The following is a 381,717-nucleotide window of genomic DNA, read 5'->3' as shown; positions in this document are numbered from 1 at the left end:
CTGGCAGCCCAACATCCATGCCAGCCTGTTCCTCAACATCCACGAGTACCTGAACAAGGTCGCGGAGATGGACGAGATCGACGTCGTCATCAAGGCCTACCAGCTGTACCAGGAACAGACCGCGGCGCAGAACCTGGAGCAGCTGCTGTCGGTGACGCGGGCCTGGCGCCTGGTGAAGTTCGTCGACAACGGCATGCTGACGATGACCAAGTGCAGCAAGTGCGGCGGTCATTTCGTCACCCACCCGCATGAGGTCGCCAAGCACTACGTCTGCGGCCTGTGCAACCCGCCGGCGCGCGCCGGCAAGGGCAAGGCGGCCGGCGGCATCCAGATGCATTGAGGCCGCCACCATGGGCGCCCGACTTCCCCACGCCGCATCCACCGACGCCCCGGGCGGCCTGCGCTGGCCGGCCCTGGCGCTGCTGAGCTGGGCGGCCTGCTTCGCCGTCTGGCGCCTGTTCGGCCCGGACTGGCCGGCGGCGATCGTCGCCTCGGGCCTGGGTCTGATCCTCGCTGGACTCCACCGCCAGGCCTGGCGCCGGCTGATCGTGGCGTCCGGTTTTCCGCTGGCGCTGCTGTTCACGGGTACCGACCTGCCGGCCTGGATCTGGCTGATCCCGCTGGCGGTGCTGGTGCTGGCCTATCCGCGCCGCGGCTGGAGCGACGCGCCGCTCTATCCGACCCCCCACGGTGCGCTGCGCGCGCTGCCCGAGCGTGTGAAGCTGCACGACGGCGCCCGCGTCCTGGATGCTGGCTGCGGGCTCGGCGACGGATTGGTGGCTCTTCGCCGCGCTTATCCGGGCCTGCGCTTCGCGGGCATTGAATACAGTGGCGTCCTGTGGCTGCTGGCCCGCCTGCGCTGCCCCTGGGCCGAGATCGCCCGGGGCGACCTGTGGGCCCAGTCGTGGCGCGAGATGGACCTGGTCTACCTGTTCCAGCGACCCGAATCGATGCCGCGCGCGCTTGACAAGGCGCGCACCGAGATGCGACCGGGTGCCTGGCTGGCGAGCCTGGATTTTCCGCTGCCGGGCCAGCCGGTCTTCGCACAGCTGGACACCGGCACCCGCCACCGGCTGTATGTCTACCGGGTGCGCGAACTCCAGGCCTGAGCGCCTTGGAAGCCGCCCACATCGAACGCAATCAGTCAGCGACGCCCGATCGGCGTCCGCACGGCACACCGGTCGTCACAGGCCGGGGCTCAAGCGGGCGGGGAGCCGGTCGATAAGGGATGAGATGGCCCGGACCGCGAGGGGACGCGGCGGTTACTTCAGGACGGAACGAATTCCATGTTTGTCATCATCGGTTGGCTGCTGGCCCTGGCTTGCATCTTCGGCGTGTTCATCGCGCACGGGGGCAACATCGGCGTGGTGCTGCATGCGTTGCCCTTCGAGATGACGACCATCTTCGGCGCGGCGATCGGCGGCATGCTGGCCACCAATCCGCCCAAGGTCATGAAGGCCACGCTCAAGGGCCTGGGCGATTGTTTCAAGGGTAGCAAGTACACCAAGGCCCGCTACATGGAGCTGCTGGCGCTGCTCTACGACATCCTGCAGAAGGCCCGCAAGGAAGGCCTGATGTCGATTGAAAAGGATGTCGAGGACCCGCACAGCTCGCCGCTGTTCCAGAAATATCCCACCGTGGGCAACGACCACCATGTGGCCGAGTTCATCACCGACTATCTTCGGATGATGGTGTCCGGCAACCTGAACGCGCACGAGATCGAGTCCCTGATGGATGCCGAGATCGACACGCACCACCACGAGGCCTTCCTCGCCGTGATCGCGCTGCAGCGCCTGGCGGGCGGATTGCCGGCCTTCGGCATCGTCGCGGCGGTGCTGGGCGTGGTGAACACGATGGGCTCGGTCGGCCAGCCGCCGGCGGTGCTGGGCGGGATGATCGGCTCGGCGCTGGTGGGCACCTTCCTGGGCATTCTGCTGGCCTATGCCTTCGCCGAGCCGCTGGCCGGCGCGCTCGAGGCCAAGGTCGACGAGGCCGGCAAGGAGCTGCAGTGCATCAAGACCACGTTGCTGGCCTCGATGCAGGGTTATGCGCCGCAGGTGGCGATCGAATTCGGCCGCAAGGTGCTGTACTCGACCGAGCGCCCGACCTTCGCCGAGCTCGAAGGCCACGTGAAGAAGAAGTGATCGGAGTCATTTGCCATGGCCGGTGACGCCAAGAAACTGCAGCCCATCATCATCAAGCGCGTCAAGAAGGGCGGCCATGCCGCCCACGGCGGCGCGTGGAAGATCGCCTATGCGGACTTCGTGACGGCGATGATGGCCTTCTTCCTGCTGATGTGGCTGCTGGGCTCCACGACCGAGGGCGACAAGAAGGGTATCGCGGATTATTTCGCCTCGCCGCTGAAGGTCGCGATGTTCGGCGGTTCGGGTTCGGGCGACGCCTCGCACATCATCAAGGGCGGCGGTCAGGACCTGACGCGCCAGACCGGCCAGGTCAAGGCCGGCGACGTCGAATCCCCTCGGAAAACCATCAACCTGAAGGCCCTCAAGGAAGAGCAGCGCCGCGCCGAGCGGGTGCGTCTGCAGCAATTGAAGGACAAGGTCGAGAAAATCATTGCCGACAACCCGCGAATTGCGGCATTAGGTGGGCAAATCCGACTCGACATGACCCGCGAGGGCTTGCGTATCCAAATCGTGGACGAGAATAATCGCCCGATGTTTGACAGCGGCAGCGCGGTGGTGAAGCCGTATATGCGCGAATTGCTGCAGGAACTCGGCAACGTGTTGTCCGAGGTGCCCAACCGGCTCACGCTGGAGGGTCATACGGATGCACAGCCGTTTTCTGCGGGCGAGCGTGGATACAGCAACTGGGAACTGTCGGCGGACCGGGCCAATGCCTCGCGGCGCGAGCTGGTGGCGGGCGGTTTGCCGGATGCCCGGGTCCTTCGCGTGCAGGGGTTGGCGTCGAGCAAACTGCTGGACATGAAAGACCCCAATGCCCAGGTCAATCGCCGCATCAGCATCATCGTGATGAATCGCGATGCCGAGGATGCGGTGCTGAAGAACCTGCCCGACGAGGACGAGGACACTGCGAATCCCGCGGCGAGCGCGCCGCAGGCCTCAAGTTCCGCGCCCTCCGGCCGATAACACAGCCCTCCAGTCCCCTCAGAGGAACGCCATGAGCACTGACATGAAATTCTTGATCGTCGACGACTTCTCGACCATGCGCCGGATCGTGCGCGGTCTGCTGAAGGAGATCGGCTACAACAACGCCGAAGAGGCGGAAGATGGCGTCGAGGCCCTGAGCATGCTGAAACAGGCGAAATACGATTTCGTCGTCAGCGACATCAACATGCCCAACATGAATGGCTTCGAGCTGCTCAAGGCCATCAAGGAGGACGCGTCGCTCAAGCACCTGCCGGTGCTGATGGTGACGGCCGAGGCCCGCAAGGAGGACATCGTCCTGGCGGCGCAGAGCGGTGCGGCGGGCTACATCGTCAAGCCCTTCACCAAGGCCACGCTGGAAGAAAAAGTCCAGAAGATCATGCAGAAGCTGGCCGCTGCGGCCTGACGCTGGGGAGTCCACCATGCAGATGGAAGAACTGGCCAAACTGTCGCAGGGCAACGAGCCGCTGATGGTCTCGCCCGAGGTGTTCCAGCAGATCGGCACGATCACCCGCGTGCTGCACGACACGATGCAGCAACTGGGCGTGATGCCCAAGCTGCAGGTCGCCACCGACGGTCTGCCCGACGCGCGCAGCCGCCTGACCTATATCGCCAACAAGACCGCCGATGCCGCCAACAAGGTGCTGAACTCGGTCGACCAGGCCAAGGCCGAGCACGCCAAGATCACCGAGGCCGCCAATGCGATGGCCCAGGCGATCACCGCGGACCCGGTCCGCGCGGTGGCTTCGGGCGCGGTGCTCAACTTCGTCAAGGAGGTCGAGTCCTCGACCTCCAAGATCGACACCCACCTGACCGACATCATGCTGTCGCAGGACTTCCATGACCTGACCGGTCAGGTCGTCGCCAAGGTCGTGACCCTGGCCAACGACCTGGAAGATTCGCTGGTGAAGCTGCTGGTCTCGGTGGTGCCGCCGGAGCAGCGCGAGAAGGTCGACCCGAGCATCCTGCAAGGTCCGGTCGTCAGCCACGAAGGCCGTACCGACGTGGTGGCCAACCAGTCCGAAGTGGACGACCTGCTGGCCTCGCTGGGCTTCTGATCGCCCGGCCGGCCGCGAGCCGGCACCTCGACGAAACCCGCGCCCAGGCGCGGGTTTCTGCTTTCTGGGCGGCAAGGACGGCGAGCGGGAGGCTGGCTGAGAAGACCGGCTGATTTCCGCCGCTTATCGGGCCAAGCCCGAACGGCCCGTGGCCGAACAATGGCGAGGCTGCGGCATGGGGCTGCGGCGTCCTCATTGCGCACATGGCCGATTCAGACGCACAAGACCGCAACTTACCCGCCTCGCAGAAAAAGATCGAACGATCGCGCAAGGAGGGCCAGCTGCCGCGTTCCCGGGACCTGCCGCATTTCGCGGTGATGGCCACCGGGGCCGCGTTGTTCGCCACGTCGACGCCATACGCGGTCGACACGCTACAGCACATGCTCGAAGGGGCGCTGCGTTTCGATGCCGAACAACTGCGCGCCGCCGGCATGATGACCGAGCGGCTGTCCGCGCTGACCTGGCAGGGCATGGTGCTGGGCCTGCCGGCGATGCTCATCCTGGCGATGGCCGCGATCGCGGCGCACATCGCCTCGGGCGGCTGGAACTTCACGATGAAGCCGCTGAGCCCGAAGTTCACCCACCTGAACCCGGTCACCGGCTTCGGCCGCCTGTTCCAGTGGCAGAACCTGACCACGGCGCTGAAGGCCGTGCTGTTGTCGCTGGTGCTGGGCATCGTCGGCGCGATCGCGCTGAAGGACCGCATCGCAGGCTTCGTCGGAATCATGTCGGTGCCGCTGCCTTCCGCGCTCGCCTTCGCGGGCAAGCAACTGATGGGCGGGCTGATGATGCTGGGCCTGTGCTTGGCGCTGTTCGCCGTCATCGACGTGCCGCTGCAGCGCCACCTCTACCTGAAGCGGCTGAAGATGTCCCGCGAGGAGGCCAAGAACGAGCTCAAGGAAGCCGAAGGCAACCTCGAGATGAAGCACAAGATGCGCCATAAGGCCCGCGAACTGGTGAAGCGCCGCATGCTGGCGGCGGTGCCCAAGGCGGACCTGGTCGTGATGAACCCGACCCACTATGCGGTCGCGATCGCCTACGACGAGACCCAGTTCGGCGCGCCGCGGGTGGTGGCCAAGGGCCTGGACCTGCTGGCCTTCAAGATCCGCGACATCGCCAAGGAGAGCAAGGTGCCGGTGCTGCAGGCGCCGGCCCTGGCCCGTGCCCTGTACGCTCACGCCGAACTGGACCGGGAGATCCCCGGCGCGCTGTTCGGCGCGGTGGCGCAGGTGCTGGCCTACGTGTACCAGCTCAAGGCGGCGCTCAAGGGACAGGGCACGGCGCCGAACGCGGCTCCGAACCCGGCCGTGCCGGACGAGCTCGACCCGCACAAGAAGCCGGGCTGGACACCGCCCGAGGATGAAGCGGACGACGCTTTCCCTGAGGGGCGTCCGGGCTGATCGCTCAGCGGGGGACCGAGCCGGCGGGAGACCGAGCCGCGGGAGACCGAGCCAGCGGCGGGCAGGACGGTGCCCCCTTTCCGCTCAGACGCCTGCGCCCGCTCTCCACCAATGGCGCGGTTCGGGGGGGAAATCACCCGCTTATCGGGCTAAAGGACGGGCGGGCTCCGCCGAACAATGGCGGGGCTCGATGGTCTCGTCGAGTTCCTCGTTGAACCCAGGCAGAAGGCAAACCCGATGAACGAGCTCATGGCCCGTTTGCAGAACCTCCTCGGACCCCGCGCCGCCATCGTGCAGGCGCTCGGGGCACCGATCGCCATCATCATCATCCTGTCGATGATGGTGCTGCCGCTGCCGGCCTTCGCCCTGGACCTGTTCTTCACCTTCAACATCGCCATGTCCATCATGGTGATGCTGGTGGCCTCGCAGATGGTCAAGCCGCTGGACTTCGCGGCCTTCCCGACCGTGCTGCTGATCACCACGCTGCTGCGCCTGTCGCTGAACGTCGCCTCCACCCGCGTGGTGCTGCTGGAAGGCCACACCGGCGCCGGCGCCGCCGGCAAGGTGATCGAATCCTTCGGCCACTTCCTGATCGGCGGCAACTTCGCCGTCGGCCTGATCGTGTTCGCGATCCTGGTGGTCATCAACTTCATCGTGGTGACCAAGGGCGCTGAGCGCATCGCCGAGGTCGGCGCCCGCTTCACCCTCGACGCGATGCCCGGCAAGCAGATGGCGATCGACGCCGACCTGTCCGCCGGCCTGATCGACGAGAAGGAAGCCAAGCGCCGCCGCGCCGAACTGGGCGACGAAGCCGATTTCTTCGGCTCCATGGACGGTGCCTCGAAGTTCGTCCGCGGCGACGCGATCGCCGGCATCCTGATCCTGTTCATCAACATCATCGGCGGCTTCGTGATCGGCGTGGTCCAGCACGGGCTGTCCGCCGGCCAGGCCGCGGACAGCTACATCCTGCTGGCCGTCGGCGACGCGCTGGTGGCCCAGATCCCGGCGCTGCTGATCTCGGTGTCCTCGGCGCTGGTGGTGTCGCGCGTGGGCAAGGACAAGGACGTGGGCCAGATGATCGGCTCGCAGGTGTTCGGCTCGACCAAGGCGGTCGCCATCACCGCCGGCGTGATCGGCCTGCTGGGCCTGATCCCGGGCATGCCGCACCTGGTCTTCCTGATGATCGCCGGCGCGATGGGCTACCTCGCGTACTGGCTGCGAACCAAGGAGCAGGCCAAGCAGGCCGCCGAGCTGAAGAAGCCGGCCGCCCCGGTGCCGGGCGCGCCGAACCCGGATGCCGAGGCCTCCTGGGACGACGTGCAGGCCGTGGACACCCTGGGCCTGGAAGTGGGTTACCGCCTGATCACGCTGGTGGACAAGTCGCGCGAAGGCGACCTGCTCAGCCGCATCAAGGGCGTGCGCCGCAAGTTCGCGCAGGACATCGGTTTCCTGCCGCCGTCGGTGCACATCCGGGACAACCTGGAGCTGCGCCCCAGCCAGTACCGCGTGACGCTGCGCGGCGCGGTGATCGGCGAGGCGGAGGCCTACCCGGGCATGTGGCTGGCGATCAACCCCGGCCACGCGACGCAGAAGCTGATCGGGACGCCGACGACGGATCCCGCCTTCGGGCTCCCGGCGGTCTGGATAGAGGAGCGGCAACGGGATATGGCGCAAATGGCGGGATTTACCGTCGTTGATTGCGCGACCGTGGTGGCCACGCATCTTTCACACTTGCTGCAAGTTCACGCGGCCCGATTGTTGGGCCGGGTGGAAACCCAGCAGCTGGTGGATCACCTCACCAAGCAAGCGCCTCAGCTCATCGAAGACGTGATTCCAAAGATGGTCAATGTCGCCGCCCTGCAACGAGTCCTCCAGTTCCTGCTGGAAGAGGGCGTGCACATCCGCGACATGCGCTCCATCGTGGAAAGCCTGGCGGAGAACGCCACGCAGACCACCGATCCGGCCGAGCTGGCCCGTCGCATCCGCATCCACATCGCCCCGGCGATCGTGCAGCAGATCTACGGTCCGGCGAAGGAACTGGATGTCATCGCCCTCGATCCGGAGCTGGAGCGCCTGGTCACGCAGGCCCTGCACTCGCCTCACGGCGCGGCGCTGGATCCCGGTGTGGCCGACACGCTTGCGCGGAGTGCCGCCCAGACCGCCCAGTCCCAGGAGGACCGTGGTCTGCCCGCCTGCCTGCTGGTGCCTGACCTGATCCGCGCGCCCCTGGCCCGACTGCTCAAGCGCGCTGCGCCGCGGCTGAAGGTCCTGGGACACAGCGAGATTCCTGAAACGCACACGATCCGCATCGGCTCCATCATCGGAGGCACGGCATGAACGTCAAACGCTTTACCGCCCGCAATTCCCGCGAAGCCATGGCCCTGGTCCGCCAGGCCTTCGGCGACGACGCGGTCGTGCTCTCCAACAAGCCCTGCCCGGAAGGCGTGGAAGTGCTGGCGATGGCGCCGGAAGGCATGTCGCAGATCGAGCGCGTGGCCGCCCAGGCGCCCCGCGCCGCCGCCGCGCCGCGCCAGGCCGCCCAGCCGCAGCGCCAGGAAGCGCAACCGCGCCAGGCCCTCAAGCAGCGCCTGGCCGCGTCGCCGGCCCCGCAGCGCGCCGAGCCCGGCTTCGGCGGCTCGGTCGGCGAGGACGTCAACGCGATGGCCATGAGCACGCTGTCCTTCCAGGACTACGTGCGCGAGCGCATGCTCAAGCGCCGCTCGGCCGAGCTCAACGGCCTGCCCGATCCGATGATCGACGAGCCGGCGCCCGCCGCCTACGCGCAGGCGCAGATGAATGAATCGGTCGCCTCGATGGCCGCGCAGCGCGACCAGCGCGCCCGTGCCGCGATGCAGACCCTGGGCGCGCGCCGCGTCGACGAGCGCGCCTACGAGCCGCCCGCTCCGGCGCCCGCGCCGCGCATCGTGCCGCCGGTGCTGCGCGACGAGATCCGCGTGCAGCAGCCGGTCGCCGACCTGGGCGGCGTCGGTGGCGGCTTCGGCGGCCATCCGCTGAACGACATGCCCGCGTCGTCGCGTCGCGAGCAGGAAATGATGTCCGAGCTGCGCGCCATGAAGGGCATGATCGAAGAGCGCTTCGGCGCCCTGGCCTTCATGGAGAAGCTGCAGCGCCAGCCCGCGCAGGCCCGCCTGACGCAGAAGCTGCTGGACGCCGGTTTTTCGCCCGCGCTGGTGCGCAAGCTGGTCGAGGGCTTGCCGGCCCCGATGACCGAGGAATCGGAATCGCAGGCCTGGGCCTCGAACGTGCTGGCCCGCAACGTCCACACCGCCGAGCAGATGCCGGCGCTGGAAGACCAGGGCGGCGTGTTCGCGATGATCGGCTCGACCGGCGTCGGCAAGACGACCACGACGGCCAAGATCGCCGCGGCCTTCGCCACCAAATACGGCGCGAGCCAACTGGGCCTGATCACCCTGGACGCCTACCGGATCGGCGCTCACGAGCAACTGCGCGCCTATGGCCGCATCCTCGGCGTGCCGGTGCACACGGCGCATGACCGCGCTTCGCTGGAAGATTTGCTGGAGCTGCTGGCCGGCAAGAAGATGGTGCTGATCGACACGGCCGGCACGGCCCAGCGCGACAGCCGCACCGCCGAGCTGCTGGACATGCTGGCGCACAAGAGCATCAAGCGCATCCTGGTCGTCAACGCGGCGCAGCAGGGCGAGACGATCGAGGACGTGGTCGGCGCCTGGCGCGGCGCGGAAGCGCAGGGCGTGATCCTGTCCAAGCTGGACGAGGCGGTGAAGCTGGCCCCGGCGCTGGACACGGTGATCCGCCACAAGCTGCGGGTGCTGGGCGTCACCAACGGCCAGCGCGTGCCGGAAGACTGGCACCGCCTGTCATCGCAGGCCCTGGTGCAGCGCGCGCTGCGCAGCCACGGCCAGTCGGCCTGGCGCATGGACGCCTCCGATGTCAACCTGATCTTCACCGCCGGCTCCGTCGGCGCGTCGGCCGGCGCAGCCTCGCCCATGGGCCTGAACTGACCGAACAACACCCCCTCCTGACTCCCTCGCCCGCTTGCGGGAGAGGGCGGGGGTGAGGGTAGTGGCAATCTTGAACGCCTCGAACCTGGGAAGAGCCGTGCTCTTCCCTTCTGTCGTTGGGGCTTTGTTAACCCGACGTTGCTTCATGGTGGTCAACTTGTCCTGTGCGCGACCCAGGCCGGCAACGGCCTGAAGTCGCCGGGCCAGAGGCAAGCGAGGGCGAAAGCGGCAGAGAAAAGCGGGGTGTTTCCCCCTTTCAATTCCGCGTCGAAGGGTGGCCCCCGGGGCGAAACTTCCGGTAACGGCTCCAGCAATGGCGCTTCCCTGTCAGAGGGAAACGACCGCTGGAACCCAACACGTAAGACGACACAGAGCAGCCCAATGCGCGATTTCAGCAATGCTCCCAAGGACCAGGCCGACGGCCTGCGACGCCTCTTCGCCACCGCGCGGGTGCGGGTGGTGCCGGTGGTGAGCAATCCGCATGTCGTGGGCAGCGGCGCGCTGCTCGAAGGCATGTGCGCCGCCTTCGCCGAACTGGGCCTGCACACGCTGGTGGTGGACGCCGGCGAGCAGGCCTCGGCGCCGTCCGACCTCGCGGCGGTGGACCTGGCGGCGTGCGTGGAGCCGCTGTCGGCCAAGGTGTCCTTCCTGGCCGCGCGCGGACTGCCGCTGCGCTACATCAACGCCAACGGCTCGGCCGCCCAGTTCCTGGAAGCGGTGACCGACGCGGCCCCGTTCGCGGACGTGATCCTGCTGCATGCCAGCGCGGCCGAACTGAGCCGCGTGCTGGTCTCGCGCGAGGTGAGACCGGTGCTGCTGGCCGACACCGACGTGCAGAGCGTGACCTACGCCTACGCCGGCATGAAGTGGTTGACGCAGCGGGCGGGCCTGATGGTCTACAGCCTGCTGCTGGCCTGCAATCCGCAGCTGCGCCTGGCCGAGCGGATCGCGCAGCAGCTTTCGAGCTGCGGCGATGGTTTCCTCGGCGCGGTGCTGCGCGAGTGGGCCTGCCTGGATCCCCGCCAGCCGGTGACGGCGCCGCTGACGCACGAGATGCGTCACATGGCGCGCGAGCTGCTGCTGGCGTCGGTGCCTGGCGCGGCGCTGGACAGCGCCGCCGATGCGATGCCGCTGCGTCCGCGGCCGATGTGGCAGCCCAAGGCCGGTCGCGCCCCGCAAGGCGTGACCCTGGCTGCGCATTGACCCCGGATGGGAGACGAGACGATGTACACCGCCAAGGGTCAACTCGACAACAACTCGCTGATCCGCCAGTACAGCCCGCTGGTGCGCCGCCTGGCGCATCAGATGATCGCCAAGCTGCCGGCCAATGTGGAACTGGACGACCTGATCCAGGTCGGCCTGATCGGCCTGACGGACGCGCTGTCGCGCTTCGACACGGCGCAGGGCGTGCAGTTCGAGACCTTCGCGACGCAGCGCATCCGCGGCGCGATGCTCGACGAGCTCCGCGGCAGCGACTGGATGAGCCGCGGCAACCGGCGCCAGCAGCGCTCGATCGAGAGCGCGGTGCACAAGCTCGAGCAGAAGCTGGGCCGTCCGCCGCAGGAATCGGAGATCGCCGCGGAGATGGGCATCTCGCTGGGCGAGTACCAGGAGATGCTGGGCAAGGTACGCGGCACGCAGCTGGTCTATCTGGAGGACATCTCCGGGGATGACGACAGCGACGACTACCTCGACCGCCACGTCAGCGACGAGTCGGCCGATCCGATGTCGATGCTGCGCGACCACCGCATGCGCGAGGCGCTGGTGGAGGCCATCAAGAACCTGCCGGAGCGCGAGGGTTACGTCATGTCCATGTACTACGAACATGACATGAACCTGAAAGAGATCGCCGCCGTGCTGAAGGTGACCGAATCGCGGGTGTGCCAGCTGCACAGTCAAGCGATTGCCCGATTGCGCGTGAAGCTGCGCGACTGGTAAAACGGGCCGCACAGCGGCCGCAGTCCTTGTGGTCCAAACACCATGGGGGAGCGTCCGATGTGGGACTCATTGCGCAGGCGAGCCGGGAAGGCGTCGCCTGACGCGTCGGAGGGCGGCGCCGGGATCGGCCCGCGCGAGCCGACGATGCAAGGCAAGACCACCACCGTCGTCCGGGAGCTGTCGGGCGGCGTGTCCAAACTGGGCCGCGACGCGGCCGAAGTCCGCGGGCTGCTGGAGGACACGCAGAAGGTCGTGACCTCGCAGGCGCAGGCGATGCAGGCGCTGGGCGCGGAGCTCGAGCAGGTCCGGCATGCGCAGGACGGCATCAACCAATCGACGAACCAGACCCGCGAGGCGGTGGGGCGCGCGCGCACGGCGCTGTCCGGCGTGGGCGACGAGGTCGGCGAGATCGTCTCCACGCTGCGGCTGGTGAGCGACGCGGCGTCTGAGATCACGAAGATCGCGCTGCAGACGCGACTGGTCGCGTTCAACGCGTCGGTCGAGGCCAAGCGCGCCGGCGAGGCCGGACGCGGTTTCGGCGTCGTGGCGGACGCGGTCAAGGACCTGGCGGCGCAGGTCGAGGCGTCCTCGAAGGCGATCATGGGCACGGTGGGAACGCTCGATTCGCGGATCGAGAGCTTCAGCCGCGAGCTGCGGGCGGACGGCGCGGGAGGCGCCGCGCAGAGCAAGATCCACCAGGCCTTCGCGGATGTCGAGGTCGACGTGGACCTGATCGCCAAGTCCGCGCAGGAGAGCCAGGCGACGACGCAGCTGCTCGCGGCACGCTCCGGCGAGCTGGGTGTCGAGATCCAGCAGGCGATGCGCAAGCTCGACTCGGCCTTCGCCTGCAGCGACCGCTTCCTGCGGCTGTCGGAGCAGATGATCGAGCAGATCGCGTCGAGCGGCGTGGAGGTCGAGGACTCGCCGTACATCCAGACGGTGCAGGAGGCGGCGGCGGAGATCTCAGCGCTGCTCGAGCGCGCGGTGGCGGAACGCAAGATCGACACCGCGGCGCTCTTCGACGAGCACTACCAGCCGATCGCCGGCACCGATCCCCAGCAGTTCACCACGCGCTTCACGCAGATCGCGGACCAGCTATTCCCGCAGGTGCAGGAACGGGTGCTGACTTTCTCGGACAAGGTGGTGTTCTGCATCGCGGTCGACCGCAACGGGTATGTCGCGACCCACAACAAGCGGTATTGCCAACCGCAGCGGGCCGGGGATACGGCCTGGAATACGGCCAACAGCCGATATCGCCGGATATTCAATGACCGCACCGGGTTGGCGTCCGCCCGGAATCAGCGGCCATTCCTTCTGCAAACCTACCGCCGCGATATGGGTGGCGGGAATTTCGTGCTGCTCAAGGAGGCGTCCGCGCCAGTCACCGTTGCCGGGAGGCATTGGGGTGGGGTGAGGTTGGCGTTCGGGTTCTGAATCCGACGCGGAGAAGGCGGTTGCGGCGCTGATTCAGGCGTGAAACTCGGCCGCGGGAACTGGTTGTCCCCTGACTTGCAAGTGGGGCGGCGGTGACCGGTGGCGGTGATTGCGCGCCTGGCGTCGCGCGGACCAGAATGGATCCAGGTGCTCAAAACACCGTTGAATCAGTGGCCGCCATCTGCGGTCATCTCGGAATGCCCGTTTACGGGCGAGATGGATCTTTCCGCGAGGAAGGTCGCACGTTGGTTTGACCGTGTTTTGACATCTCGCCCACCCGCTCATCTGGCTAGAAGGTGGACGTCCCTCAACGTTGTTTATTGAAGGACTCCGAATGATCCCCGCAGAAACCATTCGCGCTTTGGCCGAAACCGGATTTCGAATCTCCGAGCAAATCGCCCTCGATCACATCGATGTCGAATTCGATCGCAAGAAGCTGCCTTTCAAGGCGAAACGCCTGCGCACGCCGCTTCTGAGCCGTAAACCCTTGTGCGACGACACCGAATACACGCGCATGGTGCTGCGGGAGGCGTCCGTCATTCCGCCACGGCACAAGCCGGCCGCTATGCGCGATGGCGATCCCGCTGAAGCGCTGCTCGATCCCTCGATCACGGTCGGCGCCGCGATGTTCAACGTGCGTGATCGGCTCACGCTCCTGGCCGCGCTGCTGCGCGATTCCATCGTCACGATGGAAGACCCGGAGTGCTTGTGGGGTCGGATCCATGTCGCGAGCCGGGATCTCGTGCGGGAAGCGCTCAGCAATCTCGCCGTCGTCGAAATTGGCGCGCTGGAGGAGCACACTCGCCAATCTCATGGCGCGCTGCAAGCGGCGTGACGCCCCTCCATCCCTCTCACTGCCATCCCAGCCCGATGTTTTCACCGACCTCGCAAACCGCCGGCTTACTCGACTCCGGCGTCCTCGAGCGCTCCGTTGCTGCTCAGGCCTGGACCTACGGCTGGGCGATTTCCCGGGATACGCCAGCGCCGATCCAGCGGGCCGGATATTGGGAAGTCCGCGTCGGAAAGCCGGAGCAAACCACGCGATACGTCCTGCCGCATCTGGATCGCGAGGTCCTTGAGCAACTCGTCGCGAATGAGTCTGCGGCCGGCATTTGGCTGAAGGTCTGCGCGCCGATGGAGAGCGTGTCGCCGTTGCTCTCCAAGGACTGGAAGATCCACGCCCCGGAGTTCCTGATGAGCGTCGCGCTCGCACGCAGCGCCGAGTCGCTCGCAGCGGGTTACCGCATCCAAATCGAACGGGTCGGCGCGCTGCTGCGGGCGACCGTCCTCACCGAGGACGACGATCTCGCGGCGAGCGGTCAAGCCGCTCTCGACGGCGCCTTCGCCACCTTCGACCAGATCGTGACCGATGAAGCGCATCGGAGAAGGGGACTCGGGCGGAGCGTGATGGCGGCGTTGACGAACGGCGCGCTCGATCATGGGGCGCGGCATGGCGTGCTGGTGGCGACCGAGGCGGGCGCCGCGCTGTATGCCGTCCTGGGCTGGGCCACGGTGTCGCCGGTCACGGCGGCTTCGATGCCGGTGGAGTTGGGCTGAGCGTTTCGTACTGACTCGATCACGCGACAACGGCACGCGGAATGAAGCCCTGGTCCGTCAGCGCCTTGATCACGCCGCGCAGCAGCGTGCTGTTGCTGAATCCGATGGTGTACTGACGCGCCTCCGGATGGGTGGGCTGGAGCATCCCGTTCGCGAGCAACTTGCGAATCTGATAGGTGCGCTGAGCCGGTGAACTCTTCGGCATGGCATCGGCGAGGTCGGCCGACCTCACGACCTTCCGGAGAACGGCAACCTTCAGAACGCTTTCCTCTTGCTCGGTGATCCATTGCCGTTCGCGCGCGTGGGCGATCGCGGGAAGCAGGATCTCGGCCGTGAGGTTCCGGTAATCGGCCAAACGATCGACCTTGTTCAACTCGTCTCTCACACCGGTCAACACATAGGTGCACCACGTCTCGAGCGCGACATCCGTCCCCTTGTCTGCCAACGAAAGCATCGCGTAGTACTTCTCCCGGTCAGCGCAGAACACCGCCGCTGGATTCAATAGACGTCCATCCTCGGCGGTCATCCGGAATCCGTACTTGATGAGGAGCGCGTAGGTGAAGAGACGCACAACGCGGCCGTTGCCGTTGCCGAACGGATGGATCCAGGCAAAGCGATGGTGCGCGAGGGCCACCTTCATCAGGTCGTACTTGCGCTGGTCGTCCCGATTGACGAAGTCGACCAACTCTCCCATGTAGGCCCCGATCCGGACGGCATCCGGGGGCGCGTGCTCGGACATCGCGATGCCGACCGACCCGCTCCGGTAGGCCCCTGGCGTCTTGTCGCCTTCGCGCTCCAGACCATCGACCGTCATCGCGTGAAGACCGCGGATGAAGTGCTGGCTCAGCGCGGAGCCGGGCTCGAGCCCAGCGTCGATCTCGTCCATCGCATGCTCGATGTTGGCGATTTCCCGCAACGAGTCGATCTCTTGATCGGCACGTTGCAACGACGCGGGCCCCCCGAACTTGGTCTCCACGTAGTCCGCCAGCGTGGTGTGGTTGCCTTCGATGCGGGCCGAGGCGAGGCTCTCCAGCAGATGGAACACCTGCTTGAGTTGCATGAACACCATCGGCGGCGTCGTTCCGTTGAGCTGGAGTCGTCGCAGGTGTTCCAGGTCGGTGAGGACGTCCAGCAGCGGCGACGAGAAGCTGGGATTGAGGAGCCTCAGCGGATGGTCCAGAAAGGTCGCCATGTGCGTAGGAAGTGAAATGGGCGAATTCGATATGTTGAATTTGACGGGAATTCTTTAGTGGTGACAATGACTTGGCGATGTAGCCCGCCGGCAATAAGTTGAATCGCGTCGGAGCGGATGTTGAATCGATGGACCTGTGCCAGTCGGATTCCGCTCTGTTTGACGAGCACCCGGAGCGTGTCCGAAACATCTTTTGCCCTGCGCTGGTGATACAAGGTCCGGTCCATCGCTCCGCCGGCAGGCTGCCCCAGGCATCAATCCTGCTGCCCCGTCGCCGATGCCCTTGATCGACTCCCCCGCACCTACCGACCCCCGCGCCGCCGACCTCCGCCGCATGAAGCTGGTCGCGCTGGGCTGCCTGCTGGCCTCACTGGCCGGGCTGGCCGTCAGCCTCGTGATGGGGGCCCAGGGGCCCTGGGCCTGGCTCAAGGCCTTCTGCGAAGCCGCCGCCATCGGCGGCTTGGCCGACTGGTTCGCCGTCGTCGCGCTGTTCCGCCATCCACTGGGCCTGCCGATCCCGCACACCGCGCTCATCCCGCAGGGCAAGCACCGCATCGCCGACAGCCTGGCCGAGTTCGTCCGCGACAACTTCCTGCATCCCGAGGTGCTGCTCCAGAAGCTCGAGATCCTCAACCCCGCCGAGCGCCTCGGCCAGTGGCTGCGCGAGCCGGCCAACCTCGCGCAGGTCACCGGCTCCGTCCGCGCCATGGCCATCGAGGGCATCTCGCTGCTTCACGAGCAGGCGGTGCGCCGCGCCATCGGCGAGTTCCTCGTCGCCCGGGCGCTGTCATGGAACGCCACCGCCACCGCCGCCTCGGTGCTGGACGTGCTGACCAAGTCGGGCCGTCACCAGGACGTGCTCGACGGTGCCCTGTCCAAGCTGCGCGACTACCTCGCCACGCCCGAGGTGCGGATGCTCGTCGCCGCGCGGCTGGTGAAGTTCGCCCGCGCGCAGTGGCCGAAGGCAACCTCCCTCGTCGACACGATCGCCAACGTCGACAAGATGGCCGACAGCCTGTCCGACAAGCTCGCGCTGCAACTGGTCGAGGAAGTGCAGACGGCGCTGTCGCAGCCCGATCACTCGGTGCGGCGGCAGTTCGACGACTGGATCCACGAATTCATCGAGCGCCTGCGCCAGGACCCGGAGTTCGCGCGCGAGGTGAACGCGATGAAGGACCGCGTCGTGCAGAGCGACGACGTGCGCGCCTACCTCGACGGCGTCTGGACCGAAGTCCGCGCCACCATCGAGCGCGACCTGCAGCGCGAGGACTCGGTGCTGATGCGGCACCTGGATCATTCGCTCGCCGGGCTCGGCGACCGGCTGAGCCGGGACCCGTCGCTGGTGGAGGCGATCAACGCGCATGTGCTGTCGGCCGCGGGTCGCATGGTCGGCGGCATGCGCGAGGGCGTCACGCGCCACATCGCGTCGACGGTGAAGTCCTGGGACGACCGCAGCCTGGTCCGCCAGATCGAGCTGAGCGTCGGCCGCGACCTGCAGTTCATCCGCCTCAACGGCACGCTGGTGGGCGGCGTGATCGGGCTGCTGCTTTACGCGGTGACGGTGGTGATGCAGCGGTGAGCTTGGGCGAGCTCATGCATCGTTCCGGTGTTGCCGTTTAAGCATCATCTGTTGCTTAATAGACAATACGCGTTGCCTAATAGGAAATGCTCGTGGCCTAATCGGCAACGGTCGGATCTCGCTGGTTTGAGCCATGAATACTCAACTGATGAATGAACTGGTGGGCGGTGCCGCTCGCTATCGGGCGCTTCGCTGTCTCTATGAGCAGGCCGAGCGCGAATTCGGCACTCGCGAACTGGCCGCCGCCGCCGCGATTGATCCCAGCAACGCTTCGCGATGGCTGCGTCGCTGGACCGATGTCGGGCTGGTGGAGCGCAAGACGATCCGTGGGCAGAACGTCTTTCAGGCCTCCACCGATCCAGGCCTTGCGCCGCTGCGAGCGCTCGTCATGCAGGACAGCGATCTTGTTCGCGTGATGCGGGAACACCTCGCCACGATGAAAGGCGAGGTGGACGCCGCTGCCATCTTCGGGTCGGCGGCACGCGGCGACATGCATGTCGACAGCGACGTTGATCTTCTCGTCTTGACCCCCGACCTCTCGCGCCTCCAAGCTCAGGCCCATTTCAAACCAGCGGGCCGCGCGCTGAAGCGGGCGGTCAACGTGCTGGTCTATGCGCCCGAGGACTGGCGGCAGGCACGCGATGAACGCAATCCCTTTGTGCTCGACATCCTCGGTCACCCGACCATCGAGCTCAAAGGATCGCTGAATGCTCCGTAAGCCAGAGGACTTCTACAGGGAAGGCAGCAAGGTCTTCCGCAAGGCGCCGATCAATGCAAAGGCGATCCGTGGCTGGATCGCCATCTCCGAAGGCAAGGTGGCCGACGCCTTCCGCGAGAGCAACTCCAGCACGACGCGTCTCGGCGCAGCCTATGACGCGATGCTGAACTTGAGTTTCGCGTTGCTGTGCGCGAAGGGCTGGCGCTGCACCTCGGCCGACGGGCATCACGTGCAGGCGCTTGAGGCGGCATGTGCCTACGCGGCCCTGTCCACCGGCACATTCGATGAACTCGACGCGATCCGCGATCTCAGGAACGACCAGTACCAGGGGGTGCCCGCGACGCCTCAAGACGTCGCGGGCGCGCTTTCCGTGCTGGAACGGGTGGTGCCCGCGCTTTTGGCGCTATTGCCCCCGAGGGGCTAGGCGGCGCCGGCTCACAACGCCTTCAAGAACACCACCAGGTCCTTCTTCTCCTGCTCGGTGAGCTGGGTCTCCAGCACCAGGTTGAAGAACTCCACCGAATCCTCCAGCGTCAGCAGCCGGCCGTCGTGCAGGTAGGGCGGAGAGTCCTTGATGCCGCGCAGCGGGAAGGTCTTGATCGGGCCATCCATGTTGGCCATGCGCCCATTGATCATCCTCGGCTTGAAGAAGCGCTCCGTCCGCAGGTTGTGCATCAGGTTGTCCGTGTAGTACGGCGGCGCATGGCAGCTCGCGCAGGTCGCCTTGCCGAAGAACAGCTGCTGTCCGCGCAGTTCCTGCTGCGACGCCTTCCTCGGATCGAGCTTGCCGTCGATGCCCAGCTTCGGCGCCGGCGGGAAGTCCAGCAGGGCCTGGAACTCCGCCATGAAGTGCACCTGGCTGCCGCGCTCCAGCACGTTCACGCCCTTCTTCGTCGCGATCACCGGATCGCCGTCGAAGTACGCGGCGCGTTGCTCGAACTCGGTGAAGTCCTCCACCGTCTTCAAGGCCCGCTGCGAGCCGAACAGCCGCTGGATGTTGACCCCGCGCAGCGTCGGCGTGTCGATCCGGTGCCGGAACGGCTGCGGCCGGATGTCGCCGACCAGGTGCGTCGACGCGTTCGTGTGGCCGTTCGCATGACAGTCCAGGCACGCCACCCCGCGGCTGGGCTTCAGCGTGCGCCGGTCGTCGGTCTGGTTGAACTGCTGCTGCGGGAACGGCGTCACCAGCAGCCGCACGCCTTCCAGCTGCTTCGGGTTCAGCACGCCGTTGAACAGCCGGAAGTAGTTGTTGATCGTCACCAGCTCCCCCTTGGACACGTCGCCCAGGTCGGGTCGCGTCGTCAGGAAGATCGGCGCCGGGAACTCCGGCAGGAAGTGGTCGGGCAGGTCGTAGTCCAGATCGAAGCGCGTCAGGTCGCGGTCGATCTCCTGGCGTCGGATCTCGTCGATGTGGAACTTCGGGAAGACCATCCCGCCCTCGGGATGGTTCGGATGCGGCAGCGGCAGGAAACCCTTGGGGAAGAGGTCCTTGGCCTTGATGTCGTCCGGACTCATCGCCGCCAGCTGGTCCCAGGTGACGCCGCGCGGCAGGCGGACCCGCACGCCGTCCTGGAGCGCCTTGCCCTTGGTCATCGTCGCGCCCGGGGACGGGCGGTTGGCCAGGTCGTAGCGCTCGTTGAGCAGGTCCGCATGTTTCCGCGCCAGGCCGGGTTTCGCGGCGCTCATGCGCTTGACGACGCTGTCGAAATCCTCGGTGATGACGACCGGCATGTAGCTGGTCGGCGGGGCGGCGGTTTCGCCCATCGCGGTGTTTGTGGCCAGGGGCACGGAGGCCACCGCGGCGGCGGTGCCGAGCAGGGCCGGCCAATGCCAGCCCCCGCGGCGGGGTGCGCGTGAAGTCATGTCTTCTCCCTTTCCGGTGGACGGGGCGCCCGCGCCGGTCCCGCACGCGGCGGCAAGCGCGGTTCCCGGCCGCGACAGGAACCGCGCGATGGTGCGCCACCGCACACAGGGGCAAGGACTGACCCCAAGGAATGTGATCGCGGCCTCTTCGGGCCTTCGCGACACAGCCAGACAAGACCGTAGTCCATCGCATCGCCCGATCCAAATAGAACCTCGTGATGCGTTCGATAGCCGCCGCCTCGCTGCTGATTGATGTATGAGCCTCCTCTGTTGGAGCAGCAGGCTCCGCGGGAATTGGCCTTTCTCGACCATCGAACTGGAGGTCCGGGTTCGGGAGACTGACCGCCTCCTCATTCCGATGGTCAGCCAATTCACGTCATGTCTCATCACTTTGTTCCCACGCCTGCCGTCCGACCGCTGGAACGGGCGGCTCCCACCCCCGACCCGGTGACCCGCGCCGCGCCAGGCCGCCGTCGGGACGACGAAGAGGCCGAAGCCACCGCGGAGTCTTCCGCACCGCCGACCGAGACTGCCGAGACTGGTGCCACGCCCGCCGACGCGACCCCGGCCCCGAGCGGAGAGGCAGCCGCGCCAGTCGATGCGCCTGCCACCGCCGACACCGGCGCGCCGGCCGACGAGAACGACCCGCTGCGAAGCAGCCGATCCAGCGCGATGCTCGCGGCGGGCCTGGGCCTGCTGGGCGTTGCCGGCGCGGCAGCGGCGGGCGGGTCGGGCGGCGGGTCCGGCGCGACGCCGCCGATCACCATTGATCCGCCAAAGCCGGAGCAGCCGAAGCCGGAAGAGAAACCGGATCCGAAGCCCGAGCCTCAGCCCGAGCCGAAGCCGGATCCGAAGCCTGAGCCTCAACCAGACCCGAAGCCGGATCCGAAACCCGAGCCTCAGCCAGACCCGAAGCCGGACCCGAAGCCCGAGCCTCAGCCCGACCCGAAGCCGGACCCGAAGCCCGAGCCTCAACCAGACCCGAAGCCGGATCCCAAGCCCGAGCCTCAGCCCGACCCGAAGCCGGATCCCAAGCCCGAGCCTCAGCCCGACCCGAAGCCGGATCCGAAGCCTGAGCCTCAGCCAGACCCGAAGCCGGATCCCAAGCCCGAGCCTGAACCCGATCCGAAGCCTGACCCGAAGCCCGAACCCGAGCCCGATCCGAAGCCGGATCCCAAGCCCGAACCCGAGCCCGAACCCAAGCCGGACACCGAGCCGCCCCTCGCGCCTGTCCTGGCCCTGATGAACGACACCGGCACCAGCGGATTCGATCGCGTCACCCGCGACGCGACCGTGCTGGTATCCGGCCTGGAGCCGAACGCGAGCTGGCGTTATTCCTTGGACAACGGGCAGACCTGGCGGGACGGCAAGGACGGCGCGATCCCCGCATCGGCGTTCACGCACGACGGCGACTGGAAGGTGCTGGTGCGCCAGACCGATGCCGCCGGCAATCACAGCGAGGTGCGATCGCTCGAATTCAAGCTGCTGACCTCGGCGGCCACGCCGACGCTGCGGCTCAGCGAGGACACCGGCGCGACCGTCTTCGCGGATCCGGCCGGCATCTCCCTGCATGACGGGGTCACCCGCGACGCCACCGTGCTGGTGGGCAATCTGGACCCCAACGCGAAGTGGCAGTACAGCATGGACGGCCTGTCCTGGTTCGAAGGAAGAGATGGCCGCGTCGAGCCGGGATTCTTCGGCGACCATGACGGCGCCAAGATCGTCCATGTGCGTCAGCTCGACACGGCCGGCAACGTCAGCCAGATCGAGACGCTGCAATTCGTCCTCGACACGAAAGCCGATGGTCCGACCGAGGTCCGTCTCGTCAACGACAGCGGCGTGAGCAGCACCGACTGGCTGACCAACGACGGGCGGCTCGAGCTGGTCCTGGCCCCGGGCAAGACCTTCAGCTACACCTTCGACACCGGCCACTGGGGCTCCGGTGGCGGCGCGGCCGGCAACATCGTGGCGATGCCCACCGACCTCCCGGACGGGGCCCGCTGGGTGGAGTTCCGCGTGTACGACGGCGCCGGCAACGGGACGCTGCAGCGCGTCAACTTCCAGCTCGATCGCACGGCGCCGGCCAAGCTCGGCGCGACGCTGATCAATGACACCGGCGCCAGCGCCACCGACGGCATCACGCAGGACGCGACGATCCAGGTCACCGGGCTCACCGCGGGCAACCGCTGGCAGTACCGCATCGCGACCCGGGGCGACCAGTGGTTCGATGGCGACGATTCGATGCGGATCGAGAACTCGGCCTACGGCGGCGATGGTTACAACTGGGTCGACATCGCGCAGGTCGACGCCGCCGGCAACCGCAGCGAGCTCACCCGCGTGCACTTCGAGCTCGACCGCGCCGTCGAGGCGCCGAAGCTCTGGTTGAAGAACGATACCGGCGCCAGCGCCTCCGACTTCATCACCGCCGACGGCACGGTGGTCATCGGCGGCCTGGAGACCGGCGCGACCTGGTGGGCGGGCTTCAATGGCCAGGAATACACCGGCACGGCCGTCAGCGGCATCCATCCCACCGTGACGCCGCCGTCCAGCAATCAGTTCATCTTCGGTGCCCGTCAGACGGACCTGGCCGGCAACCAGAGCGCGCTGTCGACGCCGCTGCGCGCCTTCGTGACGACGAAGGAGGACGCCGACGCGCGTCAGCCGGCGCTGCGATCGAGTGAGGGGGCGCTGCTGAGCGGCACCGATCGCCAGGACGATTTCCTGGTCGAGATCGGCGCCAACATCCGGCTGCTCACCGTCACCAACTTCTCGAGCGAGCAGCACGATGTCCTCGACCTGAGCCAGATCCTGACGCTGGGCACCGGCCAGAAGATCGGGGATGCCGTGAGCAAGTGGAACCGGGGCGACGGGTGGCTGGGCGTCGAGCTGGCCATCACGGCCAACGGCGGGGAGCGGTACTTGGTCGACCTGTGGAACCTTCCCGCCGCAGATCGCATCTTCATCCGCACCGGCGACGGGCTGCACGTCCTCTGAGCCCGGGACGGGCATGACCCCCGCGGCGAGCGCCGGCGTCCTCTAGACTCCGGCGCTCGTTCCGTTCTGGGCCGCCAGGCCCAGTCCCTCCCGCCCCGTCCTTGTGGAGCCCGTCATGCCCCGATACGTCGCCTTCCTCCGTGGAGTCAGCCCGATGAACGCGAAGATGCCGGACCTGATCCGCGCCTTCGAGGCCGCCGGCTTCACGCGCGTGAAGACGGTGATCTCCAGCGGCAACGTGGTGTTCGACCACGACGGCGCACCGGTCGACGAGCTCGAGCGCCGCGCCGAACAGGCGATGACCGACACACTGGGCAAGACCTTCGGCACGACGGTCCGCCCGGTCGAGCACCTGCGCCGGATCGTCGACGCCGACCACCATGCGCCGTTCCAGCCGCCTTCCGCGGCCAAGCAGCTGATCACCTTCCTGAAGCGCCCGCACGAGTTGCCCGTCTCGCTGCCGCTCGAAGGCGAGGGCGCCGCGATCTGCAAGCTGGAGGGCGTCGAGGTCTACAGCCACTACCTGCCCAACGACAAGGGGCCGCTGTTCATGACCATGCTGGAGAAGACCTTCGGCAAGCAGATCACGACCCGCACCGTCGACACGGTGCGCAAGTGCATCAAGGCCTGAGGACAGATCGGGCGGCGCCGCTCAGGCCACGCAGGCCCGATTCTTCCCGGTGCGCTTGGCCTCGTAGAGCGCCTCGTCGGCGCGGTCCAGGGCCTGCTCCATCGTCTCGCCCGCCCGGAACAGCGTCACGCCGGCCGAGAAGGTGACGAACACGTCGCGGCCCTCGTGCATGAACAGGCTGGCCGACAGCGAGCGCTGCAGCCGCAGCAGCACCGCCTGCGCCTCCTCGAGCGGCGCTTCCGGCAGGATCAGCACGAACTCCTCGCCGCCCCAGCGCCCGACCTTGTCGCCGGGCCGCAGCAGCCCCGACACCCGCGCCGCCAGCGACTTCAGCGCCTCGTCGCCGGCCGCGTGGCCCAGGTTGTCGTTGAGCTTCTTGAAGTTGTCGATGTCCAGCAGCGCCAGCGCCAGCGGCTTGGGATCGCGCTCGAGCTTGGCGCGTTCGGTCTCGAAGGTCGCGATCAGGCCCCGCCGGTTGGCGATCTGCGTCAGCTGGTCGGTCTGGACCTCGCTGGAGAGCTTGCGCAGCTCGCCCTCGAGCTGCTCGACGCGCTCGGCCAGCTGCGCCGCGCGGTCGTGCTCCTCGCGCAGCCGGCCCTGCGTGGTCTGCACCAGCGACTGCACGCTGCGGCTCTCCTCGACCATCTCGCGCACCACGCCGGCCAGGCTTTCCAGCGAATCCGCCTGCTCGATCACGGTGGCGTACTTGCCGACGCTGTCGCTGAAGCGGTCGGTGTGCTGGCCGAGCTCGCCCAGCTCCTGCAGCATCCGGTTGATCAGGCCCTTGAGCGCGTCGCGGGCGCGGCTGCGTTCCTCGCGCAGGCTGTGCTGGCGCTCGCGGGTGCTGTGCAGCAGCTCGCTGACCGAGCGCACGCTGCGCGCCGTCAGCCCCTGCGCCAGGGTCTGGCCCATGGCCTCGCACTGGCCCTGCGCCCAGGAGTCGTCCTCGGCCAGGTCGGCCAGGCTGCCCGTCAGCTCGCCGCAGAGCTTGCCCAGCTCGTTGAAGGCGTGGTTGCGATGGTCCAGCCAGCGCCGCGCGCGGATGCACAGCGCGTCCATCTGCGCGGCGCGCTCGGGCGTCGCGCCGTCGCGGACCAGTTCGGCATGGGCCACGCCCAGCGCATCGATCAGTTCCTGCGCGCGCAGGTCGTCCGCGGCGAGGGCATGCCGCACCGTGCCGTTCAGGTGGGTGCCGACCTCGGGCCACGACTGCAGGCCCGGGCCGGTGCCGGCGGACGCCGCCGCACCCGTCGCGCCCATCAGCGTGTCCAGCGAGCCGTAGCGACCGCCCTCGGCCGACGCGGGCCGGCCGTCCTCGGCCGTATGCGCATCCGCGGGCGGTTGCGCGCTTTCCTCGTCGGTGAAGAACTGCGTCGGCGTGCCCGCGCGGTCTTCGTCGTCGAGCGCGTCCTCGCCATCCTCGCTGGCCGACGCCGCGCCACCGGTCGCGGCCCCCAGGCCGACGGTCGACGGCAACTCATCCAGCGGTGCGGGCTGCGTCTCGACGCGCGCGTCGCTGACATCCGAATCCCAGCTCGCCACCAACTGCCGCAGTCGCAGCGTCAGCCGCTGCGGGTCGCTGCGATTGCTCTGCAGCACGCGCAGCACGCCGTCCTTCTTGCGCGCGAGCGTCCACTGCCGTCCGCCGCGTTCCAGGCCGCGCATCAGCCGCTCGATCAGCTGGGCCAGCTGCTCCGCCTGCGCACCCGGGCCGTGCGTCTGCTGCAACGCCTCCAGCGCGCGCTGCAGTTCGTCCCAGCGGCCTTCCTTGAGCTGCGTCGCGAAACCTTGGCGCTGCTGCGGATCGGGCACCGCCAGGCCCAGCAGCCGTGCCATCGAGGCCTGCGCGCGCTCGGGCATCTGCGTCGACGCGCCGCCGCGCACCGGCTCGCCGGCCTCCTGCGCGTAGGCGCGGGCGTAGTTCTCGGGGGTCGGCTCCAGCTTGTCCAGCGCCAGCCGGCGCAGGGCCGCTTTTGCCAGGAGAGCGGGGGGCTGCTGCGGCATCGGTCGGGGCTCGGTGAAACGGGGGAGGGCGCTGGCGGCTCGCGGCACGCGACCGGATCAGCGCATCGGGCTTTCGTCGCCGACCTCGGTGGTCGGCAGGATCCAGGGCGCCTTGCGCGGCAGCACCGTCTGCGCCAGCCAGCGCTCGAGCTCGTCGGGCGGCAGCGGCTTGCTGAACAGGAAACCCTGCATCAGGCTGCAATCGAGCCGGCGCAGCACTTCCATCTGGCGCAGCGTCTCGACGCCCTCGGCGATCACCTGCAGGCCCAGCGAGCGGGCCAGCGCGATGATCGCGGTCACCACGGCGGAACTCTGCGGCGTGATGCCCAGGTCGCGCACGAAGCTGCGGTCGATCTTCACTTCCGAGATCGGCAGCGTCGTCAGGTAGGCCAGCGAGGAGTAGCCGGTGCCGAAGTCGTCGATCGAGATCTCGACGCCGACCTCGTTGAGCCGGTGCAGCGACGGGATGACGCTCTGCAGGTCCTTCATCAGGCCGGTCTCGGTGATCTCGAGCTGGATCGCGCGGTGCGGCACGCCCCACTGGCTGACGAATTGATGGATGTGCTCGACCAGGTCCGAGCGCTCGAACAGCCGGTTGGGCAGATTCACCGCGATCGATTCGCTGAAGCCGAAATTCAGCTGCCAGACCTTGGCCTGGCGCGCGGCCTCGCGCAGCGCCCACTCGGACAGCGGCACGATCAGGCCGGTTTCCTCGGCCAGCGGGATGAACTCGCCGGGCGGCACCAACTGGTTGCCGCGCCGCCAGCGCATCAGCGCCTCGGCGCCGACCATGCGGGCGGTGCGCACGTCGATCTTGGGCTGGTAATGCAGCACCAGCTCGTCGCGCTCGATCGCCTTGTGCAGCGCGGATTCGAGCTCCAGCTTCTCGCGGCCGCGGCCCGCCAGCATCGGCGAATACAGCGCCGAGGCATTGCGGCCCTGGTTCTTGACCGCGTACATGGCCACGTCGGCGTTGCGCAGCAGGTCGGCCATGGTCAGGCCGTCGCGCGGGTAGAGCGCGATGCCGACCGACGCGGTCACGAAGCACTCCTGGCCGGCGATGAAGATCGGCTCGCGCAGCGCGTCCAGCACCCGGTCGGCGACGCGCTCGGCATCGCCCTCGTCGCCGACCTCTGGCAGCAGCGCCACGAACTCGTCGCCGCCCAGGCGGCCGACCGCCTCCAGCGTGCGGTGCGAGCGGGTGCCGACCGACTCCAGCATGCCTTCCATGACCTGGTCGCTGTGGCGCACGCAGGAGCGCAGGCGGCGGCCGACTTCCATCAGCAGGTCGTCGCCGGCGGCGTGGCCCAGCGTGTCGTTGATGACCTTGAAGCGGTCCAGGTCGATCAGCAGCAGGCCGACCTCATGGCCCATGCGTCGGCCGGCCTCGATGGCGCGCTCGGCGCGCCACATCAGCTGGCGGCGGTTGGGCAGGCCGGTGAGCGCGTCGAAGTTGGCCAGCTCGCGGATGCGGTCCTCCGCCATGCGGCGGTCGGTCACGTCCTGGATGACGCCGGTGTAGCCGCAGGCGTTGCCGTGCTCGTTGAACTCGGGCTCGGCCTCGATGTGGATGACGCGCTTGCGGCCGTCCAGCAGCGTGAAGGGGAGGTCGGTCACCAGGACCGAGTTGTGGGCCACGACATCGCGCAGCAGCCGCATGAACAGCAGCCGCTCCTCGCGCGGCACCATGCGCATCACGCCGATGAAGTCCAGCGGATCGGCCGGCCCGCGGCCGAAGACGCGCAGCGCCTCGTTGGCCAGCTTGAAGCCGTGGCCGGTCTGCCACTCGAAGCTGCCCATGCGGGCCAGGTCCTGCGCGCGCGCCAGCTTGGACTTGCTGCGCTCCAGTTCCTGGCGGGTGCGCGAGCTGCGCAGCATGTAGCGCAGCCGGCCGGCCAGCAGCCGCCACTGCGTGGACTTGACGAAGAAGTCGGTCGCGCCGGCCTGGTAGGCGCGGTTGATGGAGGCCTCGTCATCGAGGCCGGTCAGCATCAGGATCGGCGCGTTCTCGAAGCCGGGCAGGGCGCGCAGGCGCTCGCAGGTCTCGAAGCCGTCCAGGTCGGGCATCAGCGCGTCCAGCACGATGAGCTCGGGCGTCCACTGGGTCACCGACTGCAGCGCCTGCTGGCCGCCGGTCAGCGCGGTGACCTCGAAGCCGTGTTCCTGCAGCGCGGCCTCGATCAGCATCAGGTTGACCGGGTCGTCGTCGACCAGCAGGACGCGTGGCCGTTCGATCAGTTCGCCTTCCTTCACGACGCGGCTCATCGCTGGGCTTGCACCAGTTGCTGCATCGCCAGCCGGGCGGCGGCGATGTCGTCCAGGGCGGTGCCGATCAGGTCGGCCAGGCCGTCCTCATGCCCGGCGCGGGCCAGGCCTTCGATCTCGGCGCAGCGCTGGGACAGCACCGCGGCGCCCAGGCTGGCCGCGGCGGATTTCAGCGTGTGCGCCACGTGGCGCAGGCCGTTGAGGTCGCGCGGCGCGTCGCGGCCCTGCGCGAGCACCTGCTCCTGCTGGTCCAGCGATTTCAGGAAGGCGGCCACGACACGCTCCAGCAGATGGTTCACGCCCTCCGGGTCCAGCTCGCGCAGACGGGCGAGGGCCTGGTCGTCCAGCACGGCGGGTTCGGGCTGAGTCCGGGAGGGCATGGTCGTGGCGTGGTCCGGTGACATCTTCTGATCATGGCGCCGCATGGACGTTCCACGCGGAGTTGCGGGCCATTGTCGTTCACCAGGAGGATGGAGTCGTGGGAAAAAGCCGTCAATTCTGGTGTTCTTGGGGCTGTCGCTCGGGGTAAGTCCCGGGTCCGGTGTGGCGTCGGCGCCTCCGCGCCGGGATGGTGCGATGGTGAATCCTCGGTGAGTGGCTGGTGAGGCCTACATACAATGGCCCGCATGAACAGGTTGGGGGACGCCGCCGCTCGTCGTCGGCCATGGAAGGGTGCCGCGCTGGCCTTGGGGCTGGCGGTCGTGGCCCTGCTCCTGCTGCTGGCGTTGAACCTCGAGCCGTCGGGCCCCGGCCTGGTGCTGACCGCCGTGATGGCGGGCGCGGCGCTGATGATCTTCGTCGCCGCGCTGACCTGGCACCTCGCGGTGCGCTTGGCGCGCGCCCAATTCGGCGAGCTGCTGCGCGAGAGCCGCCAGCAGGCCCAGGCGCTGACGCAGCTGCAGCCCGACTGGCTCTGGCAGACCGACGCGCAGCATCACCTGGTGCGCTGGCAGGCGTCGACCGGCGCGCCGGCGTCGAGCTGGGCCGGCACGGCGGTGAACGGCGCGGTGACGCAGCGGCTGTGGGAGCGCTTCGAGCCGCTGGCCGGCGCGGATGGCGCGGACGGCGTGCCGCAGGACGTTCGCGCCCGGGTCGAGCCGGGTCACTCCTTTGAAGGGCTGCGCGTCGTCGACGCCCAGGGACGGCGCTGGGAACTCCGCGCGCAGGCGACGACCGATGCTGCCGGCCGCTTCGCCGGCTTCCTGGGCGCGGCCCGGGCGCTGGACGAGGCGCCGCCGGCGGTCGACACCGACACCGCCGCGGCCACCGCGCCGGGCCCGGGCGCCACCGACTGGCTCCAGGCCCTGCCCGGTCCCGCCTGGCTGCTCAGCGGCGACGATGGCGCCTCGACCCGCCTGATCGATGTCAACGACGCGGCCCTGCAGATGATGGGTGGCTCGGAGGCGCGAGGCCAGCTCTGGCGCGCCTGCGAGGAACGCCTGCCCGAGGAACTGCGCCAGGCGCTGGCGCAGCCGGACCTGCAGTCGGGCAGCGCCTGCGGTGCCTGGTGGCTGTGCCTGACGGCGCTGCCGCATGGCGGCGGCACGCTGCTGAGCCTGTGGCCGCAGGGCGCGGCGGAGACGGTGCCCGCGGCGCTGGCGATGCAGGCCGCGGAGCAGGCGCGCGCGGACCAGGCCTCGTTCAGCTACACGGTGTCGCACGACCTGCGCGCGCCGCTGCGCGTGGTCGAGGGCTTCACCCGCATCCTCAAGGAAGACTACGGCCGGCTGCTGGACCGCGCCGGCAACGACCACCTCGATCGCGTGCTGGGCGCCTCGGCGCGCATGCAGAGCATGATCGACTCGCTGCTGGCCCTGTCCCACCTGTCCTCGCAGGCGCTGCGGCATGAGACGGTGGACCTGTCGCTGCTGGCCGGGCAGGTGGTGGACGAACTGCGCCGCGCGTCGCCGGGGCGCGAGGTCGAGGTCGAGGTGCAGCCCGGCCTGCGGGTGCAGGGCGATCCGACGCTGCTGCGCATGGTGCTGGAGAACCTGCTGGGCAACGCGTGGAAGTACAGCGGCAAGCGCGAGCATGCGGTGATCCGCTTCGAGGCCGAGCAGCGCCAGGGCGAGCGCGTCTTCGCCGTCAGCGACAACGGCGCCGGCTTCGACATGCGTTTCGCGGACCGCCTGTTCGGCGTCTTCCAGCGCCTGCACAGCGCGAGCGACTTCCAGGGCACCGGCGTGGGCCTGGCCTCGGCGCGGCGCATCGTGCGCCGGCACGGCGGCGACATCTGGGCCGAATCCGAAGTCGGGCAGGGTGCCCGCTTCTACTTCACCTTGCCGAGCTGAGACCGGTCCGCGCGCTTGCGTCGCGGGCCGCGCGGCGGTCCGAAGACCATCAACTGCCGAGCGCGAGCTGCTCGACCGCCTCGACGACGCGGCGCGCCTGCTCGCCGAGTTCGATGCGCTGCTCGGCGGCCATGCGCTCCAGTCGCGCCAGCGCCTGCGCGCGGGTCAACGAATAGCGGTGCATCAGCACGCCCAGCGCCATGGCCTCGACCACGGCCAACGCCGAGGCCGGCTCCAGCGCCGGTGCGGGCGGCGCCGCGTCGGCGCGGGCGGGCCGGTTGGCGAAGGCGGCTTCCACGGCGGGGACGATCTGGTGGATGTCCAGCGGCTTGACCAGGTAGGCCAGCGCGCCCAGTTCCTTGACCTTGGCGACGGTGGCCTCGTCGGCGAAGGCCGAGAGGAACATGAAGGGCAGCTGCAGGTAGTCGCGCAGGTAGCCGGCCACGTCGAAGCCGGTCATGCCTTCCATGCGGATGTCGAGCAGGGCGAGGTCGGGGCGGTGCTGTCTGGCGATGAGGATGGCGTCGTCGCCGTTGTCGGCGTCCAGGACCTCATAACCGGCCTGGGCCAGGCCATGCGTCAAGGTGGCGAGCACCAGCCGGTCGTCGTCCACGACCAGGATGCGGCCCTTGCCGCTCGCGCCCACGTCCTTGCTCACGCTGTCCACGCTGCTCCCGAATCCAAGGCATCCCCGAGGGGTGACCGGGGATTGTCACCGAAATGCCGCGCATGCCCCGCGCGGCGGGCTGGCCCGGTTGCGAGTCGTCACAAGGCCTCGAGCAGCTGCACCCCCGGCGGCCACAGACTGAGCTCGCACACCACCTGCTCGCCGTCCTGCGTCAGGCCCAGCAGCGCGCTGCGGCGCGGCAGCAGCGCGCGCACCAGGCCCAGGCCGGAGACGCCGCCCCGCACCTGCGCCAGGTCGAAGCCCGGCGGCAGCCGCCCGGTGTTGACGATGCGCAGCACCACCTGTTCCGGATCGAAGCGCAGCTCGCAGCGCACCGGCGCGTCGCCGCCATGCTTGACCGCGTTGGTGAACAGCTCGTTGAGCGTCAGCGCGATCGGGATGGCCTCGGCCTCGGGCAGGCCCCAGCGGTGCGACTGCTCGGCCATCGCGCCGTCGACCTCGACCAGGATCTCCCGGCCCGACATCCGCTGCACCGAGCCCATCACCGCCTCGACCACCTTGCGCAGGCGCAGCGGACCCGACATGCCGACCTGCAGCCCGTAGACCTGCGCGATCGCCTGGACCTGGCCGACCGCCTCGTTGATCACCGCCTTGACCTCCGGGCGCCGCGCCGCGATCTGCTGCAGCAGGCCGGCCACGCCCTGGAGGTTGTTCTTGATGCGGTGGTGGACCTCGCGCACCAGCAGCTCGCGCTGCGCGATCGCCGCCTCCAGCCGGGCCGCCTCCTGCGCGCGCTGCTGCGTCACGTCGCTGGCGACCAGCAGCAGCTGCTCCGGCTCGAGCTCGCCGCTGGCGTCGTTGACGCCGGCCAGGTGCAGCAGCCGCGCATCCCAGATCCGCGCCTGCCCGCGCACCGTCAGCCGGTATTCGCGCTGCAGCACCTCGCTGCTCTGCAGCGCGAACTCCATGTCGGCGCGGATCGTCTCGACCTCGTCGCCGCCGCCGAAGAGCGCCTCCAGGCTCGCGCCCAGCAGCTCCTCCTCGGGCCGGCCGGCCAGCGCCGCGGCCGCCTGGTTGATCTGGCGCACCTGCAGCGTGCGGGCGTCGTGCAGGCTGATGGCGATCGGCGCGGCCTCGATGATCCGGTGCAGCGAGGCCTGCGCCTGCAGGCTCTGCGCCTCGGCCTGGCGGCGGCGCTCGATGTCCAGCAGCGCATAGGTCAGCTGCCGCGAGCCGTCCGGCCCCATCGTCGCCACCGCGTTGCCGACCACCCAGAACTCGCGGCCGTCGCGCGCGACGACGCGGCATTCGAAGGTCTCGGCCTGGCCCTCGGGCAGGTCGTCCAGGTAATGCGTCTGGCGGAACGGATGGTCGGGCGCTTCGGTCGCGACGCTGCTGATCGGCTGGCCGGCGAATTCCGGCAGGTCACCGCCGAACATGCGCCGCGCCGAGCGGTTCATCCACTCGATCCCGTGCCGGCCCACCGTCACGATGCCCACCAGCACCGAGTCCAGCACCGCGCGTTCGCGCTCGGTCTGCAGCTGGAGGGAGTGCTGCAGCAGCTCGTTGCGTTCCTGCGCCTGCTGGTGGTCGGTGATGTCGACGGTCAGCACCGAGGTCGTTTTCTGGCCGGAAGCCAGCTGGCCGATCTCCACGCGGGTCATCAGCCAGCGCAGCCCGTGCTCAGGGTGCCGCACCGCGTAGCGCGCCACCGTCGGCGTGGCCTGCTTGAGCGCGAGCTGCAGCTTCTCGTATTCGGCGCGCGAGTCGGGCTCGACCATCTCGCGGTTGACGCCCTGCAGCGAGGGCGCCTGTTTCGGGGTGTCTTCGCCGGATGAGGACGGCGGCGCGCCGGTGCCCGGCCGCGACCAGCCGGCTTCCGGCTGGAAGGTCGCCAGGCCGACACCGGCCGTGTCCATCAGCGTCTGCAGTTGCTGCTGCGCGAGCTCCAGGTCCTGTTCGGCGCTGCGGTCCTCCAGCATCACCAGCGTGCGCGGGCGCGACCACGGGCCGCTCAAGCGTCGCGCGCGCACGCGGATCCAGCGCCGGCGGTCGCCGGGCGGCGCCAGCAGGGCGTTGCGATGGGATTCCTGGCCCGACTCGGGCGCCTTGGCATGCAGCAAGTCGCGCCACTCGGGGGGCAGCTCGTGCAGGCTGATCGGCATCTGCGGGCTCAGGCGCCGGCACAGCGCGGTGAACGCGGCGTTGAAGCGCAGCAGCAGGCCCTGGTCGTCATGCATCAGCGCCGGCAGCGGGCACAGGTCCAGCCACTGGTCGATCTCCGACTGCATGCGCTCGGCGCGTTCGCGCGCGGCCAGTTCGGTGCTGTGGTCCTGGAGCAGCGCCAGGCCCAGGCCGCCCTCGAGCGGATGCACCCAGGCCTGCAGCAGGTGCTCGCGGCCCTGGTCGTCGACCAGGCGCAGCTCCTGCGCCATGCCGCTGGGCAGCAGGCGCTGGCCCTGGAGCGAGACCTCGCCCATCAGGCCCTGCAGCTGCGCGTTGGTGAGCAGGACCTGGCCCTTGGCGTCGAGCACGAAGGCGGGCCAGGGGCCGTCCCAGAGCCCGGCGAGCAGGCCGGGCACGTCCTGCCCGCGCGCCGTGAGCAGCGCGCGCAGGGCGTCGAGGTCGGGGGAGGCGAGGGGGAGTTGGGGCGACACGGGGCGAGTTTAGAAGACCCTCACCCCCGCCCTCTCCCGCAAGCGGGCGAGGGAGCAAAACGGGGGCAGCCAGCCGTGCGCACTCCCTCTCCCGCAGGGTGTGCGAGGGGGCCGGCTCTGTGCATGCTCGCCCGCAAGCGGACGAGGGGGCGACCCTGTGCACTCCCTCTCCCGCAGGGCGGGAGAGGGCGGGGGTGAGGGTGGGAGCTCCCTCACCCCGCAGCTGTCGTCACTCGAGCTGCGCCGCCTTGTGCAGCGCGCGCAGCACGGCGTGGTTGACTTCGTCGGGACCCAGCATCAGCGTGTCGAGCGCGTCGCGCACGTCCAGCACCGACTCGTTCTCGATCGCCTGCACCAGCTGCAGGTAGCCGTGGTACGGCCCGGTCTGGTCGACCAGCGCCTGGCGCACCCGCTCCGGCACCGGGATGGACTGCAGCAGCTTCTCGAACGGCTGCTTCAGCATGTGGTCCAGCAGCGAGAACAGGCCGCAGATGAACATCTCGTCCCGCACCTCGGAGTCGGTCATGCTCTTGGCCAGCTCCTCCATCACCAGGCCGCGGCGCAGCGCGCCGAACATCACCGGGCGCATCGCGTGGTCCTTGCTGGCCGTGGCCAGCAGCAGCGCCAGCCAGCGGCGCAGCCGCGCATAACCCAGCAGCATGATCGCGTGACGGAAGGACGACACCTCGACCGACAGGCCGAAGGCCGCCGAATTCATGTAGCGCAGCAGCTTGAAGGCCAGGCTGGGGTCGCGCTTGAGCGTCTGCTCCAGGCGCTCGACATCCTCGCCCTGGTCGACCCGCGACATCAGCTCCACGATCACCTGCAGGTCGGCCTGGCCGTCGCTGCGGGTGGCCGGGACGGCCGGGGCCTCGAATTCGCCGTGCACGGTCCAGCCCAGCACGCCGGCGGCGCCGCCGTCCAGCGCCTGCTTGAAGTCGGCCGCGCTGCGCGCGCCCGAGACCAGCACCGACTTGCCGGCCGGCAGCGGACCGCCGCCCAGCTCCTGCAGGTCCAGCACCAGCTGCTTGAAGCCGGCCGCGTCCGAGCGACCCTTGAGCAGCGCGCCCCGCACCTGGGCCTGCGCGGCCAGGTCGGCATCGGACAGCAGGAAGGCCGGCACCTCGACCTTCATGTTGCCGGGCAGGGCCGCGGCCAGCAGGCCCTTGAGCAGCCCCTCGTGCGCCACGTTCAGCAGCACCGGCCTGGCCGGGAAGGCCTCGGCCAGCGCCGCCAGCAGGGCCGACGCGTCGGGCGTGGTCTCAGGGCGAAGCGCGAACACGGTGACGCGTGTGGCTTCGATGTCGAAGGACTTGGAAACCAGGGGCGCGTAGCCCAGGGCCACTTGGCCCAGCACGGCGTGTGTCGAGTTCATGCAGATCGGCGCATCAGGAGTTGATGTACTGGAACAGCGACATGCGCTGCACCATCGAGTAGGTTTTCAGCGCCGCATCGTAGCCCGTCTGCTGGTTCTGGAAGTCGGAAATGCCCTGGGTCATGTCCAGGTCCTCTGCGGCAGATTGCTCAGCCTGGTTGTAAACCTTGAGCGTCTGCAGCCGCGACTCGGAACCGTCCAGGTTGTTCATCTGCTCGCCGACCTGGCTGCGCACGTTGGCCAGGTTGCCCATGACCGCATCCACGTCGCGCAGGTTCATCAGGTTGCTCTGCGTGATCTCGGGCGCGGTGCGGCCGGTGGTCTTGAGCGACTCGATGGTGCGGTCCAGCACCTCGAAGAGCTTGAGGTCGGCCGTCGACGGCTTGACGCTGAAGCTGTCGCCGTCGGACGGCGTGCCCGCGACCGTCATCGCCATGCCGTCGAACTTGATGGTGTTGCCGCCGCTGTAGTTGTCGCTGGCCACCGGCACGTGGCCCTGGCTTTCGTTGAAGACGGTGTAGGTCTGCGAGGGCGCGGTGCCGCTGATGACGATGCTGTAGCTGTCGCCGGTGACCAGCGCCGGGTCGGTGACGCGGCCCGAATCGATGTAGCCGGTGGACGCCTGGCCGGTCAGCACGTTGGGCGCGGGGCCGGTCTCGAAGCTGCCGTTGCCGCTGCGCGCCTGCTCCCAGGCGGCGCGGCCGTCCACGCTCAGCGGATAGTTCTCGAGGTTGCCGGTGGTGACGCTGCCCGAGATGCCCTCGAAGCCCACGCCGCCGCCGATGCGCGCGCCGTTGGCGTCGCGCTGGACCGGGTTGTCCAGGAAGGGCACGCCGGAGGTGCCCTGGCCCGAGAACAGGTAGCCGCCCGCGCCGTCGGTGCGGTTGGCGATGGCCAGCAGCTGGTCGCGCAGGCCCTGGATCTTGGTCGCCAGGCCCTTGCGCTCGGGGTCGCTGTAGCTGGCGTTGCCGGCGGCGACCAGCGTCTCGCGGATCTGCTGCATCAGCTCGTTGGCGTCGCCCAGCGCGCTCTCGGCCAGCGTCATGCTGTTGCGGCTGGCCTCCAGTGCGCGCTGGCTGGCGTCGACCTGCCCGATCGAGGTGCGCGCGCGCTCGGCCCGCGCCGCGCCGGTGGGGTCGTCGCTGGCCTTCTCGACGCGCTTGCCGCTGGTCAGGCGCTGCTGCGCCTCCTGCATCTCCTGCTGGCGGCGCTGCAGCGTCGCGATGCTGGCGTCGAACATGTTGTTGGTGGCGAGTCGCATGGCGGCGTCCTTCTGGAAACGGGTCGTGCGCCGCGTCAGCGGCCGACGACGCTCAGCAATTGGTCGAACAGGCTCTGCGCGGCCTGCAGCATCTTGGCGGCGGCCTGGTAGCCCTGCTGGAACTGCATCAGCTTGGCGGCTTCCTCGTCGAGGTTGACGCCGGCCTGGCTGGAACGGGTCTGCTCCGCCGCGGAGGCCACCGTGGTGGAGACCTGCGCCAGGTAGTCCGCGCCCTGCACCCGCGAGCCGATGTCGGCGATCGCGGACGCATAGGCCTCGTTGACGGTCTGGCCGCGCGAGAGCTTGCCGTCGGCCTGCAGCTGCTTGCCCAGGAAGGGCTCGCTCTGCATCGCGACGAAGGCCTTGGCGTTGCCGTTGTTGGTCGAGACCACCTGGTCGGAGACCTGCAGCGCGATCTTGTCGCCCTCGCGCGGCACGCCGTTCAGGCTCAGCTCGAAGCCCAGGTCCACGCCGGCCGCCGGATCGTTGCCGATCTTGCCGCCGGCCTTCCAGGTGCCGCTGACCGAGGTGTTGTCCGACAGCGTGATCGTGTAGTTGATGCTGTTGTCGGCGTTGACGCTGCCGAACTGGACAGTCGCCGGCTGCTTGCTCTTGTCGAACTTGTCGTTGACCGCGTAGAGCGCGTCGACGGTGGCCGTGCCCTTGTTGTTGACGTCGGTGGTGGCGATGATCGGCGAGGCCGCGGCCAGGCCCGACGGATCGTCGAGCGAGCGCTTGAAGCTGGCCGCCGCGTTGGCCACCGGCTCCAGCAGGAAGCTGTCGCCCGGCTGCATCGTGCCGGTGGTCGACAGGCTGATGCCGTAGGCTGCCTTGATCTGGTCGTTGCTCATGATCGTGGGCTGGCCGCCGGGGCGCACCGCGATCTGGTAGCTGTCGGGCGTGCCGGTCGGATCCGGCGTGACGGTGAACGACAGCGCCGGCACCAGCGCGCCGTCGGTGACGGTGGCGCTGACGGTGGCGTCGCCGCGGTTGGTCGACGCCGGCCGCACCGCCGGATCGGCGATGGTGAACAGCGGTCCGCCGGCCTGCGCCTTCAGGTCCAGGCCCAGGCTCTGCTGCTCGTTGACGCGGGTGGCGACCGCGGTCGCCATCTGGCCCAGCAGGTTGCGGGCGTCCTGCAGGTGGGTGTTCTGGTAACGCAGCAGCGCCGTCAGCGAGCCGCCGGTCAGCGTGCTGTCGTCCAGCGCGCGGGTGCCGCTGGTGTCGCTGATGGACAGCTGCGCGCGCGCGCCGTCGTAGGGGTCGGGCGTGACCGAGAGCTGCTGCGCCTGGCCGCCCAGCACCAGCACCTGGCCGCCGCCGATGAACACGCCCATCGTGCCGTCGCGGGCATTGGGCACGGTGCTGACCTGCACGTACTGGCTGAGCTGCGAAATGAGCTGGTCGCGCTTGTCCAGCAGGTCGTTGGGCGTGTGGCTGTTGCCGGAGGCGCGCGCGATCTGGTCGTTGGCCGCGGCGATCTGCTTGGCTAGCTCGTTGACCTGCTTGACGTCGGCGTTCATGTCGCTGACGACGCCGGCCTGCAGGTCGGCCAGCTGCTGGCCGGCGCTCTGGAAACGCGAGGCCAGCGCCTGCGCCTTGCCCAGCACGACCTGACGGGCCGACGGATCGGACGGGCGGCTGGCCACGTCGACCAGCGCGTTCAGGAAATCATTGGCCGACTGCCCCAGGCCGTCCGCGCCGGTGGGGAAGAGCTTCTCCAGCTGCCCGAGCTGGGACTGCATGGTCGTGTCGGCGAAGGCCTGCGACTTGGCCGCCGCCGCCTCGCGGGTCAGGAACTCGTTGTGCGAGCGGGTGACCGTCTGCACGTTCACGCCCTTGCCGAAGTAGCCCGCGCCGGTGAACTGGCCCTCGGGCGTGGTCAGCACCACTTCCTGGCGCGAGTAGCCGGCGGTGTTCGCGTTGGCGATGTTCTGGCCGATGGTCTGCAACGCCGCCTGGTTGGCGAACATCGCGCGCATGCCCAGCGACAGCAGCGGGGAGGTACTCATCTCGGGCTCCTCGTTCCTTGGTCCTCAGCGGCGCGCGATCAGGCCAGCGCGCGCTGCACGCGCATCGTGGTGTTGATGGTGCGCGCCAGCTTGGTCGCGTAGTCGGGGTCGGTGGCGTAGCCGGCCTTCTGCAGGCCCTTGGCGAAACCCTCGGCGCTGCCGGTGTTGGCCTTGGCCACCACGTCGCGGTAGCGGTCGTTGTTGCCGATCAGGCGGGCGTAGTCCTTGAAGGCCTCTTCATAGCTGCCGTAGGCGCGGAACTTGGCCGTCACCTTCATCGGCTTGCCGTCGACGTACTCGGTGGTCTGCACCTCGGCGACCTTGCCGGTCCAGTTGGCGCCGGCCTTGATGCCGAAGACGTTGAAGCTGCTCGAGCCGTCCTTGTTCAGGATCTCGCGCTTGCCCCAGCCGGACTCGTGCGCCGCCTGCGCGATCATGAAGCTCGCCGGGATGCCGGTGGACGCCTGCGCGGCCTTGGCGGCGCCGTCGTGCTTGAGGATGAAGTCCTGCACATGCGGCTGCACGTTCTTGACCGCCAGCTGCGGCAGCTGCTGGACCTTGGTCGCGCCCTTGGCCGTGGGCAACTCGCCGTCCTTGACGCCGAGCTGGCGCTGCAGGTGGCGCTCGATCGCCTGCGACAGGCCGCCGGGCAGGCCGGTCATCTTGGCGGCGTACTGCTGGTCCAGCATCTCGCCGCCCATCTGGGTCGCCGAGTTGTCCATCATGCCGCTGCTCATCGTGGCCTGGCGCATGCTCTTCATGACCTCCTGCATGAAGAGGGCCTCGAACTGGCGCGCGGTCTCCTTGACCGCGGCCTTGGGGTCGCGCGACGCGGTGGACTTGAGCTGCTCGACGGAGCGGGTGTCCGAGGACAGCCCGTTGGTGGCGAAGTTCGCGCCCATGCCCAGGGCGTTGCTCAGCGGGGTGGAGAGCGCCATGTCAGATCACCTCCAGCTCGGCGTTCAGCGCGCCGGCCGTCTTCATCGCCTGGAGGATCGCCAGCAGGTCCTGCGGCGTGGCGCCCAGCGTGTTTAGCGCCTTGACGACGTCGTTCAGCCGCGCGCCCGCGGGCAGCTGGATCAGCGAGCCGGGGTCCTGCTTGATGGAGATGTCGGTCTTTTGCGTGACCGTGGTCTGGCCGCCCGAGAGCGCATTGGGCTGGCTGACCTGCGGCGTGCTGGAGATGGTCACCGCCAGGTTGCCGTGCGCGACCGCGCAGGGCTGCAGCGTGACCGCCTGGTTCATGACGACCGAGCCGGTGCGGGCGTTGATCACGATGCGCGCGGCCGGGGCCTCCTGGTCGAAGCTCAGGTTCTCCATGTCGGCCAGGAAGGCGACGCGGGCATCCGGCGTCAGCGGCGCGCGCACCTTGACGACGCGGCCGTCCAGCGCCATCGCCGTGCCTTCGCCCTTGGCCTTGTTGATGGCCTTGGCGACGGCGCGCGCGGTGCCGAAGTCGGAGCTGTTCAGGTCCAGCTGCAGCCACTCGTTCTGCTGCAGCGGCGTGGGCACGCTGCGCTCGACCAGCGCGCCGCCGGGGATGCGGCCGGCGCTCAGGTGGTTGATCTGGACCTTGGAGCCGCCCGCCGAGGCGCCGGCGCCGCCCACGATCAGGTTGCCCTGGGCGATCGCGTAGACCTGGCCGTCGGCGCCGCGCAGCGGCGTGGCGATCAGCGTGCCGCCGCGCAGGCTCTTGGCATTGCCCATGGACGACACGACGACGTCCAGCGGCTGGCCGGGCTGCGCGAACGGGGGAAGCTGGGTGGTGATCATCACCGCCGCGACGTTGCGCGGCTGCATGGTCACGCCGGGCGGCAGCAGCACGCCGAACTGCTGCAGCATCGCCGTCATGCTCTGGCCGGTGAAGGGGGCCTGGGTGGTCTGGTCGCCGGTGCCGTCCAGGCCCACCACCAGGCCGTAGCCGGTCAGCGGGTTGGAGCGCACGCCCTGGACCGCGGCGACCTCCTTGATGCGCGTCGCCTCGGCGGGCGTCGCGATCGCGAGCAGCGCCATCAGCGCGAGCAGGCCGGAAGCCAGCAGGCGGGGGGAGCGGGACAGGAAGCGGGGGAAGGCGGTGGTGGGGTACATCTCGGTCACACGGTAGCCAGACTCGTGTGACCGATTGTGGGGAAACTTAAATGGGCGAAAGGTTCAAGAAGAAGCGGGATAGCCAGCCAATTCCATGCGCGTCGGCGACGGCGCCGCGACCGCGCTGCTCGACCCGGACATTGGCGATCGCGGTCGAGGCGACCGTGTTGCCCTGGCGGATCGACTGCGGGTCGACCTGGCCGTAGAAGCGCAGCACGTCCACGTTGCTGTTGACCCCGACCTGCTTTTCGCCCGAGATCAGCAGGTGCCCATTGGGCAGCACCCCGGTGACGACGGCGGTGATGGTGCCGGAGAAGTCGTTGGTGTTCTCGTTGGTGCCCTTGCCGGTGCTCTTGTTGGACGAGGAGCCGGTCAGCTCGGCCCGGCCGCCGCCGAAGGAATTGGCCGCGATGCCGGGGATGGCGCTGACGCTGGCGCCGATGGCGCCGTTCTTGTCCAGTTCGCTGCTCGACTTCTGCGTGGCGCTGACGCGCTCGACGATCTGCACGGTGACGATGTCGCCGACCAGGCGGGCGCGGTGATCCTCGAACAGCGGGCGGTAGTTGGCGTTCTGGTAGATCGCGCCGTTGTTGGCCGAAGCCGGGATCGGCTCGGGCATCTTCACCACCGGCGCGGGCTGCATGTCCACGCGCGGCTGCGGGTACATCGTGGAGCAGGCGGTGAGGGCGAGCGCCGCGGCGGCCACCAGGCTCAATCGGATCGAGGACAGGAACGAAGGCATGACAACTCCTTGAATCGCGCACGGGAAGGCGGACCTTCGCATCGTCGCCCGGGCGCTCACCGCCCGGTCCGCCGAAGAAGGGCCCCGCGACCGGTCAGATCTGCGACAGCTTCTGGAGCATCTGGTCGGTGGTCTGGATCGCCTTGGAATTCATCTCGTAGGCGCGCTGGGTCTGGATCATCTGCACCAGTTCCTCGACCACGTTCACGTTCGAGGTCTCGACGAAACCCTGCTGCACCGTGCCCAGGCTGTTCTGGCCGGGGGCGCCGGTCTGCGGCGTGCCCGAGGCGACGCTCTCGGCGTACAGGTTGCCGCCCAGCGATTCCAGCCCCGGCGGGTTGATGAAGTTGGCCAGCTGCAGCTGGCCCAGCGTCGTCGGCGTGGCGCTGGCCGCGGTGGTGACGCTGACCGTGCCGTCGGCGCCGATCGAGATCGACTTGGCGTCGGCCGGCACGATGATGCCGGGCAGCACCGTGTTGCCGTTGTTGGTGACGATCTGGCCGTTGGGATCGAGCTGGAAGCTGCCGTCCCGGGTGTAGGCGGTGGTGCCGTCGGGCATCTGCACCTGGAAGAAGCCGTTGCCCTTGACCGCCACGTCCAGCGAGTTGGACGTCTGCGTCAGGCTGCCCTGCGAGTGGCTGCGCGAGGTCGCCACCGCGCGGGCGCCCAGGCCGACCTGCATGCCGGTGGGCAGCGTGGTCTGCTCGGTGTTGTTGGCACCGGGCTGGCGCAGCGTCTGGTACATCAGGTCCTCGAAGACGGCGTGCGACTTCTTGTAGCCATTGGTCGAGACGTTGGCCAGGTTGTGGGAAATGACGTCCAGCTGGGTCTGCTGGGCTTCCATGCCGGTCTTGGCGGTCCAGAGCGAACGAAGCATCGGGGACTCCTGATTCCTGTGCGGTGCGGGCGGATCCGTTCAGCGAACGGGTCAGCTGTCGGACAGCAGCTTGGACGCTGCCTGGCCGTGGGTCTGGGCGATCGAGAGCATCTTCATCTGCTGCTCGAACTGGCGGGCGGCGGCGATCATGCCGACCATGGTCTCGACCGGGCTCACGTTGGAGCCCTCGAGCGCGCCGGACTGCAGCCGGGCATTGGGATCGGCGGGCAGCGGGTCGCCGCCGTCGGCGATGAACAGACCGTCGTCGCGGCGGGTGAAGCGCCCGTCCTCGGTGACCAGCTTGATGCGGCCGATGTTGACCGGCCGCTGGCCGTCGGACTTGGCCACGACGGTGCCGTCGTCGCCGATGGAGATCGTCGAGTTGGGCGGGACGGTGATCGGGCCGCCGTCGCCCAGCACCTGCAGGCCGTTGCGCATGCGCAGCACGCCGTCCTGGTCGACGTCCATCGAGCCGGCGCGGGTGTAGGCCTCGGTGCCGTCCAGCGCCTGCACCGCCATCCAGGAGCGGCCCTTCATCGCGACGTCCAGGTTGCGGTCGGTCGTGGTGATCGGGCCGGCGCTCAGGTCGTGACCGGTGGTGGTCTCCAGCGCGAAGGCGCGGGTGGAGGCGCCTTCGCCGCGGATGGGCACCGCGCGGAACGCCTGCAGCTCGGCCCGGAAGCCGTTGCTGTTGGCGTTGGCGAGGTTGTTGGAGAGCACGTCCTGGCGCGACATCGCCGCCTGGGCGCCGCTCATCGACAGGTAGATCATGCGGTCCATCGGAACTCCTCAGCGATCGGCGGTGGGGTCGGGTGCGCCGGGATCAGCGCAGGTTGACCAGCGTCTGCAGGACCTGGTCCTGCGTCTTGATGGTCTGCGAGTTGGCCTGGTAGACGCGCTGGGCGGTCATCATGTTCACCAGCTCGGAGGTCAGGTCGACGTTGGATTCCTCCAGCGCGCCGGGGGTCAGCGAGCCCAGGTTGCCATCGCCGGGAACGCCCACCACGGGGTCGCCCGACGAATTGGTGCGCGCCCAGACGTTGCCGCCCAGCGGCTGCAGACCCTGCGGGTTGCGGAAGTTGGCCAGTTCGACCTGGCCGGCCGGCTTGGATTCACCGTTCGAGTAGCGGGCGGTGACGATGCCGTTGTCTTCCAGCTTGATGCCGACCAGCTGGCCCGGCGCGTAGCCGTCCTGGGTCAGGTCGGTGACCGCGAAGTTGGAGCCGTTCTCGGTGGCCGAGCGCAGGTCGAAGCTGATGCCCTGCACCGACGGGTCGGACGGGTCGGCCGGCGGCGCCGGGATCGGCAGCGTCGGGGCGCCCTGGGCGTTCACGCCGGCGGGGATCTTCAGGTTGAGGAACTCGCTCGGGCCGGGCGAGACCGGCTTGCCGCCGGTGGGCAGGAAGGTCATCTGCGTGAACGGCGTGAGCGGATTGCCGCCGGGCTGGCCGTTGTCGGTGTCGATCGGGTTGCCCTGGGCGTCGTACTGGATCGCGCTGCCGTTGGCGGTCAGGTAGACGTTCCAGACGGTGTTGCCGTTGGCGTCGGCGTTGTTGGCGCGCTGGAAGTACATCGTCAGCGCGGTCGGCTGGCCCTTGGCGTCGTACACCGTCATCGAGGTGGCGTTGTTGTACGTCGTCGGGTCGTTCAGCGTGATGCCGGTCTTGTCGATCTTGGGCGAGTTGGGATCGGCCGGGTCGGTCAGGTCGTAGGCGGCGGTCGGGCCGGCGCGGGAGTCCAGGTTGAACTCCATCTTGATGTCGCTGGTCACCTTGGGGTCGATGCCGCCGGTGGGCAGCTTCAGGCCCTGCGCCAGGCCCGGCTGGATCACGCCGTTGGCGTCGGCGGGATAACCCATCAGCTTGAGCTGGTCGTTGTTGACGATGTTGCCTTCCTTGTCGACCTTGAACTGGCCGTTGCGGGTGTACACCGTCGGGCTCTTGCCGTCGGACACCTGGAAGAAGCCGGCGCCGTTGATCGCCAGGTCCATCGGGTTCTCGGTGATCGAAATGTTGCCCTGCGTGAACTGCTGGGCCACCGTCTGGAGCTGCACGCCGATGCCCACGTCGCTGGTGCCGGCGCCGTTGAGCGAGGCGGCGTACATGTCGGCGAACTCGGCCCGCGACGACTTGGCGCCGTAGGTCTGCGAGTTGGCGATGTTGTTGCCGATGACTTCCAGGTTCTTGCTGGAAGCGTTCAGTCCGGAGAGGCCTTGTTGGAAGCTCATGGGGGTGTCCTTGGGCGATTCAGGCGGGTGATGCGGGTAACGCGGGTGTGCGGGGAGGGCGGGCCGGGGGATGCTGGGATCAGCCCAGCGCGCGGACCTTGTCGTAGTCGACCAGGCCGGAATTCTTCAGTTCGAGCTGCAGGGTGGAGCCGCTCGTGTTGACGGCGCGCACTGTGTCGCGCATCAGGGTGGTGGCGGTGACGGCGGTGCCGCCGCTGCTGGCGGTGACGCGGTAGCTCAGGCCGGTGGTCTCGGCGGCCTTGGACGCGTCCCAGGTGTAGGACTGCATGCCGCTCTTCATCTTGCCCAGGTCCTGGGTCGAGATCACCGCGCCGGCGCCGTTGAGCACCTCCAGCTTGACGCTGTCGGCGGCGCTGCCCAGGTCGAAGTTCAGCGTGGCCTTGCCGTCGGCGACGTTGACCTTGTCGCCGGGCACGGTGACCTCGCGGCCGACCAGGCTGACGCTCTGCAGCGCCTGCATCTGGCCGAACTGGCTGGCCAGGCCCTGGATGCTCGAGTTCAGCGTGCTGACGCCGGTGACGGTCTGGATCTGCGCCATCTGCGTGGTGACGGCGGCGTTGTCCATCGGGTTCATCGGATCCTGGTTCTGCAGCTGGGCGACCAGCAGCTTCAGGAAGCGGTCCGAGGTTTCCTGCGCGCTGGTGCCGGTGGCGCTGCTGGCGGCCGTGTTCGACGCGGCGCCGGTCTTGGTGTTGGCGTTCAGGGCGGTGAAGTCCATGGGAGGCTTTCCGTGCGGGAGGTCAGGCGGGGCTCGGGCCGGCGGGCGCTCAGCCCTGGCCCATCTGCAGGGTCTTGAGCAGCAGCGACTTGGCGGTGCCCATGACCTCGAGGTTGTTCTGGTACGAGCGCGAGGCCGAGATCATGTTGACCATCTCCTCGACGCTGTTGACGTTGCTGTAGGTGACGTAGCCGTCGGCGTCGGCCAGCTGGTGGCTGGGATCGTGGACGCGGCGGCCGGGGGTCTGGTTCTCCTGGACGCCCACCACCTGCACGCCGACGTCGGTCTGGTCCATGCCGTTCTGGGCCAGCACGCTCTGGAACACGACCTGGCGTGCCTTGTACGCCTGGCCGTCCGGACCGGCGACGGTGTCGGCATTGGCCATGTTGCTGGCCACCGCGTTCAGGCGCTGGCTCTGCGCGCTGACGGCGCTGCCGCTGATGTGGAAGATGTTGAACATCGACATGACGGTCTCCTGTCCTGCGCGATCAGGCGGCGTTCGGGGACTTCATCGCGTCCAGCATCGTGCGGATGCTGCCGTTGAGGAAGCGCAGCGACGCTTCGTACTTGACGGTGTTGTCGGCGAAGCTGGCACGCTCGCGGTCCATGTCGACGGTGTTGCTGTCCATGCTGGTCATGGCGCTCAAACTGCTCTGCAGCGCGTTCTGGGTGCGCTGGGTCAAGGTCTGGTTGGAGTTCGCGGTCGTGGCGGGGGAGGTGGCCTCGCGCAGCGCCTTGGCGAAATCCATGTCCTTGGACTGGTAGCCCGGGGTGTCGGCGTTGGCGATGTTGCTGGCGAGCAGGCGCTGACGCTCCGCCCGCAGGGTCAGCGCCTGGGCCTGGAAGTTCATCGCATCGGACAGTCGGTTCAGCATGGTCATCTCCTTCGGGACGGGTCGGGTGGCGTCGGGACGCGGACCCGGTTTGTCACGTTCGGGCATTGTGGGCAGCGGGTCGGAAAACATGAGCGCGATAAGACGGGTGATCCCGGCCCATTTCGAAGCCACCGGCGCGCCCCGGATCCGTACAGTTCCGTCCCATGCCGCAACCCTGCACCTCCTCTCACGCCCGCCACGCGCAGGCGCTGCCCGCCCTGCTGGCGGGGGCGCTGATGTCCGTGTGGCTGATGTTCGGACTGGTGGACGAGGCGGACGCCCAGACGCCGGGCGCGCCGCGCCTGCAGCTGACGATGGCGCCGCAGGGCGGCGCCGCCGCGCAGGCCGCTGCTTCCAATGGCTCCAATAGCTCCAATGGCGAACCTTCCGCGCTGGGCGCGCTCGACGCGACGCTGGAAGACCGCCTGCAGACCCTGGCCATGGCCGGCGCCCGCCAGGTCGCGCCCAACCAGGCCCGGGTCGAGGTGGAACTGGGCCGGCTGGACCCGCGCCTGCGCCTGGCGCCGTGCGCGCAGATCCAGCCCTATTTGCCGCCGGGCACCCGGATGTGGGGGCGCACCCGCCTGGGCCTGCGCTGCCTGGCCGGGGTCACCAAGTGGAACGTGACGCTGCCGCTGACCATCAAGGTCTACGGCCAGGCCTTCGTCGCCGCCGCCGACCTGCCGGCCGGGACGCTGCTGACTCAAGAACAGCTGCGGCTGGCCGAAGTCGACATTGCCGGCGAAGCTGGCGCCATCTATACACAAGCGGAAGGCTGGCTCGGTCGCCAGCTGGCCCGGCCGGTCGCGGCCGGCGAGGCGCTGCGGTCGGCCGACCTCAAACTGCGCCAATGGGTGCAGCCGGGCGACCGGGTGCAGGTCATGGCGACCGGCAACGGTTACGCGGTCGCGGGCGAAGGCCAGGCGATGGGCGTGGGCCTGGAAGGCCAGGATGTCCGTGTACGCTTCGACAATGGCCGCATGGTCACCGCGCGTACCGTGGGTGAACGCAGGGTGGAGGTGGTACTGTGACGCCCTTCACCGAGCGATCTGTCGATTTTGTGAAGCTCGCCCCTCAAGTTCCGCCCAGACGGGTCGAAATACCCGGTACTGGAAGGGGTCCGGAAGTCCTCGGGCCCATGGAGATTTGCCATGAAGATCGGTAACAACGCTGACCTGAACGCCTACTCGAAAGTGGGCGGGACCACCACCGGGACCCCCGAGGCCGGTGCGGCCAAGGCTGGAAAGGCCGGCGCGGCCGCGTCCGGCGAGGGGTCCAAGGTCGAGCTGTCGAGCGCCGCGAGCAGCCTGATCGCGGGCGCCCCCGACGACGGCAGCTTCGACGCGGAAAAGGTCGCACGCATTGCCAGCGCGATCGAGAAGGGCGAGTTCAAAATCAACGCCGATGCGATCGCCGACAAGCTGATCGCCAACGCGGCTGAGATGCTGGGCCGCACGCAGCCTTCGCACTGATTCGCTCAATCGTAAAAAGCTGAGCTGAAGCGACCATAGACCAAGCTTTTCCGGTGACGCCATGACCGCCACGCCTTTGAACTCGACCCCCGTCGACCTGGAGCAGCCGCTGCAGGACGTCGAAAGCTGCCTCAACCTGCTGGGCGAGGCGCTGCATCGACGTGACTCCCAGGCGATCGAGCTGCACGCGGCGTCGCTGCATGCGGCTTTGGCTCGCGCCATCGAACAATTCAGCGCCGCCGCACGCACCGGCACGGTGCCGGCTGGCCTGCGGACCCGCTTGATGCAGGCCGGAGGCCGCGTCGCCGCCCAGCGCGAATCCCTGGCCCGCGCCACCGCGGCGCTGGACCGCGCCATCGACGTGCTGATGCCCGGGGAACCGAGCGGGCTGTACGGCGCGTCCGGGAAGAACGAGCGCAAGTCAGCCTTGGGTGGGGCGATCCAGGCCTGAATTTCAGAGCTTCGGATGAAGAAGGCCACGCGGATGCGTGGCCTTTTTGCTTTTTGGGAAGCGCGGGTGTGGCGTTTGGGATGCACCCGTGGCGTTCGAGCTACCGCTGGCGGCGTTCGGGCGACCGCCCACCTGCATTGACCGGGGCGTTGGCCGCCGAGGCATGGGGCCCCCGCGGCAAGCGCGGAAACCCCACGCCTCACCGTCCCCAACCATCACCGTCCTTCGACCTCCGGGGACGGAGGACTGCGGGGGAGTTCTGGGAGCGGGCGGGGCGGGTGGAGTCAGGTCGGCGTGCGGGTGGCCTTGCGGCGCAGGCAGTCCAGGTAGGCGTGGCCGTCCGGGGGCAGGCCGCTGCGCTGCGAACTCCAGATCATCTCGCCCAGACATTCCATCGCTTCGTGATGCGCTTCGTGCAGGGACTGGCGGCGCGCCGCCAGCAGATCCAGGGCCTGGCGAACACCGGTCGGCTGGTCGATCTGGTGCTGCTCGATCAGGCTCAGGTGCATGGACAAGTGCAGGAAGGGATTCGTGCGGCCGTCCTCGACCGTGTAAACCGCCGCCAGCGCGGCATCCTCGTCCGCCAGTTCGTCGTGGTACTCGGGATGCTGGGCGATCCAGTCGGAGGCGATGGCCTCCATCGGCGTGAGCGGCAGGCCGTCGCGCTGCTTGCGGTAGGCCTGGCAGAAGAAGCGCCGGACCTCGAGTTGGGAAGGGGCAAACATAAGAGCGCGATTCTCGCCGCAGGCCTCAGGCCTTGCCCGGCTGGGGCTGATCGGGAGCGCCGGCCGGCACCGGCGCCGTGCCCGGCGCCAGGTGCGGCTCCTGCCACGGGTTGCGGCCCTTGCCCTCGGCCAGCGCTTTGCGCTCGGCCGCCAGGCGCTCCTCCAGCTGCTCGCGGCCGCGCTTGGACATCGCGATCAGCGTGTCCAGGTCGCCGCGGTGCGGGCGCATCGCCTCGGTCTGCTCGACGGAGTGGCGCCGGAAGCGCCAGGCCATCTGCCGCGCCGCGTGCGGTTCCCAGCCGAGCTGCTGCAGCACGCTGCGCCCGCTCATGAGCGCGGAGTCCAGCGTCTCGCGCTCGATCAGCTCGACGCCCAGTTCGCGCAGCGCGTAGTAGTGCTGGACGTTGCGCGCCCGGGCGACGATGGTCAGGTGCGGGAAGTGCTGCCGCGCGATCTCGGCGATCTTGACGCTGTGGTTGAAGTCGTCGACCGCCAGCACCAGCACGTGCGCGCGCTCGGCGCCGGCGATGCGCAGCAGTTCCAGCCGCGTGGCGTCGCCCCAGAAGACGCGCCAGCCGAAGCGCCGCAGCGATTCGACGGTGTCGGCGTCATGGTCGAGCACGGTCGCCGAGATGCCGTTGGCGAAGAGCATCCGGCCCACGATCTGCCCGTAGCGGCCGAAGCCCGCGATGATGACCTGCGAGTCCTGCGGCTCGGTGAGCTCGTGCGGCGACTTGCGCTCGACCTGCCCGGCCCGCCGCTGCGCCCAGGCCAGCAGCGCCGGGGTGAGCGCCAGCGAGAGCGCCACCGCCGCCACCAGCACCGAGCGCTGCGCCGCGTCCAGCAGCGTGGCCTGCTCGGCGAGCTGGAAGACGACGAAGCCGAATTCGCCCCCCTGCGCCAGCAGGATGACGAAGACCGCGCGCTCCGGCTTGGGCAGGCCCATCGCCCGGCCCAGCAGCGTCAGCACCAGGCCCTTGCACAGCCACAGCGCGGCCAGCAGGCCCAGCACCGCCAGCGGCTTGTGCCACAGCACCGTCAGGTCCAGGCCCATGCCGACCGCGATGAAGAACATGCCCAGCAGCAGGCCCTTGAAGGGCTCCAGGTCGGCCTCGAGGGCGCGGCGGTACTCGCTTTCGGCCAGCAGCACGCCGGCGGCGAAGGCGCCCAGCGCCATCGACAGCCCGACCTTCTGCATCAGCATCGCCGCGGCCAGCACCAGCAGCAGCGAGGCGGCGGTGAAGATTTCCGGCGTGCCGCTGCGCGCGATCCAGCGCAGCAGCGGCCGCAGCAGCAGCCTGCCGCCGAGCACGATGAGCACCAGCGCGCCCAGCGCCAGCCAGATCCTGCCGCCCGAGTGGCCGCCAGCGGGCCGGCCCTGGCTGGCCAGGATGGGCACCAGCGCGAGCACTGGGATCGCGGCGATGTCCTGCAGCAACGCGACGCTGATGACGCTCTGCCCGGCGCGGGTGTTGCCCAGGTTCTTCTCGCTGAGCGTGGCCAGCGCCACCGCCGTGGACGACATCGCCAGGCCCAGCGCCGCGATCACGGCGGCATGCCAGTCGGCATCGAGGAAGAAGGAAGGGATCAGCAGCAGCGCCGCGCAGCCCAGCATCTGCGCCGAACCCCAGCCGAAGATCGGCCGGCGCATCGCCCACAGCCGCTTGGGCTCCAGCTCCAGGCCGACCAGGAACATCATCAGCACGACGCCGAACTCGCCGATCTCCAGGACCGTGGCGGGCTGGCTGATCAGCCCGAGCACCTGCGGCCCGAGCAGCACGCCGGCGACGAGGTAACCCAGGATCGAGCCCAGTTTCAGGCCGCGCGCCAGCGGCACCGCGAGCACCGCGGCGGTCAGCAGCACCAGCGGCGTGAGCAGCCAGTTGCCGTGCGCGCCGTGGGCCGCCGCATCGGTGGCGCTCACGGCGGAGGTCACGGCAGCGGAAGCCGCGGCGGAAGCGGCGCCCATCGCGGCGGAGGCCGCGGCCATCGGGGAAGCGATGTCCATCAGACCGGCGCTCCTTCCTCGCGCACCGGGCGCTCGTCGTCGGGCACCGCCTCCTGGGCGGGCTCGGGCTGGCGCTCGCACCACTCGGGCAGCGCGCGCAGGCCGTCGACGAAGGCCTGGACATGGGCCTGGACCTGCTCCGCGCTGGCCTTCTGCGCACCGTGCAGCACCAGCGGCGGCAGGAAGCGCATGCCGCACAGCGCGGCCGTCTGGGCGTAGGGCAGCAGGAAGTCGCCGACCGGATGGCGGTTGTAGCCGTCGGCGCTGTAGGAATGCGCGCTGCCGCCGGCCGAGGTCACCAGCCACAGGTCCTTGCCGTGCAGCGCGTGGCCGGTCTGGCCATAGGCGAAACCGACGCTCAGCACCTCGTCCACCCACAGCTTCATCAGCGCCGGCATGCCGTACCAGTGCAGCGGATGCAGCCAGACCAGCAGTTCGGCGTCGCGCAGCGCCTCCTGCTCGGCCGGGGTGTCGATCGCGTAATCGGGATAGAGCGCATAGAGGTCGCGCACGTGGACGTTGGACAGGCCCTGGGCCGCGGACAGCATCGCCCGCGTGACGCGGGAATGGGCGAGGTCCGGGTGCGCGGCCAGGAGGAGGATGGACGGAGGGGCGCTCATGGCGGCGGATTTTGCGGTATCGCATAACATCCCGCGCACCTCATCGAGGAGAGGAGAGGCCATGCCGGTGATCCTGGTCGCCAACCCCAAGGGCGGCGTTGGCAAGAGCACGCTCGCGAGCAACCTCGCGGGCTTCCTGGCCCATCGCGGCCATGCGGTCATGCTGGGCGACATCGACCGGCAGCAATCCTCGGCCCGTTGGCTGGCGCAGCGACCCGCCGCGCTGCCGGCGATCCGCGGCTGGGAACTGGCGTCCGCCGAGCAGCTGCGCACCCCCAAGGGGGTGTCGCACGCGGTGCTCGACACCCCCGCCGGACTCCACGGGAAGAAGCTGGCGCAGGCGCTGAAGGTGGCCGACCGGGTGCTCGTGCCGCTGCAACCCAGCCTGTTTGACATCCAGGCGACATACGACTTCGTCCGCGAACTGCAAGATGCGGCCCGGGATCGCGACGGGCCGGCCGGCAGGCCCGACATCGCCCTGGTGGCGATGCGGGTGCGCGAGGGGACGCTGTCGCAGCAGCAACTGCATCAGTTCATCGAGCAACTCCGGCTGCCGCTGCTGGCCGAGCTGCGCGACACCCAGAACTACGTGCAGCTGGCCGCCCGCGGCTTGACGCTCTGGGACATCGCCCCCGGCCGCGTCGCCCGCGATCTGGCGCAGTGGGAAGGCCTGTGCGCCTGGCTGGAGCGGCCGGTCAGGAACGGGAAGGACGGCAAGGACTGACGCCGGCGTTCGTCCCGCTCCCGCCGGCGCCGACCCCATCGGAATCACGTCGGAACGAGAGGAGACCGGGATGCGGATGTTCGAGAAGCTGGAAGACCTGGCGCCCCTGGTGGGGCAGGAGATCGGCGTGTCCGACTGGATCGCGGTGGATCAGCCCCGCATCCAGGCCTTCGCCGATGCGACCGAGGACCAGCAGTGGATCCACACCGACCCCGCCCGCGCGGCCGCCGGCCCTTTCGGCACCACCATCGCGCATGGTTTCCTGACGCTCAGCCTGCTGCCGCGCTTCTATGAGACCGCCTTTCGGGTGAGGGAGGTCCGGATGGGCATCAACTACGGTCTGGACCGGGTGCGCTTTCCCGCGCCCGTGCCGGTGGACAGCCGGCTGCGCGGGCGTTTCGTGCTCAAGCGGCTGGAGCTCATCGAGGGCGGGGTGCAGATGATGGTCGAGGTCACCGTCGAGCGCGAGGCCGGCGGCAAGCCGGTCTGCATCGCCGAATCGCTGACCCGGCAGTACCGCTGACGCGCACGGCCTGCGCCCGCGGTCCATGGGCGTCAATCGCCCCAGTGTGGCATTTCGATCATTTCCGAAGCGCGTTTTTTCGGCTGTCACACTCGATGCGGTGCTGTCACGACCGGACACTCGATCGGGCGAATACAGATTTTTTGGTTTGCCAATAGAACTTTCTATTGGTAGCGATGCCACCGTAAGGGGGAGTGCCGGTGGCTAAGGGCACGCCTATGATCGCGCCCTAGTTCAAAAGTCATTCGGGACGGCGGGCCAGGAAGCCTGTCGCCGCAGTCCGACCATCCAAGGAGACACGCCCGTGAGGGTTCTGCTGATCGACGATCACCCGCTGATCCTGGCCGCGCTCCAGACTGTGATTCAAGGTCTGGGCGAAGACGTTCAGGTGCTGGGCGCCGACAGCGCGGCTCAAGCCCGCGACACGCTCAAGGCGCGCCAGGACTTCGACCTGGTGCTGCTGGACCTGAACCTGGGCGATGCCAGCGGCTTCGACGTGCTGGAGGAGTTCCGCTCCCAGTACCCGGCGCTGCCCGTGGTGGTGATTTCCGCCTCCGACCGAGCCAGCGACGTGATCCGCGCGATCGACCAGGGCGCGATGGGCTTCATTCCCAAACGCACCGGCAACGACGTGCTGGCCCAGGCGCTGAAGCTGGTGATGTCGGGCGGCATCTACGTGCCGCCGATGTCGCTGGGCTCGGACAGCGCGCCGGAGCCGGAACCGGTGGCCGTCGCCGAGAGCGCGGCGCACGGCAACTCGAGGCTGCACCAGGTCCAGGCGCTGGCCAGCCAGGCGGGCTACCAGACCACCGCGGGCCTCGAAAGCCTGCAGTTGACGCCGCGCCAGACGGACGTGCTGGCGCTGCTGCTCCAGGGCAAGCCGAACAAGATCATCGCGCGGGAATTGGGCGTGTCGGTCGAGACGATCAAGGACCACGTCGCGGCGGTGCTGAAGGCGCTGGGCGTCAGCTCCCGCACGCAGGCCGTGCTGGCGGTGGGCCAGATGGTGCAGCGCCAGCCCAACGCGGCGTTCACCACCTTCCGCTGAACGCGGCACGTCCGCATTCTGGAAGCCGGCCCTCAGCTCGGCGAGTAGGCCAGCCGCACGTAGATCGGCGCGAAGGCCTCGGCCTGCGTGATCTCGACCAGGCGCTCCCGCGCCAGCTCGAGCATCGCGATGAAGGACACCACCAGCACCTGCGAGCCCTTGTCCAGCTCGAACAGGTCCTCGAATTCGACGAAGCGCTGGCCCTGCAGCTTGCGCAGCAGGTGCGACATGTACTCGCGCACCGACAGCTGCTCGCGGGAGATCTTGTGATGCTGGCTCAGCTTGGCGCGGCGCATCAGCTCGGCCCAGGCCGCGCGCAGGTCGTCGACGTTGACGTCCGGCAGCCGCGGCGCCAGCGACTGCTCGATGTGGATCTGCGCCCGCAGGAAGTCCCGGCCCAGCACCGGCATCTGGTCCAGGCGCAGCGCGGCCTGCTTCATCTGCTCGTACTCGAGCAGGCGCCGCACCAGCTCGGCCCGCGGGTCCTCGGGCTCGGCGCCGTCATCGGTCTTCTTGGGCGGCAGCAGCATCCGCGACTTGATCTCGATCAGCATCGCGGCCATCAGCAGGTATTCGCTGGCCAGCTCGAGGTTGTGCTTGCGCAGCTGCTCGACGTAGCTGAGGTACTGCTTCGTGACCTCGGCCAGCGGGATGTCGAGGATGTTGAAGTTCTGCTTGCGGATCAGGTACAGCAGCAGGTCCAGCGGCCCCTGGAAGGCCTCGAGGAACACCTCCAGCGCGTCCGGCGGGATGTAGAGGTCCTGCGGCAAGGCGAACAGCGGCTCGCCATACAGCCGCGCGACGGCGACGTGATCGACCGTCTCGGGCGTGGAAGCGTCACCGCCCTGATCCACCGGGGTGTCCGGCAGCGTCAGGGCGGTGTCCGAGGAATCGTCGGCGTGGCTCACGCGGGGAACGCGGCTCGGCGTGGCGACGGCGGGCCGGCGGCTTACTCGGACTTGGTCTGGTAGACGTAAGGCTGCTGGGACACGCGGGCCTGGTTGTAGCCGGCCTGGGCCTGGCGGTCCTGCTCCCGGTCCCACAGCAGCGCGCGGCCGGCGCGCTGTTCGGCTTCCAGGGTGGGCTTCTTGGCCTTCAGCTCATTGATGAACTGCGTGGCTTCGGATTCGTATTTCTTCCAGAACAGCGGCATGGTCGTCTCTTGATCGGGGATTCGAAAACTGGGGCGGATTCTAGGCGGTCGGTCGCGGCGCAGGCCGTGCTCAACGCACGCGCATGCCGGGCTGGGCGCCCGGGAAGGGCTCCAGCACGAAGATGCCGGGGTGGGCCTTTTCGTCGGCGTGGCTGGCGGCCAGCACCATGCCCTCGGAGACGCCGAACTTCATCTTGCGCGGCGCCAGGTTCGCGACCATGACGGTGAGCTTGCCCTCGAGCTGCTCCGGCTGGTAAGCGCTGCGGATCCCGCTGAAGACGTTGCGCAGCCGGCCCTCGCCGGCGTCCAGCGTCAGGCGCAGCAGTTTGTCCGACCCCTCGACCAGCTCGGCTTTGACGATCTTCGCGATGCGCAAGTCGACCTTCGCGAAGTCGTCGATCTTGATCTCAGGCGCGAGCGCCTCGCCACCGGGCACGACCTGGGGCGGCGCGGGCGGCTCGAACAGCGCCTCCAGCAGCTTCGGGTCGACGCGCTGCATCAGGTGCTCGTAGCCGCCGATGCGGTGGCCGCCGAGCGTGCGGTCGGCATCGGCGAAGCTCATCGGCGCGACCTGCAGGAAGGTCTCCACCTTGGCCACCAGCGCCGGCAGCACCGGCTTCAGGTAGATGGACAGCAGGCGGAAGGCCTCGATGCAGACGGTGCAGACGTCCTGCAGCACCTGATCCTTGCCCTCGAGCTTGGCCAGCTCCCAAGGCTTGTTCTGGTCCACGTACTCGTTGACGCGGTCGGCCAGCAGCATGATCTCGCGCAGCGCCTTGCCGAACTCGCGGGTCTCGTAGAGCTCGACGATCGTGCCCTTGTGCGCGCGCAGGGCGTCCAGCAGCGTCAGGCCCTCGACACCGACGTCGGCCGACAACTGGCCGCCGAAGCGCTTGGACAGGAAACCCGCCGCGCGGCTGGCGATGTTGATGTACTTGCCGACCAGGTCCGAGTTGACGCGGGCGACGAAGTCGTCGGGATTGAAGTCGACGTCCTCGACCTTGCTGTTGAGCTTGGCGGCCAGGTAGTAGCGCAGCCACTCGGGGTTCATGCCCAGCGACAGGTACTTCAGCGGATCCAGGCCGGTGCCGCGGCTCTTGGACATCTTCTCGCCGCCGTTGACAGTCAGGAAGCCATGCACATACACATGGTTGGGCGTCTTGCGGCCGCTGAAATGCAGCATCGCCGGCCAGAACAGCGTGTGGAAATAGGTGATGTCCTTGCCGATGAAGTGGATCTGCTCGGTCGACTCGTCCTTCACGAACGCGTCGAAGTCGCGGCCCGTCTTGGCGAAGTAGTTCTTGAGCGAGGCCAGGTAGCCGATCGGCGCATCCAGCCAGACGTAGAAGTACTTGCCCGGCGCGTCGGGGATCTCGATGCCGAAGTAGGGCGCGTCACGGCTGATGTCCCAGTCGCCCAGGCCGCCGTTGCCGTCCTCGTCCTTGGCGAACCATTCCTTGATCTTGTTGAGCACTTCCGGCTGCAGCCGGCCCGGCGCCTGCGTCCACTGCTCGAGGAACTCGACGCAACGCGGGTCGGACAGCTTGAAGAAGTAGTGCTCCGAGCTCTTCATCACCGGCGTCGCGCCGGTCAGCACCGAGAACGGGTTCTTCAGCTCGGTCGGCGTGTAGACCGCGCCGCAGACCTCGCAGGAGTCGCCGTACTGGTCCTTGGCGCCGCACTTCGGGCACTCGCCCTTGATGAAGCGGTCGGGCAGGAACATCGACTTCTGCGGATCGAAGAACTGCTCGATCGTCTTCACCGAGATCAGCTCGTTGGCGCGCAGCGCCTTGTAGATCTCCTTGGACAGCTCGTGGTTCTCGGCGCCGTCGGTCGAGTGCCAGTTGTCGAAGCTGATGTGGAAGCCGTCCAGGTACTTCTGGCGGCCCGAGGCGATGTCGGCCACGAACTGCTGCGGGCTCTTGCCCGCCTTTTCCGCTGCGATCATGATCGGCGCGCCGTGCGCGTCGTCGGCGCAGACGAAGTGCACCTCGCTGCCCTGCATCCGCTGGAAGCGCACCCAGATGTCGGCCTGGGTGTATTCCATGATGTGGCCAATGTGGAAGTTCGCATTGGCGTAGGGAAGGGCGGTGGTGACGAAGAGCTTGCGTGTCATGGCGCGATGGGGGCGGTGGTCCCGCCGGGCGCAGTCGGGCGAAATGCCCAATCGGCGGCGTCCGGGGGAACCGGCGATTTTAGGCGTCGGAAGCGCGGGCCGCGTAACGCTGGGCGAGCCATGAGCACAAGATCAGCTGCAGCTGGTGATAGAACATGATCGGCAGGACGATCACGCCCACCGCCGGATGCGCGCCGAACAGCAGCTTGGCCATCGGCACGCCCGAGGCCAGCGTCTTCTTGGAACCGCAGAAGACCGCGGCGATCTCGTCCTCCACCGGCAGCCCCATGGCGCGCGCCGCCAGACGGCTCAGCACGATCACCGCGCCGAGGAACAGCGCGGCCCCGAGCGCCGCCTTGACCAGCAGCTCCGCGCCGTGGTCGCGCCACAGGCCCGAGGCGACCGAGTCGCTGAAGGCCGACAGCACCAGCAGGATGATCACCCAGCGGTCGACCAGCGAGATGCGGGACTTGTGGCGCGTGTGGAAGCCCAGCAGCAGCGGCCGCAGCAACTGGCCGGCCACCAGCGGGAGCAGCAGCAGCTGGGTGAGCTTCCAGACCGCCTCGCCGAAGGGCAGCGTCGCGCCGCTGGTGCCCGCCATCACCGCCACCAGCAGCGGCGTGAGCACGATGCCCAGCAGGCTGGAGACGCTGGCGTTGAAGATCGCGGCCGGCACGTTGCCCTTGGCCAGCACCGTCATCGCGACCGAGGACGAGATCGTCGACGGCAGCGCGCACAGGTAGGCGAAGCCCAGCGCCAGGTCGGGCGGCAGCCAGCGGCCGAACAGGGCGGTGAAGCCCCACCACAGCAGCGGGAAGAGCGCGTAGGTGCTCAGTTGCACCAGCACATGGACGCGCCACTTGAGCGCGCCGTCGCGCAGCGCGGCGGTGGACAGTCCGAGGCCGGTCAGGAAGAACACCAGCGCCACGCCCCAGTTGCTGACGACCTCCAGCCGCAACCAGCCGCCGCTGCGGCCCAGTTCCGGCCAGGCGCTGGCGAGCGCCACCGCGCCGACCAGCGCCAGCAGGAACCATTCCTTTCGGACCCAGGACCGGATGCCCATTCCCAACCTTTCACCGGCGCGGCCGGCCTGTCGTCCCCAATGGGGAAAACAGGGACTCTAGCGGGACCGCAGCTTGCCCACCTGTCTTCAGGCTGGCTCGGTGGCCGATTTCTCCGCCCGCCCGAACGCTGGGCGCCCCGGATGTCGGATTCGTGACGCAAGCCGGTGCGTTCATGACGGCAATCGCACGACACGATCGGGCGGCGGCGCGAACTGGACCGATGGACTTGTAACGGCGCCACGCCCATTTGCGGTCCGGTCCGCCCCGCGGATCCCTCGCCGGTGGGGTGTCGGACCTCGTCCGCCGGTTCAAGGACTCCCGCTAAGGCGTTGATTTGAAAGACCCCTGGAAACTATCCACCGGCGCTGTGGATAACTTTGTGGGAAACCCCTCCGCGAGCGCTCTAAACCCTTGATCGACGGTCGCCTGAGGTTCCGTGCCTCTTTTCTGGGCAGGCGAAAACGCGTCATATGAATCAATGGCTTAGCCGCGGCTGGCCGGTCGTGCCTGCTGCGCCGCAGCAGGACGGTTCGACGAATCGCGAGAGCGCCTCAATGGGGATAAGTCAAGCCCCGCATCCACGATTTTTGGGTTGACAACACGTCGGTGACGCTGGAAGAAGCGACCCGCCGATCACCATCGGCCTCTGCCGGAGGAGGGATCTATCCCCGCCTTCTGTGGACAAGCATGTGTGTCTCCTGGCGACGGCGCTTGCAAGTGCTTGTCACACGTGGTGTTCCAGTGGTCTGCTCGAAATCGAGGCAGCGTCGGCCCGATGTGACAGCGCGCGCGGCGCCGGATGACAGCGGCTGAAGCCCGCATGACGGCTCGCGGGCCGATGCAGCCTGGGCAGGCCCCTAAAAGGAGGGCCTCGGCGCACCGCTAAAATCCGCGACTTTGCAAACGCATCCCCCAAATTTTTCATGACGCAGGCAGTGGCGGGCAATCTGTCGGGGCGGTCGGCCGCCGGCAAGACTCCGGAACTTTTTGAACTGAAGAGCGCCTCGCTGAGCCTGCTCGCCCTCGTCCTGAAGACGGCCGATCCGGCCGCGCTCGACCAGGAGCTGACCGCGAAGCTGGGCGAAACGCCCGACGCCTTCCATCACGACCCCTTGCTGCTGGACCTGAGCCAGCTGCCGGCGATCGACGCGGTCGAGACCCGATCGGCGCCCGTGGCTGAACGCGTGGCCGAAGCCGTGGTCGGCGCCGAGGAGGCCAGCACCGCCGCGAGCGAGGCCCAAGGCCAGTTGAGCCTGGACGACGCCGCGACCGAGTCGCCCGCCGACGCCCCGTCGACCGCCCCGTCGACCACCCCGTCGACCACCACGGTTGCGCGCGTGGACCTCGCCGCGCTGCTGCCGCTGCTGCGCCGCCACCGGCTGCAGCCGGTCGGCGTGGTCGGTGCCAACGCGGCGGAACTGGCGCAGGCGGCCGGGCTGGGCCTGGCCGAGGCGCCCGACGAACCGGTGCGCGCCGAACGCGAGCCGCGGGTCCAGAAGGTCGTGCAGCAGGTCGTCAAGGAAGTGGTGGTCGAGCGCCAGGTCGAGGTGGCGGTGCCCGCGCAGGCCGCGCCGACTGTCTACGTCGACAAGCCGCTGCGCTCGGGCCAGCAGGTCTACGCCAAGGGCGCCGACCTGGTCGTGCTGGCGGCGGTGAACCACGGCGCCGAGGTCATCGCCGACGGCAGCATCCACGTCTACGCGCCGCTGCGCGGCAAGGCGATCGCGGGCGCGCGCGGCAACGCGCAGGCACGGATCTTCGCGCAGCAGCTCGAGGCCGAGTTGATCGCCATCGCCGGCATCTACCGCACCAGCGAGAACCCGCTGCCCGACAACGTGCGCGGCAAGGCGGCGCAGGTCCGGCTCGACGGCGAGAAGCTCCTGATGGAGCCGCTGGGCGCATGAACCATCCCGGGCGCCAGCCGCTTGCGGCCCCCTTGATTTCCCCCGACATGGGCGGCGGTCCCCGCGACCGCCGCACCGATGACGCTTGAGCTGCGACGACAGCGACCGACACATTGAAAGGACCTCGACCCATGACCAAGATCGTTGTGGTGACCTCCGGCAAGGGCGGCGTGGGCAAGACCACGACCAGCGCCAGCTTCGCCACCGGCCTCGCGATGCGCGGCTACAAGACCGCGGTGATCGACTTCGACGTCGGCCTGCGCAACCTCGACCTGATCATGGGTTGCGAGCGCCGCGTGGTCTACGACCTGATCAACGTGATCAACGAGGAGGTCAAGCTCGGCCAGGCGCTGATCAAGGACAAGCAGCTGGACAAGCTGTTCATCCTGGCGGCCTCGCAGACGCGCGACAAGGACGCGCTCAAGCAGGAGGGCGTCGAGCGCGTGCTGGAGGAGCTCAAGGCGATGGAGTTCGACTACATCGTCTGCGACTCGCCGGCCGGCATCGAGACCGGCGCGCTGATGGCCATGCACTACGCCGACGAGGCGCTGGTGGTGACCAACCCCGAGGTCTCCTCGGTGCGCGACAGCGATCGCATCCTGGGCATGCTCAACAGCAAGACCAAGCGCGCGATCGAGGGCAAGGAGCCCGTCAAGGAGCACCTGCTGATCACCCGCTACAACCCCAACCGGGTCGAGGGCGGGCAGATGCTGTCGCTGGAGGACATCCACGAGATCCTGCGTACGCCGCTGATCGGCGTGATCCCGGAGAGCGAGGTGGTGCTGCAGGCGTCCAACCAGGGCCTGCCGGCGATCCACATGAAGGGCACCGACGTGGCCGAGGCCTACTCGGACGTCATCGCGCGTTTCCTCGGCGAGGACAAGCCGATGCGCTTCGTCGAGGCCGTCAAGCCGGGCTTCTTCAAGCGCCTGTTCAGCCGCTGACATCCACCGGGAGAAACCATGGGATTCATGTCCTTCTTCCTGGGCGAGAAGAAAAGCACCGCCAGCGTCGCCAAGGAGCGCCTGCAGCTGATCCTCGCCCATGAACGCAATGGTCGCGGCGCGAGCCCCGACTACCTGCCGCAGCTGCAGCGCGAGCTGCTGGCGGTGATCTCGAAGTACGTCTCCATCAACCCGGACGACATCAAGGTCCACATGGAGCGGCAGGACGACCTCGAGGTGCTCGAGGTCAAGATCGAGCTGCCGGAGATCCGCAAGGCCTGATCGGGGGATCCGCGGTAGCGCCCGTGTAATCCCCTATGCCGGAATCCGCCTCGCGTCACTAGGGTGACGCGAGGCGCCCGGAGCCGTCGATAGACTGACCTGGACAGCCGACAACAATATCCAGGAGACGACATGGCACTGATGGGCCAGATGATGTCGATGCCGCTGCTGATCTCGTCGGTGATCCAGCACGCGGCGCGGCATTCCGGGGATACCGAGATCGTCAGCAAGCGGGTCGAGGGCGACCTGCACCGCACCACCTGGGCGGCGGTCGAGTTCCGGGCCCGCCAGCTCGCGCAGGCCTTCGCGCGGCTGGGCCTGGCGCCCGGCGACCGCGTCGGCACGCTGGCCTGGAACGGCCACCGCCACCTCGAGCTCTACTACGGCACCTCCGGCTCGGGCCTGGTCTGCCACACCATCAATCCGCGCCTGTTCCCCGAGCAGATCGCCTGGATCGCCAACGACGCCGCCGACCGCGCCCTGTGCTTCGACCTGAGCTTCCTGCCGCTGGTCGAGAAGCTCGCGCCGCAGCTCGGCCAGGTCCGCCACTTCATCCTGATGACGGACCGCGCCCACATGCCGGTGGAGTCATCCATCCCCGACCTGCGCTGCTACGAGGACCTGGTCGAGGCCGAGGACGGCCGCTACGTCTGGCCCGAGTTCGACGAGAACACCGCGTCCAGCATCTGCTACACGAGCGGCACGACCGGCCATCCCAAGGGCGCCGTCTACAGCCACCGCAGTTCGGTGCTGCATGCCTACGGCGCGGCGCTGCCCGACGCGATGGCCTGCTCGCGCCGCGACGTGATCCTGCCGGTGGTGCCCATGTTCCACGTCAACGCCTGGGGCCTGCCCTACAGCACCGCGCTGGTGGGCTGCAAGCTGGTGCTGCCCGGGCCGCACCTGGACGGCAAGTCGCTCTACGAGCTCTTCGAGTCCGAGCAGGTGAGCTTCAGCGCCGGCGTGCCGACGGTGTGGCTGGGGCTGCTCAACTACGTCGGCGCGAACGGGCTGAAGTTCTCGAGCTTCAAGCGCACGGTGATCGGCGGCTCGGCCTGCCCGCCGGCGATGCTGCGCACGCTGATGGACGACTACGGCGTGGAGGTGATCCACGCCTGGGGCATGACCGAGATGTCGCCGCTGGGCACGCTGTCGCGGCTCGGCAGCCAGCAGCTGAAACTGCCCCAGGAACAGCAGCGCCACCTGCTGGAGAAGCAGGGCAAGGCGATCTACGGCGTGGACATGGCGGTCGTCGACGACGCCGGCAAGGCCTTGCCCTGGGACGGCAGGACCTCGGGCAACCTGGTCGTGCGCGGGCCCTGGGTCATCGACAGCTACTTCGGCCATGCGGACTCGCCGCTGATCCGCGTCACCGGCGAGGACGGCCGCGACGCCGGCCTGTGGTTCCCGACCGGCGACGTCGCCGCCATCGATGCCGACGGCTTCATGCAGATCACCGACCGCAGCAAGGACGTGATCAAGTCCGGCGGCGAATGGATCAGCTCGATCGACGTCGAGAACATCGCGATGGCGCATCCGGCGATCCACGAGGCCGCCGTCATCGCCGTGCCGCATCCCAAGTGGGACGAACGACCGCTGCTGGTGGTGGTGCGCAAACCCGGCGAGGCCGGCGCAGCGCTGACACGCGAGTCGGTGCTGGGCTTCTACGAGGGCCGGATCGCCAAGTGGCAGGTGCCGGACGACGTCGTCTTCGTCGACGAGATCCCGCACACGGCCACCGGCAAGATGCTCAAGCTCAAGTTGCGCGAGCAGTTCAAGGGCCACAAGCTGCCGGGCGGCTGAGGCCGCCGCGACGGTCCGCCGCCTGGCGATCCCATCCCGAGGGCCCGCGCTTCCCAGGCCCCACCGCGCATCGATCCGCTGACGCAGGAGTTCCGCCGCCCCGGTTTCCCTTCATCGCAGTCCCCAGCAGTCCGCCGCTTCCCGCTGTACCAGGCCGTACCACGCCGTACCCCGTTGCTTCCGATCGCCTTGCATCACAACCACATCAGGAGACAAGCATGAGCAAGCACAGCACGCGTCCGATCCCCTCGCTGGCACGGCCCCTGGCCCTCGCCGCATTCGCCCTGACGGCCGCCGCCGGCGCCTACGCGCAGAAGGGCGAGACGGTGAAGATCGCCTGGATCGACCCGCTGTCCGGCCTGATGGCGCCGGTGGGCCAGAACCAGGTGAAGTCCTTCCAGTTCTTCGCCGAGAAGTTCAACGCCAACAACCCCGCCGGCGTGAAGTTCGAGATCATCCCGATCGACAACAAGCTCAGCCCCGCCGAGTCGCTCAACGCGCTGAAGTCCGCGATCGACCAGGGCGTGCGCTACGTGACGCAGGGCAACGGCTCGGGCGCGGCGCTGGCGATCATCGACGCGGTCAACAAGCACAACGAGCGCAATCCCGGCAAGGAGGTCGTCTACCTCAACCACTCGGCGGTGGACCCGGACCTCACCAACAGCAAGTGCAGCTACTGGCATTTCCGCTTCGATGCCGACACGTCGATGAAGATGGAGGCGCTGACCACCTTCATGAAGGACCAGCCCGACATCAAGAAGGTCTACCTGCTCAACCAGAACTACGCGCACGGCCATCAGGTCGCCAAGTACGCGAAGGAGGGCCTGGCCAAGAAGCGGCCGGACGTGCAGATCGTTGGCGAGGACCTGCACCCGCTGGCCCAGGTGCGCGACTTCGCGCCCTATGTCGCCAAGATCAAGGCCAGCGGCGCGGATTCGGTGATCACCGGCAACTGGGGCTCGGACCTGGCGCTGCTGGTCAAGGCCGCCAACGAGGCCGGCTACACCGGCAAGTTCTACACCTACTACGCCGGCGTGACCGGCACGCCCACGGCGATGGGCGCGGCGGGCGCGGGGCGCGTGTTCCAGATCTCGTACAACCACAACAGCCTGGGCGGCGAGCCCGAGAAGTGGGCCAACGAGTACAAGGCCAAGTTCAACGACGACTTCTACACCGGCAGCGTCATCCACATCTACACCGCGCTGAGCACGGCGATGGCCAAGGCCAAGAGCACCGATCCGGTGAAGGTCGCGGCGGCGCTGGAAGGGCTGAAGTTCAAGTCCTTCAACGGCGACGTGGAGATGCGCAAGACCGACCACCAGTTGCAGCAGACGCTGTTCCTGACCGTCTGGCAGAAGGCCGACGCCAAGCGCCCCTACAGCGTCGAGAACACCGGCTACAACTTCGCCCCGGTCAAGACCTTCGATCCCTTCGTCAGCAGCACGCCTACAAGCTGCCAGATGAAGCGTCCGTCGTAAGGCGCTCCGCCGCCCGTCGCGAGCGGGCCGGGACCGGGTTGAAGCGCGCAGCCGTACGTGAACGTACGGCGAGCACTGCCGACCCGGGATCGGTCCGCGCAGCTACCGCGCCTTCCGTCATCAGCGCGGCCAACGCATCGAAGTCCTGAGCACAACGACGTGGAACAGATCCTGATCAACCTCCTCAACGGCCTGTCCTCCGGACTGCTGCTGTTCATGCTGAGCTCCGGCCTGACGCTGATCTTCAGCATGATGGGCGTGCTGAACTTCGCGCATGCGAGCTTCTACATGCTCGGCGCCTACTTCGCGTACTCGATCGCCGGGTGGATCGGCTTCTGGCCCGCGCTGCTGATCGCGCCGCTGCTGGTCGGCGGCTGCGGCGCCCTGTTCGAGCGCGGCGCGCTGCGGCGCGTCCACAAGTTCGGACACGTGCCGGAACTGCTGATCACCTTCGGCCTGTCCTACGTCGTGCTCGAGGTGGTGCAGCTGATCTGGGGGCGCACCGCCGTGCCGTTCTCGCCCCCGCCCTCGCTGCAGGGCGCCGCCTTCACCCTGGTCCATGCCCCGGGCCAGGCGCTGGAGCTCGCCTGGGGCGACGCGCCGGCCGCCCTGTGCGCCGCCGCCAGCTGCTCCAAGTTCCCGCTCACCCGCGCCTTCATGATGGTGGTGGCGCTGTTCATGCTGCTGTCGCTGTGGCTGCTGCTGACCCGCACCCGCATCGGGCTGGTCATCCAGGCGGCGCTCACCCATCCGGAGATGGTCGAGGCCCTGGGCCACAACGTGCCGCGCGTGTTCATGCTGGTGTTCGGCAGCGGCTGCGCGCTGGCCGCGCTGGCCGGCGTGATCGGCGGCATCACCTTCGTCACCGAACCCGCGATGGCGGTGATCGTCGGCTCCATCATCTTCGTGGTGGTCGTGGTCGGCGGCATCGGCTCGCTGGCCGGCGCCTTCGTCGCCTCCCTCGTCATCGGGCTGCTGCAGACGCTGCCGCTGACCGTCGACGTGTCGCTCGCCCAGGCCTTCCAGCTCGGTCCCGACACCTTCGGCTACCCGCTGCTCAAGCTCACGCTGGCCCAGGTCGCGCCCATCCTGCCCTACCTGTTGATGGTCCTGATCCTCATCTTCCGGCCCAAGGGCCTGCTCGGCACCCGGGAGGGCTGATCGATGTCCGCCGTCATGCCTTCCTCCTCCTCCGCCTCCTCCTCGCCCGGCACCGCGGGCGCCCCGGCGCCACTGCCGTCCGGCGCCGCCCCGGGCGACGCCCTCGCCCAGGAGCGCCCGCCGCGCGCCCGGCGCGGCGAGACCTATCACTTCAAGCCGCACAACGTCGGCCGCTGGCTGATCTGGGGCGCCTACGCGCTGGCGCTGCTGGTGGCGCCGCTGCTGTGGACCAGCAGCCTGGCGCAGACCATGCTGTCGCAGATGGGCATCGCGATCATCGCGTGCCTGTCCTACAACCTGCTGCTGGGGCAGGGCGGCATGCTCAGCTTCGGCCACGCGGTCTACAGCGGGCTGGGCGCCTACCTGGCGATCCACACGCTCAACGTCGTCGGCGCGGGCCAGCTCGCGCTGCCGGTCAGCCTGGTGCCGCTGGTCGGCGGCCTCGCGGGGCTGTTCTTCGCGGCGCTGTTCGGCTACGTGTCGACGAAGAAGTCGGGCACACCCTTCGCGATGATCACGCTGGGCCTGGGCGAGCTGATCTGGTCGATGTCGCTGATGCTGCCGGAGTTCTTCGGCGGCGAGGGTGGCGTCTCCTCCAACCGCGTCGTCGGCAAGGCGGTCTGGGGCATCAGCTTCGGGCCGCAGATCCAGGTGTACTACCTGATCGCGGTCTACGCCTTCGTCTGCACCGCGCTGCTGTACGCGCTCACCCGCACGCCGCTGGGCCGCATGCTCAACGCGGTGCGCGACAACCCCGAGCGCGTCGAGTTCATCGGCTACGACACGCAGTGGGTGCGCTTCCTGGCCTTCCTGATCGCGGGTTTCTTCGCCGGCGTGTCGGGCGGGCTGTCGGCGCTGAACTTCGAGATCGTCACCGCCGAGGTCGTCGGCGCCGCGCGCTCGGGCGCCTACCTGCTGTTCACCTTCCTGGGCGGCGCGACCTTCTTCTTCGGGCCCATCATCGGCGCGGTGCTGATGGTGGTGGCGCTGGTGCTGCTGTCGGAGCTGACCAAGGCCTGGCTGCTGTACCTCGGCCTGGTGTTCCTGTTCATGGTGATGTACGCGCCAGGCGGCATCGCCTCGCTGATCATGATGAACCTGCGCCTGGCCGCCTTCGGCAAGCTGCGCGCGCTGTGGCCGTCCTACCTGGGCCTGGCCGGCGCCGCGGCGACGATGCTGCTGGGCGGCTCGGCGATGGTGGAGATGCTCTACCACCTGCAGCTCAACGAGGCCCTCGGCCCGCAGATGAAGTACCTGGGCCTGGCGCTCGATGCCAAGAGCGTCGAGTCCTGGTTCGGCGCCGGCTTCGTGCTGCTGACCGGGCTGGGGCTCTTCGAGCTACTGCGCCGCCAGTTCCGCGCCGAGTGGGACCGGGCGCAGGAGGAGATCGAGAAAGAGATCAAGCGGAGGGAAAGCCTGTGAGCACCGCCAACATCCCCTACGCGCTGGAGCTCCAGGCCGTGCGCAAGAGCTTCGGCAAGAGCGAGATCATCCGCGGCGCCGACCTCGCGGTGAAACCCGGCGAGCGGGTCGCGATCATCGGGCCCAACGGCGCGGGCAAGTCCACGCTGTTCAACCTGATCAGCGGCCGCTTCGCGCCCACCAGCGGCGAGATCCGGCTCTTCGGCGAGCGCATCGACCAGCTGCCGCCCTACAAGATCAACCGCCGCGGGCTGTCGCGCAGCTTCCAGGTGTCCAACCTGTTCACGCGGCTGTCGGTGTTCGAGAACATCCGCTGCGCACTGCTCTGGTCGATGGGCCACAAGTACGCGTTCTGGAAGTTCCTGGCCGGCATGGACGACGTCAACGACCGCGTCGAGGAACTGCTGGAGATGCTGCACCTGGACAAGAAACGCGACGTGCCCGCGATCAATCTGACCTATGCCGAGGCGCGCGCGCTGGAGATCGGCATCACCATCGCCGGCGGGGCGCAGGTGATCCTGCTGGACGAACCCACCGCCGGCATGAGCAAGAGCGAGACCCGGCGCTTCATCCAGCTGATCCGCCAGGTCACCGAGGGCCGCACGCTGCTGACGGTGGAGCACGACATGGGCGTGGTCTTCGGCCTGGCCGACAAGATCGCGGTGCTGGTCTATGGCGAGGTGATCGCCTTCGACACGCCCGACGCGGTGCGCGCCAACACGCGTGTCCAGGAGGCCTACCTCGGATCGGTGCTGGCCGAATCGCAGGCCGCGGGAGCCCATGCATGAGCGTCGCCCTCCATGACACCAACGTCGGCGCGATGCGCGCCGCGACCGCCACGCCGGCCGCCGGCACGCGCGCGCTGCGGCTGGACAACGTCCATGCCTTCTACGGCAAGAGCCATGTGCTGCACGGCGTGACGATGGAGGTGCGTCCCGGCGAGATCGTCAGCCTGCTGGGCCGCAACGGCTCGGGACGCTCGACGACGGTCAAGACCATCATGGGCCAGGTCGACGGCACGGGCGCGATCGCCTGGGGCGGCCAGGAGCTGCTCGGCCGCAAGGCCTACGAGATCGCGCATCGCGGCATCGGCTACGTGCCGGAGAACCGCGACATCTTCCCCAAGCTCACCGTGCACCAGAACCTGATGCTCGGCGAGAAGGGCCGGCGCAAGGGGGCCGCGCCGCGCTGGAGCTTCGACGACATGTACGCGATGTTCCCGCGCCTGAAGGAGCGCCAGCACACCGAGGCCGGCGTGCTGTCCGGCGGCGAGCAGCAGATGCTGACGCTGTGCCGCACGCTGATGGGCGATCCCGACCTGATCATGATCGACGAGCCGACCGAGGGCCTGGCGCCCAAGATCGTCGAGCTGGTGGCCGAGTACCTGAAGGAGCTCAAGCGGCGCGGCGTCTCGGTGCTGCTGGTCGAGCAGAAGCTGGCCATCGCGCTGGAGATCTCCGAGCGCTGCTACGTGATGGGCCACGGCCGCATCGTCTTCGAGGGCACGCCCGCCGACCTGCGCGCCAACGCCTACGTCCGCAAGGAGTGGCTGGAGGTCTGAGGCCGCCCGCCGGTTACATCCGTCACGGCACCGTGTCGACGGCGTGACGGACCGGTCACTGGCGGGCGACGCGGCCCGCGATCCGGTGAAAAATGCCCGCTCCTGGTGAAGGCTTCGCGCGCCTGCCGCCCTACAGTGACGGCGCGAATCACACGAGCGGGATCCCTCCATGAACTTGTTGCAGCCTTGGATGCTGGCGGCCGGCGCACTGGCCGGCGCGGGAGCGGGGGCGGCGATCGCGAGCGCATGGTGGGGACGCAAGCTGAGGACGGCCCGGGCGCTGATCGATCAGCTGCAGGCCTCGCGCCGGCAGATCGAGGAGCAGGTCGGCCAGGCGCGCCGGCAGATCGAGAAGCTGCAGATGGAGATGCTGGAGCTTCGCCTCACGATGGAGCACATGCGGCGCAAGACGCAGTTCGCGGCGAGCCGTCCGTTGCCCATCGACAGCGGCGACTCGATGTTGGCGCCGATCAGCGCGCATGCCCCGCGGTCCGTGGGCGCCGTGGCGCGCCCAAACGTGGTGGCGGACGTGGCGTCGGATGCGGCGGCGACTGCCTCGGCCCCCCCGCTCACGCATGCCGAGCGCTTCGAGCGTGCCCGTGAGCGCGCCGCCGCCGGGGGCTTCAGTGCCACCGAGCCGATGGAGCGGCCGATGCAGCGGGCGACGCCGGTGACACCCACGCCCACCCCCACGCTGCCGCCGATCCCGTTCGGCTTCCTGCCGACGCAGCCCCACCCCGAACCCTGATCCCGACACCGTCCTCCCCCCGACGTAGGTGTCCCGCGCGGCGTTGCCGCGTCCCCTGATCCGGGTGGCTCCGGGCGCGACAGCGACCCCGGGGCCGCACTACATTGGCCGCCAGGAAACAAGAACGGGGAGCCGGCCATGAGCGCGGTGCAGCCTTGGATGGTCGTCGTCGGGACGCTGGCCGGAATGGCCGTCGGGGGTGCGCTCGCGAGCGCGTGGTGGTGGAGCAAGCTCAAGCGCGCGCGGCGCCTGATCGATCGCATCGAGTCCTCGCGGCTGCTGCTCAACGAGCAGACCACGCAGGCGCGCCGCCAGATCGAGCGCCAGCAGATGGAGCTGGGTGAACTGCGCATGGTCGCCGAGCGCCTGCGCCGCAAGGCGGCCCAGGCCGCGGCGTCCGGCGAGTCGGTCGACGGCCCCGAATCGATCCTCCCGCTGGAGGCCGGCGCGCCGGTGAGCGGCCCCGCGCCGCTGGCGGGCTTCCGTCCGATCGAGAAGCCACGCGCGCCCGCGCCGACGGTCGCCAGCGTCGACGCGGCGCTGGAGCGCCAGGAACGCGCCCGCGAGCGGGCCGCCGAGGGCGGCTTCGCCCGCACCGAGATCCAGGACGACGACGGCCCCCATTCGCGCGGCTTCATGCCGACGCAGCTCGACAAGCCGTTCTGAGCAAGCCGTTCTGAGCGGGCGGCCGCGCCGGCGCCATCCCCACGCGCGATCCACGCGATTCGCGCGATCCGCTCGATCCACGCGCCACCTGCGCGACACCCCACCTCCGCACTTCTCCCGTAGCGCCCTGTCACAGCAGAGACAAGCGGCGCGCGTCGGCGCTGCCTAGAATCGAACGATCGTTCTTTTCGTCCCGGTGTCCGAGGAGACCTCCGACCGGCGGCGATGCGTTTCCCCCCACTGGAAGGAACACACATGGGTGCCAGCTACGAAGTCCGCGGCCAGGTCGCGGTGATCACGCTCAACAATCCGCCGGTCAACGGCCTGGGCCATGCCACGCGGCTGGCGGTCGCCGAGGGCGTCGAGCAGGCCGAGAACGATCCCGCCATCAAGGCCATCGTCATCACCGGCGCCGGCAAGGCCTTCTCCGGCGGCGCCGACATCCGCGAGTTCGGCTCGCCCAAGGCGCTGGCCGAACCCAACCTGGGCTCGCTGATCACCCGTGTCGAGTCCTGCACCAAGCCGGTCGTCGCCGCGATCCACAGCGTCGCCATGGGCGGCGGCCTGGAGCTGGCGCTGGGCTGCCACTACCGCGTCACCGCGCCCGGCGCCAAGATCGCGCTGCCCGAGGTCAAGCTGGGCCTGCTGCCCGGCGCCGGCGGCACGCAGCGCCTGCCGCGCGCGCTGGGCGTCGAGCCCGCGCTCAACATGATCGTCAGCGGCGAGCCGGTGGCCAGCGAGCAGCTCGCCCAGGTGCCCGGCCAGGTGCTGTTCCAGAAGCTCATCGACGGCGACCTGATCGACAGCGCCGTCCAGTTCGCGATGGAGATCGCCGACAAGCGCCCGCTGCCGCGCGTGCGCGACATCAAGGCGCAGCATCCCGAGGCGCAGGCCTACTTCCAGTTCGCGCGCAATACCGTCGGCGCGATGTCCAAGAACTTCCCGGCGCCGCTGCAGTGCGTGGAGACCGTCGCCAACGCGGTCTCGATGAAGTTCGAGGACGGCATGCGCGCCGAGCGCGAGGCCTTCCAGCAACTGATGCTGACGCCCGAGTCCAAGGCGCTGCGCCATGCCTTCTTCGCCGAGCGCGCCGCCTCCAAGATCCCCGACGTGCCCGAGGACACGCCACTGCGCCGCGTCGACAAGGTGGCCATCATCGGCGCCGGCACGATGGGCGGCGGCATCGCGATGAACTTCCTCAACGCCGGCATCCCGGTGACGATCCTCGAGATGAAGCAGGAGGCGCTGGACCGCGGCATCGCCACCATCCGCAAGAACTACGAGGCGCAGGTCAAGAAGGGCAAGCTCAAGGAGGACCGCTACGCGCAGCGCATGGCCCTGCTGGACACCACGCTGAACTACGGCGACATCGGCTCGGCCGACCTCGTCATCGAGGCCGTCTTCGAGGACATCGGCGTCAAGGAGCAGGTCTTCCGCCAGCTCGACGAGGTGATGAAGCCCGGCGCGATCCTGGCCTCCAACACCTCGACGCTGGACGTCGACAAGATCGCCGCCTTCACCAAGCGGCCGCAGGACGTCATCGGCACCCACTTCTTCAGCCCGGCCAACGTGATGAAGCTGCTGGAGGTGGTGCGCGGCGCGGCCACCGCCAAGGACGTGCTCGCCACCGTGATGGCGCTGGGCAAGAAGATCCGCAAGACCTGCGTGGTCTCGGGCGTGTGCGACGGCTTCATCGGCAACCGCATGATCGAGCAGTACAGCCGCCAGGCCGGCTTCCTGCTGGAGGAGGGCTGCACGCCGCAGCAGGTCGACAAGGCGATGGAGCGCTTCGGCTTCGCGATGGGCCCGTTCCGCATGGGCGACCTGGCCGGCAACGACGTGGGCTGGTACATCCGCAAGCGCCGCTACCAGGAGAAGCCGGACCTGCGCTACTCCAGGACCGCCGACCTGCTGTGCGAGATGGGCCGCTTCGGCCAGAAGACCGGCGCCGGCTGGTACGACTACCTGCCGGGCAAGCGCGACGCGATCCCGTCGAAGACCGTGCTGGAGATGATCGACATGCACCGCTCGGCGCTGGGCATCACGCCGCGCAAGATCAGCGACGAGGAGATCGTGCACCGCCTGGTCTACGCGCTGGTCAACGAAGGCGCGCGCATCCTGGAGGAGGGCATCGCGCTGCGCGCCTCCGACATCGACATGGTCTACCTGACCGGCTACGGCTTCCCGCTGTGGCGCGGCGGTCCGATGTGCTACGCCGACACGGTCGGTCTCTACAACGTCGTGCAGGCGATGAAGCGTTTCGCGCGCAACCCGCATGACGACGCGAAGTTCTGGGAACCGGCTCCGCTGCTCAAGCGCCTGGCCGACCAGGGCAAGGGCTTCAACGACTGACCCCGCGGACGCGAACAGGAGCAACAGAATGAGCAAGGCATTGATAGTTTCCACGGCCCGCACCCCGCTCGCCAAGAGCTGGAAGGGGTCCTTCAACATGACCCACGGCGCGACCCTGGGCGGGCATGTGGTACGCGCCGCGCTGGAACGCGCCGGCATCGAGGGCGGCGAGGTCGAGGACGTGCTGATGGGCTGCGCCACGCCCGAGGGCGCCACCGGCGGCAACATCGCGCGCCAGATCGCGCTGCGCGCCGGCCTGCCGGTGACCGTGTCCGGACAGACCATCAACCGGTTCTGCTCCAGCGGCCTGCAGACCATCGCGACCGCGTCGCAGCGCATCATCGCGGGCGAGGGCGAGGTGTTCGTGGCCGGCGGCGTGGAGAGCATCTCCTGCGTGCAGAACGAGGCCAACCGCCACATGGGCCATGAGAGCTGGCTGTCGGCGCACAAGCCCGAGATCTACTGGTCCATGCTGCAGACGGCCGAGAACGTCGCGCAGCGCTACAAGATTCCCAAGGAGCGCATGGACCGCTACGGCGCGGCCTCGCAGCAGCGCGCCTGCGCCGCGCAGGCCGAAGGCCTGTTCAACGCCGAGATCGTGCCGATCACCGTGATGGCCGGCGTCGCCGACAAGGTGCGCGGGATGATGACCCGCGAGGTCACCGTCTCCGTTGACGAGGGCCTGCGGGTGGGCACGACCTACGAGAGCATCAAGGACATCCGCACCGCGCTGCCCGGCGGCGTGGTCACCGCGGGCAATGCCAGCCAGTTCAGCGACGGCGCCGGCGCCTGCGCGATCGTCAGCGAGTCCTATGCGTCGAAGAAGGGCCTCAAGCCGCTGGGTCGCTTCCTGGGCTTCGCGGTGGCGGGCTGCGAGCCCGACGAGATGGGCATCGGCCCGGTCTTCGCCGTGCCCAAGGTGCTGGCGCGCCTGGGCCTGAAGGTCTCCGACATCGACCTGTGGGAGCTCAACGAGGCCTTCGCCGTGCAGGTGCTGTACTGCGCGGACAAGCTGGGCATCCCGATGGACCGGCTCAACGTCAACGGCGGCGCGATCGCGATCGGCCATCCCTACGGCGTGTCGGGCCAGCGCCTGACCGGCCATGCGCTGATCGAAGGCAAGCGCCGCGGCGCCAAGCGCGTTTGCGTGACGATGTGCATCGGCGGCGGCATGGGCGCCGCGGGGGTCTTTGAAGTGCTCTGACGAGCACCCCCCTACCGGCTGACGCCGGCCCCCTCAGGGGGCGAGCCCGAGGGCCCGGCAGAGCCGGATCCCCGGGCTCCGCTTGATATGTCGGCGGGCTGCGCCCCGCCTCCTTCGTGAGGTGCTCATGCGCCAGACCCTGGACTTCCTGCTGTATGACTGGCTGAAGGTCGACCGACTCTCGGCTCGCGAGCGCTTCTCGGAGCATTCGCGGGAGACCTTCGATGCGGTGCTCGACACCTGCGAGAAGATCGCCCGCGAGAAGTTCGCGCCGTTCAACCGCCTCGCCGACACCGAGGAGCCGCGCTTCGACGGCGAGCGCGTTCATCTGCCCGCGGCGACGCACGAGGCGCTCGCGGCCTATGTCGGGTCCGGCATGCTGGCCGCCGCGCAGGATTACGAGCATGGCGGCATGCAGCTGCCCTGCGTCGTCGAGATGGCCGCCAACTGCTTCTTCAGCAAGGCCAGCGTGGCCATGGGCGGCTACGCGATGCTCACCAACGGCAACGCCAACCTGCTGATGGCGCACGGCACGCCGGCGCAGCGCGAGGTCTTCGCGATGAACGAGTTCAGCGGGCGCTGGTTCGGGACCATGTGCCTGTCGGAGCCGCAGGCCGGCTCGTCGCTGTCCGACGTCGCCACGCGCGCTGAGCCCGATGGCGACGGCTTCCAGGCCGATCCGCTGGGCCCGCGCTATCGGCTGACCGGCAACAAGATGTGGATCTCCGGCGGCGAGCATGAGCTCACCGAGAACATCGTCCACCTGGTGCTCGCGAAGATCCCCGGGCCCGATGGCAAGCCGCTGCCGGGGACCAAGGGCATCTCGCTGTTCATCGTGCCCAAGCACCTCGTCGACACCGATGCCCGCCTGACCGGCGAGCGCAACGACGTGACGCTCGCGGGCCTGAACCACAAGCTCGGCTATCGCGGCACGACGAACTGCCTGCTCAACTTCGGCGAGGGCCGCCACACGCCGGGCGGCCGGCGCGGCGCGATCGGCTACCTCGTCGGCCAGCCGGGCGAGGGCCTGCGCTGCATGTTCCACATGATGAACGAGGCCCGCATCGGCGTCGGCCTCGGCGCGGTGATGCTGGGCTACGCCGGCTACGAGGCCAGCCTCGATTACGCGCGCCAGCGCCCGCAGGGCCGGCCGATGACCGCGGCCGGCAAGGATGCGGCCCAGCCGCAGCAGCCCATCATCGAGCACGCCGACGTCAAGCGCATGCTGCTGGCGCAGAAGAGCTACGTCGAGGGCGGGCTGGCGCTGGAGCTGTTCTGCGCGCGCCTCGTCGACGAGCAGCACACCGGCACCGCCGACGAGTCCGCGGCCGCGAAGCGGCTGCTGGAGGTGCTCATCCCGATCGCCAAGAGCTGGCCCAGCGAGTGGTGCCTGGAGGCCAACTCGCTGGCGATCCAGGTGCTGGGCGGCTACGGTTACACGCGCGATTTCCCGGTGGAGCAGTACTGGCGCGACAACCGCCTGAACATGATCCACGAGGGCACGCATGGCATCCAGGCGCTGGACCTGCTGGGCCGCAAGGTGGTGATGGACGGCGGCCAGGCGCTGATGGCGCTGGCCACGCGCATCAGCGACACCGCGCAGCGCGCCGGCCAGGTGCCGGGGCTGGCGGAGGCCGCCAATGAACTCGGCGCGGCGCTGGCCGCGGTCGGCGGCGCGACCAAGAAGGCCTGGTCCACCGGCGAGCCGGAGGAGGCACTGGCCAATGCGACGCCCTACCTGCAGGCCTTCGGCCACACGGTGCTGGCGTGGATCTGGCTGGACGTGGCGCTCGCGCTCGAAGGGCGGGACGACGACTTCGCCCAGGGCAAGCGCGCCGCGCAGCGCTACTTCTTCGCCTACGAATTGCCCAAGGTCACGGCCTGGCTGGGCGTGGTCGCGCGGCGCGAGGCGCTCACGCGCGAGATGCGCGACGCCTGGTTCTGAGCGCCGACGCCGGTGACCGGCCGGGCAATCAACGACGAGATCAACGACGACATCGACATCGACAGCGACGACGACATCAACGACCTCAAGACATCAAGGAGACGACGATGAGCAGCAAGGTGCAGGACCTCTTCGACCTGAGCGGCCAGGTGGCGCTGGTGACCGGCGGATCGCGCGGGTTGGGTTTGCAGATCGCCGAGGCGCTGGGCGAGGCCGGCGCGACGCTGATGCTGAGCTCGCGCAAGGCGGCCGACCTCGAGGAGGCGGTGGCGCATCTGAAGGCGCGCGGCATCGACGCGCAATGGATCGCGGCCGATGCTTCGGATGAGGCGCAGGCGCGCGGCATCGTCGAGCAGACGATGGCCAGGCTCGGCAAGATCGACATCCTCGTGAACAACGCCGGCGCCACCTGGGGCGCGCCGGCCGAGGACCATCCGGTCGAGGCCTGGGACAAGGTGATGGACCTGAACATCCGCAGCCTGTTCGTGATGAGCCAGGAGGTGGCGCGGCGCAGCATGATCCCGCGCAAGTCGGGCCGCATCATCAACGTGGCCTCGATCGCGGGCCTGGGCGGCAACAGCGGGATGATGAAGACCATCGCCTACAACACCAGCAAGGGCGCGGCGGTGAACTTCACCCGCGCGCTGGCCGGCGAATGGGGTGTGCACGGCATCACCGTCAACGCGCTGGCGCCGGGCTTCTTCCCCAGCAAGATGACCAAGGGCCTGATGGCGGCGATCGGCGAGGACAAGCTCGCCGAGCACGCGCCGCTCAAGCGCATCGGCGATGATGAGGACCTCAAGGGCGCCGCCCTGCTGTTCGCGAGCCGCGCCGGGAAGCACATCACCGGGCAGATCCTCGCCGTCGATGGTGGCGTCTCCGCCGTCCACGGCAGCTGAATGGCTCCGCCCCCTACGCGCATCGCGCGCTGTGATTCGAGGTTGTCGTGACTGAAGAGCCGCCGCTGAAATTTCCCGTCCACATTCCTTTCGTCCAGCAGCTGGGCTTCGAGCTCGTGCGCATCGACGAGGGCGAGGCGGAGCTGCGGGTCGACATCCGCGAGCTCCACCTGAACTCGTGGGAGGTGGCGCATGGCGGCGTGCTGATGACGCTGCTGGACGTGGCCATGGCCCATGCGGCGCGCAGCGCCCACCGCGACCAGCCGGGCTTCGGCCCCGGCGTGGTGACGGTGGAGATGAAGACCAGCTTCATGCGCCCCGGCGAGGGCGCGCTGCGCGCGGTGGGCCGGCTGCTGCACCGCTCGACGACGATGGCCTTCTGCGACGGCTCGGTCTACGGCGAGGACGGCCAGCTGTGCGCGCATTCGACCGGCACCTTCAAGTACCTCAAGGCGCTGCCCGGCAAGGGCCGCAGCCTCAAGGCGCTGCAGCGCACCGAGGGCTGAGCGCCCGACGGCCCGGTAGCGATCCCCCGTTCAACTGACCCCTTCCGATTTCCCGCTCACGAGGAGAAACGCATGAGCACGACGAACCGCCAGATCCTGCTGGCCTCCCGCCCCACCGGCGAACCCGGCACCGACAACTTCAAGCTGGTCAGCACGCCGGTCCCGGCACTGGCCGACGGCCAGGTGCTGGTGCGCAACCATTACCTCAGCCTCGATCCCTACATGCGCGGCCGCATGAACGAGGGCAAGAGCTACGCGACGCCGCAGCCGCTGGGCGAGGTGATGATCGGCGGCACCGTCGGCGAGGTCGTCGAATCCCGCAACGCGCACTTCGCCGTGGGCGACAAGGTCGTGGGCATGGGCGGCTGGCAGGAGTACCAACTGGTCGACGCCAACCAGCGTGGCGTGCTGCAGAAGGTGGACACCACCCACGTGCCGCTGTCGGCCTACCTGGGCGCGGTCGGCATGCCCGGCGTGACCGGCTGGTATGGGTTGGTGAAGATCATCGATCCGAAGCCGGGCGAGACCGTCGTCGTCAGCGCCGCCAGCGGCGCGGTGGGCGGCGCGGTCGGCCAACTGGCCAAGGTGCGCGGCGCGCGCGCGGTCGGCATCGCCGGCGGCGCGGACAAGTGCCGCTATGTCGTCGAGGAACTCGGCTTCGACGCCTGCATCGACTACAAGCAGCATGGCGACGTGAAGTCGCTGTCCGCCGCGCTGAAGGCGGAGTGCCCGGACGGCATCGACGGCTACTTCGAGAACGTCGGCGGCATGATCCTCGACGCCGTGATGCACCGCGCCAACCCGTTCAGCCGCGTCGCCATGTGCGGCATGATCGCCGGCTACAACGGCGAGCCGATCCCGATGAGCGCGCCGCAGCTGATCCTGGTGAACCGGATGAAGATCGAAGGCTTCATCGTCTCCGAGCACATGGCCGTCTGGCCCGAGGCGCTCAAGGAGCTCGGCACGCTGGTGGCCACCGGCAAGCTCAAGTACCGCGAGAGCGTCGCGCAGGGCCTGGACAGCGCGCCCGAGGCCTTCCTGGGCCTGCTCAAGGGCCGCAACTTCGGCAAGCAGCTGGTGAAGCTGATCTGATGGCCGGGCCGCGCTGGATCTGCCAGTCCTTCGACGAGCTGGGCGCGCGCGGCCTGTACCGCGCGCTGCGCCTGCGCTCGGAGGTGTTCGTCATCGAGCAGCGGTGCATCTACCTCGATCCGGACGGGCTCGACGAGCACGCCTGGCACCTGCAGGGGCTGGCCCCGGGCGCTGAGGGCGCTGATGGCGCCGATGGCATCGATGGCGCCGAGGCGCTCGTCGCCTACGCGCGCCTGCTGCCGCCGGAGATCGGCAACGGCAGCGCGCGCATCGGTCGCGTGATCACCGCGCAGGCGGCGCGCGGCGGCGGCCTGGGCCGGGCGCTGATGAGCCAGGCGGTGGCCGAGTGTCTGCGGCTGTGGCCGGGCCGGCCGATCGAGCTCGGCGCCCAGGCGCACCTGCGCGACTTCTACGGCAGCTTCGGCTTCCATGCGATCTCGGACGTCTACGACGAGGACGGGATTCCCCACGTCGACATGCGCCGCGACGCCGCCGCCTGACGCGGGCTGACGCGGCCGCACCCCCTGACCGAGGAGTGTTCCCATGAGCGATCTGATCCTGCATCACTACAGCAGCTCCCCGTTCGCCGAGAAGGCGCGCTTGATGCTGGGCCTGAAGGGCCTGGCCTGGCAGTCGGTGACGGTGCCGATGATGCTGCCCAAGCCCGACGTGGTGGCGCTGACCGGCGGCTACCGCCGCACGCCCTTCCTCCAGGTCGGCGCGGACATCTACTGCGACACCGCGCTGATCGCCGAGGTGCTGGAGGCGCGGCAGCCGTCGCCCAGCCTGTTCCCGGCCGCGGTGGCCGGCCAGGCGCGCATGCTGGCGCAGTGGGCCGACACCGACCTGTTCTGGACCGCGCTGCCCTATGCGATGCAGCCGGCCGGCGCGACGTCGCTGTTCGCCGGGGCGCCGCCGGACATGCTCAAGCTGTTCGTCGCCGACCGCAAAGCGATGAGCGAAGGCATGCCCCAGGTGCGCGGCGCCGACGCCGGGGCCGCGCTGACGCAGTACCTGGGCTGGCTGTCGCAGATGCTGGCCGACGGCCGGCCGTGGCTGCTCGGCGACGCGCCGTGCATCGCCGACCTGAGCGTCTACCACCCGCTCTGGTTCATCACCCGGACCGGGCCGCTCGCCGACATCCTGGCGCCGCATGAGGCCCTGCGCGCGTGGATGGGCCGCGTGGCCGCGATCGGCCATGGCGAGCGCGCCGGCAAGCTCGACGGCGCGGAGGCGATCGAGCTGGCGCGGGCCTCGCGGCCGCAGCCGATGCAGGTCGAGTCCGGGCTGGGCTTCGAAGCGGGCCAGCCGGTGACCGTCACGCCCTACGACTACGCCCGCGACGCGGTCGCCGGCACGCTGGTCGGCCTGAGCTGCCGCACGGTGACGGTGGCGCGCGAGGACGAGCGCGCTGGCCGCGTGCAGGTGCACTTCCCGCGCATCCGCTACACGCTGAAGCAGGCGTAGCCCGTTCGGCCCGGTCGGCGACCTCACAACCATCCCGAAGGAGACAAGCGCATGAAGGACTACCAAGGCAAGACGGCGGTGATCACCGGCGCGGGCTCAGGCTTCGGCCTGGAGGTCGCGCGCCTGGCGGCGGCCCGGGGCATGAACCTGGTGCTGTGCGACGTGCAGCAGGACGCGCTCGACAAGGCCGCGTCGGAGTTCGCGGCCCATCCGGTGCTGGCGCGGCGCGTGGACGTCGCCAAGGCCGACCAGATGGAGGCGCTGGCCGCCGCGGTGCAGGAGCGCTTCGGCGCGCCGAACTTCGTGTTCAACAACGCCGGCGTCGGCTCCGGCGGGTTGATCTGGGAGAACGCGCTGTCGGACTGGGACTGGGTCCTGGGCGTCAACCTGATGGGCGTGGTGCACGGCGTGCGCCTGTTCACGCCGATGATGCTGGCCGCCGCGGCCAAGGACCCGGCCTGGCAGGGGCACATCGTCAACACGGCGTCGATGGCCGGCATGCTGAATCCGCCCAACATGGGCGTCTACAACGTGTCCAAGCACGCGGTGGTGTCGCTCAGCGAGACGCTGTACCAGGACCTGGCGCTGGTCACCGACCAGGTGCGTGCCTCGGTGCTGTGCCCCTACTTCGTGCCGACCGGCATCACGCAGAGCCACCGGAACCGGCCGGGCGAGCTGGGCGCCGACAAGCCCACCCGCAGCCAGATGATCTCGCAGGCGATGACCGACAAGGCGGTCAGCGCCGGCAAGCTGACGGCGGCCGACGTGGCGCGCATGGTGTTCGAGGCCATGGACGAGGAGCGCTTCTACATCTTCAGCCACCCGCAGGCGCTCAAGGCCGTGCAGACGCGGTTGGAGGACGTGATGCAGCTGCGCAATCCGACCGACCCGTTCCAGGACAAGCCGGAGATCGGCGCGCGGCTGCGGGAGTCGCTGCGCGGCTGAGGGCCTGGGCAGCCCGAACGGCCCCTGACAGATCTGACAGGGACCACCCCTGGATGCGGGAGCGCCGGGGCCCTGCGGCGAAGAGGCCGGGCCCACAATCCGCCCGTGGTCCCGCATTTCCTTCCCCGATGCCTGCGCGCGCTGCCGCGCCTGCTGCCGATGCTGGCGGTGGTGGTCGCGGCGTGGCTGGCGCTGGCGGGGCAGGGCCATGCCGATCCGCGCGACTGGCTCACTGCCGAGGAACGCGCCTGGGTGGCGCAGCACCCGGTGCTGCGCGTGGGCGGCTCGGCGAGCTACGGCCCCTTCACCTACGTCGATGAGGACGGGCGCATCACCGGCCTGTCGCTGGACTACGCGCGGCGTTTGTCGGAGCTGACCGGGCTGCGCTTCGAGTTCCAGCCGCCGCAGACCTTCGCCGAGAACCTGGACGATCTGGCCAGCGGCGAGCTCGACGTGCAGATGTCGATGCGCGAGACGCCGGAGCGGGCGCAGCGCTTCGGCTTCACGCGGCCCTACATCACGGTGCCGGCGGTGCTGCTGCGGCGCGCCGGCGCGAGCGGCGACCCTCTGCGGCCCGGCGAGCCGGTCGCGGTGGCGCGCGGCTACGCGGTGGCGGAGTTCCTGCGGGACCGCTACGCGACCAATCCGCTGCAGGTGGAGATCGACGACCGCACCGTGCTGCGCCGGCTGGCCGGCGGCGAGGTCGGCGCCGCGGTGATGGACCTGGCCGGCGCGACCTACCTGATGCGGCGCGACGGCATCGGCAACCTGCGGGTGGTGGAGGACATCGGCTTCGCCTACGGGCTGGGCATCGGCTACCGGCGCGACTGGCCGATGCTGGGCCGCATCCTGGACAAGGCGCTGACGCGCATCGGCGACGACGAGCGGCAGGCGATCGCGGACCGCTGGATCACGCAGGACACGGCGGCGATGCGTTGGCAGCGCCGGGCGCTGTGGGGCGGCGGGGTCGCGCTGGCGCTGGTGCTGCTGGGGCTGGGCCTCACGCTGCTCTGGAACCGGGCGTTGCAGCGCCAGGTGCGGCTGCGTGGCGAGCTGCTGCAGCGCGAGCTCGGCGAGCGCATGCGGCTGCAGGACGCCGACCGGGCCCGCGAGCTGGCCGAGGTGACCAGCCGCACCAAGAGCGAGTTCCTCTCCCAGGCCAGCCATGAGCTGCGCACGCCGCTCAACGCGGTGCTGGGCTTCAGCCAGCTGCTGGCGCACGATCCGCAGCGGCCGCTCGACGAGACGCAGCGCGCGCGGCTGCGGCACATCGACGAGGCGGCCAAGCACCTGCTGGTGCTGATCGAGGACATGATGACGCTGTCGCGGGTCGAGGCGAACACGCTGACCGTGCAGTCGCTGCCGCTGCAGGCCGGGCCGCTGCTGCGGCGGGTGGTGGAGCTGGCGCAGCCGGCGGCGCAGGCCGCGGGCGTGGACCTGCGGATCGGCCTGACGCCGGAGGAGGACAGCACGCTACCGATGGTCCAGGCCGATCCCATCCGGCTCGAGCAGGTGCTGCACAACCTGATCTCCAACGCGATCAAGTACAACCGGCGCGGCGGCTGGGTCCAGGTGCGCGCGAGCGCGGAGCCGCGCGGCTTCCGCATCGAGGTGGTGGACAACGGCATCGGCCTGAGCGTCGAGCAGCGGGCGCAGCTCTTCCAGCCGTTCAACCGGCTCGGGCGCGAGGAGCAGCCCGGCCATGGCATCGGGCTGGTCATCTGCAAGCAGCTGATGGACCGGATGGGCGGGCGCATCCTGGTCGACAGCGAGAGCGGGAAGGGATCGCGGTTCACGCTGGAGCTGCCGGCGGTGCCGGGCGTGGCCTGACAACGTCCGCACCACCGCACCACGGCGCCATCGCGCCACCTCGCCGCCGCATGGCGACATTTGCGGATCGCGGCATCGCCTCACCGGCGTGGTCTGGCACACTGCGCGCCCTGCGCAGTACCCTCCCGACCATGCCCAATACTTCCTCTCCCCGCCGCGCCATCGTCATCGGCGGCGGCCCCGCCGGCCTGATGGCCGCGGAACGCCTGGCGCTCGCCGGCGTGTCGGTCGACCTCTACGACGCCATGGCGTCCGTCGGCCGCAAGTTCCTGCTCGCGGGCAAGGGCGGGCTCAACCTGACCCACTCGGAAGCGCGGCCCGACTTCGACACCCGCTACTACGAACGCCAGGCCGGCGTCGCCGCCTGGCTCGACCGCTTCGACGGCGAGGCGCTGCGGGCCTGGACGCAGGGACTCGGCGTCGAGACCTTCGTCGGCAGCTCGGGGCGCGTCTTTCCCAAGGACATGAAGGCCGCGCCGCTGCTGCGCGCCTGGCTGTCGCGGCTGCGCGGGCAGGGCGTGCGCTTCCACATGCGGCACCGCTGGCTCGGCTGGGACGAGGCCGGCGGGGTGCGCCTGCGCTCGCCGGACGGCGAATCGACCGCGACCGCCGATGCGATCGTGCTGGCGCTGGGCGGCGCCTCCTGGCCCCAGCTGGGATCGGATGGCCAATGGGCGCCGCTGCTGGCGCAGGCCGGCGCGGCGGTGGCGCCGCTGCGCGCGGCCAACTGCGGCTTCGACCTCGGCGCGCCGCGCGAGGGCGCGGCGAGCGGCTGGTCGCCGTTCTTCGCCGAGCGCTTCGCGGGCCAGCCGGTGAAGCCCGTGGCGCTGAGCGCCGAGGGCGTGGACGGCCAGCGCTTCTCGCGCCAGGGTGAGTTCGTGGTGACCGCTTCCGGCATCGAAGGCTCGCTCGTTTATGCCGCATCCGCGCTGCTGCGCGAGCGCATCGCGCGCGATGGCGAGGCGCTCGTCCACCTCGACCTGCTGCCCGGCCGCGACGCGGCCTGGGTGGCGGAGCAGGTCGCCCATCCGCGCGGATCGCGCTCGATGTCCTCGCACCTGAAGAGCCGGCTGAACATCGAAGGCCTGAAGGCCGGCCTGCTGCACGAGGTGCTGACGAAGGAGGCCTACGCCGACGCGGCGGTGCTGGCGCGCACGCTCAAGGCGCTGCCGCTGCGCCTGGTGGCGGCACGCCCGGTGGCCGAGGCCATCAGCACCGCGGGCGGCGTGACGCTGGAGTCGCTGGACGAGCGGCTGATGCTGAAGGCGCGTCCCGGCGTGTTCGTTGCCGGCGAGATGCTGGACTGGGAAGCGCCGACCGGCGGCTACCTGCTGACGGCGTCGATGGCCAGCGGCGTCGTCGCGGGCGAGGGCGCCGCCGCGTTCCTGGCTAGCGGGGCGTGATCGTCGGCGGCTGAAGGGGCGCCGAGCCCCTCTGTCCGCCGGGTTGCCGAGCGGACGGGTCAGCCACCGGGCCGCCGTGGGGCGTGGACGGCACGCGGGGAAGCGTGCTGCCCGCCCGGGTCCTGGCCCGCCAGCCGTGGGCGGGCCCGAGGTGGGCCTTGGACGGGCCCGAGGCGGCCTCAGCCCGCCTTGTTCTTCAGCTTGCCCTTGGGCATCACGGACGTGACGGGCGCGACCGGACGGTCGGAGGATGTCTCCCGGGGGGCGCCGGTGTCCTTCTTGGGCTTCTTGTTGGCCTTGTCGTTGCGTTGCTCGCCTTTTGGCATGTCGTGGGCTCCTTCTTCAGCGGTCGTTGTCGTTCTGCGATCGTCGCCGCGCACGCAGGCAGGCCGGGCCGCGGCGACCGGCGCACTCTACTACCGCCAAGGCCGGTCCGCGCAGGCCTCGCGCGCGGCGCGACGCGACGCCGGCTGCCGAGGCGTCAGCGCTTTGCGTTACCCTCTGCGCTCGGCGCGACCCGCTGGTGCGGGCTGTCCAGGCGCCGCCAGGGAGGATGGCATGGACGCAGCACCAGCGACGGGCGGACGCACCGTCCTGCTCGTCGACGACGATCACTCGCATCGCTACGCGCTCCGGCGTCGGCTGGAGCTGGCCGGCTTCGCCGTCATCGAGGCCGCCGACGGCACCGCGGCGCTGCGGCTGGCGACCGGCGTGGACGCGATCATCCTCGACGTCCTGCTGCCCGACATCAGCGGCTACGAGGTCTGTCGCCAGCTTCGCGCGGAGGAGTCCGGCGTGGGGGTGCCCATCGTGCTGGTGTCCGGCGTCTACATCGCCGAGGACGACCAGGTCCGCGGTCTGCAAGGCGGCGCGGATGCGTACCTGACGCGGCCGGTCGACGACGAGGTGCTGATCGCCAACCTGCATGCGCTGCTGCGCCAGCGCGACACGCTGCGGGCGCTGTCCGAGGCGCTCGAGCAGAAGCGGCGCGACGAGGAGCGGGCGCGCGACCTGTTCCTCGCGATCCTGGGCCACGACCTGCGCAATCCCCTCGACGCGATCGCCATGATCAGCGAGCTGCTGGCGCGCGCGCCGGTCTCGGCGTCGACGACCCAGAAGATGGCCGCGCGCATCACCGCCGCCGCCCGGCGCATGGCACACATGCTGGACGACATCCAGGACTACGCGCGCAGCCAGCTCGACGCGGAACTGCTGCTGCGACGCGCGCCGCAGCGCCTGGGCGCGCTGGCCTCAGCCGCGATCGACGAGGTGCGCGGCGCCTATCCAGGCATCACGGTCGATGCCGTGCTGGAGACCTCGGATGAAGGCTGGTGGGATGGTGACCGGTTGGCGCGGGTCATCGCCAACCTGCTCCGCAATGCGGTGGAGCATGGGGCCGTGGGGCGACCCATCGTCGTGCGCACCGAGGCGCGGGGCGCGTGGCGCCACCTGTCGGTGCGCAATGAAGGCGCGCCGATCCCGGACGAGGTCCGGGCCGGGCTGTTCGAGCCGCTGGTGCGCGGCGGGGCGCAGGCGCCCGCCGCGGGCAACATGGGCCTGGGGCTCTTCGTGTGCCGCGTGATCGTCGAGGCACACGGCGGGCGCATCGTGGTGGAGACCGGTGCCGCGGGCACCGAGTTCCGCATCGAGCTGCCCGCGCAGCCGTCCTGAAGGACGGCGCGGTCCGCTCAGATCACGCGGATGTTGGAGGCTTGCGGGCCCTTGGGGCCGTCCTTCGGCTCGAACTCGACCTTCGCGCCTTCGGCGAGGGTGCGGAAGCCGCCGGAGCTCTGGATCTCGCTGTGGTGGGCGAACAGGTCCTTGGAGCCGTCGGTCGGGGTGATGAAGCCGAAGCCCTTGTCGTCGCTGAACCACTTCACGGTGCCGGTCTTGGTCGTCATGGTGTTTCCTTTTTGAAGAAGATGAACGGAGATACCCGGCACGCGGGCGCGCGCCGGGACAGACACACTCAAGAACCGTCAGCGGGGGGAATGCTGGGCAGGCCACGCGCGCGGGATCCGGGAGGACCGGCGGGGCTGCGGAAGAAGACCTCTGAAGAAAGGCCTTGCGCGAATCTATCGCGGCACTCTAGCACGCGCGGCTGACGGCCGGCCGGTGCAAAGTCGCACCGGCCGGCCGCCCGTGAGGCCGAGATCGGCGACGGATCGCCGCCGGATCGCCGCCGGATCATCGCTGGAGCGCGTCCCGCCTCACTGCGGCCGGTAGGTCACCTTCAGCTGGTAGTTGCCCGCCGAGTAGCCGTAGACCAGCACGTAGACATCGCCGTTGGCCGTCATCGTGACGCTGCAGCCCTCGGTCGAGCTGGACCCGTCCGACTTGCAGGTGTAGGTGGACGTCGTCGGCACCGCGCCCTTGCGCACGTACAGGTCGATGTCGCCGGTGCCGGTGGTGCTGGCCGCGAGCGCGCCGCCGCTGGCCACCTTGAACGGCCCGAAGCTGCGGCTCTGGCCGCGCGTCAGGCTGCCGCTGAAGTTCTCGGTCCGGTCCACCGGCGGCGGCGTGCCCGGCCCGTCGCTGCCCAGCTCCACCGCATAGGCCGCGGCCATGCGCGCGAACTTCAGCGCATGGTCGGCCTGGCTGCCCATGTTGGCGTAGGTGTCGTTGGAGGTGTGGATGTAGGGGTTGGAACTGCTCATGCCGGCCTCGAAGGGCATGCTCGCGAAGTAGCCCTTGGCATTCCACGACGCATGGTCCGAGCAGGCGTAGCCGCAGCGGTCGGTTCCCACCCGCAGCGTCGGCAGGTAGGTCGCGATCACGTTGGACAGGAAGGTGTTCTGCCCGCTGTCGGTGTAATCGCTGAACAGGTAGATGTCGTTGGCCGCGCCCTTGTAGTTGGTCATGTCCAGCTGCAGCACGCCCACCACGTTGACGCCGGCCGCGGCGAAGCTGTTGGCGATCTCCTGCGAGCCGCGCAGGCCGACCTCCTCGGCGGCGTAGGCCATGAACTTGATGGTGCGGCGCGGCTTGTAGTTGGCCTGCACCAGGGCGCGCAGCACCTCGGTCAGGCTGGCCACGCCGGAGGCGTCGTCGTCCGCGCCCGGCGCGCGCATGGTCTCGCCCGAGCCGCCGGACTGGTTGATCGAGTCCAGGTGCGCGCCCATCACGATGACCTCGCTGCCGTTGTCGGTGCCCTGGATGGTGGCGATCACCGACTTCTGCGCCCAGTTCGGATGGCTGAACTGCTCGACGCTGATGTCGGCGCGGCCGCCCGCCAGCGTCGTCCACTTCTGCCGCAGCCAGTTCGAGGCGGCGACGCCGCTGCTGCTGGTGTAGTAGCGGTTGGTGTTGGCGGACAGGTCGACGATGGTCTGCCCGATGTTGCTGGCCTGCATCTGCGACAGGATGGGCGTCACGACCGACTGCTGGTCGATCACGTAGCTGGGCCGCGAGGCCACCAGCGCCGCCGCCAGCCGCTGCGCGCCCACCGGCGTGCTGTGGCGCTGCAGCGAGGCCAGGCCCGCTTCCCGCGTCGGGTGGTACATGTAGCCGCCGCAGCGCTTGAGCTCCTCGTGGATCGAGTGGCTCAGCGAGGCGAGCACGTCCTCGTCGACCTCGACCAGGTGCAGGCCCTCGTTGCGCACGGCGCGCGCGGAGGCGGAGGCGCTGGCGGCCGCGAGCGCCGAGCCGTCCTGCGCCGCATCGGCCTGGACGCTGGCGACCGCGCGCGCGGCCGGACGGTGTTTCTGCAACTGGGCCAGCGCGGCGTCGCCGAGGCTGATCCAGACCTTCTCGCCCGCATGGGCCGGAGTGAGCGCGGCCATGCCGACGCACAGCGCGCTGAGGATGAAGAACTGACGCATGGATGGTTTCTCCAGGAATGGCGAAGCCGGCGCGCCGCACGAAGGCGGCGCGCCGGAGTCGGTTCAGGCGGGGATCAGTAGGTGGCGACCAGCGAGGTGCTCGTCACCGTCGCGTACGCGCTCAGCAGCACGTAGTAGGTGCCCGCCGTCGGCGACGAGAAGGTGATGGTCTCGGCATTGGTCGAGCCGATCGAGCGCTTGTCGTAGCTGGTGGTGGTCGGCGCGGAACCGCGCTTGACGTACAGGTCGCCGTCGCCCGATCCGCCCGAGAGCTTGATCGTCAGCGTCGTGCGGCCCGCCGGCACGGCGATGCTGTACAGCTTGGTCGCGCCCTTGGCCAGCGAGATGCCGGTCACCGGCACGCCGCTGGTCAGCGGCGTCGCGGTCGGCGGCGGCGTGGTGCCGCTGCAGCTCACGCCCACGGTGGCGAAGGCCGCCGTCACGTCGGCCATCGCATAGCCGCGGTCGGTGGCCGCCTTCTCCACGCCGCAGGCGCCCTGGTTGAAGGTGCTGTTGGCGGTCCAGTACAGGCGGTTGGCGTCCACCATCACCTCGAAGGCCTTGCGCGTGTTCCAGCCCGGCTTGTTGGCCAGCAGGTAGAACGCGCGGTTGTAGACGCCGCTCGAGTAGTGCACGTCCATGCCGCTGCGGTAGTTGGACGCATGGCCGATGGAGCTGCCATCGCGCGTGGGATCGTCGAAGTAGCGCAGCGCGCCGCTGCCCTTGAAGATCTGCGCGCCCACCAGCCAGTCGTTGCTGCCGTTGTTGCGGTAGTACTCGGCGGCTTCGCCGGCCATGTCGGAGAAGGCCTCGTTCATGCCGCCGGACTGGCCGGAGTACACCAGGCCCGAGTTCTGCTCGGTGAAGCCGTGACTCACCTCGTGCGCCGACACGTCCAGCGAGACCAGCGGGTAGAAGGTGGTGCGGCCGTCGCCGAAGCTCATCGCCGTGCCGTCCCAGAACGCGTTCTCGTAGTTGCTGCCGTAGTGGACCCGCATGTACAGGGTGCCGGTCAGCGGCCGCAGGTTGAACCAGTCCCGGTACATGTTGAAGATCACGTTGCCGAAGAAGTGGGCATCGTTCAGCGGCGAGTAGGCGCCGTTGATCTGCTTGTACTCGTTGCGCGAGCAGGTGAACTGGAAGGGCGTGTTGCTGGCGCTGGTGCTGCCGTTGAGGTTGACCGTGATCACGTTGCCGGAATTCATCTGGCAGGTGTCGGTGACCTGCAGCGCCGGGTAGTCGGTGCCGTATTCGTAGCGGCCGGTCTTGGTGTTGCCGCCGGGGCCGGTGGCGTCACGGTGGGCCAGGCCTTCCCAGCGCTCCAGCACCGCGCCGGTGGTGGCGTCGATCATGAAGTGCGGGCGGCTGGGCTGCTGCCGGTCATGCCGCATGAAGGACACCAGGTAGAACAGCTGCGCCTTGCCGTTGGCATTGAGCCGGACGTACAGCTTGGACTGCTCGTTCTCGGTCAGCACCGCGTTGACGGCGCCCTTGGCCTGGGCCAGCGCGCCCTGCGCGGTCAGGCCGGGCTGCACCGTGTTCAGGTCCTGCTGGATGTTGGTCAGCAGGCTGCCGGAGTAGCGCGAGGTGCCGGCGTTGGTGTCGCGGTGCTCCACGACGCCTTCGCCCCAGACGGGCACGCCCTGGTGGTACTGCTGGTGACGAGTGACGACCTTGCCGCTGGGGTAGGTCTGGCTGCGCACGGCCTGCAGGTCGCTGGCCGCGAGTCCCAGCGCGGTGCCCGCGTTCTGGGGAGCGCTCGACGCGCGCATGGTGGTGTTCGCCGGGGACTGGTCGTCGAGCAGGACGCGATCCGCCGCCAGGGCCTGGCAGGCGGCGGTAGCCGCGGCGGCCATGATGCTGACGCGCAGGAAACGCTGGATGAATGCCTGTGTCATATCGCCTCTTTCTTACGTGATGGATCGGTGAGATCTCCCGAAGAAATGGCCGGACTCGCTCGGGTGGGAACGGGACGGCCCCCTCTGTTCGCGGCCCGTGGTGAGGCCGTTCCAGATGTTCTTGGAGGTGCGGCAGGCGCCGCGTCCCGAGGTGTCGCCGGTTGCCTCGGAGGGCCCGAGGTCGTGGTCTTGCTGTGGCTGGTCCGGACGACTGCGCGAATGTAGGGGCTCCGGCGTCCGCGATGGCCTGTCAGGACTGACATCCGGTGTAACCCTTGCAACAAGCGGGATGGGCACGTCGGTGGCTGGCGTGCGCGCGATAGGCGAGGATGGCCCCCGCCGCGACCCCGATCCAGAGGACACGCCAGGAACCGGGGACCATCCAGCTTTTGCAGGAGACGCCCACCATGTCGCCCATGGACACGACACCCACTGCGCCCGGCGCCCCCGATGTCCGCACCGCCGCCGCGGGTCCCGTCGCCGCGGCCGGGGACACGGGCTGGCGCACCCACGAGGTCACCAACCAGGTCGACGAGCTGGCCGGGCACTCGCCGCTGGCCATCGACCCGGCGCTGCGCGAGGCGCTCGCGCGCGCCGGCGCGGACGCCTTCGTGCCGGGCCTGGCCGAGTACGCGAGCTGGCTCGGTCGTCCGGAGACCCAGGCCATCGCCGAGCGCATCAACCGGGTGACGCCGACGCTGGAGAGCTTCGACAAGCGTGGCCGGCGCATCGACCGCGTCGAGTTCGATCCCGGCTGGCATGCGCTGCTCGCCGCCTACCGGCGGGCGGACCTGGTCGCGATGCCGCTGCGCGACGAACGCCCCGGCCGCTGGGCGGCCTGGGCCGCCGGCTTCTACCTGCACGGGCAGATCGAGGCCGGCACGCTCTGCCCGGCGACGATGACGCAGGCCAGCATCCCGGTGCTGCGGCGCGAGCCGGCGCTCTGGGCGGCGCTGCGCGAGCCGCTCCTGAGCACCGACTACGACGGCCGCGACCTGCCGCTGGCGGACAAGCGCTCGATCTGGCTGGGCATGGGCATGACGGAGAAGCAGGGCGGCTCCGACGTGCGCGCCAACACGACCCGCGCCGAGCCGGTGGGCGCCGGCGGCCGCGGCGCCGAGTACCGGCTCACCGGGCACAAGTGGTTCTTCTCCGCGCCGATGTGCGACGCCCACCTGGTCGTGGCCAAGACGCCGGACGGCGCGCCGGGCTGCTTCTTCGTGCCGCGCTGGCGCCCGGACGGCACGAAGAACGCGGTCCACATCCAGCGCCTCAAGGACAAGGTCGGCAATCGCAGCAACAGCAGCTCCGAGGTCGAGTTCCAGGACGCCCACGGCGTGCTGATGGGCGAGGAGGGCCGCGGCATCCCGACCATCATCGAGATGGCGACCTACACGCGGCTGAACTGCGTCGTCGGCAGCGCGGCGATGCTGCGCCAGGCGCTGGTGCAGGCGCTGCACTACGCGCGCCACCGCAGCGCCTTCGGCAAGCGCCTGGCGGCGCAGCCGCTGATGCGGGCGGTGCTGGTGGACCTGGCGCTGGAGAGCGAAGCGGCGATGCAGCTGAGCCTGCGGCTGGCGCAGGCCTTCGAGCGCCAGGACGATCCCGGAGAGCGCACCTGGATGCGGCTGGTGACGCCGGCGGCGAAGTTCTGGGTCTGCAAGCGCGCCGTCGAGCTGACCGGCGAGGCGATGGAGGTGCTCGGCGGCAACGGCTACATCGACGACGGCGTCATGGGCCGGCTCTACCGCGAGGCGCCGGTCAACTCGATCTGGGAGGGCTCCGGCAACGTGATGTGCCTGGACGTGATGCGCGCCGTCGCGCGCGATCCGCAGGCCTTCCTCGCGCTGCTGGACGGGCTGGGCCAGGCGCTGCGGGGCGACGCGCCGGCGCGCGCGGAACTGGATGCGCTGCGGGCGATGCTCGCCACGCCGCCGGACCAGCTGGAGGCGCTGGGCCGCCGCTTCGCGACGCGGCTGGTGCTGCTGGCGCAGGCGGCGCTGCTGCGGGCGCATGCGCCGGCCTTCGTCGCCGACGCCTTCATCGCGAGCCGTTTCGATCCGCGCTGGGGCGCGGTGGCGGGGGCGCTCGACCTGGGCGGCCTCGATGCCGACGCCGCGCTGCAGAGGGCGTTCCCGGCGTGACCTAAACTCGCGCGCTTTCGTTGCTTTCCCGGGCCTTCGGCCCCGTCGCTGTTTTGGACAAGATCCTCCTCCAGATTGCCGCCGAGCTGAAGGTTCGCCCGGCCCAGGTCAACGCCGCCGTGGAGCTGCTCGACGGCGGGGCCACCGTCCCGTTCATCGCCCGCTATCGCAAGGAAGCCACCGACGGCCTCGACGACATCCAGTTGCGCGAGCTGGAAGCCCGCTTGAGTTACCTGCGCGAGCTCGAGGACCGCCGCGAGGCGGTGCTCAAGAGCATCGAGGAGCAGGGCAAGCTCACGCCGGAACTGGCCGCCGCCATCGCCGCGGCGCCGACCAAGCAGGAGCTCGAGGACCTCTACCTCCCCTACAAGCAGAAGCGCCGCACCAAGGGCCTGATCGCGCGCGAGGCCGGCCTGGAGCCGCTCGCCGACAAGCTCTTCGCCGATCCGTCGCTCGATCCGATGACCGAGGCGGCGGCCTTCCTCAATCCCGATGCCGGCTTCGCCGATGCCTATGCGGTGCTGGACGGCGTGCGCGACCTGCTGTCCGAGCGCTGGGCCGAGGATGCCGTGCTGATCGGCAAGCTGCGCGAATGGCTGTGGGAGGAGGGCCTGTTCAAGTCGAAGCTGATGGACGGCAAGGACGAGAACAATCCCGACATCTCCAAGTTCCGCGACTACTTCGACTACGCCGAGCCGATCCGCACCGTGCCCTCGCACCGTGCGCTGGCGGTCTTCCGCGGCCGCACCCAGGAATTCCTCGACGCCAAGCTGGCGCTCGACGAGGAACTCGTGCCCGGCCAGCCCTCGCTGGCCGAAGGCCGCATCGCGCGCCATCTCGGCTGGAGCCACGCCAAGCGCGCCGGCGATGAGCTGATCCGCAAGACCGTCGCCTGGACCTGGAAGGTCAAGTTGTCGCTGAGCCTGGAGCGCGACCTGTTCGCCCGCCTGCGCGAGGAGGCCGAGAAGGTCGCCACCAAGGTCTTCGCCGAGAACCTGCGCGACCTGCTGCTGGCCGCGCCGGCCGGCAAGCGCGTCGTGATGGGCCTGGACCCCGGCATCCGCACCGGCGTGAAGGTCGCCGTGGTCAGCGACACCGGCCGCGTGCTGGACACCTCGACGGTCTATCCGCATGAGCCCAAGCGCGACTGGGAAGGCTCCATCCATACGCTGGGCCGGCTGTGCGCGACGCACGGCGTCAACCTGATCGCGATCGGCAACGGCACCGCCTCGCGCGAGACCGACAAGCTCGCCGCCGACCTGATCAAGCGCATCCAGTCGATGTCGCCGGAGACGGTGATCGAGAAGGTCGTCGTCAGCGAGGCCGGCGCGTCGGTGTACTCGGCGTCGGAATTCGCTTCGAAGGAACTGCCCGACCTGGACGTGTCGCTGCGCGGCGCGGTCTCGATCGCGCGCCGCCTGCAGGACCCGCTGGCCGAGCTGGTGAAGATCGATCCGAAGTCGATCGGCGTCGGCCAGTACCAGCACGACGTCAACCAGAGCGAGCTGGCGCGCACGCTGGACGCGGTCGTCGAGGACTGCGTGAACTCGGTCGGCGTCGACCTGAACACCGCGTCCGCGCCGCTGCTGTCGCGCGTGTCGGGCCTCTCGGCCGGCGTGGCCGCCTCCATCGTGCGCTGGCGCGATGCCAACGGCGCGTTCCGCAACCGGCAGCAGCTGCTCGACGTCACCGGCCTGGGGCCGAAGACCTTCGAGCAGGCGGCCGGCTTCCTGCGCATCCGCGACGGCGACAACCCGCTGGACGTCAGCGGCGTCCACCCCGAGACCTACCCGGTCATCGAGCGCATCCTGGCGCAGGTGCAGCGGCCGATCGCCGACGTGATGGGCAAGTCCGACGTGATCCGCGCGCTCAAGCCCGAGGCCTTCGCCGACGAGCGCTTCGGCGCGATCACGGTGAAGGACATCCTCGGCGAGCTGGAGAAGCCCGGCCGCGATCCGCGTCCGGACTTCAAGGTCGCGCGCTTCAACGACGGCGTCGAGGACATCAAAGATCTGAAGGAGGGCATGGTGCTGGAAGGCACGGTGTCCAACGTGGCGCAGTTCGGCGCCTTCGTCGACCTGGGCGTGCACCAGGACGGCCTGGTCCACGTCAGCCAGCTGGCCAATAAGTTCGTCAACGATGCCCGCGAGGTCGTGAAGACCGGCGACATCGTCAAGGTCAAGGTGCTGGAGGTCGACCTGGCCCGCAAGCGCATCTCGCTGACGATGAAGCTGGACGCGCAGGCGCCGCGCGGCGGCGCGAAGGCGGACAACAGCTTCCGCCCCGCCGGTCGCAACGAGCGCCAGGGCGGCGCTCGCCCGCAGCAGGCCGCGCAGCCGCAGGGCGGCGCCATGGCCGCGGCCTTCGCCAAGCTCAAGCGCTGATCCGCGGCGGGCGAGGGCGCGGGGCGCTGTTCGCCCGCGTCCCGCTGCCGGGGCGACTCCCGTCGCGCCCGGGCCGGCCGGCCATGCCATCCGCGGCGTCGAATCGCGTTTGATCCCACATTTTTCGCGGCCGGTCGCAGCCGAGGTGTCAGAACGGGCGGCGGGCAGCTACGCTGCGCGCCGTTTACCGTCAATGACAAAAGTCGACACATCGCCATCGTGTCGACACGAATCTCGGGAGCCCCCTTGAAGACCCACGCCATCGCCAGGGCCTGTGCCCTTGTCTGCCTGACCGTCGCCCTGCCCGCGGGGTCCGCCTGGGCCCAGGAAACGCCCCCGGGCATGGGCAACGAACCGGCCGCGGGCCGCCGCCTGGATCGCGTCGAGATCACCGGCCGCACCAACGATTCGGACCTGCGCCGCCGTGCGCCGGTGGCCAAGCAGGTCTACGGGCGCGAGGAGCTGGATCGCTACGGCGACACCAGCGTGGCCGACGTGCTCAAGCGGCTGCCCGGCGTCAACGTGGCCGACGGCGCGCCCCGCATGCGCGGCCTGGGCTCGGGCTACACGCTGATCCTGATCAACGGCGATCCGGCGCCCCCGGGCTTCAAGCTGGACCAGCTGGATCCGGCGCAGGTCGAGCGCATCGAGGTCACCAAGGGCCCCAGCGCCGACCAGAGCGCGCAGGCCGTGGCCGGCGCGATCAACATCATCCTGAAAGAGGCGCCGCGCGTGTCGCAGCGCGACCTGCGCATCGGCGCCGGCTACAACATCAACCATCCGGTGCCCTCGGCCACCTTCACCTTCGGCGAGCGCTTCGGGCCGGTGTCGCTGTCGGTGCCGGTCTCCGCCTTCCAGTGGCTGCAGGAGATGCGCACCTCCACCGAGCGCAACGGCACCGACCTGAACGACCAGCCGGTCGTCGCCGCCCAGCACGGCAAGATGCGCAACTGGGGCCACGCCTTCAACTCCGCGCCGCGCGCGACCTGGAAGATCAGCGACGACGAGAGCGTGTCGCTGCAGGGCTTCGCGCAGAAGGGCTGGTGGAACAACTCGGTCCGCCTGGTGCCGGACGGCCAGTACAAGACGCCCCGCCTGGACGACGACAGCGACAACCAGGGCGTCTGGCAGATGCTGCGCGCCAACCTGCAATGGAACAACCGCTTCAGCGAGACGCAGAAGTGGGAGCTCAAGGCCGGCGTGCAGGATGCGAAGAACCACATCGAGAACCACACGCTGAACGCGGTCGCGCCGGTGGACGCGCTGATCGACAGCCGCGACCGCAGCCTGACCCAGGCCGGCAAGTACAGCCAGATCCTGGGCGACGAGCACACGGTGACGCTGGGCTGGGACTTCGAGTTCCGCAAGCGCGACGAGATCCGCGACACCACCGTCGCCGGCGGCGAGCAGCTGCCCGCGCTCAACGGCGAGAACTTCGGCGCGCGCATCCGCCGCCAGGCCTTCTTCATCCAGGACGAGTGGGAGATCAACCCGCAGTGGTCGACCTACTTCGGCCTGCGCCATGAGCGCATCGTCACCACCAGCCGCGGCGTCGCCACCGATGCGCGCAACAGCTCCAGCGTGCTGTCGCCGCTGTGGCACCTGACCTACAAGCTGGACCCGAAGGCGCGCGACATGATCCGCGCCAGCCTGACGCGCAGCTACAAGGCGCCGGAGCTGACGCAGATGCTGGGCCGCTACACGCTCAACAGCAAGTTCCCCGACCCCGCGCAGGCCAACGACGAGCTCAACCCCGACCGCGTCGGCAATCCGGGCCTCAAGCCGGAACTCGCCACCGGCCTGGACATCGCCTACGAGAAGTACCTGAGCGGTGGCAGCCTCTTCAGCGTCGGCCTGTTCCACCGCAACATCAGCCAGTTGATCCGCAACGTCGTGACGCTGGATCCGGCCAGCGCGCTGGTGCCGGTGCCGCGCTACGTGATCCGCCCGACCAACTTCTCCAGCGCCACCACCAGCGGCATCGAGCTGGAGCTCAAGGGCCGCGCCGGCGAGCTATTCCCGTCGCTGTTCGAGGCCAGGACGCCGCTGAACCTGCGCAGCTCGTTCAGCGTCTACCGCTCGCGGGTCAAGGCCGTGTCCGGGCCGGACAACCGCCTGGACCAGCAGCAGCCCTGGACCGCCAACCTGGGCTTCGACTACCGCTTCAGCGGCGTGCCGGTCACCACCGGTGCCAACCTGAACTACACGCCGGTCTACACGGTGCGCCAGACCGACCGCCAGCAGGTCGAGTTCTCCCGCAACCGCGGCCTGGACGTCTTCGCCCAATGGATGGTCAGTCCCAAGACCTCGGTCCGCTTCTCGGCCAATAATCTCTTCCCGCTCGACGCGCGGGCCGAGACCACGCTGGCCAATGGCGACTACTACGCCACCGGCCGCAGCCTCAAGCCCTGGTTCCAGCTGAACCTGGAAATGAAGCTCTGAGCCTGACGATCAGGCCAGGAGCGGCCGGCCGCGTCGGGTGTCGTTGCCCCATGAAAGGACGAACCGCCCGATGCAGGCCTTGCAGATCCTCGCCGGACCCCGTGCGCGCCAACGGCTGCGCGACCATGGCCTGCGCGCCGCCGACGTGCGCGCCGTGCCCGGCGCGGCCGGCGGCCCCAAGGGGCTGATCCTCAGCGCGCTCGACGCCCATCTGTTCGGCGAGTTCCTCCCGTCCGGCGGCCAGGAGGTGCACCTGCTGGGGGCCTCGATCGGCGCCTGGCGCATGGCCACCGCCTGCCTGAGCCGCGACGCCGCCGGTTGCCGCGCCGAGTTCGAGCGCCTCGCCCACGACTACGCCCACCAGGACTACGAGTCCGAACCCGGCAAGCGCCCGAGCGCCGCGACGGTCACGCGGGCCTTTTCGCAGAAGCTGGCCGAGATCTTCGGCGGGCGCGAGGCCGAGGTGCTCGCCCATCCCCAGTTCCGGCTGCATGTGTTCACCTCGCGCGGGAAACATGTGCTCGGGCGGGAAGGGCGGCTGCGCACGCCGCTGGGTTACCTCGGCGCCTTCGCGGCCAATGCGATGTCGCGCCGCGCGATGGGCGCGTGGCTGGAGCGGGTGGTGTTCTCGGACAAGCGCTCGCCGCTGCCGATGCCGCTCGCGGACTACCGCAGCCACCAGGTCGCGCTGGACGCCGGCAACCTCAAGCCCAGCCTGCTGGCGAGCTGCTCCATCCCGTTCTGGCTGCAGGCCGTGCACGACATCGAGGGCGCGCCCGCCGGCGCCTACTGGGACGGCGGCATCACCGACTACCACCTGCACCTGAACTACGCGGCGATGGTGGGCGACGGCATCGCGCTCTATCCGCATTTCCAGGCGAGCGTCATCCCGGGCTGGCTGGACAAGGCGCTCAAGCACCGGCACCGCACCAGCGCCTTCCTCGACAACGTCGTGCTGCTCACGCCCAACCCCGAGTGGGTGAAGACGCTGCCAAACGGCAAGCTGCCCGACCGCAACGACTTCCAGCGCTACCTGAACGACGTGCCGGGCCGCGCCCGCGACTGGCTGCGCGCGGTGCGCGAGGGCGAGCGCCTGCGCGACGAGTTCCAGGAGGCCTGCGCCCGTCCGTCGCTCGACATTCAGGCGCTCTGAGCTACACTGCCGCCTTCATTTCTTTTTCCAACAAGGACCGGGAAAGGCGAATCGGTTATGACACCGCGGACTAGCACCTCCACTGCGAAGGTTTGAGCGGCCGCGGCTCGTCACGTCTTTTCCCCTGCTGTCCGGAAACAGTCAGCACCCCAGATCAAGCGCGGCAAGTGGCCGCGCTTTTTGTTTTCTGGAGTACCCGAACATGTCCCAAATTTCCATCCAGCTGCCCGACGGTTCCAAGCGCGAGTTCCCGCAGCCGGTGACCGTCGCCGAGGTGGCCGCCTCCATCGGCACGGGCCTGGCCAAGGCCGCGCTGGCCGGCCGCGTCGGCGCGGGCGAGAACGCCCGGCTCGTCGACACGAGCTTCCTCATCGACCAGGACACGCAGCTGGCCATCGTCACGGACAAGGATCCGGACGGGCTGGAGGTGATCCGCCACTCGACGGCCCACCTGCTGGCCTACGCGGTCAAGGAGCTGTTCCCCGACGCCCAGGTCACCATCGGCCCCGTCATCGAGCACGGCTTCTATTACGACTTCTCCTACAAGCGTCCGTTCACGCCCGAGGACCTCGCGGCGATCGAGGCCAAGATGGCCGAGCTCGCGAAGAAGGACGAGAAGGTGACGCGCTCGGTGCTGCCGCGCGACGAGGCGGTGCAGTACTTCAAAGGCATCGGCGAGGCCTACAAGGCCGAGATCATCGAGAGCATCCCGGCCGACCAGGACGTGTCGCTCTACGCCGAGGGCGGCTTCACCGACCTGTGCCGCGGCCCGCACGTCCCGTCCACGGGCAAGCTCAAGTTCTTCAAGCTGATGAAGGTGGCGGGCGCCTACTGGCGCGGCGACCACCGCAACGAGCAGCTCCAGCGCATCTACGGCACGGCCTGGGCGACGAAGGACGACCTGGCCAACTACCTGCGCATGCTCGAGGAAGCCGAGAAGCGCGACCACCGCAAGCTCGGCAAGGAGCTGGAGCTCTTCCACATCGACGAGCACGCGCCGGGCGTGGTGTTCTGGCATCCCAAGGGCTGGACGGTGTGGCAGGAGGTCGAGCAGTACATGCGCCGCGTGTACCGCGACAACGGCTACCAGGAAGTGAAGGGCCCGCAGCTGCTCGACAAGACGCTGTGGGAGGCCACGGGCCACTGGGACAAATACCGCGACAACATGTTCACGACGGAATCGGAGAAGCGCGATTACGCGCTCAAGCCGATGAACTGTCCCGGCCACATCCTGATCTTCAAGCACGGCATCAAGAGCTACCGCGATCTGCCGCTGCGCTTCGGCGAGTTCGGCCAGTGCCATCGCAACGAGCCCACGGGCGGGCTGCACGGCATCATGCGCGTGCGCGGCTTCACGCAGGACGACGGCCACATCTTCTGCACGGAAGACCAGATCCTGGCCGAATGCGTGGCGTACACGGCACTGTTGCAGAAGGTCTACAAGGACTTCGGCTTCGAGAACATCATCTACAAGGTCGCGACGCGCCCCGAGGCGCGCATCGGCTCCGACGAGGTCTGGGACAAGGCCGAGTTCGCGCTGATGGAGTCGATGCGTGCCTCCGGCGTGGAATTCATCATCGCCCCCGGCGATGGCGCCTTCTACGGTCCGAAGATCGAATACACGCTCAAGGACGCGATCGGTCGCCAGTGGCAGTGCGGCACGATGCAGGTCGACTTCTCGATGCCGGGCCGCCTGGGCGCCGAGTACGTCGGCGAGGACGGCGAGCGCCGCACGCCCGTGATGCTGCATCGCGCGATCGTCGGCAGCCTGGAGCGTTTCATCGGCATCCTGATCGAGCAGCACGCCGGCGCGCTGCCCGTCTGGCTGGCGCCGACGCAGGTGGTTGTCGCGAATATCACGGACGCCCAGGCGGATTACGTTTCAGACATTGTGAAATCGCTGCAAAAACAAGGGCTTAGGGTCCAGGCTGATTTGCGCAATGAAAAGATCACGTATAAAATCCGCGAGCATTCGCTGCAAAAAGTCCCGTTCATCCTCGTCGTCGGCGACAAGGAAAAGGCGAACGGCGCGGTTGCAGTGCGCGCCCGAGGCAACCAGGATCTGGGCGTGATGTCGCTGGAGGACTTCGTCTTGAAGCTCTCGACGGCCATCGCGGACAAAGCCTGAGTCGGGCGCTTTTTGCGTTTATTGATCTCTTCGGACCCTTGCCAAGGCCCGTTTAAAGGTAACCACCATCGCTACTTTTGCTGACCGTCGTGCGATTCCGGAGCGCAAGCACCGCCTGAACCGCGAAATCACCGCTTCCGAAGTCCGTCTGAATGGCCCGGAGAACGAGCCGATCGGCATCGTCTCGATCCAGGAAGCGCTCCGGATGGCCGGTGACCTGGACGTCGATCTGGTTGAGATTGCCGCGACAGCGGTCCCGCCGGTCTGCCGGTTGATGGACTACGGCAAGTTCAAGTACCAGGAGCAGAAGCGCGCGGCGGAAGCCAAGTCCAAGCAGAAGGTCATCGAGGTCAAGGAAGTCAAGTTCCGTCCGGGCACGGACGAAGGCGACTACCAGATCAAGATGCGCAACCTGCGCCGCTTCATCGCGGAGGACGGCGACAAGGGCAAGGTCACGCTGCGCTACCGCGGCCGCGAGATCACCCACCAGGACATCGGCATGCGCATGCTGGAGCGCATCCGCGATGAACTGGCGGACGTGGCGGTCGTGGAGCACATGCCCAAGCTGGAAGGGCGCCAGATGATCATGGTGCTCGCGCCGAAGAAGCGCAGCTGATGCGCCGGGCCGGCCCGCGGGTCGGCCCTCACCTCGCAAGGGGTGCAAACAGAACCGGGCTGCGGCCCGGTTCTGTTTGCAAGGCGTTGTTCTTGCAGACCTGGCCTGTCGATCTGGTCGTCGACAGGCTCATTAGTCTCCTGCAGGCCAGGCAAGTACTCCGGAACCCGGGGTCGCCTGCAGGGACGCACATAGAAGGAGCAGTCATGCCCAAGATGAAGACCAAGAGCAGCGCGAAAAAGCGTTTTCGCGTTCGTCCGGGTGGCACCGTCAAGCGCGGTCAGGCGTTCAAGCGCCACATCCTGACCAAGAAGACCACGAAGAACAAGCGCCAGCTGCGTGGCGCCACGACCGTGCATGAGACCAACATGGGCCACATCGCCGCGATGCTGCCCACCGCTGGTCTGTAATCCAGCAGTAGACAAGGAGATACAACATGCCTCGCGTCAAACGTGGTGTCACCGCACGTGCTCGTCACAAGAAGGTCCTGGCCCTGGCCAAGGGCTTCCGTGGTCGTCGCAAGAACGTCTTCCGCATCGCCAAGCAGGCGGTGATGAAGGCGGGCCAGTACGCCTACCGTGACCGCCGTGCCAAGAAGCGCGTGTTCCGCCAGCTGTGGATTGCCCGTATCAACGCGGCGAGCCGTGGCCTGGGTCTGAGCTACAGCAAGTTCGTGGCCGGCCTGAAGAAGGCCCAGATCGACATCGACCGCAAGGTCCTGGCCGATCTCGCCGTCAACGATCCTGCTGGTTTCGCCAGCATCTTCGCCAAGGTGAAGGCCGCTCTGGCTTAATTGCCAAGGTCCGTTGGCGGGTGCTCGCCCGTGGACGGACTGGCAACTCCGGCGTTGCCGGAGTCGCCCTTTTCAAAGGCCGACACCCTGGTGTTCGGCCTTTTTTCATTCCGGCGCGGTGGTGCGATGTTCGCCATTTCACCGTCGCGCCCTTCGATTTCCGCCAACGACGCCAGATGCCGCATCGGCGCCCCGCGATGAACGACCTCGATCAACTGCTGCAACAGGCCACCGGCGATTTCGCCGCCGCCACGACTCCCGCTGACCTGGAGAACGCCAAGGCCCGCTTCCTGGGCAAGACCGGCCAGGTCACCGAGCTGATGAAGGGCATGGCCGCGCTGTCCGTCGAGGAGAAGAAGACCCGCGGCGCGCAGATCAACCAGCTCAAGCAGGGCATCGAGGCCGCGCTGACCGCTCGCCGCCAGGCGCTGGCGGATGCCGAACTCGAGAAGCAGCTCAAGGCCGAGGCGCTGGACGTCACGCTGCCCGGCCGCCAGCGCGGCACCGGTGGCCTGCACCCGATCACGCGGGCGATGGAGCGCATCGAGGCCATCTTCGGCTCGATGGGCTTCGACGTGGCCGATGGTCCGGAGATCGAGAACGACTGGTTCAACTTCACCGCGTTGAACACGCCCGAGGACCATCCGGCGCGCTCGATGCATGACACCTTCTACATCGAAGGGGGTCATGTCTTGCGCACGCACACCAGCCCGATGCAGATCCGCTACGCGGTGCAGCACGTCAAGAAGCATCGCGCGCTGATCGACGCCGGCCAGCCGATGCCGGAGATCCGCGTGATCGCGCCGGGCCGCACCTACCGCGTCGACAGCGACGCGACGCATTCGCCGATGTTCCACCAGGTCGAGGGCCTGTGGGTCGGCGAGAACATCAGCTTCAAGGACCTCAAGTCCGTCTACGTGAACTTCATGCAGCAGTTCTTCGAGACGACGGACATGGAGATCCGTTTCCGCCCCAGCTATTTCCCGTTCACCGAGCCCAGCGCCGAGATCGACATGATGTTCGGCTCCGGTCCGCTCAAGGGCCGCTGGCTGGAGGTGTCGGGCTCGGGCCAGGTGCACCCGCAGGTGATCCGCAACATGGGCCTCGATCCTGAGCGCTACATCGGCTTCGCCTTCGGCTCGGGCATCGACCGCCTGGCCATGCTGCGCTACGGCGTCAATGACCTGCGCCTGTTCTTCGACGGCGACCTGCGCTTCCTGTCGCAGTTCAAGTAAGCACGCCTGTCGGTCGCCTAGAGAGCAAGAGAGAAACACATGCAATTCCCTGAGAGCTGGCTGCGGGCCTTCTGCAATCCCGCGCTGAACACGCAAGAACTGGCCGAGCTGCTGACGATGTCCGGCCTGGAGGTCGAGGAGCTGCGCCCGGTGGCGCCGCCGTTCCACGGCATCGTCGTGGCGGAGATCGTCGAGGCCGCGCAGCATCCCGACGCCGACCGCCTGCGCGTGTGCAAAGTCAACGCCGGCGGCCCCGAGCTGCTGCAGATCGTCTGCGGCGCGCCGAACGCGCGCGCCGGCATCCGCGTGCCGCTGGCCACGATCGGCGCCGAACTGCCCCCGGGCGAGGACGGCAAGCCCTTCAAGATCGGCAAGGGCAAGCTGCGCGGCGTCGAGAGCTTCGGCATGCTGTGCTCGGCCCGCGAGCTGAAGCTGTCCGAGGACCATGGCGGCCTGCTCGAGCTGGCCGCGGACGCGCCGCTGGGCGAGGACATCCGCAAGCACCTGAACTTGGACGACACGCTGTTCACGCTGAAGCTGACGCCGAACCTGGCGCACGCGCTGAGCGTATACGGCATTGCCCGCGAGGTGTCCGCGCTGACCGGCGCGCCGCTGATCGCGCCGGAGATCCAGCCCGCCGCCGTCGCCAACGACGCGAAGCTGCCGGTGCGCATCGAGGCGCCCGACCTGTGCGGCCGCTTCTCGGGCCGCGTGATCCGCAACGTCGACACGACGGCCAAGACCCCGCAGTGGATGGTGGACCGCCTGGCCCGCTGCGGCCAACGCTCGGTGTCGCCGCTGGTGGACATCTCCAATTACGTGATGTTCGAGCTGGGCCGTCCGTCTCACATCTTCGACCTGGAGAAGATCCACGGCGAACTGATCGTGCGCTGGGGCAAGAAGGGGGAGCAACTCAAGCTGCTCAACGGCAACACCATCGAGGTCGACGAGCAGGTCGGCGTGATCGCCGATCGCGAGCAGGTCGAGTCGCTGGCCGGCATCATGGGCGGCGACGCCACGGCCGTCTCCGACGACACGAAGCACATCTATGTCGAGGCTGCGTTCTGGTGGCCGAAGGCGGTGATGGGACGCTCGCGCCGCTACAACTTCTCGACCGACGCCGGCCACCGCTTCGAGCGCGGCGTCGATCCGGCCGGCACCGTCGATCACATCGAGCGCATCACGCAGCTGATCCTGTCCATCTGCGGCGGCCCGGAAACGACGTGCGGCCCGATGGACGACCAGACCACGCAGCTGCCCGAGCGCAAGCCGGTCGCGCTGCGCGTCGAGCGCGCCGCCAAGGTCATCGGCATGCCGGTCACGCAGGCCGACTGCGAAGGCGTGTTCCAGCGCCTGGGCCTGGCCTTCACGTCGGCGCCCGGCGTGATCACGGTGACGCCGCCGTCGTTCCGCTTCGACCTGCAGATCGAGGAAGACCTGATCGAGGAAGTCATCCGCGTGCTGGGTTATCCGAAGCTGCCGTCGACGCCGCCGCTGGCGCCGGTGGTCGGCAAGGTGCGCACCGAATCGCGCCGCGCGACGCACGCGCTGCGTCACGCGATGGCCGGCCTGGGTTACTTCGAGACCATCAACTTCAGCTTCGTCGAGGCGCGCTGGGAGCAGGAGCTCGCCGGCAACGCCAACCCGATCCAGCTGCTGAACCCGATCGCCGCGCCGCTGGCGGTGATGCGCACCTCGCTCATGGGCTCGCTCGTGCAGGTGCTGCGCAACAACCTGTCGCGCAAGGCGCCGCGCGTGCGCGTGTTCGAGATCGGCCGCGTGTTCCTGCGCGACGCCTCGGTGCAGGAAAGCGACACCACGATCGCCGGCATCGCGCAGCCGATGCGACTGGCCGGCCTGGCCTGGGGGCCGGCGGACCAGCAGCAATGGGCGCAGAAGGACCGCGCCGTCGACTTCTTCGATGTGAAGGGCGACCTGGAAGCGCTGTTCGCGCCGCGCGCGCTGAGCTTTGAAGCGGTTGCCCATCCGGCGCTGCATCCGGGCCGCAGCGCCCGTGTGCTGCTGGACGGTGTCGAGATCGGCGTGATCGGCGAGCTGCATCCGAAGTGGCGCCAGGGCTACGAACTGCCGTCGGCGCCGGTGCTGTTCGAGCTGTCGCTGGACGCGGTGCTGGCGCGCACGCTGCCGCAGGGCCAGGGCGTGCCGCGCCTGCAGGCGGTGCAACGCGATCTGGCGCTGATCGTCAATGAGCAGGTGACCTATGCCTCCCTCATGCGGGCGATCGAATCCAGCGGCGAAGCCCTGGTACGCTCGGCGCGTCTGTTCGACGTCTTCAAGCCCGCCCAGCCGACGGCGGAGCTGCAGGCGGGCGAACGCAGCCTGGCCGTGCGCCTGGAGCTGCTCGATGACGAGAACACGCTGACCGACGAACGCATCGAGCAGGCGGTGGCGAAGGTGGTGACGCAGCTGGGCGAACGCCTGGGCGCGCGCCTGCGGGGCTGAGGGGGAGGGGAGGATGTCGATGAACGATGACGATCTGAAGGAGCAGGCGCGGGTGCTGCTCGGCAGCCTGGAGACGCCCACGCTGACCAAGGCCGAGCTGGCGGAACTGCTGTTCGACAAGCTCGGCCTGAACAAGCGCGAGTCCAAGGACATGGTCGAGGCCTTCTTCGACATCATTCATCAGAGCCTGTCCAGCGGCCGCGAGGTGAAGCTGTCGGGCTTCGGCAACTTCAACATCCGGCGCAAGGCGCCCAGACCCGGCCGCAACCCGCGCACCGGCGAAGCGATCCCCATCAAGGCCCGCAACGTCGTGACGTTTCATGCGAGTCACAAATTGAAAGAAGCGGTCCAGGGCAACACGCCGACGGGCAGTGACTTCGAGTAGAGTCTGACCCTTCCCGCCGCCGCCGGAGCCGCTGATCCCCATGGACGTCCAGCTTCCCGCCATTCCCGCCAAGCGCTACTTCACCATCGGTGAGGTGAGCGAGCTGTGCGGCGTGAAGCCCTATGTCCTGCGTTACTGGGAACAGGAATTCACGCAGCTCAAGCCGATGAAGCGGCGGGGCAACCGGCGTTATTACCAGCACCATGAGGTGCTGCTCATCCGCCGCATCCGCGATCTGCTCTACGACCAGGGCTTCACGATCAGCGGCGCGCGCAATCAATTGACCGATGCCGGCAGCCATGCCGCCAACGCGCAGGAGTTCCGCGCGGAAGCGCTCGCGTCGGCGCAGCTCGAGGCCTACCGCGATCACCGCGAAGCGTCGCGTGCGCTCGCCGCCGACTTCGCCGACGGCGCGGCGCACACCACGGTGTCGCTCGAGAAGCTGACGCTGGAGCAGGTGCGCGACGAGCTGTTGGCGATTCGAGAGAGTTTGCTTGCATGAGCCGCAAAATTGCGTATAGAATCTGAGGCTTCGTCGGGGTGTAGCGCAGCCTGGTAGCGCACTTGCATGGGGTGCAAGGGGTCGCGAGTTCGAATCCCGCCACCCCGACCATTAATAAGAAGAATCGGAAAGCCCGGTACCGCAAGGTGCCGGGCTTTTTGCTTTCCGGCGCTTGCGCTTCGAAGGGGCCAAAGGATCCAAGGGGGCAGAGCGTCCCGAGGGCCCCAGGCCCATCCAGGGCCGCAGCGCGTTGACGCGCATCGCCACGAGCGCGGCGAGCAGGCAGCCAAGCGCCGTGACCGTCACCAGCGCGAACGCTTCCAGTACCAGCGGCCAGTGCAGCGGCGCCAGCAGGTGGCCCGCGATGACCGTCACCGTCTGGTGGACCAGGTAGAACGGGAACACCGCCAGCGTCAGCCAGCGCAGCATTGGCGAATCGCGCTCGGCGAACCACTGCCGGCCGAAGCCCATCGCCGCCACGATCGGCAGCCACTGCTTGCCGGCGTTGAGCGCGCGCAGCGCCATCAACAGCGCGTCCGGGAAATCCTCGCCATGGGCCTGGCGCCACGCGCTCCTGATCGCTTCCGAGAGCCCCTGCACGGCGAGGTAGCCCAGCAGCGCGGCCCAGCGCCAGCGGCGCGCGGCGGCCCAGGCGCCGTGCCGGTCGTCGCGCGACCCGAACAGCGCAAAGCCCAGCAGGAACATCGCGGCGTACACGCCATGCTGGTAGCCGTCGTGGAGCAGGTCGTGGGTGGTGGGGAAGCGCTCCAGCAGGTGCTGGCGCAGCAGCGCGAAGACCAGCCAGGGGACCCAGAGCAGCCGGCCGTCGGCCACCAGCCGCCCCCATGCCGGATGCACGAACACCCGGCGCCCTCCGGGCAGCATCAGCGTCAGCAGCACCAGCACGGTGTAGGTCCAGAGGTAGGGCAGGAACCAGAGGTGGTTCCAGGTCGGCAGCGTCAGGCAGTCGTCGCCGCGGCAGAAGCCGTGGTACGCCTGGAAATAGAGCTTGAGGAAATCCAGGTAGCTGCCGCTGTAATGGAGCTTCTCGACCACCTCGAGGTAGGCCTGCGGCGGCACGATCACCGCCATCCCGAACAGCAGCGGCAGCAGCAGGCGCTGGCTGCGCGTGGCGAGCAGCGCGCCGGGGCGGTCGGCGCGTTCCGCCATCAAGGCGGTCGCCGCGCCCGAGATCACGAACAGCAGCGACATCCGCCAGGGGTTGAGCCACAGCATCCAGGCCTCGAGCGCCGGGACGAGCCGCGGCGACTTCACATGCCAGTCCCAGCTCACGTAGAACATGCCCGAGTGGTAGAGGATCAGCAGCGCGAAGGCGATCACGCGCAGCCAGTCCAGTTCGGTCAGGTGGGACGATCCAAGGGGCGCTCCGAGGGGCGACCCCGTTCGGGGGAGGGCGGGGGAGGGGGTATTCATGGCGGCCAGCATCGGTGCCGGGGTCGGCCGCGGCGTCGAAATGTGACGAGCCGCCCCCGCGCGGTGACGATCCGCCCCGTCCCAGGGGCGGCGATCGGACGCCACCGCGCTGCGCCCGCCTACACTGCGCCGCCATGACCGAGGACAAGTGGCTGCGGCTGTACCTGACTCATCGGCGCTGGGTGGAGCGCGGCGCCTGGGCCTTGCTGCTGCTCGGCTCCGCGATCGCCAACACGATCACCACCAACCTCGACATCCGCCGCGCCGGTCTCGCCTTCAAGGCGTGGGAGCCGGCGGTCTGGGAGTTCTCCAGCGCCATCCTCTGGCTGATCCTGATTCCCTGGATCCTGCGCGCCGCCGACACCCGGCCGCTGCGTTGGGGCCAACTGCGCCGCCATCTGCCATGGCACCTGCTGTTCGCGCTGATCACCAGCCTGGCGCATGTCCTTGGTATGGTGGCGCTGCGCAAACTGGCCTATGCGACGCAGGACGCGCATTACGACTTCGGCGACTGGCCGCTCGAGCTGGTCTACGAGGCCCTCAAGGACGTGCGCAGCTATGCCTTCATCCTGCTGATCGCCGGCGCCTACCGCCTGTTCGTCTGGCGCTGGCAGGGGGAAGCGAGCGTGCCAGTCCCCGCGCCCGACAGTGGGCCCGCACCGGCGCCCAGCAGCGAGCCCGAGCCCGTGCCCGCGGCGCTGCCCGAGCGCCTGCTGGTGAAGAAGCTCGGCAACGAATTCCTGCTGCCGGTGGACGAGATCGAGTGGGTGCAGGCCTGTGGCAACTACGTCAACCTGCATCGCCAGTCGCACGACTACCCGCTGCGCAGCAGCCTGGGCGCGTTCGAGCAGCGCCTCGATCCGGCGGTGTTCGTGCGGGTCCATCGCAGCTACCTGGTGCGCCTGCGGCTGATCGAGGCCATCGAGCCCACCGAGTCCGGCGATGCCCACCTGCGCCTGCGCGACGGCAGCCGCGTGCCCTGCAGCCGCACCTATCTGGAGCGGCTGCGGCAGCGTCTTGTCTGACTGGGCGATCTCCTGTCCGCCGAGTTCACCGGACCGCCCCCGCGCGGCTATGCTCTGACCCCAATGGACGCCCCCCTGGATTCCCCCGACGCCGCCGACCCGTCGCCGCGCCTGCTGCGCGAGCCCGGTGAAGGCGGCCGCGTGCGGGCGCGGCTGGAGGGCGACTGGACGCTGCTCGCGCTGCGCGAGCGAGTCGAGGCGCTGCGGGGCGAGCTCGGCGAGGTGCCGACCGCGAACGTCTCCTGGGACCTGAGCGCGGTGCGGCGGCTCGATCCGACCGGCGCGCTGCTGCTGTGGCAGGCCTGGGGGCGTCGCCAGCCCGAGGACCTGCGCTGGCCGCCGGCGCCGATGAAGGACATGTTCCAGGCGCTGTTCGCACGCCTGGGCAGCAAGCAGGGCAAGCCGGCGCGACCGCCGCGGATCCAGAACGTCCGCCAGTTCGGGCAGGGCCTGCTGAACCTGGCGAGCCACCTGCTCGACGCGGTCGCGCTGCTGGGGCAGGTGACCCGCGACCTGGGCACGCTGGCGCGCCATCCCAACCTGATCGCGTGGAAGGACATCTCCGCGCACCTGTACCGCAGCGGCGCGCAGGCGCTGGGCATCACCGCGCTGGTGGGCGTGCTGGTGGGCATCACGCTGTCCTACCTGACCGCCAAGCAGCTGCAGAGCTATGGCGCCGACATCTACGTCATCAACATCCTGGGCATCAGCGTCTGGCGCGAGCTCGGACCGCTGCTGGCGGCCATCCTGGTGGCCGGGCGCAGCGGCTCGGCGATGACCGCGCAGCTGGGTGTGATGCGGGTGACGCAGGAGCTGGACGCGCTGTCGGTGATGGGCATCTCCCACACGATCCGGCTGGTGCTGCCCAAGATGGCGGCGCTGGCACTGTCCTTGCCCCTGGTGATGACCTGGACCAGCTGCATGGTGCTGCTGGGCGGCATGGTGGCCGCGCGGGCGACGCTGGGGCTGGACTACGTGCAGTTCCTGCAGGGCCTGCCCGCCGCGGTGCCGGTGGCCAATCTGTGGCTGGGGCTGTCCAAGTCCGCGGTGTTCGGGCTGATGATCGCGTTCGTCGCCTGCCACTTCGGCCTGCGGATCAAGCCCAACAGCGAAAGCCTGGGGACCGGCACCACCGATTCGGTGGTGAGCGCGATCACCGTGGTCATCATCGTGGACGCGATCTTCGCGGTGATGTTCTCCGACGTGGGACTGAAGCAATGAACGAGTGCATCGAACCCGGTCCGACCGAAGCGGTCGACGCGCTGGAGGTCCAGGCCGGCGATCCCGTGATCGAGGTGCGCCACGTGGGCACGGTGCTCGGCGGCGTGCGCATCCACAAGGACCTGAACCTGACCGTCACGGCCGGCGAGGTGCTGGGCATCATCGGCGGCTCGGGCAGCGGCAAGACCACGCTGCTGCGCCTGATGCTGGGCCTGGAGCGCCCCAGCGAGGGCGAGGTGCTGGTCTTCGGCCAGAAGCTGGGCAAGTGCGAGGCGACCGACCTGGCGCGGGTGCGGCACCGCTGGGGCGTGCTGTTCCAGCAGGGTGCGCTGTTCTCCGCGCTGACCGTGTTCGACAACATCGCGCTGCCGCTGCGCGAGCTCAAGAGCCTGCCCAAGGACCTGATCGCGGAGCTGGTGATGACCAAGCTCCAGCAGGTCGGCCTGAAGCCGGAGGACGGCATCAAGATGCCGGCCGAGCTCTCGGGCGGCATGGTCAAGCGGGTGTCGCTGGCGCGCTCGCTGATCATGGATCCGCAACTGCTCTTCCTGGACGAGCCGACCGCGGGCCTGGACCCGGCGAGCTCCAAGGGCTTCGTGCAGCTGATCGAGAGCCTCAAGCGCGAGATGGCGCTGACGGTGGTGATGGTCACCCACGACGTGGACACGCTGTTCGCGATCGCCGACCGCGTGGCGGTGCTCGCGGACCAGCACCTGATCGCGCACGGGCCGCTGGAGCAGGTGGTGAACCAGCCGCATCCGTTCATCCGCAACTTCTTCCTCGGGCATGCGGAGCGCTGCGCCGCGGACAACCTGCGCAGCTACCGCGACGCGCTGCATCACCGGGACGAGCTGGCCGCCTGAACGCGGGGCGGTGGGCTTCACCAGGACAACGACAAGAGGATTCGGGCGGGCACATGGAAAACAAGGCGCATGCATTGGCCACCGGGCTGTTCGTGCTGCTGCTGGGCGCGGCGCTGGTGGTGATCGTGCTGTGGTTCCGCGGCGACCGCGGCGACACGCAGACCTTCACCGTGGTCGCCGCCTCCGGCGTGCCGGGGCTCAACGTCAAGGCGCCGGTGAAGCTGCGCGGCGTGCAGATCGGCAAGGTGGATTCGATCCGCTTCGACCCGGCGCAGCCGCGCCAGATCCTCGTCGACATCGAGGTGGACTCGGACGCGCCGATCGCGCCGGGCACGCAGGCCAAGCTCGGTTACCAGGGCATCACCGGGCTGTCCTTCATCGACCTGGACGACGGCAGGGAGCCGGCGGATCCCCGGCAGAGCGTGCTGCAGACGCGGCGCATCCCGCTGGCGCCCGGCTTCCTCGACCAGTTGCAGGACGTCGGCCCGAAGCTGGCGGCCGGCGCGCTGGCGACGATGGACCGGATCCAGAAGGTGCTCAGCGACAGCAACCAGCAGCAGCTGTCGCAGACGCTGGCCCACCTGAACGAGGCCTCGGGCGAGCTCAACGCGCTGGTCAAGGAGCTGCGCCCGACCGCGCAGGCGCTGCCCGCGCTGGTGAAGAACACCGACGGGCTGGTGGTCGCCGGGCGCAACACCCTGGGCAACGTGGACACGCTCGCGAAGCAGGGCGGCGCGCTGGTCGAGGAATACAAGGGCAAGGCCGTCGCGATCGACCAACTGGGCGATGCGGCCGCGCAGCTGCAGCGCACGCTCCGGCGCGTGGAGCTGTCGCTGGTCGGCTCGGCGGACAAGCCGCGCCAGCGCGCGGTGCTGGACGACCTGTCGCAGGCCGCGCGGGCCCTGGAGCGCGCGGCGCAGAACATCGGCGACCAGCCGCAAAGCCTGATCCTCGGGCCCCGGCCCGCGGAACCCGGCCCCGGCGAATCCGGCTTCGAGGCGGGAGCGAAGAAATGATCGAACGCGAAGAACTTCCCCGCACCGGCGGCGTGCGCCGCGCCTGGACGATCGGCGCCGCCGCGCTGGCCGTCGTGCTGATGGCCGCCTGTGGCAGCCGCGCGCCGGCGCCGACGCAGCGGGACCTCGGTCCCGTCCCCGCCTGGCCCGCGCAGGCGCCGCTGGCCAAGCGCGTCGAGCTGCAGGCGGTGACCGCGCCGGAGACCCTGCAGGGCACCGGCATCGCCTACCGGCTCGCGGACGCCGACCCGTACGCGCGGCGCGTCTATCGCGACTCGCGCTGGGCGGCGCCGCTGCCGGTGCTGGTGGCCACGCGGCTGCGCCAGCAGATCGCGCGCGCGCCGGTCGCGCCGGGCGCCGATTCGCAAGTGGTGATCGGCATCACGCTGGAGCTGGAGGAAAGCCTGCAGAGCTTCTCCAGCGCGTCGCGCAGCGAGGTGCAGGTGCGCCTGATGGCGACGGCGGAGGACGGGTCGCAGCGCGCGTTCGACCGGACCGAGCCGGCGGGCGGCAATGCCGAGGGCGCCGTCAAGGCGACCGCGGCGGCCGTGGATGCGCTGGCGCCGGAGATCGCGACGTGGGCGGCGAGCCTGTCGCCGCGGCCCACGCCGGCACGCGGCCGCCGCTGAGCCTCGCCCAACCCCGTCTTCGGAGCGGGACGGCGCAGGTGGGGGCACGCGCTCGCCGGCGCCCCGTTCCGCTTCGCGGGAGAAAGGCTCAGACCGCCGCGATGCCGCCGCCCAGGCGCTGCTGACGCTGGCGCAGGAAGGCTTCGGCCATGCTGGACTCGGGCTGCAGGCGCTGCCCGATGTAGAGCTCCTGGCGGCGCTCGGTGATCTGGGCGCGCAAGCGGTTGGCCATGATGGCCAGCGGGTCGAGGCCCTTTTTCTCGGCGCGCTCGATCGATTCGCCGAGCGCATGCATCGTGTGGTTCTTGAGCAGGGCGGTATGGGCCTGCACCACGCGCAGGCGGCCTTGTACCGCGCGCTCCGCGTTGCGCAGCCATTCCATGACCGCGTCAGCGTCGCCGCCGCGCACCTTCACCAGGCTCTCGCCCGCGGCCAGCAGCAGCGCTTCCAGCCGCCCGCGGTCGCCGATCTCGTAGGCCTCGTTGACCTCGGCCATCTTGCGTTCGCGCCGGGCGCGCTCGGCATCGTCCGGCGCCAGGTCCGGATGCAGCCGCTTCGCGGCGCGGCGGTAGAGCGTCTTGAGCGGCGGCGGGCCGACCTGGACCAGACCGCCCTCGGGCTCCGCCGGCAAGGGCGCGCCGGCGGGCAGCACCGGCAGCTGCGGCATCGCGGTGGCGCGGGGGGATTCGGGCGGGCGGGTGTCCAGGCCGTTGCGGGCCAGCGCCTCGTGCAGGTAGCGCATCGCGCAGTAGAGCTGCGATTCCAGCGCGTCCAGCTCCATGTAGAGCGGCCCCAGGGCGGCGACGTAGCGGTCGACGAAACGCTGCATCCGCTGCCGGCACTCGGCGTAGTCGGCTTCCTGCGAGGCCAGGAAGCGCTGGAGCTCGACCAGTTGCTCGCGGCGGCGTTCGAATTCGCGCGGCGTGATGGCCTGGCTGAGCATGTTGAGCGGAGTCCCTGGACGATGGCGGTATGAGCGCCGATTCTGCCGTGAGCGCCTGAGCCCTGAAAGCGCAAACAGCCCCTCGCGGGGCTGTTTTTCTCAGCGTTTTCACGGAGGCGCGTGCGGCCCCCGCCCCGTCAGGGCGTGGAGGCCGCGCTGGCCGCTTCCATCGGGCCGCTGGCGACGGCGTCGGGCACCGCGGGAGGCGTCGCGGTATCCGCCGCCGGCGCGCTGGCCGCGGGCGGCACATGGGCGCCGGCCGCCGGGCCGCCGACACCGACCGCCGGCAGCAGCGGCACGATCAGCAGCGCGACGATGTTGATGATCTTGATCAAGGGGTTGACCGCCGGGCCGGCCGTGTCCTTGTAGGGGTCGCCGACCGTGTCGCCGGTCACCGCGGCCTTGTGGGCGTCGCTGCCCTTGCCGCCGTGGTGGCCGTCCTCGATGTACTTCTTGGCGTTGTCCCAGGCGCCGCCGCCGGTGCACATCGAGATCGCCACGAACAGCCCGGTGACGATGGTGCCCATCAGCAGGCCGCCCAGCGCGGCGGGTCCGAGCACCAGGCCGACGACGATGGGCACGACCACCGGCAGCAGCGAGGGCACGATCATTTCCTTGATCGCCGCCGCGGTGAGCATGTCCACCGCGCGGCCGTACTCGGGCTTGCCGGTGCCTTCCATGATCCCCTTGATGTCGCGGAACTGGCGCCGGACCTCCTCGACCACCGAGCCGGCCGCGCGACCCACCGCCTCCATCGCCATCGCGCCGAAGAGGTAGGGGATCAGGCCGCCGATGAACAGCCCCACGATCACCATGTGGTTGCTCAGGTCGAAGCTGACGCTCAGGCCCTGCTGCTCCAGCGCATGGGTGTAGTCGGCGAAGAGCACCAGCGCCGCCAGGCCCGCCGAGCCGATCGCATAGCCCTTGGTCACCGCCTTGGTCGTGTTGCCGACGGCGTCCAGCGGGTCGGTGATGTCGCGCACGCTGTCGGGCAGCTCGGCCATCTCGGCGATGCCGCCGGCGTTGTCGGTGATCGGCCCGTAGGCGTCCAGCGCCACCACGATGCCGGCCATGCTGAGCATCGCCGTCGCCGCGATCGCGATGCCGTACAGCCCCGCCAGCTTGAACGCGACCAGGATCGCGACGCAGACGAACAGCACCGGCCAGGCCGTCGAGCGCATCGACACGCCCAGCCCCGCGATGATGTTGGTGCCGTGGCCGGTGGTCGAGGCCTGGGCCACGTGCTGGACCGGCTTGTAGTCGGTGCCGGTGTAGTACTCGGTGATCCACACCATCGCCGCGGTCAGCAGCAGGCCGACCAGGCAGGAGAAGAAGAGGGCGTTCGCGCCGATGGTCTGGCCGCCCGGCAGCGTCAGGTCCTGCGGGAACAGCGCGCGGGTGATGAACCAGAACGCGATCGCCGACAGCACGCCGGCCACCACCAGGCCCTTGTAGAGCGCCGGCATCACGTTCTTCATGCCGGGGCTGGCCTTGACGAAGCCGCAGCCGATGATGGACGCGATGATCGACGCGCCGCCCAGCACCAGCGGGTAGATCAGCGCCGCGATCGACATGCCGCCGAAGGTCAGCGCGCCCAGCGCCATCGTCGCGATCAGCGTGACCGCGTAGGTCTCGAACAGGTCGGCCGCCATGCCGGCGCAGTCGCCGACGTTGTCGCCCACGTTGTCGGCGATCACGGCGGGATTGCGCGGGTCATCCTCGGGGATGCCCGCCTCGACCTTGCCCACCAGGTCGGCGCCGACGTCGGCGCCCTTGGTGAAGATGCCGCCGCCCAGCCGCGCGAAGATCGAGATCAGCGACGAGCCGAAGGCCAGGCCCAGCAGCGGCTTGAGCGTCTGGCTGTCGGCATGGGTGCCGTTCTGGCTGACCCACATGAAGAACAGGCCCACGCCCAGCAGGCCCAGGCCGACCACCAGCATCCCGGTGATGGCGCCGCCCTTGAAGGCGACATTGAGCGCCGGCGCCATGCCCTGCGTCGCCGCCTGCGCGGTGCGCACGTTGGCGCGCACCGAGACGTTCATGCCGATGAAGCCGCAGGCCCCGGACAGCACCGCCCCGACCAGGAAACCGAGGGCGGTCTTCCAGTCCAGCGCCACGCCGATCAGCACGCCCAGCACCACGCCGGCGATGGCGATGGTGCGGTACTGGCGCGCCAGGTAGGCCGCGGCGCCTTGCTGGATCGCCCCGGCGATCTCCTGCATGCGCGGGTTGCCGGCATCCTGGCTCAGGATCCAGCTGCGTTGGATAAAGCCGTAGAGCACCGCCGCCAGCCCGCAGGCCAGCGCGAAGTACAGCGCCAAACTCGTCGACATGTGTGTGTCTCCTCTCGCTGATCGCCATCCTGTGAAGACGTTCCATCCAGCGGGCGCCGGGCCTGCGCGCACGCAACAGCAACAGTCCGTCGACCCATGCTAAGGCCGTGAATACCGCATGGCATGAGCGTTTACCAGCGGATCACAGGGCTTTGCAAGGCGGGTGTCAGGCTTTGCGGGATGGGCACGCAGAAGCCGGGGCAAGGACTGGCCCCGGGCACGGCCTGTGCCCCGTCGGTAGGCTTTACGCGGCCTTCATCGGTCGGGCGGTGTCGTCCCCGTTCGCGTCGCGCCGTCGCGCTTGGCGGCGTCAGCGTTTCCGGCGGGCCTTGCGCGGGTCGGGCGCCTGGGCCGCGCTCGGGCCGATGTAGCGACCGCGCGGACGGATCACCGAATCGACGGCCAGTTGCTCCATCGCATGCGCGAGCAGCCCCACGCTGCGCGCGATCGCGAAGATCGCGAACGCCGCGTCGGCGGGCAGCCGGTGGCGCGCGACCAGCGCCGCGAGCGCCACGTCCATCGACGGCGGCAGGCCGGTGAGCGTCACCACGCGCTCGATCAGGCGCGCGATCGCGGCCGGCGGCTTGAACTCGTCCATCAGCGCCGCGGCGCGCGGATCGCCGTCCGGATAGATGGGGTGGCCGAAGCCGGGCAGCGGCATCGCGGCGGCGAGGTAGCGGTCCACCACCGCGTCGGCGCCTTCGCGCTCGACCTCGTCGAACAGCGCGCGCACGCGCCCGGAGGCGTCGCCGTGCAACGGGCCGGAGAAGGTGGTCAGGCCCGCGAGCAGGCAGGCCGGCAACGAGGCGCCGGTCGACGCGGTGATGCGGGCGGAAAACGCGGAGCTGGTGATCTCGTGGTCGGCGGCGAGCACCAGCGTCTTGCGCAGCAGCGCGGCGACGGCCTTCGGCAATCCCCAGCCGCGCGCGAGGCGCTCATGCAGCGGCCGGTCGTCTTCTGCCGAGGCACCGAAGGCGACCGCGAGGCGGCCCACCAGGCCGGCGGCCTCGTCGACCAGCACGCGCGGCAGGCGGCCTCGCGTCGAGTGCCCGGTCGCGGTCAGCGCGGCCAGCTCGGCGAACGCCCGGGCCCGGCCCACGGGCAGCGCGGACACCACGTCCAGCGCCGACGCGGCCGGCGATCCCGGCACGCCCACGGGACTCGGGAAGCCGGGCGCCCGCTCGAGGTTCCACAGCAGTTGCGCGGCGTCCTCCAGCGTCGCCGTCGCCGCGAGCTCCACGACGTCGACACCACGGTAGAAGGGCCGCCCGCCGGAGAAGGTCGAGATCGCCGTCGGCAGGCTGGGCTCGGCGCCGAACAGCGTCGTGGCCGCGAGCGTCTCGCGCGTGCGCCCGGTCTCCTTGCGCCGCAGCAGCGCCTTCACGTCCTCGGCGCGGTAGAGGCTGCGGCGCGAGTCGGCCGGATCGGGGCTGACGCCGATCCGGCCGCGGCTGACGTAGGCGTAGATCGTCTGCGCGCGCACGTCGAGGGCGTCGCGCGCTTCGTCCAGGGTCATCCAGGGGGACATGCGTGGGCGGTAATCTGGTCGTCGATGTCGTCAATGTAATCGTCAACATCAGGCGTGTCCAAGCGCTCGCGTCGAGACACACGCCGTCTTTTCATCGGCGCCAGCGATTTGAATTGATCTTGATGATCAATATTGACGATGCAGTGGCGGACCCGCAGCATGAGTCCACGCGACATCGACGAGGGTCGTCCAGAAGTCCTCGCGGTGCCGACCTCATGCCCACCCCCAACGGAGACAACCGCATGACCCGCATGAACCCCGCGCGCCGACTGGCCGCGCTGACCTTGCTGAGTTCGGCCAGCCTGGCCTCGCTCCCCGCCTGGGCGCAGAGCCCGGCGGCCGCTGCCAGCGCCTATCCGTCCAAGCCGATCACGATCGTGGTCGGCTCCAGTCCCGGCAGCACCACCGATGGCCTGGCCCGCGCGATTGGCGCGGAGATCACCGCCGCCACCAAGGTGCCGGTGGTCGTTGAGAACAAGGCCGGCGCCAGCGGCGGCATCGCCGCCCAGGCGGTGGCGCGGTCCGCGGCGGATGGCTACACGCTGTTCATCACCACCAACACGACCCAGGCCGCCAATCCCCACCTGTTCCGCAAGCTGGCCTACGACCCGGTGAAGGACTTCGCGCCGGTGGGCGCGCTGGTCAAGGGCTATCTGCTGCTGGTGACGCATCCGCGGGTGGCCGCCCGCAACGTCACCGAGCTCAGCGCGATCGCGAAGCAGCAGCCGTTGACCTTCGGCGCGGGCAGTTCGTCGGCGCGCGTCGCGGCGGAGCTGTTCCAGCAGATGACGAAGACCCAGCTGACCTATGTGCCGTACAAGGCCAATCCGCAGGCGATGGTCGACCTGGTCGGCGGCCAGGTGGACCTGATGATCGTGGACCTCACCACCAGCCTGCCGCAGGTCAAGGCCGGCAAGCTGAAGGCGCTGGGCGTGAGCAGTCCCCGCCGTTCCCCGCTGGTCCCGGACCTGCCGACGATCGCCGAGGCCGGCCTGCCCGGCTACGAGATCAGCTACTGGAACGCGGTGTACGCGCCTGCCGGCACGCCGGCGACGGTGGTCGAGCGCATCAACGCCTTGATGCAGAAGGCTATGACCGCCGAGCCGGTGCGACGCTTCGTCGAGCAGAACGGCATGGAGCCCTTCCCCTCGACGCCGGCCGAGCTGGCGAGCTTCCAGGCGGCCGAGTACCGGCGCTGGGGCGCCGTCATCAAGGCTGCCGGCATCCAGCCCGAATGAGCCGCGCGGCCCGGCCGCCCGTCCCGCATCGCCTTCCATCCGCCATCCTGAAGAGAGCGCCATGAAGCCGCACATCCTGCAACTGAACCCCATCCTCGTGCCGTCGATCAATGCGCGGCTGGACGAGCTGTACACGATGCACCGCCTGTTCGAGCAGGCCGACCCCGATGCCTACATCGCGACGCACGGCGCCGCGATGCGCGGCGTGATCACGGGCGGCCACACCGGCATCTCGCGGTCGCTGATGGAGCGGCTGCCCGCGCTGGAGGTGGTCGCGGTGAACGGCGTCGGCACCGACGCGGTCGACCTGGCCTATGCCCGGTCGCGCGGCCTGCCGGTGACCGGCACCTTCGGCGCGCTGACCGAGGACGTCGCCGACATGGCGCTGGGCCTGCTGCTGGCGACCTGCCGCCACCTCGGCGCCGTCGACCGCTTCGTGCGCGGTGGCCTGTGGCCGAAGTTCCCCCAGCCGGGCGCGCTGCCGCTGGCGCGTCGCGTCAGCGGCATGCGGGTGGGCATCGTCGGGCTGGGGCGCGTCGGCCGGGCGGTGGCGGAGCGCGTCGGCGCCTTCGGCTGCCCGGTGCGCTACACCGACCTGAAGGAGATCCCCGGCGTGGCCTGGGCCTTCGAGGCCGACCTGGTGCAGCTCGCCCGCGACAGCGACGCCCTGATCGTCTGCGCCGCCGCCGACCAGGCGCGCGACCTGATCGACGCGGCGGTGCTGGACGCGCTGGGCCCGCGCGGCTTCCTCATCAACGTCGCGCGCGGCCGGCTGGTAAAGGAGGCGGACCTGGTTCGCGCGCTGCAGGAGCGGCGCATCGCCGGTGCCGGCCTGGACGTCTTCGCGGACGAGCCCAACGTGCCGCCGGCGCTGCTGGACATGGACAACGTCATGCTGCAGGCCCACCGCGCCAGCGCCACCGAGGAGACGCGCGCGGCGATGGGGCAGATGGTGCTGGACAGCCTGGCCCAGGCGCTGGCCGGCGAGCGGCCGGCGCACAGCCTCACCACCTGAGTCGCCCGGCCGGTTTCCCGGCCGCGCCATCGCCGCCGCGGATCAGGGCTGGAAGCCCGTGGCCATCACCGCATTGCCGCTGGTCATGACGAGCTGCCGGTCCGCCAGCACGGCGATGCCGTCCACTGTGTTCAGGTTGGCGGGCAGGGTGCCGACCTGCGTGCGGCGCAAGTTGTCGGATGCGATCACCTTCTCCAGCCAGCCGTCGCCGCGCAGGCGCAGCACGCCGAAATAGCCGGCGATGTAGAGCTCGCCGTTGACCGGGTCCAGCGCCAGGCCCATCGGCCCCTCCACGCAATTGGTGCCCAGCGGACCCTCGGCGCTGCACAGGTAGGCGCTGCGGCCCGCGACCGTGGACACCTCGCCGGCCGGGGTGATCTTGCGGATCCGTTGGTTGCCGTAGTCGGAGACGTAGACCGTGCCGTCGGGGGCCGCCGTGAGATGGCTCGGGAAGTTGAAGTAGGCGCTGCTGCCGGTGCCGTCCTGGAAGTTGGCGAAACCGCCGACGCCCGCGATCGTGGAGACGTTGCCCGCCGGCGTGATCTTGCGGATCGCGTGATTGAAGTCGGCCACGTAGACGTTGCGCGCCGCGTCCACCGCCACGCCCAGCGGCGAGTAGAAGCGCGCCTGCGCCGCCGTGCCGTTGGCGTAGCCCATCGAGCCTTCCTGGCCGGCCAGCACGGTCTGCGTGCCGTCCGGCGCCACCTTGCGGATCACGTTCATGAAGGCGTCGGCGACGTAGACGTTCTCCTGGTCGTCCACCGCGACGCCGCCCAGGCGGGGAATCGAGCGCCGGAAGGGCGTCGTGCCGTAGACCTGCACCGAGTTGCTCGAGAACACCGCCAGCGTCGTCACCTGGCCGTCCGGCGCGATCTTGCGCAGTGCGTGGTTCATGCCGTCGGCGACGTAGAGCGCGCCGCTGGGTCCCTGCGCGACCCCGGAGGCGCCCCAGAAGGTCGCGTCGTTCGCCGCACCGTCGATGCGCGCGAAGGCGGGCGGCACGCCGGCGAGCGTGGTGGTCGACCCGTCGGCATTGACGCGCAGGATGAGGTGGCGATAACCGTCCGCCACGACCACGGTCCCGTCCGGCGCGACCGCGATCGCGCGCAGGTTCGCGTCCGCCGCGGCCGGTAGCGTCGTGACGACGCCCGCGGGCGAGACCCGGCGGATCGTCCCGTCCTGCTGCAGCACATGGACCGTGCCGTCGGCCGAGACCGCGATGTCGCGGATGTAGGTGAAGTCGGCGGCGGTGCCCTGGCCGTCCGTGGCGTGATGCATCAGGCCGTTCTCGAGGCGGCCCGCCACGGTCGAGACCGTGCCGTCCGCGCCCACCTTGCGGATGCGGTACCACTCCGCCACGTAGAGCGAGCCGGCCGCGTCGTAGCCGATGCTGTAGGCGCCGTTGAAGGTCGCCGCGATGCCCTTGCCATCGGCGCCGCCCGAGGTGTCCAGCACGCCGGCCAGGTAGGTGACGGTGCCGTCGGTCTCGAGCCGGCGCAGCACATGCGAGCCCGAGAAGGTCAGCGCGCCATCGGGCGCGCGGGCCATGCCCGAGATCCGGAGGTCGCTGCCCACCGGCGCGTAGGCCGAGGCGTCGCTGGCGAGCAGGGCACCGCTGGCGTCGAAGCGCTGCAGGCCGCCACAGTTCATGAACAGGTCCAGCGAGCCGGCGCCATGCGGCGCCAGTTGCGCGCTGACGCTGTCGCCCCAGTAGCCGCAGTGGTCGAAGCGCAGCTTGATCGTCGAGACGGTGCCTTGCGGCGTGAGCTTGCGTACCGCGGCGTTGCCGGCGTCGCCGATGAAGAGATTGCCGGCGGCGTCGAAGGCCAGTCGGTCCGGCGCCATGAAGCGGGCCTGCAGCGCGGGACCGTCGGTCCGCGTCGCGGTGACGCTTTCGCCGGCCAGTTGTCGCAGCACCTGGCGAGGACCGACGCTGATCGTGCCGGTGGCGGTCGAGCTCAGGCCGTAGCGGTTCGTGCCGGTCACCTTGACGGTGTAGGTCCCCACCGCCGGGAAGGCATGGGTGACGCTGCTCCAGTTGTCCGCGTCGGGGGTGCCGTCGCCGAATTCCCACCGGAACTTGGAGATGGCGTTGCTGGGGTCGGTCCCGTCGTTGCCGGTGGTGGCGAACAGGTAGACCGAGGCGCTGGCCTCGCCCGGCTTGACCGTGCTCTGCGTCACCGCCAGCGTCAGCCCGGACGGCGGGGTGGGCTCCTTCACCGTGACGGAGAAGGTGGCCACCGCCGTCGCGCCGGTCGAGTTGCGGCGCGTGGCCTTCACCTCGTAGCTGCCGGTCTTCTTGAACCAGGCCTGGCTGATGCCCGAGCCGAACCAGGCGAAGGGCTGGCCATCGACCTCCAGCGTCACGTTGTCGCCGGTCTCGAGCGCCGGCGAGAAGGTCACCGGGGTGGCGTAGTCCAAATAGATCGTGGTCGGCGTGGAGACGCTCAGTGTCGGTGCGTCGACGGCGACGTTGATCGTCGTGCTGGCGCGACGCTGGATGCCGTTCTCATAGGTGGCGACCAGCGCGACGGTGTACTGGCCCTTGACGGTGTAGACGGCCTTGGGATCCTGGCCTTGGGCAGTGCGTCCGTCGCCGAGGTCCCAGTCGTAGCGCACCGGCGTCAGCGGGTAGCTGGACGGCCACAGCGCGACTTGTTGACCGACCGAGAAAACGCCCCCGTTGGTGGTGACCACGTTCAGGCCGGACGCGTCCTCCACCGTCACCGAGGTCGAGGCCTGGGCGGTCTTGCCGGCGGCGTCGGTCACCGTGAGCAGGATCGAATATCGCGGTGAGGCGCTGGCATAGACGTGGTCCGCGACCGCGCCGGCGTTGGCGCCGCTGAGCGTGCCGCCGTCGCCGAAGGCCCAGTCGTAACGGTAGGGCGGCTGGCCGCCGGTGGGCGCGCTGGTGAACTTGATGCTGCCGCCGGCCAGCGTCGCGGCCGGGCTCACGCCGGAGATGGTCACGCCCAGCGGCGGTGGCGGCGGCGTGCCGGCATCGGCGCCTCCGCCGCCCCCGCCGCCGCCGCAGGCGGTGAGCAGCGCGACGAGCGCAAGCATTGCCAGCCGCGCGACCCAGGTGGACGCGCGGACGCCATTCATTCGAACCATCGGGAATCCCTCGCCAGTCCGCGCGTGACGCGGACGTCTTGTCTTGTTTGTTTCGCTAGTGTGCCGGCCTCGACACACGGGCGGGCGGATTCTGCACGAGCCTGCCGGGAGGCCAGGCCACCCCTTGGGGGCGATCGCCCCCCGCGAATGCGGGTGGGCGGCGCTGCGTCAGTGCCGGTTCAGGCGACCCTCTAGAATCGCGGTTTTCCCGGATTTCCCCGGATTCACTCGCCGTCCACCACCATGAGCCTGCACAAAGTCACCCCCGGCGCGAAGGCGCCCGAGCAGTTCAACGTCGTCATCGAGATCCCGATGAACGCTGACCCGATCAAGTACGAGGTCGACAAGGAAAGCGGCGCGCTGTTCGTCGACCGCTTCATGACGACGGCCATGCATTACCCCTGCAACTACGGCTACATCCCGCAGACGCTGGCCGATGACGGCGATCCGGTGGACGTGCTGGTGATCACGCCGTTCCCGCTGACCCCCGGCGTGGTGGTGACCTGCCGCGCCATCGGCGTGCTGCAGATGGACGACGAAGCCGGCGGCGACGCCAAGCTGCTGGCCGTGCCGACGACCAAGATCCTGCCGATCTACGAGCACTGGACCAAGCCCGAGGACATCAACCAGATGCGCCTGAAGGCGATCCAGCACTTCTTCGAGCACTACAAGGACCTGGAAGCCGGCAAGTGGGTGAAGGTCAAGGGCTGGGAAGGCCCCGAGGCCGCCAAGAAGGAAATCACCGACGGCCTGGCCAACTACGCGAAGGCGCAGCAGGGCTGAGGCGAACATCGGCGACCGGACAGCTCGCTGTCCGGCCCCGCGCAAGTGACAAAAGCGCCCCGAGGGGCGCTTTGTCGCTTCTGACTCGCCTTTAGCCGGCGCTGGTGTCCAATCTTGATGGCGAATTGCATAAAAATTGCACTTCGACTCATGGTTGGCGTACATTCAGCGCTGGTTCGGCGAGAAGCTGCGGGAAAACCGTATGTTGATTGAATTCACTGTCGAGAACTTTCGGTCGATCCACCAGCCGGTCACGCTCTCCATGGTGGCCGCGCCCCGGTTGCAAAAGCGGGGCAACGTGGTCCCTGCCGGAATACTCGACGAGAAGAGCTTCCCTCCCTTGCTGAAGGCCGCGGCCATCTACGGGCCGAATGCGTCGGGCAAGAGCACCTTGATGTTGGCCTTCCGGGCCCTGTTCGACATGGTCGAACGTTCGCCGTCGGCAGACCTTCGCAAATTGCCGGCCGCCCCGTTCCGGTTTGACAAGGACGCCCATTCCCGACCGTCTCGCTTCGAGATCAATTTCATCCACGAGGGGATTCGCTTCGGATATGAAGTGGCGATCTCCGCCGAACGTGTCCATCGTGAAGTGCTGACGCGATATCGCAGGGGAAAAGGCTGCAAGCTCTATGACCGCCGCCTGATGGACGGGCAAGAGGTCTACGAGTTCGGGGAGCAACTGGAGGGCGGCCACGCGCTCGCGAATGTGTGGCGTAGTCTGACGGGCCCGCAGACACTGTTTCTCGCCCAAGCGGTTGCCAACAGCAGTGCTGAACTCACGCAATTGCGGGTTCCGTTCTCCTGGCTCCGGCGCATGTATGTCTCAGGCATTGGCGGCATGCAGGCCATGGCGCACATGTCGCAGCACATGATTGCGCAGTCTTCAAAGTTCGCAGAGTTCGTGACGGGATTTCTGTCCGACGTCGACGTCCCGGTCACGGACATCTCAGCGAAGCCGGTCGTGGCCGGCTCGGCGTCCCACGACCTGACGGACCTGGATCCAAAGACTCGTCGCGATCGATTCGCGCAGATCAGCTCCCTGGATGTCGAGACCACGTTGACGCACCGCACGGCGCTGGGCACGGCCAAATTCGACTTCGAGGAAGAGTCCAGCGGGACGCAGAATCTTCTCGGCTTCGCCTTCCCGTGGCTGGTGTTTGGGGAACATCTCCATCCCGATGCGTTTGATTTCTGCTTCATCGACGAGTTCGACAGCAGCCTTCACCCCAAGGTCGTGGCGGAACTCGTAAGGCGACACATCGAGCGGGCTCATCCGACACAACTGGTGTTCACGACGCATGACACGCATCTCATGGATGCGAAGCTGCTTCGGCGAGATCAGTTCTGGCTCACGGAGCGTGATGAAACGGGCGCGACGCAATTGCGCTGCGTTCATGACTTCGAAGGGCGCGAGGGGGAAGACATCGAGAAGCGCTATTACGAAGGCCGGTACCGGTCGTTGCCATTCATCCGAGGCCAATGACGATGACGCGCGATGCAGGTTCTTTCAAGCGCGGCGGACCAAGGCTCAGGCAGGCCGTGGCGCTGGTGATTTGCGAGGACGCGCGCTCATCCCGGGAATACTTGATCGACGCGAAAGCGCACTTCCGCGCAGTCGCGGAGATCGAGGTGATTCACAGCGGCCATACCGATCCTCTCGGAATCGTCCGCACCGCGATCTCCAGGTCGAAGAAGTACGACACCGTGCTGTGCGTCATCGATCGGGACACCCACGATCAAAGGAACTTTGACCAGGCCCAGCGGGAAGCGGCAGCAAGCGGGAAGGTCCAGGTCTTCACGTCCTACCCTTGTTTCGAGTACTGGCTGCTGCTTCACTTCCAGTACGTCCGAGCGCCTTATCAGCAGCAGGGAAAGCGCTCGCCGGCTGATTGCGCACTTCGCCATTTGAGGGAGCAGCCGGAGATGGCCGACTATGCCAAGGGCCGCGTCAAAGGACTGTTCGACAAGCTGCTGCCGCGGTTGGCGGCTGTTTGCCGGCATGCCGAGCGTTCGATGGCAGATGCGGAAGCGGACGCCGAGAAGAATCCGAGTACCCCGATGCATCAAGTCATCGCGAGCTTCAAGCGGCTTGGCAAACCCCAGCCGATCTGAGGCTCTCAATCGGGGCGTTCGAGCTCCGGTGCGGCCTTGAACGGCTGATGCCGCTCCAGCTCGTCGATGTACTCGTCCATCGCCTGGCCCTCGCGCTGGAGGAAATCGGCGACCGCCTCCCGGAACTGCGGATGCGCCAGCCAGTGCGCCGAATGCGTCGCCACCGGCATCAGTCCGCGCGCCATCTTGTGCTCGCCCTGCGCGCCGCCCTCGAAGCGGCGCCAGCCGTTCTCCAGGCACCAGGCCAGCGGCTGGTAGTAGCAGGCGTCGAAATGCAGGTGGGGGATGTAGCGCGTCGAGCCCCAGTAGCGCCCATACGCGGCGCGCTGCGATTCGTCGATCGCCACCAGCGAGGCCGCGACGCGCTCGCCCTGATCGTCGCGGGCCACGAACATCAGCCAGTGCGCCGGCATGTCCGTCGCCATGCGCGCGAAGAAGTCGCGCGTCAGGTAGGGCTTGTTGCGGTGCGCCAGGTAGGTGAGCGTGTAGCACTCGTAGAAGAAGTCCCAGTCCGCCGCCGTGATCGCGGCGCCGCGCAGGGTCTCGAAGCGGATGCCGGCCTCGGCGACCCTGCGCCGTTCCTGCTGGATCTTCTTGCGCTTCTCGCGCTGCAGCGTCGCGAGGTAGTCGGCGAAGGCGCGCGGCTGGCCGTCCCCCGTCCAGTGGAACTGCACCTGCTGCCGCGCCAGCCAGTCGTCGCCGGTGAGCGCGCGTTGGTCCTGCTCGTCACCGAAGAGCACATGCACCGACGACAGTTCGGAGCGCGCCGTCAGCGCGCGCAGCGCCTTCACCAGCCAGGCGCGGGCCGCGCCGTCGCGGGCCAGCAGCCGGCTGCCGGGCACCGGCGTGAAGGGCACGGCGACCAACAGCTTGGGGTAGTAGGGGAGGCCATGACGCTCGTAGGCATCGGCCCAGGCCCAGTCGAAGACGTACTCCCCATAGGAGTGCCCCTTGAGGTAGGCCGGGCAGGCGGCGATCAGCGTGTCGCCCTCCCACACGCTGAGGAACTGCGCCTGCCAGCCCTTGCTCGCCACCGCCGAGCCTGACGCCTGCATCGCCTCGAGGTACTCGAGCTTCATGAAGGGCGACGGCCAGGGGGAGGCCGCCAGCAGCGCGTTCCATTGGTCGCGCGGCAGCGCGGCGGGATCGTCGTCGACCCGGATCAGCGGCTGTACGGCGTGCGGCGTCTCGGCAGCGGTGCGACCGGCGGCCGGGCCCGGCGCGGCGTCCGCGTCCGGCGCGGCCACGGAGGGGGACGGCGGGGGGGACGCGGGGGAGGATGGGGGGAACGGGGAGGGGGGCGAGGGCGCGGTCATGCGCGGCAAATCTTAGGGGCAAGCTCAAAGCCCTCGCTTTGATGGCAGGATGAGCCCCATGCAAGCGACGACGCCTTCCACCCCAAGCGCGGCCGCCCACGCCGGCCCGTCCTTCGACAACCTCTACACCCATGACTTCGCCCGCGTCGCGGTCGGCGTGCCGCTGTGCCGCGTCGCCGATCCGGCCTTCAACGGCGAGCAGACGGCGCAGCTGCTGCGCGAGGCGGCGGCCGACGGCGCCGCGATCGCCGCGTTCCCTGAACTGGGACTGGCCGCCTACACCAGCGACGACCTCTTCCATCAGCGCCCGCTGCTCGACGGCTGCGAGGCCGCGCTGGCGCATCTGCTGGCCGTCTCGAAGGACCTGCCCACGGTGGCGATCGTCGGCCTGCCGCTGCGCGTCGAGCACCGCTTGTTCAACTGCGCCGTCGTGTTCCAGCGCGGCCGCCTGCTGGCGGTGCTGCCCAAGACCTACCTGCCGAACTACGGCGAGTTCTACGAGGCCCGCCAGTTCAACGCCGCCGACGAGGCGATCTCCGAGGAGATCACGCTGCTCGGCCAGCGGGTGGCCTTCGGGACCCGCATCGTGATCGCCGCCAGCGACCTGCCGCTGCTGCGCCTGCATGTCGAGATCTGCGAGGACGTCTGGACGCCGATCCCGCCGTCGTCCTATGCGGCGCTCGCCGGCGCGACGGTGCTGGTCAACCTGTCGGCCTCCAACATCACGGTCGGCAAGTCGGGCTATCGGCAGCAACTGGTCGGCCAGCAGTCGGCCCGCTGCCTGGCGGCCTATGTCTACAGCTCGGCCGGCGCCGGCGAGTCCAGCACCGACCTGGCCTGGGACGGCCAGGCGCTGGTCTACGAGAACGGCAGCTTCCTCGCCGAGAGCGAACGCTTCCAGCGCCGCTCGCAGCTGGTAGCGGCGGACGTCGACCTCGAACGGCTGTCGCGCGAGCGCATGCGGCAGACCAGCTTCGGCGACTCGGTGCGCCACCACGCGCCGCTGCTGAAGGGCTTCCGCACCATCGAGTTCGAGCTGGGCCTGGACCGCGCGCAGCCGCTGCCGCTGCGCCGCCGCGTCGAGCGTTTCCCGTATGTGCCCGCCGATCGGCAGCGCCGCGACGAGCGCTGCAACGAGGTCTTCCATATCCAGGTCCAGGCGCTGGTGCAGCGGCTGGTTTCGAGTGGCATCCACAAGCTGGTCGTCGGCATCTCGGGCGGGCTGGACTCGACGCATGCGCTGCTGGTCGCCGCGCGCGCGATGGACCAGATGGGCTGGCCGCGGTCCAACATCCTGGGCGTCACGATGCCGGGCTTCGCGACGGGCAGCCGTACGCGGGACCAGGCGCTGCGCCTGATGCGGGAGATCGGCTGCGAGGCCCGCGAGATCGACATCCGCCCCAGCTGCGAGCAGATGCTCAAGGACCTCGGCCACCCGTATGCGAAGGGCGAGCCGGTCTACGACGTCACCTTCGAGAACGTCCAGGCCGGCGAGCGCACCAGCCACCTGTTCCGGCTGGCCAACCACACCGGCGCGCTGGTGCTGGGCACGGGCGATCTCAGCGAGCTCGCGCTGGGCTGGTGTACCTACGGCGTGGGCGACCACATGTCGCACTACAACGTGAATGCCTCGGTGCCCAAGACGCTGATCCAGTACCTGGTGCGCTGGGTCGCGGAGACCGAGCAGCTCGGCCATGCCGGGCGCGATGTGCTGCTCGACATCCTCGGCACCGAGATCAGCCCGGAGCTGGTGCCGCAGGACGCGGCCGCCGAGGGGTCCGGCCTGCAGAGCACCGAGGACCGGATCGGCCGCTACGAGCTGCAGGATTTCAACCTGTTCTACACGATCCGCCATGGCTACTCGCCGACGAAGATCGCGTTCCTGGCGCGGCACGCGTGGGGCGACCGGGCGCGTGGCGACTGGCCCGACGGCGAGCATGTGCGGCGCAACGAGTACCCGCTGGCGGAAATCAAGCGGGTGCTGCGGATCTTCGTGAGCCGCTTCTTCCGCGGCAGTCAGTTCAAGCGCAGCTGCGTGCCCAACGCGCCCAAGGTCGGCAGCGGCGGATCGCTGTCGCCGCGCGGGGACTGGCGCGCGCCGAGCGATTCCGAGCCGGCGGTCTGGCTCGCGGACCTGGACCGCATCCCGGATTGACGGAGCGGGCGATGTCCCCCTTCTTCAACCGAGGGGGCCGTCCCAAAAGATCCGTGCTTAAATCACAGCCAGTCTTGCCTGCCAGAAACCCCCTCTCGGAGCCTCGTGATGAAACAGATCACCGCCATCATCAAACCGTTCAAGCTCGACGAAGTGCGTGAAGCGCTGGCCGAGGTCGGCGCCTCCGGCCTGACGGTCACCGAAGTGAAGGGCTTCGGCCGCCAGAAGGGACACACCGAGCTGTATCGCGGCGCCGAGTACGTGGTCGACTTCCTGCCCAAGGTGAAGGTCGAGGTGGTGGTGAAGGACGACGAGGTCGACCGGTGCATCGATGCCATCCTGAAGGCCGCCAAGACCGGCAAGATCGGCGACGGCAAGATCTTCGTCACCGCCGTCGAGCAGGTCATCCGGATCCGCACCGGCGAACAGGACGAAGCGGCGGTCTGACCGTCCGGGCCCGTCGCGGGCCCCCTGAATGAAGAAAGGGCGGGACGCCGATCGGCGTCCCGCCCTTGTTCATTTCGCGCGCTGGATCGGAGCGCCTCAGCGCAGGTGCTGCCAGATCGCCGCGAGCCAGATCCCGCCCGCCAGCACCAGCGACAGCAGCACGGCGGCGCTGGCGATGTCCTTGGCGCGCTTGCTGAGCTCGTGGAGCTCGAAGGAGACGCGGTCGATCGCCGCCTCGACCGCCGAATTGAGCAGCTCGACGATCAGCACCAGGATCAGCGACCCCAGCAGCAGCGCGACCTGCACCCAGTCCCGGCCCAGCCAGAACGCCAGCGGCGTGCCGATGATCGTCAGCCAGGTTTCCTGGCGGAAGGCGCTTTCGCCGACGTAGGCGGCGCGCAGTCCGGCCCAGGAGTAGCCGGCGGCGTGCAGGATGCGGTCCAGGCCGGTGCGGCCCTTGTGGGGATTGCTCATCGTCGGGAGGGGCAGGGGATCAGGAATCGGCCGGCTGCGGCGCGGCGCGTTTCTTGGCGCGTGGCGGCGGCAGCTGCGTGACCAGGCGCGTGCCGCAGATCACGTCGTGCAGGAACTGCCGCTGTGGATGCAGCCGCGCCAGCAGCAGGTAGCCCGCCACACCGGCGAACATCGCGCCGAAGATGGCGCCGGTGCTCTGGTCCAGTCCCAGCAGGCGGACGCTGGCCAGCGCCGGCAGGAACCACAGCCAGGCGGCGAGGTAGCGGGCGGTGGCGCGCGCCTGCGTGAGCGGCCGGCCCTGGGCGTCGACGACCCGCAGGTGCCAGGCGCGCATCGCCACCGTCTGGCCGCCGCGCGACCAGAACCAGATGAAGTAGATGCCCAGGATCAGGAACAGGAAGGCTTGCAGGCCCTGGGTGCCGACCAGCGCGTTGCGCTGCTGGGTGAGCGTCGAATACAGCCAGCCGGCGATGAAGACGACGCCGAACAGGACGACGCCTTCATAGATGAAGGACGCGAGGCGGCGCATCAGGCCGGGCGGTGCGTCGCCGCCGGCAGCGGGTGCGGAGGTCATCCGGCGAGTTTAGCGGCTGGCCCCGGTGCGGCGAGGCAGCAGCGTGTGCGGGTTGAGCCCCGCCTCGCTCGGGGCGCGCAGCGGGCGGCCGGGCGCCGCGCTGGCGCCGGGCAGCGGTGGATCGGCGCGCTGCGTCATCAGCACCGTCGTCGCGCCGGGCAGCGCCTGGACGATGGTGGGGCCAGTGACGGCGGTCAGCGGCGCGCGCTGGATCGGCGCCTTGGCGCGATGAGAGACGGCGGAAGCCGGCGCCTCACGGCCGGCGGCCGAGGCTTTTTCGGCCGCGCGTTCGGCCAGGCGCTGGCGCTTCTCGGCGGGCAGGGCCTGATAGGCGTCCCACTTCTCGCGCAGCTTCGATTCCTGCTCGGGCGTGCGCAGTTCGCCGGCATGCTGGTAGCCGATGCGCGCGCGTTGGCGCTCGGCGGGCGACATGCGGGTCCACTCCACCATCCGCTCGCGCAGCCGGTGTTGCTGCTCGGTGGGGAGCGTCGGATAGCGGGCGGCGATTTCCAGCCACTTGCCCTTGCGGGCACCGTCGAGCTGGTCCCACTCCTTCGACAGGGGCGCGAGGGCTTCCTTCTGGGAGGCGCTCAGCGACGCCCAGTTCACATTGGCGACCAGCACACCGGGGGCGGTGGCGCGCGCGGCAGCAGACGCGCGCGACGTGGGCGCGGATGCGGAAAGAGAAGTGGGGGCTGGCGCGGGGGCGGGGCCCTCCTGCGCCGATGCGGCGACGCAGCCGAGCGCCGCGCAGAGCGCGGTCGTCGTCAGGCGACGCATCGTCGAGAAATCAGGGAAAACGCCGAGAGGGCCGATGAGAGCCGAAGAGAGGCGGAACGATCTGGCCACGCGCCGCCTCACTGCGACGATTTTGCTTCGTCGGACTTCTCGCCTTCCTCGGGGCTGTTGGCGTTGCTCGGGTCGTTCGGCGCCTCGTTGAGGTATTCGCGGAAACCCGGATCGCTGTACGCCGCCGGCGGGAGCGGCTTGGAGAGCATTTCGGTGTCGAGTTCGGCCGCGCTGCGGATCTGCTCGTACCACTGGCTGTGCTGGATCAGCAGCAGGCCCCCCAGCAGCAGCGCCAGCGGCAGCAGCGCCGCGGCCTTGCGCCAGCGCGGGGTCTTCTCGCCACCGCCCAGCGCGAGCGTGCCGTTGCCCACATGGCGCGTTTCGGAAGCGGCCTGCGCGGGCGCGGCGGCACGTGCGGCCATGGCCTTGGCGAGCGCCTGCTCACGCGCGAAGCGCAGTCTCTCCTGGATATCGCCGGACAGGGTCTCGCTCTGCTCGGTCAGACCCGCGGCCACCCGGAGGCCGAAACGGGTCACGCGCGCTTCCGCCTCCAGCGGCAGCGGCGTTCCTGGCGTGTTCTTCTTCATAGCGAGATTCCCTTGGCTTTCAGCGTTTTGGCCAGCGCATGCACGGCGCGGGAGCAGTGTGTCTTGACGCTGCCCTCCGAGCAACCCATGACCGCCGCCGTTTCGGCAACGTCGAGTTCTTCCCAGTAACGCAGGAGGAAGGCTTCCCGTTGACGCGCGGGCAATGCTGCAACTTCCTGTTCGATGGCGGCCAGCACCTGAACGCGCGAGACCTCGTCCGCGGCGGACAGCGCTCCCATCGAGCCTTCCTGCGTCTCCAGCATTTCCAGCAGGTCGAAGTCCTCGCCGGACTCGCCCCCCTCGAAATCGGACAGGTTGCTGAAGACCGCGTTGCGGACCTTCTGACGCCGGAACCAGTCCATCGTCGCGTTCGACAGGATGCGCTGGAACAGCAGCGGCAACTCCGCCGCCGGCCGATCGAAGTATTTCTCCGCCAACCGGATCATGGCGTCCTGGACGATGTCCAGTGCGGCGTCCTCGTCTCGCACCATGTACACCGTGCGCTTGAAGGCACGCCGGTCGACGGTCTTGAGAAAGTCGTTGAGTTCTTTGTCTGTGGCCAATGGGCTGGCGCCGGAAAGGGCGGTCGGGCAGGCAAAACGGCGCGGATTATCGCACCAGCGCTACAGATCGCCACCGCCGAACGGGCGTGCGCGGGTTTGCGTGCATAATCGGCCCCTCGCACACCGCAGTTTTTGTCTCAAGTAGGCCGCCCGACCACGGCGCCCCTGTTTTTGACGCGACGTTTCAAGTCCGCTTCACAAGAGCGCGAGGAGAAGCACCGATGGTTTTTCGTCAGAGAAAATCTCAGAGGTTCGACATATGGACATGTCTGCCGCGGACATCAAACGTGCAGCGATCACGGAAGCTCGCTCACAACCGCACCCCCATTCCGTCAGTTCCGGCCAGGAACTGAATGGCTCCGAAATCCTGGTTCAGAGTCTTCAAGCCGAAGGCGTGAAGTTCCTCTGGGGCTATCCAGGCGGTGCCGTCCTCTACATCTACGACGCGCTCTACAAGCAGGACGCCATCCAGCACGTGCTGGTCCGTCATGAGCAGGCCGCCGTGCACGCCGCCGACGGCTACGCCCGGGCGACCGGCGAAGTCGGCGTCGCGCTGGTGACCTCGGGTCCCGGTGTCACGAACGCGATCACCGGCATCGCGACGGCGTACATGGACTCGATCCCGATGGTGATCATCACCGGTCAGGTCCCTACGCCCGCCATCGGCCTGGACGCCTTCCAGGAGTGCGACACCGTCGGCATCACGCGCCCGATCGTCAAGCACAACTTCCTGGTCAAGGACGTCCGCGATCTCGCCACGACGCTGAAGAAGGCCTTCCACATCGCGCGCACCGGCCGGCCCGGCCCGGTCGTGGTGGACATCCCCAAGGACGTCTCGCTCAACCGCACCGCGTTCCATTACCCGGAGCGCGTCGAGATGCGCTCCTACAACCCGGTGAAGAAGGGCCACAGCGGCCAGATCCGCAAGGCGGTCCAGCTGCTGATGGGCGCCAAGCGTCCCTATATCTATACCGGTGGCGGCGTGATCCTGGGCGAGGCCACGGCCGAGCTGCGCCAGCTGGTGGAGCTGCTGGGGTATCCCTGCACCAACACGCTGATGGGCCTGGGCGCGATGCCCGGCACCGACCCGCGCTTCCTGGGCATGCTCGGCATGCACGGCACCTACGAGGCCAACATGACGATGCAGCACTGCGACGTGCTGCTGGCCGTGGGTGCCCGCTTCGATGACCGCGTCATCGGCAATCCGAAGCACTTCGCGTCGGTCGACCGCAAGATCATCCACATCGACATCGACCCGTCGTCGATCTCCAAGCGCGTGCGCGTGGACATCCCGATCGTGGGCGACGTCAAGGACGTGCTGCAGGAACTGATCGCGCAGATCAAGGAAGCGCAGGCGCGGCCCGACGCGGACTCGATCAACGCCTGGTGGAGCCAGATCAACGACTGGCGCAAGCGCGACTGCCTCGCCTACAAGCAGTCCAGCGACGTCATCAAGCCGCAGCAGGTCGTCGAGACGCTGTGGAACCTGACCCGCGACCGCGACGCCTACATCACCTCCGATGTCGGCCAGCACCAGATGTGGGCCGCGCAGTTCTATCGCTTCAACGAGCCGCGCCGCTGGATCAACTCCGGCGGCCTGGGCACGATGGGCGTGGGCCTGCCTTATGCGATGGGCATCAAGCTCGCCAAGCCGGAGTCGGACGTCTTCTGCATCACCGGCGAGGGCAGCATCCAGATGAACATCCAGGAGCTGTCCACCTGCCAGCAGTACAAGACGCCTGTGAAGGTGGTCTCGCTGAACAACCGCTACCTGGGCATGGTGCGGCAGTGGCAGGAGCTGGACTACGGCAAGCGCTACTCGCACAGCTACATGGATGCGCTGCCTGACTTCGTCAAGCTGGCCGAGTCCTATGGGCATGTGGGCCTGCTGGTGGAGAGACCCTCGGATGTCGAGCCCGCGCTGCGCGAGGCGATGCGCTTGAAGGACCGCACCGTCTTCCTGGATGTGCGCACCGACCCGACCGAGAACGTCTGGCCGATGGTCCAGGCGGGCAAGGGCATCTCCGAAATGCTGCTGGGGTCCGAGGACCTCTGAGACCGCTGACGGCTCGAAGCCGTCCGGCGTGACGCGCGTTACCGCGCGCGTCGCGGCCGGCGGCGGAAAGCCAGAGGCGCTCGGAGCGATCCGGCCCATTCCCTGAATCGAAGAGCGTGGCCAAGGGCCGTCCGGTTACCGCCGGCGGTCTGAAGAGCGCGAAGGACGAGATTCCATGAAACACATCATTGCTTTGCTCATCGAGAACGAGCCGGGCGCGCTGTCGCGCGTCGTGGCGCTGTTCTCCGCCCGCGGCTACAACATCGAGAGCCTGACCGTGGCGCCGACCGAGGACCCCTCGCTGTCGCGCATGACCATCGTCACCAGCGGCAGCGACGACGTGATCGAGCAGATCACCAAGCACCTGAACCGGCTGATCGAGGTCGTCAAGGTCGTCGACCTGACCGAAGGCCGCTACATCGAGCGCGAGCTCATGCTGATCAAGGTGCGCGCCGTCGGCAAGGAGCGCGAGGAACTCAAGCGCACCTCGGACATCTTCCGCGGCCATGTCATCGACGTCACCGAGAAGACCTACACCATCGAACTGACCGGCGATGCCGGCAAGCTCGACGCCTTCATCGACGCGATCGACCGCACGGCGATCCTCGAGACGGTGCGCACCGGCACCAGCGGCATCGGCCGCGGCGAACGGATCCTGCGCGTCTGAACGCGCGCTTCACTGAACCCCCCCTGTACTGATTTCCCCCGGAGAGACCACCATGAACGTGTACTACGACAAGGACGCCGACCTCAGCCTGATCAAGGGCAAGAACGTCACCATCATCGGCTATGGCTCACAAGGCCATGCCCATGCCCAGAACCTGAACGAGAGCGGCGTGAAGGTCACCGTGGGTCTGCGCCGCGGCGGCGCGTCCTGGGCCAAGGCCGAAGGCGCCGGCCTGAAGGTCGCCGAGATCGCCGAGGCGGTGAAGGCGGCCGACGTGGTCATGATCCTGCTGCCGGACGAGCAGATCGCCGACGTCTACAAGAAGGACGTGGAACCCAACATCAAGCAGGGCGCGTCGCTGGCCTTCGCCCACGGCTTCAACGTCCACTACGGCCAGGTGCAGCCGCGCGAGGACCTGGACGTGTGGATGGTCGCCCCGAAGGCGCCGGGCCACACCGTGCGCAACACCTACCGCCAGGGCGGCGGCGTGCCGCACCTGATCGCGGTCTACGCCGACAAGACCGGCAAGGCGCGCGACCTGGCCCTGAGCTATGCGGCGGCCAACGGTGGCGGCAAGGCCGGCATCATCCAGACCTCGTTCCGCGAAGAGACCGAGACCGACCTGTTTGGCGAGCAGGCCGTGCTGTGCGGCGGCGCCGTCGAGCTGATCAAGGCCGGCTTCGAGACGCTGACCGAAGCCGGTTACGCGCCCGAGATGGCCTACTTCGAGTGCCTGCATGAACTGAAGCTGATCGTCGACCTGATCTATGAAGGCGGCATCGGCAACATGAACTACTCGATCTCCAACAACGCGGAGTACGGCGAGTACGTCACCGGCCCGCGCGTGGTGACCGAGGCGACCAAGGACGCGATGCGCCAGTGCCTGAAGGACATCCAGACCGGCGAGTACGCCAAGTCCTTCATCCTGGAGAACAAGGCCGGCGCCCCGACGCTGATCAGCCGCCGCCGCCTGACCGCCGAGCACCCGATCGAGCAGGTCGGCGAACAGCTGCGCGCGATGATGCCCTGGATCAAGGCCAACAAGCTGGTCGACAAGTCCAAGAACTGATCGCCTGATCAACACCTCGACAGCCCGGCCTGCGCAAGCAGCCCGGGCTGTTTGCCTTCGGGCCGCGCACCGGCAGAGCGTTTCGCCGGCTGTTTCTCTTCCAAGCGGCACCCGTGGCGTGGCTTTGCCAGGCCACCGGGTGCGCCCCCTTGAGGGGGCCGGCGCAAGCCGGTAGGGGGTGGGTTATCCTCCCGGCCCATGAATTCGACTCAGAACAAGAGCGTGGACCTGCTCGACGAGGACGAGCCCGACGTCCTCGACGCCCCGCAGCGCCCGCGCCACAAGGGCATCTACCTGCTGCCCAACCTGTTCACCCTGGCCGCGCTGTTCAGCGGTTTCTATGCCGTGGTGATGGGCATCGGCGGGCGCTTCGAGCAGTCCGTCTACGGCATCTTCGCGGCCATGGTGCTCGACAGCCTGGACGGCCGCGTCGCGCGCATGACCAACACGCAGAGCACCTTCGGCGAGCAGATGGACTCGCTGTCCGACATGGTGTCCTTCGGCGCGGCGCCGGCGCTGATCATGTATTCCTGGGCGCTGCAGGGACTGGGCAAGTGGGGCTGGTTCGCCGCCTTCGTCTACATCGCTGGCGCGGCGCTGCGGCTGGCGCGCTTCAACACCAACATCGCCGTCGTGGACCGCCGCTTCTTCCAGGGCGTGCCCAGTCCCGCCGCGGCCGCGCTGGTGATGAGCCTGATCTGGGCGCTGGACAGCGCCGGCTACAAGGACATCCACCGCGATCCGGCGCTGGCCTGGCTGGCCTTCGGCTTCACGCTCTATGCGGGCCTCACGATGGTGACCAACGCGCCGTTCTACAGCTTCAAGGACATCACCTTCAAGCGCTCGGTGCCTTTCATCGTGCTGGTGGTGATCATGCTGGCCATCGCGGCGATCAACATCGATCCGCCGCGGGTGCTGTTCGGCGTCTTCTGCGCCTATGGCATCTCGGGCTACGTCGTCTACGCGGTGCGGCGCGCCAAGGGCAAGCCGGCCAGCGTGATCGCGATGTCGACCGACGAGCCCGATGAAGCAGGCCTTCACCGATAGCGAACGCTTGCGGCGCGTGCATTCGCCCATTCGCGTTGACGCCCGCCGCGCCGCGCCCCTATATTCGACGCCCATGACGTTCGTGTCCGCCTCCACCAGTCAAGCCTTCGGGCTGTCGCTGCTACTACTAGCTGAACCTCGGGTTCGCTAGATCGCGCACGTCCGTCCATCCAGACGCTCATCCCAGATCAACGGCCCGAATGCAACTCGCAGCGGGCCGTTTCTGTTTCTGGAGAGTCTGCGAGTTGCGCCCCTGAACCCACCAGGAACGCTCCCATGCTCAAGCAACCGCAGACCAAGTACCGCGCCTTCGCCCCCATCGCCCTCCCGGACCGCCGCTGGCCCGACGCGCAGATCACGAAGGCGCCGCTGTGGCTGAGCACCGACCTGCGCGACGGCAACCAGGCGCTGATCGAGCCGATGGATCCCGAGCGCAAGCTGCGCATGTTCCAGATGCTGGTGAAGATCGGCTTCAAGGAGATCGAGGTGGGCTTCCCCTCGGCCTCGCAGACGGATTTCGATTTCGTCCGCATGCTGATCGAGGACGGCCACATCCCTGACGACGTGACCATCCAGGTCCTGACGCAGGCCCGCCAGCCGCTGATCGAGCGCACCTTCGAATCGCTGGTCGGCGTGCCGCGCGCGGTCGTCCATCTCTACAACGCGGTCGCGCCGGTGATGCGCCGCGTCGTGCTGAACATGAGCGAGGACGAGATCGTCGAGCTGGCCGTGACCCACACGGCGATGATCCGCGAGCTGGCGGCGAAGCAGCCGGAGACGGACTTCCGCTTCGAGTACTCGCCGGAGATGTTCTCGGGCACCGAGCTGGCGTTCTCCAAGCGCGTCGTCGACGCGGTGACCGCGGCCTGGGGGCCGACGCCCGAGCGCAAGATCATCATCAACCTGCCGACCACCGTCGAGCATTCGACGCCCAACATCTACGCCGACATGATCGAGTGGATGGGCCGGAACATCGAACGCCGCGACAGCGTGATCCTGTCGGTCCATCCGCACAACGACCGCGGCACCGGCACCGCCGCCGCCGAACTGGCCTTGATGGCCGGCGCCGACCGCGTCGAGGGCTGCCTGTTCGGCAATGGCGAGCGCACCGGCAACCTGGACCTGGTCAACGTCGCGCTCAACCTTTACACGCAGGGCGTGCATCCGGAACTGGACTTCTCCGACATCGACGAGGTCCGCCGCTGCGTCGAGCACTGCAACCAGATTCCCGTCCACCCGCGCCATCCCTACGTGGGCGAGCTGGTCTACACCTCGTTCTCGGGCTCGCACCAGGACGCGATCAAGAAGGCCTTCGCCGCCCGCAAGGAGGGCGAGGTCTGGGAGATCCCCTACCTGCCCATCGACCCCAAGGACCTGGGCCGCAGCTACGAGGCGGTGATTCGCGTCAACAGCCAGTCGGGCAAGGGCGGCATCTCCTACCTGCTCGAGGCCGAATACGGCATCGAGCTGCCGCGCCGCCTGCAGATCGAGTTCAGCCAGATCGTCCAGGGCGTGATGGACACGAACGGCAAGGAACTCGGCGCGGCCGACCTGTGGCGCATCTTCGACCGCGAATACGGCGTCAGGCAGGCTCCGGCGCTGCATCCGCAGATCGACACCGGCGAGGATGGCCAGACCCGCGTGCAGGCGCAGGCCGACCTGTGCGTGCGCATGGTCCGGATCGACGGCCAGGGCAAGGGCCCGATCGATGCCTTCGTCGAGGGCCTGAACAAGCTGCTCAAGACCCAGGTCCGGGTGCTCGACTACCACGAGCATGCGATGGGCAGCGGCGCCGATGCGCAGGCCGTGGCCTACCTGGAGCTGCGGGTCGGCGAGGCCACGCTGTTCGGCGTCGGCATGGACGGCAACATCGCCTCGGCGTCGCTGAAGGCGATCGTCTCGGGCCTGCGCCGCGCCTCGCAGCGCGGCGTGCTCAAGCTCGCCGACCGCATCGCGGCCTGAGCCGCCGGGGCCCGCCGGCCGCCTAAACTCGCTGACCGGGACCCGGACCACCGGGTCCGCCCCCGCCACCGCAAGGAAGCCTCCCATGTCCGACCAACTGATCATCTTCGACACCACCCTGCGCGACGGTGAGCAGTCGCCCGGCGCGTCCATGACCAAGGACGAGAAGCTGCGCATCGCGCGGCAGCTGGAGCGGCTGAAGGTGGACGTGATCGAGGCCGGCTTCGCGGCCGCCAGCCACGGCGACTTCGAGGCGGTCAAGGCGATCGCCGACGCGATCCGCGACAGCACCGTCTGCTCGCTGGCGCGGGCCAACGATCGCGACATCGCCCGCGCCGCCGAGGCGCTGAAGGGCGCGGCGCGTTCGCGCATCCACACCTTCATCGCCACCAGCGAACTCCACATGGAGAAGAAGCTGCGGATGACCCGCGAGCAGGTGCTGGAGCAGGCGATCCAGGCGGTGCGCTTCGCCCGCAACCTGACCGACGACATCGAGTTCTCGCCCGAGGACGGCTACCGCTCCGATCCGGAGTTCCTGGCCCGCGTCGTCGAGGCGGTGATCCGCGAGGGTGCCCGCACGATCAACATCCCGGACACCGTCGGCTACGCGATCCCCGAGCTCTACGGCCAGTTCATCAAGACGCTGCGCGAGCGCGTGCCCAACTCGGACCAGGCGATCTGGAGCGTCCACTGCCACAACGACCTGGGCATGGCGGTGGCCAACTCGCTGGCCGGGGTGAAGATCGGCGGCGCGCGCCAGGTGGAGTGCACGATCAACGGCCTGGGTGAGCGCGCCGGCAACTGCTCGCTGGAGGAGGTCGTGATGGCGGTGAAGACCCGCCGCGACTATTTCGGCCTGGACGTGCGGGTCGATCCCTCGCAGATCGTGGCGGCGTCCCGGATGGTGTCGCAGACCACCGGCTTCGTGATCCAGCCCAACAAGGCGGTGGTCGGTGCCAATGCCTTCGCGCATGCCTCGGGCATCCACCAGGACGGCGTGCTCAAGGCCCGCGACACCTACGAGATCATGCGCGCCGAGGACGTGGGCTGGAGCGCCAACAAGATCGTGCTGGGCAAGCTCTCGGGGCGCAACGCCTTCAAGCAGCGCTTGCAGGAACTGGGCGTGGAGCTGGCGTCCGAGGCGGAGATCAACGCCGCCTTCGTCCGCTTCAAGGACCTGGCCGACCGCAAGGCCGAGATCTTCGACGAGGACATCATCGCGCTGGTGATGGACGAGTCGGTCACGCAGGACCAGGAGCACTACCGGCTGGTGGCGCTGGCGCAGCGCTCCGAAACCGGTGAACGCCCGCAGGCGCAGGTCGTCTTCGCCGCCGGCGAGACCGAGTACCGCACCGAGAGCGACGGCAACGGCCCGGTCGACGCGGTGCTCAAGGCGATCGAGAGCAAGGTCGGAAGTGGGGCCGAAATGCTGCTGTATTCGGTCAGCGCGATCACCAGCGGGAGCACAGAATCCCAGGGCGAAGTGACGGTGCGCCTGCAGCATGCCGGACGCGTGGTGAACGGCGTGGGGGCAGACCCCGATATCGTCGTCGCCTCCGCGAAAGCATATTTGAGCGCTCTGAACAAGCTTCAAAGCAAAACGGAGCGGGTCGCCGCCCAAGGTTGACAGGACAGCGCACGCCGGCCGCCCGGCCGCGTCGGATGGCACGGATTCGGGCACTTTAAGAGCCTGCGTTAAGTCATTGATCTTGCCGGTCTTTCAGCGATCCCCTAAACTCGCGCCCACTTCTGGGGACTGGATTGAAGACCATTGCGACATTGCTGTCTGGTGCCGCGCTCAGCGGCGTCATGTTGCTGACGGGCCTGACCGCCAGTCTCGTGCCGGTTCAACCGGCGCAGGCGGCCACGGCGTCGTCCTCCAAAGCCAAGGTGAAGAGCGTGCGCAAGGCCAAACCGGCCCCGCGCTCTCCCCGCAAGGTGGCCGCCCGCGCGGCGGCACCGGCCCGGGAAGTGGCCCTGTCCAAACCGTCCTTCGGGACGATGTACGGCCTGCATGACACCGAGGACCCCCTCGACCTGAAATCCAGCGTCGCCTATGTCGTCGACCAGGACACCAACGAGGTCCTGTTCTCGAAGAACCCCTCGGCCGTGCTGCCGATCGCGTCCATCACCAAGCTGATGACCGCGCTGCTGGTGGTCGAGGCCAACCAGTCGCTCGACGAGAAGCTCGAGATCACCGACGAGGACAAGGACACCGAGAAGTTCACCGGGTCGCGCCTGGCCATCGGCACCGAACTGACCCGCGGTGAATTGCTGCACCTGGCGCTGATGTCCTCGGAGAACCGCGCGGCCCATGCGCTCGGGCGCAACTACCCGGGCGGCCTGGAGGCCTTCGTCGCGGCGATGAACGCCAAGGCGCGCGCGCTGGGCATGATGGACACCCATTACGTCGAGCCCACCGGCCTGTCCAGCCGCAACCAGTCCAGCGCGGCCGACCTGGCCAAGCTGGTCAAGGTCGCCCACGCCTTCCCGCTGATCCGCGAGCTGTCGACCTCGTCCGAATACACCGTGGCCCTGGGCCGCCGGCAGGTCCGCTTCGGCACCACCAATGGCCTCGTCCGCAAGGGCGACTGGGACATCGGCCTGCAGAAGACGGGCTTCATCAATGAAGCGGGGCAGTGCCTGGTCATGCAGGCCCAGCTGGCCGGCCGCAAGCTGATCATGGTGTTCCTGGACTCCGCCGGGAAATACTCCCGGATCGGCGACGCCGAACGCGTCCGCAAGTGGCTCACCGGTGCCGCCTCGCCGCTGGCGGGCGTGGCGACGGCCCCCGCCGCCGCGACGACCGCGGCCGTGATCCCGGCGGTGTCGGCGAAGTAATTGCCGGAGCGCCCCGGAGCAAGCTGCCTCCGGCTGAATGCAGAAGCGGACCCTCGGGTCCGTTTTTTCGTGGTCGCGCGCCGGGATCGCGCGGAATTCAGCCGCGGAAGCCCAGCGCGGCGGAGATCCGGGTCGCCGTCTCTTTCAGGCGCGGCAGCCAGCCTTCCTCGAGCCGGTCCGCGGGCGCGGAGATCGACAGCCCCGCGACCAGCTTGCCCTGGTCGTCGTAGATGCCGGCGGCCATGCAGCGCACGCCCAGTTCGAGCTCCTCGTCGTCGCGCGCGACACCGCGCTGGCGGACCAGCGCCATCTCGCGCTCGAGCTGGCTGATGTCGGTCAGGCTGTTGCGGGTGTGGCCCGACAGGCCGGTGCGGGTCGCGTAGGCGCGCACCCGCTGGGGATCGTCGCCCGCCAGGAACAGCTTGCCGACCGAGGTCAGGTGCAGCGGGGCCCGGCCGCCGACCGCGCGCACGACCTGCATGCCGCTGCGCTCGGAATAGGTCCGCTCGATGTAGACGATCTCGTCGCCCTGGCGCACCGACAGATTGACCGGCTGATGGGTCAGCTTGTGCAGCTCGCGCATCGGGCCGATGGCCGCCTCGCGGACGTCCAGCCGCGCCTTGACCAGGTTGCCCAGTTCCAGCAGCCGCATGCCGAGCCGATAGCTGCCGGCCTCCGGGCGGTCGACGAAGCGACCCAGCGCCAGGTCGTTCAGGATGCGGTGGGCGGTGGAGGGATGCAGGCCGGTGGTTTCGCTGATCAATTTCAGCGACACCGGATCCTGGTGCTGGGCCAGGACGTCCAGCAGCGCGAAGGTGCGCTCGAGGACCTGGATCGCGGGGGTCTGGAGCTCCTTGGACTTCATGGCGGACGATTGTGAAGGATTTCGCTCAGGTTTTGCATGGCGAAACCGAGAGCCGCATCTAGCGGGCGCATTGCGTCGCTTTTGCCCATCAGCGGTGCGTGGCGCCGCGATGAATCCCCCTCAGGAGGTGGCGTCGGTCCCGGATTGCCGCATTGCGGAACGGGCTGCGGCGATCCCGCTGCGCACAGCGCCTTCCAGCGTCGCTGGATAGGGACCGGCCAGGTAGTCGCCGGCAGCCCACAGCGCCGGCGCGATCGGCGCCTCGGGGCGAATCCGACCCGGCGTGCAGGCGAAGGTCGCGCGCTTCTCGCTGAGCACGCGGACCAACCTCGGCGCGCGCTGCCAGGGCAGGTGCCGGATGGCCTGTTCGAGGGCCGCGGCCCCGGTCGCTTCCAGGCCTCGTTCGACCCAGGGCGCCGCGCCGCTGATGACCAGGCTGAACAGCCCGGGATGCTGGCCCAACTGGCCCAGGTCGAAGGCGAACTGCGCCGGCTCGGTGGCGGATTCCCGCAGCGCGACCATGGGCGCGGGCAGCGCCGAGCCGGCGCTTTCCAGATAGACGGTCACGATGGGCTGGAACTCGAAGGCGCCGGCGATGGCGCTCCAGCGCGGGGCGAGGTCGCGGGTGAGCCGTGCCGCCTCCACCGAGCTGCAGGCGACGACGACCGCGTCGGCCGGCTCGCCGTCGACCAGCCAGCCGCGCCCCGATGCCTCCAGCCTTTGAACGCGCTGCGTGCGGAGCTGGGCGCCTCGCGCCAGCAGCCAGTCGCGGGCCGGTGTCGGCAGCAGGGCGCTCAGGCCGCGCCGTGGCAGCAGCAGGTCCGCGCTGCCCGGGCCGCTGAACAGCGCGTCCTTCAGCACGCGCAGGAAGACCTGCGCGCTCGCCTGCGACGCCGGCGTGTTCAGGGCGGCGACGCACAGCGGATCGATCAGGTCATCGCGGACCGCGCGCGGCAGGTGGGCGCAGAGCTCGGCCACCGTGAGCGCCGGGTCGCAGCGGAAGCCGCGCATCGTCCAGCCGCTGCTCGCCATCAGGAACCGCATCCGGTCGGGCCAGGACCAGGCCGCACAGCCCAGCACCCCGCGCAGGAAGGCGAGCGTGGGCAGGCCGGCGGGCAGGGTGAGGGTCTCGCGGTCGGGATAACGCAGCCGCAGCGGCGTGCGCAGCAGGTCCGCGTCGGGGTCGGCGCCGACGCGGCGCATCAGGGCCAGCGATGCCGTGTAGGCGCCGATCAGGATGTGCTGGCCGTTGTCCAGTGCCGGCTCGCTGCCTTCGAGGCTGCGCGCCCGGCCGCCGAGCGTCGGCGCCATCTCGAACAGCGTGACGGCGGCGCCCAGCGAGACCGCCTCCACGGCCGCGGCCAGGCCGGCCCAGCCGCCGCCGATGACGGCGATGCGGGTCACCTCAGCGCCCGCGCCAGTTGGTCTTCATCGCGATCCACAGCTTGCGCAGCGGCGTCAGCGCGATGCGTTGCTGCAGGACCTGGAACTGCTCGGCCTCGATCTCGCGCAGCAGCGTGCGGTAGATGTTGGCCATCATGACGCCGGGCTTCTGCGCCTTGCGGTCGGCCTCGGGCAACAGCGCCATGGCCTCGTCGTAGAGGCGGTGCGCGCGTTCGGCCTGGAACTTCATCAGCGCCAGGAAGCGGTCGCTGTAGCCCCAGGGCGCGTCGCGCTTGAGGATCTCGTGGGCCTTGACGTCGAACTGCTGCAGCTCGCTCACCGGCAGATAGATGCGGCCGCGGCGCGCGTCGTCGCCGACGTCGCGGATGATGTTGGTCAGCTGCATCGCCAAGCCCAGCTTGTGGGCGTAGGCGATGGTCTGGGCGTCGGTGCGGCCGAAGATGCCCGACGCCACCTCGCCCACCACGCCCGCCACCAGGTGGCAATAGCGCTGCAGGCCGGCGAAGTCCAGGTAGCGCGTCTGCTCCAGGTCCATCTGGCAGCCGTCGATGACGGCCAGCAGGTGCTCGGCGCGGATGTCGTAGTCCTTCACGTGCGGCAGCAGCGCCTTCATCGCCGGGTGCGAGGGCTGGCCGTTGAAGGCGCTCATGACCTCCTTGCGCCACCAGGCCAGCTTGGTCGCGGCCACGCCGGGATCCGAGACCTCGTCGACGACGTCGTCGACCTCGCGGCAGAACGCGTAGAACGCGGTGATCGCCGCGCGCCGCGGCGGCGGCAGGAAGAGGAAGGCGTAATAGAAGCTCGAGCCGCTGGCGGCGGCCTTCTGCTGGACGTACTGCTCCGGCGTGGAGGCGGCGCCGGCGCTGGCCGTCGCATCGGGGGTCTTGTCGGTCTTGGTGCTCATCGCGCCGTCCCTTCGCGGCGGGTGTTGCTGGGGGTCGCGTTCATCGTCAGCGCGCGCCACAGCAACAGGGGCGCGTCGGCGGCGCCGACGGTGGGGCGTCGCAGCAGGGCGGCGAAGCGCATCGCCTGCAGCCTGTCGAGAATGCGAAGGCCGCCTTGTACCACCAAGCGCAGCTCCCAGCCGGCCCGGCCCGGGATCCGGTGGACCAGCGGCGCCCCGTCCGCCATCAGCGCGCGGGCCCAGCCGCAGAGCTCGGCGATCAGCGCCCGCGCCGCCGGACTGTCGCGCAGGGACAGCAGGTCCTGTCCCTCGACGCCGTGACGCCGGCGGTCCTCCAGCGGCGCGTAGATCCGGCCGCGCGGACCGTCGACGGTGAAGTCCTGCCAGAAATTGATCAGTTGCAGCGCCGAACAGATCGCGTCCGACTGCCTCAGCGCGTCGGCGTCGTCGATGCCGTACAGATGCAGCAGCAGCCGCCCGACCGGGTTGGCCGAGCGCCGGCAGTAGTCCAGCAGTTCGGCGCGGGTGGCGTAGTCGGTCTTGACCAGGTCCTGCTCGAAGGCGTCGAGGAGGTCCTCCAGCAAGGGCAGCGGCAGCCGGTGCTCGGCGATCGCCCGCGCCAGCGGCGCGAACACCCGCGCGGCCCAGCGCGGGGAGGGCGCCCGGCCCGCCGCCACCGCGCGCAGGTCTGCGCGGTAATCGGCGAGGTCGCGCAGTCGCTGGGCGGCGCTGGCGTCGCCTTCGTCGGCGAGGTCGTCGGCGGTGCGCGCGAAGCCGTAGATCGCCATGATCGCGGGACGCAGCGCCGGCGGACACAGCCAGGAAGCGACAGGAAAGTTTTCGTAGTGCTCTATGCTCACGGCCGGCATTCTCCGCTGAGCGGCGGTGCCGTTTCCGACAACCTGACGCCCCGATCCCCGCGCCGTTCCCCGGGAACGTCAAGAACCGCAGTACACGAGCAGTACCCCGGCGAACCGTACGCCGTCGGTTTGACACGTCCGGACACGCTGAATACATTACTGACCGGTCAGTCAGTTACTCCGGTGCCCGCCTAAGGGCGCCGCGGCTTTGTCGAGGTGTTCATGCCCCAACGGTCTCTTGTGTCCCTGCCCGCCGCCGCGCCCGGCCTGGCGTCCATCGCGCCGTCCGGGCGTGTTGTTTCCGGAACCTGGGTTGCCGGAACCTGGGGCCGCGCGCTGACCGGCGGCCTGGCGGCGATCGCCGTCGTGGTGCTGGCCGCCTGCGGCAAGCAGGCGCCGCCGCCGGAGCCCGACCGCTACGTGCGCACGCTGGTGCTGACGCCGCAATCGGCCGGCCTGCAGCGCGAGTTCGCCGCCGAAGTCCGCGCCCGCGTCGAGTCGCGGCTGTCCTTCCGCGTCGCCGGCAAGATCCTGGAGCGCCGCGTGGACCTGGGCTCGGTGGTGAAGCCGGGCCAGACGCTGGCGCGCATCGACAGCTCGGACCTGGTGCTCGCGCAGGAGGCGGCCAAGGCTTCGGTGCTGGCGGCCCGGGTGAACCGCGACCAGCTCGGCGCCGATTACCGGCGCTACATCGACCTGCACCGGCAGGGCTTCATCAGCGCCGCCGAACTGGACCGCCGCGATGCCGCGTTCAAGGCCGCGCAGGCGCAATATGAATCGGCGCGCGCGCAATCGGACGTGCAGCGCAACCAGGCGCAGTACTCCAGCCTGGTGGCGGACGCGCCCGGCGTCGTCACCGGCATCGATGCCGAGCCCGGCATGGTCGTGGCCGCCGGCACGCCGGTCGTGCGCGTGGCCAACGACGGCCCGCGGGACATCGTCTTCTCCGTGCCCGAGGACCAGGTCGCGCTGGTGCGCGCCGCCGCGGCGCGGCCCGACGGGCTGAAGGTGCGCCTGTGGACCGACACCAAGGCCGAACCGCAGCCGATCAAGCTGCGCGAGTTGGCCGCGGCCGCCGATCCGGTGACGCGGACCTTCCTGGTGAAGGCCGAACTCAACGACCAGAACGTCCGCCTGGGCCAGACCGCCACGGTGATCCTGACCGGCACGCCCTCGGATAACGCGATCAAGCTGCCGCTGAGCGCGGTGATGGAATCGCAAGGCAAGAGCGCCGTGCTGCTGCTGGACCCCAAGACCATGACCGTGCAGCCCCGGCCGGTGACCGTCGTCGGTGCGGAAGGCAACGAGCTGGTGGTGCAGGGCCTGGCGCCCGGTATGGAGATCGTGGCCGCCGGCGGCCATGTGCTGACGCCCGGCCAGAAGGTCAAGCGCTTCCGCCCGCCGGGCACGCCGGTCGAGGGCTCGCCTTCGCCCGCGCCGTCCGCCGCCGCGTCTCGCTGATCCTCGGGAGCGCTGAATGAGCAACCCGAGCCGCGCCGGTTTCAACCTCTCGCGCTGGGCGCTGGAGCATGCCCCGCTGACGCGCTACCTGATGGTGGTGCTGATGGTGCTGGGCTTCGCCGCCTACTTCCAGCTGGGCCAGGACGAAGACCCCCCGTTCACCTTCCGCGCGATGGTCGTGCAGGCCTACTGGCCCGGCGCGACGCCGCAGCAGATGGCCGAGCAGGTCACCGACAAGATCGAGCGCACCCTGCAGGAGGTGCCGCATGCCGACAAGATCCGCAGCTACACCAAGCCGGGGGAGTCGCTGACCATCTTCCAGGTGAAGGACAACACTTCGCCGGGCGAGGTGCCCCAGCTCTGGTACACGGTCCGCAAGAAGATCGGCGACCTCAAGCCCACCTTGCCGCAGGGCGTGCTGGGGCCGTTCTTCAACGACGAGTTCGGCGACGTCTACGGCTCCATCTTCGCGCTGTCCTCCGACGGCGGCTTCTCCATCGAGGAGCTGCGCCAGCAGGCCGAGGCGGTGCGCTCCGAGCTGCTGCGCGTGCAGGACGTGGCCAAGGTCGACCTCTTCGGCGTGCAGGCCGAGAAGCTGTTCATCGAGATCTCGCAGAAGCGCCTGGCCGAACTGGGCCTGGACTTCAACCAGGTGGTCTCGCAGCTCAACGCGCAGAACGCGGTCGAGAGCGCCGGCGTCATGGACGCCAGCAGCGCCAACGTGCAGATCCGCATCGAGGGCCAGCTCAATTCCGTCCAGGCGCTGAGCGACTTCCCGATCCGTGGCACCAACCCGACCACCGGCGCCGCCAGCAGCCTGCGCCTGGGCGACATCGCCACGGTGCGCCGCGGTTATGTCGACCCGGCCACGACGATGGTGCGCTTCAACGGCAAGCAGGTCGTGGCCCTGGGCGTGTCGATGGGCAAGGGCGGCGACATCATCGCGCTGGGCAAGGCGCTGCAGGCCACCGTCAAGCGGCTGCAGCAGCAACTGCCCGCCGGCATCACGCTGCAGCAGATCCAGGACCAGCCCGCCGCGGTGAAGACCTCCGTCGGCGAGTTTGTCCACGTGCTGATCGAGGCCGTCATCGTCGTGCTGGGCGTGAGCTTCATCAGCCTGGGCCTGCACACCAAGCCGCTGCGCATCGACGTGTGGCCGGGCCTGGTGGTCGGCATCACCATCCCGCTGGTGCTGGCCATCACCTTCGTGGTGATGCTGTATGCCGGCGTGGGGCTGCACAAGATCTCGCTCGGCTCGCTGATCATCGCGCTCGGCCTGCTGGTCGACGACGCGATCATCGCGGTCGAGATGATGGTGCGCAAGCTGGAGGAGGGCTACGACAAGATGCATGCGGCGACGTACGCCTACGACGCCACCGCCAAGCCGATGCTGACCGGCACGCTGATCACCGCGGTGGGTTTCCTGCCCATCGGCCTGGCCAAGTCCACCGTCGGGGAATACACCTTCGCGATCTTCGCGGTGACCGCCGCGGCGCTGGTGATCTCGTGGATCGTCTCGGTCTACTTCGTGCCCTACCTGGGCGCGCTGCTGCTCAAGACCCGCGCCGGCCATGAAGGCGAGGCCCACGAGGTCTTCGACACGCCGTTCTACAACCGCTTCCGCCGCTGGGTCGCGTGGTGCGTCTACCACCGCTGGAAGACCATCGGCCTCACCATCCTGGTGTTCGTGCTCGGCCTGGCTGGCATGGGCAAGGTGCAGCAGCAGTTCTTCCCGGATTCGAGCCGGCCGGAGATCCTGGTCGACCTGTGGCTGCCCGAGGGCTCGACCATCGAGCAGAGCAACGTCGTGGCCAAGCGCTTCGAGGCCCGCATGGCCAAGGAGCCGCTGGTGGGCAGCATCGCGACCTGGGTGGGCTCGGGCGTGCCGCGCTTCTACCTGCCGCTGGACCAGATCCTGCCCAACACCAACGTCAGCCAGGCCATCATCCTGCCCAAGACCCCGGCCGACCGCGAGACGCTGCGCCACAAGCTGCCGCAGATCCTGGCCGAGGAGTTCTCCGAGGTGCGCGGCCGCGTGAAGCTGCTGCCCAACGGCCCGCCGGTGCCGTATCCGGTGCAGTTCCGCATCGCGGGCGACGATCCCGCGCAGCTGCGGATCTACGCCGATCGCGCCAAGGAACAGATGCGCGCCAACCCCAACATGGTGGGCGTCAACGACAACTGGAACGAGGCCATCAAGGTCCTGCGCCTGCAGGTCGACCAGGACAAGGCGCGGGCGCTGGGCGTGACCAGCCAGAGCATCGCGCAGGCGGCGCGCATCCTGGTGTCGGGCACGACGGTGTCGCAGTACCGCGAGGCCGACCGGCTGATCGACATCGTCCTGCGCCAGCCGGTGCAGGAGCGCGACACGCTGTCGGAGCTCGCCAACGCCTACGTACCCACCGCCTCGGGCCGCTCGGTGCCGCTGACGCAGATCGCCAAGCCCCAGTTCACCTGGGAGCCCGGCGTGATGCATCGCGAGAGTCGCCAGTTCGCGATCACCGTGCAGGGCGACGTCATCGAGGGCCTGCAGGGCGCGACTGTGACCAGCCAGCTCTGGCCCGCGCTCGACGCGATGCAGAAGGAGATGCCGCCCGGCTACTCGATCTCGATCGCCGGCGCGGTCGAGGAAAGCAGCAAGGGCACCGGCTCGATCGCCGCCGGCGTGCCGATCATGCTGTTCATCACCTTCACGCTGCTGATGCTGCAGCTGCACAGCTTCTCGCGGGCGATGCTGGCCTTCCTGACCGGCTTCCTGGGCATCGCCGGTGTGTCGGCCGCGTTGCTGCTGCTGAACCGGCCCTTCGGTTTCGTCGCGCTGCTGGGCGTGATCGCGCTGATGGGCATGATCCAGCGGAACTCCGTCATCCTGATCGACCAGATCGAGCAGGACCGCGGCCGCGGCGTGCCACCGGCGCAGGCCATCGTGGAGTCCGCCGTGCGACGGCTGCGTCCGATCGCGCTGACCGCCGCCGCCGCGGTGCTGGCGATGGTGCCGCTGTCGCGCAGCGTGTTCTGGGGCCCGATGGCGGTGGCCATCATGGGCGGCCTGATCGTCGCCACCGTGCTGACGCTGCTGGCGCTGCCGGCGATGTACGCGGCCTGGTTCCGCGTCGAGCGCGACAAGGACGCCGGCATCGCCCCGTCGACGCATTGAACCGGCGATGCGGGAGGCCCCCAGGCCTCCGGCCTTCGGGGGTTAACCCCCGCCCGGGAGGGGCGGGGGCGGCCGTGGGAATCGGCTGAATCCTTGATTACAATCTCCGGTTTTCCGGATCGCGGACGGCAGGGCCCTGGGCTCTTCTCTCGCATCTCCGAATTACCAAGGGCCCGCCGCGCAGGACTGCGCGCAGCGATCGCGACGAGCCCCCATCACCCGGCGCGGGTGGCGAAATTGGTAGACGCACCAGGTTTAGGTCCTGACGCCTTCACGGGCGTGCCGGTTCGAGTCCGGCCCCGCGCACCACACTTCCAACTGATTCCGAGTCCACTATGGCTGTCACCGTCGAAACTCTCGAAAAGCTCGAACGCCGCATCACGCTCACGCTGGCGGCCGCTGACATCAACACCGAGGTCGAGTCCCGCCTGAAGAAGCTGGCCCGCACCGTCAAGGCCGACGGCTTCCGTCCCGGCAAGGTGCCGATGTCCTTCGTGGCGCAGCGCTACGGCGCGCAGGTGCAGTACGAAGTCGTGAACGACAAGCTGGGCGAGGCCTTCACCGTCGCCGCCAACGAAGCCAAGCTGCGCGTGGCCGGCATGCCCAGCATCGCCCAGAAGGACACGGCCGCCGAAGGTGAACTGGCCTTCGACGCGACCTTCGAGATCTACCCGGAAGTGAAGATCGCCGACCTGGCCGAGGCCGAGATCGAGCGCGTCGCCGCCGACGTCACCGATGAAGCCATCGACAAGACCGTCGAGATCCTGCGCAAGCAGCGCCGCTCGTTCGCCCAGCGCGGCGCGGCGGACGTGGCCGCCGACGGCGACCGCGTGACCATCGACTTCGAAGGCAAGATCGACGGCGAGCCTTTCGCTGGCGGCAAGGCCGACGGCTTCCAGTTCCTGCTGGGCGAAGGCCAGATGCTCGAGGCCTTCGAGAAGGCCGTGCGCGGCATGAAGGCGGGCGAGTCCAAGACCTTCCCGCTGGCCTTCCCGGCCGATTACCACGGCAAGGACGTCGCCGGCAAGGAAGCCGACTTCCTGGTCACGGTCAAGAAGATCGAGGCCCAGCACCTGCCCGAAGTGAACGAGGCTTTCGCCAAGGCCCTGGGCATCAAGGAAGGCACGGTCGAGGCGCTGCGCGCCGACATCAAGAAGAACCTCGAGCGTGAAGTGAAGTTCCGCGTGCTGGCCAAGAACAAGGGCGCCGCGATGGACGCGCTGGTCGGCAAGGCCGAACTGGACGTGCCCAAGGCGCTGGTCGCCGGCGAAGCCGAGCGCATGGTCGCCAACGCCCGCGAGGACCTGAAGAAGCGCGGCATCAAGGACGCCGACAAGGCCCCGATCCCCGCCGAGCTGTTCAACGAGCAGGCCGAGAAGCGCGTGCGCCTGGGCTTGGTCGTGGCCGAGCTGGTCCGCTCGCAGAACCTGCAGGCCAAGCCCGAGCAGCTGCAGGCCCACATCGAGGAAATCTCGCAGAGCTACGAGAAGCCGGCGGAAGTCGTGCGCTGGTACCTGTCGGACCGCGAGCGCATGGCCGAGGTCGAAGCCGTCGTGATCGAGAACAACGTCACCGACTTCATCCTGGGCAAGGCCAAGGTCACCGACAAGCAGCTGCCCTTCGACGAGCTGATGGCCACGGCCTGATCGGCCGGCTCGACGCCGTCTGGCGCGGGCTTTCCCGGCATCGCCCTTGATTCACCGGGAACTCATCGCCAAGTAAGGCGCCTGGCCGAGAGGCCGGCGCCTTTTTCTTTCCCCGGCGCAGCCGCCGGCGCGATCCCGCTTCGCAGGGGCCGCGCGGCGGCAAGGGGATGGAGCGCACGACATAATGGTTTGTCGTGATCTCGAACCAATTCAGAGGATTTCATGAGCGCGCTTGAAACCAGCAACCTGGGCATGGTGCCCATCGTCATCGAACAGTCGGGCCGCGGCGAGCGCGCCTACGACATCTACAGCCGCCTGCTGCGCGAGCGCATCGTCTTCCTGGTCGGCCCGGTGAATGACGCCGTCGCCAACCTCGTTGTCGCGCAGCTGCTGTTCCTGGAAAGCGAGAACCCGGACAAGGAGATCTCGCTGTACATCAACTCGCCGGGCGGCAGCGTCTCGGCGGGCATGTCGATCTACGACACGATGCAGTTCATCAAGCCGCAGGTCTCGACGCTGTGCATGGGCATGGCGGCCTCGATGGGCGCCTTCCTGCTGGCCGCGGGCGAGAAGGGCAAGCGCTTCGCGCTGCCGAACTCCAAGATCATGATCCACCAGCCGCTGGGCGGCGCTCAGGGCCAGGCCACGGACATCGAGATCCATGCCCGCGAGATCCTCAAGACCCGCGAGCAGCTCAACCGCATCCTGGCCGAGCGCACCGGCCAGAGCCTGGAGAAGATCCAGGCCGACACCGAGCGGGACTATTTCATGTCGGCCGCCGAGGCGTCGACCTATGGCCTGATCGACCAGGTCATCGAGAAGCGTCCCTGATCGCGACGCGGGATTCAGGCGGCCGCGGCGTCCCGTGGTCGTCGCGGGCCGCAGCCCGGATCCCGCGCCATGCGCTTCCTGACGCCGGCGGCGGCGTTCTCCCGTGGAATCCACCGTCCAGCGATGCCACCGGGAACTGCCGCCGCGGTGCAGCAACTGACCGCCGGTCGAGCGCGCCAACTGACCACTCTTAGGGGCTTTTATCCCCCCAAGGGTGGTGCCGGCAATTGAACTATCATCAATGCAGGCACTTGCCTGTATTCCCCGCAGCCCTCCAGCAGCCCCAGCCCCAGCAGCACTCCCATGGCCGAGAAAAAAGGCAATTCCAGCGAAAAAGTCTTGTACTGCTCCTTCTGCGGCAAGAGCCAGCACGAGGTCAAGAAGCTGATCGCGGGCCCGTCGGTGTTCATCTGCGACGAATGCATCGAGCTGTGCAACGACATCATCCGTGACGAAGTTCCGGCCGAGGCCGCGGCCGGCGGTCGCGCGAGCAAGTCGGACCTGCCCGTGCCCAGCGAGATCAAGACGACGCTGGACCAGTACGTGATCGGCCAGGACGTCGCCAAGCGCACGCTCTCCGTCGCGGTCTACAACCATTACAAGCGGCTGCGCCACGCGGCCGACACCAAGGACGGCGTCGAGCTGTCCAAGAGCAACATCCTGCTGATCGGGCCGACTGGCTCGGGCAAGACGCTGCTGGCCCAGACCCTGGCCCGCGTGCTGAATGTCCCCTTCGTGATCGCCGATGCGACGACGCTGACCGAAGCCGGTTATGTCGGCGAGGACGTCGAGAACATCATCCAGAAGCTGCTCCAGAACTGCAATTACGACGTCGAGCGCGCCCAGCGCGGCATCGTCTACATCGACGAGATCGACAAGATCAGCCGCAAGGCGGACAACCCCTCCATCACCCGCGACGTGTCGGGCGAGGGCGTCCAGCAGGCGCTGCTGAAGCTGGTCGAGGGCACGATGGCGTCGGTCCCCCCGCAGGGCGGCCGCAAGCATCCGAACCAGGACTTCCTCCAGATCGACACGACCAACATCCTGTTCATCTGCGGCGGCGCGTTCGACGGCCTCGAGAAGGTCATCCAGAACCGCTCGGAGAAGTCGGGCATCGGCTTCGGCGCCTCGGTCAAGAGCAAGAGCGAGAAGAAGGTCGGCGAACTGTTCCGCGAAGTGGAGCCGGGCGACCTGATCAAGTTCGGCCTGATCCCCGAACTGGTGGGCCGCCTGCCGGTGATCGCCACGCTCGGCGAGCTGACCGAGGACGCCCTGGTGCAGATCCTGACCGAGCCGCGCAACGCGCTGGTCAAGCAGTACCAGCAGCTGTTCTCGATGGACGGCGTGGAACTGGAAGTGCGGCCGTCGGCGCTGAGCGCCGTCGCGCGCAAGGCCCTGGCCCGCAAGACGGGCGCCCGCGGCCTGCGCTCGATCGTCGAGCATGCGCTGATCGACACTATGTTCGAATTGCCTTCGCTGGACAGCGTCGCCAAGGTCGTGCTGGACGAGCACAACATCGACGAGGACACCAAGCCGTTGCTGGTCTATCGCGAAACCAAGGCAAGCGCCTGAGGTCGCGATCACACGCCGGGCGATCTGCTTGCCATGACCCCTTGTGGAAGGCAATTGCTCAAAGGCTATTGAACGGCACCTTGTAATTGGTAGCTCGGACCCTAGATGGGCCTGAGAAAGAGAGGTTTTCATGTCCGGTCATCCGATCCTCCCCGCGGAACCCATCACGCTGCCGCTGCTGCCGCTGCGCGACGTGGTCGTCTTCCCGCACATGGTGATCCCGCTCTTCGTGGGCCGTCCCAAGTCCATCAAGGCCTTGGAAGCGGCGATGGAAGCAGGGCGCCAGATCATGCTGGTCGCGCAGAAGGCCGCCGGCAAGGACGAGCCCAAGCCCGACGACATGTTCGAGATGGGCTGCGTCTCCAGCATCCTGCAGATGCTGAAGCTGCCCGACGGCACGGTGAAGGTGCTGGTCGAGGGCCTGCAACGCGCCACGACCAACAAGATCGAGGACGGCGAGGAGCACTTCACCGCCGAGGTCCTGCCGATCCCGCCGGAAGCCGATGACCAGCCCGAGGTCGAGGCGCTGCGCCGCGCGGTGACGCAGCAGTTCGACCAGTACGTCAAGCTGAACAAGAAGATCCCGCCGGAGATCCTGACGTCCATCGCCGGCATCGATGACGCCGGCCGCCTGGCCGACACGATCGCCGCGCACCTGCCGCTCAAGCTCGACGCCAAGCAGTCGGTGCTGGACCTGTCCGAAGTGGGCAAGCGGCTGGAGAAGCTGCTGGACCTGCTCGAGCACGAGGTCGACATCCTCCAGGTCGAGAAGCGCATCCGTGGCCGCGTCAAGCGCCAGATGGAGAAGTCGCAGCGCGAGTACTACCTGAACGAGCAGGTCAAGGCCATCCAGAAGGAATTGGGCGACGGCGAGGAAGGCGCCGACATGGAGGAGCTGGAGAAGAAGATCCAGGCTGCTCGCATGCCGAAGGAAGCGCGCAAGAAGGCCGAGGCGGAGCTCAAGAAGCTCAAGCTGATGTCGCCGATGTCCGCCGAAGCGACCGTCGTGCGCAACTACATCGACACGCTGGTCAACCTGCCGTGGTCGAAGAAGACCAAGATCAAGCACGACCTGGCCAATGCCGAGGCGGTGCTGAACGAGGACCACTACGGCCTGGACAAGGTCAAGGAACGCATCCTCGAGTACCTCGCGGTGCAGCAGCGCGTCGACAAGGTCAAGGCGCCGATCCTGTGCCTGGTCGGCCCTCCGGGCGTGGGCAAGACCTCGCTGGGGCAGTCGGTGGCGCGTGCCACGGGCCGCAAGTTCGTCCGCATGGCGCTGGGCGGCGTGCGCGACGAGGCCGAGATCCGCGGTCACCGTCGCACCTACATCGGCTCCATGCCGGGCAAGGTGCTGCAGAGCCTGTCCAAGGTCGGCACGCGCAATCCGCTGTTCCTGCTCGACGAGATCGACAAGCTGGGCATGGACTTCCGCGGCGACCCGTCGTCGGCGCTGCTGGAGGTGCTGGACCCCGAGCAGAACCACACCTTCGCGGACCACTACATCGAAGTCGACTACGACCTGAGCGATGTGATGTTCGTGGCGACGTCGAACTCGCTGAACATCCCGCCGGCGCTGCTGGACCGGATGGAGGTCATCCGCCTGTCGGGCTACACCGAGGACGAGAAGGTCAACATCGCCCAGCGCTATCTGCTGCCCAAGCAACGCGGCAACAACGGCGTGAAGGAAGAGGAACTCGAGGTCACCGAGGATGCGATCCGCGGCGTGATCCGCTACTACACGCGGGAAGCCGGCGTGCGCTCGCTGGAACGCGAGGTCTCGAAGATCTGCCGCAAGGTCGTCAAGGGCCTGCAGCTCAAGACCTTCACCGGCAAGGTGGTGGTCACCGAGGACAACCTCAACGAGTTCCTGGGCGTGCGCAAGTACGACTTCGGCCGCGCCGAGAAGAAGAACCAGGTCGGCCAGGTGGTCGGTCTGGCATGGACGGAAGTGGGCGGCGACCTGCTGACCATCGAAGCCACCGCGATGCCGGGCAAGGGCAACATCATCCGCACCGGCTCGCTGGGCGACGTGATGAAGGAATCGGTCGAGGCGGCACGCACGGTGGTGCGGTCGCGGGCTCGCCGCCTGGGCATCAAGGACGAACTCTTCGAGAAGCGCGACGTGCACATCCACGTGCCCGATGGCGCGACGCCGAAGGACGGCCCGAGCGCGGGCGCCGCGATGACGACGGCTTTCGTGTCGGCGCTGACCGGCATCCCGGTGCGTGCGGACGTGGCGATGACCGGTGAGATCACGCTGCGCGGCGAGGTGACGGCGATCGGTGGCCTGAAGGAGAAGCTCCTGGCGGCCCACCGCGGCGGCATCAAGACCGTGATGATTCCGGAAGAGAACGTCAAGGACCTGCAGGACATTCCCGAGAACGTGAAGAACCAGCTGGAGATCGTCCCGGTCCGCTGGATCGACCGCGTGCTGGAAGTGGCGCTGGAGGCTTATCCGCAGGCGCTGCCGGACGAGGAGGCGGCGACCCCTCCGGCCGAGAAGGTCGCGGAGACCAAGCCGGCCGACGCGACCGGCGATTCGCTGAAGCACTGACCGGCGCTCGTTCGCGAGTCCGATGACAACGGCGCCTTCGGGCGCCGTTGTTCATTCCGCCGCGCGGGCGGCGAGGGGACCGGTGACGGTCGGGTGAATCGTCCTGGTGTTTGGGCGATCTTCATAAAGAAGTCGCCGAACTCTTGCGAGCGGGTGAAAAACCGTTCTATACTCTCGGCTTCAGCGCAAACGGTGCTGCGACGACAAGGCGAATCGCAAGAGACGCCAGGAAGTTGAAGCAGGCAGTGCGTTGAAGACCATGCGGGAATAGCTCAGTTGGTAGAGCGCAACCTTGCCAAGGTTGAGGTCGCGAGTTCGAGCCTCGTTTCCCGCTCCAGGTATTCAAAGGATGGAAGCTCCGGCTTCCATTTTTTATCGGAATCGGACACACCAAATCCGGTTTCAACAGAATCCCGTCCAGGGTTCTGGGGCGCGATAGCAAAGCGGTTATGCCCCGGATTGCAAATCCGGTCAGTCCGGTTCGACTCCGGATCGCGCCTCCAAAGAATGGACATTGCGGGAATAGCTCAGTTGGTAGAGCGCAACCTTGCCAAGGTTGAGGTCGCGAGTTCGAGCCTCGTTTCCCGCTCCACACGACACCAAAGGTCGGTGGGGTGATTCACTCCACTGTCCTGCGATGCGGGAATAGCTCAGTTGGTAGAGCGCAACCTTGCCAAGGTTGAGGTCGCGAGTTCGAGCCTCGTTTCCCGCTCCAAAAATCTCGAAAAGGGAAGCCTCCGCGGCTTCCCTTTTTTCTTGCCCGGTGGCCCCGATAATGCCCGGTCACTACGACATGGAACTCCGCTCGGAGCCGCCGTGGCCTGGATGGTGAAATCGGTAGACACAGCGGACTTAAAATCCGCCGCCCTCAACCGGCGTACGGGTTCGAGTCCCGTTCCAGGCACCACGCGCATGGCAACCGGCGGTCGCATCGCATGGGCATGTTTGCGCAGGAACTGTTGAACCCGGGCGTTCGCAAACGCGAGGTTCTCGGCTGGTCGATGTATGACTTCGCCAACTCGGGCTACACGACCGTTGTCCTGACCGCCGTCTACAACGCCTATTTCGTCGGCGTGATCGCCCGGGGCCAGCCGTCGGCGACGCTGCTCTGGACCGTGCTGATCGCGATCTCCAGCTTCCTGGTGATGGTGACGATGCCCGGTCTGGGCGCCTGGGCCGACGCGCACGGCGCGAAGAAGAAGCTGCTGGGCTTCTGCACCGGCGGTTGCGTGCTCTCGACCGCGGCGCTCGCGGTGTTCGGCCCCGATCAGCTGTGGTGGGCGGCGATCGCCGTCGTGCTCTCCAATGTCTTCTTTTCCTATGGCGAATCGCTGATCGCGGCGTTCCTGCCCGAGCTCGCGAGACGCGACGCGCTGGGCCGCGTGTCCGGCTGGGGCTGGGCCTTCGGTTATCTGGGCGGCATGCTCGCGCTGGGGCTGTGCCTGGGTTATGTGCTGAGCGCTCAAGCGCGCGGCGACACCGCCAGCCACTTCGTGCCGGTCACGATGCTCATCACTGCGGGCCTCTACCTGCTGGCCGCGCTGCCCACCTTCCTGCTGCTGCGCGAGCGCGCCGATCCGTGCGCGACACGCCGGGCCGCGCGCATGGGTTCCGGCCTCTCGCAGCTGTGGGCGTCTTGGCAGCGCGCCCGTGCCTATCCGGACTTCCTGCGCCTGCTGGCCTGCGGCACCAGCTACCAGGCCGGCATCGCCGTCGTCATCGCGCTGGCCGCCGTCTACGCCGAGCAGGCGCTCGGCTTCACCCAGGCGCAGACGATGACCCTGGTGTTCCTGGTCAACATCGCCTCGGCTGTCGGCGCGTTCGTGTTCGGTTATTACGAGGACCGCATCGGCCATCAGCCGGCGCTCGCGATCACGCTGGTCGGCTGGATGATCATGGCGCTGCTGGCCTTCCTGGCGACCACCGCCTGGCTGTTCTGGATCGCCGCGGTGATCGCGGGCCTGTGCATGGGATCGAGCCAGTCCTGCGGCCGCGCCCTGGCCGGCGCACTCGCGCCGCATGACCGGCTGGCCGAATTCTTCGGCCTGTGGACCTTCGCCACGCGACTGGCCGCGATCATCGGGCCGCTGACCTACGGCGCGGTCACCGTGCTGACGGCGGGCAACCACCGGCTCGCGATCCTGTCCACCGGGGTGTTCTTCGTGCTGGGCTACTGGCTGCTGCGGCGCGTGGACATGACGAGAGGCCTCTCGCGCGCGCTGGTCTGAGCGCTTCGACGGCGCCCGGCTTCAAGCCGTGGCGCGCGCGGCGACGATGTCACGCCAGCCCAGCGCCTCGCGGGCCAGATGCTGCAGCGGCGCGGGATCGCCGGTGCTCTCGAGCACCACGCGCCCCGTCCCCGTCGATGCCAGCCCCAGTCCTTCCCAGACCCGACGGGCCTGGCGCGCGACCGCATCTTCGATGTTGAGCAGGCGCACCTCCTCGCCCAGCGCCGCCTGGATGCGCAACTGCACCAGCGGATAGTGCGTGCAGCCGAGCAGCACCGTGTCGACGCCGGCCGCGCGCAGCGGCGCGCAGAAGCGCTCGATCAGCGCGCCGAGTGCGTCGCTGCCCAGGTCGCCTTGCTCGATCAGGGTGACCAGGCCCGGGCAGGGCTGGTTGACGAGCTCGACATCGCCCGCATGCGCGGCGACCAACTGCTCGAAGCGTCGACTCGCGATGGTGGCGGTCGTCGCCATCACGCCGATGCGGCCGTTGCGGGTCGCCGCGACGGCGGGCTTCACGCCCGGTTCGATGCCGACGACCGGCCAGTCGGGCCAGCGGTCCCGCATCGCCTGCACCGCGTGCGCGGTGGCGGTGTTGCAGGCCACGACCACCATCCGCGCGCCGACCTCGCGCAGGCGTTCGGCCACGCGCACGCTGCGTTCGACGATGTATTCGCTGCTGCGGTCGCCGTAGGGCGCGTGCGCGGTGTCGGCGAGGTAGTGCAGCGGCACCTGGGGCAGCTGCTCCCGCAGCGCCTTCAGCACCGTCAACCCACCCACGCCGGAATCGAAGACCCCGATGCAGGGGACGCGCGACTCGCGTTCGAGGGAGGCGGCGGGGGCGGTGGCGGAGGGCGCTGAACTCAAGATCGTCATCGTGGGGGTGGCGTGTCGGGAGCGGAGTCTAGAGGGATTCCCTCATTCCCGGCCTCCACCCGCTTGGCAGCCGTGAATCGATGGCTAGAATAGAACGATCGTTCGTTTTATTTTCGAGCCGGCGCCGAGGCGGTGCTCGCGGGTCCACGGAGATTCCGGGACGGGAGCAGGGGCGCATGACGGCTGGGAGACACGGGGGCGCCCCGGGGCTCCCATAGAATCGAATTAACGTTAACGTCAATCCAGCTTGGAGTGCTTCGATGAAGGTATTGGTCCCCGTCAAACGAGTCGTCGATTACAACGTCAAGGTGCGCGTCAAGAGTGACGGAACCGGCGTGGACATCGCCAACGTGAAGATGTCCATGAACCCGTTCGACGAGATCGCCGTCGAAGAAGCCGTCCGCCTGAAGGAGAAGGGCGTGGTCACCGAGGTGATCGCCGTCTCCTGCGGCGTCACGCAATGCCAGGAAACGCTGCGCACCGCGATGGCCATCGGCGCCGACCGCGCCATCCTCGTCGAGACCGACGCCGAACTGCAGCCGCTGGCAGTGGCCAAGCTGCTGAAGGCGCTGGTCGACAAGGAGCAGCCGCAGCTGGTGATCCTGGGCAAGCAGGCCATCGACGACGACTGCAACCAGACCGGCCAGATGCTGGCCGCGCTGACGGGGCTACCGCAAGGCACTTTCGCGTCGAAGGTGGAAGTGGCCGACGGCAAGGTCGCGGTGACGCGTGAAGTGGACGGCGGCCTGGAGACGGTCAGCCTGACGCTGCCGGCGGTCGTGACGACCGACCTGCGCCTGAACGAGCCGCGCTACGTGACGCTGCCCAACATCATGAAGGCCAAGAAGAAGCCGCTGGACGTGGTCAAGCCGGCCGACCTGGGCGTGGACGTGGCGCCGCGCATCAAGACGCTGTCGGTGGCCGAGCCGCCCAAGCGCAGCGCCGGCATCAAGGTGCCGGACGTGGCCACGCTGGTCACGAAGCTGAAGACCGAGGCCAAGGTCATCTGAGCCCCCAGAACAAGATTCGGAGATAAGACATGACCACCCTCGTCATCGCTGAACACGACAACGCCTCGCTCAAGGGCGCCACCCACCACGTCGTCACCGCCGCCGCCGCCATCGGTGGCGACGTGCACGTGCTGGTCGTCGGCTCGAACGCCGGCGCCGCCGCGCAGGCCGCCGCGAAGATCTCGGGCGTCGCCAAGGTGCTGCACGCCGACGGCGCGCAATTCGCCGACGGCCTGGCCGAGAACGTCGCCGCGCAGGTGATCGCCATCGCCAAGGACTATTCGCACGTGCTGTTCCCGGCCACCGCCGCGGGTAAGAACGTCGCGCCGCGCGTGGCCGCGCTGCTGGACGTGGGCCAGGTGAGCGACATCACCAAGGTCGTCTCGGCCGACACCTTCGAGCGCCCGATCTACGCCGGCAACGCGATCGCGACCGTGCAGTCGACCGACTCGGTCAAGGTGATCACCGTCCGCACGACCGGTTTCGACTCCGCCGCCGAAGGCGGCAGCGCGGCGGTCGAGTCGCTGACGGCCGTGGCCGACAGCGGCAAGAGCAGCTTCGTCGGCCGCGAGGTGACGAAGAGCGACCGCCCCGAGCTGACCGCCGCCAAGATCATCGTGTCGGGTGGCCGCGCGCTGGGCAGCAGCGACAAGTTCAATGAAGTGCTGACCCCGCTGGCCGACAAGCTGAATGCCGCGCTGGGTGCTTCGCGCGCCGCGGTGGACGCGGGCTACGCGCCCAACGACTGGCAGGTCGGCCAGACCGGCAAGATCGTCGCGCCGCAGCTGTACATCGCGGCCGGCATCTCGGGCGCCATCCAGCATCTGGCCGGCATGAAGGACTCCAAGGTGATCGTGGCGATCAACAAGGATCCGGAAGCGCCGATCTTCTCGGTGGCCGATTACGGCCTGGAAGCCGACCTGTTCACGGCTGTCCCTGAACTGGTCAAGGCCCTGTAATCGATCGCTGAGCACCGCGACCGCATCGAACGGTCGCCGACGAGACCAAGGGCGCCCGCCGACGACGCGCGGCGCCCTTTTTTCATCCGGAGACACCCCATGACCTACCGCGCCCCGATCAAGGACATGCTGTTCGACATGCAGGCCCTGGCCGGCCTGCAGACGCTGTCCGAGCAGATTCCCGCGTTCGCCGACCACGGCCTGGACACCGCGCAGGCGGTGCTCGAGGAATCGGCCAAGCTCAACGAGGACGTCATCGCCCCGTTGAACGTGGAAGGCGACAGGAATCCCTCGTACTGGAAGAACGGCGAGGTCTTCGCGACGCCAGGCTTCAAGGCGGCGTTCAAGCAGTACGTCGAGGGGGGCTGGCAGGGGCTGCAGCATCCGGAGGCCTACGGCGGTCAGGGCCTGCCCAAGACGATCGGCGCGGCTTGCGGCGAGATCGTGCAGGCGGCCAATGTCAGCTTCGCGCTGTGTCCGCTGCTGACCGACGGCGCGATCGAGGCGCTGCTGGTGGCGGGCTCCGAGGCGCAGAAGCAGACCTTCATCCCCAAGCTGATCTCCGGCGAGTGGACCGGCACGATGAACCTGACCGAGCCGCAGGCGGGCTCGGACCTGGCGATGGTGCGCACGCGCGCCGAGCCGCAGGGCGACGGCACCTACAAGATCTTCGGCACCAAGATCTTCATCACCTGGGGCGAGCACGACATGGCGGACAACATCGTCCACCTGGTGCTGGCCCGCGTGCCGGGCGCGCCGGAAGGCGTCAAGGGCATCAGCCTGTTCCTGGTGCCGAAGTTCCTGGTCAACGAGGACGGCTCGCTGGGCGCGCGCAATGACGCGCACTGCGTGTCCATCGAGCACAAGCTCGGCATCAAGGCGAGCCCGACCGCCGTCCTTCAGTTCGGCGATCACGGCGGCGCGATCGGCACGCTGATCGGCGAGGAGAACCGCGGCCTCGAGTACATGTTCATCATGATGAACGCGGCCCGCTTCGGCGTGGGCGTGCAGGGCATCGCGGTGGCGGATCGCGCCTACCAGAAGGCGGTCGAGTACGCGAAGGACCGCGTGCAGTCGCGCCCGGTGGATGGCTCGTCGAAGGACGCGGCCGCGATCATCCACCACCCCGACGTGCGCCGCATGCTGATGACGCAGCGCGCGCTGGTCGAGGGCTGCCGCGCGATGGCGATCGATGCCGCCGCGGCCTACGACATGGCGCATCACCACGAGGACGCCGAGACCCGCCAGCAGGCGCAGGCCTTCTACGAATTCATGGTGCCGCTGGTCAAGGGCTACAGCACCGAGATGAGCCTGGAGGTGACCTCGCTGGGCGTGCAGGTGCACGGCGGCATGGGCTTCATCGAGGAGACCGGCGCGGCGCAGTACTACCGCGACGCGCGCATCCTGCCGATCTACGAAGGCACGACCGCGATCCAAGCCAATGACCTGGTGGGCCGCAAGACGGTGCGCGACGGCGGCGCGTTCGCGCGCTCGGTCGCGGCGCAGGTCGAGGAAACCGAAGGCGCGCTGGCCGCCAGCGGCAGCGCCGACGCGCTGGCGGTGCGGGCGCAGCTCGCGGCGGCGCGCGCGGCCTTCGTCGACGTCGTCGATTTCATCGCCGCCAACGGCAAGGCCAATCCGAATGCCGCCTTCGCGGGCTCGGTGCCCTACCTGATGGTGGGCGGCAACCTGATGGCCGGCTGGCAGCTGGCGCGCTCGCTGCTGGCGGCGCAGGAGCTCAAGGCCGCCGGCCAGGACGTCGCGTTCATGGACGCCAAGATCGCCACCGCGCGCTTCTACGCCGAGCACATCCTGCCGCGCTGCGCCGCGCAGCGCGATGCCGTTGTGAACGGCGCGGGCAGCGTGATGGCGCTGCCGGTCGACGCGTTCTGAGCCGTTTCATCGAAGAGGAGACCCGAGGTGGCACTTCCCCCGCTGTTCAACACCCTGCGCCTGCCGGTGATCGGCTCGCCGCTGTTCATCATCAGCAATCCGAAGCTGGTGATCGCGCAATGCAAGGCCGGCATCGTCGGCTCGATGCCGGCGCTCAACGCGCGCCCGGCCGAGCTGCTCGACGAGTGGCTGGCCGAGATCACCGAGACCCTGGCCGCGCATGACCGCGCGCATCCGGAGTCGCCGGCGGCGCCGTTCGCGATCAACCAGATCGTGCACAAGAGCAATGACCGGCTCGAGCACGACATGGCCCTGTGCGCCAAGTACAAAGTGCCCATCGTGATCACCTCGCTGGGCGCGCGCGAGGACGTCAACGCCGCGGTGCACGGCTGGGGCGGCATCGTGCTGCACGACATCATCAACAACAAGTTCGCGCGCAAGGCCATCGAGAAGGGCGCCGACGGCCTGATCGCCGTCGCGGCGGGCGCGGGCGGCCATGCCGGCGTCAAGAGCCCGTTCGCGCTGATCCAGGAGATCCGCGAGTGGTTCGACGGTCCGCTGGCGCTGTCGGGCTCGATGGCCAGCGGCGACGCGATCCTCGCGGCGCAGGCGATGGGCGCGGACCTGGCCTACATCGGCTCGGCCTTCATCGCGACCGAGGAGGCGCGCGCCGCCGACGACTACAAGCAGATGATCGTCGAGAGCAACAGCGACGACATCGTCTACAGCAACCTGTTCACCGGCGTGCACGGCAACTACCTGAAGGGCTCGATCGTGAAGGCGGGGCTCGATCCGGAGAACCTGCCCGAGAGCGACCCGACGAAGATGAACTTCGGCGGCAACGGCGCGAAGGCGTGGAAGGACGTGTGGGGCAGCGGCCAGGGCATCGGCGCGATCCGCGAGGTGCTGCCGGCCGGCGAACTGGTCGCGCGCTTCGGCCGCGAGTACGCGGCGGCGCGCCAGCGTCTGGCGCTGGGCTGAGTCCTCGCGCGGCGGGTCGCCCGCCCGACCCCGCGCCGGCGCTGCCGGCGCCCTTGAAGAACGCCCCGCATGCGGGGCGTTCGCCATTGGGGGACGGCGGCATCCTCGCACGCGCCCTTGCGCTCCCCGGGGGGATCGGCCAACATCGACGCAAAGTCGATCGGGCATGCCTTCAGGGAGGCAGCGTGGGCGAAGTCGAGGCACAGCGCGCCGCGGCAAGCGGCGTCGCATTGGACGGGGACGAGGCCGGTGATCCGGCCCCTTCCTTTCTTGCGATCCAGCCAGCGGGCCGTCGGGCCCGCCTGCGCGCGTTCGCGACGATGGGGCTGTCGCTGGGCGTCTGCCTGGCGCTGGCGCCGTTCGCGAAGCTGCAGCTGCCGGCCGTGGCGGCCTTCATCCCGTTGTATGAGGCGGCGCTGGTCCTCAACGACCTGATCACCGCGGCGCTGCTCTATGGCCAATGGCGGATCACGCGCCTGCGTGCGCTGGCGGTGCTGGCCAGCGGCTACCTGTTCACGGCCACCATCACCATCGGCCACGCACTCTCCTTCCCCGGTCTGTTCGCGCCCGGCGGCGTGCTGGGCGCCGGGCCGCAATCGACGGCCTGGATCTACATGTTCTGGCATGGCGGCTTTCCGCTCTTCGTGGTCGTCTACGCCTGGATGCGCCGCGGGACGCCGGCGCCCGACGCCGACGCCGATGCCGCCGGCGAGCGACGCACCGCGGTGCTCGCGACCGCGGCGGCGCTGATCCTCGGCGTCGGCCTGACGGCGCTGGCGACCGCCGGCCACGCGCTGTTGCCGGCGATCATGAGCGGCAACCGCTACACGCCGGCGATGCTGGTGACGGTCGGCACCGTCTGGGTCCTGTGCATCGCCGCGCTGCTGGCGCTGCTGCCGCGGCGGCGCGATGCCAGCATGCTGGACCTGGGCCTGATGGTGGTGATGGTGGCCTGGCTGTGCGACATCGCCCTGTCGGCCATGCTCAACGGCGGCCGCTACGACCTGGGCTTCTACGCGGGCCGCATCTACGGCCTGCTGGCCTGCAGCGCGGTGCTGGCGGAACTGCTGTTCGAGAACGCCGTGCTGTACGCGCGCCTGGCGCAGGCGCATGGCCGCGAGCGGCAACGCGCCGCGGAGCTGGCGCTGGCGCGCGACGAGGCGCAGCGGGCCAACGCCTCGAAGAGCCTGTTCCTCGCCAGCATGAGCCACGAGATCCGCACCCCGATGAATGCCGTGATCGGGCTGACCCATCTGGCGCTGCAGGGCCCGCTCGAAGGCCGGCAGCGCGACTATGTCGCCAAGGCCCACACCTCGTCGAAGGCGCTGCTCGCGCTGCTGAACGACATCCTGGACTACTCCAAGGTCGAGGCCGGCAAGATCAGCCTGGAGGCCGAGGAGTTCGGCATCGAAGAGGTGGTCGAGAACGTCGGCGAGCTGTTCTCGGCGCGGCTGGAGGAGACCGGCCTGGACCTGGTCTTCGACATCGACCGGGAGGTGCCGCCGCGTGTCGTCGGCGATGCCTTCCGGCTGACGCAGGTGCTCAACAACCTGGTCGGCAACGCGATCAAGTTCACGCCGCGCGGCGAGATCGTGATCCGCGTGGAGCTGATCGAGCGCACGCCCGAGCGCGTCGGCCTGCGGCTGGCGGTGCGCGATACCGGCATCGGCATGAGCCGCGAGACCCGCGAGCGGCTCTTCGAGGCCTTCGCGCAGGGCGAGTCCGGCACCGCGCGCCGCTTCGGCGGCACCGGCCTGGGGCTGGCGATCTGCCGGCGCCTGGTGGCGCTGATGGGCGGCGAGATCGCGGTCGACAGCGAGCTGGGGAGCGGCTCGACCTTCCGCTTCAGCGCCTGGTTCGGACTGACGGCGGCGGGTGAACCGCGGCGCGACCTGCATCGGATCCGCGGCATGCGCGCGCTGGTGATGGACGGACCGCCGACCGAGCGCGAGGCCTGGATCAGCATGCTGTCGAGCTGGCGCTTCCAGGTGAGCGCGGCGGCTTTCGTCGACGACGCGGTCTTCAAGTTCCAGCGCGCCGCGAGCCATGAGCTGCCGTATGAGCTGCTGGTGCTGGACGGCAAGACCGGCGCCGCGGCGGTACTCGAGAAAGTGGAGACGCTCTGCGCCGAGCGGGGCCTGCCGACGCCGCGCGTGCTGGTGCTGACGGGGCAGCATCACGTCGATGCGCTGGAGCGCGAACTCGGGCCGCGCGAGGGCCTGCAGGTGCTGGTCAAGCCGGTGACGCCGTCCCGGCTGTTCGAGGCGATCGTGCGACTGCAGCACGGCACCGAGGCGCCGCGGATCGCGCGCCCGCTAGAGAAGACGCTGGACGAGGCGCTGCGGTCCTTGCGGGGCGCGCAGGTGCTGCTGGTCGAGGACGACCCGGTCAACCAGCAGGTGGCGCAGGCCTTCCTGGAACTGGGCGGCCTGGCGGTGACGATTGCCGGCAACGGGCTGCAGGCGGTGGACCTGGTCCGCGAGCGCGCTTTCGACCTGGTGCTGATGGACATGCAGATGCCGGAGATGGGCGGCATCGAGGCCACCCGCTGCATCCGGCTGCTGCCCCAGGGCGAGGGCCTGCCGATCGTCGCGATGACGGCGGCGGCGATGGACGAGGATCGCCAGGCCTGCCTGGCGGCGGGCATGGACGCCCACATCGGCAAGCCGATCGTGCCGGCCGAGCTGGTGGAAGCGCTGCTGAAATGGGCCCAGCCACCGAGCCGGGTCGCTGACGGCGTGGCGTGACGACGGCGTCAGCCTTCCGCGTGCAATGACGCCCCGCATCGCGGGCCTTCTCTTTCGGTCCGTCGACACCCAATCAGTTTGTTGCAACGGTGAAACGATGCATGAACAGCGGGGCCATTTATTGCTCCGGTTCATGCGTCCTATGCTTGGTCTCGTCGCAATCGTTCGATTCCGATGCACACGGTATGACTACCCTCTGATTGAAAGGACTGCAATGAAAATCGCGCTCGTCGCCCCCACTGGGAAAATCGGTTCCGAGATTGCCAAGGAGGCCCTGCATCAAGCGCATGAAGTGATCGGTATCGTGCGTTCCGCCCGTCCGGCACCTGAAGGCCTGGAAGCTGTCGATCTGAAAGTGGTGGACATTGCCGACACAGCGGCATTCTCCAAGGCGATTGCAGGGGCCGATGTGCTGGCCAGCGCCTATGGCGCGCACGGTGACAGCATCGACACCGTGGTGGATGCCGCCCATGCCCTGGTGGCAGCGGCCCGCGCGGCCAATATCAAGCGCGTCATCGTGGTGGGGGGCGCGGGTAGCCTGGAGGTCGCCCCCGGCGTCTTGCTGGTGGACGCGCCCACTTTTCCGGCCGCTTATCGGGCGTATGCGCTTGCGCACAACAAGGCATTCCATGTGCTCAAGTCCGCGAACGATCTCGATTGGACGTTCTTCTCGCCGGCGGCGGAAATCGGACCGGGCGAAAAGATCGGCAATTACAAGGTTGCGGCCAGGACGCTGCAGGTCAACGCTGCGGGCCAGAGCAAGATCTCATATCCGGACTATGCCGAAGCCTTCGTGGCGGAAATTGTCCGGGGTGATTTCATCCGGAACATCATGACCGTGGCCTACGCATGAAGGGGCAAGCCGTCGAGCGCTCGCGGTGATGCTGGCTGTGCCGCCGCCGCGGCGGCCGCCGCCAGCCCCTGCAGGCTGCATTGGCGTTGCACGAAATCGCTGCAGGAGAACAGTTCGGCGATCCAATCGATGAAGACGCGTAGCTTGGTCGACAGGTGCCGGTTCGGTGGATACACCACATGGATGGGAATGGAGTCGGCGCACCAGTCGAGCAATAGCGGCACCAACTGACCCGAGGCGATGTGTGGCTGCACCATGACCGTGGTCGATCGCATGATGCCAAGCCCTGCCAGGGCCGCTGCCAAGGTGGCGTTGGAGTCGTTCATCGCCACGACATGGCGCCCCTCGAACTCGATGCGTTCCGTTGCGTTGGTGAAGGTGAATGGGAAGACCTTTCCCGTACGCGGGGAAAAGAAGTTGATGACCTTGTGGCCGTCCGCTTCAATGTCGCGCGGATGCGTGGGCTTGCCGTGACGTTCGAGGTAAGCGGGGGCCGCGCAATAGACCAGATGGAATTCGCCGATGCGGCGTGCCACCAGTGACTGATCGGTGAGTTCGCCGCCACGTAGTACGCAGTCGATGTTCTCGCTGATCAGATCCACCGGACGGTCGCTCACACCCAGGTTGACCTGAATGTCGGGGTAGCGTGTATGGAAATCCGGCAGCGCAGGAATGAGCACCTGCTGCGCGACGGCCGGAGCCGCGTCGATGCGCAGCCGGCCTCGCGGCTTGGACTTCGCATGCACCATGCCCGCTTCAAGCTCGTCGAGTTCGCTGAGCAGGTGCAGGGCGCGCTCATAGTAGGCGGCGCCTTCGACGGTCACCGTGACACGCCGCGTGGTGCGGTTGAACAGCTTGGTCTGCAGGTGAGACTCGAGCATCTGGATGAGCCGCGTCACCGTCGGCTTCGGCAGGTTCATCGAGTTGGCTGCGCGTACGAAATTGCCCACCTCCACGACGCGAACGAAGGCTTGCATCGCCAGCAATCTGTCCATCGACACTTTTTCCCTGCCTCTCTGTCACGCGCTGTTCGCGCGGATCGGAATGTTAGGACAGGGATTGTTGCGGCTCAGAAATGAAGCAGGAGCGTCAGGACCGTGATTGGATGGTTTGGTTGTCATTCGGTGGCAAATCGGTGAATGCGCCGAATGGTGTTCAAGGGGCCAGCACGCGGTGGGGCACGACGCGCCCTACGAGTCGTTCGTGCTGGTTCTAGCCAAGCCGGTGAGGGAATGAAGTGCCAGGCCTGCGGTCACGCGGCCGGCACCTGGGGCAGCCGCGCCGCGCGGCAAGACTGCACATTCAGCGGCCTGATCCCTCGAGGCGGCGGCAGGCGCCGCCGCCTTCGGCGCTCACTTGATCGTCGTGAACCGTGCTTCCGGCCGGTCGTCGGAGCGGTGGGGCGTCGTGACGTTCTTCTTCATCGCCCACGGACGCACCTGGTGGTGCAGCGGGATGAAGAACACCTCGTCGCGGATGCGCACCAGGCCCTCCTTCAGCAGCGCGTTGCGCTTGGCCACGTCGCCCTCGACCTTCGCGGCGTCGATGATCTGGTCGAGCTTGGCATCGCTCAGCCGGAAGTAGTTGCCGCTGCCGTCCGCGCCGCCGACCCGCGTGCGCGCCAGCGACTGCATCGTGTACAGCGCGTCATACGTGGGCACGCCCCAGCCGTACAGGAACAGCGGGTACTCGAAGGCCTGCAGCTTCGGGCTGAAGGTGCTGAACGACTCGGTCTGCAGGCGCGCCTTGATGCCAACCTTGCTCCACATCGACACCACCGCCAGGCAGATCTCCTCGTCGTTGACGTAGCGGTTGTTGGGGCAGTTCATCGGAACTTCGAAGCCGCCCGGATAACCGGCGTCGGCCAGCAGCTTGCGGGCGCGCTCGGCGTCGACCTTGGTCGGCACGTCGATGTCCGGCGCATTGCCGTTGACGCCCGGCGCGACCATGATGCCGGCGGGCACCGACAGGCCACGCATCGTCGCGCGCTTGATCGCCTCGCGGTCGATGGCCAGCGACATCGCCTCCCGCACCCGCTTGTCCTTGAACGGGTTCTTGCCGGTGACGTTGCTGCCCTTGAGCTGCTCGCTGCCCTGGTCCATGCCGATGAAGATCGTGCGGGTCTCGCTGCCTTCCAGCACCGTCAGCTTGCCGTCGGCCTTCAGCCGGCCCACGTCCTGCGTCGGGATGTCGGACAGCAGGTCCACGTCGCCCGACAGCAGCGCCGCGACGCGCGTCGGGTCGGACTTGATCGGCGTGTAGATCACCTCGTCGACATTGGTCGCGTTCTTCGCGTCCCACCAGTCCTTGTTCTGGACCATCGTGATGCGCTGGTCCGGCTGCCAGCCCGTGATCCGGTACGGGCCGGTGCCGTTGGCGTTGCGCGTGGCGAAGGTCTCTTCCTTGGCCTTGAAGTCGGGCAGGTTGATCGCCTTGTTCTTCTCCGCCCAGGTCTTGCTCATGATGCGGAAGTCGACGAACTGCCGCAGCACGATCGGATTGGGCGCCGACAGGATCACGTCGACGGTGTGGCTGTCGACCTTCTTGATGTCGGCCACGCCGGCCACGAACGGATGCATCGTGCCCACCGGCTGCTTGATGCGGTGGAAGGAGAACACCACGTCGTCGGCGGTGAACGGCGAGCCGTCATGGAACTTGACGCCTTTGCGCAGCTCGAAGCGCCAGCTCGTGGGGCCGGTCTGCGTCCACTTGGTGGCCAGCGCGGGCTCGACCTGGTACTGGCGGTCGTACCTCGTCAGGCCTTCGTAGGCATGCATCGAGATCGCGTTGGTCGTGCTGTGGTTCTGCGAATGCGGGTCCAGCGTGAGCACGTCGTTCTGCGCGGCCCAGCGCAGCGGGGCGGCGAGCGCCTCGTGGGCGGGCAGGGCCGCGCCCATCAGGGCGGCGGCACCGACGGCGGCGGCGGACAGCAACAGGCGCGCGGACCGGATCGGTCCGATGGATTTCCTCGACATGAGCGGTAGCTCCCTTGGCAACGTCGTTAAGCAAACGTGAAGTCGCCTGGATGCTAGCCGCCGGGGCCCGGTCCGGGAGCGAGGTCCACCCTGGGGATTGCCCCAGGGCCGGACCGGAAAACCCAGCCGCCGCGGCCGGTCCTTCAGGACGCGCGCCGGCCCTTCGGCGGCGGGCCGCTCACTTGATCGTCGTGAAGCGCGCCTCGGGCCGATCGTTGGAGCGGTGCAGCGTCTGCAGATTGGCGCGCATGGCCCACGGCCGCACCTGGTGGTGCAGCGGGATGAAGAGGTATTGATCGCGGATCAGCACCAGGCCGTCGCGCAGCAGCGCATCGCGCTTGGCGGTGTCGCTTTCGCTCTTGGCGGCGTCGATCAGCTTGTCGAGCGTGGGATCGCTGACCTTGGAGAAGTTGAAGCTGCCATCCGCGCCGCCGCTGCGGGTGCGGGCCAGCGCCTGCATCGCGTAGAGCGCGTCGCGGGTCGACACGCCCCAGCCCAGCATGAACAGCGGCGCCTCGAAGCGCTGGAACAGCTGGCTGTGCTGCGACATCGGCTGCGCGGTCAGCCGCGCGGTGATGCCGATCTTGCTCCACATCGACACGACGGCCAGGCAGACCTTCTCGTCGTTGACGTAGCGGTTGTTGGGGCAGTTCAGCGGGACCTCGAAGCCGCTGGGGTAGCCGGCATCGGCGAGCAGCTTCTTGGCCTTGGCGATGTCGGGCGCGCGCGGCTTGTCCAGCGCCGCGTCGTAGCCGTGCACGCCGGGCGCGACCATCAGCGCCGCCGGCACCGACAGCCCGCGCATGATGCTGCGCTTGATGGCTTCGCGGTCGATGGCCAGCGACAGCGCCTCGCGCACGCGCACGTCCTTGAACGGGTTCTTGCCCTTGACCGACGCGCCGCGCAGTTCGTCGCTGCCCAGGTCCATCGCGAAGAAGATGGTGCGGGTCTCGGGACCGTCGATCGACTTGAGCTTGGCATCGGCCTTGAGCGCGCCCACGTCCTGCGTGGGCACGTCGGTCAGCAGGTCCACGTCGCCCGAGGTCAGCGCCGCGACGCGCGTCGGGTCCGACTTGATCGGGATGTAGCTGACCTCGGTGATGTTGCCCTTGTTCCTGTCCCACCAGCCCTTGTTGATGACCATCGAGACCTTCTGGTCGGGCTGCCACGAGGTGATCTCGTAGGGCCCGGTGCCGGCGGCGTGGCGGCTGGCGTAGTTCTCGTCCTTGGCCTTGTAATCGGCCATCTGCGTGGCCCGGTTCTTCTCGGACCAGGCCTTGCTCATGATCCGGAAGTCGACCAGGTTGCGCAGCAGGATGGGCTGCGGCGAGTCGAGGATCAGGTCGACGGTGAAGTCGTCGACCTTCCTGATTTCCTTGATGCCGGTGACGTAGATCTGCATCGTGCCCTGCGGCTGGCGGACGCGGTCGAAGCTGAAGACCACGTCGTCGGCGGTGAAGGGCGAGCCGTCGTGGAACTTCACACCCTTGCGCAGTTCGAAGCGCACCTGCGTCGGGCTGATCGTCGTCCATTTCGTGGCCAGGCAGGGCTCGATCTCCCACTGCTCGTTGTAGCGGGTCAGGCCCTCGTAGGCATGCTGCAGGATGGCGCTGGTGGTGGTGTGGTCCTGCGAATGCGGATCCAGCGTCAGGACGTCGTTCTGCGCCGCCCAGCGCAGCGGCACCGCGTGGGCGGACGAGGCGGCGAGGGTGGCGGCAAGGGTGACGGCGGTCGTCGCGCCGAGCGCGATCGCCAGGGACAGCGCCGCGTGGGCGCGAGGCAAGCGCGGAGCGCTCGGCAGTCGAGTCATGGGGAACCTCCGATCGAGCCTGGACCAGGCGATGCGCGGACCATGCTATGCCCGGTGGGGCCGGGTGTTGCTTAGCGCTTCTCCGGAGGGGCGGTGTCGACCGGCGGATCGGTGTCGATCGCGGCGTCGCAGCCGATGCCGGCGGCGATCATGCGGCGCGCGTAGCGGCGGATCAGGCGGTTGACCAGGCCCTGCGGCGGCAATGTGCGCAGGCCCACATAGCGGCTCGGATGCACCAGCATGCTGCAGCGGTACTGGCGGTCGGCGTCGGACCACACCAGCGCGCGGCAGGCGCCTTCGCGCTTGAGACTCACCAGCATGCCGAGCGGGCAGGGCTCGGCCAGGCAGCACACGCCGCAGCCATTGCAGGGCGCGCCGACGGCGGGCTTGGGCGGGGCCTCGGGCTGGATCCAGATGACGCTGCCGGAGAGGGGGCGGACCATGCGCCACTGTAGACGTGCCGCGTGCGTGAGGGCGGTCGTCGTGTCGCGCACTTCGGTGCGGTTGTCGGCCGGCGCCGGCGTCTTTACGTAGACTCGCGTTTCCCCTATCGGGGAAGACCCCTCCCGGGAATCGACCCCGGGAAGACCTTACCGAGGAAGACCCATGAAGAAGATCTCGTTGAAGTGGCTGGTGCTGGCCGCCGGCCTGGTGGCGCTGGGCGCCCAGGCGCAGGAGCGCGTGCGCATCGGTTTCATGAGCCCGATCACCGGCCCGCAGGCCGGCTACGGCACGGACAACCGCGACGGCGCCGCGTTGGCCATCAAGGAACTCAACGCCAAGGGCGTGAAGATCGGCGGCAAGCCGGTGATCTTCGAACTCGATGTCAACGACGACGTCGCCGACCCGCGCCAGGGCGTGCAGGTGGCGCAGGCGCTGGTGGACAAGAAGGTCCGCTTCGTGCTCGGCCCGTACAACTCGGGCGTGACCATGCCGGCCTCGCGGGTGTTCTCCGACGGCGGGGTGATCGTGCTGACGGTGGCCTCCAACCCGCGCATCACGCAGCAGCCCAACCAGTCCAACCTGTTCCGCATCGGCGCGACCGACAACCAGCTCGGCGCCAAGATGGCCGTCTATGCGGCGCAGGACCTGAAGGTCAAGACCGTCGCGGTCATCGACGACCGCACCGCCTACGGCCAGGGTGTCGCCCAGGAGTTCACCGCCCAGGCCACCAAGCTGGGCCTGAAAGTGGTGGCCAAGGAGTTCACCAACGACAAGGCGACCGACTTCAGCAGCATCCTGACCGCCGTCAAGGCCGCCAAGCCGGACGCCGTGTTCTACGGCGGCTACTCCGCGCAGGGCGGCCCGATGCTGCGCCAGATGCGCGGCCTGGGCATCACCGCGCCGCTGCTGGGCGGCGACGGCATCTGCTCGACGGAGACCGCGACGCTGTCGCAGATCACGACCGAGCTGAACGCCTACTGCACCCAGGGCGGCGCGCTGATCGACCGCAGCGACAAGGGCAAGAAGTTCCTCGAGAAGTACAAGGCCGAGTTCAAGCGCGATCCGCTGACCTATGCGGCGGCCTTCTACGACGGCGCCTACCTGCTGGCCGGCGCGATGGAGGCGACGCAGTCCACCGATCCGAAGAAGGTCGGCGAGCACCTGGCCAAGTCGAGCTACGCGGGCGTGGCCGGCGAGTACGCGTATGACGACAAGCACGACTTGAAGTCGTCCGCCGTCACCGTGTTCACCTTCAAGGGCAAGGACGTCGTGCCGCTCAAGAGCCTGTGATCGGCTGACGGGCGCGAGACCGCTGGCCCTCACCCCCGCCCTCTCCCGCAAGCGGGAGAGGGAGTAAGAAGGGTGAGCAATGTCAGCGGTGTCGCGGGTATGACTCCCTCTCCCGCTTGCGGGAGAGGGTAGGGGTGAGGGCCAGCGTCGTCGTCAGGCCTTCACGCCCAGTTCCCGCAGCCGTTCCTCGAGGTACTCGTGGGCGGTGTAGCGGTCCGACAGGACGACGTCCTCACGCGGATGCAGGAACAGCGGCAGCGACACGCGGCTCTTCTTCGCGCCTTCGCCGGTCGGGTTGACCACGCGGTGCTGCGTCGACGGGTAATAGCCCTGCGAGGCCTCCTGCAGCATGTCGCCGATGTTGATGATCAGCATGCCGAAGTCGCCGGGCACGTCGACCCACTCGCCATCCTTGCCCTGCACCTGCAGGCCCGGCTCGTTGGCCGCCGGCAGGATGGTCAGCAGGTTGATGTCGCCGTGCGCGGCCGCGCGCAGCGAGCCGGCCGGCTCATTCCCCGTCAGCGGCGGATACCGCAGCACCCGCAGCAGCGTCAGCCGGCTGTCCTTGATCATGTTGGACAGCGGCTCGCGATAGTTCTTCGCGATCTCGGCCGGCGTGTGCTTCTCCACCCACGACAGCAGCTCCGCCGCCAGGTCGTTGGCGATGCGGTAGTAGCGCATCGCATCGTCCTTCAGCGACGCCGGAATCCGCCCCCATGGATAGATGTGGAAGTACTCCTTGATGTCCTTCTGCGTGTGGCCCTTGGCGGTCTCCGAGATCTCGGTGGAGAAGTAGCCGTCCTGCGTCTCCTTGGAGAACGCCAGCTCATGCTTCTCGGTGCCATTGAAATAGGCCAACCAGTCCGCGTAGATCTTCTCGACCAGGTCCTGGGGCAGGGGGTGATTCACCAGGACGCCGAAGCCTGTCTCGTGCAGGGAGCGGGTGAATTGCTCGGCCGCATCCGCGGCGCGGTAGTCGACGACTCGAACTTGCATGTGGGATCTCCTGTGGTCCCGGGCAGTCCGCCATTCAATGTCGGGGCGGTACGCCAGCGCGAAGTCTACTTCTATGGGCTATTGCATCGCAAACGTTTGTATGGTTTGGGCCGCCGCTCGATTGATTCAAGTCATGGACAGCCCGCACAACAATTGGGCGAACCCGCAACAGCGGCGGTATCAGCGTGGTGCTACAGTCCTGCGCTTGTGACTTCAGGTCCTTCCCGTCCCCTTTTCTGGCAACAGCAAAGGCGGGTCGCAATCCGCCAACCGGTCAAGCCGTGTCGCGGAAGGTTTGTTAACCAGCCGATAGCTCCGGAAGCCGGGGCAGAGGTGAGCGAAAGATGATGCAGCAATACAGCTCGAACTCCTATCTGTTCGGGGGCAATGCTCCCTACGTCGAGGAGATGTACGAGCAGTACCTCGACAACCCGGGCGCCGTGCCCGACAACTGGCGCGCCTACTTCGACGCGCTGCAGCACGTCCCCGCGGTGGACGGCAGCGACAAGCGCGATGTGGCGCATGCGCCGGTGATCGAGTCCTTCGCGCAGCGCGCCAAGGCCAACGCCTTCAACAACCAGGTCTCCTCCGCCGAGCTCGAAGTGGCCGGCAAGCAGGTGCACGTCCAGTCGCTGATCGCCGCGTATCGCACGCTGGGCTCGCGCTGGGCCGACCTGGACCCGCTCAAGCGGACCGAACGCCCCAAGATCCTCGAGCTGGACCCCGCGTCCTACGGTCTGACCGAGACCGACATGGATCGCACCTTCAGCGCGACCAACACCTATTTCACCAAGGCCGAGCGCATGACCCTGCGCGAGATCGTGCAGGCCCTGCGTGACACCTACTGCGGCTCCGTCGGCGCCGAGTTCATGCACGTCACCGAGCCGACCGAGAAGCGCTGGTGGCAGGAGCGTCTGGAGACGATCCGCAGCAAGCCGACCTACACGGCCGAGAAGAAGCAGCAGATCCTGGAGCGCCTGACGGCCGCCGAGGGTCTGGAGCGCTACCTGCACACCAAGTACGTCGGCCAGAAGCGCTTCTCGCTGGAAGGCGGCGAGAGCTTCATCGTGTCGATGGACGAGCTGGTCAAGTGCGCCGGCGTCAAGGGCGTGCAGGAGATCGTGATCGGCATGGCCCACCGCGGCCGCCTGAACGTGCTCGTGAACACGCTGGGCAAGATGCCCAAGGACCTGTTCGCCGAGTTCGATCACACCGCCCCCGAGGACCTCCCCTCCGGCGACGTGAAGTACCACCAGGGCTTCTCCAGCGACGTGACCACCCCCGGCGGCCCGGTCCACCTGAGCCTGGCCTTCAACCCCTCGCACCTGGAGATCGTGAACCCGGTCGTCGAGGGCTCGGTCAAGGCGCGCATGGACCGCCGCGGCGACAAGACCGGCGAGCAGGTGCTGCCCGTGCTGGTGCACGGCGACGCGGCCTTCGCCGGCCAGGGCGTCGTGATGGAGACGCTGGCGCTGGCCCAGACCCGCGGCTACTACACCGGCGGCACGGTCCACATCGTCATCAACAACCAGATCGGCTTCACCACCAGCGACCCGCGCGACACCCGCTCGACGCTGTACTGCTCCGACGTCGTCAAGATGATCGAGGCCCCGGTGCTGCACGTGAACGGCGACGATCCGGAAGCGGTCGTGCTGTGCACGCAGCTGGCCCTGGAATACCGCCAGCAGTTCAAGAAGGACGTGGTCGTCGACATCGTCTGCTTCCGCAAGCTGGGCCACAACGAGCAGGACACGCCGGCGCTGACCCAGCCGCTGATGTACAAGAAGATCGGCCAGCACCCCGGCACGCGCAAGCTGTACGGCGAGAAGCTGGTGGCCCAGGGCGTCCTGGCCGCCGACGGTCCGGACGGCATGGTCAAGGCCTTCCGCGCCGCGATGGACGAAGGCCGTCACACCGTCGACCCGGTGCTGACCAACTTCAAGAGCAAGTACGCCACCGACTGGACCCCGTTCCTCGGCAAGAAGTGGACCGACAGCTGCGACACCGCGCTGCCGGTGGCCGAGTGGAAGCGCCTGTCCGAGAAGATCACCACGCTGCCGGCCGGCTTCAAGGCCCACACGCTGGTGGAGAAGGTCATCGCCGACCGCGCGGCCATGGGCCGCGGCGACATCAACGTCGACTGGGGCATGGGCGAGCACATGGCCTTCGCGTCGCTGGTGGCCTCGGGCTACCCGGTGCGCCTGTCCGGCGAGGACTGCGGCCGTGGCACCTTCACGCACCGCCACGCCGTGCTGCATGACCAGAACCGCGAGCGCTTCGACGAAGGCACCTACATCCCGCTGCAGAACGTCGCGGAAGGCCAGGCCCCGTTCGTCGTGATCGACTCGATCCTGTCGGAAGAGGCGGTGCTGGGCTTCGAGTACGGCTACGCCGCCGCGGACCCGCAGACGCTGACGATCTGGGAAGCCCAGTTCGGCGACTTCGTCAACGGCGCGCAGGTCGTCATCGACCAGTTCATCGCCTCCGGCGAAGTGAAGTGGGGCCGCGCCAACGGCCTGACGATGATGCTGCCGCACGGCTACGAAGGCCAGGGCCCCGAGCACAGCTCGGCCCGCCTGGAGCGCTTCATGCAGCTGGCCGCCGACAACAACATGCAGATCGTCCAGCCGACGAGCGCCTCGCAGATCTTCCATCTGCTGCGCCGCCAGATGCTGCGCATGTTCCGCAAGCCGCTGGTCATCCTGACGCCGAAGTCGCTGCTGCGCGCCAAGGACGCCACCTCGCCGGTGAGCGAGTTCACCAAGGGTGAGTTCCGCACCGTGATCGGCGAAGTGAACGCCGAGATCGACGCCAGCAAGGTCAAGCGCGTGATCGCCTGCTCGGGCAAGGTCGCCTACGACCTGATGAAGGCCCGCGGCGAGAAGAAGGACGTCGCGATCGTGCGCGTGGAACAGCTGTATCCGTTCCCGCACAAGGCCTTCGCGGCCGAACTCAAGAAGTACCCGAACCTCGCCGAGATAGTGTGGTGCCAGGACGAGCCGCAGAACCAGGGCGCCTGGTTCTTCGTCCAGCACTACATCCACGAGAACATGGCCGACGGCCAGAAGCTCGGTTACGCCGGTCGTCCCGCATCGGCCTCGCCGGCGGTCGGCTACGCCCACCTGCACCAGGAACAGCAGAAGGCGCTGCTGGAGCAGGCCTTCGGCAAGCTGAAGGGTTTCGTGCTGACCAAGTGAGTCATTGCGGACGCCAAGCGCCGCAATGACACCGGCGCCGTGCGCCGCCTTCGGGGGCGGCCCGGCGATCGGCAGGCGCAAGGCTCCGGTTTACTGAAAAACCGAGAGAACAAACATCATGGCAATCGTTGAAGTCAAAGTCCCCCAACTGTCCGAGTCGGTCGCCGAGGCGACCCTGCTGCAGTGGAAGAAGAAGCCCGGTGAAGCCGTGGCCATCGATGAAATCCTGATCGAGATCGAGACCGACAAGGTCGTGCTCGAAGTGCCGGCGCCGTCCGCCGGCGTGCTGGCCGAGCTGGTCGTGGGCGACGGCGGCACCGTGACCTCGGACCAGGTCATCGCCAAGATCGACTCCGAAGGCAAGGCCGGCGCCGCCGCGCCCGCCGCTGCCGCTCCGGCACCCGCCGCAGCGGCTCCCGCGCCGGCCGCCGCTGCCGCGTCGTCGGACAGCAAGGCCGGCGTCGCGATGCCGGCTGCCGCCAAGCTGATGGCCGACAACAACCTGGCCGCCGGCTCGGTCGCCGGCACCGGCAAGGACGGCCGCGTGACCAAGGGCGACGTGCTGGGCGCGATCGAAGGCGGCGCCAAGCCGGCCGCGATCCCCGCTCCGGTGCAGGCCCCGACCGCTCCCGCCGCCAAGCCGCTGCCGGCCGTGGCCGCCCCGGCCGCCGTCAACCTGGGCGACCGTCCGGAACAGCGCGTGCCGATGAGCCGCCTGCGCGCCCGCATCGCCGAGCGCCTGCTGCAGTCGCAATCGACCAACGCCATCCTGACCACGTTCAACGAAGTGAACATGGCCCCGGTGATGGAGCTGCGCAAGAAGTTCCAGGACAGCTTCACCAAGGAGCACGGCACGAAGCTGGGCTTCATGAGCTTCTTCGTCAAGGCCGCGGTCCACGCGCTGAAGAAGTACCCGGTGCTGAACGCCTCGGTGGACGGCAATGACATCGTCTACCACGGCTACTTCGACATCGGCATCGCCGTCGGCTCGCCGCGCGGCCTGGTCGTGCCCATCCTGCGCAATGCGGACCAGATGAGCTTCGCCGACATCGAGAAGAAGATCGCCGAGTTCGGCAAGAAGGCCCAGGAAGGCAAGCTCGGCATCGAAGAGATGACCGGCGGCACCTTCTCGATCTCCAACGGCGGCACCTTCGGCTCGATGCTGTCGACGCCGATCATCAACCCGCCGCAGTCGGCCATCCTGGGCGTGCACGCGACCAAGGACCGCGCCGTCGTCGAGAACGGCCAGATCGTGATCCGCCCGATCAACTACCTGGCGATGTCCTACGACCACCGCATCATCGACGGCCGCGAAGCCGTGCTGGGCCTGGTCGCGATGAAGGATGCCCTCGAGGATCCTTCGCGTCTGCTGTTCGACATCTAAGAGCAAGGGCTACTGCGCGAACGCATAGCGTCGTTGCGGGGCCCGCCTTCCCATCCTCACGTAGCGCCGCTACGTTCCGGTGGGTCGGCACCCGCGCCTAGCTCTGCGATCGCTCGCTACGCCCCGAGACATCGGGGTACTGCGGAGAAGGAACACATTTCATGAGCAAGCAATTCGACGTCGTCGTCATCGGCGGCGGCCCCGGCGGCTACATCGCGGCGATCCGCGCGGCGCAACTGGGCTTCAACGCGGCCTGCATCGACGAGTGGAAGAACGACAAGGGCGGTCCCGCTCCTGGCGGCACCTGCACCAACGTCGGCTGCATCCCGTCCAAGGCCCTGCTGCAGTCCAGCGAGCACTTCGAGCACGCCGGCCACGGCTTCGCCGACCACGGCATCTCGATGGCTGACCTGAAGATCGACATCGCCAAGATGATCGGCCGCAAGGACGCCGTCGTGAAGCAGAACAACGACGGCATCCTCTACCTGTTCAAGAAGAACAAGGTCACGTTCTTCCACGGCCGCGGCTCCTTCGTGGCCGCCAAGGACGGCGCCTACGAGATCAAGGTCGCCGGCGCGACGGAAGAGACGATCACCGCCAAGCACGTGATCGTCGCCACCGGCTCCAACGCCCGCCAGTTGCCGGGTGCCCCGTTCGACGAGACCAACGTCCTGTCCAACGACGGCGCGCTGCGCATCCCGGCCGTGCCCAAGAAGCTGGGCGTGATCGGCTCCGGCGTCATCGGCCTGGAAATGGGCTCGGTGTGGCGCCGCCTGGGCGCGGAAGTGACGATTCTGGAAGCGCTGCCCGCCTTCCTGGGCGCCGCCGACGAGTCCGTCGCCAAGGAAGCCGCCAAGGTCTTCAAGAAGCAGGGCCTGAACATCGAGCTGGGCGTGAAGATCACGTCCGTCGAAAACGGCAAGTCCGGCGTGACCGTGAAGTACACGGACGCCAAGGGCGCCGAGCAGACGCTGGCGGTGGACAAGCTGATCGTCTCGATCGGCCGCGTCGCCAACACCATCGGCCTGAACCCGGAAGCCGTCGGCCTGAAGCTCGACGAGCGTGGCGCGGTGGTCGTGGACGACGAGTGCAAGACCAACCTGCCCAATGTCTGGGCGATCGGTGACGTCGTGCGCGGCCCGATGCTGGCACACAAGGCGGAAGAAGAGGGCGTTGCCGTGGCCGAGCGCATCGCCGGCCAGCACGGTCACGTCAACTTCAACACCATCCCGTGGGTGATCTACACCAGCCCCGAGATCGCGTGGGTCGGCCGCACCGAGCAGCAGCTCAAGGCGGACGGCGTGGCCTACAAGGCGGGCCAGTTCCCGTTCCTGGCCAACGGCCGCGCGCGCGCGCTGGGCGACACGACCGGCTTCGTCAAGTTCCTGGCCGACGCCAAGACCGACGAGATCCTGGGCGTGCACATCATCGGCCCGATGGCCTCGGAGCTGATCTCCGAAGCCGTGGTGGCGATGGAGTTCAAGGCCTCGGCCGAGGACATCGCCCGCATCTGCCACGCCCACCCGTCGCTGAGCGAAGCGACCAAGGAAGCGGCCCTGGCCGTGGACAAGCGCACGCTGAACTTCTGAGCCCAGGCTCGAAGCGCCACGGACGCGCAGGAGAGGGGCGGCGCGAGTCGCCCCTTTTTTTCTTGCGCCGACGTGCGTGGGCCTTCCACCCGAATGCCCGAACGCGATCCCGATCCCGTGACCTGAACTCCGCCGCATGACCACCGTCACCGAGCTCTACCACCAGACCCTGGCCGAACGCGGCTACACCGCCGACCCGGCCCAGCTGCGCGCCGTGGCCGCGCTGCAGCGCTGCCAGGACGAATGGGCCGCCTACAAGGCGCGGCGCTCCAACGCGGTGACCAAGCTGCTGGTGCGCCCGCCGCTGCCGCGCGGGGTCTACATGTTCGGCGGCGTCGGCCGCGGCAAGAGCTTCCTGATGGACTGCTTCTTCCAGGCGGTGCCGCTGACGCGCAAGACCCGGCTGCACTTCCACGAGTTCATGCGCGAGGTCCACCGCGAGCTGCAGGAACTCAAGGGCATCCAGGACCCGCTGGACGAGCTGGGCAAGCGCATCGCGCGGCGCTTCCGGTTGATCTGCTTCGACGAGTTCCATGTCGCCGACGTCACCGACGCGATGATCCTGTACCGCTTGCTGGACGCGCTGTTCAAGAACCGCGTGTCCATCGTGACGACGTCCAACTTCCATCCCGACGGCCTTTATCCCAACGGCCTGCATCGCGACCGTATCCTGCCGGCGATCGAGCTGCTCAAGGCCAACCTGGAAGTCATCAATGTCGACAACGGCACCGACTACCGGCAGCGCTCGCTGGAGCATGTCGAGCTCTATCACACGCCGCTGAACGCCGACACCGAAGGCGCGCTGACGGCCGCCTTCGAGTCGCTGGCCGAGGCGCGCGATGAGGATCCCGTGCTGCACATCGAGCACCGCGAGATCCGCTCCCGGCGCCGCGCCGGCGGCGTCGTGTGGTTCGACTTCGCCGAGCTCTGCGGCGGCCCGCGCTCGCAGAACGACTACCTGGAGCTGGCGACGCAGTTCCACACGCTGATCCTGTCCAACGTGCCGGCCATGCCGCCGCGGCTGGCCAGCGAGGCGCGCCGCTTCACGCTGCTGGTGGACGTCCTGTACGACCGCCGCGTGAAGCTGATCATCTCGGCGGCGGTGCCGGCCGAGCAGCTCTACACCGAAGGCCCGCTCGCGCACGAGTTCCCGCGCACCGTGTCGCGGCTGCAGGAGATGCAGTCCAAGGAGTACCTCGAACTCGAGCGGCGCGAGGTCGACACGCGCCTGACCTGAGCGCGCGTCCGCGGGCTGCCGTCGCCCCGCCGACCGGGGATGTAGGGAAGTCACGGGCGGCGGCTTCGCCGGCGGGGGCGCCAGCGGATGCGATGATCGCGCCCATGACTTTCCGCTTCGTTCTCGCCGCCGCGTCCAGGGCGCCGATCGCGCTGAATGCGCTGATTGCGCCGATCTCGCTGATCTCGCTGATCTCGTTGTGTGCCGTGTCCCCGGTCGCTGTGGCCGCGGACATGACCCGTGCCGAGATCGATGCCGCGCGCGCCCGGATCGAGCAGGCCTACCAGTCCCGGGTGAAGGAGTGCAACCAGCGCTTCGTCGTGACCGGCTGCCTGGAGGAGGCGCGGGACGAACGCATCCGCCAGCTGCGGCCGCTGGACCGGGTCGAGCACCAGGTCAATGCGGAGGAGCGTCAGCGCCGCAGCGCCGCGGCCCGTGAGCGGGTCCAGGAGAAGGAACGCGAGGCGGCCCAGGACGAGGCGCGTCGCAAGACCGAATCGGTGCGGGAAGCGGTGCAGCCGGCCTCGGCGCCGGCGGTGCCGGGCGCGCGCACGCCGCGTGCGAATCCCGAGCTGCATCAGCGCCGCGAGGCCCAGCAGGCGGCGGAAGCCAAGGCCGACGCCGCCAAGCGCCGAGAGGCCGCCGCCGAGCGCCGCCAGAAGGCGCAGGAGCGCCAGCGCAAGGCCAGCGAGCTCCAGGTCCGGCAGGCGGAGAAGGCGGCATCCGCCGCCTCCGCGCCGGCGGGCAAGAACACCAAGCCGCCGGCGGCGCATCTGCCGACGCCGTCGGCCTCGGATATCCGCGCGCTGCCCAAGCGCTGAACGCGCCGGGGCGGGGCAAGGCGGGAGAGGCACGAGCGCCGCGGAGCGGCGCCGAGCGGGCGTTACTCGAGCGGATCCAACCGCACGATGGCCAGCGACAGGTTGTCGCCGGTGCCCTTGGCGCGCTGGCGCGCCTTGTTGACCAGCAGTTCGGCGCCGTCGCGCGGCGGCAGGCTGTGCATCACCGTGCCCAGCTCGGCCGGGCTGAAGTAGTGCCACAGGCCGTCGCTGCAGGCCATCAGGCTGTCGCCGTGCTCCAGGCGCTCGATGAAGGACTCGACGGGCGTCGGTTCCTGCACCGTGCCCAGGCAGGCGGTCAGCAGGTTCGACTGCGGATGCACCAGCGCCTCGTCCTCGGTGATCTGGCCCTCGTCCACCAGGCGCTGGACGTAAGACTGGTCCAGCGAGCGCGTGACCATGTTGGGGCCGCGGAAGTGGTAGAGGCGGGAGTCGCCGGTGTGGATCCAGAAGCAGCGGCGGTCGGCCGTCAGCAGGTAGGCGGCCAGGGTGCTGTGCGGCTCCTCTTCGGCCGAGATCGCCGTCAGGCGGATCATCAGGTGGGATTCGGAGACGATCTGGCGCAGCAGCTCGGCCTCGTCCTCCTCGCCGGGGACGAAGCGCTCGAACAGTTGCTGGGCGGTCAGGATGACCTGGTCCGCGGCCTTGCGGCCGCCGCTCTTGCCGCCCATGCCGTCGGCGACGATGCCGAGCACGCAGCCGCTCTGGCGGGGATGGGCGATGACCTGGACCTGATCCTGCTGGTACAGACGATCGCCCCGATGGATGCCGGTGGCGGCGCTGAGGCGAAAGCCTGGGGTAGTGCGACTCATCCCAAAACTATAATCGTGCGGCTCGGCGTTCCGGCCGGGTGGTTCCCCGTTTATGGATGAACAACTTCACTCTCCAGCCCGACGTCTGATCGAACTGCGCATCGCGCATGCCGAGCTGGATGGCCGCATCGACGCGTTGATCGGCGCCTCCACGCTGCGCGTGATCGACATCGGCGGCGCAGGCGCCGGCATTGCCGTGCCGCCGGTCGACGAGCTCACGCTGCGCCGGCTGAAGAAGCAGCGCCTGGCCCTGCGCGACGAGATCGCGCGGCTCGAGCGGGCCAGTGATCCCGATGAGCCGGCCTGACCCTCACGAACCCGACACCGACGACTCGACCGACGCCCTGATGGCCGATGCCCCCTGGGGCGCCGCCGAGGCGTCGCCGGCGCTGGCGGCCTCGCGCGCCCGCGCGGCGGCCGAGGAGCTGCGGCCGGGCGAGCTTGAGCAATCGGTGGTCGCCGCCTTCGACACCGGCGGTCCGCTGTCGCGCCACGACCCGGCTTATGCGCCGCGCGAGCCGCAGCAGCGCATGGCGCTGGCCGTCGCGCAGGCGATCGCCGGGCGCGACACGCTGGTCGTCGAGGCGGGGACCGGCGTCGGCAAGACCTTCGCGTACCTGGTGCCGGCGCTGCTCAGCGGCGGCCGCACCTTGATCAGCACCGCGACCAAGAGCCTGCAGGACCAGCTCTTCATGCGCGACCTGCCGCGGCTGCTCGACACCTTCGCCTTGCCGCTGCGCGCCGCGTTGCTGAAGGGGCGAGGGAGTTACCTCTGCTTGCACCGACTGCAGCAGGCGCGCCACAGCGCGGAGCTGCCGGATCGACGGGCGGTCGCGCAGCTCGCGCGCATCGAGCGCTGGGCGCTGAGCACCCACACCGGCGATTTCGCCGAGATCGACGGCCTGGACGAGCGCTCGCCGGTGATCCCGATCGTCAGCTCGACGCGCGACAACTGCCTGGGCACCGATTGCCCGTCCTACCGCGAATGCCACGTCGTGAAGGCGCGGCGCGAGGCGATGGAGGCGGATCTTGTCGTCGTCAACCATCACCTGTTCTTCGCCGACCTGGTCCTACGCGACAGCGGCGTCGCGGAGTTGCTGCCCAGCGTCGAGGTCGCGATCTTCGACGAGGCGCATCAGCTGCCCGAGGCGGGCCTGAACTTCCTGGGCCGGATGCTGGGCAGCGCGCAGCTGTTCGACTTCGGACGCGACCTGCTGGCACAGGGGCTTGCGCATGCGCGGGGGCTGCAGGAATGGCAGGCGATCGCTGGCGGTGTCGAGCGCGCCGCGCGCGCATTGAGGCTGGCCTGCGCCGGCGGACGCGAGCTGCGTGGTGTGCTGAAGCTGCGCTGGAATGAATGCGAGGGCCGGACGGAGTTCGATGCGGCGCTGGGCGAGGTGGCGCGGGCGGTCGAGCTCAGCGTCGACGCGCTGGCGACGGTCATGGAGGTCGGGCCGGACCTGGCGCGGCTGCATGAGCGCGCGGTCGAGCTCTACAAGACGGCGCAGCTGTTCGCACGCGCGCCGGATCCTGGCGCGGTGCGCTGGGTGGATGTCGGCACGCACCAGGTGCGCCTGATCGAATCGCCGCTGGACATCCGCGAGGCGATGCAGGAGGCGCTCGCGAGCACGCCCAAGGCGTGGATCTTCACCTCGGCCACCTTGGGCGAGGACGATGCGCTCAGCTGGTTCACCGAGCCAGCGGGTCTCGGCGAGGCGCGCACCTTGCGCGTGGGCAGTCCGTTCGACTACGCGGCGCACGCGCGGCTCTACGTGCCGCGGCATTTCCCGAAGCCGTCCGAGCCCGATCACGGCGAATCGGTCGGCTGGTTGGGAGCGCGGCTGGCAGCGCGGCTGGGTGGGCGCACCTTCATCCTGACGACGACTTTGCGCCAGTTGCAGACGGTGGCCGAGGTCTTGCGCCAGCGTTTCGAGGAGGGCGGGCACCGCATCGAGGTGCTGGTCCAGGGCAGCATGCCGAAGCGGCAGTTGCTGCAGCAGTTCATCGACCAGCCGGCGTCGGTGCTGGTGGGCTCGGCGAGCTTCTGGGAGGGCATCGACGTGCCGGGCGACGCCTTGCAGTGCGTGCTGATCGACAAGCTGCCGTTCCCGCCGCCGAACGATCCGCTGGTCGAGGCGCGCGTAGCGCGGCTGGAGTCCGAGGGTCGCAACCCCTTCATGGAGTACTTCGTCGCCGAGGCCGCGATTGCCCTGAAGCAGGGCGCCGGCCGCCTCATCCGAACGGAGTCCGACCGTGGCTTGCTGGTGGTCTGCGACCCGCGGCTGGCCGGCTCGCACTACGGCAAGCGACTGCGCGAGGCGCTGCCCCCGATGACGCAGGTCCCCGACGAGGCCGCCGCGCAGGCGTGGCTCGCCGAACTCAAGACTTCTCACGACCGCTGACGGCGTCAGCCCTCAAGAGAGACGTCTGCCAGCAAGCGGAAAAGAGAAAAGCCCGCTAGCGAGCGGGCTTCGAGCATTCTTTGCTAGCGCTTGGATCTGGTCACCAGATCTGCCACCAGGCTTTGTCTTTGGGGCGTGCTTTTCCGGTCGTCAGATAGGAGCTATCCGGGAAGCTCGCCACCAGCACGCGGCGGGTGTCGTCGCGCAGCTGGGTCATGCCGAGCTTGTCGTAGCTCTGCATCATCAGGAACAGGGCTTCCTCGAGCGCCGGCGCGTACTGGAACTCCATCAGCGCGGCCTGGCCGCGATTGGCCGCCGCGAGATAGGCGCCGCGGTTGTAGTAGTAGCGCGCCACATGCACCTCATACGCCGCGAGGCTGTTGGTGATGTAGTCGATGCGGATGCGGGCGTCCTCGGAGTACTTCGACTCGGGGAACTGCTCGACCAACTGCTTGAACGCCTGCATCGAGTCGCGCGCCGCCTGCTGGTCGCGTTCCGAGATGTCCTGGCGCGCGATGCGGCCGAACAGCCCCAGGTCGTCGTTGAAGTTGACCAGGCCCTTCATGTACAGCGCGTAGTCCAGCGCCGGGCTGGACGGGTTGAGCTTGATGAAGCGGTCCAGCACCGTCACGGCCTGCACGCGTTCACCGCTCTTGTAGTTGGCCCAGGCCAGGTCCAGCTGCGCCTGCTGGCCCAGCGTCGTGCCGGCGGCGCGGCCTTCGATGCGTTCCAGCGTCTTGATCGCCCGGTCGTACGAGCCGGAGAGCATGTCCTCCTTGGCCTCTGCGTACAATTTCTCCAGGTTGGCCTGGGAATTCGGGTCCTCCTTGGGGGCCGACGAACAGGCCGCCAGTCCCAGCACGGCGGCAGTCGCGGCGGTCATCGCGGCGCAGCGCCACGCGGCGCGCCAGGTCCCGGACAGCTCGACAGATTCCGCAGTCCGGCGGCGCAACACCCAAGTCTCGATCATGGTCCACAGGGCGCGCGCGACGGCGGCCCTCATCTGAAATTGGAGCGGCGATTATATGGTTCAGGTCGGCCACGACCCGGCGCCCGAGGGCAGGCTTTACCCGCGCGGTGACTCGGGCGAGCCCTCGGGCGGCGAGGGCATCGACGACGCCCAGGACGTCGGCCTCGACGCGCCCGAACGCCGCGAGGCCGAGGCCGGTCGCGACCAGCTCGCGCTGCGCCTGGACAAGTGGCTGGTGCAGCTGGCGCCGGAGTTCTCGCGCAGCCACCTGCAGGGCCTGATCGAGCGCGGCTGCGTCACGCTGGACGGGCAGCTTGTCACCCAGGCGTCGCGCAAGCCCAAGCTGGGCCAGCGCCTGGCCGTCGACCTGGTGCCCACCGAAGAGGCGCTCGCCTTCCGCGCCGAGCCGCTGGACCTGGACATCGTCTTCGAGGATGAACACCTGCTCGCGGTGAACAAGCCCGCCGGCCTGGTCGTGCATCCGGCGGCCGGCAACTGGTCCGGGACGCTGATGAACGGCCTGCTGGCGCATCACGCCAAGGCCGCGACGCTGCCGCGCGCGGGCATCGTGCATCGCCTGGACAAGGACACCTCCGGGCTGATGGTCGTCGGCAAGACGCTGCCCGCGGTGACCGCGCTGGTGCGGATGATCGCGGCGCGCGAGGTCCATCGCGAGTACCTCGCCCTGGTCCACGGCCGCACGCCGGACGAGTGGATCGTCGAGGCGCCGATCGGGCGCGATCCCCAGTCGCGCATCCGCATGGCGGTGTTCGGCGGCGGCAAGCCGGCGCGCACCGACTTCTTCAAGCTGGCCGAGGGGCAGTGGCAGGACGCCCGCGGCCTGGAACGGACGGTCTCCGCGCTGCATTGCGTGCTGCACTCCGGCCGCACGCACCAGATCCGCGTGCACGCCTCGCATCGCGGCCATCCGCTGGTGTCCGACGCGCTGTACGGCGGCGCCGAGGCGCTGGGCGTGCCGCGGCAGGCGCTGCATGCGGCGCGGCTCGGTTTCGAGCATCCGGTCACCGGCGCGCCGATGCGCTTCGAGGCCCCGTTGCCGCCCGAGCTGGCGTCGGGCTGGCGCGTCGCGGGTTTGCCCGATCCGACGTTCTGAGAGGAGTCCGCGCGCCCGCGCTACAATGCCGACCAATTCTTGCGCGAGAACGTGCGCAAGACGGCGGCGGGGCGGCAGTCGACCCCGTCCGCAGCGCAGGCCGCGGACCGACGCGGCGTCCGTCCCACCGGCCGGGACCGTCCACTGAACGGCGGCCGATGGAGCGAAGAGCTCCCAAGCAAGCAGATCGAACCCGTCCAGCGCGGCCCGTTGCCGCCGCTGGCGCCCAAGATGGCGAAACACACCGATTTGACCGGTCCCGAGGCCGGCGTCATGAGCTGAGCCCATGGACACGCAGGAGGCCAAACGGGTCCTGGAGACGGCGCTGCTGTGCGCGCAGGCGCCGCTGACGCTGCGCGAGATGCGTTCGCTGTTCGTGGACGAGCTCAATGCGGACAGCGTGCGGTCGCTGCTAGACGAGTTGCTGCGCGAGTGGGAAGGGCGGGGCGTCGAGCTGGTCGCGCTGTCCTCCGGCTGGCGCTTCCAGAGCCGGCCCGAGATGCGCGAGCATCTGGACCGGCTGAATCCGGAGAAGCCGCCGAAGTATTCGCGGGCGGTGCTGGAGACGCTGGCGATCATCGCCTACCGTCAACCGGTGACCCGCGGCGACATCGAGGACATCCGCGGCGTGATGGTGGCGGCGCCGATCATCAAGCAGCTCGAGGACCGCAACTGGATCGAGGTCATCGGGCATCGCGAGGCGCCGGGCCGTCCGGCGCTGTTCGCGACGACGAAGCAGTTCCTCGATGACCTGGGGCTGCACTCGCTGGAGCAGCTGCCGGCGCTGATCCAGGGCGGCGACCCGACGCCGATCGCCGGGGCGCTGCAGGGCTCGCTGCTCGAGGAGCCGCCTGGCGATGCGGTCGTTGAAGTCGAGCCGGACGGCGCCACCCCGGTGGCCCTGATGGCGGCGGAATCGGCTGGCGTTGAATCGACGGCCGAGGAACCAATGGCCGCTGAATCAACGGCCGAGGAGTCGATGGCCGACGAATCGACGGCCGACGAATCGAAAGTCGCTGAATCGACGGCGACCGAATCGACGATCGCCGCGGAGGCTGCGGCCGAAGCCGACGATCAGGCATCCGAAGTGCCGGAAGCGGCGGCGAAGGCCGCCATCGAAGACGAATCCAAGCCGGCCGCCTCGCGCGAGCCGGGTGAAGAACCACCGGCCGGGGCGGTCAACCCCGAGCCCACTTGAACGCCCCGGGAAGGGGCCGTGTCCACCGCTGACAAGGTGCAAGCCGACACATGAATTCCAACGAAATCGACGATTCCAAGCCCGACACGCTGACCGCTGCCGCGGACACGCCGTCCGAGGCGCCCGCGAAGCCCAAGCGCACCCGCAAGGCGGCCGCGGCCCCGACGGAGGCTGCCGAGCCCGGCGCCGCGCCCGTGGCCGAGGAGACCCCGAAGCCGCGTGCGCGCCGAAAGACGGCCGCGGCCGTCGACGCGCCGGCTGAGACGGCCCCCGCGGTTGCTGCGGCAGAGACCGCCGAAGCGCCCGCCGCTGACGCCGAGGCGCCCAAGCCCAAGCGCCGCACGACGAAAAAGGCCGCTGAAGCGGCCGAGGCCGTTCCCGCCGCCGGCGCCGAGGCGTCCGCCGCTGTGATGGCCGAGCCGATCCGTCACCTGCCGGTTGCGACCGTCGAGGTGTCGCCGGCGCCGGTGTCGCCGGTCGCGGAAGCGGTCGGTGAGCTGGTGTCGCCCGAGACGCGCGGCGCCGGCCCGGTGGGCGGTGATGCCGTCGACGGCGACGCGGGTGGCGATCGCGAAGGGCGTGGCCGCAACCGCCGCCGTCGCGGGCGCGATCGTGATCGCGAGCCGCGCGAGGGTCAGCAGGCGCAGGCCCAGGAGTCCGGCCAGCGCCCCGCGCGCGCGCCGCAAGGCGAGGGCGCTGAAGGCGCCGCCGATCCGGTCGACGACGCCCAGCTGCAGGCCGAGGCCCAGGCGCGCTTCGACGCGCTGGTGTCCGGCGCCTTCGACGCGGATGCCGAAGGCGACGGCGACGTGGCGGCGACGGGCGCGGCGGAAGTCGAGGCCTCCGCCGACGAGGGCGAGACCGGCGCCGACGGCCAGCCCGGCAAGCCCGGCAAGCGCGTGCTCGCGCCCGATGCCGATGCGCCCAAGCTGCAGAAGGTGCTGGCGCAGGCAGGCGTCGGCTCCCGCCGCGACATCGAGGACATGATCGCCAAGGGCCAGATCACGGTGAATGGCGAGGTCGCCCATGTCGGCCAGCGCATCTCCTACGGCGACCGCGTCGCGGTGGCCGGCAAGCCGATCAAGGTCCGCATCACGCCCGTGGCGCCGCGCATCCTGGCGTACCACAAGCCGGTCGGCGAGGTCGTGACCTTCAACGATCCCGAGGGCCGTCCCACCGTCTTCCGCAACCTGCCGCGCCTGCCGCAGGGCAAGTGGCAGTCGGTCGGCCGCCTGGACCTGAACACCGAAGGCCTGCTGCTGTTCACCAACTCCGGTGAACTGGCCAACCAGCTGATGCACCCGCGCTTCGGCGTCGAGCGCGAGTACGCGGTGCGCGTGCTGGGCTCGCTGAGCAAGGAGCAGAAGGACAAGCTGCTGACCGGCGTCGACGTCGACGGTCAGCAGGCCAGCTTCAAGAGCATCGAGGACGGCGGCGGCGAAGGCGTGAACCGCTGGTATCGCGTCGTCATCACCGAAGGCCGCAACCGCGAGGTCCGCAAGCTGTTCGAGAGCGTCGGCCTGGCCGTCAGCCGCCTGATCCGCATCCGCTACGGCACCGTCGTGCTGCCGCGCGGCCTGCGCCGCGGCGTCTACATCGAACTGGGCGACGCCGATGTCCGCGTCATCCGCCAGCTGGCCGGCAACGAGCCGCGCCCGCCGCGCAACAACGACCGCGCCGAGCGTCGCGACAAGCGCCGCAGCGGCAACAGCGGCGGTCCGCGCCCGAGCCGTCCGGAGCCTTCGCGCCAGGAGCAGCGCGGCGAACAGCGCGCCCACCAGCCGCAGCGCCCGCAGCAACAGCAGCAGGAGCGCGAACGCGATCGCCGGCCCCGCAACGAGGACGATGACGACTTCATCCCGAAGCACATCAATCCGCTGGAGCAGACTTTCGACCGTCGCTTCGCCACCGGCAGCAAGCGCATCCCGCAAGGCTTCGGCAAGGGCGGCAGCGATGCGGGCGACCATAGCCGCGGCGGCAACCAGCGCGGGCCGGGCGGCGAGCGCATTCCGGATCCGATGAAGACCTCGATGGGCTACATCGGCGCCGACGCCTTCATCAACCGGGGCGGCAATCGCGGTGGCCGCCGCGGTGGTGGCGGCGGTGGTGGTGGGGGCGGCGGTGGCGGTGGCGGCCGCGGTCGCCGCTGAGCGGTCCAGCCTGCTCGTCGCCCCCGGCGACCCCGTCCGATGACGGGTTGTCACCTGGGGGCTTGACTTCAAGCATTACAATGCCGGGTTTTGCCAAGCCCAAGATTTTCAAGGAAAAGACATGGCCATCGAACGCACCCTCTCCATCATCAAGCCCGATGCCGTGGCCAAGAACGTCATCGGCCAGATCTACTCCCGCTTTGAAGGCGCCGGCCTGAAGATCATCGCCTCGAAGCAGAAGCAGCTGTCGCGCGCCGAAGCCGAAGCGTTCTACGCCGTGCACAAGGCCCGTCCGTTCTTCAACGACCTGGTGACCTTCATGATCTCCGGCCCGGTCCAGATCCAGGTCCTGGAAGGCGAAGGCGCCATCCTGAAGAATCGCGACCTGATGGGCGCCACCGACCCGAAGAAGGCCGAGAAGGGCACCATCCGCGCCGACTTCGCCGACAGCATCGACGCCAACGCGGTGCACGGCTCCGACGCCCCCGAAACCGCCGCCGTGGAAGTCGCCTTCTTCTTCTCCGGCCTGGAAATCAACGCCCGCTGAACCGGGCCAAGCCTCTGACCTCCGGGCCACGAGGCCCTTGAGAAAGAGGAACGCATGATGGACGCGGTCAACCTGCTCGGATTCGATCTGCAAGGCCTGGCCGCGTACTGCGAGCAGCTGGGGGAGAAGCGCTTTCGCGCGACCCAGCTGTTCCGCTGGATCCATCAGAAGGGCGCATCGGACTTCGCCCAGATGTCCGACCTGGCCAAGTCGCTGCGCGACAAGCTGGCCGGGCGCGCCCACATCACCGCGCTGCCGGTGATCTCCGAACACGTCTCTGCCGACGGCACCATCAAGTGGTTGTTCGACGTCGGCCAGGGCAACGCCGTCGAGGCGGTCTACATCCCCGAGGACGATCGGGCCACGCTGTGCATCTCCAGCCAGGCCGGCTGCGCCGTGGGCTGCCGCTTCTGCTCGACCGGCCACCAGGGCTTCAGCCGCAACCTGGAGACCTGGGAAATCATCGCCCAGCTCTGGCATGCCGAGCACACGCTGCGCCAGCGCCTGGGCAAGGACGAACGCATCATCTCCAACGTCGTGATGATGGGCATGGGCGAGCCGCTGCAGAACTACGCCGCGCTGGTCCCGGCGCTGCGGATGATGCTCGACGACCATGGCTATGGCCTGTCGCGCCGCCGGGTGACGGTGTCGACCTCGGGCGTGGTGCCGATGATCGACCGCCTGCGCGAGGACGCGCCGGTGGCGCTGGCCGTCTCGCTGCACGCGCCCAACGACCCGCTGCGCGACCAGCTGGTGCCGCTCAACCGGAAGTACCCGATCGCGGAACTGCTGGCGAGTTGCAATGCCTACCTGGACAAGGCGCCGCGCGACTTCATCACGTTCGAGTACTGCATGCTCCACGAGGTGAACGACGCGCCGGAGCAGGCCCGCGAGCTGATCGCGCTGCTCAAGGGCAAGGTGCCCTGCAAGCTGAACCTGATCCCGTTCAATCCCTTCCCCGCGTCGGGCCTGAAGCGCAGCTCGAACGAGCGCGTCAAGGCCTTCGCCGACCTGCTCATCCAGGCCGGCATCGTGACCACCGTCCGCAAGACGCGCGGCGACGACATCGATGCCGCCTGCGGCCAGTTGGCCGGCGAAGTGCAGGACCGGACCCGTGTCCATCTGCGCATGGTGCGCGCGCCCGTGGTGGTACAGCGGGACGCGGCATCGGCCGGCACGGCGGCCCCGGCGCCGGCGGCGACGTCCTCTCCCATCATTCCCGTCACTCCCACAGGCCCACGTCCATGACCGTTCCGTCGCCCGGCTCCGTCTTTCCGCGTCGTTCCGCCCGGACCTTGTCCGTCGTGTTGCTGATCGCCGCGGCCCTGGCCGGGTGTGCGACGACCTCGCCGCAGCAGCAGCAACCGCGGACCGAGAGCGACAAGACGGACAACGACCGCCGGGCCCAGGTGCGGCTGGAGTTGGCCAGCGGCTACTTCGCCCGCGGCCAGTACGAGACCGCGCTGGACGAGGTCAAGCTGGCGATGGCCGCCAAGCCCGACCTGCCCGAGGCGATCAGCCTGCGCAGCCTGATCTACGCCGCGATGGGCGAGTACGCGATGGCCGAGGACGGCTTCAAGCAGCTGCTGGCCCGCGACCGCAACAACGGCGACACGCTGCACAACTACGGCTGGTTCCTGTGCCAGCGCCAACGTTATGCCGAGGCCTACCAGCAGTTCGAGGCCGCCGTGGCGCTGCCGGCCTATCGCACGCCCGCGCGCACGCTGCTGGCCTGGGGCGCCTGCGAGGCCCGCGAGGGCCGGCTGGTGCCGGCGCAGGCCCACCTGTCCAAGGCCTTCGAGGCCGAGCCCGGCAATCCGACCATCGCGCTGAACCTGGGCGAGGTGCTGTACCGCCAGGGCGAATACGAACGGGCGCGCTTCTACGCCCGCCGCGTCAACAGCAATGTGGAACAGGCGAACGCGGCCAGCCTCTGGCTGGAGCTGCGCATCGAGCGCCGCCTGGGCAACGCGGCCAACATGGACGACCTCGGTCAGCAACTGCGGCGCAAGTATCCGCAGGCGGCCGAGACGCAGGCATTGAACAACGGTCGATTCGATGAATGAGGGACATCGCATGACTCCGACGGCCGCCGACGAGGCGACGCCCGCAGCCGCAAGCGCTGCGCCATCCACCTTCGGCCCCAGTTCCGCCGGCGCCGCGCTGCGGCGCGCGCGCGAGGCGCGAGGCCTGCACATCGCCGCCCTGGCCGCGACGCTGAAGGTGCCGCAATCCAAGCTGGAGGCCATCGAGGCCGACCGCTACCACGAGCTGCCCGACGCGACCTTCGCGCGGGCGCTGGCGCGCTCGATGTGCCGCGTGCTGAAGATCGAGGCGGCGCCGGTGCTCGCGATGCTGCCCAGCAGCGGCGCCGAGGCCTCGCTGGACCGCGTCACGCCGGGCCTGAACCAGCCGTTCCGCGAGCGCTCGGTGAGCCAGGAGCCGATGCTCTCGGCCGAGTTGCTGAAGCGCCCGGCGGTGCTCGGCGTGGGCGTGCTGCTGGTCGCCGCGGTGGCTGTGTACGCGATTCCCTCGAGCTGGATCGAGCAGGTGACGGCGCGGTTCCGGTCGGCGCCCGACGCCTCGACCACCACCGCGACCCCCGGCCCGGGCAGCGCCATCGGCACCGCGCCGGTCGCGACCGACAGCCCCCCGACCAACATCGAAGCCCCGGTGGTGAGCGCCTCCGAGGCCGCGCCGCAGTCCACCGCCAGCGTGCCGACGCTGCCGCCGCAGACCTCCGGCGCCGCGACGCCGATCACGGCGCCGGCCGCCACGCCGTCCCCCGCGCCGGTGACGACGCAGGCCGCCGCCACGACGCCGCCGGTCGCTTCCACCGCCGCTTCAGTCGCCGCTTCAACCGCCGCACTTGCCGGCCAGCCGATCCAGGCCGGCGCGCCCGCGCCGGGCACCTCCCCGCTGAAGGTCCGCGCCAGCGCCGAATCCTGGGTCGAGGTCGTCGACGCCAAGGGCCAGGTGCTGCTGTCCCGGCTCCTGCGTCGGGGCGATCTGGTCGACGTCCACGGCGTCGCGCCGCTGAGACTGCGCGTGGGCAACGTGTCCGGCACGGAACTGGTGTTCCGCGGCCAGCCGGTGGACCTCGCCGCCCGGGCGCGCGACAACGTCGCCCGGCTTGAACTGAACTGAACCCGGACCGACGGGCGCCCCGCCAGCCGTACCCCTTTCGCAAGAGCGCCGCATGATGGACAAGCCAGACACTCCCGATTTCGCCGCCGCCGACCTGTCGGACCTGATCGCCGCCGCCGCGCCCGCCGCGCGCCGCTCGCGCCAGGCCCAGGTGCGCTGGGGCAGCCGCATCGTCACCATCGGTGGCGACGCGCCGGTGCGCGTCCAGTCGATGACCAACACCGACACGGTCGACGTCATCGAGACCGCCATCCAGGTCAAGGAACTGGCGCAGGCGGGCTCGGAACTGGTCCGCATCACCGTCAACACGCCCGAGGCCGCCGACGCCGTGCCGCACATCCGCGAGCAGCTCGACCGCATGGGCATCGACGTGCCGCTGGTGGGCGACTTCCACTACAACGGCCACCGCCTGCTGACCGAGCATCCGGCCATGGCGCAGGCGCTGTCCAAGTACCGGATCAATCCCGGCAATGTCGGCAAGGGCGACAAGAAGGACCGCCAGTTCGCGCAGATGATCGAGGCCGCGATCCAGTACGACAAGGTCGTGCGCATCGGCGTCAACTGGGGCAGCCTGGACCAGGAGCTGCTCGCCCAGATGATGGACGACAACGCCAGGCGCGCGCAGCCCTGGGACGGCAAGCAGGTCATGTACCAGGCGCTGATCCAGTCAGCGCTGTCGTCGGCGGCCTATGCCCACGAGCTGGGCATGAATCCGGACAACATCATCATCAGCTGCAAGGTCAGCGGCGTGCAGGACCTGATCTCGGTCTACCGCGCGCTGAGCAAGCGCTGCGACTACGCGCTTCACCTGGGCCTGACCGAAGCCGGCATGGGCACCAAGGGCACGGTGGCTTCGGCCGCGGCGTTGTCGGTGCTGTTGCAGGAGGGCATCGGCGACACCATCCGCGTCTCGCTGACGCCGCAGCCCGGCGAGTCGCGCACGCAGGAAGTGGTCGTCGCGCTGGAGATCCTGCAGTCGCTGGGCCTGCGCGCGTTCAACCCGAGCGTCACCGCCTGCCCCGGCTGCGGCCGCACCACCAGCACCACCTTCCAGGAACTGGCCAAGCAGATCGACGATTTCCTGCGCGCCCAGATGCCGGTCTGGCGCGAGAAGTACCCCGGCGTCGAGAACATGAAGGTGGCCGTGATGGGCTGCATCGTCAACGGCCCGGGCGAGAGCAAGCATGCCGACATCGGCATCAGCCTGCCGGGCAACGGCGAGGCGCCGGCGGCGCCCGTCTTCATCGACGGCGAGAAGGCGCTGACCCTGCGCGGCGACAACATCGCCGGCGAGTTCCACGCCCTGGTCGAGACCTACATCGAAAAGCGCTACGGCGCGAGCACCACCACCGCATGAGCAAGAACATCCAGGCCGTGAAGGGGATGAACGACATCCTCCCGGCCAGCGTCGACCGCAAGGACAAACTGCCGAGCAGCCAGCTGTGGAGCTGGTTCGAGACCACGCTGCGCGGCGTGCTGCAGCGCTACGGCTACCAGTACATGCTGACCCCGATCGTCGAGCCGACCGCGCTGTTCGTGCGCGGCCTGGGCGAGGTGACCGACATCGTCGAGAAGGAGATGTACTCCTTCACCGACAGCATGAACGGCGACCAGCTGACGCTGCGCCCCGAGGCCACCGCCGGCATCGTGCGCGCGATGGTCGAGCACAACGCGCTGTACAACGGCCCGCTGCGCCTGTGGACGCTGGGCCCGATGTTCCGCCACGAGCGCCCGCAGAAGGGCCGCTACCGCCAGTTCAACCAGTTGGACGTCGAGGCGCTGGGCTTCGCCGGCCCGGACGTGGACGCCGAGATCATCCTGATGGTCCGCCGCCTGTGGCAGGAGCTGGGCCTGGTGGTCGGCCAGCATGTGCGCCTGGAGCTGAACTCGCTGGGCCAGCCGGAGGAGCGCGCCGCGCACCGCGCCGCGCTGATCGCCTACCTGGAAGGCCATGTCGACAAGCTCGACGAGGACGGCAAGCGCCGCCTGCACAGCAATCCGCTGCGCATCCTCGACACCAAGAATCCGGCGATGCAGGACGTGGTCGAGGCCGCGCCCAAGCTGATGGACTTCCTGGGTGAGGCCAGCCTGGCGCACTTCAACGCGGTGCGCGCGATCCTCGACGCGGCCGGCCTGGAATACCGCATCAACACGCGCCTGGTGCGCGGCATGGACTACTACAACCTGACCGTGTTCGAGTGGGTCACCGACCAGCTCGGCTCGCAGGGCACGGTCTGCGGCGGCGGCCGCTATGACGGGCTGTTCGAGCAGCTTGGCGGCAAGCCGACGCCCGCGGTCGGCTTCGGCCTGGGCATCGAGCGGCTGCTGCTGCTGATCGATGAACTGGGCCTGGCGGTGCCGTCCTCGGCGCCGGACGCGTACGCGATCCTGCCCGACGCCTCGGCGCTCGCCCAGGCCATGCCGGTGCTGGAAGCGCTGCGCGCCGAAGGTGTCGCGGTGCAGATGCATGCGGGCGGCGGCTCGTTCAAGTCGCAGTTCAAGAAGGCCGACGCCTCGGGCGCCCGCTTCGCGCTGGTGTTCGGCGCCGATGAACTCGCCCGGGGCGAGGTCGCGGTCAAGCCCCTGCGCGGCGACGGCGAGCAGGTGACACGTCCGCTTAACACGGCGGCTGCGTGGGCAGCCGATCTGCGCACCGCATAATCGCGGCTTCGCCGGGGTGCCCGAGGAGGGCGCCGCCGGCCGCATTCAGCAACTTTCCCCAGCCGGCCGACGCTCGCGCCGGGCCGGCTTCGACCCTCAACCGACGGACCCACACTCGCACATGGCGGCTCATCTCGATCTCGAAGAACAGGAACAGCTGGAGCAGCTCAAGGCGTTCTGGAAGCGCTGGGGCAATGCGATCACCTGGCTGCTGACGCTGGTGCTGGTGGCCTACGCCGGCTGGACCGGCTGGAACTACTGGCAGCGCAACGAGGCGGCCAAGGCCGGCGCGATGTTCAGCGAGCTGGAACGCGCGGTCCAGGCCGGCGACCTGGGCAAGGGCGCCGCCGTCTTCGGCACGCTGAAGCAGGATTTCGCCTCCACTGGCTACACGGCGCAGGCCGCGCTGATGACCGCCAAACTGCAGCTGGACAAGGAGAAGGCCGACGACGCGCGCGCCACGCTGACCTGGGCGGTGGCCAATGCCAAGGGCGAGGCCTACCGCGACCTGGCACGCCTGAGACTGGCGGCGCTGCAGATGGACGCCAAGCAGTACGACGAAGCCGCCAAGACGCTGGACGGCGTCAAGAGCGCCGATTTCGCGCCGCTGGCCGCCGACCGCCGCGGCGACCTGGCGCTGCTGCAGAACAAGCCCGATGTCGCCAAGACCGAGTTCAAGAAGGCGTATGACGGCATGGACAAGCAGCTGGACTACCGCCGCCTGCTGGAGGTGAAGCTGGCCAGCCTGGGCGTGGCGGTGGGTGGCGATGCCGCCGCCGCGGGAGCCGCGCAATGACGGCCCGCGTCACCCTGGGCGCGCTGAGCCGGGCGCTGCTGCTGGGCGGCGTCGCGATGACGCTGGGCGCCTGCTCGCTGTTCAGCAGCTCGAACGCGCCCAAGCCGGCGCCGCTGGAGAACATCACCCCGTCGCTGCAGGCCCGTGTCGCCTGGGAAGCGCGGGTGGACAGCGTCAAGTTCCCGCTGACCATCACCGCGGTGAACGACCGCTTCGTCGTGGGCGGGTCGGACGGCGTGATCAGCGCGATCTCCGCCACCGACGGCACCACGCTGTGGCGCGCCGACATCGGCAAGGGCCTGAGCGCCGGCGTCGGCAGCGATGGCCGTTTCGCCGCCGCCGTGACGCGCGAGAACGAGCTGGTCGTCACCGAGGGCGACAGGATCCTGTGGCGCAAGACGCTGACGACCCCGGTCATCACCGCGCCGTTCGTTGCCGGCGAGCGCGTGTTCGTGCTGACGCTGGACCGCGCGGTGCTGGCCTTCGACGCGGCCGACGGCCGTCGCCTGTGGGAGCTGCGCCGTCCGGGCGAGCCGCTGACGCTGCAGCAGGCCGGCGTGATCGGCGCCTACCAGAACACGCTGCTGGTGGGGCAGGGCTCCCGCCTGGCGGGTGTCGACCCGACCCGCGGCCTGCTGATGTGGGAAGCGACCATCGCCAACCCGCGCGGCACCAACGAGGTCGAGCGCCTGGCCGACCTGGTCGGCCCGATGGCCCGCGACAACGAGGTGTTCTGCGCCCGCGCGTTCCAGTCGGCCGTCGCCTGCGTCAACGGCGAGCGCGGCAACACGATCTGGACCCGCAACAACGCCGGCCTGCGCGGCGTGGGGGCCGACGCGACGATCGTCGTCGGTGGCGACGCCTCGGACCGGCTGACCGCCTGGGGCACCCGCAGCGGCGACGTCGTCTGGACCGCCGACCAATTCCAGAACCGCAAGCTCAGCGCGCCGCTGGTGACCGACAAGTCGGTCATCGTCGGCGACAGCGAGGGTTATGTGCACTTCCTGTCCAAGGACAAGGGCCAGACCGTGCAGCGCCTGCAGACCGACAGCTCCGGCATCGCCGCGGCGCCGGTGCAGCTCGGCGGCACGGTGCTGGTCGCCACCCGCAGCGGACGCCTGTTCGCGCTGCGCCAAGACTGATATGAAACCTGTGATCGCCCTGGTGGGCCGCCCCAACGTGGGCAAGTCCACGCTGTTCAACCGGATGACGAAGAGCCGCGACGCCATCGTCGCGGACTTCGCCGGTCTCACGCGCGATCGCCATTACGGCGACGGGCGCCTGGGCGATCGCGAGTTCATCGTCATCGACACCGGCGGCTTCGAGCCCGACAGCTCCACCGGCATCGTCAAGGAGATGGCCAAGCAGACCCGCCAGGCCGTGGCCGAGGCGGATGCCGTCATCTTCGTGCTGGACGTGCGCACCGGCCTGGCCGGCCAGGACCAGGACATCGGCCGCTACCTGCGCCAGTGCAACAAGCGCGTCTTCGTCGCGGTCAACAAGGCCGAGGGCATGAGCGACAGCCCGCTGCTGGCCGAGTTCCATGAACTGGGCATGGGCGAGCCGCATCCGGTCTCGGCCGCGCACGGGCAGGGCATCCGCTCGCTGCTGGAGGCCGTGCTGGACAGCTTCGAGGCGCCCGCCGAAGACGAGGCCTTCGAAGGCGAGGGTGCGGAAGAGGACGAGTCCAAGGCCATCCGCCTGGCGGTCGCGGGCCGGCCCAACGTCGGCAAGAGCACGCTGATCAACACCTGGCTGGGTGAGGAACGCCTGGTCGCGTTCGACATGCCGGGCACGACGCGCGACGCCATCAGCGTCGACTTCGAGCGCAACGGCCAGAAGTTCAAGCTGATCGACACCGCCGGCCTGCGCCGCAAGGGCAAGGTGTTCGAGGCGATCGAGAAGTTCTCGGTCGTCAAGACGCTGCAGGCGATCGCCGACGCCAACGTGGTGCTGCTGCTGATCGACGCGACGCAGGGCGTCACCGACCAGGATGCCCACATCGCCGGCTACGTCCTGGACAGCGGCCGCGCGGTGGTGGTGGCGATCAACAAATGGGACGCGATCGACAGCTACCAGCGCGAAACCATCGAACGCCAGATCCTGACCCGTCTTGGATTCCTGCGCTTCGCCCCCATCCTGAAGATTTCCGCGCTCAAGCGGCAGGGCCTGGGCCCGCTGTGGAAGGCGCTGGCGGATGCCTATTCGTCGGCCTATCGCAAGATGACGACGCCGGTGCTGACCCGTCTCATCCAGGAGGCGGTGCAGCACCAGCAGCCGCAGCGGGCGGGGATCTCGCGTCCGAAGCTGCGCTACGCGCACCAGGGCGGGATGAATCCCCCGATCGTCGTCATTCATGGGAATGCGCTGGACGGCGTCAGCGACGTCTACAAGCGCTACCTGGAAGGGCGGATCCGCGACCACTACAAGCTGGTGGGCACGCCGCTGCGGATCGAGTTGCGGTCCTCGAAGAACCCGTTCGCCGAAACCTGAGCGCGCGGCCGTCCGGGGAAACCCGGTGCTGTGATAAGGTCCGGGCTTCCAACACCACTCTCACAACACGGAGCATATCGTGAGCAACAAAGGACAACTCTTGCAAGACCCCTTCCTGAACCTGCTGCGCAAGGAGCATGTTCCTGTGAGCATCTACCTCGTGAACGGCATCAAGCTGCAAGGCCACATCGAGTCCTTTGACCAGTACGTGGTGCTGCTGCGCAATACGGTGACGCAGATGGTCTACAAGCACGCCATCTCCACGGTGGTCCCCGGCCGCGCCGTGAACTTCCACGCCGGCGAGAGCAACGACGCCAGCTGACGCTGATTGACCAAACAAGACCCCACCCATTCGACGCCGCCCCCTGAGGCGGCGCGCGCCATTCTGGTGGGGGTCGATCTGGGCCGCGACGTGGCCTTCGACCCCACCCTCGACGAACTCGCGCTGCTGGCCGAATCGGCCGGTGACACACCGGTCGCCCGGATCGTCGCCAAGCGCAAGGCGCCCGACGCGGCGCTGTTCGTCGGGTCCGGCAAGGCCGACGAAATCAAGCTGATGGTGGACGCGCTGGGCGCGCACACCGTGCTGTTCGACCAGGCCATCTCCCCCGCCCAACAACGCAACCTGGAACGCCACCTCGGCGTGCCCGTGGCCGACCGCACCGCGCTGATCCTGGAGATCTTCGCCGCGCGCGCCCAGAGCTTCGAGGGCAAGCTGCAGGTCGAGCTGGCGCGGCTCCAGTACCTCGCCACGCGCCTGGTGCGCCGCTGGAGCCACCTGGAGCGCCAGAGCGGCGGCATCGGCATGCGCGGCGGTCCCGGCGAGCGCCAGATCGAACTGGACCGCCGGATGATCGACGACCGCATCAAGTCGATCAAGGAACGCCTCAAGAAGGTCGAGCGCCAGCGCTCCACGCAGCGCCGCGCCCGCGCCCGCAACGGGGTGTTCCGCGTCTCGCTGGTCGGCTACACCAATGCCGGCAAGAGCACGCTGTTCAACGCCCTGACCAAGGCCAGGACCTACGCGGCCAACCAGCTTTTCGCCACGCTGGACACGACGACGCGTTCGCTCTACCTCGAGGAGGCGGGCACCAGCGTCTCGTTGTCCGACACCGTCGGCTTCATCCGCGACCTGCCGCACAAGCTGGTCGAGGCGTTCAAGGCCACGCTGCAGGAGGCCGCGGATGCCGACCTGCTGCTGCATGTGGTCGACGCCGCCAGCCCGGTGCTGACCGAGCAGATGGAGGAGGTCGAGCGGGTGCTCGCCGAGATCGGCGCGCAGCACATTCCGCAGATCCTCGTCTACAACAAGCTGGACCTGCTCGAGCCCACGCAGCGCCCGCGCCAGCTGCAGGACTGGCTGACGCGCATCGGCGGCGAGCACGGCGGCCAGCGCCTGCCCCGCGTCTTCGTCAGCGCGGCGCAGGGCGAGGGTCTGGACGAACTGCGCACGATGATCGCCTCGCTGATGCAGGCCGGGCCGATACCCGAGTACGCCGGCCTGGTGCTCGAGGAGGCCGATGGGGCCGACGGGAACGATGAGCCCGAGGTCTCCGGAAAACCGGCGTCGGCTGACGGAGATGACGGTGACGACGGCGACTTGAACGATCAAGACCTGACCCAAGCTCGGACAGTCCCGCAGGATGATCCGCAGGGACGCACAGGCTGAGAACGCTGCGCAATGCCCGATACTCGCAACAAGACTTCCTCATCAGGATGCGTATGAATCAAGACGATCGCCTGTCCGCCGCTGGCGGCGGACGTGGCCCGCAGGGTGGAGCTGGTGGCCTGCGCCGCTGGGTGGGGCTCTGGATGAGCAATGGCCGCAACGAAGGCCCGCCCGACCTGGACGAGCTGTGGCGCGACTTCAACCGCAAGCTCTCGCGCCTGTTCGGCGGCCGCGGCGGCAATGACGGCAACGGTCCGGCCGGCAGCGGCGGCGGTGGTTCGCAGCCCGACATGAAGGGCGCCGGCATCGGCGTCGGCCTGGTGGTCGGCGTGGTGGTGCTGGGCTGGCTGGCCAGCGGCGTGTTCATCGTCCAGGAAGGCCAGCAGGGCGTCATCACCTCGTTCGGCAAGTACAGCCGCACCGTCGATGCCGGCATCCAGTACCGCCTGCCGTATCCGTTCCAGGCGCACGAGGTGGTGTCGTTCACGCAGCTGCAGTCCGTCGAGGTCGGCCGCAATTCGGTCGGCCAGGCATCGGGCCTGCGGGATTCGTCGATGCTGACGCAGGACGAGAACATCATCGACATCCGCTTCACCGTGCAGTACCGGCTGAAGGATGCGCGCGACTACCTCTTCGAGAACTTCAACACCGACGAGGCCGTCAACCAGGCGTCCGAATCGGCGGTGCGCGAGATCGTCGGCCGCAGCAACATGGACTCGGTGCTGTACGAGCAGCGCGACGCGATCGCGATCGACCTGGCCAAGTCCATCCAGGCGCAGCTGGACCGGCTCAAGACCGGCATCCAGATCGTCAACGTCAACGTCAGCAGCGTGCAGCCGCCCGAGCAGGTGCAGGCCGCCTTCGACGATGCCTTCCGCGCCAACGCCGACCGCGAGCGCTTGAAGAACGAGGGCGAGGCCTACGCCAACGACGTGATCCCCCGCGCGCAGGGCCAGGCGGCCCGCCTGCGCGAGGACGCCGAGGCCTACCGCGCCCGCGTCGTCTCGTTCGCCGAAGGTGACTCGCAGCGCTTCAAGTCGGTGCTGGCCGAGTACCAGAAGGCGCCGGCCGTCACCCGCGACCGCCTCTACATCGACACGATGCAGCAGGTCTATTCCCGCGTGACCAAGGTGATGGTGGACGCCAGGAGCGGCTCCAACCTCCTGTACCTGCCGCTGGACAAGCTGATGCAGCAGACGCAGCCTGGTGGCACGGTCACGACCACGGCGCCCACGCCGGTGGTGCCGACCGACCCGGCGACCTCGGGCGCCTCGTCGCTGGGCAGCGATCCGCGCTCGCGCGACAGCATGCGCAGCCGCGACCGCGACGGCCGTTGATCGACAGGGAGCCCACAACAATGAATCGCATCGTCTCCGTCGTCGTCGGCCTGCTGATCCTGTTCATGATCGCCAGCTCGACGCTGTTCGTCGTCGACCAGCGCCAGTTCGCGGTCGTCTATTCGCTGGGCGAGATCAAGGAAGTGATCACCGAGCCCGGCCTGAAGTTCAAGCTGCCGCCGCCGCTGCAGAACGTGGTCTTCCTGGACCGCCGCGTGCAGACGCTGGACGCGGCCGATCCGCGCCCCATCTTCACCGCCGAGAAGAAGAGCCTGGTCATCGACTGGCTGGTGAAGTGGCGCATCGTCGACTCGCGCCAGTACATCCGCAACAGCGGCACGCAGCTGCGCAACCTGGAAACCCGCCTGAGCCCGATCGTGCAGGCCGCGCTCAACGAGGAAGTGACCAAGCGCACCGTGCGCGCGGTGCTGGCCACCGAGCGCGAGAAGGTCATGCAGGACGTGCGCAAGCGCCTCGAGGAAGAAGCCAAGCAGTTCGGCATCGAGATCGTCGATGTGCGGGTCAAGCGGGTCGACTTCGCCGCCAACATCACCGAGTCGGTCTACAACCGCATGAAGTCGGAACGCGCCCGCGTCGCCAACGAACTGCGTTCGACCGGCGCGGCCGAGGGCGAGAAGATCAAGGCCGATGCCGACAAGCAGCGCGAGATCATCACCGCCGAGGCCTACCGCGACGCGCAGAAGATCATGGGCGAGGGCGATGCCAAGGCATCGGCGCTGTACTCGGAATCCTTCGGTCGCGATCCCCAGTTCGCGCAGTTCTATCGCTCGCTGGATGCGTACCAGCGCTCGTTCAAGGGCAAGGGCGACGTGATGGTGCTGGACCCGTCGAGCCAGTTCTTCAACACGATGCGCACCGGCGGCCCGGGCGCGCCGGCGGCGGCCCCGAAGAAGTGATCCCGGGCGGGCCAGTCGGCCCGCCCGTTCGCCATCGAGCTGACCGGCGACAGCCGGGGAGGGCGGTCCCGTCATGAGCGGCGACAAGTGGCTGGCGGCGCTGGCGCTGCTGCTGATCATGGAAGGGCTGATGCCGTTCCTCAATCCCGGCGCCTGGCGGCAGCTGTTCGCCCGGCTGTTGGCGATGAGCGATGGGCAGTTGAGGTTCCTCGGGCTGGCCAGTCTCGTCTGCGGCGCGCTGCTGCTGTTGCTGCTCTGACGCGCTTCCCGGGGGCGCCCGAGCTGCCCGGGTGGGCAGCCTGTCACGCGAAGGCTCGGTGAATCGTTGGCGAATCCGCGTCAGGCCCTCGCGTGAGGGGCTCGGCGGCCGAGGTTCGCCGCGACCCCGGTACAATGCCGTTTTTAACCCCCTCCCTGAACGTCCATGGCCTCTGCTTGGCTGCTGCCCGAGCACATTGCTGACGTCCTGCCCTCCCAGGCCCGCCGCATCGAAGAACTGCGCCGCGAGTTGCTGGACATGGCGCGGACCTACGGTTGCGAGCTGGTGATGCCTCCGATGCTGGAGCATCTCGACTCGCTGCTTTCCGGCACCGGTCAGGCGCTGGACCTCAAGACCTTCAAGCTCGTCGACCAGCTCTCCGGTCGCAGCCTGGGCCTGCGCGCCGACACCACGCCGCAGGTCGCCCGCATCGATGCCCACCTGCTGAACCGCGCCGGCGTGACGCGGTTGTGCTACTGCGGTCCGGTGCTGCACACCCGCGCCGAAGGCCTGACCGCGACGCGTGAACCGCTGCAGTTCGGCGTCGAGATCTACGGCCATGCCGGGCTCGAGGCCGACCTGGAGGCGCAGGAACTGGCCATCGACGCGATGCAGCGCGCCGGCCTGACGCAGCTGGTGCTGGACCTCGGCGACGCGCGCCTGGTGCGTGGCGTGCTGGGCGATCACGCCTTGAGCGAGGACCGCCTGAATGCGCTGGTGGCTGCGATGGCCGCCAAGGACGCGGCCGGCGTGGCGGCGTTCTCCCAGGAGCTCCCGGACGACGTCGTCACCGCGCTGCAGACGCTGCTGCGCCTGTACGGCGGTGTCGAGGTGCTGGCCGACGCGCGCCGCGCGCTGCCGGCCAACGCGCTGGTCACCGCCGCGCTGGACGACCTCGAGTGGCTGATCCATCACCTGCGCGCGGCGTATCCCGACGTGCGCATCGGCGTGGACCTCGCCGACCTGCCGGGCTTCGGCTACTACAGCGGCGTGCGTTTCGCGCTGTATGCGGTGGGCGGCACCGATGCCGTCCTGCGCGGCGGCCGCTACGACGAGGTGGGTGCGGTCTTCGGCCGTCGCCGTCCGGCGGTCGGCTTCAGCCTGGACCTGAAGACGCTGGTGGGGCTGATTCCCGCCACCTCGCTGCGGGCCGCGGTGCGTGCCCCCTGGGGCGAGGATCCCGATCTGCGCGCGGCCGTGCGTCGCCTGCGCGAGCAGGGCGAAACCGTGGTCTGCGTGCTGCCGGGCCACGACCAGGAGAACGACGAGTTCGAATGCGACCGCGAGCTGGTGCAGGCCGGCGGTCAATGGGTGCTGCGATCGCTCTGAGCGACGCGATCCGCCCCTCCACCCCCTCAACCTCAATTCATCGGAAGAACGTCATGCAAAGCAGTGAGATCGCGCGCGGCCGCAACGTGGTGGTCGTCGGCACCCAGTGGGGTGACGAAGGCAAGGGCAAGGTCGTCGACTGGCTGACCGATCACGCCCAGGGCGTGGTGCGCTTCCAGGGCGGTCACAACGCCGGCCACACGCTGGTCATCAAGGGCGTGAAGACGGCGCTGCAGCTGATCCCCTCGGGCATCATGCGCGACGGCGTCGCCTGCTACATCGGCAACGGCGTGGTGCTGGATCCGACCCACCTGCTGTCGGAGATCGAGCGCCTGGAGAAGGCTGGCGTCGAAGTGCGTTCGCGCCTGTACATCAGCGAGTCCTGCCCGCTGATCCTGCCCTTCCACGTCGAGGTCGACCGCGCCCGCGAGGCGCTGCGTGAAAGCAGCGGCAGCGGCAAGATCGGCACGACCGGCAAGGGCATCGGCCCCGCCTACGAGGACAAGGTCGCCCGCCGCGCGCTGCGCGTGCAGGACCTGAAGCATCCGGAGCGCTTCGCCAAGAAGCTCAAGGAACTGATCGACCTGCACAACGTCGCGCTGACCGGCTATCTGAACGCGAAGGCGCTGGAGTTCCAGCCGATCTTCGACCATGCGATGGCGCTGGCCGAGCAGGTCAAGCCGATGATGGCCGACGTCGGCTACATGCTGCACAAGGCGCATCTGCGCGGCGACAACATCCTGTTCGAAGGCGCGCAGGGCACGCTGCTGGACATCGACCACGGCACCTATCCGTATGTCACCTCGAGCAACTGCGTCGCCGGCAACGCCGCCGCGGGCGCGGGCGTGGGGCCGCAGATGCTGCATTACATGCTGGGCATCACGAAGGCCTACGCGACCCGCGTCGGCTCGGGCCCGTTCCCGACCGAGCTGGACTGGGAAACGCCCGGCACGGTGGGCCACCACCTGTCGACGGTCGGCCAGGAGCGCGGCACGGTCACCGGCCGTGCGCGCCGCTGCGGCTGGATCGATGCCGCCGCGCTGAAGCGCTCGATCATCATCAACGGCATCAGCGGCCTGTGCCTGACGAAGCTGGACGTGCTGGACGGCCTGGCCGAGATCAACATGTGCGTGGGCTATGAGCTCGACGGTCGCCAGATCGACATCCTGCCCCTGGATGCCGACGAGATCGCCGCGTGCAAGCCCATCTACGAAGTCTTCCCCGGCTGGACCGAATCGACCTTCGGCATCACCCGCTGGGAGCAACTGCCGGAGAACGCGCGCAACTACCTGAAGCGCGTGGAAGCGGTGATCGGCGCGCCGATCGCCATGGTGTCCACCGGCCCCGACCGCGAGCACACCATCCTGCTGCAGCACCCGTTCCAGGGTTGAGCGATCGCTCGAGCCCTGTTGTATTCCGTCTTATCCAGACCTGATCCATTCTTCGCTGAGGAGCCTCCCCCATGCTGACCGACGACGGCAAACATCTGTACGTGTCCTGGGATGAATACCATTTGCTGATCGAACGCCTGGCGCTGAAGGTGCACGCCTCCGGCTGGGAGTTCGACCAGATCCTGTGCCTGGCGCGTGGTGGCATGCGTCCGGGGGATGTGCTGTCGCGGGTGTTCGACAAGCCGCTGGGCATCATGTCGACCAGCTCTTATCGGGCCGAGGCGGGGACGATCCAGGGGCGGTTGGATATCGCCAAGTACATCACCATGCCCAAGGGTGAACTGGCCGGGAGAGTGCTGCTGGTAGATGATCTGGCGGATTCGGGCGTGACGCTGAAGGCGGTCGTGGAGCGGCTGCGGGGCATGCCGGCCATCAGCGAGCTGCGCTCGGCGGTGATCTGGACGAAGAGCGTGTCGGAGTACACGCCCGACTATTACGTCGAGATGCTGGAAACCAGCCCGTGGATCCATCAGCCGTTCGAGGATTACGACGCGCTGCGGCCAGATGCGCTGGCGAAGAAATTCGCGATCTGAATGAAGCAAGGGCTGACGGATGTCAGCCCTTTTTGTTTGGGGGTTGCCGCAAGGGCGCCGCGCTCGCTGCCACCGCAGGAGAGGACTCGGTCACGCTTTGCGCGACCCCGGTTTGGACCAACGGTCCAAACCATTCGAGTCCTCCCGTGATGTCCACCGGACATCACTTCCTGGGCGGAAGAATGAGAAAAGCCGGCTCGTGGCCGGCTTTTCAGAATTGGTGCCCAGGAGAGGACTCGAACCTCCACGGAGTTACCCGCTAGTACCTGAAACTAGTGCGTCTACCAATTCCGCCACCTGGGCAAGGTCAAAAGCCAACTTCTCGAAAAACTCGGATCAAGCGACTTTGAAGTATTCTTGAGCCTTCAGTTTCTTCGAAACGCCAAACGGCTTCTGCGTTTCAGGAAAGACAAGGATTCTATTATCAAAAACTTCAAGAACGCAAGCCCCCAGAGCCATCCGCTGATGGGGGAGATCGAAGGCACGGTGCAAGGTCACCGGGACGGGCACGGATTCCTGATGCCCGACGACGGCCAGCCCGACGTTTACCTCTCCTCGCAGGAAATGCACGCCGTGATGCACGGCGACCGTCTGCGGGTGCGCGTTGTGCGCTTCGACAAGCGCAACCGCCCCGAAGGTCGCGTGCTGGAGATCCTGGAGCGCCGCAAGAAGCCCATCATCGGCCGGCTGCTGCTGGAGTCGGGCATCTGGCTCGTCGCGCCCGAAGACAAGCGTTATGGCCAGGACATCCTGGTCCCGAAGAACGCGATCGCCAACGCCACCGCCGGCCAGATCGTCGCGGTCGAGCTGACCGAACCACCGTCGCTGTACTCGCAGCCGGTCGGCCGGGTCACCGAGGTGCTGGGCGAGATCGACGACCCCGGCATGGAGATCGAGATCGCCGTGCGCAAGTACGAGGTCCCGCACGCCTTCAGCGCCGACACGCTGCAGCAGGCCGCGAAGCTGCCCGACCGCGTCCGCGCGGTCGACATGAAGCACCGCATCGACCTGCGCGACGTGGCGCTGGTGACCATCGACGGCGAGGACGCGCGCGACTTCGACGACGCCGTCTATTGCGAACCCCACAAGCAGGGCAGAGGCAAGACCGCCTTCAAGGGCTGGCGCCTGCTGGTGGCAATCGCCGACGTCAGCCATTACGTCAAGCCCGGCGAGCCGCTGGACCGCGACGCCTATGAGCGTGCGACCTCGGTCTACTTCCCGCGCCGCGTGATCCCCATGCTGCCGGAGAAGCTCTCCAACGGGCTGTGCTCGCTGAACCCGGAGCAGGACCGCCTGTCCATGGTCTGCGACATGCTGGTCACCGAGGCCGGCGAACTGCACGCCTACCAGTTCTATCCCGCGGTCATCAACTCGCATGCGCGCTTCACCTACACCGAGGTGGCGGCGATCCTGGGCAACACCCACGGCCCCGAGGCCCACAAGCGCCAGGCGCTGGTGCCGCACCTGCTGCACCTGCACGAGGTCTACCGCGCGCTGCTGTCGCAGCGGGCCAAGCGCGGCGCGGTGGACTTCGAGACCACCGAGACCCAGATCGTCTGCGACGACAACGGCCGCATCGAGAAGATCGTGCCGCGCACCCGCAACGAGGCGCACCGGCTGATCGAGGAGGCGATGCTCGCCGCCAACGTCTGCGCGGCCGACTTCATCGCCGGCGGCAAGCACGCGTCGCTGTATCGCGTCCACGAGGGCCCGACGCCGGAGAAGCGCGGCACGCTGCAGGCCTACCTGCGCGCGCTGGGAATCGGCATGGGCATCAGCGACGATCCCACGCCGGGCGAATTCCAGGCGATCGCCCAGGCGACCAAGGACCGTCCGGACGCCCAGCAGATCCACACGATGCTGCTGCGCTCGATGCAGCAGGCGATCTACACGCCGTTCAACTCGGGCCACTTCGGGCTCGCGTACCAGGCCTACACGCACTTCACCAGCCCGATCCGGCGTTATCCGGACCTGCTGGTGCACCGCGTGATCAAGGCCCTGCTCGGGACGAAGAAATACGCCCTGGACGCGCACAAGATGGAAGCGGCCAACCCGCTGCCCAAGCGACCGGGCAAGGCCGCGCCGAAGATCCCGAACCCGGGCCTGGCATCGACCGAGCTCGAGCGCTGGGAGGTGGTCGGCGCGCACTGCAGCGCCAACGAGCGCCGCGCCGACGAGGCCTCCCGCGATGTCGAGGCCTGGCTGAAGTGCCGCTACATGCGCGACCACCTGGGCGAGGAGTTCGCCGGCACCGTCAGCGCGGTGACGAGCTTCGGCCTGTTCGTGCAGCTCGACGCGATGTACGTCGAGGGCCTGATCCACATCACCGAGCTCGGTGGCGAGTACTTCCGCTTCGACGAGGTCCGCCAGGAACTGCGGGGCGAGCGCACCGGCATCCGTTATGCCACCGGCGCGCGCGTGCAGGTGCAGGTCAGCCGCGTCGACCTGGACGGCCGCAAGATCGACTTCCGCCTGGTGCGCGAGCAGGACGAGCACCGCCTGCTGCGCGGCGCCCACCGCGACAAGTTCGGCGACAAGCGGGGCGACGGCAAGGGGCCGGCGCGCAAGCAGGACAAGCGCGCCGAGCAGCGCGCCCGGCGTGAAGCCGCGGCCGCGCCCGCCGCGACGGTCGAGCCCATGCCGCTGCCGCCGCCGGACCCGCCCACGGCCGTCGATGCGCTCGAGCGCATCGAGCAGGCCGACCGCGTGTTGAAGGCCGAGCGCCGCAAGTCGGAACGCGCGACCAAGGGCGCGTCGGCGCATCCCGTCAAGGCGGCCAAGCGCACGGCGCGCGGCGCGGCGAAGTCGGTCGCCGTGAAGGGCAGCGGCGCCCCCGCGGCCAAGACGACGCGTCGCAAGCGAGGCGCCTGACGGAAGACCACCCGCTTCGAGCGGGACGACACGAGGCCTGGCATTGCCAGGCCTTCGTCGTTGTGAGCGCGCGGCTACGCGGCCCGGGCGTGCAGCGCGGCCATCGCGGCCACGAGGTCCGCGGCGAGCATCGGGCCGGCGTGGCCTTCCGCGGCGGCGCCGTGCCAGGCCACCGCGGTCGTGGCGAGATCGTGTGGCGAGACCTCCGGCGACTGCGCCCACATGCCGCCGATCCAACCGGCCAACACATCGCCGCTGCCCGCCGTCGCCAGCGCCGACGAGCCGGTACTGTTGATCGACAAGGGCTGCGCCGCCGAAGCGACGACGCTGCCCGAGCCCTTCAGCACCACCGTCGCGCCGAAGCGCTGAGCGAGCTGCGCGGCGGCCGCGAGCCGGTCGGCCTGCACGTCGGCGGCTGACGCCAGTCCGAGCAGGCGGGCGGCTTCCAGCGGATGGGGCGTCAGGACGGTCGACCAGCCATGGGCGGCGCGGCGGCGCAGCGCGGTCTGCAGCGATTCATCGCCGGCCACGAGGTTGAGCGCGTCGGCATCGAGCACGACGCGCCGCGCGCCATGCAGCACGGTCGAGAGCGCCGGCGCGATCGCCGTCCCGCCGCCGCAGCCGCACACCGCGACGACGTCCCGCCAGGCCTCGGCGGGAGCGCTCCAGCGCGCGAAGTCCCAATGCATCAGCTCCGGCCGCGCCGGCCAGGCCAGGCCGTCGTCATCGGGCAGCGCGGCGTAGACACGCCCGGCGCCGGCCGCGAGCGCGGACGTGGCCGCGAGCCACGCGGCACCGCGCATCGTCGGCGCCCCGCCGAGCACGACCACGTCGCCATGCCGCCCCTTGTGGCTCGAGGCCGACCGGCGGAAATCGCGCTGCCAGCGCGCGATGCGCTCACGGCCGAAGAGCGTGGCGGGCGCCTCCGCGATGGCGTCCCCGGCCGGTGCCTCGCCGAGGTCATCGAACCACAGGCGCCCGGCGAGCGTGCGCCCTTCGCCGGTGAACAGCCCGGTCTTGAGCGTCAGGAAGGTCAGCGTGTGGTCGGCCTCGACCCCATGAGCGCCCAGCGGCTGGCCCGTGCGCACGTCGAGCACGCTCGGCAGGTCCACGGCAAGCACCAGGGCGCCGGCAGCGCGCAAGGCGGCGATGGCCTGGATCGCATCGACGAACGCGCCGTCGGGCGCGCGGTTCGCGCCAAGGCCGAGGAGGGCATCGATGACTAGGTCGGTATCGTCCGGCAGCGTGGCAAGGTCGGTGAGCGTTGCCAGGCCGGCGGCGCGCGCGGCGTCGAGCGCATGGGCCGCATCGGTGCCCGGCGCCGGTTCGGTGCCGACCAGGCGCAGGTCGACGCGCCATCCGCGCGCCGCGAGATGCCGGGCCGCGATGAGACCGTCGCCGCCGTTGTTGCCGGGGCCGGCGATGACGACGGCGTGGCGGCCGAGCGGTCGCAGCGCCAGTGCGAGTCGGGCGACCGCCAGGCCGGCTCTTTCGATCAGCGTGTGAGGCGGGTGGCGCGAGAGCGCGGCTGACTCGATGCGTCGACTCGACGCCGCATCGTGCAAGGGCTGCGCGAGGGAGAGGGGGAGGATGGGCCGCATGGCGCCGACTCTAGCGCTTCGGGCCCCGCGGAGCCTGGCGAGGCGGGGCGCCGCCAGACGCCTCCGCGTCGATGGTCAGCGCAGCCGGCCGGGCTCCAGCAGCGCGGCGTCGATGCCCGGGTCCTGCTTCGCCAGCCGGGCCGAGATCAATTGCGCCGCGGCGCCGGCCATGGTCCAGCCATGCTCGCCGTGGCCGATGTTGAGCCAGACGCCGGGCAGGCCGGATTCGCCGATCAGCGGCAGCTCGTCCGGCAGCAGCAGCCGCGCGGTCTTCCAGCGCTGCTGCCCGCCGGCCAGCAGCGCGCCGGGGAACCAGTCATGCGCCGCCTGGTGCAACGCGCCCATCGACTGGCCGTCGGGCTGCGACGAGGCGCCGCCGAGCTCGTTGGCGCCGCCCACGCGCACGCGCTGCCCCAGCCGGGTGAGGCTGACGCCGAGGCTCATGTCGACCACGGTGGCGCGCGGCCCCAGGTCCGGGTGCGCTTCCAGCTGCCGCAGCGGCGCCGTGATCGTGTGGGTGTGGACCGTCCCCCAGGGCAGCTTCAGGCCCTGGGCCGCGAGCAGCGGCGCCGCGCCCTTGCCCGCGCACACCAGCACCGCGTCCACGCGCACCGGCTCGCCGGCCGCGACATGCACCGCGGGCGAGCTGCCCGGCTCGATGCGCAGCACGTCGGTGTTGAAGTGCCAGCGCACGCCCAGGCGCTGCGCCTCCACCCGCAGCGCCTGGCTGAACTGGCGCGCGTTGGCGGCCTCGTCCTGCGTCAGCAGGATGCCGCCGTGCAGCGGTGTTTCGGCGTTGAGCCCCGGCTCCTGCGCGCGGCATCCCTCGGCATCGAGCTCGCGGTGCGGCACCTGCCGCTCCTGCAGCCGGGCGAGCAGCGCCGCCGCGGCCTTGTAGTCCTTGGCGCTGCGCCACAGCAGCAGCACGCCGGCCTCGCGCTCGACCTCCATCTGGAGTTCGCGCCGCCACACCGCCATCACCGCCTGGCCACGCAGCGCCAGCGCGTGCAGCGCCTCGGGCATCGCCTGCGCGCCGCGCGCACGACCGGCGCGCCAGTGGGCGAAGCGCCAGCCGATCTGGCCCGGCTTGCCGCGCCAGCGCAGCGGCGCGTTCGCCCGCGCAGCCATCAGGCCCGGCGCGATGAGCCCCGGCGGTGCGAAGCTCGCGCCGGTCGCGACGCTGGTGTCGCGCTCGAAGACCTGGACCTCGTGCCCTTGCAGCGCGAGTTCGTAGGCGCTGGTCACGCCGGCCAGGCCGGCGCCGATGATGGCGATCCGCATCTCAGCGCGCTCCCGCCGCCAGGGCCGCCTCGACGCGCGCGGCCGCGCCGAGCACGGCGGNCCGGCGCCCACAGCATCAGGCCGACCGGCAGCTCGCCGGGGCGCTCGCACGGGACCGAGATCGCGCAGCCGTCGAGCAGGTTCACGACGGCGGTGTTGCGCAGCAGGCGCGCGTTGGTGGCAAAGAACAGGTCGTCGCTGTGCAGCAAGGGGGCGATCTCCGGGGCTTGCAGGGGAACGGTGGGGCTGAGGAAGACATCGATGCCCTGCATCGAGGCCGTCATGTCGTGGATCCAGCGCTGGCGCGCATCGAGCAGCGCCTGGTAGGCGTCGGGCGCGATCGACGCGCCGCGGCGGATGCGCAGCGCGACGCGCGGGTCATAGCGGTCGCCGCGTTCGGCGAGGCGCGCATGGTGCCATGCCCAGGCCTCGGCGGCGGTGATGCCGCCCTGGGTTTGCAGTTCCGCCACACGGGGCAGGGCGGGCAGCGCGCGTTCCTCGATGCGCGCGCCGGCCGATCGCAGCGTCGCCAGGGCGCGCTCGAAGGCGCTCGCGACCGCTGGCTCCAGCTCGTCCTGCATGAAGGTCGGCGTGATCGCGAATCGCCAGGCCGACAGCGGGCGCGCGTCGATCTCGAGCGCAGCGCCGCTCAGCACCGCATCCAGCAGCGCCGCGTCCCTCACCGAGCGCGTGATCGCGCCGGCCGTGTCCAGCGACGGGGACAGCGGCACGCAGCCGCCCAGCGGCACCCGCCGCGCCGTGCCCTTGAAGCCCACCAGGCCCTGCAGCGCGGCCGGGATGCGCAGCGAGCCGCCGGTGTCCGAGCCGAGCGCGGCCCACGCCGCGCCCGCCGCGACGCTGACCGCGCCGCCGGAGGTCGAGCCGCCGGGGATGCGGTCCAGGCCGTCGATGGCGTGTGTCACCGGATTGCGGGGCGTGCCGTGGTGCGGATTGATGCCGACGCCGGAGAAGGCGAATTCGCTCAGATTGGTGTGCCCGACCAGCGCCGCCCCGGCAGCGCGCAGCCGCGCCACGGCCGGGGCGTCGCGGGTGGCGGGCGGGGCGCCGTCCATCGCGGCGGAGGCTGCGGTGGTCGGCACGCCGGCGACGTCGAACAAGTCCTTCACCGAGACCGCCAGGCCGCCCAGCGGCGGGCGAGGCTCGCCACGGGCGGCCGCCGCGTCGCAGGCCTGGGCGGCGGCGCGCGCTTCCGCGTCGAAGCGTCGCAGGAAGACCTGCTCGCAGGCCGGGGCGTCGGCGCGGGCCAGGTTGGTGGCGAGCAGGGCGGCGGCCGACTGGCGGCCCTCGCGCAGGGACGCCAGCGCGTCGGTCAAGTCGATCGGCATGCCAAAACGGGTTATACTCTTCGGGTTTTTGCCGGACGACCCAGCCAAGGGGGCTGGAATCCGGCGGGAACGCGGCGTGCAGGCGGAGGACTCAAGTCCTTGTCGCACGTCGCAAATTCGCGGATCCGGCGAATCAAGGTGTTGCAACGTACAAGCAGACGTCGCAATTCGTGCCGGATTCTAGAACCAACCTTCGGAGTACTTATGTCCGTCACGATGCGTGAGATGCTGGAAGCCGGCGTCCATTTCGGTCACCAAACCCGCTTCTGGAACCCCAAGATGGCCCCGTATATCTACGGCCATCGCAACAAGATCCACATCATCAACCTCGAGAAGACGCTGCCCGCGTTCGAGGAAGCCCTGAAGTTCGTGCGCCAGCTCGCTGCCAAGCGCGGCACGATCCTGATGGTCGGCACCAAGCGCCAGGCCCGTGACATCGTCGCCGCCGAAGCCGAGCGCGCTGGCGTGCCCAGCGTGAACCAGCGTTGGCTGGGCGGCACGCTGACCAACTTCAAGACGGTCAAGACCTCGCTGAAGAAGCTCAAGGACATGCAGAGCCAGATCGACGCCGGCACCCAGCCCGCGATCAAGAAGGAAGCCCTGATGTTCCAGCGCGACATCAGCAAGCTGGAAAAGAACATCGGCGGCATCCAGGACATGGCCGCGCTGCCTGACGCCCTGTTCGTCATCGACGTCGGCTACCACAAGATCGCCGTCGCCGAAGCCAAGAAGCTGGGCATCCCGGTCATCGGTGTCGTCGACACCAACCACTCGCCCGAAGGCATCGACTACGTCATCCCCGGCAACGACGACTCGGCCAAGGCTGTCGCCCTGTACGCCAAGGCCGTCGCCGACGCCGTGCTGGAAGGCCGTGCCAACTCGACGAACGAAGTCGTCCAGGCCGTCGCCGCCGAAGGCGACGAGTTCGTGGAAGTGAACGAAGGCGCCTGATCCAGGCCCGAAGCCCTCAAGGGACATGACAAGGGGGCTGATTCAGCCCCCTTCGTCCAACCAGATTCAGAATTCCGCGGCGCCGGGTCGTTCCGGGCCGCGACACACGGAGATTGAAATGGCAGCAATTACCGCAAGCATGGTCGCCGAGCTGCGCGCCCGCACCGACTCCCCGATGATGGAGTGCAAGAAGGCCCTGACCGAGGCCGACGGCGACATGACCCGCGCGGAAGAGATCCTGCGCGTCAAGCTGGGCAACAAGGCCGGCAAGGCCGCCTCGCGCATCACCGCCGAAGGCGTGGTCGCCGCCGCGGTGAAGGGTGCCGCCGGTGCCGTCATCGAAGTCAACTGCGAAACCGACTTCGTTTCCAAGAACGACGCCTTCCTGGCCTTCGTGAACGCGCTGGCCGGCCTGGTCGCCGAGAACAACCCCGCCGACATCGCTGCCCTGTCCGCCCTGCCGCTGTCGCAGGAAGGCTTCGGCCCGACGGTCGAGGACGTGCGCAAGGGCCTGATCGGCAAGATCGGCGAGAACATGACGATCCGCCGCTTCAAGCGCTACGAAGGCGCCAAGCTGGCGTCCTACCTGCACGGCACCCGCATCGGCGTGATCGTCGAGTTCGAGGGTGACGAAGTCGCCGCCAAGGACGTCGCGATGCACGTCGCCGCGATGAAGCCGGCCGCGCTGTCGTCCGCCGAAGTCCCGGCCGAGCTGGTCGAGAAGGAGCGCAAGATCGCCGCCGAGAAGGCCGCCGAATCCGGCAAGCCGGCCGAGATCGTCGCCAAGATGGTCGAGGGCTCGGTGCAGAAGTTCCTGAAGGAAGTCTCGCTGCTGGACCAGGTCTTCGTGAAGGCGGCCGACGGCAAGCAGACCGTCGCCCAGATGCTCAAGGAGAAGGCCACGACGGTGAAGTCGTTCACCCTGTACGTGGTGGGCGAGGGCATCGAGAAGAAGGTCGACGACTTCGCCGCCGAAGTGGCTGCCCAGGTGGCGGCCGCGAGCAAGCAGCAATAAGCATCGCGACTCAAAAAGGGCGCCTCTGGCGCCCTTTACACTTGTGCGCTTGCGCATGCAGGCGCACGCACGACACTCTCTCTATCGGCTGTATTGACGAGGTAACAATGCCCGCCCACAAACGCATCCTGCTCAAGCTTTCCGGTGAAGCCCTGATGGGCGACGACTCCTACGGCATCAATCGCGCGACCATCGTGCGCATGGTCCAGGAAATCCAGGAAGTGACGAAGCTCGGCGTCGAAGTCGCGGTCGTCATCGGCGGCGGGAACATCTTCCGCGGCGTGGCGGGCGGCTCGGTGGGCATGGACCGCGCGACGGCCGACTACATGGGCATGCTGGCGACGGTGATGAACTCGCTGGCCCTGGCCGACACGATGCGCCAGGAAGGCATGACCGCGCGCGTCATGTCGGCGATCGCGATCGAGCAGGTCGTCGAGCCCTACGTGCGCCCCAAGGCGCTGCAGTATCTGGAAGAGGGCAAGGTCGTCGTGTTCGCCGCCGGCACCGGCAACCCCTTCTTCACGACCGACACGGCCGCCGCGCTGCGCGGCGCGGAAGTGGGCGCCGAGATCATGCTCAAGGCGACCAAGGTGGACGGCGTCTACACCGCCGACCCGAAGAAGGACCCGACCGCGACGCGCTACGCCCGCATCACCTTCGACGAGGCCATCAGCAAGAACCTGCAAGTCCTGGACGCGACCGCGTTCGCGCTGTGCCGTGACCAGAAGCTCCCCATCAAGGTGTTCTCGATCTTCAAGCCGGGCGCGCTCAAGCGCGTCGTGATGGGTGAGGACGAAGGCACCCTGGTGCACGTCTGAGGCGGCTCGCGCGTTGGAGTCCGGATCGCCGCTCCACCGGGAGCGGATCCTGCTCCGCCGATCCCGCTCGACCCTTTGATCCGAGGAAAAGAACATGAGCATCGCCGACATCAAGAAGAACGTCGAAGCCAAGATGGCCAAGTCCGTCGAGGCCTACAAGAACGAACTGCAGAAGATCCGTACCGGTCGCGCCCACCCCGGCCTGCTGGACCAGGTGCACGTGGACTACTACGGCTCGATGGTGCCGATCTCGCAGGTGGCCAACGTCACGCTGCTGGACGCCCGCACGGTCAGCGTGCAGCCCTGGGAGAAGGGCATGGGCCAGAAGATCGAGAAGGCCATCCGCGAATCCGACCTGGGCCTGAACCCGTCGTCGCAGGGCGACCTGATCCGCGTGCCGATGCCGCCGCTGTCGGAAGAGCGCCGCCGCGATCTGGTGAAGGTCGCCAAGGGCGCCGCCGAGGATGCCAAGGTCGCCGTGCGCAACCTGCGCCGCGACGCCAACGAGCAGGCCAAGAAGATGGCCAAGGACAAGCTCATCACCGAGGACGACGAGCGCCGCAGCCAGGACGAGGTCCAGAAGCTGACCGACCGCGTCGTCAACGAGATCGACAAGCTGCTCTCGGCCAAGGAAGCCGAGATCATGGCCGTCTGATCGTCGCGTCCTTGTGAGCGCCGACAGCAAGGCGGGTGTGCCCCGCCATGTGGCCATCGTCATGGATGGCAACGGTCGATGGGCCAAGAAGCGCTTTCTGCCGCGCTTCTTCGGCCACAAGCAGGGCGTGGACGCCCTGGTGCGCGTGGTGCAGGCCTGCATCGACCGCGACATCGAGTACCTCACCGTCTTCGCCTTCTCCAGCGAGAACTGGAAGCGGCCCAGCGACGAGGTGTCCGGCCTGATGGGCCTGGTGCTGGCGGCGGTGTCCCGCTACCTGGCGCGCATGGGCGCGATGGGCGTGCGCATCCGCATCGTCGGCGACCGCGAGGCGGTGTCCGACAAGCTGCGGGCCGCCTGGGCCGAGGCCGAGAACTCGACCGCCCACAACAGCAAGCTGACGCTGAACGTCGCGTTCAACTACGGTGGCCGCTGGGACATCGTCCAGGCCTGCCGCAAGGCGATGGAGGCCGGCGTGCAACCGGCCGAGCTGACCGAGGCGAAGCTCTCCGAGTTCATGGCGATGAGCTATGCACCGGATCCCGACCTGTTCATCCGCACCGGCGGCGAACTGCGCATCAGCAACTTCATGCTCTGGCAGACCGCCTACACCGAGTTCGTGTTCTCCGATTGCCTGTGGCCGGAGTTTGGCGAAGCGCAACTGGACGAGGCGATCGCCGCGTTCCGGGCGCGCGACCGCCGCTTCGGTGGCGTCAACGTGCCGGGCGTTGCCCAAGAGGCTTGAAATGCTGCTTCAGCGCGTGATCACGGCCCTGGTCCTGCTCGCGATCCTGCTGCCGGCGCTGTTCGCGTCGAACCCGATGTGGTTCGCGCTGCTGACGCTGGTCATGATCGCGGCGGCCGGGTGGGAATGGTCGCGGCTGAACGGCAAGCCCGGCGCTCCGGCGCTCGCGTTCGGCGCCGCGCTGGCGGCGGCCTGCGCGGCGACGTTCTACGTCGTCGGTTTCCAGGTGCCGGCCTGGTGCTGGTGGCTGGCGGGCGGGCTGTGGGTGCTCGGCGGCGTGCGCGCGCTGGCGGTCGGCGTGGCTGGCTGGCCCAGACTGTCGCCGGCGCTGCGGCTGCTCCTCGGGGCGGTGCTGCTGTGGGCGGCCTGGCTGGCGCTGGTCGTCGCGCGCCAGCGCGGCATCAATTTCCTGTTGTCGGCGATGTGCCTGGTCTGGATGGCCGACGTCGCCGCCTATTTCGCCGGCAAGACCTTCGGCCGTCGCAAGCTGGCGCCGGCGATCAGCCCGGGCAAGAGCTGGGAAGGCGCGATCGGCGGTCTGGTCGGCGTCATCGTCCTGGGCGTCGTCTGGGTGCATGTGATCGACCTGCGCCTGCCGGTGGATTCGCCCTCGATGTACACCGTGCTGGTGCAGCGGCTGGGCCTGGTGTCGCTGCTGGCGCTGGTCTTCCTGTCGGCGATGAGCGTCGTCGGCGACCTGTTCGAATCCTTGGTCAAGCGGGCCGCTGGCGCCAAGGACAGCAGCCAGCTGCTGCCCGGTCACGGCGGCGTGCTGGACCGTGTCGACGCGCTGCTGCCGGTCCTGCCGCTGGCGCTGGCGCTGACCTCCCTCTGATACCGCGGATTTCCCAGCGATGAGCTCCACCTTCCAACGTCCGCAGCAGGTCTGCGTGCTGGGATCCACCGGATCGATCGGCACCAGCACGCTGGACGTGATCGCGCGTCATCCCGACCGCTACCGCGTCTTCGCGCTGTCGGCGATGAGTCGCGTCGACGAACTGGCGGCCCAATGCCTGCAGCATCAGCCGCGCTTCGCCGTGCTGCCGGATGCCGCGCTGGCGGCGCAACTGCGCGCGAGACTGCGCGAAGCCGGCTCGCGCACCGAGGTGCTGGACGGCATGGCCGCGCTCAGCGAGATCGCCGCCCACCCCGAGGTGGACGCGGTGATGGCGGCGATCGTCGGCGCGGCCGGACTGCCGCCAGCGATGGCCGCGGCGCGCGCGGGCAAGCGGCTGCTGCTGGCCAACAAGGAAGCCATCGTGCTCGGCGGCGCGCTGTTCATGCAGGCGGTCGAGCAGGGCGGCGCCACGCTGCTGCCGGTGGACTCGGAGCACTCGGCGATCTTCCAGTGCCTGCCCGAGGACCGGTCGACCTGGTCCCAGCGCATCGACCACATCGTGCTCACCGCGTCCGGCGGGCCGTTCCGCCAGCGTGATCCGGCCTCGCTCGCCGATGTCACGCCGGAGCAGGCCTGCGCGCATCCGAACTGGGTGATGGGTCGCAAGATCTCGGTGGACTCGGCCACGATGATGAACAAGGCCCTCGAGGTCATCGAGGCGCGCTGGCTCTTCAACCTCAAGCCCGAGCAGATCCAGGTCCTGATCCACCCGCAGAGCATCGTGCACTCGATGGTGGTCTGCCGCGACCACTCGGTGCTGGCGCAGCTCGGCACGCCCGACATGCGGGTGCCCATCGCCTATGCGCTGGCCTTCCCCGAGCGCGTCGAGTCGGGCGCCGGGCTGCTGGACCTGCTCAAGACCCCCAGCCTGGCCTTCGAGGAGGCGGACGCGGTCCGCTTCCCGGGCCTGCACCTGTCGTGGCAGGCGCTGCGCGCGGCCGAGGGCAGCACTGCGGTCCTGAACGCGGCCAACGAGGAGGCGGTGGCCGCCTTCCTGGACCGTCAGCTGCGCTTCGATCACATCTGCCGCATCAACCGCGACGCGCTCGAGGCGGTGATGCCGCAGGCCGGCGAGGTCGACAGCGTCGAAGGCCTGCTGGCGCTCGATGCCCGGGCCCGCCGGCACGCCCGGCAGCGGATCGCGGCGCTTGCCGCCGCGGTCTGACCCTTCCGTCACCGGTCGCCACACCGATCCCGCCTTCGATCCAGGACGCCCGCGATGCTCTCCCAAGTCCTCTATTTCCTCGTCACGCTGGGCATCCTGATCGTGATCCACGAGTGGGGCCACTATCGCGTCGCCCGCGCCTGCGGCGTCAAGGTGCTGCGCTTCTCGGTCGGGTTCGGCCGCGTGCTGCTGCGTCGGCGCAAGTCGCCGGACGGCACCGAGTTCACGCTCAGCGCCATCCCGCTCGGCGGCTATGTCCGCATGCTCGATGAAAGCGACGGCCCGGTGGCGCCGGGCGAGCAGTCGCAGGCCTTCAATCGCAAATCCCTGTGGCAGCGCGCGGCCATCGTCGCCGCGGGCCCGGCCGCCAACCTGATCCTGGCGGTGCTGCTGTTCGCGGCGGTCGGCTGGATCGGGCGCGAGGAGCCCAAGGCGCTGCTTGGTTCGCCGGTGGCCGGAGGTCTTGCCGAGCGCGCCGGCCTGCGCGCCGGCGACCTGGTGCAGGCCTGGTCCTCCGATGGCGAGGACTGGGAGGACGTGCGTTCGATGCCGGACTTCGGCTGGCAGCTGGCGCAGGCGGTGGCCGACAAGCGGCCGCTGCTGCTGAGCGTCAGCGACGCGGCCGGCCATGGCCGCCGCACGGTCCGGCTGGAGACCGACACGCTGGAGAGCCGCGACTTCGACGAGAAGACCATGGGCCGCATCGGCCTGGGCGGCGTGTTCGTCGAGCCGGTGCTGGGGCGCATGGTCCCGGGCGAGCCCGCCGAGGCTGCCGGCCTGCTGCCCGGGGATCGCGTGCTGCGTGTCAATGACGAGCCGGTGCCGGACGTCGCCTGGTTCATCCAGCGCGTGCGCCGCGCGGTGGTCGACAACCAGGCGGAGCCGCTCAGACTGCAGGTCCTTCGCGACGGTCAGCAGCTCGAGCGGGTGGTCACGCCGCGCGTCGAGATCGCCGGCGACCAGCGTGTCGCGCGGATCGGCGCCGGCTTCGATGCCCGGCCGGCGCTGGTCACCGTCCACTACGGCCCCGTCGAATCGGTGAGGCAAGGCCTGACCCGGACCTGGGAACTCAGCGCGCTGACGGTGAAGACGCTGGGTCGCATGTTGGTGGGTGAAGCTTCGGTAAAGAACCTCAGCGGCCCCCTCACGATCGCCAAGGCCGCGGACCAGTCGGCGAGCCTCGGACTGACGGCGTTCCTGAGTTTCCTCGCGGCGGTCAGCGTGAGTCTCGGAGTGCTGAACCTGCTGCCGCTGCCGATGCTCGATGGCGGACACCTGATGTATTATCTTTTCGAGGGTTTGAGCGGCCGCCCTGTCTCTGAGTGGTGGCACAAGCAGCTGCAACGTGCAGGCATCGCCGTCGTGCTGCTGATGATGAGCCTGGCCCTTTTCAACGATCTGACCCGCACGCTGGGTCTGCACTGAAGCTTCCGCATGTCCCGATTCCTGCCCGACGCCCTGCGCCCCCACGTGATCCAACTGGCGGTGCTGGCCACCGCGCTGCACGCCGGTTCCGCCTGGGCCGCCGAACCGTTCGTACTCAAGGACATCCGCGTCGAAGGCCTGCAGCGTACCGACCCGGGCACGGTCTTCGCGGCGCTGCCCTTCCGCATCGGTGACACCTACAACGACGAGAAGGGCGCCGCCGCGCTGCGCGCGCTGTTCGCGACGGGCCTGTTCAAGGACGTGCGGATCAACCTCGACACCGATGCGGTCGTCATCGTGATCGAGGAACGTCCGATCATTGCCAACGTCAGCTTCGTCGGCCTCAAGGAATTCGACACCGAGGCCCTGACCAAGTCGCTGAAGGACGTGGGCATCGGCGAAGGCAAGCCCTTCGACAAGGCGCTGGCCGACCGCGCCGAGCAGGAGCTCAAGCGGCAATACCTGACCCGCTCGCTGTACGGCGCCGAGGTCACGACGACGATCACCCCGATCGAGCGCAACCGCGTCAACGTCAGCTTCTCGGTGACCGAGGGCGAGCCGGCCAAGATCGCCGAGATCCGCATCCTCGGCAACAAGGTCTTCAGCGAGAGCACGCTGACCGGCCTGCTCGAGCAGACCACCTCCGGCTGGCTGACCTGGTACACCAAGACCGACCGCTATTCCCGCGCCAAGCTGAACGCGGACCTGGAGACGATCCGCTCGTACTACCTGAACCGCGGCTACCTGGAGTTCAACGTCGAGTCGACGCAGGTCACGATCTCGCCGGACAAGCAGAGCATCAGCGTCGCGATCACGATCAGCGAAGGCCAGCCCTACACCGTCAACGGCATCAAGCTCGAAGGCGACTTCCTCGGACGCGAAGAGGAGTTCAAGCGCCTGGTCGCGCTCAAGCCGGGCCAGCCCTACAACGGCGAGGCGGTGGCGCAGACGACGCGCAACTTCCAGGACCTGTACGGCACCTTCGGTTATGCCTTCGCCCGCGTCGAGAGCCGGCCCGAGATCGACCGCGCCACCGGCCAGGTCACCGTCACGCTGGTGGGCGAGCCGCAGCGCCGCGTCTACGTGCGCCGCGTGCTGATCTCCGGGAACACGCGCACCCGCGACGAGGTCATCCGCCGCGAGTTCCGCCAGTTCGAATCGTCCTGGTACGACGGCGCGCGCATCAAGGCCTCGCGCGACCGCGTCGAGCGCCTGGGCTACTTCAAGGACGTCACCATCGACACGACCGAGGTGCCGGGCTCGCCCGACCAGGTCGACGTCACACTGACCGTCACCGAGCGTCCGACCGGCAACATCCAGATCGGCGCCGGCTACTCGAGCGCGAGCAAGCTGTCGCTGTCCGGCTCGATCTCGCAGGAGAACGTGTTCGGCTCCGGTAACTACCTGGGCATCCAGGTCAACACCGCCAGCACCGGTCGCTCGCTGGGCGTGACGACGGTGGACCCGTACTTCACGGTCGACGGCGTGTCGCGCGCGATCGACGTGTTCTACCGCACCGTCAAGCCGATCAACAACCTGGGCGAGGAATACGAGTTCGCCTCGTACGGTGGCTCGGTCAAGTTCGGCGTGCCGTTCTCCGAAGACGACACGGTGTTCTTCGGCATCGGCTACGAGACCACGCGCATCACGACGCGCACCGGCCTGCCCAACAGCTACTGGCTGTTCCGCGAGCAGTTCGGCGCCTCGGCGATGTCCATCCCGCTGACGATCGGCTGGAAGAAGGACAACCGCGACTCGGTGATCACGCCGACCGCCGGTGCGATGAAGCGCGTCAACCTGGAAATGAGCCCGGTCGGCGACTCGCGCTACACGATCGCCAACCTGCAGTACCAGGAGTTCTTCCCGCTGGGCCGCAAGTTCTCGCTGATGATCAATGGCGAATTCGCCTACGGCAAGGGCCTGGGCGGCCGGCCGTATCCGATCTTCAAGAACTTCTACGGCGGCGGCCTGGGCTCGGTGCGGGTGTTCGAGCCCGGCACGCTGGGTCCGGTCGACGTCACCGGTTCCTACACCGGCGGCAACCGCAAGTTCAACCTGAACACCGAGTTCTACGTCCCGGTGCCGGGCTCCGGCAACGACAAGAGCTTCCGCCTGTTCGGCTTCCTCGACGCCGGCAATGTCTGGGGGCAGGACGAGAAGCTGGACTTCCAGGACGTCCGGGCCTCGGCCGGCGTGGGCATCAGCTGGCTGTCGCCGATGGGCCCGCTGCGCCTGAGCTATGGCTCGCCGATCCGCAAGAAGTCCACGGATAGAATCGAGCGATTCCAATTCCAGATCGGGACTGCATTCTGATGAAGAGCAAGCTGTCGCAGATCGTCGCCACCGTCCTGTTGGCGGGTGCGACGACCCTGGGCGCGCAAGCCCAGGAAGTCAAGATCGGCTACGTCAACAGCGAGCGGATCCTGCGCGAGACCAACCTGGCCAAGGCCGCCGAGACCAAGCTGCAGGCCGAGTTCAGCCGCCGCGAAAAGGCCCTGCTGGACCTGGAGACCAAGCTGCGCGGCGCCGCCGAGAAGCTCGACAAGGACAGCCCCGCGCTGAGCGAAGCCGAACGGGGCCGCCGCCAGCGCGAGCTGATCGAGCAGGACCGCGACCTGCAGCGCAAGCGCCGCGAATTCAACGAGGACGTTGCCCAGCGCAAGAACGAGGAACTCTCCGCGGTGATCGAGAAAGCCAACAAGGTCATCAAGAAGATCTTCGAGGATGACAAGTACGACCTGATCGTTCAGGATGCGATCCATGCCAGCCCCCGCGTGGACATCACGAAGAAGGTGATCGACCAGCTCAACGCACAGAAGTGACCATGAAACAGCTTGTGGTCTCGGATCTGATCGCCGCCTTGGGCGGCGATCTTGTTGGTGCCTCCGATGTGGCGATCGGCACGATCGCGCCCCTGGAGGAAGCCGGCGCGGACGCGATCGCCTTCCTCTCGAATCCGAAGTACGAATCGCAGCTCGCCACGACCGGCGCGGCCTGCGTGATCGTGTCGCCCAAGCTGGCCGAGGCCGCCGCGGCGCGTCGGGGGGATGGCTCGACCGCCTGCTGCATCGTCGCGCCGGATCCTTATCTCTATTTCGCCCGGCTGACCCAGTGGTGGGCCGCGAACATGCGCAAGCCGCGCGCGGCGCCGGCCATCCATCCGACGGCCACCGTCGCGGCGGATGCGACGCTGGGCCGCGACGTCGAGGTCGGCCCGCATGCGGTGATCGAATCCGGCGCGGTGCTGGGCGACGGCGCCCGCATCGGCGCGCACACCATCGTCGAACAGGACGCCCGCGTCGGCGCGCACACGCGCCTGGCACCCCATGTGGTGTTCGGCCATGACTGCGTGATCGGTGCCCACTCGCTGGTGCACAGCGGCGTGGTGATCGGCGCCGACGGTTTCGGCTTCGCGCCCACCAAGGGCGCCGCCGGCGTCGAGTGGGTGAAGATCGAGCAGCTCGGCGCGGTGCGCATCGGCGACGGCGTGGAGATCGGCGCCAATACCTGCATCGACCGCGGCGCCCTGGGCGACACGGTGATCGCCGACGGCGTGATCATCGACAACCTCGTCCAGATCGCCCACAACGTGAAGATCGGCCGCGGCACGGCCATCGCCGGCGCGGTGGCGATCGCGGGCAGCGCCGAGATCGGCGCGAACTGCATCGTGGCCGGCGCGGCGCGCATCAACGGCCACATCAAGATCACCGACGGCGTGCAGATCGGCCCGACGGCCAACATCAGCAACAGCATCGACAAGGCCGGCGCCTACGCCGGCATGTGGCCCTTCGAGGACGCCGCGTCCTGGCAGAAGAACGCCGCCGCGCTGCGCGGGCTCTATGAGCTGCGCCAGCGCGTGCGAGCCCTGGAAAAGAAGACGACATGAACGAGACCCGCATCGACATCCACGGCATCCTCGAGAAGCTGCCCCATCGCTACCCGATCCTGCTGGTGGACCGCGTCCTGGAGGTGGAGAAGGGCGTGCGCATCCGCGCGATCAAGAACGTCAGCATCAACGAGCCCTTCTTCCTGGGCCACTTTCCGCACCGGCCGGTGATGCCGGGCGTGCTGATCCTGGAAGCGCTGGCGCAGGCCGCGACGCTGCTGGCGGTGGAGAGCTACAACTTCACACTGGACGAGAACCATGTCGTCTACTTCGCCGGCATCGACAACGCCCGCTTCAAGCGCCCGGTGGAGCCGGGCGACCAGTTGATCCTGGAAGTGACGCTGGACCGCGCCAAGGCCGGCATCTACAAGTTCGGCGCCAAGGCGCTGGTGGGCACCGACATCGTGGCCGAGGCCGGCCTGATGTGCACGATGCGCAAGCTGGACTGCTGATCCGGCGTCCGCCCCGTTCCCGCAGCCTCCTCACGCCCATGGCCCAGATCCATCCCACCGCCATCGTCGATCCGAAGGCGCAGCTCGACGACACCGTCCAGGTCGGTCCCTACGCGGTGATCGGCCCCGAGGTGCGCATCGGCGCGGGCACGCGCATCGGTCCGCACACCGTCGTCGAGGGCAGGACCACGATCGGCCGCGACAACGTCATCTTCCAGTTCGCGTCGATCGGCGCGATGCCGCAGGACATGAGCCATGGCGGCGAGGTGACGGAGCTGGTGATCGGCGATCGCAACACGATCCGCGAGTTCTGCACCTTCAACACCGGCACCTTCAAGGAGCAGGGCGTCACCCGCGTCGGCTCCGACAACTGGATCATGGCCTACGTGCATCTGGCGCATGACGTGATCGTCGGCGACCACTGCGTGCTGGCCAACAACGCCACGCTGGCCGGCCACGTTCATGTCGGCGACTGGGCGACCATCGGCGGCCTGACCGGCGTCCACCAGTTCGTGCATGTCGGCGCGCACGCGATGATCGGCTTCCAGGGCCATGTCGCGCAGGACGTCGCCCCGTACATGACCGTCGACGGCAATCCGCTGACAGTGCGGGCGGTCAACCTGACCGGGCTGCGCCGCCGCGGTTTCAGCAACGACCGGCTGGGCGTGATCCGCCAGGTCCACAAGCTGCTGTTCCGCGACGGCACGACGCTGGAGCAGTCGGTGGCCAACCTGGAGGCGCTCAAGCAGGGCCAGGACGCGGAGTCCATCCGCGACATCCAGGTGATGCTGGACTTCCTGGCCGGCGCCAAGCGCGGCCTCGTCCGCTGATCGGCCCGGACGCCTGACATGACCTCCACGGATCCTCGACTGGGCCTGGTGGCCGGCGAGGCCTCCGGGGACCTGCTCGCGAGCCTGCTGCTGCAGGGCTTGAAGGCGCGCTGGCCGGGCCTGACCGCCGCGGGCATCGGCGGGCCGAAGATGCAGGCGCAGGGCTTCGACGCCTGGTGGCCCAGCCACAAGCTGTCGATCTTCGGCTACTGGGACGCGATCAAGAACATCCGCGAGCTGCTGGCGATCCGCCGCCAGCTCGGTGACCGGCTGCTGGCGGAGCGCCCGTCGGTGTTCGTCGGCGTTGACGCGCCGGACTTCAACTTCGGCCTGGAGCAGCGGCTGCGCGAAGCCGGCATCAAGACCGTGCACTTCGTCTGCCCGTCGATCTGGGCCTGGCGCGCGGAGCGCGTCACCACGATCAAGCGCAGCGCGGACCATGTGCTGTGCCTGTTCCCGTTCGAACCGGAGATCCTGGCCAAGGCCGGCATCCCGGCGACCTACGTCGGTCACCCGCTCGCGGACCAGATCCCGCTCGAGCCGCCCCGCGAGGACGCGCGCGCCGCGCTCGGCCTGGCGGAGGGCGACACGGTCGTCGCGATCCTGCCGGGCAGCCGCCGCAGCGAGCTGACCTACATCGGCCCGCCGCTGCTGCAGGCGGCCCAGCGGATGCTGCAGGCGCGGCCGGCGCTGCGCTTCGTGATCCCGATCGCGCCGGGGTTGCGGCCGATGGTCGAGGCGCTGATGGCCGAGCACGGCCAGGGCCTGCCGATGACGCTGGTGGACGGCCGCGCGCAGGACGCGCTGGCCGCCTGCGACCTGACGCTGGTCGCCAGCGGCACCGCGACGCTGGAGGCGGCGCTGCTCAAGCGCCCGATGGTGATCGCCTACAAGCTGCACTGGTTCAATGCCTGGCGGATGAAGGGCAAGGCGCTGCTGCCCTGGGTGGGCTTGCCCAACGTGCTGGCGCGTGAGACGCTGGTGCCGGAATGCCTGCAGGACGAGTGCACCGGCGAGCGCATCGCCCGCGAGGGCCTGGCGTGGCTGGACGACGCGCCCCGGCGCGAGCGGCTGCGCGAGCGCTTCCTCGAGATCCACCAACAGCTGCGCTGCAACACCGCGCGAAGGGCCGGCGATGCGATCGCGAAAATCCTCGGCGCCTGAACGTCCGACGCAGCTCGGCCTGGAATGGGCCGGCGAGGGCCTGCTGTGCGGCGTCGACGAGGCGGGGCGGGGCCCGCTGGCCGGACCGGTGGTCGCGGCGGCGGTGATCCTCGACGACCAGAGTCCGATCAAGGGCTTGAACGACTCGAAGGTGCTGAGCGAGAAGAAGCGCGAGCAGCTCTTCGACGAGATCCGCGCGAAGGCGCTGTGCTTCTGCATCGCGGAGGCGACGGTCGAGGAGATCGACCGCATCAACATCCTGCAGGCGACGATGCTGGCGATGCGCCGCGCGGTCGAGGGCCTGCGGCTGAAGCCCGGGCGCGTCCAGGTGGACGGCAACCGGCTGCCGGTGCTGCGCATCCCGGCCGAGGCGATCGTCCGGGGCGATGCGCTGGTGCCGGCGATCTCGGCGGCGTCCATCCTGGCCAAGGTGCACCGCGACCGCTTCTGCCTGCAGATGCATGAGCAGCATCCGCAGTACGGCTTCGACAGCCACAAGGGCTACGGCACGCGCGAGCACCTCGAGGCGCTGCGCGTGCATGGCGCGACGGTCTGGCATCGGCAGAGCTTCGCGCCGGTGCGGTCGCTCGACCTGAGCGACATGAGCCTGGCGGTCGACGCCGCGGCGCTGGACTGAGCGCATTCCGCCGCGCGGGTGCTCCTCCCGGAGCGCGCGCGGCCCCGTTCGTTGGATCACTTTGAAGAAGGCGCCGCATGAGCTGGCAGTCGATCACCGCCCGAGACAACCCCCACCTGCAGCGCCTGCGCAAGCTGGCGCAGGACGGCGGCGCCTACCGCAAGCTCGGCGGCGTGTGGCTGGAGGGCGACCACCTGGCGCGCGCCGCGGTGCAGCGTGGCGTGCGGCCGGCGCTGGCGCTGATCACCGACGTGGCGGCGGCCGACGAGGCGCTGCGCGCGCTGGCCGACGCGGCGCCGAAGGTGCTGGTCGTCTCGCCGGCGCTGTTCAAGACGGTGTCGGGGCTGGAGTCGCCGGCGCAGATCGGCTTCGAACTGGCGTTGCCGGCGCAGCCGCGCATCGATGCCGGGGCGGATTCCGTCGTGCTGGACCGGCTGCAGGACGCGGGCAACGTCGGCACCATCCTGCGCAGCGCGGCGGCGCTCGGCTTCCGGCAGGTGCTTGCGCTGAAGGGCACGGCGGCGCTGTGGTCGCCCAAGGTGCTGCGCGCGGGCATGGGCGCGCATTTCGGGCTGAAGCTGATCGAGGGGCTGGCTGTCGAGGATCTCGGCGCGCTGAAGGTGCCGTTGCTGGCCACCAGCTCGCACGCCGATGCGCTGCTGCATCAGGCCGACCTGCCGAGCCCCTGCGCCTGGGTCATGGGCCACGAAGGGCAGGGCGTTGGCGAGGCGTTGATGCGGCGCTGCGCCCTGCGCGTCGGCATCCCACAGCCCGGCGGCGAGGAGTCGCTGAACGTCGCGAGCGCGGCGTCGATCTGTCTCTACGAATCCGCCAGGCGGCGGCTGGGCTGAAGGTCCGCGTGAGGCGAGGGCCGGAGGGTGGTCAACGCGCCACCGCCAGCGCCGCCACGCCGAGCGCGATGAGCGCCGCCCCGGCGATGCGCCAGCCACGTTCGCCTTCGCCCAGCAGTTGTCCGCCGATCAGCGCGGCGAACAGCATCGACAGCTCCCGTGCCGGCGCCACCCGCGACAAGGGCGCCAGCTTCATCGCGTACAGCACCAGGATGTAGGCCGCCGGTGAGCCGATGGCCACCACCAGCGCATGCTTCCACTGTCGGCGCAGCGCCGGCAGGAATCCCGCCCGATCGCGCAGCACCGCCGGCAGGCTGACCGGCACCCGCAGCAGGTTGCAGAAATAGTCGTAGAGGATGGGCGACAGCGCCAGGACCTTCACCGCGTAGCCGTCGATCACGCTGTAGGCGGCGATGGTCGCGCCGGTGAGCGCGCCCCACGCGATGCCCAACTTGCGTCTGCGCTGCCGCTCAGGATCGGCGCTCGCCGCGTCCTTGGCGAAGAAAGCGGGCCCCGCCGCCATCAGCAGGATGCCGCCGACCACGCCCGCCAGGCCCAGCGCGCCGCCCAGCCCCAGATGCTCGCCCAGCAGCAGCACGGCCACAAGCGAGGACAGCAGCGGTCCGCTGCCGCGCGCGACCGGATAGACCACCGTCATGTCCGCCGCGCGATAACCGGCGAGCAGCGCGTTGAAGTAGGCCAGGTGAACGACGGCGCTCGCGGCCGTGGCGGTCCACGCCTGCCAGCCCCAACTGGGCAACTCGTCGAGCCCGACCACGAAGACGGCCGGCAGCCACAGCAGGCTGACGCCAAGCGCCGTCATGCAGGCGAAGTGATGGTTGCCCTGCGCCTTCTTCGCGGCGAAGTTCCACAGCGCGTGGATCAGCGCCGCCGCGACGACCAGGGCCAGCGCGGAAGCCGGCATCCGTCGTCGCCTGACTCAATACATCAGCCGGTCCGGGCGGATGTCGCGAAGGATCGTCGTCGCGATCTCCTCGATCGACTTGTGCGTCGACGACAGCCAGTTGATGCCGGCCTTCTTCATCATCGTCTCCGCCTCGCGGACCTCGTAATGGCAGTTCATCAGGTCGGCGTACTTGCTGCCCGGGCGGCGTTCGTTGCGCACCTGCGCCAGGCGCTCCGGATCGATCGTCAGGCCGAAACACTTCTTCTTGTGGGGCACCAGCAGCGAAGGCAGATGACCGCGCTCGAAGTCCTCGGGGATCAGCGGGTAGTTGGCCGCCTTGATGCCGTGCTGCATCGCCAGGTACAGCGAGGTGGGCGTCTTGCCGCAGCGGCTCACGCCGACCAGGATCACGTCCGCCGAATCCAGGTTGCGCGCCGACTGGCCATCGTCATGCGCCAGCGAGAAATTGATCGCCTCGATCCGGTCGTGGTACTCCTGGCTCTTGGCGACATCGGAGAAACGCCCGACGCGGTGGCTGGACTTGATGCGGAATTCATCCTCCAGCGGCGCGATGAAGGTCCCGAACATGTCCATCACCAGGCCCTTGCACTCCTGGCGCACCACGTTGAGCACCTCGCGGTTCACCAGCGTGGCGAAGACGATGGGGCGCACGCCTTCGCGCTCGCCGGTCTCGTTGATCTCCTGCACCAGCTGGTGCGCCTTCTCGCCGCTGTCGATGAACGGGCGCCGCACATGGCGGGCCTTGACCGAGAACTGCGCCAGGATGGAGTTACCGAAGGTTTCGGCGGTGATGCCGGTGCCATCCGAGACGAAGTAGACGGTGTGCTGGGTCATGTCAGGCCTTTGAAACCGGTCAGGGAGCCTTCGCGGAAGCGGGCACGCCGCGTGCCGAAGCGAGAAGTTTCGCCGGTGGATCCCACCGGCCCGGCCCCGAACGAGGGCTTACATCATAGATCGGCCTCCCACTAGAATCGCCCGCAACTTGCCCCTGCCCACCGCATGAACGCCACGCCGCGACGCCCACAAGAATCGACAAGACCTGTCGTGCGCCGTGCCATGCCCGTCTCCCTCGAAGCCGCCGGCCGCGCCGGCCCGCTCGGGAGCGCGCGGGGAGCCCCGGTTTCTCAACATCACGGAGTTTTCCCATGTCTGATGCACGCTTCGAGGCGACCGCCCTGGTCGTACCCTTCGAGAAACTGAGGATGACCGACGTCGAGTCGGTGGGCGGCAAGAACGCCTCGCTCGGCGAAATGATCTCGCAGCTGGCCCAGTCCGGCGTGCGGGTCCCTGGCGGCTTCGCGACCACCGCGCACGCCTTCCGCGACTTCCTCAAGCACGAGGGCCTGGATGCCCGCATCCAGCGCCGCCTGGCCGACCTGAACACCGACGACGTGCGCGCCCTGGCCGCCGCCGGCGCCGAGATCCGCGGTTGGGTCGAGGCCCAGCCCTTCCCGGCCGACCTGGAAGCGGCGATCCGCGCCGAATTCGAGCGCCTGACCGCCGGCAACCCGGACGCGTCCTTCGCCGTGCGCTCGTCCGCGACCGCCGAGGACCTGCCCGACGCCTCCTTCGCCGGCCAGCAGGAGACCTTCCTGAACGTCGTCGGCATCGAGGACGTGCTGCACAAGATGAAGGAAGTCTTCGCGTCGCTCTACAACGACCGCGCGATCAGCTACCGCGTGCACAAGGGCTTCGCCCACGCGGACGTGGCGCTGTCGGCGGGCGTGCAGCGCATGGTGCGCTCCGACCTGGGCGCCGCCGGCGTCATGTTCACCATCGACACCGAGTCGGGCTTCAAGGACGTCGTCTTCATCACCTCCAGCTACGGCCTGGGCGAGACGGTGGTGCAGGGCGCGGTCAACCCCGACGAGTTCTACGTCCACAAGCCGGCGCTGCAGCGCGGCAAGTTCGCGCTGATCCGCCGCAACCTCGGCTCCAAGCTGATCCAGATGACCTTCTCGACCCCGGAAGAGAAGGCCGCCAGCGGCAAGCTGGTCAAGACGGTGGAGGTCGAGGTCGAGCAGCGCAACCGCTACTCGCTCAATGACGACGACGTCATCGAACTGGCCAGGTACGCGCTGATCATCGAGCAGCACTATGGCCGCCCGATGGACATCGAGTGGGGCAAGGACGGCAACGACGGCAAGCTCTACATCCTGCAGGCGCGCCCGGAGACGGTGAAGAGCCAGGCCGAAGGCCAGGTCGAGCAGCGCTTCAAGCTCAAGGGCCAGGGCACGGTGCTGGCCGAGGGCCGCGCGATCGGCCAGAAGATCGGCACCGGCCCGGTGCGGCTGGTCGACAGCGTGGCCGAGATGGAACGGGTGCAGCCCGGCGACGTGCTGGTCACCGACATGACCGACCCGAACTGGGAACCGGTCATGAAGCGCGCCAGCGCCATCGTCACCAACCGCGGCGGCCGCACCTGCCACGCGGCCATCATCGCGCGCGAGCTGGGCATCCCGGCGGTGGTCGGCTGCGGCGACGCGACCGACAAGCTCAAGGACGGCCAACTGGTGACCGTGGCCTGCTCCGAGGGCGACACCGGCTTCATCTACGACGGCCTGCTCGAGACCGAGGTCAGCGAGGTGCATCGCGGCGAGATGCCCTACAGCCCGGTGAAGATCATGATGAACGTCGGCAATCCGCAGCTGGCCTTCAACTTCGCGCAGATGCCCAACAGCGGCGTCGGCCTGGCGCGCCTCGAGTTCATCATCAACAACAACATCGGCGTCCACCCGAAGGCGATCCTGGACTATCCGAACATCGACAACGACCTGAAGAAGGCGGTCGAGTCGGTGGCCCGCGGCCATGCGTCGCCGCGCGCCTTCTACGTCGACAAGCTGGCCGAGGGCATCGCGACCATCGCGGCCGCGTTCTGGCCGCAGCCGGTGATCGTGCGTCTGTCCGACTTCAAGAGCAACGAGTACCGCAAGCTGATCGGCGGCTCGCGCTACGAGCCGGACGAAGAGAACCCGATGCTGGGCTTCCGTGGCGCGTCGCGCTACATCTCGGGCGAGTTCCAGGACGCGTTCGCGATGGAATGCGAGGCGCTCAAGCGGGTGCGCAACGACATGGGCCTGACCAACGTCGAGATCATGGTGCCCTTCGTCCGCACCGTGCGGCAGGCCGAGAAGGTGGTGGCGATGCTGGCCGAGCGCGGCCTGAAGCGCGCGGCCGCGGGCGGCCAGGACGGCCTGCGGGTCATCATGATGTGCGAGGTCCCGAGCAACGCCATCCTGGCCGAGCAGTTCCTGGAGCATTTCGACGGCATGTCGATCGGTTCCAACGACCTGACGCAGCTGACGCTGGGCCTGGACCGCGATTCCGGCCTGGAGCTGCTGTCGGGCGACTTCGACGAGCGCGACCCGGCGGTCAAGGCAATGATCTCGCGCGCCATCACGGCCTGCCGCGCCACCGGCAAGTACATCGGCATCTGCGGCCAGGGTCCCAGCGATCATCCTGACTTCGCCGAATGGCTGGCCGCCGAGGGCATCGTGTCCTTGTCCCTGAACCCGGACACCGTCGTCGACACCTGGCAGCGCCTCGCCAAGCGCTGACCCCACCGCACCCCACCAACGGCCCGCAAGGGCCGTTTCTCATGGCAGTCCCCACTCCCAATCGGTGGCAGGACGACAGTGATGGGGGACGGCAGGTCGCGGGGTTTTGGCGCTCGCCGCCAAGGCCCCGCGACCTGGCGGCCAGCGCGCCGCCCGACGCAGTGAAGCAGGACCGGGGAAGTTGTGGATGTGTCTCCCCGCCAAGCCGGCGATGATCCCCACCCATGTCCACCCCCCCGTCCGACGCCGCGTTCCGCCGCCGGCTCCATCGCAACTACGGTGCCTACACGATCGGCTTCGTGCTGCTTGTTGGCGCGCTGGGCGTGCTGGAGCGGATGGGCATGCCCAAGCAGTGGCTGGGTTTTTCCTTCCTGCTGCTGACGGTGCTGGTCTACGCCGGCATTGGCGTCTTCAGCCGCACCACTGACCCGGTTGAGTATTACGTTGCCGGCCGGCGCGTCCCGGCGTTTTACAACGGCATGGCCGCGGGCGCCGACTGGATGAGCGCGGCGAGTTTCCTCGGCATGGCGGGCAGCCTGTACCTGGCGGGTTACGGCGGCCTGGCCTTCGTCCTGGGATGGACCGGCGGCTTCTGCCTGGTGGCGCTGCTGCTGGCCCCTTATCTGCGCCGCTTCGGCGGCTTCACCGTGCCGGACTTCCTTGCCGCCCGCTTCGAGAGTCGCGGGCTGCGCGTGATGGGCGCGGCGGCGGCGGTGCTGGTGTCGTTCATCTACCTGGTCGCGCAGATCTACGCGATCGGCCTGATCACCACCCGGCTGACCGGCCTGACCTTCGAGATCGGCCTGTTCGTCGGCCTGGGCGGCGTGCTGGTGTGCTCCTTCCTCGGCGGCATGCGGGCGGTGACCTGGACCCAGGTCGCGCAGTACATCATCATGATCCTGGCCTACGTGGTGCCGGTGATGTGGCTGTCGACGCAGCAGACCGGCTTCCCGCTGCCGCAGTTCACCGCGGGCGGCGAGGTCCGCGAGATCACCGCGCGCGAGCAGCAACTGCTGCACGATCCGAAGGAGCTGCAGGTCAGAGGCTTGCACGAGCAGCGCGCGAAGGACTTCCAGCAGCTGATCGCCGGCCTGCCGCAGTCGCTCGACGCCGAGCGCCAGCGCGTCTCGCAGGTGATCGCCCGGCTGAAGGCCGAGGATGCGCCGCTGGCGCAGATCCAGGCGGCGGAGAAGGTCCGTGCCGCGCTCCCGCGCACCGAAGCCGAGGCCCGCGAACTGTGGCAGCGCGCCGTGGTCGCCAACCACCAGCGAGCCGAGCCGCTGGCCGGCATGCCGCCGCATGCAAGGCCCTTCGCCGGCGATCCCGACGGCACACCGGCGGAGCAGGAGGCCTACTCGCTGTCGCGGCGCAACTTCCTGGCGCTGGTGCTGGTGCTGATGGTCGGCACCGCCGGGCTGCCGCACATCCTGACCCGCTACTACACGGTGCCCACGGTGGCGGAGGCCCGCACCTCGGTGGCCTGGACGCTGTTCTTCATCGCGCTGCTCTACCTGTTCGCGCCGGCGCTGGCGGTGATGCTCAAGCACGAGGTGCTGCATCAGCTCGTGGGGACGCCAATCGCCGAGCTGCCGGGCTGGATGAAGCAATGGATGCGGGTCGATCCCGGGCTGCTGAGCATCCAGGACATCAACCAGGACGGCATCCTGCAGCTGGGCGAGCTGAAACTGGGCGGCGACGTCGTCATGCTGATGACGCCCGAGCTGGCCGGGCTGCCGCATGTGCTGGCCGCGATGGTGGCGGCCGGCGCGCTGGCCGCGGCGCTGTCGACAGCGGACGGGCTGCTGCTGACGATCTCCAGTGCGCTGTCCCACGACGTCTACTACCGGGTCATGAATCCGCGCGCATCGATGACGCAGCGGGTGACCATCTCGAAGGCGCTGCTGCTGGCCACCGCGCTGACGGCCGCGGCGGTGGCCGCGCAGAAGCCGGCGGACATTTTGCTGCTGGTGTCGGCGGCGTTCTCCTTGTCGGGCTCGACGCTGGTGCCGGTGCTGGTCGCGGGCATCTTCTGGAAACGGGCCAACAAGCAGGGCGCCGCCGCCGGCATGCTGGTCGGGTTGGGGGTGACGCTGTATTACATGGTCGGCGCGCATGCCGGCCTGCGCCAGGCGCTGGGCCTGGGCGGCGAGCCGCAGCTCTGGTGGGGCATCCAGCCGATGGCCGCGGCGCTGTTCGGCCTGCCGGCGGGCGTGGCGGCGCTGGTGGCGGTCAGCCTGCTGACCCCGCCGCCCTCGTCGACGGCCCGGGCGCTGCAGGGGCGGGTGACGGGCGCCGCGCCCTGAATCCGTCCCGCCCGCAGCCTGGCGCTGGACGGCCACCCCCGGGCTCGACTAGAATCCGCGATTCCCTTGCCGGGCCCAGGAGTTGACGCTGGGGTCCGGCTTTCAGGCCAAGGGCAGGGCATCTCTTGATGCCGGTGCCGGCGGTCGTTGAAACCCATAAGGAGAGTTCACATGCGTCACTATGAGATCGTTCTGCTGATCCATCCGGATCAAAGCGAACAAGTTCCGGCGATGCTGGAGCGCTACAAGGGCCTGGTCACCAACGGTGGTGGCAAGGTGCATCGCGTGGAAGACTGGGGCCGCCGTCAGCTGGCCTACATGATCCAGAAGCTGGCCAAGGCGCATTACCTGTGCCTGAACATCGAGTGCAGCAAGGAAGTCCTGGCTGAAATCGAAACCGGCTTCCGCTTCAACGACGCCGTGCTACGTCACCTGACCGTCGTCAAGGACAAGGCCGAGACGAACCCGTCGGTGATGATGAAGGCCGTCGAGCGCGAAGAAGCCCGCAAGGCTCCGCAAGAAGCGTCCGCCTGAGCTGACAGGCGCGACTCCCTGACGTTCTCGTCATCCTGCCCGCCGATCCGCGCACGCATGAACCGACTGGTGCTGCAGGCGCAGATCCTCGAGAAAGCGGCTCTCCGATACACCCCCGCCGGGCTCCCCGCCCTGGACCTGATGCTCAAGCATGAGTCCATGGCCGACGAAGCCGGCGCTCCGCGCAAGATCGCGCTGGAGATCAAGGCGGTGGCCATCGGCGAGATCGTGAAGCGGGTGCAGGCGCTGGACCTGGCGGAGAAGACGGTGTTCACCGGCTTCCTCTCGGCCCAGCGGCAAGGTCGGGGCACGGTGTTTCACATCACCGGCCTGGACGCCTGACAAGGATTGAAGAGAGCGGCACGTCGCGCGATTCGTTTACATCTGGATAGATCAAGAGGTCACTATGCCCCCGCCACGTGGTAAAGGTCGGTTCTCCAAGGACCGCAAGCCCAAGCGCAACCAACAATCGCTGCTGTTCCGGCGCAAGCGTTTCTGCCGCTTCACCGTCGCCGGTGTCGAGCAGATCGACTACAAGGACGTCGACGTCCTGCGCGACTTCATCAGCGAAAACGGCAAGATCGTTCCCGCTCGCCTGACCGGCACGCGCGCGTTCTTCCAGCGTCAGCTGTCGGTGTGCATCAAGCGCGCCCGCTACCTGGCCCTGCTGCCCTACAGCGACCAGCACAAGGTCTAAGGAGTCCACCCCATGCAAGTCATCCTGCTGGAAAAAGTGGCCAACCTGGGCAACCTCGGCGACGTCGTCAAGGTCAAGGACGGCTACGCCCGCAACTTCCTGATCCCGACCCGTCAAGCGCGCCGCGCCACGGAAGCCGCGATCAAGGAATTCGAAGCCAAGCGCGCCGAACTGGAAAAGGTCGCCGCCGAGAAGCTGGCCGCCGCGCAAGCCCTGGGCGAGAAGATCGCCGGCACCACCGTCACCATCTCGCAGAAGGCCGGCGTTGACGGTCGCCTGTTCGGTTCGGTGACCAACGCCGACATCGCCGACGCGCTGACCAAGGCCGGCACGGCCATCGTCAAGTCGCAGGTGCGCCTGCCCAACGGTCCGCTGAAGACCGTCGGCGAGTTCCCCGTCTCCGTCGCTCCGCACACCGACGTGGTGGTGGAAGTGACCGTGAAGGTCGTCGCCGAAGTCGAGTAATCGCTCGATACATCCGGCGGGCGCTCTGCGCGTCCACCGGACATTCCCCAGCTTTGCAGCGCCGCCAGGGGCTGCAACGATGGAGGAAGGCCCAAAGAAAGCCGACAGCTGCGAAGCCGTCGGCTTTCTGCTTTTTCGAGGCGGCGAAACCCACAGCCGGCCCACACGCTATCAATAGCTCATCCACAGGCTTGTCCACAATGTCCGCGATCTTCACCACGCCCGGGTCCGGTGCCAGCGACAGCGAAATCGCGCGATTGCGCGTGCCGCCGAACTCGGTGGAGGCCGAGCAGAGCGTGCTCGGCGGCCTGCTGATCGACAACACCGCCTGGGACAAGGCGGCGGACACGCTCAGCGACACCGACTTCTACCGCTACGAGCACAAGCAGATCTACGCCGCGATCGGCAAGCTGGTGAATGCCGGCAAGCCGGCGGACGTGGTGACCGTGTTCGAGGAACTGACCTCGGTCGGCAAGGCCGAGGAGTGCGGCGGCCTGGCCTACCTGAATGCGTTGGCGCAGGGCGTGCCCAGTGCCGCCAACCTGCGCCGTTATGCCGAGATCGTTCGCGAGCGGGCGATCCTGCGCAAGCTGGTGGCCACCTCCGACGAGATCGCCACCGCCGCCCTGAATCCCGCCGGTCGCGCGGTCAACGAGATCCTGGACGAGGCCGAAGGCAAGATCTTCCGCATCAACGAGGAAGGCTCGCGCGGCGGCACCGGTTTCCAGAGCATGGACCGGCTGATGGTCGAGCTGATGGACCGCGTCAACGAGCTGGCCGAGCAGGGCGCCGAGGACGTCACCGGCGTGCGCACCGGCTTCTACGACCTGGACCGCATGACCGCGGGCCTGCAGCGCGGCGACCTGATCATCCTGGCGGCGCGGCCGTCGATGGGCAAGACCGCGTTCGCGATCAACATCGGCGAGGCGGTGGCCATCAACGAGGGCCTGCCGGTCATCATCTATTCGATGGAAATGGGCGCGGCGCAGCTGGCGCTGCGGATGGTCGGCTCGATCGGCCGCATCGACCAGAGCAACCTGCGCACCGGTCGCCTGAAGGACGATGAATGGGGCCGCCTGGCCGAGGCGGTCGACAAGCTCGGCAACGCGCCGATCTACATCGATGAAAGCCCCGGCCTCTCGCCCAGCGAAGTGCGCGCCAGAGCGCGGCGCCAGGCGCGGATCTCGGGCCAGATCGGCCTGATCATCATCGACTACCTGCAGCTGATGAGCGGCAACGGCGGCGGCTCCGAGGAGAACCGCGCGACGGTGGTCGGCGAGATCTCGCGCGGCTTGAAGGCGTTGGCCAAGGAGCTGCGCTGCCCGGTGATCGCGCTGTCGCAGCTGAACCGCTCGGTGGAAACGCGGCCGGACAAGCGGCCGATGATGTCCGACCTGCGCGAGTCGGGCGCCATCGAGCAGGACGCGGACATCATCATGTTCATCTACCGCGACGAGTACTACACCAAGGACGAGTGCAAGGAGCCGGGCGTGGCGGAGATCATCATCGCCAAGCAGCGTAACGGCCCGGTGGGCACGGTGAAGCTGGCCTTCGCGCGGCAGAACACCAAGTTCGAGAACCTTGCGCCGGGCTACGTGAGTCCGGGAGGCGACGAGTACTGATCCTCACACCCGCTCGGGCACGGGCCGGGCATCGCATCCGTAAAGATGTGGTAAGACCGGATGAATATCGTTATTCTCTGGTAAGACCGCTCGCGCATTGCTTTTGCCTGCCGGTCTTGGAACCCCACATTTACCGGAGTCCCTGTGTCTGATCTGAGCAAACGCGCTTTCATTGCCACCCCGCTGCTGGCCGCCGCCGGATTGGGCGTCGCCCGCCTGGCCCAGGCCCAGGGCAGCGAGCGCCCGGCGCCCGCGCCGTACACGCCGCCGCCCCTGGCGCAAGGTCCGTTCACCGCCGCGGTCGATTCCCTGCGCGCGTCGACGGTGCCGACCTGGTTCCGCGACGCCAAGCTCGGCATCTGGTCGCATTGGGGGCCACAGGCCGTGCCCGGCCAGGGCGACTGGTACGCCCGCTTCATGTACGTGCCCGGCCACCCGCATTACGACCATCACGTCAAGACCTATGGCCATCCGTCGGAGGTCGGCTACAAGGACCTGCTCAAGCTGTGGAAGGCCGAGCGCTTCGAGCCCGACGCGCTGATGGATCGCTACGTGGCCGCCGGGGCCAAGTACTTCGTGTCGATGGGCGTGCACCACGACAACTTCGATCTGTGGAACTCCAGGCACCACCGCTGGAACGCCACCCAGGTCGGTCCCATGCGCGACGTGGTGGGCGACTGGTCCCGCGCCGCGCGCAAGCGCGGGCTCCGCTTCGGCGTATCCGAGCATCTGGGCGCCAGCCACAACTGGTGGTGGACCAGCCACCAGTGCGACCAGTTCTGGCCCAAGCTCGGCGTGGCCTACGACGGCGCCAAGCCCGAGAACGCCGACCTCTACCACGAGCCGCACAACACGCCGTACCTCAACCGCGGCGGCGACTGGTACACGACCAATCCGAAGTTCCACGAGATCTGGTACCGCCGCATCATCGACCTGATCGACAGCCACCAGCCCGACCTGCTGTATTCGGACGGCGGCATCCCGTTCGGCGCCGTGGGCCGCGCCGCGATCGCGCACCTGTTCAACACCTCGGTGCGCCGCAACGGCGAGATGCAGGCCGTCTACAACCACAAGGCCCTGGGGTCCGGCGAGTTCATCCGCGAGATCGGCGTGCAGGACGTCGAGCGCGGCGTGCTCGAGGGCATCAACGCGCTGCCCTGGCAGACCGACACCTCCAACGGCGACTGGTTCTTCTCCGAGCACGATCGCTACAAGACGCCGGCGCAGGTGCTGACCATGCTGTGCGACATCGTCAGCAAGAACGGCAACATGCTGCTCAACGTGGTGCAGCGGGCCGACGGCACGCTCCCGCCCGAATCGGACCGGCTGTTGACCGAGATGGCGGCGTGGATGGCGGTCAACGCGCCGGCGATCCACGGCACGCGGCCGTGGAAGGTGCATGGCGAAGGCCCGACCGAAGCCGCCGGCGGCGCCTTCAAGGAAGACACCGCCTACACGGCGCAGGACCTGCGCTTCACCACCCGGGACGGCGCGCTGTACGCCTTGACGCTGGGCGAGCCCAAGGGCCAGGTGAACATCGTGTCGCTGCGCACCGGCAATGCGCAGGAGTCCCGCCCGGTCCGTCGGGTCGAGCTGCTGGGCGCCGGGCCGGTGCGCTTCCGCCAGACCGCCCAGGCCTTGCAGGTCGAAGTGCCGGAGCGTCTGCCCAGCCGGCATGTCAGCGCGCTGCGCATCGCCTTCGCCTGACCGTCCACGAGCTTCCCCGGCACCGGCACGCACGCGACAGCGCGGCAACGGTCCCGGGGCTTGGGCGGCTTGCCGCGCTCAGCGGGCGGGGCCGCCGACCTCCGCGGTCTTTCCGGTTTCTGCGGTCTCCGCGGTCTCTCCGACCTTCCCGATCTCCCACTCGACGCCGTCGGCGCTGCCCCGGTCGTCGGTGACCTTGAGCACGGCGCGGCCCGCCTCGAGCCTCACGCCGGGCCAGCGGGCGATGCGGTCCACGACCGCCACCGTGCCCATCCCCTTGCCATTGACCTCCAGCGTCGCCTGGCGCGCATTGCTGTAGGCCTTGATGTCGACCAGGCCTGCGGGCCGTTGGACGAGGCGCTTGCTGGTCAGGTGCAGCACCGGCTGTTTGCTCCACCAGGCGCACATCAGGTGATAGGCGTCCTTCAGGTGGCGCCGGTCGTAGCTGACCAGTCCCTTGTCATTGCGACCGGTGGTGTCGCCCTCGTGGCGGTTCGCCGCGGCATGGTCGAAGCCCAGCCAGATGAAGCTGCCCCACAGGAAGGGCCGCCGGGCGACCTCGGCCGCATAGGTTTCGTGGAACAGCGCCTGGTACTGCTCGGGATGCCAGCGCCCGCCCGGCTCGGGACGACGCGGCGGGTCCTCCTGCTGGACGACGCTGGCGCCCGCGCCGAACTCGCCCAGGCCGATGGGCTTGTCCGGCATGCGGGCGTGCAGCTTGTCGGCCCAGGGGCCGATGTCCTTGAACTCGCCGTCGTACCAGCCCCAGTAGCGGTTGTAGGACGCCAAGTCGGTCTGCAGCGCCATCGGATGGTCATCCGGCGCGCAGCAGTGGGCATAGGTGGTCAGCCGCGAGGGATCCTCCTGCTTGGCCAGCGCGTGCAGGTCGGCCAGCAGGGCGCGGATGGGCTCGTCGCTGCGATAGACCTCGTTGCCCACGCCCCAGACGGCAACCGAAGCGTGATGGCGGTTCTGGCGGATCAGCTCCCGCAGCTGGGCCTGGATGTTGTCGCGGAACGCGGCGGTCTCGGCCATCAAGGCATTCAGCGGGATCTCGGTCCACACCACCAGGCCGAGCTGGTCGGCCCGCTCGTAGGTGTAGGCGGGGTGCTGGTAGTGGACCAGGCGCAGGCCGGTGAGGCCCAGGTCCATCAGGAGGCGCAGGTCCTCGTCGATCTCCGCGGGACCCACCGCCACGCCGCGGCCGGGGCGGCCGGCGTGGAAGTAGTTGACGCCATGCAGCGGGTAGGGCTTGCCGTTGAGCAGGAAGCCGCGCTGCGGGTCGACGCCGAACTGGCGCAGGCCCACCGGCAGCTGCACCGTGTCGGCCACGGTGCGGGCGTCCATCAGCTCGGCGCTGAGGCGGTAGAGATACGGGTCGGCGATCCCCTGCCACAGGTGGGGCTGCCGCACGTCGAGCGTCGCCGTCGCCGTGATCGGCGCGCCGGGCGCGAGCTGCAGCGATTGCGACTGCTGCGCCACGGATCGCCCCGCGGCATCACGCAGCGTCAATCGCAGCTGACGCACGGCCGGCTGGTCGCCGTCGTTGCGCAGCTGCACCTGCACCTGGAGGCGCGCCCGCTCGGCGCTCAGTTGCTCGATGTCCACGCGCACCCCGGGGCCGCCGTGGTCCAGCAACTCGATGTGGGCCTGCGGGGTCTCGATGAGGCGCACCGGCCGGATCAGTCCGCCGAAGACGGTGAAGTCGCCCGCCAGCGGCGCCACGTGCGGCAGCTTGCCGTTGTCGACGCGCACGGCGACCACGTTGGGCCCCGGCCGCAGCAGCGCCGTGATGTCGAAGCGGAAGCGCGCATAGCCGCCCTCGTGGCGACCGGCGTGGCGGCCGTTGACCCACACGTCGGCGGCCAGCGTCGCGGCGTCGAACTCCAGGAAGCGACGCGTCGCGCCGCCGGGCGCGATGTCCAGGCTGCGGCGGTACCAGGCGGCGCCGCGGTAGGGGCTGCCGCCGGTCTCGCCATCGGGCACGTTGTAGGTGTGGGGCAGGGCGACGGTGGACCAGGCGGCATCGTCGAAGTCCGGCGCCTCGGCGCCCGCCACGTCGGCGCGCTGGAAGCGCCAGGCGCTCTCCAGCGCGGTGGTCACGCGGGCGGCCTGAGCGTGCAGGGCAAACAGGCTGAGCGCCAAGGCAAGCAGGGAGCGAAGCATCGTCAACGGGCCCGGAAGTTGGGAAGCGCGCCACCTCGAACGCTGCGAGGCGAGTTAATGCGGCGACCGAACTAATGTAGGGACGAGCGCGTGTCGTGGCCATTGGCGAAAACACGCCCGTGGCGGCGTGCTGCGCATCGCGCTACGGCAACGGCAACGGCAGCCGCACCTCGACCGGCAGGCCGCGGCCGCCGGCCGCCTCGGCCAACACGATGCGGCCGCCATGGCCCGCCACGACCGAGCGCGCGAGCGTTGCGGGACCGGTACAGCACCTGCGTCCCGCGCGTGACCAGGAGGGCGGGCTGGCGCTCGGGCGAGGTGGCGTACTCCTCCACGATGGAGGCGTGCAGCAGGTCCAGCGCCTGCCGGCGCCGCTCGGGCGTGCTGTCGGTGTCGTCGGCGATCGCCAGGATGGTCGGGTAGATCTGCTTCGACTGGAGCAGCAGGAAGGCGCGGCCGCCCTGGTGCAGCAGATAGGCGATGCCCAGCACCCACAGCAGCATCAGCAGCGCCAGCTGGGCCACCAGCAGGCGCCGCACGAGGCTGGGACGGACCACGGCGAGCAGCGCCTCGCGCAGGCCCCGGCCCACGCGGACGAGGGCAAGGACGAGGGCGGCCCGCGGCCCCGGTGGCGGGGGCAGGCGGAAGGATGACGCGGTCATCGCGTCTCCTGGTCGATCACGTAGCCCACGCCGCGCACCGTCCGCACCCAGCCGTCGCCGATCTTGCGGCGCAGGTTGGCCATGTGCACGTCCAGCGCGTTGCTCGCGTTGCCCGGGCCGCCGGGCAGCACCTGCTCCTCCAGCGTGCGCCGCGTCACGATGCGGCCGGCCCGCATCATCAGCAGCCGCAGCAGCTCGTATTCGCTGACGGTCAGCTCCACCGGCTGGCCCTCGACGCTGACCCGGCGCGTGGGCATGTGCAGCTGCAGGCCGCGCAGCGACAGCAGCTCGCCGTCGAAGCCGTAGCTGCGGCGCGCCAGCGCGCGGATGCGGGACAGCAGCTCGGCCAGCTCGAAGGGCTTGACGAGGTAATCGTCGGCGCCGGAATCCAGGCCGTTGAGCCGGTCCTGCAGCGCATCGCGCGCGCTCAGGATCAGCACCGGCAGCGACCCGTGCTCGCGGCGCAGCCGCGCGAGCAGCTGCAGGCCGTCGCCGTCGGGCAGGCCCAGGTCCAGCAGCACCAGGTCGCAGGGCTGCTGCGACAGCTGGTGCCAGGCGGCGGCGATCTGGCGGGTCCACACGACGTCCATGCCCTGGTCGGTCAGCGCGATGCGCACGCCATTGCCGAGGTCGAGGTCGTCCTCGATCAGGAGAATCTTCATGGCCGGCATTGGACCAGTCCGCGAAGCCTCCGCGCCGCCGCCGGCGCAGCGCTTCATCGATTCTTCATGTGGCCCACAGCCCGGCTTCATGGCGTCGGTCAACGGCACCGGCGCTTGCGGATGACGACGACTGCGATGGCGATGGCTACGGCTACGGCTACGGCTACGGCTACGGTCTGCGAGCGTCCGCGGCGTCGCCGGCCGGCGCAACCGGGACGGACGCGGCCGGCAGGGCGTCGGGCGGCAGGCCAGCCACGGCGCGCGCCCACATGCGCCGGTAGAGCGCTTCCAGGTCGCGCGCGAAGGCGCGTGAATCGATCCACGGCCGGATCGGCGGCTTGGGACCGGTCGCGAGCGCGCAGGCGCGTTCCACGTAGTCATCGAGCGTCTCGCAGACCAGCTCCGGCAGGCCGGCCTCGGCGAGCAGGCTCTCCGCCACGCGCGACGCGAAGCCGTCCCCGCGCAGCGTCACGACCGGCACGCCGGCCGCGAGCGCATCGCTGGTCGTCGTGTGGCCGTTGTAGGGCCAGGTGTCGAGCGCCAGATCCGCGGCGGCCAGGCGGTTCCAGTGCGCGGCCATGTCCACCGGCGGCATGAACACCAGCCGCTCGGGCACGATGCCGTGCCGCGCCGCTTCCTCGCGCAGCCGCGCATCCGCCTGCTCGCCGCCGCTGAGCTGCCACAGCAGCGCCGAGGGCAGGCGGTGCAGCAGCACCATCCAGGCTTCGAAGATCGGCGGCAGGACCTTGTGCACCACGTTCGCCGACAGCAGCACGATCGCGTCCTCGGGCAGGCCCAGCGCGGCGCGCGGCGTCGGCACGATGCGGCGCGTCGCGTCGCCGGGCTGGTAGCAGCGCGGCAGCTGCGCGATGCGCTCGCTGTAGAACGGGGCGTCGGCCAGCGGCGTCACGATCGGGTCGCCGATGACGTAGTCGATGTAGTCCGCGCCGCAGGTGCCTGGGAAACCCAGCCACGCGACCTGCACCGGCGCCGGCCGCGCGGCCAGCGCGGTGAAGCGGCTGCCGGCCGTGTGGCCCTTGAGGTCGACCGCGATGTCCACGCCCTCGGCGCGCATGCGAGCGGCGATGCCGGCCGCGTCGAGGGCGCCCACGTCGATGAAGCGGTCGCAGGCGGCGCGCACGCGCTGCTGCAGCGGCGAGCCGTCGTCCGGTCCATGCGAGAACAGCAGCACCTCGAAGCCCGCGCGGTCGCGGCACTCCAGCACCTCGACCATCAGCGCCGCCGTCGCGTGGGCATGGAAGTCGCCGGAGAGGTAGCCGATGCGCAGCCGCGGCTTGTCGACCGCCCGCGCCGGCGGCAGGGACGCGATGCCGCGGCTCAGGAAACGCGTGCTCAGGCGCGCGACCTTGAGCAGGTCGGCTGGCGCGTGGGGCAGGGCGGCCAGCGCGAAGGGCACGCCGAACTCGTCGTCCGCCGCCTCGGGCTTGGCGCGCAGCGCCGCGTGCAGCGCCTGCAGGTTGGCGTCGAAGTCCTCCCAGCGCGCGCATTGCTGGTCGCCATGGGCCTGGTAGGCCTGCGCCATGACGCTGTCGGGACGCAGCGCGGCCACGGTGCGGAAGCACTCCGCCGCCTCGGTCTTCATCTGCAGCGTCTGCAGCGCGAAGGCGAGCTGCAGGTAGGCGTCGATGTCGTCGATCTTCAGCGCCAGCGCCTGCATCAGCGGCCCGATCGCCGCCTGCGCCTGGCCGCTGCGCCGCAGCGACTCGCCCAGGTAGCGCTGCAGCGGGTTGGACGCGACGTGGGCATGCGGCGCGAGCAGCGCCGCCGCCTCGGCGTGGCGGCCGCGGCCCATCTCGTGGAGGGCGGCGCGCAGCAGGTCTTCGAGGGCATCCATGGGCGGCGATTATGTCGGCCGCGAGGATGTCGACGGGCACTGGCAATCCGGCTGATTACTGTATAAATTGACAGTATGCCGCAAGACACCAAGATCGCCAGGCCGCCGCTGTACATCCAGGCCGATGCCCTGAAGGGCCGGGGCAGCGGCTGGGCCATGCCGCACCGCTTCGAATCGCGCGAGCGCGAACAGTACGACGACGGCTGGGGCACGCTGGACCAGACGGCGCTGGAGGAGCATGTCGCGCCCAAGACCGAGATCATCGAGGAGCAGGCCCGCAAGATCCTCAGCGGCAACCAGTCGCCGGACATCGGCTTCGATCTCTCGATCAATCCCTACCGCGGCTGCGAGCATGGCTGCATCTACTGCTTCGCGCGGCCGACGCACAGCTACCTGAACCTCTCGCCGGGCCTGGACTTCGAGACCCGGATCATCGCGAAGGTCAACGCTGCCGAACGGCTGCGCGAGGCGCTGGCCTCGCCCGCCTACCAGCCGGCGCCGCTGGTGCTGGGCACGGCCACCGACGCCTACCAGCCGATCGAGCGCAAGCTGCGCATCACCCGCGCGGTGGTGGAGGTGCTGACCGAGGCGCGGCATCCGTTCTCGGTGGTGACCAAGTCCAGCGGCATCGAGCGCGACCTCGACCTGATCGTGCCGATGGCGCTCAAGCGGCAGGTGTCGGTCTACCTGTCGGTGACCTCGCTGGACCCGGCGCTGTCGCGCATCCTGGAGCCCCGCGCCGCCTCGCCGCAGCGGCGGCTGCAGACCATCAAGGCGCTGGCCGAGGCCGGCGTGCCGGTGGGGGTGAGCGTGTCGCCGGTGATCCCCTTCCTCAACGAGCCCGAACTGGAGCGCATCCTCGAGGCGGCCGCGGAGGCCGGCGCGACCAAGGCCTTCAGCATCCCGCTGCGGCTGCCCTGGGAGGTGGCGCCGCTGTTCCACGACTGGCTGCGGCTGCACCAGCCGGACAAGGCCGCGCGCATCATGGCGCGGCTGCGCGACATGCGCGGCGGCAAGGACAACGATCCGCGCTTCGGCACGCGCTTCACCGGCGAAGGGATTTGGGCCGAACTGCTGCAGCAGCGGCTGCGCAAGGCCTCCCAGCGCCTGGGCCTGGGCCGCGAGCGGCACCAGTTCGACTTCAGCGAGTTCAGACCCCCCTCGAAGCTGGAGGGGCAGCAGTCCTTGTTCTGACGGGCCTGACGAGCCTGAGGGCGGTCGATCAGCCGCCGCGCCGGCAGGCGCCGACCCAGTCCCAGTCCTTGCGGTAGACCGAGGTCTGCACGCCGCTCAGGCTCAGCACCGTGTGGTACAGCCCGTCGTGGGACATCGGCGTGTCGCGGCGCTGGCTGAGGCAGGCCTCGTCCAGGCGCTGCGACTGGCGCGTCTGTGCCGGCAGCCACAGGATCAGCGGCACATGCTTCTGCTGCTTGGGCGCCAGCGCATAGGGCATGCCGTGGAGGAACAGGTTGTTCTCGCCCAGCGACTCGCCGTGGTCGGACACGTACAGCAGGCTCGGATCGAAACGCGACTGCTGGGTGCCCAGCCAGTCGATCGCCTTGGCCAGCACGTGGTCGGTGTACGCGATCGTGTTGTCGTAGGCATTGCGCACCTCCTCCAGCGGGCACTGCTGCAGCGCGTTGCTGCGGCATTCCGGCTGGAAGGGCTTGCGGTCGGCCGGCGTGCGCAGGTAATACGCCGGTCCATGGCTGCCCATCTGGTGCAGCACCAGCACCACGCCGCGCGCGACGCGCTGCGGATCCAGCGCGGCGATACGCGCGTCCAGGTCGTGCAGCATCGCCTCGTCCAGGCATTCGCCGTCGGGGCGGCACAAGCCGGCGGGCAGGGGATGGTCGGCGCGGGCGGGATTGATGGCCTGCGCATTCGGCACGCGGTCGCAGATGCCCTTGCAGCCCGACTGGTTGTCCAGCCAGAGCACCGCCAGCCCGGCGCGCTGCAGCACGTCCAGCAGCGTCTCCTGGTTGCCCGGGTGGTCGACATACGCCTCGCGGCCGAGCTGCGAGAACATGCAGGGCAGCGAGGCCGCCGTCGACGTGCCGCAGGACGCGACCTCGCGGTAGCTCAGCACCGGCTTGCCCGAGAGCTCCGGATTGGTCGGCCGGCCGTAGCCGTTGAGCTGGAAGTTCTCCGAGCGCGCCGTCTCGCCCACCACCAGCAGCACCAGCGGCGGCCGCGCACCGGCGGGTCGGGGCGTCAGCGTCGCGTCCGCGGCGACGATCTCCGGCGGGCCCTTGGGCTTCTTCTGTTTCTGGACGACCAGCGCGGCGCTGGCCCAGATCGCGTTGATCGGGCTGACCATCTTGGTCAGCACCTTGTGGTTGCGCAGGGTCGAGGCCAGCTCCGCGGTGCGGGTCGCCGCCAGGCCCACGCCCAGCGCCAGCGCCAGCGCGACGCTGGCCAGGTTCCAGCCGAGCCGCTGGTACCAGCGCCGGTCGGTCAGCCGCTGGCGCCAGAGCCAGAGCAGCGGCAGCAGCGCGATCACCGCCACATGCGCCGCCAGGCCCCAACCCATCAGGTCGCGGGTCTCGCGCAGGTCGGTCTGCAGCGCGTTGGTGATCATCGCGCTGTCGATGACCACGCCGTAGCTGCCGATGAAGTAGGCCAGCGGCGCGGTCAGCAGCAGCATCAGCGTGAGCAGCGGCTTCACCGCCACGCGCCAGGCCAGCAGGCTGAAGCAGGCCGCCAGCACCAGGACCACGATGCCGGCGAAGACGACGACGAACAACTGGCCCGACGGGCCGGCGTAGTCGGGCATGCCGGTCATGCGCTGCCACAGCGGCCAGTTGCCGAGCACGCCGATCCAGAGCGCAGCCAGCCAGGCCAGGGTCAACGGGGAACGTGTGCGCGCGGCGCCGGCCTGGCGCGATCGCGAGGTCGAGGAATCGGAAAACGGCATCTTGCTTGTGTCAGGCCGGCATGATCAAACCGGCCCTTGTAGTGGTCCCACCTGAAGATCTCCTGAAGCCTCGCCCTGCGTCATGCCGCGGCGCGGCCACCGGACCGGCTTTCATCCCCGCAAGGCCATGCCGCCGGCGGCACGGGCCGCCTTCAGCCCCTGGCCGCTGGCCTGCACGTAGCGGCGTTGCAGGTCCTCGATGCGAGGCGCCAGTGCGCTGGGATCGCTCATCCTGTCGCGGTAGCGCTTGAGCACCAGCGCCGCCATGTCGATCAGCTTGGCGTTCAGCGTCAGCCCGCCTTGCTCGACCAGCAGCTGCACCCCGGCCTGCGCGTCGCCGCGCATCGCCTGGCGCATCGCGGTTTCCGAGATCGCGAAGACGCGGGCATTGGCCTCGCGCATCAGCCGCGAACTGGGCTCGTGGCCCTCGGCCATGGCGAGCATCACCTCGGTCGCCGACTTCGAACTGCAAAAGCGCAGCCCGAGCTGGCTCATCAGCAGGTCCATCTCGCTGAGCTCGATGTCCTGCCGCGCCATGCGCACCCACAGGGCGATCAGCAGGCAGGCGGCTTCCAGGTCGAAGGCCTCGTCCGCGGCGCGGCGCGCGAAGTCGCGCGCCAGCTGCAGCGCATCGGCGAGCCGGCGTTCCATCAGCAGCCGCAGCCCCTGCAGCAGCACGTCGAAGCGCTGCAGCCGGGCGTCTCGCGGCGCGCGTTCGATGCCCTGCGCCAGGGCGTCGGCGGCGTACTTCAGTCCCTTGCCGTCCTTCGCGTCGAAGCGCATCAGCGCGAGCAGGGCCAGGCTGTGCCAGTCGAAGAGCTTGGAGCGCAGCCCCTGCGCGAGGCTGCGTTCCAGCATCTTGAGCGCCTCGTCCCGCTGGCCGGCGTAGAAGGCCAGCGTGCCGCAATGCTGCTGGCGCAGCAGGCATCCCGGCGTCAGCGTCGCCGCGGTGCGGTAGGTGGCGAGCGCGGCGTCGATCTCGCCTTGCTCCATCTGCACCCGGCCCATCAGGTCGTAGCTGTCGGCCTGGTCGGGCATGTCGCCGATCAGCGTCTCCAGCGTGCGGCGCGCGGCGCTCAGGTTGCCGCTGGCCACCTCGGTGCGCGCCACGCCCAGCCGGGCCCAGGGCACGGTGCGCGCGGCGATGATCGCCTCGTACAGCTCGCGCGCCTCGGTGTGGCGCTCCAGGCGCAGCAGCAGTTCGGCGCCGATGCGCGCGGCATAGAGCCAGTAGGTCGCCTTCTGCTGGAAGCGCTCCAGGCAGAGGTCGGCGGCGCGGTCGAAGTCGCGCGCGTCGATGGCGTCGAAGATCGCCTTCAGCTCCAGCTTGCGGTGCCGCGCGTTGGCCAGGCGGTCGGCCAGCGCGGCGCTGGTGTAGGGCTTGACGAGGTAGGCATCGAGCGCCGCCTCGGCCGCCTCGGCGACCTTCGCGTAGGAGGCCTCGCCGGTGACCATGACGAAGACCGTGGCGTAGGGCAGCAGTTGCTCGCGCCGCAGTTCATCGAGCAGGTCCTGGCCGGAGAGCTCCGAGCCGTCGAAGTAGTAGTCGCACAGGACGATGTCGTAGGGCTGCGTCTCGAGGATGACGCGGGCGTCGCGCACCCGCGTGGCCTGGCGCACATGGCCGACGCCGAGTTCCCGCAGTTGGGCGGTCATCAGGCTGCGCGAGGTCGCGTTGCCGTCGATGACCAGCGCCTGCGTCTTGGACAAGGGGCTGGACAGGGGGCTGGCGAGCGTCATGGCCGCCGTCCCGCGGGCGTGGCGGGCGCCCATGTGAAAAAGCCCGCCTCCGAAGAGAGCGGGCCGGCAGCACCCCAACGATGTGTGCGAATGTCGTCAACCACGAGGCGGATTGTCCGCCCGGCGATCGCCGCCGGCTCCCCGGGTTTGCGTGGGGGCCGCGGCTTGAATTCCCAATCCGGGCGTGAACTTGCACGCCGCTGTTGGTGGCTTACTTGAAGAGATCCTTGACGCGGTCCGTCCAGCTCTTCGCGTTCGGCGAGTGGCGCTCGCCGCCGTCGCGCAGGCTCTTGTCCAGCTCCTTCAGCAGCTTGCGCTGATGCTCGGTGAGCTTGACCGGCGTCTCGATGCTGATGTGGCAGTACAGGTCGCCCGGATAGCTGGAGCGCACGCCCTTGATGCCCTTGCCGCGCAGGCGGAAGGTCTTGCCGTGCTGCGTGCCCTCGGGCAGTTCGATCTCGGCCTTGCCGCCCAGTGTCGGCACCTCGATCGAGCCGCCCAGCGCCGCGGTCGTCATCGACACCGGCATCGTGCAGTGCAGGTCGTCGCCGTCACGCTCGAAGATGTCGTGCTGCTTGATGCGGATCTCGATGTAGAGATCGCCCGACGGGCCGCCATTGACGCCCGGCTCGCCGTTGCCGGCGGAGCGGATGCGCATGCCTTCGTTGATGCCGGCCGGGATCTTGACTTCCAGCGTCTTGGTCTTCTTGATCTTGCCGGCGCCGTTGCAGGTGGTGCAGGGCTCCGGAATGATCTTGCCGGTGCCGTGGCAGTGCGGGCAGGTCTGCTGGATGCTGAAGAAGCCCTGGCGCATGTGCACCGTGCCGCTGCCGCCGCAGGAGCCGCAGGTCTTGGCGCTGGTGCCGGGCTTGGCGCCGCTGCCGTGGCAGGTGTCGCAGCCTTCCCAGGACGGGATGCGGATCTGCGTCTCCTTGCCGCGCGCGGCTTCCTCCAGCGTGATCTCCATCGCGTAGCTCAGGTCGCTGCCGCGATAGACCTGCTGGCCGCCGCCCTGGCGCCGGCCGCCGCCCTGCTGGCCGAACAGGTCGCCGAAGATGTCGCCGAAGGCCTCGGCGAAGCCGCCGAAGCCTTCCGCGCCCGGGCCGCCGCGGAAGCCCTGGTTGGGGTCCACGCCCGCGTGGCCGTACTGGTCGTAGGCCGCGCGCTTCTGGCCGTCGGACAGCATCTCGTAGGCCTCCTTGGCCTCCTTGAACTTGTCCTCGGCGTCCTTGGCACCTTCGCCCTGATTGCGGTCAGGGTGGTACTTCATCGCCAGCTTGCGATACGCCTTCTTGATGTCGTCTTCGCTGGCGTTCTTCGCGACGCCTAGGACTTCGTAATAGTCACGCTTTGCCATGGATCTTCCTGGGGGCCTCAAACCAAAACGCCGCGCGAGGCTGGCGGCCCCGCGCGGCGGCTGTCAGGCGACAGCGGTTGCCGATCGCGGCGCCGACCGGGGTCGGCGCGCACGGCTTACTTCGAGTCCTTGACTTCCTTGAACTCGGCGTCCACGACGTTGTCGTCGGCCGGCTTGGACGAGGACTGCGCGGCCGCCGCCTCGGCGTGGTCCGCACCCGCCGCACCCGCGGCGCCCGCGGCACCGGCCGCCGCCTGGGCCGCCTGCGCGTCGGCGTACATCTTCTCGCCCAGCTTCTGGCTGGAGGTCATCAGCGCTTCGGTCTTGGCGTCGATGTCGGCCTTGTCCTCGCCCTTGATGGCTTCTTCCAGGTCTTTGATCGCGGCCTCGATCTTTTCCTTCTCGCCGGCGTCCAGCTTGTCGCCGTGCTCGGCCAGCGACTTCTGCACCGAGTGCACCAGGCCGTCGGCCTGGTTCTTGGCCTGCACCAGCTCGACCTTCTTCTTGTCCTCGGCGGCGTTGGCCTCGGCGTCCTTCACCATCTTCTCGATCTCGGCCTCGGACAGGCCGGAGTTCGCCTTGATGGTGATCTTGTTTTCCTTGCCGGTGCCCTTGTCCTTGGCGCCGACGTGCAGGATGCCGTTGGCGTCGATGTCGAAGCTCACCTCGATCTGCGGCACGCCGCGCGGCGCCGGCGGGATGCCTTCCAGGTTGAACTCGCCCAGGCTCTTGTTGGCCTGCGCCATCTCGCGCTCGCCCTGGTAGACCTTGATGGTCACCGCGGGCTGGCTGTCCTCGGCGGTCGAGAAGGTCTGGCTGAACTTGGTCGGGATGGTCGTGTTCTTCTTGATCATCTTGGTCATCACGCCGCCCAGGGTCTCGATGCCCAGGCTCAGCGGGGTGACGTCCAGCAGCAGCACGTCGGTGCGCTCGCCGCCCAGGACCTGGCCCTGGATCGCGGCGCCCACGGCCACCGCCTCATCGGGGTTCACGTCCTTGCGCGGGTCCTTGCCGAAGAACTCCTTGACCTTCTCCTGCACCTTGGGCATGCGGGACATGCCGCCGACCAGGATGACGTCGTCGATCTCGCTCACCGACACGCCGGCGTCCTTGATCGCGGTGCGGCAGGGGGCGATGGTGCGCTCGATCAGCTCGTCCACCAGCGACTCCAGCTTGGCGCGGGTCAGCTTGATGTTCAGGTGCTTCGGACCGGTGGCGTCGGCCGTGATGTAGGGCAGGTTGACGTCGGTCTGCGAGGAGTTGGACAGCTCGATCTTGGCCTTCTCAGCCGCTTCCTTCAGGCGCTGCAGCGCCAGCACGTCCTTGGTCAGGTCGACGCCTTGCTCCTTTTTGAACTCGGCAATGATGTAGTCGATGATGCGCTGGTCGAAGTCCTCGCCGCCCAGGAAGGTGTCGCCGTTGGTGGACAGCACCTCGAACTGCTTCTCGCCGTCGACGTCGGCGATCTCGATGATCGAGATGTCGAAGGTGCCGCCGCCCAGGTCGAACACCGCGATCTTGCGGTCGCCCGCGCCGTGCTTGTCCAGGCCGAAGGCCAGCGCCGCGGCGGTGGGCTCGTTGATGATGCGCTTGACGTCCAGGCCGGCGATGCGGCCGGCGTCCTTGGTCGCCTGGCGCTGCGCGTCGTTGAAGTAGGCCGGGACGGTGATGACCGCCTCGGTCACTTCCTCGCCGAGGTAGTCCTCGGCGGTCTTCTTCATCTTGCGCAGCACTTCCGCGGAGACCTGCGGCGGCGCCAGCTTCTTGCCGCGCACTTCCACCCACGCGTCGCCGTTGTCGGCCGCGGCGATGGTGTAGGGCATCAGGTCGATGTCCTTCTGGACTTCCTTCTCCTGGAACTTGCGGCCGATCAGGCGCTTGACCGCGTACAGGGTGTTCTTCGGGTTGGTCACCGCCTGGCGCTTGGCCGAGGCGCCGACCAGCACCTCGCCGTCTTCCTGGTACGCAATGATCGACGGGGTGGTGCGGGCGCCTTCCGCGTTCTCGATGACGCGGGTGGTGTTGCCTTCCATCACCGCCACGCACGAGTTGGTCGTGCCCAGGTCGATGCCGATGATCTTCTTCTTAGCCATGTGGTGCTCCTGAATAGGGAAAAACTGGCGGAACGGTCAGCGTGGGAGGCTCGGTGGAGCGAGCGGCTGAAACAACGTTCCGGGATGCTGCTGATCTGTGGATAACTTCGCCGGGTTCAAGGGCCCCGATCGATTTTTCGCTGTGCTTACTTGGGGGCGGACACGGTGACCAGCGCCGGGCGCAGCACGCGGTCGGCGATCAGGAAGCCCTTCTGCAGCACGGTCACGACCGTGTTGGGATCCTGCTCCGCCGGGACCATCGAGATCGCCTGGTGCTGGTGGGGGTCGAACTTGGTGCCGGCGGCCGGATTGATCTCCAGCACCTTGTTGCGCTCCAGCGCGGACTGCAGCTGGCGCAGCGTGGCGTGCACGCCCTCGAGCACCTGCTCGACGCTGGCGTCCGGGCGGGCGATGGCGGCGGTCAGGCTGTCCACCACCGGCAGCATCGCGTCGGCGAAGCCCTCGACCGCGAACTTGCGGGCCTTGGCCGTGTCTTCCTCGCCGCGGCGGCGGGTGTTCTCGACTTCGGCCTTGGCGCGCAGATAGGCGTCGGACATCTCGGCCAGGCGGCGTTCGGTGTCGGCGAGCTTGGCCTCCAGCGTCTCGGGCACCGAGGCGGCGGCCGCGGCGGCAGCTTGCTGGGTCAGTTCGTCCAGCGTCGGGTCGGGTTGTTGGTTGTCAGTCGTCATGGTTGGATGGCCCCAAAGCGGAGCCCGACTTCTCTTCGGAAGGGGACCGGCGTCGGTGGGAGCCGGTCTGCGTCGGGCGACCCGCCGCATCTGGGGCTCATGGCCGGAAGTTCAAGAGGGGGATTTTGGCATCGGTGCGCGGGCAAGCCGGGGGCCTGCTAGTGGCGCTTCTTACTGCGGAGGTCGGGGCGTTGGCCGCCATGGCTTGGGGCCCCGGCGGCCAGCGCCGAAACCCCAAGCCATGCCGTCCCCAACCACTGTCGTCCTTTCACGGTTTTGCGACCGGGGACTTCGGGGGAGGGGACCGGCTGTCATTCGTCGATGCTGGCGCTCCAGCGGTCGTCCCACTCGGCCAGCTTGCGGCGGTCGTGCTTGGTCGGGCGGCCCTGGACGATGGTGTCGGCCGGCTCGGGGGCCAGGCGGCGCGCCTCGGCCGCGCGTGCGCGGGCGGCGACGCTGTCCGGCGTCTCCTCGTACAGCGTCTGGGCGACCGGCGCCGGACCGCGGATGCTGCTGAGGCCAAGCACCTTGACCTCGCGGGCCACCACGCCCTGGCGCAGTTGCACCATGTCGCCGGGGCGCAGCTCGCGCGAGGCCTTCACCGCCTGGCCGTTGACGGTCACGCGGCCCTTGCCGATCTCCTCGACGGCGATCGAGCGGGTCTTGTAGAAGCGGGCGGCCCAGAGCCATTTGTCCAGGCGCAGGCTGGTCAGCTCGGAGGAGGAACGATGGGAGGCAGGCATCAGGGGGCGGATTGTCCTACGCCGGACCGGCGTCGGTCGATGCTGCCGCCGGCAGCCGCACCACGGCGTCCAGGCCCTCGATGACCCCGTCGTGCTCGCGGTTGTCCAGCGCCAGCGTGCCGCCCAGCGAAGCGACGATCTCCCGGCAGATCGCCAGCCCCAGTCCCGAGCCGCCATTGGGACCGGCCGCGAAGGGCTGGCCGAGCTTGGCCCGCAGCGACGCCGGGATGCCGGGCCCGCTGTCGCCGATGCGCAGCTCGACGACGCCGGCCGTCGCGCCGCTGCCGTCGGGCTCGCGACCGCGCAGCGTCACAGCGACCGCCAATCGGCCGCCGCGCGGGCAGTGCCGCAGCGCGTTGTGCAGCAGGTTGCGGGCGAGCTCGCGCAGCGCCCAGGCATGGCCGCGCACCGGCGCGGGCTCGGTGGACAGCTCGAAGTCCAGCTCGGCGTCGGCGATCAGCGGGGCCAGGTCCAGCGCCACCTCGCGCACCGTCGCCGCCAGGTCCAGCCGTGGCGGGTCGCCTTGCTGGCGCAGCTGCTCGACCTTGGCCAGCGCCAGCATCTGGTTGGCCAGCGCGGTCGCGCCGTCGACGGTCGCACCGATCTCGTCGATCGCCTGCGCCGCCGGCACGTCGCCGCGCCGGGCCGACTGCACCTGCGCCTTGAGCACCGCCAGCGGCGTGCGCAGCTGGTGCGAGGTGTCGCGAACGAAGCGCTTCTGATGGGCGAGCAGCCCGGCCTGGCGGTGCCAGGCCTCGTTGATCGCGGCCACCAGCGGCGCGAGTTCCGCCGGCACGCCCGGCATCGGGATGGGATCGACGTCGTCGTCGGCGCGCGCGGCGATCGTGCGGCTGAGCGCCCGCACCGGCCGCGTCGCGAACAGCACCACCCCCCACACCACGATCGCGATGACCGCCAGCAGCGCAGCCTGCCGCCACAGCGTCGAGACCAGCACCTGGCGCGCCAGCGTGCGGCGGATCTCCAGCGTCTCGGCGACCTGGATCGTGGCCACGCCCAGGCCGGCCGCGCCCGCCACCGGCTGCTTCAGCACCGCGATGCGCACCGGCTCGCCCTGGTAGACGTCGTCGTAGAAATCGACCAGCGCCGCGTAGGCGCCGCGGTCGGGCAGCCTGCCGTGCCAGGCGGGCAGGTCGTCGAAGCCCGACACCCACTCGCCCTGGAAGCCGGTGACGCGATAGAACATGCGGCTGCGGTTGTCCGCCTCGAAGGCCTCGAGCGCCGCGTAGGGCACCTCGGAGACGAGCCGCGGCGCGTCGGGCGTGCCCTGCACGTCCAGCTGCTCGCCGATGGTCTTGGCCGAGGCCAGCAGCGTGCGGTCGTAGGCGGTGTCGATGGCGCGCCGCGCGTCCTGGTAGAGCCGGTGCGCATTGGCGCCGATCAGCAGCCCCACCGGGACCAGGATGCCCAGCAGCAGCCGGCTGCGCATCGAGCTCAGCCCGCGTGCGCGTCCGCGTCGCCGCGGCCGCGGTCGCGCTACCCGGGTGCGGGTCTCGCCGCTCGCATGGTCGCCCGCCGCGCTGCTCGAGCCCTCGATGCCGCGCACGCCTGCCGCGTCGCTCTTGACCTCCACGCCGCTCACGCCCCGCACCTCGCGCCGTTCAGTCGGGCGCCTTCAGCAGGTAGCCCAGCCCCCGCAGCGTGACCAGCCGGGCGCCGTCCGCGGGCAGCCGCTTGCGCAGCCGGTAGGCGACGACCTCGACCGCGTCGGGCTGCACGTCCAGGTCGTCGGCGAAAACGATCTCGGTGAGCCGTTCCTTGGCCACCGCCTGGCCCGGTCGCGCCAGCAGCGCGCGCAGCAGCGCGGCCTCGCGCGGCGGCAGGTCCAGCGGCAGGCCCAGGTGGTAGATCGCGCCGCTGTCGGCGTCCACGCGCAGGCCGCAGAAGGCCTCGTCCTCGTGCGTGCCCGCGGCCGCCGGCGCACCGCCCGCGCCGCGGCTGCGGCGGGCGAGGGCGCGCACCCGGGCCTCGAGTTCATCCAGGTCGAAGGGCTTGGGCATGTAGTCGTCGGCGCCCAGGTTCAGGCCCAGGATGCGATCGCCCACGGTGCCGCGCGCGGTCAGGATGATCACCGGCGTGGCCAGTTGCGCGGCGCGCGCGGCCGAGAGCAGCTCCAGGCCGTCGATGTCGGGCAGCGACAGGTCCAGCAGCACCACGTCCGGCGGCTGGGCGCGCCAGCGCTCCAGGGCCGGCCGGCCCTCGGAGAAGCCCAGCACCTGGATGCCGCGGCGCTCGAACGAGCGGGCCACCGTGGTCTGCAGCGCGGCGTTGTCCTCGACGAAAAGCAACCTCATGATCGGCAGTGTCCGCCAGCCGCCGCGCGGCCGCCGCTCAGGGTCAACCCTGAGCTTCCCGACAGCCGAATGAAAGCCGCCATGTGCACGATGCGCGGCACAACGACGTCGGGTGCGCGCTCTGCCCCGGCGCCGACAACCAAGGAGACACGAGCATGCGTCGAGACCAGTTCCTCAAGTCCGCGGCCGCCTTCGCCGCGCTGGGCGCCACGGGCGCGCTGCCGCTGAGCGCGCAGGCCGCCGCGGCGCTGAAGATCCTCGTGCCCGCCAACCCGGGCGGCGGCTGGGACATCACCGGTCGCGCGCTGGGCAAGGCCCTGCAGGACGCCGGCGCCGCCGGCGCGGTGACCTTCGAGAACAAGGGCGGCGCCGCCGGCGCCATCGGCCTGGCGCAGTTCGTCAACGCCGCCAAGGGCGATCCGAACGCGATGATGGTCATGGGTGCCGTGATGCTGGGCGGCCTGATCACCAGCAAGCAGCCGGTCACGCTGACGCAGGCCACGCCGATCGCGCGCCTGACCAGCGAATACAACGTCTTCGTGCTGCCGGCCAACTCGCCCTTCAAGACGATGAAGGACGTGGTCGAGGCGCTGAAGAAGGACCCCGGCTCGGTGAAGTGGGGCGGCGGTTCGCGCGGCGCCACCGAGCACATCGCCGCGGCCATGCTGGCCCGCGAGGTCGGTGTCGACGCGACCAAGGTCAACTACGTCGCCTTCCGCGGCGGCGGTGAGGCGGTGGCCGCGATCCTGGGCGGCAACGTCTCCATCGGCGGCAGCGGCTACAGCGAGTTCCAGCCCTACATCGAGAGCGGCAAGATGCGCCCGATCGCGATCACCGCGCCGCAGCGCATCAAGGGCCTGGACATCCCGACCATGAAGGAGCTCGGCTACAACGTCGAGATCGGCAACTGGCGCGGCGTCTACGGCGCGCCCGGCATCACGCCGCAGCAGCGTCAGGTGCTGATCGACATGGTCGTCAAGGCGACCAAGTCCAAGGCCTGGACCGAGGCGCTGGAGAAGAACGGCTGGACGCCGGCCGTGCTGACCGGCAAGGCCTTCGAGGACTTCGTCGACGCCGAGTTCGCGTCGCTGCGCGCGATCATGCACAAGTCCGGCATGGTCTGATCCCGGGAGGCCCGCCATGTCCGATTCTTCCTCCAAGGCCGTGGCCGGCCACCCGACCGCCACCGTGCCCGGCGCGGCGTCCTCGGCGCTTTCGGCGTCGGATGTCGTCGACACCACCCCCCATCCGCTGTACCAGACCCTGGTCGGCGTGGGCGCGGTCGTCGTCGGCGCGGTGATGGCCATCGGCGCCGCCGCCATCCCCGGTGACGCCGGCTACGGCGGCGTCGGTCCCAACGCGCTGCCGTGGTTCGTCGCGGTGGTGCTGATCGTCTGCGGCGCCTGGCTGGTGTGGGAATCCCGCACCGGCGGCTTCCGCCAGATGGAGCCGCCCTCGGGCGCGCCGCGCGCCGACTGGGTGTCGGCGGCCTGGGTCGCCGGCGCGGTCATCGCCAACGCGGCGCTGATCACCACGATCGGCTTCGTGCTCGCCTGCACGCTGTGCTTCGTGCTGGCCGTGCGCGGCCTGCGCCGCGCCGAGGGCAAGGGCCATGGCGGCGCGCGCCAGCTCCTCATCGACGTCGTCACCGGGCTGCTGATCGCCGCGCCGGTGTTCTGGCTCTTCAACAAGCTGCTCGCCCTCAACCTGCCGGCCCTCACCGCCGGCGGCTGGCTCTGAGCCTCCTGGAGTCCTGACATGCAAGACCTCTGGACCCACCTGATGGGCGGCTTCGCCACGGCCGCCTCGGGCGCGAACCTGATGTGGGCCTTCATCGGCTGCGCGCTGGGCACCGCCATCGGCGTGCTGCCCGGCCTCGGCCCGGCCGTGACCGTGGCGATGCTGCTGCCCATCACCGCGCAGGTCGACCCGACCGCGTCGATGATCTTCTTCGCCGGCATCTACTACGGCGCGATGTACGGCGGCTCGACCACCTCCATCCTGCTCAACACCCCCGGCGAGACCGGCACCATGGTGACCGCGCTGGAGGGCTTCAAGATGGCCCGCCACGGCCGCGCCGGCGCGGCGCTGGCCACCGCGGCGATCGGCTCGTTCTTCGCCGGCACCATCGCCACCGTGCTGGTCACGCTGTTCGCGCCGGTGCTGGCGGACTTCGCCGTCACGCTGGGCCCGCCGGAGTACTTCTGCCTGATGCTGCTGGCCTTCACCACCGTCAGCGCGGTGCTGGGGCAGAGCACGCTGCGCGGCATGACGGCGCTGTTCATCGGGCTGGCGATGGGCCTGGTCGGCCAGGACCAGATCACCGGCCAGATCCGCTACACCGCCGGCGTGCCCGAGTTCCTGGACGGCATCGAGACGGTGCTGGTGGCGGTCGGCCTGTTCGCGGTGGGCGAGACGCTCTACGTCGCGCTCTACGAGGGCCGCAGCAACCTGATGATGAACACCATGGGTCGCGTGCACATGACGCGCCTGGAGTGGAAGCGCTCGATCCCGGCCTGGATCCGCGGCACCGGGCTGGGCTTCCCGTTCGGCGTCATCCCGGCCGGCGGCACCGAGATCCCGACCTTCCTGAGCTACGCGACCGAGCGCAAGCTGTCCAAGCACAAGGAAGAGTTCGGCACCACCGGCGCGATCGAAGGCGTGGCCGGGCCGGAGGCGGCCAACAACGCGGCGGTGACCGGCACGCTGGTGCCGCTGCTGACGCTGGGCATCCCGACCTCGGTGACGGCGGCCATCCTGCTGTCGGCGCTGCAGAACTACGGCATCCAGGCCGGGCCGCAGCTGTTCACCACCTCGTCGGCGCTGGTGTGGGCGCTGATCGCGTCGCTGTACATCGGCAACGTGATGCTGCTGGTGCTGAACCTGCCGCTGGTGGGCCTGTGGGTGAAGCTGCTGCGCATCCCGCGCGCGCCGCTGTACGCCGGCATCCTGATCTTCGCGACCGTGGGCGTGTACGGCATGCGCCAGAGCGCCTTCGACCTGTACCTGATGCTGGCCATCGGCGCGATGGGCGTGGTGATGCGGCGCTTCGACTTCCCGACCGCGCCGGTCGTCGTCGGCATGATCCTGGGCCCGCTGGCCGAGGCGCACCTGCGCAACGGCGTGGCCATCGGCGGCGGCCACTGGGGCGTCTTTTTCGAGCGCCCGCTGTCGGCGGGGCTGCTGGCGGTCGTGGTGATCGTGCTGCTGCTGCCGCGCGCGCTGAAGTGGCTGGGCGCGCGCAAGGCGCGTCAGCAGGCGGCGACCGCGCTCGGCTGAGCGCCGCGTCGGACGCGCGAAGGGCCCCCGCGGGGGCCCTTCTTCATTGGATCTTCGTTGGGACCTTGGCGGTCCGCCGCACGATGGGACGGCGTCGGCATGCCGCCCTCGTGGCAGAGGCGCGACCGCGCGCCGTCGTCGTCAGCGAGCGGCGCCGGCGGCCGTGGCGGCCTGGCGCTGGCGGGCGAGGGCGGTGGCCTGCGCCTCGTCGGGGACGACGGTCGTCGGCCAGCCCTGCAGGTGCTGGGTCGCGATCGCCGAGAGCGCGCGGATGTGGGCCGGGCGGTCGTTCAGGCAGGGGATGTAGCTGAAGCGCTGGCCACCGCTGTGCAGGAAGGCCTCGCGCGCTTCCATGTCGATCTCCTCCAGCGTCTCGATGCAGTCCGCCGAGAAGCCGGGGCAGACCACGTCGACCGACTTCAGCCCGCGCCCGGCCAGCTCGCGCAGCGTGGGCTCGGTGTAGGGCTCCAGCCAGCGCGCCTTGCCGAAGCGACTCTGGAAACTCACCTTGTACTGGGCGTCGGACAGCCCCAGCGCCTCGGCCAGCAGGCGGCCGGTCTTCAGGCACTCGCAGTGGTAGGGGTCGCCCAGCGCCAGCGTGCGCGCGGGCATGCCGTGGAAGCTCATCAGCAGCAGCTCGCCGCGGCCCTCGGCCTTCCAGTGGGCGCGCACGCTGTCGGCCAGCGCGGCGATGTAGCGCGGGTCGTCGTGGTAGCGGTTGACGAAGCGGAACTCCGGCAGGTGGCGATGCGCCAGCGACCAACGCGCGACGTCGTCGACGACGCTGGCGGTGGTCGCGCCCGAGTACTGCGGATAGGCCGGCAGCACCAGCACCCGCGTGGCGCCCTCGGCGCGCAGCGCGTCGAGCTGCGACGCGATCGACGGGTTGCCGTAGCGCATCGCCGGCAGCACCTTGACGCGGTGGCCCTGCTCGCCGAGCAGGCCCTGCAGCAGCGCGGCCTGCTTCTTCGTCCAGACCAGCAGCGGCGAGCCGTCCTTGGTCCAGATGCTGGCGTACTTCTTCGCCGACTTGGCCGGCCGGGTGCGCAGGATCACGCCGTGCAGGATCGGCCACCAGGCGGCCTTGGGGATCTCGATGACGCGCGGGTCGGACAGGAACTGCGCCAGGTAGCGGCGCGTGGCCTCGGGCGTGGGCGCGTCGGGCGTGCCCAGGTTGACCAGCAGCACGCCGATCGTCGGCGCGCGCCCATGGACGTGGTCGGGTTCGGGACGGAAGCTCATCCGGCGAGGAGAAGGAAGGACAGGGAAGGGCGGCGGTCGTGCTGCGGTTGGGCGGCGCGCTCAGAGGCCGCCGCGGCGCATCAGCATCGGCGAGGCGGCCTCGGCCAGGTGCAGCACCTCGAAGCGCACGGTCGGTGCCTGCGTCTCGGACGGCGGCCCGCCCAGGCCGATCGCGCCCGCGCCGTGCAGCGTGCAGGAGCCGCGGCGCAGGCTCAGCGTCTGGCCGCCGGCGCCGAAGCGCACGAAGGTGCCGTTGTAGCTCAGGTCGGTGAGGCTGAAGCTGCTGCCTTGCCAGTCGATGCGGGCGTGCGAGCGGCTGACGCGGACGTCGGTGATGCAGTAGGTCGCCTGCGTGCTGCGGCCCAGCACGATGGGCATCTGCTCGATGTCGAAGACGCGGTCCAGCTCCTGCCAGACCAGGCGGATGCCCTCGGGCGCGGCGCTGCGGACGATGTCGCCGAACTGCGTCGCCGCCGCGTCGCCGCGGCCCTGGTCCAGCACGTAGATGTGGACCGGCTCGGCGCGGCCGCGCACGCTGATGTGGTCCAGGCTGCGGAAGCGCGACTTCTGCGCGCTGGTCAGGCCGTGCACCACCTCGGCGGTGACGACGGTCTCGCCATCGCCGGCATGGTCCAGCAAGCGGGCCGCGACGTTGACCGCGTCGCCGAAGCAGTCGCCGTGGATCTCGACCACCTCGCCGCGCGCCAGCGCGATCTGCAGGTGGGTGTGGCGCAGCCGCTCGCTGCGGGCCGAGGTCTTGACCAGCAGCTCCTGCATCCGCATCGCGGCCTTGATGCCGTCGCGCGGGTTGTCGAAGGCGGCCATCAGGCCGTCGCCCAGGGTCTTGATGATGTCGCCGCGGTTCTCGTCGACCGCCTGGCCGATCAGCGCGACCGTCTGCGTCACCAGCCCCGAGGCCTCCGCGTTGCCCAGGGTCTCGAACAGCGCCGTGCTGCCGCGCAGGTCGGCAAACAGGACGGAGCGCTCGCGGATCTGGGTCATCGGCCTTGTTGGAGCTGCGGTGTGAAGGGAGTCTCAGTGTAGCCGCGCCACCCTCGGCGCCGCGTGGTGATTAGCCCTCGCCTCGGGGGCCTGTCGGCCCGGGTGCGACACCTCTCCCCCGACGGGCGGGCGAATGCCGGAGCACGCCCGGGACGACAGCGCCCGGCCATGAAAAACCGGCCAGCGTCCGAAGACGGTGGCCGGTCGATGAGGCAAACCCGGTGCCCGAGTTCGGCAGCCGTCTGGCCGCCGAAGGGGCGGGGGATTTACAGGTTGTCCAGGTAGGTGCGCAGCTTGTCGCTGCGCGACGGATGCTTGAGCTTGCGGATCGCCTTGGCTTCGATCTGGCGGATGCGCTCGCGGGTGACGTCGAACTGCTTGCCGACTTCCTCCAGCGTGTGGTCCGTGCTCATCTCGATGCCGAAGCGCATGCGCAGCACCTTGGCCTCGCGCGGGGTCAGGCTGTCGAGGATGTCCTTCACCACCTCGCGCAGGCCGGCCTGCATGGCCGCCTCGATCGGCGCGGTGTTGTTGGTGTCCTCGATGAAGTCGCCCAGGTGGCTGTCGTCGTCGTCCCCGATCGGCGTTTCCATGGAGATCGGCTCCTTGGCGATCTTCATGATCTTGCGGATCTTGTCCTCCGGCATCTCCATCTTCTCGGCCAGCGTCGGCGCGTCCGGCTCGAAGCCGAACTCCTGCAGATGCTGGCGCGAGATGCGGTTCATCTTGTTGATCGTCTCGATCATGTGAACCGGGATGCGGATGGTGCGGGCCTGGTCCGCGATCGAGCGGGTGATGGCCTGGCGGATCCACCACGTCGCGTAGGTCGAGAACTTGTAGCCGCGGCGATATTCGAACTTGTCCACCGCCTTCATCAGGCCGATGTTGCCTTCCTGGATCAGGTCCAGGAATTGCAGCCCGCGGTTGGTGTACTTCTTCGCGATCGAGATGACCAGGCGCAGGTTGGCCTCGATCATTTCCTTCTTCGCGTCGCGCGAGGCCTTCTCGCCCTCGTTCATCCGCTTGTTGATGCCCTTGAGGTCGTCCAGCGGCACCACGGCCTTGCCCTGGATGTCGATCAGCTTCTGCTGCAGTTCCTGGATCGCGGGCAGGTTGCGCGACATGATGTTCGCGTACGGCTTGCCCGAGGCCACTTCCTTCTCGGCCCACTGCAGGTTCAGCACGTTGGGCGGGAAGGTCTTGATGAAGTGGTCCTGCGGCATGCCGCACTTGTCCACGACGATCTTGCGGATCTCGCGCTCGAAGCGGCGCACGTCGTCGACCTGCGAGCGCAGGATGTCGCACAGCTTCTCGATGGTCTTGACGGTGAAGCGGATCGTCATCAGCTCGGCGCTGATGGCCGCCTGGGCCTTGTTGTAGTTGGCCGACTTGTAGCCGTCCTTCTCGAAGGCCTTGCGCATCTTGTCGAAGTTGGACGCGAGCGAGTCCAGCTTCACCAGCGCCGCGTTCTTCAGCTCTTCCAGCTTCTTGGTCAGGGCCTTGGAGCCGCCGGCGCCGTCGTCGTCGTCCTCTTCGTCGAACTCGTCGAAGTCTTCCTCGGCGACGTAGTCGTCCGCCTCGTCATCGGAGACGAAGCCGTCCACCGCTTCCGAGATCTGCATCTCGCCGGCGCGGATCTTGGCGGCCATGGCCAGGATCTCGGCGATGGTCGTCGGGGAGGCGCTGATCGCCAGCATCATGGCCTGCAGGCCGCCTTCGATGCGCTTGGCGATCTCGATCTCGCCCTCGCGGGTCAGCAGCTCGACGGTGCCCATCTCGCGCATGTACATGCGCACCGGGTCGGTCGTGCGGCCGAATTCGGAGTCGACGGTCGACAGCGCGGCTTCCGCGGCTTCTTCCGCTTCCTCCTCGGTGGCCGTCGGGGAGGTCGAGCCCTGGATCAGCAGCGTGGCGGCGTCGGGCGCCTGCTCGTACACGGCGATGCCCATGTCGTTGAGCATCGACACGATCGCCTCGAGGATTTCCTCGTTGATCAGCTTCTCGGGCAGGTGGTCGTTGATTTCCTGATGCGTCAGGAAACCCCGCGTCTTGCCCATCTTGATGAGGGTCTTGAGCTCCTGGCGGCGCTTGGCGACTTCCTCTTCGGTGAGCGCGGTCTCGTCCAGGCCGAACTCGCGCATGAGCGCGCGCTCCTTGGCGCGGCTGACCTTCATGCGCAGCGGCTTGGCCTTGGGCTTGTCCTCGCCCAGCTCCTCGACCTCGGCGGTCTCGACTTCCGCGTCGGCCTCGCCGTCGCCCTCGACCTCGCCGTCGGCGTCCGCGTCGCCGAAGTCCTCGTCCTCTTCCTCGACCTTGGCCTTGCCGGCGGGTTTCTTCGACTCGGTCTCGGCCTTGGGCTTGCGGCCGCGCTTGGGCTTGTCATCGGCCGAAGCGGTGGCGGTCTTGGTGGTCTTGGCGGCGGCCTTCGCGGCCGGCTTCTTGACTTCTTCGGTTTCTGCGGCGGCGGCCTTGGACGCGGTCTTTTTGGCGGTCATGCAGTTCCTCGGTGGCTCGGGGCCAGTAGGTGAATGCGGGGAAATTCGCGGTGATGCAGGCAATGCAAACGGCCACCTGCGTCGCCGGCGCCCACAAACTCCCGGCACTTGCGGGCTATGCGGCGCGACGAGCCCAGGCGGCTCGAACTCGTGCCCTGGACGACAGGTCGGGACGAACCGACCGCCATTCAAGGCTTGGCGCGTGAAGGCTAGCGTGAACCGTTGAAGTTGCAGCCCAGGCGGTAAAGGTTGGCCACTTTGAATATGAACCCAGGGTCAGCTGGGGGGCCGGGGACCGGTTGGCGCTGCGGTCACTCTTGACGCGCGAAAACCCTTGATTATCTGCGAAATCGGTTGTTTGGTCAAAAAGGCGGATTCATCCGCCCCGAAGAGCGCCCATGGAACGCCCATCGGGCGCCCTCAAACCGCCCTTAAACCGCTTTCAGGTCGCGGATCTGCCGCTGCAGCGACTGGAAACGCGCCATGTCCGGCTGCGGGCTGCGGGCGATGCGGTCGGCGTCCGCCTGCAGCTTGCCGATCCACAGCTTGCGCAGGGTTTCGCGGAATTCCGCCTCGAGGTGCTCGTCGCCGGGCGGGGCGGTCAGCGGGCCGCCGCTGACGCGCTGGGCGAGGTCCATCAGGTCCGCTTCCTGCAGCGCGACCTGCAGCACCGCCCAGGGCGTCGGGCCGTTGTCGACCAGGAAGCGCTCGAGCCAGGCGATCAACTGCCCATGTTCGCCGGGCAGTTCATGCAACAGCTGCAGGTCCTGTTCGCCGATCTGGTGCCAGAGCTCGCCGTGCAGCAGCAGCATCCGGACCGCGAGGTTCATCGGCGCTGGCGGCAGCTCCAGCGGCATGCCGATGGTCGGGTCCTGGTCGCGCTTGCGCCACTCGCCCTTGCCACTCCACTTGCCCTTGCCGCCCTTGCCCTTGAAGTCGCCCTTGGGCTCCCACTTGCGCTGGGGCTGGCCCGGCGGCGGTCCGCCGGACGCGACGCCCGCGTCGAGATCGTGCGGGATGTGGACCTCGTCCGGTCCATGCGAGCCCTCGTCGCCATAGGCCGAGGCGGGGATGTCGAAATACGGGTCCTCGTGGACGCCGTCCGTCGACGGAGCGACCGCGCGCGCGGCCGGTCTCGGCGCGGGCGCCGCGGCGGGCCGATCCGCGCGCGGACGAGTGCCCGGCGCGGCCGGCGGCAGCGCGTTGGCCCACAGCGCCTGCAGTTCCGCGTCCGGCAGCTGTGCGCGCCGTGCCAGCTCGCCCAGCAGCTGGCGCTTGAGCAGCCCCTCGGGCAGCGCCGCCCACAGCGGCTTGGCGACGCTGAGCATCCTGGCCCGGCCCTCGGGCGTGCCGAGGTCGCAGCCGTCGGCGGCGGTCTCCATCAGCTGGCGCGACAGCGGCACGGCGCCCTCGATGCAGCGCTCGAAGGCGTCCGCCCCCAGCTCCCGGACATAGGAATCGGGATCGTGTTCGGTCGGCAGGAAGAGGAACTTGATCGTCCGCGTCTCGTTGGCGTGGGGCAGGGCGGCCTCGAGCGCCCGGCCCGCGGCGCGCCGGCCGGCGGCGTCGCCGTCGAAGCTGAACACCACCGACTCGGTGAAGCGGAACAGCTTCTGCACGTGGTCCTGCGTGCAGGCCGTGCCCAGCGTCGCCACCGCGTTGCCGAAGCCGTGCTGCGCCAGCGCCACGACGTCCATGTAGCCCTCGACCACCAGCGCATAACCGCGCCGGCGCATCGCGGGCCGGGCCTCGTAGAGCCCGTACAGCTCCTTGCCCTTGTGGAAGACCGGCGTCTCCGGGGAATTCAGGTACTTGGGCTCGCCCTTGTCGAGCACGCGCCCGCCGAAGCCGACGACCTCGCCCAGCACGTTGCGGATGGGGAACATCACCCGGTCGCGGAAGCGGTCGTAGCGGCGCTGTTCGGCCTCGCTCTTGCCGGGGTCGTCCTGCAGGATGACCAGCCCGGTCTCGACCAGCAGCGGATCGTCGTAGGACGGGAAGGCGCTGGCCAGCGAGCGCCATCCATCGGGCGCGTAGCCCAGGCCGAACTGCAGCGCGATCTGGCCGGTGAGGCCGCGGCCCTTGAGGTACTCGATCGCGCGCGGGTTGCCCTTGAGCTGCTGGCGGTAGTGCTGGCCGGCCTTGGCCAGGATCTCGGTGAGCGTGGCCTGGCGCTGCTTCTGCGCCTTTTCCTGCTCGCGCTGCTGGGGGCTGCGGTCGTCCTCGGGCACCTGCATGCCGGCCTGCTGGGCCAGGTCCCTGACCGCGTCGATGAAGCCGATGCCCAGGTGCTCCATCAGGAAACCGACGGCGTTGCCGTGCTGGCCGCAGCCGAAGCAGTGGAAGGTCTGGCGCGAGGGGCTGACGGTGAAGCTCGGGGTCTTCTCGCCGTGGAACGGGCACAGGCCCTTGTGGTTGATGCCGGCCTTCTTGAGGTCGACATGGCGGCCCACGATGTCGACGATGTCGACGCGGGCCAGGAGGTCCTGAATAAAGCCGGGCGGGATCACCGCAGGAGTTTAAGTGATGGCCTGCGGCGGCCTCTCGCGGCCGCGGGCGACGGCGCCGCGCTGCCGCGCCCAGTCCAGCAGCGCCTGTGGCGGCAGCGGCTCGCACAGGCCGCTGCCCTGGCCGACGCGGCAGCCCATCTCGACCAGCGCCCGCGCATGCGCCGCCGATTCGACGCCCTCGGCCACGAGCTCGCAGCCGAACTGCCCGGCCAGCGCGATCACACCCTGCACCAGCGCCCGGTCCTGCGGGTCGACCAGCATGGTCTGGACGAAGGAGCGGTCGATCTTCAGCTGGTCCAGCGGCAACTGCTTGAGCACCGACAGCGTCGCGTAGCCGGTGCCGAAATCGTCCATCGCCAGCCGCAGGCCCAGGCGCTTGCAGTCGGTGAGCAGGCGGCGCGCCAGCACGACGTCGTCGAGCGCGCTGGATTCGAGCAGCTCCAGCACCAGCCGCTGCGGCGGGACTTCCGGATGGCGGGCCAGCAGGGCGGCCAGCCGCGCCGGGAAATCCGGCGCCGACAGATGACGCGGGCTGATGTTGACGCTGAGCGTGAGGTCGAGCCCTTCGGCCTGCCAGCGCCCGCATTGCGCGAGCGCCTGTTCCAGCACCCAGTGCCCGAGCGGGGCGGCCATGCCGCTGCGCTCCACCGACGGCAGGAAGGCCGCCGGCGCCAGCAGCCCGCGCTGCGGGTGGCGCCAGCGCAGCAGCGCCTCGGCGCCCTGCAGCTCGCCGGTGACGAGGTCCAGCTTGGGCTGGTAGTGGAGGCACAGCTCGCCGGCCTCCAGCGCCTGCTGCACGCGCAGCGCGGCCTGGGCCTGCGCCTCGCGGCTGCGGCGCTTCTCGACGTCGAAGAACTGCACGCCGTCGCGGCCGCTGCGCTTGACGCGGTACAGCGCATGGGCGGCATGGCGCATCAGGGTCTCGGCTTCGCCGCCATCCTGCGGGTACAGCGTCGCGCCGACGCTCGCGCTCAGCCGCAGCACGTCGCCGGGCGTGCCCGCCGCGCTGCCGAAGGTGTCGTCGTCGCGGGCGTCCTCGTCGCTGTCCAAGCCCAAGGGCGAGGTCGGCGTCTCCTCGGCCACCGAAGCGGCGGCGGCGTCGGCCGGGGCGTGGCCCGGCGATGCGTCGATCGGCCGGCGCACCACTTGGACGAGGCGTTCCAGCGCCAACTGCGCCTCCGCGGGGCTCTGCACGCGCAGCAGCAGGCCGAACTCGTCGCCGCCGAGCCGGGCCACCTCGTCGCGCCATTGCGGCTGCTGGCGCAGCGCCGTCGTCAGCCGACGAGCGAGCTCGCGCAGCGCCTGGTCCGCGCGCGCGACGCCATGGCGGCGGTTGAATGCGGCGAAGCCGTCGAGGTCCAGCCGCGCGACGCACAGCATCGAGCCGGGCCCGACATCGCGGCTGGCCTGCAGCGCGGCCTGCAGGCGGCGCTGGAATTCCTGCTCGTTGGGCAGGCCGGTCAGCAGGTCGAAGCGGCCGATCCGCTCCAGCGCCTGCTGCCGCTGCAGGTCCTGGGTGAGGTCGCTGAGCGCCAGCACGCGGTAGCGCGGCGGGCCCTCGGGCTCCGGGATCGAGGACACGGTGAGCCGCAGCGTGCGCGGCGGGCCGCCGGCGGCGCGGACCTTCACCAGTCCCTGCCAGTGGCCGGCAGGATCGGCCAGCGCCTCGGCGATCGCGTCGAGGTCGTGGCCGCTGCGATGCAGCTGCGCCGCCTCCATCGGCAGCGCCGGCCGGCCCAGCAGCCGGCGGCGCAGCGCCTCGGCGGTGTCAGGCGAGGGGCCGTCGTCCTCGATGACCAGCCCCGCCCCGGCCTCGAGCAGCTCGCCCATCAGCGTCCAGTAGGCCGGGTTGGCATCGAGCAGCCGGTGGTCGAGGTCGGTGATCGCCAGGCCTTCGTGCAGGTGCTGGAACAGGCCGCTGCTCAGGCGCTGGCGTTCCTCGGCGGTGCGGCGCCACTGGATGTCCTGCAGGCTGGCCAGCACCCGCCGGGCGTGGCCGCGCGTATCGCGGCGCACGACGCGCAGCCGCAACTCGTGCCACACCCAGTCGCCGTCGTCGCCGGGCAGGCGCAGCGGATGGTGCAGCGCATCGGCCGCGCCCGCGGCGTCGCGGCGCCCGGCCGAGGCGCGCTCGAGCGCCGGGCCGTTCAGCAGCGCCGGCAGCAGCTCCTCGAGCTTCATCCGGTCGACCGCATGGACCCGATCCAGCCAGGCCAGCGGCGCGGCCGGATCCGGCGGTCCGAGGCGCGCCTCCCAGCCGGCCGAGGCGGCGATCGATCCGCCCGGGATCCATTGCGCCAGCGACAGGCCGGCGCTGTCGATCTTGGTGCGCCATTCGCGGCGCTCGTCGAGCGCGCGGCGACGTTCCACCCGACCCTGCAGGACGACGCCCAGTCCCGCCAGAGGCAACAGCCACCAGGCGACCGCGCGCCAGGCGGGCCACCAGGCGCCCGCCAGCAGCAGCGCCACGGTGGCGGCGACCAGCAGCGCCGTCGGGACGGACGCGGGCAGGCGGCGCGGCGCGGCGGGCAGCGCCCAGACGGCGTGGGCGGACATGTCGGACTTCAAGGCGGCAGCGGCTCAGGAGGGGTGCGCCGCGCGCGGGTCGCGCGCGGAATCGGGCGGGATGCTAGCCGTGGCCTTGTCGCGGGTGGTCAGCGCATTCCCTGCCGCGGTGGGCGCGCCCCCCGGAATGGGGGTGCCTGGCCCCCGCACGACGCGGAGCCGGCACGGTGCCGGCAGGGAAAAGCGCCGGCGGAAATGCGACGGGGAATGAAAAAAAGGAATGCAGCCCGGGGGGAATGCCGCGGGGAGGTCGGGAGGAAAAGCAGCTCCGAAAAGCAGAAAGCCACCCGAAGGTGGCTTTCAAGCGGGGCCTGAAACGGCGGGCGTCAGATCACGAAATCTTCCAGCTTGGCGCCGCCGGAGATCGCGGCCTTGAGCCACTTGGGTTGCAGGCCGCGGCCGCTCCAGGTTTCGCCAGTCGCCTGGTTGCGGTACTTGGCCGCCACCTTGGACGACTTCGCCGTCCCGGTCTTGGCCGCGCGCGCGGTCAGGTCGGCGACCGACAGGCCGTATTCCTGCATCAGCGACTTGACCTTGGCGATCGCGTCGGAACGCTCACGTTCCTGGGTTTCGGCGATTTGCTGTTCGAGGGCGGCCCGCTGGGCCAGGAGGTCTTTGAGCGATGCCATTTATGCAATTCCTCGCGTAGTTCAACAGCTCCCCGGAAAGGGATTGCCGCATTATAGGCAGGGAATCGAGTATCACCGCAAGGGGGTAAATGCCCGGTTCTCGGGCTGTCCCGCATTTCCTGGGGATTTCAGCGCCGGTCTGTCAAAAATCGTGTCGGCCGTGGCACGAATTGGGGAGGGACGTCCCCGGGCGTGGGCGGGAAATGCCCTAAACCGGGGAGTGGNTGCACCGCCGCGGGGAAATCAGGCCGTCGGCGGCACATATCCGGCGGGTTGTTCCGCGCCGCCGCCGAAGAAGAACTGCTCCATCTGCCGCGCGAGGTATTGGCGCGCGCGCTGGTCCGCCAGATTCAGGCGGTTTTCGTTGACCAGCATGGTCTGGTGCTTCATCCAGGCCGCCCAGGCTTCCTTGGAGACGTTCTCATAGATGCGCTTGCCGAGTTCGCCGGGATAGACGGGAAAGTCCATGCCTTCGGCTTCCTTCTTCAGATAAACGCATTGCACGGTGCGGGCCATATCAAACCTCGATGTTCAGAAAGTGGGGGGAAGGGACGTCGCCGGGCGGGTTGCGCCGGCGGCGCCGGGTCAGCTGAGTTTCTTGACCAGGACCTGCGAGCGGCGGTCCCAGTTGTATTTGCGCTTGCGTTCCTCGGGCAGCCAGTTCGGGTCGACCGGCTGGAATCCGCGCTTGATGAACCAGTGCATGGTGCGCGTGGTCAGCACGAAGATGCTGGTCAGGCCCATCGCCTTGGCGCGCTGCTCGATGCGCTTGAGGATGCGCTCGCCATCGCCTTGGCCCTGCACGGCGCTGGACACGGTGAGGGCGGCCATTTCGGCGGTGCGCGCTTCCTGGTAGGGATGCAGCGCCGCGCAGCCGAATATCACGCCGTCGTGCTCGATGACGGTATAGGACTCGATGTCGCGCTCGATTTCGCTGCGCTCGCGCTTGACCAGCGTGCCATCGCGCTCGAACGGTTCGATCAGCGCGATCAGGCTGCCGATATCGTCGTGGGTCGCCTCGCGCAGGCTTTCGAGTTTCTCGTCGACCACCATCGTGCCGATGCCGTCGTGGGTATAGACCTCCTGCAGGATCGCGCCATCGACGGCGAAAGGCAGGATGTGCGAGCGCTCGACGCCCGATTCGCAAGCCTTCACGCAGTACTTCAGGTAGAAACCGACGTCGGTCGGCTGCGTCGGCGGCGGCAGTTTCGCGATCAGGCGTTTGGCGTCGGCCAGCGCGAGTTCCGTGTCGATCGCGCTTTCCGGATCGTCGGGGTTTTCGCGCACGCCCTCGACCTCGGTCATGAACAGCAGCTTGTCGGCCTGCAGCGCGATCGCGGTTTCGGTCGCGACGTCCTCCATCATCAGATTGAAGGCGTCGCCGGTGGGCGAGAAACCGAAGGGCGACATCAGCACGATGGCGCCGATATCGATGGCGCGCTGGATCGCGGCGGCATCGACGCGGCGCACGATGCCGGAGTGCTTGAAATCAACGCCGTCGACGATGCCCACGGGGCGCGCGGTCAGGAAATTGCCCGATACGACGCGCACCGTGGAATTGGCCATCGGGGTGTTGGGCAGGCCTTGGGAAAACGCCGCCTCGATTTCGAAGCGCAATTGGCCGGCGGCTTCCTGGGCGCTGTCCAGCGCGATGCCGTCGGTGATGCGCATGCCGTGGCTGTATTGCGGCTGGTGGCCCTTGAGCGCGAGCTGCTCGTTGACCTGCGGGCGGAATCCGTGGACCAGCACGATCTTGATGCCCATCGCATGCATGATGGCCAGGTCCTGGACGAAGCTGTTGAGCTTGCCCGCCGCGATCATTTCCCCGGTCATCCCGACGACGAAGGTTTCTCCGCGATACGCATGGATATAAGGGGCCACCGCGCGAAACCACGGCACGAAGGTATGGGGGAAGACCAGGCTCATGGGCGCGGATTGTGCAACAGGCTGTCCCCCCAACGCGGCGGGAAGGTCACTTGCGGGACACCGTCCGGCGGCGGAGCATGGCGCCTCCACAACACCCCCCGGAGCGAGACGATGGAAGTCTTCAAGACCCATGGCGCCTTCAGCTGGTCGGAGCTGCTGACCACCGATCCGAAGAAGGCCTCGGAGTTCTACGGCAAGCTGTTCGGTTGGAAGATCGACGTGATGCCGATGCCCGGCGGGCCAGCGGAGGCGCCGCCGTATTACCTGATCAAGACCGCCAAGGGCGGGGACGACGCGATCGGCGGGCTGATGGCCTGTCCGCAGCAGGGCATGCCGCCGGCCTGGGGCGTGTACGTGACCGTCGACAACGTCGACGAGACGGTCGCGCAGGCCAAGGCGATGGGGGCCAAGGTGCTGATGGAGATCATGGAGGTGCCCACCGTGGGACGGATGGCGACGCTCCAGGATCCGCAGGGCGCGGTGATCAACGTGATCACCTACGCCGAGATGCCAGCAGCCTGACGACCGGCTCCCGCTTGCGGGGCGCGAGATAATCCGCGCCCCGTGAGTCAGAACACCAACGCCCCCGCTCCGGCGGCTCCGAAGACGGACCGCGCCCCGCGTCCGCCGCGTCGCCCGCGCCAGCAGGCCGCTCCTCGGCCTCCCGCTCCCGCCAACCCGATCCCGCCGATCGAGTTCCCCGAATCGCTGCCCGTCTCCGGCCGCCGCGAGGAGATCATGCGGGCGCTCGCCGAGCACCAGGTCGTGATCGTCTGCGGCGAGACCGGCTCGGGCAAGACCACGCAGCTGCCCAAGATCGCGCTGGCCATGGGCCGCGGACGCGGCAACGGCGGCGGCCTGATCGGCCACACGCAGCCGCGCCGCATCGCCGCCTCCAGCGTCGCCAAGCGCATCGCCGAGGAGCTCAAGTCGCCGCTGGGCGACGTGGTCGGCTACAAGGTCCGCTTCCAGGACCGGCTGCAGCCCGGCGCCTCGGTCAAGCTGATGACCGACGGCATCCTGCTGGCCGAGACCCAGACCGATCCGCTGCTCCAGGCCTACGACACGCTGATCATCGACGAGGCCCACGAACGCAGCCTCAACATCGATTTCCTGCTCGGCTACCTGCGCGAGATCCTGCCGCGCCGGCCCGACCTGAAGGTCATCGTGACCTCGGCGACCATCGATGCGGACCGCTTCGCGCAGCACTTCGCGTCGGCCAAGGGACCCGCGCCGGTGCTGATGGTCTCCGGCCGGCTGTTCCCGGTCGAGCAGCGCTACCGCCCCTTCGAGGAGTCCCGCGAGTACGACGTCAACGACGCCATCTGCGACGCGGTCGACGAACTCTGGCGCGAAGGGCGCGGTGACGTGCTGGTCTTCCTGCCCGGCGAGCGTGAGATCCGCGAGGCCGCCGAAGCGCTGCGCAAGCATCACCCGCCTGGCGTGGAGGTGCTGCCGCTGTTCGCGCGTCTGTCCGAGCAGGAGCAGAACCGCGTCTTCCAGCCGCACGGCCAACCGCGCATCGTGCTGGCGACCAACGTCGCCGAGACCTCGCTGACGGTGCCCGGCATCCGCTACGTGATCGATCCCGGCCTGGCGCGCGTCAAGCGCTACAGCTACCGCAACAAGGTCGAGCAGCTGCAGATCGAGAACATCAGCCAGGCCGCCGCCAACCAGCGCGCCGGCCGCTGCGGCCGCGTCAGCAACGGCATCTGCGTGCGGCTCTACGAGGAGAAGGATTTCCTCGGCCGGCCGCGCTTCACCGATCCCGAGATCCTGCGCAGCTCGCTGGCCGGTGTGATCCTGCGGATGAAGGCGCTGCATCTGGGCCAGGTCGAGGACTTCCCCTTCATCGAGCCGCCGCCGCGCAAGGCCATCGCCGACGGCTACCAGCTGCTCAACGAGCTGGGCGCCGTCGACGAGCGCAACGAGCTCACGCCCATGGGCAACGAGCTGTACAAGCTGCCGCTGGACCCGCGCGTGGGCCGCATGATCCTGGAGGCCCGCAAGCGCGACGCGCTCAGCGAGATCCTGATCATCGCCAGCGCCCTGTCCGGCCAGGACGTGCGCGACCGCCCGGCCGAGCAACAGCAGCAGGCCGACGAGAAGCACAAGAAGTTCGACGACGAGAAGTCGGAGTTCATGGGCTACCTGAAGCTGTGGAAGTGGCTCGGCGACGCGCGGGGAGGGGAAGGGGAGCACAAGCTGTCGGTCCGCAAGCAGGAGCAGCTGCTGCGCGACAACTTCGTCAGCCCGCGCCGCGTGCGCGAGTGGCGCGACATCTACTCGCAGCTGCACACCGTGGTGGCCGAGCACGGCTGGCGCCTGAACGGCGCGCCGGCGACCTACGAGCAGGTCCATCTGTCGATGCTGGCTGGCCTGCTGGGCAACATCGGCGTCAAGGCCGATGACGACGACTGGTACCTGGGCGCGCGCGGCATCAAGTTCTGGCGTCATCCGGGCGCGCACCTGAGCAAGAAGCCGGGCCGCTGGATCGTCGCAGCGGAGCTGGTCGACACGACGCGGCTGTTCGGGCGCGGCATCGCGGCGATCGAGCCGCAATGGCTGCCGGGCATCGCCGGCCACCTGATCAAGACCCAGCTGCTGGAGCCGCACTGGGAGAAGAAGGCGGCCGAGGTCGTGGCGCTGGAGCGCGCGACGCTCTACGGCATCGTGCTCTACAACAACAAGCGCGTGAACTTCGGCCGCATCGACGCCGCCGCCGCGCGCGAGATCTTCATCCGCGAGGCGCTGGTCAATGGCGACTGGGAGACGCGGCTGCCCTTCCTGGCGCACAACCAGAAGCAGATCGCCAAGGTCGAGGAGCTGGAGCACAAGTCGCGCCGGCAGGACGTGCTGGTCGATGACGAACTGATCTACGCCTTCTACGACCAGCAGCTGCCGGCCGACGTGTACTCGGGCGCGACGCTGGAGAAGTGGTACCGCGAGGCCAGCAAGGCCGATCCCAAGCTGCTGTACCTGAGCCGCGACGAGCTGATGCGGCACGAGGCCGCCGGCGTCACCAGCAATGCGTTCCCGAAGACGATCCGGCTGGGCGGCGTCGATTGCACGGCGACCTACCTGCATCAGCCCGGCGATGCGCGCGACGGCCTGACCGTCACCGTGCCGATCTACGCCTTGAACCAGGTCAGCGACGAGCGCACCGACTGGCTGGTGCCCGGCATGCTCGAGGCCAAGGTCACCGCGCTGCTCAAGAGCCTGCATCAGAAACCGCGCGCGCGGCTGACGCCGTTGCCCGAGTTCGTCGCCGAGTTCGTCGAGCTGCATCCCTTCGCCCAGGGCAACCTGGTCGAGGTGCTGCTCAAGGCGGTGAAGGAGCACACGCAGCTGGCGGTCCAGCGCAACGACTTCAAGCTCGAGCAGGTGCCCGCTCACCTGTTCATGAACCTGCGCGTCGTCGACGAGCACGGCCGCCAGCTTGGCCAGGGCCGCAACCTGGCCACGCTCAAGGCGGAACTCGGCGGCCAGGCCCGCTCCGCCTTCCAGGCCCTCGCCGCGCTGAAGCTGCAATCCTCGACCCCGTCGAACGACGCCGCCACCAGCGCCGATGCCCGCACCGACGCCGGCGCAGGCACGGCCGCAGGCGCTGGCGCGGGTCTGAACTCCCTCTCCCGCTCGCGGGAGAGGGCAGGGGTGAGGGCAGCGGTCGCCGAAGGACCAGCCTCTTCCTCAGCCGCCCAAGCCTCCCGCGGCATCAAGGCGACGGTGGCTCCGCCGCCCAAGCCCGCCGCCGAAGCGACGAAAACCTTCACGGCCTGGACCTTCGGCGAGCTCCCCGAGCTGATGGAGATCCGCAAGGGCGCCCAGACCCTGATCGGCTTCCCGGCGCTGATCGACAAGGGCGCGCACGTCGAGATCGAAGTCTTCGACGAACCCGAGCTCGCCGCCGCGAAGCACCGCGCCGGCCTGCGCCGCCTGATCGCGCTGCAGCTCAAGGAGCCGCTGAAGTACCTCGAGAAGAACATCCCCGACCTGACCCAGATGGCGGTCGCCTACATGAGCCTGGGCACCGCCGAGGAACTGCGCGACCAGATCGTCGCTGTCGCCCTGGACCGCGCCTTCCTCGCCGACCCGCTCCCCACCGACGAATTCAGCTTCAAGGCCCGCATCGAGGAAGGCCGCGCGCGGCTCAACCTGATCGCGCAGGAAGTGGCGCGGCTGGCGTTCAACGTCCTGCTCGAGTACCAGGGCGCGCTGCGCAAGCTCAAGGACACGCGCTCGGCCTCCAAGGAGGTCGTCGACGACATCCAGTCGCAGCTGCAGCGCCTGATGCCCAAGCGCTTCGTGCTGCAGACGCCCTGGAGCCAGTTGCAGCACTTCCCGCGCTACCTCAAGGCGATCACGCTGCGGCTGGACAAGCTGCGCGCGGACGCGGCGCGCGACGCCAAGCTGCTGTCGGAGCTGCGGCCGCTGGAGCAGCGCTGGTCGCGCCGCGTGGCGGAACTCAAGGGCACGCCGGATGCCCGGATCGACGATTTCAGGTGGCAGCTGGAGGAGCTGCGGGTGAGCCTTTTCGCACAGGAACTGAGAACGCCGCAGCCGGTGAGCGTCAAGCGCCTGGAAAAGGTGTGGTCCCAGTTACAAAACTGAGCGGAGAATCGCCCCTACTTCTCCAGGCGAGGACATCGGGTTTTCGGTCCAATCCAAGCTACAAAAGGTCCGTGGCCCCCGCACCACCGGGTGTCGCTCATCGCTCGTGTCTGACAACAACACAACATCCACCGCCGCCCCGATGCGGCGCTTCGGCCGCTTCGAGCTGCGCGCGCTCCTGCACAAGAGCCAGCGCTCGATGCTGTGGGTGGTGTTCGACCCGGCGTCGGGCCAGGACATGTACCTGATGATGCCGCGCGAGAAGCCCAACAGCGAGGCGGCGATGCTGCACTGGCTGAAGACGGTGGACGGGGCCTCGCGGATCCATCATCCCAACCTGGCCCATGTCATCGAGACCGGCCGCGTCGATCCCTGGCCCTATGTCGCCTACGACCGCGCCCTCGGCGAGACGCTCGAGGAGCGCCTGGCGCGTGGCGGCCCGCCGCTGCCGCTGGACGCGGCCGGCTGGGCCGCCCAGGCGCTCGAGGGCCTGGCCTTCGCCCACGAGGCCGGCCATGCGCACCGCGACATCCAGCTCGCCCACCTCGTCGTCGACGGCTCCAACCATGTGCGCGTGCTGGGCCTGGAAGTGGCGCAGGAGATCGTCCCCGCGAGCGCCGATTTCAACGCCGCCACCCGCCGCGCGGTGCGCGAGGCGGCCGAGGAGGATGTCGTCAGCATCGGCCTGCTGCTGCACCGCCTGCTGACCGGCAAGCCGGTGCTGGACGAGCCCGACCTGCAGGCCGTGCTGCAGCGCATGCAGCCGCAGGGCCACGAACTGGTGCGCCTGGGCTGGGAAACCCCGTATCCGATCCCCGAGCCGCTGCGCGCGATCGTCAACCGTGCCAGCGACCGCCAGACGCGCCAGCGTTATCACCTGGCGCGCAGCTTCTGGCGCGCGCTGGACGGCTGGCGCCAGTCGGCCGAGCAGGACGACGGCGGCCCGATCGCGCTGCTCAAGGACAAGATGCAGCGCTTCGGCCATCTGCCCAGCACCTCGACGCGGCTGGTGACGACGGTGGCCTCGTCCTCGATGGAATCGCAGCACGGCAGCCAGCTCGCGGCGATGGCGCTCAAGGACATGGCGCTGTCGCTGGAGCTGATCCGGCGCGTCAACAACGCGCTGCGGCAGCAGGGCCCGACCAGCGGCGGCACGGTGCTGAATCTGCAGCGCGCGATCGCGATGCTGGGCCTGAACGGGCTGGAGGACGCGGCCCGCGCGCTCAAGCCCTGGCCCGGCCCGATGAACGACGGCCAGGCGCAGTTCATGCAGAGCGTGATGCGCCGCGTGCAGCGCGCCGGCCAGGTGTCGCAGGCGCTGCGGCCGGCGGGCTATGACGGCGAGGTCGTGTATCTGATCTCGCTGATGCAGAACCTGGGCCGGCTGCTGGTGCAGTACCACTTCCCGGACGACGCGCAGCAGATCCGCCAGCTGCAGGTCGCGCCCGAGGCGACCGAGGACAACCCCAATCCGCGCGGCATGAACGAGCAGTCGGCCGCCTACGCGGTGCTGGGCTGCGACCTGGAAAGCCTGGGGCTGGCGGTGGCCCGCTACTGGGGCCTGGGCGACGAGCTGCAGCACATGATGCGCCGCCAGCCGCAGGAGGCGCCGGTGCGCCATGCCGATGGCGACATCGAGCTGCTGCGCCTGACCTGCAGCCTGGCCAACGAGCTGGTGGACGCGCTGGCCGCGCCGGAGCGCAAGCGGCAGGCGGCGATCGAGCTGGCGACGCGGCGTTATGCGCGCGCGCTCGGCCTGGGCTTGCGTGAGATCTACGACGCGCTCGGCGCCAGCGGCGCGATCGCCGACGCCGGCGACAGCGGCCTGGGCGCGATGACCGATCCGTCGATCGGCGCGGCCGCGACCGCGGCGCCGCGCTCCCGGCTGCGGGAGCGCGCTGAATCGGGCGCCCCGGCGAGCGTGCCGGCGGCGGCTCCGTCCGCCGGGGCGGCGCCCTCGGCCACCGCGCAGGCCTCGTCCTCCCTGACGACACCCTCGCCAGGGACGCGCGCGCCCGAGCCCGGCAAGGATCGCCCATGAGCGCCATGCCGCCCGCCGTCGGGCGCTTCAAGCCGCTGCGCAGCCTGGGGCAGGGCGCCCAGGCGACGGTGTGGCTGGCCCATGATCCGCGGCTGGACCGCGAGGTGGCGCTGAAGGTGCTGACCCAGGCGGTGGACCGCGCCAGCGTCGATGCCTGGCTGCATGAAGCGCGCGCGGTCAGCCGGCTCACGCATCCCAACATCGTGCCGGTCTTCGAGGCCGACATCGAGGCGGGCCAGACCTACATGGTCTTCGAGTACGTGCCCGGCGGCACGCTGACCGAGCGCCTGCGCCAGCGCGGCCGCCTGCCCGCGCGCGAGGCGGTGACGCTGATGCTGGGCATCCTGGACGGGCTGCACGCGGCCCATCAAGCCGGCGTCGTGCACCGCGACCTGAAACCGTCCAACATCCTGATCGACTCGACCGGCCGGCCCAAGGTGATGGACTTCGGCATCGCCGGACGCGTGGCTGCTGGCGGCACCGCGGCCAGGCCCAACCGCATCGTCGGCACGCCGGGCTACATCTCGCCGGAGGCGGCGCGCGGCGATGCGCCCTCGCCGGTGATGGACGTGTTCGCGGCGGCCGTGATGCTCAGCGAGATGCTGTCCGGCCAGCGCCTGAACTACGACCCCGATCCGTGGCGCGCGGTGCGCCGCGCGATGGAGCAGACGCTGGACCCGCCCGCGGACCTGGGCCCGGACAGCGACGACGCGCTGCGCGCCGTGCTGCTGCGCGGCCTGGCGCGCGAGTCGGCGCAGCGCTGGTCCGATGCCAAGGCCTTCCACGACGCGCTGGCCGCCTGGCTGCATCCCGCCGGCGAGGCCCCCGACGCCGGCGAGGGCGGCAACGCGACGCTGGAGTTCCTGCTGCGCCGCATGCGCCATCGCAGCGACTTCCCGGCGATGGCCGATTCGGTGGCGCGCATCCAGCGCATGACGCAGTCGGACAACGAGAGCCTCACCACGCTCTCCAACGAGATCCTCAAGGACGTGGCGCTGACCAACAAGCTGCTGCGGCTGGTCAACACGGTGCAGTTCAGCCACGCTGGCGGCGGGCACATCAGCACGGTGTCGCGCGCGGTGGCGCTGGTGGGCTTCGGCGGCATCCGCAATCTGGCGCTGTCGCTGGTGCTGCTGGAGCGCATGGAGAACAAGCATCACGCGCAGCGCCTCAAGGAGGAGTTCCTGCGCGCGCTGATGGCGGGCTCGCTCGCGCGCGAGCTGTGCCTGGTGCCGCGCGAGAACGAGGAGTCCTTCCTCGCCACGATGTTCCAGGGGCTGGGTCGTCTGCTGGCCGAGTTCTACCTGCCCGAGGAAGCGCAGCAGGTGCGCCGCGTCGTGCGGCCCGAACGCGGCATGGGCGAGCAGGCCGCGCCGCCGATGAGCGAGGCCGCGGCCTCGGCGCAGGTGCTGGGGCTGAGCTACGAAAGCCTCGGGCTGGGCGTGGCGCGGCAGTGGGGCTTCCCCGACAGCCTGCAGCGCAGCATGCAGCGGCCCGACGGCGATGCGCCGGCGCGGCTGGTCGAGCATTCGACGGACCGCATGCGCTGGCTGGGCCGCGCCAGCAACGACGTGGCCGACGTGATCCTGAACAGCGATCCGGCCGAGGCCCATGCCAAGGTGCGCGCGATGGCGCAGCGCTACGCGCGCGCGCTGGGCGTCGAGGCCAAGGCCTTCGAAGCCGCGGCCGACCAGGCGCGGCAGCGGTTGACGCAGCTGGCGCAGGCGATGGACATCAAGCTGGCGAAGAACTCGCCCGCGCAGCGGCTGCTGGCGCCGCTGACGCCGTCGGCGGAGGATTCGCTGTCGCCGCACCAGCTGCAGGCGACGATGGTCGAAGGGGCGCCGGCGGGCGGCGTCATCTCGGCGGAGCAGGCGGCGGCGACGCTGGCCGCCGGCATCCAGGACATCACCAACGCCATGGTCGAGAGCTTCAAGCTCAACGAGATCCTGCGGATGATCCTGGAGACGATGTACCGCGGGCTGGGTTTCCGGCGGGTGATCTTCTGCCTGCGCGATCCCAAGACCGAGACGCTGACCGGCCGTTTCGGCCTGGGCGAGGGCGTCGAGGCGGTGGTGCCGAGCTTCCGCGTGCCGCTGCGGGTCATGCCCGGCATGCCGGCCGACCTGTTCACGGCCATCTGCACCAAGGGCGTGGACACCCTGATCGCCGATGCCTCGCAACCCAAGATCGCCGAGCGGCTGCCGGCGTGGTTCCTGAGCGGCGCGAAGGCGCACAGCTTCCTGATCCTGCCGATGGCGCTGCGCGGCGCGCCCTTCGCGATGATCTACGCGGACAAGCCCGAACCGGGCAGCGTGGTGCTCGACGAGAAGCAGCTCTCACTGCTGCGCACGCTGCGCAACCAGGCCGTGATGGCCTTCAAGCAGGCGAACTGAGCCCGGCCCGCTTCGCGGGGGGGGCACCGCCGCGTTCGTGAGCGGCTTCACGGATCGTCCTTCCGGGCAGGGCCGCGCCCCGCGAAACCTTGATATTTCCGGCCGAACCGCGCTGCCGGGCCCTCATGGCTTGTCACTGACGCGCCGCCATGCATCAGCCATGGCGACGACAGTCATCCATGAAGGGAAATCCAATGAAGCACGAATTGAAGAAGACGCTGGTTCTGCTGCCGCTGGTGGCCGCGCTGACGGCCTGTGGTGGTGGCGGGAGCGACAGCAGCCCCGTCGACACGACCCGGAGCGCGGACGGCGCGGGCACCGGCCAGCCGGCCACCGACGGCGACACCAAGGACACGCCCACCACGCCTGCGGTGGCAGAGCTGTTCCACATCTCGCCTCGTGGCACGACCGCGCGCTACCTGCTGCTCGGCACCAGCCTGCAATCCACCGGGGCGCTGGAGACCCTCGAGCAGCAACCGACGGGCGGCGTCGTGGCGATGAACGCCCACACGCTGACGGGCCCGGACCTGTCGGTGGCGGACATCGCCGGCGACGAGACCTTCGCGCAGGGCCGGTGGGCCAAGGGCACGGCGCTGGCCGCCGGCAACACCTCGACCCTGGGGGGCGCGCGCAACGCCGCCTACCACTACGTCGTGCACCTCCCCGCGACCCATCTCCCTGCCGGCGGCACGCTCCGGTGCGATGCCGGCACGTTCACGCGGCCCACGGTCATCAGCAACCCCTCGGCGCCGGCGCTCGGTGTCGCGACCGGGTCGGCCGCGCTGAGCTTCAACGACGCGGGCGCCGTGGTCGACGTGTCGCTCACCGCGACCGCCGGTCACCGCACCGGCACGGTGTCGACGACCGGACGAACGATCGCACCCGGCGCCTCGGCCGTCACCGGGAACTTCTTCAGCCAGGGCGACGGGATGATGCTGACGCTGGGCGACAGCGGCAACGGCAAGTTCCGCATCATCGCGGCCTATGAAGTGACGGCGGGCGGCGATGCGGCCTATCGCGGCATCGCCACCTTCCTCTGCACGCGATGACCCTCCGGGCGGGCGCCATCGGCCCGCCTGCTCGATCGAAGCCGGCCTCGCGCCGGCTTCGTCGTTGCTGCTGCGTCGCGGGGACAGGGCCGGTGCCGGTTCTGCCCTCGGCGCCACCCAGGCCGCCCGGCGAGCATCGCCTTTGACATTTCCCTTCATTCCGCGCTCCAGGCGAGCGAGCAGCTCTCTTCATTCCGCGACTAACCGCCGCGCTGTGCATCCGCACGGCGACCACGAACATCAACGATTGGAGATCTCATGAAAGCTGGAATGACGAAAGCCCTGGCGGTGCTGCCGCTGATCGCGGCACTGGCGGCCTGCGGTGGCGGTGGTGGAGATTCGGGGACGGCCACGCCCGCGGGACTGCAGGGCGCCGGTGATGCCAGCCGCCCCAAGGTGAAGGCGGCTTTCGTGAAGGGCGCGACGGCGCGCTACCTGATGATCAGTTCGTCCGCGCAGAACGCGGGCCGGCTCGAGACCATCGAGCAGCAGACGACGGGCGAGGTCATCACGATGAACGGCAACGCGCTCAGCGGCATCGACCGCGCGATCGCGGACGTCGCCGGCGACGTGTCCTTCGCCATCGGACGCTGGACCCACGGATCGACCGTGATCGGCAGCAGCACGAAGACCCTCGGCGCGACCGGCACCGCCGTCCATTACGCGGTGTACAACGCGCCGGACGCGTTCCCCACGAGCGGCAGCTTCTCCTGCGACGCGGGCCAGTTCACCGTGCCCACCCTGGACGTCGCCCCCGGCACCGAGGTCGGACAGGCCAAGGGCTCGGCCTCGCTGAGCTTCGACGCCTCGGGCGCGCAGCTGGATGCGTCGATCACCGTGACGCTGGCCGACGGCAGCACCGGCACGGAATCCGCCATCGGTCGCAAGCTGAGCTCGCCGACGACGATCACCTACACCGGCGGCATGCTGGGCGGCTCGTCCGGCCTGCAGCTCACCACGGCGCAGGGCCTGGATGCCAGCAAGCAGGCGGTGATCGTCGGGTATGTGGTGAAGGTCGGCGCGAGCAAGTACCGCGGCGTCGCGATCTTCAACTGCTCGAAGTGAGCCCGAAGAGGCGGCGCCCGTGAGGGACTCCGCCGCTGACGAAGCCGGCCTTGAGCCGGCTTCGTCGTTCAAGGGAGACTGGAAAGAGGGACGAGGGCTCAGCGGCGGGGGCCGTAATGACCCGGGATCCAGCGCCGGCCTCCGCCGCGCGTGTCCCAGTAGCCGTCGATCCAGATCGTGCCGGTGACGGGCACGACTTCCGTGTAGCCGGGGCCCCGGTCGTAGCCGTAATAACGATGCGCCGGGACCACGACGCAGCCGGTCAGGCTCGCGACCAGCGGCGCGGCGGCCAGGGCGAGCAGCAAGGGACGAAATGTGCGCATGAGGAACCTCCAGCAGGTCTGCATGCGTTTGAGAACGTACCGCCGCAGTGCCTCGCTGACGCGCCGGGCGGGACATTACCGGCCCGACAACAAGTAACGGCGCGTGCCATAGACTGCGCCGATGCTGACCGTCCACCACCTCAACAACTCCCGCTCGCAGCGGGTCCTGTGGCTGCTCGAGGAACTCGGGCTTCCCTACGAGATCAAGCCCTACCAGCGCGATCCCAGGACGATGCTCGCGCCGCCCGAGCTGCGCGCCGTGCATCCGCTGGGCAAGTCGCCGGTGATCAGCGACGGGGGCCTGGTGATCGCTGAGTCCGGCGCGATCCTGGAGTACCTCGTCGACCGCTACGGCGAAGGCCGCTTCAAGCCTGCCGCCGGCACGCCCGAGGCGCTGCGCTACCGGTACTGGATGCATTACGCCGAGGGCTCGGCGATGCCGCCGCTGCTCCTGAAGCTGGTCTTCGACCGCATCGAACGCGCGCCCGTGCCGTTCTTCGTGAAGCCGATCGCCCGGGGCATCGCGGCGAAGGCCAAGGCGAGCTTCGTCCAGCCGCAGATCGACAACCACATGAACTACCTGGAAGCGGAACTCGGTCGCAGCCCCTGGTTCGCCGGCGCGGATTTCAGCGCCGCCGACGTGCAGATGAGCTTCCCGCTCGAGGCCGCGGCGCAGCGAGGCGGCGCCGTGGCACGGCAGCCGCGCATCACCGAATTCCTCCAGCGCATCCATGCCCGGCCCGCCTACCAGCGGGCGCTCGAGCGCGGCGGCCCCTACGCGCTGGCCTGAGCGGGCGGTCATCCCCTGGATGACGGATGCGCGGGGGAGGGGCGGGTGCCAGACTGCCGCCGTCCGGGTCCCCCCGGCGGGAGCACGCCATGTCCCTCCTTACGCCCTCGCAGATCCGCACCGCCCAGGCGATCGTCAACCTTTTCGAGACCGGTCATGTGCTGGGCGACTACGGCCAGGTGACCGTGCTGGAGGGCGATCCGGGGCGGCTGACCTATGGCCGCTCGCAGACGACCCTGGGGTCGGGCAAGCTGGTCGAGCTGCTGCGGCAGTACGCCGGCAACCCGGGCGCGCAGTTCGGGGCCGCGATCGGCGACTGGCTGCCGGCCCTGGCGGCCGCCGGTGCGGCGCTCGACACCGACCAGCGCCTGCACAACCTCCTGCGCGCCTGCGCCGACGACCCGGTGATGCGCGAGACGCAGGACCTCTTCTTCGACGAGCACTTCTGGCAGCCCGCCGCGCGCGCGGCCGGGAAGCTGGGCATCGTGTCGGCGCTGGGCACGGCGGTGGTCTACGACAGCTTCGTGCACGGCTCCTGGGCGCGGATTCGCGCGGCCACCGATGCGCAGGTCGGCGCGATGGCGGCGCAGGTGGGCGAGCAGGCCTGGATCGACGCCTACGTGCGGGTGCGCCGCCAATGGCTGGCCACGCACAGCATCGCGATCCTGCGCGGCACGGTCTACCGGATGGATGCGTTCCGGCGGCTGATCGACCTCGGCCAATGGGGCCTGCCCTTGCCGCTGGTGGTGCGCGGCGCCGAGATCTCGATGACGACGCTCAACGGCACGCCGCCCGGCTGCTACGACGGGCCGGCGCCCGGCAGCCGCGCGCTGTCGGTCCAGGCGCCGCTGCAGCGCGGGCTCGACGTGCGGCGGGTGCAGCTCGCGCTGTCCGGGCTGGGCGCGGACATCAAGGCGGATGGCGTTTTCGGTGGCGCCTCGATGCGCTGCGTGCAGGAGGTGCAACGCGCGCGTGGCCTGCCGGCGACCGGCGTGGCCGACATCGCCTTCATCGGCGCGCTGCTCGGCTGAGGCGCGTCGCCATGCGCGCGCCCGACGATCCGTCGCCGCGTCCTCGGGCCGGTCGGCCGCGGCGACGGTCCTGCGTGGCGCGTCCCGTGCCGGCTCGTCGCGCCGACGCGCGCCGACGAGCACGGCCCGCGGTGGCGACCGCGTCTTCGGGTCGCCGAGCGGGGTGGCCGCGCTCCGCGGCGGGGCGATCCGTGCGCCGGCCGTCACCGTGCCGGAGGAGCCGTCCGTCGCGATCGTCACGGTGACGGCCGCTATAGTCCCGCCTCCTCCGCATTCCTGCCGGCGTCCGCCGGTGCCCGTCGCCGTCCATGCCCATCGCCGACATCCGCGCGGCGATCGAGGCCGAACTGGTCGCGACGCCCGAGTTCTACGACTTCCGCGTGCTCCGCAGCGAGCCGGACGGCGCCTGTTGGCGGGTGACGCTCGAGGCGGGTTACGTCTACGCCGAGGGCCAGCGGCCCGGGCAGGCGTCGGCGCAGACGTTGCTCGACGAGCGGCTGGAGGGCGCGTCCGCCTGGTGGGGCGCGCCGGCCAAGGGCGGCGCGAGCGTGCGGGCGGTGGTGGTCGAGGACGACCAGCTCGTGCTGCAGGACGCGAGCGTGCCGCCGCCGGGGGAGGGGCACCTGATCCGGATCTATCCGCCGCGCTTCCTGCAGGCCGTGGCCGACGCCTGGCGCGATGACGCCTGGGCGCGCCGCGCCGCGGACTGCTGGCCGGGCCTGTCCGCGCCCGCGGCTCATCCGGCCGGACCGCGCCTGGACGGCTCGCCGTTCCGCTGGCTGCGGCCGGCGCAGCGACAGGCGCTCGGCTTGGTTGCCTTCGAGAATGCCTTCCTGTGGGGACCGCCCGGCACCGGCAAGACGACGACGCTGGGCGTGCTGGTCGCCGAGTACCTGGACCGTTGCCCCGCGGCGCGGGTGCTGCTGCTGTCGACCACCAACCAGGCGGTCGACCTGGCGACGCTGGCGGTGGACAAGGCGCTCCAGAAGGGCCGCCGCGAGGCCTTGCGCGGGACGATCCGCCGGCTCGGCTCGCGGTTCGATGCCCAGGCCTATGCCGGTCGCGAGCACTTGATCCCAAGTCCCGGCACCCCGTCGCAGCAGGTGATGCGGCAGTGCCGGCTCGCCACGATGACGACGACGCGCGCGGTCTTCACGCTGAAGACCCTGAGCGAGCTCGCTTCGCCCGATGCGCCGTCGGAAACGTCGACGGCGATGCCGCCCTTCGACCTGGTGGTCTTCGACGAGGCGAGTCAGGTCAGCCTGGCCCATGCGCTCGCGCTGATGCCGCTGGGGCGGGCGCGCCTCTTCGCCGGCGATCCGCGGCAGCTGTCGCCGGTGCTGCGCGGCGACGACCGGCTGGCGCGGCTCTGGCTGGGGCGGTCGCCGTTCGCGGCCATGCCCGGCGGCGGGCATGGCGGGGCGGCGGTGGCCATGCTCGACGAGCAATCGCGCATGGCGCCCCCGATCGGCGCGCTGGTCAGCGACCTGTTCTACGACGGCGCGCTGCGCGTGGCCGAGGAGGCGTTGGCGTCGGCGGACTGGCTGGCCGCGCGCTCGCGCGCGCTGGGGGACATCCCGGCGGAGGTCCATGTGGCCGTGCGGCGCGTGACGCGGGAGGGCGGTTGGTCCGCCAAGGACCGCGGGCCGATCCGAAGGGAGTCGGCCGACGCGATCGCCGTCACCATCGCCGAGGCGCTGGCCAGCGACGCCTGGGCGCCGCACGAGCTCATCGTGCTCACGCCCTTCCGCGCGCAGCGCGCGCTGATCCGGCAGCGCCTGGCGGCGGCGGGCGTCGACGACGGGGTGCGGGTCAGCACCGTGCACCGCGCGCAGGGCAGCGAGGCGCCGGTGGTGTTCTTCGATCCGGCCGACGGGACCCAGCCCTTCCTGCGCACGGACGAGGCGCGGCGCTTGCTCAACGTCGCGCTGAGCCGCGCGCAGGCGAAGGTGGTGATCTACCTGTCGCCGGCGGACCTGACGAACGAGGTGCTCGCCCCCATCGTCCAGCGCCTGCGGCTGGCGGGCGATGCGCGCGAGGCCGTGCCGCTGTCGACGCTCGCCCGAGCGGCGGACTTTCCTTTCAACACGCGCGGATTGCGGATCGCCGCGGGACGGCTGGTCGGCGAGGTCGACCGCATCGCCGCGGACGGCGCGCGCTTCTGGGTCATCCACGAGAAGAGCGGCAACGCGGTGGAGATCGACGCGGCGTTCTGGCGGGAGCGGGCGGTGCGGGGGTGAGCGCCCCATGAGAAATGCCCCGCGAGCGGGGCGTTTCGATCCAGCGGTCGGCCGGGAATCAGACCGGCACGCGGCGCAGCATTTCCACGCCGACGTCGCCGTTGGCGACTTCGCGCAGCGCGGTCACGCCGGGCTTGTTCTTCGACTCCAGCTTCGGCGCGTGGCCTTGGCTCAGCATGCGGGCGCGATAGGTCGCGGCGAGCACCAGCTGGAAGCGGTTCGGGATCTTGGTCAGGCAGTCTTCGACGGTGATGCGGGCCATGCGGGTTCCTGAGGGGACGGGGTTACTCGATGAGGTCGAGCGCGCGGAACACGGTCGACCGGTTGCGGCGCTGGGTCGCGTATTTTAGCCGCTGCGCCTGGACGATGGCCTTCAGGTCGAAAAGCGCCGTCTCGAAGACGGCATTGATGACCACGAAATCGAAGTGTTTCGCCTGCGCGACTTCCTCCCGGGCGGTCTGCATCCGCTTGGCGATCACCGCTTCCTCGGTGTCGCCGCGCCGGACCAGGCGCTGCTTCAGTTCCTCCCAGCTCGGCGGCAGGATGAAGATCAGCACCGCATGCGGGAACAGCTGCTTGATCTGCAGCGCGCCCTGGTAATCGATCTCCAGCACGACGTCGTCGCCATGCGAGATGCGCGCCTCGATCGCCGCGCGGGAGGTGCCGTAGAGGTTGTCGTGGACCTGCGCCCATTCGAAGAACTCGCCGCGGTCGACCATGGCCCGGAATTCCTCCGGGGTGACGAACAGGTATTCGCGGCCGTGCTGTTCCTGGCCGCGCGGCGCGCGCGAGGTGTGCGAGACGGAGACGCTCAGCTTGGCGTCCAGTTCCAGCAGCGCCTTGACGAGGCTGGATTTGCCGGCACCGCTGGGAGCGGCGACAACGAAGAGATTGCCCGGGTATTCCATCGCGCGATTTTATAGAGGACGGCGTGAAGGCCTCGACAGGCCGCCCGGCGGCGGGCCGCGGCGACCGCGCACTCGTTCACGCCGCCGCAGGCGCGGGGCGCCGATCCGCAATACTGGCGCGATGCAGCAGATCGATTTCATGGAGAGCCCGGTCCTCGTGGCGCGGCAGCTCATCGGGTGGACGGTGCTGGTGGACGGTGTCGGCGGCGTCATCGTCGAGACCGAGGCCTATGACCAGGACGACGAGGCCTCGCATTGCTTCGTCGGCCTGACGCCGCGCAACGCGGCGATGTTCGGTCCACCGGGGCATGCGTACGTGTACCGGAGCTACGGCCTGCACTGGTGCCTGAACTTCGTGTGCCGTCCCGAGGGCCACGGCGCCGGCGTGCTGATCCGCGCGCTCGAACCGACGCATGGCATCGACCGCATGGCCGAACGGCGCGGCACCGCGGTGCCGCGCCTGCTCGCCTCGGGGCCGGGGCGGGTCGGGGAGGCCCTGGGCATCGATCGCTCGCTGGGCGGGGCCTCGCTCGACGCGCCGCCGTTTCAACTGCTGCCGCCGTCGCGCCAGGCCGAGGTGCTTTGCGGGACCCGCATCGGCATCAGCAAGGCGGTCGATCGCCCCTGGCGTTTTGTCGCGGCGGGCTCGCGCTTCCTCAGCAAGCCGATGAAGGGGTAGGGCCCCGCACGCGCGTGGGAGGTCTTCAGTGACCCAGAAAAAACACCCCGGACGTCGCCGTCCGGGGTGAATGAGTTGCGTGTGAGGGGACTCGCACGACAACCCCTGGAACCGCCTGTCCGCGTCGCTTCAGTCGGCGCGCCGATGCTTTCGCCTGACGACTGCTTGAAACGCGAGCGGAAGGACCTCAAGAGCGAGGGCCGCTCCCTTCAGAAGCTGTACTGCGCGGAGACCGCCAGGATGTCGCTGCCCACCTTGTAGGTCCCTTGCAGCGTGCTGGCGGAAGGCGAGGTGAGATTGACGCTGGTGTCCTTGATGAAGAGGTGGGTGAAGCCGATGCTGTAGGCGAGCTGCTTGCTTGCGCGCCAGGTCGCGCCGAGCGACAACCACCTGCGGCTCACATCGGGAACGCGCACATCCCGCACGGCATCGGTGACCGGCGTCTGGTCGTAGGCGAAGCCGCCTCGGAGGGTCCAGCCGTCGTTCAGCTTGTACTCGGCCCCCACCGAGTAGAACGACGAGTCGCGGTAGCCGAAGTCCAGCGTCTGATTTGGCAGGTTCGACGCGAAGTCCAGCACGACCTTGTCGAACTTGCTCCACTCGGTACGGGAGTAGTCGGCCATCACCGTCCATTGATCGTTCAGCCGCTGGCTGAGGCTGAGCGTCCACGAGGCGGGCATCGTCAGCTCGGTATTGACGGTGGTGTTGACGAAGGTGTTCGGTGCCGCCACGGAGAGCACGGCGTTCGCGGCCGCCGGGATCGTGAAGCTGACGTCCGCGCGCTTGGCCTTGTGCTTGACCTCCGAGCGATAGGCCAGGCCGATCGTGGTGCCTTCAGCGGGACGCAGCAGCGCGCCCAGGGTATAGCCCACTTCGGTGTTGTCTCCCTTGACGTCCAGATAGCCATCCGCGCTGGTGGGCAGGAATCCGGGGACACGGGAGGCTGCCAACTGGGCGCCGAAGTCCACCGCGTTGCGGAGCTCGACATCCAGGCGTTCGGCGAACACCGAGACCCCCAGAGACAGCGCCTCGTTGACCTTGTAGGAGCCGGACACGCCAGCGTCGATGACCTTCAGCGAGGTCTTGACGCCCTGGTAGCGGCCGACCCAGCCATCGTCGTATTCGGTCTTGAATCCAAAGGGAGCGGTCACCGAGAAACCCAGATGGATCCGGTCCGTCAACGGCGAGTGGAAGTACAGCGACGGAATCGCCGCGGTCTGTCCCGCGTCGCCGCCATTGCCGCCGGAAAGCGGGCGTCCGAGCGCATCGCGGCCTGCGCCATTGAACTCGGCCGAGTAGTTCACGACCGCCGCATCCGCCTGGAAGAGGCGTCCGTCGAGCAGGGCCATGGCGGCGGGGTTGTTCGCGATCACGGAGGCATCCCCGCCTTCGCTGATCGAGCCGGCGAAAGCCCGACCTTGACCCGCCGCGCTTTGTTCCTTCAGCTTGAAGGCCGCGGCATGGCCCAGGGTGGCACAGGCCATCCCGGTGACGAACACGAGCATCGACTGCCGGTGATTCTTGCGGAACATCATCTTCTCGGTCTCCTCTTGCAGGGCTTCCCAGCCCGTCGATTGATGGGTAGATGCGCCCGATCAGCGCATTGAATGTTGAGCGTAATATAAAACGGCGGACCACGGGTTGGGGAGCTCAGTCCAATCCGAACCGTATGATTTCCGAGAACTGCGGGCTGGTCTGCGGGACCAGCGGACCGCACTCGAATGGTTGAGGGGGCTATGCGCTACGACTCGGAACACAAACAACGCACCCGCGAGAAGGTCGTGGCCGCGGCCGCGAGGGCGGTGCGGCTGCACGGCCCCGACAACATCGGGATCGCGGCGCTGATGTCCCAGGCCGGGCTCACCCATGGCGGCTTCTATGCGCACTTCGGATCCAAGGATGAATTGATCCAGGAGGCGATCACCTTGATGTTCGAGGAGAGCGCCAGCACCCTGGAGGAATGCCTGGAGGGACTGTCCGCCGACGCAGGGTTGGCGGCCCTCATCGACCGCTACCTGAGCCGGGAACACCTGGAGCAGCGAGACGCGGGGTGTCCCATGGCGGCTCTCGCCAGCGACCTGCCGCGCATGTCGTCCCCCGTTCGAGAAGCCTTCGAGCAAGGCGTGAAGAAGGCGTTGGAGGTCCTGGCCGCGTTGCTCCAGGAAGTCGGCTACGAGCAGCCCCGCGAACTCGCCCGCTCCGTCCAGATGGAGATGGTCGGGGCCCTCACCTTGGCGAGGGCCGTCCCGAACCCGAGCTTCGCCATGAAGGTGCTTGAGAGTTCCCGGGCCCAGATCCGCGCGCGTCTGCAGCTGCATTGACGCTCGTGCGCGTCCGGCCCGGACAACCGACGATGCGCTCGCCCTGGCGGCACGCGGCGCGCAGGCCAAGTCGCGAGGTCGCAACGCTGATCCTGCAAGACATTACAGTTGCGCGCGCCCGATCTCCCACCCGCTCTGCGCCTTGCCTCGCGCAGCCATCGGGCCGCGGTCGCGCACCGAGGCGCGTCTCGGTGAATCGCTGACCTCATTCGCGGTATCGCCTCGATTGCGGAGCCTCCCAATCCTGTTTGCAATCGCCCACGTAGCCCATGTCGCAGGGCTCGATTCACAGGGAGAAAACAAGCATGCGAACTCGATTGATGGTGATCGCGCGTCATCAACTGCTGCGGGAGGCCCTGGCCTCCCTGATCCAGGAACAGGGCGGGCAGGAACTGGTGGCCCAGGCGGGCGACGGCCAGGAGGCGGTCCGGCTGGCCGTGCGGCTGCGCCCGGAAGTGGTGCTGATGGACATGGAGCTGCCCGGGCTCAATTGCGTCGACACGACGCAGCGCATCGTGGCGGCATCGCCCTCCACCCGCGTGCTCTGCCTGGCCGACGAGGAACCGCCGCATCGCATGCGCGCGGCGCTCGACGCCGGCGCCAGCGGCATCCTCGCCAAGGACAGCGGCGTGGATGAGCTGGTGCGCGCGATCGGCGCGCTCGGACGGCGCCAGTTCTATCTGAGCCCCTCATTGACCGAGGCCGCCGTCATCGCCTGCGCTCATCCGGCGGCCGCGCCCAGCGCCTTCGTCCGGCTCACGCCCAAGGAGCGCGAGATCGTGCAACTGCTCGCCGAAGGGCTGTCCACCAAGCACATCGCCGCGCAGCTCGGCGTCAGCCAGAAGACGGTGGCCTCGCACCGCGAGCATGCGGTCCACAAGCTCGGACTGCGCGGCGTGGCCGACATCACCCGCTACGCCATCCGGGAGGGACTCGCCCGTCCGTGACCGCTCAGGCACCGGGCCCGTCCGGCACGCCGGACGTGCCCGGTCCGCCCGGCGTTCCGGGAGTTCCGGGCGCGCCCGGTTCGTCCGGTGGGGCGGCCGCGCCGGACGCTGGCGCTCCCGCCAGCAGCTCGTCCAGCATCGCCGACAGCCGTTGCCGCGCCGCGTCGTCCGGCGCGGCCGCCAGCAGCTCGCCCTGCACGCCCATCAGCTGCCGCGCCAGCGCCAGCCGCGTCTGCATCGCCGACTGCCGCGCCTCGGCCTGCGAGTGGGCCCGCGTCTGCTCGACCAGTTGCTGGCGGTCGCTGTCGAACATCGAGTCCACGGTGTCCACCAGGCGTTGCAGCACCCGGTGGGTGAGGCGCGCGGAGAAACCGCCCAGCAGCGCCAGCAGCGGGCGCTGCAGCGAGCCCGCGTTGTTCACGCTGTCGATCGGGATGAGCACCGCCAGCATCAGGCCCGACACCAGCCCCAGCCCGATGCGGATCCAGTACGAAGCGTCGTACAGCGGGTCGTAGGTGGCCCGCGAGACGTAGGTCTGGGCGGTGAACAGCGCCTGGAAGGTCGCGCCCAGGCCCGCGGCGGTCAGCAGCAGGGTGGTCACGGCCACCTGCTGGAACCCGTTGAGCGCCAGCAGGTCGGACGACAGCGCAGGCCCGTCGATCAGCGGCGACTGCGCGACCACCATGAACGCGACCAGGCAGCCGAAGGCCGCCAGCGTCAGCCAGCGCACGTTGCGCATCGGACCGAGCAGCGGCAGCGCGCCTGTGTCGCGCGCGGCGTGCATCAGCCGCAAGGTGCCCGGACGCGCGGGCGCGACCAGCGCGGCCAGCCGCGCGTGGACCCGCGACAGCGTCTCCGGATCGCCCGCCGAAGGAGGCCGCGCGGCGGCGCCCGGCGCCGGCGTGTCGTCGCCGGGGCTCAGCGCCTCGAGCGCCGTGCGCATCAGCGCGGGCGGGACTTCCCGCCCCGTCGCCAGCGCGTGGCGCAGCATCGCGGTGATCTCGGCGCGCAGCTGCGCCAGCACCTCCAGGCGGTCCTGCGGCGCCGCCCCGGCGGGAACGGCCGCGCCGGATGCCGGGGAGGGCGTTGCGATGGCGGGCGGGCCGGCCATGGCCGTCAGCGCCGGGCGCTCATGGCGACCGCTTGGCCGGGGCCGCCGGCGCGACGAGGACCGGGCTGCCGGACGGGGCCTGGTCCTCGTACGAGTAGCCCGGCTGGCCACCGCCGAGCGGCCGCAGCAGCACGCGCTTGCCCTTGCCGCCGACGCTGGAGCAGTAGGCGGCCATGCCGCCCGAAGCCGTCCCGGCGACCGAGGCCGTGTACAGATGCCCCGCCTCCGGGACGTAGCCGTTGTACGCCAGCACGACGTGGCAGCGGAGCTGTTCCTCATAGTGGACGTCGTAGCCGCCCTTGGCCTGCGGCGTGAGCGTCACCGGCACCAGCCGCGGCAGTTCGCCCGGCTGGGTCTTGAGCGTCATCCGGCCGGTGAGGGTTGCCGCCGGCGGATCCTCCGCGGCGGACGCCGGCTGCGCCCAGGCGCTCGCGGGCAGCAGCGGCGCGAACAGCAGCACCAGCGCGCCGGCCAGCGAGACGGACACCGAGACCGCGTAGGCGGCTGGCGCGAAACGTCCCGGGGCGGGACGGCGATTCTTCCGGAAAGCGATCATGGGATCTCCTGGGCCGCGTATCGCGGCAGTGTTGAAGACAGGGGTTGAAGTCAGGCCGGGTCGGCCACGTCGGTCGAGGGCAGGTCGGTCACCTCGCCGGCCTCCGCGGGGGTACCGGCCCGGGCCGCGCCGGCGGCCGCGGGCGCATCGTGCGGCGCCGGGGCGGCGGCGGCGCTCGCCTGGCGCGGCGGCTTGGGCGCCGGCTTGCGCGCGAAGCCGACGTGATAGGCCATCCACTCGAGCACGACCTGGTGGTCGCCGATGCGCACCAGCGTGAAGCTGCGCTCCACCGCCAGCAGCGTGCCGCGCGGATGCGAGGCGCCGGACAGGCAGTCGTTGAGCTCCTCCATCTGGGCCTCGGTCTCCTCGCGCGTGCACAGCCGCGCCGGGTTGTCGCTCCCCACGACGAGGCGCTTGATGTACTTGACGTTGCTTTGATCGAACATGACGGCTCCGAGGGGCAGGCCCGCCCGCGCCCGGGCGCGGACGGACCTGCGTGGCGGGCGCTCGGGCCCGGGTCAGACGGGGGTCGGCGCGCCGACCTTGCGCGGCGCCACGGCGGACTGCAGGATGTCCATCACCCGCGCCAGGCCCTCGGGCATGCCGTCGTCAACGGCGTGGACCTCGACGTGGTACTTGGCCGAGTTGTCCGAGCTGCGCGTGTTCTCCTTGTGCGAGGACACCGAGCCGCTCACCGTCACCGACGCCTTGAAGGGGCCGAAGCCCACGCTGGCCGTGCCGGAGGCGGAGGCCTGCGCGCTGCTTTGCTCCTTGGACGCGAAGGACGACTTCACTTCCATGTCGAAGACGATGTCCACCTTGGTGATGCTCAGGTTGGGCACCTTGACGATGGCCAGCAGCGGCACGCTGAGTTCCACCTGCTCCTCGTAGAAGGTGCCGTCGGCGCTGTTGGTGTTGGCCGTGGGCCGCTTGAAGTTGAAGTTGACCTGGCGGGTCGCGCCCGGATTGCCGCTGGCGTCGGCGTCGAAGCCGACGGTCTGGATGAAGTCGGCGGTCGCCTTGGCGAGCCGGATCTGCGCGTCGCAGGCGGCCGTCAGCGGCGAACCGATGAGTTCGCCCATGGGCAGACCCTTGTACTGGTCGGCGATGTTGACGAGATCGGAAGGCATTCAGTGCTCCTTGAATCGGCAGGGTCACGACGGCGCCACAACCGTTGCGGCGCCGGCATCGGCGGTGCCGTCCGCCGATCCATGGCGGGCCGGCGGCGGGCCGGCCTGGCCTCATAGCGTTTGCTGCGTGTCGAAGACGCCCTGCACCTGGTTGAGCTGGCCGACCAGGCGCGCGTGGCCTTCGGTGGGCTCGCAGCCCTCGACGCGCAGCACCACGTGCGCGGTGCTGCGCCGGCCCACGAGCGGGCCGCGGGTGTGGACCTGCACGCTCTTGCGCGCGGCGCCGGCCGGGCCCTGCCAGTCGCTGCCGGTGGCCGTGGGGCGGGCGCCGGGCAGCGCGTCGTCGGAGAGCGCGCCGAGGTCGACGTCGAAGCGCATCTCGACGTCCTTGATCTTGAGCGCGTTGGCCGGCACCAGGCCGAGCAGCGGCGCGCGGTAGAGGTCCTCGGTGCCGGGCTCGGCGTCGGGCTGCATCGACGGCAGCCGCATGACGACGGTGCGCGGGCGGTTGTCCTCGTCGAAGTACTGGCCGAGCTTGGCGATCTGGTGCTGCTCGATGCGGTCCTGGGCATCGATGACGGCACCGGCGAGCGCCTCGATGAGTTCCTTCAAGTCGACACGTGAGCTCATGGGAGGGTCCTTCCCTGCGGAATGGTTGGAGGTCGGTGGTGGCGGGCGGCGCGCGCGGGCGCGGCGCCGCGGGGCTCGGCGTCAGAGCACGGGGAAGGCGTTGACGCGGTTGAGCCAGCCCTTGAGGAACTTGCGCAGGTCGGGCTGCCGGGCGGCCAGGCGCTCGTAGTAGGCGATGCGGCGCGCGCGCAGGGCGCGGTAGGCGTCCGTGGGGTCGATGCGCTGCAGCGCCTGCGCGGTCTGCGGGCCCCAGGCGCCATCGGGCTTGATGGCGGCGCCGCGCTCGACCAGCAGTTCCTGCAGCACGCGGATCGCGTGGCCGCCGGCGTTGACGTGGAAGTCCACCAGCATCTCCGCCAGCGGCTGCAGCGCGATGGCGTCGGCGTCGACGGCGTCCCAGTACTTGAGCTTGTAGAGGCGGCCCGCGTCCGCCTGGCTCAGCCGCTTGAGCGCCTCCAGGCTGGTGTCGGTGAAGCCCGCCGACGGCCCCAGGCCCTGGAAGGTCTTGAGCGTGATGCCCATGTTGGTCGGACCGCCCGGGTCCTGGAGGTCGTTGACGTAGCCGCCCTCGAAGCGGAGCAGGGTCGGCAGGTACTGGTTGAAATCGGCCATGTCGTGGCACCTCAAGGTTGGGATCGACGAAGGTCCGGACCGGGGCGGCCGGCAGCGCCGGAAGACCCGGCGGCATGGCCGTCATCGTTGGCAGGTGCGCGCGACAGGGGCAGCGGCGGGGTGCCGCGAGCGCGTGGTGGGAATGGCCGAGAAGGCCTCGGCAACTTGGAGGGCGTGTGTGGGAGGGGCGCCGATTTCGCGCGTGGGCGCGGCGGCATCGAATGAGGGCGCATCCGGAGCCGGATGCGTTCTCTTCCACCATTCAAGGAGAAACACCATGCCCACACTGGTGAACATCACCGCAGCAACCCCGACCGGCGTGCAGATCTGGGGCTTTCACGGCCGATGCACGGTCGATCACGTGGCCAAGGCGGTGGAAACCATCGCCGCGGGGCTGCGCGGCGAGGGACACACGATCCACATCATGTCCGGCACCCACGGCCGCTGCAAAGGCCAGGTCGGCGCCGTCGCGAAGCGCGAGGAGAAGTTCGCCGTCGAGGATCGGGCCCTGGCCAATCCGACGACGGCGGACGGCAAGACGGTGCGGCTGGACGTGCACGACTTCAACACCGCCGACCTGTCGGACCCCGACCTGTCGGATGTGGGCCCGGATGGGGTGGCGATGCATAAGCTGAACGCGGAGATCGCCGCCTCCAAGACGGGCGCTGACAGCAACAACACTTTCCTGCTGGCGTATTGCTGCAGCGCGGGCACGCCCTCCTGACCACCGTCGGCTCACGCTGCTCCCGGGGCCGTGCGCACGTCGGCCGCTGTTCCATCATGAGCGGCGGCCGGTCGCGTTCCGAGGCGAGAGCAATTCCAGCAAACGACCTTCGAGCGCGCCCATCGCGAGCCCCCAAGAATGTGCGCCGGCCACTGCTACCCGCCTCGCTGTCACTCGTTGACGCGTCGTTGCAGCTCAGCGGCTGGACACAAGTGCTGAAATGCCGAACTATCGCGGGCGCAGAGTTCCGAGGGGATTGGACATGGTCCTGGGATTGAACCCGCGTTCGTTTACTGAGGTGCTGCTCGCGTGCACGCCATCAGCGAGTTCCTGAGAGATCAGGCTGCAGCCCTCCGGCGCATCGCCGGTGCGACGCGCGGCGACATGAATGTCGAGGACGTCAAGCAGGAGGCTTGGCTCGTTGCGGCCGACATTGAGCAGCGCCGCGGTTACCCGGTTGACTTCAGCGATCCTGGCGATCAGGACTCCGTGCTGAAGTGGCTCTACTGCAAGCTCGTGAAGTTTGCCGAGAAGCAGATGCGCTGCGCCGTTCGCATCGACAAGGACTGGGACCAGGAAGACGCCGACGTTGCGGCAGGTGCCTTGGCGCGCTTGCTCACCTCGCCACTGGATTCCGACCCATTGGTTCGACTGCAGCAAGCCGAGGACGAGGTCGACTATTCGAAGATCGTCCGGCACAGTTACTCGGAGGCGTCGGCCTACGTGCTGCTGCTAATGAGGTTTGACTGGGACGTCGAGGCACTCGCCTCAGACTTGCGAGTCGCCGTCCAGACCTTGCGCAAGCGCTTGAAGTCGTGCGGCATCAGGGCCAAGGTTCAACCGTCGCTCTTCGATGGTCTGGCTGTCATCGATCCCGCTTTCGAGCCACGTCGAGCCCGTCGATTCAGTATCCGCCGCTTTGTCGAGGCAGTCGTCCACCAGCGATGCTGGCGCTTCGGCTGAACGGCCTATGTCAAGCCGAACGCCTCTTGGTCGACGAAGCGGCCATGCAGGCGCATCGCCGGCAGCAATTCCTGGTCGGCGTAGCCGCAACCCGTCTCGCCGGGGTCGACCTGCAGACCCTTGGATGCCTGATCCGGCAGATGCCCGCCTTGGGGCAGCAAGCGCGTCAGGGCGCGATAACCAGGGTGCCAGGCGCCCGCGCCGGGGAAGACCTCGCGCAGGCTGGCAAGGATCTGCATGCCCGCGAAGTCGAGGTCACCGAAGAAGCTGACAGGCACCTGCGCCGCACCGAAGAGCCAGGACTCGGCGGCTGACAGGTCCCCTCCGGCCGATGGCATGCGCAGATACAGGCGAGAACCCGAACGCGAGCGCAGCCGCCGTGCGCTGCCGCGGAAGCCGGCGGCATAGACGAGCAGGCTGCGGTCCCAGGCGGGAGCACGCATGTCAGCCATGTGCTCGAAGGTCACGAGGTTCTCGACGAAGAGCACGTCCGTGAAGCTGCCGTCGCCTGGCAGCGCCAGCAGGAGCTGTATCGGCGGTTCGGAGAACTGCCCCGGGACGGCGCCCAGCAGGCGCAGCAGCTCATCCCGGCTGTCCAACAGCTTGGATCGCCCCTGAAACACGCGGGCGGACGCCTCGCGCAGCGCCATGGACCGCCCGGAGCGGCACAGGCCGATCAACGCGGACAGGCTGCGCGTGGCCTCGTCAAGCGAAAGCCCTTCCAACTGCGTCATCGGGTTGCGTGCCAGGTAGTCGAGGACCATCCGCGGGTCGTTGGGCACGATCGACGTTGATGCCGCCGCGGTTGCCCATTGCATCGCGAGATGCTCCAGCCACTGCCGCTGCCAGCGCAAGGCCTGGGGCGTGTAGCCGGCCCAAGCGGCCAACTCATCGAAATTGCGAAGCTCGAGTCTTGGCTTGCGATCGGTGAAGCTGGAGAACGCGCGCGGCGGCTCGATCTGCAGGCCGACCCAACCTGTTTCGCAGAGGTCATCCAGCAGCATGATCAGCAGCTGCAACTGGTCGGCGTGGGCCGCGGCGTGCAGTTCGGGTGCGGTCTTGCGGTCCAGGGGCAGGCGCACGGGGCCTTGACCGGTACTGCGCTCGGCCTTGGCGAGCAGAGCCATGGCCAAACGCTGGATGAACGGGTGGACCGCAAGCATTGCCGTCATACCCGATTCGCATCCCAATCCTTGCGGGCGGTCTCGCGGGCCTGTGCCGCGTGTGCGTCCCACAGGCGCGCCAAGGCATCACGGTGCAGTGTCTTTTCCTGTACCTCGCTGATAAACAGCTCCTGACCGTCTCGCCGCGCTAGCACCTTGGAGAAGGTGAACTCCTTCTCGAACTCCGGTTTCACCGCGCCGGACTTCGAGGTCGGCATCGCAACGACCAGTTGGAGACCCAGCGTGCGCGACAGGAATTGCAGCACGCTGCGTGAACGCGACTCGTCCATCTTCGAGAACGCCTCGTCGCTGAGCATCAGCCGCAGTGCCGGGGCCTCGCGCCGTTCCCGCCCGAAGTGGCCCAGTGCATGGGCAAGCACCGCCGAGCGCACGACGTAGAACGGGGTCTCCAGTTCGCCGCCTGAGCCCGTGCCCCAGGTGGAGAGCCGGGTCGTGCCGACCGGGCTGGTGCGCATGATGTCGTATCGGCGGTAGTTGCGGTAGTCGGCAATCTCCTTGAGCGCTCGTTCGCTGGCGCCCTGGTCGTTGGCCAGCAGCAGGCGGCGAATCTCCTGCGCGGTGGCGCGTTGCTCGTCGCTGAGACGGGTCGACTCGAAGATCGAGCCGCGATCATGTTCCAGCCCTTCCACCGCGCCTTCGACCGCGTCGAAGAATTCGCACACCTTCTGCATGCGAGGGATCCAGTCCCATTCCAGCTCGAAGCTGTCGTTGCCGAAGCGGATGCCCTTGAGGTGGCGGTTGAGCCGGGACAGCGTGTTGGCCCCCTGTTTCACATCGTCGCGCACCTTGAAGCAGAAGCTGCTGGTGAAGACGTGGTTGAAGCTCGCTTCAGCCTCCTGCAGAGACCGAGCGTTGTCGGCCAGGCCGATGGCGCGCTGCCGCCGGGATTGCTCCGCGATGGCGTTTCGGGTCTGGAAGACGGGCGGCAGCAGTTCCTCGATGCGGTCGATGCTGCGCGGCGGGTCGCTCCAGGCGAAGCGCTCGCTGTCATCGCGCGCGCCGCTCAGGTAGGCGGCAACCGCCTGCTGAAGCTCGCGAAGCGTGCGCGGCAGGTTCTCGCGCAGCGTCTGCACGCGGTGACGCAGGGCGTCCAGGCTGGTCTCCGCCTCGGCTGCCAGCGTATGGGCATCGGCGATCAGTTGAGCTTCGGTGGCCAGCTCCGGCGTGGCGCCGGCGAAGCGAGCGGCCCACACGGTGGCGTTCGTCACCGCGATCTCCAGCTCCGGCAGCCGTTGATCGAGCGCTCCCTCACGGCGAAGCAGATCTGCCATCTCTTTCTTCCCGGCGCCGATCTGCTCCACTTCTTCGTCGCGCTGGTGCTTGATCTCGTCAATCTTCTTGCCCAGTGAAACTCGTTCGGCTTCCAACCCTTCGATGGAAGACAAGTCCAGCGCCTTCAGCGCCTGTTCGGCAGTTGCATGCTGCGCTTGGCTCTCGAGCACGGCCAGCAGCAGAGGCGACAACGGCGTGAAGGCCGCACCGCTGAACATGCGCGCGACGGCCTTCAAGGACTGGTCGAGCACCTGCAGTGCCCGCATGTCGCGCGCCAGCCGCGAGAGTTCCTCCTCGCACCACTGGCGCCGGCGTTGCCGCGCCGCTTCGCCGAAAGCGAGGTCGCTGTCCGGCGCGCGGCAGGAGAACATGCCGTAGCCCCGGCTGCCCAGGCCTTGCTCCATCAGGCCCTGCGGGGTGCGGGCGAGTTCTTCTTCGCTGTCGACCTTGCGCACGCGGCCGTACTGCGCCATCAGGAAGGCGTTGGCGACAGGATGCTTGCACACCAGCTCGTGCAGCACGGCGCGGGCTTCGAGCTGGCGGCCTTCGGTGTCTTCCATGGCCTTGCGGCCTTGCACGACCTTGGGCGAGCGCACGGGGAAGCGCTGCTTCACGAGCCGTGCACAGCGCGCCTCGTGCCCCGCCTCGACGATGATCGCGAAGCGGTCGCCACCCATGTAGCCCTCGATGGCGTTCTGCCACGTGCTGCCGGACCGCGGTTCCACCAACTGGGCCAGCAGGTGCGGGCGAGCCTGCGGCAGCTCGCGCTCGATCAGAGCCACGGCCTCGTGGGTGTCGCGCGGGGCCACGCTGCGACCGGCCTGCAGCTGTCGCAGCTCCGCGTCGCGCTGCTCCGCCTCGTCCTTCAAGTTCTTCATGCGCGCACCCGCATCGGCGAGCGCCTGCACGACGGCCGCCTGCACCGACCCGTCGCCCTCGTGGATGCCGCGTTGCAAGGTTGCCAGGCTGGCGTCGAAGGCTTCCAGCTCGAAGGCGGGCAGTTCCACATCGAGCTGGGCCGGGCGAGCGTAGGCCCGGCCCATGTCCGGCCACGGTTTCAGCACACTTGAAGCGGCCGGTCGCAGCGTCTGCACGGCGTCGCCCAGCGCAGGCACGGTCGACAAGTCGAGCGCCAGCAACTGCTCCAACTGCGACGCCATGGCGCCGATGCCGCGCGCCGCCTCCTGCACGCGGGTCCAGTGCAGGCGGAACTGGTCGGATTGCAGCCGGATCTGGTTCTCCAGCGTGTCCTTCTTCTGGGCCACCTCGCTGCCCGACAGGCGCTGCTTCACCGCACCGAGTTGCTCGCGCAGCTCGGTGTCCTGGGCGTCGAGCGAGGCCAGCCTATCGGCTGACTGGCCTTGCCTTCTTTCCTGCATCGCAATCTGACGCTTCACCGAGGCCAGTTCGTCGTGCGCCTCGCTGTGCATGCGCAGCGCGTGGGCGATCGTGGTGACGACGAAGCGGCGAGCTTCCTCGAGCACGGCGTCGGCCCGCTCGCCGGCGGCGTCGAGCCGATCGAGGTTGGCCTGCAGGCGCTCCGCTTCGGCTTTCAGTCCAGCGATGGAACGCATCAACTCGCGCATCTTGTCGAGATCGCGGCTGAAGTCGTGCGGCTCCAGGATCTCGTCACGCACCAGGTCGTTGACGTTGCCCAGTTCCTTGTAGGCCATGGCCTTGACGATGGACTTGGCCGCGCGCACGGCTTCGTTCTCGCCCACCGCCGTCTTGCCCATCAAGGCGCCGTAGAGGTGCTGCAGATAGCCGCCTTTGTCGGGGAAGCGCTGGACCACGGTTTCCTTGCCGGCTTGCAGACGGTGCTGCAACTGCAGATACAACTCCTTGAGCGGCAGTGGCGCATCACCCAGGGCTTCTCCGCCGCGCCGCGCCAGATCCTTCAGCGACAAGGCGCGGCGCACGATGAAGAACTGGGGCTGGCCCTGCAGCACGGCTCGCCGGCCCTCTTCAAAGGCCTCCACGCCGACTAGTGCCGTGAAAGGAGGCGCCTGCTCCTCCGAGCTCTCCGAGGGCTCGAACACGATCCCCACGTAGCTGGTCGAGCGCGTGCGCAGGAACACGCCGTCGGCCTGCTGGCCCAGGGCATAGGCCGCCAGCGTGCGCGGCTCCTTGCCGCCGCGACGGCTCTGCGTGGATTCGTCCTGGCCGATGTTGAACTGCACTAGGTGCTGGTGCGCGGCCGTCAGCAGGGTCTGGATGGCGTCGAGCAGCGTGGACTTGCCCGACCCTGATTCGCCGGTGAGCAGCACGGTGTCGGCGAAGACCCATTCGCGGTCTTCGAGCGAACCCCAATGCCACGTCAGGAGCCGGCCGATCTTCACGGTGAATCGTCCTGATGCGGCGCGGCCGGTGCCGCTGACGCCGGCACCTTGCGGCCGGCCAGCCGCAGTGCGTCGTCCATTGCTTCATCGCTCACGAAGCTCATGACAGGCCGCAACACCGCGAGGCCCATCTGCATGTCGCCAGCATCGTCGCCCTCCACGAAGTGAACGACACGGTGCTTGCGCAGGTCGCGCAGCAGCGCCATGCGCTCGGTGGCCGAGTTCGGCAGCCGGTGCGCGAGCAGCGATACGACGGCCTGCGACAGCTCCTCGAGGCTGATGGCCAGCCGTTCGTCAACCAGTGGCCGCCGGCCGGTGAGCGCTTCGGTGTAGAGAAAGCGCAAGGCGATGACCGCGGCCACGAAGTCGCGCGACAGGCGGGCGCGCAACCGCTTGACGCCATCTTCGTCATCCTCGCCGCCACCTTCGCCCGGTGGGTACAGGCGCAGCAGCCTGGCGTCGGGATCGTGCACCAGCACGAAACCCATGCAGCCGAACCATTCGCGCAGCAACTGCTCGCACTGCAACGCGTCGTCGTAGTGCCGAGCATCGGGCTGCGAGTAGTCGCGCCAGATCACGCCGGTGGCCAGCAGCCGACCGGCCAGTTCTGAAAAACGGGCCGGCTTTACATTGCCGGCGCCTTCGGTGGCAAGCCGTTGTTCGATGAAATGAGCGAGCGATTGCGTCATCGGGACGGGGGTTCGGAAGCGTCGATGGCCGGCGCATCCAGCACATAGTTGTCCGCCGCGAAGAACTCGTTGCGCAGCTGCTCGCCGGTCCTGCGTGCGCGCACGCGCAGCTGGCGACCTTCAGTCGAACGCGCTGCCCCTACGGCGTGCAGCACGCGCACGGCATCCGCTGCATTCTCGACGGGCAGGGTGTCCAGGGCGATAGGACCTCGCTCCAGCAGGGGCAGCAGGCCGCGCAGCACATCGCGGTCGCTGAAGGTGAACGCCGCGGCCTCAGCGCGCCGCAGGACGGCGGATAGCCGGCTCTCGTCATCCACTACGAGCGGCGATTGCACGGCATGGCCTGCCTCGCGGTCACGCACCGTCCAGCGAAGCACACCGCCAGGCAACCGGGTCTCGCTGGTCGCCAGGCGCTCCCCCAGTGCATCCAGCAGGGCCTCGCGCTGCGTTTGCGGCCGCTCCTTCAGCCAGGCCATCGTGCGGCCCAGCGCCGATTCGGCGCCATAGTCCAGCGACAGCGCTTGCCGCAGCAGGCTGGTGAAGCGGCGCACGTAGTTGTTCATTTCCGAGCGCAGCATCGGCAGCTTGAGGCTGCACGCCGCTTCGACCATGTTCTCGATGCGGTCGCACAGCCACAGCAGCGGGCTGCGCCCTTGTACTTCCTGCTCCAGCCACGGAGCTCGCTGAAGCAGGTGGCCATCGGCCAGAGCGCGCAGTTCGCCGTCCAGTGCGCGCACCTGGTCCAGTGCCTCGATGATCTGGCCCCGGTGGCGCTCGGCCGAGTCAGCCACCAGGCGCACCGCGTACTCGCGCATGAAGCGCTTTTCGATGAAGTCGTTGAACTCGTCCCATGCGACCTTCTGCGCCAGGGCCTCGCGAGTGAGGCTCTGAATGAGATGGCGGAAGTACTCGATGTCGTCTTGCAGATCCTGCACAACGCGGCTGGCGAATTCCTGAGCATCCAGCAGTTCGTCTGCGTCTCGCGTGGCGATGAAAGCGGCCAGCGCCTTGCGCGCCGAGCGCATGTTGCGCTGGCGCGTCTTGGTGCGTGAGTCGTCGAGGTTGGCGAAGGTTTCGCTGAAGGCCCTGCCGGCGCGGCTGAGCTTGAGCGTGGGCTTGAGATCGATGGGGTCGCGGTAGTCCTCCAGCCAGCCATGCTCCTTGAGTTTGCGCAGCAGTTCGCCTGCGTAGGCGCGTTCTTCCTCAGGCCGCACCGGTTGTCCGGTGTCGGAGGCCAGTGCGCGCAGCTTGGGATCGGCGAGGGCACGCAGGATGACTTCGAGCACGATGTCGCGGGTCAGCGTTTCTGCATAGTCGGCGTTGGCCCCGTGCACCCGCTCATGCAGCGCGCGCAGGACGGCCGCACAGAGCTCGCGGTTGTCGTGCGTGAGCGGGCGGAAGAAGTGTTCGCGGGGTGGGGCGAAGAACTGCATGGGCTGCGCGATCAGTTGCTTCTGGCCGCCAGAGGTCACTCGATGTTCTGCACCTGCTCCCGCAGCTGCTCGATCGCCACCTTCATTTCCACCGAGATGTTGGTGAGCTCGATGGCCACCGCTTTCGATCCCAGCGTGTTGGCCTCGCGATGCAGTTCCTGCATCAGGAAATCCAGCCGTTTGCCGATCTCGCCGCCCTTCTTCAGCAGGCGCTCGACTTCGTCCAGGTGAGCGCGCAACCGCGTCAGTTCCTCGGCGACATCGATGCGCAGCGCATACGCGGCCGCCTCGTTGATCGCGCGCTCCTGCAGCGTCTGCTCGGAAATCGTCTGCGCCGCGCCCGTGGCGCTCAGCGCCTCCTGCCAGCGCTCGAGGAAGCGCTCGCGCTGACGCTGCACGGCGGCGGGGATCAGCGGCTCGGCCTGTGTGGCGAGGTCCCGCAAAGTGGCGACGCGCTGCTTCAGCATCGTCACGAGCTTGGCGCCTTCGCGCTCTCGCGCTTCCAGGAATCCCTTGATGCACTGGCGCGCCGCCTCGAGCACCGTCTCGTCGTTCGCGGAGGCGCCGGTCGTGCCGGTCTTGCACCAGTTCAAGGCCTCCTGGACGCTCAGCCCCTGTGCCTTCGGCAGCCAGGTCTGCACCTGCGATTCGAGTCGCGCGAGCCGGTTCAACTGCTCCGGCTGCGGGTTCGGCCAGGAACTGTCGGCATCGCGCTGCGTGTTGATGCGCAGCTCGATCTTGCCGCGCTTGACGCTGCCCGAGACCAGCTCGCGCAGCGCGGGCTCGAGCGAGCGCAGCTCGTCGGGCATGCGGAAGCTGAGGTCCAGGAAGCGGCCGTTCACCGAGCGCGCCTCCACCGTGACCGCCAGCGTGGCGGCGGGGCTAGGGGTTTCGCCGGAGTTCGCGGGTTGTGCCGTGGCGCTGGCATAACCGGTCATGCTGTAAACTGGCATCAGCTATCGGTAGAACAATCGAAACCGCGATTATGTCAAAGCCGAAACCGGCGCCCTTGCCCGCAGGCACGGTGGTGGGGGGCTATCAGATCATCAAAAAGCTGGCTGCGGGTGGATTCGGCGTCGTGTATTTGGCCGAAGACCCCGACCATCATTTGGTGGCGCTGAAGGAATACCTCCCCTCGTCCCTTGCAGAACGATCCCCCGGCGAACTCACGCCTCGAGTGAAGCCTGAAAAGCAGCCCCTGTACCGTCTGGGGCTGCGGAGCTTTTTCGAGGAAGGCCGTTCCCTCGCGCAAATTTCGCATCCGAGCGTCGTCTCGGTGCTGAATTTCCTGCGCGAGAACGAGACCGTCTATATGGTCATGAATTACCTGCAGGGCGATACCCTGCAGGATTTCATCGTGACCGCGCGCGATTTGAAGCGCGACAAGGTGTTCCGCGAATCGACCATCCGGTCGCTCTTCGACGAAATCCTCAAAGGCCTGCGCATCGTGCACCAGCACAAGATGCTGCACCTGGACATCAAGCCGGCCAATATCTTCATCACCAACGACAACAAGGCGGTGCTGCTCGATTTCGGCGCGGCGCGCGAGGTGCTGTCCAAGGAAGGCAACTTCATCCGCCCGATGTACACGCCGGGCTTCGCCGCGCCGGAGATGTACCGCCGCGACGGCTCGCTGGGCCCGTGGACCGACATCTACGCGATCGGCGCCTGCATCTATGCGTGCATGCAGGGCTACCCGCCCAACGACGCGCCGCAGCGCCTGGAGAAGGACCGCCTGGGCCTGTCGCTCTCGCGCCTGCGCAACGTGTATTCCGACAACCTGCTCGAAGTGACCGAGTGGTGCATGTCGCTGGACCCGCTGACCCGTCCGCAGAGCGTCTTCGCGCTGCAGAAGGAACTGTCGCGCGAGACCGAGCGCCGCTACACCAAGCTCAGCTTCAGCGAGCGCCTCAAGCTGCAGCTGGAGAACCTGAAGACCGGGGCGAAGGCGTGAAGTTCTCCGTCTACCAGGTGAGCCGCCGTGGCGGCCGGGAGAAGAACGAGGACCGGATGGGGTATTGCTATACCCGCGAGGCCGGCCTCTTCGCACTGGCCGACGGCATGGGCGGTCACCCGGACGGCGAGGTCGCCGCCCACCTCGCGTTGCAGAACGTGGCCGCGCTGTTCCAGCGCGACGCGCAGCCGGTGATCAAGCAGCCCTCGCAGTTCCTCGAGACCGCCGTGCTGCTCGCGCACCAGCAGTTGCTGGCCTACGCCCAGCAGCGCGGCATGAACGACACGCCGCGCACGACCATCGTCGTCGGGCTGATGCAGCAAGGCCAGATCTGGTGGGCCCACTGTGGCGACTCCCGCATGTACCTGCTGCGCGATGCCGAGCTGATCGCCCGCACCCGGGACCATTCCTACAGCGAGCTGCAGGAGGCGCTGGGCCGCCATGCGACCGGCGCCGAGCGCTTCAACCGCCATGTGCTGTTCACCTGCCTGGGCAGCCCCGGCAAGCCGATGATCGACGTCAACGGCCCGGTGCTGCTGCAGAACGGCGACCGCATGCTGCTGTGCTCGGACGGGCTGTGGAGCTCGGTGAGCGACGTGGACATCCTGCGCCACCTGTCGGACAGCCGCTCGGTCGGCGACGCGGTGCCGGAGCTGGTCGAGCAGGCGCTGCGCCAGGCCGGCGCGCGCAGCGACAACGTCACCGCCCTGGCGGTGGAATGGGAAGGCGAGGGCGATGCCCCGGACTCCATCTCCACCCAGGACCTCGACGACCAGGGCTTTGCCTCCACGATCCAGGGCGCGACCCAGGACGTGCAGCTCGACGAAGCCGAGATCGATTCCGCCGTGCGCGAGATCCAGGACGCGATCCGCAAGGCCGGCAAGAAGCCCCACTGAAGGAATTCCCCATGAGCAGCACTGCCAGCCGCCCGAATGGGCGCGCGGCCGACGCCCTGCGTCCGGTCCGCATCACCCGCCACTACACCCGCCACGCCGAGGGCGCCGTGCTGATCGAGTTCGGCGACACCAAGGTGCTGTGCACCGCCTCGGTCGAGGAGAAGGTGCCGCCGCACAAGCGGGGCAGCGGCGAGGGCTGGGTCACCGCCGAGTACGGCATGCTGCCGCGCGCCACGCACACCCGCAGCGACCGCGAGGCCGCCCGCGGCAAGCAGTCCGGCCGCACGCAGGAGATCCAGCGCCTGATCGGCCGCGCGCTGCGCGCGGTGTTCGACCTGTCCAAGCTGGGCGAGCGCACGATCCAGATCGACTGCGACGTGATCCAGGCCGATGGCGGCACCCGCACCGCGGCCATCACCGGCGCCTACGTGGCCGCGCATGACGCGGTGACCTGGCTGCTGGCGCAGGGCAAGATCGCCGCTTCGCCGCTCAAGGACGCGGTGGCCGCCATCTCCGTGGGCATCCACGAGGGCCGGGCGCTGCTGGACCTCGAGTACGTCGAGGACTCCGCCTGCGACACCGACATGAATGTGGTCATGACCGGCGCGGGACACTTCGTCGAGCTGCAGGGCACCGCCGAGGGCGTGGCCTTCACCCGCGCCGAAGTCGACGTGCTGCTGAACCTGGCCGAGAAGGGCATCCGCGAGCTGCTCGTCGCGCAGCGCGAGGCCCTCGGCCTGAAGTAAATCCCGTTCCCGATTGGAGCAAGCGATGAAGTTGGTCCTGGCCTCCAACAATGCGAAGAAGCTGAAGGAACTGCAGGCGCTGTTCGAGCCGCTGGGCATCGAGCTTGTCACGCAGGGCAGCCTCGGCATCCCGGAGGCGGAAGAACCCTTCCACACCTTCGTCGAGAACGCGCTGACCAAGGCCCGCCACGCGGCCAGGGCCAGCGGCCTGCCAGCGCTGGCCGACGACTCGGGCCTGGCGGTCGAGGCGCTGGGCGGCATGCCCGGCGTGCTGTCGGCGCGTTACGCGACGCTGTTCGGCCGCGAGAAGAGCGACGCCGAGAACAACCGCGTGCTGCTCGAGAAGCTCGATGGCATCGAGGATCGGCGCGCACGCTTCGTCTGCGCGCTGGTCGCGGTGCGCTCGGCCGACGACCCCGAGCCGCTGATCGCGCTGGGCCGCTGGCAGGGCGAGATCCTGCGCGCCGAGGAAGGCGAGGGCGGCTTCGGCTACGACCCGCTGCTGTTCATTCCCGAGCTCGGCCAGAGCGTCGCGGCGCTCGGCGCGGAGCTCAAGAACCGCCTGAGCCATCGCGCGCTCGCGTCGCAGGACCTGCTGCGCCAGATGCGCGAGAGCTGGCACCTGGGCTGATCCCGTGGCCGACATCATCCGCATGATGCGGCCCGGCACGCTGACGCTGTCGGCGCTGCCGCCGCTGTCGCTGTACGTGCACCTGCCGTGGTGCATCCGCAAGTGCCCGTACTGCGACTTCAACTCGCACGAGTACCGCGATGGCCGCGAGCTCGACGTCGACACCGCGCGCGCCTACCTGGCCGCGCTGCGGGCCGACCTGGAAGCCGCGCTGCCGCTGGTCTGGGGCCGGCCGGTGGTGTCGGTCTTCATCGGCGGCGGCACGCCCAGCCTCTTCGCGCCGGAGCAGATCGCCGAACTGATCTCCGACCTGCGCGCCCGGCTGCCGCTGGAGCCGGGCTGCGAGATCACGATGGAGGCCAATCCCGGCACCTTCGAGACGGACCGCTTCGCCGGTTTCGCGCAGGCGGGCGTGACGCGGCTGTCCATCGGCGTGCAGAGCTTCGACGACCGCAAGCTGCAGGCGCTGGGCCGCATCCACAGCGGCACGCAGGCGCGCGCCGCGATCGCCGAGGCCGCGCGGTCCTTCGGGACCTTCAACATCGACCTGATGTACGCGCTGCCGGAGCAGACGCTGGCCGAGCTTGACGAGGACCTGGGCACCGCGTTGGCCTTCGATCCGCCGCACCTGTCCGTCTACCACCTGACGATCGAGCCGAACACGCGTTTCGCGAATGCGCCGCCCGAGCACCTGCCCGATCCGGACCTGGCCAGCGACATGCTGGACCTCATCACCGCGCGCACCGGCGCCCAGGGCATGCAGCGCTACGAGGTCTCGGCCTACGCGCGGGACGGTCACCGCTGCACGCACAACACCAACTACTGGCAGTTCGGCGACTACCTCGGCATCGGTGCCGGCGCCCATACCAAGCTGAGCTTCGCGCACCGCCTCCTGCGCCAGGTGCGCTGGCGCGATCCGGCGACCTTCATGCAGAAGGCGTCCGAAGGCCAGGCCGTGTCCAACGAGCACGAGGTCGCGCGCTCGGAACTGCCCTTCGAATTCATGCTCAACGCGCTGCGCCTGCGCGAGGGCGTGACGATGCAGAGCTTCCTCGAGCGCACCGGGTTGCCGCCGTCCGCCATCGCCCAGGCGATGGCACAGGGCCGCGCGAAAGGCCTGCTGGATCCCGATCCGGCCGTGATCCGCGCCACGCCGCGCGGCTTCGACTTCCTCAGCGATCTGCAGGCGCTGTTCCTGGCATCGTGATCGCGTCGCCGCGCGGCGGCGCGGCCGCGGTCATCCGGCCGGTCGACAGGCAGGTCGTGGCGCCGTCGAGCGCCGCGCGCGACTGCGCCGTCTCCTCGTGCAGCCACGCGACGAAGGCCCGCACCGCGGGCTCCTCGCGCGACTTCGGCGTGTAGACGATGTGGTAGCGCTGCGGCTCCTTGAGCATCGCCTGCCGCGGCGCGACGCGCACCAGCCGGCCGTCGAGCAGTGCGTCCGCCGCCAGCAGCTCGCGCGTCAGGCCCACGCCCATGCCCTGTTCGGCAGCCTGCAGCAGGATGCCGAAGTCATTGAAGATCGCCACCGGCAGCACCTGGCGCCGCAGGCCCGCCTGCGCGAACCAGTCCTCCCACTGCGACGCGTCGCCCAGCAGCGGCGCCTGCGCGAGCGCCTCCAGCGGCTGCCCGATCAGCTGATGCGCCAGCGCCGGTGACGCGACCGGCAGCATCGACAAGTCGAACAGAGGTTCGCTGTCGAGTCCCGGCCACGGGCCGAGGCCCTGTCGCAACGCGAGGTCGAATTTCTCCCGCTCCAGGTCGACGAGCCGCGCGGTTGCTTCGATCTCGATCGTGACCTCCGGGTGGCGCGCGTGCCAGCGGCCCAGCCGCGGCAACAACCAGCGCTGCGCGAAGGAGGGCAGCACCGTCACGCGCAGGCTGCGCTGCTCGATGCCATGCGCCGCGGTGGCGGCGCGCAGGCCCTGGTCCAGCTCCTGGTAGGCGCGCTCGACGCCGCGCAGCAGCGCCGCGCCGGCGGCGTTCAGCACCACGCGCCGGCCCTGCCGGTCGAAGACATCGAAGCCCAGCTGCGTCTCCAGCGCGCGGATCTGCTGGCTCACCGCGCTGTGCGTCAGGTTGAGCTCCTCTGAGGCCGCGCGCAGGTTCTGGTGCAGCGCGGCCGCCCGGAAGGCGGCGAGGTACTGGAGCGGCAGGCGGGGGAGTCGCATCGGAAGGGTCCTTGGTCAGGCGGCGGGCGGGGCGACTGTAGCGACTTCCTGGAAAGTCTGGCTGCACAAGGAGGCAAGGATATAGCGTTTGGAGCGCGCTTGTTGGGCACCTAGGATTACCAGCATTTACCCCCGACCAACCCCGATGAACGAAGGAACGACCATGAACGAGCCCGACATCAGCCCCCGTTTCCCGACCGCCTTTGCCGCTCGCTCGCCGGCCTGTTCGCCCACTGCCGCGCCGGTCCGCGCCGCGCATCAGGCCGTCGCCCGCGCCGCCTCGTCCTGCGCGGCCGCCCTGGCCGCCAGCGGCCGACCGGCCCGGCTCACGCCGGAACTGCCGTGCTACGCCTATTCCCCCTGGACGCGCTTCCCGGTGATCGGTCCGGCGCTGACGGTGCTGATCGCGATCGTCTCGGCGCTGGCGCTGGTCTCGAACGCCAACGCCTTCAACGACGTCAATGCTGAACTGCAGATCGCCGCGCGTGAGCAGCGGCTGGCCAAGCAGGAGGCGCAGCAGCAGGCCCGCGCGCAGGCCGAGCGCCGGGCCTTGCTGGTCGCGGCGGGCAATGACCGCGCGACGGCGGTGACGGGAACCGCCCGGGCGCTGCCCGTCGCGGACCGGACGGACGACGCGAAGCCCGGACGCGGCCGGTGAGGCCGGGCGCAGCGGGATTGACCTCCGCCGGCCTGCCGTGAGCGGCAAAGGCAATGCAAACGGGCGCCTCGTCGGCGCCCGTTTGCTGTGGAGCGGGGCCGTCGCGGCCCGCATCCGTCAAAGCGTCAAACTCGTCAAACCCGGTTCAGCGACATGCCCGCGGTGCTGCGCAGCCGCTCGATCAGCCGGGTGGCGATCTGCTGCAGCGGCAGCACCTCGTCGGCGGCGCCGGCGTTGATCGCCTCGCGCGGCATGCCGAAGACGACGCAGGTCGCCTCATCCTGGACGAAGTTGTAGGAGCCGGCGTCCTTCATCGTCTTCATCGCCTTGGCGCCATCGGCGCCCATGCCGGTGAGCATGATGCCCAGCGCGTTCTGGCCGACCACGCGCGCCGCCGAGTTGAACAGCACCTCCACCGACGGCTTGTGCCGGTTGACCGGATCGCCGTCCTGCACGCGCGCGATGTAGTTGGCGCCCGAGCGCTCCACGCTGAAGTGCATGCCCCCCGGCGCGATGTAGCCGTGGCCGGGCAGGATGCGCTCGCCGTCCTGGGCTTCCTTGACGCGGATCTTGCACAGGCCGTCCAGCCGCGCCGCGTAGCTGCGGGTGAAGCCCGGCGGCATGTGCTGCGTGATGCAGACCGCGGGGCAGTCCGCCGGCAGGTTGATCAGCACGTCCTTGGTCGCCTCCGTGCCGCCGGTGGAGGCGCCGATGAAGATGATCTTCTCGGTCGACAGCCGGCCCAGGTTGGCGATCGGCGAGGCCGGCTTGAGGGGCGGCGTCGCGCCGCCGGCCGCGGCGGGGGCGCCCGGCGCCGCGGCCGGCGCGGGCGCGTTCAGGCGGCGGATGTGCGCCTTGGCGGCGATACGGATCTTGTCGGTGATGTCCTGCGCCAGCGCGCGGATGCCGTCGGCCACGCCGATCTTGGGCTTGGCGACGAAGTCCACCGCGCCCAGCTCCAGCGCCTTGAGCGTGACCTCGGCGCCGCGCTCGGTCAGCGTGGACACCATCACGACCGGCATCGGCCGCAGCCGCATCAGCCGCTGCAGGAAGTCCAGGCCGTCCATCTTCGGCATCTCGACGTCCAGCGTGATCACGTCCGGGTTGAGGTTGCGGATCATCTCGCGCGCCGCGAGCGGATCGCTGGCCGCGCCGATGCACTGCATGTCGGGCTGGCGGTTGATGATCTCGGTCAGGATGCTGCGCACCAGCGCGGAATCGTCCACGACAACGACGGTGGTCTTGGCCATTGCTGCTTACTCCTCGGTACTTCCGGCCGCTGCCGTCTCAGAACAGATCGATCGAGCCGCCGGTGCTCGCCACCGGCTGGGCCCGCTGCGCGGCGGCCTTGTCCTGCTGCACCAGCGCATCGGTGTTGGTCGGCGCCAGGCGCTTGACCATCGCCTTGCCGCTCTTCGGAAGGAAACAGACCTTGCGCGGGTACACGTCCATCACGTCCTTGGACACGATGGGGATGCGCTCCAGCTTCAGGAAGTCGATGACGAAGTTGGTGTTGCGCTCGCCGACGTTGATCGTGTTCATGCCCGAGATCACCGCGCCGCCGCCGAAGATCTTGGCCTCCATGCGGCTCTTGGCGGCGCCGCGCTTCATCATCTCGTTGATCAGCAGTTCCATCGCGAAGGAGCCGTAGCGGCCCGAGTCGCCATGCCCCTCGGGCAGCATGAAGTGGTTCATGCCGCCGATCTGCGCGTGGCGGTCCCACAGGCAGGCGGCGATGCACGACCCCAGCGTCGTCATCACCAGCAGGTCGTCGTTGTCGACGAAGTACTCGCCGGGCAGGACCTTGACCGCGGCGTTCTTGAAGTGCGCGTCGTAGAAGAAGAACGAGGCCTCGCCATTCTTGCGGGACACCGTCTTGAGCTGGGCCACGCGCGCCGCGCCGGCGCTGGCCAGCGCCGCGCTTTGCTGCATCGCGGAGGAGGCGGAAGGCAGGGTCATGGGGGTGTTCCGTTAAACGCGTTCGTAGATCGTCTTGCCGCGCAGGCGGAAGAGATCGCGGGAATCGGTGAAGTTCTCGGAATGCCCGACGAACAGCAGCCCGCCCGGACGCATCACCTTGTGGATGCGCTCCAGCACCTTGCGCTGCGTCGGCGCATCGAAATAGATCATGACGTTGCGGCAGAACACGACGTGGAAGGGATCGCCCAGCGACCACGAGGTGTGCATGAGGTTCAGCGTCCTGAACTCGATCATCTTGGCCAGCTCGGGCTTGACGCGGATGCGGCCCTCGTTGGCGCCGGTGCCGCGCAGGAAGAACTGCTTGAGCCGCTGCGGCGAGAGCCCGCGCGATTCGGCCGCGTAGACGCCGCGACGCGCGGTGTTGAGCACGTTGGTGTCGATGTCGCTGGAGATGATCTGCACGCCGGAGCTCGGGCCCAGCGACTCCTGGCAGGTCATCGCGATGGAGTAGGGCTCCTCGCCGGTGGAGGCGGCGCAGCACCAGATGCGGATCGGCTTTCCGGTCAGCGCCTTGAGGTCGTCGTTGAGCGAGACGAAGTGGTGGTCCTCGCGGAAGAACGACGTCAGGTTGGTGGTCAGGCAGTTCACGAACTCCTGCCACTCCTGGTCGCCTTGCGGGCCGCTGACGCCCTCCAGCCATTGGAGGTAGTCGGCGAAGCTGCGATGGCCGGTGTCGCGCAGCCGGCGCGACAGCCGGCTGTAGACCATCGCATGCTTGCCGTCGTGCAGCGAGATGCCGGCGTGCTGGTAGATCAGCTGGCGCACGCGTTCGAAGTCGGCGCGGCTGAAGCTGAACTCGTGATCGATCGCCTCGACCGGGGACGGGGCCGCGAACGAGACCGGTTGACCTGGGCGCATGAGGCTGTTTGGACTTCTTCGAAGGTGAGATGCCGTAGCACCGGATGGCCGCCATTGTCGGCAATCGTTAGTTTGATTGTGTTTGGTCTCTTTGATCTGTGAAAGAGGTGGGGGGAACCCCTCATTTCTGCACGCTCATTAGAGGGGGAAGCCGCTAGACTGCGCCGGAAATTGCCCCTTCCCACCTTGGACGCACCGCACAGTCTCATTGCCGCGCACCAGCTGCGCCTGGATCTGGCCCTGCAGCTGCTGCAGCAGGCCGGCGCGATGCTGCCCGACGCGGAGCCGTATTCGGAACCGTGGCTGCAAGGCATCGTCGACGCGCTGTGCGACCTCTCGAGCAAGGACGCGCTGACCGGCCTGGTCAACCGCCGCAGCTTCGAGATGGCGCTGGGCCGCGAGGTCGATCGGGTGGCGCGTTCCGGCGAACCGGCCCTGCTGCTGATGCTGGACATCGACCACTTCAAGGCGGTCAACGACCAGCACGGCCACGCGGCCGGCGACCTGGTGATCCGCGCGGTCTCGCAGTCGATCGCGCAGACAGTGCGCCCGATGGACACGGTGGCGCGGATCGGTGGCGAGGAGTTCGCCATCATCCTGCCCAACTGCCCGACCTCGTTCGGCGTGGTCGTGGCCGAGCGCATCCGGCAACGGGTGCAGGCGCTGGCCATCAGCCTGGGCGGCGGCCAGCCGCCGCTGACCTGCACGATCAGCATCGGCGGGGCGTTCGCGCCGCAGTGGGTGCGCTCGTCGACGCTGATCTGGACGGAGCGGGCCGACCGCCAGCTCTACCGCGCCAAGGCCGAGGGCCGCAATCGCGCCTGCCTGGAGAGCCATGTGGACTCGCTGGTGAGCGCCGAGGAAAAGGGCATGTTGTTCGCCGTAACGCAACAGGATAGTGAATGAGCATGACAACAGCTCCTGCTGCACCCCAGGCCCGCGGAGGCGCTCGTACCTTGGCCATCACGAGCGGCAAGGGCGGCGTGGGCAAGACCTTCGTCACCGCCAACCTGGCGGCGGCCCTGGCTGCGCGCGGCGAGCGCGTGCTGGTGCTGGACGCCGACCTCGGCCTGGCCAATCTCGACGTGGTGCTGAACCTGCATCCCAAGCTCACGCTGCACGACGTCTTCACCGAGCGCTGCACCCTGGATCAGGCCATCCTGCCGGCGCCCGGTGGCTTCCATGTGCTGCTGGCGGGCTCGGGCATGGTGGAGTATTCGCGGCTGACGCCCGACGTGCGGGACAAGCTGCTGCACATCCTCGAGGTGGTGCGGCCGCGCTTCGACTACGTGCTGCTGGACACCGGCGCGGGCATCTCCGACGTGGTGCTGTTCGCCGTCTCGATGGCGCATGACGTGCTGGTCGTCGCGACGCCGGAGCCGACCTCGCTCACGGACGCGTACGCCACCATCAAGGTGCTGGCGACGCAGCAGGAGCGCCGCCAGGTGCGGCTCATCCTGAACCAGGCCAACCGGCCGGGCGAGGGCAAGCTGATCTGCGGCCAGCTGCAGCAGGTGCTGCAGCGCTTCGTCGGCCCGACGCCGGGCCAGACCTTCAAGCTGGAACTGCTGGGCGAGGTCAAGAACGATCCGATGGTCCGGCAAGCGGTGCTCAAGCGCCAGCTGCTGCTGGAGCATTACCCCGGCTGCGACGCGGCGCAGGGCATCCGCGGGCTGGCCGCGAAGTTGCTGGAACAATCGGCCGGGCATCCCTGAACCTTTCCCGCTTCCAGCGCCCTATTTCAGCGCTTCTTTCAGCGCTCCCTCCCCGATGTCCGATTCCCCCGAGACCGGTGCCGCCGACGGCACCGCGGTCCCCCCGACGGCTGCGCCCGCCACCCCCTTCGAGTGGGTCGGTGGCGAGGACGCCGTGCGGCGATTGGTCGACCGCTTCTACGACCTGATGGACCTGGAGCCGCGCTTCGCGCAGCTGCGCGCGATCCATCCGACGACGCTGGACGGCTCGCGCGACAAGCTGTTCTGGTTCCTGTGCGGCTGGCTTGGTGGTCTGGACCACTTCGTCGAACGCTTCGGGCATCCGCGGCTGCGCGCGCGCCACATGCCCTATCGCATCGGCATCGCCGAGCGCGACCAGTGGATGGCCGCCATGACGCAGGCGATGGCCGAGTGCGAACTCGACGTCGAGTTGCAGCGGCGGCTGGCCGCCTCCTTCGCCCACACGGCGGACTGGATGCGCAACGTCTGAGGCCGCGCGGGTCGGCGCCGCGTGGCGCTGGGGACGGTCCGGTTCGCTTGCCGGCGGGCCGAAATGATGTAAACGGCGCGACCAGCGTGCATATCTGACACCGACGCCGGCCGCGACGGGCTGGCGGTGAACACGGCGCGGGCGGCTTCGTCTACTGTCGCGTCCATCATGTCCACGCTGTTCCACGACGATGAGGTCGGCATCGAAGCCAATCCCGACCTGATGCATGTCCGGATCGACGACGGCCGCCTGTGGCTGTCCGAAGACGCCCGGGAAGACATCGAGGTCTGCGCCGGCTTCTGCCCGGACACGGACAGCCCGATGCAGATGCTCAACTTCCTGCGCGCCGCCTGCGTCCGCCTGCAGCACGTCGACATGGACGGCGAGGACGCCGAGCACGCCTTCATGTCCTTCTGCGTGCTCAAGGGCCTGGAGCACGCGATCGAGACCCACTGGCAGGGCGCCGACTCGGTCGGCGAGTTCCGTCCCGAGCGCCTGCTGATGGCCTTCACCACGCCGGTCTCGCCTTACAGCAGCCTGATGCTGCACTGACCGCAGCGGCGCTCCGCCGCCCGGAATCCCCCACAGGAACGAAGCGCCGACCACGGCGCGCCGACCCTCAGGTCGCGTTCAGCAGGACCATCAGCGCCCCGGCCCCGCCGTCGCTGGCGCGGGCCTGCACGAAGGCCAGCACTTCCTGCTTCTGCACCAGCCAGCGCCGCACCCGGGCCTTGAGCACGGGTTCGCGCCCGGGCGAGCCGTTGCCCTTGCCATGCACGACGCGCACGCAGCGCAGGCCGCGCCGGGCGCTGTCGTGGATGAACTGGCCCAGGACCTCGCGGGCCTGGTCGCGTCGCAGGCCGTGCAGGTCGATCTGCGCCTGCAGCGCCCAGTGGCCCCGTCTGAGCTTGCGCACCGACTCGGCCGAGATCTCCGGCCGGCGGAAGGACAGCGTCTCGTCGGTCTCCAGCAGCGAGTCCACGTCGAAGTCGTCCGACAGCGCCTGTTGCCAGGCTCTCTGCTCGTCGAGTTCGCGCTGGCGCGGCTCGGGCTCGGGCCGGCCGTGGCGCAGGATCGCGCGGTTCGGATCGGGCAGCGGCACGACCGGACCCACGGTGAGCTCGAAGACGCGGGCCTCCTGCTCGCGCAGCCGCGCCAGCGCGGCCTCGCGCTCGCGGCGTTCCTCTTCCGCGCGTTGGCGGAGCTTGAGTTCTCGGTGCAGCGTCTGCAGGTCTTGCAGGCTGCGCAGTCGGTCGGTCACAGCAGGCCCAGGTCGGTCATCGAAGCGGGCTGGCCCGCGCCGACGATGAAGTGGTCCAGCACCTTCACGTCGACCAGGGCCAGCGACTCGATCATCGCGCGCGTCAGCTGGACGTCCTGCGGCGATGGATCGGTGCGGCCCGAGGGGTGGTTGTGCACGAGGACGACGGCGGCGGCGTCCAGGGTCAGCGCGCGCTTCACCACCTCCCGGGGATAGGCAATGGTATGGGAAAGGGTGCCGTGGAACAGCGTCTCCAGGGCGATCAGCCGATGCTGGGTGTCGAGGAACATCACGGCGAAGCATTCGGCGCGGCGGGCGTCGTACTCGAGGCGCAGGTAGTCGCGCACCGCCTGGGCGGACTCGAAGACCGGCCCGTCGGCCAGCGCGTCGCGGAACGCGCGCCGGGCGATCTCCAGCACCGCCAGCAGCGCGGCGCGCTTGGCCGGCCCCAAGCCCTTGATGCCGGCCAGCGCGGCGGCGGGTTCGCGCAGCAGCCCGCGGAAGCCGCCGCACTCGTCCAGCACGTCCCGCGACAGGCGCAGGACGGAGCGGCCCGGCAGGCCGGTGCGCAGCAGGATGGCGAGCAGCTCGGCGTCGGCCAGGGCGGACGGCCCCAGGGCGACGAGCTTCTCCCGCGGGCGCGTCTCGGGCGGCAGGGCGGCGATGGCGGAGCCGGCGGGACGGGCGGCAGCGACGGCACCGGCGGCAGCGGTGGACGGGGAGGAAGACACGGCGAGAACGGTCATGGCGGGACTCGGAGGAAGGACCACGGCGCTCCAGCCTAAAATCGCGCCTCGTTTCCCAAAATCCCCCTGACTAGTGAACCTCGTTCAACCAGGATCCTTCCTGACCCTGCATTACCGGCTGAGCGGGCCGGACGGCCAGGACCTGATCAACACCTTCGCCGACAAGCTGCCGGCCACGCTGACGCTGGGCGCCGGCGAGCTCGCGCCCGCGATCGAGGCCCGGCTGATCGGCCTGGCCGAGGGCACGCACACCCGCGTCGAACTGGCGCCCGGCGAGGCCTTCGGCGAGCGCAACCCGGAGCTGCTGCAGCGCGTCAAGCGCAGCCTGATGCGCGAACTGGGCGATCCGGACGAGCAGTACCACGTCGGCGACGTCGTGCAGTTCCCGACGCCGGACGGGCAGGGGCAGTACGCCGGTGTCGTGCGCGAGCTCGGCGAGGACTGGCTGTTGTTCGACTTCAACCACCCGTTGGCGGGACAGCCCGTCAGCTTCGAGGTGCAGCTGATCGGGGTGCTGTGATGACGGACGTGACCATGGACAAGGACATCGTGCTGGCGGAGCCCCGCGGCTTCTGCGCCGGCGTGGACCGCGCGATCGAGATCGTCGAGCGCGCGCTGAAGAAGTTCGGCGCGCCGATCTACGTGCGGCACGAGATCGTGCACAACACCTACGTCGTCAACGACCTCAAGGCCAAGGGCGCGATCTTCATCGAGGACCTGGCCGAGGTGCCTCCGGGCGCGACGCTGGTGTTCTCGGCGCACGGCGTCAGCCAGGCGGTGCGCAAGGAGGCCCAGCAGCGCGGCTTCCAGGTCTTCGACGCCACCTGCCCGCTGGTGACCAAGGTCCATGTCGAGGTGGCCAAGCTGCATCGCGAGGGCTACGAGTTCATCATGATCGGCCACAAGGGCCACCCCGAAGTGGAGGGCACGATGGGCCAGCTCAGCGACGGGATCTACCTGGTCGAGGAAGCGTCGGACGTGCCGCACGTGCGGGTCAAGGACCCGTCGAAGCTGGCGGTGGTGACGCAGACGACGCTGAGCGTGGACGACGCGGCCGAGATCCTCGCCGCGGTGAAGCGGCATTTCCCGCAGGTCCGCGAGCCGAAGAAGCAGGACATCTGCTACGCCACGCAGAACCGCCAGGACGCGGTGAAGGTGCTGGCGCCGCAGGTGGACGTGGTGGTCGTGGTGGGCAGCCCCACCAGCTCCAACAGCAACCGCCTGCGCGAACTGGCCGAGCGTCTGGGCACGCCGGCCTACATGGTCGACGCCGCCGAGGACGTGCGGGGCGAGTGGCTCGACGGCCGCTCCAAGGTCGGGCTGACGGCGGGCGCCTCGGCGCCGGACGTGCTGGTCCAGGCCGTGATCGCGCGGCTGCGCGAACTGGGCGCGACGACGGTGCGCACGCTGCCGGGCGTCGAGGAACACGTGCGCTTCCCGCTGCCGATGGGGCTGGGCGACAAGTCGATGGCCGAGGTCACCAGCGATCGATCTTGATCGCCGCGGCCGGTCCCCGCGCGGGGCCGCCGCCTGACTCTCCGCTGACCTTCCTGAACCGACTCCCCCATTCGAGCGCCGGTGCTCCCCCATAGGACCGCCACTGGCGCAGGACACGAAAGACACACCATGCTGGACATCACCCTGCTGCGCAAGGACCTGGACGCCGTCATCGAGCGCCTGCAGCTGCGCAAGAACCCGCAACCCTTCCTGGACGTCGAGCGCTTCAAGGCGCTGGAGGCCGAGCGCAAGCAGGTGCAGACCCGCACCGAGGAGCTGCAGGCCAAGCGCAACCAGCTGTCCAAGCAGGTCGGCATGCTGAAGGGCAAGGGCGAGGACGCCAGCGCCGTGATGGCGGAGGTGGGCGGCATCGCCGACGAGCTCAAGGCGGGCGCGGACAAGCTGGAGCTGATCCAGCAGGAACTGAACGGCATGCTGATGGGCGTGCCCAACCTGCCGCATGCCAGCGTGCCGGCCGGCGCGGACGAGACCGGCAACGTCGAGGTGCGCCGCTGGGGCACGCCGCGGAGCTTCGATTTCCCGGTCAAGGACCACGTCGACCTCGGCGCGCCGCTGGGCCTGGACTTCGAGACCGGCGCGAAGCTGTCGGGATCGCGCTTCGCGTTCCTGAAGGGGCCGGCGGCCCGGCTGCACCGCGCGCTGGCGCAGTTCATGCTGGACGTGCAGACGACCGAGCACGGTTACACCGAGTGCTACACGCCCTACATCGTCAACCGCGAGATCCTGGAGGGCACCGGCCAGCTGCCCAAGTTCAAGGAGGACATGTTCTGGGTGCTGCGCGGCGGCGACGACGAGCAGCAGGAGCAGTACCTGATCTCGACCTCGGAGATCTCGCTGACCAACACCGTGCGCGAGAGCGTGCTGAAGGCCGAGGACCTGCCGGTGAAGCTGACGGCGCACAGCCCGTGCTTCCGCTCGGAAGCGGGTTCGGCGGGGCGCGACACGCGCGGCCTGATCCGCCAGCACCAGTTCGACAAGGTCGAGATGGTGCGCATCGAGCAGCCCGAGCGCAGCATGGAGGCGCTCGAGGAGATGACCGGCCACGCCGAGGCGGTGCTGCGCAAGCTGGGCCTGCCGTACCGCACCGTGCTGCTGTGCGCCGGCGACATGGGCTTCGGCTCGACCAAGACCTATGACCTGGAGGTGTGGGTGCCGGCGCAGAACACCTATCGCGAGATCAGCTCCTGCTCGAACATGGGCGACTTCCAGGCCCGTCGCATGCAGGCGCGCTTCAAGAACGCGCAGGGCAAGAACGAGCTGGTCCACACGCTGAACGGCTCGGGCCTGGCGGTGGGGCGGACGCTGGTGGCGGTGCTGGAGAACTACCAGCAGGCCGACGGCAGCGTTGCCGTGCCGGAAGTGCTGCAGCCCTACCTGGGCGGGCTGAAGGTCCTGAAGGCCTGAGGCGGCGCGCCGCGGCGGCGGCGGCGTTCGCACAATCTCCAAAGACTTGTTGCCAAGGCTCGGAAAACCTCGCTATACTCTTAGGCTTACTCGCTGACAACCACGGTGAGCACCGAATCAGGAGAGGTGGCAGAGTGGTTGAATGTACCTGACTCGAAATCAGGCGTACGGTAACCCCGTACCGGGGGTTCGAATCCCCCCCTCTCCGCCAAGATGCTTGTGAATCAAGCAATTAGAAAACCCGCCTCGAGCGGGTTTTCTTTTTGGTCGGGCGAAATCCTGAAAACTCCGGGGCCAGTTTGTCGGAGCGCCGGCGCGAGGGATTGAATCAGCCGATCATCACGCGCGCTGGCGTTCAACGCAAATGCAGCGAGCCCAGCGTCATCGGCCGGCTGGCGGCGAGGCGGGGCGCCTCGGCCAGCATGTTGAGGTCGGTGAGGAAGCGCTCGAACTCGCGCCCCTTGTCGTAGAAGGCGTTCGCGCCGTTCTGCACGCACAGCGGAGCGTAGATCTCCGCCTCGCGGTTGCTGAGGACCAGGATGGTCCCGCCGAAGCCGGCCATCCGGAGCTTGCGCAACACCTCCAGCCCCGATCCCGAAGCCAGTGACAGGTCCAGCACGACCACGTGCGGCCGCGTCAGGCCGACCGTGCACAGTGCTTCGGCCTCCGTCGCAGCGATGCCGACCACCGACAGGAAGGGCTGCTCCTTCAGCGCCGCCAGCAGGTGCTTGCGCACCAGCGGCGAGTCTTCGACGAGAACGACTTTCATGATGGTGTCAATTTTGCGCTTTTCGAATTGACAAAATCATGTGGAAAACCGAGGGGGCTCGGGCGCACGTGAATTTGTGGAGCGCTCAGCCCCCATTCAGGGGCGCGGTGGCAGACTCCGCGACGGTCCTCTTCCAGGAGCATTGCCGTGAGCCTTTCCCTTGAGACCTTCGACGCGATCGTCATCGGTGCCGGCCAAGCCGGCCCGGCGCTGGCCGAGCGGATGTCGCAAGCCGGCTGGCGGGTCGCCGTCATCGAGCGCTCGCGCGTCGGCGGCACCTGCGTGAATACCGGCTGCATCCCGACCAAGGCGATGGTCGCCAGCGCGCATGCCGCCTGGGTCGTGCGCGAGGCCGCACGCTGGGGCGTGCGCCCGCCGGAGCGCTTCGGCGTCGACCTGCCCGCGGTGGTCGCGCGCAAGGACCGCATCTCCGGCCAGTCGCGCCGCAATGTCGAGCAGTGGCTGCGCAGCATGGCGAACGTGGAACTGGTCATGGGCCACGCGCGCTTCGTCGATCCCCACACGATCACCGTCGGCGAGCGCCGGCTGAGGGCCGACCGCTTCTTCCTCAATGTCGGCGGCCGGCCGGCGCAGCCCGGCGTCGAAGGACTGGACGCGGTGCCCTGGCTCACCAACGCGTCGATCATGGCGCTCGAGGAACTGCCTCGGCATCTGGTGGTCGTCGGCGGCAGCTACATCGGGCTGGAGTTCGCGCAGATGTTCCGGCGCTTCGGTTCGGCGGTCACCGTCGTGCAGCGGGGGCCACGATTGGTCCCGCGCGAGGACGCCGACGTGGCCGAGGCGCTGCGCGGGATCCTGGAGCGGGAAGGGCTGACGATCCGCACCGGCGCCGAATGCGTGAAGCTCGCGCCGGCCGACGAGGGCGTCGCCGTGCGGGTGAACTGCCAGACCGGCGAGCCGGAGGTCCGCGGCAGCCACGTGCTGATCGCGACGGGCCGCCGGCCCAACACCGACGACCTCGGCCTGGACCAGGCCGGCGTGCGCGTGGACGAGCGCGGTCATGTCGTCGTCGACGACCGGCTGCGCAGCAGCGTGCCGCACATCTGGGCGCTCGGGGACTGCAACGGCCGCGGCGCCTTCACCCACACCGCCTGGAACGACTTCGAAGTGGTCGCGGCCAATCTCTTCGACGGCGCCGAGCGCGGCATCGGCGATCGGGTCGTGACCTATGCGCTGTACACCGATCCGCCCCTCGCGCGCATCGGGCTGAGCGAGCGCGAGGTGCGCGCGAGCGGTCGCGCGGCGTTGATCGGCACGCGACCGATGACGCGGGTGGGCCGGGCGATCGAGAAGGGCGAGACCGAAGGTTTCATCAAGCTGCTGGTCGACGCGGGTTCGAAGGCGATCCTCGGCGCGACGGTGCTGGGCGTCGATGGCGACGAGGCGGTGCAGTCGCTGCTCGATGTCATCGCGTCGAAGCGGCCGTACACCGAGGTGACGGCCGGCGGCGTGCGCATCCATCCCACTGTCAGCGAGCTGCTGCCGACGGTGCTGCAGTCGCTGAAGCCCTTGCCGCCGGCGACTGAGCCGGGCTGAGCGCGCCGCGCTCGCGGGTATGGGGTTTGCCAATCGGGGAAACACCGCGACTGGCGGTTGTGAAAGGCCGCCGATGAACCGTCCCGCCGCTCGCCGTCCCGGCACGATCCCCGCGCTGCCCGCCGTTCCCGTGGCGGCGTCGGCCGGCGCAGGGGCGACGTCGCAGGCGGTGCATGTGGTCGAGGTCGTCGGTGCCGTGCCGCCGGACGAGGCGAACGAGGACTCGCCCTCGGGCCTGGCCTCCGCCGCCGACCGGCTCGGCGCGACCGAACTGGTGGAGCGCCTGCTCGAGCGCCTCGGTCCGGACGATGGCCTGCGCTTCACCGTCGTGTGTCCCGCCGACGGTGCGTTCGCGGAACGGATGCGGAGCCGGGGCGCCGAGGTCGTGATCGTCGCGATGCCCGACGACCCGCCCTGGCACGCGATCCAGGTGCTGGTGGGGCTGATCCGGAATCGGCAGGCGGACGTGCTGCACGCGCATTTGCCGAACGCTCACCGGCTGGCCGGCCTGGCGGGCGGCATCACGCGCACGCCGGTGCTCAGCTCGGTGCAGGGGTCCCAGCTGGACATGCCTGACCTCGAGGTGCACCGGCTGATCGCGAGCCAGCTCAGCGTCGTCAGCGAGGCCAGCTATTTCCATGCGCTGGGGCTGGGCATCGCGCAGGAGCGCATCAGCCTCGAGCCCTTCGACGCGCAGGCGGACGAGGACGCGATGGCTGCCAGCCTCGACGCGCTGGGCGAGCGCCTGCGCGGCGTCGCGGCGCAGGCGGCGGTTGCCGGGTCCCGCGGCGCGGCGCAGGCGCGCGCGCTCACGCAGCCGCTGACGCCCGAGCCGGTGCCCGCGACAACGGCGGGCGCGCCGGCGGTGCGGGCGGTGCTCGATGAACTCGTGCCGGGCAGGACGCGGACGGTGGTCCGCGACCGGTGACCCGGCCGCGCCGATGCGCGCGGGCATCGGGATTGCCGGTCAATGCCTGCAAGGACGGCCCGTCGATCCGCGATGCGACGCGGGTTCGCGACCGTTCCCGGCAAGACCTCGACCCTCAGCTTCCAAGGAGATCCACCATGAACTCACGTTCCAAGATCACCACCGTGGCGATGGCGATCGCGCTGGCGTCCGGCGTCGGCTTCCTGCATGCACAGAGCGGCGGCCAGGGCGGCAGCTCGGGCTCGGTCGGCGCCCGCGACCAGACCCAGGATCCGCTGTCCAACAACAATGACCAGAACAAGGCGCCGCCCGCGACCCCCGCGGCCAACCCGAGCACCGGTCAGCCCGCGACGACCAACGACTGGCGCAACAGCCAGCCGGCCACCGGCAGCGACTACAACGGCAACAACACGACGACCGACCAGCGGCAGGACCCGAGCGTGAGAACGCCGACGCAGCCGATGAACCAGGGCAGCACGTCGACCATGGGCAGCGACACGTCGACCACCGACATGTCGACGAACAGCTCCGACAGCAACCTGCCGGCGCGCGCCGACCGCAACTGATTCCGCTGTCGTCACCCACCCCGCAGGCGACCCACGGGTCGCCTTTTTCCTTGCTGCAAATGCGGCGGGCGAGGCGCGGGGACCGACCAACCGCCGGCCGCTTCAGCGGGTTCTGCGCGCGAGCCACACGCCGATCGCGACCAGCGCCATGCCGGCCATCGCCAGCCCGCTCAGCGTCTCGCCGAACAGGGCCCAGGCGATCAGCGCGGTGGTCGGCGGCGTCAGGTAGAAAAGGCTTGCGACATTGACCGCGCTGCCGCGGCGGATCAGCAGGTTCAGCAGGCTGACCGCGCCCAGCGACAGCACCACCACCAGCCAGCTCAGCGCGAAGATGAACTGGCCGGTCCAGCGCACCTGCATCGTCTCGGTCGCGGCCGCGATCGCGGCGGTCACCAGCAGGCTGGGCACGAACTGGATGATCGAGCCGGTGCGCAGGTCGAAGGAGGGACAGAACTTCTTCTGGTAGAGCGTGCCGGCGGTGATGCCGACCAGCGCGACCACGGCGGGCAGCAGCATCGTCACCAGCGCGCCGCCGGCGACCGCGGCCACCTTCTGCGCCACCACCAGCCCGACGCCGAGGAAGCCCAGCGCCAGCCCCAGCCATTGCAGGCGGTCGATGCGCTCGCCGAGGAAGGCGCGCGCGCCCAGCGCGGTCACCAGCGGCTGCAGGCCCACCACCAGCGCGGTGATGCCGGCCGGCAGCCCGTGCGAAATGGCGGTGAAGACGCCGCCCAGGTACACGCCGTGGACCAGCAGCCCCGTGACCGCGATGTGGCCAAAGGCGGCGGGCGAGCGCGGCCACGGCGCGCGCAGCAGCAGGACCACCGGCAGCATCAGCACGATCACCGCGGCGTAGCGCCAGGCGAGGAAGGTCAGCGGCTCCGCGTCGGGCAGGCCGAACTTGGCGCCGATGAAGCCGGTGCTCCAGACGGCGACGAAGAGCAGCGGCAGCCAGCTGCCGGCGGCGTCCTTCGCGACGGCGTCCCGCGGCGACATCGCCGCGACGGGCGCGGAGGAAGCAGGCGGCGCGACGGGCGACGACGCGGCCGATGGCGACGCTTCGGGCGGTGAGGGCGGAGTGCTCATGGGCCTCGATGCTAGCGAGGCGTTGTCGCGGACCGGGCGACTACCGCGCCCGTCGCTCGGCGGCCCGGTCGACCGGCGCGGACGCCCTCAGCGCTGCACCAGCGCGAGCTTGACGCCCAGTCCCACGAAGGCGGCCGCGAAGCCGCGGCGCATCCAGCGCAGCACCGGCGGGCGGGACAGCACGCGGTCGCGCATCGCGGCGGCGAAGACGCCATAGACCGCGAACACGCCGAAGGTCATCGCCATGAAGACGAGGGACAGCTCGAGCATCAAGGGCGTCGGGCGGGGCTCGTCGTGGGCGATGAACTGCGGCAGGAAGGCGACGAAGAAGATCGACAGCTTGGGATTGAGCAGGTTCACCAGCACCGCGTGGGCGACGATCTCGCGCGCGGAGCGAGACCGTCCGGCCGTATCGATGGCGAGCGCGCCGCGCTCGCGCAGCGACATCCAGGCCATGTAGAGCAGGTAGGCGACGCCGGCGTACTTCACGAGGTCGAAGGCGAGCGCGCTCGCATGCAGCAGCGCGGCCAGGCCGGTGATCGCGGCCAGCATGTGCGGCACGATGCCGAGGGTGCAGCCGAAGGCGGCCGCGAGCGCGGCCCGTCCGCCGCTGGACAGGCCGGCGGCGAGCGTCACCAGCGCGCCGGTTCCGGGCGAGGCCACGACGATCAGCGAGGTGACCAGGAACTCGGGATTGGAGAGCGAGGAGAAGGGCACGGCGGACCTCGATGCGATGGCTGCGGAGAGGTCATGGTCGGGCCGCGAGGGGCGGCGCGTCTTGGACGAAATTGCAGGGCCGGGCGGCTTAGCGCAGCGCGGCCGCGTAGACGCCGGGCGGGATGCCGAAGCAGCGGACGAAGTGGCGCGTGAGGTGGCTCTGATCGCAGAAGCCGCTGGCGGCGGCGGCCTCGGCCAGCGGGGTGCCCAGATCGATGAGCCGGCGCGCGCGCTGCAGGCGGCGCTGGACGAGGTAGGCATGCGGCGGCAGGCCGGTCGCGCGGGTGAAGGCGCGCAGGAACTGGAAACGGCTCAGGCCGGCCTCGCGGGCGAGGTCGGCGAGGCTCGCCGGGGAGGCGAGCTCGTCATCGAGGCGGGTGCGGGCGGCGGCGATGCCGGAAGGGAGCGCGGTCGGCGCTGGCGCGCGGGGACGGAGCAGGCCCTGGAGCAGCAGCACGAGCGCGGAGTCGGCGCGCAGCGTGTCGGCCGCGGCGGCGGGCTCCGAGGTCATTGCGCGGAAGAGCGCCTCGAAGCGGGCGGCGATGCGGGCGTCGTGGAGGGCGGGGTGGTGGAACTCGACGTCGCGTGTGGGCGCGTCCTCGGCGATGTCGGCCAGGAGGTCCATCACCAGTTCCGGCGAGAGGTAGAGCATGCGCCAGGCGCGCCCACGGTCGCCGATGGGCAGGCCGTCGTGGACCTCGCCCGGGTTGACGGTGATGAGGTCGCCGGGGCCGGCTTCGACGATGCCGCGGCCGCTGGCGGACTTCTGAGCGCCGCGGTCGATCAGGCCGATGCCGAACTCGTCATGGATGTGACGGGAGAAGGCGCGCGCGGTGTCGGCGCGGACGATGTCGACGCCGGGGATCGGGCAGGGGAGGCGGGTGAAGGCGGCGCCGCGAGGCGCGGAGTCAGCGGACATCGAGGAGTTCCAGCGTGCGCGGATCGGGCTGGCCATCGTAGAAGCGGTCGAGGGCTTCGAGGAAGACGGCGTCGTTGCCAGAGGCGCGCACGAAGAGCGTCAGCGAGGAGCGAAACTTCAACGCGTCGACCTGACCAAGGATCTGCTCGGCGGATCGGGTGCGGTGGGAGCTCATCAGCGTCACGCATTCGCGAAGACGCGGGCCGAGGACCGGGTGGGCCAGAAAAGCGGCGGCTTCGTCGAGGGATTCGATGCCGTAGAACTGGGCCGTGCTGCTGAGACCCAGGCCGCGGAGCTGCGGGAAGAAGTACCACATCCAGTGGCTGATCTTGCGACCGCGCTTGAGCTCGCCGAGGACGTCGGCGAGTTGAGGAGACTGGGCGTCGAGGAAGCGGTCGAGGTCGAAGGGGGCCGGCATGGCGGTCGTGGATGGGGCTGGATTCCGCGCACTCTAGCAAGGGGACGCCTGAATCGGAGGGAACCCATTTGGTGGAAGGAGTTCAGCCGACGGCGGTGGTTCTCCTCACGATTGATGAGATGCGGCAATCCTTTGAGGGTTCCTCCGATGCGCCCGAGGCAGCGCCTCTTTCAGACTGAAGTTTTCAAAGGGAGGAGACCCGTATGGCGCAGATCATTTCTCGGCGTTTGCTCGTGCTGGGCGGATTGCTCGCGCTCGGCCTTGGATCAGCAGAAGCCAAGGGTCGGCGTGGTGGTGGAGGGCGAGGCGGCAGCCGCGGTGGCCGTGGAGGAGCGGGCGGAGGCGGTGGTAATAGCGGCGATTGCGGCTCGCGTGGAGGACCGGGAGGGCCTCGCGATAAGAACGGGAAATGCCCGGGGTGGCGGAAGTGATTCTTTCGGTTGGGCTCACCGAAATTTGCTTGCCGCGAATTCTCGCGGCGGGCCGCAGAAACGAAAAAACCGCCACTCGGGCGGTTTCATTCTGGGTATGAGGTTGACGAGCCTTACCCTCGGCACTGGTCACAACGGTTAGGGCTGCTTGGTTCCCCACCTGACCCGGTTGGCCGCGCTTCCATGCGAGGAGGCCCGTCAGCGGCGGATTCTAGCCGAGCTTTCCGAGCCCTCCGGCCGCGCGCTCCCCGGGCGTGCATCTCCGCACGCCACGCGTGCGAACACCGCCGCCCCCGGGTCGACGTGCCCCGCGGGCCTGTGGTTAAATCCGCCCCGGACCTCGTGGGACGCGCTCCCGCCCAGGCCATCGCCGATTTACCAACTACTTGCGGGCGATTCACAAATGCGGCTAAAGCGTTGCGGTTCCGATTGCCCCCGGGCCGGCAAACGCCGGTGACCACTGTGGGCTCTCGGAGTTTTTTCATGTCCGCTCGTCTGGCTCAGTTCGATTCGCTGCTGACCCGCCGCCGTGCCGCTCACGGCACCACCGCGCCCACCCAGCCGCTGCGCACGCTGCGCGACCCCTGGGACGAGCCGGTCGCCGAGTTCTCCCGCTTCCCCTCCGATCTCGAATTGCTCAAGGCCGCCCATCGCCTGCAAGGCGACGACTGGATTGGCCCGCTCGCCGACGACGCCCACGCCCAGCGCCTGAATGCCGTCTGGCGCCTCGCGCTGCTGCGCGCCGATCGCCACGGCCAGGCTCGCGTGTCGCGTGAGGTCGGCCCGCAATGGATCAGCGCCCCTCACGCCGCGCGACCTGGCGAGCGTCCCGCCGAGCTGCGCCGCGCGCTCCAGGCCGCGGCCGTCCGTCAGCTCTGGCAGTCGGGCTGGAAGCTGGTCGGCTGATCCGCCACGCAAGCGGAGCGCTCGCCACGCCGTCACGCCGACGGGAGCCGCTCCGCCAACCAGGCCTCGGTCGCGTAAGGGAAGGCGATCGTCGGCGCTCTCAGTTCGGCGAAGCGATCCCGCAGCGCCCGCAGCCGCTGCGCGACCGCGTGCTGCTCGGTCTCCGGCAGCGACGCGATGAAGCTCACCGACAGGATCCGATCGATCACGACCTGATCGAAGGTCCCCACGTGGCTGTGCGGCAGCACCGTCCGCTGCAGCGGCCCGAACAGCGACTGCCCCTCGAAAGGCTGCTTCCACGTCCCCTTGTAGAAGCGCGGCGCATCGCCCTCATAGGGGGTGATGATCTCGGTGATCGCGGCGACCCAGTCGCGGGACTCGTCCCTCACGTTCCACACCAGCCCCAGTCGCCCACCCGGCCGCAGCACGCGATGCATCTCGCGCAGCGCCTGCGCGTTCGCGAACCAGTGGAAGGCCTGTGCGCAGACGACCACGTCCGCCGCGCCATCCTCCAGCGGGATCGCCTCCGCCGTCCCGCCGAGCGCCCGCACGTCAGGCAGGCTTTCCGCGAGCCGCGCCCGCATCGCGTCGACCGGCTCGACCGCCGTGATCGACGCGCCCGTACGCGCCAGCAGCTTGGTGAACTTGCCGGTCCCCGCGCCGAGATCGACGACGCGCGCGCCCTCGCGGGCGCCCAGCGTCGCGTCCAGCCATTCGGCGAGCGCTTCCGGATACTCCGGGCGGCCACGCTGGTAGCTGTCCGAGGCGCTGGTGTAGCCGCGCTGCGCGGCGTCGTGGATGGGGCGGGCGGAAGTCATCGGCCGATGCTACGCCCGGCATGGCTCGTGGACGTCAAGGCCCTGTGGGCGCCGCGTGCGCGCGGTGGCTCAGAGCCCGAGCAAGACCTGGCGCGTCATGGACACCGCCATGACGTAGCCGAGCGCGACCAGCGCCAGCAGATAACCGACCACGCGGAACTCTCCGCGTCCGATGCCCCAGTGCCCGAGTGCGAAGTACGCGCCGAGCGCGATGAACTTCGCCGTCATCCAGGGCTCGTAGCGCGGGTCGTGGTGCATCGCGCCCCACAGGCTCAGCCCGGACACCACGATCAGCACATGGCTGCTGAACACGAGCGTGCGGAGCCGCTCGTCCATCACCCACGCCGCGCCGAATTGATGCGCCAGCCCACGTACCAGGAACAGTCCGACGCTGCACCACGCGAGCAGCGCATGCATCTCGACCATCGGGCCATAGAACCAGTCCATGAGCGCGGAGCTTCGTCACCCGGGCGGGGGATGTCAATCCGGGGAACGCGGGGCAGGGCCCAAGAGGCCGAGCGACTTCCCTCCAAGGTGGGCCCGCTTCAACCCCCCGCCAGGAACCACTTTGAGTCATGGCAGGACGCGCCGCGATTTCGAGAATGGGCGCCTTCCATCGACGTGGGTCGGTGAGTCGAAAGGTCGTGAAGATGATTGATCAAGTGGAATGCAAGCCGAGCGGTGTGCTGGCCGCGTCGGGCAGGGAGGCGGAGTGGCCACACTACCGCTGGGTGAGGGTCGACAGCAAGGCCCAGCCGCCCTACAAGTTTCATCCGTGCCTCAATCCCTGCGCGCCGTCCGAATGGCCCTACGACTTGCAGGCGCTGCGCGGCACGGAGGATTGGAGCGACATCATCGAATGGTTCTTGTCGAGGCATCCTGCCGTACCCCGCGAAGACGTACGGCACTTCGAAGAGGAGCTGATTCGGTGTTCACGAGGCCGTCAGATCAGCGTGGAGATCAGGCGGGATCCAGAGCTGGCCACACTGGATCTGCTGTTCACGCTCTGGGGTTTCGCGGAGGACGAGTTCTGCTTCGAGTCCGTTGAGATCAAGACCATGAGCAGGGTTTGGTTTGCCGTCCCCACGTTGCGCTCGCTGATGGGAACCGTCGGACTCGATGCAAAGCGTGGCGCCTTTGAGGATCGGTGGGACATGTGGAAGAGGTGACGCATGCATCGATTCGATCCGGACGAGTTTTTGGAGGTGGCGGAGCACCTGGTCTCTCGGCAAAGCGAGGGCAGCATGCGAAGCGCGGCTTCACGCGCGTACTACGGCGTGTTCATCCTGGCGCGTGAGTTGGCCGTCATTGGCGACAAGGGGAGCGAAGTGCATCTGCGCACCCAGCACCATTACGAACAAGCCGGTGAAAGGCTGATCGCGGAGGGCCTTGAATACTTGAGGCGACGCCGAAACGTCGCGGACTATTTGACTGAGCGGATCTTCTCTCAGCAGGACTCGCGTGACGTTTTGAAGCGCTCAAGGCACGTGCGTGCCGCCCTGAGGATCTTTGCCGGGCGGCGAAAGTACGCTCACGCAGCGGGAGGCTGAATGCCAGGATTCATTCGGCGAGAAGGTAGGAGCGACAAAAAAGGGCGCCTCAGCGCCCTTCATTGCCTCCAGACCTGGCCTCGCTCAGCGCAGCTGCAGGTCGTCGTCGCCGAAGCGGATGTCCAGCGGCTCGATCAGCAACTGCTTCTCGCCGTCCTCGACGCGGCCGGCGTCCCACGCCTCGATGCCGCAGGACTTGGCGATCTCCACCACCTTCGCCGCCTGGTCCGCCTTCACGAAGATCGCGAAACCCGCGCCCATGTTCAGCGTCGAATAGGCCTCGCGGTCGTCCTGCTGCGCGTGCTCCTGCATGAACTTCAGCACCGGCGTCACCGGCGGCACCGTGTGGATGCGGTAGGTGAACTTGCCGGGGTGGCGCAGCAACTTGCGCCAGCCGTGGCCCGTGATGTTCGCGCAGTAGTGCGGCGTGATGCCGGCCTTGTACAGCGCCTCGGTCACCGGCGAGTACAGCGTGGTCGGCGCCAGCAGCGCGTCGCCGTAGCTCAGGCCCGGCTGGACTTCCGTCAGGTAGCCCTGGGGCAGACGCTCGGTCAGCTTGCGCGCCAGGCTCAGGCCGTTGGCGTGGATGCCGGACGAGGCCAGCAGCACGATCGCGTCGCCCGCGCCCAGCTTGTCGCCGACCGACAGTCGTTCCTTCGGGTTGATCAGGCCGGTGCAGGAGGCCGCCAGGTCGATGCGGCCGCCTTCCACGATGCCCGCCAGCGCCGGCGTCTCGCCGCCGCCCCAGGCCACCTGGCAGACGTCGCAGGCCTTTTTCCAGCCCGCCACCAGCGCCTGTGCGCGCTGCGCGTCGCCGAACCAGTCCGAGCCGCCCGCGGCCCAGTAGGCCTGCACCACCAGCGGCGTCGCGCCCACCGTGATCAGGTCGTTCACCGCCATCGCGATCGTGTCCTGCGCGATGCCGTCGTAGTAGCTCTTGCCGGTGAGCGTCGCCATCTCGTCCGCGACCAGGGTCTTCGTGCCCAGGCATTCGACGATCGAGGCGATGTAGAACGGCCCCACGTCCACGACATACGCCGACTCGCCCCGCGAGGCCTTCACCTCGGTGAAGCCATGCGCGCTCATGTGGACGGCCGTGGCGGCCGCGGCGCGCTGGGCGCTGATCTTCAGCGGGTCGATCAGGTCGTAATTGACGCCGGCCTGTTCGTAGCTCAGCGTGCCGGAGGAAGGATCGTGCGGGGCGTGGGTGCTCATGGCGGCGGATTATCCGTCAGCGCCGCACGGGCCTCCTGACAAACCCGGACGCCGCCCGCCCGCCCGGCGGCGCGCCGGCGGGCGAGTGCGCCCCCGTAGAATGCCCCGCCATGAGTTACCAGGTCCTCGCACGCAAATACCGCTCCCGCACCTTCGAGGAGCTGATGGGTCAGGAACACGTCGTGCAGGCCCTGGCCAACGCGCTGACGCAGCAGCGCCTGCATCACGCCTACCTGTTCACCGGCACCCGCGGCGTGGGCAAGACCTCGGTGTCGCGGATCCTGGCCAAGTCGCTGAACTGCATCGGCCCGGACGGCACCGGCGGCATCACCGCCCATCCCTGCAACGTCTGCGACGCCTGCCGCGACATCGACGCCGGCCGCTTCGTCGACTACGTCGAGCTCGATGCCGCCTCCAACCGCGGCGTCGAGGAAATTTCCCAGCTGCTGGACCAGGCCGTCTACAAGCCGGTCGTCGGGCGCTTCAAGGTCTACATGATCGACGAAGTGCACATGCTCTCGAACACCGCCTTCAACGCGATGCTGAAGACGCTGGAGGAGCCGCCCGAGTACCTGAAGTTCGTCCTCGCGACGACCGACCCGCAGAAGGTCCCCGTGACCGTGCTGTCGCGCTGCCTGCAATTCAACCTGCGCCCGATGGCGCCGCAGACGGTGCTGGAGCACCTGACGCGCGTGCTGGGCAACGAGAACGTCCCGAACGAACCCGGCGCGCTGCGCCTGCTGGCGCGCGCGGCGCGCGGCTCGATGCGCGACGCGCTGTCGCTGACCGACCAGGCGATCGCCTTCGGCTCGGGCGAGCTCAAGGAAGCCGGCGTGCGCCAGATGCTGGGCAGCGTCGATCGCGGCCATGTGCTGGGCATCCTGAACGCGCTGATCGCGGGCGACGGCGCCGCGCTGGTCGGCGCCTCGGACCGGCTGCGCGACATGGGGCTGTCGGCGGGCGGCACGCTCGAGGACCTGGCGGTGGCGCTGCAGCACCTGGCCGTGGCGCAGGCGGCGCCGGGGGCGCTCGACGCGGGCGATCCCGACCTGGCCGAGCTGCTGCCGCTGGCCAGCCAGTTGCCGCCCGACGAGATCCAGCTGATTTACAGCATGGCGCTGCACGGCCGCCAGGAACTGCCGCTCGCGCCGGACGAGTACGCCGGGTTGACGATGGTGCTGCTGCGGATGATGGCGTTCCGGCCGAACGGGCAGGGTGCTCGACAGCCGTCGGCGCCGGAGGGCAGCGCGGCGCGGACCGCGCCCGCTCCGGCGCCGGTGGCGAGTGCCGCACCGGTTGCGCGTCCGCCGGTGAGCGCGGCGCCGCCGGTCCAGGCGGAACCGGTGCGTGCGCCGGAAATGCCGGCTCCGGCTCCGGCCGTGCCGCGCGTGGCGGAAGCCGCCGCGCCGGCACCCGACCCTGAGCCCGAGCCGGCGCCAGCCCCCGAATCCGCGTCGGCGCCGGAACCCACGCCCACACCGCCGCTCACACCGGCCCCCGAGCCCGAGCCGGAATCTCAGCCGGTCACCGCGGCGCCCCAACCCAGCGCCGCTGCGCCGGTGCCGCAACCCACGCCTGCCCCCGCGCCGGAACCCGCGCCAGCTCCCGCGACCATGGCCGCTCCCGCGCAAGAAGCGCCTCGCGCGCCAGCGCCGTCCGGCCCCTTGCGCGCCGCTCCGGCGGGCGCTCCGGCGACGCGCTTCAGCGACCGGCTGCGTCCGCGTGCGGCGCCGCTGGCGGCCGCCAAGGCCGATGCCGACGCCGAGGAGCCGGAAGACCTGTCCCCGCCGCACGACGACGACGGCCCTCCGCCCTGGATGGACGTGCCGCCGCCGTCGGACGAGGAAGCCTCGCTGGGCATGTCGATGCCGGACATGGACGATCCGGTGCCCGACAACGCCGGCGATGGCATCTACGTCTCGACCGCGATCGAGGAAGTGGTGCTGGTCCCCACCGCGCTGGGCGAGCGCTGGCACGCGCTCGCGCCGCAGCTGGGCCTGAACGCGCTGGCGCGCGAGCTGGCGCTGCAGGCCGAATGCCTGGAGATCGACGAGACCGCCGAGCCGCAGCGCTGGCGTTTCCGCGTCGAGCGCGAGTCGCTGCGCCAGCCCGGCCTGCAGGAGAAGCTGCAGGCGGCGCTGACGGCGCTGACCGGCAAGCCGGCGCGCGTCGAGATCGAGGCGGGGCGCGCCTCCGACTCGCCGGCGCTGCGCGACACGCTGGCGGTGCGCGCCCGCCAGCGGCAGGCCGAGGCCATCATCCTCGAGGACCCGGAAGTCCAGCAGCTGCTCGCGCAGTTCAAGACGGCGCGCATCCTGCCGGGCTCGATCAAGCCGGCCTGACCGGCGCCGCGGCCGATCCGGCGCTGGGCGACAATCCCGCCCATCGCATCGACCTCCGGGTCGCGTCCCCGGTCGGCCATCCACCGCACCATTGAATCTCTGAACAAGGAATCACGATCATGATGAAGGGTCAACTCGCCGGCCTGATGAAGCAGGCGCAAGCGATGCAGGACAACCTGAAGAAGGCGCAGGACGAGCTCGGCAACATCGAGGTCGAAGGCCAGTCCGGCGCCGGCCTGGTGAAGGTCACGATGACCTGCAAGCATGACGTCAAGCGCGTCGCCATCGATCCCAGCCTGCTGGCCGACGACAAGGACATGCTGGAGGACCTCGTCGCCGCCGCGTTCAACGACGCCGTGCGCCGCGCCGAGCAGGTCAGCTCCGAGAAGATGTCCAAGCTGACCGCCGGCATGCCGCTGCCCCCGGGCATGAAGTTCCCGTTCTGATCGGACGACGGTGACCGCGCTCGAGCAGTTGATCGAGGCCTTGCGGCGCCTGCCCGGCGTGGGCCAGAAGTCGGCCCAGCGCATGGCCTACCACCTGCTGCAGCACGACCGCGCCGGCGCCGACGCGCTGGCCCGCGCGCTGCAGGATGCGGCGCGCAACGTGCGCCATTGCGAGCGCTGCCACACCTTCAGCGAGACGCCGCTGTGCGCCATCTGCTCGGACCGTCACCGCGACGCGCGGCTGCTGTGCGTGGTCGAGTCGCCGGCCGACCAGGCCGCGATGGAGCGCACCGCGTCCTACTTCGGCTACTACTTCGTGCTGCAGGGCCGGATCAGCCCGCTGGACGGCGTGTCCACCCGCGAGATCGGCGTGGACCAGTTGCTCGAGCGGGCCGCCGACGGCCAGGTGGAGGAGGTCATCCTCGCCACCAGCTTCACCGCCGAGGGCGAGGCCACCGCCCACGTGCTGGCCGAGGCGCTGCGCGCGCGCGGCCTGCGCAGCACCCGGCTGGCGCGGGGCGTGCCGGTCGGCAGCGAGCTGGAGTACGTGGACCTGGGCACGATCGCGCATGCGCTGGTGGACCGGCGCTCCACCTGACCGACCGCCGCGGCCGGCCGCGACCGCATCGCGGCATCCACCCAACGCCACGCCCGGGGAGGGCGCTCGATGACCATCGCCAACCATTGCCTGATCGTCGCCTGCCTGCTGCCGCTGCTGTGCGCCTGGGTGGCGAAGTCCAAGGGCATCGGCAAGCGCCGCCGTGATGGCGGCTTCGACAACCACGATCCGCGCGCCTGGCTCGGCCGCCAGACCGGCTGGCAGGCCCGCGCCAACGCGGCGCAGGCCAACAGCTTCGAGGCGCTGCCGCTGTTCATCGCCGGCGTGCTGGCGGCGCAGCAGATGCAGCACGACCAGGGCCGCATCGATGCGCTGGCGATGGCCTTCATCGCGGTGCGCCTGGTCTACATCGCGCTGTACATCGCCGATCGGCCGACGCTGCGCAGCGCGGCCTGGGCCATTGGCGTGGCCTTGTCGGTCGGGCTGTTCTTTGCCTGACGACGGAGCGGCGGGCCGGTCGCGTCACGGGCGGGGCTTGCCGCCTTCCAGGAACAGGTCGACGGCACGCGCGGCGCGCTCCTCGATCTCCGCCAGCGACATCGGCCGCGCGCTGCGCTCGTACAGGCGCGGGCCGGTTTCGGCGGTCAGCAGCGACATGAACTGCATCGCCGCGATCGCCGGATCCAGCCGGCGCAGCGCGCCGCGTTGCATTGCCCCGGCGAACAGCCGGGTGAGGGCATCGGCGAACTGCCGCGGGCCCGCGCGATGGAACAGCGCTCCCAATTCCGATCGCCCGGCCTCCGCCATCACCATCCGGTAGACCAGGATCGCGCGGCGGTCGTTCAGCATCACCTGCAGCATGCAGCCGCCCGCCTTCCTGAGCAGCGGCGCCAGCGCCGGGGCCTCGTCGATCGCGGCCTCGACGATGGCGGTCGCCTCCGCCAGGTGCGCGGTCGCGAAGGCTTCCACGACGCCGACGAACAGCTCCTCCTTGGACGGGAAGTAGCCGTAGAGCGTGGCCTTCGACCCGCCGAGCCGGCGCGCGAGCTCGCTCATCGACGCGCCCTCGTAGCCGGCCTCCTCGAAGAGCTGGATGGCCGCCTCGATGATGGTGTCGCGGCGCGCCTGGGTCCTCACCCGCATGACGGCATCTCCATAACTGTACGGGTCCGTACTTTTAACTTGACGCTCATTCCGTGGTCCTAATACCGTACGGATCCGTACTGTATTGCATTGGAGCGCCTGATGCTGAGCTATGTCCTGCACCTCATCGATCTGCTGGGCTTCCTGCTGTTGCTGGCGCTGCCTCGCAGGCGCTTCCGGCGCCGGCGGGAGCGGCGCTGACGCGCTCCGGACGATCCGGTCCGTGTGTCCCGACCCCTCCATGAAGGTGATCCGATGAGCTTTTTCTCCCCGTCCTTCCGTCGCGCGTCTTCCCGACGCGCATCCGCCCGACGCCTGCCCGCTCGCCCGCTGGCGCTGCTGACCCCGGTGGTCGTGCTGGCCGTGCTGGCCGGCTGCGCCAGCCCGCAGCCGCATCCCTACGCGGACCTGGCCTCCACGCCGGTCCTGCGGCCCAACCCCTCGGATGAGCGCGGGCACATGCCTTATCGCCTGCCCAAGACGGTCGACTGGGGCCAGTACGGCGCCGTCATCGTGGAGCCGGTGATCGTCTACCGAGGGGCGGACCACCAGTTCGAGGACCTTTCGGAAGACGACAAGGTGGTGCTCGCCGGCGACATGCGCCGGGCCTTCGCCGACCAGTTGAGGACGCGCTTCCGGCTGACCACGGTGCCCGACGCCGGCACGCTGCGGGTGCGCCTCACGCTGACCGGCGCGAAGACGACCACGCGGGTCGTCAGCACGCTGACCCGCTTCGACCTCGCGGGCGGGCCCTACAACGCGGTCCAGGCGGCACGCGGCCGGGAAGGCAGCTTCACCGGCTCGATCAGCTACGCGGTCGAGATCCTCGACGCGTCGACGCAGGAACTGCTGGGCGCCTATGTCGCCAAGCAGTATCCGAACGCATGGAACCTCGGCGCGACCTTCGGCCGGCTGGACGCGGCCCGCGTCGGCATCGACAAGGGCGCGGAGGAACTGCTGGCGCAACTGCGTTGAACGCCGCGCCGCGATGAGCCCCGGGCGCTCGATCGAGCGCCCGTCGGCGGGAGGGTCACCGCGCGCCGCCGCTCAGCGCAGCGCGGTCTTGGTCGACACGGTGCGGGCGACCTTGCCGTCGCCGCTGGCGACCTTGGCGCTGCGGGTCTTGGCGCCGGCCTTGGCCTTGCCGGAGGCGGTCGACGCCACCTTGGTGACCTTGCCCGACTTGGCCGACGCCTTCGAAGCGCCGGACGGTTCCACCGAAGCCAGCGTCTGGCCCTCGCGCACGTAGACGACGATCTGCTGGCCCGGCTTGAAGGTGGCCTTGGTGCTGACGCGGTTCCACTGCGCCAGCTGCGTCGTGCCCAGGCGATGGCGGCGCGCGACGCTCGCCACCGTGTCGCCCTTGTTCGCCTTCAGCGTCACGCGGCGCATCGGCGGCACGTCGGGCGCGAAGCCGATGCGGGCGTTGTCGGCCAGGTGCTCGGAGACGTCCTGGTCGCGCGAGGCGGTGCGCGGCACCAGCAGCGTCGAGCCCTTGGTCACCAGCATCCGCGCCGGGATGCGGTTGATCTCGCGCAGGCCGGTCTCGCTCATGCCGACCTGTCTGGCCGCGTCGGCCGGCTTCATCGTGCGGGGCACGACCCAGGCGGTCCACGACGCCAGCGGGCCCCGATGCTTCTCGAGGTTGGCCACGAAGGTGCTGGCGTTGTCGTAGGGCAGCAGCAGCTGGCCGCTGCTGGCCGCCAGGATCACAGGCTTGTTCATCGACGGGTTGAACTGGCGGAAGGTCTCCTCGTCCAACTCGGCCAACTGCGCGGCGCGGGTCACGTCGATGTCGCGGTCGATGTTGACCGACAGGAAGTAGGGGTGGTTCGCCACCGCCGGCAGCTCCAGGCCGAAGGCCGACGGGCGCATCACGATGTTCTTCACCGCCTGCAGCTTGGGCAGGTAGTAGCGCGTCTCGTCGGGCATGCGCAGGCTCTCGTAGTCGATCGGCAGGCCCGCCTTCTGGTTGCGCGCCACCGCCTTGCTGACGTTGCCCTGGCCCCAGTTGTAGGCGGCCAGCGCCAGTTGCCAGTCGCCGTCGAACAGCTTGTTCAGGCGCTGCAGGTAGTCCAGCGCCGCTTTGGTCGAGGCCAGCACGTCGCGGCGGTCGTCGCGGAAGATGTTCTGCTTGAGGTCGAAATCCCGGCCGGTGGCGGGCATGAACTGCCACATGCCGACGGCCTTGGCGCTGGACTGCGCATCGTTGCGGAAGGCGCTCTCGACGAAGGGCAGCAGCGCCAGCTCCATCGGCATGCCGCGCTTCTCGACTTCCTCGACCACGTGATACAGGTACAGGCTGCCGCGGCCGGTCATGCGCGCGACGTAGTCGGGCCGGCTGCTGTACCAGTCCTCGGCCTTGCGGACCAGGTCGTTGTCGAGCTCGGGCATCGCCATGCCGGCGCGCATCCGCGCCCACAGGTCGACGTGGGTCTTCGGCGCGTCGAGGTCGACCTTCTGGCCGGGGTTCATCGTGTCCTCGAGCAGCACGTCGAGCTTCTCTTCCGGCGCGGTGGCCACGCTCGCCACCGGCGTCGCGGGCGAGGGCACGGCCGAGGCGGCCGCCTCGACGGCCTGCACCGTTTGCTGCGCCACCGCCTGCGCGTCCTGGTTGTCGGCGGGCGCGACCGGGCGGTTGGCGCAGGCGGCCAGCACCAGCGGCAGCAGCGCTGCCAGCAGCGTCAGCGCCGGACGTGTCGAAGTGGTGGGGGAGGGGGAAGCGGCGTCCGCGCGGTCCGCGGAGCGGGAGGAACGAAGCAGCGGGAAGGACGGGGTCGGGTGTCGATGCATCGGGGTCTCAGCGAAAGTCGTTCTTCCATCGGCGCAGCCCGGCCAGGACCGAGACCGGCTCCGCGGTGACGCTCGGGTCATGGCGCTGCGCGGCCGCGCGGACCTCGGCGTGCTCGCAGCGCAGGAAGGGGTTGATCTGGAGCTCCACCGCGATGGTGGAGGGCAGGGTGGGCAGCGACTGCCCGCGCCGGGCCAGACACCAGGCCTCGTGGCGCGCGACCGCCTCGTTCTGGGGCTCGACTGTGCGAGCAAATCGCAGATTCGACAAGGTGTACTCGTGCGCGCAGCAGACCCGGGTTTCTCCGGGCAGCGCGGCCAGCTTCGCCAGCGAGGCCCGCATCTGCGCCGGCGTGCCCTCGAAGAGCCGGCCGCAGCCGGCGGAGAACAGCGTGTCGCCGCAGAACAGGAGGGGCGCGCCGCCGTCGGCCGGATGCTTCAGCACGAAAGCGATGTGACCGGCGGTGTGGCCGGGGACGTCCAGCACCTCGAAGACCTGGCCGAGCAGTTCGACGCGGTCGCCCTCGCGCAGCGGCACGACCGGCACCGGCATGGTTTCGGTGGCGGGACCCCAGACTTGTGCGCCTTGCGCCAGCAGCGGCAGCAATTCACGCAGGCCGCCGACGTGATCGCCGTGGTGATGCGTCACTAGAATGCCCTGCAGGTCCAGGCCGAGCGCGCGCAGCGCCTCCTTCACCGGCGCGGCGTCGCCCGGATCGACCACCAGGGCCGACCGGCCGTCATGCAGCAGCCAGAGGTAGTTGTCTGTGAAGGCGGGAACGGCGACCAGGTTCATGCAGGCAAGGGGATCGGGTTCCAGATGAAGACGCGGGGCCAGGACGAGGACACCGACGCGAAGGCGCCGATTGTAGAGGCGCAGGTCCGGCCGGACGCTGCCGCGGCGGAGCTCACGCACTGGCTGCGCACGCCCGCCGGACGCTATCTGCTGGCCTGGGAACAGCGCTTCATCGACGCCGCCGTGATCGACTGGTTCGGCTATCACGCACTGCAGCTGGGTTTCCCGGAACTGCACGGCCTGCGCACCAACCGCATGACGAACCGCTGGCTCGCGCTGGACCATCGGCCGTTCGAGGACGCCGTCGCCGGGCCGCCGCGGCCCTCGCTGATGGCGCATCCGCTGGAATACCAGCCCGAACCGCAGGCCGGGCCCGCGCCGGGCCTGGGCGGCGCGGGCCGCGCGGCGATCTTCTGCGAGTTCGACGCGCTCCCGTTCGAGGCCAACAGCCTGGACCTGGTGCTGCTGCCCCACACGCTGGAGCAGGCGGTCGATCCCCACCGCTGCCTGCGCGAGGTCGAGCGGGTGCTGCGGCCCGAGGGCCGGGTGGTGATCCTGGGCCTGAACCCGGCCAGCCTCTGGGCCGTGAGGCAGAATCTCGCCCGCGTCAACGGCCGGCTGCTGAGCCGCGCGCCGCGGCTCTATCTGCCGGAGGAGCGCGAATACATCGGCTACTGGCGGCTGCGCGACTGGTTGCGGCTGCTGTCGTTCGAGGTCGAGCGCGCGCAGTTCGGCTGCTATCGACCGGCGCTGCTGAGCGATCCCTGGCTGGCGCGCTGGCAGTGGATCGAGAAGCCCGGCGGCAAGTGGTGGACGGTGCTGGGCGCGCTGTACGGCGTCATCGCGGTCAAGCGCGTGCACGGCATGCGGCTGATCGGGCTGGCGCGCGGCAAGAAGCGCGTCGCCAAGGCCGCGCCAGCAGTGGCCGCCATCCACCATCATCACCATCGCGACGACGTCGAGGTCGACTGAACCTCGACGCGTCGCACGCCCGGACCCGGCCCGCTGCCGTGTCCGGTCCGCATTCTTCACCTTCCCTGTTGCTCCGCTCCGTTCATGACCGATACCACTCCCGCCGCCGCGCCCGCCGCGCCGAAGATCGCCAAGCCCAGCGTCGTCATCTACACCGACGGCGCCTGCAAGGGCAACCCGGGTCCGGGCGGGTGGGGCGCCTGGCTCAAGAGCGGCGACCACGAGAAGGAGCTGTTCGGCGGCGAGCGCAACACCACCAACAACCGCATGGAGCTGACGGCGGTGATCGAGGCGCTGAGCTCGCTCAAGCGCAGCTGCAACATCGTGATCTACACGGACAGCGAGTACGTGCGCAAGGGCATGACGGAGTGGATCTCCGGCTGGCAGCGCCGCGGCTGGAAGACCGCCGACGGCAAGCCGGTGAAGAACGCCGAGCTGTGGCAGCGCCTGGACGCGCTGCGCAAGCTGCACACGGTGGAATGGCGCTGGGTCAAGGGTCACTCCGGCGATCCCGGCAATGAACGCGCGGATGCGCTGGCGAACCGCGGGGTGGGCCTCTGACCGAGGGGCGGTGATCGGGGCAGGCGGACCGTCGCCGTGCCTGGGTCGGCCCTCATGTCGGGGGGGAGGATGACGCTCGACTGGGGGACGCCCGGGCGGGCCGATCGACGCCGGTGAGCGGCTCGCCGCGGGCCGGGACATGAGCGCGGCTTCGGCGGTTTCGACCGGCCTCGAGCGTCATCAACATGCATGACGCCCGGTGCGCGATCCGGAGGGCCGCGGGACCGCCACGTCGCCCGATGCGGCGCGGGACGGCGCGGGACGGCCCGAGAGGGCGGCGGCGCCCTCGGCGGGCAAACGGGGATCATAGGAGCGTGCCCATCGGGGCGCCAGCACCCGGTTGCGGGCCCGGGGCAGACCTCTATGCGTCATCTTCTGTTACGGGATCAATATCCCGGCATGAGACGCATCGAACATCCCCTCCCGTGGTCGGCGTCGAGGTCCTCGCCCCTGACCTGCTCCGCAGCCGGCTGGCTGCGCGCGTCCTTGTCCGCCGCCACCTTTGCATGTCCGGTCACCGTGCTGGCCGCGGAGCCTGCCGGGGCGCCGCCAGCGCGGGCCGAAGCCGAGGTCGAGGCCGAGGCCGCGGTGGACACGAAAGCGAAAGCGGCGGGCGGTCTGCCCCGCGTCACCGTGACCGCGCGCAAGGTGCGGGAGAACGTGCAGGACGTCCCGGCGTCCATCGTCAGCCTGGGCACGGAGGAGGTCGACCGTTTCGACCTGAGCTCGCTGGAGAAGGCCGCCGCCGCGGTGCCCGGTCTGCTGATCACGCGAGGCAACAGCGGCTCGGGCGCCAGCATCAGCCTGCGCGGGATCGGGCCCAACTTCTCGAGCATCGGCATCGAGCAGTCGGTCGCGGTGATCGTCGACGGCGTGTACTACGGCCAGGGCCGGGTGATCGACGACTCCTTCTTCGACGTCCGGCAGATCGACGTGCTCAAGGGCCCCCAGGCGCTGTACTGGGGCAAGAACAGCACGGCCGGCGTCATCTCGATCACGACCGAGGACCCGGCGATGCACCGCGAGATCAGCGGCCGGGTCGGCTACGAGTTCGGCTCGGCCAGCCGCTCGATGGGGCTCGTGGTCTCGGGACCGGTCGGCGATCGCGTCGGCCTGCGCCTGGCGGTCAACGCGCGCGGCATGGGCGGCGGCCAGGTCCGCAACGAAGCGCCCGCCGGCACCTACACGACGCTGGATGCGGCGACCGGTACCGTGACCCAGCACGCGGTGCCGGCGCCGGCCAACGCGGACATGCCCGATGAGCGCGTGTGGACGGCTCGGCTGACCGCCAGCTATCGGCCCGAGAGCAGCCTGTCCGTGGTGCTGAAGGCCTCGGTGGACCGGCGCACGTCGAACGGCACCTCCTGGAACGACCGGTTGTGGAAGTGCCCCAACGACAGCAACGGCGAGCCCTGCGGCGAGGGGTTCTCGGTCCGGCAGAACCCGTTGCCACCCGGGATCGCCGCGGCCCGGCCGCATGCGGATCGGGAAGGCGGGCAACTCTATACCCGCTACACCTCGGGATCGGTCACGCTGAAGGTGGACAAGACGCTGGACCGGGCCCTGCTGTCCTCGATCACCAACCACCAGCGCTTCGACTACGCGGCGCTGTCGGACTACGACTTCACGGCCGTTCCGGGCATCTGGTCCGACGAGCACGACCGCTATCACGCCTGGTCGCAGGAGCTGCGGCTGGGCACCCGCTTCGACCACCCGGTCAACTTCATGCTGGGCGCCTTCCTGCAGGGCACGAAGCTGGTCTTCGCCCAGGGGTCGGCCTTGTTCGGCGCGGAGAATTCCGCGGCCGATGCCGCGAACCGCTATCTCGCCTTCGCCAAGGACTCGGCGACTCGCGGCCGCACCACCGCGCTCTACGGTCACCTGAGCTGGCGCTTCCTGCCCGGGTGGGACTACGTGCTCGGCGGCCGCTACACCGCGGAGCGCAAGACCTCGTACTTCGCGCAGCCCTACGTGCATCCGGGCTTCGTGCCGGTGTATCCCATCGCGCGCGTCGACGCCGACCAGCGCTTCCACGACTTCTCGCCGACCAGCACGCTGACCTGGAAGGCGACGCGCGACCTGACGCTGTATGCGGGCTATCGCACCGGCTACAAGTCGGGGGGCTTCTCCAACAGCGCCACGATCTCGGCGTTCGGGAACGGCGTGTCGGACCTGGCCTTCGGTCCGGAGACCGTCAGGGGCGTCGAGGCCGGGGTCAAGAGCGACCTGCTCGACGGGCGCCTGCGCCTGAATGCCGACGCCTACCACTATCGCTACGCCGATCTGCAGATCGACTTCTACGATGCGCCGCGTCTCACGCTCATGACCACCAACGCCGGCGCGGCGGTGGTGAAGGGGATCGAGGCGTCCGCGGAGTACCTGCCGCGCGGCCTGGGCGGGCTCAAGCTGATGGGCTCGCTGCAGTTCAACCTGGCGCGTTATCGGGACTACCTGGCGCCCTGCTACGCCGGCCAGAGCCAGGCCCAGGGATGCCTGCCCACGGGGCCCGACGGCGCGCTGCGCCAGGACCTGAGCGGCCGGCCCACCGCCAACGCGCCACGCTGGACCGCGAGCCTGGGGGCCGATTACCGCCAGTCGCTCGGCGCCGACCTGGTGATGGGGCTGTCCGCCCGCGTGCGCTACGCCAGTGCGTCCTCGGTCTCGCCCTTCGGCCAGCCGCTGGCCGTCCAGCCGGCCCATGCGCTGATGGACGCGGCCCTGCGCGTGTCGACGCGGGATGAGCGCTGGCAGCTGGCGCTGGTCGGCAAGAACCTCACCAACCGGTTCGTCGTCACCTCGGTGTTCGACCAGTCCGGCACCGGCAGCGCCTCGGGCGGAGTGACCGGCCAACCGGCCAACCAGTTCGCGTTGTTCCTGCCGCCGCGCACGGTGATGCTCGAACTGACGGGCCGGTTCTGAGCCCGCGCCGCCGCGCCGCGACGGCCTTCCCCGGTCCACGGAGTTCCGCATGAACGATTTCGACGAGAGCGGCGACGGCGCGGTGTACCCGCGCGGCGACCTGACGCTGCGGCGTGGGCGACGCCGCAGCGACGGACGCCCGGTGCTGCTGTTGAGCGCGGTGGCGGAACACGCGTCCGCCGGGGCGAGCCGGCAGCTGGCGCATGAGTTCTCGCTGGCCGACCGGCTCGATCCCGCCTGGGCGCTGCATCCCAGCGAGCTGGTGCAGCACGGCCGGCGGCCGGTGCTGGTGCTGGACGATCCCGGCGGCGAGCCGCTCGACCGGCGGCTCGACGGCCCGATGCCGCCCGCGCGTTTCCTCCCGCTCGCGATCTCGATGGCCGACGCGCTGGCACGCATCCACGCGCAAGGGCTGCTGCACAAGGACCTCAAGCCGGAGCATGTCTTCATCGCGCCGGACGGCAGCGTGCGCCTGACCGGCTTCGGCCTGGCCGCGCAGGTGCCGCGCGAGCGGCAGCTGCCGGTGCCCACCGAGGTGATCGCCGTCAGCCTGCCCTACATGGCGCCGGAACAGACCGGGCGCATGAACCGGTCGGTCGACGCGCGCAGCGACCTCTACGCGCTGGGCGTCACCTGCTACCGCATGCTGGCCGGGACGCTGCCCTTCGCCGCCGGCGACGCGCTCGAATGGGTGCATTGCCATCTGGCGCGGCAACCGATGGCCCTGGATCAGCTCGGGGTGCCGCCGGGCCTGTCGGCGCTGGTCATGAAGCTGCTGGCCAAGGCGCCCGAGGACCGCTACCAGACCGCGGCCGGCCTGGCGGCCGATCTGCGGCAGTGCCTCGGGCAACTCGAGGCCACCGGCCGCATCGAGGTGTTCCCGCTCGCCGCGCGCGACATGCCGGATCGCCTGCTGATCTCCGAGAAGCTCCACGGGCGCGATGCCGAGGTGGCGGCCCTGCTGGCGAGCTTCGACCAGATCCTGGCCGATGGCGGGCCGGGCCTGGTGCTGGTGTCGGGCTACTCGGGCGTGGGCAAGTCCTCGGTCGTGAACGAACTGCACAAGGCGCTGGTGCCGGCGCGTGCGCTCTTCGTCGCCGGCAAGTTCGACCAGTACAAGCGCGACATTCCCTATGCCACGCTGATCCAGGCCTTCCGCGACCTGGCCGGCCAGCTGCTGGTCAAGCGCGAGGCCGAGATCGCCCGCTGGCGCGAGGCCCTGATGGCGGCGCTGGCGCCGCATGGGCAACTGATCCTGGACCTGGTGCCCGAGCTCGAACCCATCATCGGTCCGCAACCGCCGCTGCCCGACCTGCCCCCGATGGAGCGGCCGAATCTCTTTCGCCGCGTGCTGGTGCGCTTCCTCGACGTCTTCGCCCGTGCCGAGCATCCGCTGGTGCTGTTCCTGGACGACCTCCAATGGCTGGACGCGGCGACGCTGGAACTGATCGGCTACCTGATGACCGACTCGGGCATCCGTCATCTGCTGCTGATCGGGGCCTACCGCGACAACGAGGTCGATGCCGCCCATCCGCTGATGCGCGCGGTCGAGGCGGTGCGCCAGGCCGGCGCGCCGGTGCGCGACATCGTGCTGGGGCCGCTGGCGCTGCCGGACATCGTGGCGATGACCGCCGAGGCGATGCGCTGCGAACGAGGCGAGGCCGGCGAACTGGCGCGGCTGCTGCATGCCAAGACGGGCGGCAATCCCTTCTTCGCGATCCAGTTCCTGAAGGCGCTGGAGGAGGACGACCTGGTGTCGCGCGACGCGGCGGCCGGGCGCTGGCGCTGGGACCTGGCGCGCATCCGCGCGCGGAACCTGGCCGAGAACGTCGTGCACCTGATGGTCGGCAAGGTGGCCCGCCTGCCGCAGGACACCCTGTCGCTGCTGAAGTCGCTGGCCTGCCTGGGCAATGCGGCGGCGATCGGCACGCTGGGCGTGGTCACCGGCCAGGACGAGGCGACGATCCGAGATAGCCTCAGGACCGCCGAGCTGGCCGATCTGGTCATCGACGCCGGCGGCGCCTTCCGCTTCCAGCATGACCGGGTGCAGGAGGCGGTCTACTCGCTGATTCCCGAGGACGAGCGGCCGGGCGAGCATCTGCGCGTCGGCCGCCTGCTGCGCCGCCACACGGGCGGCGAGGCGCTGGAACATGCCGTCTTCGACGTCGTGAACCAGCTCAACCGCGGCGTGGAGCTCATCGCCGATCCGCGCGAGCGCCGCGACGCGGCGGCGCTGAACCTGATCGCCGGCACCCGCGCCCGCAAGTCCAATGCCTACGCCGCCGCGCTCACCTACCTGAGCACGGGATGCGCGCTGCTGCCGGCGGATCCGTGGCAGGAGGCGCATGAGCTGGCCTTCCCGCTCGAGCTGCAGCGCGCGGAGTGCGAGTTCCTGTCCGGTGCCCTGCAGGCGGCCAAGGAACGCCTGGCCCGGCTGGCCGAACGGGCCCGCACGGTGGCCGAGCGCGCGGAGGTGGCGGGCCAGCGCCTGGCGCTGTACCAGGCGCTGGACCAGAACCCGCGCGCGGTCGACGTGTCCCTGGAGTTCCTGCGCGCGGTGGACGTCGCCTGGGACCGGCATCCCGCGGACGAGGCGCTGGAGGACGACTACGGCGCGCTCTGGCAGCGGCTGGACGGCCTGGCGATCGAGGACCTGGTCCGCCTGCCGCCGATGACCGATCCGGTGCACAAGGCCACGGTGGACGTGCTCACCGCGTCGCTGGCGCCCTTCCTGCTGACCGACACCAACCTGTTCCGGCTGGCGGTGTGCCGCATGACCAACCTCAGCCTGGCCCATGGCAACACCGACGGCTCCTGCCTGGCCTATGCCTATCTGAACCTGATCCTGCGCGAAGCGCGCGGCGACCATGACGCGGGGAGGCGCTTCGGCGAACTGGCGCTGGCGCTGGTGGGCGGCGACCTGAGCCGCTTCAAGGGCCGCATCTGCACCAGCTTCGCCGAGGCCTGCAGTCCCTGGACCGATCACTTCCGGGTGGGCTGCGTCCATGCCGAGCGCGCGGTGAACGCCTCGCGCGAGAGCGGTGACCTGGTCTTCGAGCTGTACTCGAGCCTGCTGCAGGTGCCGCATCGCCTCACGCTGGACGAACCGCTGGAGGAGCTGCAGGCCCATGGCGAGGGCGTGCTCGCCTTCGCGCGCAAGCTCTACTTCAACCAGGTGGTGGCGTCCGTCAACGCGCAGCTGGGCTTCATCCGCGCGCTGCGCGGGCTCACCGCCGGCCTGGAGGCCTTCGGCGACGAGCAGCTGGACGAAGCGCGGTTCGAGCAGGAATTGCGCGAGGACGCCCGGCTGCGCTCGCCCGCGGCCTGGTTCTGGATCCGGAAGCTGCAGGCGCACTGCCTGGCCCACAACGCGGCGGCGGCGGTGGCGGCGATCGCCCAGGCCAGGCGCTACCTGTTCACGACGCTCACGCCCTTCGAGGAGGTGGAGTTCCACACCTACGCGGCCCTGGCGCATGCCGCGCTGGCGACCGGCCTGGCCGCACCGCTGCGCCAGGCGCAGTGCGAGCTGATGCTCGAGCATGCCGGATGGCTGGACCGGTTCGCCGGCCACAACCCGACCAGCGGCCGGTCCCGCGCCTGCCTGGCGCGCGCGGAGCTCGCGCGGCTGCAAGGGCGCGACCTCGACGCCCAGTCCCTGTACGAGGAGGCGATCCGCTCGGCGCGCGAGCACGATTTCCTCCCGATCGAGGCCGTGGCGCTCGAGGTGGCGGCGCGGTACTACGCCGCGCGCGGTACCGACAGCGTGGCCGCCGCCCTGCTGAGGGAATCGCTCGATGCCTATGCGCGCTGGGGCGCACAGGGCAAGGTGCGTGAGCTGCGGCAACGGCACCCGCGGCTCCTGGGCGCGCCGGACGAGGCGCCGGCCGCGACGATCAGCGCGGCGCAACTGGACGTCGCCGCGGCGGTCCGGGCCGCCCAGGCGATCTCCGGCGAGATCATCCTGGACGACCTCATCAAGGCGCTCCTGCGGATCGCGGTGCAGAGCGCCGGCGCCAGCCGCGCCCTGCTGCTGCTGGGCAACGACGAGCTGCAGCTGGAGGCCGAGGCCCGCGTGGGGCCGCTGGGCGTCGACGTGACGGCGCGGCGCGCGCCGATGACCGCCGCGGACCTGCCCGGCAGCGTCGTCCATTACGTGCGGCGCACCCGCACGCGGCTGGTGCTGGACGATGCCACCACGGCCGCGCCGTTCTCCGCCGACGAGTTCGTGCGGCAGCGGCAGCCGCGGTCCCTGCTGTGCCTGCCGCTGATGCGGCAGTCGCGGCTGGTGGGACTGCTCTACATGGAGAACGCCTTGCTCCCGCAGGCGTTCAGCGCCCAGCGGGTGGCGCTGCTGGAGGTGCTCGCCTCGCAGGCGGCCATCTCGCTGGAGAACGCCCGGCTCTATGGCGACCTGCAGGAGCGCGACGCGCGCATCCGGCAGCTCGTCGACTCCAGCATCATGGGCATCTTCTTCTGGCGCCTGGACGGCATCACGGACGCGAACGACGCGTTCCTCCGGATGATCGGCTACAGCCGGGACGACCTCCTCGCGGGGCGGGTCCAGTGGTCGGCGATCACGCCGCCCGAGGTGCTGCCGACGGAGGAGCGCCTGCTGGCGCAGCTGCTGCGCACCGGCCAGGCCCCGACCTACGAGCGCGACTTCATCCGGCCCGATGGTGCGCGCGTGCCCGCCATGGTGGGCGGGGTGCTGCTGCGCGGGTCGAAGGAGGCGGGCGTGTCCTTCGTGCTGGACATCACCGAGCGCAAGCGGGCCCAGGCCGAGCAGGCCGCGCGCGAGGTGGCCGAGGCGGCCAACCGCGCCAAGAGCGAGTTCCTGGCCAACATGAGCCATGAGATCCGCACGCCGATGAACGCCATCCTGGGCATGTCCTACCTGGCGCTGCAGACCGGACTCGACGACGTGCAGCGCAACTACGTGCAGAAGGTGCATCTGTCGGCGCAGTCGCTGCTGGGCATCATCAACGACATCCTGGACTTCTCGAAGATCGAGGCGGGTCATCTGGACATCGAGGACATCCCGTTCGCCCTGGGCGACGTGATGAGCCAGGTGGCCGACGCGCTGATGCTCAAGGCGGTGGAGAAGGGCGTCGAACTGGTCTTCGACCTGCCGGAGGACATGCCGGTGCAGTTGCGCGGCGATCCGTCGCGCCTGCGCCAGGTGCTGCTGAACCTGGGCAACAACGCGGTGAAGTTCACCGAGCGCGGGGAGGTGGTGGTCCGGGTGGCGGTGGCGGCGCGAGAGGAGGCGGCGGTGCGCCTGGACCTGGAGGTGCGGGATACCGGCATCGGCATCACGCCGGAGCAGCAGCGCAAGCTGTTCAAGCCCTTCTCGCAGGCGGATTCGTCGACCAGCCGCCGCTTCGGCGGCACGGGCCTGGGCCTGGCCATCAGCCATCACCTGGTCAAGATGATGGGCGGTGCGCTGGCACTGGACAGCACGCCGGGCCTGGGCAGCCGCTTCCATTTCCAGTTGAGGCTGCCGTTCCAGCCGATGCCCGCGCCGGTCGGCCGGACCGGCACGCTGCTGCAGGGCGCGCGTGCCCTGGTGGTGGACGACAACCCGTGCGCGCGGGCGGTCGTGGCGGCGATGGCGGGGCGGATGGGGATGCGGGTGGTCGAGGCGGCCGACGGCGCCGCGGCGATCGAGGCCGTGGTGCGGGCCGATGCGCGCCACGAGGCTTTCGACCTGCTGCTGCTGGACTGGCGCATGCCGGTGATGGACGGCGTCGACTGCGTGAAGCGCCTGGCCGGCATGTCGCTGCGCCACCGGTCGCCGACGGTGCTGATGCTGACGGCCTTCAGCCAGGAGGACATCACGCGTCGCCTCGCGTCGGACGGGCTGAGCGTGGCGGCGACGCTGTGCAAGCCGGTGACGCCCTCCACGCTGCTGGACGCCTGCCTGCGGGCGCGCGGCGGCGCCTCGTCCGGACCGCCGACCCCGTGGCAGGGGGCGGATCGCGGCCAGGCGCATCACGGGCTGGCGGGCGCGCGCATCCTGCTGGTCGAGGACAACGAGATCAACCAGGAACTGGCGCGCGACCTGCTCGAGGGCGAAGGCATCGTGGTGGCGGTCGCGGGCAACGGGCGGGAGGCGCTGCAGCGCCTGTCGGAAGACCGCTTCGATGCGGTGCTGATGGACTGCCAGATGCCGGTGATGGATGGCTACGAGGCGACGCGCGCGCTGCGGCGCGAGCCGCGATGGCAAGCGCTGCCGATCATCGCGATGACGGCCAACGCGCTGGTGGGCGACCGGGAGAAGGTGCTGGAGGCCGGCATGAGCGATCACATCGCCAAGCCGATCGACGTGGACGAGATGTTCGCGACGCTGGCCCGGCACCTGCGGCCGGCGGCTTCGGAGGCGGTGGGGACGGGCTGCGTCGATGCGCGTGGCGCGATCGACCAGCTCAAGGGCAACGAGCGGCTGTACGAGCGGCTGGTGCGGATGTTCGTCGATCGGGAGCAGCACTTCGCGGTGCGCTTCCGGACCGCCGTGGCCGAGGGGCAGCGGGACGAAGCGATGCGTCTGGCACACGACCTCAAGAGCACGTCCGGCACGCTGGGTGCCCATGCGCTGTGCGAGGCCGCCCAGACGCTGGAAACGGCCTGCCACGACGATGCCGGCGCGCCGGCGCTCGAGCCGGTGCTGGCCAGGGTGGAGGCGCGGCTCGGCGAGGTGCTGGCGGAACTGGCCGGACGGGGGTAGGGCGGGGCAGTGAGGGGGTAGGTTGGGCGAGACGCGGCCCGCCGGCGCCGGCTCCACTACACTTCTGCGCCATTGCTCCCCGACCGTCGCGGTTCGCCGCGTTCCCGCCCTCGCCATGGACAACCATCCGCTGATCGACTGGCATTCGATGTTCATGGGCGTGGCCCTGCTGGCCAGCGCCCGTTCCAAGGACAGCCGCAAGCGCAACGGCGCCTGCATCGCGAGCGGGGACTACAAGATCGTCGGGGTCGGCTACAACGGCCTGCCGCGCGGCTGCGACGACAACGACCCGGCCTACTGGTCCGATGACGACGCCGATCCCGCCAACTCGCGCCACAGCTACATCGTCCACGCCGAGGTCAACGCGATCCTCAACTGCGTCGTGCTGCCGCTGACCGGCAGCACCATCTACACGACCCAGTACCCCTGCCCGCGCTGCGTGCAGTCCATCATCCAGGTCGGCATCCAGCGCGTGGTCTACCTGGAGAAGAAGGACCACCAGGTCGGGCTCAACGCGGCCTCGGCCAAGATGCTGACCGACGCCCGCATCGACGTGCTGGCGCTCAACGAGCTGGACGTGCCCGCCGCCGCCTGGTGCACCGAGCTGTCGGGCTTCATCGCCCGGCCGCGTCGCTGATCGACGCCGGCCGGCCGCGCGGCGATCGCAGGAACTGGGCCGGATTTCCCCCGCTTTTCCCGCTCAAGTTCCGGGCGGTGCGATCCATCATCCTGTCCACGCCGACATGAATCGCTCCGAGGCCGCCATGCACACCCCCGTCCCCCCGCATCTGATGCCCGAAACCGCCCAGGCTCCCTGGGGACTGGTGCCGGATCTCGGCCTGACGGTGGCCGGCACCGCGAGCATGAACGAGCTGCTGACGCTGCAGGACCTGATGGCCGACCACGGCCTGACGCTGCAGCCGACCCGCATGCTCTACGACCGCCTCTACGCGCTGGAGCGCCTGTCCACGGCCCATGCCCGCGGCGATGCGCGGCTGCAGGCGGTCGCTCAGGACCTGTTCGACGCGTACCAGCGTCGCGGCGAGTGGATCGGCCTGGTGCACTGAGCAGGCCGTCTCCGCAGGAACGAACGCAGAAGGCGCCCGCGAGGCGCCTTTGTCGTTCCTGCGCGTGGGGCCTTCCGCTCGGTGGCTAAGATCGATCGCCCACTTCAGGAGGAAACCATGAATGCTCCGCGCACTTCCAGTGACTTCCCACCCGGCCTGCACGGCGGGCTCGAGCATGACGATGAGGACCATCGCGTCGGCGAGACCGGCCAGAAAGGGCCGGAAGGGGACGGCGACATCGACCGCGCCCACCATGAGCAGCGCGACTCCGGCGATCGCGCCGAGCGCCCGCGGACCAAGCCACCGATTCCGGGGCGCTGACCTCTGGCCGCCAATCCCTGGTTGTTGATCTCGGCCGCCAATCCCGGCCGTTAATCCCGGCCGTTGATCAGCTGGCGCTGGCCGGCGCCGACGCGGGCGTCGGGCCGGTCGCCTTGCGCCAGCTCGCCAGGGTGTTGGCGAACTCGATGACCGCCATCGCGTAATAGCTGCTCTGGTTGTAGCGGGTCACCGTGTAGAAATTCTGGGTGCCCGCGACGTACACCGGCGCGGCGCCGCCCATCTGCAGCTCGATCAGCGCCAGCGGCCCGTTGTGGGCGCGCCCCTGCGGCGACAGCTGCGCGCCGACCGATTCGAACTGCCGCGCATCCAGCTGCGGCAGCACGTCGCTGATCAGCAGCTGGGCGCGGGCCGCGGTGTCATTGGGCACCTGCACCTCGTAATGCGTCGGCATGCCGCGCTGCCAGCCGTGCTCGCGCAGGAAATTGGCCACCGAGCCGATCGCGTCGACCGGGCTGTTGATCAGGTCCACATGGCCGTCGCCATCGAAGTCGATCGCGAAGCGCCGCCAGCTGCCCGGCATGAACTGGCCCCAGCCCATCGCGCCGGCGTACGAGCCCTTCATCGCCATCGGATCCAGGCCGTTCTCGCGCGCCAGGATCAGGAACTGGCGCAGCTCCTCGCGGAAGAAGGGGCTGCGGTCGCGCGCGCCCGGCGGCAGCGGCGAGGGGTAGTCGAAGCTCAGCGTCGCCAGCGCGTCCAGCACCCGGAAGCTGCCCATGATCCGGCCGTAGAAGGTCTCCACGCCGATCACCGACGCGATCATCTCTGCCGGCACGCCATAGGACGCCTCCGCGCGCGCGAGCGCCGCCTCGTGCGTCGCCCAGAAGGCCAGCCCGGCTTGCAGCCGCTGCGGCTCGACGAAGCGCTGCCGGTAGGCGCCCCAGTCCTTCGCCTGTCCCGGCGGCCCCGGCAGGATCAGCCGCTGCACCGCCGGCTGTGGACGCGCCAGCGCCAGGATCGCGCGCAGTTCCTCGCGCCGGTAGCCGAGCGACTCGGCCTGCGCATCGGCGAAGGCCATGACGTCGTCGCGGTCGCCATAGGCCGGCGGCGGCGCGGGCTTGCGCGCCGGCTTCTTCGCGGCGGACTTCGGCTTCGCAGCCGGGTGCGGCTTGTGGGCCGTCTCCGCCAGCGCCGGCGCGGCGGCCAGGCCGGTCATCAGCGGTGCGGCGGCCATCGAGGCCTGGAGCAGGGAACGGAGGAAGACGCGGCGGGGCGTGGAGCGGCGGACAGCGGTCATGCGGGACTACGGCGGAGGCGGCGGAAATGGCAGAGATGGCGGATGCGGGCCGGCGAGCGGCGGTGCAGCGTCAAGCACATGGAAGAGGGGGGGCTCAGCGGGCCAGCGCCTGACGGAGGTCGGCACACAGGGCCGCGAACTGGCGCTGCCATTGTGACGTGGCGGCGGCGAGGTCCTGCCGGTAGCGCTGCGCTTCCAATTGCAACAGCGCGGCCGCGACCGTCTCGGCCGGCGCGCCGTGGCGCTCGACCAGCGCCGCGGCCCAGCGGCGCGGGGTCTCGTCGTCGCGGGTGGCCAGGCCGAGGCGATCGAGTTCGCGCCGCACGCGGGCGCGCTGACGCGACCAGGGATCGTGCGGTCGCCGGTGCCAGGCCGCCAGGCCGGCGCCCACCAGGGCCGCCAGCGCCATCAGGCCGCCGGCGACCTGGCCCAGCGCGGTCCAGTCCGGATTCTCGAAACCCAGGCGCTTGAGCAGGCTCATCTGCTCGCCGGTGGAGAAGTTCAGCACTGTCTGCTGCCAGCGGTTGTTCAGGCGCTCCCAGGCGGTGCGCAGCTCCGTCAGCAGGCCCGGGCGCAGCTGCTCCAGCGCGCCGGAGAACACGCCCGGCGACGGCCGCAGCGGCCGGCCCTGGATGCGATCGGGCGACACCGCCGCGGTTGGGTCGGCGCGCTGCCAGCCGCCGGCGGCGGTCCAGAACTCGGCCCAGGCGTGGGCCTGGCTCATGCGCACGACCAGGTCGCCGTCCTGCAGCTGCGGGTCCGCGCCCTGGAAGCCGGTGACCACGCGGGCCGGCACGCCCGCCGCCCGCATCAGCACGACGTAGGCCGAGGCGAAGTGCTCGCAGAAACCGAGCTTGCGGTCGAACCAGAACTCGTCGATCGCATGGGGGTTGGTCTCGCCATAGACGCCGGGAGTGAGGGTGTAGCCGAAGCCGTCGCGGCGGATGCGGGTCAGCAGCTCCCGGTTCACGGCGAGCGCGCGGGCGTCGTCGTCCAGCGCCGCGAAGCGCTCCTGCAGCGAGGCGCCGAGCGCCCGCGCGCGCGGATTCAGGCCGGGCGGCAGGCTCAGCGCCTCGAGGCGATCGGCGCGGCCGAGGCGGGTGCCCCATTGCGCGCGCGGCCAGGCCTCGTGCCGGAAGCGCAGCGTCTCCGCGAACGGCAGCGCGACCTGCCACTGGCCTTGCGGCGAGCGCGTCGCCGCCAGGCGTCCGACCGGGATCCGGTCCCCGGTGACGCCGGGGCTGAATTCCAGCAGCGGGATCGCGGTGACGCGCAGCGGCTCGATCGTGGCTTGGTAGCGGAAGACCGGACCGTCCAGCGTCGGCGCGGCCTCGTGGCCGACCCAGGTCACGCGCGAAGCGGTCCACTGCTGGCCGTCGAAGCGCGTCAGCACCTGGGCCCGGAAGTACAGCTGCGGCTGGGCCGGCGGCGCGCCGTCGAAGCGCAGCCGCATCGCGATCGTGTCGTCGGTGGCGACTTCGGCGAAGGCGCCGAAGCTCATCGTGTCCGACAGCCCGGTGCGCGCGCCCGAGTCCTTGGGCAGCCCCCACAGCGGCGGGAAACGCGGGAACAGCACGAACAGCGCCACCATCACCGGCAGCCCGATCAGCGTGTTGCGCGCCGCGATGCGCGCCGCCAGCCGCAGGCTCGGCACGCCCTGCGGCATCTGCGCCAGCACCAGCGCCGACAGCAAGGCCCAGACGCAGCCGATCATCCACACCGCGATCAGCGGTGACTGCGAGTACAGGAACTGGGTCAGCACCAGGAAGAAGCCGAGGAAGAACACGACGAAGGCGTCGCGCCGGGCGCGCAGCTCCAGCGTCTTCAGCGCCATCAGCATCGCCAGCATGGTGATGCCGGCTTCGCGTCCGAGGATGGTCTTGTGGGTGGCCAGGGTCAGGCCGATCACCACCGCCAGCACCGCCAGCAGGCTCCAGCGACCGGGCAGCGCCTCGCTGCGCCAGGCCAGCCGCGCGCGCCAGCCCAGCATCAGCGCGGTCAAGGCGCTGCACCACCAGGGCAGGTGGCCGGCATGCGGCAGCAGCACGGCGGAAATGATCGCCAGCAGGAAGAGCGTGTCGCGCGCCTCGCGCGGCAGCGGGCTGCGGCGGCCTGCCGCCAGAACCGGGGCGGCGCTCATGGCTGCTCCTGCGCCAGCGCCAGCGCTTCCATGCAGTCGCGGAAATGCTCCGGCCCGAGGTCGGGCGCCAGCGAGACGCCGCGCAGGCGCAGGCCGTAGGGCAGGCCTTCCTCCTCGGCGCGCAGCACCCACGCCGCCAGGCGGGAGACGCGCTGCTCGAAGGGCAGGCCGCGCGTCGCCGCCAGGTCCAGCCACTGCTCGCTGGCGCGGCTGCCCAGGCGCTCGCGCACGAGCAGGGCCGCACCGGCGCCGCTGCCGCCGGGCGGTTGCGGCTGGGCCAGCGCCAGCGCCGACTTCTTCCACAGGATCTGCCGCGGCGAGTCGCCGTGCCGGTAGGGCCGCAGCCCCGGATCGTCGCCCAGCCCCGGCTGGCCCTGGCCCTGAGGCAGGCCTTCCTCGACGGCGGCGGCGGGCGGCGCGTCCAGCTCGGGCGCCGGATAGACCCAGGCCTGCGCGGCCGGCCGCCAGTAGCTCCAGGTCACGAACAGGCCGAAGGGGAACTGCGATTCGATGCGCAGCCGCGGCAGCGCATGCCGGCCGCGGGTCGGAAAGCTCAGCTGCAGCTGCAGCTGCGCATGGCCCTGCGCGGGCACGTCGGCGAAGGCGCTGTCGGCGGATCTGGCGTCGGGCAGCCGCACGCCGACGCCGAAGCGTGCCGCCGAGGGGTTGTGCAGCCGGATGTCCAGCGCCAGCGGCTGGCCCGCGTAGGCCGGCGGCGGCGTCTTCAGGTCGAGCTTCAGGCCGCGCAGGTTGGCGTGGGTCGCGTTCATCGACGCCATGCCGGCGCCGGCCAGCACGAAGGTCAGCAGGTAGCCCAGGCTCAGCTGGTCGTTGATCGACGCCAGCAGCAGCACCAGCAGGGTGACGACGAAGGCGGCGCCCGGACGGCTGGGCAGGATGTAGAGGTTGCGCTGCGTCAGCGCAGTCGTGTCGCTGGCCGGGTGGCGGGCCTGCCACCACGCGTCCCAGCGCCGCTGCCACGGCCAGCGCAGGGCCGGCGGTTTCAGCGGGGGCAGCTTCCAGGCGGGCACGCGCACGGCGGTCTCCGGTCGGGCGGTCGCGGGGCCGCGCTCAGGGCAGCGGCACAGCGGCCATCATCGCGCGCACCTGTTCGCGGGCGCCGCGCGCGCTGCCGCCGCGAGGGCGCAGCCGGTGCGCGATGGTCTGCGGCAGGATCGCCTGCACGTCGTCCGGCGAGACATAGTCGCGGCCGCTCAGCAGCGCCTTGGCGCGCGCGGCGCGCAGCAGCGCCAGGCCCGCGCGCGGGCTCAGGCCTTCCTGGAACCACTCGCCGGAGCGCGTCGCCTCCAGCAGCGCCTGCAGGTAGTCCAGCAGCGCCGGCGAGACGTGGATGCGCAGCACCTCGCGCTGCAGCGCGCGCAGCTGTTCCGGCGTCATCACCGGCTTGAGCGCGCGCAGCAGCTCGCGGCTGTCCTCGCCCATCAGCAGCTCGCGCTCGGCCTGGCGGTCGGGATAGCCCAGGCTGATGCACATCAGGAAGCGGTCCAGCTGCGATTCCGGCAGCGGGTGCGTGCCGAGCTGCTCGCTCGGGTTCTGCGTCGCGATGACGAAGAAGGGTTGCGGCAGCGGATGGGTCGTGCCGTCCACGCTGACCTGGTACTCCTCCATCGCCTCCAGCAGCGCGCTCTGCGTCTTGGGGCCGGCGCGGTTGATCTCGTCGGCCAGCAGCACCTGGCTGAAGACCGGGCCGGGGTGGAACTGGAAGGCGCTGCCGCCGGCGCCCTGCGCCCCGGGCTGGTAGATGTTGACGCCCAGCAGGTCGGACGGCATCAGGTCCGTCGTGAACTGGACGCGGGAGAAGCGCAGGCCCAGCGAGATCGCCAGCACATGCGCCAGCGTGGTCTTGCCCACGCCGGGCAGGTCCTCGATGAGCAGGTGGCCGCCGGCCAGCAGGCAGGCCAGGCAGTCTTCTGTCTGCGCCTGTTTGCCCTTGATGATCGTGCTAATCTGCCGCCGCAGGTCGGCCAGCGGTTGGGAGGCGAGGGTCGGGGCGTCGGAGCTCATCGACGCACGATATCTCAGAATCCCCACGGTCCGACGACGCCACGCGCACGCCCCGACCATGTCCACCGCCTTCATCAGCCACCCCGACTGCCATCGTCACGACATGGGCGCCGGTCACCCGGAATGCCCGCAGCGCCTGGCCGCGATCGAGGACTGGCTCATCGCCCACGGCATCGACACCGCGCTCGACCGGCACGACGCGCCGCGCGCCGACTTGCGGGCGCTGGAGCGGGCCCACTCGGCGCGCTACGTCGCCGAGCTCAAGGCCGAGCTGGAGGCGCTCGAGCAGCAGGCCCGCGAGGGCGTGCCCAACCCGATGAAGGCGCTGGACCCCGACACCTGCGCCAACGCGCACACCTGGTCGGCGGCGCTGCGCGCGGCCGGCGCGGCGGTGCAGGCCACCGACCTGGTGATGGACGGCCGCGCCGAGAACGCCTTCTGCGCCGTGCGCCCGCCCGGCCACCACGCGACCCGCGAGCAGGCGATGGGTTTCTGCTTCTTCAACAACGTGGCCGTCGCCGCCCGGCATGCGCTGGACGTGCGCGGCCTGGACCGCGTCGCGGTCATCGATTTCGACGTCCACCACGGCAACGGCACCGAGGACATCCTCGCCGGCGACGAGCGGGTGCTGATGGTCAGCATCTTCCAGGACCCGCTCTACCCGTATTCGGGCAGCGAGCCCAAGGGCGCCAACATGCTCAACGTGCCGGTGCCGCCGTACACCCGCGGCGCCGAGGTGCGCGAGATGATCGAGTCGCTCTGGATGCCGGCGCTGGAGCGCTTCCGGCCGGAGATGGTGTTCGTCTCGGCCGGCTTCGACGCGCACCGCGACGACGACCTGGCGCAGCTCGGCCTGGTCGAGGCCGACTACGAATGGATCACGCTGCGCATCATGGACGTGGCCCGGCGCCACGCGAAGGGCCGCATCGTGTCCTGCCTGGAAGGCGGCTACGACCTGGGCGCGCTGGCGCGCAGTGTCGGCGTCCACCTGAGAACGCTGGCCGGGATCTGAGCCGGATCCGCGCCGCCCGTCCCAGATGTCCCGTCGACACCCATCGACCCCCATCGACCCCCCGTCGACCCCCCATTTGACCGATAGACCCGGCCCCGGCCGGTTGCCGAATTGATCTCCTCCTTGAGCTCCACCCTGGGCACCACCGCGCCCCTGAACCACACCCTGAGCCTGCGTGAGCTGGAATCGCTGCTCACCATGCTGTCGCGACCGCGCGCGCTGATCGAGGTCGGCCTGGTGCTGGCCTGCCTGGCGCTGTCCTGGCTGATCGTCTACCGCATCAGCAAGCACGTGACGGCGGCGCCGGGCCACCAGTCGGTGCTGCTGGGCCACCGCGTGTACGACGGCGTGCTCTTCCCGGTCATCGCGCTGCTGCTGGCGCTGGGCGCGCGGCGGCTGATGCCGCTGCTGGGCGAGCCGGTCGCGCTGTTCCGCGTCGTCATCCCGGTGCTGCTGTCGCTGGTGGTGATCCGGCTGGTGGCGCGCGTGCTGCGGGCGACGATGCCCGATTCGATCGGCATCAAGCTTCTGGAGCGCAGCGTCTCCTGGGTCGCCTGGCTGGGATCGATCCTGTGGATCGTGGGCCTGCTGCCCATCCTCATCGACGAGCTCGACGAGTACAAGCTGGGTTTCCTGCCGAAGAACGCCAGAGGCGAGTCGACGACGGTGTACGACCTCCTGGTCGGGGTGCTGCAGGTCGGCGCCATCATGCTGGTGGTGCTGTGGCTGTCCTCGGCGATCGAGTCGCGGCTGCTGCGCGGCAAGTCGGTGATGGACCTGTCGATGCGCAAGATCGCGGTCAACCTGACGCGCACGGCGCTGCTGGTGGTCGGCGCGATGGTGGCGCTGAACATGGTGGGCCTGAACCTGAGCGCCTTGTCCTGGCTGGGTGGCGCGGTCGGCGTGGGCCTGGGCTTCGGCCTGCAGAAGATCGCGGCGAACTATGTGTCGGGATTCATGATCCTGGCCGAGCGCTCGCTGCGCATCGGCGACATGGTCAAGGTCGACAACTTCGAGGGCCGCATCAGCGACATCAAGACCCGCTACACGGTGATCCGCGCGCTCAACGGCCGCGAGGCGATCGTGCCGAACGAATCGCTGATCACGACGCGGGTGGAGAACCTTTCCCTCGCCGATCCGCAGGTCAACGTGACGACCGTCGTCCAGGTGGCCTATGGCACCGATGTCGACGCCTTGTTCCCGCAGCTGATCGAGGAGATCCAGCGCGTGCCGCGGGTGCTGTCCGAGCCGTCGCCGTCGGTGTCGCTGAGCAACTTCGCGGCCGATGGGTTGGAGCTGACGATCGGCTTCTGGATCTCCGACCCGCACAACGGGCAGGGCGGTGTGCGCTCCGACGTGAACCTGGCGGTGCTGCGGCTGCTCAACCGGCTGGGCATCGACATCCCGTTCCCGCAGCGCGTGGTGCGGACGGTGGCCGAAACGCCTGTGGCAGAAGGCCCGGTCGTCGAAGCGCCGGTCGCGGGAGCGTCCGTCGCGCCCGCGGAGAAGTGAACCGCTCGGCGGCCCGCGCTTCGGCGGGCCGATGCCTGGTCGTCGGTCGTAGGCGGCCTAGGTCGCGGTGAAACGGATCACCCGGTTCGAGCCGGGCTTTTCGTCCCGGCGGACCATGGCGTTGCTGGCGGGGGCGGCGGACCAGCGCGCGCGACCGAGCGTCGCGAGGTCCTCGTAGGCGCCCAGCCGCTCGAAGCGCTCGAAGACGAAGGGCAGGCCCTCGCCGGCGTTCGGTGCGCCTTCGTCGCAGACATGCAGGTGCAGGTGGGGACCGGTGGAGTCGCCGCTGAATCCCAGCGCGCCCAGCACCTGGCCCTTGCGGACACGGTCGCCCGGCCGCACCGTCACGCTGCCCGGGCGCAGGTGCTCGTAGAGGACATGCCGACGGTCGGCCAGCGTCAGCACGACGTGGTTGCCCGGCGCGTCGACCAGGGCGTGGCGCGGATTGCCAGCGATCGTGCCAGCCTCCGCCATGCCGTCCCGGGAAGCGCTCACGACGCCATCCGCGACGGCCAGGACCGGCGCGCCGTAGCCGAAGTGGTTGGCCGGTCGACCTGCGTCACCGCGCGCGATGCGGCCGTCCTCGTCGACCTGGACGAAGTCGATGGCATGCCGCCCCGGGATGGTCCAGCGACCGTCCCGCGCGAATCCGACACGACGGTGCCCACGCGGCCATGCCGGGTTGTGGATGGCGACCCAGAGACCGTCCTTCAGCGGCGGGCCGAAGGCGGTTGCCGGCTCGGCGGACACCGCGACGGCCTCGCCGCGCAGCACCTGGCCGTTGGCCAGCGTGAGCGCCGGCAGCAGGCGCGCCGGCAATGGCCGTCCGGGACGCGAGCGCAGTTCGACATAAAGCAGCATCCGCGCGCCATCGATGCGCGCGAGGCGCCGTGCGAGCTCGGCGCCCTCCCAGGTCTCGACGGTCTCGCCGCGATCCGCGTCAACCAGCTGCCACGCCGTCGGCGGCGGCTCGTCGACGGGCCAGTCGACATGGACTTCGCCGACGAGTTCCTCCACGCCTTCGACGCGCACCGGCCCGCCCGGGGCCACCCAATGGGGGAGGAGTGGGGCCTTCTCCGGCCCGCCGTCGAGGGCCGCCGCGCGCGCCAACGGGGCCATGGCCAGCGCCAGGGCGGCACCGGTGAAGGATCGGCGAGGGAGGTGGGCCGGGTGTCGGGCCCACCGTGGGAGGGGATCGTTCATGCCGCGGTGATACGCGGGATGCCGGCGCGACGTGAAGTGCTGGAAGGCACCGCCAGAAATGAAAAAGACCACCCGAGGGTGGTCTTGTCATTGGCGCGAGGGGCGTGCTCAGCCGGCGGCGACCGGGATCTTGATCGCCTTGCCGGAGGCGATGCGCTGCTGCCATTCGGCCGGGCCGGTGATGTGCGCGCTGGTGCCGCCGGCGTCCACCGCCACCGTCACCGGCATGTCGATCACGTCGAACTCGTAGATCGCTTCCATGCCCAGGTCCTCGAAGCCGACGACCTTGGCGTGCTTGATCGCCTTGGACACCAGGTAGGCGGAACCGCCCACCGCCATCAGGTAGGCCGACTTGTGGTTCTTGATCGACTCGATCGCGACCGGGCCGCGTTCGGCCTTGCCGATCATCGCGATCAGGCCGGTCTTCTCCAGCATCATGTCGGTGAACTTGTCCATCCGCGTCGCGGTGGTGGGGCCCGCCGGACCGACCACCTCGTCACGCACCGGGTCGACCGGGCCGACGTAATAGATCACGCGGTTGGTGAAGTCCACCGGCAGCGATTCGCCCTTGGCCAGCATGTCCTGGATCCGCTTGTGCGCGGCGTCGCGGCCGGTCAGCATCTTGCCGTTGAGCAGCAGCGTGTCGCCGGGCTTCCAGCTCGCGACCTCGGCCTTGGTCAGCGTGTTCAGGTCGACGCGCTTGCTCTTGTTGTAGTCCGGCGCCCACTTCACGTCGGGCCACAGGTCCAGGCTGGGCGGCTCCAGGTAGCTCGGGCCGGAGCCGTCGAGCACGAAGTGCGCGTGGCGCGTGGCGGCGCAGTTCGGGATCATCGCGATCGGCTTGGAGGCCGCGTGCGTCGGGTAGGTCTTGATCTTGACGTCCAGCACCGTGGTCAGGCCGCCCAGGCCCTGCGCGCCGATGCCCAGCGCGTTGACCTTCTCGTACAGCTCGATGCGCAGTTCCTCCAGCTTGTTCTGGGGGCCGCGCTCGAGCAGCTCATACATGTCGATGTCGTCCATCAACGCTTCCTTGGCCAGCAGCGCCGCCTTCTCGGCCGTGCCGCCGACGCCGATGCCCAGCATCCCCGGCGGACACCAGCCCGCGCCCATGGTCGGCACGGTCTTGAGCACCCAGTCGACGATGTTCTCGCTCGGGTTGAGCATGTAGACCTTGCTCTTGTTCTCCGAGCCGCCGCCCTTGGCCGCGACGATCACGTCGACGGTGTTGCCGGGCACGACCTCCATGAAGATCACCGCCGGCGTGTTGTCCTTGGTGTTCTTGCGCTCGAAGATCGGATCGCTGAGCACCGAGGCGCGCAGCTTGTTGTCCGGGTGGTTGTAGGCGCGGCGCACGCCCTCGTTGACGGCGTCCTGGATGGAGCCGGGGAAGTCGGCCCAGCGCACGTCCATGCCGATCTTGAGGAAGACGTTGACGATGCCGGTGTCCTGGCAGATCGGACGACGGCCTTCGGCGCACATCTTCGAGTTGGTCAGGATCTGCGCGATGGCGTCCTTGGCGGCCGGGCTCTGTTCGCGCTCATAGGCGCGGGCCAAGTGCTGGATGTAGTCGGCCGGGTGGTAGTAGCTGATGTACTGCAGCGCGGCGGCGACGCTTTCGACGAGGTCGGCGTAACGGATCGTGGTGGTCATGGTGGGGCTCGGGGATCCAGGGACGCGGCGGATTATCCTCCACCGCCCCATTGCCCCGTCGCCGGCAGCGGCTTCCGAGCGGCATGCGCACGGTGCGATCCGCACGCCGGGCCGTCGACCGCCGGTCCGGCGTACCAAGCCCGGGAGCCTCAGCTGCCCGGTGCCGTCGTCCCGCGCGGCTTGACCATGTTGCCGACCTCGCTGGACAGGCGGCGCTTCTCGTCCTCGCTGAGCGCCGGCGCGCATTCGCGCTTGCCCAGCATCGAGCCGGTGCGCTGTTCGCGCTCGCAGACCATCTTCTGGCCGGTCTCGCCCTGGGCCGCGGCGGTCTGCGTGCCGGTGGCGGTGACGCCGTCGCTGGCGCAGGCGGCGAGCGCCAGCAGCGGCGCGGCGACGAACAACAATCGGATCATGTCGTGCTTCCCTCGAGAGTCCGGGATCCGTGTCCCGGGGCTGATGAAGCGCGGGATGCTAGCAACGCGCGCCCGGCCGCATCCTCGGGAGAACGCGACACTCCCTCTTCAGAGGGACGGGCCGCGCACCGGCGATGATGCGGTCTTCACGTGTGCGTTAACTCTTTCACTGGGATGGGTCATCGACGCGTCCCCCTCGCTCTGATTTACTGCCTGGGGCCGCCGATCCGGCGGCTCGTTTTTCGGGAGGAACTTTCTTGACACCGGGACTCAAACGCTTCTTCGCCAGCGAATCGGCCGGCGGCATCGTGCTCGCGATCGCGGCCGTGGCCGCGCTGATCCTGTCCAACTCGCCCTGGCGGGAGCTGTATGCCGCCTTCACCCGCATCGAGGGCGAGGTCCGCATCGGCGGCGACTGGCTGGTGCTTGCCAAGCCGCTGCTGGTCTGGGTGAACGACCTGTGGATGGCGGTGTTCTTCTTCCTCGTCGGCCTGGAGATCAAGCGGGAGTTCGTCAGCGGCGAGCTGGCCGAGCGCTCCCAGGCGGTGCTGCCGATGGTGGCCGCGCTGGGCGGCATGGTCGTGCCGGCGCTGATCTATGCCGGCATCAACCGCGGCGATCCGGTCGCGCTGCACGGCTGGGCGATTCCCGCCGCCACCGACATCGCCTTCGCGATCGGCATCGTCATGCTGCTGGGCAGCCGGGTGCCGGCCTCGCTGAAGGTCTTCCTGACGGCGGTCGCGATCATCGACGACCTCGGCGCCATCGTCGTCATTGCGCTCTTCTACACGAGCCAGCTGTCGCTGGTCATGCTGGGGGCCGCCGCGGCCTGCCTGGCGATCCTCTTCGTGCTCAACCGGGCCCGGGTGACGCGCGCGGACCTCTACATCGTCGTCGGCCTGGTGCTGTGGACCTGCGTGCTCAAGTCGGGCGTGCATGCGACGCTCGCGGGCGTCGCGACCGCGCTGTTCATTCCGTCGGACGACGGCAGCGGCCACTCGCCGGCCGAGGACCTCGAGCACGGCCTGCATCCGTGGGTCGCCTTCCTGATCCTGCCGATGTTCGCGTTCTCCAACGCGGGCGTGTCGCTGCTGGGCCTGCATGCGGGCGACCTGCTGCATCCGGTGTCGCTGGGCATTGCGCTGGGGCTGCTGCTCGGCAAGGCGGTGGGCGTGTTCGGCAGCTCCTGGCTGATGATCCGCTTCGGCCTGGCGCAGCGGCCGGGCGGCGCCGACTGGATCCAGTTCTTCGGCGTCTGCGTGCTCTGCGGCATCGGCTTCACGATGAGCCTGTTCATCGGCGGCCTGGCCTTCGAAGGCCACGGGCCCGACTACGAGACGCGGGTGAAGCTCGGCGTGCTGGGCGGCTCGATCCTGTCCGGCGTGGTGGGCACGCTGATCCTGCTGCGCAGACGCGCCTGAGCGGGCGCTCGCCCAAAAGGAGAGGGAGCCCGCGGGCTCCCTCGTCGCTGATGCCGATCCAGTGCCGATCCGGCGCCGACCCGGCGCCGCGGTGGCGCTCAGTGCTTGTCGCCCGGCGGATGGGTGAGCAGCCGGTCGGTCATCGCGATGGCCAGCGCCGACAGCAGGAAGGCCAGGTGGATGGCCGTCTGCCAGATCAGCGTCTGCTCGGTCAGGTTCTGCACATTGATGAAGGTCTTGAGCAGGTGGATCGAGGAGATGCCGATGATGGCCGTCGCCAGCTTGACCTTCAGCACCGACGCATTGACGTGGTCCAGCCATTCGGGCTGGTCCGGATGGCCCTCCAGATGCAGCCGCGACACGAAGGTCTCGTAGCCGCCCACGATCACCATGATCAGCAGGTTGGAGATCATCACCACGTCGATCAGCGCCAGCACGGCCAGCATGATGATGGTCTCGTTGAGCTTGGTGGGCGCGGTGCCGGCCTTGTAGCCCACGCTGTCCACCAGCAGCCTGAGCGCCTCCTGGTTGCCGAAGGCCGCCTCCACGAGATGGATCAGCTCGGTCCAGAACTGGTAGACGTAGACCGCCTGCGCCAGGATCAGCCCCAGGTACAGCGGCAACTGCAGCCAGCGGCTCCCGAACATCAGGTGGGCGAGCGGGTGCATGCGCTTGGGCGCGGTGTCGGCCGGGGCCTTCGGTCGATCGGTCATCGGGGCAATCCTTCAGGTCGTAACGGGCGGGAACCGCCAAACCGGGCGATTTTAGTGAGAGCATGCCGCTGGTTTCGCGGCCGCGCGCCCGCCGCTCTTCTACAAGAGTAAGCAGATCGTCAGTGTGAAAGCGGAGAGTTCGGCCGAGTTCGAAGATCCCTGCCTGTACGGAGACATAGGCCATGAGCGACAAGATCAGCGACAAGATCTACAACCCCCCCGCAGCCGCCGTCCAGGGCGCGCACGTGTCCGGCATGGCCGCCTACGAGGCGCTGTGCAAGGAAGCCGAGACCGACTACGCCGGCTACTGGGCGCGCCAGGCGCGCGAGCTGCTCAGCTGGAAGCAGCCCTTCACGAAGGTGCTGAACGAGTCGGACGCCCCCTTCTTCAAGTGGTTCGAGGACGGCCGGCTCAACGTGTCCTACAACTGCCTGGACCGCCACGTCGAGGCCGGCCGGGGCGAGCGCGTCGCGATCATCTTCGAGGCCGACGACGGCAGCGTCACCCGCGTCACCTATGCCGAGCTGCTGGCCCGGACGGCGCAGCTGGCCAACGCGCTCAAGGCCCGCGGCGTGAAGAAGGGCGATCGCGTCGTCATCTACATGCCGATGTCGGTCGAAGGCGTGGTGGCGATGCAGGCCTGCGCGCGCATCGGCGCGACGCACTCGGTGGTGTTCGGCGGCTTCTCGGCGCAGTCGCTGCGCGACCGGGTGCAGGACGCCGGCGCGGTGATGGTGCTGACCGCCGACGAGCAGGCCCGTGGCGGCAAGTCGCTGCCGCTCAAGGCCATCGTCGATGACGCGCTGGCCGACAACAGCTGCCCGACGATCCGGTCGGTCCTCGTCTACAAGCGCACTGGCGGCCAGATCGCCTGGGTCGACGGTCGCGACGAATGGCTGCATGACGCGGTGGCCGGCCAGGCCGCGAGCTGCGAACCCGAATGGGTCGAGGCCGAGCATCCGCTGTTCCTGCTCTACACCTCGGGCTCGACCGGCAAGCCCAAGGGCGTGCAGCACAGCACCGGCGGCTACCTGCTGCATGCGGCGCTGACCACCAAGTGGACCTTCGACCTGAAGGACTCCGACATCTTCTGGTGTACCGCCGACATCGGCTGGGTGACCGGCCACACCTACATCACCTACGGGCCGCTGGCGCTGGGCGGCACCGAGATCGTCTTCGAGGGCATCCCGACCTTCCCGGACGCGGGCCGCTTCTGGCAGATGATCCAGAAGCACAAGGTCACGATCTTCTATACCGCGCCGACGGCGATCCGCTCGCTGATCAAGGCGGCCGAGACCAACGAGGCGGTCCATCCGAAGAACTACGACCTGAGCTCGCTGCGGCTGCTGGGCTCGGTGGGCGAGCCGATCAACCCGGCCGCCTGGGAGTGGTACCACCAGCATGTGGGCGGCGGCCGCTGCCCGATCGTGGACACCTTCTGGCAGACGGAGACCGGCGGCCACATGATCACGCCGCTGCCGGGCGCCACCCCGCTGGTGCCGGGCTCCTGCACGCTGCCGTTCCCCGGCATCACCGCGGCCATCGTGGACGAGACCGGCAACGACGTGCCCAACGGGCAGGGCGGCATCCTGGTCGTCAAGAAGCCGTGGCCCTCGATGATCCGCACGATCTGGGGTGATCCGGAGCGCTTCAAGAAGAGCTACTACCCGCCCGAGCTCAAGGGCTACTACCTGGCCGGCGACGGCGCCATCCGCGACGCGGACAACGGCTACTTCACCATCACCGGCCGCATCGACGACGTGCTGAACGTCTCGGGCCACCGCATGGGCACGATGGAGATCGAGTCCGCGCTGGTCAGCTGCACCGAGCTGGTGGCGGAGGCGGCGGTCGTGGGCCGGCCCGACGACACGACCGGCGAGGCGATCTGCGCCTTCGTCGTGCTCAAGCGCCCGCGTCCGAGCGGCGACGAGGCCAAGGCCATCGCCAAGCAGCTGCGCGACTGGGTCGCCAAGGAGATCGGCCCCATCGCCAAGCCCAAGGACATCCGCTTCGGCGACAACCTGCCCAAGACGCGCAGCGGCAAGATCATGCGCCGGCTGCTGCGCTCGGTCGCCAAGGGCGAGAGCGTCACGCAGGACACCTCGACGCTGGAGAATCCGGCGATCCTGGAGCAACTGGGCCAGGCCTACTGAAACCGCTCGCAGCGGCTCGCGCAACCCCGCCTCGGCGGGGTTTTTTCATGGTGCTCGCGCAGACACCTGCATCCGACAGCCGCATGGACGCCCGTCGCGCGGCCCGCATGCGCGGGGCGGTGCGGCTGCAGGGCGCTGGTCTCCGGCAGCGCTTGGCCTTCATGTGGCAGCCAAGGCCTCACCCACACTGGCTCGGGTCGTGGTGCTTGCGCGGTCCATGGGCCAAGAATCGTCGCAGCGCCCCACCGGGGCGGGCCGCGATCCGGCCCGCGCTCAGGGCGGCGCTGGCGCGGCGTCCCCCGGATGCCGATCTCACAGAAGGAGTCGCTTGTGGAGTCTTCGTTCCCGCAGAGGTCCCCGAAACCAATCCGGCGCTGTGCCGCCGCGCTGGCGCAGTTGCTGCGGCTGGCCATCGGCGGCCGGGAGATCCTGATCTCCGTCGGCCTGCGCGGCCGGGTGCGGCTGAACTTCCTGAGAAGACTTCCTGAGAAGAGGGCGGCTGACGGCAGGCGCTGAATGAGACAAGGCCCCGGACGGGGCCTTGTTCATGGCGAGCCGGCTAGGCCCGGCGCGTCGACCTGCGCTGGGTCGGGCATTTCGTCGACCTTCGCTTCGTCGACCTTCACTTCGTCGACATCACCCACTTGGCGAGCTGCTCGGCCTCCGCCGGGCTGACCTGCGCATTGGCCGGCATCGGGACCGGGCCCCAGACGCCGGAGCCGCCCTTGATGATCTTCTCGGACAGCTTCTTCACCGCGTCCTTGTCCTTGGCGTACTTGGCCGCGACGTCCTTGTAGGCGGGGCCGACCAGCTTCTTGTCGACGGCATGGCAGGCCATGCAGTTCTTCTTCTGGGCCAGTTCCTGGCTGGCGAAGGCGCTGGGGGCGGACAGGGCGGCGATCAGGGCCGCGGAGACGAACAAGGCGTTTTTCATGGCATCCTTTCAGATCCTGCCGGGAAGATGCGGAACACCCTCAAGAGAACCCTGCGAGAAGCTCGCGACGTGGGGACCGCTTCCCGGGGGAGCGGCGAGTGGCTGGGGGTGTCCGGGCTCGGGCGATTGTAGTGTTGGGAGCCGTGCCGACCTGGCGCGTGTACGAGGAGAAATGCGATGTGGTTGATCGTGATCGGCGTCTTGTTGATCGCCTTGAAGCTGGCCGAGTTCGGGCCGATCGGTGCGCTGAGCTGGTGGTGGGTGCTGTCGCCCTTCGTGCTGGCGGTGCTGTGGTGGGAGTTCGCCGACAAGTCGGGCTACACCAAGCGCAAGGAGATGGACAAGCTCGATGAGCGCCGGGAGGCGCGCCGCCAGCGCTCGCTCGAGGCGCTCGGCCAGGCGGACAAGCAGCGCAAGCGGCGCTGATCCGGACCGCGGCCGACCGCCGCGACCGGCAATGACAGCGGGGCCCTCGGGCCCCGCTGTCGCATTCATCGCGCCGACCGATGGGCCGGCGCCGGAGCGTTCACTCGAACTTGTCGAGCACCGCGCCCGAGCTCGCGCTCGAGGCGCTCTTGGCGAACTTGGCCAGCACGCCGCGCGTGTAGCGCGGTGCCGGTTTCGTCCACGCGGCCTTGCGGCGCGCCAGTTCGGCATCGTCCACATGCAGCTGCAGCAGCAGCTGGTGCGCGTCGATGGTGATCGAATCGCCTTCGTGGACCAGCGCGATCGTGCCGCCTTCATAGGCTTCCGGCGCGACGTGGCCGACCACCATGCCCCAGGTGCCGCCGGAGAAGCGCCCGTCGGTGATCAGGCCGACGCTCTCGCCCAGGCCCTGGCCGATCAGCGCGCCGGTGGGGGCGAGCATCTCCGGCATGCCGGGGCCGCCCTTGGGGCCGAGGTAGCGCAGCACCATCACGTCGCCGGCCTTGATCTGGCCGGCCATGATCGCGGCCAGCGCCGCCTGCTCGTCGTCGAACACGCGCGCTGGGCCGGTGATGACCGGGTTCTTCAGGCCGGTGATCTTGGCGACGCAGCCCTCGGGCGACAGGTTGCCCTTGAGGATCGCGAGGTGGCCTTCGGCGTAGATCGGGTCCGACACGGCGCGGATCACCTCCTGCTCCGGCGACAGGTCCGGCACGTCGGCCAGGTTCTCGGCGACGGTCTTGCCGGTGATGGTGATGCAGTCGCCGTGCAGCAGGCCGGCCTTGAGCAGCTGCTTCATGACCGCCGGGATGCCGCCGGCCTTGTGCAGGTCCACCGCGAGGAAGCGGCCGCTGGGCTTGAGGTCGCACAGCACCGGGATCTTCTTGCGCATGCGCTCGAAGTCGTCGATGGTCCAGTCCACCTCGGCGGCATGCGCGATGGCCAGGAAGTGCAGCACCGCGTTGGTCGAGCCGCCGGTGGCCATGATCACCGCCACCGCGTTCTCGATCGCCTTTTTCGTGACGATGTCGCGCGGCTTGAGGTTGGCCTTCACCGCCCGGACCAGGTAGTCGGCGGCGCGCTTGGTGTTCTCGACGACCTCGTCCTCGACGTTGGACATGCTCGACGAGTACGGCAGCGACATGCCCAGCGCCTCGAAGGCCGAGCTCATCGTGTTGGCCGTGTACATGCCGCCGCAGGAGCCGCTGCCGGGGATGGCGCGCTTCTCGATCTGGCAGAAGTCTTCCTCGCTCATCTTGCCGGCGCTGAACTGGCCGACGGCCTCGAAGACGCTGACGATGTTGAGGTCCTGGCCCTTGTAGTGGCCGGGCTTGATGGTGCCGCCGTAGATGTAGATCGCCGGCACGTTGGCGCGCAGCATGCCCATCATCCCGCCGGGCATGTTCTTGTCGCAGCCGCCGATGACCATCACGCCATCCAGCCACTGGCCGCCGACGCAGGTCTCGACGCAGTCGGAGATGACCTCGCGCGACACCAGCGAATACTTCATGCCCTCGGTGCCCATGGCCATGCCGTCGGAGATCGTCGGCGTGCCGAAGAGCTGGGCGTTGGCGCCGGCGGCCTTCAGGCCGATGACGGCGGCGTCGGCCAGCTTCTGCAGGCCGGAGTTGCAGGGCGTGATCGTCGAGTGGCCGTTGGCCACGCCGATCATCGGCTTGCCGAAGTCGCTCTCCTGGTAGCCCATGCCGTAATACATGGAGCGGTTGGGCGCGCGCGCGACGCCTTCGGTGATGTTCCGGGAGCGACGATTCGGGGCGTCGTCGGGCGTGGCGTTCTTGGCGTCGGTCATGGCGGACATCCTGGCGGGCAGTGCTTGGAGCGCGCCAGTATGCGCCGCCGGACCATGCGGGTCCAATATATAGTGGACGCCGAATTGATTTGCCGGACATATCGATGATCGAACTCCGTCCGATCCGCCAGTTCCTCGTGCTCGCGGAGGAACTGCACTTCGGCCGCGCCGCCGAGCGGCTGCACATGACCCAGCCGCCGCTGAGCCTGGCGGTGCAGAAGCTGGAGGCGCAGCTGGGCGTGCAGTTGCTCGAGCGCGGGCGGCGGGCCGTCGCGCTGACGGCGGCCGGTCAGGCGCTGGTCGAGGCGGGGACGCGGCTGGTGGAGCAGGCCGACCAGGTGCCGGTGCGGGTTCGGGCGGCGGCCAGCGGCGAGGCCGGATGGCTGAGCCTGGGTTTCGTGTCGACCGTCGGTTACGGCGACATGCCGCGCTGGCTGCGGCTGTTCCGCGAGGCGCTGCCCCAGGTGCAGCTCGCGCTGCGCGAGGCGACGCTGGATGTCCAGCTGCGGGGTTTCGAGTCCGGCGAACTCGATGCCGGCTTCGTGATCCACGCGCCGGGGGCCGAGCCGGCCGGCTTCGAGCGCCTGATCGTGTCGACGGAGCCGCTGGTCCTGGCCCATGCGCAGGACTGGGGGCTGGCCGGCCGGCGCAAGGCGGCCCCCGCGCTGGAGGAGGTCCTGCGCGAGCCGCTGGTGGTGTTCCCGCGCGAGATCGCGCCCTCGCTGTTCGATGCGCTGCTGGGCTTCTACCGCGCCCATGGCGCCACGCCGCAGATCGCCCAGGAGGCCATCCAGATGCAGACCATCGTCAACCTGGTGTCCGCCGGCATGGGCGTGGCCTGGGTGCCGCGATCGGTGTGCGCGCTGCAGCGGCCGGGCGTGCGTTACCGGCCGTGGCCGTCGGCCCGCGTGCCGGCCTGCGACACCAGCCTCATCTGGCGACCGGACGCCTCGCCGGTGGTGCGGCGCTTCGTCGACCATGTCCGGCGTCAGGTGAAAGTCAAGGCATGACCCTGCCGACTGCCGCCCGCCAGGGGCAGGTGCGGCCTGCCGGGGCCGGCGGCGAAGGCGAAGCGGCCGTTCGGCGCGGGGCATGCACGTCCGGCCGAGTTCTGCGACCATGCGCCGATGAAAGGATCTCCTCCCGTGAAAGCTCCCCGCAAGAATGACGATGGCGACCGCCGCGGCCTGCTGCGCCGGGTGGTCGGTGCGATCTGCCTCATCACCGGCTTCTCGATGCTGATGAGCGTGGCCTTCGCGACGCCGGCCCAGGCGGCCGTCTTCAAGGACCATGAGCTGCAGGCGCTGCTCGACGCCGGACGGGCGGACGACCTGGAGAAACTCGCCGCGCAGCGGGTGAAGGCCGATCCGGACGATCCGCAGGCGGTGGCCGCGCTGGCGCTGGCGCAACTGGACCTGGTCGACGGCAGTGTGCTGAAGCAGAACATCCAGCGGCTGGAGCAATGCGTGCAGCGCACGCCCAACGAGGGCGCCTGCCATTACGCGCTCGCGCTCGCGCTGGTGATGCAGGCGCGCGGCGGCAGCAAGTTCAAGGCGCTGGGCTCGCTGGGACGCGTCAGCGAGCTGGCGCAGCGCGCGATGGCCTTGATGCCGGACGCGCCCGAGCCGCGCAGTGCGCTGCAGCAGTACTACCTGGCGCTGCCCGGCTTCATCGGCGGCGGCGAGTCCAAGGCGCGCGCGCTGGAGCAGGACGTGAAGGACCCGGCGCAGCTGAGCCTGATGCGCGCGCGGGTGGCGGCGTCGAAGAAGGACTGGCCGGCGATGGAGAAGGCGCTGCGCGCGGTGCGCACGCAGCGACCCGAGCTGCTGCTCGAGCTGCGCGTGCTGTGGAGCGACTACGGCCGCAACCTGATGTTCAGCGAGCAGAAGGACCGGGCGGTGCCCTGGTTCGAGGAACTGCTCAAGAACCAGCCCAACCAGGCGATGGGCGCCTACGGCCTGGGCCGGGCCTACGACGCGCTGGGGCAGTACGACAAGGCGGTGGCCGCCTTCGAACGCGCCCGCGGTCTGCAGGGCGCCGAGCAGTTGGGGCTGGATCGTCGGCTGGGGGCGACGCTGGCGGCCAAGGGCGACAAGGCGGCCGCGCGCACAGCCCTGCAGCGCTGCGTCGACAACCGCCGCGGCAGCAATGGCGACATCGACGACTGCCGCAAGCAGCTCGCCGCGCTGGGCGGCTGAGCGGGCCGTCGCTGCCCGGCCCTTATGATTCGCGCCTTTGCGGCGCAGTAGAGCTCTCTCATGTTGGTGCATCCCCAGTTCGACGCGGTGGCCTTCCATCTCTGGAAGTGGCCCATCCACTGGTACGGCCTGATGTACCTGGCGGCGTTCGGCCTGTTCCTGTGGCTGGGCAACCGCGTGGTCGCCCGCCCCTGGAACGCCGCCCGCGGCTGGACCCGCCGCGACGTCGACGACCTGCTGTTCTACGGCGTGCTGGGCGTGGTGCTGGGCGGCCGGCTGGGTTACGTGTTCTTCTACAAGCCCGCCTACTACCTGAGCCATCCGGGCGAGATCCTGGCGGTGTGGCAGGGCGGCATGTCCTTCCACGGCGGACTGCTGGGCGTGCTGATCGCGCTGGCGCTCTTCGCGTGGCGGCGCGGGTTCCATTTCCTCGAGGTCGGCGATGTCGTCGCGCCCTGCGTGCCGACCGGACTGGCCGCGGGACGGTTGGGCAACTTCATCAACGGCGAGCTGTGGGGCCGCGCGGCCGATCCCGGCCTGCCCTGGGCGATGGTCTTCCCGCAGGCCAACGACGGCGGCATTCCACGCCACCCGTCGCAGATCTACCAGTTCCTGGGCGAGGGCGTGCTGCTGTTCATCGTGCTGTGGCTGTTCGCGCGCAAGCCGCGACCGATGGCGGCGGTGTCCGGACTGTTCCTGCTCGGTTATGGCGTCGCGCGCTTCACGGCCGAGTACTTCCGCGAACCGGATGCCTTCCTGGGCCTGCGCGCCTTCGGCTGGAGCCAGGGCCAGTGGCTGAGCGTGCCGATGATCGTCGGCGGCGCGCTGATGATGGTCTGGGCCTACCGCCGGCAGGCGCGGCGGGGCGCGGCCCCGGCGCACTGAGCGCCGCGCGGACCAGAGTGCCGCCGGCGATCCGCACACGAGACTTCGAGACATGCGTCAGATCTTCTTCGATACCGAAACCACCGGCCTGAATCCCGAATCGGGCGACCGCGTCGTCGACATCGGCCTGGTGGAGATGGTGAACCGTCAACTGACGGGACGCCATCTGCACTTCTACCTGAACCCCGAGCGCGACATGCCCGAGGAGGCGTTCCGCGTCCACGGGCTGAGCAGCGAGTTCCTCGCCGACAAGCCCAAGTTCGCGCAGATCGTCGATGAATTCCTCGCGTTCATCGAGGGCGCGGAGCTGGTCGCCCACAACGCGGCCTTCGACGTGGGCTTCATCAACGCCGAGCTCAAGCGCTGCGGCCGGCCGCCGCTGCACGAGTGCGTCGACAACGTGCTGGACACGCTGCTGATGGCGCGGGACATGTTCCCGGGCAAGGCCAACTCGCTGGATGCCTTGTGCCGGCGGCTGGAGGTCGACAACAGCAACCGCGGCCTGCACGGCGCGGTGAAGGACGCGGAGCTGCTGGCGGAGGTCTACATCCGGCTGACGCGCGGCCAGGATTCGCTGGTCATCGACGACAGCGCCTCGTCGTCGCCGGGCCAGGGCGGCGAGCTGGTGGTCGCGGCGATCGACTTCAGCGCGTTCGAGCTGCCCGTCATCGCGCCGACGCCGGAAGAACTGGCGCTGCACGACAAGGTGCTGGTCGACCTGGACAAGGCCAGCGGCGGCAAGCGCATCTGGCAGGTGCCGGCGACGGCCTGACCGCGACTGTGGCTCGTGCCGCCTGGCAGAATTTCCTGGCGAGTTCTTGAATCGGGTCAAAAACTCATGGCATAATCTTCGACTTTCCCGGACATCCCCGGCAGCGGCGCAAGCAGCGGTCGAGGAAGGCAAGACCGGGCGGTTAGCTCAGCGGTAGAGCACTGCCTTCACACGGCAGGGGTCGCAGGTTCGA

The 381,717-nt window shown here is 69.3% G+C and carries 324 protein-coding genes, 9 tRNA genes, 1 other RNA gene and 1 pseudogene; 213 read left to right on the top strand and 122 right to left on the bottom strand.

All coding sequences use genetic code 11. The features are described from left to right. The 14 genes from ACTJKJ_RS05020 to ACTJKJ_RS04955 all read left to right on the top strand — a co-directional run. On the top strand, positions 1 to 340 hold a 340-nt coding region (locus tag ACTJKJ_RS05020), incomplete at its 5' end, for a FlhC family transcriptional regulator (RefSeq protein ID WP_440819754.1). 10 nt (positions 341 to 350) lie between these two features. Further along, a complete protein-coding gene (locus ACTJKJ_RS05015; RefSeq protein ID WP_440819753.1) occupies positions 351 to 1,109 on the top strand; it encodes a class I SAM-dependent methyltransferase in 759 nt (252 codons plus the stop codon). A gap of 177 nt (positions 1,110 to 1,286) precedes the next feature. Then, a complete protein-coding gene (motA, locus tag ACTJKJ_RS05010) occupies positions 1,287 to 2,144 on the top strand; it encodes a flagellar motor stator protein MotA (protein WP_091722416.1) in 858 nt (285 codons plus the stop codon). A 15-nt stretch (positions 2,145 to 2,159) separates the two neighbouring features. After that, positions 2,160 to 3,107 (top strand): flagellar motor protein MotB, encoded by a 948-nt coding sequence (gene motB, locus ACTJKJ_RS05005; protein WP_440819752.1) that lies wholly within the window; start codon positions 2,160 to 2,162, stop codon positions 3,105 to 3,107. 31 nt (positions 3,108 to 3,138) lie between these two features. Beyond that, positions 3,139 to 3,531 carry a chemotaxis response regulator CheY gene (cheY, locus tag ACTJKJ_RS05000; protein WP_058934552.1) on the top strand — a complete coding sequence of 131 codons (393 nt, stop codon included), beginning with the start codon at positions 3,139 to 3,141 and terminating at the stop codon, positions 3,529 to 3,531. Between the two features lie 16 nt (positions 3,532 to 3,547). Further along, positions 3,548 to 4,183 (top strand): protein phosphatase CheZ, encoded by a 636-nt coding sequence (locus tag ACTJKJ_RS04995; protein WP_175538181.1) that lies wholly within the window; start codon positions 3,548 to 3,550, stop codon positions 4,181 to 4,183. A 203-nt stretch (positions 4,184 to 4,386) separates the two neighbouring features. Then, positions 4,387 to 5,583, top strand: coding sequence for an EscU/YscU/HrcU family type III secretion system export apparatus switch protein (locus tag ACTJKJ_RS04990; RefSeq protein ID WP_440819751.1), 1,197 nt, complete (start codon positions 4,387 to 4,389; stop codon positions 5,581 to 5,583). Positions 5,584 to 5,832: 249 nt separating this feature from the next. Continuing rightward, positions 5,833 to 7,920, top strand: coding sequence for a flagellar biosynthesis protein FlhA (gene flhA / locus ACTJKJ_RS04985; RefSeq protein WP_440819750.1), 2,088 nt, complete (start codon positions 5,833 to 5,835; stop codon positions 7,918 to 7,920). Next, on the top strand, positions 7,917 to 9,584 hold the full coding sequence (gene flhF, locus ACTJKJ_RS04980; protein ID WP_297386426.1) for a flagellar biosynthesis protein FlhF: 1,668 nt from the start codon (positions 7,917 to 7,919) through the stop codon (positions 9,582 to 9,584). Before flhA ends, flhF begins: the two co-directional genes overlap by 4 nt. Positions 9,585 to 9,965: 381 nt before the next feature. After that, complete coding sequence (locus ACTJKJ_RS04975) at positions 9,966 to 10,787, top strand: MinD/ParA family ATP-binding protein (protein ID WP_343603951.1); 822 nt, start codon at positions 9,966 to 9,968, stop codon at positions 10,785 to 10,787. Positions 10,788 to 10,808: 21 nt separating this feature from the next. Beyond that, complete coding sequence (locus ACTJKJ_RS04970; protein ID WP_091725006.1) at positions 10,809 to 11,522, top strand: RNA polymerase sigma factor FliA; 714 nt, start codon at positions 10,809 to 10,811, stop codon at positions 11,520 to 11,522. 144 nt (positions 11,523 to 11,666) lie between these two features. Further along, positions 11,667 to 12,956, top strand: a complete 1,290-nt coding sequence (locus tag ACTJKJ_RS04965; protein WP_440819749.1) for a methyl-accepting chemotaxis protein — start codon at positions 11,667 to 11,669, stop codon at positions 12,954 to 12,956. A 334-nt stretch (positions 12,957 to 13,290) separates the two neighbouring features. Beyond that, the gene (locus ACTJKJ_RS04960) at positions 13,291 to 13,791 is read left to right on the top strand and encodes a hypothetical protein (protein ID WP_440819748.1); all 501 of its coding nucleotides are present in this window, start codon (positions 13,291 to 13,293) and stop codon (positions 13,789 to 13,791) included. Between the two features lie 35 nt (positions 13,792 to 13,826). Then, positions 13,827 to 14,513 carry a GNAT family N-acetyltransferase gene (locus tag ACTJKJ_RS04955; RefSeq protein ID WP_440819747.1) on the top strand — a complete coding sequence of 229 codons (687 nt, stop codon included), beginning with the start codon at positions 13,827 to 13,829 and terminating at the stop codon, positions 14,511 to 14,513. A gap of 19 nt (positions 14,514 to 14,532) precedes the next feature. On the opposite strand, the gene ACTJKJ_RS04950 is transcribed toward ACTJKJ_RS04955, so the two are convergent. Beyond that, on the bottom strand, positions 14,533 to 15,705 hold the full coding sequence (locus ACTJKJ_RS04950; protein ID WP_440819746.1) for a Fic family protein: 1,173 nt from the start codon (positions 15,703 to 15,705) through the stop codon (positions 14,533 to 14,535). Positions 15,706 to 16,039: 334 nt separating this feature from the next. Here ACTJKJ_RS04950 and ACTJKJ_RS04945 point away from each other — a divergent pair, with 334 nt between their 5' ends. The 3 genes from ACTJKJ_RS04945 to ACTJKJ_RS04935 all read left to right on the top strand — a co-directional run bounded on the left by ACTJKJ_RS04945 (position 16,040) and on the right by ACTJKJ_RS04935 (position 18,426). Beyond that, positions 16,040 to 17,284: a DUF445 domain-containing protein gene (locus ACTJKJ_RS04945; protein ID WP_255488597.1), complete on the top strand. Its 1,245-nt coding sequence runs from the start codon at positions 16,040 to 16,042 to the stop codon at positions 17,282 to 17,284. A gap of 133 nt (positions 17,285 to 17,417) precedes the next feature. Next, positions 17,418 to 18,002 carry a nucleotidyltransferase domain-containing protein gene (locus ACTJKJ_RS04940; RefSeq protein ID WP_297386444.1) on the top strand — a complete coding sequence of 195 codons (585 nt, stop codon included), beginning with the start codon at positions 17,418 to 17,420 and terminating at the stop codon, positions 18,000 to 18,002. Beyond that, positions 17,992 to 18,426 carry a hypothetical protein gene (locus ACTJKJ_RS04935; protein ID WP_297386447.1) on the top strand — a complete coding sequence of 145 codons (435 nt, stop codon included), beginning with the start codon at positions 17,992 to 17,994 and terminating at the stop codon, positions 18,424 to 18,426. Before ACTJKJ_RS04940 ends, ACTJKJ_RS04935 begins: the two co-directional genes overlap by 11 nt. Before the next feature lie 11 nt (positions 18,427 to 18,437). On the opposite strand, the gene ACTJKJ_RS04930 is transcribed toward ACTJKJ_RS04935, so the two are convergent. Then, positions 18,438 to 19,865: a hypothetical protein gene (locus ACTJKJ_RS04930; RefSeq protein ID WP_440819745.1), complete on the bottom strand. Its 1,428-nt coding sequence runs from the start codon at positions 19,863 to 19,865 to the stop codon at positions 18,438 to 18,440. A 1,242-nt stretch (positions 19,866 to 21,107) separates the two neighbouring features. Between ACTJKJ_RS04930 and ACTJKJ_RS04925 the strand changes: the two genes are divergently transcribed. Then, positions 21,108 to 22,859 (top strand): hypothetical protein, encoded by a 1,752-nt coding sequence (locus tag ACTJKJ_RS04925; RefSeq protein ID WP_440819744.1) that lies wholly within the window; start codon positions 21,108 to 21,110, stop codon positions 22,857 to 22,859. 115 nt (positions 22,860 to 22,974) lie between these two features. Then, positions 22,975 to 23,490, top strand: a complete 516-nt coding sequence (locus tag ACTJKJ_RS04920; protein ID WP_091722456.1) for a DUF1697 domain-containing protein — start codon at positions 22,975 to 22,977, stop codon at positions 23,488 to 23,490. A 21-nt stretch (positions 23,491 to 23,511) separates the two neighbouring features. On the opposite strand, the gene ACTJKJ_RS04915 is transcribed toward ACTJKJ_RS04920, so the two are convergent. From ACTJKJ_RS04915 to ACTJKJ_RS04905, 3 genes are read right to left on the bottom strand one after another with little or no spacing between them, the layout of a single operon-like run. Then, positions 23,512 to 25,494 carry a diguanylate cyclase domain-containing protein gene (locus tag ACTJKJ_RS04915; protein WP_440819743.1) on the bottom strand — a complete coding sequence of 661 codons (1,983 nt, stop codon included), beginning with the start codon at positions 25,492 to 25,494 and terminating at the stop codon, positions 23,512 to 23,514. A gap of 57 nt (positions 25,495 to 25,551) precedes the next feature. Next, positions 25,552 to 27,759, bottom strand: a complete 2,208-nt coding sequence (locus ACTJKJ_RS04910) for a putative bifunctional diguanylate cyclase/phosphodiesterase (protein WP_440819742.1) — start codon at positions 27,757 to 27,759, stop codon at positions 25,552 to 25,554. Next, complete coding sequence (locus ACTJKJ_RS04905) at positions 27,756 to 28,139, bottom strand: Hpt domain-containing protein (protein ID WP_343603928.1); 384 nt, start codon at positions 28,137 to 28,139, stop codon at positions 27,756 to 27,758. Before ACTJKJ_RS04905 ends, ACTJKJ_RS04910 begins: the two co-directional genes overlap by 4 nt. A 246-nt stretch (positions 28,140 to 28,385) precedes the next feature. Here ACTJKJ_RS04905 and ACTJKJ_RS04900 point away from each other — a divergent pair, with 246 nt between their 5' ends. Continuing rightward, the gene (locus ACTJKJ_RS04900; RefSeq protein WP_440819741.1) at positions 28,386 to 30,050 is read left to right on the top strand and encodes a sensor histidine kinase; all 1,665 of its coding nucleotides are present in this window, start codon (positions 28,386 to 28,388) and stop codon (positions 30,048 to 30,050) included. Between the two features lie 49 nt (positions 30,051 to 30,099). Here the strand turns inward: ACTJKJ_RS04900 and ACTJKJ_RS04895 are convergent, their stop codons facing one another. The 14 genes from ACTJKJ_RS04895 to flgB all read right to left on the bottom strand — a co-directional run bounded on the left by ACTJKJ_RS04895 (position 30,100) and on the right by flgB (position 45,531). Then, positions 30,100 to 30,717, bottom strand: coding sequence for a response regulator (locus ACTJKJ_RS04895; RefSeq protein ID WP_254783200.1), 618 nt, complete (start codon positions 30,715 to 30,717; stop codon positions 30,100 to 30,102). A gap of 98 nt (positions 30,718 to 30,815) precedes the next feature. Beyond that, the gene (locus ACTJKJ_RS04890) at positions 30,816 to 33,335 is read right to left on the bottom strand and encodes a sensor histidine kinase (RefSeq protein ID WP_440819740.1); all 2,520 of its coding nucleotides are present in this window, start codon (positions 33,333 to 33,335) and stop codon (positions 30,816 to 30,818) included. A 229-nt stretch (positions 33,336 to 33,564) separates the two neighbouring features. Beyond that, positions 33,565 to 34,710, bottom strand: a complete 1,146-nt coding sequence (locus tag ACTJKJ_RS04885) for an EAL and HDOD domain-containing protein (RefSeq protein ID WP_440819739.1) — start codon at positions 34,708 to 34,710, stop codon at positions 33,565 to 33,567. Positions 34,711 to 34,723: 13 nt separating this feature from the next. Further along, positions 34,724 to 35,971: a flagellar hook-associated protein FlgL gene (flgL, locus tag ACTJKJ_RS04880; RefSeq protein ID WP_440819738.1), complete on the bottom strand. Its 1,248-nt coding sequence runs from the start codon at positions 35,969 to 35,971 to the stop codon at positions 34,724 to 34,726. Between the two features lie 35 nt (positions 35,972 to 36,006). Continuing rightward, complete coding sequence (flgK, locus tag ACTJKJ_RS04875) at positions 36,007 to 37,983, bottom strand: flagellar hook-associated protein FlgK (RefSeq protein WP_440819737.1); 1,977 nt, start codon at positions 37,981 to 37,983, stop codon at positions 36,007 to 36,009. Between the two features lie 38 nt (positions 37,984 to 38,021). Further along, positions 38,022 to 38,921 carry a flagellar assembly peptidoglycan hydrolase FlgJ gene (flgJ, locus tag ACTJKJ_RS04870; RefSeq protein ID WP_091722488.1) on the bottom strand — a complete coding sequence of 300 codons (900 nt, stop codon included), beginning with the start codon at positions 38,919 to 38,921 and terminating at the stop codon, positions 38,022 to 38,024. Between the two features lies 1 nt (position 38,922). Then, positions 38,923 to 40,071 carry a flagellar basal body P-ring protein FlgI gene (locus ACTJKJ_RS04865; RefSeq protein ID WP_440819736.1) on the bottom strand — a complete coding sequence of 383 codons (1,149 nt, stop codon included), beginning with the start codon at positions 40,069 to 40,071 and terminating at the stop codon, positions 38,923 to 38,925. 46 nt (positions 40,072 to 40,117) lie between these two features. Next, on the bottom strand, positions 40,118 to 40,813 hold the full coding sequence (locus ACTJKJ_RS04860; RefSeq protein ID WP_091722496.1) for a flagellar basal body L-ring protein FlgH: 696 nt from the start codon (positions 40,811 to 40,813) through the stop codon (positions 40,118 to 40,120). A gap of 94 nt (positions 40,814 to 40,907) precedes the next feature. Next, positions 40,908 to 41,690, bottom strand: a complete 783-nt coding sequence (gene flgG, locus ACTJKJ_RS04855; protein WP_091722501.1) for a flagellar basal-body rod protein FlgG — start codon at positions 41,688 to 41,690, stop codon at positions 40,908 to 40,910. A 51-nt stretch (positions 41,691 to 41,741) separates the two neighbouring features. After that, entirely contained in the window at positions 41,742 to 42,470 is a 729-nt protein-coding gene (gene flgF, locus ACTJKJ_RS04850; protein WP_440819735.1) for a flagellar basal-body rod protein FlgF, read from the bottom strand. A 43-nt stretch (positions 42,471 to 42,513) separates the two neighbouring features. Next, positions 42,514 to 43,917 carry a flagellar hook protein FlgE gene (gene flgE, locus ACTJKJ_RS04845; protein ID WP_091722507.1) on the bottom strand — a complete coding sequence of 468 codons (1,404 nt, stop codon included), beginning with the start codon at positions 43,915 to 43,917 and terminating at the stop codon, positions 42,514 to 42,516. A 79-nt stretch (positions 43,918 to 43,996) separates the two neighbouring features. Continuing rightward, positions 43,997 to 44,656 (bottom strand): flagellar hook assembly protein FlgD, encoded by a 660-nt coding sequence (locus ACTJKJ_RS04840; protein ID WP_440819734.1) that lies wholly within the window; start codon positions 44,654 to 44,656, stop codon positions 43,997 to 43,999. Between the two features lie 49 nt (positions 44,657 to 44,705). After that, positions 44,706 to 45,122, bottom strand: coding sequence for a flagellar basal body rod protein FlgC (gene flgC / locus ACTJKJ_RS04835; RefSeq protein ID WP_091722515.1), 417 nt, complete (start codon positions 45,120 to 45,122; stop codon positions 44,706 to 44,708). 22 nt (positions 45,123 to 45,144) lie between these two features. Further along, positions 45,145 to 45,531, bottom strand: coding sequence for a flagellar basal body rod protein FlgB (flgB, locus tag ACTJKJ_RS04830; RefSeq protein ID WP_091722518.1), 387 nt, complete (start codon positions 45,529 to 45,531; stop codon positions 45,145 to 45,147). A 164-nt stretch (positions 45,532 to 45,695) separates the two neighbouring features. On the opposite strand from flgB, the gene flgA reads away from it, so the two are divergent. From flgA to ACTJKJ_RS04815, 3 genes are all read left to right on the top strand, one after another. Further along, positions 45,696 to 46,562 (top strand): flagellar basal body P-ring formation chaperone FlgA, encoded by an 867-nt coding sequence (flgA, locus tag ACTJKJ_RS04825; RefSeq protein WP_343603913.1) that lies wholly within the window; start codon positions 45,696 to 45,698, stop codon positions 46,560 to 46,562. Positions 46,563 to 46,682: 120 nt separating this feature from the next. Beyond that, positions 46,683 to 47,003: a flagellar biosynthesis anti-sigma factor FlgM gene (flgM, locus tag ACTJKJ_RS04820; RefSeq protein ID WP_183478490.1), complete on the top strand. Its 321-nt coding sequence runs from the start codon at positions 46,683 to 46,685 to the stop codon at positions 47,001 to 47,003. 61 nt (positions 47,004 to 47,064) lie between these two features. Then, entirely contained in the window at positions 47,065 to 47,454 is a 390-nt protein-coding gene (locus tag ACTJKJ_RS04815) for a hypothetical protein (protein ID WP_091722530.1), read from the top strand. Positions 47,455 to 47,738: 284 nt separating this feature from the next. On the opposite strand, the gene ACTJKJ_RS04810 is transcribed toward ACTJKJ_RS04815, so the two are convergent. Genes ACTJKJ_RS04810 through kefF form a run of 3 tightly spaced genes read right to left on the bottom strand, consistent with a single transcriptional unit; the run spans position 47,739 to position 50,807 of the window. After that, positions 47,739 to 48,179, bottom strand: coding sequence for a DUF1841 family protein (locus ACTJKJ_RS04810; RefSeq protein ID WP_091722534.1), 441 nt, complete (start codon positions 48,177 to 48,179; stop codon positions 47,739 to 47,741). Positions 48,180 to 48,204: 25 nt separating this feature from the next. Next, a complete protein-coding gene (kefC, locus tag ACTJKJ_RS04805; protein WP_440819733.1) occupies positions 48,205 to 50,187 on the bottom strand; it encodes a glutathione-regulated potassium-efflux system protein KefC in 1,983 nt (660 codons plus the stop codon). Further along, positions 50,187 to 50,807 (bottom strand): glutathione-regulated potassium-efflux system oxidoreductase KefF, encoded by a 621-nt coding sequence (kefF, locus tag ACTJKJ_RS04800; RefSeq protein WP_255489460.1) that lies wholly within the window; start codon positions 50,805 to 50,807, stop codon positions 50,187 to 50,189. The genes kefC and kefF overlap by 1 nt, the downstream gene beginning before the upstream one ends. A gap of 61 nt (positions 50,808 to 50,868) precedes the next feature. Here kefF and ACTJKJ_RS04795 point away from each other — a divergent pair, with 61 nt between their 5' ends. The 3 genes from ACTJKJ_RS04795 (at position 50,869) to ACTJKJ_RS04785 (ending at position 53,102) form a co-directional block, all read left to right on the top strand. Further along, positions 50,869 to 51,531, top strand: coding sequence for a ParA family protein (locus tag ACTJKJ_RS04795; protein WP_440819732.1), 663 nt, complete (start codon positions 50,869 to 50,871; stop codon positions 51,529 to 51,531). Between the two features lie 70 nt (positions 51,532 to 51,601). After that, complete coding sequence (locus ACTJKJ_RS04790) at positions 51,602 to 52,054, top strand: MaoC family dehydratase (protein WP_091722545.1); 453 nt, start codon at positions 51,602 to 51,604, stop codon at positions 52,052 to 52,054. A gap of 304 nt (positions 52,055 to 52,358) precedes the next feature. Beyond that, the gene (locus ACTJKJ_RS04785) at positions 52,359 to 53,102 is read left to right on the top strand and encodes a response regulator (RefSeq protein WP_091722549.1); all 744 of its coding nucleotides are present in this window, start codon (positions 52,359 to 52,361) and stop codon (positions 53,100 to 53,102) included. Between the two features lie 32 nt (positions 53,103 to 53,134). Here the strand turns inward: ACTJKJ_RS04785 and ACTJKJ_RS04780 are convergent, their stop codons facing one another. The 4 genes from ACTJKJ_RS04780 to ACTJKJ_RS04765 form a co-directional block, all read right to left on the bottom strand. Next, entirely contained in the window at positions 53,135 to 53,977 is an 843-nt protein-coding gene (locus ACTJKJ_RS04780; protein ID WP_091725015.1) for a segregation and condensation protein A, read from the bottom strand. A gap of 74 nt (positions 53,978 to 54,051) precedes the next feature. Further along, positions 54,052 to 54,255, bottom strand: coding sequence for a DUF3460 family protein (locus ACTJKJ_RS04775; RefSeq protein ID WP_091722552.1), 204 nt, complete (start codon positions 54,253 to 54,255; stop codon positions 54,052 to 54,054). A 70-nt stretch (positions 54,256 to 54,325) separates the two neighbouring features. After that, positions 54,326 to 56,371, bottom strand: coding sequence for a methionine--tRNA ligase (metG, locus tag ACTJKJ_RS04770; RefSeq protein WP_147239711.1), 2,046 nt, complete (start codon positions 56,369 to 56,371; stop codon positions 54,326 to 54,328). Between the two features lie 79 nt (positions 56,372 to 56,450). Next, on the bottom strand, positions 56,451 to 57,434 hold the full coding sequence (locus ACTJKJ_RS04765) for a bile acid:sodium symporter family protein (protein WP_147239710.1): 984 nt from the start codon (positions 57,432 to 57,434) through the stop codon (positions 56,451 to 56,453). A 924-nt stretch (positions 57,435 to 58,358) separates the two neighbouring features. Between ACTJKJ_RS04765 and minC the strand changes: the two genes are divergently transcribed. From minC to ACTJKJ_RS04655, 22 genes are all read left to right on the top strand, one after another. Continuing rightward, complete coding sequence (gene minC / locus ACTJKJ_RS04760; RefSeq protein ID WP_440819731.1) at positions 58,359 to 59,339, top strand: septum site-determining protein MinC; 981 nt, start codon at positions 58,359 to 58,361, stop codon at positions 59,337 to 59,339. 131 nt (positions 59,340 to 59,470) lie between these two features. Beyond that, positions 59,471 to 60,283 carry a septum site-determining protein MinD gene (gene minD, locus ACTJKJ_RS04755; RefSeq protein WP_091722564.1) on the top strand — a complete coding sequence of 271 codons (813 nt, stop codon included), beginning with the start codon at positions 59,471 to 59,473 and terminating at the stop codon, positions 60,281 to 60,283. A gap of 18 nt (positions 60,284 to 60,301) precedes the next feature. Beyond that, positions 60,302 to 60,565 carry a cell division topological specificity factor MinE gene (minE, locus tag ACTJKJ_RS04750; protein WP_091722568.1) on the top strand — a complete coding sequence of 88 codons (264 nt, stop codon included), beginning with the start codon at positions 60,302 to 60,304 and terminating at the stop codon, positions 60,563 to 60,565. Between the two features lie 132 nt (positions 60,566 to 60,697). Beyond that, on the top strand, positions 60,698 to 62,368 hold the full coding sequence (locus ACTJKJ_RS04745; RefSeq protein WP_297389909.1) for a 3-(methylthio)propionyl-CoA ligase: 1,671 nt from the start codon (positions 60,698 to 60,700) through the stop codon (positions 62,366 to 62,368). Between the two features lie 218 nt (positions 62,369 to 62,586). Next, complete coding sequence (locus ACTJKJ_RS04740; protein WP_147239707.1) at positions 62,587 to 63,846, top strand: branched-chain amino acid ABC transporter substrate-binding protein; 1,260 nt, start codon at positions 62,587 to 62,589, stop codon at positions 63,844 to 63,846. Between the two features lie 216 nt (positions 63,847 to 64,062). After that, the gene (locus ACTJKJ_RS04735) at positions 64,063 to 65,007 is read left to right on the top strand and encodes a branched-chain amino acid ABC transporter permease (RefSeq protein WP_440819766.1); all 945 of its coding nucleotides are present in this window, start codon (positions 64,063 to 64,065) and stop codon (positions 65,005 to 65,007) included. 3 nt (positions 65,008 to 65,010) lie between these two features. Continuing rightward, positions 65,011 to 66,429, top strand: a complete 1,419-nt coding sequence (locus tag ACTJKJ_RS04730; protein ID WP_440819730.1) for a branched-chain amino acid ABC transporter permease — start codon at positions 65,011 to 65,013, stop codon at positions 66,427 to 66,429. Continuing rightward, positions 66,426 to 67,217, top strand: a complete 792-nt coding sequence (locus ACTJKJ_RS04725; RefSeq protein ID WP_440819729.1) for an ABC transporter ATP-binding protein — start codon at positions 66,426 to 66,428, stop codon at positions 67,215 to 67,217. Before ACTJKJ_RS04730 ends, ACTJKJ_RS04725 begins: the two co-directional genes overlap by 4 nt. Positions 67,218 to 67,249: 32 nt before the next feature. Continuing rightward, positions 67,250 to 67,990, top strand: coding sequence for an ABC transporter ATP-binding protein (locus tag ACTJKJ_RS04720; protein WP_440819765.1), 741 nt, complete (start codon positions 67,250 to 67,252; stop codon positions 67,988 to 67,990). 169 nt (positions 67,991 to 68,159) lie between these two features. Further along, entirely contained in the window at positions 68,160 to 68,738 is a 579-nt protein-coding gene (locus tag ACTJKJ_RS04715; RefSeq protein ID WP_440819728.1) for a hypothetical protein, read from the top strand. 138 nt (positions 68,739 to 68,876) lie between these two features. Next, positions 68,877 to 69,404 (top strand): hypothetical protein, encoded by a 528-nt coding sequence (locus ACTJKJ_RS04710; protein WP_440819727.1) that lies wholly within the window; start codon positions 68,877 to 68,879, stop codon positions 69,402 to 69,404. Positions 69,405 to 69,659: 255 nt separating this feature from the next. Next, positions 69,660 to 71,756, top strand: a complete 2,097-nt coding sequence (locus tag ACTJKJ_RS04705; RefSeq protein WP_440819726.1) for a 3-hydroxyacyl-CoA dehydrogenase NAD-binding domain-containing protein — start codon at positions 69,660 to 69,662, stop codon at positions 71,754 to 71,756. 28 nt (positions 71,757 to 71,784) lie between these two features. After that, the gene (locus tag ACTJKJ_RS04700; RefSeq protein ID WP_091722595.1) at positions 71,785 to 72,960 is read left to right on the top strand and encodes an acetyl-CoA C-acyltransferase; all 1,176 of its coding nucleotides are present in this window, start codon (positions 71,785 to 71,787) and stop codon (positions 72,958 to 72,960) included. 127 nt (positions 72,961 to 73,087) lie between these two features. After that, on the top strand, positions 73,088 to 74,905 hold the full coding sequence (locus tag ACTJKJ_RS04695) for an acyl-CoA dehydrogenase (protein WP_440819725.1): 1,818 nt from the start codon (positions 73,088 to 73,090) through the stop codon (positions 74,903 to 74,905). Between the two features lie 107 nt (positions 74,906 to 75,012). Beyond that, a complete protein-coding gene (locus ACTJKJ_RS04690; RefSeq protein WP_297386898.1) occupies positions 75,013 to 75,804 on the top strand; it encodes an SDR family oxidoreductase in 792 nt (263 codons plus the stop codon). 47 nt (positions 75,805 to 75,851) lie between these two features. Then, positions 75,852 to 76,310 carry a PaaI family thioesterase gene (locus ACTJKJ_RS04685; RefSeq protein WP_440819723.1) on the top strand — a complete coding sequence of 153 codons (459 nt, stop codon included), beginning with the start codon at positions 75,852 to 75,854 and terminating at the stop codon, positions 76,308 to 76,310. A 72-nt stretch (positions 76,311 to 76,382) separates the two neighbouring features. Then, the gene (locus ACTJKJ_RS04680) at positions 76,383 to 77,402 is read left to right on the top strand and encodes an NADP-dependent oxidoreductase (RefSeq protein WP_440819722.1); all 1,020 of its coding nucleotides are present in this window, start codon (positions 76,383 to 76,385) and stop codon (positions 77,400 to 77,402) included. Beyond that, positions 77,402 to 77,902 (top strand): GNAT family N-acetyltransferase, encoded by a 501-nt coding sequence (locus ACTJKJ_RS04675; protein ID WP_440819721.1) that lies wholly within the window; start codon positions 77,402 to 77,404, stop codon positions 77,900 to 77,902. Before ACTJKJ_RS04680 ends, ACTJKJ_RS04675 begins: the two co-directional genes overlap by 1 nt. Positions 77,903 to 77,945: 43 nt before the next feature. Next, the gene (locus tag ACTJKJ_RS04670; RefSeq protein WP_440819719.1) at positions 77,946 to 78,869 is read left to right on the top strand and encodes a glutathione S-transferase family protein; all 924 of its coding nucleotides are present in this window, start codon (positions 77,946 to 77,948) and stop codon (positions 78,867 to 78,869) included. A 51-nt stretch (positions 78,870 to 78,920) separates the two neighbouring features. Next, positions 78,921 to 79,814, top strand: coding sequence for an SDR family oxidoreductase (locus ACTJKJ_RS04665; protein WP_440819717.1), 894 nt, complete (start codon positions 78,921 to 78,923; stop codon positions 79,812 to 79,814). A gap of 105 nt (positions 79,815 to 79,919) precedes the next feature. After that, positions 79,920 to 81,644: an ATP-binding protein gene (locus ACTJKJ_RS04660; RefSeq protein ID WP_440819715.1), complete on the top strand. Its 1,725-nt coding sequence runs from the start codon at positions 79,920 to 79,922 to the stop codon at positions 81,642 to 81,644. 131 nt (positions 81,645 to 81,775) lie between these two features. Then, on the top strand, positions 81,776 to 83,047 hold the full coding sequence (locus tag ACTJKJ_RS04655) for an NAD(P)/FAD-dependent oxidoreductase (protein ID WP_440819714.1): 1,272 nt from the start codon (positions 81,776 to 81,778) through the stop codon (positions 83,045 to 83,047). Between the two features lie 179 nt (positions 83,048 to 83,226). On the opposite strand, the gene ACTJKJ_RS04650 is transcribed toward ACTJKJ_RS04655, so the two are convergent. Next, on the bottom strand, positions 83,227 to 83,373 hold the full coding sequence (locus ACTJKJ_RS04650; protein ID WP_175538184.1) for a hypothetical protein: 147 nt from the start codon (positions 83,371 to 83,373) through the stop codon (positions 83,227 to 83,229). Positions 83,374 to 83,605: 232 nt separating this feature from the next. Here ACTJKJ_RS04650 and ACTJKJ_RS04645 point away from each other — a divergent pair, with 232 nt between their 5' ends. Beyond that, positions 83,606 to 84,718: a hybrid sensor histidine kinase/response regulator gene (locus tag ACTJKJ_RS04645; protein ID WP_440819711.1), complete on the top strand. Its 1,113-nt coding sequence runs from the start codon at positions 83,606 to 83,608 to the stop codon at positions 84,716 to 84,718. A gap of 17 nt (positions 84,719 to 84,735) precedes the next feature. Here ACTJKJ_RS04645 and ACTJKJ_RS04640 read toward each other — a convergent pair whose 3' ends face one another. The 3 genes from ACTJKJ_RS04640 to ACTJKJ_RS04630 all read right to left on the bottom strand — a co-directional run bounded on the left by ACTJKJ_RS04640 (position 84,736) and on the right by ACTJKJ_RS04630 (position 88,766). Then, positions 84,736 to 84,948, bottom strand: a complete 213-nt coding sequence (locus ACTJKJ_RS04640; RefSeq protein ID WP_091722629.1) for a cold-shock protein — start codon at positions 84,946 to 84,948, stop codon at positions 84,736 to 84,738. Between the two features lie 309 nt (positions 84,949 to 85,257). Continuing rightward, positions 85,258 to 86,868, bottom strand: coding sequence for a M20/M25/M40 family metallo-hydrolase (locus ACTJKJ_RS04635; RefSeq protein WP_440819710.1), 1,611 nt, complete (start codon positions 86,866 to 86,868; stop codon positions 85,258 to 85,260). 74 nt (positions 86,869 to 86,942) lie between these two features. Next, positions 86,943 to 88,766 carry a M4 family metallopeptidase gene (locus ACTJKJ_RS04630; protein WP_440819708.1) on the bottom strand — a complete coding sequence of 608 codons (1,824 nt, stop codon included), beginning with the start codon at positions 88,764 to 88,766 and terminating at the stop codon, positions 86,943 to 86,945. 407 nt (positions 88,767 to 89,173) lie between these two features. On the opposite strand from ACTJKJ_RS04630, the gene ACTJKJ_RS04625 reads away from it, so the two are divergent. The 13 genes from ACTJKJ_RS04625 to ACTJKJ_RS04565 all read left to right on the top strand — a co-directional run bounded on the left by ACTJKJ_RS04625 (position 89,174) and on the right by ACTJKJ_RS04565 (position 105,122). Beyond that, positions 89,174 to 90,910 (top strand): acyl-CoA dehydrogenase family protein, encoded by a 1,737-nt coding sequence (locus ACTJKJ_RS04625; RefSeq protein WP_440819707.1) that lies wholly within the window; start codon positions 89,174 to 89,176, stop codon positions 90,908 to 90,910. 53 nt (positions 90,911 to 90,963) lie between these two features. Beyond that, complete coding sequence (locus tag ACTJKJ_RS04620) at positions 90,964 to 93,294, top strand: Tex family protein (protein ID WP_440819706.1); 2,331 nt, start codon at positions 90,964 to 90,966, stop codon at positions 93,292 to 93,294. A gap of 246 nt (positions 93,295 to 93,540) precedes the next feature. Beyond that, a complete protein-coding gene (locus ACTJKJ_RS04615; protein WP_440819705.1) occupies positions 93,541 to 95,736 on the top strand; it encodes a TonB-dependent receptor plug domain-containing protein in 2,196 nt (731 codons plus the stop codon). Positions 95,737 to 95,806: 70 nt separating this feature from the next. Next, positions 95,807 to 96,889: a patatin-like phospholipase family protein gene (locus tag ACTJKJ_RS04610; protein ID WP_440819704.1), complete on the top strand. Its 1,083-nt coding sequence runs from the start codon at positions 95,807 to 95,809 to the stop codon at positions 96,887 to 96,889. A 202-nt stretch (positions 96,890 to 97,091) separates the two neighbouring features. Beyond that, positions 97,092 to 99,017 carry a threonine--tRNA ligase gene (gene thrS / locus ACTJKJ_RS04605; protein WP_440819702.1) on the top strand — a complete coding sequence of 642 codons (1,926 nt, stop codon included), beginning with the start codon at positions 97,092 to 97,094 and terminating at the stop codon, positions 99,015 to 99,017. Positions 99,018 to 99,084: 67 nt separating this feature from the next. Next, positions 99,085 to 99,633: a translation initiation factor IF-3 gene (gene infC / locus ACTJKJ_RS04600; RefSeq protein ID WP_217648428.1), complete on the top strand. Its 549-nt coding sequence runs from the start codon at positions 99,085 to 99,087 to the stop codon at positions 99,631 to 99,633. A 206-nt stretch (positions 99,634 to 99,839) separates the two neighbouring features. After that, positions 99,840 to 100,043 (top strand): 50S ribosomal protein L35, encoded by a 204-nt coding sequence (rpmI, locus tag ACTJKJ_RS04595; protein WP_091722658.1) that lies wholly within the window; start codon positions 99,840 to 99,842, stop codon positions 100,041 to 100,043. A gap of 26 nt (positions 100,044 to 100,069) precedes the next feature. Continuing rightward, positions 100,070 to 100,426 carry a 50S ribosomal protein L20 gene (gene rplT, locus ACTJKJ_RS04590; RefSeq protein ID WP_058934277.1) on the top strand — a complete coding sequence of 119 codons (357 nt, stop codon included), beginning with the start codon at positions 100,070 to 100,072 and terminating at the stop codon, positions 100,424 to 100,426. Between the two features lie 197 nt (positions 100,427 to 100,623). After that, a complete protein-coding gene (gene pheS / locus ACTJKJ_RS04585; protein WP_067062294.1) occupies positions 100,624 to 101,661 on the top strand; it encodes a phenylalanine--tRNA ligase subunit alpha in 1,038 nt (345 codons plus the stop codon). 39 nt (positions 101,662 to 101,700) lie between these two features. Beyond that, a complete protein-coding gene (pheT, locus tag ACTJKJ_RS04580) occupies positions 101,701 to 104,124 on the top strand; it encodes a phenylalanine--tRNA ligase subunit beta (protein ID WP_297386963.1) in 2,424 nt (807 codons plus the stop codon). A 19-nt stretch (positions 104,125 to 104,143) separates the two neighbouring features. After that, the gene (locus tag ACTJKJ_RS04575) at positions 104,144 to 104,509 is read left to right on the top strand and encodes an integration host factor subunit alpha (RefSeq protein ID WP_091722666.1); all 366 of its coding nucleotides are present in this window, start codon (positions 104,144 to 104,146) and stop codon (positions 104,507 to 104,509) included. A gap of 40 nt (positions 104,510 to 104,549) precedes the next feature. After that, positions 104,550 to 105,011, top strand: a complete 462-nt coding sequence (locus ACTJKJ_RS04570; RefSeq protein WP_091722670.1) for a MerR family transcriptional regulator — start codon at positions 104,550 to 104,552, stop codon at positions 105,009 to 105,011. A gap of 34 nt (positions 105,012 to 105,045) precedes the next feature. Beyond that, positions 105,046 to 105,122 (top strand) — tRNA-Pro (locus tag ACTJKJ_RS04565). On the opposite strand, the gene ACTJKJ_RS04560 is transcribed toward ACTJKJ_RS04565, so the two are convergent. Then, positions 105,123 to 106,445 (bottom strand): acyltransferase family protein, encoded by a 1,323-nt coding sequence (locus tag ACTJKJ_RS04560; protein WP_440819700.1) that lies wholly within the window; start codon positions 106,443 to 106,445, stop codon positions 105,123 to 105,125. Positions 106,446 to 106,579: 134 nt separating this feature from the next. Between ACTJKJ_RS04560 and ACTJKJ_RS04555 the strand changes: the two genes are divergently transcribed. The 5 genes from ACTJKJ_RS04555 to ACTJKJ_RS04535 all read left to right on the top strand — a co-directional run bounded on the left by ACTJKJ_RS04555 (position 106,580) and on the right by ACTJKJ_RS04535 (position 111,199). Further along, entirely contained in the window at positions 106,580 to 107,470 is an 891-nt protein-coding gene (locus tag ACTJKJ_RS04555) for a LytTR family DNA-binding domain-containing protein (RefSeq protein WP_440819699.1), read from the top strand. A 63-nt stretch (positions 107,471 to 107,533) separates the two neighbouring features. Then, entirely contained in the window at positions 107,534 to 108,691 is a 1,158-nt protein-coding gene (locus ACTJKJ_RS04550) for an ABC transporter permease (RefSeq protein WP_343607484.1), read from the top strand. After that, positions 108,688 to 109,554, top strand: coding sequence for an ABC transporter ATP-binding protein (locus ACTJKJ_RS04545; protein ID WP_440819697.1), 867 nt, complete (start codon positions 108,688 to 108,690; stop codon positions 109,552 to 109,554). The genes ACTJKJ_RS04550 and ACTJKJ_RS04545 overlap by 4 nt, the downstream gene beginning before the upstream one ends. Positions 109,555 to 109,607: 53 nt before the next feature. Then, positions 109,608 to 110,570: an MlaD family protein gene (locus ACTJKJ_RS04540; RefSeq protein ID WP_343607482.1), complete on the top strand. Its 963-nt coding sequence runs from the start codon at positions 109,608 to 109,610 to the stop codon at positions 110,568 to 110,570. Continuing rightward, the gene (locus ACTJKJ_RS04535; RefSeq protein ID WP_440819696.1) at positions 110,567 to 111,199 is read left to right on the top strand and encodes an ABC-type transport auxiliary lipoprotein family protein; all 633 of its coding nucleotides are present in this window, start codon (positions 110,567 to 110,569) and stop codon (positions 111,197 to 111,199) included. The genes ACTJKJ_RS04540 and ACTJKJ_RS04535 overlap by 4 nt, the downstream gene beginning before the upstream one ends. A gap of 88 nt (positions 111,200 to 111,287) precedes the next feature. Here ACTJKJ_RS04535 and ACTJKJ_RS04530 read toward each other — a convergent pair whose 3' ends face one another. From ACTJKJ_RS04530 to ACTJKJ_RS04520, 3 genes are all read right to left on the bottom strand, one after another. Beyond that, positions 111,288 to 112,142, bottom strand: a complete 855-nt coding sequence (locus ACTJKJ_RS04530) for a hypothetical protein (RefSeq protein ID WP_297386989.1) — start codon at positions 112,140 to 112,142, stop codon at positions 111,288 to 111,290. Between the two features lie 137 nt (positions 112,143 to 112,279). Next, positions 112,280 to 114,475 (bottom strand): sodium-translocating pyrophosphatase, encoded by a 2,196-nt coding sequence (locus ACTJKJ_RS04525; protein WP_091722701.1) that lies wholly within the window; start codon positions 114,473 to 114,475, stop codon positions 112,280 to 112,282. A gap of 310 nt (positions 114,476 to 114,785) precedes the next feature. Continuing rightward, positions 114,786 to 116,003, bottom strand: a complete 1,218-nt coding sequence (locus ACTJKJ_RS04520) for a citrate synthase family protein (RefSeq protein ID WP_440819695.1) — start codon at positions 116,001 to 116,003, stop codon at positions 114,786 to 114,788. Positions 116,004 to 116,254: 251 nt separating this feature from the next. On the opposite strand from ACTJKJ_RS04520, the gene ACTJKJ_RS04515 reads away from it, so the two are divergent. Further along, entirely contained in the window at positions 116,255 to 117,241 is a 987-nt protein-coding gene (locus ACTJKJ_RS04515; RefSeq protein ID WP_440819764.1) for a Bug family tripartite tricarboxylate transporter substrate binding protein, read from the top strand. Positions 117,242 to 117,302: 61 nt separating this feature from the next. Further along, positions 117,303 to 118,256, top strand: a complete 954-nt coding sequence (locus tag ACTJKJ_RS04510; RefSeq protein ID WP_183490329.1) for a 2-hydroxyacid dehydrogenase — start codon at positions 117,303 to 117,305, stop codon at positions 118,254 to 118,256. Between the two features lie 42 nt (positions 118,257 to 118,298). Here the strand turns inward: ACTJKJ_RS04510 and ACTJKJ_RS04505 are convergent, their stop codons facing one another. Next, positions 118,299 to 121,361: a PKD domain-containing protein gene (locus tag ACTJKJ_RS04505; RefSeq protein WP_440819694.1), complete on the bottom strand. Its 3,063-nt coding sequence runs from the start codon at positions 121,359 to 121,361 to the stop codon at positions 118,299 to 118,301. 252 nt (positions 121,362 to 121,613) lie between these two features. Here ACTJKJ_RS04505 and ppa point away from each other — a divergent pair, with 252 nt between their 5' ends. From ppa to ACTJKJ_RS04490, 3 genes are all read left to right on the top strand, one after another. After that, a complete protein-coding gene (ppa, locus tag ACTJKJ_RS04500) occupies positions 121,614 to 122,153 on the top strand; it encodes an inorganic diphosphatase (protein WP_091722714.1) in 540 nt (179 codons plus the stop codon). Positions 122,154 to 122,307: 154 nt separating this feature from the next. Then, on the top strand, positions 122,308 to 123,636 hold the full coding sequence (locus ACTJKJ_RS04495; protein WP_440819693.1) for an AAA family ATPase: 1,329 nt from the start codon (positions 122,308 to 122,310) through the stop codon (positions 123,634 to 123,636). Continuing rightward, entirely contained in the window at positions 123,633 to 124,265 is a 633-nt protein-coding gene (locus ACTJKJ_RS04490; protein WP_297387005.1) for an RloB family protein, read from the top strand. The genes ACTJKJ_RS04495 and ACTJKJ_RS04490 overlap by 4 nt, the downstream gene beginning before the upstream one ends. A gap of 5 nt (positions 124,266 to 124,270) precedes the next feature. On the opposite strand, the gene ACTJKJ_RS04485 is transcribed toward ACTJKJ_RS04490, so the two are convergent. Then, positions 124,271 to 125,512, bottom strand: coding sequence for a GNAT family N-acetyltransferase (locus tag ACTJKJ_RS04485; RefSeq protein ID WP_440819692.1), 1,242 nt, complete (start codon positions 125,510 to 125,512; stop codon positions 124,271 to 124,273). A 127-nt stretch (positions 125,513 to 125,639) separates the two neighbouring features. Between ACTJKJ_RS04485 and ACTJKJ_RS04480 the strand changes: the two genes are divergently transcribed. Beyond that, a complete protein-coding gene (locus ACTJKJ_RS04480; protein WP_440819691.1) occupies positions 125,640 to 127,736 on the top strand; it encodes an NAD(+) synthase in 2,097 nt (698 codons plus the stop codon). 108 nt (positions 127,737 to 127,844) lie between these two features. Next, positions 127,845 to 128,183, top strand: a complete 339-nt coding sequence (locus ACTJKJ_RS04475) for a P-II family nitrogen regulator (RefSeq protein ID WP_091722727.1) — start codon at positions 127,845 to 127,847, stop codon at positions 128,181 to 128,183. A 96-nt stretch (positions 128,184 to 128,279) separates the two neighbouring features. Here the strand turns inward: ACTJKJ_RS04475 and ACTJKJ_RS04470 are convergent, their stop codons facing one another. The 5 genes from ACTJKJ_RS04470 to ACTJKJ_RS04450 all read right to left on the bottom strand — a co-directional run bounded on the left by ACTJKJ_RS04470 (position 128,280) and on the right by ACTJKJ_RS04450 (position 131,170). After that, positions 128,280 to 128,657: a diacylglycerol kinase gene (locus ACTJKJ_RS04470; RefSeq protein ID WP_099861024.1), complete on the bottom strand. Its 378-nt coding sequence runs from the start codon at positions 128,655 to 128,657 to the stop codon at positions 128,280 to 128,282. Positions 128,658 to 128,676: 19 nt separating this feature from the next. Continuing rightward, positions 128,677 to 129,231 (bottom strand): RDD family protein, encoded by a 555-nt coding sequence (locus ACTJKJ_RS04465; RefSeq protein ID WP_440819690.1) that lies wholly within the window; start codon positions 129,229 to 129,231, stop codon positions 128,677 to 128,679. A gap of 9 nt (positions 129,232 to 129,240) precedes the next feature. Further along, entirely contained in the window at positions 129,241 to 130,011 is a 771-nt protein-coding gene (locus ACTJKJ_RS04460) for a DUF3106 domain-containing protein (protein ID WP_440819689.1), read from the bottom strand. A gap of 77 nt (positions 130,012 to 130,088) precedes the next feature. Then, positions 130,089 to 130,607, bottom strand: coding sequence for a DUF3619 family protein (locus ACTJKJ_RS04455; protein ID WP_440819688.1), 519 nt, complete (start codon positions 130,605 to 130,607; stop codon positions 130,089 to 130,091). Further along, positions 130,604 to 131,170, bottom strand: a complete 567-nt coding sequence (locus tag ACTJKJ_RS04450) for an RNA polymerase sigma factor (RefSeq protein WP_091722747.1) — start codon at positions 131,168 to 131,170, stop codon at positions 130,604 to 130,606. The genes ACTJKJ_RS04455 and ACTJKJ_RS04450 overlap by 4 nt, the downstream gene beginning before the upstream one ends. A gap of 259 nt (positions 131,171 to 131,429) precedes the next feature. Between ACTJKJ_RS04450 and ACTJKJ_RS04445 the strand changes: the two genes are divergently transcribed. The 7 genes from ACTJKJ_RS04445 (at position 131,430) to pbpG (ending at position 140,812) form a co-directional block, all read left to right on the top strand. Further along, positions 131,430 to 133,226 carry an acetolactate synthase 3 catalytic subunit gene (locus tag ACTJKJ_RS04445; RefSeq protein WP_147243033.1) on the top strand — a complete coding sequence of 599 codons (1,797 nt, stop codon included), beginning with the start codon at positions 131,430 to 131,432 and terminating at the stop codon, positions 133,224 to 133,226. 175 nt (positions 133,227 to 133,401) lie between these two features. After that, positions 133,402 to 133,893, top strand: coding sequence for an acetolactate synthase small subunit (ilvN, locus tag ACTJKJ_RS04440; protein ID WP_091722753.1), 492 nt, complete (start codon positions 133,402 to 133,404; stop codon positions 133,891 to 133,893). 52 nt (positions 133,894 to 133,945) lie between these two features. Beyond that, positions 133,946 to 134,962 carry a ketol-acid reductoisomerase gene (gene ilvC, locus ACTJKJ_RS04435; protein WP_091722757.1) on the top strand — a complete coding sequence of 339 codons (1,017 nt, stop codon included), beginning with the start codon at positions 133,946 to 133,948 and terminating at the stop codon, positions 134,960 to 134,962. 198 nt (positions 134,963 to 135,160) lie between these two features. Then, positions 135,161 to 136,009 (top strand): CDP-diacylglycerol--serine O-phosphatidyltransferase, encoded by an 849-nt coding sequence (pssA, locus tag ACTJKJ_RS04430; protein WP_147243034.1) that lies wholly within the window; start codon positions 135,161 to 135,163, stop codon positions 136,007 to 136,009. Between the two features lie 276 nt (positions 136,010 to 136,285). Beyond that, the gene (gene leuA, locus ACTJKJ_RS04425) at positions 136,286 to 137,971 is read left to right on the top strand and encodes a 2-isopropylmalate synthase (protein ID WP_440819687.1); all 1,686 of its coding nucleotides are present in this window, start codon (positions 136,286 to 136,288) and stop codon (positions 137,969 to 137,971) included. 85 nt (positions 137,972 to 138,056) lie between these two features. Next, entirely contained in the window at positions 138,057 to 139,598 is a 1,542-nt protein-coding gene (locus ACTJKJ_RS04420) for a 2-isopropylmalate synthase (RefSeq protein ID WP_091722769.1), read from the top strand. Between the two features lie 182 nt (positions 139,599 to 139,780). Further along, positions 139,781 to 140,812 carry a D-alanyl-D-alanine endopeptidase gene (pbpG, locus tag ACTJKJ_RS04415; RefSeq protein WP_147240977.1) on the top strand — a complete coding sequence of 344 codons (1,032 nt, stop codon included), beginning with the start codon at positions 139,781 to 139,783 and terminating at the stop codon, positions 140,810 to 140,812. Positions 140,813 to 140,909: 97 nt separating this feature from the next. Here the strand turns inward: pbpG and ACTJKJ_RS04410 are convergent, their stop codons facing one another. The 4 genes from ACTJKJ_RS04410 to hpnC form a co-directional block, all read right to left on the bottom strand. Then, entirely contained in the window at positions 140,910 to 141,677 is a 768-nt protein-coding gene (locus ACTJKJ_RS04410) for an IclR family transcriptional regulator (RefSeq protein ID WP_183490351.1), read from the bottom strand. A gap of 120 nt (positions 141,678 to 141,797) precedes the next feature. After that, positions 141,798 to 143,081, bottom strand: coding sequence for a hydroxysqualene dehydroxylase HpnE (gene hpnE / locus ACTJKJ_RS04405; protein WP_440819685.1), 1,284 nt, complete (start codon positions 143,079 to 143,081; stop codon positions 141,798 to 141,800). 1 nt (position 143,082) lies between these two features. Beyond that, positions 143,083 to 143,985 carry a presqualene diphosphate synthase HpnD gene (gene hpnD / locus ACTJKJ_RS04400; protein WP_440819684.1) on the bottom strand — a complete coding sequence of 301 codons (903 nt, stop codon included), beginning with the start codon at positions 143,983 to 143,985 and terminating at the stop codon, positions 143,083 to 143,085. Further along, on the bottom strand, positions 143,982 to 144,854 hold the full coding sequence (hpnC, locus tag ACTJKJ_RS04395; protein WP_440819683.1) for a squalene synthase HpnC: 873 nt from the start codon (positions 144,852 to 144,854) through the stop codon (positions 143,982 to 143,984). The genes hpnD and hpnC overlap by 4 nt, the downstream gene beginning before the upstream one ends. Positions 144,855 to 145,067: 213 nt before the next feature. Here hpnC and ACTJKJ_RS04390 point away from each other — a divergent pair, with 213 nt between their 5' ends. From ACTJKJ_RS04390 to ACTJKJ_RS04330, 13 genes are all read left to right on the top strand, one after another. Continuing rightward, on the top strand, positions 145,068 to 146,306 hold the full coding sequence (locus ACTJKJ_RS04390; RefSeq protein ID WP_440819682.1) for an efflux RND transporter periplasmic adaptor subunit: 1,239 nt from the start codon (positions 145,068 to 145,070) through the stop codon (positions 146,304 to 146,306). Between the two features lie 16 nt (positions 146,307 to 146,322). Next, a complete protein-coding gene (locus ACTJKJ_RS04385; RefSeq protein WP_440819681.1) occupies positions 146,323 to 149,463 on the top strand; it encodes an efflux RND transporter permease subunit in 3,141 nt (1,046 codons plus the stop codon). Between the two features lie 222 nt (positions 149,464 to 149,685). Continuing rightward, positions 149,686 to 149,772, top strand: a tRNA-Leu gene (locus ACTJKJ_RS04380). Between the two features lie 26 nt (positions 149,773 to 149,798). Further along, on the top strand, positions 149,799 to 151,109 hold the full coding sequence (tig, locus tag ACTJKJ_RS04375; RefSeq protein WP_440819680.1) for a trigger factor: 1,311 nt from the start codon (positions 149,799 to 149,801) through the stop codon (positions 151,107 to 151,109). A gap of 222 nt (positions 151,110 to 151,331) precedes the next feature. Continuing rightward, entirely contained in the window at positions 151,332 to 151,940 is a 609-nt protein-coding gene (clpP, locus tag ACTJKJ_RS04370; RefSeq protein ID WP_091722797.1) for an ATP-dependent Clp endopeptidase proteolytic subunit ClpP, read from the top strand. A gap of 303 nt (positions 151,941 to 152,243) precedes the next feature. After that, complete coding sequence (gene clpX / locus ACTJKJ_RS04365) at positions 152,244 to 153,512, top strand: ATP-dependent Clp protease ATP-binding subunit ClpX (RefSeq protein ID WP_091722800.1); 1,269 nt, start codon at positions 152,244 to 152,246, stop codon at positions 153,510 to 153,512. A gap of 130 nt (positions 153,513 to 153,642) precedes the next feature. Next, the gene (lon, locus tag ACTJKJ_RS04360; protein WP_091722803.1) at positions 153,643 to 156,069 is read left to right on the top strand and encodes an endopeptidase La; all 2,427 of its coding nucleotides are present in this window, start codon (positions 153,643 to 153,645) and stop codon (positions 156,067 to 156,069) included. 261 nt (positions 156,070 to 156,330) lie between these two features. After that, positions 156,331 to 156,406: transfer RNA gene (locus ACTJKJ_RS04355), tRNA-Gly, on the top strand. A gap of 92 nt (positions 156,407 to 156,498) precedes the next feature. Further along, a tRNA-Cys gene (locus ACTJKJ_RS04350) sits at positions 156,499 to 156,572 on the top strand. A gap of 13 nt (positions 156,573 to 156,585) precedes the next feature. Beyond that, positions 156,586 to 156,661 (top strand) — tRNA-Gly (locus ACTJKJ_RS04345). A 47-nt stretch (positions 156,662 to 156,708) separates the two neighbouring features. After that, a tRNA-Gly gene (locus ACTJKJ_RS04340) sits at positions 156,709 to 156,784 on the top strand. A 104-nt stretch (positions 156,785 to 156,888) separates the two neighbouring features. Then, positions 156,889 to 156,976: transfer RNA gene (locus ACTJKJ_RS04335), tRNA-Leu, on the top strand. Between the two features lie 28 nt (positions 156,977 to 157,004). After that, the gene (locus ACTJKJ_RS04330) at positions 157,005 to 158,297 is read left to right on the top strand and encodes an MFS transporter (RefSeq protein WP_297389855.1); all 1,293 of its coding nucleotides are present in this window, start codon (positions 157,005 to 157,007) and stop codon (positions 158,295 to 158,297) included. 21 nt (positions 158,298 to 158,318) lie between these two features. Here the strand turns inward: ACTJKJ_RS04330 and murI are convergent, their stop codons facing one another. Then, the gene (gene murI, locus ACTJKJ_RS04325) at positions 158,319 to 159,161 is read right to left on the bottom strand and encodes a glutamate racemase (RefSeq protein WP_297389852.1); all 843 of its coding nucleotides are present in this window, start codon (positions 159,159 to 159,161) and stop codon (positions 158,319 to 158,321) included. Positions 159,162 to 159,430: 269 nt separating this feature from the next. On the opposite strand from murI, the gene ACTJKJ_RS04320 reads away from it, so the two are divergent. The 6 genes from ACTJKJ_RS04320 to ACTJKJ_RS04295 all read left to right on the top strand — a co-directional run bounded on the left by ACTJKJ_RS04320 (position 159,431) and on the right by ACTJKJ_RS04295 (position 167,613). Next, the gene (locus ACTJKJ_RS04320) at positions 159,431 to 160,180 is read left to right on the top strand and encodes an electron transfer flavoprotein subunit beta/FixA family protein (RefSeq protein ID WP_297389849.1); all 750 of its coding nucleotides are present in this window, start codon (positions 159,431 to 159,433) and stop codon (positions 160,178 to 160,180) included. Between the two features lie 29 nt (positions 160,181 to 160,209). Further along, positions 160,210 to 161,139: an electron transfer flavoprotein subunit alpha/FixB family protein gene (locus tag ACTJKJ_RS04315; protein ID WP_297389845.1), complete on the top strand. Its 930-nt coding sequence runs from the start codon at positions 160,210 to 160,212 to the stop codon at positions 161,137 to 161,139. A gap of 99 nt (positions 161,140 to 161,238) precedes the next feature. Continuing rightward, the gene (locus ACTJKJ_RS04310; protein WP_297389842.1) at positions 161,239 to 163,032 is read left to right on the top strand and encodes an acyl-CoA dehydrogenase; all 1,794 of its coding nucleotides are present in this window, start codon (positions 161,239 to 161,241) and stop codon (positions 163,030 to 163,032) included. Positions 163,033 to 163,059: 27 nt separating this feature from the next. Continuing rightward, positions 163,060 to 164,013, top strand: coding sequence for an NAD(P)H-dependent flavin oxidoreductase (locus tag ACTJKJ_RS04305; RefSeq protein WP_297389839.1), 954 nt, complete (start codon positions 163,060 to 163,062; stop codon positions 164,011 to 164,013). Positions 164,014 to 164,198: 185 nt separating this feature from the next. After that, positions 164,199 to 166,760, top strand: coding sequence for a hybrid sensor histidine kinase/response regulator (locus ACTJKJ_RS04300; protein WP_297389836.1), 2,562 nt, complete (start codon positions 164,199 to 164,201; stop codon positions 166,758 to 166,760). A 214-nt stretch (positions 166,761 to 166,974) separates the two neighbouring features. Beyond that, entirely contained in the window at positions 166,975 to 167,613 is a 639-nt protein-coding gene (locus tag ACTJKJ_RS04295) for an NAD(P)-dependent oxidoreductase (RefSeq protein WP_297389833.1), read from the top strand. On the opposite strand, the gene ACTJKJ_RS04290 is transcribed toward ACTJKJ_RS04295, so the two are convergent. The 4 genes from ACTJKJ_RS04290 to ACTJKJ_RS04275 form a co-directional block, all read right to left on the bottom strand. Next, positions 167,604 to 168,608, bottom strand: a complete 1,005-nt coding sequence (locus tag ACTJKJ_RS04290; RefSeq protein ID WP_297389830.1) for a LysR family transcriptional regulator — start codon at positions 168,606 to 168,608, stop codon at positions 167,604 to 167,606. The two genes, ACTJKJ_RS04295 and ACTJKJ_RS04290, sit on opposite strands and share 10 nt — an antisense overlap. A gap of 357 nt (positions 168,609 to 168,965) precedes the next feature. Next, on the bottom strand, positions 168,966 to 170,588 hold the full coding sequence (locus ACTJKJ_RS04285; protein ID WP_297390160.1) for an ABC transporter substrate-binding protein: 1,623 nt from the start codon (positions 170,586 to 170,588) through the stop codon (positions 168,966 to 168,968). A 178-nt stretch (positions 170,589 to 170,766) separates the two neighbouring features. Further along, on the bottom strand, positions 170,767 to 172,398 hold the full coding sequence (locus tag ACTJKJ_RS04280) for an ABC transporter substrate-binding protein (protein WP_297390163.1): 1,632 nt from the start codon (positions 172,396 to 172,398) through the stop codon (positions 170,767 to 170,769). A gap of 71 nt (positions 172,399 to 172,469) precedes the next feature. Next, positions 172,470 to 172,841, bottom strand: coding sequence for a hypothetical protein (locus tag ACTJKJ_RS04275; protein WP_440819678.1), 372 nt, complete (start codon positions 172,839 to 172,841; stop codon positions 172,470 to 172,472). A gap of 163 nt (positions 172,842 to 173,004) precedes the next feature. Between ACTJKJ_RS04275 and ACTJKJ_RS04270 the strand changes: the two genes are divergently transcribed. Beyond that, positions 173,005 to 174,132: a branched-chain amino acid ABC transporter substrate-binding protein gene (locus ACTJKJ_RS04270; RefSeq protein WP_343601324.1), complete on the top strand. Its 1,128-nt coding sequence runs from the start codon at positions 173,005 to 173,007 to the stop codon at positions 174,130 to 174,132. Between the two features lie 153 nt (positions 174,133 to 174,285). On the opposite strand, the gene ACTJKJ_RS04265 is transcribed toward ACTJKJ_RS04270, so the two are convergent. Then, positions 174,286 to 175,128, bottom strand: a complete 843-nt coding sequence (locus tag ACTJKJ_RS04265; RefSeq protein ID WP_183478533.1) for an isopenicillin N synthase family dioxygenase — start codon at positions 175,126 to 175,128, stop codon at positions 174,286 to 174,288. Positions 175,129 to 175,472: 344 nt separating this feature from the next. Here ACTJKJ_RS04265 and ACTJKJ_RS04260 point away from each other — a divergent pair, with 344 nt between their 5' ends. The 5 genes from ACTJKJ_RS04260 to ACTJKJ_RS04240 all read left to right on the top strand — a co-directional run bounded on the left by ACTJKJ_RS04260 (position 175,473) and on the right by ACTJKJ_RS04240 (position 183,356). Further along, on the top strand, positions 175,473 to 178,325 hold the full coding sequence (locus ACTJKJ_RS04260; protein WP_440819677.1) for a 2-oxoglutarate dehydrogenase E1 component: 2,853 nt from the start codon (positions 175,473 to 175,475) through the stop codon (positions 178,323 to 178,325). 118 nt (positions 178,326 to 178,443) lie between these two features. Further along, positions 178,444 to 179,709, top strand: a complete 1,266-nt coding sequence (odhB, locus tag ACTJKJ_RS04255) for a 2-oxoglutarate dehydrogenase complex dihydrolipoyllysine-residue succinyltransferase (protein ID WP_297385831.1) — start codon at positions 178,444 to 178,446, stop codon at positions 179,707 to 179,709. Positions 179,710 to 179,870: 161 nt separating this feature from the next. Then, positions 179,871 to 181,298, top strand: a complete 1,428-nt coding sequence (gene lpdA / locus ACTJKJ_RS04250; protein ID WP_297385833.1) for a dihydrolipoyl dehydrogenase — start codon at positions 179,871 to 179,873, stop codon at positions 181,296 to 181,298. Between the two features lie 136 nt (positions 181,299 to 181,434). Next, positions 181,435 to 182,535 (top strand): cell division protein ZapE, encoded by a 1,101-nt coding sequence (zapE, locus tag ACTJKJ_RS04245; RefSeq protein ID WP_099864239.1) that lies wholly within the window; start codon positions 181,435 to 181,437, stop codon positions 182,533 to 182,535. A gap of 104 nt (positions 182,536 to 182,639) precedes the next feature. After that, entirely contained in the window at positions 182,640 to 183,356 is a 717-nt protein-coding gene (locus tag ACTJKJ_RS04240; RefSeq protein WP_440819676.1) for a hypothetical protein, read from the top strand. A 62-nt stretch (positions 183,357 to 183,418) separates the two neighbouring features. Here ACTJKJ_RS04240 and ACTJKJ_RS04235 read toward each other — a convergent pair whose 3' ends face one another. Then, positions 183,419 to 184,186: a PP2C family protein-serine/threonine phosphatase gene (locus ACTJKJ_RS04235; RefSeq protein ID WP_091722870.1), complete on the bottom strand. Its 768-nt coding sequence runs from the start codon at positions 184,184 to 184,186 to the stop codon at positions 183,419 to 183,421. A gap of 52 nt (positions 184,187 to 184,238) precedes the next feature. On the opposite strand from ACTJKJ_RS04235, the gene ACTJKJ_RS04230 reads away from it, so the two are divergent. Together ACTJKJ_RS04230 and ACTJKJ_RS04225 are read left to right on the top strand one after the other, a co-directional pair. Continuing rightward, positions 184,239 to 184,493: a YdcH family protein gene (locus tag ACTJKJ_RS04230; RefSeq protein ID WP_091722875.1), complete on the top strand. Its 255-nt coding sequence runs from the start codon at positions 184,239 to 184,241 to the stop codon at positions 184,491 to 184,493. Beyond that, on the top strand, positions 184,480 to 186,588 hold the full coding sequence (locus ACTJKJ_RS04225) for an ATP-dependent DNA helicase (protein ID WP_254783211.1): 2,109 nt from the start codon (positions 184,480 to 184,482) through the stop codon (positions 186,586 to 186,588). Before ACTJKJ_RS04230 ends, ACTJKJ_RS04225 begins: the two co-directional genes overlap by 14 nt. A 100-nt stretch (positions 186,589 to 186,688) precedes the next feature. Here ACTJKJ_RS04225 and ACTJKJ_RS04220 read toward each other — a convergent pair whose 3' ends face one another. Beyond that, positions 186,689 to 187,471 carry an outer membrane protein assembly factor BamD gene (locus tag ACTJKJ_RS04220; RefSeq protein WP_297385842.1) on the bottom strand — a complete coding sequence of 261 codons (783 nt, stop codon included), beginning with the start codon at positions 187,469 to 187,471 and terminating at the stop codon, positions 186,689 to 186,691. Between the two features lie 142 nt (positions 187,472 to 187,613). On the opposite strand from ACTJKJ_RS04220, the gene ACTJKJ_RS04215 reads away from it, so the two are divergent. From ACTJKJ_RS04215 to ACTJKJ_RS04120, 20 genes are all read left to right on the top strand, one after another. Then, positions 187,614 to 188,672: an RluA family pseudouridine synthase gene (locus ACTJKJ_RS04215; RefSeq protein WP_440819674.1), complete on the top strand. Its 1,059-nt coding sequence runs from the start codon at positions 187,614 to 187,616 to the stop codon at positions 188,670 to 188,672. Positions 188,673 to 188,958: 286 nt separating this feature from the next. Continuing rightward, complete coding sequence (scpB, locus tag ACTJKJ_RS04210; RefSeq protein WP_297385846.1) at positions 188,959 to 189,870, top strand: SMC-Scp complex subunit ScpB; 912 nt, start codon at positions 188,959 to 188,961, stop codon at positions 189,868 to 189,870. 50 nt (positions 189,871 to 189,920) lie between these two features. After that, positions 189,921 to 192,020 (top strand): pseudouridine synthase, encoded by a 2,100-nt coding sequence (locus ACTJKJ_RS04205; RefSeq protein ID WP_440819673.1) that lies wholly within the window; start codon positions 189,921 to 189,923, stop codon positions 192,018 to 192,020. Positions 192,021 to 192,141: 121 nt separating this feature from the next. Beyond that, positions 192,142 to 192,567 (top strand): nucleoside-diphosphate kinase, encoded by a 426-nt coding sequence (gene ndk, locus ACTJKJ_RS04200; RefSeq protein ID WP_440819672.1) that lies wholly within the window; start codon positions 192,142 to 192,144, stop codon positions 192,565 to 192,567. Between the two features lie 57 nt (positions 192,568 to 192,624). Continuing rightward, positions 192,625 to 193,815, top strand: a complete 1,191-nt coding sequence (rlmN, locus tag ACTJKJ_RS04195; protein WP_440819763.1) for a 23S rRNA (adenine(2503)-C(2))-methyltransferase RlmN — start codon at positions 192,625 to 192,627, stop codon at positions 193,813 to 193,815. After that, on the top strand, positions 193,812 to 194,633 hold the full coding sequence (pilW, locus tag ACTJKJ_RS04190; RefSeq protein WP_297385851.1) for a type IV pilus biogenesis/stability protein PilW: 822 nt from the start codon (positions 193,812 to 193,814) through the stop codon (positions 194,631 to 194,633). The genes rlmN and pilW overlap by 4 nt, the downstream gene beginning before the upstream one ends. Positions 194,634 to 194,643: 10 nt before the next feature. After that, positions 194,644 to 195,714, top strand: coding sequence for a helix-turn-helix domain-containing protein (locus ACTJKJ_RS04185; protein ID WP_440819671.1), 1,071 nt, complete (start codon positions 194,644 to 194,646; stop codon positions 195,712 to 195,714). Between the two features lie 55 nt (positions 195,715 to 195,769). Then, the gene (ispG, locus tag ACTJKJ_RS04180) at positions 195,770 to 197,071 is read left to right on the top strand and encodes a flavodoxin-dependent (E)-4-hydroxy-3-methylbut-2-enyl-diphosphate synthase (protein ID WP_297385957.1); all 1,302 of its coding nucleotides are present in this window, start codon (positions 195,770 to 195,772) and stop codon (positions 197,069 to 197,071) included. Then, positions 197,068 to 198,375: a histidine--tRNA ligase gene (gene hisS / locus ACTJKJ_RS04175; protein ID WP_297385855.1), complete on the top strand. Its 1,308-nt coding sequence runs from the start codon at positions 197,068 to 197,070 to the stop codon at positions 198,373 to 198,375. Before ispG ends, hisS begins: the two co-directional genes overlap by 4 nt. A gap of 121 nt (positions 198,376 to 198,496) precedes the next feature. Continuing rightward, positions 198,497 to 199,171 carry a YfgM family protein gene (locus tag ACTJKJ_RS04170; RefSeq protein WP_091722909.1) on the top strand — a complete coding sequence of 225 codons (675 nt, stop codon included), beginning with the start codon at positions 198,497 to 198,499 and terminating at the stop codon, positions 199,169 to 199,171. Next, the gene (bamB, locus tag ACTJKJ_RS04165) at positions 199,168 to 200,313 is read left to right on the top strand and encodes an outer membrane protein assembly factor BamB (RefSeq protein WP_147240553.1); all 1,146 of its coding nucleotides are present in this window, start codon (positions 199,168 to 199,170) and stop codon (positions 200,311 to 200,313) included. Before ACTJKJ_RS04170 ends, bamB begins: the two co-directional genes overlap by 4 nt. A gap of 1 nt (position 200,314) precedes the next feature. Further along, positions 200,315 to 201,664 (top strand): ribosome biogenesis GTPase Der, encoded by a 1,350-nt coding sequence (gene der, locus ACTJKJ_RS04160; protein ID WP_091722919.1) that lies wholly within the window; start codon positions 200,315 to 200,317, stop codon positions 201,662 to 201,664. Between the two features lie 79 nt (positions 201,665 to 201,743). Continuing rightward, entirely contained in the window at positions 201,744 to 201,986 is a 243-nt protein-coding gene (hfq, locus tag ACTJKJ_RS04155) for an RNA chaperone Hfq (RefSeq protein ID WP_091722923.1), read from the top strand. Between the two features lie 6 nt (positions 201,987 to 201,992). Then, entirely contained in the window at positions 201,993 to 203,333 is a 1,341-nt protein-coding gene (gene hflX, locus ACTJKJ_RS04150) for a GTPase HflX (RefSeq protein ID WP_440819670.1), read from the top strand. Between the two features lie 143 nt (positions 203,334 to 203,476). Then, complete coding sequence (gene hflK / locus ACTJKJ_RS04145) at positions 203,477 to 204,670, top strand: FtsH protease activity modulator HflK (protein WP_440819762.1); 1,194 nt, start codon at positions 203,477 to 203,479, stop codon at positions 204,668 to 204,670. 20 nt (positions 204,671 to 204,690) lie between these two features. Then, positions 204,691 to 205,587: a protease modulator HflC gene (gene hflC / locus ACTJKJ_RS04140; RefSeq protein ID WP_091722930.1), complete on the top strand. Its 897-nt coding sequence runs from the start codon at positions 204,691 to 204,693 to the stop codon at positions 205,585 to 205,587. Between the two features lie 73 nt (positions 205,588 to 205,660). Beyond that, a complete protein-coding gene (locus ACTJKJ_RS04135; protein ID WP_099861754.1) occupies positions 205,661 to 205,846 on the top strand; it encodes a DUF2065 domain-containing protein in 186 nt (61 codons plus the stop codon). 165 nt (positions 205,847 to 206,011) lie between these two features. Then, on the top strand, positions 206,012 to 207,175 hold the full coding sequence (locus ACTJKJ_RS04130; RefSeq protein ID WP_297385867.1) for an ATP phosphoribosyltransferase regulatory subunit: 1,164 nt from the start codon (positions 206,012 to 206,014) through the stop codon (positions 207,173 to 207,175). A gap of 53 nt (positions 207,176 to 207,228) precedes the next feature. Next, positions 207,229 to 208,566 (top strand): adenylosuccinate synthase, encoded by a 1,338-nt coding sequence (locus ACTJKJ_RS04125; RefSeq protein WP_440819669.1) that lies wholly within the window; start codon positions 207,229 to 207,231, stop codon positions 208,564 to 208,566. A 71-nt stretch (positions 208,567 to 208,637) separates the two neighbouring features. Then, entirely contained in the window at positions 208,638 to 209,159 is a 522-nt protein-coding gene (locus ACTJKJ_RS04120; protein ID WP_091722945.1) for a phosphoribosyltransferase, read from the top strand. A 218-nt stretch (positions 209,160 to 209,377) separates the two neighbouring features. On the opposite strand, the gene ACTJKJ_RS04115 is transcribed toward ACTJKJ_RS04120, so the two are convergent. Beyond that, a tRNA-Leu gene (locus tag ACTJKJ_RS04115) sits at positions 209,378 to 209,462 on the bottom strand. 117 nt (positions 209,463 to 209,579) lie between these two features. Between ACTJKJ_RS04115 and rnr the strand changes: the two genes are divergently transcribed. After that, the gene (rnr, locus tag ACTJKJ_RS04110) at positions 209,580 to 212,030 is read left to right on the top strand and encodes a ribonuclease R (protein WP_440819761.1); all 2,451 of its coding nucleotides are present in this window, start codon (positions 209,580 to 209,582) and stop codon (positions 212,028 to 212,030) included. 74 nt (positions 212,031 to 212,104) lie between these two features. Here the strand turns inward: rnr and ACTJKJ_RS04105 are convergent, their stop codons facing one another. From ACTJKJ_RS04105 to ACTJKJ_RS04095, 3 genes are all read right to left on the bottom strand, one after another. Further along, positions 212,105 to 213,631 (bottom strand): NAD(P)H-hydrate dehydratase, encoded by a 1,527-nt coding sequence (locus ACTJKJ_RS04105; RefSeq protein ID WP_440819668.1) that lies wholly within the window; start codon positions 213,629 to 213,631, stop codon positions 212,105 to 212,107. Between the two features lie 75 nt (positions 213,632 to 213,706). Beyond that, complete coding sequence (locus tag ACTJKJ_RS04100; protein ID WP_440819667.1) at positions 213,707 to 214,912, bottom strand: FAD-dependent oxidoreductase; 1,206 nt, start codon at positions 214,910 to 214,912, stop codon at positions 213,707 to 213,709. After that, a complete protein-coding gene (locus ACTJKJ_RS04095) occupies positions 214,873 to 216,258 on the bottom strand; it encodes an amidase (RefSeq protein WP_440819666.1) in 1,386 nt (461 codons plus the stop codon). The genes ACTJKJ_RS04100 and ACTJKJ_RS04095 overlap by 40 nt, the downstream gene beginning before the upstream one ends. Positions 216,259 to 216,462: 204 nt before the next feature. On the opposite strand from ACTJKJ_RS04095, the gene rpsB reads away from it, so the two are divergent. From rpsB to ACTJKJ_RS04015, 16 genes are all read left to right on the top strand, one after another. Then, positions 216,463 to 217,209 carry a 30S ribosomal protein S2 gene (gene rpsB, locus ACTJKJ_RS04090; protein ID WP_091722962.1) on the top strand — a complete coding sequence of 249 codons (747 nt, stop codon included), beginning with the start codon at positions 216,463 to 216,465 and terminating at the stop codon, positions 217,207 to 217,209. Positions 217,210 to 217,327: 118 nt separating this feature from the next. Then, positions 217,328 to 218,224: a translation elongation factor Ts gene (gene tsf / locus ACTJKJ_RS04085; protein ID WP_091722965.1), complete on the top strand. Its 897-nt coding sequence runs from the start codon at positions 217,328 to 217,330 to the stop codon at positions 218,222 to 218,224. Positions 218,225 to 218,331: 107 nt separating this feature from the next. Next, positions 218,332 to 219,042, top strand: coding sequence for a UMP kinase (gene pyrH, locus ACTJKJ_RS04080; protein ID WP_091722969.1), 711 nt, complete (start codon positions 218,332 to 218,334; stop codon positions 219,040 to 219,042). A gap of 94 nt (positions 219,043 to 219,136) precedes the next feature. Continuing rightward, on the top strand, positions 219,137 to 219,697 hold the full coding sequence (gene frr, locus ACTJKJ_RS04075) for a ribosome recycling factor (RefSeq protein WP_091722973.1): 561 nt from the start codon (positions 219,137 to 219,139) through the stop codon (positions 219,695 to 219,697). A gap of 13 nt (positions 219,698 to 219,710) precedes the next feature. Beyond that, positions 219,711 to 220,442 carry a polyprenyl diphosphate synthase gene (gene uppS, locus ACTJKJ_RS04070; protein WP_255511904.1) on the top strand — a complete coding sequence of 244 codons (732 nt, stop codon included), beginning with the start codon at positions 219,711 to 219,713 and terminating at the stop codon, positions 220,440 to 220,442. 1 nt (position 220,443) lies between these two features. Then, on the top strand, positions 220,444 to 221,277 hold the full coding sequence (locus ACTJKJ_RS04065; protein ID WP_091722977.1) for a phosphatidate cytidylyltransferase: 834 nt from the start codon (positions 220,444 to 220,446) through the stop codon (positions 221,275 to 221,277). Positions 221,278 to 221,296: 19 nt separating this feature from the next. Then, positions 221,297 to 222,505, top strand: a complete 1,209-nt coding sequence (gene ispC, locus ACTJKJ_RS04060) for a 1-deoxy-D-xylulose-5-phosphate reductoisomerase (RefSeq protein WP_440819665.1) — start codon at positions 221,297 to 221,299, stop codon at positions 222,503 to 222,505. Positions 222,506 to 222,559: 54 nt separating this feature from the next. After that, complete coding sequence (rseP, locus tag ACTJKJ_RS04055; RefSeq protein ID WP_440819664.1) at positions 222,560 to 223,930, top strand: RIP metalloprotease RseP; 1,371 nt, start codon at positions 222,560 to 222,562, stop codon at positions 223,928 to 223,930. 9 nt (positions 223,931 to 223,939) lie between these two features. Further along, positions 223,940 to 226,243, top strand: coding sequence for an outer membrane protein assembly factor BamA (gene bamA, locus ACTJKJ_RS04050; RefSeq protein ID WP_091722986.1), 2,304 nt, complete (start codon positions 223,940 to 223,942; stop codon positions 226,241 to 226,243). After that, a complete protein-coding gene (locus tag ACTJKJ_RS04045) occupies positions 226,243 to 226,752 on the top strand; it encodes an OmpH family outer membrane protein (RefSeq protein WP_091722990.1) in 510 nt (169 codons plus the stop codon). The genes bamA and ACTJKJ_RS04045 overlap by 1 nt, the downstream gene beginning before the upstream one ends. 2 nt (positions 226,753 to 226,754) lie before the next feature. Beyond that, on the top strand, positions 226,755 to 227,816 hold the full coding sequence (gene lpxD / locus ACTJKJ_RS04040; protein ID WP_343601390.1) for a UDP-3-O-(3-hydroxymyristoyl)glucosamine N-acyltransferase: 1,062 nt from the start codon (positions 226,755 to 226,757) through the stop codon (positions 227,814 to 227,816). Continuing rightward, the gene (fabZ, locus tag ACTJKJ_RS04035) at positions 227,813 to 228,268 is read left to right on the top strand and encodes a 3-hydroxyacyl-ACP dehydratase FabZ (protein ID WP_091722999.1); all 456 of its coding nucleotides are present in this window, start codon (positions 227,813 to 227,815) and stop codon (positions 228,266 to 228,268) included. Before lpxD ends, fabZ begins: the two co-directional genes overlap by 4 nt. A 38-nt stretch (positions 228,269 to 228,306) precedes the next feature. Continuing rightward, positions 228,307 to 229,098 (top strand): acyl-ACP--UDP-N-acetylglucosamine O-acyltransferase, encoded by a 792-nt coding sequence (gene lpxA / locus ACTJKJ_RS04030; RefSeq protein ID WP_091723002.1) that lies wholly within the window; start codon positions 228,307 to 228,309, stop codon positions 229,096 to 229,098. Positions 229,099 to 229,116: 18 nt separating this feature from the next. Next, positions 229,117 to 230,262 carry a lipid-A-disaccharide synthase gene (lpxB, locus tag ACTJKJ_RS04025; RefSeq protein WP_440819663.1) on the top strand — a complete coding sequence of 382 codons (1,146 nt, stop codon included), beginning with the start codon at positions 229,117 to 229,119 and terminating at the stop codon, positions 230,260 to 230,262. Continuing rightward, positions 230,234 to 230,899: a ribonuclease HII gene (gene rnhB / locus ACTJKJ_RS04020; RefSeq protein ID WP_343601394.1), complete on the top strand. Its 666-nt coding sequence runs from the start codon at positions 230,234 to 230,236 to the stop codon at positions 230,897 to 230,899. Before lpxB ends, rnhB begins: the two co-directional genes overlap by 29 nt. A 77-nt stretch (positions 230,900 to 230,976) precedes the next feature. Continuing rightward, on the top strand, positions 230,977 to 231,750 hold the full coding sequence (locus tag ACTJKJ_RS04015) for a TrmH family RNA methyltransferase (RefSeq protein ID WP_440819662.1): 774 nt from the start codon (positions 230,977 to 230,979) through the stop codon (positions 231,748 to 231,750). A gap of 31 nt (positions 231,751 to 231,781) precedes the next feature. On the opposite strand, the gene ACTJKJ_RS04010 is transcribed toward ACTJKJ_RS04015, so the two are convergent. Together ACTJKJ_RS04010 and ppsR are read right to left on the bottom strand one after the other, a co-directional pair. Then, the gene (locus ACTJKJ_RS04010; RefSeq protein WP_091723019.1) at positions 231,782 to 232,675 is read right to left on the bottom strand and encodes an EamA family transporter; all 894 of its coding nucleotides are present in this window, start codon (positions 232,673 to 232,675) and stop codon (positions 231,782 to 231,784) included. A 15-nt stretch (positions 232,676 to 232,690) separates the two neighbouring features. After that, positions 232,691 to 233,512 carry a posphoenolpyruvate synthetase regulatory kinase/phosphorylase PpsR gene (ppsR, locus tag ACTJKJ_RS04005; RefSeq protein WP_091723022.1) on the bottom strand — a complete coding sequence of 274 codons (822 nt, stop codon included), beginning with the start codon at positions 233,510 to 233,512 and terminating at the stop codon, positions 232,691 to 232,693. A 311-nt stretch (positions 233,513 to 233,823) separates the two neighbouring features. Here ppsR and ppsA point away from each other — a divergent pair, with 311 nt between their 5' ends. The 8 genes and pseudogenes from ppsA to ACTJKJ_RS03965 form a co-directional block, all read left to right on the top strand. Beyond that, positions 233,824 to 236,235: a phosphoenolpyruvate synthase gene (ppsA, locus tag ACTJKJ_RS04000; protein WP_091723027.1), complete on the top strand. Its 2,412-nt coding sequence runs from the start codon at positions 233,824 to 233,826 to the stop codon at positions 236,233 to 236,235. A 224-nt stretch (positions 236,236 to 236,459) separates the two neighbouring features. Next, positions 236,460 to 238,538 (top strand): sodium:solute symporter family protein, encoded by a 2,079-nt coding sequence (locus ACTJKJ_RS03995; RefSeq protein WP_091723030.1) that lies wholly within the window; start codon positions 236,460 to 236,462, stop codon positions 238,536 to 238,538. Positions 238,539 to 238,709: 171 nt separating this feature from the next. Then, positions 238,710 to 239,072, top strand: coding sequence for a 30S ribosomal protein S6 (gene rpsF / locus ACTJKJ_RS03990; protein WP_091723036.1), 363 nt, complete (start codon positions 238,710 to 238,712; stop codon positions 239,070 to 239,072). 57 nt (positions 239,073 to 239,129) lie between these two features. Continuing rightward, on the top strand, positions 239,130 to 239,414 hold the full coding sequence (priB, locus tag ACTJKJ_RS03985; RefSeq protein ID WP_091723040.1) for a primosomal replication protein N: 285 nt from the start codon (positions 239,130 to 239,132) through the stop codon (positions 239,412 to 239,414). Between the two features lie 64 nt (positions 239,415 to 239,478). Continuing rightward, positions 239,479 to 239,769 carry a 30S ribosomal protein S18 gene (gene rpsR, locus ACTJKJ_RS03980; RefSeq protein ID WP_067062534.1) on the top strand — a complete coding sequence of 97 codons (291 nt, stop codon included), beginning with the start codon at positions 239,479 to 239,481 and terminating at the stop codon, positions 239,767 to 239,769. A gap of 12 nt (positions 239,770 to 239,781) precedes the next feature. Further along, positions 239,782 to 240,234, top strand: coding sequence for a 50S ribosomal protein L9 (gene rplI / locus ACTJKJ_RS03975; RefSeq protein ID WP_183490457.1), 453 nt, complete (start codon positions 239,782 to 239,784; stop codon positions 240,232 to 240,234). A gap of 200 nt (positions 240,235 to 240,434) precedes the next feature. Then, positions 240,435 to 241,856 carry a replicative DNA helicase gene (gene dnaB / locus ACTJKJ_RS03970; protein ID WP_091723049.1) on the top strand — a complete coding sequence of 474 codons (1,422 nt, stop codon included), beginning with the start codon at positions 240,435 to 240,437 and terminating at the stop codon, positions 241,854 to 241,856. A 144-nt stretch (positions 241,857 to 242,000) separates the two neighbouring features. Then, positions 242,001 to 243,209, top strand: a pseudogene (locus tag ACTJKJ_RS03965) (alpha-L-fucosidase); the annotation flags it as partial. Positions 243,210 to 243,641: 432 nt separating this feature from the next. Here ACTJKJ_RS03965 and ACTJKJ_RS03960 read toward each other — a convergent pair. The 4 genes from ACTJKJ_RS03960 to ACTJKJ_RS03945 form a co-directional block, all read right to left on the bottom strand. Then, positions 243,642 to 245,729, bottom strand: coding sequence for a glycoside hydrolase family 2 protein (locus ACTJKJ_RS03960; RefSeq protein ID WP_440819661.1), 2,088 nt, complete (start codon positions 245,727 to 245,729; stop codon positions 243,642 to 243,644). A gap of 71 nt (positions 245,730 to 245,800) precedes the next feature. Further along, complete coding sequence (locus tag ACTJKJ_RS03955; protein ID WP_343601410.1) at positions 245,801 to 246,391, bottom strand: hypothetical protein; 591 nt, start codon at positions 246,389 to 246,391, stop codon at positions 245,801 to 245,803. Next, complete coding sequence (locus tag ACTJKJ_RS03950) at positions 246,388 to 247,053, bottom strand: response regulator (RefSeq protein ID WP_091725057.1); 666 nt, start codon at positions 247,051 to 247,053, stop codon at positions 246,388 to 246,390. Before ACTJKJ_RS03950 ends, ACTJKJ_RS03955 begins: the two co-directional genes overlap by 4 nt. Before the next feature lie 169 nt (positions 247,054 to 247,222). Continuing rightward, positions 247,223 to 248,908 carry an O-linked N-acetylglucosamine transferase, SPINDLY family protein gene (locus tag ACTJKJ_RS03945; protein ID WP_440819660.1) on the bottom strand — a complete coding sequence of 562 codons (1,686 nt, stop codon included), beginning with the start codon at positions 248,906 to 248,908 and terminating at the stop codon, positions 247,223 to 247,225. 75 nt (positions 248,909 to 248,983) lie between these two features. Between ACTJKJ_RS03945 and ACTJKJ_RS03940 the strand changes: the two genes are divergently transcribed. Then, the gene (locus ACTJKJ_RS03940; RefSeq protein WP_440819659.1) at positions 248,984 to 250,102 is read left to right on the top strand and encodes a PA0069 family radical SAM protein; all 1,119 of its coding nucleotides are present in this window, start codon (positions 248,984 to 248,986) and stop codon (positions 250,100 to 250,102) included. A 28-nt stretch (positions 250,103 to 250,130) separates the two neighbouring features. Here ACTJKJ_RS03940 and ACTJKJ_RS03935 read toward each other — a convergent pair whose 3' ends face one another. From ACTJKJ_RS03935 to ACTJKJ_RS03900, 8 genes are all read right to left on the bottom strand, one after another. After that, the gene (locus ACTJKJ_RS03935; RefSeq protein ID WP_440819658.1) at positions 250,131 to 251,825 is read right to left on the bottom strand and encodes a phosphoethanolamine transferase; all 1,695 of its coding nucleotides are present in this window, start codon (positions 251,823 to 251,825) and stop codon (positions 250,131 to 250,133) included. Between the two features lie 111 nt (positions 251,826 to 251,936). Further along, complete coding sequence (locus tag ACTJKJ_RS03930) at positions 251,937 to 253,565, bottom strand: response regulator (protein ID WP_297385927.1); 1,629 nt, start codon at positions 253,563 to 253,565, stop codon at positions 251,937 to 251,939. Positions 253,566 to 253,776: 211 nt separating this feature from the next. Continuing rightward, positions 253,777 to 254,922 carry a molecular chaperone DnaJ gene (gene dnaJ / locus ACTJKJ_RS03925; protein WP_091723150.1) on the bottom strand — a complete coding sequence of 382 codons (1,146 nt, stop codon included), beginning with the start codon at positions 254,920 to 254,922 and terminating at the stop codon, positions 253,777 to 253,779. A 116-nt stretch (positions 254,923 to 255,038) separates the two neighbouring features. Beyond that, positions 255,039 to 257,015, bottom strand: coding sequence for a molecular chaperone DnaK (gene dnaK / locus ACTJKJ_RS03920; RefSeq protein WP_440819657.1), 1,977 nt, complete (start codon positions 257,013 to 257,015; stop codon positions 255,039 to 255,041). Positions 257,016 to 257,161: 146 nt separating this feature from the next. After that, complete coding sequence (grpE, locus tag ACTJKJ_RS03915; protein WP_183478561.1) at positions 257,162 to 257,704, bottom strand: nucleotide exchange factor GrpE; 543 nt, start codon at positions 257,702 to 257,704, stop codon at positions 257,162 to 257,164. Positions 257,705 to 258,015: 311 nt separating this feature from the next. Beyond that, positions 258,016 to 258,447 carry an RNA-binding S4 domain-containing protein gene (locus ACTJKJ_RS03910; RefSeq protein ID WP_440819656.1) on the bottom strand — a complete coding sequence of 144 codons (432 nt, stop codon included), beginning with the start codon at positions 258,445 to 258,447 and terminating at the stop codon, positions 258,016 to 258,018. A 16-nt stretch (positions 258,448 to 258,463) separates the two neighbouring features. Beyond that, on the bottom strand, positions 258,464 to 259,894 hold the full coding sequence (locus ACTJKJ_RS03905; RefSeq protein WP_440819760.1) for a sensor histidine kinase: 1,431 nt from the start codon (positions 259,892 to 259,894) through the stop codon (positions 258,464 to 258,466). A 172-nt stretch (positions 259,895 to 260,066) separates the two neighbouring features. Further along, the gene (locus ACTJKJ_RS03900) at positions 260,067 to 260,759 is read right to left on the bottom strand and encodes a response regulator transcription factor (RefSeq protein ID WP_440819655.1); all 693 of its coding nucleotides are present in this window, start codon (positions 260,757 to 260,759) and stop codon (positions 260,067 to 260,069) included. A gap of 155 nt (positions 260,760 to 260,914) precedes the next feature. Between ACTJKJ_RS03900 and ACTJKJ_RS03895 the strand changes: the two genes are divergently transcribed. From ACTJKJ_RS03895 to ACTJKJ_RS03885, 3 genes are read left to right on the top strand one after another with little or no spacing between them, the layout of a single operon-like run. Further along, a complete protein-coding gene (locus tag ACTJKJ_RS03895; RefSeq protein WP_091723163.1) occupies positions 260,915 to 261,883 on the top strand; it encodes a Bug family tripartite tricarboxylate transporter substrate binding protein in 969 nt (322 codons plus the stop codon). A 16-nt stretch (positions 261,884 to 261,899) separates the two neighbouring features. After that, entirely contained in the window at positions 261,900 to 262,499 is a 600-nt protein-coding gene (locus ACTJKJ_RS03890; protein WP_440819654.1) for a tripartite tricarboxylate transporter TctB family protein, read from the top strand. An 18-nt stretch (positions 262,500 to 262,517) separates the two neighbouring features. Next, a complete protein-coding gene (locus ACTJKJ_RS03885; RefSeq protein ID WP_091723168.1) occupies positions 262,518 to 264,038 on the top strand; it encodes a tripartite tricarboxylate transporter permease in 1,521 nt (506 codons plus the stop codon). Positions 264,039 to 264,179: 141 nt separating this feature from the next. Here the strand turns inward: ACTJKJ_RS03885 and hemH are convergent, their stop codons facing one another. The 8 genes from hemH to argA form a co-directional block, all read right to left on the bottom strand. Further along, a complete protein-coding gene (gene hemH, locus ACTJKJ_RS03880) occupies positions 264,180 to 265,280 on the bottom strand; it encodes a ferrochelatase (protein WP_440819653.1) in 1,101 nt (366 codons plus the stop codon). Between the two features lie 60 nt (positions 265,281 to 265,340). Further along, on the bottom strand, positions 265,341 to 266,282 hold the full coding sequence (locus ACTJKJ_RS03875; RefSeq protein WP_297385941.1) for an adenylate/guanylate cyclase domain-containing protein: 942 nt from the start codon (positions 266,280 to 266,282) through the stop codon (positions 265,341 to 265,343). A gap of 266 nt (positions 266,283 to 266,548) precedes the next feature. Next, positions 266,549 to 268,777 carry an RNA polymerase sigma factor RpoD gene (gene rpoD, locus ACTJKJ_RS03870; RefSeq protein WP_091723176.1) on the bottom strand — a complete coding sequence of 743 codons (2,229 nt, stop codon included), beginning with the start codon at positions 268,775 to 268,777 and terminating at the stop codon, positions 266,549 to 266,551. Positions 268,778 to 269,208: 431 nt separating this feature from the next. After that, complete coding sequence (gene dnaG, locus ACTJKJ_RS03865) at positions 269,209 to 271,287, bottom strand: DNA primase (RefSeq protein ID WP_440819652.1); 2,079 nt, start codon at positions 271,285 to 271,287, stop codon at positions 269,209 to 269,211. Positions 271,288 to 271,296: 9 nt separating this feature from the next. Then, on the bottom strand, positions 271,297 to 273,843 hold the full coding sequence (locus ACTJKJ_RS03860) for a putative bifunctional diguanylate cyclase/phosphodiesterase (RefSeq protein WP_440819651.1): 2,547 nt from the start codon (positions 273,841 to 273,843) through the stop codon (positions 271,297 to 271,299). A 335-nt stretch (positions 273,844 to 274,178) separates the two neighbouring features. Then, a complete protein-coding gene (locus ACTJKJ_RS03855) occupies positions 274,179 to 274,481 on the bottom strand; it encodes an H-NS histone family protein (RefSeq protein WP_091723182.1) in 303 nt (100 codons plus the stop codon). A 243-nt stretch (positions 274,482 to 274,724) separates the two neighbouring features. Then, complete coding sequence (locus tag ACTJKJ_RS03850) at positions 274,725 to 274,997, bottom strand: oxidative damage protection protein (protein ID WP_091723184.1); 273 nt, start codon at positions 274,995 to 274,997, stop codon at positions 274,725 to 274,727. Positions 274,998 to 275,066: 69 nt separating this feature from the next. Then, positions 275,067 to 276,407 (bottom strand): amino-acid N-acetyltransferase, encoded by a 1,341-nt coding sequence (gene argA / locus ACTJKJ_RS03845; RefSeq protein WP_091723187.1) that lies wholly within the window; start codon positions 276,405 to 276,407, stop codon positions 275,067 to 275,069. Between the two features lie 111 nt (positions 276,408 to 276,518). Here argA and ACTJKJ_RS03840 point away from each other — a divergent pair, with 111 nt between their 5' ends. The 6 genes from ACTJKJ_RS03840 (at position 276,519) to ACTJKJ_RS03815 (ending at position 287,569) form a co-directional block, all read left to right on the top strand. Next, the gene (locus ACTJKJ_RS03840; RefSeq protein ID WP_147242218.1) at positions 276,519 to 276,929 is read left to right on the top strand and encodes a VOC family protein; all 411 of its coding nucleotides are present in this window, start codon (positions 276,519 to 276,521) and stop codon (positions 276,927 to 276,929) included. Positions 276,930 to 276,971: 42 nt separating this feature from the next. After that, positions 276,972 to 281,018, top strand: a complete 4,047-nt coding sequence (hrpA, locus tag ACTJKJ_RS03835) for an ATP-dependent RNA helicase HrpA (protein ID WP_440819650.1) — start codon at positions 276,972 to 276,974, stop codon at positions 281,016 to 281,018. A gap of 106 nt (positions 281,019 to 281,124) precedes the next feature. Further along, positions 281,125 to 283,059, top strand: a complete 1,935-nt coding sequence (locus ACTJKJ_RS03830; RefSeq protein ID WP_440819649.1) for a serine/threonine protein kinase — start codon at positions 281,125 to 281,127, stop codon at positions 283,057 to 283,059. Beyond that, positions 283,056 to 285,455: a protein kinase domain-containing protein gene (locus tag ACTJKJ_RS03825; RefSeq protein ID WP_440819648.1), complete on the top strand. Its 2,400-nt coding sequence runs from the start codon at positions 283,056 to 283,058 to the stop codon at positions 285,453 to 285,455. Before ACTJKJ_RS03830 ends, ACTJKJ_RS03825 begins: the two co-directional genes overlap by 4 nt. A gap of 194 nt (positions 285,456 to 285,649) precedes the next feature. Next, positions 285,650 to 286,504 (top strand): hypothetical protein, encoded by an 855-nt coding sequence (locus ACTJKJ_RS03820; protein ID WP_440819647.1) that lies wholly within the window; start codon positions 285,650 to 285,652, stop codon positions 286,502 to 286,504. A 270-nt stretch (positions 286,505 to 286,774) separates the two neighbouring features. Further along, positions 286,775 to 287,569 (top strand): hypothetical protein, encoded by a 795-nt coding sequence (locus tag ACTJKJ_RS03815; RefSeq protein WP_440819646.1) that lies wholly within the window; start codon positions 286,775 to 286,777, stop codon positions 287,567 to 287,569. A gap of 98 nt (positions 287,570 to 287,667) precedes the next feature. Here the strand turns inward: ACTJKJ_RS03815 and ACTJKJ_RS03810 are convergent, their stop codons facing one another. Next, a complete protein-coding gene (locus ACTJKJ_RS03810; protein ID WP_147242997.1) occupies positions 287,668 to 287,892 on the bottom strand; it encodes a YXWGXW repeat-containing protein in 225 nt (74 codons plus the stop codon). Between the two features lie 121 nt (positions 287,893 to 288,013). Between ACTJKJ_RS03810 and ACTJKJ_RS03805 the strand changes: the two genes are divergently transcribed. The 3 genes from ACTJKJ_RS03805 to ACTJKJ_RS03795 all read left to right on the top strand — a co-directional run bounded on the left by ACTJKJ_RS03805 (position 288,014) and on the right by ACTJKJ_RS03795 (position 291,953). Continuing rightward, a complete protein-coding gene (locus tag ACTJKJ_RS03805) occupies positions 288,014 to 288,682 on the top strand; it encodes a glutathione S-transferase family protein (RefSeq protein ID WP_091723202.1) in 669 nt (222 codons plus the stop codon). Between the two features lie 89 nt (positions 288,683 to 288,771). Beyond that, positions 288,772 to 289,713 carry a chitosanase gene (locus tag ACTJKJ_RS03800; protein ID WP_440819645.1) on the top strand — a complete coding sequence of 314 codons (942 nt, stop codon included), beginning with the start codon at positions 288,772 to 288,774 and terminating at the stop codon, positions 289,711 to 289,713. 308 nt (positions 289,714 to 290,021) lie between these two features. After that, positions 290,022 to 291,953 carry a DEAD/DEAH box helicase gene (locus tag ACTJKJ_RS03795; protein WP_440819644.1) on the top strand — a complete coding sequence of 644 codons (1,932 nt, stop codon included), beginning with the start codon at positions 290,022 to 290,024 and terminating at the stop codon, positions 291,951 to 291,953. 58 nt (positions 291,954 to 292,011) lie between these two features. Here the strand turns inward: ACTJKJ_RS03795 and rpoZ are convergent, their stop codons facing one another. Both rpoZ and gmk read right to left on the bottom strand, forming a co-directional pair. Next, positions 292,012 to 292,215 (bottom strand): DNA-directed RNA polymerase subunit omega, encoded by a 204-nt coding sequence (rpoZ, locus tag ACTJKJ_RS03790; protein WP_058936171.1) that lies wholly within the window; start codon positions 292,213 to 292,215, stop codon positions 292,012 to 292,014. Between the two features lie 22 nt (positions 292,216 to 292,237). Then, positions 292,238 to 292,861: a guanylate kinase gene (gene gmk, locus ACTJKJ_RS03785; RefSeq protein ID WP_091723212.1), complete on the bottom strand. Its 624-nt coding sequence runs from the start codon at positions 292,859 to 292,861 to the stop codon at positions 292,238 to 292,240. Between the two features lie 121 nt (positions 292,862 to 292,982). Between gmk and ACTJKJ_RS03780 the strand changes: the two genes are divergently transcribed. Further along, positions 292,983 to 293,540, top strand: coding sequence for a DNA-3-methyladenine glycosylase (locus tag ACTJKJ_RS03780; protein ID WP_183478575.1), 558 nt, complete (start codon positions 292,983 to 292,985; stop codon positions 293,538 to 293,540). Between the two features lie 209 nt (positions 293,541 to 293,749). Here the strand turns inward: ACTJKJ_RS03780 and ACTJKJ_RS03775 are convergent, their stop codons facing one another. Then, entirely contained in the window at positions 293,750 to 295,075 is a 1,326-nt protein-coding gene (locus ACTJKJ_RS03775) for an outer membrane protein transport protein (protein ID WP_440819643.1), read from the bottom strand. Between the two features lie 201 nt (positions 295,076 to 295,276). Here ACTJKJ_RS03775 and ACTJKJ_RS03770 point away from each other — a divergent pair, with 201 nt between their 5' ends. Then, positions 295,277 to 295,861: a TetR/AcrR family transcriptional regulator gene (locus ACTJKJ_RS03770; RefSeq protein ID WP_440819642.1), complete on the top strand. Its 585-nt coding sequence runs from the start codon at positions 295,277 to 295,279 to the stop codon at positions 295,859 to 295,861. 305 nt (positions 295,862 to 296,166) lie between these two features. Further along, entirely contained in the window at positions 296,167 to 296,808 is a 642-nt protein-coding gene (locus ACTJKJ_RS03765) for a response regulator (protein ID WP_175538194.1), read from the top strand. Positions 296,809 to 296,812: 4 nt separating this feature from the next. Here the strand turns inward: ACTJKJ_RS03765 and ACTJKJ_RS03760 are convergent, their stop codons facing one another. The 6 genes from ACTJKJ_RS03760 to ACTJKJ_RS03735 all read right to left on the bottom strand — a co-directional run bounded on the left by ACTJKJ_RS03760 (position 296,813) and on the right by ACTJKJ_RS03735 (position 300,847). Beyond that, positions 296,813 to 297,919 (bottom strand): hypothetical protein, encoded by a 1,107-nt coding sequence (locus ACTJKJ_RS03760; protein WP_440819641.1) that lies wholly within the window; start codon positions 297,917 to 297,919, stop codon positions 296,813 to 296,815. A 19-nt stretch (positions 297,920 to 297,938) separates the two neighbouring features. After that, positions 297,939 to 298,475 carry a hypothetical protein gene (locus ACTJKJ_RS03755; protein ID WP_440819640.1) on the bottom strand — a complete coding sequence of 179 codons (537 nt, stop codon included), beginning with the start codon at positions 298,473 to 298,475 and terminating at the stop codon, positions 297,939 to 297,941. 50 nt (positions 298,476 to 298,525) lie between these two features. Beyond that, positions 298,526 to 298,921, bottom strand: a complete 396-nt coding sequence (locus ACTJKJ_RS03750) for a hypothetical protein (RefSeq protein WP_440819639.1) — start codon at positions 298,919 to 298,921, stop codon at positions 298,526 to 298,528. A 72-nt stretch (positions 298,922 to 298,993) separates the two neighbouring features. Next, positions 298,994 to 299,605 carry a DUF2589 domain-containing protein gene (locus ACTJKJ_RS03745; RefSeq protein ID WP_091723232.1) on the bottom strand — a complete coding sequence of 204 codons (612 nt, stop codon included), beginning with the start codon at positions 299,603 to 299,605 and terminating at the stop codon, positions 298,994 to 298,996. A gap of 111 nt (positions 299,606 to 299,716) precedes the next feature. Then, on the bottom strand, positions 299,717 to 300,235 hold the full coding sequence (locus ACTJKJ_RS03740) for a DUF2589 domain-containing protein (RefSeq protein WP_091723236.1): 519 nt from the start codon (positions 300,233 to 300,235) through the stop codon (positions 299,717 to 299,719). Positions 300,236 to 300,316: 81 nt separating this feature from the next. Beyond that, complete coding sequence (locus ACTJKJ_RS03735; protein WP_440819638.1) at positions 300,317 to 300,847, bottom strand: glycoside hydrolase family 108 protein; 531 nt, start codon at positions 300,845 to 300,847, stop codon at positions 300,317 to 300,319. Between the two features lie 277 nt (positions 300,848 to 301,124). Between ACTJKJ_RS03735 and ACTJKJ_RS03730 the strand changes: the two genes are divergently transcribed. Beyond that, complete coding sequence (locus ACTJKJ_RS03730; RefSeq protein ID WP_440819637.1) at positions 301,125 to 301,571, top strand: hypothetical protein; 447 nt, start codon at positions 301,125 to 301,127, stop codon at positions 301,569 to 301,571. A 309-nt stretch (positions 301,572 to 301,880) separates the two neighbouring features. Beyond that, positions 301,881 to 302,534 (top strand): hypothetical protein, encoded by a 654-nt coding sequence (locus tag ACTJKJ_RS03725; RefSeq protein WP_091723245.1) that lies wholly within the window; start codon positions 301,881 to 301,883, stop codon positions 302,532 to 302,534. 5 nt (positions 302,535 to 302,539) lie between these two features. Here ACTJKJ_RS03725 and ACTJKJ_RS03720 read toward each other — a convergent pair whose 3' ends face one another. Genes ACTJKJ_RS03720 through ACTJKJ_RS03700 form a run of 5 tightly spaced genes read right to left on the bottom strand, consistent with a single transcriptional unit; the run spans position 302,540 to position 310,404 of the window. Next, positions 302,540 to 303,706: a Wadjet anti-phage system protein JetD domain-containing protein gene (locus tag ACTJKJ_RS03720; protein ID WP_440819636.1), complete on the bottom strand. Its 1,167-nt coding sequence runs from the start codon at positions 303,704 to 303,706 to the stop codon at positions 302,540 to 302,542. Then, positions 303,703 to 307,329 carry an SbcC/MukB-like Walker B domain-containing protein gene (locus ACTJKJ_RS03715; protein WP_297388705.1) on the bottom strand — a complete coding sequence of 1,209 codons (3,627 nt, stop codon included), beginning with the start codon at positions 307,327 to 307,329 and terminating at the stop codon, positions 303,703 to 303,705. Before ACTJKJ_RS03715 ends, ACTJKJ_RS03720 begins: the two co-directional genes overlap by 4 nt. Then, on the bottom strand, positions 307,326 to 308,018 hold the full coding sequence (locus ACTJKJ_RS03710; RefSeq protein WP_183478585.1) for a DUF4194 domain-containing protein: 693 nt from the start codon (positions 308,016 to 308,018) through the stop codon (positions 307,326 to 307,328). Before ACTJKJ_RS03710 ends, ACTJKJ_RS03715 begins: the two co-directional genes overlap by 4 nt. Beyond that, positions 308,015 to 309,451, bottom strand: coding sequence for a Wadjet anti-phage system protein JetA family protein (locus tag ACTJKJ_RS03705; RefSeq protein WP_183478586.1), 1,437 nt, complete (start codon positions 309,449 to 309,451; stop codon positions 308,015 to 308,017). Before ACTJKJ_RS03705 ends, ACTJKJ_RS03710 begins: the two co-directional genes overlap by 4 nt. A gap of 35 nt (positions 309,452 to 309,486) precedes the next feature. Then, the gene (locus tag ACTJKJ_RS03700; protein ID WP_440819635.1) at positions 309,487 to 310,404 is read right to left on the bottom strand and encodes a YicC/YloC family endoribonuclease; all 918 of its coding nucleotides are present in this window, start codon (positions 310,402 to 310,404) and stop codon (positions 309,487 to 309,489) included. Between the two features lie 32 nt (positions 310,405 to 310,436). Between ACTJKJ_RS03700 and ACTJKJ_RS03695 the strand changes: the two genes are divergently transcribed. From ACTJKJ_RS03695 to hemW, 5 genes are read left to right on the top strand one after another with little or no spacing between them, the layout of a single operon-like run. Beyond that, positions 310,437 to 311,405: a serine/threonine protein kinase gene (locus ACTJKJ_RS03695; protein WP_058936168.1), complete on the top strand. Its 969-nt coding sequence runs from the start codon at positions 310,437 to 310,439 to the stop codon at positions 311,403 to 311,405. Continuing rightward, a complete protein-coding gene (locus ACTJKJ_RS03690; protein ID WP_440819634.1) occupies positions 311,402 to 312,301 on the top strand; it encodes a PP2C family protein-serine/threonine phosphatase in 900 nt (299 codons plus the stop codon). Before ACTJKJ_RS03695 ends, ACTJKJ_RS03690 begins: the two co-directional genes overlap by 4 nt. Positions 312,302 to 312,312: 11 nt before the next feature. Further along, positions 312,313 to 313,047: a ribonuclease PH gene (rph, locus tag ACTJKJ_RS03685; protein ID WP_183490526.1), complete on the top strand. Its 735-nt coding sequence runs from the start codon at positions 312,313 to 312,315 to the stop codon at positions 313,045 to 313,047. Between the two features lie 25 nt (positions 313,048 to 313,072). Continuing rightward, entirely contained in the window at positions 313,073 to 313,678 is a 606-nt protein-coding gene (gene rdgB, locus ACTJKJ_RS03680) for an RdgB/HAM1 family non-canonical purine NTP pyrophosphatase (protein WP_440819633.1), read from the top strand. A 22-nt stretch (positions 313,679 to 313,700) separates the two neighbouring features. Then, positions 313,701 to 314,885, top strand: coding sequence for a radical SAM family heme chaperone HemW (gene hemW, locus ACTJKJ_RS03675; protein WP_440819759.1), 1,185 nt, complete (start codon positions 313,701 to 313,703; stop codon positions 314,883 to 314,885). Here hemW and ACTJKJ_RS03670 read toward each other — a convergent pair. Next, on the bottom strand, positions 314,851 to 315,849 hold the full coding sequence (locus ACTJKJ_RS03670) for a LysR substrate-binding domain-containing protein (RefSeq protein WP_091723257.1): 999 nt from the start codon (positions 315,847 to 315,849) through the stop codon (positions 314,851 to 314,853). The genes hemW and ACTJKJ_RS03670 overlap by 35 nt on opposite strands. Before the next feature lie 163 nt (positions 315,850 to 316,012). On the opposite strand from ACTJKJ_RS03670, the gene ACTJKJ_RS03665 reads away from it, so the two are divergent. Further along, positions 316,013 to 316,507: a hypothetical protein gene (locus ACTJKJ_RS03665; protein ID WP_440819632.1), complete on the top strand. Its 495-nt coding sequence runs from the start codon at positions 316,013 to 316,015 to the stop codon at positions 316,505 to 316,507. A 134-nt stretch (positions 316,508 to 316,641) separates the two neighbouring features. Here ACTJKJ_RS03665 and ACTJKJ_RS03660 read toward each other — a convergent pair whose 3' ends face one another. Genes ACTJKJ_RS03660 through ACTJKJ_RS03650 form a run of 3 tightly spaced genes read right to left on the bottom strand, consistent with a single transcriptional unit; the run spans position 316,642 to position 319,345 of the window. After that, complete coding sequence (locus ACTJKJ_RS03660; protein WP_183478591.1) at positions 316,642 to 317,757, bottom strand: protein-glutamate methylesterase/protein-glutamine glutaminase; 1,116 nt, start codon at positions 317,755 to 317,757, stop codon at positions 316,642 to 316,644. A 37-nt stretch (positions 317,758 to 317,794) separates the two neighbouring features. Continuing rightward, complete coding sequence (cheD, locus tag ACTJKJ_RS03655) at positions 317,795 to 318,466, bottom strand: chemoreceptor glutamine deamidase CheD (protein ID WP_091723265.1); 672 nt, start codon at positions 318,464 to 318,466, stop codon at positions 317,795 to 317,797. Positions 318,467 to 318,478: 12 nt separating this feature from the next. Beyond that, positions 318,479 to 319,345 (bottom strand): CheR family methyltransferase, encoded by an 867-nt coding sequence (locus tag ACTJKJ_RS03650; protein WP_091723268.1) that lies wholly within the window; start codon positions 319,343 to 319,345, stop codon positions 318,479 to 318,481. A gap of 186 nt (positions 319,346 to 319,531) precedes the next feature. On the opposite strand from ACTJKJ_RS03650, the gene ACTJKJ_RS03645 reads away from it, so the two are divergent. From ACTJKJ_RS03645 to ACTJKJ_RS03630, 4 genes are all read left to right on the top strand, one after another. Then, positions 319,532 to 320,251, top strand: a complete 720-nt coding sequence (locus ACTJKJ_RS03645; RefSeq protein WP_440819631.1) for a GGDEF domain-containing protein — start codon at positions 319,532 to 319,534, stop codon at positions 320,249 to 320,251. A 2-nt stretch (positions 320,252 to 320,253) separates the two neighbouring features. Next, the gene (locus ACTJKJ_RS03640; protein ID WP_091725074.1) at positions 320,254 to 321,060 is read left to right on the top strand and encodes a MinD/ParA family protein; all 807 of its coding nucleotides are present in this window, start codon (positions 320,254 to 320,256) and stop codon (positions 321,058 to 321,060) included. A gap of 55 nt (positions 321,061 to 321,115) precedes the next feature. Then, complete coding sequence (locus tag ACTJKJ_RS03635; protein ID WP_440819630.1) at positions 321,116 to 321,550, top strand: group II truncated hemoglobin; 435 nt, start codon at positions 321,116 to 321,118, stop codon at positions 321,548 to 321,550. Positions 321,551 to 321,718: 168 nt separating this feature from the next. Next, positions 321,719 to 322,102 (top strand): hypothetical protein, encoded by a 384-nt coding sequence (locus tag ACTJKJ_RS03630; RefSeq protein WP_091723272.1) that lies wholly within the window; start codon positions 321,719 to 321,721, stop codon positions 322,100 to 322,102. A 67-nt stretch (positions 322,103 to 322,169) separates the two neighbouring features. Here the strand turns inward: ACTJKJ_RS03630 and ACTJKJ_RS03625 are convergent, their stop codons facing one another. Then, complete coding sequence (locus tag ACTJKJ_RS03625; RefSeq protein ID WP_440819629.1) at positions 322,170 to 322,811, bottom strand: Smr/MutS family protein; 642 nt, start codon at positions 322,809 to 322,811, stop codon at positions 322,170 to 322,172. Beyond that, the gene (gene radC, locus ACTJKJ_RS03620; RefSeq protein WP_440819758.1) at positions 322,808 to 323,476 is read right to left on the bottom strand and encodes a RadC family protein; all 669 of its coding nucleotides are present in this window, start codon (positions 323,474 to 323,476) and stop codon (positions 322,808 to 322,810) included. Before radC ends, ACTJKJ_RS03625 begins: the two co-directional genes overlap by 4 nt. Positions 323,477 to 323,630: 154 nt before the next feature. On the opposite strand from radC, the gene ACTJKJ_RS03615 reads away from it, so the two are divergent. From ACTJKJ_RS03615 to ACTJKJ_RS03600, 4 genes are all read left to right on the top strand, one after another. Continuing rightward, on the top strand, positions 323,631 to 324,077 hold the full coding sequence (locus tag ACTJKJ_RS03615) for an FKBP-type peptidyl-prolyl cis-trans isomerase (protein WP_091723279.1): 447 nt from the start codon (positions 323,631 to 323,633) through the stop codon (positions 324,075 to 324,077). Beyond that, positions 324,077 to 325,054: a 4-hydroxy-3-methylbut-2-enyl diphosphate reductase gene (gene ispH, locus ACTJKJ_RS03610; RefSeq protein WP_255489468.1), complete on the top strand. Its 978-nt coding sequence runs from the start codon at positions 324,077 to 324,079 to the stop codon at positions 325,052 to 325,054. Before ACTJKJ_RS03615 ends, ispH begins: the two co-directional genes overlap by 1 nt. A 129-nt stretch (positions 325,055 to 325,183) precedes the next feature. Then, a complete protein-coding gene (serS, locus tag ACTJKJ_RS03605; RefSeq protein WP_440819628.1) occupies positions 325,184 to 326,479 on the top strand; it encodes a serine--tRNA ligase in 1,296 nt (431 codons plus the stop codon). Positions 326,480 to 326,599: 120 nt separating this feature from the next. After that, positions 326,600 to 326,690, top strand: a tRNA-Ser gene (locus ACTJKJ_RS03600). A gap of 144 nt (positions 326,691 to 326,834) precedes the next feature. On the opposite strand, the gene ACTJKJ_RS03595 is transcribed toward ACTJKJ_RS03600, so the two are convergent. Beyond that, entirely contained in the window at positions 326,835 to 327,248 is a 414-nt protein-coding gene (locus tag ACTJKJ_RS03595) for a response regulator (protein ID WP_099861889.1), read from the bottom strand. A gap of 147 nt (positions 327,249 to 327,395) precedes the next feature. Here ACTJKJ_RS03595 and ACTJKJ_RS03590 point away from each other — a divergent pair, with 147 nt between their 5' ends. The 3 genes from ACTJKJ_RS03590 to ACTJKJ_RS03580 all read left to right on the top strand — a co-directional run bounded on the left by ACTJKJ_RS03590 (position 327,396) and on the right by ACTJKJ_RS03580 (position 330,299). Further along, positions 327,396 to 328,805, top strand: a complete 1,410-nt coding sequence (locus ACTJKJ_RS03590; protein ID WP_440819627.1) for an FAD-containing oxidoreductase — start codon at positions 327,396 to 327,398, stop codon at positions 328,803 to 328,805. A gap of 73 nt (positions 328,806 to 328,878) precedes the next feature. Then, positions 328,879 to 329,733, top strand: coding sequence for a glycosyltransferase (locus tag ACTJKJ_RS03585; protein ID WP_440819626.1), 855 nt, complete (start codon positions 328,879 to 328,881; stop codon positions 329,731 to 329,733). 137 nt (positions 329,734 to 329,870) lie between these two features. Continuing rightward, entirely contained in the window at positions 329,871 to 330,299 is a 429-nt protein-coding gene (locus ACTJKJ_RS03580) for a hypothetical protein (RefSeq protein ID WP_297383572.1), read from the top strand. A 102-nt stretch (positions 330,300 to 330,401) separates the two neighbouring features. Here ACTJKJ_RS03580 and ACTJKJ_RS03575 read toward each other — a convergent pair whose 3' ends face one another. The 5 genes from ACTJKJ_RS03575 to ffs all read right to left on the bottom strand — a co-directional run bounded on the left by ACTJKJ_RS03575 (position 330,402) and on the right by ffs (position 334,070). After that, positions 330,402 to 331,295, bottom strand: a complete 894-nt coding sequence (locus ACTJKJ_RS03575) for a DMT family transporter (RefSeq protein ID WP_440819757.1) — start codon at positions 331,293 to 331,295, stop codon at positions 330,402 to 330,404. A 177-nt stretch (positions 331,296 to 331,472) separates the two neighbouring features. Continuing rightward, positions 331,473 to 332,102, bottom strand: a complete 630-nt coding sequence (locus tag ACTJKJ_RS03570) for a LysE family translocator (RefSeq protein WP_440819625.1) — start codon at positions 332,100 to 332,102, stop codon at positions 331,473 to 331,475. An 88-nt stretch (positions 332,103 to 332,190) separates the two neighbouring features. Beyond that, entirely contained in the window at positions 332,191 to 333,021 is an 831-nt protein-coding gene (locus tag ACTJKJ_RS03565; protein ID WP_440819624.1) for an AraC family ligand binding domain-containing protein, read from the bottom strand. After that, positions 333,011 to 333,439 (bottom strand): DUF1810 domain-containing protein, encoded by a 429-nt coding sequence (locus tag ACTJKJ_RS03560; RefSeq protein ID WP_440819623.1) that lies wholly within the window; start codon positions 333,437 to 333,439, stop codon positions 333,011 to 333,013. Before ACTJKJ_RS03560 ends, ACTJKJ_RS03565 begins: the two co-directional genes overlap by 11 nt. A gap of 533 nt (positions 333,440 to 333,972) precedes the next feature. After that, an RNA gene (gene ffs, locus ACTJKJ_RS03555) (signal recognition particle sRNA small type) lies at positions 333,973 to 334,070 on the bottom strand. Positions 334,071 to 334,353: 283 nt separating this feature from the next. Between ffs and ACTJKJ_RS03550 the strand changes: the two genes are divergently transcribed. Beyond that, on the top strand, positions 334,354 to 334,776 hold the full coding sequence (locus ACTJKJ_RS03550) for a hypothetical protein (RefSeq protein ID WP_297383621.1): 423 nt from the start codon (positions 334,354 to 334,356) through the stop codon (positions 334,774 to 334,776). A gap of 32 nt (positions 334,777 to 334,808) precedes the next feature. On the opposite strand, the gene ACTJKJ_RS03545 is transcribed toward ACTJKJ_RS03550, so the two are convergent. Both ACTJKJ_RS03545 and ACTJKJ_RS03540 read right to left on the bottom strand, forming a co-directional pair. Continuing rightward, entirely contained in the window at positions 334,809 to 335,594 is a 786-nt protein-coding gene (locus ACTJKJ_RS03545; protein ID WP_297383622.1) for a class I SAM-dependent methyltransferase, read from the bottom strand. A gap of 69 nt (positions 335,595 to 335,663) precedes the next feature. Continuing rightward, positions 335,664 to 336,041, bottom strand: a complete 378-nt coding sequence (locus tag ACTJKJ_RS03540; protein ID WP_091723319.1) for a SirB2 family protein — start codon at positions 336,039 to 336,041, stop codon at positions 335,664 to 335,666. Between the two features lie 203 nt (positions 336,042 to 336,244). Here ACTJKJ_RS03540 and ACTJKJ_RS03535 point away from each other — a divergent pair, with 203 nt between their 5' ends. Then, positions 336,245 to 336,763 (top strand): hypothetical protein, encoded by a 519-nt coding sequence (locus ACTJKJ_RS03535; RefSeq protein WP_440819622.1) that lies wholly within the window; start codon positions 336,245 to 336,247, stop codon positions 336,761 to 336,763. A gap of 3 nt (positions 336,764 to 336,766) precedes the next feature. After that, positions 336,767 to 337,144, top strand: a complete 378-nt coding sequence (locus ACTJKJ_RS03530) for a hypothetical protein (protein WP_440819621.1) — start codon at positions 336,767 to 336,769, stop codon at positions 337,142 to 337,144. 84 nt (positions 337,145 to 337,228) lie between these two features. On the opposite strand, the gene ACTJKJ_RS03525 is transcribed toward ACTJKJ_RS03530, so the two are convergent. Beyond that, a complete protein-coding gene (locus tag ACTJKJ_RS03525; RefSeq protein ID WP_147241701.1) occupies positions 337,229 to 338,359 on the bottom strand; it encodes an AIR synthase-related protein in 1,131 nt (376 codons plus the stop codon). Positions 338,360 to 338,469: 110 nt separating this feature from the next. Between ACTJKJ_RS03525 and dnaX the strand changes: the two genes are divergently transcribed. From dnaX to ACTJKJ_RS03505, 4 genes are all read left to right on the top strand, one after another. Further along, complete coding sequence (gene dnaX, locus ACTJKJ_RS03520; RefSeq protein WP_440819620.1) at positions 338,470 to 340,701, top strand: DNA polymerase III subunit gamma/tau; 2,232 nt, start codon at positions 338,470 to 338,472, stop codon at positions 340,699 to 340,701. A gap of 116 nt (positions 340,702 to 340,817) precedes the next feature. Beyond that, a complete protein-coding gene (locus ACTJKJ_RS03515) occupies positions 340,818 to 341,147 on the top strand; it encodes a YbaB/EbfC family nucleoid-associated protein (protein ID WP_091723332.1) in 330 nt (109 codons plus the stop codon). Positions 341,148 to 341,157: 10 nt separating this feature from the next. Then, entirely contained in the window at positions 341,158 to 341,745 is a 588-nt protein-coding gene (gene recR / locus ACTJKJ_RS03510; protein WP_440819619.1) for a recombination mediator RecR, read from the top strand. A 69-nt stretch (positions 341,746 to 341,814) separates the two neighbouring features. Continuing rightward, entirely contained in the window at positions 341,815 to 342,204 is a 390-nt protein-coding gene (locus ACTJKJ_RS03505) for an MAPEG family protein (protein ID WP_297383633.1), read from the top strand. 24 nt (positions 342,205 to 342,228) lie between these two features. Here ACTJKJ_RS03505 and ACTJKJ_RS03500 read toward each other — a convergent pair whose 3' ends face one another. Beyond that, positions 342,229 to 342,849 (bottom strand): TetR/AcrR family transcriptional regulator, encoded by a 621-nt coding sequence (locus tag ACTJKJ_RS03500; protein WP_440819618.1) that lies wholly within the window; start codon positions 342,847 to 342,849, stop codon positions 342,229 to 342,231. 255 nt (positions 342,850 to 343,104) lie between these two features. On the opposite strand from ACTJKJ_RS03500, the gene ACTJKJ_RS03495 reads away from it, so the two are divergent. Next, positions 343,105 to 343,824, top strand: coding sequence for a DUF3313 domain-containing protein (locus ACTJKJ_RS03495; protein WP_297383637.1), 720 nt, complete (start codon positions 343,105 to 343,107; stop codon positions 343,822 to 343,824). 72 nt (positions 343,825 to 343,896) lie between these two features. On the opposite strand, the gene ACTJKJ_RS03490 is transcribed toward ACTJKJ_RS03495, so the two are convergent. Then, positions 343,897 to 345,642: a transglycosylase SLT domain-containing protein gene (locus ACTJKJ_RS03490; protein WP_440819617.1), complete on the bottom strand. Its 1,746-nt coding sequence runs from the start codon at positions 345,640 to 345,642 to the stop codon at positions 343,897 to 343,899. Between the two features lie 7 nt (positions 345,643 to 345,649). Then, positions 345,650 to 346,435 (bottom strand): hydroxyacylglutathione hydrolase, encoded by a 786-nt coding sequence (gene gloB / locus ACTJKJ_RS03485; protein ID WP_440819616.1) that lies wholly within the window; start codon positions 346,433 to 346,435, stop codon positions 345,650 to 345,652. A 24-nt stretch (positions 346,436 to 346,459) separates the two neighbouring features. On the opposite strand from gloB, the gene ACTJKJ_RS03480 reads away from it, so the two are divergent. The 7 genes from ACTJKJ_RS03480 (at position 346,460) to ACTJKJ_RS03450 (ending at position 358,999) form a co-directional block, all read left to right on the top strand. Then, the gene (locus ACTJKJ_RS03480) at positions 346,460 to 347,407 is read left to right on the top strand and encodes a class I SAM-dependent methyltransferase (protein ID WP_440819615.1); all 948 of its coding nucleotides are present in this window, start codon (positions 346,460 to 346,462) and stop codon (positions 347,405 to 347,407) included. Between the two features lie 84 nt (positions 347,408 to 347,491). Continuing rightward, positions 347,492 to 347,968 (top strand): ribonuclease HI, encoded by a 477-nt coding sequence (gene rnhA / locus ACTJKJ_RS03475; protein WP_297383647.1) that lies wholly within the window; start codon positions 347,492 to 347,494, stop codon positions 347,966 to 347,968. Between the two features lie 486 nt (positions 347,969 to 348,454). Further along, positions 348,455 to 350,887 carry a TonB-dependent receptor gene (locus tag ACTJKJ_RS03470; RefSeq protein WP_440819614.1) on the top strand — a complete coding sequence of 811 codons (2,433 nt, stop codon included), beginning with the start codon at positions 348,455 to 348,457 and terminating at the stop codon, positions 350,885 to 350,887. A 49-nt stretch (positions 350,888 to 350,936) separates the two neighbouring features. Further along, entirely contained in the window at positions 350,937 to 357,611 is a 6,675-nt protein-coding gene (locus ACTJKJ_RS03465; protein ID WP_440819613.1) for a response regulator, read from the top strand. A 115-nt stretch (positions 357,612 to 357,726) separates the two neighbouring features. Further along, on the top strand, positions 357,727 to 358,248 hold the full coding sequence (locus ACTJKJ_RS03460) for a deoxycytidylate deaminase (RefSeq protein WP_091723348.1): 522 nt from the start codon (positions 357,727 to 357,729) through the stop codon (positions 358,246 to 358,248). A gap of 127 nt (positions 358,249 to 358,375) precedes the next feature. Continuing rightward, positions 358,376 to 358,678, top strand: a complete 303-nt coding sequence (locus ACTJKJ_RS03455; RefSeq protein ID WP_440819612.1) for a hypothetical protein — start codon at positions 358,376 to 358,378, stop codon at positions 358,676 to 358,678. 117 nt (positions 358,679 to 358,795) lie between these two features. Beyond that, positions 358,796 to 358,999 (top strand): hypothetical protein, encoded by a 204-nt coding sequence (locus ACTJKJ_RS03450; RefSeq protein ID WP_183478619.1) that lies wholly within the window; start codon positions 358,796 to 358,798, stop codon positions 358,997 to 358,999. Positions 359,000 to 359,066: 67 nt separating this feature from the next. Here ACTJKJ_RS03450 and mltB read toward each other — a convergent pair whose 3' ends face one another. From mltB to ACTJKJ_RS03430, 4 genes are all read right to left on the bottom strand, one after another. After that, the gene (gene mltB, locus ACTJKJ_RS03445; protein WP_440819611.1) at positions 359,067 to 360,257 is read right to left on the bottom strand and encodes a lytic murein transglycosylase B; all 1,191 of its coding nucleotides are present in this window, start codon (positions 360,255 to 360,257) and stop codon (positions 359,067 to 359,069) included. Between the two features lie 94 nt (positions 360,258 to 360,351). After that, entirely contained in the window at positions 360,352 to 362,397 is a 2,046-nt protein-coding gene (locus ACTJKJ_RS03440) for a transglutaminase family protein (protein ID WP_440819610.1), read from the bottom strand. Continuing rightward, positions 362,394 to 363,434 (bottom strand): DUF58 domain-containing protein, encoded by a 1,041-nt coding sequence (locus ACTJKJ_RS03435; protein WP_440819609.1) that lies wholly within the window; start codon positions 363,432 to 363,434, stop codon positions 362,394 to 362,396. Before ACTJKJ_RS03435 ends, ACTJKJ_RS03440 begins: the two co-directional genes overlap by 4 nt. A 34-nt stretch (positions 363,435 to 363,468) precedes the next feature. Continuing rightward, positions 363,469 to 364,422 (bottom strand): AAA family ATPase, encoded by a 954-nt coding sequence (locus ACTJKJ_RS03430; RefSeq protein ID WP_297383663.1) that lies wholly within the window; start codon positions 364,420 to 364,422, stop codon positions 363,469 to 363,471. 58 nt (positions 364,423 to 364,480) lie between these two features. Here ACTJKJ_RS03430 and ACTJKJ_RS03425 point away from each other — a divergent pair, with 58 nt between their 5' ends. Next, entirely contained in the window at positions 364,481 to 365,434 is a 954-nt protein-coding gene (locus ACTJKJ_RS03425) for a histone deacetylase family protein (protein ID WP_297383665.1), read from the top strand. A gap of 123 nt (positions 365,435 to 365,557) precedes the next feature. Continuing rightward, entirely contained in the window at positions 365,558 to 366,946 is a 1,389-nt protein-coding gene (locus ACTJKJ_RS03420) for a mechanosensitive ion channel family protein (protein WP_440819608.1), read from the top strand. Positions 366,947 to 367,003: 57 nt separating this feature from the next. On the opposite strand, the gene ACTJKJ_RS03415 is transcribed toward ACTJKJ_RS03420, so the two are convergent. From ACTJKJ_RS03415 to ACTJKJ_RS03405, 3 genes are all read right to left on the bottom strand, one after another. Beyond that, positions 367,004 to 368,065, bottom strand: coding sequence for a M23 family metallopeptidase (locus ACTJKJ_RS03415; RefSeq protein ID WP_440819607.1), 1,062 nt, complete (start codon positions 368,063 to 368,065; stop codon positions 367,004 to 367,006). A 192-nt stretch (positions 368,066 to 368,257) separates the two neighbouring features. Next, the gene (locus tag ACTJKJ_RS03410; RefSeq protein WP_440819606.1) at positions 368,258 to 369,799 is read right to left on the bottom strand and encodes a fumarate hydratase; all 1,542 of its coding nucleotides are present in this window, start codon (positions 369,797 to 369,799) and stop codon (positions 368,258 to 368,260) included. Positions 369,800 to 369,948: 149 nt separating this feature from the next. Continuing rightward, on the bottom strand, positions 369,949 to 370,212 hold the full coding sequence (locus ACTJKJ_RS03405; protein ID WP_440819605.1) for a hypothetical protein: 264 nt from the start codon (positions 370,210 to 370,212) through the stop codon (positions 369,949 to 369,951). A 257-nt stretch (positions 370,213 to 370,469) separates the two neighbouring features. On the opposite strand from ACTJKJ_RS03405, the gene nhaA reads away from it, so the two are divergent. Continuing rightward, the gene (gene nhaA / locus ACTJKJ_RS03400) at positions 370,470 to 371,633 is read left to right on the top strand and encodes a Na+/H+ antiporter NhaA (protein ID WP_440819604.1); all 1,164 of its coding nucleotides are present in this window, start codon (positions 370,470 to 370,472) and stop codon (positions 371,631 to 371,633) included. A gap of 98 nt (positions 371,634 to 371,731) precedes the next feature. Here the strand turns inward: nhaA and ACTJKJ_RS03395 are convergent, their stop codons facing one another. Then, on the bottom strand, positions 371,732 to 372,346 hold the full coding sequence (locus ACTJKJ_RS03395; RefSeq protein WP_091723376.1) for a TIGR00645 family protein: 615 nt from the start codon (positions 372,344 to 372,346) through the stop codon (positions 371,732 to 371,734). Between the two features lie 182 nt (positions 372,347 to 372,528). On the opposite strand from ACTJKJ_RS03395, the gene acs reads away from it, so the two are divergent. Beyond that, entirely contained in the window at positions 372,529 to 374,499 is a 1,971-nt protein-coding gene (acs, locus tag ACTJKJ_RS03390; protein WP_440819603.1) for an acetate--CoA ligase, read from the top strand. 303 nt (positions 374,500 to 374,802) lie between these two features. After that, complete coding sequence (locus ACTJKJ_RS03385; RefSeq protein WP_440819602.1) at positions 374,803 to 375,015, top strand: hypothetical protein; 213 nt, start codon at positions 374,803 to 374,805, stop codon at positions 375,013 to 375,015. A gap of 106 nt (positions 375,016 to 375,121) precedes the next feature. On the opposite strand, the gene ACTJKJ_RS03380 is transcribed toward ACTJKJ_RS03385, so the two are convergent. Continuing rightward, positions 375,122 to 375,433 (bottom strand): c-type cytochrome, encoded by a 312-nt coding sequence (locus ACTJKJ_RS03380; RefSeq protein WP_147241032.1) that lies wholly within the window; start codon positions 375,431 to 375,433, stop codon positions 375,122 to 375,124. A gap of 177 nt (positions 375,434 to 375,610) precedes the next feature. Here ACTJKJ_RS03380 and ACTJKJ_RS03375 point away from each other — a divergent pair, with 177 nt between their 5' ends. Next, positions 375,611 to 375,859: a TIGR04438 family Trp-rich protein gene (locus ACTJKJ_RS03375; RefSeq protein ID WP_091723387.1), complete on the top strand. Its 249-nt coding sequence runs from the start codon at positions 375,611 to 375,613 to the stop codon at positions 375,857 to 375,859. A 100-nt stretch (positions 375,860 to 375,959) separates the two neighbouring features. On the opposite strand, the gene ilvD is transcribed toward ACTJKJ_RS03375, so the two are convergent. Beyond that, positions 375,960 to 377,669 carry a dihydroxy-acid dehydratase gene (gene ilvD, locus ACTJKJ_RS03370; protein WP_440819601.1) on the bottom strand — a complete coding sequence of 570 codons (1,710 nt, stop codon included), beginning with the start codon at positions 377,667 to 377,669 and terminating at the stop codon, positions 375,960 to 375,962. 104 nt (positions 377,670 to 377,773) lie between these two features. Between ilvD and ACTJKJ_RS03365 the strand changes: the two genes are divergently transcribed. From ACTJKJ_RS03365 to dnaQ, 4 genes are all read left to right on the top strand, one after another. Beyond that, positions 377,774 to 378,679 carry a LysR family transcriptional regulator gene (locus ACTJKJ_RS03365; RefSeq protein WP_440819600.1) on the top strand — a complete coding sequence of 302 codons (906 nt, stop codon included), beginning with the start codon at positions 377,774 to 377,776 and terminating at the stop codon, positions 378,677 to 378,679. 135 nt (positions 378,680 to 378,814) lie between these two features. Next, positions 378,815 to 379,867 (top strand): tetratricopeptide repeat protein, encoded by a 1,053-nt coding sequence (locus ACTJKJ_RS03360; protein WP_440819599.1) that lies wholly within the window; start codon positions 378,815 to 378,817, stop codon positions 379,865 to 379,867. 60 nt (positions 379,868 to 379,927) lie between these two features. Next, positions 379,928 to 380,752, top strand: coding sequence for a prolipoprotein diacylglyceryl transferase (lgt, locus tag ACTJKJ_RS03355; RefSeq protein ID WP_440819598.1), 825 nt, complete (start codon positions 379,928 to 379,930; stop codon positions 380,750 to 380,752). A gap of 52 nt (positions 380,753 to 380,804) precedes the next feature. Next, entirely contained in the window at positions 380,805 to 381,524 is a 720-nt protein-coding gene (gene dnaQ, locus ACTJKJ_RS03350) for a DNA polymerase III subunit epsilon (RefSeq protein WP_440819597.1), read from the top strand. Positions 381,525 to 381,717 lie beyond the last annotated feature (193 nt).

The sequence above is a fragment of the Roseateles sp. 22389 genome (genome assembly GCF_052044995.1).
Lineage (GTDB): Bacteria > Pseudomonadota > Gammaproteobacteria > Burkholderiales > Burkholderiaceae_C > Roseateles.
Note: the sequence above shows the minus strand (reverse complement) of the source record. Positions and strands in the feature narration are given on the sequence as shown.

What these genes read in the sequence shown, in the direction of transcription:
- bamA (WP_091722986.1), top strand. Translation starts at nt 223,940, where the DNA reads ATGTCCCGATTCCTGCCCGACGCCCTGCGCCCCCACGTGATCCAACTG.
- hemW (WP_440819759.1), top strand. Translation starts at nt 313,701, where the DNA reads ATGATGCGGCCCGGCACGCTGACGCTGTCGGCGCTGCCGCCGCTGTCG.
- ACTJKJ_RS03875 (WP_297385941.1), bottom strand. Translation starts at nt 266,282, where the DNA reads ATGACCCAGATCCGCGAGCGCTCCGTCCTGTTTGCCGACCTGCGCGGC.
- ACTJKJ_RS03995 (WP_091723030.1), top strand. Translation starts at nt 236,460, where the DNA reads ATGTCCACCCCCCCGTCCGACGCCGCGTTCCGCCGCCGGCTCCATCGC.
- ispH (WP_255489468.1), top strand. Translation starts at nt 324,077, where the DNA reads ATGACGGACGTGACCATGGACAAGGACATCGTGCTGGCGGAGCCCCGC.
- ACTJKJ_RS04410 (WP_183490351.1), bottom strand. Translation starts at nt 141,677, where the DNA reads ATGAAGTCCAAGGAGCTCCAGACCCCCGCGATCCAGGTCCTCGAGCGC.
- ndk (WP_440819672.1), top strand. Translation starts at nt 192,142, where the DNA reads ATGGCCATCGAACGCACCCTCTCCATCATCAAGCCCGATGCCGTGGCC.
- ACTJKJ_RS04730 (WP_440819730.1), top strand. Translation starts at nt 65,011, where the DNA reads ATGTCCGCCGTCATGCCTTCCTCCTCCTCCGCCTCCTCCTCGCCCGGC.
- ACTJKJ_RS04885 (WP_440819739.1), bottom strand. Translation starts at nt 34,710, where the DNA reads ATGAACTCGACACACGCCGTGCTGGGCCAAGTGGCCCTGGGCTACGCG.
- ACTJKJ_RS03840 (WP_147242218.1), top strand. Translation starts at nt 276,519, where the DNA reads ATGGAAGTCTTCAAGACCCATGGCGCCTTCAGCTGGTCGGAGCTGCTG.
- ACTJKJ_RS03910 (WP_440819656.1), bottom strand. Translation starts at nt 258,447, where the DNA reads ATGCCTGCCTCCCATCGTTCCTCCTCCGAGCTGACCAGCCTGCGCCTG.
- ACTJKJ_RS03710 (WP_183478585.1), bottom strand. Translation starts at nt 308,018, where the DNA reads ATGACGCAATCGCTCGCTCATTTCATCGAACAACGGCTTGCCACCGAA.
- ACTJKJ_RS03855 (WP_091723182.1), bottom strand. Translation starts at nt 274,481, where the DNA reads ATGGCATCGCTCAAAGACCTCCTGGCCCAGCGGGCCGCCCTCGAACAG.
- ACTJKJ_RS04230 (WP_091722875.1), top strand. Translation starts at nt 184,239, where the DNA reads ATGGATGAACAACTTCACTCTCCAGCCCGACGTCTGATCGAACTGCGC.
- ACTJKJ_RS03955 (WP_343601410.1), bottom strand. Translation starts at nt 246,391, where the DNA reads ATGACCGCGTCATCCTTCCGCCTGCCCCCGCCACCGGGGCCGCGGGCC.
- ACTJKJ_RS04815 (WP_091722530.1), top strand. Translation starts at nt 47,065, where the DNA reads ATGACCGCCACGCCTTTGAACTCGACCCCCGTCGACCTGGAGCAGCCG.
- ACTJKJ_RS03810 (WP_147242997.1), bottom strand. Translation starts at nt 287,892, where the DNA reads ATGCGCACATTTCGTCCCTTGCTGCTCGCCCTGGCCGCCGCGCCGCTG.
- acs (WP_440819603.1), top strand. Translation starts at nt 372,529, where the DNA reads ATGAGCGACAAGATCAGCGACAAGATCTACAACCCCCCCGCAGCCGCC.
- motA (WP_091722416.1), top strand. Translation starts at nt 1,287, where the DNA reads ATGTTTGTCATCATCGGTTGGCTGCTGGCCCTGGCTTGCATCTTCGGC.
- clpX (WP_091722800.1), top strand. Translation starts at nt 152,244, where the DNA reads ATGGCCGAGAAAAAAGGCAATTCCAGCGAAAAAGTCTTGTACTGCTCC.
- ACTJKJ_RS04915 (WP_440819743.1), bottom strand. Translation starts at nt 25,494, where the DNA reads ATGCCGCAGCAGCCCCCCGCTCTCCTGGCAAAAGCGGCCCTGCGCCGG.
- dnaB (WP_091723049.1), top strand. Translation starts at nt 240,435, where the DNA reads ATGTCCGCGATCTTCACCACGCCCGGGTCCGGTGCCAGCGACAGCGAA.
- minE (WP_091722568.1), top strand. Translation starts at nt 60,302, where the DNA reads ATGGGATTCATGTCCTTCTTCCTGGGCGAGAAGAAAAGCACCGCCAGC.
- ACTJKJ_RS04995 (WP_175538181.1), top strand. Translation starts at nt 3,548, where the DNA reads ATGCAGATGGAAGAACTGGCCAAACTGTCGCAGGGCAACGAGCCGCTG.
- ACTJKJ_RS04795 (WP_440819732.1), top strand. Translation starts at nt 50,869, where the DNA reads ATGCCGGTGATCCTGGTCGCCAACCCCAAGGGCGGCGTTGGCAAGAGC.
- ACTJKJ_RS04220 (WP_297385842.1), bottom strand. Translation starts at nt 187,471, where the DNA reads ATGACCGCCGCGACTGCCGCCGTGCTGGGACTGGCGGCCTGTTCGTCG.
- ACTJKJ_RS03660 (WP_183478591.1), bottom strand. Translation starts at nt 317,757, where the DNA reads ATGGCCAAGACCACCGTCGTTGTCGTGGACGATTCCGCGCTGGTGCGC.
- ACTJKJ_RS03825 (WP_440819648.1), top strand. Translation starts at nt 283,056, where the DNA reads ATGAGCGCCATGCCGCCCGCCGTCGGGCGCTTCAAGCCGCTGCGCAGC.
- ACTJKJ_RS03530 (WP_440819621.1), top strand. Translation starts at nt 336,767, where the DNA reads ATGCATCGATTCGATCCGGACGAGTTTTTGGAGGTGGCGGAGCACCTG.
- ACTJKJ_RS04015 (WP_440819662.1), top strand. Translation starts at nt 230,977, where the DNA reads ATGAGCTGGCAGTCGATCACCGCCCGAGACAACCCCCACCTGCAGCGC.
- ACTJKJ_RS03585 (WP_440819626.1), top strand. Translation starts at nt 328,879, where the DNA reads ATGAACCGTCCCGCCGCTCGCCGTCCCGGCACGATCCCCGCGCTGCCC.
- ACTJKJ_RS03930 (WP_297385927.1), bottom strand. Translation starts at nt 253,565, where the DNA reads ATGACGCTCGCCAGCCCCCTGTCCAGCCCCTTGTCCAAGACGCAGGCG.
- ACTJKJ_RS04420 (WP_091722769.1), top strand. Translation starts at nt 138,057, where the DNA reads ATGTCCGACCAACTGATCATCTTCGACACCACCCTGCGCGACGGTGAG.
- ACTJKJ_RS04960 (WP_440819748.1), top strand. Translation starts at nt 13,291, where the DNA reads ATGATCCCCGCAGAAACCATTCGCGCTTTGGCCGAAACCGGATTTCGA.
- ACTJKJ_RS03860 (WP_440819651.1), bottom strand. Translation starts at nt 273,843, where the DNA reads ATGTCCGCCCACGCCGTCTGGGCGCTGCCCGCCGCGCCGCGCCGCCTG.
- kefC (WP_440819733.1), bottom strand. Translation starts at nt 50,187, where the DNA reads ATGGACATCGCTTCCCCGATGGCCGCGGCCTCCGCCGCGATGGGCGCC.
- hpnC (WP_440819683.1), bottom strand. Translation starts at nt 144,854, where the DNA reads ATGCCGGCCGTGAGCATAGAGCACTACGAAAACTTTCCTGTCGCTTCC.
- ACTJKJ_RS04475 (WP_091722727.1), top strand. Translation starts at nt 127,845, where the DNA reads ATGAAACAGATCACCGCCATCATCAAACCGTTCAAGCTCGACGAAGTG.
- ACTJKJ_RS03540 (WP_091723319.1), bottom strand. Translation starts at nt 336,041, where the DNA reads ATGGACTGGTTCTATGGCCCGATGGTCGAGATGCATGCGCTGCTCGCG.
- lgt (WP_440819598.1), top strand. Translation starts at nt 379,928, where the DNA reads ATGTTGGTGCATCCCCAGTTCGACGCGGTGGCCTTCCATCTCTGGAAG.
- ACTJKJ_RS04950 (WP_440819746.1), bottom strand. Translation starts at nt 15,705, where the DNA reads ATGGCGACCTTTCTGGACCATCCGCTGAGGCTCCTCAATCCCAGCTTC.
- ACTJKJ_RS04910 (WP_440819742.1), bottom strand. Translation starts at nt 27,759, where the DNA reads ATGAGCCGCGTCGTGAAGGAAGGCGAACTGATCGAACGGCCACGCGTC.
- ACTJKJ_RS03665 (WP_440819632.1), top strand. Translation starts at nt 316,013, where the DNA reads ATGAACGAGCCCGACATCAGCCCCCGTTTCCCGACCGCCTTTGCCGCT.
- rpsB (WP_091722962.1), top strand. Translation starts at nt 216,463, where the DNA reads ATGTCCGTCACGATGCGTGAGATGCTGGAAGCCGGCGTCCATTTCGGT.
- hemH (WP_440819653.1), bottom strand. Translation starts at nt 265,280, where the DNA reads ATGAGCTTCCGTCCCGAACCCGACCACGTCCATGGGCGCGCGCCGACG.
- ACTJKJ_RS03385 (WP_440819602.1), top strand. Translation starts at nt 374,803, where the DNA reads ATGCCGATCTCACAGAAGGAGTCGCTTGTGGAGTCTTCGTTCCCGCAG.
- flgF (WP_440819735.1), bottom strand. Translation starts at nt 42,470, where the DNA reads ATGGACCGCATGATCTACCTGTCGATGAGCGGCGCCCAGGCGGCGATG.
- ACTJKJ_RS04990 (WP_440819751.1), top strand. Translation starts at nt 4,387, where the DNA reads ATGGCCGATTCAGACGCACAAGACCGCAACTTACCCGCCTCGCAGAAA.
- flgC (WP_091722515.1), bottom strand. Translation starts at nt 45,122, where the DNA reads ATGTCGATGTTCAACATCTTCCACATCAGCGGCAGCGCCGTCAGCGCG.
- ACTJKJ_RS04775 (WP_091722552.1), bottom strand. Translation starts at nt 54,255, where the DNA reads ATGCCGCTGTTCTGGAAGAAATACGAATCCGAAGCCACGCAGTTCATC.
- ACTJKJ_RS04955 (WP_440819747.1), top strand. Translation starts at nt 13,827, where the DNA reads ATGTTTTCACCGACCTCGCAAACCGCCGGCTTACTCGACTCCGGCGTC.
- rlmN (WP_440819763.1), top strand. Translation starts at nt 192,625, where the DNA reads ATGGACGCGGTCAACCTGCTCGGATTCGATCTGCAAGGCCTGGCCGCG.
- ACTJKJ_RS04765 (WP_147239710.1), bottom strand. Translation starts at nt 57,434, where the DNA reads ATGGGCATCCGGTCCTGGGTCCGAAAGGAATGGTTCCTGCTGGCGCTG.
- ACTJKJ_RS04710 (WP_440819727.1), top strand. Translation starts at nt 68,877, where the DNA reads ATGAGCGCGGTGCAGCCTTGGATGGTCGTCGTCGGGACGCTGGCCGGA.
- ACTJKJ_RS03425 (WP_297383665.1), top strand. Translation starts at nt 364,481, where the DNA reads ATGTCCACCGCCTTCATCAGCCACCCCGACTGCCATCGTCACGACATG.
- ACTJKJ_RS03800 (WP_440819645.1), top strand. Translation starts at nt 288,772, where the DNA reads ATGTCCCTCCTTACGCCCTCGCAGATCCGCACCGCCCAGGCGATCGTC.
- ACTJKJ_RS03940 (WP_440819659.1), top strand. Translation starts at nt 248,984, where the DNA reads ATGCCGCAAGACACCAAGATCGCCAGGCCGCCGCTGTACATCCAGGCC.
- ACTJKJ_RS04265 (WP_183478533.1), bottom strand. Translation starts at nt 175,128, where the DNA reads ATGCAAGTTCGAGTCGTCGACTACCGCGCCGCGGATGCGGCCGAGCAA.
- ACTJKJ_RS04170 (WP_091722909.1), top strand. Translation starts at nt 198,497, where the DNA reads ATGGCGGCTCATCTCGATCTCGAAGAACAGGAACAGCTGGAGCAGCTC.
- ACTJKJ_RS03455 (WP_440819612.1), top strand. Translation starts at nt 358,376, where the DNA reads ATGCACACCCCCGTCCCCCCGCATCTGATGCCCGAAACCGCCCAGGCT.
- flgG (WP_091722501.1), bottom strand. Translation starts at nt 41,690, where the DNA reads ATGCTTCGTTCGCTCTGGACCGCCAAGACCGGCATGGAAGCCCAGCAG.
- thrS (WP_440819702.1), top strand. Translation starts at nt 97,092, where the DNA reads ATGTCCCAAATTTCCATCCAGCTGCCCGACGGTTCCAAGCGCGAGTTC.
- ACTJKJ_RS04540 (WP_343607482.1), top strand. Translation starts at nt 109,608, where the DNA reads ATGGAAAACAAGGCGCATGCATTGGCCACCGGGCTGTTCGTGCTGCTG.
- ACTJKJ_RS03885 (WP_091723168.1), top strand. Translation starts at nt 262,518, where the DNA reads ATGCAAGACCTCTGGACCCACCTGATGGGCGGCTTCGCCACGGCCGCC.
- ACTJKJ_RS03750 (WP_440819639.1), bottom strand. Translation starts at nt 298,921, where the DNA reads ATGTTCGATCAAAGCAACGTCAAGTACATCAAGCGCCTCGTCGTGGGG.
- ACTJKJ_RS04520 (WP_440819695.1), bottom strand. Translation starts at nt 116,003, where the DNA reads ATGTCCCCCTGGATGACCCTGGACGAAGCGCGCGACGCCCTCGACGTG.
- ACTJKJ_RS04970 (WP_091725006.1), top strand. Translation starts at nt 10,809, where the DNA reads ATGTACACCGCCAAGGGTCAACTCGACAACAACTCGCTGATCCGCCAG.
- ppsR (WP_091723022.1), bottom strand. Translation starts at nt 233,512, where the DNA reads ATGACCCAGCACACCGTCTACTTCGTCTCGGATGGCACCGGCATCACC.
- ACTJKJ_RS04705 (WP_440819726.1), top strand. Translation starts at nt 69,660, where the DNA reads ATGGGTGCCAGCTACGAAGTCCGCGGCCAGGTCGCGGTGATCACGCTC.
- ACTJKJ_RS03505 (WP_297383633.1), top strand. Translation starts at nt 341,815, where the DNA reads ATGACCATCGCCAACCATTGCCTGATCGTCGCCTGCCTGCTGCCGCTG.
- minC (WP_440819731.1), top strand. Translation starts at nt 58,359, where the DNA reads ATGACGCAGGCAGTGGCGGGCAATCTGTCGGGGCGGTCGGCCGCCGGC.
- ACTJKJ_RS04315 (WP_297389845.1), top strand. Translation starts at nt 160,210, where the DNA reads ATGACCACCCTCGTCATCGCTGAACACGACAACGCCTCGCTCAAGGGC.
- pheT (WP_297386963.1), top strand. Translation starts at nt 101,701, where the DNA reads ATGCAATTCCCTGAGAGCTGGCTGCGGGCCTTCTGCAATCCCGCGCTG.
- ACTJKJ_RS04010 (WP_091723019.1), bottom strand. Translation starts at nt 232,675, where the DNA reads ATGCCGGCTTCCGCGCTGGCCCTGGTCGTCGCGGCGGCGCTGATCCAC.
- dnaK (WP_440819657.1), bottom strand. Translation starts at nt 257,015, where the DNA reads ATGGCTAAGAAGAAGATCATCGGCATCGACCTGGGCACGACCAACTCG.
- ACTJKJ_RS04385 (WP_440819681.1), top strand. Translation starts at nt 146,323, where the DNA reads ATGAGCAACCCGAGCCGCGCCGGTTTCAACCTCTCGCGCTGGGCGCTG.
- rpmI (WP_091722658.1), top strand. Translation starts at nt 99,840, where the DNA reads ATGCCCAAGATGAAGACCAAGAGCAGCGCGAAAAAGCGTTTTCGCGTT.
- ACTJKJ_RS04480 (WP_440819691.1), top strand. Translation starts at nt 125,640, where the DNA reads ATGCAAGCGACGACGCCTTCCACCCCAAGCGCGGCCGCCCACGCCGGC.
- ACTJKJ_RS04635 (WP_440819710.1), bottom strand. Translation starts at nt 86,868, where the DNA reads ATGCGTCAGTTCTTCATCCTCAGCGCGCTGTGCGTCGGCATGGCCGCG.
- ACTJKJ_RS04135 (WP_099861754.1), top strand. Translation starts at nt 205,661, where the DNA reads ATGAGCGGCGACAAGTGGCTGGCGGCGCTGGCGCTGCTGCTGATCATG.
- ACTJKJ_RS03765 (WP_175538194.1), top strand. Translation starts at nt 296,167, where the DNA reads ATGCGAACTCGATTGATGGTGATCGCGCGTCATCAACTGCTGCGGGAG.
- ACTJKJ_RS03595 (WP_099861889.1), bottom strand. Translation starts at nt 327,248, where the DNA reads ATGAAAGTCGTTCTCGTCGAAGACTCGCCGCTGGTGCGCAAGCACCTG.
- ACTJKJ_RS03460 (WP_091723348.1), top strand. Translation starts at nt 357,727, where the DNA reads ATGGACAACCATCCGCTGATCGACTGGCATTCGATGTTCATGGGCGTG.
- ACTJKJ_RS03770 (WP_440819642.1), top strand. Translation starts at nt 295,277, where the DNA reads ATGCGCTACGACTCGGAACACAAACAACGCACCCGCGAGAAGGTCGTG.
- ACTJKJ_RS03535 (WP_440819622.1), top strand. Translation starts at nt 336,245, where the DNA reads ATGATTGATCAAGTGGAATGCAAGCCGAGCGGTGTGCTGGCCGCGTCG.
- ACTJKJ_RS04215 (WP_440819674.1), top strand. Translation starts at nt 187,614, where the DNA reads ATGGTTCAGGTCGGCCACGACCCGGCGCCCGAGGGCAGGCTTTACCCG.
- cheY (WP_058934552.1), top strand. Translation starts at nt 3,139, where the DNA reads ATGAGCACTGACATGAAATTCTTGATCGTCGACGACTTCTCGACCATG.
- ACTJKJ_RS03545 (WP_297383622.1), bottom strand. Translation starts at nt 335,594, where the DNA reads ATGACTTCCGCCCGCCCCATCCACGACGCCGCGCAGCGCGGCTACACC.
- ACTJKJ_RS03525 (WP_147241701.1), bottom strand. Translation starts at nt 338,359, where the DNA reads ATGAGCACCCACGCCCCGCACGATCCTTCCTCCGGCACGCTGAGCTAC.
- ACTJKJ_RS03695 (WP_058936168.1), top strand. Translation starts at nt 310,437, where the DNA reads ATGTCAAAGCCGAAACCGGCGCCCTTGCCCGCAGGCACGGTGGTGGGG.
- ACTJKJ_RS04330 (WP_297389855.1), top strand. Translation starts at nt 157,005, where the DNA reads ATGGGCATGTTTGCGCAGGAACTGTTGAACCCGGGCGTTCGCAAACGC.
- ACTJKJ_RS04555 (WP_440819699.1), top strand. Translation starts at nt 106,580, where the DNA reads ATGACCGAGGACAAGTGGCTGCGGCTGTACCTGACTCATCGGCGCTGG.
- ACTJKJ_RS03820 (WP_440819647.1), top strand. Translation starts at nt 285,650, where the DNA reads ATGAAGCACGAATTGAAGAAGACGCTGGTTCTGCTGCCGCTGGTGGCC.
- scpB (WP_297385846.1), top strand. Translation starts at nt 188,959, where the DNA reads ATGGACACGCAGGAGGCCAAACGGGTCCTGGAGACGGCGCTGCTGTGC.
- ACTJKJ_RS04130 (WP_297385867.1), top strand. Translation starts at nt 206,012, where the DNA reads ATGGCCTCTGCTTGGCTGCTGCCCGAGCACATTGCTGACGTCCTGCCC.
- ACTJKJ_RS03575 (WP_440819757.1), bottom strand. Translation starts at nt 331,295, where the DNA reads ATGTCGCCGCGGGACGCCGTCGCGAAGGACGCCGCCGGCAGCTGGCTG.
- flhF (WP_297386426.1), top strand. Translation starts at nt 7,917, where the DNA reads ATGAACGTCAAACGCTTTACCGCCCGCAATTCCCGCGAAGCCATGGCC.
- ACTJKJ_RS04505 (WP_440819694.1), bottom strand. Translation starts at nt 121,361, where the DNA reads ATGAATGGCGTCCGCGCGTCCACCTGGGTCGCGCGGCTGGCAATGCTT.
- ACTJKJ_RS04735 (WP_440819766.1), top strand. Translation starts at nt 64,063, where the DNA reads ATGCTGAGCTCCGGCCTGACGCTGATCTTCAGCATGATGGGCGTGCTG.
- ACTJKJ_RS04900 (WP_440819741.1), top strand. Translation starts at nt 28,386, where the DNA reads ATGAACAGGTTGGGGGACGCCGCCGCTCGTCGTCGGCCATGGAAGGGT.
- flhA (WP_440819750.1), top strand. Translation starts at nt 5,833, where the DNA reads ATGGCCCGTTTGCAGAACCTCCTCGGACCCCGCGCCGCCATCGTGCAG.
- ACTJKJ_RS03630 (WP_091723272.1), top strand. Translation starts at nt 321,719, where the DNA reads ATGTCCACGCTGTTCCACGACGATGAGGTCGGCATCGAAGCCAATCCC.
- ACTJKJ_RS04940 (WP_297386444.1), top strand. Translation starts at nt 17,418, where the DNA reads ATGAATACTCAACTGATGAATGAACTGGTGGGCGGTGCCGCTCGCTAT.
- ACTJKJ_RS04545 (WP_440819697.1), top strand. Translation starts at nt 108,688, where the DNA reads ATGAACGAGTGCATCGAACCCGGTCCGACCGAAGCGGTCGACGCGCTG.
- rpoZ (WP_058936171.1), bottom strand. Translation starts at nt 292,215, where the DNA reads ATGGCCCGCATCACCGTCGAAGACTGCCTGACCAAGATCCCGAACCGC.
- ACTJKJ_RS03935 (WP_440819658.1), bottom strand. Translation starts at nt 251,825, where the DNA reads ATGCCGTTTTCCGATTCCTCGACCTCGCGATCGCGCCAGGCCGGCGCC.
- grpE (WP_183478561.1), bottom strand. Translation starts at nt 257,704, where the DNA reads ATGACGACTGACAACCAACAACCCGACCCGACGCTGGACGAACTGACC.
- ACTJKJ_RS04460 (WP_440819689.1), bottom strand. Translation starts at nt 130,011, where the DNA reads ATGCGTCGCCTGACGACGACCGCGCTCTGCGCGGCGCTCGGCTGCGTC.
- ACTJKJ_RS04235 (WP_091722870.1), bottom strand. Translation starts at nt 184,186, where the DNA reads ATGAGTCGCACTACCCCAGGCTTTCGCCTCAGCGCCGCCACCGGCATC.
- ACTJKJ_RS04630 (WP_440819708.1), bottom strand. Translation starts at nt 88,766, where the DNA reads ATGACACAGGCATTCATCCAGCGTTTCCTGCGCGTCAGCATCATGGCC.
- ACTJKJ_RS03380 (WP_147241032.1), bottom strand. Translation starts at nt 375,433, where the DNA reads ATGAAAAACGCCTTGTTCGTCTCCGCGGCCCTGATCGCCGCCCTGTCC.
- ACTJKJ_RS03740 (WP_091723236.1), bottom strand. Translation starts at nt 300,235, where the DNA reads ATGAGCTCACGTGTCGACTTGAAGGAACTCATCGAGGCGCTCGCCGGT.
- bamB (WP_147240553.1), top strand. Translation starts at nt 199,168, where the DNA reads ATGACGGCCCGCGTCACCCTGGGCGCGCTGAGCCGGGCGCTGCTGCTG.
- ACTJKJ_RS04665 (WP_440819717.1), top strand. Translation starts at nt 78,921, where the DNA reads ATGAAGGACTACCAAGGCAAGACGGCGGTGATCACCGGCGCGGGCTCA.
- ACTJKJ_RS04700 (WP_091722595.1), top strand. Translation starts at nt 71,785, where the DNA reads ATGAGCAAGGCATTGATAGTTTCCACGGCCCGCACCCCGCTCGCCAAG.
- ACTJKJ_RS03700 (WP_440819635.1), bottom strand. Translation starts at nt 310,404, where the DNA reads ATGCCAGTTTACAGCATGACCGGTTATGCCAGCGCCACGGCACAACCC.
- ACTJKJ_RS03465 (WP_440819613.1), top strand. Translation starts at nt 350,937, where the DNA reads ATGAACGATTTCGACGAGAGCGGCGACGGCGCGGTGTACCCGCGCGGC.
- mltB (WP_440819611.1), bottom strand. Translation starts at nt 360,257, where the DNA reads ATGACCGCTGTCCGCCGCTCCACGCCCCGCCGCGTCTTCCTCCGTTCC.
- ilvN (WP_091722753.1), top strand. Translation starts at nt 133,402, where the DNA reads ATGAAACACATCATTGCTTTGCTCATCGAGAACGAGCCGGGCGCGCTG.
- ACTJKJ_RS03895 (WP_091723163.1), top strand. Translation starts at nt 260,915, where the DNA reads ATGCGTCGAGACCAGTTCCTCAAGTCCGCGGCCGCCTTCGCCGCGCTG.
- ACTJKJ_RS03480 (WP_440819615.1), top strand. Translation starts at nt 346,460, where the DNA reads ATGAAGACGCGGGGCCAGGACGAGGACACCGACGCGAAGGCGCCGATT.
- zapE (WP_099864239.1), top strand. Translation starts at nt 181,435, where the DNA reads ATGACCACCGTCACCGAGCTCTACCACCAGACCCTGGCCGAACGCGGC.
- ispC (WP_440819665.1), top strand. Translation starts at nt 221,297, where the DNA reads ATGAGCTCCACCTTCCAACGTCCGCAGCAGGTCTGCGTGCTGGGATCC.
- kefF (WP_255489460.1), bottom strand. Translation starts at nt 50,807, where the DNA reads ATGAGCGCCCCTCCGTCCATCCTCCTCCTGGCCGCGCACCCGGACCTC.
- ACTJKJ_RS03500 (WP_440819618.1), bottom strand. Translation starts at nt 342,849, where the DNA reads ATGCGGGTGAGGACCCAGGCGCGCCGCGACACCATCATCGAGGCGGCC.
- rpsR (WP_067062534.1), top strand. Translation starts at nt 239,479, where the DNA reads ATGCCCCCGCCACGTGGTAAAGGTCGGTTCTCCAAGGACCGCAAGCCC.
- ACTJKJ_RS04975 (WP_343603951.1), top strand. Translation starts at nt 9,966, where the DNA reads ATGCGCGATTTCAGCAATGCTCCCAAGGACCAGGCCGACGGCCTGCGA.
- ACTJKJ_RS03635 (WP_440819630.1), top strand. Translation starts at nt 321,116, where the DNA reads ATGTCCGATTCCCCCGAGACCGGTGCCGCCGACGGCACCGCGGTCCCC.
- rpoD (WP_091723176.1), bottom strand. Translation starts at nt 268,777, where the DNA reads ATGACCGCCAAAAAGACCGCGTCCAAGGCCGCCGCCGCAGAAACCGAA.
- minD (WP_091722564.1), top strand. Translation starts at nt 59,471, where the DNA reads ATGACCAAGATCGTTGTGGTGACCTCCGGCAAGGGCGGCGTGGGCAAG.
- ACTJKJ_RS04650 (WP_175538184.1), bottom strand. Translation starts at nt 83,373, where the DNA reads ATGCCAAAAGGCGAGCAACGCAACGACAAGGCCAACAAGAAGCCCAAG.
- ACTJKJ_RS03450 (WP_183478619.1), top strand. Translation starts at nt 358,796, where the DNA reads ATGAATGCTCCGCGCACTTCCAGTGACTTCCCACCCGGCCTGCACGGC.
- lpxB (WP_440819663.1), top strand. Translation starts at nt 229,117, where the DNA reads ATGACCTCCACGGATCCTCGACTGGGCCTGGTGGCCGGCGAGGCCTCC.
- ACTJKJ_RS03405 (WP_440819605.1), bottom strand. Translation starts at nt 370,212, where the DNA reads ATGATCCGATTGTTGTTCGTCGCCGCGCCGCTGCTGGCGCTCGCCGCC.
- ACTJKJ_RS04260 (WP_440819677.1), top strand. Translation starts at nt 175,473, where the DNA reads ATGATGCAGCAATACAGCTCGAACTCCTATCTGTTCGGGGGCAATGCT.
- rseP (WP_440819664.1), top strand. Translation starts at nt 222,560, where the DNA reads ATGCTCTCCCAAGTCCTCTATTTCCTCGTCACGCTGGGCATCCTGATC.
- ACTJKJ_RS04535 (WP_440819696.1), top strand. Translation starts at nt 110,567, where the DNA reads ATGATCGAACGCGAAGAACTTCCCCGCACCGGCGGCGTGCGCCGCGCC.
- flgB (WP_091722518.1), bottom strand. Translation starts at nt 45,531, where the DNA reads ATGCTGAACCGACTGTCCGATGCGATGAACTTCCAGGCCCAGGCGCTG.
- ACTJKJ_RS04465 (WP_440819690.1), bottom strand. Translation starts at nt 129,231, where the DNA reads ATGACCTCCGCACCCGCTGCCGGCGGCGACGCACCGCCCGGCCTGATG.
- dnaQ (WP_440819597.1), top strand. Translation starts at nt 380,805, where the DNA reads ATGCGTCAGATCTTCTTCGATACCGAAACCACCGGCCTGAATCCCGAA.
- ispG (WP_297385957.1), top strand. Translation starts at nt 195,770, where the DNA reads ATGGACAAGCCAGACACTCCCGATTTCGCCGCCGCCGACCTGTCGGAC.
- ACTJKJ_RS04445 (WP_147243033.1), top strand. Translation starts at nt 131,430, where the DNA reads ATGGACATGTCTGCCGCGGACATCAAACGTGCAGCGATCACGGAAGCT.
- ACTJKJ_RS03670 (WP_091723257.1), bottom strand. Translation starts at nt 315,849, where the DNA reads ATGCGACTCCCCCGCCTGCCGCTCCAGTACCTCGCCGCCTTCCGGGCG.
- ACTJKJ_RS04905 (WP_343603928.1), bottom strand. Translation starts at nt 28,139, where the DNA reads ATGCCCTCCCGGACTCAGCCCGAACCCGCCGTGCTGGACGACCAGGCC.
- ACTJKJ_RS03760 (WP_440819641.1), bottom strand. Translation starts at nt 297,919, where the DNA reads ATGGCCGGCCCGCCCGCCATCGCAACGCCCTCCCCGGCATCCGGCGCG.
- ACTJKJ_RS03365 (WP_440819600.1), top strand. Translation starts at nt 377,774, where the DNA reads ATGATCGAACTCCGTCCGATCCGCCAGTTCCTCGTGCTCGCGGAGGAA.
- ACTJKJ_RS03440 (WP_440819610.1), bottom strand. Translation starts at nt 362,397, where the DNA reads ATGAGCGCCGCCCCGGTTCTGGCGGCAGGCCGCCGCAGCCCGCTGCCG.
- ACTJKJ_RS03410 (WP_440819606.1), bottom strand. Translation starts at nt 369,799, where the DNA reads ATGACCACCACGATCCGTTACGCCGACCTCGTCGAAAGCGTCGCCGCC.
- ACTJKJ_RS04655 (WP_440819714.1), top strand. Translation starts at nt 81,776, where the DNA reads ATGCCCAATACTTCCTCTCCCCGCCGCGCCATCGTCATCGGCGGCGGC.
- ACTJKJ_RS04680 (WP_440819722.1), top strand. Translation starts at nt 76,383, where the DNA reads ATGAGCACGACGAACCGCCAGATCCTGCTGGCCTCCCGCCCCACCGGC.
- ACTJKJ_RS04560 (WP_440819700.1), bottom strand. Translation starts at nt 106,445, where the DNA reads ATGAATACCCCCTCCCCCGCCCTCCCCCGAACGGGGTCGCCCCTCGGA.
- lpxA (WP_091723002.1), top strand. Translation starts at nt 228,307, where the DNA reads ATGGCCCAGATCCATCCCACCGCCATCGTCGATCCGAAGGCGCAGCTC.
- ACTJKJ_RS03430 (WP_297383663.1), bottom strand. Translation starts at nt 364,422, where the DNA reads ATGAGCTCCGACGCCCCGACCCTCGCCTCCCAACCGCTGGCCGACCTG.
- ACTJKJ_RS04640 (WP_091722629.1), bottom strand. Translation starts at nt 84,948, where the DNA reads ATGACGACCAAGACCGGCACCGTGAAGTGGTTCAGCGACGACAAGGGC.
- flgJ (WP_091722488.1), bottom strand. Translation starts at nt 38,921, where the DNA reads ATGGCGCTCTCCACCCCGCTGAGCAACGCCCTGGGCATGGGCGCGAAC.
- ACTJKJ_RS04120 (WP_091722945.1), top strand. Translation starts at nt 208,638, where the DNA reads ATGCTGACCGACGACGGCAAACATCTGTACGTGTCCTGGGATGAATAC.
- flgE (WP_091722507.1), bottom strand. Translation starts at nt 43,917, where the DNA reads ATGAGCTTCCAACAAGGCCTCTCCGGACTGAACGCTTCCAGCAAGAAC.
- hpnD (WP_440819684.1), bottom strand. Translation starts at nt 143,985, where the DNA reads ATGAGCACCAAGACCGACAAGACCCCCGATGCGACGGCCAGCGCCGGC.
- ACTJKJ_RS04530 (WP_297386989.1), bottom strand. Translation starts at nt 112,142, where the DNA reads ATGCTCAGCCAGGCCATCACGCCGCGCGAATTCGAACGCCGCCGCGAG.
- ACTJKJ_RS03640 (WP_091725074.1), top strand. Translation starts at nt 320,254, where the DNA reads ATGACAACAGCTCCTGCTGCACCCCAGGCCCGCGGAGGCGCTCGTACC.
- ACTJKJ_RS04390 (WP_440819682.1), top strand. Translation starts at nt 145,068, where the DNA reads ATGCCCCAACGGTCTCTTGTGTCCCTGCCCGCCGCCGCGCCCGGCCTG.
- ACTJKJ_RS04470 (WP_099861024.1), bottom strand. Translation starts at nt 128,657, where the DNA reads ATGAGCAATCCCCACAAGGGCCGCACCGGCCTGGACCGCATCCTGCAC.
- fabZ (WP_091722999.1), top strand. Translation starts at nt 227,813, where the DNA reads ATGAACGAGACCCGCATCGACATCCACGGCATCCTCGAGAAGCTGCCC.
- ACTJKJ_RS03720 (WP_440819636.1), bottom strand. Translation starts at nt 303,706, where the DNA reads ATGACGGCAATGCTTGCGGTCCACCCGTTCATCCAGCGTTTGGCCATG.
- ACTJKJ_RS04455 (WP_440819688.1), bottom strand. Translation starts at nt 130,607, where the DNA reads ATGAAGAAGAACACGCCAGGAACGCCGCTGCCGCTGGAGGCGGAAGCG.
- ACTJKJ_RS04840 (WP_440819734.1), bottom strand. Translation starts at nt 44,656, where the DNA reads ATGGACTTCACCGCCCTGAACGCCAACACCAAGACCGGCGCCGCGTCG.
- ACTJKJ_RS04105 (WP_440819668.1), bottom strand. Translation starts at nt 213,631, where the DNA reads ATGCGGCCCATCCTCCCCCTCTCCCTCGCGCAGCCCTTGCACGATGCG.
- rnhB (WP_343601394.1), top strand. Translation starts at nt 230,234, where the DNA reads ATGCGATCGCGAAAATCCTCGGCGCCTGAACGTCCGACGCAGCTCGGC.
- ACTJKJ_RS04205 (WP_440819673.1), top strand. Translation starts at nt 189,921, where the DNA reads ATGAATTCCAACGAAATCGACGATTCCAAGCCCGACACGCTGACCGCT.
- ACTJKJ_RS04670 (WP_440819719.1), top strand. Translation starts at nt 77,946, where the DNA reads ATGAGCGATCTGATCCTGCATCACTACAGCAGCTCCCCGTTCGCCGAG.
- gloB (WP_440819616.1), bottom strand. Translation starts at nt 346,435, where the DNA reads ATGAACCTGGTCGCCGTTCCCGCCTTCACAGACAACTACCTCTGGCTG.
- pbpG (WP_147240977.1), top strand. Translation starts at nt 139,781, where the DNA reads ATGTTGCTGACGGGCCTGACCGCCAGTCTCGTGCCGGTTCAACCGGCG.
- odhB (WP_297385831.1), top strand. Translation starts at nt 178,444, where the DNA reads ATGGCAATCGTTGAAGTCAAAGTCCCCCAACTGTCCGAGTCGGTCGCC.
- ACTJKJ_RS04790 (WP_091722545.1), top strand. Translation starts at nt 51,602, where the DNA reads ATGCGGATGTTCGAGAAGCTGGAAGACCTGGCGCCCCTGGTGGGGCAG.
- ACTJKJ_RS04125 (WP_440819669.1), top strand. Translation starts at nt 207,229, where the DNA reads ATGCAAAGCAGTGAGATCGCGCGCGGCCGCAACGTGGTGGTCGTCGGC.
- ACTJKJ_RS04645 (WP_440819711.1), top strand. Translation starts at nt 83,606, where the DNA reads ATGGACGCAGCACCAGCGACGGGCGGACGCACCGTCCTGCTCGTCGAC.
- ACTJKJ_RS03795 (WP_440819644.1), top strand. Translation starts at nt 290,022, where the DNA reads ATGCCCATCGCCGACATCCGCGCGGCGATCGAGGCCGAACTGGTCGCG.
- ACTJKJ_RS04525 (WP_091722701.1), bottom strand. Translation starts at nt 114,475, where the DNA reads ATGTCGACGAGTTTGGCGCTGTACTTCGCGCTGGCCTGCGGGCTGGCG.
- ACTJKJ_RS04290 (WP_297389830.1), bottom strand. Translation starts at nt 168,608, where the DNA reads ATGGACAGATTGCTGGCGATGCAAGCCTTCGTTCGCGTCGTGGAGGTG.
- tig (WP_440819680.1), top strand. Translation starts at nt 149,799, where the DNA reads ATGGCTGTCACCGTCGAAACTCTCGAAAAGCTCGAACGCCGCATCACG.
- ACTJKJ_RS03490 (WP_440819617.1), bottom strand. Translation starts at nt 345,642, where the DNA reads ATGCATCGACACCCGACCCCGTCCTTCCCGCTGCTTCGTTCCTCCCGC.
- lpdA (WP_297385833.1), top strand. Translation starts at nt 179,871, where the DNA reads ATGAGCAAGCAATTCGACGTCGTCGTCATCGGCGGCGGCCCCGGCGGC.
- rnhA (WP_297383647.1), top strand. Translation starts at nt 347,492, where the DNA reads ATGACCGATACCACTCCCGCCGCCGCGCCCGCCGCGCCGAAGATCGCC.
- ACTJKJ_RS03705 (WP_183478586.1), bottom strand. Translation starts at nt 309,451, where the DNA reads ATGCAGTTCTTCGCCCCACCCCGCGAACACTTCTTCCGCCCGCTCACG.
- lon (WP_091722803.1), top strand. Translation starts at nt 153,643, where the DNA reads ATGTCCGGTCATCCGATCCTCCCCGCGGAACCCATCACGCTGCCGCTG.
- ACTJKJ_RS03780 (WP_183478575.1), top strand. Translation starts at nt 292,983, where the DNA reads ATGCAGCAGATCGATTTCATGGAGAGCCCGGTCCTCGTGGCGCGGCAG.
- ACTJKJ_RS04695 (WP_440819725.1), top strand. Translation starts at nt 73,088, where the DNA reads ATGCGCCAGACCCTGGACTTCCTGCTGTATGACTGGCTGAAGGTCGAC.
- ACTJKJ_RS04720 (WP_440819765.1), top strand. Translation starts at nt 67,250, where the DNA reads ATGCGCGCCGCGACCGCCACGCCGGCCGCCGGCACGCGCGCGCTGCGG.
- ACTJKJ_RS03415 (WP_440819607.1), bottom strand. Translation starts at nt 368,065, where the DNA reads ATGGCCCCGTTGGCGCGCGCGGCGGCCCTCGACGGCGGGCCGGAGAAG.
- pheS (WP_067062294.1), top strand. Translation starts at nt 100,624, where the DNA reads ATGAACGACCTCGATCAACTGCTGCAACAGGCCACCGGCGATTTCGCC.
- ACTJKJ_RS04675 (WP_440819721.1), top strand. Translation starts at nt 77,402, where the DNA reads ATGGCCGGGCCGCGCTGGATCTGCCAGTCCTTCGACGAGCTGGGCGCG.
- rplI (WP_183490457.1), top strand. Translation starts at nt 239,782, where the DNA reads ATGCAAGTCATCCTGCTGGAAAAAGTGGCCAACCTGGGCAACCTCGGC.
- gmk (WP_091723212.1), bottom strand. Translation starts at nt 292,861, where the DNA reads ATGGAATACCCGGGCAATCTCTTCGTTGTCGCCGCTCCCAGCGGTGCC.
- ACTJKJ_RS03960 (WP_440819661.1), bottom strand. Translation starts at nt 245,729, where the DNA reads ATGCTTCGCTCCCTGCTTGCCTTGGCGCTCAGCCTGTTTGCCCTGCAC.
- leuA (WP_440819687.1), top strand. Translation starts at nt 136,286, where the DNA reads ATGCTCAAGCAACCGCAGACCAAGTACCGCGCCTTCGCCCCCATCGCC.
- ACTJKJ_RS04930 (WP_440819745.1), bottom strand. Translation starts at nt 19,865, where the DNA reads ATGACTTCACGCGCACCCCGCCGCGGGGGCTGGCATTGGCCGGCCCTG.
- pyrH (WP_091722969.1), top strand. Translation starts at nt 218,332, where the DNA reads ATGCCCGCCCACAAACGCATCCTGCTCAAGCTTTCCGGTGAAGCCCTG.
- ACTJKJ_RS04185 (WP_440819671.1), top strand. Translation starts at nt 194,644, where the DNA reads ATGACTCCGACGGCCGCCGACGAGGCGACGCCCGCAGCCGCAAGCGCT.
- ACTJKJ_RS04570 (WP_091722670.1), top strand. Translation starts at nt 104,550, where the DNA reads ATGGACGTCCAGCTTCCCGCCATTCCCGCCAAGCGCTACTTCACCATC.
- ACTJKJ_RS03550 (WP_297383621.1), top strand. Translation starts at nt 334,354, where the DNA reads ATGTCCGCTCGTCTGGCTCAGTTCGATTCGCTGCTGACCCGCCGCCGT.
- ACTJKJ_RS04065 (WP_091722977.1), top strand. Translation starts at nt 220,444, where the DNA reads ATGCTGCTTCAGCGCGTGATCACGGCCCTGGTCCTGCTCGCGATCCTG.
- ACTJKJ_RS04945 (WP_255488597.1), top strand. Translation starts at nt 16,040, where the DNA reads ATGAAGCTGGTCGCGCTGGGCTGCCTGCTGGCCTCACTGGCCGGGCTG.
- ACTJKJ_RS03735 (WP_440819638.1), bottom strand. Translation starts at nt 300,847, where the DNA reads ATGGCCGATTTCAACCAGTACCTGCCGACCCTGCTCCGCTTCGAGGGC.
- motB (WP_440819752.1), top strand. Translation starts at nt 2,160, where the DNA reads ATGGCCGGTGACGCCAAGAAACTGCAGCCCATCATCATCAAGCGCGTC.
- hflK (WP_440819762.1), top strand. Translation starts at nt 203,477, where the DNA reads ATGAGCAATGGCCGCAACGAAGGCCCGCCCGACCTGGACGAGCTGTGG.
- ACTJKJ_RS04965 (WP_440819749.1), top strand. Translation starts at nt 11,667, where the DNA reads ATGCAAGGCAAGACCACCACCGTCGTCCGGGAGCTGTCGGGCGGCGTG.
- ACTJKJ_RS04740 (WP_147239707.1), top strand. Translation starts at nt 62,587, where the DNA reads ATGAGCAAGCACAGCACGCGTCCGATCCCCTCGCTGGCACGGCCCCTG.
- ACTJKJ_RS04045 (WP_091722990.1), top strand. Translation starts at nt 226,243, where the DNA reads ATGAAGAGCAAGCTGTCGCAGATCGTCGCCACCGTCCTGTTGGCGGGT.
- ACTJKJ_RS04860 (WP_091722496.1), bottom strand. Translation starts at nt 40,813, where the DNA reads ATGCCTTCGTTCCTGTCCTCGATCCGATTGAGCCTGGTGGCCGCCGCG.
- ACTJKJ_RS04280 (WP_297390163.1), bottom strand. Translation starts at nt 172,398, where the DNA reads ATGACTCGACTGCCGAGCGCTCCGCGCTTGCCTCGCGCCCACGCGGCG.
- frr (WP_091722973.1), top strand. Translation starts at nt 219,137, where the DNA reads ATGAGCATCGCCGACATCAAGAAGAACGTCGAAGCCAAGATGGCCAAG.
- ACTJKJ_RS03900 (WP_440819655.1), bottom strand. Translation starts at nt 260,759, where the DNA reads ATGAGGTTGCTTTTCGTCGAGGACAACGCCGCGCTGCAGACCACGGTG.
- ACTJKJ_RS04510 (WP_183490329.1), top strand. Translation starts at nt 117,303, where the DNA reads ATGAAGCCGCACATCCTGCAACTGAACCCCATCCTCGTGCCGTCGATC.
- ACTJKJ_RS04745 (WP_297389909.1), top strand. Translation starts at nt 60,698, where the DNA reads ATGGCACTGATGGGCCAGATGATGTCGATGCCGCTGCTGATCTCGTCG.
- ACTJKJ_RS03945 (WP_440819660.1), bottom strand. Translation starts at nt 248,908, where the DNA reads ATGGATGCCCTCGAAGACCTGCTGCGCGCCGCCCTCCACGAGATGGGC.
- ACTJKJ_RS04550 (WP_343607484.1), top strand. Translation starts at nt 107,534, where the DNA reads ATGGACGCCCCCCTGGATTCCCCCGACGCCGCCGACCCGTCGCCGCGC.
- ACTJKJ_RS03560 (WP_440819623.1), bottom strand. Translation starts at nt 333,439, where the DNA reads ATGCCGGCCCCCTTCGACCTCGACCGCTTCCTCGACGCCCAGTCTCCT.
- pilW (WP_297385851.1), top strand. Translation starts at nt 193,812, where the DNA reads ATGACCGTTCCGTCGCCCGGCTCCGTCTTTCCGCGTCGTTCCGCCCGG.
- ACTJKJ_RS04865 (WP_440819736.1), bottom strand. Translation starts at nt 40,071, where the DNA reads ATGTACCCCACCACCGCCTTCCCCCGCTTCCTGTCCCGCTCCCCCCGC.
- ACTJKJ_RS03580 (WP_297383572.1), top strand. Translation starts at nt 329,871, where the DNA reads ATGAACTCACGTTCCAAGATCACCACCGTGGCGATGGCGATCGCGCTG.
- ACTJKJ_RS03905 (WP_440819760.1), bottom strand. Translation starts at nt 259,894, where the DNA reads ATGCGCAGCCGGCTGCTGCTGGGCATCCTGGTCCCGGTGGGGCTGCTG.
- ACTJKJ_RS04285 (WP_297390160.1), bottom strand. Translation starts at nt 170,588, where the DNA reads ATGTCGAGGAAATCCATCGGACCGATCCGGTCCGCGCGCCTGTTGCTG.
- flgL (WP_440819738.1), bottom strand. Translation starts at nt 35,971, where the DNA reads ATGCGACTCGCCACCAACAACATGTTCGACGCCAGCATCGCGACGCTG.
- priB (WP_091723040.1), top strand. Translation starts at nt 239,130, where the DNA reads ATGAACCGACTGGTGCTGCAGGCGCAGATCCTCGAGAAAGCGGCTCTC.
- ACTJKJ_RS04320 (WP_297389849.1), top strand. Translation starts at nt 159,431, where the DNA reads ATGAAGGTATTGGTCCCCGTCAAACGAGTCGTCGATTACAACGTCAAG.
- dnaX (WP_440819620.1), top strand. Translation starts at nt 338,470, where the DNA reads ATGAGTTACCAGGTCCTCGCACGCAAATACCGCTCCCGCACCTTCGAG.
- metG (WP_147239711.1), bottom strand. Translation starts at nt 56,371, where the DNA reads ATGACACGCAAGCTCTTCGTCACCACCGCCCTTCCCTACGCCAATGCG.
- ACTJKJ_RS03815 (WP_440819646.1), top strand. Translation starts at nt 286,775, where the DNA reads ATGACGAAAGCCCTGGCGGTGCTGCCGCTGATCGCGGCACTGGCGGCC.
- ACTJKJ_RS03730 (WP_440819637.1), top strand. Translation starts at nt 301,125, where the DNA reads ATGCCCACACTGGTGAACATCACCGCAGCAACCCCGACCGGCGTGCAG.
- pssA (WP_147243034.1), top strand. Translation starts at nt 135,161, where the DNA reads ATGAATTCGACTCAGAACAAGAGCGTGGACCTGCTCGACGAGGACGAG.
- ACTJKJ_RS04490 (WP_297387005.1), top strand. Translation starts at nt 123,633, where the DNA reads ATGACGATGACGCGCGATGCAGGTTCTTTCAAGCGCGGCGGACCAAGG.
- ACTJKJ_RS04610 (WP_440819704.1), top strand. Translation starts at nt 95,807, where the DNA reads ATGCAGGCCTTGCAGATCCTCGCCGGACCCCGTGCGCGCCAACGGCTG.
- ACTJKJ_RS04275 (WP_440819678.1), bottom strand. Translation starts at nt 172,841, where the DNA reads ATGGTCCGCCCCCTCTCCGGCAGCGTCATCTGGATCCAGCCCGAGGCC.
- ilvD (WP_440819601.1), bottom strand. Translation starts at nt 377,669, where the DNA reads ATGACCGACGCCAAGAACGCCACGCCCGACGACGCCCCGAATCGTCGC.
- ACTJKJ_RS04515 (WP_440819764.1), top strand. Translation starts at nt 116,255, where the DNA reads ATGAACCCCGCGCGCCGACTGGCCGCGCTGACCTTGCTGAGTTCGGCC.
- ACTJKJ_RS03775 (WP_440819643.1), bottom strand. Translation starts at nt 295,075, where the DNA reads ATGATGTTCCGCAAGAATCACCGGCAGTCGATGCTCGTGTTCGTCACC.
- ppsA (WP_091723027.1), top strand. Translation starts at nt 233,824, where the DNA reads ATGTCTGATGCACGCTTCGAGGCGACCGCCCTGGTCGTACCCTTCGAG.
- ACTJKJ_RS03850 (WP_091723184.1), bottom strand. Translation starts at nt 274,997, where the DNA reads ATGGCCCGCACCGTGCAATGCGTTTATCTGAAGAAGGAAGCCGAAGGC.
- ACTJKJ_RS04100 (WP_440819667.1), bottom strand. Translation starts at nt 214,912, where the DNA reads ATGCGGATCGCCATCATCGGCGCCGGCCTGGCCGGCGTGACCAGCGCC.
- ACTJKJ_RS03950 (WP_091725057.1), bottom strand. Translation starts at nt 247,053, where the DNA reads ATGAAGATTCTCCTGATCGAGGACGACCTCGACCTCGGCAATGGCGTG.
- dnaJ (WP_091723150.1), bottom strand. Translation starts at nt 254,922, where the DNA reads ATGGCAAAGCGTGACTATTACGAAGTCCTAGGCGTCGCGAAGAACGCC.
- ACTJKJ_RS03565 (WP_440819624.1), bottom strand. Translation starts at nt 333,021, where the DNA reads ATGTCCGCTGACTCCGCGCCTCGCGGCGCCGCCTTCACCCGCCTCCCC.
- lpxD (WP_343601390.1), top strand. Translation starts at nt 226,755, where the DNA reads ATGAAACAGCTTGTGGTCTCGGATCTGATCGCCGCCTTGGGCGGCGAT.
- ACTJKJ_RS04240 (WP_440819676.1), top strand. Translation starts at nt 182,640, where the DNA reads ATGACTTTCCGCTTCGTTCTCGCCGCCGCGTCCAGGGCGCCGATCGCG.
- rpsF (WP_091723036.1), top strand. Translation starts at nt 238,710, where the DNA reads ATGCGTCACTATGAGATCGTTCTGCTGATCCATCCGGATCAAAGCGAA.
- ppa (WP_091722714.1), top strand. Translation starts at nt 121,614, where the DNA reads ATGAGCCTGCACAAAGTCACCCCCGGCGCGAAGGCGCCCGAGCAGTTC.
- ilvC (WP_091722757.1), top strand. Translation starts at nt 133,946, where the DNA reads ATGAACGTGTACTACGACAAGGACGCCGACCTCAGCCTGATCAAGGGC.
- flgA (WP_343603913.1), top strand. Translation starts at nt 45,696, where the DNA reads ATGCCGCAACCCTGCACCTCCTCTCACGCCCGCCACGCGCAGGCGCTG.
- ACTJKJ_RS04935 (WP_297386447.1), top strand. Translation starts at nt 17,992, where the DNA reads ATGCTCCGTAAGCCAGAGGACTTCTACAGGGAAGGCAGCAAGGTCTTC.
- ACTJKJ_RS03755 (WP_440819640.1), bottom strand. Translation starts at nt 298,475, where the DNA reads ATGATCGCTTTCCGGAAGAATCGCCGTCCCGCCCCGGGACGTTTCGCG.
- rph (WP_183490526.1), top strand. Translation starts at nt 312,313, where the DNA reads ATGAGCAGCACTGCCAGCCGCCCGAATGGGCGCGCGGCCGACGCCCTG.
- ACTJKJ_RS04575 (WP_091722666.1), top strand. Translation starts at nt 104,144, where the DNA reads ATGAACGATGACGATCTGAAGGAGCAGGCGCGGGTGCTGCTCGGCAGC.
- flgM (WP_183478490.1), top strand. Translation starts at nt 46,683, where the DNA reads ATGAAGATCGGTAACAACGCTGACCTGAACGCCTACTCGAAAGTGGGC.
- ACTJKJ_RS04310 (WP_297389842.1), top strand. Translation starts at nt 161,239, where the DNA reads ATGACCTACCGCGCCCCGATCAAGGACATGCTGTTCGACATGCAGGCC.
- ACTJKJ_RS05015 (WP_440819753.1), top strand. Translation starts at nt 351, where the DNA reads ATGGGCGCCCGACTTCCCCACGCCGCATCCACCGACGCCCCGGGCGGC.
- ACTJKJ_RS03375 (WP_091723387.1), top strand. Translation starts at nt 375,611, where the DNA reads ATGTGGTTGATCGTGATCGGCGTCTTGTTGATCGCCTTGAAGCTGGCC.
- ACTJKJ_RS03650 (WP_091723268.1), bottom strand. Translation starts at nt 319,345, where the DNA reads ATGCGCCCAGGTCAACCGGTCTCGTTCGCGGCCCCGTCCCCGGTCGAG.
- hisS (WP_297385855.1), top strand. Translation starts at nt 197,068, where the DNA reads ATGAGCAAGAACATCCAGGCCGTGAAGGGGATGAACGACATCCTCCCG.
- ACTJKJ_RS04270 (WP_343601324.1), top strand. Translation starts at nt 173,005, where the DNA reads ATGAAGAAGATCTCGTTGAAGTGGCTGGTGCTGGCCGCCGGCCTGGTG.
- ACTJKJ_RS04925 (WP_440819744.1), top strand. Translation starts at nt 21,108, where the DNA reads ATGAACGACACCGGCACCAGCGGATTCGATCGCGTCACCCGCGACGCG.
- argA (WP_091723187.1), bottom strand. Translation starts at nt 276,407, where the DNA reads ATGAGCCTGGTCTTCCCCCATACCTTCGTGCCGTGGTTTCGCGCGGTG.
- rdgB (WP_440819633.1), top strand. Translation starts at nt 313,073, where the DNA reads ATGAAGTTGGTCCTGGCCTCCAACAATGCGAAGAAGCTGAAGGAACTG.
- rplT (WP_058934277.1), top strand. Translation starts at nt 100,070, where the DNA reads ATGCCTCGCGTCAAACGTGGTGTCACCGCACGTGCTCGTCACAAGAAG.
- ACTJKJ_RS04715 (WP_440819728.1), top strand. Translation starts at nt 68,160, where the DNA reads ATGAACTTGTTGCAGCCTTGGATGCTGGCGGCCGGCGCACTGGCCGGC.
- hflC (WP_091722930.1), top strand. Translation starts at nt 204,691, where the DNA reads ATGAATCGCATCGTCTCCGTCGTCGTCGGCCTGCTGATCCTGTTCATG.
- flgK (WP_440819737.1), bottom strand. Translation starts at nt 37,983, where the DNA reads ATGAGTACCTCCCCGCTGCTGTCGCTGGGCATGCGCGCGATGTTCGCC.
- serS (WP_440819628.1), top strand. Translation starts at nt 325,184, where the DNA reads ATGCTGGACATCACCCTGCTGCGCAAGGACCTGGACGCCGTCATCGAG.
- clpP (WP_091722797.1), top strand. Translation starts at nt 151,332, where the DNA reads ATGAGCGCGCTTGAAACCAGCAACCTGGGCATGGTGCCCATCGTCATC.
- ACTJKJ_RS03805 (WP_091723202.1), top strand. Translation starts at nt 288,014, where the DNA reads ATGCTGACCGTCCACCACCTCAACAACTCCCGCTCGCAGCGGGTCCTG.
- ACTJKJ_RS04225 (WP_254783211.1), top strand. Translation starts at nt 184,480, where the DNA reads ATGAGCCGGCCTGACCCTCACGAACCCGACACCGACGACTCGACCGAC.
- ACTJKJ_RS03745 (WP_091723232.1), bottom strand. Translation starts at nt 299,605, where the DNA reads ATGCCTTCCGATCTCGTCAACATCGCCGACCAGTACAAGGGTCTGCCC.
- ACTJKJ_RS04295 (WP_297389833.1), top strand. Translation starts at nt 166,975, where the DNA reads ATGAAAATCGCGCTCGTCGCCCCCACTGGGAAAATCGGTTCCGAGATT.
- ACTJKJ_RS03395 (WP_091723376.1), bottom strand. Translation starts at nt 372,346, where the DNA reads ATGACCGATCGACCGAAGGCCCCGGCCGACACCGCGCCCAAGCGCATG.
- ACTJKJ_RS04810 (WP_091722534.1), bottom strand. Translation starts at nt 48,179, where the DNA reads ATGTTTGCCCCTTCCCAACTCGAGGTCCGGCGCTTCTTCTGCCAGGCC.
- tsf (WP_091722965.1), top strand. Translation starts at nt 217,328, where the DNA reads ATGGCAGCAATTACCGCAAGCATGGTCGCCGAGCTGCGCGCCCGCACC.
- ACTJKJ_RS03890 (WP_440819654.1), top strand. Translation starts at nt 261,900, where the DNA reads ATGTCCGATTCTTCCTCCAAGGCCGTGGCCGGCCACCCGACCGCCACC.
- ACTJKJ_RS04920 (WP_091722456.1), top strand. Translation starts at nt 22,975, where the DNA reads ATGCCCCGATACGTCGCCTTCCTCCGTGGAGTCAGCCCGATGAACGCG.
- ACTJKJ_RS04625 (WP_440819707.1), top strand. Translation starts at nt 89,174, where the DNA reads ATGTCGCCCATGGACACGACACCCACTGCGCCCGGCGCCCCCGATGTC.
- ACTJKJ_RS04690 (WP_297386898.1), top strand. Translation starts at nt 75,013, where the DNA reads ATGAGCAGCAAGGTGCAGGACCTCTTCGACCTGAGCGGCCAGGTGGCG.
- cheD (WP_091723265.1), bottom strand. Translation starts at nt 318,466, where the DNA reads ATGACCCTGCCTTCCGCCTCCTCCGCGATGCAGCAAAGCGCGGCGCTG.
- der (WP_091722919.1), top strand. Translation starts at nt 200,315, where the DNA reads ATGAAACCTGTGATCGCCCTGGTGGGCCGCCCCAACGTGGGCAAGTCC.
- ACTJKJ_RS03495 (WP_297383637.1), top strand. Translation starts at nt 343,105, where the DNA reads ATGAGCTTTTTCTCCCCGTCCTTCCGTCGCGCGTCTTCCCGACGCGCA.